428 protein-coding genes, 1 tRNA gene and 3 pseudogenes (1 of these 432 cut by a window edge) are annotated in these 454315 nt (G+C 62.6%); 242 read left to right on the top strand and 190 right to left on the bottom strand.

What is annotated here, in order from left to right:
• From hisS to hisG, 3 genes are all read left to right on the top strand, one after another.
• On the top strand, window positions 1–436 hold the end of the coding sequence (gene hisS / locus RBH77_RS22690) for a histidine--tRNA ligase (RefSeq protein ID WP_311029838.1). Its footprint begins 1190 nt before the window's first position; the window shows 436 of its 1626 coding nt (coding positions 1191–1626); the start codon falls outside the window, past its left edge; its stop codon occupies window positions 434–436.
• 226 nt (window positions 437–662) lie between these two features.
• Window positions 663–1784 carry an ATP phosphoribosyltransferase regulatory subunit gene (locus tag RBH77_RS22685; RefSeq protein WP_311029837.1) on the top strand — a complete coding sequence of 374 codons (1122 nt, stop codon included), beginning with the start codon at window positions 663–665 and terminating at the stop codon, window positions 1782–1784.
• Between the two features lie 246 nt (window positions 1785–2030).
• The gene (gene hisG, locus RBH77_RS22680; RefSeq protein WP_311029835.1) at window positions 2031–2726 is read left to right on the top strand and encodes an ATP phosphoribosyltransferase; all 696 of its coding nucleotides are present in this window, start codon (window positions 2031–2033) and stop codon (window positions 2724–2726) included.
• 4 nt (window positions 2727–2730) lie between these two features.
• Here the strand turns inward: hisG and RBH77_RS22675 are convergent, their stop codons facing one another.
• The 7 genes from RBH77_RS22675 to RBH77_RS22645 all read right to left on the bottom strand — a co-directional run bounded on the left by RBH77_RS22675 (window position 2731) and on the right by RBH77_RS22645 (window position 8972).
• On the bottom strand, window positions 2731–3117 hold the full coding sequence (locus tag RBH77_RS22675) for a DoxX family protein (protein ID WP_311029834.1): 387 nt from the start codon (window positions 3115–3117) through the stop codon (window positions 2731–2733).
• Between the two features lie 128 nt (window positions 3118–3245).
• Entirely contained in the window at window positions 3246–4637 is a 1392-nt protein-coding gene (gene fumC, locus RBH77_RS22670) for a class II fumarate hydratase (RefSeq protein ID WP_311029833.1), read from the bottom strand.
• A gap of 96 nt (window positions 4638–4733) precedes the next feature.
• Window positions 4734–5990, bottom strand: a complete 1257-nt coding sequence (locus tag RBH77_RS22665) for an aminopeptidase (RefSeq protein WP_311029832.1) — start codon at window positions 5988–5990, stop codon at window positions 4734–4736.
• A 49-nt stretch (window positions 5991–6039) separates the two neighbouring features.
• Entirely contained in the window at window positions 6040–6447 is a 408-nt protein-coding gene (locus RBH77_RS22660) for a Fur family transcriptional regulator (RefSeq protein ID WP_311029831.1), read from the bottom strand.
• A 71-nt stretch (window positions 6448–6518) separates the two neighbouring features.
• Window positions 6519–7319, bottom strand: a complete 801-nt coding sequence (locus RBH77_RS22655; protein ID WP_311029830.1) for a metal ABC transporter permease — start codon at window positions 7317–7319, stop codon at window positions 6519–6521.
• Window positions 7303–8097 carry a metal ABC transporter ATP-binding protein gene (locus tag RBH77_RS22650; RefSeq protein ID WP_311029829.1) on the bottom strand — a complete coding sequence of 265 codons (795 nt, stop codon included), beginning with the start codon at window positions 8095–8097 and terminating at the stop codon, window positions 7303–7305. The genes RBH77_RS22655 and RBH77_RS22650 overlap by 17 nt, the downstream gene beginning before the upstream one ends.
• Entirely contained in the window at window positions 8094–8972 is an 879-nt protein-coding gene (locus RBH77_RS22645) for a metal ABC transporter solute-binding protein, Zn/Mn family (RefSeq protein WP_311029828.1), read from the bottom strand. Before RBH77_RS22645 ends, RBH77_RS22650 begins: the two co-directional genes overlap by 4 nt.
• Window positions 8973–9151: 179 nt before the next feature.
• Here RBH77_RS22645 and RBH77_RS22640 point away from each other — a divergent pair, with 179 nt between their 5' ends.
• Window positions 9152–10429: a hemolysin family protein gene (locus tag RBH77_RS22640; protein WP_311029827.1), complete on the top strand. Its 1278-nt coding sequence runs from the start codon at window positions 9152–9154 to the stop codon at window positions 10427–10429.
• A gap of 127 nt (window positions 10430–10556) precedes the next feature.
• Here the strand turns inward: RBH77_RS22640 and RBH77_RS22635 are convergent, their stop codons facing one another.
• A complete protein-coding gene (locus tag RBH77_RS22635) occupies window positions 10557–10742 on the bottom strand; it encodes a CsbD family protein (RefSeq protein ID WP_311029826.1) in 186 nt (61 codons plus the stop codon).
• 112 nt (window positions 10743–10854) lie between these two features.
• On the opposite strand from RBH77_RS22635, the gene RBH77_RS22630 reads away from it, so the two are divergent.
• Window positions 10855–11538: a class I SAM-dependent methyltransferase gene (locus tag RBH77_RS22630; RefSeq protein WP_371832811.1), complete on the top strand. Its 684-nt coding sequence runs from the start codon at window positions 10855–10857 to the stop codon at window positions 11536–11538.
• Window positions 11539–11667: 129 nt separating this feature from the next.
• Here RBH77_RS22630 and groL read toward each other — a convergent pair whose 3' ends face one another.
• The 7 genes from groL to RBH77_RS22595 all read right to left on the bottom strand — a co-directional run bounded on the left by groL (window position 11668) and on the right by RBH77_RS22595 (window position 21548).
• Window positions 11668–13311 (bottom strand): chaperonin GroEL, encoded by a 1644-nt coding sequence (gene groL / locus RBH77_RS22625; protein ID WP_311029825.1) that lies wholly within the window; start codon window positions 13309–13311, stop codon window positions 11668–11670.
• 65 nt (window positions 13312–13376) lie between these two features.
• Window positions 13377–13673 carry a co-chaperone GroES gene (gene groES / locus RBH77_RS22620; protein ID WP_311029824.1) on the bottom strand — a complete coding sequence of 99 codons (297 nt, stop codon included), beginning with the start codon at window positions 13671–13673 and terminating at the stop codon, window positions 13377–13379.
• 188 nt (window positions 13674–13861) lie between these two features.
• A complete protein-coding gene (locus tag RBH77_RS22615) occupies window positions 13862–15757 on the bottom strand; it encodes a pilus assembly protein TadG-related protein (RefSeq protein WP_311029823.1) in 1896 nt (631 codons plus the stop codon).
• Between the two features lie 225 nt (window positions 15758–15982).
• Window positions 15983–17845 carry a pilus assembly protein TadG-related protein gene (locus RBH77_RS22610; RefSeq protein WP_311029822.1) on the bottom strand — a complete coding sequence of 621 codons (1863 nt, stop codon included), beginning with the start codon at window positions 17843–17845 and terminating at the stop codon, window positions 15983–15985.
• A gap of 176 nt (window positions 17846–18021) precedes the next feature.
• Window positions 18022–18432, bottom strand: coding sequence for a GtrA family protein (locus RBH77_RS22605; RefSeq protein ID WP_311029821.1), 411 nt, complete (start codon window positions 18430–18432; stop codon window positions 18022–18024).
• 2 nt (window positions 18433–18434) lie between these two features.
• Complete coding sequence (locus RBH77_RS22600) at window positions 18435–19916, bottom strand: UbiA family prenyltransferase (protein WP_311029820.1); 1482 nt, start codon at window positions 19914–19916, stop codon at window positions 18435–18437.
• 3 nt (window positions 19917–19919) lie between these two features.
• A complete protein-coding gene (locus RBH77_RS22595) occupies window positions 19920–21548 on the bottom strand; it encodes a hypothetical protein (RefSeq protein ID WP_311029819.1) in 1629 nt (542 codons plus the stop codon).
• A gap of 391 nt (window positions 21549–21939) precedes the next feature.
• On the opposite strand from RBH77_RS22595, the gene RBH77_RS22590 reads away from it, so the two are divergent.
• From RBH77_RS22590 to RBH77_RS22570, 5 genes are all read left to right on the top strand, one after another.
• On the top strand, window positions 21940–22782 hold the full coding sequence (locus RBH77_RS22590; protein ID WP_311032652.1) for a TIGR01459 family HAD-type hydrolase: 843 nt from the start codon (window positions 21940–21942) through the stop codon (window positions 22780–22782).
• 14 nt (window positions 22783–22796) lie between these two features.
• The gene (locus tag RBH77_RS22585; RefSeq protein WP_311029818.1) at window positions 22797–23795 is read left to right on the top strand and encodes a bifunctional riboflavin kinase/FAD synthetase; all 999 of its coding nucleotides are present in this window, start codon (window positions 22797–22799) and stop codon (window positions 23793–23795) included.
• Between the two features lie 122 nt (window positions 23796–23917).
• Window positions 23918–24742, top strand: coding sequence for a MipA/OmpV family protein (locus RBH77_RS22580; protein WP_311029817.1), 825 nt, complete (start codon window positions 23918–23920; stop codon window positions 24740–24742).
• 207 nt (window positions 24743–24949) lie between these two features.
• Window positions 24950–27985, top strand: a complete 3036-nt coding sequence (ileS, locus tag RBH77_RS22575) for an isoleucine--tRNA ligase (RefSeq protein WP_311029816.1) — start codon at window positions 24950–24952, stop codon at window positions 27983–27985.
• A gap of 247 nt (window positions 27986–28232) precedes the next feature.
• Window positions 28233–28886, top strand: coding sequence for a hypothetical protein (locus tag RBH77_RS22570; RefSeq protein ID WP_311029815.1), 654 nt, complete (start codon window positions 28233–28235; stop codon window positions 28884–28886).
• Window positions 28887–28913: 27 nt separating this feature from the next.
• Here the strand turns inward: RBH77_RS22570 and RBH77_RS22565 are convergent, their stop codons facing one another.
• On the bottom strand, window positions 28914–29345 hold the full coding sequence (locus tag RBH77_RS22565; protein ID WP_371832896.1) for a nucleoside deaminase: 432 nt from the start codon (window positions 29343–29345) through the stop codon (window positions 28914–28916).
• Window positions 29346–29436: 91 nt separating this feature from the next.
• Here RBH77_RS22565 and RBH77_RS22560 point away from each other — a divergent pair, with 91 nt between their 5' ends.
• The 4 genes from RBH77_RS22560 (at window position 29437) to RBH77_RS22545 (ending at window position 34542) form a co-directional block, all read left to right on the top strand.
• Window positions 29437–31035, top strand: a complete 1599-nt coding sequence (locus RBH77_RS22560; protein WP_311029813.1) for a pseudouridine synthase — start codon at window positions 29437–29439, stop codon at window positions 31033–31035.
• Window positions 31035–31616, top strand: coding sequence for a 16S rRNA (guanine(966)-N(2))-methyltransferase RsmD (gene rsmD, locus RBH77_RS22555; RefSeq protein ID WP_311029812.1), 582 nt, complete (start codon window positions 31035–31037; stop codon window positions 31614–31616). The genes RBH77_RS22560 and rsmD overlap by 1 nt, the downstream gene beginning before the upstream one ends.
• Window positions 31617–31784: 168 nt before the next feature.
• A complete protein-coding gene (locus RBH77_RS22550; protein ID WP_311029811.1) occupies window positions 31785–33170 on the top strand; it encodes a M16 family metallopeptidase in 1386 nt (461 codons plus the stop codon).
• A 19-nt stretch (window positions 33171–33189) separates the two neighbouring features.
• The gene (locus RBH77_RS22545) at window positions 33190–34542 is read left to right on the top strand and encodes a M16 family metallopeptidase (RefSeq protein ID WP_311029810.1); all 1353 of its coding nucleotides are present in this window, start codon (window positions 33190–33192) and stop codon (window positions 34540–34542) included.
• 18 nt (window positions 34543–34560) lie between these two features.
• Here the strand turns inward: RBH77_RS22545 and RBH77_RS22540 are convergent, their stop codons facing one another.
• Entirely contained in the window at window positions 34561–36405 is a 1845-nt protein-coding gene (locus RBH77_RS22540; protein ID WP_311029809.1) for a monovalent cation:proton antiporter-2 (CPA2) family protein, read from the bottom strand.
• A 183-nt stretch (window positions 36406–36588) separates the two neighbouring features.
• On the opposite strand from RBH77_RS22540, the gene RBH77_RS22535 reads away from it, so the two are divergent.
• From RBH77_RS22535 to lpxK, 6 genes are all read left to right on the top strand, one after another.
• Window positions 36589–37932, top strand: a complete 1344-nt coding sequence (locus RBH77_RS22535; RefSeq protein WP_311029808.1) for a TldD/PmbA family protein — start codon at window positions 36589–36591, stop codon at window positions 37930–37932.
• Window positions 37919–38722 (top strand): 3'(2'),5'-bisphosphate nucleotidase CysQ, encoded by an 804-nt coding sequence (locus tag RBH77_RS22530; RefSeq protein WP_371832810.1) that lies wholly within the window; start codon window positions 37919–37921, stop codon window positions 38720–38722. Before RBH77_RS22535 ends, RBH77_RS22530 begins: the two co-directional genes overlap by 14 nt.
• 76 nt (window positions 38723–38798) lie before the next feature.
• Window positions 38799–39050, top strand: a complete 252-nt coding sequence (locus RBH77_RS22525; protein ID WP_311029807.1) for a DUF4170 domain-containing protein — start codon at window positions 38799–38801, stop codon at window positions 39048–39050.
• Window positions 39051–39052: 2 nt separating this feature from the next.
• The gene (locus tag RBH77_RS22520) at window positions 39053–39838 is read left to right on the top strand and encodes a lysophospholipid acyltransferase family protein (RefSeq protein WP_311029806.1); all 786 of its coding nucleotides are present in this window, start codon (window positions 39053–39055) and stop codon (window positions 39836–39838) included.
• Entirely contained in the window at window positions 39835–41157 is a 1323-nt protein-coding gene (gene waaA, locus RBH77_RS22515) for a lipid IV(A) 3-deoxy-D-manno-octulosonic acid transferase (RefSeq protein WP_311029805.1), read from the top strand. The genes RBH77_RS22520 and waaA overlap by 4 nt, the downstream gene beginning before the upstream one ends.
• Before the next feature lie 23 nt (window positions 41158–41180).
• A complete protein-coding gene (lpxK, locus tag RBH77_RS22510) occupies window positions 41181–42209 on the top strand; it encodes a tetraacyldisaccharide 4'-kinase (RefSeq protein WP_311029804.1) in 1029 nt (342 codons plus the stop codon).
• A gap of 153 nt (window positions 42210–42362) precedes the next feature.
• On the opposite strand, the gene RBH77_RS22505 is transcribed toward lpxK, so the two are convergent.
• Together RBH77_RS22505 and mutL are read right to left on the bottom strand one after the other, a co-directional pair.
• Window positions 42363–42593, bottom strand: a complete 231-nt coding sequence (locus RBH77_RS22505; protein ID WP_311029803.1) for a DUF2093 domain-containing protein — start codon at window positions 42591–42593, stop codon at window positions 42363–42365.
• A gap of 71 nt (window positions 42594–42664) precedes the next feature.
• Window positions 42665–44494 carry a DNA mismatch repair endonuclease MutL gene (gene mutL / locus RBH77_RS22500; protein ID WP_311029802.1) on the bottom strand — a complete coding sequence of 610 codons (1830 nt, stop codon included), beginning with the start codon at window positions 44492–44494 and terminating at the stop codon, window positions 42665–42667.
• 72 nt (window positions 44495–44566) lie between these two features.
• On the opposite strand from mutL, the gene RBH77_RS22495 reads away from it, so the two are divergent.
• The 3 genes from RBH77_RS22495 (at window position 44567) to RBH77_RS22485 (ending at window position 47296) form a co-directional block, all read left to right on the top strand.
• A complete protein-coding gene (locus RBH77_RS22495; RefSeq protein WP_311029801.1) occupies window positions 44567–45010 on the top strand; it encodes a hypothetical protein in 444 nt (147 codons plus the stop codon).
• Between the two features lie 354 nt (window positions 45011–45364).
• Entirely contained in the window at window positions 45365–46207 is an 843-nt protein-coding gene (locus RBH77_RS22490) for an FRG domain-containing protein (RefSeq protein ID WP_311029800.1), read from the top strand.
• Window positions 46208–46369: 162 nt separating this feature from the next.
• A complete protein-coding gene (locus RBH77_RS22485; protein WP_311029799.1) occupies window positions 46370–47296 on the top strand; it encodes a DUF4238 domain-containing protein in 927 nt (308 codons plus the stop codon).
• 136 nt (window positions 47297–47432) lie between these two features.
• On the opposite strand, the gene queF is transcribed toward RBH77_RS22485, so the two are convergent.
• Complete coding sequence (queF, locus tag RBH77_RS22480; RefSeq protein ID WP_311029798.1) at window positions 47433–47894, bottom strand: preQ(1) synthase; 462 nt, start codon at window positions 47892–47894, stop codon at window positions 47433–47435.
• Between the two features lie 90 nt (window positions 47895–47984).
• Entirely contained in the window at window positions 47985–50045 is a 2061-nt protein-coding gene (locus tag RBH77_RS22475; RefSeq protein ID WP_311029797.1) for a putative bifunctional diguanylate cyclase/phosphodiesterase, read from the bottom strand.
• A gap of 235 nt (window positions 50046–50280) precedes the next feature.
• On the opposite strand from RBH77_RS22475, the gene RBH77_RS22470 reads away from it, so the two are divergent.
• The 3 genes from RBH77_RS22470 (at window position 50281) to RBH77_RS22460 (ending at window position 53763) form a co-directional block, all read left to right on the top strand.
• Window positions 50281–51504: an acyl-CoA dehydrogenase gene (locus RBH77_RS22470; RefSeq protein ID WP_311029796.1), complete on the top strand. Its 1224-nt coding sequence runs from the start codon at window positions 50281–50283 to the stop codon at window positions 51502–51504.
• Window positions 51505–51878: 374 nt separating this feature from the next.
• Complete coding sequence (locus RBH77_RS22465) at window positions 51879–52718, top strand: transporter substrate-binding domain-containing protein (RefSeq protein ID WP_311029795.1); 840 nt, start codon at window positions 51879–51881, stop codon at window positions 52716–52718.
• Window positions 52719–52845: 127 nt separating this feature from the next.
• Entirely contained in the window at window positions 52846–53763 is a 918-nt protein-coding gene (locus tag RBH77_RS22460) for an amino acid ABC transporter permease (protein ID WP_371832895.1), read from the top strand.
• Between the two features lie 66 nt (window positions 53764–53829).
• Here RBH77_RS22460 and RBH77_RS22455 read toward each other — a convergent pair whose 3' ends face one another.
• Entirely contained in the window at window positions 53830–54267 is a 438-nt protein-coding gene (locus RBH77_RS22455; protein WP_311029793.1) for an SRPBCC family protein, read from the bottom strand.
• A gap of 133 nt (window positions 54268–54400) precedes the next feature.
• Between RBH77_RS22455 and RBH77_RS22450 the strand changes: the two genes are divergently transcribed.
• From RBH77_RS22450 to tdh, 4 genes are all read left to right on the top strand, one after another.
• Entirely contained in the window at window positions 54401–55480 is a 1080-nt protein-coding gene (locus tag RBH77_RS22450) for an adenylate/guanylate cyclase domain-containing protein (RefSeq protein WP_311032650.1), read from the top strand.
• A 160-nt stretch (window positions 55481–55640) separates the two neighbouring features.
• A complete protein-coding gene (locus RBH77_RS22445; RefSeq protein WP_311029792.1) occupies window positions 55641–56825 on the top strand; it encodes a glycine C-acetyltransferase in 1185 nt (394 codons plus the stop codon).
• A 77-nt stretch (window positions 56826–56902) separates the two neighbouring features.
• Window positions 56903–57520 (top strand): NADPH-dependent F420 reductase, encoded by a 618-nt coding sequence (locus tag RBH77_RS22440; protein WP_311029791.1) that lies wholly within the window; start codon window positions 56903–56905, stop codon window positions 57518–57520.
• Between the two features lie 37 nt (window positions 57521–57557).
• The gene (tdh, locus tag RBH77_RS22435; protein WP_311029790.1) at window positions 57558–58592 is read left to right on the top strand and encodes an L-threonine 3-dehydrogenase; all 1035 of its coding nucleotides are present in this window, start codon (window positions 57558–57560) and stop codon (window positions 58590–58592) included.
• Between the two features lie 3 nt (window positions 58593–58595).
• Here tdh and RBH77_RS22430 read toward each other — a convergent pair whose 3' ends face one another.
• The 3 genes from RBH77_RS22430 to RBH77_RS22420 are packed head-to-tail and all read right to left on the bottom strand — an operon-like array spanning window position 58596 to window position 59755.
• Entirely contained in the window at window positions 58596–59009 is a 414-nt protein-coding gene (locus tag RBH77_RS22430; RefSeq protein WP_311029789.1) for a type II toxin-antitoxin system VapC family toxin, read from the bottom strand.
• Complete coding sequence (locus tag RBH77_RS22425; RefSeq protein ID WP_311029788.1) at window positions 59009–59263, bottom strand: type II toxin-antitoxin system Phd/YefM family antitoxin; 255 nt, start codon at window positions 59261–59263, stop codon at window positions 59009–59011. Before RBH77_RS22425 ends, RBH77_RS22430 begins: the two co-directional genes overlap by 1 nt.
• 48 nt (window positions 59264–59311) lie before the next feature.
• On the bottom strand, window positions 59312–59755 hold the full coding sequence (locus RBH77_RS22420) for a MarR family winged helix-turn-helix transcriptional regulator (protein WP_311029787.1): 444 nt from the start codon (window positions 59753–59755) through the stop codon (window positions 59312–59314).
• 136 nt (window positions 59756–59891) lie between these two features.
• On the opposite strand from RBH77_RS22420, the gene hmgA reads away from it, so the two are divergent.
• The 8 genes from hmgA to RBH77_RS22380 all read left to right on the top strand — a co-directional run bounded on the left by hmgA (window position 59892) and on the right by RBH77_RS22380 (window position 67923).
• Window positions 59892–61205 (top strand): homogentisate 1,2-dioxygenase, encoded by a 1314-nt coding sequence (gene hmgA / locus RBH77_RS22415; protein ID WP_311029786.1) that lies wholly within the window; start codon window positions 59892–59894, stop codon window positions 61203–61205.
• A complete protein-coding gene (locus RBH77_RS22410; protein WP_311029785.1) occupies window positions 61202–62104 on the top strand; it encodes an MBL fold metallo-hydrolase in 903 nt (300 codons plus the stop codon). Before hmgA ends, RBH77_RS22410 begins: the two co-directional genes overlap by 4 nt.
• On the top strand, window positions 62085–63098 hold the full coding sequence (locus RBH77_RS22405) for a fumarylacetoacetate hydrolase family protein (protein ID WP_311029784.1): 1014 nt from the start codon (window positions 62085–62087) through the stop codon (window positions 63096–63098). Before RBH77_RS22410 ends, RBH77_RS22405 begins: the two co-directional genes overlap by 20 nt.
• Window positions 63099–63312: 214 nt before the next feature.
• Entirely contained in the window at window positions 63313–64263 is a 951-nt protein-coding gene (locus RBH77_RS22400) for an MBL fold metallo-hydrolase (protein WP_311029783.1), read from the top strand.
• Between the two features lie 31 nt (window positions 64264–64294).
• On the top strand, window positions 64295–64834 hold the full coding sequence (locus RBH77_RS22395) for a DinB family protein (RefSeq protein WP_311029782.1): 540 nt from the start codon (window positions 64295–64297) through the stop codon (window positions 64832–64834).
• A 47-nt stretch (window positions 64835–64881) separates the two neighbouring features.
• Complete coding sequence (locus RBH77_RS22390) at window positions 64882–66504, top strand: FAD-dependent oxidoreductase (protein ID WP_311029781.1); 1623 nt, start codon at window positions 64882–64884, stop codon at window positions 66502–66504.
• Window positions 66501–66707, top strand: coding sequence for a DUF2783 domain-containing protein (locus tag RBH77_RS22385; protein WP_311029780.1), 207 nt, complete (start codon window positions 66501–66503; stop codon window positions 66705–66707). The genes RBH77_RS22390 and RBH77_RS22385 overlap by 4 nt, the downstream gene beginning before the upstream one ends.
• Before the next feature lies 1 nt (window position 66708).
• The gene (locus tag RBH77_RS22380) at window positions 66709–67923 is read left to right on the top strand and encodes a M20 family metallo-hydrolase (RefSeq protein WP_311029778.1); all 1215 of its coding nucleotides are present in this window, start codon (window positions 66709–66711) and stop codon (window positions 67921–67923) included.
• Window positions 67924–68006: 83 nt separating this feature from the next.
• On the opposite strand, the gene hppD is transcribed toward RBH77_RS22380, so the two are convergent.
• Entirely contained in the window at window positions 68007–69119 is a 1113-nt protein-coding gene (hppD, locus tag RBH77_RS22375) for a 4-hydroxyphenylpyruvate dioxygenase (protein WP_311029777.1), read from the bottom strand.
• Window positions 69120–69494: 375 nt separating this feature from the next.
• Between hppD and RBH77_RS22370 the strand changes: the two genes are divergently transcribed.
• The 4 genes from RBH77_RS22370 (at window position 69495) to RBH77_RS22355 (ending at window position 73190) form a co-directional block, all read left to right on the top strand.
• Window positions 69495–69965, top strand: a complete 471-nt coding sequence (locus RBH77_RS22370) for an Lrp/AsnC family transcriptional regulator (protein ID WP_311029776.1) — start codon at window positions 69495–69497, stop codon at window positions 69963–69965.
• 142 nt (window positions 69966–70107) lie between these two features.
• Window positions 70108–71160 carry a TRAP transporter substrate-binding protein gene (locus tag RBH77_RS22365; protein WP_311029775.1) on the top strand — a complete coding sequence of 351 codons (1053 nt, stop codon included), beginning with the start codon at window positions 70108–70110 and terminating at the stop codon, window positions 71158–71160.
• Between the two features lie 96 nt (window positions 71161–71256).
• Complete coding sequence (locus RBH77_RS22360) at window positions 71257–71874, top strand: TRAP transporter small permease (RefSeq protein WP_311029774.1); 618 nt, start codon at window positions 71257–71259, stop codon at window positions 71872–71874.
• A complete protein-coding gene (locus RBH77_RS22355; protein WP_311029773.1) occupies window positions 71871–73190 on the top strand; it encodes a TRAP transporter large permease in 1320 nt (439 codons plus the stop codon). Before RBH77_RS22360 ends, RBH77_RS22355 begins: the two co-directional genes overlap by 4 nt.
• Before the next feature lie 238 nt (window positions 73191–73428).
• Here the strand turns inward: RBH77_RS22355 and RBH77_RS22350 are convergent, their stop codons facing one another.
• From RBH77_RS22350 to pcaD, 8 genes are all read right to left on the bottom strand, one after another.
• Window positions 73429–73764 (bottom strand): protein tyrosine phosphatase family protein, encoded by a 336-nt coding sequence (locus RBH77_RS22350; protein ID WP_311029772.1) that lies wholly within the window; start codon window positions 73762–73764, stop codon window positions 73429–73431.
• 52 nt (window positions 73765–73816) lie between these two features.
• Window positions 73817–74710 (bottom strand): MBL fold metallo-hydrolase, encoded by an 894-nt coding sequence (locus tag RBH77_RS22345; protein ID WP_311029771.1) that lies wholly within the window; start codon window positions 74708–74710, stop codon window positions 73817–73819.
• Between the two features lie 94 nt (window positions 74711–74804).
• The gene (locus tag RBH77_RS22340) at window positions 74805–75953 is read right to left on the bottom strand and encodes an acyl-CoA dehydrogenase family protein (RefSeq protein WP_311029770.1); all 1149 of its coding nucleotides are present in this window, start codon (window positions 75951–75953) and stop codon (window positions 74805–74807) included.
• Between the two features lie 167 nt (window positions 75954–76120).
• The gene (pimC, locus tag RBH77_RS22335) at window positions 76121–77323 is read right to left on the bottom strand and encodes a pimeloyl-CoA dehydrogenase large subunit (RefSeq protein WP_311029769.1); all 1203 of its coding nucleotides are present in this window, start codon (window positions 77321–77323) and stop codon (window positions 76121–76123) included.
• A gap of 11 nt (window positions 77324–77334) precedes the next feature.
• The gene (locus tag RBH77_RS22330) at window positions 77335–78516 is read right to left on the bottom strand and encodes an acetyl-CoA C-acyltransferase (RefSeq protein WP_311029768.1); all 1182 of its coding nucleotides are present in this window, start codon (window positions 78514–78516) and stop codon (window positions 77335–77337) included.
• 15 nt (window positions 78517–78531) lie between these two features.
• Entirely contained in the window at window positions 78532–80217 is a 1686-nt protein-coding gene (locus RBH77_RS22325) for an AMP-binding protein (protein WP_311029767.1), read from the bottom strand.
• Window positions 80214–82307: a 3-hydroxyacyl-CoA dehydrogenase NAD-binding domain-containing protein gene (locus tag RBH77_RS22320; RefSeq protein ID WP_311029766.1), complete on the bottom strand. Its 2094-nt coding sequence runs from the start codon at window positions 82305–82307 to the stop codon at window positions 80214–80216. The genes RBH77_RS22325 and RBH77_RS22320 overlap by 4 nt, the downstream gene beginning before the upstream one ends.
• A 124-nt stretch (window positions 82308–82431) precedes the next feature.
• Entirely contained in the window at window positions 82432–83220 is a 789-nt protein-coding gene (pcaD, locus tag RBH77_RS22315) for a 3-oxoadipate enol-lactonase (RefSeq protein WP_311029765.1), read from the bottom strand.
• A gap of 54 nt (window positions 83221–83274) precedes the next feature.
• Here pcaD and RBH77_RS22310 point away from each other — a divergent pair, with 54 nt between their 5' ends.
• A complete protein-coding gene (locus tag RBH77_RS22310) occupies window positions 83275–84210 on the top strand; it encodes an SDR family NAD(P)-dependent oxidoreductase (protein WP_311029764.1) in 936 nt (311 codons plus the stop codon).
• 220 nt (window positions 84211–84430) lie between these two features.
• Here RBH77_RS22310 and RBH77_RS22305 read toward each other — a convergent pair whose 3' ends face one another.
• The 5 genes from RBH77_RS22305 to RBH77_RS22285 form a co-directional block, all read right to left on the bottom strand.
• Window positions 84431–84736 (bottom strand): GIY-YIG nuclease family protein, encoded by a 306-nt coding sequence (locus tag RBH77_RS22305; protein WP_311029763.1) that lies wholly within the window; start codon window positions 84734–84736, stop codon window positions 84431–84433.
• Between the two features lie 309 nt (window positions 84737–85045).
• Window positions 85046–86215: a trans-sulfuration enzyme family protein gene (locus RBH77_RS22300; RefSeq protein ID WP_311029762.1), complete on the bottom strand. Its 1170-nt coding sequence runs from the start codon at window positions 86213–86215 to the stop codon at window positions 85046–85048.
• On the bottom strand, window positions 86212–87600 hold the full coding sequence (locus tag RBH77_RS22295; protein WP_311029761.1) for a pyridoxal-phosphate dependent enzyme: 1389 nt from the start codon (window positions 87598–87600) through the stop codon (window positions 86212–86214). Before RBH77_RS22295 ends, RBH77_RS22300 begins: the two co-directional genes overlap by 4 nt.
• A gap of 154 nt (window positions 87601–87754) precedes the next feature.
• Window positions 87755–88516: an ABC transporter permease gene (locus RBH77_RS22290; RefSeq protein ID WP_311029760.1), complete on the bottom strand. Its 762-nt coding sequence runs from the start codon at window positions 88514–88516 to the stop codon at window positions 87755–87757.
• Window positions 88513–89439 carry an ABC transporter ATP-binding protein gene (locus tag RBH77_RS22285; protein ID WP_311029759.1) on the bottom strand — a complete coding sequence of 309 codons (927 nt, stop codon included), beginning with the start codon at window positions 89437–89439 and terminating at the stop codon, window positions 88513–88515. Before RBH77_RS22285 ends, RBH77_RS22290 begins: the two co-directional genes overlap by 4 nt.
• Before the next feature lie 1060 nt (window positions 89440–90499).
• Between RBH77_RS22285 and RBH77_RS22280 the strand changes: the two genes are divergently transcribed.
• The 3 genes from RBH77_RS22280 (at window position 90500) to RBH77_RS22270 (ending at window position 94078) form a co-directional block, all read left to right on the top strand.
• On the top strand, window positions 90500–92035 hold the full coding sequence (locus tag RBH77_RS22280; protein ID WP_311029758.1) for a sugar ABC transporter ATP-binding protein: 1536 nt from the start codon (window positions 90500–90502) through the stop codon (window positions 92033–92035).
• A 2-nt stretch (window positions 92036–92037) separates the two neighbouring features.
• On the top strand, window positions 92038–93042 hold the full coding sequence (locus RBH77_RS22275) for an ABC transporter permease (RefSeq protein WP_311029757.1): 1005 nt from the start codon (window positions 92038–92040) through the stop codon (window positions 93040–93042).
• Window positions 93043–93130: 88 nt separating this feature from the next.
• Window positions 93131–94078: a substrate-binding domain-containing protein gene (locus RBH77_RS22270; RefSeq protein WP_311029756.1), complete on the top strand. Its 948-nt coding sequence runs from the start codon at window positions 93131–93133 to the stop codon at window positions 94076–94078.
• Window positions 94079–94403: 325 nt separating this feature from the next.
• Here RBH77_RS22270 and RBH77_RS22265 read toward each other — a convergent pair whose 3' ends face one another.
• From RBH77_RS22265 to RBH77_RS22255, 3 genes are read right to left on the bottom strand one after another with little or no spacing between them, the layout of a single operon-like run.
• Window positions 94404–95894 (bottom strand): energy transducer TonB, encoded by a 1491-nt coding sequence (locus RBH77_RS22265; RefSeq protein WP_311029755.1) that lies wholly within the window; start codon window positions 95892–95894, stop codon window positions 94404–94406.
• 4 nt (window positions 95895–95898) lie between these two features.
• The gene (locus RBH77_RS22260; RefSeq protein ID WP_311029754.1) at window positions 95899–96357 is read right to left on the bottom strand and encodes a hypothetical protein; all 459 of its coding nucleotides are present in this window, start codon (window positions 96355–96357) and stop codon (window positions 95899–95901) included.
• Window positions 96358–96360: 3 nt separating this feature from the next.
• Window positions 96361–98562 (bottom strand): TonB-dependent hemoglobin/transferrin/lactoferrin family receptor, encoded by a 2202-nt coding sequence (locus tag RBH77_RS22255; RefSeq protein WP_311029752.1) that lies wholly within the window; start codon window positions 98560–98562, stop codon window positions 96361–96363.
• Window positions 98563–98851: 289 nt separating this feature from the next.
• On the opposite strand from RBH77_RS22255, the gene hemP reads away from it, so the two are divergent.
• The 5 genes from hemP to RBH77_RS22230 are packed head-to-tail and all read left to right on the top strand — an operon-like array spanning window position 98852 to window position 102885.
• Complete coding sequence (gene hemP, locus RBH77_RS22250) at window positions 98852–98998, top strand: hemin uptake protein HemP (protein ID WP_311032648.1); 147 nt, start codon at window positions 98852–98854, stop codon at window positions 98996–98998.
• Between the two features lie 9 nt (window positions 98999–99007).
• The gene (locus RBH77_RS22245) at window positions 99008–100063 is read left to right on the top strand and encodes a hemin-degrading factor (protein WP_311029751.1); all 1056 of its coding nucleotides are present in this window, start codon (window positions 99008–99010) and stop codon (window positions 100061–100063) included.
• 47 nt (window positions 100064–100110) lie between these two features.
• A complete protein-coding gene (locus RBH77_RS22240; RefSeq protein WP_371832894.1) occupies window positions 100111–100983 on the top strand; it encodes a heme/hemin ABC transporter substrate-binding protein in 873 nt (290 codons plus the stop codon).
• Window positions 100984–100987: 4 nt separating this feature from the next.
• On the top strand, window positions 100988–102085 hold the full coding sequence (locus RBH77_RS22235; RefSeq protein WP_311029749.1) for a FecCD family ABC transporter permease: 1098 nt from the start codon (window positions 100988–100990) through the stop codon (window positions 102083–102085).
• A gap of 8 nt (window positions 102086–102093) precedes the next feature.
• Window positions 102094–102885, top strand: a complete 792-nt coding sequence (locus RBH77_RS22230) for a heme ABC transporter ATP-binding protein (RefSeq protein ID WP_311029748.1) — start codon at window positions 102094–102096, stop codon at window positions 102883–102885.
• 18 nt (window positions 102886–102903) lie between these two features.
• On the opposite strand, the gene rirA is transcribed toward RBH77_RS22230, so the two are convergent.
• From rirA to RBH77_RS22190, 8 genes are all read right to left on the bottom strand, one after another.
• Entirely contained in the window at window positions 102904–103359 is a 456-nt protein-coding gene (gene rirA, locus RBH77_RS22225) for an iron-responsive transcriptional regulator RirA (protein WP_311029747.1), read from the bottom strand.
• A 237-nt stretch (window positions 103360–103596) separates the two neighbouring features.
• Window positions 103597–104856, bottom strand: a complete 1260-nt coding sequence (locus RBH77_RS22220; RefSeq protein WP_311029746.1) for a Dyp-type peroxidase — start codon at window positions 104854–104856, stop codon at window positions 103597–103599.
• On the bottom strand, window positions 104856–106058 hold the full coding sequence (gene efeO / locus RBH77_RS22215; RefSeq protein WP_311029745.1) for an iron uptake system protein EfeO: 1203 nt from the start codon (window positions 106056–106058) through the stop codon (window positions 104856–104858). Before efeO ends, RBH77_RS22220 begins: the two co-directional genes overlap by 1 nt.
• Window positions 106045–107679 carry an iron uptake transporter permease EfeU gene (gene efeU / locus RBH77_RS22210; RefSeq protein WP_311029744.1) on the bottom strand — a complete coding sequence of 545 codons (1635 nt, stop codon included), beginning with the start codon at window positions 107677–107679 and terminating at the stop codon, window positions 106045–106047. The genes efeO and efeU overlap by 14 nt, the downstream gene beginning before the upstream one ends.
• Window positions 107680–108086: 407 nt before the next feature.
• Complete coding sequence (locus RBH77_RS22205) at window positions 108087–108932, bottom strand: ABC transporter permease (protein ID WP_311029743.1); 846 nt, start codon at window positions 108930–108932, stop codon at window positions 108087–108089.
• A 3-nt stretch (window positions 108933–108935) separates the two neighbouring features.
• Window positions 108936–109841, bottom strand: coding sequence for an ABC transporter permease (locus tag RBH77_RS22200; RefSeq protein WP_371832809.1), 906 nt, complete (start codon window positions 109839–109841; stop codon window positions 108936–108938).
• On the bottom strand, window positions 109838–110914 hold the full coding sequence (locus tag RBH77_RS22195) for an ABC transporter ATP-binding protein (protein WP_311029741.1): 1077 nt from the start codon (window positions 110912–110914) through the stop codon (window positions 109838–109840). The genes RBH77_RS22200 and RBH77_RS22195 overlap by 4 nt, the downstream gene beginning before the upstream one ends.
• A 223-nt stretch (window positions 110915–111137) precedes the next feature.
• Complete coding sequence (locus RBH77_RS22190; protein ID WP_311029740.1) at window positions 111138–112316, bottom strand: ABC transporter substrate-binding protein; 1179 nt, start codon at window positions 112314–112316, stop codon at window positions 111138–111140.
• Window positions 112317–112552: 236 nt separating this feature from the next.
• On the opposite strand from RBH77_RS22190, the gene RBH77_RS22185 reads away from it, so the two are divergent.
• Both RBH77_RS22185 and uxuA read left to right on the top strand, forming a co-directional pair.
• The gene (locus tag RBH77_RS22185; RefSeq protein WP_311029739.1) at window positions 112553–113275 is read left to right on the top strand and encodes a GntR family transcriptional regulator; all 723 of its coding nucleotides are present in this window, start codon (window positions 112553–112555) and stop codon (window positions 113273–113275) included.
• Between the two features lie 17 nt (window positions 113276–113292).
• Window positions 113293–114480, top strand: a complete 1188-nt coding sequence (gene uxuA / locus RBH77_RS22180; protein WP_311029738.1) for a mannonate dehydratase — start codon at window positions 113293–113295, stop codon at window positions 114478–114480.
• A gap of 375 nt (window positions 114481–114855) precedes the next feature.
• Here uxuA and RBH77_RS22175 read toward each other — a convergent pair whose 3' ends face one another.
• The 4 genes from RBH77_RS22175 to RBH77_RS22160 are packed head-to-tail and all read right to left on the bottom strand — an operon-like array spanning window position 114856 to window position 119157.
• Window positions 114856–115839, bottom strand: coding sequence for an acyltransferase family protein (locus RBH77_RS22175; protein ID WP_311029737.1), 984 nt, complete (start codon window positions 115837–115839; stop codon window positions 114856–114858).
• On the bottom strand, window positions 115836–117104 hold the full coding sequence (locus RBH77_RS22170; protein ID WP_311029736.1) for an O-antigen ligase family protein: 1269 nt from the start codon (window positions 117102–117104) through the stop codon (window positions 115836–115838). The genes RBH77_RS22175 and RBH77_RS22170 overlap by 4 nt, the downstream gene beginning before the upstream one ends.
• A 59-nt stretch (window positions 117105–117163) precedes the next feature.
• On the bottom strand, window positions 117164–118438 hold the full coding sequence (locus RBH77_RS22165) for a polysaccharide biosynthesis/export family protein (RefSeq protein ID WP_311029735.1): 1275 nt from the start codon (window positions 118436–118438) through the stop codon (window positions 117164–117166).
• A 41-nt stretch (window positions 118439–118479) separates the two neighbouring features.
• On the bottom strand, window positions 118480–119157 hold the full coding sequence (locus tag RBH77_RS22160) for a sugar transferase (RefSeq protein ID WP_311029734.1): 678 nt from the start codon (window positions 119155–119157) through the stop codon (window positions 118480–118482).
• A 592-nt stretch (window positions 119158–119749) separates the two neighbouring features.
• Between RBH77_RS22160 and RBH77_RS22155 the strand changes: the two genes are divergently transcribed.
• From RBH77_RS22155 to RBH77_RS22120, 8 genes are all read left to right on the top strand, one after another.
• Window positions 119750–120046, top strand: a complete 297-nt coding sequence (locus tag RBH77_RS22155) for an exopolysaccharide production repressor protein (RefSeq protein WP_311029733.1) — start codon at window positions 119750–119752, stop codon at window positions 120044–120046.
• Window positions 120047–120175: 129 nt separating this feature from the next.
• Complete coding sequence (locus tag RBH77_RS22150) at window positions 120176–121201, top strand: glycosyltransferase family 2 protein (protein WP_311029732.1); 1026 nt, start codon at window positions 120176–120178, stop codon at window positions 121199–121201.
• A 255-nt stretch (window positions 121202–121456) separates the two neighbouring features.
• The gene (gene exoK / locus RBH77_RS22145) at window positions 121457–122290 is read left to right on the top strand and encodes an endo-1,3-1,4-beta-glycanase ExoK (RefSeq protein WP_311029731.1); all 834 of its coding nucleotides are present in this window, start codon (window positions 121457–121459) and stop codon (window positions 122288–122290) included.
• A gap of 16 nt (window positions 122291–122306) precedes the next feature.
• Window positions 122307–123482, top strand: a complete 1176-nt coding sequence (locus RBH77_RS22140; RefSeq protein ID WP_311029730.1) for a glycosyltransferase — start codon at window positions 122307–122309, stop codon at window positions 123480–123482.
• A gap of 38 nt (window positions 123483–123520) precedes the next feature.
• Window positions 123521–124507, top strand: a complete 987-nt coding sequence (locus RBH77_RS22135) for a glycosyltransferase family 2 protein (protein ID WP_311029729.1) — start codon at window positions 123521–123523, stop codon at window positions 124505–124507.
• Complete coding sequence (locus tag RBH77_RS22130) at window positions 124504–125466, top strand: glycosyltransferase family 2 protein (RefSeq protein WP_311029728.1); 963 nt, start codon at window positions 124504–124506, stop codon at window positions 125464–125466. Before RBH77_RS22135 ends, RBH77_RS22130 begins: the two co-directional genes overlap by 4 nt.
• On the top strand, window positions 125456–126415 hold the full coding sequence (locus RBH77_RS22125) for a glycosyltransferase family 2 protein (protein ID WP_311029727.1): 960 nt from the start codon (window positions 125456–125458) through the stop codon (window positions 126413–126415). The genes RBH77_RS22130 and RBH77_RS22125 overlap by 11 nt, the downstream gene beginning before the upstream one ends.
• Before the next feature lie 66 nt (window positions 126416–126481).
• Window positions 126482–128809, top strand: coding sequence for a polysaccharide biosynthesis tyrosine autokinase (locus RBH77_RS22120; RefSeq protein WP_371832893.1), 2328 nt, complete (start codon window positions 126482–126484; stop codon window positions 128807–128809).
• On the opposite strand, the gene RBH77_RS22115 is transcribed toward RBH77_RS22120, so the two are convergent.
• Window positions 128782–129528, bottom strand: coding sequence for a metallophosphoesterase family protein (locus RBH77_RS22115; RefSeq protein WP_311029725.1), 747 nt, complete (start codon window positions 129526–129528; stop codon window positions 128782–128784). The genes RBH77_RS22120 and RBH77_RS22115 overlap by 28 nt on opposite strands.
• 348 nt (window positions 129529–129876) lie before the next feature.
• Between RBH77_RS22115 and RBH77_RS22110 the strand changes: the two genes are divergently transcribed.
• Genes RBH77_RS22110 through RBH77_RS22090 form a run of 5 tightly spaced genes read left to right on the top strand, consistent with a single transcriptional unit; the run spans window position 129877 to window position 135291 of the window.
• A complete protein-coding gene (locus tag RBH77_RS22110; RefSeq protein WP_311029724.1) occupies window positions 129877–130956 on the top strand; it encodes a glycosyltransferase in 1080 nt (359 codons plus the stop codon).
• Between the two features lie 49 nt (window positions 130957–131005).
• Window positions 131006–132511 carry a lipopolysaccharide biosynthesis protein gene (locus RBH77_RS22105; RefSeq protein WP_311029723.1) on the top strand — a complete coding sequence of 502 codons (1506 nt, stop codon included), beginning with the start codon at window positions 131006–131008 and terminating at the stop codon, window positions 132509–132511.
• 29 nt (window positions 132512–132540) lie between these two features.
• The gene (locus RBH77_RS22100; protein WP_311029722.1) at window positions 132541–133542 is read left to right on the top strand and encodes a polysaccharide pyruvyl transferase family protein; all 1002 of its coding nucleotides are present in this window, start codon (window positions 132541–132543) and stop codon (window positions 133540–133542) included.
• 40 nt (window positions 133543–133582) lie between these two features.
• The gene (locus RBH77_RS22095) at window positions 133583–134392 is read left to right on the top strand and encodes a galactosyl transferase (RefSeq protein WP_311029721.1); all 810 of its coding nucleotides are present in this window, start codon (window positions 133583–133585) and stop codon (window positions 134390–134392) included.
• A gap of 35 nt (window positions 134393–134427) precedes the next feature.
• Entirely contained in the window at window positions 134428–135291 is an 864-nt protein-coding gene (locus RBH77_RS22090) for a polysaccharide pyruvyl transferase family protein (RefSeq protein ID WP_311029720.1), read from the top strand.
• 4 nt (window positions 135292–135295) lie between these two features.
• Here the strand turns inward: RBH77_RS22090 and RBH77_RS22085 are convergent, their stop codons facing one another.
• The 9 genes from RBH77_RS22085 to RBH77_RS22045 form a co-directional block, all read right to left on the bottom strand.
• On the bottom strand, window positions 135296–136303 hold the full coding sequence (locus tag RBH77_RS22085; protein WP_311029719.1) for a glycosyltransferase family protein: 1008 nt from the start codon (window positions 136301–136303) through the stop codon (window positions 135296–135298).
• Window positions 136304–136487: 184 nt separating this feature from the next.
• Window positions 136488–137225: an SIS domain-containing protein gene (locus RBH77_RS22080; RefSeq protein WP_311029717.1), complete on the bottom strand. Its 738-nt coding sequence runs from the start codon at window positions 137223–137225 to the stop codon at window positions 136488–136490.
• Window positions 137226–137244: 19 nt separating this feature from the next.
• Complete coding sequence (locus tag RBH77_RS22075; protein ID WP_311029716.1) at window positions 137245–137967, bottom strand: ABC transporter ATP-binding protein; 723 nt, start codon at window positions 137965–137967, stop codon at window positions 137245–137247.
• Window positions 137964–139772: a branched-chain amino acid ABC transporter ATP-binding protein/permease gene (locus RBH77_RS22070; protein ID WP_311029715.1), complete on the bottom strand. Its 1809-nt coding sequence runs from the start codon at window positions 139770–139772 to the stop codon at window positions 137964–137966. Before RBH77_RS22070 ends, RBH77_RS22075 begins: the two co-directional genes overlap by 4 nt.
• A complete protein-coding gene (locus tag RBH77_RS22065) occupies window positions 139772–140632 on the bottom strand; it encodes a branched-chain amino acid ABC transporter permease (RefSeq protein WP_311029714.1) in 861 nt (286 codons plus the stop codon). Before RBH77_RS22065 ends, RBH77_RS22070 begins: the two co-directional genes overlap by 1 nt.
• 106 nt (window positions 140633–140738) lie before the next feature.
• The gene (locus tag RBH77_RS22060) at window positions 140739–142004 is read right to left on the bottom strand and encodes an ABC transporter substrate-binding protein (RefSeq protein ID WP_311029712.1); all 1266 of its coding nucleotides are present in this window, start codon (window positions 142002–142004) and stop codon (window positions 140739–140741) included.
• Window positions 142005–142115: 111 nt separating this feature from the next.
• Entirely contained in the window at window positions 142116–143213 is a 1098-nt protein-coding gene (locus RBH77_RS22055) for a quaternary amine ABC transporter ATP-binding protein (protein ID WP_311029711.1), read from the bottom strand.
• Entirely contained in the window at window positions 143206–144093 is an 888-nt protein-coding gene (locus tag RBH77_RS22050; RefSeq protein ID WP_311029710.1) for an ABC transporter permease, read from the bottom strand. Before RBH77_RS22050 ends, RBH77_RS22055 begins: the two co-directional genes overlap by 8 nt.
• A gap of 184 nt (window positions 144094–144277) precedes the next feature.
• Window positions 144278–145279: an ABC transporter substrate-binding protein gene (locus RBH77_RS22045; RefSeq protein ID WP_311029709.1), complete on the bottom strand. Its 1002-nt coding sequence runs from the start codon at window positions 145277–145279 to the stop codon at window positions 144278–144280.
• 332 nt (window positions 145280–145611) lie between these two features.
• Between RBH77_RS22045 and RBH77_RS22040 the strand changes: the two genes are divergently transcribed.
• From RBH77_RS22040 to RBH77_RS22010, 7 genes are all read left to right on the top strand, one after another.
• Window positions 145612–148503, top strand: coding sequence for a monovalent cation/H+ antiporter subunit A (locus tag RBH77_RS22040; RefSeq protein ID WP_311029707.1), 2892 nt, complete (start codon window positions 145612–145614; stop codon window positions 148501–148503).
• A gap of 2 nt (window positions 148504–148505) precedes the next feature.
• Window positions 148506–148847, top strand: a complete 342-nt coding sequence (locus RBH77_RS22035; protein ID WP_311032646.1) for a Na+/H+ antiporter subunit C — start codon at window positions 148506–148508, stop codon at window positions 148845–148847.
• Window positions 148847–150478 carry a monovalent cation/H+ antiporter subunit D gene (locus RBH77_RS22030; RefSeq protein ID WP_311029706.1) on the top strand — a complete coding sequence of 544 codons (1632 nt, stop codon included), beginning with the start codon at window positions 148847–148849 and terminating at the stop codon, window positions 150476–150478. Before RBH77_RS22035 ends, RBH77_RS22030 begins: the two co-directional genes overlap by 1 nt.
• Window positions 150475–150960, top strand: a complete 486-nt coding sequence (locus RBH77_RS22025) for a Na+/H+ antiporter subunit E (RefSeq protein WP_311029705.1) — start codon at window positions 150475–150477, stop codon at window positions 150958–150960. Before RBH77_RS22030 ends, RBH77_RS22025 begins: the two co-directional genes overlap by 4 nt.
• A complete protein-coding gene (locus tag RBH77_RS22020; protein ID WP_311029703.1) occupies window positions 150957–151238 on the top strand; it encodes a K+/H+ antiporter subunit F in 282 nt (93 codons plus the stop codon). Before RBH77_RS22025 ends, RBH77_RS22020 begins: the two co-directional genes overlap by 4 nt.
• Complete coding sequence (mnhG, locus tag RBH77_RS22015) at window positions 151235–151636, top strand: monovalent cation/H(+) antiporter subunit G (protein ID WP_311029702.1); 402 nt, start codon at window positions 151235–151237, stop codon at window positions 151634–151636. The genes RBH77_RS22020 and mnhG overlap by 4 nt, the downstream gene beginning before the upstream one ends.
• A gap of 396 nt (window positions 151637–152032) precedes the next feature.
• Window positions 152033–152722 (top strand): PTS sugar transporter subunit IIA, encoded by a 690-nt coding sequence (locus RBH77_RS22010; RefSeq protein WP_311029701.1) that lies wholly within the window; start codon window positions 152033–152035, stop codon window positions 152720–152722.
• Here the strand turns inward: RBH77_RS22010 and RBH77_RS22005 are convergent.
• On the bottom strand, window positions 152659–153681 hold the full coding sequence (locus RBH77_RS22005) for an LLM class flavin-dependent oxidoreductase (protein WP_311029700.1): 1023 nt from the start codon (window positions 153679–153681) through the stop codon (window positions 152659–152661). The genes RBH77_RS22010 and RBH77_RS22005 overlap by 64 nt on opposite strands.
• A 238-nt stretch (window positions 153682–153919) precedes the next feature.
• Here RBH77_RS22005 and RBH77_RS22000 point away from each other — a divergent pair, with 238 nt between their 5' ends.
• Window positions 153920–155401 carry an oligosaccharide flippase family protein gene (locus tag RBH77_RS22000; RefSeq protein WP_311029699.1) on the top strand — a complete coding sequence of 494 codons (1482 nt, stop codon included), beginning with the start codon at window positions 153920–153922 and terminating at the stop codon, window positions 155399–155401.
• 42 nt (window positions 155402–155443) lie between these two features.
• Here the strand turns inward: RBH77_RS22000 and RBH77_RS21995 are convergent, their stop codons facing one another.
• Entirely contained in the window at window positions 155444–156595 is a 1152-nt protein-coding gene (locus tag RBH77_RS21995) for a polysaccharide pyruvyl transferase family protein (RefSeq protein WP_311029697.1), read from the bottom strand.
• 312 nt (window positions 156596–156907) lie between these two features.
• Entirely contained in the window at window positions 156908–157936 is a 1029-nt protein-coding gene (locus RBH77_RS21990; RefSeq protein ID WP_311029695.1) for a glycosyltransferase family 2 protein, read from the bottom strand.
• 363 nt (window positions 157937–158299) lie between these two features.
• Here RBH77_RS21990 and RBH77_RS21985 point away from each other — a divergent pair, with 363 nt between their 5' ends.
• On the top strand, window positions 158300–159298 hold the full coding sequence (locus tag RBH77_RS21985) for a glycosyltransferase family 8 protein (RefSeq protein WP_311029694.1): 999 nt from the start codon (window positions 158300–158302) through the stop codon (window positions 159296–159298).
• A gap of 110 nt (window positions 159299–159408) precedes the next feature.
• Here RBH77_RS21985 and RBH77_RS21980 read toward each other — a convergent pair whose 3' ends face one another.
• The gene (locus RBH77_RS21980; RefSeq protein WP_311029693.1) at window positions 159409–160173 is read right to left on the bottom strand and encodes a response regulator transcription factor; all 765 of its coding nucleotides are present in this window, start codon (window positions 160171–160173) and stop codon (window positions 159409–159411) included.
• A 319-nt stretch (window positions 160174–160492) separates the two neighbouring features.
• Complete coding sequence (locus tag RBH77_RS21975; RefSeq protein WP_371832808.1) at window positions 160493–161230, bottom strand: Crp/Fnr family transcriptional regulator; 738 nt, start codon at window positions 161228–161230, stop codon at window positions 160493–160495.
• Between the two features lie 627 nt (window positions 161231–161857).
• On the opposite strand from RBH77_RS21975, the gene RBH77_RS21970 reads away from it, so the two are divergent.
• Entirely contained in the window at window positions 161858–164167 is a 2310-nt protein-coding gene (locus tag RBH77_RS21970; protein WP_311029691.1) for an AGE family epimerase/isomerase, read from the top strand.
• A gap of 7 nt (window positions 164168–164174) precedes the next feature.
• Here RBH77_RS21970 and RBH77_RS21965 read toward each other — a convergent pair whose 3' ends face one another.
• The 3 genes from RBH77_RS21965 to RBH77_RS21955 are packed head-to-tail and all read right to left on the bottom strand — an operon-like array spanning window position 164175 to window position 166929.
• The gene (locus tag RBH77_RS21965; protein ID WP_311029690.1) at window positions 164175–164834 is read right to left on the bottom strand and encodes a PIG-L deacetylase family protein; all 660 of its coding nucleotides are present in this window, start codon (window positions 164832–164834) and stop codon (window positions 164175–164177) included.
• On the bottom strand, window positions 164831–165640 hold the full coding sequence (locus RBH77_RS21960; protein WP_311029689.1) for a glucose-1-phosphate cytidylyltransferase: 810 nt from the start codon (window positions 165638–165640) through the stop codon (window positions 164831–164833). Before RBH77_RS21960 ends, RBH77_RS21965 begins: the two co-directional genes overlap by 4 nt.
• On the bottom strand, window positions 165637–166929 hold the full coding sequence (locus RBH77_RS21955; protein WP_311029688.1) for a methyltransferase domain-containing protein: 1293 nt from the start codon (window positions 166927–166929) through the stop codon (window positions 165637–165639). Before RBH77_RS21955 ends, RBH77_RS21960 begins: the two co-directional genes overlap by 4 nt.
• 331 nt (window positions 166930–167260) lie before the next feature.
• On the opposite strand from RBH77_RS21955, the gene rfbC reads away from it, so the two are divergent.
• Window positions 167261–167803 (top strand): dTDP-4-dehydrorhamnose 3,5-epimerase, encoded by a 543-nt coding sequence (gene rfbC, locus RBH77_RS21950; RefSeq protein WP_311029687.1) that lies wholly within the window; start codon window positions 167261–167263, stop codon window positions 167801–167803.
• Between the two features lie 3 nt (window positions 167804–167806).
• Here rfbC and RBH77_RS21945 read toward each other — a convergent pair whose 3' ends face one another.
• The 4 genes from RBH77_RS21945 to RBH77_RS21930 form a co-directional block, all read right to left on the bottom strand.
• Window positions 167807–169069 (bottom strand): DUF4910 domain-containing protein, encoded by a 1263-nt coding sequence (locus RBH77_RS21945; RefSeq protein ID WP_311032644.1) that lies wholly within the window; start codon window positions 169067–169069, stop codon window positions 167807–167809.
• Between the two features lie 73 nt (window positions 169070–169142).
• Window positions 169143–170213: an NAD-dependent epimerase/dehydratase family protein gene (locus RBH77_RS21940; RefSeq protein WP_311029686.1), complete on the bottom strand. Its 1071-nt coding sequence runs from the start codon at window positions 170211–170213 to the stop codon at window positions 169143–169145.
• A 121-nt stretch (window positions 170214–170334) separates the two neighbouring features.
• Window positions 170335–171786 (bottom strand): DUF4214 domain-containing protein, encoded by a 1452-nt coding sequence (locus tag RBH77_RS21935; RefSeq protein WP_311029685.1) that lies wholly within the window; start codon window positions 171784–171786, stop codon window positions 170335–170337.
• Between the two features lie 19 nt (window positions 171787–171805).
• Window positions 171806–172597, bottom strand: coding sequence for a sugar transferase (locus RBH77_RS21930; protein WP_311029684.1), 792 nt, complete (start codon window positions 172595–172597; stop codon window positions 171806–171808).
• 326 nt (window positions 172598–172923) lie between these two features.
• Between RBH77_RS21930 and RBH77_RS21925 the strand changes: the two genes are divergently transcribed.
• Window positions 172924–174297, top strand: coding sequence for a glutamate-1-semialdehyde 2,1-aminomutase (locus tag RBH77_RS21925; protein WP_311029683.1), 1374 nt, complete (start codon window positions 172924–172926; stop codon window positions 174295–174297).
• Window positions 174298–174322: 25 nt separating this feature from the next.
• Here RBH77_RS21925 and gmd read toward each other — a convergent pair whose 3' ends face one another.
• Window positions 174323–175480: a GDP-mannose 4,6-dehydratase gene (gmd, locus tag RBH77_RS21920; RefSeq protein WP_311029682.1), complete on the bottom strand. Its 1158-nt coding sequence runs from the start codon at window positions 175478–175480 to the stop codon at window positions 174323–174325.
• Complete coding sequence (locus tag RBH77_RS21915) at window positions 175477–176730, bottom strand: glycosyltransferase family 4 protein (protein WP_311029681.1); 1254 nt, start codon at window positions 176728–176730, stop codon at window positions 175477–175479. Before RBH77_RS21915 ends, gmd begins: the two co-directional genes overlap by 4 nt.
• Window positions 176731–176941: 211 nt before the next feature.
• Between RBH77_RS21915 and RBH77_RS21910 the strand changes: the two genes are divergently transcribed.
• Window positions 176942–178075 carry a glycosyltransferase family 4 protein gene (locus RBH77_RS21910; protein ID WP_311029680.1) on the top strand — a complete coding sequence of 378 codons (1134 nt, stop codon included), beginning with the start codon at window positions 176942–176944 and terminating at the stop codon, window positions 178073–178075.
• Here the strand turns inward: RBH77_RS21910 and RBH77_RS21905 are convergent.
• Window positions 178068–179198, bottom strand: a complete 1131-nt coding sequence (locus RBH77_RS21905) for a glycosyltransferase family 4 protein (protein WP_311029679.1) — start codon at window positions 179196–179198, stop codon at window positions 178068–178070. The two genes, RBH77_RS21910 and RBH77_RS21905, sit on opposite strands and share 8 nt — an antisense overlap.
• 373 nt (window positions 179199–179571) lie before the next feature.
• On the opposite strand from RBH77_RS21905, the gene RBH77_RS21900 reads away from it, so the two are divergent.
• The 3 genes from RBH77_RS21900 to RBH77_RS21890 all read left to right on the top strand — a co-directional run bounded on the left by RBH77_RS21900 (window position 179572) and on the right by RBH77_RS21890 (window position 183864).
• A complete protein-coding gene (locus RBH77_RS21900) occupies window positions 179572–180492 on the top strand; it encodes a glycosyltransferase family 2 protein (protein ID WP_311029678.1) in 921 nt (306 codons plus the stop codon).
• A complete protein-coding gene (locus RBH77_RS21895; protein WP_311029677.1) occupies window positions 180489–181874 on the top strand; it encodes a polysaccharide biosynthesis/export family protein in 1386 nt (461 codons plus the stop codon). Before RBH77_RS21900 ends, RBH77_RS21895 begins: the two co-directional genes overlap by 4 nt.
• A gap of 145 nt (window positions 181875–182019) precedes the next feature.
• Window positions 182020–183864 (top strand): GumC family protein, encoded by a 1845-nt coding sequence (locus tag RBH77_RS21890; RefSeq protein WP_311029676.1) that lies wholly within the window; start codon window positions 182020–182022, stop codon window positions 183862–183864.
• A 47-nt stretch (window positions 183865–183911) separates the two neighbouring features.
• On the opposite strand, the gene RBH77_RS21885 is transcribed toward RBH77_RS21890, so the two are convergent.
• Complete coding sequence (locus tag RBH77_RS21885; protein WP_311029675.1) at window positions 183912–184148, bottom strand: hypothetical protein; 237 nt, start codon at window positions 184146–184148, stop codon at window positions 183912–183914.
• 128 nt (window positions 184149–184276) lie between these two features.
• Here RBH77_RS21885 and RBH77_RS21880 point away from each other — a divergent pair, with 128 nt between their 5' ends.
• The 9 genes from RBH77_RS21880 to RBH77_RS21840 all read left to right on the top strand — a co-directional run bounded on the left by RBH77_RS21880 (window position 184277) and on the right by RBH77_RS21840 (window position 196083).
• The gene (locus RBH77_RS21880) at window positions 184277–185749 is read left to right on the top strand and encodes a hypothetical protein (protein ID WP_311029674.1); all 1473 of its coding nucleotides are present in this window, start codon (window positions 184277–184279) and stop codon (window positions 185747–185749) included.
• Between the two features lie 200 nt (window positions 185750–185949).
• Window positions 185950–187857, top strand: coding sequence for an assimilatory sulfite reductase (NADPH) flavoprotein subunit (locus RBH77_RS21875; RefSeq protein ID WP_311029673.1), 1908 nt, complete (start codon window positions 185950–185952; stop codon window positions 187855–187857).
• A 12-nt stretch (window positions 187858–187869) separates the two neighbouring features.
• Entirely contained in the window at window positions 187870–189597 is a 1728-nt protein-coding gene (locus RBH77_RS21870) for an NADPH-dependent assimilatory sulfite reductase hemoprotein subunit (RefSeq protein ID WP_311029672.1), read from the top strand.
• 51 nt (window positions 189598–189648) lie between these two features.
• On the top strand, window positions 189649–190515 hold the full coding sequence (locus tag RBH77_RS21865; protein ID WP_311029671.1) for a sulfurtransferase: 867 nt from the start codon (window positions 189649–189651) through the stop codon (window positions 190513–190515).
• 54 nt (window positions 190516–190569) lie between these two features.
• The gene (gene metB, locus RBH77_RS21860) at window positions 190570–191736 is read left to right on the top strand and encodes a cystathionine gamma-synthase (RefSeq protein WP_311029670.1); all 1167 of its coding nucleotides are present in this window, start codon (window positions 190570–190572) and stop codon (window positions 191734–191736) included.
• Between the two features lie 486 nt (window positions 191737–192222).
• A complete protein-coding gene (locus tag RBH77_RS21855) occupies window positions 192223–192978 on the top strand; it encodes an SDR family NAD(P)-dependent oxidoreductase (protein ID WP_311029669.1) in 756 nt (251 codons plus the stop codon).
• Window positions 192979–193052: 74 nt separating this feature from the next.
• Window positions 193053–193817 (top strand): SDR family NAD(P)-dependent oxidoreductase, encoded by a 765-nt coding sequence (locus RBH77_RS21850; protein WP_311029668.1) that lies wholly within the window; start codon window positions 193053–193055, stop codon window positions 193815–193817.
• A gap of 52 nt (window positions 193818–193869) precedes the next feature.
• Entirely contained in the window at window positions 193870–194166 is a 297-nt protein-coding gene (locus RBH77_RS21845; RefSeq protein WP_311029667.1) for a Dabb family protein, read from the top strand.
• A gap of 3 nt (window positions 194167–194169) precedes the next feature.
• A complete protein-coding gene (locus tag RBH77_RS21840; protein ID WP_311029666.1) occupies window positions 194170–196083 on the top strand; it encodes an AMP-binding protein in 1914 nt (637 codons plus the stop codon).
• A gap of 32 nt (window positions 196084–196115) precedes the next feature.
• Here the strand turns inward: RBH77_RS21840 and RBH77_RS21835 are convergent, their stop codons facing one another.
• From RBH77_RS21835 to RBH77_RS21805, 7 genes are all read right to left on the bottom strand, one after another.
• The gene (locus RBH77_RS21835) at window positions 196116–197261 is read right to left on the bottom strand and encodes a CaiB/BaiF CoA transferase family protein (protein WP_311029665.1); all 1146 of its coding nucleotides are present in this window, start codon (window positions 197259–197261) and stop codon (window positions 196116–196118) included.
• A complete protein-coding gene (locus tag RBH77_RS21830; RefSeq protein WP_311029664.1) occupies window positions 197251–198396 on the bottom strand; it encodes an acyl-CoA dehydrogenase family protein in 1146 nt (381 codons plus the stop codon). Before RBH77_RS21830 ends, RBH77_RS21835 begins: the two co-directional genes overlap by 11 nt.
• A gap of 46 nt (window positions 198397–198442) precedes the next feature.
• Window positions 198443–199273 carry an enoyl-CoA hydratase family protein gene (locus tag RBH77_RS21825; RefSeq protein ID WP_311029663.1) on the bottom strand — a complete coding sequence of 277 codons (831 nt, stop codon included), beginning with the start codon at window positions 199271–199273 and terminating at the stop codon, window positions 198443–198445.
• Between the two features lie 24 nt (window positions 199274–199297).
• Window positions 199298–200038 (bottom strand): SDR family NAD(P)-dependent oxidoreductase, encoded by a 741-nt coding sequence (locus RBH77_RS21820; protein ID WP_311029662.1) that lies wholly within the window; start codon window positions 200036–200038, stop codon window positions 199298–199300.
• 10 nt (window positions 200039–200048) lie between these two features.
• Window positions 200049–200759, bottom strand: a complete 711-nt coding sequence (locus tag RBH77_RS21815) for an enoyl-CoA hydratase/isomerase family protein (RefSeq protein WP_311029661.1) — start codon at window positions 200757–200759, stop codon at window positions 200049–200051.
• A 188-nt stretch (window positions 200760–200947) separates the two neighbouring features.
• The gene (locus RBH77_RS21810; RefSeq protein ID WP_311029660.1) at window positions 200948–201697 is read right to left on the bottom strand and encodes a TetR/AcrR family transcriptional regulator; all 750 of its coding nucleotides are present in this window, start codon (window positions 201695–201697) and stop codon (window positions 200948–200950) included.
• Window positions 201694–202002 carry a PaaI family thioesterase gene (locus RBH77_RS21805; RefSeq protein ID WP_311029659.1) on the bottom strand — a complete coding sequence of 103 codons (309 nt, stop codon included), beginning with the start codon at window positions 202000–202002 and terminating at the stop codon, window positions 201694–201696. The genes RBH77_RS21810 and RBH77_RS21805 overlap by 4 nt, the downstream gene beginning before the upstream one ends.
• 12 nt (window positions 202003–202014) lie before the next feature.
• Between RBH77_RS21805 and RBH77_RS21800 the strand changes: the two genes are divergently transcribed.
• Window positions 202015–202185 (top strand): hypothetical protein, encoded by a 171-nt coding sequence (locus RBH77_RS21800; RefSeq protein WP_311029658.1) that lies wholly within the window; start codon window positions 202015–202017, stop codon window positions 202183–202185.
• 34 nt (window positions 202186–202219) lie between these two features.
• On the opposite strand, the gene RBH77_RS21795 is transcribed toward RBH77_RS21800, so the two are convergent.
• The 9 genes from RBH77_RS21795 to RBH77_RS21755 form a co-directional block, all read right to left on the bottom strand.
• Window positions 202220–203251, bottom strand: coding sequence for an NADPH:quinone oxidoreductase family protein (locus RBH77_RS21795; protein WP_311029657.1), 1032 nt, complete (start codon window positions 203249–203251; stop codon window positions 202220–202222).
• 6 nt (window positions 203252–203257) lie between these two features.
• Window positions 203258–204913 carry an AMP-binding protein gene (locus RBH77_RS21790; RefSeq protein WP_311029656.1) on the bottom strand — a complete coding sequence of 552 codons (1656 nt, stop codon included), beginning with the start codon at window positions 204911–204913 and terminating at the stop codon, window positions 203258–203260.
• 82 nt (window positions 204914–204995) lie between these two features.
• A complete protein-coding gene (locus RBH77_RS21785) occupies window positions 204996–205805 on the bottom strand; it encodes an enoyl-CoA hydratase/isomerase family protein (protein WP_311029655.1) in 810 nt (269 codons plus the stop codon).
• A gap of 43 nt (window positions 205806–205848) precedes the next feature.
• Window positions 205849–206541, bottom strand: a complete 693-nt coding sequence (locus tag RBH77_RS21780; protein ID WP_311029654.1) for an ABC transporter ATP-binding protein — start codon at window positions 206539–206541, stop codon at window positions 205849–205851.
• Window positions 206541–207254, bottom strand: coding sequence for an ABC transporter ATP-binding protein (locus tag RBH77_RS21775; RefSeq protein ID WP_311029653.1), 714 nt, complete (start codon window positions 207252–207254; stop codon window positions 206541–206543). The genes RBH77_RS21780 and RBH77_RS21775 overlap by 1 nt, the downstream gene beginning before the upstream one ends.
• Window positions 207251–208249, bottom strand: a complete 999-nt coding sequence (locus RBH77_RS21770; protein ID WP_311029652.1) for a branched-chain amino acid ABC transporter permease — start codon at window positions 208247–208249, stop codon at window positions 207251–207253. The genes RBH77_RS21775 and RBH77_RS21770 overlap by 4 nt, the downstream gene beginning before the upstream one ends.
• Window positions 208246–209091, bottom strand: coding sequence for a branched-chain amino acid ABC transporter permease (locus RBH77_RS21765; protein WP_311029651.1), 846 nt, complete (start codon window positions 209089–209091; stop codon window positions 208246–208248). The genes RBH77_RS21770 and RBH77_RS21765 overlap by 4 nt, the downstream gene beginning before the upstream one ends.
• A gap of 332 nt (window positions 209092–209423) precedes the next feature.
• Window positions 209424–210617, bottom strand: a complete 1194-nt coding sequence (locus RBH77_RS21760; RefSeq protein ID WP_311029650.1) for an ABC transporter substrate-binding protein — start codon at window positions 210615–210617, stop codon at window positions 209424–209426.
• Window positions 210618–210855: 238 nt separating this feature from the next.
• Window positions 210856–212055 (bottom strand): acyl-CoA dehydrogenase family protein, encoded by a 1200-nt coding sequence (locus tag RBH77_RS21755; RefSeq protein WP_311029649.1) that lies wholly within the window; start codon window positions 212053–212055, stop codon window positions 210856–210858.
• A 381-nt stretch (window positions 212056–212436) separates the two neighbouring features.
• Between RBH77_RS21755 and RBH77_RS21750 the strand changes: the two genes are divergently transcribed.
• Together RBH77_RS21750 and RBH77_RS21745 are read left to right on the top strand one after the other, a co-directional pair.
• Window positions 212437–212901, top strand: a complete 465-nt coding sequence (locus RBH77_RS21750; RefSeq protein ID WP_311029648.1) for a (2Fe-2S)-binding protein — start codon at window positions 212437–212439, stop codon at window positions 212899–212901.
• Window positions 212898–215204 (top strand): xanthine dehydrogenase family protein molybdopterin-binding subunit, encoded by a 2307-nt coding sequence (locus tag RBH77_RS21745; protein WP_311029647.1) that lies wholly within the window; start codon window positions 212898–212900, stop codon window positions 215202–215204. The genes RBH77_RS21750 and RBH77_RS21745 overlap by 4 nt, the downstream gene beginning before the upstream one ends.
• Before the next feature lie 149 nt (window positions 215205–215353).
• On the opposite strand, the gene RBH77_RS21740 is transcribed toward RBH77_RS21745, so the two are convergent.
• The 4 genes from RBH77_RS21740 to RBH77_RS21725 all read right to left on the bottom strand — a co-directional run bounded on the left by RBH77_RS21740 (window position 215354) and on the right by RBH77_RS21725 (window position 219457).
• Entirely contained in the window at window positions 215354–216550 is a 1197-nt protein-coding gene (locus RBH77_RS21740; RefSeq protein ID WP_311032643.1) for a M20 family metallo-hydrolase, read from the bottom strand.
• Between the two features lie 63 nt (window positions 216551–216613).
• Complete coding sequence (locus RBH77_RS21735; protein WP_311029646.1) at window positions 216614–217495, bottom strand: alpha/beta fold hydrolase; 882 nt, start codon at window positions 217493–217495, stop codon at window positions 216614–216616.
• A gap of 9 nt (window positions 217496–217504) precedes the next feature.
• Complete coding sequence (locus RBH77_RS21730; RefSeq protein ID WP_311029645.1) at window positions 217505–218287, bottom strand: SDR family oxidoreductase; 783 nt, start codon at window positions 218285–218287, stop codon at window positions 217505–217507.
• Between the two features lie 36 nt (window positions 218288–218323).
• On the bottom strand, window positions 218324–219457 hold the full coding sequence (locus tag RBH77_RS21725) for a pyridoxal phosphate-dependent aminotransferase (RefSeq protein ID WP_311029644.1): 1134 nt from the start codon (window positions 219455–219457) through the stop codon (window positions 218324–218326).
• A gap of 223 nt (window positions 219458–219680) precedes the next feature.
• Here RBH77_RS21725 and RBH77_RS21720 point away from each other — a divergent pair, with 223 nt between their 5' ends.
• The 5 genes and pseudogenes from RBH77_RS21720 to RBH77_RS21700 form a co-directional block, all read left to right on the top strand.
• Complete coding sequence (locus RBH77_RS21720; protein ID WP_311029643.1) at window positions 219681–220766, top strand: ABC transporter substrate-binding protein; 1086 nt, start codon at window positions 219681–219683, stop codon at window positions 220764–220766.
• A gap of 34 nt (window positions 220767–220800) precedes the next feature.
• A complete protein-coding gene (locus tag RBH77_RS21715) occupies window positions 220801–221646 on the top strand; it encodes an ABC transporter ATP-binding protein (protein ID WP_311029642.1) in 846 nt (281 codons plus the stop codon).
• A gap of 295 nt (window positions 221647–221941) precedes the next feature.
• Window positions 221942–222652, top strand: coding sequence for an ABC transporter permease (locus RBH77_RS21710; RefSeq protein WP_311029641.1), 711 nt, complete (start codon window positions 221942–221944; stop codon window positions 222650–222652).
• Window positions 222649–223356, top strand: coding sequence for a GntR family transcriptional regulator (locus RBH77_RS21705; protein WP_311029640.1), 708 nt, complete (start codon window positions 222649–222651; stop codon window positions 223354–223356). The genes RBH77_RS21710 and RBH77_RS21705 overlap by 4 nt, the downstream gene beginning before the upstream one ends.
• A 37-nt stretch (window positions 223357–223393) precedes the next feature.
• Window positions 223394–223798, top strand: a pseudogene (locus tag RBH77_RS21700) (hypothetical protein); the annotation flags it as partial.
• A 36-nt stretch (window positions 223799–223834) separates the two neighbouring features.
• On the opposite strand, the gene RBH77_RS21695 reads toward RBH77_RS21700, so the two are convergent.
• The gene (locus RBH77_RS21695) at window positions 223835–224650 is read right to left on the bottom strand and encodes an IclR family transcriptional regulator (RefSeq protein WP_311029639.1); all 816 of its coding nucleotides are present in this window, start codon (window positions 224648–224650) and stop codon (window positions 223835–223837) included.
• Window positions 224651–224842: 192 nt separating this feature from the next.
• On the opposite strand from RBH77_RS21695, the gene RBH77_RS21690 reads away from it, so the two are divergent.
• The 7 genes from RBH77_RS21690 to RBH77_RS21660 are packed head-to-tail and all read left to right on the top strand — an operon-like array spanning window position 224843 to window position 233155.
• On the top strand, window positions 224843–226315 hold the full coding sequence (locus tag RBH77_RS21690; RefSeq protein WP_311029638.1) for an ABC transporter substrate-binding protein: 1473 nt from the start codon (window positions 224843–224845) through the stop codon (window positions 226313–226315).
• 26 nt (window positions 226316–226341) lie between these two features.
• Window positions 226342–227259 (top strand): ABC transporter permease, encoded by a 918-nt coding sequence (locus RBH77_RS21685; protein WP_311029637.1) that lies wholly within the window; start codon window positions 226342–226344, stop codon window positions 227257–227259.
• A complete protein-coding gene (locus RBH77_RS21680; protein WP_311029636.1) occupies window positions 227259–228155 on the top strand; it encodes an ABC transporter permease in 897 nt (298 codons plus the stop codon). The genes RBH77_RS21685 and RBH77_RS21680 overlap by 1 nt, the downstream gene beginning before the upstream one ends.
• Window positions 228156–228162: 7 nt before the next feature.
• A complete protein-coding gene (locus tag RBH77_RS21675; protein ID WP_311029635.1) occupies window positions 228163–229161 on the top strand; it encodes an ABC transporter ATP-binding protein in 999 nt (332 codons plus the stop codon).
• The gene (locus tag RBH77_RS21670; protein ID WP_311029634.1) at window positions 229158–230138 is read left to right on the top strand and encodes an ABC transporter ATP-binding protein; all 981 of its coding nucleotides are present in this window, start codon (window positions 229158–229160) and stop codon (window positions 230136–230138) included. The genes RBH77_RS21675 and RBH77_RS21670 overlap by 4 nt, the downstream gene beginning before the upstream one ends.
• A gap of 16 nt (window positions 230139–230154) precedes the next feature.
• Window positions 230155–231729, top strand: coding sequence for a gamma-glutamyltransferase (locus RBH77_RS21665; protein ID WP_311029633.1), 1575 nt, complete (start codon window positions 230155–230157; stop codon window positions 231727–231729).
• A 1-nt stretch (window position 231730) separates the two neighbouring features.
• Window positions 231731–233155: a M20 family metallopeptidase gene (locus RBH77_RS21660; protein WP_311029632.1), complete on the top strand. Its 1425-nt coding sequence runs from the start codon at window positions 231731–231733 to the stop codon at window positions 233153–233155.
• A 136-nt stretch (window positions 233156–233291) separates the two neighbouring features.
• Here RBH77_RS21660 and RBH77_RS21655 read toward each other — a convergent pair whose 3' ends face one another.
• Complete coding sequence (locus RBH77_RS21655) at window positions 233292–234026, bottom strand: GntR family transcriptional regulator (protein ID WP_311029631.1); 735 nt, start codon at window positions 234024–234026, stop codon at window positions 233292–233294.
• A 131-nt stretch (window positions 234027–234157) separates the two neighbouring features.
• Here RBH77_RS21655 and RBH77_RS21650 point away from each other — a divergent pair, with 131 nt between their 5' ends.
• From RBH77_RS21650 to RBH77_RS21625, 6 genes are all read left to right on the top strand, one after another.
• The gene (locus RBH77_RS21650; RefSeq protein WP_311029630.1) at window positions 234158–234445 is read left to right on the top strand and encodes a flagellar biosynthesis protein FlgA; all 288 of its coding nucleotides are present in this window, start codon (window positions 234158–234160) and stop codon (window positions 234443–234445) included.
• 44 nt (window positions 234446–234489) lie between these two features.
• Window positions 234490–235671: a UxaA family hydrolase gene (locus tag RBH77_RS21645; protein ID WP_311029629.1), complete on the top strand. Its 1182-nt coding sequence runs from the start codon at window positions 234490–234492 to the stop codon at window positions 235669–235671.
• Between the two features lie 120 nt (window positions 235672–235791).
• A complete protein-coding gene (locus tag RBH77_RS21640) occupies window positions 235792–236748 on the top strand; it encodes a tripartite tricarboxylate transporter substrate binding protein (protein ID WP_311029628.1) in 957 nt (318 codons plus the stop codon).
• 70 nt (window positions 236749–236818) lie between these two features.
• A complete protein-coding gene (locus tag RBH77_RS21635; protein ID WP_311029627.1) occupies window positions 236819–238801 on the top strand; it encodes a tripartite tricarboxylate transporter permease in 1983 nt (660 codons plus the stop codon).
• A gap of 27 nt (window positions 238802–238828) precedes the next feature.
• Window positions 238829–239770 (top strand): hydroxyacid dehydrogenase, encoded by a 942-nt coding sequence (locus RBH77_RS21630; RefSeq protein ID WP_311029625.1) that lies wholly within the window; start codon window positions 238829–238831, stop codon window positions 239768–239770.
• Complete coding sequence (locus RBH77_RS21625) at window positions 239767–240759, top strand: Ldh family oxidoreductase (protein WP_311029624.1); 993 nt, start codon at window positions 239767–239769, stop codon at window positions 240757–240759. Before RBH77_RS21630 ends, RBH77_RS21625 begins: the two co-directional genes overlap by 4 nt.
• Window positions 240760–240777: 18 nt before the next feature.
• Here RBH77_RS21625 and dgoD read toward each other — a convergent pair whose 3' ends face one another.
• The 6 genes from dgoD to RBH77_RS21595 are packed head-to-tail and all read right to left on the bottom strand — an operon-like array spanning window position 240778 to window position 246928.
• Window positions 240778–241944, bottom strand: coding sequence for a galactonate dehydratase (dgoD, locus tag RBH77_RS21620; protein WP_311029623.1), 1167 nt, complete (start codon window positions 241942–241944; stop codon window positions 240778–240780).
• A gap of 21 nt (window positions 241945–241965) precedes the next feature.
• Window positions 241966–243057: an ABC transporter ATP-binding protein gene (locus RBH77_RS21615; protein WP_311029622.1), complete on the bottom strand. Its 1092-nt coding sequence runs from the start codon at window positions 243055–243057 to the stop codon at window positions 241966–241968.
• Window positions 243057–243887, bottom strand: coding sequence for an SDR family NAD(P)-dependent oxidoreductase (locus RBH77_RS21610; protein WP_311029621.1), 831 nt, complete (start codon window positions 243885–243887; stop codon window positions 243057–243059). Before RBH77_RS21610 ends, RBH77_RS21615 begins: the two co-directional genes overlap by 1 nt.
• Window positions 243880–244752: a carbohydrate ABC transporter permease gene (locus RBH77_RS21605; protein ID WP_311029620.1), complete on the bottom strand. Its 873-nt coding sequence runs from the start codon at window positions 244750–244752 to the stop codon at window positions 243880–243882. Before RBH77_RS21605 ends, RBH77_RS21610 begins: the two co-directional genes overlap by 8 nt.
• Window positions 244749–245672, bottom strand: coding sequence for a carbohydrate ABC transporter permease (locus tag RBH77_RS21600; protein ID WP_311029619.1), 924 nt, complete (start codon window positions 245670–245672; stop codon window positions 244749–244751). The genes RBH77_RS21605 and RBH77_RS21600 overlap by 4 nt, the downstream gene beginning before the upstream one ends.
• Entirely contained in the window at window positions 245672–246928 is a 1257-nt protein-coding gene (locus tag RBH77_RS21595; protein ID WP_311032642.1) for an ABC transporter substrate-binding protein, read from the bottom strand. Before RBH77_RS21595 ends, RBH77_RS21600 begins: the two co-directional genes overlap by 1 nt.
• Window positions 246929–247077: 149 nt before the next feature.
• On the opposite strand from RBH77_RS21595, the gene RBH77_RS21590 reads away from it, so the two are divergent.
• From RBH77_RS21590 to araD, 4 genes are all read left to right on the top strand, one after another.
• Complete coding sequence (locus RBH77_RS21590) at window positions 247078–247827, top strand: GntR family transcriptional regulator (protein ID WP_311029618.1); 750 nt, start codon at window positions 247078–247080, stop codon at window positions 247825–247827.
• A 48-nt stretch (window positions 247828–247875) separates the two neighbouring features.
• A complete protein-coding gene (locus RBH77_RS21585) occupies window positions 247876–248640 on the top strand; it encodes an HpcH/HpaI aldolase family protein (protein ID WP_311029617.1) in 765 nt (254 codons plus the stop codon).
• Between the two features lie 4 nt (window positions 248641–248644).
• The gene (locus RBH77_RS21580; RefSeq protein WP_311029616.1) at window positions 248645–249538 is read left to right on the top strand and encodes an SMP-30/gluconolactonase/LRE family protein; all 894 of its coding nucleotides are present in this window, start codon (window positions 248645–248647) and stop codon (window positions 249536–249538) included.
• Between the two features lie 68 nt (window positions 249539–249606).
• The gene (gene araD / locus RBH77_RS21575) at window positions 249607–251352 is read left to right on the top strand and encodes an L-arabinonate dehydratase (protein ID WP_311029615.1); all 1746 of its coding nucleotides are present in this window, start codon (window positions 249607–249609) and stop codon (window positions 251350–251352) included.
• Window positions 251353–251373: 21 nt separating this feature from the next.
• On the opposite strand, the gene RBH77_RS21570 is transcribed toward araD, so the two are convergent.
• Both RBH77_RS21570 and RBH77_RS21565 read right to left on the bottom strand, forming a co-directional pair.
• Complete coding sequence (locus RBH77_RS21570) at window positions 251374–252225, bottom strand: sugar phosphate isomerase family (RefSeq protein ID WP_311029614.1); 852 nt, start codon at window positions 252223–252225, stop codon at window positions 251374–251376.
• A gap of 9 nt (window positions 252226–252234) precedes the next feature.
• Entirely contained in the window at window positions 252235–253329 is a 1095-nt protein-coding gene (locus RBH77_RS21565; protein WP_311029613.1) for an ABC transporter ATP-binding protein, read from the bottom strand.
• Between the two features lie 105 nt (window positions 253330–253434).
• Between RBH77_RS21565 and RBH77_RS21560 the strand changes: the two genes are divergently transcribed.
• The 9 genes from RBH77_RS21560 to RBH77_RS21520 all read left to right on the top strand — a co-directional run bounded on the left by RBH77_RS21560 (window position 253435) and on the right by RBH77_RS21520 (window position 262554).
• Window positions 253435–254508, top strand: a complete 1074-nt coding sequence (locus tag RBH77_RS21560) for a LacI family DNA-binding transcriptional regulator (protein ID WP_311029612.1) — start codon at window positions 253435–253437, stop codon at window positions 254506–254508.
• Window positions 254509–254607: 99 nt separating this feature from the next.
• Window positions 254608–255654 (top strand): Gfo/Idh/MocA family protein, encoded by a 1047-nt coding sequence (locus RBH77_RS21555; RefSeq protein ID WP_311029611.1) that lies wholly within the window; start codon window positions 254608–254610, stop codon window positions 255652–255654.
• Window positions 255655–255712: 58 nt separating this feature from the next.
• Window positions 255713–256963 carry an ABC transporter substrate-binding protein gene (locus RBH77_RS21550; RefSeq protein WP_311029610.1) on the top strand — a complete coding sequence of 417 codons (1251 nt, stop codon included), beginning with the start codon at window positions 255713–255715 and terminating at the stop codon, window positions 256961–256963.
• 15 nt (window positions 256964–256978) lie between these two features.
• A complete protein-coding gene (locus RBH77_RS21545) occupies window positions 256979–257941 on the top strand; it encodes a carbohydrate ABC transporter permease (protein WP_311029609.1) in 963 nt (320 codons plus the stop codon).
• 1 nt (window position 257942) lies between these two features.
• A complete protein-coding gene (locus RBH77_RS21540) occupies window positions 257943–258758 on the top strand; it encodes a carbohydrate ABC transporter permease (protein ID WP_311029608.1) in 816 nt (271 codons plus the stop codon).
• A gap of 4 nt (window positions 258759–258762) precedes the next feature.
• Window positions 258763–259143 (top strand): carboxypeptidase-like regulatory domain-containing protein, encoded by a 381-nt coding sequence (locus RBH77_RS21535; RefSeq protein ID WP_311029607.1) that lies wholly within the window; start codon window positions 258763–258765, stop codon window positions 259141–259143.
• Window positions 259140–260063 carry a polysaccharide deacetylase family protein gene (locus RBH77_RS21530; protein ID WP_311029606.1) on the top strand — a complete coding sequence of 308 codons (924 nt, stop codon included), beginning with the start codon at window positions 259140–259142 and terminating at the stop codon, window positions 260061–260063. Before RBH77_RS21535 ends, RBH77_RS21530 begins: the two co-directional genes overlap by 4 nt.
• Window positions 260064–260078: 15 nt before the next feature.
• Window positions 260079–261476, top strand: a complete 1398-nt coding sequence (locus tag RBH77_RS21525) for an L-fucose/L-arabinose isomerase family protein (protein ID WP_311029605.1) — start codon at window positions 260079–260081, stop codon at window positions 261474–261476.
• A gap of 58 nt (window positions 261477–261534) precedes the next feature.
• Window positions 261535–262554, top strand: coding sequence for a hydroxyacid dehydrogenase (locus tag RBH77_RS21520; protein WP_311029604.1), 1020 nt, complete (start codon window positions 261535–261537; stop codon window positions 262552–262554).
• 44 nt (window positions 262555–262598) lie between these two features.
• On the opposite strand, the gene RBH77_RS21515 is transcribed toward RBH77_RS21520, so the two are convergent.
• The 3 genes from RBH77_RS21515 to RBH77_RS21505 are packed head-to-tail and all read right to left on the bottom strand — an operon-like array spanning window position 262599 to window position 264911.
• The gene (locus RBH77_RS21515; RefSeq protein ID WP_311029603.1) at window positions 262599–263645 is read right to left on the bottom strand and encodes a tagatose 1,6-diphosphate aldolase; all 1047 of its coding nucleotides are present in this window, start codon (window positions 263643–263645) and stop codon (window positions 262599–262601) included.
• On the bottom strand, window positions 263642–264565 hold the full coding sequence (locus RBH77_RS21510; protein ID WP_311029602.1) for a PfkB family carbohydrate kinase: 924 nt from the start codon (window positions 264563–264565) through the stop codon (window positions 263642–263644). Before RBH77_RS21510 ends, RBH77_RS21515 begins: the two co-directional genes overlap by 4 nt.
• 49 nt (window positions 264566–264614) lie before the next feature.
• The gene (locus RBH77_RS21505; protein ID WP_311029601.1) at window positions 264615–264911 is read right to left on the bottom strand and encodes a hypothetical protein; all 297 of its coding nucleotides are present in this window, start codon (window positions 264909–264911) and stop codon (window positions 264615–264617) included.
• A 447-nt stretch (window positions 264912–265358) separates the two neighbouring features.
• Between RBH77_RS21505 and RBH77_RS21500 the strand changes: the two genes are divergently transcribed.
• Entirely contained in the window at window positions 265359–267239 is a 1881-nt protein-coding gene (locus RBH77_RS21500; protein WP_311029600.1) for a GMC family oxidoreductase, read from the top strand.
• 48 nt (window positions 267240–267287) lie between these two features.
• Window positions 267288–269330: a sulfatase-like hydrolase/transferase gene (locus RBH77_RS21495; protein WP_311029599.1), complete on the top strand. Its 2043-nt coding sequence runs from the start codon at window positions 267288–267290 to the stop codon at window positions 269328–269330.
• Window positions 269331–269385: 55 nt separating this feature from the next.
• On the opposite strand, the gene RBH77_RS21490 is transcribed toward RBH77_RS21495, so the two are convergent.
• On the bottom strand, window positions 269386–270282 hold the full coding sequence (locus tag RBH77_RS21490; RefSeq protein ID WP_311029598.1) for a LysR family transcriptional regulator: 897 nt from the start codon (window positions 270280–270282) through the stop codon (window positions 269386–269388).
• 100 nt (window positions 270283–270382) lie between these two features.
• On the opposite strand from RBH77_RS21490, the gene RBH77_RS21485 reads away from it, so the two are divergent.
• The gene (locus RBH77_RS21485; protein ID WP_311032641.1) at window positions 270383–271771 is read left to right on the top strand and encodes an MFS transporter; all 1389 of its coding nucleotides are present in this window, start codon (window positions 270383–270385) and stop codon (window positions 271769–271771) included.
• Between the two features lie 228 nt (window positions 271772–271999).
• On the opposite strand, the gene RBH77_RS21480 is transcribed toward RBH77_RS21485, so the two are convergent.
• From RBH77_RS21480 to RBH77_RS21430, 11 genes are all read right to left on the bottom strand, one after another.
• Window positions 272000–272320 (bottom strand): DoxX family protein, encoded by a 321-nt coding sequence (locus tag RBH77_RS21480; protein ID WP_311029597.1) that lies wholly within the window; start codon window positions 272318–272320, stop codon window positions 272000–272002.
• A gap of 47 nt (window positions 272321–272367) precedes the next feature.
• Complete coding sequence (locus tag RBH77_RS21475) at window positions 272368–273765, bottom strand: amidohydrolase family protein (protein ID WP_311029596.1); 1398 nt, start codon at window positions 273763–273765, stop codon at window positions 272368–272370.
• 114 nt (window positions 273766–273879) lie between these two features.
• A complete protein-coding gene (locus RBH77_RS21470; RefSeq protein ID WP_311029595.1) occupies window positions 273880–274902 on the bottom strand; it encodes an ABC transporter substrate-binding protein in 1023 nt (340 codons plus the stop codon).
• 103 nt (window positions 274903–275005) lie between these two features.
• Window positions 275006–275866, bottom strand: a complete 861-nt coding sequence (locus RBH77_RS21465; RefSeq protein WP_311029594.1) for an ABC transporter permease — start codon at window positions 275864–275866, stop codon at window positions 275006–275008.
• 43 nt (window positions 275867–275909) lie between these two features.
• A complete protein-coding gene (locus RBH77_RS21460; protein WP_311029593.1) occupies window positions 275910–276698 on the bottom strand; it encodes an ABC transporter ATP-binding protein in 789 nt (262 codons plus the stop codon).
• A gap of 175 nt (window positions 276699–276873) precedes the next feature.
• Entirely contained in the window at window positions 276874–277239 is a 366-nt protein-coding gene (locus tag RBH77_RS21455; protein WP_311029592.1) for a hypothetical protein, read from the bottom strand.
• Window positions 277236–278096: a DODA-type extradiol aromatic ring-opening family dioxygenase gene (locus tag RBH77_RS21450; protein ID WP_311029591.1), complete on the bottom strand. Its 861-nt coding sequence runs from the start codon at window positions 278094–278096 to the stop codon at window positions 277236–277238. The genes RBH77_RS21455 and RBH77_RS21450 overlap by 4 nt, the downstream gene beginning before the upstream one ends.
• A 33-nt stretch (window positions 278097–278129) precedes the next feature.
• A complete protein-coding gene (locus RBH77_RS21445) occupies window positions 278130–279320 on the bottom strand; it encodes a CaiB/BaiF CoA transferase family protein (RefSeq protein WP_311029590.1) in 1191 nt (396 codons plus the stop codon).
• 16 nt (window positions 279321–279336) lie between these two features.
• Entirely contained in the window at window positions 279337–280149 is an 813-nt protein-coding gene (locus RBH77_RS21440) for a citryl-CoA lyase (RefSeq protein WP_311029589.1), read from the bottom strand.
• 21 nt (window positions 280150–280170) lie between these two features.
• Complete coding sequence (locus tag RBH77_RS21435; protein WP_311029588.1) at window positions 280171–280752, bottom strand: NADPH-dependent FMN reductase; 582 nt, start codon at window positions 280750–280752, stop codon at window positions 280171–280173.
• Window positions 280753–281015: 263 nt separating this feature from the next.
• A complete protein-coding gene (locus RBH77_RS21430) occupies window positions 281016–281816 on the bottom strand; it encodes an IclR family transcriptional regulator domain-containing protein (protein ID WP_311029587.1) in 801 nt (266 codons plus the stop codon).
• Window positions 281817–282075: 259 nt separating this feature from the next.
• Between RBH77_RS21430 and RBH77_RS21425 the strand changes: the two genes are divergently transcribed.
• From RBH77_RS21425 to RBH77_RS21400, 6 genes are read left to right on the top strand one after another with little or no spacing between them, the layout of a single operon-like run.
• Window positions 282076–282870 (top strand): IclR family transcriptional regulator, encoded by a 795-nt coding sequence (locus RBH77_RS21425; RefSeq protein WP_311029586.1) that lies wholly within the window; start codon window positions 282076–282078, stop codon window positions 282868–282870.
• Between the two features lie 36 nt (window positions 282871–282906).
• Window positions 282907–284121, top strand: coding sequence for an ABC transporter substrate-binding protein (locus RBH77_RS21420; RefSeq protein ID WP_311029585.1), 1215 nt, complete (start codon window positions 282907–282909; stop codon window positions 284119–284121).
• Between the two features lie 19 nt (window positions 284122–284140).
• Window positions 284141–285037, top strand: a complete 897-nt coding sequence (locus tag RBH77_RS21415; RefSeq protein WP_311029584.1) for a branched-chain amino acid ABC transporter permease — start codon at window positions 284141–284143, stop codon at window positions 285035–285037.
• A gap of 11 nt (window positions 285038–285048) precedes the next feature.
• A complete protein-coding gene (locus RBH77_RS21410; RefSeq protein ID WP_311029583.1) occupies window positions 285049–286845 on the top strand; it encodes a branched-chain amino acid ABC transporter ATP-binding protein/permease in 1797 nt (598 codons plus the stop codon).
• Window positions 286838–287557 carry an ABC transporter ATP-binding protein gene (locus RBH77_RS21405; RefSeq protein ID WP_311029582.1) on the top strand — a complete coding sequence of 240 codons (720 nt, stop codon included), beginning with the start codon at window positions 286838–286840 and terminating at the stop codon, window positions 287555–287557. Before RBH77_RS21410 ends, RBH77_RS21405 begins: the two co-directional genes overlap by 8 nt.
• Window positions 287558–287572: 15 nt before the next feature.
• Window positions 287573–287968, top strand: a complete 396-nt coding sequence (locus tag RBH77_RS21400; protein WP_311029581.1) for a cupin domain-containing protein — start codon at window positions 287573–287575, stop codon at window positions 287966–287968.
• Window positions 287969–288084: 116 nt separating this feature from the next.
• Here RBH77_RS21400 and RBH77_RS24050 read toward each other — a convergent pair.
• Window positions 288085–288385, bottom strand: a pseudogene (locus RBH77_RS24050) (DDE-type integrase/transposase/recombinase); the annotation flags it as partial.
• Between the two features lie 255 nt (window positions 288386–288640).
• Between RBH77_RS24050 and RBH77_RS21390 the strand changes: the two are divergent.
• The 11 genes from RBH77_RS21390 (at window position 288641) to RBH77_RS21340 (ending at window position 298904) form a co-directional block, all read left to right on the top strand.
• The gene (locus tag RBH77_RS21390) at window positions 288641–289507 is read left to right on the top strand and encodes an ABC transporter permease (RefSeq protein WP_311029580.1); all 867 of its coding nucleotides are present in this window, start codon (window positions 288641–288643) and stop codon (window positions 289505–289507) included.
• Between the two features lie 56 nt (window positions 289508–289563).
• Window positions 289564–290568: an ABC transporter substrate-binding protein gene (locus RBH77_RS21385; RefSeq protein WP_311029578.1), complete on the top strand. Its 1005-nt coding sequence runs from the start codon at window positions 289564–289566 to the stop codon at window positions 290566–290568.
• A 68-nt stretch (window positions 290569–290636) separates the two neighbouring features.
• Window positions 290637–291158, top strand: coding sequence for a MaoC/PaaZ C-terminal domain-containing protein (locus tag RBH77_RS21380; protein ID WP_311029577.1), 522 nt, complete (start codon window positions 290637–290639; stop codon window positions 291156–291158).
• 107 nt (window positions 291159–291265) lie between these two features.
• Window positions 291266–291994, top strand: coding sequence for an ABC transporter ATP-binding protein (locus tag RBH77_RS21375; RefSeq protein WP_311032640.1), 729 nt, complete (start codon window positions 291266–291268; stop codon window positions 291992–291994).
• Window positions 291991–292821: an enoyl-CoA hydratase/isomerase family protein gene (locus RBH77_RS21370; RefSeq protein WP_311029576.1), complete on the top strand. Its 831-nt coding sequence runs from the start codon at window positions 291991–291993 to the stop codon at window positions 292819–292821. Before RBH77_RS21375 ends, RBH77_RS21370 begins: the two co-directional genes overlap by 4 nt.
• A 145-nt stretch (window positions 292822–292966) precedes the next feature.
• Window positions 292967–293800: an IclR family transcriptional regulator gene (locus RBH77_RS21365; protein WP_311029575.1), complete on the top strand. Its 834-nt coding sequence runs from the start codon at window positions 292967–292969 to the stop codon at window positions 293798–293800.
• Between the two features lie 80 nt (window positions 293801–293880).
• Window positions 293881–295476: an acyl CoA:acetate/3-ketoacid CoA transferase gene (locus RBH77_RS21360; protein ID WP_311029574.1), complete on the top strand. Its 1596-nt coding sequence runs from the start codon at window positions 293881–293883 to the stop codon at window positions 295474–295476.
• Window positions 295477–295586: 110 nt separating this feature from the next.
• Window positions 295587–296480, top strand: coding sequence for a fumarylacetoacetate hydrolase family protein (locus RBH77_RS21355; protein WP_311029573.1), 894 nt, complete (start codon window positions 295587–295589; stop codon window positions 296478–296480).
• Between the two features lie 84 nt (window positions 296481–296564).
• Window positions 296565–297281, top strand: coding sequence for a DUF4286 family protein (locus RBH77_RS21350; RefSeq protein ID WP_311029572.1), 717 nt, complete (start codon window positions 296565–296567; stop codon window positions 297279–297281).
• Between the two features lie 18 nt (window positions 297282–297299).
• On the top strand, window positions 297300–298079 hold the full coding sequence (locus tag RBH77_RS21345) for a 3-ketoacyl-ACP reductase (RefSeq protein ID WP_311029571.1): 780 nt from the start codon (window positions 297300–297302) through the stop codon (window positions 298077–298079).
• 39 nt (window positions 298080–298118) lie between these two features.
• Entirely contained in the window at window positions 298119–298904 is a 786-nt protein-coding gene (locus tag RBH77_RS21340) for a shikimate dehydrogenase family protein (protein WP_311029570.1), read from the top strand.
• 198 nt (window positions 298905–299102) lie between these two features.
• On the opposite strand, the gene RBH77_RS21335 is transcribed toward RBH77_RS21340, so the two are convergent.
• Window positions 299103–299741 (bottom strand): GntR family transcriptional regulator, encoded by a 639-nt coding sequence (locus RBH77_RS21335; RefSeq protein ID WP_311029569.1) that lies wholly within the window; start codon window positions 299739–299741, stop codon window positions 299103–299105.
• Between the two features lie 180 nt (window positions 299742–299921).
• On the opposite strand from RBH77_RS21335, the gene RBH77_RS21330 reads away from it, so the two are divergent.
• The 6 genes from RBH77_RS21330 (at window position 299922) to RBH77_RS21305 (ending at window position 307050) form a co-directional block, all read left to right on the top strand.
• Window positions 299922–300986, top strand: coding sequence for an ABC transporter substrate-binding protein (locus RBH77_RS21330; protein ID WP_311029568.1), 1065 nt, complete (start codon window positions 299922–299924; stop codon window positions 300984–300986).
• A 61-nt stretch (window positions 300987–301047) separates the two neighbouring features.
• Entirely contained in the window at window positions 301048–302514 is a 1467-nt protein-coding gene (locus RBH77_RS21325; protein WP_311029567.1) for a hypothetical protein, read from the top strand.
• The gene (locus tag RBH77_RS21320; RefSeq protein ID WP_311029566.1) at window positions 302418–303608 is read left to right on the top strand and encodes an ABC transporter ATP-binding protein; all 1191 of its coding nucleotides are present in this window, start codon (window positions 302418–302420) and stop codon (window positions 303606–303608) included. The genes RBH77_RS21325 and RBH77_RS21320 overlap by 97 nt, the downstream gene beginning before the upstream one ends.
• Window positions 303609–303634: 26 nt before the next feature.
• A complete protein-coding gene (locus RBH77_RS21315) occupies window positions 303635–304468 on the top strand; it encodes an ABC transporter permease (protein ID WP_311029565.1) in 834 nt (277 codons plus the stop codon).
• A complete protein-coding gene (locus RBH77_RS21310) occupies window positions 304468–305256 on the top strand; it encodes an ABC transporter permease (protein ID WP_311029564.1) in 789 nt (262 codons plus the stop codon). Before RBH77_RS21315 ends, RBH77_RS21310 begins: the two co-directional genes overlap by 1 nt.
• A gap of 6 nt (window positions 305257–305262) precedes the next feature.
• Window positions 305263–307050 (top strand): gamma-glutamyltransferase family protein, encoded by a 1788-nt coding sequence (locus tag RBH77_RS21305; RefSeq protein WP_311029563.1) that lies wholly within the window; start codon window positions 305263–305265, stop codon window positions 307048–307050.
• On the opposite strand, the pseudogene RBH77_RS21300 reads toward RBH77_RS21305, so the two are convergent.
• Window positions 307051–307197: pseudogene (locus RBH77_RS21300) on the bottom strand (hypothetical protein); the annotation flags it as partial.
• Window positions 307198–307396: 199 nt separating this feature from the next.
• On the opposite strand from RBH77_RS21300, the gene RBH77_RS21295 reads away from it, so the two are divergent.
• Complete coding sequence (locus RBH77_RS21295; protein WP_311029562.1) at window positions 307397–307726, top strand: Hpt domain-containing protein; 330 nt, start codon at window positions 307397–307399, stop codon at window positions 307724–307726.
• Window position 307727: 1 nt separating this feature from the next.
• On the opposite strand, the gene RBH77_RS21290 is transcribed toward RBH77_RS21295, so the two are convergent.
• From RBH77_RS21290 to RBH77_RS21255, 8 genes are all read right to left on the bottom strand, one after another.
• Window positions 307728–309155, bottom strand: coding sequence for a glycosyltransferase family 2 protein (locus tag RBH77_RS21290; RefSeq protein ID WP_311029561.1), 1428 nt, complete (start codon window positions 309153–309155; stop codon window positions 307728–307730).
• Complete coding sequence (locus tag RBH77_RS21285) at window positions 309152–310192, bottom strand: HEAT repeat domain-containing protein (protein ID WP_311029560.1); 1041 nt, start codon at window positions 310190–310192, stop codon at window positions 309152–309154. The genes RBH77_RS21290 and RBH77_RS21285 overlap by 4 nt, the downstream gene beginning before the upstream one ends.
• Window positions 310193–310194: 2 nt before the next feature.
• Window positions 310195–311850, bottom strand: a complete 1656-nt coding sequence (locus tag RBH77_RS21280) for a tetratricopeptide repeat protein (RefSeq protein ID WP_311029558.1) — start codon at window positions 311848–311850, stop codon at window positions 310195–310197.
• 107 nt (window positions 311851–311957) lie between these two features.
• Window positions 311958–312335, bottom strand: coding sequence for a response regulator transcription factor (locus RBH77_RS21275; protein WP_311029557.1), 378 nt, complete (start codon window positions 312333–312335; stop codon window positions 311958–311960).
• A gap of 50 nt (window positions 312336–312385) precedes the next feature.
• A complete protein-coding gene (locus RBH77_RS21270) occupies window positions 312386–313831 on the bottom strand; it encodes a hypothetical protein (protein WP_311029556.1) in 1446 nt (481 codons plus the stop codon).
• 166 nt (window positions 313832–313997) lie between these two features.
• Window positions 313998–314375, bottom strand: coding sequence for a response regulator (locus RBH77_RS21265; protein ID WP_311029555.1), 378 nt, complete (start codon window positions 314373–314375; stop codon window positions 313998–314000).
• Window positions 314372–316843, bottom strand: a complete 2472-nt coding sequence (locus tag RBH77_RS21260) for an ATP-binding protein (RefSeq protein WP_311029554.1) — start codon at window positions 316841–316843, stop codon at window positions 314372–314374. Before RBH77_RS21260 ends, RBH77_RS21265 begins: the two co-directional genes overlap by 4 nt.
• Window positions 316844–317102: 259 nt before the next feature.
• Window positions 317103–318245 carry a helix-turn-helix domain-containing protein gene (locus RBH77_RS21255; protein ID WP_311029553.1) on the bottom strand — a complete coding sequence of 381 codons (1143 nt, stop codon included), beginning with the start codon at window positions 318243–318245 and terminating at the stop codon, window positions 317103–317105.
• Between the two features lie 357 nt (window positions 318246–318602).
• Between RBH77_RS21255 and RBH77_RS21250 the strand changes: the two genes are divergently transcribed.
• The 5 genes from RBH77_RS21250 to RBH77_RS21230 all read left to right on the top strand — a co-directional run bounded on the left by RBH77_RS21250 (window position 318603) and on the right by RBH77_RS21230 (window position 323645).
• Window positions 318603–319646, top strand: coding sequence for a UDP-glucuronic acid decarboxylase family protein (locus tag RBH77_RS21250; protein ID WP_311029552.1), 1044 nt, complete (start codon window positions 318603–318605; stop codon window positions 319644–319646).
• Between the two features lie 20 nt (window positions 319647–319666).
• Window positions 319667–321505 (top strand): glycosyltransferase family 2 protein, encoded by a 1839-nt coding sequence (locus RBH77_RS21245; RefSeq protein WP_311032638.1) that lies wholly within the window; start codon window positions 319667–319669, stop codon window positions 321503–321505.
• A gap of 197 nt (window positions 321506–321702) precedes the next feature.
• Window positions 321703–322131 carry a DUF995 domain-containing protein gene (locus RBH77_RS21240; protein ID WP_311029551.1) on the top strand — a complete coding sequence of 143 codons (429 nt, stop codon included), beginning with the start codon at window positions 321703–321705 and terminating at the stop codon, window positions 322129–322131.
• Window positions 322128–323096 (top strand): glycoside hydrolase family 26 protein, encoded by a 969-nt coding sequence (locus RBH77_RS21235; protein WP_311029550.1) that lies wholly within the window; start codon window positions 322128–322130, stop codon window positions 323094–323096. Before RBH77_RS21240 ends, RBH77_RS21235 begins: the two co-directional genes overlap by 4 nt.
• 27 nt (window positions 323097–323123) lie before the next feature.
• Complete coding sequence (locus RBH77_RS21230; RefSeq protein WP_311029549.1) at window positions 323124–323645, top strand: DUF995 domain-containing protein; 522 nt, start codon at window positions 323124–323126, stop codon at window positions 323643–323645.
• A gap of 677 nt (window positions 323646–324322) precedes the next feature.
• Here the strand turns inward: RBH77_RS21230 and RBH77_RS21225 are convergent.
• Window positions 324323–325276 carry a GGDEF domain-containing protein gene (locus RBH77_RS21225; protein WP_311029548.1) on the bottom strand — a complete coding sequence of 318 codons (954 nt, stop codon included), beginning with the start codon at window positions 325274–325276 and terminating at the stop codon, window positions 324323–324325.
• 711 nt (window positions 325277–325987) lie between these two features.
• Between RBH77_RS21225 and ligD the strand changes: the two genes are divergently transcribed.
• The 14 genes from ligD (at window position 325988) to RBH77_RS21155 (ending at window position 341827) form a co-directional block, all read left to right on the top strand.
• Window positions 325988–328429: a DNA ligase D gene (ligD, locus tag RBH77_RS21220; RefSeq protein ID WP_311029547.1), complete on the top strand. Its 2442-nt coding sequence runs from the start codon at window positions 325988–325990 to the stop codon at window positions 328427–328429.
• Between the two features lie 31 nt (window positions 328430–328460).
• Window positions 328461–329330 carry a non-homologous end joining protein Ku gene (gene ku, locus RBH77_RS21215; protein ID WP_311029546.1) on the top strand — a complete coding sequence of 290 codons (870 nt, stop codon included), beginning with the start codon at window positions 328461–328463 and terminating at the stop codon, window positions 329328–329330.
• Window positions 329330–330421 (top strand): tetratricopeptide repeat protein, encoded by a 1092-nt coding sequence (locus RBH77_RS21210; RefSeq protein WP_311032637.1) that lies wholly within the window; start codon window positions 329330–329332, stop codon window positions 330419–330421. The genes ku and RBH77_RS21210 overlap by 1 nt, the downstream gene beginning before the upstream one ends.
• A complete protein-coding gene (locus tag RBH77_RS21205) occupies window positions 330418–331053 on the top strand; it encodes an alpha/beta hydrolase family protein (protein ID WP_311029545.1) in 636 nt (211 codons plus the stop codon). The genes RBH77_RS21210 and RBH77_RS21205 overlap by 4 nt, the downstream gene beginning before the upstream one ends.
• A 3-nt stretch (window positions 331054–331056) precedes the next feature.
• Window positions 331057–331830, top strand: coding sequence for an exodeoxyribonuclease III (gene xth, locus RBH77_RS21200; RefSeq protein ID WP_311029544.1), 774 nt, complete (start codon window positions 331057–331059; stop codon window positions 331828–331830).
• Between the two features lie 260 nt (window positions 331831–332090).
• Complete coding sequence (gene nanR, locus RBH77_RS21195; RefSeq protein ID WP_311029543.1) at window positions 332091–332801, top strand: transcriptional regulator NanR; 711 nt, start codon at window positions 332091–332093, stop codon at window positions 332799–332801.
• A complete protein-coding gene (locus RBH77_RS21190; protein ID WP_311029542.1) occupies window positions 332798–333115 on the top strand; it encodes a putative quinol monooxygenase in 318 nt (105 codons plus the stop codon). The genes nanR and RBH77_RS21190 overlap by 4 nt, the downstream gene beginning before the upstream one ends.
• Before the next feature lie 46 nt (window positions 333116–333161).
• Entirely contained in the window at window positions 333162–333953 is a 792-nt protein-coding gene (locus tag RBH77_RS21185) for an HpcH/HpaI aldolase family protein (RefSeq protein WP_311029541.1), read from the top strand.
• 10 nt (window positions 333954–333963) lie between these two features.
• Window positions 333964–335016, top strand: coding sequence for an NAD(P)-dependent oxidoreductase (locus RBH77_RS21180; protein ID WP_311029540.1), 1053 nt, complete (start codon window positions 333964–333966; stop codon window positions 335014–335016).
• Between the two features lie 154 nt (window positions 335017–335170).
• Window positions 335171–336832 (top strand): extracellular solute-binding protein, encoded by a 1662-nt coding sequence (locus tag RBH77_RS21175; RefSeq protein ID WP_311029539.1) that lies wholly within the window; start codon window positions 335171–335173, stop codon window positions 336830–336832.
• Window positions 336833–336950: 118 nt separating this feature from the next.
• Complete coding sequence (locus RBH77_RS21170) at window positions 336951–337889, top strand: carbohydrate ABC transporter permease (protein WP_311029538.1); 939 nt, start codon at window positions 336951–336953, stop codon at window positions 337887–337889.
• Window positions 337886–338734, top strand: coding sequence for a carbohydrate ABC transporter permease (locus RBH77_RS21165; RefSeq protein ID WP_311029537.1), 849 nt, complete (start codon window positions 337886–337888; stop codon window positions 338732–338734). The genes RBH77_RS21170 and RBH77_RS21165 overlap by 4 nt, the downstream gene beginning before the upstream one ends.
• 25 nt (window positions 338735–338759) lie before the next feature.
• Window positions 338760–339857, top strand: coding sequence for an ABC transporter ATP-binding protein (locus RBH77_RS21160; RefSeq protein ID WP_311029536.1), 1098 nt, complete (start codon window positions 338760–338762; stop codon window positions 339855–339857).
• Between the two features lie 11 nt (window positions 339858–339868).
• Window positions 339869–341827, top strand: a complete 1959-nt coding sequence (locus tag RBH77_RS21155; protein WP_311029535.1) for a D-apionate lactonase family protein — start codon at window positions 339869–339871, stop codon at window positions 341825–341827.
• A 148-nt stretch (window positions 341828–341975) separates the two neighbouring features.
• On the opposite strand, the gene RBH77_RS21150 is transcribed toward RBH77_RS21155, so the two are convergent.
• Window positions 341976–342049, bottom strand: a tRNA-Gln gene (locus RBH77_RS21150).
• Window positions 342050–342538: 489 nt separating this feature from the next.
• Here RBH77_RS21150 and RBH77_RS21145 point away from each other — a divergent pair.
• Complete coding sequence (locus RBH77_RS21145) at window positions 342539–343915, top strand: MFS transporter (protein ID WP_311032636.1); 1377 nt, start codon at window positions 342539–342541, stop codon at window positions 343913–343915.
• Window positions 343916–344027: 112 nt separating this feature from the next.
• Here RBH77_RS21145 and RBH77_RS21140 read toward each other — a convergent pair whose 3' ends face one another.
• Together RBH77_RS21140 and RBH77_RS21135 are read right to left on the bottom strand one after the other, a co-directional pair.
• On the bottom strand, window positions 344028–344735 hold the full coding sequence (locus tag RBH77_RS21140; protein WP_311029534.1) for an RlmE family RNA methyltransferase: 708 nt from the start codon (window positions 344733–344735) through the stop codon (window positions 344028–344030).
• Complete coding sequence (locus RBH77_RS21135) at window positions 344729–346207, bottom strand: Ppx/GppA phosphatase family protein (protein WP_371832892.1); 1479 nt, start codon at window positions 346205–346207, stop codon at window positions 344729–344731. Before RBH77_RS21135 ends, RBH77_RS21140 begins: the two co-directional genes overlap by 7 nt.
• A gap of 1062 nt (window positions 346208–347269) precedes the next feature.
• On the opposite strand from RBH77_RS21135, the gene guaB reads away from it, so the two are divergent.
• The 10 genes from guaB (at window position 347270) to RBH77_RS21085 (ending at window position 357109) form a co-directional block, all read left to right on the top strand.
• Window positions 347270–348772 (top strand): IMP dehydrogenase, encoded by a 1503-nt coding sequence (guaB, locus tag RBH77_RS21130; protein WP_311029532.1) that lies wholly within the window; start codon window positions 347270–347272, stop codon window positions 348770–348772.
• Window positions 348762–349316 (top strand): hypothetical protein, encoded by a 555-nt coding sequence (locus tag RBH77_RS21125; protein WP_311029531.1) that lies wholly within the window; start codon window positions 348762–348764, stop codon window positions 349314–349316. Before guaB ends, RBH77_RS21125 begins: the two co-directional genes overlap by 11 nt.
• A 23-nt stretch (window positions 349317–349339) precedes the next feature.
• Window positions 349340–349759, top strand: coding sequence for an MAPEG family protein (locus RBH77_RS21120; RefSeq protein WP_311029530.1), 420 nt, complete (start codon window positions 349340–349342; stop codon window positions 349757–349759).
• A gap of 8 nt (window positions 349760–349767) precedes the next feature.
• On the top strand, window positions 349768–351054 hold the full coding sequence (locus RBH77_RS21115) for an RsmB/NOP family class I SAM-dependent RNA methyltransferase (RefSeq protein ID WP_311029529.1): 1287 nt from the start codon (window positions 349768–349770) through the stop codon (window positions 351052–351054).
• A 90-nt stretch (window positions 351055–351144) separates the two neighbouring features.
• Window positions 351145–351603: a PaaI family thioesterase gene (locus RBH77_RS21110; RefSeq protein WP_311029528.1), complete on the top strand. Its 459-nt coding sequence runs from the start codon at window positions 351145–351147 to the stop codon at window positions 351601–351603.
• On the top strand, window positions 351596–352249 hold the full coding sequence (locus RBH77_RS21105) for a 5'-methylthioadenosine/S-adenosylhomocysteine nucleosidase (protein ID WP_311029527.1): 654 nt from the start codon (window positions 351596–351598) through the stop codon (window positions 352247–352249). Before RBH77_RS21110 ends, RBH77_RS21105 begins: the two co-directional genes overlap by 8 nt.
• Window positions 352246–352764, top strand: coding sequence for a GNAT family N-acetyltransferase (locus RBH77_RS21100; RefSeq protein WP_311029526.1), 519 nt, complete (start codon window positions 352246–352248; stop codon window positions 352762–352764). Before RBH77_RS21105 ends, RBH77_RS21100 begins: the two co-directional genes overlap by 4 nt.
• Window positions 352765–352838: 74 nt before the next feature.
• A complete protein-coding gene (gene guaA / locus RBH77_RS21095; protein ID WP_311029525.1) occupies window positions 352839–354401 on the top strand; it encodes a glutamine-hydrolyzing GMP synthase in 1563 nt (520 codons plus the stop codon).
• 74 nt (window positions 354402–354475) lie between these two features.
• Window positions 354476–356860, top strand: coding sequence for a molybdopterin oxidoreductase family protein (locus RBH77_RS21090; protein ID WP_311029524.1), 2385 nt, complete (start codon window positions 354476–354478; stop codon window positions 356858–356860).
• Window positions 356861–356893: 33 nt separating this feature from the next.
• A complete protein-coding gene (locus RBH77_RS21085; RefSeq protein ID WP_311029523.1) occupies window positions 356894–357109 on the top strand; it encodes a hypervirulence associated TUDOR domain-containing protein in 216 nt (71 codons plus the stop codon).
• Here the strand turns inward: RBH77_RS21085 and RBH77_RS21080 are convergent.
• Entirely contained in the window at window positions 357106–357597 is a 492-nt protein-coding gene (locus RBH77_RS21080; protein WP_311029522.1) for a redoxin domain-containing protein, read from the bottom strand. The genes RBH77_RS21085 and RBH77_RS21080 overlap by 4 nt on opposite strands.
• Before the next feature lie 2 nt (window positions 357598–357599).
• The gene (locus RBH77_RS21075) at window positions 357600–358193 is read right to left on the bottom strand and encodes a protoglobin domain-containing protein (protein WP_311029521.1); all 594 of its coding nucleotides are present in this window, start codon (window positions 358191–358193) and stop codon (window positions 357600–357602) included.
• A gap of 82 nt (window positions 358194–358275) precedes the next feature.
• Here RBH77_RS21075 and RBH77_RS21070 point away from each other — a divergent pair, with 82 nt between their 5' ends.
• Window positions 358276–358854: a MarR family transcriptional regulator gene (locus tag RBH77_RS21070; protein WP_311029520.1), complete on the top strand. Its 579-nt coding sequence runs from the start codon at window positions 358276–358278 to the stop codon at window positions 358852–358854.
• Window positions 358855–358881: 27 nt separating this feature from the next.
• Here the strand turns inward: RBH77_RS21070 and RBH77_RS21065 are convergent, their stop codons facing one another.
• Window positions 358882–359535, bottom strand: a complete 654-nt coding sequence (locus RBH77_RS21065; RefSeq protein WP_311029519.1) for a Vgb family protein — start codon at window positions 359533–359535, stop codon at window positions 358882–358884.
• Between the two features lie 36 nt (window positions 359536–359571).
• A complete protein-coding gene (locus RBH77_RS21060) occupies window positions 359572–360792 on the bottom strand; it encodes a helix-turn-helix domain-containing protein (RefSeq protein ID WP_311029518.1) in 1221 nt (406 codons plus the stop codon).
• A 103-nt stretch (window positions 360793–360895) separates the two neighbouring features.
• On the opposite strand from RBH77_RS21060, the gene RBH77_RS21055 reads away from it, so the two are divergent.
• The 3 genes from RBH77_RS21055 to hpaR all read left to right on the top strand — a co-directional run bounded on the left by RBH77_RS21055 (window position 360896) and on the right by hpaR (window position 362346).
• Window positions 360896–361159: a hypothetical protein gene (locus RBH77_RS21055; protein WP_311029517.1), complete on the top strand. Its 264-nt coding sequence runs from the start codon at window positions 360896–360898 to the stop codon at window positions 361157–361159.
• A gap of 84 nt (window positions 361160–361243) precedes the next feature.
• On the top strand, window positions 361244–361822 hold the full coding sequence (locus RBH77_RS21050; protein WP_311029516.1) for a 2'-5' RNA ligase family protein: 579 nt from the start codon (window positions 361244–361246) through the stop codon (window positions 361820–361822).
• Window positions 361823–361899: 77 nt separating this feature from the next.
• Window positions 361900–362346, top strand: coding sequence for a homoprotocatechuate degradation operon regulator HpaR (gene hpaR, locus RBH77_RS21045; protein WP_311029515.1), 447 nt, complete (start codon window positions 361900–361902; stop codon window positions 362344–362346).
• 24 nt (window positions 362347–362370) lie between these two features.
• Here the strand turns inward: hpaR and hpaH are convergent, their stop codons facing one another.
• Genes hpaH through RBH77_RS21015 form a run of 6 tightly spaced genes read right to left on the bottom strand, consistent with a single transcriptional unit; the run spans window position 362371 to window position 368465 of the window.
• On the bottom strand, window positions 362371–363177 hold the full coding sequence (hpaH, locus tag RBH77_RS21040) for a 2-oxo-hept-4-ene-1,7-dioate hydratase (protein WP_311029514.1): 807 nt from the start codon (window positions 363175–363177) through the stop codon (window positions 362371–362373).
• Window positions 363174–364055, bottom strand: coding sequence for a fumarylacetoacetate hydrolase family protein (locus tag RBH77_RS21035; protein WP_311029513.1), 882 nt, complete (start codon window positions 364053–364055; stop codon window positions 363174–363176). Before RBH77_RS21035 ends, hpaH begins: the two co-directional genes overlap by 4 nt.
• A gap of 10 nt (window positions 364056–364065) precedes the next feature.
• Window positions 364066–365475 carry a pyridoxal phosphate-dependent decarboxylase family protein gene (locus RBH77_RS21030; protein ID WP_311029512.1) on the bottom strand — a complete coding sequence of 470 codons (1410 nt, stop codon included), beginning with the start codon at window positions 365473–365475 and terminating at the stop codon, window positions 364066–364068.
• Between the two features lie 47 nt (window positions 365476–365522).
• Entirely contained in the window at window positions 365523–366503 is a 981-nt protein-coding gene (gene hpaD / locus RBH77_RS21025) for a 3,4-dihydroxyphenylacetate 2,3-dioxygenase (RefSeq protein ID WP_311029511.1), read from the bottom strand.
• 6 nt (window positions 366504–366509) lie between these two features.
• Window positions 366510–368027: a 5-carboxymethyl-2-hydroxymuconate semialdehyde dehydrogenase gene (gene hpaE, locus RBH77_RS21020; protein ID WP_311029510.1), complete on the bottom strand. Its 1518-nt coding sequence runs from the start codon at window positions 368025–368027 to the stop codon at window positions 366510–366512.
• 42 nt (window positions 368028–368069) lie between these two features.
• Window positions 368070–368465 (bottom strand): 5-carboxymethyl-2-hydroxymuconate Delta-isomerase, encoded by a 396-nt coding sequence (locus tag RBH77_RS21015; protein ID WP_311029509.1) that lies wholly within the window; start codon window positions 368463–368465, stop codon window positions 368070–368072.
• A 195-nt stretch (window positions 368466–368660) separates the two neighbouring features.
• On the opposite strand from RBH77_RS21015, the gene RBH77_RS21010 reads away from it, so the two are divergent.
• Window positions 368661–369836, top strand: a complete 1176-nt coding sequence (locus tag RBH77_RS21010; protein WP_311029508.1) for a YbfB/YjiJ family MFS transporter — start codon at window positions 368661–368663, stop codon at window positions 369834–369836.
• 142 nt (window positions 369837–369978) lie between these two features.
• The gene (gene sbmA, locus RBH77_RS21005; protein ID WP_311029507.1) at window positions 369979–371244 is read left to right on the top strand and encodes a peptide antibiotic transporter SbmA; all 1266 of its coding nucleotides are present in this window, start codon (window positions 369979–369981) and stop codon (window positions 371242–371244) included.
• Window positions 371245–371252: 8 nt separating this feature from the next.
• Here the strand turns inward: sbmA and RBH77_RS21000 are convergent, their stop codons facing one another.
• Window positions 371253–372251, bottom strand: coding sequence for a polysaccharide deacetylase family protein (locus RBH77_RS21000; RefSeq protein WP_371832891.1), 999 nt, complete (start codon window positions 372249–372251; stop codon window positions 371253–371255).
• A 123-nt stretch (window positions 372252–372374) separates the two neighbouring features.
• Complete coding sequence (locus tag RBH77_RS20995; protein ID WP_311029505.1) at window positions 372375–372578, bottom strand: hypothetical protein; 204 nt, start codon at window positions 372576–372578, stop codon at window positions 372375–372377.
• Window positions 372579–372703: 125 nt separating this feature from the next.
• On the opposite strand from RBH77_RS20995, the gene RBH77_RS20990 reads away from it, so the two are divergent.
• The 9 genes from RBH77_RS20990 (at window position 372704) to RBH77_RS20950 (ending at window position 379794) form a co-directional block, all read left to right on the top strand.
• On the top strand, window positions 372704–373273 hold the full coding sequence (locus RBH77_RS20990; protein WP_311029504.1) for an NnrU family protein: 570 nt from the start codon (window positions 372704–372706) through the stop codon (window positions 373271–373273).
• 138 nt (window positions 373274–373411) lie between these two features.
• On the top strand, window positions 373412–374077 hold the full coding sequence (locus tag RBH77_RS20985; protein ID WP_311032635.1) for a tetratricopeptide repeat protein: 666 nt from the start codon (window positions 373412–373414) through the stop codon (window positions 374075–374077).
• 9 nt (window positions 374078–374086) lie between these two features.
• Window positions 374087–375511: a ribosome biogenesis GTPase Der gene (gene der, locus RBH77_RS20980; protein WP_311029503.1), complete on the top strand. Its 1425-nt coding sequence runs from the start codon at window positions 374087–374089 to the stop codon at window positions 375509–375511.
• A 225-nt stretch (window positions 375512–375736) separates the two neighbouring features.
• Window positions 375737–376924, top strand: a complete 1188-nt coding sequence (locus RBH77_RS20975) for a cell wall hydrolase (protein ID WP_311032634.1) — start codon at window positions 375737–375739, stop codon at window positions 376922–376924.
• Between the two features lie 218 nt (window positions 376925–377142).
• The gene (locus RBH77_RS20970) at window positions 377143–377553 is read left to right on the top strand and encodes an AtpZ/AtpI family protein (protein ID WP_311029502.1); all 411 of its coding nucleotides are present in this window, start codon (window positions 377143–377145) and stop codon (window positions 377551–377553) included.
• Between the two features lie 51 nt (window positions 377554–377604).
• Complete coding sequence (locus RBH77_RS20965) at window positions 377605–378363, top strand: F0F1 ATP synthase subunit A (RefSeq protein WP_311029501.1); 759 nt, start codon at window positions 377605–377607, stop codon at window positions 378361–378363.
• A gap of 67 nt (window positions 378364–378430) precedes the next feature.
• Entirely contained in the window at window positions 378431–378658 is a 228-nt protein-coding gene (locus RBH77_RS20960) for a F0F1 ATP synthase subunit C (protein ID WP_311029500.1), read from the top strand.
• 65 nt (window positions 378659–378723) lie between these two features.
• Window positions 378724–379299: a F0F1 ATP synthase subunit B gene (locus RBH77_RS20955; protein ID WP_311029499.1), complete on the top strand. Its 576-nt coding sequence runs from the start codon at window positions 378724–378726 to the stop codon at window positions 379297–379299.
• A gap of 3 nt (window positions 379300–379302) precedes the next feature.
• Complete coding sequence (locus RBH77_RS20950; RefSeq protein WP_311029498.1) at window positions 379303–379794, top strand: F0F1 ATP synthase subunit B; 492 nt, start codon at window positions 379303–379305, stop codon at window positions 379792–379794.
• A gap of 53 nt (window positions 379795–379847) precedes the next feature.
• On the opposite strand, the gene rnhB is transcribed toward RBH77_RS20950, so the two are convergent.
• The 8 genes from rnhB to RBH77_RS20910 all read right to left on the bottom strand — a co-directional run bounded on the left by rnhB (window position 379848) and on the right by RBH77_RS20910 (window position 386898).
• Complete coding sequence (gene rnhB / locus RBH77_RS20945; protein WP_311029497.1) at window positions 379848–380546, bottom strand: ribonuclease HII; 699 nt, start codon at window positions 380544–380546, stop codon at window positions 379848–379850.
• Between the two features lie 168 nt (window positions 380547–380714).
• The gene (locus tag RBH77_RS20940; RefSeq protein WP_311029496.1) at window positions 380715–381869 is read right to left on the bottom strand and encodes a PA0069 family radical SAM protein; all 1155 of its coding nucleotides are present in this window, start codon (window positions 381867–381869) and stop codon (window positions 380715–380717) included.
• Window positions 381870–382772: 903 nt separating this feature from the next.
• Window positions 382773–383321: a molybdenum cofactor biosynthesis protein B gene (gene moaB / locus RBH77_RS20935; RefSeq protein ID WP_311029495.1), complete on the bottom strand. Its 549-nt coding sequence runs from the start codon at window positions 383319–383321 to the stop codon at window positions 382773–382775.
• Window positions 383308–384408 (bottom strand): 4-(cytidine 5'-diphospho)-2-C-methyl-D-erythritol kinase, encoded by a 1101-nt coding sequence (locus RBH77_RS20930; protein WP_311029494.1) that lies wholly within the window; start codon window positions 384406–384408, stop codon window positions 383308–383310. Before RBH77_RS20930 ends, moaB begins: the two co-directional genes overlap by 14 nt.
• Window positions 384409–384421: 13 nt before the next feature.
• Window positions 384422–384607 carry a hypothetical protein gene (locus tag RBH77_RS20925; protein ID WP_311029493.1) on the bottom strand — a complete coding sequence of 62 codons (186 nt, stop codon included), beginning with the start codon at window positions 384605–384607 and terminating at the stop codon, window positions 384422–384424.
• 134 nt (window positions 384608–384741) lie between these two features.
• Window positions 384742–385611 (bottom strand): S49 family peptidase, encoded by an 870-nt coding sequence (locus RBH77_RS20920; protein WP_311029492.1) that lies wholly within the window; start codon window positions 385609–385611, stop codon window positions 384742–384744.
• Between the two features lie 262 nt (window positions 385612–385873).
• The gene (locus RBH77_RS20915) at window positions 385874–386671 is read right to left on the bottom strand and encodes a tRNA1(Val) (adenine(37)-N6)-methyltransferase (RefSeq protein WP_311029491.1); all 798 of its coding nucleotides are present in this window, start codon (window positions 386669–386671) and stop codon (window positions 385874–385876) included.
• A 2-nt stretch (window positions 386672–386673) separates the two neighbouring features.
• Window positions 386674–386898: a putative signal transducing protein gene (locus RBH77_RS20910; RefSeq protein WP_311029490.1), complete on the bottom strand. Its 225-nt coding sequence runs from the start codon at window positions 386896–386898 to the stop codon at window positions 386674–386676.
• A 150-nt stretch (window positions 386899–387048) separates the two neighbouring features.
• On the opposite strand from RBH77_RS20910, the gene RBH77_RS20905 reads away from it, so the two are divergent.
• Window positions 387049–388065 (top strand): polyprenyl synthetase family protein, encoded by a 1017-nt coding sequence (locus RBH77_RS20905; RefSeq protein WP_311029489.1) that lies wholly within the window; start codon window positions 387049–387051, stop codon window positions 388063–388065.
• A 146-nt stretch (window positions 388066–388211) separates the two neighbouring features.
• A complete protein-coding gene (locus RBH77_RS20900) occupies window positions 388212–390005 on the top strand; it encodes a tetratricopeptide repeat protein (protein WP_311029488.1) in 1794 nt (597 codons plus the stop codon).
• 56 nt (window positions 390006–390061) lie between these two features.
• On the opposite strand, the gene RBH77_RS20895 is transcribed toward RBH77_RS20900, so the two are convergent.
• Together RBH77_RS20895 and RBH77_RS20890 are read right to left on the bottom strand one after the other, a co-directional pair.
• Window positions 390062–390379, bottom strand: a complete 318-nt coding sequence (locus RBH77_RS20895; protein WP_311029487.1) for a hypothetical protein — start codon at window positions 390377–390379, stop codon at window positions 390062–390064.
• 40 nt (window positions 390380–390419) lie between these two features.
• Entirely contained in the window at window positions 390420–390728 is a 309-nt protein-coding gene (locus RBH77_RS20890) for a hypothetical protein (RefSeq protein ID WP_311029486.1), read from the bottom strand.
• 215 nt (window positions 390729–390943) lie between these two features.
• Here RBH77_RS20890 and RBH77_RS20885 point away from each other — a divergent pair, with 215 nt between their 5' ends.
• Window positions 390944–391894: a glycine--tRNA ligase subunit alpha gene (locus RBH77_RS20885; protein WP_311029485.1), complete on the top strand. Its 951-nt coding sequence runs from the start codon at window positions 390944–390946 to the stop codon at window positions 391892–391894.
• Window positions 391894–392478 carry a cysteine hydrolase family protein gene (locus RBH77_RS20880; RefSeq protein WP_311029484.1) on the top strand — a complete coding sequence of 195 codons (585 nt, stop codon included), beginning with the start codon at window positions 391894–391896 and terminating at the stop codon, window positions 392476–392478. The genes RBH77_RS20885 and RBH77_RS20880 overlap by 1 nt, the downstream gene beginning before the upstream one ends.
• An 11-nt stretch (window positions 392479–392489) precedes the next feature.
• Here the strand turns inward: RBH77_RS20880 and RBH77_RS20875 are convergent, their stop codons facing one another.
• Window positions 392490–392855 (bottom strand): type II toxin-antitoxin system VapC family toxin, encoded by a 366-nt coding sequence (locus RBH77_RS20875; RefSeq protein ID WP_311029483.1) that lies wholly within the window; start codon window positions 392853–392855, stop codon window positions 392490–392492.
• Window positions 392849–393064, bottom strand: coding sequence for a ribbon-helix-helix protein, CopG family (locus tag RBH77_RS20870; protein WP_311029482.1), 216 nt, complete (start codon window positions 393062–393064; stop codon window positions 392849–392851). Before RBH77_RS20870 ends, RBH77_RS20875 begins: the two co-directional genes overlap by 7 nt.
• A gap of 114 nt (window positions 393065–393178) precedes the next feature.
• On the opposite strand from RBH77_RS20870, the gene glyS reads away from it, so the two are divergent.
• Entirely contained in the window at window positions 393179–395545 is a 2367-nt protein-coding gene (glyS, locus tag RBH77_RS20865) for a glycine--tRNA ligase subunit beta (RefSeq protein WP_311029481.1), read from the top strand.
• A gap of 20 nt (window positions 395546–395565) precedes the next feature.
• Here glyS and RBH77_RS20860 read toward each other — a convergent pair whose 3' ends face one another.
• Window positions 395566–396114, bottom strand: coding sequence for a hypothetical protein (locus tag RBH77_RS20860; protein WP_311029480.1), 549 nt, complete (start codon window positions 396112–396114; stop codon window positions 395566–395568).
• A gap of 197 nt (window positions 396115–396311) precedes the next feature.
• Between RBH77_RS20860 and RBH77_RS20855 the strand changes: the two genes are divergently transcribed.
• Both RBH77_RS20855 and RBH77_RS20850 read left to right on the top strand, forming a co-directional pair.
• Window positions 396312–397286, top strand: a complete 975-nt coding sequence (locus RBH77_RS20855) for an L-threonylcarbamoyladenylate synthase (protein WP_311029479.1) — start codon at window positions 396312–396314, stop codon at window positions 397284–397286.
• Between the two features lie 9 nt (window positions 397287–397295).
• On the top strand, window positions 397296–398726 hold the full coding sequence (locus RBH77_RS20850) for an FAD-binding oxidoreductase (protein WP_311029478.1): 1431 nt from the start codon (window positions 397296–397298) through the stop codon (window positions 398724–398726).
• Between the two features lie 295 nt (window positions 398727–399021).
• Here RBH77_RS20850 and RBH77_RS20845 read toward each other — a convergent pair whose 3' ends face one another.
• From RBH77_RS20845 to RBH77_RS20830, 4 genes are all read right to left on the bottom strand, one after another.
• Window positions 399022–399393 (bottom strand): hypothetical protein, encoded by a 372-nt coding sequence (locus tag RBH77_RS20845; protein WP_311029477.1) that lies wholly within the window; start codon window positions 399391–399393, stop codon window positions 399022–399024.
• 263 nt (window positions 399394–399656) lie between these two features.
• Window positions 399657–399920 carry a DUF982 domain-containing protein gene (locus RBH77_RS20840; protein WP_311029476.1) on the bottom strand — a complete coding sequence of 88 codons (264 nt, stop codon included), beginning with the start codon at window positions 399918–399920 and terminating at the stop codon, window positions 399657–399659.
• 50 nt (window positions 399921–399970) lie between these two features.
• Window positions 399971–400198 carry a hypothetical protein gene (locus tag RBH77_RS20835; protein ID WP_311029475.1) on the bottom strand — a complete coding sequence of 76 codons (228 nt, stop codon included), beginning with the start codon at window positions 400196–400198 and terminating at the stop codon, window positions 399971–399973.
• Window positions 400199–400306: 108 nt separating this feature from the next.
• Window positions 400307–400516 (bottom strand): cold-shock protein, encoded by a 210-nt coding sequence (locus RBH77_RS20830; RefSeq protein WP_311029474.1) that lies wholly within the window; start codon window positions 400514–400516, stop codon window positions 400307–400309.
• Between the two features lie 532 nt (window positions 400517–401048).
• Here RBH77_RS20830 and RBH77_RS20825 point away from each other — a divergent pair.
• Window positions 401049–401612, top strand: coding sequence for a DUF6101 family protein (locus tag RBH77_RS20825; protein WP_311029473.1), 564 nt, complete (start codon window positions 401049–401051; stop codon window positions 401610–401612).
• An 18-nt stretch (window positions 401613–401630) separates the two neighbouring features.
• Here the strand turns inward: RBH77_RS20825 and ubiA are convergent, their stop codons facing one another.
• A complete protein-coding gene (ubiA, locus tag RBH77_RS20820) occupies window positions 401631–402614 on the bottom strand; it encodes a 4-hydroxybenzoate octaprenyltransferase (protein WP_311032633.1) in 984 nt (327 codons plus the stop codon).
• A 137-nt stretch (window positions 402615–402751) separates the two neighbouring features.
• On the opposite strand from ubiA, the gene purD reads away from it, so the two are divergent.
• Window positions 402752–404014, top strand: a complete 1263-nt coding sequence (gene purD / locus RBH77_RS20815) for a phosphoribosylamine--glycine ligase (protein WP_311029472.1) — start codon at window positions 402752–402754, stop codon at window positions 404012–404014.
• A 57-nt stretch (window positions 404015–404071) separates the two neighbouring features.
• Here the strand turns inward: purD and RBH77_RS20810 are convergent, their stop codons facing one another.
• Both RBH77_RS20810 and RBH77_RS20805 read right to left on the bottom strand, forming a co-directional pair.
• Complete coding sequence (locus tag RBH77_RS20810) at window positions 404072–405493, bottom strand: ArnT family glycosyltransferase (protein ID WP_311029471.1); 1422 nt, start codon at window positions 405491–405493, stop codon at window positions 404072–404074.
• 310 nt (window positions 405494–405803) lie between these two features.
• On the bottom strand, window positions 405804–406988 hold the full coding sequence (locus RBH77_RS20805; protein WP_371832807.1) for a glycoside hydrolase family 25 protein: 1185 nt from the start codon (window positions 406986–406988) through the stop codon (window positions 405804–405806).
• Window positions 406989–407164: 176 nt separating this feature from the next.
• Here RBH77_RS20805 and RBH77_RS20800 point away from each other — a divergent pair, with 176 nt between their 5' ends.
• From RBH77_RS20800 to RBH77_RS20790, 3 genes are all read left to right on the top strand, one after another.
• Window positions 407165–408937, top strand: coding sequence for an acyl-CoA dehydrogenase family protein (locus RBH77_RS20800; protein ID WP_311029470.1), 1773 nt, complete (start codon window positions 407165–407167; stop codon window positions 408935–408937).
• A 13-nt stretch (window positions 408938–408950) separates the two neighbouring features.
• Complete coding sequence (locus RBH77_RS20795; protein ID WP_311029469.1) at window positions 408951–409706, top strand: crotonase/enoyl-CoA hydratase family protein; 756 nt, start codon at window positions 408951–408953, stop codon at window positions 409704–409706.
• Between the two features lie 76 nt (window positions 409707–409782).
• Window positions 409783–410718 (top strand): adenylate/guanylate cyclase domain-containing protein, encoded by a 936-nt coding sequence (locus tag RBH77_RS20790; protein WP_311029468.1) that lies wholly within the window; start codon window positions 409783–409785, stop codon window positions 410716–410718.
• A gap of 9 nt (window positions 410719–410727) precedes the next feature.
• Here RBH77_RS20790 and pdxH read toward each other — a convergent pair whose 3' ends face one another.
• Window positions 410728–411345 carry a pyridoxamine 5'-phosphate oxidase gene (gene pdxH / locus RBH77_RS20785; protein WP_311029467.1) on the bottom strand — a complete coding sequence of 206 codons (618 nt, stop codon included), beginning with the start codon at window positions 411343–411345 and terminating at the stop codon, window positions 410728–410730.
• Window positions 411346–411382: 37 nt separating this feature from the next.
• Here pdxH and RBH77_RS20780 point away from each other — a divergent pair, with 37 nt between their 5' ends.
• The 4 genes from RBH77_RS20780 to RBH77_RS20765 all read left to right on the top strand — a co-directional run bounded on the left by RBH77_RS20780 (window position 411383) and on the right by RBH77_RS20765 (window position 414465).
• Window positions 411383–411838 carry an RT0821/Lpp0805 family surface protein gene (locus tag RBH77_RS20780; RefSeq protein WP_311029466.1) on the top strand — a complete coding sequence of 152 codons (456 nt, stop codon included), beginning with the start codon at window positions 411383–411385 and terminating at the stop codon, window positions 411836–411838.
• 95 nt (window positions 411839–411933) lie between these two features.
• The gene (locus RBH77_RS20775; RefSeq protein ID WP_311029465.1) at window positions 411934–412872 is read left to right on the top strand and encodes a DnaJ C-terminal domain-containing protein; all 939 of its coding nucleotides are present in this window, start codon (window positions 411934–411936) and stop codon (window positions 412870–412872) included.
• A 153-nt stretch (window positions 412873–413025) separates the two neighbouring features.
• Entirely contained in the window at window positions 413026–413844 is an 819-nt protein-coding gene (gene fabI, locus RBH77_RS20770; protein ID WP_311029464.1) for an enoyl-ACP reductase FabI, read from the top strand.
• Between the two features lie 27 nt (window positions 413845–413871).
• Window positions 413872–414465, top strand: coding sequence for a histidine phosphatase family protein (locus tag RBH77_RS20765; RefSeq protein ID WP_311029463.1), 594 nt, complete (start codon window positions 413872–413874; stop codon window positions 414463–414465).
• A gap of 170 nt (window positions 414466–414635) precedes the next feature.
• On the opposite strand, the gene RBH77_RS20760 is transcribed toward RBH77_RS20765, so the two are convergent.
• Window positions 414636–414884, bottom strand: a complete 249-nt coding sequence (locus RBH77_RS20760; RefSeq protein WP_311029462.1) for a DUF1344 domain-containing protein — start codon at window positions 414882–414884, stop codon at window positions 414636–414638.
• A 190-nt stretch (window positions 414885–415074) separates the two neighbouring features.
• Here RBH77_RS20760 and aroC point away from each other — a divergent pair, with 190 nt between their 5' ends.
• Together aroC and ribB are read left to right on the top strand one after the other, a co-directional pair.
• Window positions 415075–416199, top strand: a complete 1125-nt coding sequence (gene aroC / locus RBH77_RS20755) for a chorismate synthase (RefSeq protein ID WP_311029461.1) — start codon at window positions 415075–415077, stop codon at window positions 416197–416199.
• 107 nt (window positions 416200–416306) lie between these two features.
• Complete coding sequence (gene ribB / locus RBH77_RS20750) at window positions 416307–417407, top strand: 3,4-dihydroxy-2-butanone-4-phosphate synthase (RefSeq protein ID WP_311029460.1); 1101 nt, start codon at window positions 416307–416309, stop codon at window positions 417405–417407.
• A 17-nt stretch (window positions 417408–417424) separates the two neighbouring features.
• On the opposite strand, the gene RBH77_RS20745 is transcribed toward ribB, so the two are convergent.
• The gene (locus tag RBH77_RS20745) at window positions 417425–417634 is read right to left on the bottom strand and encodes a DUF2934 domain-containing protein (protein ID WP_311029459.1); all 210 of its coding nucleotides are present in this window, start codon (window positions 417632–417634) and stop codon (window positions 417425–417427) included.
• Between the two features lie 232 nt (window positions 417635–417866).
• Here RBH77_RS20745 and RBH77_RS20740 point away from each other — a divergent pair, with 232 nt between their 5' ends.
• The 3 genes from RBH77_RS20740 to RBH77_RS20730 all read left to right on the top strand — a co-directional run bounded on the left by RBH77_RS20740 (window position 417867) and on the right by RBH77_RS20730 (window position 420176).
• A complete protein-coding gene (locus tag RBH77_RS20740; protein WP_311029458.1) occupies window positions 417867–418916 on the top strand; it encodes a PAS domain S-box protein in 1050 nt (349 codons plus the stop codon).
• A gap of 66 nt (window positions 418917–418982) precedes the next feature.
• Window positions 418983–419909, top strand: coding sequence for a histone deacetylase family protein (locus tag RBH77_RS20735; protein ID WP_311029457.1), 927 nt, complete (start codon window positions 418983–418985; stop codon window positions 419907–419909).
• 3 nt (window positions 419910–419912) lie between these two features.
• A complete protein-coding gene (locus RBH77_RS20730) occupies window positions 419913–420176 on the top strand; it encodes an exodeoxyribonuclease VII small subunit (RefSeq protein ID WP_311029455.1) in 264 nt (87 codons plus the stop codon).
• Between the two features lie 19 nt (window positions 420177–420195).
• Here the strand turns inward: RBH77_RS20730 and RBH77_RS20725 are convergent, their stop codons facing one another.
• Entirely contained in the window at window positions 420196–420549 is a 354-nt protein-coding gene (locus RBH77_RS20725; RefSeq protein WP_311029454.1) for a DUF1428 domain-containing protein, read from the bottom strand.
• A 159-nt stretch (window positions 420550–420708) separates the two neighbouring features.
• On the opposite strand from RBH77_RS20725, the gene RBH77_RS20720 reads away from it, so the two are divergent.
• From RBH77_RS20720 to RBH77_RS20680, 9 genes are all read left to right on the top strand, one after another.
• Window positions 420709–420957, top strand: a complete 249-nt coding sequence (locus RBH77_RS20720) for a type II toxin-antitoxin system Phd/YefM family antitoxin (protein WP_311029453.1) — start codon at window positions 420709–420711, stop codon at window positions 420955–420957.
• Window positions 420954–421346, top strand: coding sequence for a type II toxin-antitoxin system VapC family toxin (locus RBH77_RS20715; RefSeq protein ID WP_311029452.1), 393 nt, complete (start codon window positions 420954–420956; stop codon window positions 421344–421346). The genes RBH77_RS20720 and RBH77_RS20715 overlap by 4 nt, the downstream gene beginning before the upstream one ends.
• A gap of 15 nt (window positions 421347–421361) precedes the next feature.
• Window positions 421362–422282, top strand: a complete 921-nt coding sequence (locus RBH77_RS20710; RefSeq protein WP_311029451.1) for a pirin family protein — start codon at window positions 421362–421364, stop codon at window positions 422280–422282.
• An 89-nt stretch (window positions 422283–422371) separates the two neighbouring features.
• A complete protein-coding gene (gene dxs / locus RBH77_RS20705; protein WP_311029450.1) occupies window positions 422372–424285 on the top strand; it encodes a 1-deoxy-D-xylulose-5-phosphate synthase in 1914 nt (637 codons plus the stop codon).
• A gap of 168 nt (window positions 424286–424453) precedes the next feature.
• The gene (locus RBH77_RS20700; RefSeq protein ID WP_311029449.1) at window positions 424454–424708 is read left to right on the top strand and encodes a hypothetical protein; all 255 of its coding nucleotides are present in this window, start codon (window positions 424454–424456) and stop codon (window positions 424706–424708) included.
• A gap of 47 nt (window positions 424709–424755) precedes the next feature.
• Window positions 424756–425517, top strand: a complete 762-nt coding sequence (locus RBH77_RS20695; protein ID WP_311029448.1) for a TlyA family RNA methyltransferase — start codon at window positions 424756–424758, stop codon at window positions 425515–425517.
• Complete coding sequence (locus tag RBH77_RS20690) at window positions 425514–426755, top strand: class I SAM-dependent RNA methyltransferase (RefSeq protein ID WP_311029447.1); 1242 nt, start codon at window positions 425514–425516, stop codon at window positions 426753–426755. The genes RBH77_RS20695 and RBH77_RS20690 overlap by 4 nt, the downstream gene beginning before the upstream one ends.
• 82 nt (window positions 426756–426837) lie before the next feature.
• Complete coding sequence (locus tag RBH77_RS20685; RefSeq protein ID WP_311029446.1) at window positions 426838–427209, top strand: MbcA/ParS/Xre antitoxin family protein; 372 nt, start codon at window positions 426838–426840, stop codon at window positions 427207–427209.
• A complete protein-coding gene (locus RBH77_RS20680) occupies window positions 427202–427732 on the top strand; it encodes an RES family NAD+ phosphorylase (protein ID WP_311029445.1) in 531 nt (176 codons plus the stop codon). The genes RBH77_RS20685 and RBH77_RS20680 overlap by 8 nt, the downstream gene beginning before the upstream one ends.
• Window positions 427733–427797: 65 nt before the next feature.
• On the opposite strand, the gene RBH77_RS20675 is transcribed toward RBH77_RS20680, so the two are convergent.
• The 4 genes from RBH77_RS20675 to tldD form a co-directional block, all read right to left on the bottom strand.
• Window positions 427798–428520, bottom strand: a complete 723-nt coding sequence (locus RBH77_RS20675; RefSeq protein WP_311029444.1) for an amino acid ABC transporter ATP-binding protein — start codon at window positions 428518–428520, stop codon at window positions 427798–427800.
• Window positions 428507–429175 carry an amino acid ABC transporter permease gene (locus RBH77_RS20670; protein WP_311029443.1) on the bottom strand — a complete coding sequence of 223 codons (669 nt, stop codon included), beginning with the start codon at window positions 429173–429175 and terminating at the stop codon, window positions 428507–428509. The genes RBH77_RS20675 and RBH77_RS20670 overlap by 14 nt, the downstream gene beginning before the upstream one ends.
• Window positions 429176–429305: 130 nt before the next feature.
• On the bottom strand, window positions 429306–430124 hold the full coding sequence (locus RBH77_RS20665) for a transporter substrate-binding domain-containing protein (RefSeq protein WP_311029442.1): 819 nt from the start codon (window positions 430122–430124) through the stop codon (window positions 429306–429308).
• A gap of 195 nt (window positions 430125–430319) precedes the next feature.
• On the bottom strand, window positions 430320–431735 hold the full coding sequence (tldD, locus tag RBH77_RS20660) for a metalloprotease TldD (protein ID WP_371832806.1): 1416 nt from the start codon (window positions 431733–431735) through the stop codon (window positions 430320–430322).
• 95 nt (window positions 431736–431830) lie between these two features.
• Here tldD and RBH77_RS20655 point away from each other — a divergent pair, with 95 nt between their 5' ends.
• Complete coding sequence (locus RBH77_RS20655) at window positions 431831–431968, top strand: hypothetical protein (protein WP_311029441.1); 138 nt, start codon at window positions 431831–431833, stop codon at window positions 431966–431968.
• A gap of 800 nt (window positions 431969–432768) precedes the next feature.
• On the opposite strand, the gene RBH77_RS20650 is transcribed toward RBH77_RS20655, so the two are convergent.
• On the bottom strand, window positions 432769–433335 hold the full coding sequence (locus RBH77_RS20650) for an invasion associated locus B family protein (RefSeq protein ID WP_311029440.1): 567 nt from the start codon (window positions 433333–433335) through the stop codon (window positions 432769–432771).
• A 372-nt stretch (window positions 433336–433707) separates the two neighbouring features.
• On the opposite strand from RBH77_RS20650, the gene coxB reads away from it, so the two are divergent.
• The 11 genes from coxB (at window position 433708) to rnhA (ending at window position 442784) form a co-directional block, all read left to right on the top strand.
• Window positions 433708–434580, top strand: a complete 873-nt coding sequence (coxB, locus tag RBH77_RS20645; protein ID WP_311029439.1) for a cytochrome c oxidase subunit II — start codon at window positions 433708–433710, stop codon at window positions 434578–434580.
• Window positions 434581–434616: 36 nt separating this feature from the next.
• Window positions 434617–436263: a cytochrome c oxidase subunit I gene (gene ctaD, locus RBH77_RS20640; RefSeq protein ID WP_311029438.1), complete on the top strand. Its 1647-nt coding sequence runs from the start codon at window positions 434617–434619 to the stop codon at window positions 436261–436263.
• 74 nt (window positions 436264–436337) lie between these two features.
• Window positions 436338–437276 carry a heme o synthase gene (locus tag RBH77_RS20635; RefSeq protein WP_311029437.1) on the top strand — a complete coding sequence of 313 codons (939 nt, stop codon included), beginning with the start codon at window positions 436338–436340 and terminating at the stop codon, window positions 437274–437276.
• Complete coding sequence (locus tag RBH77_RS20630) at window positions 437273–437428, top strand: cytochrome c oxidase system small membrane protein (protein ID WP_311029436.1); 156 nt, start codon at window positions 437273–437275, stop codon at window positions 437426–437428. The genes RBH77_RS20635 and RBH77_RS20630 overlap by 4 nt, the downstream gene beginning before the upstream one ends.
• Window positions 437429–437433: 5 nt before the next feature.
• Window positions 437434–438036, top strand: a complete 603-nt coding sequence (locus RBH77_RS20625; protein WP_311029435.1) for a cytochrome c oxidase assembly protein — start codon at window positions 437434–437436, stop codon at window positions 438034–438036.
• Between the two features lie 31 nt (window positions 438037–438067).
• The gene (locus RBH77_RS20620; protein ID WP_311029434.1) at window positions 438068–438952 is read left to right on the top strand and encodes a cytochrome c oxidase subunit 3; all 885 of its coding nucleotides are present in this window, start codon (window positions 438068–438070) and stop codon (window positions 438950–438952) included.
• Between the two features lie 158 nt (window positions 438953–439110).
• Entirely contained in the window at window positions 439111–439494 is a 384-nt protein-coding gene (locus RBH77_RS20615) for a DUF983 domain-containing protein (protein ID WP_311029433.1), read from the top strand.
• On the top strand, window positions 439491–440264 hold the full coding sequence (locus RBH77_RS20610) for an SURF1 family protein (protein WP_311029432.1): 774 nt from the start codon (window positions 439491–439493) through the stop codon (window positions 440262–440264). Before RBH77_RS20615 ends, RBH77_RS20610 begins: the two co-directional genes overlap by 4 nt.
• A gap of 46 nt (window positions 440265–440310) precedes the next feature.
• Window positions 440311–441318 (top strand): 4-hydroxy-3-methylbut-2-enyl diphosphate reductase, encoded by a 1008-nt coding sequence (gene ispH / locus RBH77_RS20605; protein WP_311029431.1) that lies wholly within the window; start codon window positions 440311–440313, stop codon window positions 441316–441318.
• 4 nt (window positions 441319–441322) lie between these two features.
• Entirely contained in the window at window positions 441323–442297 is a 975-nt protein-coding gene (locus tag RBH77_RS20600; RefSeq protein ID WP_311029429.1) for a homoserine kinase, read from the top strand.
• 1 nt (window position 442298) lies between these two features.
• Window positions 442299–442784, top strand: a complete 486-nt coding sequence (gene rnhA / locus RBH77_RS20595; RefSeq protein ID WP_311029428.1) for a ribonuclease HI — start codon at window positions 442299–442301, stop codon at window positions 442782–442784.
• A gap of 22 nt (window positions 442785–442806) precedes the next feature.
• Here rnhA and RBH77_RS20590 read toward each other — a convergent pair whose 3' ends face one another.
• From RBH77_RS20590 to RBH77_RS20580, 3 genes are all read right to left on the bottom strand, one after another.
• Window positions 442807–443841: an endonuclease/exonuclease/phosphatase family protein gene (locus RBH77_RS20590; protein WP_311029427.1), complete on the bottom strand. Its 1035-nt coding sequence runs from the start codon at window positions 443839–443841 to the stop codon at window positions 442807–442809.
• Between the two features lie 2 nt (window positions 443842–443843).
• Entirely contained in the window at window positions 443844–445340 is a 1497-nt protein-coding gene (locus RBH77_RS20585) for an AMP nucleosidase (RefSeq protein ID WP_311029426.1), read from the bottom strand.
• A gap of 75 nt (window positions 445341–445415) precedes the next feature.
• Window positions 445416–445595 (bottom strand): hypothetical protein, encoded by a 180-nt coding sequence (locus RBH77_RS20580; protein ID WP_311029425.1) that lies wholly within the window; start codon window positions 445593–445595, stop codon window positions 445416–445418.
• Window positions 445596–446048: 453 nt separating this feature from the next.
• Here RBH77_RS20580 and RBH77_RS20575 point away from each other — a divergent pair, with 453 nt between their 5' ends.
• A complete protein-coding gene (locus tag RBH77_RS20575) occupies window positions 446049–446315 on the top strand; it encodes an SEL1-like repeat protein (protein ID WP_311029424.1) in 267 nt (88 codons plus the stop codon).
• A 153-nt stretch (window positions 446316–446468) separates the two neighbouring features.
• Here the strand turns inward: RBH77_RS20575 and RBH77_RS20570 are convergent, their stop codons facing one another.
• Window positions 446469–448427: an acetyl/propionyl/methylcrotonyl-CoA carboxylase subunit alpha gene (locus RBH77_RS20570; RefSeq protein ID WP_311029423.1), complete on the bottom strand. Its 1959-nt coding sequence runs from the start codon at window positions 448425–448427 to the stop codon at window positions 446469–446471.
• Window positions 448428–448453: 26 nt separating this feature from the next.
• Window positions 448454–449065 (bottom strand): LysE family translocator, encoded by a 612-nt coding sequence (locus tag RBH77_RS20565; RefSeq protein WP_311029422.1) that lies wholly within the window; start codon window positions 449063–449065, stop codon window positions 448454–448456.
• Window positions 449066–449245: 180 nt separating this feature from the next.
• Between RBH77_RS20565 and RBH77_RS20560 the strand changes: the two genes are divergently transcribed.
• The gene (locus tag RBH77_RS20560; protein WP_311029421.1) at window positions 449246–449920 is read left to right on the top strand and encodes an outer membrane protein; all 675 of its coding nucleotides are present in this window, start codon (window positions 449246–449248) and stop codon (window positions 449918–449920) included.
• 98 nt (window positions 449921–450018) lie between these two features.
• On the opposite strand, the gene RBH77_RS20555 is transcribed toward RBH77_RS20560, so the two are convergent.
• Both RBH77_RS20555 and RBH77_RS20550 read right to left on the bottom strand, forming a co-directional pair.
• Window positions 450019–450612, bottom strand: a complete 594-nt coding sequence (locus RBH77_RS20555) for an O-acetyl-ADP-ribose deacetylase (protein ID WP_311029420.1) — start codon at window positions 450610–450612, stop codon at window positions 450019–450021.
• Window positions 450613–450618: 6 nt separating this feature from the next.
• Complete coding sequence (locus tag RBH77_RS20550; protein ID WP_311029419.1) at window positions 450619–451254, bottom strand: glutathione S-transferase family protein; 636 nt, start codon at window positions 451252–451254, stop codon at window positions 450619–450621.
• A 184-nt stretch (window positions 451255–451438) separates the two neighbouring features.
• Here RBH77_RS20550 and RBH77_RS20545 point away from each other — a divergent pair, with 184 nt between their 5' ends.
• Window positions 451439–452038 (top strand): DUF922 domain-containing Zn-dependent protease, encoded by a 600-nt coding sequence (locus RBH77_RS20545; protein ID WP_311029418.1) that lies wholly within the window; start codon window positions 451439–451441, stop codon window positions 452036–452038.
• Between the two features lie 180 nt (window positions 452039–452218).
• Here RBH77_RS20545 and RBH77_RS20540 read toward each other — a convergent pair whose 3' ends face one another.
• Window positions 452219–453124, bottom strand: a complete 906-nt coding sequence (locus tag RBH77_RS20540; protein ID WP_311029417.1) for a S1C family serine protease — start codon at window positions 453122–453124, stop codon at window positions 452219–452221.
• Window positions 453125–453242: 118 nt separating this feature from the next.
• Complete coding sequence (locus tag RBH77_RS20535) at window positions 453243–453629, bottom strand: YciI family protein (RefSeq protein ID WP_311029416.1); 387 nt, start codon at window positions 453627–453629, stop codon at window positions 453243–453245.
• Between the last annotated feature and the right edge of the window lie 686 nt (window positions 453630–454315).

Below are 454315 nucleotides of genomic sequence, written 5' to 3'. Positions count from 1 at the left end.
TTCCATCGGCGTCTCGCGCCTGATGACGGCGCTGAAGAACCTCGGCAAGCTTTCGAGCGCCAATGAGGCCGGCCCAGTCGTCGTGCTCGCCATGGACCGCGACACGGAAAGCCTCGGCCGCTACCAGAAGATGGTGTCGGAGCTTCGCCATGCCGGCATCCGCGCCGAGATGTATCTCGGCGGCTCAGGCATGAAGGCGCAGATGAAATACGCCGACCGGCGCGGCGCCCCTTGTGTCGTCATCCAGGGCGGCGACGAGCGCGCGAAAGGCGAAGTGCAGATCAAGGACATGGCGCTGGGCGAGGAGCTTTCCAAGGAGATCGCCGACAACGCCGAATGGCGCGCAAGCCGCCCGGCGCAGGTCTCCGTGCCCGAAGCCGACCTCGTCGCCACCGTGCGCAGCATCATCGAGGCGCAGAAGGCGGAGCGTAATTGAAAGCGTCTGGACAGGATCGCGCGGGTCCAGGCACCCCCCTCTGGCCTGCCGGCCATCTCCCCCTCAAGGGGGGAGATCGGCAGCTTGACGCTCGGCGCCTTCTCTCACGCGCCATTGCTGATTGGGGGGGCGCGTCGTGCAAGCTGATCTCCCCCCTTGAGGGGGAGATGGCCGGCAGGCCAGAGGGGAGTGAAGGGCCGCACATGCCTTTCTCCGGACGCCCTGCATGACCCTCCGCCCCCCCGCCATCGCCGCCGATATCCTCGAGCTCTTCGCCGAGCGCAAGGCGGAGCCCATCGATATCGCCATTCTCCAGCCGGCCGATCCCTTCCTCGACATGGCGGGCGAGGATCTGCGCCGACGCATTTTCCTGACCGAGAGCGAGACCGGCAAAAGCCTCTGCCTCCGGCCCGAATTCACCATTCCCGTCTGCCTCGGCCATATCGCCTCGCATGCCGGCACGCCGCGCCGCTACGCCTATCTGGGCGAGGTGTTCCGCCAGCGTCGCGATGGCCCCTCCGAATTTTTCCAGACCGGCATCGAGGATCTCGGCGAACGCGATGTGGCGGCCGCCGATGCCCGCTCCGTCGCCGATGCACACGCGCTTCTGGAGAAGGTGCTCCCGGGCCGGAAACTTGCCGTCACGCTCGGCGACCAGGGCGTGTTCGAGGCGGTGCTGGCCGCGCTCGGCTTGCCGCGCGGCTGGCGCATGCGGCTCGCCCGCGCCTTCGGCGCACCGGACATTCTCGCCGCCGCGCTCGACCAGCTGACCGCGCCGGCCGGCAACGGCATGCTGGAGGAGCCGGTCGCGTCGCTGGTTGCCGCCGCCGATCTGCCGGGGCTTTCGCTTTTCATCGAGGATGAGATGCGCGAGGCCGGCCTGTCGCCTTCCGCCGGCCGCAAGCCGGACGACATCGCGCGCCGGCTTCTGGAGAAATCCGAGCTTGCCAGCGTGCGGCTTTCCGAAACCGCGCTGGAGGCGCTGAAAACCTTCCTGGCGATAAACGTACCGTTCGACCGCGCCGCCGAGACGCTGGCCGAGTTCGCGCGAGGGTCGAAACTTTCCATGAGCGCGGCGCTCGCCCGCTTCGCCGAGCGCGCCGAGGCGCTGGCCACCCACGGCCTGCGCTCGGCGGAAATCCGATACGACGCTGCCTTCGGCCGCCCGCTCGATTATTACACCGGCCTCGTCTTCGAGATCGCTGCGGAAGGCGGCGAGCGCCCGCTCGTCGGCGGCGGCCGCTACGACCGGCTCCTGACCCTGCTCGGCGCGCCGAAGCCCATCCCCGCGGTCGGTTTCTCCGTCTGGCTCGACCGCGTCGAGGAATTGCGGGGAGAGCGGCGGTGATTTTTTGCTTTTTGACCCCAATCTCTACTAGGGCAGGCGTTCGCGTATGAAGTTCGACCCCCACTCCGTCACGCTTTGCGTGACACCTCTCCCCCGCTCGACGGGGGAGAGGAAATGCCCGTTGCAAGGCTTGGCTCCCTTCCTCTACCCCACGAAAGTGGGGGAGAGGTGGCCCGCGAAGCGGGACGGAGTGGGGGACATTCGGCCAAACGTGATCGCCCTGCCTCTTAATCGGGAGGTCCGCCCGTGACCATCACGCTGGCGCTTCCCTCCAAGGGCAGGCTGAAGGAACAGGCGACGGAAGCGCTCGCGCACGCCGGGCTGGTCATCGAGGCGCCTTCGGATGCGCGGCAGTACAACGCCCGCATGAAGGACTTCGAGGGCGTCGAGATCGCCTATCTCTCCGCTTCCGAGATCGCCCGCGAGGTTGGCGAGGGTCGCGTCGATCTGGGCGTCACCGGTGAGGATCTATTGTGCGAGACCTTCTCCGACTGGTCGGAGCGCATGGAGATCGCCGCGCGTCTCGGCTTCGGCCGTGCCGATGTGGTCGTCGCCGTGCCGGAGGTCTGGCTGGATGTCGCCACCATGGCCGACCTTGATGACGTGGCGGCGGATTTCCGCCAGCGTCACGGGCGGCGGCTCACCATCGCCACCAAATACTGGCGCCTCACCCAGCAGTTCTTTTCGGGCAAGCACGGAATCCAGGTCTACCGCATCGTCGAAAGCCTCGGCGCCACCGAAGGCGCACCGGCGGCGGGGCTGGCGGATGTGATCGTCGACATAACGACGACCGGCTCCACCTTAGGGGCGAACCGGCTGAAGGTCCTGGAAGACGGGGTGATCCTGAAGTCCGAAGCCTGCCTCGTCCGCTCCAGAAGGCGAAGCGGCGATGCGGCGGTTGTCGCCGGCATCGCCGCGAGGCTTGCGGGTAACGCGGGCTGAGTATTCAGGCAGCCCGCCGTCCATCGAGCGAGATGGAGCCCGCGCCTTCGACGGCCAGCGCCAGGAAGCCGCCGGCAATCGCGAGGTTCTTCAGGAAATTGATCATCTGCGCCTGGTCGGCGAAATCCGTATGCGCCACCAGCGCCGTCGCCACAGAGAAGAGGGCGAGCACCCAGGCCGCGATGCGGGTCTTGAAGCCGATCAGGATCGCAAGTCCGTCGAGAAACTCGATCAGGCCGACGATCACGGCCGTCGCGGTCGGCGCCGGCAGGCTGTAATTGGCGAAATAGGCAGCGGTGCCGGCGATATTGGTCAGCTTGCCGAAACCGGACATGACGAAGATGATCGCAAGCAGGATGCGCGCGACGAGCAGGACGACATTGGCGGGCATGGTGTGTGGTCTCCTTTGACTGCCGCCCCTCTACCCGAATTGCCTTCCCCGCGCGATCATCCATCTCATGCACAGTGCGGATACGAATTGTGAACGATACAATAGAAGTCGTTCACAAAGTCACATTATCACCCCGGATGCGTCATGTCCTTCGGCTTGACGATGCGGTCATAATCCGCCTCCGAGACGAGCCCGCTCTTGATCGCCTCGTCGCGCAGAGTGGTGCCGTTCTTGTGCGCGGTCTTGGCGATCTTGGCAGCGTTGTCGTAGCCGATGGTCGGCGCCAGCGCCGTCACCAGCATCAGCGAACGGCCCATCAGGTCGGCGATGCGCTGCTCGTCGGCCTCGATGCCGGCGACGCAATTCTCGGCGAAAGAGCGCATCGCGTCGGCGGTGAGCCGGATCGATTGCAGCACGTTGAGCGCGATCACCGGCTTGAAGACATTGAGCTCGAAATGCCCCTGGCTGGCGGCCATCAGCACGGCGGCGTTGTTGCCGATCACCTGCGTCGCCACCATGGTCAGCGCCTCGGCCTGGGTGGGGTTGACCTTGCCCGGCATGATCGAGGAGCCCGGCTCATTCTCCGGCAAGCGCAATTCGCCAAGACCGGAGCGCGGCCCCGAGCCGAGGAAGCGGATATCGTTGCCGATCTTGAAGAGATCGGTGGCGAGTGCAGAGAGGCTCCCATGGAAATTCGCCAGCGCCCCGTGCGAGGCCAGTCCCTCGAACTTGTTTTCCGCCGTGCGGAAAGGCAGGCCCGTGATCTTCGCCAGCTTGGCTGCGATCGCGGTATCGAAGCCTACCGGAGCGTTGAGGCCGGTGCCGACGGCGGTGCCGCCCTGCGCCAGCGCATAGACGTCGCCCAGCGCCTGCTCGATGCGTTTCCGGCCGAGTTCCAGCGCGGCGACATAGCCGGAGAATTCCTGGCCGAGCGTCAGCGGCGTGGCGTCCTGGGTATGGGTGCGGCCGATCTTGACGATGCCGGCGAAGGCCTTTGCCTTGGCGTCAAGAGCGGCCGTCAGTTCCTTCAGCGCCGGCAGCAGGAGCGCCGTCGCCTGCATCGCCGCCGCCACATGCATGGCGGTCGGGAAGGTGTCGTTGGACGACTGGCTCTTGTTGACGTGGTCGTTCGGATGGACCGGCTTCTTGGAGCCCATCTGGCCGCCGAGCGTCTCGATCGCGCGGTTCGAAATGACCTCGTTGGCGTTCATGTTGGTCTGAGTGCCCGAGCCCGTCTGCCAGACGACGAGCGGAAAATGTTCGTCGAGCTTGCCGTTCGCCACCTCATCCGCCGCCGTGGCGATGGCCTTGCCGAGCGCCGGGTCGAGCAGACCGAGTTCCATGTTGGTCTCCGCCGCCGCTCGCTTGACGAGCCCCAGCGCATGGATGAGCGGCAGCGGCATCCGCTCACCGCCGATCCTGAAGTTCTGCCGGCTGCGCTCTGTCTGCGCCCCCCAATAGCGGTCGCCGGGAACTTCGATAGGGCCGAATGTGTCGGTCTCGGTACGTGTCGTGGTCATCATTGCCTCATTGGAATCCGGCGGCACCATATGGACGGGGTGCACCTGCGTCCAGATGGAATATGGAAGCGGTCCGGAAGCCGAAACCAGTCGGCTCTACGCCCACTCGCCCTTGCGGAAGACAGGTGTGCGGGAGCCGTCCTCGGCGATGCCGTCGATGTCGATCCTGTCGGAGCCGATCATCCAGTCGATATGGATCAGGCTCTTGTTGCCGCCCTGCGCCGCGATCTGTTCGGGCGTCAGCTTCGCCCCGCCAAGGAAGCACTTCGAATAGCATTGGCCGAGTGCGATATGGCACGACGCGTTCTCGTCGAACAGCGTGTTGAAGAAGAGGATGCCGCTCGCCGAGATCGGCGAGGAATGCGGCACGAGCGCCACTTCGCCGAGCCGTCGCGCGCCTTCGTCCGTCTCGAGCACCTTCGCCAGCACGGCTTCGCCGCGCGCTGCCTTGGCTTCCACGATGCGACCTTCCTCGAAGCGCACGGAAATCTCGTCGATCAGCGTGCCCTGGTAGGAGAGCGGCTTGGTTGAGGAGACATGGCCTTCGACGCGTCGCGAGTGCGGCGTGGTGAAGACCTCTTCGGTCGGGATGTTGGGATTGCAGACGATGCCGTTCTTGGCGGTCGATGCGCCGCCCTGCCATTCGTGCCCGTCGGCGAGGCCGATGGTGAGGTCTGTGCCGGGGCCGGAATAATGCAGCGCGCGGAAGCGCTTGCCGTTCAGCCATTCCGTCCGCTTCTTGAGTGCTGCATTGTGCGCTTCCCAGGCACCGATCGGATCGTCGCTGTCCACACGCGAGGCGGCGAAAATCGCGGCGGCGAGCTTCGCCACGGCGACCTCTTCGGCGTCATCGGGGAAGACCTGCTTGGCCCAGGAAGCGCCTGGATAGGCGACGATATTCCAGTTGATGTCAAAGCCGGTGATCTTTTCAAGCGCCGGCTGGTAGGCGAGCGAGTTCGCCTTGTTGGCGCGCGCCACCTTGGTCGCGTCCTCGTTCGACAGGAGCATCGGATTGTCGCCGACGATGGCGAGCCGCGCGGTGTTTTCGGAGAATGCCTTGGCGACGCCTTCGTAAAGCCAGCCCGGCGCGCGGTCGAAGCCCTCGTCCGGTGCGTTGCGGAAGCGCGAAAGCGTGATCTCCTCGTCCGACAGGATCGGCGTCACCAGCCCGGCGCCGGCGCGGTAGGCATGGTCGGCGATGCGGCGCACGAGCGGCAGCGCAGCCGCAGGAGCGGTCAGGAACAGGTTTTGTCCGCGCTCCAGCCTGAGCCCGACCTTGACGGCGACTTCCGCCAGCCTGTCGAGCTTTGCGGGATCGATGGAAGCCTGGATGCTGCGCTGGTGCGTATTCATGCGATTGAGCCTCGATGGATGTTGATATGGAACTTATTGAAAGATGGCGTCACGCCGCCTTGGCGCAGTCGGCGCAAAGCCCGCGGATTTCAACGGTTGTCTTCTCCGGCCGAAAGCCGGAACGCGCGCTGATGCCGTCGACGAAGGCACGGAAATCCGCGTCGTGGATTTCCGAGACCGCGCCGCAGCGCTCGCAGATGGTGAAGCCGATCGGCTCGCCGTCATGATGGACGTGGCCGTCGGCATGCGCGCAGGCGACGAAGGCGTTCATGCTCTCAAGCCGGTGCACGACGCCGAAGCCGCGAAGCTGATCGAGCGCGCGATAGACCTGGAGCGGCGCGCGAAAACCCTCGTCACGCAACTGGTCGAGGATCTGGTAAGCGCTGAGCGGTGTACCAGCGCGTTCCAGCGCCGCGAAAACCAGCTTCTGGTTTTTGGTGAGTTCGGTGGTCGTCACGCTTCCTGCCATTCTGCCGGGTCAAGGTATAACGTAATGACGGATGGCGCGCTGGGCAACATGGCGAAGGATCAGGCCGCCCGCAATTTGTTGGTGATTGCGGCAAGGAGATAGGCGCCGGCGCCGAGCGCGGTGATGAAGAAACTCGTCGGCCAGTCAGTGATGTAGGCGAGCGACAGGCTCACCCACGCGATGGCGACGGCGATCACGACTGAGACGACGATCCCGACGAGAACGCCGCGTGTGATAAGAAGCGACGTCGCGGCCGGCGCCACCATCAGCGCGAAGACGAGAAGCACGCCGACGATCTGCGTAGCCTCGGCCGTCGCTATCGCGACGATGATCATGAAGAGCGTGGAGACGAGTTCGAGCCTGACGCCCCTGGCTTCGGCAAGTTCCGGCTGCAGGCTGGCAAAGAGAAGCGGGCGGGCGATGAGCGTCAACCCCGCGAGCGTGACGAGAGCCATCACGGCCAGCACCAGCACCGTACGCAAGCTGATGCCGAGCACGTTGCCGAAAAGCGCGCTCGTCGCCTGCGCGGCGTTGGAGGTGTAGAAGTGCAGGAAGAGCAGGCCGAGCCCGAGCGACAGCGTCAGGACGATGCCGATCGCCACGTCGCGATGCGCCCGCTCGCCAAGCAGGCCAATGCCGATGCCGGCCGCGAGCGTGAACGCCGTCAGCCCGAAGAAAGGAGAGACCCCGACCAGTACCGCACCGGTCGCGCCGGGGAAACCGACATGTGCGAGCGCATGGCCGGCAAAGGTCTGGCCTCTCAGCACCAGGAAATAGCCGACCGCGCCGGCGACCGCACCAACGATGGCCGAGGCTGCGAAGGCATTTCGCATGAACTCATATTCAAGCATCGTGAGCATGCGCGTGCCCCTCCAGTTCGACGCCGTCGGCCATGACGAAGACGCGGCCTTCCACACGCACGACGTGAATATGCGTGCCGTAGAGTCGGGACAGCACCGGCCCGCTGATGATTTCGTCCACCGGGCCGATGGCCGCCTTGCTGTTGCCGACATAAAGCACCTTGTCCGCTGCCTTGATAAGCGGATTGATGTCGTGCGAGCAGAAGATGACGGCGATGCCAAGCTGCTCGCCAAGTTCCCGCGCGAGCTCGATGATGGTGCGCTGGTGCCCGGCATCGAGACTGATCAGCGGCTCGTCGAGAAGCAAAAGCTTCGGCTCACCTGTGAGCGCCTGCGCAATCAGGATGCGCTGGCGCTCGCCGCCTGAAAGCCGGTCGAAAGAGCGCCTGGCGATGTCGGTGGCGCCCACCTGTTCGAGCGCTTTCCATGCCGCGACTTTCTCGGTCGCCGAGGCCACCGGCCAGCCCCAGCGATGGCCTCCGGTCGCGCCGGCGACGAGGTCGAAGCCGGTGAGCGAGGTCTGCACCGAACCGCGGCGAAGCTGCGGCACGTAGCCGATGGCCGGATTGCCGCGCCGCGGTGCCTTGCCCAAGACGGAAATCGTCCCGCCCTGCGCGCGGACCAGGCCGAGGACCGCCCGTAAGATGGTGGTCTTGCCGGAGCCGTTGGTGCCGAGAAGCGCAACGAATTCGCCTTGCTCCACGGTGAAGGAGACGCCGGAAAGGACCCGGCGCCCGCCATAGGCAAGCGTTACCTGGTCGAAGCTGACTGCGCTCATTGGGTGCGCGCGGCAAGCGCCTTCTCAATGGCCTCGATCTGCCCGCCGAACCAGCTCTGGATGGTCTGGCCGGCTGGCATGGTTTCCGTTACGCCGATGACGGAAACCTTGTTGGCACGGGCGATATCGAGAAGATGTTCGGTTGCCTGGTCGGTCACCTGCGAATTGTAGAAGAGCGCCTTGGCGGACCCGTTTTTCAGGCTCTTCTCGAAGGCGATGACCTGCCCTGGCGTCGGCTCGGCGTCATTCATGACGGCAGTCTGGAATTCTACGTTCAGCATTTTGAAGCCGAGCGCTTCGGCCATGTAGCCGAAGACCGGCTCGGTCGCCGTCACCTCCGTGCCGCCATAGGCCTTGCGGACGTTTGCGATTTCCTTGCCGATCTTAGCCATCGAAGCGGTGAATTTTGCGAGGTTTGCCTTGTAGTCGGCGGCGTTTGCCGGATCACGCTTCGCAAGCTCGCCGGAAAGCGCCTTTGCGACGGCAGGAAGTGTTGCGGGGTCGTACCAGAGATGCGGGTTGTCGCCCTCCTTCCTGCCGGTGAGCGAGGCCGAGACGATCGCCGTGCGGCTACTGGCGGAGGAGGCCGAGACGAGCTTTTCCATCCATGGATCATACCCGGCACCGTTATAGATCACGATTTCCGCGTCAGCGACCGCCCGCGCGGTTGACGGGCTGGTCTCGAACAGATGCGGATCCTCATCGGGATTGGAGAGGATACTGGTAACCGCGACATGGTCGCCGCCGATCTGTCGGGCGAGATCACCGTAGAAATTCTCTGCGGCGGCAACAGTTACCCTGTCGGCGGCAAGCGCACCGCAGGACAGAAACGGAGCGGCCGCCAGCATGATGGTCGCGAAGAGAAAAGAGCGCATAAATGATTCCTTCGGCAGTGGGATGATGGATGCCGATCGGTTGGAAGCTCGTTACGTAACAATATAACATTTACCGCAGGGGAAAAGCGCTTGCAAGAGGCCCTGTGAAAAAATGGGCGGAGCCGTTTCCGTACCCGCCATTGACCTCACTGCCGCTTCCCGCTACCGATCCGCCGCCCATGTTCGAGCTTTTTGTCGCCGCGGTCCTCATCCTTTTAAACGGTGTCTTCGCCCTCTCGGAGCTTGCGATCGTTTCCGCGCGCAAGGCGCGGCTAGGTCCGATGGCCGCGCGCGGCGTGCGCGGCGCCGCTGCCGCGATGAGGTTGAGCGACAATCCGGGCCGTTTCCTCTCGACCGTCCAGATCGGCATCACGCTGGTGGGCATTCTGGCTGGTGCGTTTTCCGGCGCCGCGCTTGGCGAAAGGCTGAGCGGCTTCCTCATTTTGCAGGGGCTTTCCGAGCGGGCGGCGGAACTCGCCGGCTATCTGATTGTCATCGGCCTCATCACCTTCCTGTCGGTCATCATCGGCGAACTCGTGCCCAAGCATCTGGCGTTGAAGAATCCGGAGCGGATCGCTTGCATGATGGCGCCGACGATGCTGTTCCTGTCGCGCGCGGCCGCGCCCATTGTCTGGCTGCTGGATATGTCGACGCGCCTCTTGCTGACGGTTTTCGGTGTCTCCAGCGAGCCGCAAAGCGCCGTCACCGAGGAGGAACTCAAGACGGTGGTCGCCGAGGCCGAGAGCGCCGGCGTCATCGAAAGCGCCGAGCAATTCATGATCTCAGGCGTCATGCGGCTTTCCGACCGCACGGTGCGTGCGATCATGACGCCGCGCACGGATGTCGAACTTCTCGACGCGAGACTGGATGACGTCGAACTGCGCAAGGCGCTGCTCGATTCCCGGCACTCGCACCTGCCGGTTTACGAAGGTACGCCCGACGACGTGATCGGCGTGGTGATCGTCCGCGACCTGATCAAGCCGCTCACTTCGAAACGCAAATTCGACCTGAAGCGCCATGTTCGGACTGCGCCCGTCGTGCCGGACACGCTGGAGGGGCTGGATGCCGTGCGCCTCCTGCGCGACGCCGAAGTGCCGGTGGCGCTTGTGCTCGATGAGTACGGTCATTTCGAGGGGCTTCTGACGCCGGCCGACATCCTCGACGCAATCGCCGGCGCCTTCCGGTCGGATACCGAGAAAGACGAACCGGAAGCCGTCCGGCGCGAGGACGGATCGTGGCTCCTCGCCGGCTGGATGCCGGTCGACGAGATGGCGGAACTTCTCTATCTCAGCCTGCCGGCCAAGCGGAACTACGATACCGTAGCAGGCTTCCTCATCAACGAATTTCAGCGCATTCCCGAAACCGGCGACCGCATCGACATTGGCGCCTGGCGGTTTGAGGTGGTTGATCTCGACGGTCGCCGCATCGACAAGGTCCTGGCCACGCGCCTGCCATGATGGACGAGTTTTCTCTGTAGTAACAACCGGTTGCCGCAGGCAACGGAATCTCTTGCGGAACTTCCGCTTGGGCGAATATGAAAAAGGCGGCTCGGTCGCCGCCTTCCTCTCTTCGATCAGCATCGGCTTAACGGCGTGCCGCGTCCTTCACGTTTTCCTTGGCGTCGCCATAGGCCTTCTGCATCTTCCCGGCAGCCTTCTCGACCTTGCCTTTGACCTCGGTCTTCTTCGAGCCCGTCACCTTGCCGGCCGCTTCCTTAACGGCACCGGATACCTGTTTCGTCGCACCCTTCACCTGATCCTTGTTCACCATCTGCGTGCTTCCTTGCATGGTTGGAGTTAGTGTCGCGGCCATGACGACGGGAGAACGCGCTATAGCGTGACCGGTTCCTCAAAAGGTGGTTTGATAGTGCGTTGCTTTGAGGATGGTTTCTGCATTGAACGGCACCGCTCGCGGACCGGCTGATGCCGGCGTCGACCCCGCCAGCTTCATCAAGATGAACATGCGGCTTCAGCCCGTGCCGTCGATCCCCGAGATCAGCCTCTATATGGCGCATCCAGCCAGCAACCTTTGGCGCCTGACGGGAAAAGGCGGGGAGGGGCGGCCGCCTTACTGGGCCTATGTCTGGGCTGGCGGTGCTGCGCTTGCCCGTCATTTCCTCGACCGGCCGGAGAGCGTCCGCGGCCGAAAGGTTCTGGATCTCGGCGCGGGCGGCGGCATCGTCGGCATCGCGGCCTTGAAGGCTGGAGCGGTTTCAGTGACGGCGGCCGAGATCGACGGCAACGGCATTGCAGCGATCGGCCTGAATGCAGGTGCCAATGGCGTGACGGTGGAGATCGTCGGCCGTGATCTGACCCGGACCGATGCGCCATCTGCCCTCGACCTGGTCGCGGTCGGCGATCTGTTCTACGCCGCCGGTCTTGCGAGGCGCGTCACGTGCTTTCTCGACAATTGTCTCGCCGCGGGGGCCGAGGTGCTGATCGGTGATCCGGGAAGGGCTTTCCTGCCGCGTGCCCGGCTGGAGCCGATCGCGGAATATGCGGTACCGGATTTCGGCGATGGTGGGGCAGCGCTGAAGCCGAGCACGGTCTTTGCCTACCGGCAATGAAAAAGGGCGGCCTTGCGACCGCCCTTTCCCGATAGATGCTGGGAGAGTGGACTTAGAAGTCCATCCCGCCACTCAAGCCCGCTTGCGGGCTTGAGCATTGTCAGTTGATGGGCGTGCTTATGGACTTTCTTAGAAGTCCATGCCGCCCATGCCGCCCATGCCGCCGCCGGGCATCGCCGGAGCCGGCGAGTCCTTCTTCGGTGCCTCGGCGATCATGGCCTCGGTCGTGACCAGCAGACCGGCGACCGACGCCGCATCCTGCAGCGCGTGGCGCACGACCTTGACCGGATCGACGATCCCCATCGTGATCATGTCGCCATATTCGCCGGACTGGGCGTTGTAGCCGAAGGTGTTACCTTTGTTTTCCAGGATCTTGCCGGCCACGATCGAAGCTTCAGCACCGGCGTTGGTCGCGATCTGGCGGGCGGGAGCCTGCAGAGCGCGGCGCACGATGTTGATGCCTGCCGTCTGGTCGGCATTGGCGCCGACCGACTTGATCGCCTGCGTGGCGCGCAGGAGAGCGACGCCGCCGCCAGCCACGATGCCTTCTTCGACGGCCGCGCGGGTCGCGTTGAGAGCGTCGTCGACGCGGTCCTTCTTCTCCTTGACCTCGATCTCGGTCGAGCCGCCGACGCGGATCACCGCGACGCCGCCCGCCAGCTTGGCCAGACGCTCCTGCAGCTTCTCGCGGTCGTAGTCCGAGGTGGTCTCCTCGATCTGCGCCTTGATCTGGCCGACGCGGCCCTGGATCTCGGCCTTCTTGCCCGCGCCGTCGACGATGGTGGTGTTCTCCTTCTCGATGCGGACGCGCTTGGCGCGGCCCAGCATGTTGAGGCCGACATTCTCGAGCTTGATGCCGAGATCCTCGGAAATCACCTGACCGCCAGTCAGGATGGCGATGTCTTCCAGCATGGCCTTGCGGCGATCACCGAAGCCCGGCGCCTTGACGGCCGCAACCTTGAGGCCGCCGCGCAGCTTGTTGACGACGAGCGTGGCAAGAGCCTCGCCCTCGACATCCTCGGCGATGATGACAAGCGGCTTGGACGACTGCACGACCGCCTCGAGCACCGGCAGCATGGCCTGCAGGTTGGAGAGCTTCTTCTCGTGGAGCAGGATGTAGGCGTCCTCGAGTTCGGCGACCATCTTGTCCGGGTTGGTGATGAAATAGGGCGAGAGGTAGCCGCGATCGAACTGCATGCCTTCGACGACCTCGAGCTCGGTATCGGCGGTCTTGGCTTCCTCGACCGTGATGACGCCCTCATTGCCGACCTTCTGCATGGCCTGGGCAATCATCTTGCCGACCGACTCGTCGCCGTTCGCCGAGATGGTGCCGACCTGCGCGACTTCCTCGGACGTCTTGATCTTCTTGGCGCCCTTCACGAGGCTGGCCACCACATCGGCAACGGCAAGGTCGATGCCGCGCTTCAGGTCCATCGGGTTCATGCCCGCGGCAACGGCCTTATGGCCTTCCTGGACGATCGACTGAGCGAGGACGGTCGCGGTGGTGGTGCCGTCACCGGCCATGTCATTGGTCTTGGCGGCGACTTCGCGCACCATCTGAGCGCCCATGTTCTCGAACTTGTCCTCAAGCTCGATCTCCTTGGCGACGGTGACGCCGTCCTTGGTGATGCGCGGCGCGCCGAACGACTTGTCGAGCACGACGTTGCGGCCCTTCGGCCCCAGCGTGACCTTCACCGCGTCGGCGAGGATGTTGACACCGCGCAGCATGCGCTCGCGTGCGTCACGAGAGAATTTTACTTCCTTGGCAGCCATATTTTTCAGCTCCTGGGCATTGCGCCCGAAATGTCAGGTTGAAGATGCGGGGTGGGTGAGGCGTCTCAGCCGATCACGCCCATGATGTCGGATTCCTTCATGATCAGGAAATCCTCGCCATTGAGCTTGACTTCCGTACCCGACCACTTGCCGAACAGGATACGGTCCCCGGCCTTCACGTCGAGTGGAACAAGCTTGCCCGCCTCGTCGCGTGCGCCCGAACCGACGGCGATGATTTCGCCTTCCTGCGGCTTCTCCTTGGCGGTATCCGGGATGATGATCCCGCCGGCCGACTTCTCCTCAGATTCGACCCGGCGTACGACCACGCGGTCATGAAGCGGGCGGAATTTCGTCTTTGCCATGTTATTGAACCCTCGGAATGGGATGTTGACAACTCTTCCGTCCGGATACCCGGAACGGCTGCTAGCACTCATATTGCACGAGTGCTAACGTGGCGGTGAGATAGTTTCGCTCGCTCGTGGAGTCAAGGCGTTCGCCAGCGGAATCATGCTGTTCGCATCAGGCGCGAAAGTCGGGAGGGGACCGTTCGTCAGCCCACGATCCTGAGATTCGACAGTTCGTTGGCGATTTCCTTGAAGTCTTCCGACAGCGTCGCGCCGGTGGCGTTCCAGAACAGTTTGGCCGGCTTGCTCGGATCGCTTGGGTCGGTGCGGAAGCGTGAATCCGATGAGCAGGAGCGCAGGGCCGCGATCTGCGTCTGATCCGCGGTCTTCGTTTCGTCGAGGTCGAGCGCCACCGTCATCACCATCATGCCGGCCTTTTTGGCGTTCGCGCACAGCGCCGCCATGTGCTCGTTCATCGCCACGGTGTAGTTGCCGTTGGAATAGTCGAACTGGCCGACATTGCTGTCCGTGCCGAGGAACAGCCGCGGCGTCGACGTCCCGTTGTAGCCCGGGTTGACGTAGCCGTAGGCGGAATAGATGGACTTGTTGTCGGCCGGATCGCTGTAACCGAGCGATCCCGGCGTATAATAGGTGTTCGCCCCGTCGGTCAGCACGATGACGACCTTGTCGTTGCCCTTTTGGCCGTCCGGGCGTCCCTCTGTGAACGGGGCGCCACTTGAGATCGCGCGCCAGCCCCATGCGAGGCCTGAAGGCACGCTGGTGCCGCCGTTCGGCTGCATGGCATCGATGGCGTTCTTCACGGTCGTCAGCCCGTCCGCCACCGTGACATCGGTAAGCGGTGTGATCGGGCCTGTCGTGCAGGAGTAGTTGGGCCCCGTTCCCTTGGACGAACCGACGCCATAGGGCCGGACGGCATAGTATTTCGCCATGCCCTGCTCGCGCGCGAGACCGGTCGTCGCGTCCGCGTTGTCGTTCCAGTAATTGTTGGCAGCGCCGTAGCCGGAGGGGTTCGGCTTGGTGTCGGTCGCCCAACGGTCGCCCGGTTCGTCCGGCGCGAACATCGGTACAAACAGCGTCGCGGGGTCCGTCGGGTCGGGCGGCGCGTCACTGTCGCCGTAAGGGTAGGGTCGCTCCTCCACACAGCCCTGCCAACTCGAATACTGGCCGATCGTGTTGTCGTAATAGCCCGTATCCTGCCAGTGGCCGTCGGTGCAGATGCCGCTGTATTTGTTGGTTTTGGTGCAGACATATTCTTGCCCGGTGGAGACCCACTCGCGCGAACTTACATATTTCATGTCCTGGTAGAGCGAGAAGCGGGTGAGCAGGTCGCCCTCCTCGTCGCCCCAGTCCGATCCGGCCTTGACCCATTTGCCGTCGACCTTTTCCGCCCGGCGATTACCGGTGGACATGGAAGCCCAGTTGAAATTCTCGTGATGGATGGGCGAAATCCCCTCGGTGTCCATCCATTCGGCGCTTGCATATTGCGGGCCGACATTGACCGATGCGGCAAACGGCACGACCGCGAACTGGACCGGCTTGTCCACCTGTTTGATGAGAAGCGCCTGCGCGGCCAGCGTATCGACGAGTTGCTTGGCGGCATCCTTCAAAAGGTCGATGCGGTCTTCGCCGGAGCCCGTGCCGGGATCGCTCATCGAGCCGGAATTGTCGAGCACAAGCGCGACTTCCAGCGTGTTCTTCAGCCTGACCTCCGTCCTGGTAGCCAGGTGGATGTCGTTGCTGGTTGCGCCGTTCAGCATCTGCTTGAAGACCGGCAGGAAGTAAGGCTTGTAGTCGAGCACGGCGTCGAGCTTGAGCGTGCCGCCGCCATTGGCCGTGGTCGGCAGCGTCACTGTAAGAGTCGTGTCCGCGGGGTCGACGCCGCCGAGATTGGCGTGAAAGAAATCGGTCGCGTAGGCGATGAGTTGGGTGTCGGTGGCGCCGTCGACGACATGCCGGGCCGTGGCGATCGCCGCGGCGTCCAGCGCGTGCTCGACAAGCTGTCTCTCGCGGGTCATCTCGGCATAGTCGACGGCAATCGCCACGCCGCCCATGATCGGCAGCATGGCGACCGCCGTGATCATCGCAAAATTCCCGCGGAGATCCCTCCGGAACCGGCGGATCATGAAGCCCCTCGCTCAAGGCGGCGTATTGCGCCCGCCTTCTTGTGACACGAATGCTCTAACCGGGCGTTTGCAAATCCCTTCGAATGAGCGTTCGTCGATTGGCCGGCTGTTAACCAATGGATTGCGCAGCCGCGTCTAAGAAAGACGGGCCGCATGCGTTCCGTTTCTGTAATGGGACCGTGGTCAGCCGATGATGCGCAGATTGGAGAGTTCGTTGGCGATGGCCTTGAAGTCGTCCGACAGGCTTGCTCCCGTGGCGTTCCAGTAAAGCTTCGCGGGCTTGCCTGTCGCCGGGTCGATGCGGAAGCGCGATTCGGAAGAGCAGGCCTTGAGCGCGTCCATTTGCGTCTTCTCGGTCTTATCGTTCTGATTGAGGTCGAGCGACACGGTCATGAGTATTATTTTCGAGGCTTTGGCGTTTTCGCACAGCGTGCTCATTTTCTCGTTCAGCGCCTCGGTGTAGTTGTCGTTGGAAAACGTGTCTTTCTCCACATTGTCGTCGGTGCCCATATAGAGCCGCGTCGTGGAGCCGCCATTGTAGTTCTTGCCGGTATAGCCATAGTCGGAATAGATCGATTCATTGTCGGCGGGATCGCTGTAGCCGAGCGACTGGGGCGTGTAATAAGTATTGGCGCCGTCGGTGAGCACGATGACGACCTTGTCGTTGCCGCGTTCCGACTCGGGGCGGCCTTCGGTGAAGGGGGCGCCGCTCGAGACCACACGCCAGCCCCACGCCAGTCCGGACGGTACGCTGGTGCCGCCGCTCGGCTGCATGGCGTCGATGGCGTCGGTGATCGTCTTCATCCCCGCATCGGTCGTCACGTCTGTCAATGGCGTGATCGGCTGGGTGGTGCAGCTTGCGTTGGGGCCGGCATTCATGCCCGCGGGCGATGTACCGTAGGGAGCGACATAGCCGGTAGTTGGAATGTCAAAGTATTTCGGCATATAGGACTGCCGCGTCTTGGCGCTATTGGAAGTGGAAACGTCGTTCCAGTAGTAGTCCGTGTAATTCTTTCGGAAAAGATACCAGTTGTTCTGGGCTCCGCTCGTCTCGTCGGGCGCGAACATCGGCACGAAAAGCGTCGCCGGATTCGACTTGTCGGGAGCTGCATCCGTCACGTCAAACGGGCTCGGACGCTGCTCCACGCAACCTTGCCAACTCGTATAGTTGGCCTTCTTCGTCTGGCCGCTATTGGTATAGTACTTCATCTCATTGTAGAGAGTGAAACGCGTGACTTTCTGGTTCTCCTGCAAGCCCCAGTCCTTGCCGACTTTGTAGTAGATGCCGTTGATCTGCTTCACTTGTCGATTGGGATTGGTGAATGAGCTCCAGTCGAAATTCTCGTGATGGATCGGCGAGATGCCGTCCGTGTCCATCCAGCCCGCACTGGCGTTTTGCGGCCCCACATTCACCGAAGCAGCGAACGGCACGAGGCCGAACTGGACGGGCTTGTCCACCTGTTTCACCTGCGCGGCGCTGTTCACCAGCGTGGTGACGAGTTCCTTGGAGGCCGACTTCAAGAGATCGATGCGCTTCTGGCCCGATCCGGAGCCTCGATTCGACATCGAGCCGGAATTATCGAGCACGAGCGCGACCTCCAGCGTGTCCTTGAGGCGCACCTCGGTGCTGACGTTGAAGTTCAGCTTCGAATCCAAGGAAGACGAATCCTTGCCGAGCAGGGCGAGGAAAACCGGATAGAAATAGGGACGATAGCGCAGCGTGGCGGTCATGCCGAGCGTTCCGCCGCCGCTATCGGAGGCGGGCAATGTGACCGTCAGCGTCGTATTCGCCGGCTTGACGGGCCCGAGATTGGCGTCGAAGAAGGAATTGGCGTAGCTGGTCAGCACCGTGTTGTCCGCGCCTTGCAGATAGCGATAGGCCGTCGCCACGCCGGCCGCGTCGAGCGCGTGCTGTGTGTATTGGTATTGCCGGTTCATTTCAGTGTAGTCGACACCGACCGCGACGGCGCCCATCAGGGGAATCATCGTGATCACCGTGATCAATGCGTAATTGCCGCGCTGATCGGCCAGAAACCTGCGCAACATCGCCCGTTCACCCCATTGCGTGGAATATCGCCGGGCGAGGATGTCAAAAATAATCTAATTTCCCGTGTAGGAGGTACTAACAAAAAAATAATGATGGTTCACCGCCCGTTCACCATCTCGGAAATGGCCGGCAGGGAGATCGGTATTCGGTCGATGGATGGCGCCTGCAGGAACGCTCAGGCGCGGAACGTTACATGCTTGTGGCCGAGATAATTGACCAGCGCCCCGGCGGCGATACCGAGGGCATGCGCCGCTCCTTCGAGGGCGGTTGCCGGCAGGGGCAGGAAGGATATGGCCTCTTTCGCGCCGATCGCGACGACGACGGTAACCACCGCGCCGCCGGCATTGACGAACAGGAAGTCGCGGATCTCGAGAAGAAGCGGTCGTGTTCCTTTCGACCCGAAGACCCAGAAGCGGTAGATGACGAAACCGTAAGCCATGCCAATGGCAAGTGCCGCGAGCACGGCCGGGGTGAAAGGCATCACTTGGCTGAGCGGAAAGCGGACGAGCCAGTTGAGAAGCGCTGCGCTTCCTCCCCCCAGAAGGAAGCGCATCCGTGGATCGGAAAAAAGGCCGACGGGGATCATGTCTATCCGATCCATGCCGCCGCGAAGCACAGCGTCAATACGCCCGCTAGCGCGAGGCTCGGTCTGTCCCTTACCGCGAAGGCAACCGGGTCGTCATCCATCTGCCCGCGCTGGCACATCAGCCAGACCCGGCTGATGAACAGGAACAGCGCCGCCGGGAAGCCCCATAGCCACGCCGCGTTTCCATAGAAGCTCTGCCGGAACGCATCGTCGATGATGTACAGCACGAGGATCAATACGGCGCACATGCCTGTCGCGACGCCGATTGCCAGGATGAGCGGCAGGTCGACGGTGCGGTAGCCTCGGCCGCGCACGTCCGTGCCGCCGCGCTCGAGTACCGTGGCCACCTCTGTGTGGCGCTTGGCGAAGCTGAGCGAGGCGAACAGGAACATGGAGAACACCAGAAGCCAGGGTGATGGGGCCGCTCCGGAGGCGAGGATACCCACGCCCAGCCTGACGGTGAACAGCCATGCGAGCATGAACCCGTCGAGGATAGGCAGCCGCTTGATCCCCAGCGAGTAGGCGAGCGTGCAGGCGACGTAAAGAAGGAGGCCCGCGGCCACGGCCACGCCCGACAAGGCAGCCAGCCCGAAACCTGCCGCGAGCCCGACGGGTATCATCACAAGCCCGGCCAGTAGCGGCAGGCGTCCGCTTGCCAGCGGCCGCTCTCTTTTCGACCAGTGCCGGCGATCGTCCGCGAGATCGACGAGATCGTTGATGAGATAGGTCGCGGATGCGACAATATTCATCGCCATGAAGGCGATGCCGGTCGCGGCTAGTGCGGCCGGGTCGGAAAGCTTTCCCGAAAGAACGAGCGGCACGAAGACCAACGCGTTCTTGGCCCACTGATGGGGGCGAAGGCTGCGGATCAGGCTCTTCCACAGCGGTTGGCGCGGAAAGACCCGCGTCACATCGGCGACCCTGCGGGCCTTGGTGGCGACAGCAGAGGAAGCCTCTACGACCACTGCCGAACGGGCGGCCTTCCAGACCGAGAGGTCCGCCCGCGCGTCGCCGGCATAGTCGAAGCCGGCGGGGAACCGTTCCCGGAGCGCCCGCGCCTTGGCAGTGCCCTTGAGGTTGATGCGGCCATCGCTGGCGATCACGCCGGAGACGAATGGAATGCGCTGTGCCACCTTGCCGGCGATGGCCCGGTCGGCTGCCGTCGCGATGAATATCTGCCGGCCTTTTCCGGCCTGTTCGGCGGCATAGGCGATCAGGTCGTGATTGAGGGGCAGCGCCTCGACGTCCACTTCGGCCCGCATGGCCAATTGCTGCTTGAGCGCGGCGCGGCCGCGGAAGAGCCACAAAAGCAGCATGAATATCCGCAGCGGATGTTTCCTGACGAAGGCAAGCGCGGTCTCCACTAGAAGGTTGCCGCGCACCACCGTGCCGTCGAGGTCGAGCACCAGCGGTATCGCGGGTGCGGTCTCTGTATGAGGCGTCCGTTTTCGGTTCGTCTGGCTGGCGGCGGCGGTGTTGAACATGGTCTATTTTTCTCCGCCGCGATGGAAGAAGTCCCAGCAATCGTTCAGGGGCAGCCGGGCGAATTCCGTCTTCAGTACCGTTTCAAACGCATCCCCGTTCGGCTCGTCCCCCATGTTGCAACGCTCGACGAACACGCCGTCGGCGGAGGCGAGATAGGAACGGGCTTGCTGGTCGGTGAAGACCGGGATCGTACGTCCGACGTCCATGACTAGCGCCGTGCCCTTGGCGGGCGTCAGGTGCAGCATCCGGTCGAACGGGTCCGCGAAAGCCAGCGTGACGTAGCGCTTGGCAAAGCGGCCATAGCCGCGTTCGGTGAAGATGTGGGCGGCATCGACGGCGCTTGTCGCCCATGCGAGTTGCACGGCCGGCGCGTTGGTCGTGGGGTCGGGCGTAAGGAAGTAGCCGTTCCTCTGGACCTCGCGGGCAAGCGGCAGCCACTCGGCGGCGATGCGGGAGAAGAGCCTGGCGCCCTCGAAGGTGGAAAGCGGCACGCGCGTGCCTGGAAGCAGTTCGGAAAGAAGCTGGTTGGGGGCCGGCGCGCCTTCGCGGGTGATCGCGGTGAAGGGGCGCCTGACGGCGATGTCGAGCACGGGAAAGAGGATGGCGGCGAGAAGGCAGGCCGTCAGGACGGAACGCGCCTTCCATGCGGCGGGATGGAAGAAGAGCGCCGAGGCTGCAATCAATCCAAGGCCGCCCGTATTCTGGCTCTCGGCGAATAGTGCGGCCGCAACGAGCAGCACCGCGTCGACGGCGAAAGCCTCCTTTGCCAGCAACGTCCGTATCGTTGCGACAGGTCTTGTCCCGGCTTCCGTGGCTGCCGCCAGAAGGGCCGCCAGCGCAAGACAGGCAGCAAGCGCCAGTGCAAGCCAGTTGCGGAAGCCGGCGAAGAAGAATGCGTAGACCGCGCCGCCACCGTTCAGCCCGCTCATATGCTTCACATCGGCGAGGTAGGCCGGGACCAGTCCCGTGGCCGGCTGCGCGGCGAGCAGGATGGCAAGGAAACCGGCGATGGCTCCTGTGAGGGTTCGCGCGCTGCTGCGCCGCAGGACGATCGCCGCGACGATGATGCCGAGCGCCACCGCCCAGACTGTGATCTTCAGGAAGAACAGGAGGGCGAGGACATAGGCCAGAAGCAGCCAGTCATGGCGCGACTTGGGCAGTACGTACCAGAGCCCGACGAGGAAAAGCAGGCCGGTTGCGAAGCGGTTGTAGCTGGCGAAATAGCTGATTTCCGACAGATGCGTGCTGTCGAGGGTCATGGGCAGCAGCACGATCAGCGCAAGCAGGCCGAAGCCGGCCGCGAAGCGGAGAGTGCTCTGAAAGCGCGGCGCAAGCGCAGCAAGCGCCGGCAGAAGCAAGAGCCACATCAGCGCGTGCATGCCGACGAAGGGGTTGCCGGCTGGAAACAGCCTTTCGGCCGCCAGCGCCAGATAGAGGGTCAGCGGCCCGATCGGGGAGGAGAAGTCGACATGCGGGACCTGTCCGAGCGAGATGCGGTAGGCGCCGTCGAGCACGAACACGAAATCCCATATGGCGCGCCCGAAAGGGATGGTTGCGAGGAAGCGCGCGGCCGCGATAGCCGCAAGCCCGGAGATTACGACGATGCCCAGTCTCGCCGTGTACGCCGACACATGCAGCCCGTTCCGGCTTTCTGATAGGTAGGTAGACGCCAATTCAAACTCCGCCCGCAGCGGAGGCAAAATATTATGACAAGAAGGAAGGTCAAATAGAGTATTGTTACATTGTTAATATGATATAGTTTACTATTAACACAAAGAATTTTATTAAAATTATTGTATAAATAGGGTGTAGAGGATGGGACGCTTTCGGAAATTCTTGATGCGCCCTTATCCCGATTGCGCTTGCGGATTGCCGCCGTCGGCCCGGCACTGGAAGGGCTTCCGCGTCAAAGCGGGTGACATGGCGTAACGGTTCGGCTAATTCCGGTGCTTCCGAAGCGGCCCCCTGCGCCGCGATCCACTGTCCTTTCCGATTGGAGACGCCTTGCCGACCCCGCTTGCCATGATCGATACGCTGGATGCGCTCGCCGGCGAATACAAAGCCATCCTGAGCGATGTCTGGGGCGTCGTGCACAATGGCGTCCGCTCCTCGCCCGAGGCGTGCGCGGCGCTTGCCCGCGCCCGCTCGAAAGGGCTGGCGGTGGTGCTGATAACCAATGCGCCGCGGCTCAGGCGGGAGGTTGAGGCCCAGCTCCGCTCGCTGGGAGTGCCCCCCGAAACCTATGACGAGCTTGTCACCTCGGGCGATGTGACCCGCGATCTCATCGCCGCCGGCCCGCGCCGCGTCTTCCATCTTGGCCCTGACCGCGACATGACCATCTATGAAGGGCTCGACGTGGAACCGACGGACGAGTTCGAGGCGGACGCGGTCGTCTGCACGGGGCTCTTCGACGACGAGACGGAGACGCCCGACGATTATGTCGAGATATTGAGACGGCTTCGCTCACGCGACCTGCCCTTCATCTGCGCCAATCCCGACATCGTCGTGGAACGCGGTGACAGGCTCGTCTGGTGCGCCGGCGCGCTCGCTCGCGACTACGGGCAGCTTGGCGGGCGCACGCTGATCGCCGGCAAGCCGCATCGCCCGATCTATGAAGCCGCGCTGAAGGCGGCGGGCCGCATCCTGGGACGGGACGTGGAACGCACGGAAGTCCTGGCGATCGGCGACGGCGTCATGACCGATGTGAAGGGAGCCGAGCAGGCCGGCCTGGACGTTCTCTATGTTTCGGCAGGCATCCACGCGCGCGAATATGGGGAGACGCATGAGCCCGACCTCGGTCGGCTGACCGCCTTTCTGGACAAGCACGGCCAGCATCCGGTAGCCGTTATCCCGAGACTTCGCTGAACCCGACAGCCCGCATGAGCAAGGCCGACAAGATCCTTCGCGTCACCGACCCGCAGCGGCTGCCGGCCGGACTGCGCGGAGGAGTGGTGGCGATCGGCAATTTCGACGGCGTGCACAGGGGTCACCAAGCCGTTCTAGGCCGCGCGCTGGCGGAAGCGAAGGCAACGGAGCGCGCCGCTGTCGCCCTGACCTTCGAGCCACACCCGCGCAGCGTCATCCGTCCGGACATTCCGCTTTTTAGGCTGACGCCCGCGCCGATGAAGGCCTCTATCCTCGACAGGCTCGGCTTCGATGCCGTTGTCGAGATGCCGTTTACGCGTGCCTTCGCGGAGCAGTCGGCGGAAGAATTCGTCACGCGCATCCTGGATGGCGGGCTCGGCGTCAGTCATGTCGTCACCGGCGTCGATTTCCATTTCGGCAAGGACCGTCAGGGCGGCCCGGCCTATCTGATGGAAGCGGGCGAGCGGCACGGCTTCGGCGTCACGCTGGTCGACGCCTTCCGTGACGAGGGTGCGGAGATCGTCTCCTCGAGCCGTATACGGGCGTTGCTTACAGACGGCGATGTTGCCGAGGCGGCCGGCCTGCTCGGCTACCGCTTCACTGTCGAGGCAACAGTCTCCAAAGGCAGGCAGCTTGGCCGCACGCTCGGCTATCCGACCGCCAACATGGCGCTGCCCGCCGACACGGATCTGGCGCACGGCATCTATGCGGTAAAATTCCGCCGTGCCGACGGCACGCTCCATGATGGCGTCGCCAGCTTCGGCCGCCGCCCGACCGTGGAAGAAGATGGGGCGGCGCTACTGGAAACCTTCCTTTTCGACTTCACCGGCGACCTCTACGGCGAGACCTGCCGTGTAAGCTTCTTTTCCTTCCTGCGCGGCGAGGAGAAGTTCGATGGCCTCGACCCGCTGGTCGCCCAGATGCACCGCGACGAAGAGGAAGCGCGCGCCGTACTCGGCAAGGCCGTGCCGCTTTCGCCGCTCGATCGGGCGGTCGCCTTCCCTCCCGATTGATTCTCTTCCATGCCTCCGGCTTAAATCCCTGCTTAAATCATTGTTTACTTGCCGGGTGGAGAAAGCTTCCATATCGACGGGTTGATACCGGCAATCGAAGTCGCCTGAATGGAAAGGCAAGAATGAAGACGGGACGTGTATTCACCGCCGCCGCCGTTCTGTTGTTCGGTATTCCTGCAATCGCCAATGCAGCCGACATGGCCGATAAATCCCGCTTCGGCTGGTTTACCGGCGACTGGTCGCTCACGGTCGGCGTATCGACCTATGCCGAGCCGGAGTTCGAAGGCGCGTCGAGCTATCATATCAGCGCCGTGCCGTTGGTCTCCTTCTCGCGGCAGGGCACGGCAACGCGCTTTTCCTCGCGTAACGACAACATTTCGATCGGCTTTGTCGACACTGGCGATTTCCGGGCCGGCTTGACGGGCAAGTTCATCTTCCCGCGCGATTCCAGCGACTATCGTGATCTGAGGGGCCTGCACGATGTCGATTTCGGCGGCGAGCTTGGTCTTTTCGCCGAGTTCTATCCTTTCGACTGGATGCGTGTGCGCGGCGAGGTGCGCAAGGGTATCGTGACGCACGATGCGATCGTCGGCGATCTCGCGGTCGATGCCTTCACCAACCTTACACCGGCGCTGCAGATATCCGGCGGACCGCGCCTCTCCGCCGCCACGGCGGACTATTTCAAGACCTATTATGGGGTGAACGCGGCCGAATCCACGTTGTCGGGCCTCAGTCCTTATTCACCGGGCGGCGGCCTGAAGTCGGCGGGCTTCGGCGGCGCGCTGACATGGAAGACGACCGACAAGGTGACGACAAGCCTGTTCGGCGAGTACGAGCATCTGCTCGGTCCGGCGGCCGATTCCAGCATCGTGAAGGAACGCGGTTCGCCCAACCAGTTCCTCCTTGGTGTGTCGGCCACCTACCGTTTCGATTTTTCTCTGCATTGATCCCCCTTTATTCCGTGGCGGTGCTCGGTTACATACGCGCCATGAATTCCGCCGAGCGCTGCCGCTCCATACGAATTACCGGCCCGGCCTTCCGGGCGGCCTGAGGCCGCCGGCGGGTCCGGGAGATTTTTGCTTTCCGCGCATATTCCGCTTTGAGATGACATGGGCGCGCGGCCTTTGGCCGTCCGCCGCATAATGGCCAGAACGATGAACGATACGTCCGAAAAGATCGACTATTCCAAGACGCTCTACCTGCCGAAGACCGATTTCCCGATGCGCGCCGGGCTGCCGGAGAAGGAACCGCTTCTCGTCGAGCGCTGGGAGAAGATGGACCTCTACCGGCGGCTGCGCGAGGATGCGGCCGGCCGCCCGAAATACGTGCTCCATGACGGGCCGCCCTACGCCAACGGCAATATCCATATCGGGCACGCGCTGAACAAGGTCTTGAAGGACGTGATCACCCGCTCCTTCCAGATGCGCGGCTACGATTCCAATTACGTGCCCGGCTGGGACTGCCACGGCCTGCCGATCGAATGGAAGATCGAGGAGCAGTATCGCGCCAAGGGCAAGGAGAAGCCGGACTTTTCCGACGGCAAGGCCATCAACGCCTTCCGCGACGAGTGCCGCGCCTTCGCCCGGCACTGGATCGAGGTGCAGACGGGCGAGTTCAAGCGCCTCGGCGTCGTCGGCGATTTCGACGATCCGTACCTGACGATGAATTTCCACGCCGAGGCGCGCATCGCCGGCGAACTGATGAAGTTCGCCATGTCCGACCAGCTCTACCGCGGCTCCAAGCCGGTGATGTGGAGCGTGGTCGAGCGAACGGCGCTGGCGGAGGCGGAGGTCGAATATCAGGACTACGAGAGCGACACGATCTGGGTGAAGTTCCCGGTGGCTTCCGGTTCAGCCGATCTTGCCGGGACCAATGTCGTCATCTGGACGACGACTCCATGGACGATCCCGGGCAACCGCGCCGTCAACTTCTCCCCACGCATCGAATATGGCCTCTACGAGATCACCGCTGCCGAGAACGATTTCGGTCCGCAGCCAGGTGAGAAGCTGATCTTCGCCGACAAGCTGGCGGAGGAATCCGCGGCAAAGGCGAAAGTGACAATGAATCGGCTTCGCGGCATCTCGGCGGAAGAGCTTGGAAGCCTTATACTTTTTCACCCTCTCAATGGCCTCTCCGGTGGCTACGAATTTCCTGTCCCCATGCTCCCCGGCGACCACGTCACCGACGACGCCGGCACCGGTTTCGTGCACACGGCGCCCGGTCATGGCCGCGAGGACTTCGACGCCTGGATGGACCACGCGCGCGAACTGGAGGCGAGGGGGATCGATGTCCGTATCCCGTTCACTGTCGACGATGCCGGCTTCCTGACCAAGGACGCGCCGGGCTTCGGCCCGGACCGCGAGGGCGGCGCTGTGCGCGTCATCGACGACAATGGCAAGAAGGGCGACGCCAACAAGGCCGTCATCGACGCGCTGATCGCGCGTAACATGCTTTTCGCGCGGGGCCGGCTGAAGCACTCCTATCCACATTCCTGGCGCTCGAAGAAGCCCGTCATCTTCCGCAATACGCCGCAATGGTTCGTCCACATGGACAAGGAACTCGGCGGGTACGGGCTCTCGGCCAAGGGCAAAGCGACCGACCGGTCGCCGGGCGACGTTTCGCCCGCCCCCGCGGAGGCGTCCGCGCAGCGGACTGCCGTGAGCGCAGGAAATGACACCCTCCGCTCCCGCGCGCTTGCCGCGATCGACGCGACGCGCTTCGTGCCCGCGGCGGGCCAGACGCGGCTGCGCTCCATGATCGAGGAACGGCCCGATTGGGTGCTGTCGCGCCAGCGCGCCTGGGGTGTGCCGATCGCCGTCTTCGCTGACGCGGACGGCAAGGTGCTGAAGGACGAGGCGGTCAACGCCCGTATCCTCGAAGCCTTCGAGAAGGAAGGCGCGGATGCCTGGTTCGCCGATGATGCGCGTGAACGTTTCCTCGGCGCCAAAGCCAACGAGCCCTGGCACCGCGTCCGCGACATCCTCGATGTCTGGTTCGATTCAGGCTCGACCCATGCCTTCACGCTGGAGGACCGACCCGACCTGAAATGGCCCGCCGACGTCTATCTCGAAGGCTCGGACCAGCATCGCGGCTGGTTCCACTCCTCGCTTCTGGAAAGCTGCGGAACGCGTGGCCGTGCGCCTTACGACGCCGTCATCACGCACGGCTTCACCATGGACGAGAATGGCCGCAAGATGTCGAAATCGCTCGGCAACACGGTCGTGCCGCAGGATGTGATGAAGCAGTCCGGCGCCGATATACTGCGTTTGTGGGTGATGACCACCGATTATTGGGAGGACCAGCGGCTCGGCAGGAATATCCTGCAGACCAATATCGACGCCTATCGCAAGCTCCGCAATACGATCCGCTGGATGCTCGGTACGCTCACCCATGACGAGGGCGAGAGCGTGCCGCTGGCCCAGATGCCGGAACTGGAGCGGCTGATGCTGCACCGGCTGGCCGAACTCGACCAGGTGGTGCGCAAGGGCTACGACGCCTTCGACTTCAAGCGTATCACCCGCGCGCTGCTGGATTTCATGGTGGTCGAGCTTTCCGCCTTCTATTTCGACATCCGCAAGGACGTGCTTTACTGCGACGCGCCGTCGAGCGTCCGGCGCAAGGCCTCCGTCGAGGTGGTGCGCCGCCTCTTCGATTGCCTGGTGAAGTGGCTGGCGCCGATGCTGCCCTTCACCATGGAGGAAGCATGGCTCGACCGCTATCCGGACGCGGCTTCCGTCCATCTTGAGCAGTTTCCCGAGACGCCGGCGAATTGGCAGGATGAGGCCCTTGCCGCCAAGTGGCGTAGACTGCGCGATGTTCGCCGCGTCGTCACCGGGGCGCTGGAGATCGAGCGGGCCGCCAAATCGATCGGCTCCTCGCTGGAAGCCGCCCCCGTCCTGCATATCGCCGATGCCGGATTGCGCGCGCTGGTCGAGGGCGCCGACATGGCCGAGATCTGCATCACAAGCGCCATCGAGGTGACGGGCGCGCCGGCCCCGGCAAGTGCCTTCGCCCTCGAAGACGTGCCGGGAGTGGCGGTCGAGTTTCGGCGCGCGGAGGAACTGGGTCTCACCAGATGCGCGCGCTCCTGGCGCTATACGGACGACGTCGGCTCCGATGCGACGTTCCCGGATGTTTCGGCGCGTGACGCGGCGGCGCTGCGGGAATTGCAGGCGCTTGGCCGGTTGTGACATTTGCGCATCGTCCCTGTCATGAACGGCCGCCTGACCGGAGCGAATTTGTGGGCGGCCGCCGCTGGCCGTTGCCCGCATGGGTCCGTTGCGTTACAAGCCGCCGAGGGGCGTCCTGAGGGGACGCCATGTTGTCGCCGGATTCACCGGTCAAATCGCGGGCGTCGTCGGATCGGGTTCGGCGACGGGTGAGAGGCTGAAAAGCTTGGAACATATTGTCAGGTCCCGCCGGATCGCTTCTCGGCCTTTGCTGATCGCCGCTGCAGGCACGGCTTGCCTGTTCGCGGCCGGCTGCACGGGTGCGCCGACCTACGGCACGGGAACGCCTGCCGACAAACAGCTTCTCGACGACGTGACGGGGATAATCACGCTCGGACCGAAGGAAAAGCCGCGCGCGGATCATCGTCCGCGACCCGAACTGGTTCGGCCGGGGAAGAGCGAGGTCGCGGTGCTGCCGCCGCCGCAGAGCGACGTAGCCACCTCCGCCAACCCGCAATGGCCTGAATCGCCGGAGGCCAGGCGCCAGAGACTGCGCATGGAAGCCACGGCCAACCAGGGCGACCCAAACTATGAACCTCAGATCGCGGGACCGACTTCTTCCGCACCGCAGGTTGGTGTTGTCCGTACAAAGGGGGAACCCGTCTATCTTACGGGTGGCGGCCCGGGTTACAATCGCGACCAGAGCGCGGAATTCAAGCGCCGCATGGCGATCAACAAGCAGGGCAGCGAGACCGAACGCCGTTACCTGAGCGAGCCGCCGCTTACCTACCGGCAGCCTTCCGCTACCGCCCCTTCGGATCAACTCGGCGAGGACGAGTGGAAGAAGCAACGGGATCGCAAGAAGGAAGCGCTGAAAGGCAAGAAATCCAGCTTCCAGCTCAGCGACCTCTGGCCCTTCTGAATCGGCTAAGCCTGTCGGGTGTGCCCGTCACAGGCGCTTCTCCCGGAAGAATTCCTTCAGCAAACCGGCGGCTTCCTGCTCGCGGAATCCGGAATAGATTTCCGGCGCGTGATGACAGGTCGGTTGGCCGAAGAATCTCGGCCCGTTGACGACCGCGCCGCCCTTCTCGTCCGGCGCGCCGAAATAGAGACGCCGGATGCGCGCGAAGGAAATGGCGCCCGCGCACATGGCGCAGGGCTCCAGAGTGACGAAGAGATCGGCCTCGGCGAGGCGCTCGACAGCAAGCGTGGCGCAGGCTTCGCGGATCGCCAGCATCTCCGCGTGCGCGGTGGGGTCGGCGAGTTCCCTTGTCCGGTTGCCGGCCCGTGCGACGATCCCGCCGTCTTGCACGAGGACGGCGCCGATGGGCACTTCGCCCCGTGCCCCGGCCGCCTTGGCCTCTTCCAGCGCGATTTCCATGTAGCCTGTCTGTCGCACGCGTCCGCCTCGAATTCCTCTCGCAAGGGTTCTGCCCACCTGATAACTACGCGACCGGAAAGGCGAATGCCACATGGACGACAAAGAGAAGAAATCGAGGCAGGTGCCCCCCGAAGGCGAACGCATCGCCAAGCGGCTTGCCCGCGCGGGCATCTCCTCGCGCCGCGAGGCGGAGGCGCTCATCGCGGCCGGACGTGTCCGCGTCAATGGGACGGCGCTTTCCTCGCCCGCCTTCAATGTCGGGCCGCAGGATCGCATCGAAGTCGATGGAACGCCGATCCCCGCCGTCGAGCGCACGCGGCTCTTCCTGTTTCACAAGCCGGCGGGCGTGGTGACGACCAACCGCGATCCCGAGGGCCGTCGGACTGTGTTCGATTGCCTGCCCGGTGCGCTGCCGAGGCTGATGACGGTCGGCCGGCTCGACATCAATACGGAAGGCCTGCTGCTTCTCACCAACGATGGCGGGTTGGCGCGCGTGCTGGAGCTTCCCACGACCGGCTGGCTGAGGCGCTACCGCGTTCGCGTGCATGGCAAGGTCGAGGCGGAGGCGCTCGCTTCGCTGCGTGACGGCATCGCGGTGGGCGGTGTCTTCTACGGCGCCGTGGAGGCCACGCTGGACCGCGAGCAAGGTTCCAATGCCTGGCTGACGATCGGGCTCAGGGAAGGCAAGAACCGCGAGGTGAAGAACATTCTGGGTGCGCTCGGCCTCGAAGTCACGCGTCTGATCCGTGTTTCCTATGGACCCTTCCAGCTTGGTGAACTGGGCGAGGGCGAGGTGCTGGAACTGAAGGGCCGCCTGCTGCGCGACCAGTTGGGCGAGCGGCTGATCGAAGAGGCCGGCGCCGATTTCGAGGCGGCGGTGGTCAAGCCCTTTTCCAACAAGCCGGTGCGCGCGGGCCGAGAAGAGGTTGAGAGGCGCCCGTCGCGCTCCCCGCAGCCCCGTGTCGAGGAAGGTGGCCTCATCCGCAATCGTAAGCGGACGCGCGAACGGCAGCGCGAGGAAGCGCTGGACCGCCTGCAAACCGAGCGACCGCCGCGCTTCGACAAAAAGCGCCCCGACGACAAAGAACGTAGCCACGACAAAGGGCGCTCCCAGGACAAAGGGCGCTCCGAAGACAAGAAGCGGGACACGCCCCTCCGGGCACGGTCGTCGAATGTCTGGATGGCTCCGGGCGCGCGCCCCGTCGGCAAGAAGAAGGCCGAGGAAGCGCCCACGTCACGTCCTTCCGGCGATCGATCTGCTCGCCCCTCCTCTTCGCGCCCCTCCACTGACCGGCCCAATCGTCGTCCGGCGCCTGACAGGAAGCCGGATGAGCGGCGTGACCGCCCGCGTCCGCCGAGAGAAGAAGGCCGGGCGACCAGGCCCGGCGACAAGCCGGAACGCCATCGGTCAGCAGGAAAGCCCAGCGCCGGCAGGCCAGAAGGAAAACCCTGGGTCAGCGGCAGGCCGGCAGGGAAATCCGGCGCGGGCAGGCCGGCCGGCAAGCCCGGGGGAAGCAGGCCAGAGGGGAGCAGGCCAGGGGGAAGCAGACCGGGCGCGCCCCGCAGGGAAGGCGGCAGACCTGGCGGTGCCAAGCCCGGGCCCGGTGGTTTCGCCGGTGGTCCCAAGGGTGGCTCCGGTGGTCGCCCAGCGCCACGCGGCGGTCCACGCCGGCCGCCGAAGAAAAGCTGATGCGGATCGTCGGTGGCGAGTTCCGCGGGCGGCCGCTGGCAACACCCCGCTCGAGCGCCATCCGGCCGACCACCGACCGCACGCGCGAGGCTGTCTTCAACGTGCTCGCGCACCGCTTTGACGGCCGGCTAGAAGGCGCGCGCGTGCTCGATCTTTTCGCCGGCACCGGCGCGCTTGGGCTGGAGGCGCTTTCGCGCGGCGCGTCCTTCTGTCTCTTCGTGGAGGAATCCGCCGAAGGGCGCGGCCTGATCCGCGAGAATGTCGAAGTGTTCGGCCTTCAGGGCCGTACCAAGATATTCCGCCGGGACGCGACAAGGCTGGGCGAAGTGGGCACGATGCAGCCTTTCACGCTGCTTCTCGCCGATCCTCCTTACGGCAAGGATTTCGCCAGCGGGGCACTTGAGGCAGCAAACGCCGGTGGCTGGCTCCAGCAGGGCGCGCTCTGCGTGGTCGAGGAGGCAGCCGGCGCTCCCTTCGAGGCGGGGCCGGGCTTCACCCTTCTCGACAGCCGCGAATATGGCGACACGATCATCCGATTTCTGGAGCATGTCTCCCGAAAGTGGGCGCCGGTTTCGGGATAAAGACATGCGAAAAGTAAAAAAGCTAAAGCGCACGGAGCGAATCTGAAAGATCGCGATGCGCTTCAAGCCGCCTGATTGGCGCCCCGATCTTCCTTATGACGGATAATTCACTTTCTGTACGCACCTCCGCCCGATAGGTTGCCGGCACGAATTTCAGGGAAATGCTTGATGACCGACGATATGGCTCTCATGCGACGGCTCAGCCGCGCCATTGTCTTTCTGGCGCTGACCGTCGCGTTCGCGGCGCCATCGCTGCCTGCCTTCGCGAAGGCGCCCGAGGAATCCGCGCGCATCTCGGATTTCACTTTGGCGAACGGGTTGGAGGTCGTGGTCATCCCCGACCATCGCGCGCCGGTCGTCACCCATATGATCTGGTACAAGGCCGGAAGCGCTGACGAAGCGGCCGGCAAGTCCGGCATCGCCCATTTCTTCGAGCATCTGATGTTCAAGGGCACGAAGAACCATCCGCCCGGCGAGTTCTCGCGCAAGGTGGCGGAGATCGGCGGCCAGGAAAACGCCTTCACCTCCTACGACTACACCGCCTTTTACCAGCAGGTGGCGCCGTCCGCTCTCGAGACGATGATGCGTTACGAGGCCGACCGCATGCGCAACCTGACCTTGACGGACGCGGTCATCGGCCCCGAGCGCAACGTCATCCTCGAGGAACGCCGCATGCGCATCGACAACAATCCGGGCGCAGTGCTCGACGAGGAGGTCAATGCCACGCTCTACCAGAACAGCCCTTACCGCTATCCGGTGATCGGCTGGAAGCAGGAGATCGAGAAGCTCAATCGGGCGGATGCGGTTGCCTTCTACGATCATTTCTACGAGCCCAACAACGCGGTCGTCGTGGTGGCGGGCGATGTCGATGCCGCGACAGTGCGCGAATATGCCGAGGAGACCTACGGCAAGGTTCCGCGCGGCGCCGACCTGCCACCGCGCAATCGGCCGCAGGAGCCCGAACAGAACACCAGGCGCACGGTCACCCTCAACGATCCTCGCGTCACCGTGCCGAGCTTCAGCAAGAAATGGGTGGTGCCGTCCTATGAGAGCGCAGAGCCGGGCGTCGCCGAATCGCTCGACCTCCTTGCCGAGATCCTCGGCGGCGGCGTGCGCAGCCGGCTCTACCAGGACCTGATCGTGAACAAGGGCATCGCCGCTTCGGCCGGCGCCTACTATCAGGGCACCGCGATCGACCCGTCGAGCTTCGGCGTTTACGCCTCGCCGCTCGGCGGCGCCAAGCTCGCCGATGTCGAGAAGGCGGCGGATGCGGAGATCGCGCGCATCGTCAAGGACGGCGTTTCCGCAGACGAACTCGCCAAGGCCAAGAAGCGCTTCGTGCGCGGCATGATCTTCGCCCGCGACAACCAGGCAGGGATGGCGCGTCTCTATGGCGCGGCGCTGGCAACCGGCAGCACGGTCGAGGATGTCGAGAAATGGCCGGATCGCATCGAGGCCGTGACCGCCGAACAGGTCAAGGAGGCGGCAAAATATCTCGATCCGTCGCGTTCGGTGACCGGATATCTCCTGCCTCCCGAGCAGGAGGTGAACTGAAATGAGGACGCCGTCTGGAATGAACCTGCCATCGATCCGTGCGGCCGTCAGCGCCCGTCTCCTCGCGCTTGCGCTCGTCTTGTGCTGGCTGGCGGCTCTTGCCTTGCCGGCGAGTGCCGAGGTCTCGATCCAGGACGTCACGTCCCCGAAGGGCATCCATGCCTGGCTCGTCGAGGACTATTCGGTGCCGATCGTCACCATCCGCTTCGCCTTCGGCGGCGGCACGTCGCAGGATCCGGACGGAAAGGAAGGCCTCGCCAATCTGATGACCGGCCTTTTCGACGAAGGCGCGGGCGATCTCGACAGCGATGCCTTCCAGGAGAAACTGGACGATGCCGGCGCGGAAATGCGCTTCGAAGCCAGCCGCGATCGCGTTTACGGCTCCATGCGCATGCTCGCTTCGCAAGAGGACGCGGCCTTCCATCTTCTGAAGCTTGCTGTAGAAAAGCCCCGCTTCGACCAGAAGCCGATCGACCGCATCCGCGCCCAGGTGATCTCGGGCATACGTGGCTCCGAGAACGATCCGAACACGCAGGCCGGCATCGCCATGGCGAAGGCGCTCTACGGTGATCACCCCTATTCGAAACGGTCCGACGGCACGCCTGAAACCCTCGCCACGATCACTTCGGATGATTTGAAGGCCTTCCACCACCGTCAGTTCGCGCGCGACAATCTGACGGTCGCGGTGGTCGGGGCGATCGACGCCGCGACACTGAAGAAGGTGCTGGACGAAGTCTTTGGCGATTTGCCGGAGAAGGCTGACCTGACGCCCGTTCCCGATATCAAGCCGAAGCTCGACCAGCGGGTGCAGATCACCTACGACCTGCCGCAGACCTCGCTCCATCTCTTCTATCCTGGCGTCAGGCGCAACGCGCCCGATTTCTTTGCGGCGTATCTGATGAACCAGATTCTCGGCGGCGGCACCTTCTCCTCCAGATTGTTCGAGGAGGTGCGCGAAAAGCGCGGCCTCGCCTACGGGGCGGGCTCCGGCCTCATAGATAGGGAGCATGCGACGGGTCTGACGATCCAAACCGCGACGCGCTCGGACAAGGCGCAGGAGACGCTGAAGATCGTGCGTGACGTGGTGAAAAAGATGGTGGAGGAAGGACCGACCGCCGAAGAACTCGCCGAAGTGAAGAAATACGTCATCGGCGCTTTCGCCATCAGCAATCTCGATTCCTCCGCGGCCATCGCCCGGACGCTGGTCGATCTCCAGATCGACGATCTCGGCATCGACTATATCCAGACGCGCGATGCCAAGATCAACGCCGTCACGCTCGACGAGGTGAAGGCCGAGGCAAAGAAGCTCCTCTCCGTCGAGCCGGCGATCCTGATCGTCGGGCCGAAATTCGACGATGCGGAGAAGGGATAGACGGCGGCCGCACCGCCGTCAGCTTGCGTCCGCTGTCATCTCGTCTTCGTCGCCTGTTTGCGGCTCGTTTTCGTTGGCGTTGTCGAGGCGTTTGGATTCGCGCGTCGGCTTGACCAGCGGCTCCGGCGTGACGGGCGTGCGCCGCATCTTGTCGAGGCCGCCGGTAATGCCCTCGACCGCCTGGATCGCCAGCCGTTCCTCATCGCGTTTGCGGACATCCAGAGAGATTTCGTAGGCCTGATCCTCGTCGGCGCCGAGAGCTTCAAGCGACCTGCGTCCGAACATCAGGGCCGACTCGAATGTCTCCCTGATTTCGTATTCGACCCCGCGGGCGCGAAGCTCCAGCGTATGGGCCCGGTCGTAGGAACGTACGAACAGGCGCACGTCCGGAAACTCGGCCTGGATCAGTTCGACGATCCGGTCCGTTGTTTCGCGGTGGTTGGTGCAGACGGCCACGATTTTCGCCCGCCTTATGCCGGCCGCCTCCAGAACGTCCTTGCGCTGGCCGTCGCCGAAATAGATGCGGAAGCCGAATTTCTGTACCGAGCGGACCCGGTTCGCCGAATGGTCGATGATGGTCACGCTTGTGCCGCCGGAAAGAAGCATCTGCGAGGCGATCTGGCCGAAACGCGAGAAACCGATCATCAACACGTCGGCGCCGCCGTCGAGGCCGGAAAAATCCTCGTCGATCTCCTCGCTGCGCTCGGGCCGCAGGAAGCGCTTGCCGATCAGCACCGAGACCGGGGTGAGCGCCATCGAGACGGTGACGACTGCGATGAGAAGTGAGGCCGTCGCATCCGAAAAGATCGACGCGGAGGCCGCCGCCGAAAAGAGCACGAAGCCGAACTCGCCGCCCTGCGGCAGCAGGAACGCGGTGCGCACGGCATTGTCGTGCTCACTGCCGAACAGGCGGGTCAGCGCATAGATGAGAGTGGCCTTGACCGCCATCAGCACCGGAACCGCTATGGCGATGACGATCCAGTTGTCGAAGATGACATTCAGGTTCAGCGAAAGCCCGACCGCCATGAAAAAGAGGCCGAGCAGGATGCCGCGGAACGGCTCGATATCGGCTTCGAGTTCATGGCGATAGGAGGATTCGGCGAGCAGCACGCCGGCGATGAAGGCACCCATCGCCATGGAGAGCCCGGCGAACTGCATGATGTCGGCCGAGCCAAGGACGACGAGCAGCGCCGCCGCGATCATCACCTCCTTTGCGCCCGTATTGGCGATGACGCGGAAGAGTGGGCTAAGCAGATAACGTCCGACGATCACCAGCGCGGCGACCGCGGCAATCGAAATGCCGAATTGCGGCAATGTCATGCGGGTCGCCCCCTCGCTGCCCGGCGAAAGCAGCGGGATCAGCGCCAACAGCGGCACGATCGCGAGATCCTGGAAAAGCAGCATCGCGAACGAAGTCTGTCCGTAACGACGGTTCGTCGCGCCCTCGTCTTCCAGGATCTGGAGCGCGAAGGCCGTCGAGGAGAGCGACAGGCCGTAGCCGGCGATGATCGCGGCGGGGAAGGAGAGGCCGGCGAATGCCACGCCAAGCCCCGCCAGTACCGCGCCCGTCACCAACACTTGCACGAGCCCGAGCCCGAATATGTCGCGACGCAATGCCCAAAGCCGCGTCGGCTTCAGTTCCAGACCGATGATGAAGAGCAGGAAAACGATGCCGAGTTCGGCTACGCTCAATATCTCCTCGCCGCCGGCAATGAAGCGCAGGACCGGGCCGATCACCACGCCGGCGGCCAGATAGCCGAGCACGGTGCCGAGCCCGATGCGTTTGAAGAGTGGAGCGGCGACCACCGCGCCCCCAAGCAGGAGCAGCGTTTCGGTGTCGATCGGCGGGCCTGCGTCAACCACGGGTATCCCCTCTTCGTCGGGTTTCGGGCCGAACACGATTTCGAGCGAAACCGCGTGCCTACGCCGGCCCCATTGCACATGCAAGCCCGGCACAATAGATGGGGTGCAATGGCGTTCGTGCCACCTGCCTGGGCTGCCGGCTCGAAATTTCCCGACAAGTATCCCCACGAGGACGACCAAACCATGACCGATTCTCCCGACGCCGCGAAGCTTGCCGATCAGGTGGCAGCGCTCGTCGAAGCCGCGAGGAAGTCCGGAGCCGACGCCGCCGACGCGGTCGCGGTGCGCTCGCGGGCGCGCGGCGTGTCCGTAAGGCTCGGCAAGGTCGAGGGCACGGAGGCTTCGGAAAGTGACGACGTTTCGTTGCGTGTCTTCGTCGGCAAGCGTGTCGCCAGCGTTTCGGCGACCGCCACATCCGATCCGAAAATACTCGCCGAGCGGGCCGTCGCCATGGCGAAAGTATCGCCCGAAGATATCTATCAGGGCCTCGCCGATCCCGCGCTTCTGGCTGGCGAGCCGACGGACCTCGATCTCTTCGATGCAGCGGAAATCGTGACCGACCGGCTGAAGGACGACGCGCTCGCGATGGAAGAAGCCGCGCTTGCCGTCGAGGGCGTCACCAATTCGGGCGGCGCTGGCGCGAGCGCCGGGTTGGGCGGCCTCGTTCTCGCCACCTCTGCCGGCTTCCTCGGCCAATATGCGGTGACGCGCTTCTCGCGCTCCGTCAGCGTGGTGGCGGGCGAGGGGACGTCGATGGAGCGCGACTATGATTTTTCCTCTCGCCTTCATTTCGCGGACCTTGACCGGCCAGCCGACATCGGCGCCCGCGCCGGCGAGCGGACGGTGCGTCGGCTCGGCTCGCGCAAGGCGAAGACCGGTCCGGTAACCGTGATCTACGATCCGCGTGTCGCACGCGGCATCGCCGGTCACCTGGCTGGCGCCATCAACGGCGCTTCGGTTGCCCGCAAGACGTCCTTCCTGAAGGACCGGATGGGGCAACAGGTGGCGGCGGCCGGGATCACCGCTACCGACCATCCGTTGAAGCGCCGGGGACCAGGATCGCGCCCTTTCGACGGCGAAGGCGTTGCGGGTGAGGCTCTCACGATGGTCGAGGACGGCGTGCTTTGCCACTGGTTCCTGTCGACCTCGGCGGCGCATGAACTCGGTCTCGCCACCAACGGTCGCGGCGCGCGTTCGGGCACGTCCGTTTCGCCGTCTTCGACCAATTTCGCCATTGAGCCGGGCGACCGATCGCCCGAGGAGTTGATCGCTTCCGTGAAGAGCGGTTTCTACGTCACCGAAGTCTTCGGCCACGGTGTGGACATGCTGACGGGCGAGTACAGCCGCGGCGCATCGGGCTTCTGGATCGAGAACGGCGAACTTGCCTATCCTGTGTCGGAAGTGACGATCGCCTCCAACCTGAAGGACATGTTCATGCGCATGGTTCCGGCGGACGATATCGATCGCAATTTCGGCACCGCCGCGCCGACGCTTCTGATCGAGGGCATGACGCTTGCCGGTGACTGACCTGACCCGCACGAGGCCCGACGCCGATCTGGAAATGATCCGCGCCGCCGCACGCGAGGCGGGCGAGCTTGCGATGCGCTATTTCCGCCGCGATCCGCAGGTATGGATGAAGGCCGGCAATTCGCCGGTGACGGAAGGCGATCTCGCCGTCGACAAACTGTTGCGCGACCGGCTTTCCGCCGCGCGCCCGGACTATGGCTGGCTGTCGGAGGAGACGGCGGATTCCCCGGAGCGGCTTTCCGCCGCACGTACCTTCGTCGTCGATCCGATCGACGGCACAAGAGGCTTCATCGCAGGCTCTGACGAATGGTGCGTCAGCGTCGCCATCGTCGAGGCCGGCCGTCCCGTCGCCGGCGTGCTCGACTGCCCGGCGAAGGCGGAAGTCTATGCGGCCCGCGCTGGCGGCGGTGCAGTCTGCAACGGCAAGGCGATTGCCGTGCGCGAAGCCGAGGGTGAGTTGCGGGTCGGCGGGCCGAAAGCATTGATCGAGGCCATGCCGGAGCGGCAGCGCAGCCGTTTTGTCGGCGTTCCCTATATCCCGTCGCTCGCCTACCGCCTCGCCATGGTGGCGTCGGGACGGATCGACGCCACCTTCATCAAGGCCAATTCGCACGATTGGGACCTTGCGGCGGCGGATCTCATTCTGGCCGAGGCCGGCGGCATGGTGCTTGACCGGCAGGGTGAAACACCCTTCTATGCGCGCCGCGAGACACGTCACGGCACGCTCGTCGCCGGCAGCGGATCGCTTCTCGGTGAGATGGCGCGATCGATCCGCGACATGGAAAACTGACAGCGATGCGAATATATCATCGCGGCGGTTTTTCCGCTAAGCACCGATTCTCCGGAAACGCGACAAGAACAGAAGAATGACCGGCCCGGCTGAAAAAAAGCAGCTTCTCCACCTGGTCTTCGGCGGCGAGCTGAAATCGCTCGGTTCGACCGAATTCCGTGACCTGGACGCGCTCGATATCGTCGGTATCTATCCCGACTACGCCTCAGCGCATGCGGCCTGGAGGGCGAAGGCCCAATCGACAGTCGACAACGCCGACATGCGTTATTTCATCGTCCATCTGCACCGGCTCCTCGACCCGGAAGCGACCCTGCCGGGTAAAGATTGATCATGCGCGACGGACAGATCACCGGCACAGCCGCCAGGCCTGCCCGAAAGCGCAGGCAGGAGGGTCCTGCGCGTCGGCTGTGGCGGCGCATCCGCAAGCCGCTCGCCGCCTCGCGCTTTACCATGCCCTTCGTGGCGTGGTTCGTGGCGCGGGCCTTCCGCTTCGTCTACTGGACCAACCCGCTCATCGAAGGCAGCGACAAGACCGCCGAGAAGCTGACCCAATACATGCCGCCGATCGTCGCGCTCTGGCACGGCCAGCATATCCTGTCGGCATTCGATCGGCCGCGCCATATCTCCGTCTCGGCGATGCTTTCCCGAAGCGCCGACGCCGAACTCAACGCGCTGGTGCTGGAGCGCAACGGCTTCCGCACCATTCGCGGCTCGGGCGGCCGCGCCGGTTCGACGGCGGCCGACAAGGGCGGGGCGCGGGCTTTGATCGCTCTCAAGAAAACCCTCGATGCGGGTAATGTCGTCGCCATGATCGCCGACATTCCGCACGGCACCCCGCGTCAGGCCGGCATGGGCATCATCACGCTCGCCCGCATTTCCGGCCGTCCGATCCTGCCGGTCGCCTATGCCACGAGCCGCCGCAAGGTGCTCGACAGGACCTGGGACAAGACCACCATCAATCTTCCCTTCGGCCGGCGCGCGGTTGTGTTCGGCGAGCCGGTCTATGTCGGACGCGACGCCGGCGAGGCGGAACTGGAAGAAAAGCGGCTTGCCGTGACCGCAGGCCTGAACGCGGCGACCGCGAAGGCCTATGCATTGGTCGACGGGCGGCGATGAGCGAGGGCTGGGCACGCGCCGTTCTGGGCGCCTATCGGTGGACCGGGGCGGCGGCTTACCCGCTGATCGGCGGTTATGTCGCCTGGCGTGCCTCCAAGGGCAAGGAAGATCCCGTCCGGCGTCGTGAGCGCTACGGCTTTGCAGCCTATCCACGACCCGCCGGACCGCTGATCTGGATGCATGCGGCGAGCGTCGGCGAGACCAATGCCGTCATACCTCTGATCGAACACATCCTTTCGCTCGGCATCAATATCGTCCTTACTACCGGGACGGTCACCTCGGCCGGCGTTGCATCCGAGCGGCTCGGCGATCGCGTGCTGCATCAGTACGTCCCGCTCGACCTGAAGCCGGCGGTCCGACGCTTCCTCAACCATTGGGCGCCCGACCTCGCCATCATCGCCGAATCCGAGATCTGGCCGATGACGATCCTTGAGCTCGGGGCGCGGCGCGTGCCGCAGGTGCTTGTGAATGGCCGCCTCTCCGACCGCTCCTTCCGGTCCTGGACGAAGCGTGCCTCCATCGCCGAGGCTCTTTTCGAGAATCTGGCGCATGTGGTCGCGCAATCGGACCTCGACGCGGAACGTTTCCATGCGCTCGGTGCAAGGCCGGTCACCGTTTCGGGCAATCTGAAGGTGGATGCCGGGCCTCCTGCCTTCGCCGGAGAAGTCCTGGCGGATTTTCGCAGTCACGTCGGCAACCGCCATGTCTGGGCGGCGATTTCCACGCATGAGGGAGAAGAAGCGGTTGCCGCCGATGCGCATAAATTGCTGCGCTCCCGCCATCCTGACCTCCTGACCATCATCGTTCCGCGCCATCCCGAACGTGCCGATACGCTTGCGGCGCGGTTCGCCGCGGACGGACTGAAAGTGGCGCGGCGCAGCCTGAACCAGCCTGTCGGTGAGGACATCGACATCTTCCTGGGAGACACGATCGGTGAGATGGGTCTTTATCTGAGGCTGACCGAGATCGCCTTCGTCGGCCGCTCGCTGGTGGGCGAGGGCGGCCAGAACCCGCTCGAGCCGGCGATGCTGGAAACGGCCGTCCTTGCCGGGCGCAACGTGCAGAATTTCCGCGAAACCTACCAGCGGCTGATCGATCGTGGCGGCGCCCGGCTTGTCCGCGACCGCGACATGCTCGCCGGCGCCGTCAATTTCCTTTTGAACAACGATCGTGCGCGGCATGACATGATGGCCGCCGGGCTCGCGGCGGTGGACGAGATGAAGGGCGCGCTGGAGCGCACGATGCGGGCGCTCGACCCCTATATCCAACCGCTTGTGGTCAAGGCGCGCCTGGAAGACGGCAACGGCCGCAGGAGGTAGGCGGCCATGGCGACAGGCCCATCGTGGTAAGCGAGGCCCCTCCTTTCTGGTGGAAGAAGGCGGACTGGCGCGCCGTGCTTCTGTCGCCCTTCTCGGCCGCCTATGCCGCGCTTGGGCGCCGCAACCTTTTGAACGCTCCCCGCGAGAAAATCGCCGCGCCCGTTCTATGCGTCGGCAATCTCACCGTCGGCGGCGCCGGCAAGACGCCCGTGGCGATCGCGCTCGCCGTCGAGGCGCGGGAGATGGGGCTGAAACCGGGCTTCCTCTCGCGCGGCCACGGTGGCAGCCATTCAACGCCGCATCTGGTCGATCCGGCGCATGACCGCGCAAAGCATGTCGGCGACGAACCGCTGCTGCTTGCCCGCCACGCGCCGGTCGCCGTGACCCGAAACCGTGTCGCCGGCGCTCGCCTGCTTCTGGAGAAGGGCTGCGATTTCCTGATCCTGGACGACGGCTTCCAGAGCGCGCGCATCCATTTCGACTACGCGCTGATCGTCGTCGACGCCCGCCGTGGCATCGGCAACGGGCACACAATTCCCGGCGGACCGTTGCGCGCCAGACTGGTCGACCAGATGCCCTATGCCGACGCGGTATTGACGGTGGGCGAAGGGAGCGGCGCCGATCATGTCGTGCGCATGACGGCGCGGGCGGGAAAACCGGTATTTTCCGCGCGCCAGCGGCCGCTCGCCGGCTCCGGCATCGCGGGCCGGCGCGTGCTCGCTTTCGCCGGGATCGGCGACCCGGTCAAGTTCTTCCACACCGTGGAGGATGCGGGCGGCGAAATCGCCTTGAAACGGGCCTACGCCGACCATCATTTCTACGCTTCCGACGAGCTTGCCGACCTGGCCGCGACGGCTGAAAGACGCGGGCTGGAACTGGCAACGACAGCCAAGGACGCCGCTCGCATTTTCGACGGCTCTGCGGCGACGAAGGCGTTTCTGGAAAAGGTGCATGTGGTCGAGATCGACATGGTCTTCGATCCCGATACGATACCCCGTCAGATCATCGAAGCCACGCTCGACGGATGGCGGGAGCGGCGGCTGGCAGGCTGAACCCTTATATTCTGACTGCGACTGTTGCAGTGCGTCCTTCGAGGCTCGCTTCGCTCGCACCTCAGGATGAGGACCGTTGGCGACAGATTCCCTCACCCTGAGGTGCTCCGCGAAGCGGAGCCTCGAAGGACGCACCCAAAGCGAAGCCGAATACTAGCGCTTGCGCAATTCCGGGTGCGCTTCCAGTTCCCGCTCCAGAGACACCGCGCAATCGGCATAGGCTTCCTGCCGGGCGACGCTCCAGTATTTCAACTCGTCGATCGGGATGGCCTCGCCGGTCACCGCGCAGCGCACGAACGAGCCCGGCGCGACGATCTGGAAATCGCCGTCGAGATAGCGGATGCGCGCTTCGCGCGCGCCGGGTCCTTCGAAACGGTTCATCATCTGCCTTCGTCCTGCTGTTTCCGCCACAAATCGCGGCGGAAATCAAGCTGCGCGGCTTTCGATCCGCGGCCCTACCGCCTTCCGAAGAGCCTTTCGATGTCGGCGAGCTTCAATTCGATATAGGTCGGCCGGCCGTGGTTGCAGGTGCCGGAGCCGGGCGTCGCTTCCATTTGCCTCAGAAGCGCGTTCATTTCCTCGGGTTTGAGCCGCCGTCCCGAGCGCACCGAGCCATGGCAGGCCATCGTCGCGGCGATGCGGTCGATGCGCTCCCTCAGCGTGTCGGCGGTGTCGTTTTCGGCAATCTCGTCGGCGATGTCGAGGAGAAGTTGCCGCGCATCCGTCTCGCCGAGCATGGCCGGCGTTTCGCGCACCGCGATCGCGCCGGGGCCGAAGCGCTCGATGCCGAGGCCGAAGCGTGAGAGTGTCTCCGCATGCGCCGCGAGCCGTTCGACCCCCTCCTCCGGCAAATCGACGATTTCGGGGATGAGCAGCATCTGCGCCTTCATCGGGCGAGAGTGCAGCGCCTCCTTCAGCGCCTCGTAGACGAGGCGCTCATGCGCCGCGTGCTGGTCTATGATGACGAGCGAATCCCCAGTCTGGGCGATGATGTAGTTCTCGTGCACCTGCGCGCGGGCGGCTCCGAGCGGTGTCGCCAGAAGTTCCGGTGCCGGTTCGTCGGTCGCGGCGCGCGCGTCGGCGCTGGCGGGCACCTCCAGTACCGCCTGTTCCGCCTCGCCGAAGCCAAGCGGCCGATAGGGCGAACCGGCGAAGTCGAAGCCGGTGGCGAGCGCCGGCCGCCATGTTTGCCATGAGCGCGGGCTGGCCGCATGTGCGGCATGGCCGAAAGGCGCGCTGCCCGGCCGGAAGGCGGCATTCATGGCCGCCGCGCCTTCGGTGTTCGAGCGGATGCCGGATGCCGCCAGCGCCTGTCTTACCCCTCCGACAATCAGCCCGCGCACAAGGCCCGGGTCGCGGAAGCGGACATCGGCCTTGGCCGGATGCACGTTGACGTCCACCAGCGCCGGATCGAGCGTCAGGAAAAGCACGGTGACGGCGTGCCGGTCGCGCGGCAGGACATCGGCGAAGGCACCGCGTATGGCGCCGGCGACAAGCTTGTCGCGCACCGGCCGGCCGTTGACATAGGCGTATTGCGAGAGCGCGTTGGCGCGGCTGAAGGAGGGGATGGAGACGCGGCCGGAAAGCCGCACCCCCTCGCGCTCGGCGTCGATGGCAATTGAGTTTTCCGGAAAATCCCTGCCGATCACCTGCGCGATACGGCGGAGCATCCCTTCCTCGCCTTCTTCGGCCGCCGCGAATTCGGTTGCCGATCGGTCGGGCGACGAATAGGCGAAGCGCACCCGTGGGAAGGCGATGGCGATGCGCTTCACCACGTCCGCTATCGCGCTTGTTTCGGCGCGTTCGCCCTTCATGAATTTCAACCGCGCCGGCGTGGCGAAGAAAAGGTCGCGCACTTCGACCATCGTGCCCTGGTTGGCGGGCGCCGGGCGCACGGCGGAGACAGCACCGCCGCTGACATGGATTTCCGCGCCGGAACCGGCATCCGCCGTCCGCGAGCGGATCATCAGCTTGCCGACCGAGCCGATAGAGGGCAGCGCCTCGCCGCGGAAACCGAGGGAGCGGATGTCGTGGAGATCGCCTGCAAGTTTCGAGGTGCAGTGCCGTGCGACCGCAAGCGGCAATTCGGCCTCGGGAATGCCGCCGCCGTCGTCCGAAACCCGGATAAGGCCGAGGCCGCCGCCGGAGACGACGACCTCCACGCGGGCCGCGCCGGCGTCGAGCGCGTTCTCGACCAGTTCCTTGACCACGCTCGCCGGCCGCTCGATCACCTCGCCTGCGGCGATCTGGTTGATCATCGTGTCGGAAAGCTGTCGAATTGCCATGATGGAATTATAGAAGGATTCGGCCGGGGCCGCGAGGGCGACGCGCCGCTTGGCAATCAAACGGGAGTGATGATGAAATCCCTATTCGGTCCGGCCGCCTGTCTCGGCCTTCTCCTCTCCGGCCCGGCGTCCGCCGGCGCGCCGGCGGACGCCGTCCGCTATTTTTACAGCAATATCGGCTCCGAAACCGAGCCCGACAATCGCGACCGCTTCACCGGCCTCGCCCGCGCCGCCCTCGATGCCAACCAGCAGGCCGCCAATAGCGGTGGAGCATCGTGCATCGACTTCATCCTGGCGCTCGACAGCCAGGACCTCGACCAGAACGAGATCGATTCTTCGCTTGCGCTGAACGAGACTATGAACGGACCGGCCGCCGAGGTGACTGCCAATTTCACGCTCTTCCGCCAGCCACATGAAGTGGAATGGTCGCTTCAGGAGGTGGACGGCGTGTGGAAGGTGTCGGACATTGCGTCGCGCACGGGCAATTGGCGGCTGAGCGGGTTGAAGTGCGGGTAGCGGTGGAACATGACGATTTGGTATTCGGAACAGAGTGCTTTCGACCTTCATTTCGGCCGTTCCAACATCACGGACGGCTTGCCGAAAGCCGTCGTTCCCTGCTCCGCTCGACTATCGGCGGGAGCGGGCCGATGCTTCGCTCATAGCTGCGTCTGTGCGGTGATTCTCGGATCACCAGACGCGAGCATGTCGCGCGTCGCTCCTGAAAGTGAAGGCACGATATGATGCCGCCAAAATGAAAGCGACTAACACACTCCTTGAACTACGCTTTCAATCGCTGATACTGGTTTCTACGGTAGCGCTTTGAGCTTGGTTACATGGGTTAGATCTACGCGACCCCTGGGGGAGGTTCACTTGGCTCGACCGAAGATCGAAAAATTCGATAGCCTGTGGGATATCCTGAAAGAAATTGAGGCATGGGGGAGTGTTGATGAAAAGAATACAATTTATAGAGGTCACATAAGTTATCAGCATAAGCTTCGCCCTGGGATCTTCCGATCTCAGAATGAACGAATAAAAAACAACGAGAGGATAGTTCTTCGTGAGTTGATAACTCGCCACCCTAGGGATTCTTCTGATGATATAGGTGTTTTTGAAAAATTGGTTAGAATGCAGCATTATGGGCTGCCTACGAGGTTGCTTGATGTAACGTATAATCCTCTGGTTGCGGTCTATTTTGCATGCGAGCATCAATCAAAATTTGATGCTGAGGTGATCGCAATGCGAGTTGATACAAATCATTTTAAGTACTTTGATTCAGATACAGTAAGATGTATATCAAATTTATCGAATCTTTCACAATCAGAGATTAGAGTTATAAAAGAATGCAAATCGTCGTCAGATCTAAATAAATCTCAAGCCGGGCTTCGATTGACCGATTTTGTGATGCAAGAGCGTCCGAATTTCCACCCTCGGATAAACATAGATCACCTGAAAGATTTCTATCTTGTCGGACCGCGGTTGAACAACCCAAGAATTCAAGCGCAAAATGGCGCCTTCCTCATATTTGGCGTGGAGGAAGAAATTAGCTCAAAATCATCTGGATTTGAGATAAAGAGAATAAGAATAGATAAAGAAAAGGTTGCAGTTATTCGCAGAAGCGTCGAGCTCCTCGGATTTACGGAGTCAACAATATACCCCGAACTTAGCAAGACATCGGACGTCCTACGAAGAAAATACGGGATAGCAGGCACCTGATTGGTGCTTCTGTCTATTCTCTCGTGTCGCATCCGATCATCTCCGATCCGGCAGATGACTGGATAGAAAGCTAGGTGCCCGAATTACGTAACAGATGCCTCAATCTCGCGTCACCCAGGCGCGGTTTTGGTGTAGAAGCACGTCACCAAACGGGTTCGTGCCATGAAAGAGCAGCCTCTTTACCATCACTACTTGCCAGCGTTCTATCAATCGCGGTGGGCGGGCGAGAATGGGAAGCTGCGTCGTTTCAGCAAACACCACGGCGACAAACTGGTAGCCAAATGGGTTTCGCCGAAGGTCTCCGGTGGCGAAGAGTTTCTTTACAGCGATCCGGCCGCTCCTCCAGAATCAGTGCAAGCGGTGGAAACTAGGTTCCTCCAGCCGCTGGACACTTTGGCAGCGGAAGCTCTGAAGGCCCTCGAAACAGATAACCCGGTCATGAAGCGCGACTCTCGCCTTCGGAGTGCTTGGTCGCGGTTCTTGATGTCTCTAATGATGCGCATGCCGGACCATCTGGAAACGTTGGAGTCAGGTCTTATCGAGGAGTGGGCTCAGAGCATGCCGGAGCTCGAAGCCGCGTATGCAGAAAAGCGGGGCGCCAACGATCCTGCGACGTTCGCTATGTATATGGCAACCCGACCAGAGGGAGAGTTTAGGAGCTGGATGCTGTCGGTCCTGAAACGGCTGATGGATCACGCCAACATCGGCGAGTTGCTGAACAATATGAGGTGGTTCATCCGCCGAATACCAGGCGAAGGTGAGTTCCTTACCGGCGATCGGCCGATTATTACATGGTACGAGTTCGCGGCACGGGATTCCTATATCATCCTGCCAATTGGGCCAAAGGCTGCCTTTGTTGCGGTCAACAACGTAGAGACGCAGCAGCGGATTGAGGCCTGCGAGCCCAATTCGTGGGTGATGGGCCTCAACAAGTCCATTGTGGGTGCCGCCCAGAAATTTGTCTTCGCTCGTGACGACAGTATGAAGGACGTAATCGCTGAGAACTTTGGGGCGAAGCCGCGGACGACGCTGTTTGAGTACCTGATTCGGTTCCGGCGCAGGAGAAACGAGGAGGCGAGACCGGGCTAGCGGGTGTTGAAGGGGCAATTTCGACGACAGCAGTAGCCACGAAGGGAACGGCCTGTACGCGGCGAAGCCACCAAAACCTGCCATTCCGCTTCCCACCCCAAAGCAGCCTGCTATCATCGCAGTCAAATCGCAGGACTTACCCCCTCCCCCGGTAGGGCGGCACGCCTGTCTCCGGGAGCCATGCGCCTTCGGGCGGCGTGCCGGTCTGCCAGAAGACGTCGATCGGTATGCCGCCGCGCGGATACCAGTAGCCGGCGATGCGCAGCCAGAGCGGCTTTGCCGCCTCCACCATCCTGCGCCCGATCATGATCGTGCATTCCTCGTGGAAGGCGCCGTGATTGCGGAAGGAGGTGAGGAAAAGCTTGAAGGATTTCGATTCGACCAGAAGCCGGTCCGGCGCGTAATCGACGACGATATGGGCGAAATCCGGCTGGCCGGTGACCGGGCAAAGCGAGGTGAATTCCGGGCAGGTGAGGCGGACGATGGCCGGCGCCCCGTCCCTTCGTGCGAAGGGGACGGTCTCCAGCACGGCCTCGTCGGGGGAGGCGGGTTGCGCGACTTTCGCGCCGAGCTGTGTCAGCGATTTCGTGTCGGTCATGGCGGCGTCTCCATGCGCGACGGCTTCCCGGCCGTCGAATGTCCGCGCAATAGGCCCGTCGGAAGTTAGACGCAATGCGAAAGGCGGTTTCTAAGCCCTTTTGCCCTCGTGGACGGTCAGCCTCGGCTTTCGCCGCGTACGCATCTCCAGCCATCGTCCGGCCTGTTCGCCGGGCATCGGGAAGGCGATCGAATAGCCCTGCACATGCTCGCAGCCGAGCGCCAGCAGCGAGTTCAGTTCTTCCTCCGTCTCCGCCCCCTCGGCAATGATCGAGATACCGAGCCCCCGCGCCAGTTCGGTGATGGCGCGCACGATCTTGGAGTTGTCGTCGTTGCGGTCGATGTTCTGCACGAAGCGCCGGTCGATCTTCAGCCGGTCGATCTCGTTCGGATTGACATGGCTGAGCGAGGCGTAGCCGGTGCCGAAATCGTCGAGTTCCAGATGGATGCCGGCCTTGCGGATGGCGCGCAGCGTTGCCGCGATGCCGGTCTGCTCGTCGTCGAGGATGACCGATTCGACGATTTCCAGCGAAAGCTTCCTTGCCGGCAGGCCGTGCTCTTCGAGCGCGCGGAAGAGGAACGCGGAGAAGTCGGGCTCGCGCAGTTCCGTGCCCGAAACATTGACCGCGAGCCGGCCGAATTCGGTTCCCGTCTTGTGCCAGCCGGCCGCCTGCGCGATCGCCTTCTCGATGACGATGCGGCCGATACCGACCATCAGCATCGCCTTCTCGGCGACGGGGATGAATTCCCCGGGCGAGACCATGCCGCGCGTCGGGTGCTCCCACCTTGCCAAAGCCTCGACGCCGGCCACGCTCGAGTTGCTGATCGATACCTGCGGCTGGAAATGGACGGAGAAGGCGCGCTCGGCGATCGCCTCCCTGATGTCGTGTTCGAGCTGCTTGCGGTGATCGAGTTCCTTGCGCAGTTCGTCGGAGAAGAAGGAGAAATGCCCGCCGCCGAGCCGCTTGGCCGAGTAGAGTGCGAGGTCGGCATGGACAAGCAAATCTTCCGGATTGGACGCGTCGACGGGATAGACGGCAATGCCGCCGCTGGCGCCCGGATGGATGGTGGCGCCGCCGAAATCCATCGGCTCGTTGATCTTGTCGAGGATGCGCTCGGCCAGCGTGTTGATGTCCTCGGTCGTACCGGCTGCGTTCAGGATCATCACGAATTCGTCGCCGCCGAGCCTGACGCACAAATCCGAGGCGCGGCAGGAGGCGCGCATGCGCTCGGCCGTCTTGACCAGCACGAAATCGCCGGCGGCGTGGCCGAGCGTGTCATTGATCTGCTTGAAGCGGTCGAGGTCGAGTTGCAGCACGGCCAGCCGTTCGCGCCGCCGGGCGGCGACCTTCAGGAGACTGTCGAAATGGTCGGTCAGGAAGGCCCGGTTATAGAGCCCCGTCAGCCCGTCATGCACGGCGATGAAGGCCATGGAATTGTGCGCGTCGATCAGGTCCGTCGTCCGACGACGGATCATCTCGCTCATGGGGCGGAAGATGAAGAGCGCGACGAGGATGATGATGCCCATCGTGGCGTAGAATAGATAAAGGTGCAGCGAAAGCATCCGGTCGAGCCGGGCATTGGTGAAGTCGGTGATGCGCCCTTCCAGTGCCGTATAGCCGGCGAGCGTAGACCGTGCCGCCGCCTCGTCCAGATGCGAGGGTTTCGGCGTTCCGGTGCTTGTCCCGGCCACCCGTGCTTCCAGCACCTTGGCCAGCCTGTGCCCGTTGGCGGCAAGCGTGGTGGAATAATAGTCGAGCCGGTAGGGCGCGGCATAGAGCACGCGCCCGATCGCCTTGGCCTCCTCCCTGCCGTCGTCTTTCGTGACGGCGGCCAGCCTGGCCTTCAGTTCCGCGTAGTTCGATCCGAATTCGGCGTTCGCCGCCTCCAGTGCCCTGACCAGCCTGAATTGCTCGGCGGAAGGCGCCTGATCGATTGCGTTGGCGAGGAAGACGACGCGCTGCGACTGCGCCTTCTGCTCGGAGACGAGCGACAGAAGCCGCATGTCCGCCTGATGGTCGGTCATCATCTGCTGCAGAAGGATATAGGAGGCGGTCGCCATCAGCGCGATGATCGCAAGCGCGATCCAGTACGCGCTCTTGATGATCACGATCAACCTGCCGGTTGCGCTTCCGGGTTTCTGCTCCGCCATGACCCCTCGCCTCGCATCCCCTTGGCCGGAGACTGAAGGGGGACTGCGTGAGAAATTCGTTAATTCGACTTCGGCAAGCACATCCTGAGCGCCAAGCGCGAGCGGATTCGAGAAGGGTGGTTAGCGCATCCTTTCAGCTCGATGGCTGATTTTGCCGAACGGGCGGAAAAAGCCGTTGCCGGCCGCACATTTAGGCTTAGACTTGCGCAGACGGACAATCTTCAATGGAAACGAGATGAACATCCAGCAAAAGCCGGCGCATGCCGTATCCACGCCCGCCTCCTTCAACTGGGAGGATCCCTTCCTCCTCGACGACCAGCTTACGGACGAGGAGCGGATGATCCGCGATGCCGCCGCGGCATTCGCTGCCGACAAGCTCGCCCCCCGCGTCGAGAAGGCCTATCTGGAGGAGAAGACCGATCCATCGATCTTCGCGGAGATGGGTGAGGCCGGCCTGCTCGGTGTGACGATCCCCGAGGAATATGGCGGCGTTGGCGCTGGCTATGTCTCCTACGGGCTGGTGGCGCGCGAGGTCGAGCGCATCGATTCAGGCTACCGCTCGATGATGAGCGTGCAGTCCTCTTTGGTGATGTACCCGATCCATGCCTACGGATCGGAGGAGCAGAGGAAAAAATACCTGCCGAAGCTCGCCTCAGGCGAATGGATCGGCTGCTTCGGCCTGACCGAGCCGGATGCCGGCTCCGATCCGGGGGGCATGAAGACGCGCGCTGAAAAGACCGCCGGCGGCTACCGGCTGTCCGGCTCCAAGATGTGGATTTCCAATGCGCCGATCGCCGACGTCTTCGTCGTATGGGCCAAGTTGAAGGGCGCTGACGGCAAGGATGCCATTCGCGGCTTCGTGCTGGAGAAGGGCATGAAGGGCCTGTCGGCGCCGAAGATCGAAGGCAAGCTCTCGCTGCGTGCCTCGATCACCGGTGAGATTGTACTCGACGGCGTGGAAGTGGGCGAGGATGCGCTCTTGCCCAACGTCTCAGGCCTCAAGGGACCGTTCGGCTGCCTGAACCGCGCTCGCTACGGCATTGCCTGGGGCGCCATGGGCGCAGCGGAGGATTGCTGGTTCCGTGCCCGCCAGTACGGGCTCGATCGCAAGCAGTTTAACAAGCCGCTCGCCGGTACCCAGCTTTTCCAGAAGAAACTCGCCGACATGCAGACCGAGATTTCGTTGGGTCTGCAGGGCGCGCTCCGCGTCGGCCGCCTTTTTGATGAAGGCAAGATGGCACCGGAGATGATCTCCATCATCAAACGCAACAATTGCGGCAAGGCGCTCGACATCGCGCGCATGGCCCGCGACATGCATGGTGGCAACGGCATCCAGATCGGCTACCACGTGATGCGTCATGCGCAGAACCTGGAGACGGTCAACACCTACGAGGGCACGCACGACGTGCACGCGCTCATCCTCGGCCGTGCACAGACGGGGCTGCAGGCGTTTTTCTAAGTCCGACGATCGTATGTGAAGTTCGACCCACTCCGATCAGCGGAGCCTGTCCTCGGGCCGGCCATAGGCCGGACCCGGGGGCTGACCATCTCTCCCCCGATCGACGGGGGAGAGGAAACGCCCACCGCAAGGCTCGGCTCCCTTCCTCTACCCCACGAATGGGGGGAGAGGTGGCGCGCGGAGCGTGACGGAGTGGGGGACGAACTTCGTATCCGATAGCTTGTCCCGCAGGAATAAATCCTACGGAAACCGACCAGCCCGACACCGCGAAACAGAAATGTTTCCATTCCGGCGAAACTCGCTTTAGGATCGCCGCAAGCCTTCGGGCCAAGAACAAGAACAACGGGATTTTCAACATAATGGGAGTGCAGATCATGAAATCTTTCGGCCTATCCATCCTGGCCGCTTCTCTTGCCTTTGCGCTGGCGATGCCTGCGCATGCGGGCGAGACGCTGGACCGGGTGATGAAGACCAAGACGCTGACCATGTCGTCGGACCCGGAATATCCGCCGCAATCCTTCCTGAACGACAAGAACGAGATGGACGGCTTCGACATCGATGTCGGCAAGGAGATCGCCAAGCGTCTCGGCGTGGAGTTCAAGACCGTCACGCCCGCCTGGGAAGTCATCACCGCGGGCGGCTGGGCCGGTCGGTGGGACCTCTCCGTTGGCTCCATGACGCCGACCAAGAAGCGCGCCGAAGTGCTCGATTTCCCGGCGATCTATTACTACACGCCGGCTTCCTTCGCGGTGCACAAGGATTCCAAGATCACCAAGATCTCCGAGCTCAACGGGAAGATCATCGGTTCTTGCGGCGGCTGTACTTATGATGCCTACCTGAAGAAGGATCTCGTCATCGACGCGCAGGGCGTGCCGCCCTTCGAGTATCAGGTGACTCCGAAGGAGATCAAACCCTACGACACCGACACCAACGCCTTCGACGACCTGAAGCTCGGCGACGGCGTGCGTCTCGATGCGGTCTTCTCCGCGCTGCCGACGATTAACGCGGCGATCAAGAAGGGTTATCCGATGCGGGTCGTCGGCGATCCGGCCTTCTACGAGCCGCTGGCGGTCGCAACCGACAAGGGCGATCCCGAATTCGATGCCAAGATCAAGGAGATCATCGGGGCGATGCACAAGGACGGCACGCTGACCAAGCTCGCCGTGAAGTGGTACGGAACCGACCTTTCGACGCCGGCGAAGACGACCAACTGACGTGTCGAGCGCCGACGACACGCTCAGGCCGGACGCTGAAAGGGCGCCCGGCTCTTGGCTCTACGATCTGAAACCGACGCGGGCTGATTTCATCCTGGTCGCCTGCCTCGCGGTCGTTCTCACCTGGATGGGGCTCGGCGGCACGCGTGTCGGCGGTCTGCTGGCGCCGCTCCTGGGCGGTGCGACCGGCCCCGACACGGAACCGGGCCTGGCACTGAATATCGTGACCGGCATCCTCATTGCGGTCGCGGTATGGGTGAACGTCGCCATCGTGCGGCTCCTGCCCTTCGGCGCCCAGATCGTGGTCGTCTGGATCGAGCTTCTGCTTTTGTTTGTCGCCTTTGTCGGCAGTTTCAACCGCGACCTCGGCGTCTGGTTCGAGGAGAGCGAGACCGGCCAAACCAATATCGCCTTCCTCATCACGACGGGGGCGGTGACCACGCTCTATGTATCGCTGGTTTCGATTGCCATCGCCTGCTGCTTGGCGATGGCGGCCGCACTTGCGCGCCTGTCGAAATCCGGCCCGGCCTACGCCGTCTCGACCTTCTACACGTCGTTTTTCCGGGGCACGCCGCTGCTTCTCCAAGTCTATCTGATCTATCTCGGCCTGCCGACGCTTGGCCGCCAGTTCGCGCTCGACGCGGTGCCGTCTGGCATCATCGCGCTGTCGCTCTGTTACGGCGCCTACATGGCCGAGATCTTCCGCGCCGGCATTCTTGGCGTGCCGCACGGCCAGCGCGACGCCGCCATGGCGCTCGGCCTGCCGCCGGGGCTCACCTTCCGCAAGATCATCTTCCCGCAGGCGATGCGGCTGATCGTGCCGCCGACCGGCAACCAGTTCATCGCCATGCTGAAGGATTCCTCGCTGGTCTCCGTGATGGGCGTCTGGGAACTGACCAAGACCGCTCAGATCATCGGCAAGCGCGATTTCCGCGTCTTCGAAATGCTGATCGCGGCCGCCATCATCTATTGGGTAATGTCGATCTGCTTCGAACTGATCCAATCCCGCATCGAGCGCCATTACGGCAAGGGCTACGTGCGCTGAGGCCGGATCCTGTAGTAACCGTGGCGGACGAAAGGTGGATAGCTTCTTTCCGTCCCGTTTGCTCCTTTACGCATCTGGGTGCGTGTCCGGCCCCGGATCGCCACCAGTGGCTGCGATCGCCAGCCTGCCGAGATAATGGTTCCAGCCTTTCTCGTGGCTCGCCCGCTCCTCTTCGTTCGGCAATCCGCTGTGGGTGAAGCGCACCAGCGTTCCGCCGTCCTTTTCGACCAGGTCGATTTCGATCATGCTCGATCCTGGCGGGACTTCCTCGCGCCCTTCCCAACCGAAGCTGTAGGCTAGGCGATGCACGGGAATGACTTCCGTGAACTCGCCGCGTGCCGCGTATTTGCCGGCGACGCTGAGGAGATAGATGCCGCCCGGCCGTGCGTCGATCTTCGCGTTCGTGCCGATCCAGCGCAACATCTTATCCGGATCGGTGAGGAAGGCGAACACCGTTGCCTGCGGAGCCGCGATCTCAATTTCTCTATGAAGCGTCTCGGTCATGGACTGCGGCTTCCTTCGGTCGGAGGTGCGATTTCGGTGCCGGTGTCAGCAATGTAGCCCGATTGGCATTGCACGCAAGAAAGCAGCCGCCAGCCTCATGACAGGCAACCGACACCGTTGCATGATCCGCCGCATGAGATTGTCCTCTACTCTGTCCTTCCTGGTCGACGATGCTGTCGGCGTGCCCGACACCGCCGCTTTCCTGTCGGCACTTGGCGCAAGGCTCGTCGCGGACGGCCTGCCGATCACGGCCGGTGCGCTTACGCAGGCGGCGGCACACCCGATCATTGCGCGGCGCACATGGTTATGGCGGTCCGACACCGGGAGGGTTATCGAAGCATTGGGCTTCGAAGCCGCTGGCCCGGCAAATCCGGGGAGCCGGACCGTTGGTCGCGACTGGCTGGCTGGGCTGGGCGCCGCCACCGTACGGGAACATGTCATCGGCGATATTCACGACGGCGCGGTGATCAGCTGGGCGGCGAACAGGTCATTAAGCGGCTCCGAGTTGGAAGAGCTGCGTGAGGTGGCGCGTTTCGCGGCCTCGCCGCTTGCCGTCTTCGCCGCGCGCTCCACCCTAGCTGCGTTGCTGGAGGCCTATCTCGGTCGGCGCAGTGCGGCCCAGGTACTGGCTGGCCGCCTGCGTCGCGAGCTGGGAGAGATTGTCCGGGCGGCCTTGCTCTACGCCGATCTTCGGGGCTTCACGGAACTGTCGGAAATGACCGATCCCAAGGATGTAGTCACCGCGCTCGACGCCTGGTTCGACCGGATAGCCGGCGCGGTGCACGCTTTCGGCGGCGAAGTGTTGAAATTCATAGGCGACGGCGTGCTCGCGATCTTCCCTGTCGGAGAGCGGAACGCCTCCGCTGCATGCGACGCTGCGCTCCGATCTGTTGCTGCCGCACGTGCCGGCATGGACCACCTCGATCGCGCTCGCGCCGCACAAGGCTTGCCGCCGCTGCCGTTCGGCATGGCGTTGCATGTCGGAGAGATGCTGTGGGGTAATATAGGGACAGCCGATCGGTTGGATTTCACGGCGATCGGTCCCTCCGTTAACGTGGTAAGCCGGCTCGAAGGCCTTTGCCGGACGCTTGGCCGGCCCGTATTGCTTTCCGGCGCGTTCGCGGCGGAAACGACGCAGCCATTGCTCGCGCTCGGCGAGCACACGCTGCGCGGCATCGCGGCACCCTGCGCGGTGTTCACGCTGAACGAATAATTCGAACGGTTTCGACCAGCTTCCTGACGCAGCAATGGAGAAGAAATGGCGGCCGCCATATTCCTGTCCGATCAGTCGCTCTTCTCTGAGCGACATGGCGCATTTCCGATGGACTCGGCTCTCCTTCCGCGCCACATTCCGCCGCAGCCGAGGAGACGCCATGACCCAGGCATTTCTTTCCCACATCGAATCCGAACTCGCCGGCCTCAAGGGAGCCGGCCTCTACAAGAGCGAGCGGGTGATCACCTCGCCGCAATCGGCCCATATCCGCTCGGCCGGGCAGGACGTCCTCAATTTCTGCGCCAACAACTATCTCGGCCTTGCCGACAGCGCGGCGCTGGTCGAGGCCGCGAAGGATGCGCTGGAGCGCTACGGCTACGGCATGGCCTCGGTGCGCTTCATCTGCGGTACGCAGGAGGAGCACAAGCTGCTCGAAGCAAGGATTTCCGCCTTCCTCGGCATGGAGGACACGATCCTCTATTCCTCTTGTTTCGACGCCAATGGCGGTCTGTTCGAGACATTGCTCGGCGAGGAAGACGCTGTGATCTCGGACGCGCTCAATCACGCCTCGATCATCGACGGAGTGCGGCTTTCGAAGGCGAGGCGCTACCGCTACGCGAACAACGACATGGCTGATCTGGAGGCGCGGCTGAAGGAGGCCGCCGACTGCCGCTTCAGGCTGATCGCCACCGACGGCGTCTTTTCCATGGACGGCATCATCGCGAATCTGAAGGGCATCTGCGACCTTGCCGAGAAATACGATGCGATGGTGATGGTGGACGACAGCCATGCCGTCGGCTTCGTCGGTGAACACGGGCGCGGCACGCCGGAAGCCTGTGGCGTGGAAGGGCGTGTCGATATCGTCACCGGGACGCTCGGCAAGGCGCTGGGCGGTGCGTCGGGCGGCTATACGTCGGGCAGGGCAGCGGTGGTCGACTGGCTGCGCCAGCGCTCGCGGCCCTATCTATTCTCCAACACGCTAGCGCCGGTGATCGCGGCGGCCTCGCTGAAGGTCTTCGATATGGTCGCCGCCGGCGGCGATCTGAGAAAAAAGCTCTACGCCAATGCCGCGCGCTTCCGCGAAGGCATGACGAAACTCGGTTTCACGCTCGCCGGCGCCGGCCACCCGATCATCCCTGTGATGCTGGGCGACGCCAAGGTAGCGCAGGAAATGGCGGCGCGGTTGCTCGACCACGGCATTTATGTGATCGGCTTTTCCTTCCCCGTCGTGCCGAAAGGCCAGGCTCGCATCCGCACTCAGATGTCTGCCGCGCACTCGGCCGCCGACATCGATCGTGCGGTGGAGGCGTTCGGAACGATAGGGCACGAGATGGGGGTCATCTGATCCGGCAATCCGGCCAGCTTGAAACGGCACCTTGGTGATCCAAAATGGTGACGGGCGGCGGGACAGGAGCAGATAAGATGAAGATTGCGATAATTGGTGCTGGGAATGTGGGGAGTGCGTTGGGCGGCGGATGGCGAACGGCCGGTCACGAGGTCGTCTATGCGTTGCGCGACCGAACGAGCGACAGTGCACGGTCGATGGCCGACGAAGGCTTCCAGGTAGTTCCGCTCGATACGGCTTCCGATGCGGATGTGACGGTCCTGTCCCTACCTTGGGCTGCGGTCGAGGCGGCGTTGAAGGAAGTCGGCCCGCTATCGGGCTCCATCCTGGTCGATACCACCAATCCGCTGACGCCGTCGCTCGACCTGGCGATCGGCTTTGACCGATCCGCTGGCGAGCAGATAGCGAGTCTGGCCAAGGGCGCGCGTGTGGTGAAGGCGTTCAACACAACGGGTGCCGACAATATGGCTGCCGCGCGCGATTTCCCGTCGAGGCCGATGATGCCAGTGGCGGGCGATGACGCCGAAGCCAAGAGAGTGGTGTCGCGCCTGGCCGAGGAACTGGGTTTCGAGGCGATTGACGCCGGTCCGCTTGCCGCTTCACGATTGCTCGAGCCGCTTGCGATGTTCTGGATCAAGCAGGCGAATATCCAGAAGATGGGCCGCGACTTCGCCTTCTCGGTGGTTCGGCGTTGAAAATGGTTTCCGCCTCGGCCGACATGAAAGGATCCGCATGTCCAACATGATGAAGGCGCTGGTGAAGGCCAGGGCGGAGCCCGGCATCTGGATGGAGGAGGTGCCGGTTCCCGAGATCGGTCCGAACGACGTGCTGATCAAGGTCCGGAAGACCGCGATCTGCGGCACCGACGTCCATATCTACAATTGGGACAAATGGGCGGCGAAGACGGTGCCGGTGCCCATGGTGACGGGTCACGAATTCGTCGGCGAAGTGGCGGATGTCGGCTCGGCGGTGACGGAATACAAGCGCGGCCAGCGCGTCTCGGGCGAGGGGCACATCGTCTGCGGCCATTGCCGCAACTGCCGCGCGGGCAGGGGGCATCTGTGCCGCAATACCAAGGGTGTCGGCGTCAACCGCCCCGGCGCCTTCGCTGAATATGTGGCCGTCCCGCAGCACAATGTCGTGCCGATTCCCGACGATATTCCAGACGAGATCGCGGCGATCTTCGATCCGCTCGGCAATGCGGTGCACACCGCGCTCTCTTTCGATCTCGTCGGCGAAGACGTGTTGGTGACAGGCGCCGGGCCGATCGGCATCATGGGCGCGCTGGTGGCGCAATGCGTCGGTGCCCGCAAGGTGGTCATTACCGACATCAATCCCGTACGACTCGACCTGGCTCGCAAGCTCGGCATCCAGCATGTCGTCGATGCGTCGAAGGAGAGCCTGCGCGACGTGATGCGCGCCGAGGGTATGACCGAGGGGTTTGACGTCGGGCTTGAGATGTCGGGCGCCGCACCCGCCTTCCGCGACATGATCGACACCATGAACAATGGCGGCAAAATCGCCATTCTCGGCATCGCGCCGACCGGCTTCGAGATCGACTGGAACAAGGTCATCTTCAAGATGCTGACCCTGAAGGGCATCTACGGGCGCGAGATGTTCGAGACCTGGTACAAGATGATCGCGCTGGTGCAGGGCCCGCTCGACGTCTCCGGCCTCATCACGCACAGGATCGGCATCGATGACTTCCAGACTGGCTTCGACGCCATGCGGTCGGGCAATTCCGGCAAGGTGGTGATGGACTGGTGAGGGTCAGGGGTTGATGTTCAGGACCAGGTCGACCTGTTCCTTCAATGCTGCTCTGGCCATTGCCTTGTCGAGAGTGGCTAGCGGCAGTGCCAGCCGCCGCGCCAATTCGACGTAGCTCGCATCATAGACAGTCAGGCCATTGCGCCGGGCAATTTCCATCAGGCCGCGTTCGTCGGGTTCGCGGTCGAAAACGATCGGGAGCGAGGCGAGGCTATCCTGAATGAAGTGCGTCTGGTCCTCTGACAGGTGCTTTCGCCTCTCTGCAACAAGCAGGGTGTTCCGGACCTCGAACCACCAGACTGCCGGAACGGCCGCATGATGCCGGACCAGAAGGTCCTGGACATATTCGGCGAGAAGGCTCTCCTCGTCAGGCAACAGCCATGCTGCGGTAACGGACGCATCGAGTACAAAAGCCATCAGTAGCGATGGCCCTCATGGCGCCATTTGAGAACGTCTTCCAGCGAGATACCCGTCTTGGGCAGGGATGCACGAAGATTGCGCAATCCTTCTATCGCCCCTCGAACCTGTTCGCGGTCATGACGATGCACGGGAACAATTCGCGCAATCATCTTACCGTGGCGTGTCACGCCAATCGTTTCCCCGCGCTCCACATCGCCGAGAATTTCTGACAGTTTCGCCTTCAACTCGGTGGTAGCAACATGCTTGGTCATTTTGACTGGTCCTTCTGACCACATTTTAAGGCCGGTGCGGGCAAGAGGTCAAGACGCTTCGATTGCGCATCGAAGCACTGCAAGTCCGTCGAGAACCCGTTGGGCGTCTCTCCCTTCAATGCGACTTAGTAGTTTCGCTTCGAAATCCCGCGCCACCGGCACCATGGCGCGATAGGCCGCGCGTCCGGCCTTGGTCAGCGTCAGCCGTTCGACCCGGCGGTCGGCGGGGTTGGTCTCGCGCTCCAGCCATTTGCGCTTCTCAAGCGCCGCGACGGCCCGTGACACCTTGGTCTTGTGCATGGCCGAATGCGCGCCGATGGCCGTCGCCGTCATCGTGCCATACTGTCCGAGCGTGGCGAAGACCCGCCATTCGGGCCGCGTCAGCCCGTAACGATCATGATAGGCTTTGGCGAATTCGCGGCTCACCGCCTCCGAAAGACGCATGAGGCGGTAGGGCAGGAAATTTTCGAGGATGAGGTTATCGTCGGGCATGGAGCATGGTCCATATCGGCAGTGAAAACATCGCCTCGAGGCGCCCGCGAAGCGGACTTCGAAGGGTTGATGGTTACATTCCTGATGGTTACAAATGCAACAAACTGGCCATGCGGTCAAATCGAAGGAGGCGATCATGACGCTTCATTACATGCCGGGCTTCGGCAATGATTTCGAAACCGAGACGCTGGAGGGTTCGCTGCCGCAGGGCATGAACTCGCCGCAGCGCCCCGCCTACGGGCTTTATGCCGAGCAGCTTTCAGGCTCGCCCTTCACCGCGCCGCGCGGCACCAACGAGCGCTCCTGGCTCTACCGCATCCGCCCGAGCGTGAAGCATACGGGCCGCTTCAAGGCGATTTCCTTCGAGAACTGGAAGACCGCGCCCAACCTCGACGATCACGAACTGGCGCTCGGCCAGCTTCGCTGGAACCCGACGCCGATGCCGAATGTCGAGACGGATTTCCTTTCCGGCATCCGTACCATGACAACCGCCGGTGACGTACTTGGGCAGTCGGGGATGGCAGCGCATGTCTATGTCGCCAACACCTCCATGGTGGACGACCATTTCTTCAACGCCGATGGCGAACTCCTGATCGTGCCGCAGGAAGGCGGCATCCGCGTTGTCACCGAGATGGGTGTCATGGAGATCCGTCCGACCGAGATCTGCGTCGTCCCGCGCGGCATGGTCTTCAAGGTCGAACTCATGGATGGACCGGTGCGCGGCTATATCTGCGAGAATTACGGCGCCAAGTTCACCATGCCGGACCGCGGACCGATCGGCGCCAACTGCCTCGCCAATCCGCGCGATTTCAAGACGCCGGTCGCCTGGTACGAGGAGAAGGAAAAGCCCTGCCGGCTTTTCGTTAAATGGTGCGGCAGGTTCCATGTGACCGAACTCGACCATTCGCCGCTCGACGTGGTCGCATGGCATGGCAACTATGCGCCCTACAAATATGATCTTAAAACATATTCTCCGGTCGGCGCCATCCTGTTCGACCACCCCGATCCGTCGATCTTTACGGTGCTGACGGCGCCATCGGGCGAGGAAGGCACGGCGAACGTCGATTTTGTCATCTTTCCGCCGCGCTGGCTGGTTGCGGAGAACACCTTTCGTCCGCCATGGTATCACCGCAACATCATGAGCGAGTTCATGGGGCTGATCGAGGGGAAATACGACGCCAAGGAGGAGGGTTTCGTGCCGGGCGGCATGAGCCTGCACAACATGATGCTGGCGCACGGGCCCGACGCCGACGGCTATCGCAAAGCATCGCTTGCCGAACTGAAGCCGCAGAAGCTCGAGAACACCATGGCGTTCATGTTCGAGACCCGCTTTCCGCAGATGCTGACCCGACATGCCGCCGAGATCGAGACCCGGCAGGATAATTACATCGACTGTTGGTCGGGCCTGAAGAAGCGCTTCAACGGCACGCCGGAGGGTGATTGGTCGTGACCGAAAGGCTGGTCCTTCTCGGCACCAAAGGTGGCCCGGCGATCCGGCCGGGCGGCCCGATGCCGACCTCTTCGCTTCTGGAGATCGGCGGCCGCCGCATCGTGGTGGACTGCGGGCTCGGCGTGACGAAGGGCTTGGTCGATGCCGGCATGGCGCTGAAGACGCTCGATCTCATCTTCATCACGCATCTGCATTCGGATCATGTGCTGGAACTCGGCGCGCTGCTTCATACGGCATGGACGGCCGGCCTCTCGACGCCGGTCAAGGTCTTCGGCCCCGCGGGCACGGAAGCCTACTGGCTTAGTTTCTGCCAAGCGCTCGATTTCGATATCGAGATACGCATCGAGGACGAGGGGCGGCCCGACATCCGTGAACTGGTCACGTTCGATGAATTCACCGAAGGCCCGATCATGGAAGAGGATGAACTTGCAGTCTCGACGCTGCGCGTCGACCACCCGCCGGTGACGGAGTGCTACGCGCTCCGCTTCGATCATAGCGGCCGCAAGATCGTTTTCTCATCCGACACCGCTTATTTCCCGCCGCTGGCCGATTTTGCAAAGGGCGCCGACATCCTCGTTCACGAGGCCATGCTGGAAGCGGGGGTCGACCGGTTGGTGGAGCGCACCGGCAACGGCGAGAGACTGAAGGCTCATTTGATGGCGAGCCACACGCTCGCCGCCGACGCCGGCCGCATTGCAACCGACGCCGGGGTCAAACATCTCGTCCTTCATCATCTGATCCCGGCCGATGATCCCGAATTCGGCGAAGAACATTGGCGCGAAGCGCTGCGGACAAGCTGGAGCGGCCCCTTGACCATCGGGCGCGATCGCCTGACGCTTACGATCGAACAGAAGGCGGACGCCCGGAGGATATCAACGCATGAAATTGGCCACGCTTAAGAATGGTACGCGCGACGGTTCCCTGGCCGTCGTCTCGCGAGACCTGACCCGCTTCGCGGACGCCTCTTTCCTGGCGCCGACGCTGCAGGCGGCGCTCGACGACTGGACGAGGGTTTCCCCGCATCTGGCCGCCCTTGCCGAGTCGCTGGAACTCGGCTCTGTGCCGTCCGAGCGCTTCCATGAGCATGAGGCGATGTCGCCCCTGCCGCGCGCTTATCAATGGGTGGACGGTTCGGCCTATGTGAACCATGTCGAACTGGTGCGGAAGGCGCGTGGGGCCGAGATGCCGGCAAGCTTCTGGACCGATCCCCTGATGTATCAGGGCGGTTCCGACACGTTCGTTGGGCCGCGCGATCCGATCGTGCTGGCCGACGAGGCCTACGGCATCGACATGGAGGCGGAAGTCGCAGTCATCGCGGACGACGTGCCGATGGGGGCAAGCGCGGATGAGGCAGGCATTGCCATTCGCCTCGTCATGCTGGTCAACGACGTTTCGCTGCGCAACCTGATCCCGGCCGAACTCGCCAAAGGTTTTGGTTTCTTCCAGGGCAAACCGTCCTCCGCCTTCTCGCCGGTCGCGGTGACGCCGGACGAGCTTGGCGATGCCTGGAACGGAGGCAAGGTGAACCTGCCCTTGATGGTCGATCTGAACAGCAAGCCCTTTGGACGCGCCAATGCCGGTATCGACATGACCTTCGACTTCCCGACGCTGATCGTGCATGCGGCGAAGACAAGGGCGCTTGCGGCCGGCACCATCGTCGGCTCCGGCACCGTCTCCAACAAGCTCGACGGCGGGCCAGGCAAGCCGGTAGCCGAGGGCGGCGCCGGCTATTCCTGCATCGCCGAGATTCGCACCATCGAGGCCATCGAGAAAGGATCGCCCACGACGCCCTTCATGCGCTTCGGCGACCACGTGCGGATCGAGATGAAGGACAAGGCAGGCCGCTCGATCTTCGGCGCCATCGAGCAGAAGGTGGAAAAATACGAGAGGTGAGGAGGAATGTTTGGTGCGTCCTTCGAGGCTCGCTCCGCTCGCACCTCAGGATGAGGGAGGTCGGAGCGCAGCTTCTCTCAACTTGAGGCTCCCAGCACAGCCATTGAGCATTACGCTTATCTATGGAAGGCACCAACCTCCCTCATCCTGAGGTGCGAGCGGAGCGAGCCTCGAAGGACGCACGACCTATGAACTGCAACCGGAGCATCTGACCTTGCCCAAGAAATTCGCTTCCACCGGCGACCTCGCCGAGAAGAAAATCTCCTTCACCGAGATCGGCCGCGACCTCTGGGCTTTCACCGCCGAGGGCGATCCGAACACCGGCGTCATCATCGGCGAGGATTCGGTCATGATCGTCGACGCGCAGGCAACGCCGAGGCTCGCCGGCAAGGTGATCGAGAAGATCAGGACCGTCACCGACAAGCCGATCAAATATGTCGTGCTCAGCCACTATCACGCGGTCCGTGTGCTCGGCGCCTCGGCTTACGACGCGTCGGAGATCATCATGTCGGATGTCGCCCGCGCGCAGGTGGCGGAACGCGGCAAGGAGGATTGGGATTCGGAGTTCGGCCGCTTCCCGCGCCTGTTCGAAGGGCATGAGTCCATTCCGGGCCTGACCTGGCCTTCACTGACATTCAGCGATCGCATGACCGTCTACATGGGCAAGCGCCGCGTCGACCTCATGTTCCTTGGCCGCGCCCACACGGCCGGCGATATCGTCGCCTATGTGCCGGACGAGAACGTCATGTTCACCGGCGATATCGTCGAATACAAATCGGCCTGCTATTGCGGCGACGGGCACTTTTCCGACTGGCCGACGACGCTGGAGGCCGTCCGTGCCTTTGGGCCCGACGCCATAGCGCCCGGCCGTGGCGACGCGCTGGTGGGCGAAGAAAGGGTCAACGAGGCGCTCGACCTGACCAAGGATTTCGTGCTCTCGACCTATCGTCCGGTGGCGCGGGTGGCGCAGGGCGGCGGCTCGCTGAAGGAGGCCTGGGACGCAGCCCGCGCCGCCTGCGACTCGAAATTCTCGACCTACGCCATCTACGAGCATTGCCTGCCCTTCAACGTCGCGCGCGCCTATGACGAGGCGCTCGGCATCGATAATCCGCGCATCTGGACCGCCGAGCGCGACAAGGCGATGTGGGAGGAATTGCAGGGATAGGTGTCTCGGTGGAGCATCGGGAGGAAAAACTTTGAGCGCGCTGACCGGCCATTTCGCCGCCATGGCACGCAACAACCGTTGGGCAAATCATGTGCTCCTGCGTGCCTGTGCGCGGCTCGACACGGAGGCTTTCACCGCGAGGCGCACGTCGTTCTTTCCTTCGATCGCCGAGACGTTGTCGCATATCTATTTCGTCGATACTTTGTACGTCGACGCGCTGGAGGAGGGCGGATTGGGCCTCGCGGTTTTCCGCGATGAGCGCGTCTTCAGTCATGCCTCTGATCTGATACCGCTTCAGGCAAAGGTCGACTGGCGTCTCATTCGCTTCTGTGATGGTCTCGCTGAAGCTGATCTGCCGCGGAAGGTAACCACCGATCGCGGTGAAAAGGGCCAGTTGCAGGAGCGGATAGACAACACTCTGGCGCATCTCTTTCAGCATCAGATTCATCATCGAGGGCAGGTGCATGCCATGCTCGCTGGGACAGAAGTGAAGCCGCCGCAACTCGATGAGTTCTTCCTTGATTTCGAGAGAGCCGACGACATTGACGCCGCGCTGGCGGAAGGACGGTGATGGCTCTGCCGATTATCCCGCAATCCGTTCCGTAAGCGTGAACCTGGATGCCCCGCTATTCCTACAAGCCGTTCCCCTATGCGACGCCGCCTGAATTACGGGGCGTGAAGCCCGGCCGCTATCCGGTCACGATCGTCGGCGCGGGGCCGGTGGGACTGTCGATGGCGATCGACCTTGCGCTGCACGGCATCCCCTCGGTCGTTCTCGACGACAACGATGTCGTTTCGCTCGGCAGCCGCGCCATCTGCTGGTCGAAGCGCACGCTGGAAATCTTCGACCGGCTCGGCGTCGGCGAACGCATGGTGGAGAAGGGTGTCACCTGGAAGGTCGGCCGGCTGTTCCATCGCGACCGCGAGGTGTGGAATTTCGATCTGCTGCCGGAGCCCGGCCACAAGATGCCGGCCTTCATCAACCTCCAGCAATATTATGTCGAACAATATCTGGTCGAGCGCGCGGCCGATTTTCCCGACCTGATCGACCTCAGATGGAAGAATCGCCTCGTCTCTCTGGAAAAGCTGGCCGACGGCGCGCGCGTGACGGTCGAGACGCCCGACGGTATATATACGCTTGAGACGGATTGGCTGATCGCCTGCGACGGCGTCCGCTCTTCCACGCGTTCCATGCTGGGCCTCGATTTCGAGGGCCATGCCTTCGAGGAACGGTTCCTGATAGCCGATGTCGAGATGAAGGCGGATTTTCCGTCCGAGCGCTGGTTCTGGTTCGAGCCGCCTTTCCATTCCGGCCAGTCGGCGCTTCTGCATAAGCAGCCGGACGATATCTACCGCGTCGACCTCCAGCTTGGGCCGAATGCCGACCCGGAGGAAGAGAGGAAGCCCGAGCATGTCATCCCGCGCATCGAGAAGGTGCTCGGTCATTCCGATTTCACGCTCGACTGGGTTTCGGTCTACACTTTCCAGTGCCGGCGGCTGCAAAACTTCGTCCATGACCGCATCGTCTTCGCCGGCGACAGCGCCCATATCGTTTCGCCCTTCGGCGCGCGCGGCGGCAATGGCGGCATCCAGGACGTCGACAATCTTGCCTGGAAGCTGGCGCTGGTGCTTAAACGCGAGGCGCCGGAAAGCCTGATCGCCACCTATGACGAGGAGCGCGTCTTCGGCGCCGACGAGAACATCTTGAACTCGGCCCGCGCCACCTCCTTCATGACGCCGAAATCGAAGATGGAGAGGCTGTTCCGTGACTCGGTGCTTCATCTCGCCGGCGAGCACGATTTCGCTCGCCGGCTTGTCAATTCCGGCCGTCTGTCCAAGCCCTGCTCGCTGGCGGGATTTTCCTTGCAATCGGGCGCGGAAGGCGAGGGCGGTGTCATGCCGGGTTCGGCGATGCCGGATGCTCCGGTCAAGAACGGCAGGGGCGGCTGGCTGCTCAACCATGTCGGCGGCCGCTTCGCTCTGATGGCGGTGGAGGCGAAATTGCCGCAAGAAACGCCGCCGTGCGTAGAGCGCATTGTGGTCACCCACGACCAGGGGCAAGGCGGCGACAACGCCGACACGATCCTCCTGGATACGGAAGGCCTCGTAACCGCTCGCTACGGCGCGGGCATGGTCTACCTCATCCGGCCGGACCAGCACATCGCCGCGCGCTTCGGCGACGCCACGCCGGCGAAGATAGGAACTGCAATGGCGCGAGCAACGGGGAAGTCGGCTGGATGAGCGACAAGCAGGAGATCGGGCGCGACCGCCTCGGCCCTCGCGGCGACGAATTCTATGCCGCGCTCATGGCCGCGCATGAGGGGCTCTCCTTCGAGGAAAGCGCGGCGCTTAATGCGCGATTGGTTCTAGTGCTGGCCAATCTTGTCGGTGACCCCAGGAGCTTGGAACAGGCTCTGGCGGCGGTGCAAAAAAGGGCTTCCTGACATGTCGGGAAAGAGGCGCATTCCGGTCAAGCCTGAAAGGATGCTGGCCGAACTCGATCGACTGCGCCGCATCGGCGGCGCCGGCAAGGGTGTCCGCCGCCCGGCTTTCAGCGATGCTGACATGGAAGCGCGGGTCTGGCTCGCCGCGCGGATGAAGGAGGTAGGGCTGGAGACTATAGTCGATCCGTGGGGCAATCTCTTCGGCCTGCCGCCGGGGGACGGGCCCTGCCTTCTGGTCGGCTCGCATAGCGATACCCAGCCGCTCGGCGGCTGGCTCGATGGCATCTACGGCGTGGCTTGCGGGCTGGAACTTGCACGCGCCGCGCGTGAAACCGGTGGACCGCGCATCGCCTGTGTCTCCTTCCAGGATGAGGAGGGCCGCTTCGGCGGCCTGACCGGAAGCGCCGTCTGGGCGGGCACGATGGCCGAAGATGCGGCCGACCGGCTGACCGACGCGCAAGGGATCACACTTGCGGAGGCACGCCGGCGAGCCCATGAGATCGCCGAAGTCCGGGAAGTGCCACCCAAGCTGTTTTCAGCCTATGTCGAAGCACATATCGAACAGGGTCCCGTACTCGACAGGACGAGTGAAATGCTCGGTGTGGTGGAGGCCATCGTCGGTGTGCGGTCGACCACGCTCGTCTTTTCAGGCGAGGCAAACCATGCCGGCACCACGCCGATGCCAATGCGCCGCGATGCCGTTCGCGGCTTCTATCGCTTCGCGAACGAACTCGACGCAGCCTTCGCTCCGCTGGTCACCGAGCGCACCGTCTGGACGCTCGGCCGGATTGTCGTGGAACCAAACGCACCGTCGATCGTGCCGGGCTCGGCGACGATTTCAGTGCAGATGCGCGATCCCGATGCGACCCGCCTCGACCGCCTGCTCGCTGAAGCTCTCGCCGTCGCCAGGCGAGTTGCAGAAGCTCAAAAGCTCGATCTTTCTGTCAGCATCGGCTTCACAGCCGATCCGGTTCCGATGGATGCCGGAATAATCGAGGCGCTGGCAGATGCAGCGGCCCGTGTCGCGCCCGGCCGTTGGCGCCGCATGCCGTCCGGCGCGCTGCATGATGCGACGAACGTATCGCGCGTCCTGCCTTCGGCGATGCTGTTCGTGCCGTCTATAGATGGCGTCAGCCACAATCCGGACGAGAACACGAAGCGATCTGACCTGGAGGCCGGGCTGCTGGCGCTGGCGGAAGCGATCCCGCAATTGTAGTTGAACGACCGGCCTGTAGGTTGCCCCGACAGGCCGGTCGTTTTACGCCGGCTCGTGGGCCGGCGCTTCCTCCCTCTGGAAACTTATTCCGCGGCTTCGACCTTGATGACGCCGCGCCGGATCTGATCCTCTTCGATGGATTCGAACAGCGCGCGGAAATTGCCTTCGCCGAAGCCCTCGTCGCCCTTCCTCTGGATGAACTCGAAGAAGATCGGGCCGATCACGGTCCTGGAAAATATCTGCAGCAGGATCTTGGTCATGCCGCCGTCGACCACGCCCTCGCCGTCGATCAGGATGCCGTATTTCTTCATCCGCTCGATCGGTTCGTCATGGCCGTTCACCCGGGCTTGCGACATCTCGTAATAGGTATCCGGCGGCCCGGGCATGAACTTCAGCCCTCGGTCAGCCAGCCTGTCAGTCGCGTCGTAGATATTGTCCGTTCCGACGGCGATATGCTGGATGCCTTCGCCGTTATATTTCTTCAGGTACTCGGCGATCTGGCTGGTCTCGTCCTTGGATTCGTTGAGCGGAATGCGGATCTTGCCGCAGGGCGAGGTGATCGCGCGGGAGACGAGACCGGTGATGCGCCCGTCGATGTCGAAGAAATGGATTTGTTTGAAGCCGAACAGGTCACGGTAGAAATCCCACCACTTGTCCATGTTGCCGCGATAGACGTTGTGGGTCAGGTGGTCGAGATAGTAGAAGCCGACGCCCTTGGGCTTCGGGTCGCTTGCGCCGAGCCAGTCGAACTCGGCATCATACGCGGAACCCTTCTTGCCATAGGTCTCGACGAAATAGATGAGGGAGCCGCCGATGCCGACGATCGCCGGCACGTCGAGCGTCTTGTCCTTCCCCGTGTAGGGCGTAGCGCCCTTGGCGACGGCATGGTCGAAGGCGTGCTTCGCATCGACCACCCGCCACGCCATGGCCGGCGCGCAGGGACCGTGCTCTTCCACGAAGCGCATCGCGTGGCTGCCGGGCTCGGCGTTGACCACGTAGTTGATGTCGCCCTGCCGCCAGACTGTGATGTCTTTGGTCTTGTGCTTTGCCACCGCGACATAGCCCATCCGCTCGAACAGTTCGGCGAGCTTCTGTGGCTCGGGATGCGCGAACTCGACAAACTCGAACCCGTCGGTGCCGGCGGGATTCTCCTTGCCGATCGTGGCGGGCGGTGCGTCGTGCGGAAAAGGTCCCATGGCATTGCTCCTCGTTTCTTGTGCGTCCTTCGAGGCTTGCTTCGCTCGCACCTCAGGATGAGGGAGGCCGTGCAAGGCCCCCAGGTTGAGGCCCGCGCGAAACTGCGGAGGGGGTGTGCAAGACACCTCGGAGAGGGCGGCCGCGCTGGGCTCTTCGAAAGAGTGAGGTTGCGCCGGCACCTCCGGTAGTTTCACGCTGACATCCCGGCTGGCGAAAGGCACCAACCTCCCTCATCCTGAGGTGCGAGCGAAGCGAGCCTCGAAGGACGCACTTCTACTGGACGCGATAGTAAACCCGATCCTCCGCACGGTGCTTGCATTCAAACGCTTGAAATGAGCCTCGCATGCGTAATTCATGCATGCTAAGATGGGTTTATGAGTGAATCAGAAACGATTGACGCTTTCGACCGCAAGATACTCGCGCTTCTACAGGCAGACGCGCGGCTCACCAACAACGACCTTTCCGAGCGCGTGAATCTGTCGCCGTCGCAATGCTCGCGCCGCCGGCAGCGCCTGGAGGAAGAGGGGCTGATCCGCGGTTATCGCGCGGTGCTCGATCGCGACCGCCTCGGCTTTCCGCTCGTCAACATCATCTCGGTCACGCTCGCCACGCATAACCGCGACAATGCGCGCCGCTTCGCCGAGCTTCTGGCGCGGCTGCCGGAAGTGCTGGAGGCGCACGCGTTGACCGGCGAGATGGACTATTTCGTCAAGGTGGTGACCCCGGATCTCAAGTCGCTCGCCGAATTCGTCAACGACGTGCTCCTGCCCCACGAATCGGTGCAGCACGTGAAGACTTCGATCGTGCTGCAAACGCTCAAGGAGACGACCGCACTGCCCCTGTGATGGGTGGGCGGCTGCGCCCGAAACGTTACGATTGCAGCCCAAAGTCGGTCTTTTTCGTTACAGGTCGGCATGCGACATTGCGCTTTCCCGAAAATGCTGGAAAGTGGCATTCGGGATGGAACAAAAAAATGGGAGGACGACAATGAGACGGGATTTCCTGAAAGGAATGGCGGCCGTCGGCGCCGTGGCCGCTACCGGCGGATTGCGCGGCGTCCGCAAGGCATTCGCCGCGCCCGAAGTGACGCTGAAGTTGCATCAGTTTTTGCCGGCGCAGGCCAACGTGCCGAAATACGTGCTCGATGTCTGGGCCGACAATGTCCAGAAGTCCTCGGGCGGCCGCATCGAGGTCCAGCGCTACCCGTCCATGCAACTCGGCGGCAAGCCACCGGAACTGATGGACCAGGCGATCGACGGCGCCGTCGATATCGTCTGGACGGTGGTTGGCTACACGCCGGGCCGCTTCCCGCGCCCCGAGGTCTTCGAACTGCCCTTCATGATGACGAACGCCGAGGCCACCTCGCGCGCCTATTGGGACCTGTTCCAGAGCGACATGGAAGGGCAGGATTTCAAGAACGTCCACATCCTCGGGACCTGGGTGCATGGGCCAGGCGTCATCCATACGCACGACCCTGTCAACAAGCTCGAGGACATGAAGGGCAAGAAGCTGCGCGCGCCGACCCGTGTCATCACCGGCATGCTGGAGCAGCTTGGCTCTACTGCCGTCGGCATGCCCGTCCCGGCGATCACAGAGGCGTTGTCCAAGGGCGTTATCGACGGTTGCGTCATCCCCTGGGAAGTCACCGACGCCCTGAAGGTGCCGGAACTCGTCCACAACCACACGGAGTTCCACGGCGACCGCGCGCTCTATACGACCGCCTTCGTGCTCGCCATGAACAAGCCGAAATACGAGAGTCTGTCCCCGGATCTGAAGAAATTCATCGACGACAATTCCGGCGCCGACTTCTCCGCCTTCGCCGGTAAGACGCAGGCCTATTGGGACGGCCCGTCGCGCGAGAAGGCGGTCAAGCTCGGCAACAACATCATCGAACTCGACCAGACCGAAGTGGACCGCTGGAAGAAAGCGGCCGAGCCGGTCTACGCCAAATGGATCGAGGAGATGAAGGGCAAGGGAGTCGACGGCCAGGCGCTGATCGACAAGGCTCGCTCGCTCATCGAGAAATACACCAAGGCATAGAGAAAATACGCTGGCGGCGATCCCCTTTTCGATATGGAAAGGTGATCCGTCGCTGGCATCTCTGCATTTTCCGGATCAGCCGCAGGAGAGGGACGGATGAACCTGACGCGCACTGTCGCCTGGCTCGCCCGGTCGCTTGCGATACTGGGCGGCGCCGTGCTGGTCGCCATAACGGCGCTCACCATGGCCAGCATCCTCGGCCGCGCCGTCGTCACGGTCGCCTATTCGCACACGCCGGACTATCTCGCCTTCCTCGATCTTCCGCTCGGCTGGCTGCGCAGCGGCGCAAGGGTGCTGGCGAGCCATGGCATCGGGCCGGTGCCGGGTGACTACGAGATGGTGCAGGACGGCGCCGGCTTCGCCATCTTCGCCTTCCTGCCCTGGTGCCAGTTGAGCCGCGGCCATGCGACGGTCGATGTCTTCACGTCCTTCCTGCCGGATCGGGTGAACCGCTGGATCGACCTTGTGAGCGAACTTCTGATGACGGCCGTCATCTTGCTCATCGCCTGGCGACTCGGCGTCGGTGCGATAGATAAGATGCGTTACGGCGAGACGACTTTCATCCTGCAATATCCGGTCTGGTGGGGTTACGCCTTCGCCATGGTCGGCGCCGCCGTCGCGGTTATCGTTTCCTTCTACATGCTGGCGGTCCGCGTCGGCGAGGTCGTCACCGGAAGGCCGGCTTTTCCACCCACGCAGGGAGGCATGCATTGACCAGCCTCGAAATCGGGCTGGCCTCGTTTCCGGTCCTGCTGTTCCTGATCTTCGCCCGTATCCCGATCGGGCTCGCGATGCTGCTTTGCGGGCTGGTCGGCTCCTGGATCGTGACCGGCACGACGCTGCCGATCCTCTCCAAGCTCAAATCCGAAACCTACACGACCTTTTCCGACTACTCGCTTTCCATCGTGCCGCTCTTCCTCCTGATGGGGCAGTTCGCCTCGCTCGGCGGCATGTCGCGCTCGCTCTTCAAGTCGGCGGAGAAATGGCTCGGCCACCGGCGCGGTGGGGTTGCGATGTCGGCGGTCGGCGCTTGCGCCGGCTTCGGCGCGATCTGCGGCTCGTCGCTGGCGACCGCCGCCACCATGGCGCAGGTGGCGCTGCCGGAACTGCGCCGCTACGGCTATTCGGAAGCGCTGGCGACCGGCACGCTCGCCGCCGGCGGGACGCTCGGCATCCTCATCCCGCCCTCGGTGGTGCTGGTCATCTACGCCATCCTCGCCGAGCAGAACATCGCCAAGCTCTTCCTCGCCGCTGTCGTGCCCGGCGTGCTCGCTGCGATCGGCTATATGATTGCGATCTCGATCTATGTCCGGCTTCACCCGAATGAGGCCGGCACGCGCGAGCCGGCGCCTTACGCCGAGCGCTTCCGCGCGCTGATCGACGTATGGCCGGTGCTCCTGGTATTCTTCGCCGTCGTCGGCGGCATCTATCTCGGCTGGTTCACGCCGACGGAAGGCGCGGCCGTGGGCGCCGCCGGCACCGGCATCATCGCCTGGGCGAATGGTGGTCTGACCCGGCGGTCGATGGCCGAGGCCATCCTCGGCACGGCGAGCGCCAGCGCCATGATCTTCTTCATCGTGCTCGGCGCCAGTTTCTACAATTCTTTCCTGGCGCTCTCGCAACTGCCGCAGGTGACGGCCGCCTATATCGCCGGTTCCGGCTACAGCCCATGGCTGGTGCTGACCGCGATCCTGCTGCTCTATCTGGCGCTCGGCTGCGTCATGGATTCGCTTTCCATGATCCTGCTTACCATCCCGATCTTCTATCCGATCATCATCGAGCTCGATTTCGGCCTGCCGAAGGAAGAATTGGCGATCTGGTTCGGCATATTGGCGCTGATCGTGGTCGAGGTCGGACTGATCACGCCGCCGGTCGGCATGAACCTCTTCGTCATCAATTCGATGGCGAAATCGCCCATCTCCGCGACCTATCGCGGCGTCATCCCCTTCGTCATCAGCGATATCGTGCGCACGGCGATCCTGACCATCTTCCCGGCGATCTCGCTGTTCTTGATCCGCTGGATGTATTGAGAGGGATGGAGAGAGGTGCGTCCTTCGAGGCTCGCTACGCTCGCGCCTCAGGATGAGGACCGCTTGCGCTTGCCTTTCCCCTTTACTGGAGGTTTTCTACTCGACTTTTGAAGCCCGTCCGCCGCATTGATACCTCAGGATAAGAGGCCTCGCGCAGACCTCCCTCATCCTGAGGTGCGAGCGCAGCGAGCCTCGAAGGACGCACGCAACCCACCGCGAAGCCTTCGGCCAGCACTCCTCACCCCTTCATCTGTTGCACCAGCCCGAACAGGTTCGTGCAGCGCGTGCCCGAACGGCAATAGGCGAGCACGGGCGTTTCCGCCTCGTCGAGAGCCGCCGCCATGTCGCGGACATTGTCGGTCGTCATGGCGCCGGAAACGACGGGGAGATAGACGAATTTCAGCCCGGCCGCTTCGGCCGCCTTCTCTATGTCGCCGTGCGGCACGGCACCGTCCTCGCTGTCGGGGCGGTTGGAGATGATGGTCTTGTAGCCGGCCTCGGCGATCGTCTTCACGTCGCGGGCGGTGATCTGTCCGGTGACGGCGAAGCCGTCGGCGATCGGGCGAATATCCATGACTTTCAATTCCTGTTGATGGTGGGGCGGCTTAGGCTGGATTGCTTGCCGTTCAAAGGCCGTTAAGCGGAACTTTGAGCATAGGCTTGCCGCTGCCATCGGTCGGCACATGCCCGGCGCGCATGTTCACCTGCAGCGAGGGGATGATGAGCTTCGGCATGGAAAGCGTCTTGTCGCGCGCCTCGCGCACCTTGACGAACTCGTCTTCGCTCACACCGTCATGGACATGGATATTGTGCGCCCGCTCGTCGGCGACGGTCGTCTCCCATTTGATGTCGCGGCCATTCGGTCCGTAATCGTGGCACATGAAAAGGCGCATTTGAGACGGTAGTTCCAGCACGCGCTTGATAGAGCGGAAAAGAGTGCGCGCGTCGCCGCCGGGGAAGTCAGCACGAGCCGAGCCGCCGTCCGGCATGAAGAGCGTGTCGCCGACGAAGGCGGCATCGCCAATCACATGCGTCATGCAGGCCGGCGTATGCCCCGGCGTCTCCATGACGTAGGCCGTCATCGAGCCGATCGTGTAGCTGTCGCCATCGGTGAAGAGGCGGTCGAACTGCGAGCCGTCGCGCTGGAACTCGGTGCCCTCGTTGAAGATCTTGCCGAACGTGTCCTGCACGATCTTGATGTTCTCGCCGATACCCATCTTGCCGCCGAGCTTCTGCTGGATATAGGGCGCGGCCGAGAGATGGTCGGCATGGGCATGCGTCTCGATGATCCATTCGAGCTTCAGCCCGTGATCCTTGATGTGCTGGATGATCCGATCGGCGTTGGCATAGGCGATGCGGCCGGCCGCATAATCGATATCCATGACCGAATCGATCACGGCGCAGGCATCGGATTTCGGATCCTTCACGACATAAGAGATCGTGCCGGTTTCCTTGTCGTAAAAGGCAGTGACCTCCGGTTTCACCGAGAGATCAGGCGTGAACGGGATCGGATCGGTCATGGCGGCACCTCGCAATGGCTGACGAACCATTCTACGATGGAAGCAAGAAGATGTCGAAGCGTTCCCCCTCATACAAATAGGGAGGGAAAGGCGTCTACGTCGCGAACAGCCCGCCCATCTTCGCCAGCCTGCCGAGATGGTAGGAACTGTCGCCGAAGGTGAAATCGATCATGGTCATGCGCTTGAAATAGTGCCCGACGGCATATTCCATGGTCATGCCGACACCGCCATGGATCTGCACTGCGTTCTGCCCAACCAGCGTTCCGCCGCGCCCGATCTCGGCCTTGGCGGCGTGCATGGCGCGCGCCCGTTCGGCGTCGTCCTCGCTGTCGGCCATCATCGTCGCGAAATAGGTGATCGATCGCGCCTGCTCGATCGCGACAAACATGTCGACGGCCTTATGCTGCAGGACCTGGAACGAGCCGATCGGCACGCCGAACTGCTTCCTGACCTTCATGTAGTCGACGGTCAGCGCGTGCATTGCCGACATCACGCCAACCGCCTCTGCCGAAAGCGCCGCGATGCCCTGGTCGACAACGCGATGGATAAGCGGCAGCCCGTCCTCCGGATCGCCGAAAACGGCATCGGCCGGCACGGAAACATTCTCCAGCGTGATTTCGGCCGCGCGCTGGCCGTCCTGCATCGGATAGCCGCGCCGCGTCACACCTTCCGCGTTGGCGTCCACGAGAAAGAGGCCGATGCCTTTCTCGTCGCCCTTACCGCCGGCGGTGCGTGCGGTGACGATCAGCCTGTCGGCGCTGTCGCCGCCGATGACGACGCCCTTGGCGCCGGAGATCCGCCAGCCCGTGCCGTCTTTCCTTGCCGCCGTCTCGACCTGGTTGAGATCGTAGCGTGAGTTGCGTTCGGTATGCGCGAAGGAGAGTTTCAGCGATCCTTCGGCGACCTGTGGTGCAAGCTCGGCCCGCAGCGCGTCATTGCCGCCGAGACGCAGAAAGCCGCCGCCGAGCACGACGGTCGGGAAATAGGGCTCCAGCGCCAGCGCGCCGCCGAGCGCCTCCATCACGATCATAGTCTCGACCGGCCCGCCGCCGATACCGCCATCCTCTTCTGCGAAAGGCAGCGCCATCAGCCCCATCTCGGCGTACTTGCCCCACATGCCGGCGCTCCAGCCTTCCGGCGCCGCCATGTGCTTCTTGCGCTCTTCGAAGCCGTAATTGTCGGCAAGCAGCCGGGTGAGCGAATCCTTCAGGATGGATTGTTCTTCGGAGAGTTCGAAATCCATGATTGGAACCTTGCTATTGGCACCGTTGGCGAGGTGGTCGGGTCACGGCACGGATCTTCGGCTCAAGCCGGAGGATGACGACCGCAAACGGGAAGTCGCGAATCTCGAACGCTGACGACTGGTGGCAAGCCTGCCCGTTTCGCCGGCTCCATACCTGTCGACCATCCTCAAAATCCCAGCACCGCCTTGGCGATGATGTTCTTCTGGATCTCGTTCGAGCCGCCGTAGATCGAGACCTTGCGCGTGTTGAAATAGGTCGGCGCGGCGAACGCGGCGTAGTCCGGGCCGATCGGTGGCTCGTTCCAGCGGTCGTCATTGTGCGGCTGGTAGGGCATGGCGTAGGGCCCCATCACCTCCATCAGAAGCTGCGTGGTCGCCTGCTGGATTTCCGAGCCTTTGATCTTGAGGATTGACGAGGCCGGGTCCGGTTTGCCGGACTTGCCGCGCTTGGCATCCGCCGCCACGACGCGGAGTTGCGTCAGTTCCAACGCCTTCAGGTCGATTTCGATCGAGGCGAGCTTTTCGAGGAAGCGCTGGTCCTCGATCAGCGGCTTTCCGCCTGCCATCTCCAGGCCCGCCAGTTCACGGATGCGCGCCACGCGCTGCTTGGAGATGCCGATGCGCGCGATGTTGGTGCGCTCGTTGCCCAGCAGGAACTTGGCATAGTCCCAGCCTTTGTTCTCCTCGCCGACGAGGTTCTCCGCCGGCACCTTCACGTCGGTGAGGAAGACCTCGTTGATTTCGCGGCCGCCGTCCATGGTGACGATCGGCCGGACCTCGATGCCCGGCGTCTTCATGTCGATCAGGAGGAAGGAGATGCCCTCCTGCTTCTTGGCGTCGGGATGGGTGCGCACGAGGCAGAATATCCAGTCGGCATGTTGCGCAAGCGTCGTCCAGGTCTTCTGGCCGTTGACGATGTAGTGATCGCCTTCTTTCACCGCACGCGTCTTCAGCGAGGCGAGGTCGGAGCCGGACCCCGGTTCGGAAAAGCCCTGGCACCACCAGTCGGTCAGGTCCACGATGCGGGGCAGGTACTTCTTCTTCTGCGCCTCGTTGCCGAAGGTGTAGATCACCGGTCCGACCATGTTGACACCGAAGGCGAGCGGCTGCGGCGCCGGCCATTTCTGCGTCTCTTCCAGGAAGATGTATTGCTGCATCGGCCCCCAGCCGGTGCCGCCATACTCGACCGGCCAGTGCGGCACGGCCCAGCCCTTCTCGGCGAGGATGCGCGTCCAGAGGACGATGTCGTCCTTGTCCATGGATTCCCCGTCGACCATCCGCTTGCGGATGTCTTCCGGCATCTTTTCCTTCAGGAAGTTTCTCACCTCCTCGCGGAAGGCGTTTTCCTCTGATGTGAAGCGAAGGTCCATGGCGATCCTCCTCAATTGATCTCGAACAATCCCGCGGCGCCCATGCCGCCGCCGACGCACATGGTGACGACGGCGTATTTCACCCCACGCCTTTTGCTTTCGATCAGCGCGTGGCCGGCGAGCCTGGAGCCGCTCATGCCGTAGGGATGGCCGACCGCGATGGCGCCGCCATCGACGTTGAGCTTCTCCGGGTCGATGCCGAGCCGGTCGCGGCAATAGATCACCTGCACGGCGAAAGCCTCGTTCAGTTCCCAAAGCCCGATATCGTCGACTTTAAGGCCATGCCGTTCGAGGAGCCGGGGCACGGCGAAGACCGGGCCGATGCCCATCTCGTCCGGCTCGCAACCGGCGACGTTGAAGCCGCGCAATATGCCGAGCGGTTCCAGCCCGCGCCTCGAAGCCTCCTTGTCGCTCATCATGACGTTGGCGGAAGCACCGTCGGAAAGCTGACTGGCGTTGCCGGCCGTGATCGTGCCGCCCTCGCGCACCGGCTTCAGGCTGGCGAGCCCTTCCGCTGTCGTGTCGGGGCGTGGGCCCTCGTCATGCGCCAGCGTCACTTGCTTGTGGCTGATCTCCTTGGTCTCCTTGTCGACCACGGCCATGGTGACGTCGATCGGCGCGATCTCCTTGTCGAAGCGCCCGGCTTCGCGCGCCGCCGCGACACGGCGCTGGCTTTCGAGACCGTATGCATCCTGTTTTTCGCGGGAGATATTGTAGCGCTTGGCGACAACCTCTGCCGTGTCGATCATCGGCATGTAGACGTCCGGCTTGATCTCCATCAGCTTCTCATCGCGAAGCTTATACGTATTGCGGTGATCGTTCTGGACGAGGCTGATCGATTCCAGCCCGCCGGCAATACCGGCTTTCACCCCGTCATTGCGGATGGCGTTGGCAAGCAGCGCCATCGACTGCAGGCCGGAGGAACATTGCCGGTCGATCGTCGTGCCGGCCACCGTCACCGGCAGCCCGGCGGTCAGCAGAGCCCGGCGCGCGACGTTCAGGCCCGTCGTGCCTTCCTGCATGGCGCAGCCCATGACGACATCCTCGATCTCGCCGCCTTCCACGCCCGAGCGCCTGAGTGCCTCGCGGATCGCATGCGCGCCGAGCGTCGCGCCGGTGGTGTCGTTGAGCGCGCCGCGGTAGGCCTTGCCGATCGGCGTGCGGGCGGTGGATACGATGACTGCGTCGACCATGTCCGGGCTTTCTCCTTATGAAGCCTTTGCCGCTTGGCGGCGCTCGGCCTCTTCCTGCTTGAGTTCGAGTTTGGAAAGCTTGCCGACCGAGGTGCGCGGCAGGTTTTCACGGATTTCGAGTTGCGCCGGCATTTCGTGCTTGCCGACCCGGTCCTTCAGGAATTCCTTCAGCGCATCGAGTGTTAGCTCCGGCGCGCCCTTTCTGAGTGTCACGAAAGCCTTCGCGGCCTCGCCGCGATAATCATCCGGCACGCCGATCACCAGCACCTCGTGTACGTCCGGGTGCTCATAGATCATCTGCTCGATAAGTTGCGGATAGACGTTGAAGCCGCCGGAGATGATCATGTCCTTCTTGCGGTCGACTATGGTGAAGAAGCCTTCCTTGTCGATGAAGCCGATATCGCCGGTCAAAAAGCCGCCGTCGGAGAAGAACTGGCCGTGCTCCTTCTCGCGGTTGAGATAGTCCTTTGTCACGTTGTCGCCGAAGATGCGCAATTCCCCGGTGTCGCCTTGCGGCAGCACGCGTGTCGGATCGTCGAGCGCGACGATATCCATGTAGATTCCGGGCAGCGGCACGCCGATCGTACCGATCTTGTCGCCGCGCCCCCTAGGGATGTTGGTGCCGGCGGGCGCCGTTTCGGTCATGCCCCAGCCGCCGAGAATATCGTGGCCGGTGATCTTCTTCAGCTTGCGCCCCACCTCGACCGGCAGCGGCGCGCCGCCCGAGGCGCAGTAGCGCATGGAGGAGAAATCGCGCTTCTCGAAGCCGGGAACGGCCGCGATGGCGATCCACATGGTCGGCACACCGGGAAAGCTGGTGGCGCCGTTCTCGATCTCCAGGAGCGCCGTCTCCGCGTCGAAGCGCGTGTGCATGAGAAGCGCGTTGCCGTTATTCAGGCCCCTGAGCAGGATCGTCGTCAGCGCGTAGATGTGGAAAAGCGGCAGGAAGAGCAGGATCCGGTCGTCGCCCTTCCGGGAGAGGCCCTGGCCGGTGTACCAGATATCGTAGCTTGACACGGCCGCCGACAGGTTCCGATGGGTGAGCTTGGCGCCTTTCGGCATTCCGGTTGTGCCGCCCGTATATTGCAGCAGCGCCAGTTCCCCGACATCGACCGATGGGAAGCCGGCTTCCGTGTCCGCACCGGCGACGAATTGCTCGAATGTCTCGATGCCTTCGCCGGACGGCATGGGGCCCGTCAACGGCGAAGGGCCGAACGCCGCATCGTCGCCCACGATCAGCCGGTCGATGATACCCGCGGGGATGAGCTTGGCCGCGCCCGCCGCCATCTCGCCGATGTTCGTCGTCACCACGACGCGCGCGCCGCTGTCGGCCAACTTGTGCTGGATGACGCGCGGGCTGTCGAGCGGCGACAGATGCACCACCGTTGCCCCCGCTTTCATGGCGCCGAAGAAGGCTAGCGGGTGGTAGAGCGTGTTCGGCAGGAAGAGCGCGATCCGCGCGCCCTTGCCGATTCCAGCGCGTAAAAACGCCGCCGCCGCCTCGTCCACCCGCGCCTTCAGTTCCGCATAGGTCCAGCAGGCGCCACGGAAGACGATGGCATCCTTTTCGCCGAAATGCTCGGCCGCACGGTCGACGATCGAGCCGATCGGCCATACGGGCAGTTCGACGCGCGGCGAAAGTCCCGCCGGGTAACTCTTCTCCCAGGGCCATGGCGCGGGGAAGGGCGGGATACCCGTCACGCCTTCGACGCCTGCAGACTCGAGAAGCCCTTGCCTTCAGCCGCGAGCTTCTTCAGGAGCAGCGAGGGCGCGAAAACGTCCTTGCCGGTCTTGCCGTGCCAGTATTCCAGCCTTTCCGCGATCTTCTTCAGGCCCGTAAGGTCGGCCCAGAACATCGGCCCGCCCCTGCCTACGGGAAAGCCGTAGCCATTGATCCAGACGATATCGATGTCGGACGGCCTGGCAGCGATCTTCTCTTCGAGGATGCGCGCGCCCTCGTTCACCATCGGATACATGGTCCGCTCGGCGATCTCGTCCGAGGAGATGGTCCGGCGATTGACGCCGAGTTCGCGCGCCTTGTCTTCGATCAGCTTTTCGATCTCGGGGTCCGGCGTCGGCGTGCGCGAGCCTTTCTCGTAGACGTAATAGCCGCGCCCAGTCTTCTGGCCGTAGCGCCCCATCTCGCAGATGGCGTCGGCGATAGCGGCCTTTCTACCGAGCGACTTGCGGTTGCGCCAGCCGATATCGAGCCCGGCAAGGTCGCCCATCGCGAAGGGTCCCATCGGCCAGCCGAAATCGGTGAAGACCTTGTCCACTTGCTGAGGGGTCGCGCCTTCCAGCAGGAGCGATTCGAGGTCGGCCGAGCGAGCCGAAAGCATGCGGTTGCCGACGAAACCGTGGCAGACACCGACGACGACCGGGACCTTGCCGATCCGCTTGGCGGTGGCGAGCGCGGTGGCGATGACGTCGGGCGCGGTCTCCTTGCCGCGCACGATTTCAAGCAGTTTCATGACGTTGGCGGGCGAGAAGAAATGCATGCCGAGCACATCGGCCGGCCGCTTGGTCATCGCGGCGATTTCGTTCACGTCGAGATAGGAGGTGTTCGACGCCAGGATGGCGCCCGGCTTGGCGATGGCGTCGAGCCTGGAGAAGACCTCCTTCTTGACCGCCATTTCCTCGAATACGGCTTCGATGATGATGTCGGCGTCGGCGAGGTCGTCGTAGCTGGTCGTCGGCGTGAACATCGCCATGCGCTTCTTGTGCGCTTCCGGCGACAGCGACCCCCGCGAGACGGAAATGCCGTAGTTCCTGTCGATCACGCCCAGGCCCCGGTCGAGGGCTTCCTTGCTCATTTCGAGGATGGTGACGGGGATGCCGCCATTGACGAAGGACATGGCGATGCCGCCGCCCATCGTGCCGGCGCCGATCACCGCAGCCTTGCGGATCTCGCGCGGCCTCACTTCCTTGCCGACGCCTTCGACACGGGCGGCCTCGCGCTCGGCGAAGAAGAGGTGGCGCTGTGCCTTCGACTGATCGCCGGCGACAAGCCGCTCGAACGTCCTCCTCTCCGCGTCGAGCGCGTCGTCGAACTTCATCGTGATGGCGTTGCGCACGGCTTCGGCGCAGGCAAGCGGCGCTTCGAGCCCACGTGTTTTCTTGGTTGCCTCCGCGGCGGCCTTCTCGAAACCGGACATATCCGTCTGCGCGGCTTCGATCCTGGCAGTACGGTCGCGCACCGCGACGAGCGGCCGGTTGGTTTCGGCCGCCTCGCGCGCGAAGGCGACGGCGTCCGCAACCAGATTGTCGACGAGCGCATCCACCAGCCCGGCCTCTTCCGCCTCCAGCGCGCCGATCGGCGTACCGGAGACGATCATGGCGACCGCCTTTTCCGGCCCGACGATGCGAGGCAGCCGCACCGTGCCGCCCGCGCCCGGCAGGATGCCGAGCTTGACTTCGGGAAGGCCGAGCCGCGCGCCCTTGTCGGCAACGCGGAAATGACACCCGAGTGCCAGTTCCAGACCGCCGCCAAGCGCCGTTCCGTGGATCGCGGCGACCGTCGGTTTCGTCGTGATCGACTCCAGCGTGTCGATCAGGTCGCGGAGGCTCGGCGCCTTCTGCGGCTTGCCGAATTCGGTGATGTCGGCGCCGGCGACGAAGGTCCGGCCCGCGCAGGCAAGGACGATGGCCTTGACGCTACTGTCATCGCGCTCGGCCTTGAGCGCCGCGTCGAGCGGTTCGCGCAGATGGTGGCTGAGCGCATTGACCGGCGGATTGTCGAGCATGATGACGGCGACATCGCCATGGCGGGAAACGGATACTGTGGAGGTCAAAGGAAAAAGCCTTTCGTGGGTGTAAACTGAACGGAAGTCGATTTTGGCGGCACACCCCCCTCTGTCCTGCCGGACAGAAGGGGGTGCGAAGAGACTGCATCTTACCCATATGCGCTCAGCTTCTTCAGCCGGTCGCCTCCTTCAAAAATCCTGCGATCAGCCCCGCCACTTCCCCCGGCCGCTCCACGCATGGAATATGCCCCGCATCCCTCACGACTTCGAGCCGTGCCCTCTCGATCAGGTCCGCCGTCGTTCGCATGAGCGTCGGCGAGGTCGTGGCGTCGTGCTCGCCGGCGACGCAGAGCGTCGGCATCCTCAGCGCGCGGGTGGATTCGGTGAGGTCGGCGTCGCGCAGCGCCGCGCAGACACCGGTGTAACCCTCGATGTCGTTGCGCATCAGCATGGCGCGATAGCCGGCAAAGTCGGCTACGCTGTCACGATAAGCCTGCGTGAACCAGCCGGCCAGGATTCCTTCCGCCACTGCCGCCATTCCGCCCCTTTGCACCGTGTCGATGCGGCTGTTCCAGCCCTCGACGGTGCCTATTTTGTGCGCGGTGTCCATCAGAACGAGTGCCGAAACAAGATCCGGTCGGAGCGAGGCGAGGCCAAGCGCGATCATGCCGCCGACGGAGAGCCCGACGACGGCTGCGTCCTTGACCCCGAGATGGTCGAGCAACGCGGCGAGGTCCTCCGCCAAAGTCTTCATGGCATATGGCCCGGCCGTCGCCTCGGAGAGGCCGTGGCCGCGCTTGTCGTAGCGGATGACGCGAAGGTCAGCCGGCAGATGGCCGAGAAGACCGTCCCAGATGCGGAAATCGGTGCCAAGCGAATTGGAGAAGACAATAGCCCTGCCGCCGCGCGCGCCGGCGTCCTCGTAGTGCATTACAGCGCCATTCAAGCGCGCGAAAGCCATGCGGGTCGCTCCTCCCTTGCCTGCGACATACTACCGGGTATGTTGCAAAGCAGCATGCCGTTCAACTATCCCTTCCGTCAAGGGTTGGAAGGCGCATTGTTGATGACGGAAAGCGGCGAAGAGGAGACGACGATGGAAGAAATGACCGGCCGGGGTTTCAAGGACTTCGGCGGCCGTGTCGCGGTGATCACCGGGGCCGGCAGCGGTATCGGCCGGGCGCTGGCGCTTACCGCCGCCGCGAAGGGCATGCGGCTTGCCCTGCTCGACGTCGACATGAACGGGCTGGAGGAAACGCGCGGCCTGCTCGCAGGCGGCAGCGCGCCGCTCATCCGCCGCTGTGACGTTTCGAAGGCCGAGGACGTCCAGGCGGCAGCCGATGCCATCTTCGCCGAAATGGGCGACGTGCATCTTCTCTTCAACAATGCAGGCGTCGCCGTCGGCGGCTATAGCTGGCTGACGACCGTGGACGACTGGCAATGGTCGCTCGGCGTCAATCTGATGGGCGTCGCGAATGGCATACGCTCCTTCGTGCCAAGGATGATCGAAAAAGGCGAGGAGGGCAGGGTGGTCAACACCGCCTCCGTCGCCGGCTTCCTCTCGGTGCCGGGGTCGAGCGTCTACTGCGCCACCAAGCATGCGGTCGTGACGCTCTCGGAATGCCTGCGCCATGAACTGGCGATCGAGGGTGCCAGGATCGGGGTTTCGGTGCTATGCCCCGCCTTCGCCCCGACCGGCATCGCCGATGCCGAGCGCAACCGCCCGGCCGAACTGGGCGCCAAAAACCCATCCGCCGGAATGTTCGACGCCCGCCTACGCAAGGCGGTCGAGTCCGGCAGGCTGACGGCTGACGATATCGCCCGCATCGCCTTCGAGGGCATAGAGGCTGACCGCTTCTACATCCTCACCCACCCCAGGATCAAAGCCGCCATCGCCATCCGCATGGAGGACATTCTGGAGGAGCGGACGCCGACCGACACGGTGCCGAGGTAGAAATTATATGCGGGCCCGCAGTGCGTCCTTCGAGGCTCGCTTCGCTCGCACCTCAGGATGAGGGGGGTCGGTGCCCCTTTGTGGCGTTAAGTTCTGAGAGGCCCAAGGTGTACTACGCTGAGCGCAGCGCTTCAGGATCGGGATGACGCCCGAAGGTCTCCCTCATCCTGAGGTGCGAGCGGAGCGAGCCTCGAAGGACGCACAGCAAACTCCCAACCCATCACCTCTTCGGAACCAGATGGCCACGCTGTGAAAGTTCCGGCAGGTTTTCATAGGCAAGAGCTATCAGCGTTTCCTTTTTGCGCCGCGACCACCCTTTCAATTGCCTCTCACGTGCAATGGCGTCGGTGATGCGGTCATAGGATTCCGTAAACACGAGCGTCACCGGCCGTCGCCGCGCCGTATAGCCGTCGATGGGAAGATTGTTATGCTCCCACACTCGCGCCTCGATTTCCTGTTTGGTCGAGCCGACATAGTAGGAGCCGTCGGAGCAGCGAAGCATGTAAACCGTCATCTCGAATTGCATCTGGTGCGTCCTTCGAGGCTCGCTTCGCTCGCACCTCAGGATGAGGGAGGTTTGTGGGCGGCATCCCAAATCCTGATGCACCGAGACAAGCATATCACATCCTTCGCATCTCTCGGAACGTAATCCCGGTCTCGGAACGTAATCCTGGAAAGGCGAACACCTCCTCCCTCATCCTGAGGTGCGAGCGCAGCGAGCCTCGAAGGACGCACGGCAAGCCCGCCGCTACTTCTCGGTGTGGCGGCTACCGACTCCCTCATCCTGAGGTGCGAGCGGAGCGAGCCTCGAAGGACGCACGGCAACCCCGTCGCCTTACGCCGTCAGCGCCTGCTCCAGATCGGCGATCAAATCGTCGCCGTCCTCGATGCCCGCCGAAAGCCGCACCAGCGAGTCGGAAATACCGACAGCTTCCCGCTGCTCGGCGGGGATCGAGCCGTGGGTCATCAGCGCGGGATGCTCGATCAGGCTTTCGACGCCGCCGAGGCTCTCGGCCAGCGTGAAAAGCTGTACGCGTTCGAGGAAGCGCTTGGTGCCGGCCAGGTCGCGGTCGAGCACCACCGTCAGCATGCCACCGAAAGCGTGCATCTGGCGTTTGGCGACGGCATGCTGCGGATGGCTTTCCAGCCCTGGATAGAAGACGCGACGGACATCCTTGCGTCCCTCGAGCCAGCGGGCGATCTTCAGCCCGTTCGCCGAATGCCTCTCCATGCGGAGAGCCAGGGTCTTCACCCCGCGCAGCGCGAGGAAGCTGTCGAATGGCCCGGCGATGGCGCCGACGGCGTTCTGCAGGAATTTCAGCCGGTCGCGGAGATCGGCGTTTTCGCCGACGATCACCGCGCCGCCGACCATGTCGGAATGGCCGTTCAGATATTTGGTGGTCGAGTGCGCGACGATGTCGATGCCGCGTTCGAGCGGCCGCTGGATATAGGGGCTGGCGAAAGTGTTGTCGGCGACCGCGATCAGGCCGTGGCGTTTTGCGAGCGCCGCGACGCCTTCGAGGTCGACCACCTTCAGGAGCGGGTTGGTAGGCGTCTCGACCCACAGCATCTTCGTTTCCGGCCGGATCGCCTTCTCGACCGCGTCGAGATCGGTGAAGTCGGCGAAGCTGACCGAGAGCCCGGCCGAGCGGCTGCGCACGCGCTGGAGCAGGCGGAAGGTGCCGCCATAGATGTCGTCGGTCGCCACGATATGGGCGCCACTGTCGAGAAGCTCGAAAATGGTGCCGATGCCGGCGAGCCCCGAGGCGAAGGCGAAACCGGCCGAACCGCTTTCGAGATCGGCGACGGCGCGCTCGAAGGCCATGCGCGTCGGGTTCTGGCTGCGGGCATATTCGTAGCCCTTGTGCACGCCGGGGCTCTGTTGCGCATAGGTCGACGTGGCGTAGATCGGCACCATCACCGCTCCCGTGGTCGGGTCGTGGCTCTGGCCGCCATGGATGGCGCGCGTCGAGAATGCGAGTCGGTTTTTCCGTGGATGGTTCATCGGGCGCGCCTCAGATGGTTGATGAGATCGATGCGGGTGACCAGCCCGACGAATTCGTCGCCGTCGAAGATGATGGCGACCTCGTTGCGGTCGAAGATAGGCAATAGCGCGTCGAGCGTCTGGCTGGCCTGGAGCGTGTGCAATTCGCTTGCCATGGCCGTGCGCACCGGCGCGTTGAAGCGGTCCCAGCGCCCCTCATAGGAGCCGTCGACCGCGGAAAGAATGTCGCCCTCATCGACGATGCCGACGAGCCTGCCGCCGTCGAGTACCGGCAGTTGCGAGACGTCGCCGCGCCGCATCCGTCCATAGGCGTTGAGCAGCGTCTCGTCCGGGCCGACATAGAGCGTCGCGCCTTCCCGGTGCGAGCGGGCGACGAGGTCGGAGAGATTGCCATGCGCCTCGCGGTCGGACAGGCCCTGCTCGGCGAGCCACACATCGTCGAAGACCTTGGAAAGGTATTTGTTGCCGCTGTCGCAAACGAAGGTGACGACGCGCTTCGGCTCAGTCTGCTCGCGGCAGTAGCGCAGCGCGGCGGAAAGCAGCGTGCCGGAAGACGAGCCGGCGAGGATGCCTTCCTTCGACAAGAGTTCGCGTACGGCGAGCATGCTCTGCTTGTCGGGAATGGAGTAGGCCTTCTTCACCAGCGACAGGTCGGCGTTGGGCGGCACGAAATCCTCGCCGATGCCCTCCACGGTCCAGCTTCCCGGCTCGATCATCTTGCCGGTCTTGATGAGCGGCGCCAGCACGGACCCAGCCGGGTCGGCGAGCACCATCTCCGTCTTCGGCGACACTTTCGCGAAGAAGCGCCCGAGCCCGGTGAGCGTGCCGCCCGAGCCGACGCCGACCACCACTGCATCGACATCGTGGCCGAGTTGCTCCCAGATCTCGGGGCCGGTGGTGCGTTCATGCGCGGCGGGGTTGGACGGGTTGGAGAACTGGTTGGCGTAGAAGGCGCCGGGCGTTTCCGCCGCCAGCTTCTCCGCCATATCCTGATAATATTCCGGATGCCCCTTGCCGACGTCGGAACGCGTCAGCCGCACCTCGGCGCCCAGCGCGCGCAGATGCTGCACCTTCTCGCGCGACATCTTGTCAGGAACGATGAGAACAATGCGATAGCCCTTTGGAATCCCTACTTGCGCGAGTCCAAGGCCTGTGTTGCCGGCCGTCGCCTCGATGATCGTACCGCCCGGCGCCAGCCTGCCGTCGCGCTCGGCATCCGCGATCATGGAAAGCGCGATGCGGTCCTTGATCGAGCCGCCGGGGTTCTGGCTTTCGAGCTTGATGAAGAGGCGGCATTTGCCCGTGTCGAATTTCGTCAGTTCGACGATGGGCGTCTCCCCGACGAGGTCGAGGACGGATGCGTAGGGTCCGTTGAGGCGGCTCATGATCATATCTCCCGGCGTCTATATCGGACGCGCGGCACGCCTGTGGCAAGGCCGGCGGGCGCGGCGAAAATGCCAGCGCGGTCAGGAGCCTCAAAGGAATAATCATCCAAAAGGATCATCATTCCGGCAAAGGCCGTTCCCTGGGCCAGGCGGATCACGTCTTCAGCCGGTAGCCGGTCTTGAAGATCCACGCCACGATGGCGAGGCATATGGCGAGGAAGACGAAGGTCATGCCGAGGCTCGCGCCGACATCGACGTCGGCCTGCCCGTAGAAGCTCCAGCGGAAGCCGCTGACCAGATAGATCACCGGGTTGAACAACGTGATCGTCTGCCAGAGCGGCGGCAACATCTTGATGGAATAGAAGCTGCCGCCGAGGAAGGTGAGCGGCGTGATGATCAGGAGCGGCACGATCTGCAGCTTCTCGAAACCGTCGGCCCAGATGCCGATGATGAAGCCGAGCAGGCTGAAGGTCACCGCCGTCAGCACCAGGAACAGCACCATGACCAGCGGATGCTCTATCCTGAGCGGTACGAATAGCGCCGCCGTCGCCAGGATGATGAGGCCGAGAATGATCGACTTCGTCGCCGCCGCGCCGACGAAGCTCGCCACGATTTCCAGATAGGAGATCGGCGCGGAAAGGAGCTCGTAGATCGTACCGACGAATTTCGGGAAATAGATACCGAAGGAGGCGTTGGAGACGCTTTGCTGCAACAGCGACAGCATCAGCAATCCCGGCACGATGAAGGCGCCGTAGCTGACGCCGTCCACTTCGCTGATGCGCGAGCCGATTGCTGCGCCGAAGACGATGAAATAGAGCGAGGTCGAAATCACCGGCGAGATGACGCTTTGCAGCTTGGTGCGTCCCCAGCGCGCCATCTCGTAGAGGTAGATTGCCTTCATCGCCTGGAAATTCATGACCGTTCGCTCACCAGATTGACGAAGATGTCCTCCAGCGAACTCTGGTCCGTCTGCAGGTCGCGAAAGCGGATGCCGGCGGCGGCGACGTCGGCGAGAAGCGCGGTGATGCCGGTGCGCTCGCCCTGCGTATCGTAGGTATAGACCAGCGCCTTGCCGTCGTCCGCGCGTTCGAGGCCGTAGCCGCCGAGGCTTTCCGGTACCCGATCGAGCGGATCGAGGAGTTGCAGGGTGAGCTGCTTCTTGCCGAGCCGCCGCATCAACTCGGCTTTTTCCTGCACGAGGATCAGTTCGCCCTTGTTGATGACGCCGACGCGGTCGGCCATCTCCTCGGCCTCCTCGATATAGTGCGTGGTGAGGATGACGGTGACGCCGGTCGCGCGAAGCGAGCGCACCAGTTCCCACATATCGCGCCTCAGTTCCACGTCCACGCCCGCCGTCGGCTCGTCGAGGAACAGGATCGACGGTTCATGCGCCAGCGCCTTGGCGATCATGACGCGTCGCTTCATGCCGCCCGAGAGCGTGACGATCTTGGAATCCTTCTTGTCCCAGAGCGAAAGCGCGCGAAGCGTTCTTTCCACGATCGCATCGTCCCTCGGCTTGCCGAAAAGGCCGCGGCTGTAGCTGACCGTGGCGAACACCGTTTCGAACGCATCCGTCGTCAGTTCCTGCGGCACCAGCCCGATCAGCGAGCGCGCCGCACGGTATTCCAGGACGATGTCGTGGCCTGCGACCGTCACCTTGCCGTCGCCTGGATTGACGATGCCGCAGATGATGCTGATGAGCGTCGTCTTGCCGGCGCCGTTCGGGCCGAGCAGGGCGAAGATCTCGCCCTTCTCGATCTCCAGATTGATCGTCTTCAGCGCCTTGAAGCCGGACGCATAGGTCTTGGACAGGTCGCGGATGGAGATGATCGGTTGCATGGATCGGCCGTTTGAAGAGGCGGGCGCACGGGAAGTGCCGACGGTCGCGACTATGTAGGGGAGTCCTGTGTCCTTTGCCACCCGGCCGGGCAAGATGCTGACAAAGGGATACGCTTCACCAACGAGGGACGGGGAAGCGCTGTCATCGCCACGGCTGCAAACCGGCATCCCGCGCATAGGCGATGATGGTGTCGCAAACACCGTTGATGTCTTTCGGCACAGGAGCGGGCATTGCCACGCTCCCCCTTCGCCCCTTGTGGGAGAAGGTGGCCGAGCGAAGCTCGGTCGGATGAGGGGTGCCGGGCCGAACAGGACGTGGATAAACCTGCGCCCGGTTGCCTTCCAAAACCGCCGATCTCCGCGCTTCCCGCAATTTTTTGCGCCCTTTCTCTCCACGCTCTTTTCCCTTCCTCCATAATGCCCGTCAGTTCCTCCCATCGGGAACACCGATCATGACGGTGATTGCGTGGGGAGGAGCCGGCGCCTCCGCCGTGATGCTGACGTGGCATCATGGCCGGGGAGGTCCCGTCTGGAGGTTCCCCTGGGGGCACTATGACCCCTGCGTGCCGGTAGAAGGCACACAGACCCCGGGACGAGCACCGAACCTGTTCGGAGTGACTACCCTTCGGCAGGTTCAGCGTGAGGCTCTGGGAGCAGCGGAACAGGCGGGAACAGAAATCGCCGGTGGGGCGCGTGTGTCGCGCCACCTGTTTCAATTCGGAAGGCACGGCCGCGCGCCCCGCTTCCCGACTGAACAATGGCCAGGGCCGACAGGCAGCGTGGCGAGGATGACGTATGAAATGCCGGATGCGGAACCCCACTAGTTTTGTCGGCCTCGCGACGCAGCGGTAACAGGAAGTTCAGGAGCCGGCGCGCCCAAACGCAGCTTGTGGATTGCGAAGAAGGACGCTTCACGCTAATCGGTTTAGAACCTGCCGCGATTGCTCGTTCGTGGGCAGAAACAGGAAGGAAACAAGCCGATAGGGGTTGATGAGAATTAGCAGAACCGATTTCAGATGGCTCTTCATGGTTCGGCCCCGAAGGGAGGCGGCTGCTGCTGATGGCTGACGCAACGGGGATCCGTACCGTGCCGGTCATGCGGGTGGAAGGATTGTCCAAATCCTTCGGCCCGGTCGAGGTTCTGCGCGACATCGGCCTCTCCTTTCACGCGGGCAAGGTGCACGCCATCATCGGCGAGAACGGCGCCGGCAAGTCGACGCTGATGAAGATCCTCGCCGGCCACCTGGAGCCGACGAAAGGCACGATCCGCATCGACGGCGAGCCGGTGATCTTCACCGGACCCGTCGATGCCGAAACGCGCGGCATCGTTCTTGTCCATCAGGAAATCCTGCTGGCGCCCGATCTCACCGTCGCGCAGAACCTTTTCCTCGGCCGCGAGCTTTCCAACGGGCTCATGGTCGATGACCGCGTCATGAACGAACGCGCGGCAAAGGCGGTGCGCAATTTGGGCGCGGAGATCGAGCCGAGGGTCGTGGTCGGGCGGCTTTCCATCGCGCAGCGCCAGCTTGTGCAGATCGCGCGCGCTCTTCTGGTGCCGCACCGCGTCGCCATCTTCGACGAGCCGACCGCATCGCTCACGCCGATCGAAACCGAAGCGCTCTTGAAGGTGATCGACGACATACGCAATTCCGGGATCGCGGTGCTCTACATCTCGCACCGCTTGCCGGAGGTGAAGGCGATCGCCGATACGGTCTCCGTGCTGCGCGACGGCAATCTGGTGGCGACGCATCCCGCCGCCGATCTCCAGCCGGTCGACATGGCCCGCCTGATGGTCGGCCGCGACGTCTCCAAGCTCTATCCCGATCGTCATGCCCACGCGGAGCGGGAGCCGGCGCTCGAGGTCGACGATTTTTCGGTTCCGGGTTATGCCAGCCATGCCTCTTTCACGCTCGGCAAGGGAGAGATTCTAGGCTTTGCCGGCCTGGTAGGCGCCGGCCGCACCGAACTTCTGGAAGGCGTCGTAGGCTTGAGGACCGCGCACGGCACGGTGAAGCTTGCCGGCAAGTCGGCCCACTTCGCCAATGTGCATGACAGCATGCGCGCCGGCATCGTCTATCTGAGTGAGGACCGGAAGGGGAAGGGCCTGCTTCTCCTGCAGGATCTCCGCGTCAATCTCACGCTCGCCTCGCTCGGCCGCTTCATGCGCGGCCTCGTCATCGACCGGAAGAAGGAGCGCGCCGCGCTCGACGAGGCGATCGGCGAGTTCGACATCCGCGCCGGCCGCAAGGAGATGCTGGCCGGCCAGCTTTCCGGCGGCAACCAGCAGAAATTGCTGCTCGCCAAGATGATGATGCTGGAACCGGAAATCGTCGTCATCGACGAGCCGACACGCGGCATCGATATCGGCACCAAGGAACAGATCTACAAATTCATCGCCCGGCTTGCCGAAGAGGGCAAGTCGGTGATCGTCATCTCGTCCGAAATGCCGGAACTGATCGGCATCTGCGACCGCATCGTCGTCATGCGCGCCGGCCGCATCGTCGGCGAGGTGACGGGCGAACATATGACCGAGAACGAAATCGTCGTCCTGGCGACCGGCGCCACATCCGAGGAGGCCGCCCTGGTGGCGGAGTGAACATGACCGATCTCGCTGCCCGCTCGGCCAAGACGCAACGATCCTGGAAGGACATGGATCTGAGGGCCGTTGCGCCTTTCGTGGCGCTGTTGCTTCTCCTGGTCCTCGGCGCTTTCGCCAACCCGAACTTTCTCGGTGTCGCCAATCTGCTCAACGTACTGACGCGCAGCGCCTTCATCGCCATCATCGCGGTCGGCGCTACCTTCGTCATCTCCGCCGGCGGGCTCGACCTTTCTGTGGGCTCCATGGTCGCCTTCGTCGCGAGCCTCATGATCATGTTCATGAACAGCGGCGCCATCGCCAATCCGGCCCTGATGCTGGTGGCGGCGATGGTGCTGGCGGTGCTTATCGGCGCGGCCTGCGGCTGGGCGAACGGCATCATCACCACCGTCTTCCAGATCGAACCTTTCATCGCCACGCTCGGCACAATGGGCATCTTCCGGGGGCTCACCACATGGCTGTCGCAGGGCGGGGCCATCACGCTGCGCTCGCCGGATCTGCAGAATCTGTACCGGCCGGCCTATTTCGGCCAGGTGCTCGGCGTGCCGGTGCCGATCATCATCATCGTCGTGACCGCGGCCATCGGCGCGTTCGTGCTTTATCGCACGCGCTACGGCCGTCATGTGATCGCGGTCGGGTCGAACGAGGATGTGGCGCGCTATTCCGGCATTCCGGTGAATCGCGTGCGCACCGTGACCTACATCATCCAGGGGCTTTGCGTGGCGGTCGCCGTGCTGCTCTACGTGCCGCGCCTCGGCTCGACCTCGGCGACGACGGGCACGCTGTGGGAATTGCAGGCGATCACCGCCGTCGTCGTCGGCGGCACCGCGTTGCGTGGCGGCGTCGGCCGCATCTGGGGCACGATCTGCGGCGCTTTCATTCTGGAGATCGTTGGCAACATCATGCTCTTGTCGAACTTCATCAGCGAATATCTGATCGGGGCGATCCAGGGCGCCATCATCATCATCGCGATGCTGGTGCAGCGTTCCCTGATGCGCCGGAACTGAGCTTTAAATTCGGAGCACCCCGCGCTCCGGCCGGGTATACTGGGGGCCCGGTACGTCCATAGAAACCTCGGGAACAAGGGAGACTATAATGCGTAGAATGTTGATAGGCATGGCGGTCGCAATGGCCGCCCTTGTCGGCGTCGCCCACGCCGACGATCAGAAATTCACGATGGGCGTGTCCATCCCGGCTGCCGACCATGGCTGGACCGCCGGCGTGGTCTATCACGCCGAGCGCGTGGCCAAGCTTTTGATGGCCGAGCATCCGGGCCTCAACGTCATCGTCAAGACCTCGCCGGATGCGGCAAGCCAGGCGAATGCGCTGCAGGACCTGGCCGTGCAGGGCATCAACGCGCTGGTCATCCTGCCGTCCGATCCCGATCCGCTGGTCAACGCGATCAAGCAGGTGAAGGACAAGGGCGCCTTCGTGACGCTGGTCGACCGCGCGCCTTCCAACAACGACAATTCGGTGCGTGACCTCTATGTGGCGGGCAACAACCCGGCGCTCGGCGAGGTCGCCGGCAATTATATCAAGGAGAAGACGCCGGACGCGCAGGTGGTCGTCATTCGCGGCCTGCCGATCCCGATCGACCAGCAGCGCCAGGACGGCTTCGACAAGGCGATCGCCGGCTCGAACGTCAAGGTGCTGGAGAAGCAGTTCGGCAACTGGAACCGCGACGACGCCTTCAAGGTCATGCAGGACTATCTGACCAAATATCCGAAGATCGACGTGGTGTGGTGCCAGGACGACGACATGGCCGTCGGCGTGCTGCAGGCGATCGAGCAGGCCAAGCGCACGGACATCCAGTATGTCATCGCCGGCGCCGGCTCCAAGGACATGGTTAAGAAGGTCATGGACGGCGACAAGCTGATCCCGGTGGACGTGCTTTATCCGCCGGCCATGATCGGCACTGCCATGGAACTGACGGCATCGAACCTCTATGACAAGGTGCCGGTGCGCGGCAACTACATCCTCGACGCGACCCTGATCACCAAGGACAACGCCAAGGATTTCTACTTCCCGGATTCGCCGTTCTGATTTGGGAATTGCCATGCCGGTCAAGACCGGTTCGATACTCGAAATCCCCGCCCTCGCCGGCGGGGATTTCTTATCCACCCTGCGCCGGTTCGGTTTAAGTTTCGGGTGCGTCCTTCGAGGCTCGCTTCGCTCGCACCTCAGGATGAGGGAGGTGGGTGCACGCCATGCTGTCCGATGCACTCGATTTTTCGAACCTTGTTCGATCCGCCTGCCGTTCAGGTAGGGAACTGAATACAGACTCCCTCATCCTGAGGTGCGAGCGAAGCGAGCCTCGAAGGACGCACTGCGACAGCGGTGGGGTGAACGATGGCGTGCTTGGTACTTGCTACCGCACGAACGCGAGCGGAACGGTGAAGGTCCAGCTTCGGCGGCCGGCACCTTCGGGGATCGGCGGGAAGGGAGCCGCGCGGTTGACGGTCGCAAGCGCCGCCTTGTCGAGGATCGGCGAGCCCGAACTGGCCGCGAGCCCGACCGAGCCGACATCGCCGGAACTGCCGACGACGAACCGCACCTGTGCCACGCCGTTCAGCCGCCGGCTCCGCGCTTCGGACGGATAGCGCAAGGCTCGACGCAGTTTTGCGACGACCTTGCCGGGATAGTTGGAGGCGGCCGCATTGCCCGCCGTGCTCGCCATCCGGGCATTGTTGTTTGACGAAGTCGCCTGCCCATCTGTCCTGCCTTCCGTCACGCCGCGCCTGGCGTCGGCGCTGTCGCGTCCGCCCGACCCCGACGCGGAAACCCTTGCGGCGGTATGGACAGGTTTTTTCCGTTCCGGCTCCGTCGTGCGCTTTTCGGCTTTCTCCACCGGCCGTTCCACCCTTTCGGGTCGCGGCGTAGGCAACGGCGCGTGCTCGGCCAGTTGCGGCTCGTCCTCGGCCGGCAAGGCTTCTGCGGGAGGAGTGTCTTCGGTGCGGGCGGCCTCGATCTGCGGGTTTGCCATGGCTGGCTCCCTGTCGGGAAGCGCTTCCGAAAGCACCTGGACAGCTGGTGCCGCGTCGGCGCTGTCCGACAGGGTTGGTGCCGCAAGGATTTCCAGCGCGTCGGAAACGGACGCCCCCGTATCGGCTTCGACAGGAGTGGTAGTTGGCTGCGGCTGGACCACTTGGGAAGGCTCGGGAGCCTGCGAAGCTCTTGTAGTGGCGACCGGCTCGGTTGGCTCGATGTGCCTTGTTTCCACGACGGGAGCGGTTTCCGCCCGCGTTTCGCGCACCGGTTCGGCCATGGCGATGTCCTCGACGGCTTGTGCCTGCTCGGTGGTTGCCTGCCGGGGCTCCACCGGCTGCGCCTTGACGACGGGTATGGTGGTGATCGTCACGTTGACGGCTTCGCCGCTCGCGATCTGATCCATCGACGCGTTGCCGATGCCGGCGATCTCGCTCGGAGCGCCGCCGGCGATCCGCGCGCCGTCTTCCTGCATCCACGTGAGGAACGCCGCGGCCGCAAGAACGTGCAATGCCACCGATGCGAAAAGGGCGAACTTCGTGCACTGGCCGGTCCGAGGGGCGAGGCGCGGCGTCAGCGCCGCCGATGCGTCGGGGCCGGTCTCCAGCCTGCTGTCGTCGATCGCCTCGTCCTCGGGTGGAAGCTCGTTGAAGCGGACCTGTTCGCCGCTGGCGGTACGAAAGGCGCTTTCCGGCAGCCCGACCAACAAGCCGTTCGTCCCGTTGGCAGGGCTCGTCAGAGCGAGCACGTCGATGTCGATGCGGATGGCGGTCTCGTGATGCCGCGAAAAACGGCCTGGCGGCAGCGGCCGTCGCTGCTCGCCACCGGCTCTGGCCGTTCGTCGTTCGAACGATTTGGACGCGGCGGGGAACACGGCATCAACTCCCGAATTCGACTTCCGTGCGCGTGGCTGTTTGCAGTTTCGTCAGGCAGTCGGACGGCTCGATCCCCGATCCGCTGCATTCGGTTGTACTGTTGACGAGGACGCGGCTGACCTTGCTGCAATCGGCGCCAGGCAGATCGAAGCGGCTGACCTTGGTCTTGCCATGCGGCAGTTCGTGGAAATCGAGGACGGTCAGCCGGTCGACCACGCCGGTGCGGTCGAAAAGCGCGATCTCGAAGGCCGCCTTGGCGATGTCGCCGGAAAGATGGTTGGCGATGACGAAGGTCAGCCTGCAACCCTTGTCGGAGGGCTGCAGGGCGTTGAGTTCGAGGAAAAGCCCGGTAGGCCGCGCCTCCGCGCTTTTGCTCGCATCCTCCGCCAGCGCGGCCGAAGCGGCCAGCGCCGGCAATGCGCAGAGCGCGAGCGTGGCGAGGAGACGACGGACGCCCGGCATCTCTCAACCACCCCAGCGCATGGTGGCGGCCAGCTTGAAGGTTACGCCGGGCTCGTAGACGGAGGTTTCGACCCCGTTGAGCGCGTTGATGTAGTCGACGTCGAAAATATTGTCGACGCGGAAGTCCAGCTTGAAGTTGTCGTTGACGTTGTAGCGCGCGAACGCATTGACCAGCGTGTAGTCGCGAGCCTTTTCGTTGCCTTTCGGCTTGCCGTTGTACTGGACCTCGCCACCGATCAGGAGCTTGTCCTCGAGGAAGCGCAGACCGAGTTGTCCGGTCACCTGCGAAGACGGGACGGTATCCAGATCTTCGCGCTTGCCGTCATAGGAAACGGTATGGCCGTTGATGAAGGAAGCCGAGAGCTCGAGATACCCCCAATCGGCGTCGTACATGCTTTCCAGTTCCACGCCTTGTATCTTGGCGTTGGCGTAGTTCTGGTATTGGAAGCAGGAAGGAACATAACCGGGAGTGCCGGGGCCAGGGAACGGAAGCCCCGGAATGAAGGGGCAACCCGGATCGCCGGCCATGATATCTTCGTTACCCTTGATGTAGTCATCGATGTCGTTGTGGAAATAGGCGGCCTTGAGACGCAGCGCGTCGTTCGCCTGGATCAAGCTGTCGGTCCGGTAGTTGACACCGAACTCCCATGTCTTGGCGGTTTCAGGCTTCAGGTTAGGGTTGGGCAGGAAGGGGAAGCTGACACCGGACGGATGCATGCCGCTTATCAGCGTTTCGGTTATCGTCGGCGAGCGATAGCCCTCCGCGTAGGTGCCGTAGAATTGCAGGCCTTGCAGTACTCCTTCCTGGAAAGGAGAGACGCCGACGGTGATGCGCGGGGAGAGGCGGTCTCCGGAGACTTTGCCCACATCGCTGTCGAGGCGATAGGTGTCGTAACGAAGTGCGCCGACGATCTCGAGCCATTCCCAGCTGAGCTTGTCCTGGATATAGAGACCGCCGACGGTACGCTTGCCCGATGGCGTGTAGACATCCATGCCGCTGACGCCGGCGCGTTCCGTCTTCATATCGTCACGTACCCAGTCGCCGCCATATGTCAGCTCATGGGAAAGCGCGCCGGTCTCGAAGCGCGATGTGTTCCATATGTCGAGGCCCAGCGTGCCGAGATCGTAGGTCGATTGGGAGCCGGCCGGCACATTCACGTCGAAGCGACCATCCGGTCCCGCTTCCACCGTGTCGTTCAGGTAGGTGCGCGTAAGATCGGTCTGCCCGTAGGACGCATTGATATGCAGATCGAGCCACTTCTTTTCATCGTCCGTTATGTTGTAGCGGGCGGTGAAGGTGTTCTGGTCCATGTCGACGTCGTGGGTCGGCTTGCCCGTCGAGGTGCTCAGTTCGGTCCAGTTGTCGTGGGCGCCGACCCAGCCGAGTTGAAGCTTGCTGTTGTCTGTCGGGCGGATCGTCGTCTTGATCATGCCGCTCAGGACGTCGAAGGCCGACCCGTTGACCGTGTCGCCATTGCCGTCCTTGTAGTTGTCGAAGTCGCGATAGACGATGTTACCGAGCACACTGAAATTGTCGCTGAAGCGATAGGCGCCGGTAGCGCTGGTCGTCCAACCCTTGCCGTTGGTTTCGTACCGGCCGGTCAGTGAGGTCGCCCATGTCTCATCCGAATGAAGGAAATCTTCCGCGTCCTTCGTCTCGAAAAAGACGACGCCGCCGATCGCTCCGGAACCGTAGGTATTGGCGACTGGACCGCGTATCACGTCGATTGACTGGATGAGCTCCGGGTCGATCCAGAAGGTCGAACTCGTGCCGTGACCCGAACGGCTGAAATCCTGCCGAGCGCCATCGACGATCACCGCGACACGACCGAAATCCTGGAGACCGCGTATGTTGACCGCCGAAGCCGTGCGCTTGGCATCCGTCTGTATGGTTACGCCCGGGACACTGAAAAACAGGTCGTTGGGCGTCGATGCCATGCGCCGTTCGATCTCTTCCTGATCGACGTGGCTGGCCGAAGCCATGGTTTCCATGGCCGATTCGCCGGTGCGACTGACGACCGTGATCTTGTCGAGTCGCGTCGTCTTTCCGGACGCGGTCTGCGTAGAGGCGGCCTCTTTCTCCGGCGTGCCCGCCTGCGCGTCGTCCTGCTTCGCCTGCTGGGCAAGCGCGCCGCCTTGTCCCGCCATTAATGCCAGGGCGGCACTTCCCAGAAGGAGCGCCCTGAATGTCACTCTTAGCCCCATAGCCCCTGTCTCCCCATCGTCTCACTCGAGTGTTGGACGCTGGCTGGCCGAGGGCTTGCTCGCGAAAAAAATGATATCTGCCGGGGTGCCGTAAATCTTGACTAATCGGCTCCGGTATTGCACTCACTAATAAACATGATAATGGGTGTCAAGAAATCAGATAACGCAATCGACGTTGCCTAGCCAGCCCCGAGCCAGCCCGGCGCAGACCAAGGGACATCGACCCGTGAACGCGCATAAGCCTCCCGAGATTCCGCGCGAGTATCGCCGCCTGGATTTCACTTCCGCGATGCCGCGCCGGTCGCAACCGGCCGACACCCGCACGCTCGACAGCGCCACGCTGTTCGCCGGCCGTACCGAAATCGTCATCGACCACGATGGCGCGCTCTATCGGCTGAAGATCACCCGCCAGGGCAAGCTCATTCTCAACAAATAGGGGGCATCAATGGATGCGATTGCACGGCCGACGCCGGATGAGATCAACCGAGCGCGTATCGAAAACCCGAAGATGCGCGAACGCGACCTTGCCGCCCAACTCGGTATTTCGGAGGCGGAACTGGTTGCCGCGCGCTGCGGTGACGGCGTGGTCCGGATCGAACCGAAAATGGACGTTCTGCTGAACGGGCTCACCGCCGTCGGCGAGGTCATGGCGCTTACCCGCAATGAAAGCGCCGTGCACGAGAAAATCGGTGTCTACGACAAGATCAATGTCGGGAAGCAGCACGCGATCGTGCTCAACAGGGACATCGACCTCAGGATTTTCCCGACGCTCTGGAAGCACGGCTTCGCGGTCGAGAAGGGCGAAGGCGAGGATCTCCGCCGCAGCCTGCAATTCTTCGATGCGGCGGGGGATGCCGTGCACAAGATCCACCTGCGGCCGGCATCCAATCTCGATGCTTACAAGAAGCTCGTGGAGAGCCTACGCTCCGAGGATCAGTCACGGACGGTCGAACTGGGCAAAGTCGATCCGGAACAGCATGACGATTCGGCGCCGGTGGACCTCGATGAATTCCGCCGCCGCTGGCAGGCGATGAAGGATGTGCATCAGTTCTTCGGCATGCTGCGCAAGTTCAAGCTTGGACGGCGGCGCGCGCTGGAGCTGATCGGCGAGGATTTCGCCTGGCCGCTCGACCGCGAGGCCGTCGCCGCGCTGATCAACCACGCTGCCAATGACGGCCTGCCGATCATGGCCTTCGTGGGCAATCGCGGCTGCGTACAGATCCACACCGGTCCCGTCGCCAACATCAAGCCGATGGGGCCGTGGCTGAACGTGATGGACGAGACCTTCCACCTGCATCTTCGCCTCGACCACATCGCCGAGGCGTGGGTGGTGCGCAAGCCGACGAGCGACGGCCACGTCACCTCTGTGGAGGCGTTCGATGCCGATCGCAACCTCATCATCCAGTTCTTCGGCGAGCGGAAGGAAGGCGAGGAGGAGCGGCGCGACTGGCGCTTCCTGGCCGAGAACCTGCCGCGCATCGCCCGCCCGACGGCGGCCTGAGGAAAGCGACGGTGCTGAGAAGACAAGGCGTGAATCGGCGTGCTGCCATGCAGGCGGCGACCTTACTGGTGGCTACGCTTGTAGCCGGGCCGGGGGTGTCTCTTGCCGCAGAAAAGCCGGCCGGCTCGGAGATTGACACGGCGCGGCTGGTGGCCATCGGCGGCTCGATCACCGAGATCGTCTATGCGCTTGGCGCCGGCGACCGGCTCGTCGCGCGCGACACGACCAGCACCTATCCGGCGGTGGCGACGAAGCTGCCCGACATCGGCTATATGCGCCAGCTTTCGCCCGAAAGCGTGTTGTCGGTCGATCCGACGGCGGTTCTCGCGCAGGAGGGCAGCGGCCCGCCGGAAGCGATGGACGTCCTGAAGAAAGCCGCGGTGCCGCTGATCGTCGTACCGGAAAAATATTCCGAGGACGGCATCCTGGAAAAGATCCGCATCGTGGGCGAGGCGCTAGGCAGGCTCGATGCCGCCGAAAAGCTGGCGCGCACGGTCCGCGAGGAGATCGACGCCGCCGAAAAGCGGCTAACCAAGATCAAGACGCAAAAGCGCGTGCTCTTCATCCTGTCCGCGCAGGGCAGCAAACTGCTTGCCTCGGGAACCGGCACGGCCGCCGATGGCATCATCCGTCTAGCCGGCGCACAAAATGCGATAGAGGACTTCGAGGGCTACAAGCAGCTTTCCGACGAGGCGGTCATCGGCGCCAGGCCGGACGCCATATTGATGATGACCGGCGGCGCCCCCGGTGGCCTCGGCGACGAGGAGATCCTTTCTCAGCCTGGCATCGCGGCAACGCCGGCCGGCGCCTCGAAGACGCTCATCCGCATGGACGGGCTCTATCTGCTTGGCTTCGGCCCGCGAACCGCCAGTGCCGTCCGCGAGCTTTCCTCGAAGCTCTATCCGACGCTTTCGGATTAAGCGGATGGCGATAGAGCGCAGCACGGCGGCATCCGCCTTCGTGGCGCCGCGCCGCGCCGAGGGCGACCGTTCCGGCCGCGCCAGGGTGGCGATCGCCGGCCTAGCCGTGCTGCTCGCGATTACCGGTTTCCTCAGCCTTGCGGCCGGGGCGTCGGATGCGTCGATCCTCGGCATACTGGGAAATTTGTTCGGCGGTTCCGAAACGGGCCTCTCGCACCGCGACGCCATCATCATCTACGATATCCGCCTGCCGCGCATGCTGCTCGGCGCACTCGTAGGAGCGGCACTCGCCGTCTCCGGTGCGCTCATGCAGGGCCTGTTCCGCAACCCGCTCGCCGATCCCGCGATCGTCGGCGTTTCGGCCGGCGCCAGCCTGGGCGCGGTCTCGGTGATCGTGCTCGGCGCTACCGTCCTTGCTCCGGCGACGGCGCTTTTCGGCATCTTCACGTTGCCGCTCGCGGCCTTTGCCGGCGCGCTCGCGGTAACGCTGGTGCTTTACCGCATCTCGACAAGGCGCGGGCAGACCTCGGTCGCCACCATGCTGTTGGCCGGCATCGCGGTCGGCGCGATGGCGATGGCCTTCACCGGCTTCCTGATCTTCGTCGCCGACGACCGGCAATTGCGCGAACTGACCTTCTGGACGCTGGGTTCGCTCGCCGGCTCGACCTGGACGAAACTGTGGGCGGCCGGACCGATCATCCTCGCCGCCTTCGCGCTTTCGCCCTTCCTGGCGCGTGGGCTGAATGCGCTGGCGCTGGGCGAGGCGGCCGCCGGTCATCTCGGCATCGCTGTGGAGCGGTTGAAAAGCGGCGCGATCCTCGCGGTCGCGGCCGCGGCCGGAGCGTCTGTCGCCGTCAGCGGCGGCATCGGCTTCGTCGGCATCATCGTGCCGCACCTCTTGCGCCTCGCCATCGGGCCGGACCACCGCTATTTGCTGCCGGCCTCGGCACTGCTCGGTGCAAGCCTGCTGCTCGTCGCCGATGCGGCGAGCCGCACGATCGTGGCTCCGGCCGAACTGCCGATCGGCATCGTCACGGCGGCCGTCGGCGCGCCCTTCTTCCTCTGGCTGCTCTTGCGCAAGCGCGGCCTGCTCGACATGTGAGGCAGATCATGATCTCGGCCCATTCCCTATCCGTCTCAATCGGCCGCACGCGCATCCTCCACGACGTTTCCATCGAGGCGAGGCCTGCGGCCGTCACGGCGATCATCGGGCCGAACGGCTCCGGCAAGACGACGCTCCTGAAGGCGCTTTCCGGCGAGATCGCCTATGAAGGAACGGTCAGCATCAACGGCCGCTCGCTTGCTGGATTGAGGCCATGGCAGGCGGCGGCGATGCGCGCCGTGCTGCCGCAGGCGGCGACGCTTTCCTTCCCCTTCACCGTACGCGAGGTGGTGGGACTCGGCCTCACCAACGCCCGACCCGGCATGCTGCCGGGCGAGGAGCACAACCTGCCGGAGCGTGCGCTTTCGCGTGTCGGCCTCGCCGGCTATGGCGGCCGGCATTATCAGGAGCTTTCCGGCGGCGAGCAGCAGCGTGTGCAGCTTGCGCGCGTACTATGCCAGGTATGGGCGCCGGTCTTCGATGGCGAGCCGCGCTATCTCCTGCTCGATGAGCCGGTTTCCAACCTCGACATCAAGCACCAGCTTGCGATCATGCGCATCGCGCGCGATTTCGCGGCGCGTGGCGGCGGTGTCATCGCCGTGCTGCACGACCTCAATCTGACGGCGATGTTCGCCGACCATGTGGTCGCCATTCATCGGGGTGGGGTGGCCGCCTCCGGCCCCGCGAATGAGCTTCTTACCGACGATCTTCTTGAAACCGTGTTCGAATGCGCGCTGAGGGTCGGCCTGCCGCCCGCCGGCAGCGCGCCCTTCGTCCTGCCCCAGTCGATTGCTTTCTAGAAAGCCTATCGCCTCGGTTCAGGCGGCCGCGGATTTCAACTGGGATATGCCTAGGATCGTCGCGATGTTCGGCCGCGCCTTGACCAGATCATCGATACTGTAGCGGGCGAGTACTTCGAAGAAGGCGCCGAGCGCTTCGCGGAGCGCCGCGTTCATCCCACAGGAATCGACGAGCGGACAATCGACCGCGTCGTTCTCGAAGCATTCCGCCATCGCGAAATTGTCCTCCGTCACGCGCACGACGTCGAAGAGCGAGATGTCTGTGGCAGGCTTGGCAAGACGTATGCCGCCGTTGCGGCCGCGCACGGTCTCGATGAACCTGTTCTCGACAAGAGGCTTCAAGATCTTGAACAGGAACAGTTCGGAAACGTTGTACGCACTGGCAATCTCGGGCACATGGCTGAGCTTGCCGTTGTTCGCCTCGCAATACATCAGGATACGGACCGCGTAGTTGGTCTGTCTTGTCAGTCGCATTCCGCTCCCTTTCGTGCCTGGCCCAAGCATGCTTGGTCTCGGCCGGCCGCGGCCATCATAGGCTTTTTAGAATCATTATAAAGTGATTTCTACAAAAGATGAGAGGGATTGTCCAGTTTTAATGTCGGGCTGTCCGGGGCATTTGACGTCTGTGGAAAGCCTTCATGCGCCGCGATTTGGGCGCGACGCACGGAGGGCAACGATAAAAGAGAAATAGTGCAGACGGGTGCCGGCGCACTATCCGTCCGCGAACATCTGCGCAGCGATATAGGAGCCTTCCTGCGGTGCCGGCGGTACGAAGAAGATCGCCGAGCCGATATGCGTGATGTACTCGTTGAGAAGGTCGGCCGAACCGAGCTTCGTCTGCAATCGCTCGAAATGTGCCGGATCGCTCTGGTAGGCGATGAACAGGAGCCCCGCGTCGAGCACGCCATACTGGTTGATGCCGTCGGTGTAGTTGTAGGAGCGACGGAGAATCCTCAAGCCGTCATTCTCTTCCGCCGAAGCGAGCCGGATATGCGCGGCGGCCGGGATCACCGGATTGCCGTCGACACCCTTCTTCTTGAAGTCCGGGGTATCGAATTCGTGGGCGCCGGTCAGCGGTGCGCCGGAGACCTTGTGGCGGCCGAAGATTGCGTTCTGGTCGCTGATCCTGTCGGTATCCCAGGCCTCAATGTGCATCTGGACCTTGCGCACGACCTGATAGGTGCCGTGATGCTGCCAGGGCGGCCCGTCCTTTATCCAGACGAACCGATCGAAATCCACGTCTTCGCGGATGTTGCGCGTGCCGTCCTTGAAGCCGAGCAGGTTGCGCGGCGTCGACTGGCCTTTGCCGGCCGAAGCCCGGCCAAAGCCCATGACCGTCCAGCGGGTTGCCGCCGCGCCCGTGCTCTTGGCGATGCGGGCAAGGTCGCGGACGGCGTGATAAGCGACCTGCGGATCGTCCGCACAGGCTTGGAGCGACAGGTCGCCGCCGGTCAATGCCGGCTTCAGCGCATCGCTCGGCAATTGTTTCAGTTCGCGCAGGAGCGCGGGCTTGCTGCCGGCCAGGCCGTATGTGTCGCTGAACACATTCGGCCCGAGCCCGACGGTTACCGTCAGGCAAGCGGGGCTGAGGTTGAGCGCTTCGCCCGTGTCGAAGCCGATAGCGTCCGGTCGCGACGGTTCGATCTGACCGACCGGCTTGCCTTTCATCAGTTGCGAGATAGCTGCCGACCAGCGCGCTAGAAGGACCTGGAGATCCATCCGCGACTGCGTCGTCAGGTCGAAGGTCATGTAGAAGGTGTAGCGCTGCGGCGGCGTGCGGATCCCCGCCTGTTCCGCGTTGCCATAGAAAGGATATTCGCCGGTCAGATCGACGATGTCTTCCGCATCGGCTGCCGCTGCCTGCGCAGGCATTCCCGGAACGGCTGCTCCGACGGTGCCGGCGGCCGCCCCGAGGAGCAGGCCGCGGCGCGAAAACCGAAACTGCGCGTCTTTCTTCCGATCGTCTGTCATCAATGCGCCGTTGCCACCTTCTCGGCTATCCTGGAGAGCGGTTCCTGCAACGCCTGGATGGCCTTGCTGAGCTTGTTGGCGTCGGACGCCTTGAGCTCGGCCGTATAGCGCTTGTAGCCGCCCAGTTCGTTCGGGTCGCGGTAGGTTTCGAGCAGCTTCGTCACGTTCTCGAATTGTGCATTGACCTGCTTCGTCAGGTCGGCGTCGATCTTCTGCATGCCGGGCTCGAGGAAGGCGAAAGCCTGCTGTGCGCCTTCGATATTACCGGCGAAGTCGACCAGATCGATATGGCTGTAGGCTTCCTCCTCGCCGGTGATCTTGCCCGTCTGTACCTCCTCGAGGAGGCCGGCGGCGCCGTTGGCGAGGTCTTCGGGCCTGTATTCGAGCGTGCTCACCAGCTTGTCGAGCTTTTCGACATTGTCCTGCAGTTCGGCCGCCAGTTTCTTGGTCTCGTCGGTGATCGCGCCCTTTTCGAACAGGTCGCGCTCGACCGCATGAAAGCCGTGCCAGCCGACCGCCGGATCGAGGTTCGAAGCGCGCATATCGACCAGATAGTCGAGATTGCCGGCATTGTCGGTAGCCTTGTAGCCGGGCAGCATGAAGCCGTCCACGTCGGACTCGATGCGCTCGTAGAATGGGCGCGCCGCCGCGTATTGAGCCTTCGCTTTTTCGAGGTCGCCGGCGTCGATGTCCGCTTTCAGCCGCTGCACGGCCGTCACCATGGCGTCGACCACGCCGTCCACGTAATGGGCGTACCCTTTGACGCCCTCGGCGAGAATGTCCTGGGTGCTGCCGGTCGCCTTCTTGGCTTTGCCCGTCACCTTGAAGTCCTGCATTTCCGCCGCTGCACCGGGGCAGTAGATTTGGTACGTGCCGCCGTCGAGCGTCTGGGTAAAGCTGACCGTCGGCAGGCCGGGCGCAAGGTTTTCTTTTTCGCCGAGGATGCGGTTATTGCTGAGGAGCTCAAGCTCGCTGATCCCGGCGGCGGTCTTGTTGGTGACGGAGAAGGTGATCGGGCCGGCCTTGGCCGAATTGCTGTCGAGGACGCAACTCCCGCCATTATCCGATGTCAGCGTGACCTTGACCTGCGAAACGCCGTCCTTCACCGGCGCTTCCTGCGCTGCGGCAACCGGCGCGAGCGCCAGAAGGACGGCCAGTCCCGTCGCGGTGACAAGCGGCGTCTTCGGGTTAATGGGCGGCATGCGTAACTCCTTTGGTCATGGAATTTTCGGCGCGTCGGCCGGGCTTTGAAACGGAAGCGGTCGCGGAGGCTCCGAACCTCCGGCGCTCCTGCATCAGCGAGCGTCCGGCGGATGCCGCGAGCAGGAGAGCGATGATGGCGAGGATAAACGGTAACTGGACTGCCCAGAAATGGCGCTCCGTACGCGCCATGGCGACTGCGTTCAATTCCTTCACTGCCGCGTCGCGATAGGCGGCAGACACCTGCCAGTCACCGGAATCGGAGCCCCTGCCCACGGTGAGTGTTCGCGGGGTTTGCAACCCGCCGTCCGAAAGCGTTACGACAGTCGTCTCCTCATTCGATGCATCGAGCAGCGCTCCGCCGGCCGCCCACACCTCGGTCGAGCGCCGGACGGACCATTCAGCCGCGAACGGTCCGGGGTTTCGCGATGGGCTAAGGCCGACCGGGATGCGTCCGCCGGCAAGCGCGACGACATCGTCGAGAGTAAGGCTCGATGGCTTGCCCTCCGGCGTGCCGGCGCTGTGAATGGTCCAAGCCGAGGCCTCGACCCCCTCATGGCGCTCGTTCCGGGCGTCGCGCGCGGGCAACGGCATGGAAGTCTCCCCGCCCTTTGTCGATACCTTGAGCGTCAAGCCGTTGTTCTCCGCCGCTTCCAGTCGGGCAGCGCCGACGGGTTGCGCAGAACCGTCCGCGCTCGCGACAAGCGGCGCCTCTGCCGGAAGTGTGGCTTGCGGAACCGGATAGATAAAAGCGAGGCAGAGCGCGGCCGCGGCAAGGCAGCCGGCGATCGCAAGCTTCAGTTTCGCCGTCGCCTGCGTTCCGAGGCGCCTGGACGGCGGCCAGTAGATGAAGAGTGAAATGGGGATCAGATAGGCGAACCAGCCGAGGACCTCGATCAGTCGCGGATCGGCTGGAATGCCGAGAACGCCGGTGATGAGCGCCGACTGGATGGAGCCGGGCGCGACCAGCCAAGAGAGGTTCACCGTCGCCTGCTGGCCAGCGTTCAGCCAGCCAGCTTCATGGGCCGTGCGTAGGCAGGTGATCACGAGTCCGGCGGCCACAAGGATAAGGAACGCCCCGGTCACGCGGAAGAAGCGCGACAGATTGATCCGGACACCGCCCATATAGATGCCCCAGCCGATGATGGCCGAGAGCAGCAGCCCGATGACCGCGCCGGCGGCGGCAAGCGCCGCCGACTGCGCCGCCGAGAAGGTTGCCAGCAGGAAGACGCTGGTCTCGAAACCTTCCTTGAGCACTGCCAGGAATGCCATCAGTGCCAGCGCATAGGCGCTGGCCTGGCCGAGCGCTTCGGCCGCCTCGGCCTCGATCTGACGCTTCATGTCGCGCGCATGCGCGTTCATCCAGACGATCATGCCGGTGACGAAGAAGATGGCGATGGCGCCGATCACCGCTTCCATGCCCTCTTGGGCGGCCTGCGGCAGAGCCTTCTCGACCAGTTTCAGGCCAATGCCGACGGCGATCGACAGAACTATGGCCAGCAGGACACCGAGCCACATGGCGGTAAGGCTCCTGCCGTTCTTGCGCAGGAAGGCCGCGATGATGCCGACGATCAGTGCCGCTTCGAGGCCTTCGCGCAGGCCGATGACGAAGGTGGCTAGCATGGGGATACACCCCGAAGTAACGAGGACTTTTTGCCCTTGCCGAACGCGGCAATCGAGTTGGCACACGAAACCTGCATGCCGCTTTCGCGGCACGGCCGGATCGCCTCACGAGGCAGGTCGGTGTTCGTGGCCTTCATGGTCATCTGCGTTCGCAATACGTGCCGCACGGGTCGCGGCACCAGCCCAAAACGGATGACCAGCTTCTAGGACGCGCCGAAAAGCGCTTCAACTGCAATGATTTATAACGATTCTAAGGTGTTGCTTCGACGATTTGAAAAGTTGTCTCGATAAGTCAAGTTAGTGTCTGATTTTGTTGGATTCCCGCACGGACAGGAAATCGCATCGAAGGGAAGACATGCGACAAAACGCCACAATAAGATGTCGCCCTCGGGAGACTGCGGGCAGCCTTACGGATTGGCGGGCTGCTGCTTTGCCCGTGCCACAATCTGCGTCGGATTGACGAACTGGAGTGCTATGATCAGCCAGAACAAGGTAGTGACCATATAGACGACCGCCATCGCGTCGATCGATTGTGACGCCCGCACGCCGGAGGCGAAGACCGCATAATAGAGCGAAACGACAAGCGTCTGGCTGGTCGGTCCCGCTGTCAGGAAGGTAAGCTCGAACATGGCGAGCGTTCGCACCAGAACCAGAAGCAGCGCCGCCAGCATGCCGGGCAGGAGGAGCGGCAGCAGGATGCGGACGAAGAGGCTCGTGGTCGATGCCCCGAAGACGCGCGCGGCCTGTTCGATGCGCGGGTCGATCTGCTCGATGAAGGGGATCATGACGAGGACGACGAAGGGAATGGCGGGCACCAGGTTGGCGAGCACCACCCCCCAGAACGTCCCGCCGACGCCGAGCCGGTAAAGCACGGTGGCAAGCGGAATACCGTAGGTCAGCGGCGGCAGGAGGAGCGGCAGGAGGAAGATCAGCACCATCAGCCGCTTGCCGGGGAAGTCACGGCGCGCCAGCGCATAGGCCGTCGTAACGCCGACCAGCCCGGAAATGATCACCACCGCGAAGACGATCTCGAAGGTGACGATCAGCACCGGTGTCAGCTGGAATTCGCGCCAGGCATCGACATACCAATGCGACGTCCAGCCGGCCGGCAGCCACGTGCCGAGCCAACGCGTCGAAAGCGAGTTGACGACGACGGCGATGATCACGCCGAGCAGGTTGAGCACGAAGAGCACGACGACTGCCCAGATGGCGAAGCGCCAAAGACGCGAGGCGAGACCGTTATCGCGGATCATGGCCTAGCCTTTCCCGCCGGCGGCCGGGCCGCGATAGAGTACCTGCCTCAGCGACAGCACGGCGAGGATCACGACAAGCTGCACCAGCCCCATGATGATGGCAATCGCAGCGCCCATCGAATGATCATATTGCTCGAAGGCGGCCTGATAGGCGGCGATCGAGATGACGCGCGTCGGTCCGGACGGCGCGCCGAGGAGGACGGCGGACGGGAAGACCGAGAAGGCCTGCACGAAGGCGAGGCAGAAGGTGACGATGAGGCCGGGCGCCAGCAGCGGCAGGAAGATGCGCATGAAGCGCTGCCGGGCCTTGGCGCCGAGCGTCGCCGCCGCCTGTTCGATCGCCGGGTCGATTCCGGAGACATAGGAGAGCGTCAACAGGAAGGCGAAGGGAAAGCCGGTGATGACCAGCGAGGCGAAGACGCCCCAGTAATTGTTGGTCAGCCTCAGCGGATGGTCGATCAGGTCGAGAAACATCAGCGACCGGTTGAACCACCCGCGAGGGCCGAGATAGTTGAGCAACCCATCGGCGACCAGCACGGTTCCGAGCGTGACCGGGAGGACGAGGATGGTGGTAAGCAGCCGCTGGCGGCGCATCAACCTGACGCGGAAGGCGATCGGAATGGCGACCAGCACATTGATGATCGTTACCGGAAGCGCCAGCCACAGCGTCGCGAAGATGGTGTCGTACTGGAATGGTTCGCTGAAGAATTTAACGTAATTAGTGAACCAGGGCCCCTCCTTGGGCGCTAACGAATCCACGACGCCGTAGAGGAAGGGATAGACGAAGAGCAAAAGCGTCGCGACGATGCCCGGAAGGACCAATAGCGTCGTTCCGTCGAGGCCGCGCGCCGCCAGCCGCTTCCTGAGCGATGGTCCAGGTGAAGCGCCGGCGGTCACGACGGACATCATGCCTTCTCCGCGAAAAGCAGCGTACGCTCCGCCAACGGCCTCAGCACAATGGAAGCGCCGCGCGGGTAGACCCTGTCTGCGCGAAAGAAGAACTCGGTGCCGTCCGTGCCGCTTGCAAGACCGAAGAAGGCGCGGCCGCGGTATTCGATACTTTTGACGGTCGCTTTCAGCCCGTCGCCCTCATCGACCGCGACGAGGTCTTCCGGCCGGATCGATACAAGCACCTTGTCGCCGGGCGACATGCCGTCGGCAGCGATCCCTTCAAGAAGTGCTCCGCCCGCTTCCACCGAGGCTTGTCCGTTGCCGACCGACGCCACACGGCCTGGAATGCGCGTGCGGAAACCCATGAAGTCGGCGACGTCGGGATGGTTCGGCCGCTCATAGAGGTCCTGCGGCGTACCGATCTGGCGGATTTGGCCCTCGCGCATGACCACGATGCGATCGGCGAGCGACAGCGCCTCGTCCTGATCGTGCGTGACATAGATCGTGGTCGAGCCGATCTGATCGTGGATACCGCGGATTTCGGCACGCATCTCAAGCCGAAGCTTGGCGTCGAGATTGGAGAGCGGCTCGTCCATCAGGACGAGCGGCGGGCGGATGACGATGGCGCGCGCGATCGCCACGCGCTGCTGCTGGCCGCCGGAAAGCTGGCCGGGCAGTTTGTCCTCCTGTCCTTGCAAGCGTACTAGCGCCAGCGCCTCTGAGATGCGCTTTGCGGCCTCCGTTCCCGGCACGCTTTGCATGGAGAGGCCGAAGCCGACATTCTTGCGCACGCTCATATGCGGGAAGAGCGCGTAGTTCTGGAAGACCATGCCGAAGCCCCGCGCCTCGGGCTGCAATTCGTCGATGCGCTTTCCTGCAAGCCTGATTTCGCCACCGGTCAATTCTAGTAGCCCCGCGATGCAGTTGAGCGCGGTCGACTTGCCGCAGCCGGAAGGGCCGAGAAGGGCGATGAATTCGCCCGGCTCGACGGTGAGGTCGATGCCGTCGAGCGCGTTGTAGTTGCCGAAGGTGCGGCGAACGTCGACCAGTTCGAGGCGGCCGCCCTGCGATGATTTGCCTTTGTCCGCCAAACGCGCTCTCTCCGCCGATGCCTCTAGTTTTTTCCGCCGCTATCTTCTTAGAAGAGGGGCAGGTTGTGCAATCGTTTCCTCTCCGGCAGGCGTCACGGTTGAAGCCTGCCGGTGGAATTTTCATCGGGAGAGTATGAACCCGGCCTTATCTGCCCCTTCATCACCGGAAGAAGGGCAGGCAGGTCGTGACAAGCAGTCCCGAAACCCGGCTCGGCAGTTCTGCCTAGCCCTTGGCTGCGCCGATCTTCTGGTCCCAGATATTGAAAGCCTTCACCATCTGCTGCGGCTCGAGCGGCAGTTCCAGCGGGTTGTTGGCGATCCAGTCGGCATATTCGGGCCGGCCGAACTCCTTGATGCAGTCCTGGCTTGCCTGAGGGGCCATGGAGATTGGAACGTCCTTCACGGCCGGGCCGGGATAGAAATATCCCTGGTCATAGGCGATGGCCTGCTGCTTGGGCTCAAGCACGAAGTTCATCACGTCGAGCAGCACGGCCAGCTTTTCGTCGGAAACGCCCTTCGGCACGCACATATAGTGCGCGTCGGTGACCCAGTGGAAGCCTTTAAGCGTCGCGACCTTGGCCTCTTTCGGCACGATACCGAGTGCGCGCGGATTGATATCCCAGCCGGTCGTGGACGCAATCATGGAGCGCGTTCCCTCACCGAGTTCCTTCATCGTCGGCGTGGTGCCGGTCGGGTAGTATTCGATGTTCTTGCCGAGTTCGGCCAGGTATTCCCAGGTCTTGTCCCAGCCCTTTTCGGGATCCATCGGGTCCTTGTCGCCCAACAGATAGGGCAGGCCCATGAGGAAGGTGCGGCCGGGACCGGAATTCGCGGGGCGCGCATAGATGAACTTGTTCGGATTGGCCTTCGCCCAGTCGAGCAGTTCCTGCGTTGTCGTGGGCACGGTCTTGACCGCATCCGGCATGTATTCGATGAGCGGTCCCGATGGATAATAGGTGACGATGATGCCCTGGTCCTTCGCCAGGCCCTGCATCTTGAGCGCCTGTGGCAGCAGGATGTCTTCGAGCTTCGGAAGTTCCGACATATGCGGCTTGAGGTCGACCCACAGGCCGAGCCCGAGACCGGCGGAAAGCGCGTCGGTGCCAGTCAGAACGAGATCGAGATCGACCCGCTTCGCCGCCTGCTGCGCCTGGATTTTCGCCGGCAGTTCGGGCGAGGGCGCCTTGGTGTAGGCGAAGCGCGAGACGAAGTCGGGCTTCGCCGCTGCATAGGCGTCAAAGGCGCCCTGGGTAAGCGCCAGATTGCCAGCGACGTCGACGATGGTGATCGTCAGCGGACTGGACGGCTTCTGCGCCGCCGCGAAAACCTGACCGCCGCCAAATGCGCCGTAGGTGGCAAGGCCGGCAACGCCGCCCATGAAATGCCTGCGAGTAACGTTCATGATCTCCTCCTGCTTTCCGGCGGTGCTTCCGCCTTTTGATCATCAATAATGTCCGCCGCCGGGAATCGGCCGAATGCGTTGGTCCGCTTGCGTCGGCAGCCGATGGATCCGAATGAGGCGCCCATTTCCTCCCGCCTGCACTCCGCCATCCCGATTTGAATGACGTTTTCACCGGCGTCTTGGCAAACTCTAGCAACTGATATACTACTATGTCAATTGCTTCGAACGGATCGGACATGCTGAAGCAGATCGAGGAAAGACGCGGCGGGCGCGCCCGGCCACAGGCGGCAAAGGTGGTGCGCCGTGTCACCACGGCTTCCGCTATCCACGAGCACCTGCTGGGCGAGATCCTCTCGCTGCAATTGCCGCCCGGCACGGCGCTGCAGGAAAAGCTGATCGCGGAAGAGTTCGGCGTCAGCCGCACGCCAGTCCGCGAGGCGATCATTCGGCTCGCGGAGGCCGGACTGGTCGATATCTTTCCGCAATCGGGCACCTTCGTATCGCGCGTGCCGGTCAACGCGATTCCCGAGGCCGTCATGATCCGCAAGGCGCTTGAAGGGGCAACCGTCGAGGCAGCCGCGGAGGTCGCGGACGAGAAGGAAGTTAAACGGCTCGATCAGATCATTGCCCGCCAACGTGCGCTCGCCAGCCTTGGTGACACCAGCGCGTTCCATGAAGCGGACGAGGCCTTCCACGAAGTCATCGCCGATATCAGCGGGCATCCGGGGATATGGAAACTCCTGAAGCAGGCGAAGGTACAGATCGACCGAGCGCGTCGCCTCACGCTCCCCGTGCTCGGCCGCATGGATTGGGTGATCGGGGAACATACCATCATCCGCGACAGCATCGCCGCCCACGATCCGGCGGCGGCGAGGGCAGCGATGATGGTCCATCTGAGCGCCGTTATTCCCGACATCGGGCTGCTGGTTGAGCAGTATCCTGACTATTTCGCGTCTTGATTCGAGCGGAGTGACGAATGCGCCAGGGATGGAGATGGTTTGGGCCGGATGCCGGCGTGCCGCTCGATGCGGTGCGCCAGGCCGGCGCGACGAATGTCGTTTCGGCGTTGCACGAGGTGCCTATCGGCCGCGCCTGGACCAAGGCTGAGGTCGCCGAGCGCCGCAACCTGATCGAGACGACGCCGCCTGGCCGTACGCCGCTCGCCTGGTCGGTCGTGGAGAGCATTCCCATCCCCGATGCGGTGAAGCGCAAGGGCGCGGCTGCGAAGGCGAAGATAGAGGCGTGGACCGCCAGCCTTGAAGCCGTTGCCGCCTCAGGCATCCGGATCGTCTGCTACAATTTCATGCCCGTCGTGGACTGGACGCGTACCGAACTCGATTTTGTCACGCCGAGCGGCGCGACCGCCATGCGCTTCGACCAGGAACGCTTCGCCGCGTTCGATCTTTTCATCTTGGAGCGCGATGGCGCGGAGGCAGACTACACACCGCAGGAACGCGCGCGCGCGCGCGCCGTACACTCGGCCATGAGCGACGACGAGGTAGCGGAGATTGTCCGCATCATCACCTCGGCGCTACCGGGCTCCACGACCGAGCCGATGACCCTGCCGGGTTTCCGCGAGCGGCTTGCCGCCTATAAAGGCATCGACGCGGCACGGTTCCGGCGTAACCTGGTGGAGTTTCTTGAGGCGGTGACGCCGGCGGCGGAGGGCCTTGGCGTCAAGCTGACGCTCCATCCCGACGATCCGCCGCGGCCGCTCTTCGGCCTGCCGCGCATCGCCTCGACGGAGGCGGACTATGCGGCGCTCTTCGACGCGGTCCCTTCGCCGGCCAATGGCATTTGCCTGTGCACGGGGAGTCTCGGCGTGCGTGCCGGCAACGACCTGCCGGCGATGGCGCGTCGCTTTGCCTCGCGTATCCATTTCGCTCATCTGCGCGCGACGAAGCGCGAGGCGGACCCGCGCACTTTCCACGAGAGCGATCATCTCGGCGGCGACGTCGACATGGTCGCCGTGCTTAAGGAACTGGTCGCCGAGGACCGTCGTCGCGCATCGGATGAGACCATCGTCTTCCGCTCCGATCACGGACACCGGATGCTGGATGATCTCGACAAGGACGTGACGCCGGGCTACCCGGCGATCGGACGCCTGCGCGGCCTGGCGGAACTGCGCGGCATCCTGGTCGCGCTTGGCACGCCGCCGGATTGATATCTGCTATCAGCTTACGGCGCGGTGCAATTCACTGGCCGCCAATGCGATAAGCCGATCTCTGTCCCTTTCGCCGGCTCTATAGTGCCGGATCAAGTTCCGCGCGGCATCATGCATGGCCGCGTCATCGATGTTCACGACACCAGCAGCGGCCGCCTCGTATATGTCTTGCAGAAAGTCCAGGTCTTCCGGCGTCAGAACGCCATCCTGCGCCATTGAATGAAATGGCATTGGCACCTCCTGTCGTGAGGGACGGCCCCATCTTCTTTTCTTTGTCATTAAGTCACAAAGCGGGTGAGCGGGCAATCTCAGTCTTGCACGGACCGCGACTGGAGAACTGCCGTTGAGGTTCGGGAAGCGAGCGGCGGCCCGACCTCAGCGCCTCTCCGAATGAGGCATGAACAGTACCGGCAATTCCGATTGTGCCAATCTGAACATGAAAATGCCGAACGCGATTCCTGCCACGGAAGATATCAAAACCGCGGCAAGGGTCGGGACATGGAACAGGCCGGCAATTTTGGCGGACACGGAGATTGCGAAAGTGTGCCAGAGATAGATCATGTATGAGCCGTCGCCGGCGTAGGTGGCCCATTTCGATCGCGGCATCAACTTCGCCTTTTCAAGGGCAAGCGTTCCGACCAGCAGCAAGCCGGCCAACGGACCCAGGACGAACGGGTTGAAGCCTGAATAGGTGACGCCGACGACGGTAAAGCCGCAAACCGCGATGGCAATGAGAGCGATGCCAACCCCCGGCGATGGCATTTTCCCGGCGAGCCAGAACTTGCCGATGACCAGCCCGAGCGCGAATTCGATCAGGGCCGGATTTGTATAGGTCACGAGAAGCGGATTCTCGAAACGGAAGGCCAATCCGGCTCCAACGAGAAAGAGAAATATCCCGCTCAGGAAGATGAACCGCACCTCTTTGCGTATGAACAGCGTGAGGGCAAAAACAGCGTAGAAGAACATTTCATAGTTCAGTGTCCATCCCTGCACCAGCACGGGCCAGATCTCGCCACCGTTGGGCGAATGGTGCGGTATGAAGAAGAACGAGCCGAGCACGTGACCGACAGTCAGCGTCAGGTTGGGAAATGCGCCAACCAGCCCGCCTAGAACCATCGCGGCGCTGGCCAGCCAGTAGGCGGGAACGATGCGTCTGAGCCGGTCTCTGAAAAAGTCGAGCGGAGAGACCGGTCGCCTCTGCGAGATCGTCCACATGATAAAGCCGCTGACGACGAAAAAGACGTCCACGCCGGCTGCCCCGATGACGAAATGGCCGCCGGAGCGCTCGGCGGCGTGAAAGATGACGACCCCAAGCGCCGCGACCGCGCGAAGGTATTGCACGCCATGGAGTTTGTTCATCGTGCGTCGAGGGTCCAGGCGGTGGAGGGGCGACCGAACTCGGCCGTGGCCTGTCGGGATTGCGGGGCAGCGAGCAGTGCAGCCGAATAGTAAAGCAGGAAAGACCCGATCGCGTAGGGCGCGATGACGTCGACTTCGACGAAGGAACGCAACAGCAGCATGGCCAAAAGGCCGAGCATGATGCGCGCCGTGACATCGTTGCGATTGCCGAGAAAACGCATGAGGAACCCGGCTGAGGTGCGGATCAGGACGATCGCGAGCAATAGGACGCCGATCGCGCCGAGTTCGACGAGCGTCTCGATATAAGTGTTGTGGAAATGGAAGCCTGTCCGGGCGGTGATATAGAATTCCGCCCAGAGCCGCTCGGCATCCGGAAAGCCCTGCACCCAATAGGCCTGATATCCGACGCCCAGCAGGGGCGTATTGGCCGCCGCCGCGAGCCCCTGAGACCACAGATAGGTGCGGCCGGTGAGGGTCGTGTTCTTGCCGAACGCCGCCAGGATGAAGTCGAAGCCGCCGAGAGCCATGGCGGCAGCGGCCATGCCGATGCCCACCAGTATTCCGAATATCGCCAGCGTCTTGCGGGTTCTCGGTGGGAACGGCGTCAGGCCGCCTAGCCCTATCAGAACGAGGAGCGCTGCGATCGTGGTGATGAGGGCGGTCGCGGAATGGGACGCGATCAGTGCGTAGCCGGCGAGCCCTGTACAGATCAGAGCGAGCCCGCACCACAGCGCGCGCTCGCGCAGCACGAAGATGCATGCGAAGGCGAAATAGATACCGATCGAGCAGAAGAAGCCGAGAAGGTTCTTCGACGCGAAAGCACCGGAAAAGCTGAAGTCTCCGTCGAACGGGTCGTAATTATAGGAGCCGAAGGCCAGCGAATAGAGAACGACCAGCGAAATGCCCACGAGCGTACCAAGCGTGAACGTTCGGATGCCGATCGTTCGTGCGGCGATGAAGGCGCACAATATGTGGGTGGCAAGCTGAATTGCTGCCCGTGCCGAAACGCCCGGCGCCTGCGACCAGAACACGGAGAGACAGGCGAGGACGCCGAACGGCACGATCCAGTAAGTACGCGGTAGATCTCCCAGAACGCGCCGGTAGTCGACGAGAACCAGCGGGAACCAGATGGCATAATAGACCAGGATCGGGACTTTGCCGAAAAGGGTCGAATAGGCGAAAACGAACAGCGAGAGCGCGATCGCCGCCGTCCCGTACGCCAGGTTGCGGTCCGGATCGATGAGAATGGCCTTGGCGATCTTCATTGTTGTTGCCGCTCGTCGTCCACGCTCGTGCCAGCGGTCTTCCGGCCCGAAACCCGATCCTAATTGGAATTGGCGGTCGGCAGCATGAGACGGACCTTGACGATGTCGCCGGGAAGCACGGCGGTGTTTTCGTCCGCTTGGATTTCGTTTGTCTTGCCGTCGGTTTCTCGCACGATCGAATAGCTTACCGAAAGAGGCGATCCCTTGGCCGAATAGCGAGCCAATCCGGGGTCGTTCTGCGCGGCTTCCGCCATCAGGTCCTTGTACATGCCCATTTTCAGATTGGCGGCTTCCAGATCGGCCTCGGCCTGTTGCCGTGTCTGCGCGACTTCCGCATCGAAATCGTTGCGAAGGCTTGCCGCGTTCTGGTCGGCCTTGCTGATATCCTGCTTTGCCTGCAACTGGGTGGTTTCCAGGTCGAGGATCTTGCCCTCCAGGTCGGCGGTCCTCTGCTCGAGGGTAAGGACGCGCTGGTTCACGGCAAGGCCCTTGTTGGCGAGATTGCCGACGCTCGCCAGTTCCTTCTTCGAAAGATCGGCCTGGCGCTGCTGGGTCTCCATCTTCTGCGAAAGCGAGGTGATCTCCTGCTGCAGCAGCGTCTTCAGGTCGGCGAGCGCTTTCAATTGCATGTCGAGCTTCTTCCGCCGCGTCTCCTTGAATGCCGTTTCATCGGCCATCAGTTTCCTGCCCTCGGCGGTGTCGTTGAGTTCCTTCGGGAAGTCGATCTTGTCGTCGCCGGCCGCCTCGGCGACCAGCCGGGCGCGCGACGCCAACAGGCCCAACCGTTTGGAAGCGAGGACTTGATAGTCGCCGCGAGCGTTGATGAAATCGCGCAGAAAGCGCCCGCCCAGGTCGTCCGCACGGCGGACTCCGCCCGCGAGACTGACCGCCTTCAGCACGGTAAGATTCGGCAGATAAGGATAACGCCCGGGTGTCTGGGCATCGCCCGCCACGAAGAAGGGCCGGTACTCCGCGACTTCCACGGAGGCATATGGCTGGTCGAGGAGGCCGAACTTCTGCTGGAGTTCTTCGCCGATCTTCGCCGCGACATGGGCCGTCGATTCCCCTTTTACCGCCATTTCACCGATGAAAGGTAAGGAGATCGTGCCGTCCGGGCTGACCGTATATTCGCCGTTGATCGATCCCCAGTCGCGGACGGCCGCGGCCGCGGTCTGCCATTCGGCGACGCGGATGCTGAGCTTGTCCATCGCGCCGAGTTGGTATTCACCGGCATCGGCTGGTGGCAAATTTGCCAAGGCCATGAGAGCGGCCGCGACGATCAGCATGACGCCTGCCTGCATCGTCCGGCCTATGTTTTTGACGCTCGGCTTCATTCTCGGCTGGGTTCCTTTTTCGGTGCTCGTTTGGGTCGGCTTCAATAGCTGCCGCGCGAGGACAGCACCGCGGGAAACGTCTTGAAGATGATGATGATGTCGGCGGCGAACGACCAGTTTTCGACATAGTGCCGGTCATAGGCGACACGCGTGCTGTAAGAGACGTCATTGCGCCCGCTGATCTGCCATAGTCCGGTAAGGCCGGGGCGGGATTTCAGGTAGAATTCGGCGGCCGTTCCATAGAGCTTGAGCTCGTCCTCGACCACGGGCCGGGGACCGACGAAGCTCATTTCCCCTTTCAGGATGTTCATGAGCTGGGGCAGTTCGTCGAGGCTGAGTTTGCGCAACACGAGCCCGACGCGCGTGACCCTCGGATCGTATTGCAGCTTGCGTGTTGCCAGCCATTCCTGTCTGCTTTGCGGATAGCGCTCGAAATGAGCCTGCATGATCTCGTCGCCGTTTTCCGCCATCGTCCGGAATTTCAGGCAGACGAAGCTCGCTCCGTTTCGGCCGACACGCCGATGGCCGTAGAGAATCCGGCCGCCATCCGAAAATTTCACCAGGGTGGCAAGCATGAGGAGAAGCGGGCTGAGCAGCGCGAGCGCGAGAAAGGCGCCCGCGAAGTCGAACCCGCGTTTGCAAATGCCTCCTATCGGAGGATGCCCATTACCTTTACGTAGCCGAAAAGGCAGATTTGCTAACCTGGCGGCATATCTCATTCGTTGCTCCGAATTGGATAAGTGCCGAGGGATGTTGCAACGCAACAACCTCGTGCGCCGCCCGCCAGCGCTCAATTGAGGGGGGAAAGTCAAAAAAGTAGGGCACGCTCTATCATATTTTGTAACGATCCGTTATATTGCAATATGATGACAGTGCGTATTGGATTTATTAGGAAGGGGAGAGCCGAGTAAATATGAATATATAGAATATATATTTTTGTGAAATTACAAAGATATATGAATTTATGGGATATATATTTTTTATGATCAGATAGATACTATGCAGATGCTAATTAATTTGACTCGATTGCCGTGAGTTTTTGGAGAGTGATGCTGCGTTGCAGCGTAGGTATGCAAGGATCAAAAGTTTACCGCGTGGTGCGGATAGAATTGACGACTTTTGTTGCGTCGCGTCGTGCAGTCCAATATAAAGTCGAAGAAGGAACACATGGGCACATAGTCGGACAGGGCTGGTTCCAGAAAAGTTTCGGATTGTCCTTCCTTGCGGAAATACGGCTGTGTGCAACCGGGGCGGGAGGCCTTTTCACGTGACTTCAGACAATCCGCTCCTCGGCGGTACCGGGACATAATCATGTCCTTCCTGCTTTTTTTTCGCGGATTGATCGCCGTCCTGGTCGTGTTCGGTGTCGTCACCTATCTCATGACGCATTCGATCTGGACGACCCTGGTACAAACCGCGATTTGCGCCGTACTGATCCAGTTGGGATACTTCGCGGCCGTCTTGTACATGGTCCGGCGTACGCCCCGCGATGAGGGCAAGAATGCCGGAAGCGAAGGCAAAGTCTCCCCGTCCCAGGGATTGCTGAGTCGGGAAAGGCTGGAGCGCAAGGCAAGCGTTCCGAACGTGAATCGATCGCGCCAACCGTGAAACCCTCGAACGAGAGGCGGTCATGAAATCGCCTTCTCGAGCCGTTTAGCGTCCGACCTCGATTTAGAGATATCGTCCGCTGCGGCGCGCCTCGGCATGCCGCGAAGACTTCGATCCGATCGGGGTGCCATGGCTTTCGCGCCGGAAATCTGCGTCATCATAGCGGCCAAGGACGCGTCCCGCACGATCGGTCGGGCGGTTCGTTCGGCCTTGCGGGAAGCCGAGGTCGCCGAGGTCGTCGTGGTGGACGATGGCTCCGCCGATGAAACCGCCGAAGCAGCACGGGCGGTGGATGACGTTACCGGACGGCTTCGGGTGATCAGTCTGGAGGCGAATATGGGGCCGGCCTTTGCGCGCAATCATGCCATCGCGCATTCCGGCGCGCCGCTTATCGCTATCCTCGATGCCGACGATTTCTTCCTGCCAGGCCGCTTCACACGACTCTCGGACCAGCAGGACTGGGACCTGATCGCCGACAACATCGTTTTTCTCGATGGCCGTCACGTGACCGCAGAGCCGGATATCGCGGAATTTGATGCAGCTCCCCGCTTGCTGGAATTGGTGGAATTCGTCGGCGGCAATATCTCGAAACGAGGTGCGCCACGCGGCGAGATGGGTTTTCTCAAGCCGGTGATCCGACGGGATTTTCTCGAACGGGCCGGGCTGCGCTACCGCGAGGACCTTCGACTTGGCGAGGATTACGAGTTCTACGTGCGGGTGCTGGCACGGGGAGGACGTTACAAACTTGTTCATGGCTGCGGATACGGCGCGGTGGTGCGCCCGGATTCCCTGAGCGGCCGGCACCGGACGGCCGACTTGAAGCGCCTCTATGAGGCCGACCGGTCGATATTGGAAACAGAGCGCTTGAGCGGCGAGGAAGAAGCCGCCATCCGCCGGCACGAGCGCCATGTCCGAGCACGCTATGAACTGCGGAATTTCCTCGACATCAAGGCGGAATCCGGCCTTGCGAGAGCCGGCATCCATGGGCTTGCAAATGCCGGAGCCTTGCCGGCGATCGTCTCGGGCATCGCTTTCGACAAGTATGACGCACTTACGGCCCGGCAAGCGCAACCTGACGTGGTTCCGACCTCGCCGCGATACCTTTTGGCTGCAACGCCGGCGCGAAAAGCCGCACCCGACCCTGCGGGGCGATAGGGCTTGTTTCGTTATCCAAGGCGGCTTTGCGTTTCCCGACTTTGTCCACGGAAATCATATGGATGCGTATCAGAGGCTTTCTAGCGGTCCGGCGCGTGTCTAACAAATCACTACAAAAAGTTATCGAGGTGAGAGGGCAAATCCCGACAGGCGCCACATTCTTGCATCGTCGCTGCCCTAGATCGCGGTGCAACATCGATCCGACTTGAACAGGCGGCGTGGGGAGGCGCGGCCGAAAACAAAGGAGCCGCCTCCATGACGGCAAGGCTGAACGACAAGATGCGGACCGGCCTGAAGGCATTGCTCGCCGCAGGCGCGTTCATCGTCCCGCTTTCATCAAGCCTTCCCTCGTCCCAGGCGGCAGAAGTGCTTAAGGGCGCGACCGGAAAATCCTTCGTCGACAATTTCGACTCATTCGACGCCAGGCGGTGGTTCATTTCCGACGGTTGGAACAACGGCAAGCATCAGAACTGCACCTGGTCGAAAAAGCAGGTGTCGCAATCCGACGGCAAGCTGACCCTGACGTTCGAGGCACGGAAGCTGAAGGACCGCGACCATGTCTGCGGCGAGGTCCAGACGCGGAAGCGTTTCGGCTACGGCACCTACGAAATCCGCATGAAGGCGGCCGCCGGTTCCGGCCTCAATACCGGCTTCTTCTCCTTTATTGGGGAGGCCGACAAGCAGCCTCATGACGAGATCGACTTCGAGGTCTTGGGGAAAGACCCCTCGAAGGTGCAGTTGAACCAATTCGTCGGCGGCAAGGATGTCGGGGAAGAGAAGCTGGTTCCGGTCGCAGGCGGCGCCGACCAGGATTTCCACGACTACGCCTTCATATGGGAGAAGGACCGTATCCGCTGGTATGTCGACGGCAAGCTCATGGGGGAGGCGACCGATCCGGCGAAGATCCCCACCCACGCATCGAAAATCTTCATGAGCCTGTGGGGCAGCGACACGCTGAAATCGTGGATGGGCCCATTCAGCGATACGGGATCGCCGGTGACCGCCGAGATCGATCGGGTCGCGTTCACCGCGCTTGGCGAAAAATGCCAGTTCCCGCAATCCATGGCTTGCAAGCTTCAGGCCCAATAGGCGGACCGGAATTTCCATGCTGCGTGTGCTCTATTTCGTGCATGATCTCGCCGATCCCGCGGTTCGCCGCAGGGTAATGATGCTCGAGGCTGGCGGGGCTATCGTGACGCTCGCCGGCTTCCGGCGCGCGCCGGGCCTCCCCGCTGGATTGGAGCGCCTGCAGCCGATCGATCTCGGGCGGACCGCGGATGGGAAGTTCGTTCAACGGCTGAAGGCGGTCGCCGCCGCCGCCGTGGCTCTCGGCCCTAAGCTGAAGCGGGTCTCACGACCCGATGTCATCATTGGCCGCAACCTTGAAATGCTGGCGCTGGCCGTACGTGCCAGATCACTTTTCTCGGCCGAGATTCCGATCGTTTATGAGTGCCTCGACATTCATCGTCTGATGCTGGGCGAAAACGGCGTCTCCCGGTCCATGCGTAGCGCCGAGCGGGCACTCGGCCGTAAGGCATCGCTTCTCCTGACGAGTTCCCCGGCCTTCGTGCGCGAGTATTTTCGGCGTTTCGAGCAGATGGACGCGCCGGTCACGCTTCTCCAGAACAAGGTTCTGGAACTGGTCGAGCAGCCCTCTTCGTTCGACGTGCACCCCGCACTGCCAGCCGCGGATGAGCCTTGGACCATCGGCTGGTTCGGAGCGCTACGCTGCCGTAAATCGCTGGGATTGCTGGCGGAATTTACGCGACGCATGGAAGGACGGTTCGAAATCGTCCTGCGCGGCCGCCCCGCTTATTCGGAATTCTCCGGCTTCGACGGTTTCGTGACCGCAGAGCCGTTCATGCGCTTCGAAGGTGCCTACAGGAATCCGGAAGATCTTCCCGGTATCTACGGCACCGTCCATTTCGCCTGGGCGATAGACTTTTTCGAGGAAGGATTGAATTCGAACTGGCTGTTGCCCAATCGGCTTTTCGAGGGCTGCCGATATGGCGCGGTGCCTGTCGCAATGCGACGGACGGAGACCGGCCGCTTCCTCTCCGACCGCCATATGGGCTTTCTCATCGACGATGCCTCTCCGCGCGCGCTGGCCGAATGCCTCGGTTCCATCGATCGTGATGCCTATGCGCAGATGCGCGGCAAAATACTTGCCGAAGATCGCTCCACCTGGGTCTGCGATCTCCGCGATTGTCGTGCGCTGGTTGCGCGGCTTGCGGCGCTCAGCCCGGAAAAGGCAGGCGATCCCGTCCTGCAGGCCGCGTAGCCATGGCAGGAACAAGCGATAGGGCGGGCAAACCGCGGATGCCAAACGCAAAGCCCGCGATGATCGTCATTCCCTGCCTCGATGAGGCCGGCCACATAGCGTCCGTGATCGACCGGGTTTCCTCTTCGGCCGAGCGGCTGGACATGACGATTCTGGTGGTCGATGGCGGAAGCCGAGACGGCACAAGAGAGATCGTTGGTGAAATGGCCGTATCCAACCCCCGTCTGCATCTTCTCGACAATGAGAAGAAGATCCAGAGCGCGGCCGTGAACCTCGCGGTGGAGAAGCTCGGCGGCGGATTTGAAAGCCTTATCCGGATCGATGCCCATGGCGACTATCCGGACGATTATTGCGAACGGCTGGTCGAGGAAGCCGACGCGACGGGGGCAGACGCCGTCGTCGTGGCGATGGAGACCCGGGGCGCTGGAGTTTTCCAGAGAGCGACAGCCGTCGCGCAGAATTCAAGGCTGGGCAATGGCGGCTCCGCGCACCGCCTGGTCTCGAAAGGGCGATGGGCGGATCACGGCCATCATGCCCTCATCCGGGTGGAACCATTCCGGGCGGTCGGCGGTTACGACGAGAGCTTCAGCCACAACGAGGATGCGGAATTCGACTACCGGCTGACCGAAGCCGGCTATCGCATCTGGCTGACGGAGAAAACCCACATGGTTTACTATCCGCGTGCCTCGGTGACGTCGCTCTTCCGCCAATATCTCGGCTACGGAAGGGGACGCGCCAGGAATATATTGAAGCATCGGGTCGTGCCGAAGGGCCGCCAGATGATCCCGCTGCTTGTCGCTCCGGCGGTTGCCGGAGCCTCGCTTGCGCTCCTGAACTGGGCCGCGCTGCTGCCGGCTGGAATGTGGGCCGCGCTATGCCTCGGCTATGGAGGATGGATCGCCATTCGCCAGCGTGATCCTCACGGACCGTTGGCCGGGTTTTCCGCGATGGTCATGCACCTCGCCTGGTCGGCCGGCTTCTGGCGTGAACTCCTCGCCTTCCGCAGGCGCGAGACACGCGCATGACAGCGGATTTGCAGGATATGCGCGGGGCCGGCGTGCGGATCGACATATCCGTCTGTACTTACCGCCGGCCGGGATTGGAGGATACGCTGCGTTCCATTGGAGCGCTGAATGTGCCTGATGGCGCGGTCGTCCGCATCGTCGTCGCGGACAACGATGCCGTGCCGAGCGCGCGCGATCTCGTTTACCGGCTGGCTTCGCTTCTGCCGTTCAATATCTCCTATCTGCATTGCCCGGCGTCGAACATTTCGCTCGCCCGCAACGCCTGTCTTGATGCCGCGACCGGCGACCTGCTTGCCTTCGTCGACGACGACGAGATGGTTTCGCCCGATTGGTTGATCGAGCTTTTGCGCAGCGCCGCCGAGACCGGCGCGGATGCCGTGTTGGGCCCGGTCCGAGCCGTTTATGGCGACGATGCGCCCCGCTGGATGAAGCGTGGCGACTTCCATTCGACCCTGCCGGTCTGGGTTCGGGGCGAGATACGCACGGGCTACACCTGCAACGTCCTCCTGCATCGGTCATCGCCGAAGCTTGCGGGCCGCCGGTTCAATCTTGCGCTCGGCCGCTCGGGAGGCGAGGACACGGAATATTTCGCGCGCCTTCATGAAGCCGGCGGCACGGTCGCATTCGCGCCCGAAGCAATCGTCTATGAGCCGGTTCCGGTGGATCGGGCCCGGTTCGCATGGCTAGCGAAACGGCGGTTCCGAATGGGGCAGACACACGGACGCCTTCTGGCAAGAAACAGAAGCGGCGCGGCCATGGCACGCGAAATTGGCTTCGCCGGTGCCAAGACCGCCTATTGCCTGGCCGCTATGGCACTGACAGTGCTGAGTGCGGAAAAGCGCAACCGTTCGCTGTTGCGCGGCATCATGCATGCCGGCGTCGTAAGCGGCCTGCTTGGAGTCCGCGAGATCATCCAGTACGGCGACCAGCCCGTGGGAGCGCATGGCAATGTCGATTGACGTGACATTCCTGATTGCGGCCTTCAACGCCGAAGAGACGATCGCCCGCGCGATCGGGAGCGCGCTTGCCCAGGAAAGCGTCGGCGTCGAAGTGGTGATCGTCGACGACTGTTCCAGCGACGGCACCGCCGCCATCGCCGAAGGCTTTCCGGATGAGCGCGTTCGTGTCATCCGGCTCGACAGTAATCGCGGTCCGGGTGGCGCGCGCAACGCGGGGCTCGACGCGGCGCGCGGCCACTGGATCGCGGTGCTCGATGCCGACGACACGGTCCGTCCCGATCGCATGGCGCGCCTGCTTCAGCGTGCGGCGGAGACCGGTTCCGAGGTCGTGGTCGACAATCTCGATGTGATCGACGAAGCGGCCGGTACGAGCATGCCCATGTTTGGGATCGAGCGCCTTCAGGCGATGCCGGAAATGATGCTGGCCGATTTCATCGCCGGAAACCTTCTCTTCGAGGAGAAATTTTCCCTCGGTTATATGAAGCCGGTCATCAGGCGTGATTTTTTAGAGCGGCACGCACTGCGCTATGCCGAAACGCTCCGTATCGGCGAAGACTATCTGTTTCTGGCTTCGGCGCTGGCCGAGGGCGGCCGTTGCGCCGTGGAGCCTGAGCCGTTCTATGTTTATCATATCCGGCCGGGTTCGATCTCGCGCGTGCTTGAGCTTCGCCATGTCGAAGCCATGCTTGAGGCGGATAAGGCGTTCCTGCGCGGTCATGCGTTGGACCCCACGGCACGTCGAGTCCAGACAAGACGCACCCGCAATTTGCGCAAGGCGGCGTCCTACCTGTCTTTGATTGGCCACCTGAAGGATCGCGCCGCGCTCAAGGCAGCGGCCACCGCGATCCGCGATCCGGCGGCCGTCCGGCTTCTCGGGATGCCGATCTCGGTCAGGCTTCGGCGCGTCATGCGGCCTTTTCGACAGGCGGGGCGGGTAGCCGCGGAATGACGAGCTGGCCCTTTCCAAGGGGCTATCGACATGAACAGCAATGAACGTAAGGCGATTTTCCCGGTCATGTACCAGCGGAATCAACCATTGAGCGGCCCGTTCCGGCCAACGCCCGAGCAGGCGAACGAGTTCATCGACCTCGAACAGCTGCTCGCCATCGCGCAGCGTCGTGTGTGGATTGTCATCCTTTGCGCGATTGCCGGGCTTGTGCTCGGCGTCCTCTATCTCCTCGTCACGCCGCCGGAATATACGTCCGTCACCGATGTCCTGATTGACGACAGTATGCAGAAATATGCGCAGGATACGGCGAGCCCCGCGCCCGCCGCCGCGCAACTGGATGCGCAGGTCTACAGCCAGGTCGAGATCATGAAGTCGGAAAAGCTGGCGCGCTCGGTCGTGGCGGCCGAGAAACTCGACCAGAACAACGCCTTCCTTTATCCGCCGCAGTCTCCGCTCGACTGGGCGAAAGGCGAGGTCAAAGGTGTGATTCGCTGGTTCCTGCCCAGATCCGAAGGGACGGGTAAGGGCGGTATCTCGCCGGCCGAAGCGAAGGTGCAGAGGGCCGTTGAGGTTCTGCAGTCCAATTTGACCGTTACCCGCGTCGGCCACAGCAATGTCATCGAACTCTCCTACCTGGCCAACGATCCGCAGCTTTCCGGCAGCATCGCGAGGGCGTACGCCAAGGCGTATCTGACCGACCAGCTCAATGCCAATTTCGACGCGACCGAACAGGCTTCGATATGGCTGCAGGGGCGGATCGACGACCTTCGCGAACGTTCGCAGCAAGCAGCGCTCGAAGCCGAAAAATACCGTGCCGCGCACGGCCTCACCTCGACCAGCGGCGAATTGCTGTCCGATCAGCAGCTCTCGGACCTCAACAAGCAATTAATCCTGGCCCAGGCCGACACCGCGAACGCCTTCGCGCGCTACAGCCAGTTCAAGGCGATCGTAGACAGCGGGCCGGACAACGCGGTGAAGAATGCGACGGTACCGACCGACAAATCCGTTGGCGGCAGCAACAACGCCATCATCAACGATCTCAAGGCGCGCTATCTAGACATCACCCGGCGCGAGCAGGAAGTCGCGTCACGCTTTGGCGAGGATCACCCGCAGGCGGTGGCGTTGCGCGCCCAGCAGGCCGACCTTGAGAAGCAGATCTATCACGAACTTCAGCAACTCACAGAGAGTTATCGCAACGAATACCAGGTTGCAAAGGCGCGTGAGGAATCGCTCCGGCAGAACGTGTCCAAACTCACGGGCCAGAACACCACGGACAGCCAGTCCATGGTGCAACTGAAGAATCTCGAGCAGAGGGCGGACGCGCTCTCGACGCTCTACAGGGATTTCCTTTCGCGGAACGCCGAGGCTTTGCAGCAGGGGTCCTTCCCGATCGCAAAGGCGCGGGTCATATCGGATGCCATCGATCCCAAATCACCCTCGAGCCCGAGGAAGATCCTGGTGCTCGGTCTGTCGATCATACTTGGCATGTTTGCCGGAGCCGGCATCGGCGCGGTCCAGGAGTTCCGCGAGCGTTTCTTCCGGACCGGCGAGGATGTCCGCGACATGCTCAACCTCAATTTCTTCGGTTATCTGCCCAGGCTTGGGCGGCGGGTCGCTCACGCAAGGAAGGACGATCCCCCGGCCGTCGGCACACCGTCTTCGCAAACGCCCAGCCCGCTTAGGATAGCGTCGCGAGCGCCCGCTTCCTCCTTCGCGGAGACGCTGCGCAACATAAAGCTCGGTGTCGACATCGTATTACACGGCAGGCCGTGCAAGCTCATCAGCTTCATCTCGGTCCTGCCGCGTGAGGGCAAGACCACGGTTGCGGCCAACTTCGCCGAACTGTGCGCCGCGACGGGCGCCAGGACGCTTCTCATCGATGGCGACATGCGCAATCCGGGGCTGAGTCGTGCCCTTTCCATCGCACCCGAAGCCGGGCTGGTCGAAGCGATCCTCGGGGAGGAGCGCTGGCAGAACGTCGTCAAGGTCACGAGCGGGACGAGGCTGTCGATCATTCCGAATGTGCTCGGCGGCCGGCTGTCGCATACAAGCGAGCTGCTTTCCGGGCCGGGCATGGCAAACCTCATCAATGCCGCCCGCGGTTCGTACAATTACATCATCGTGGACCTGCCGCCCTTCGGTCCGGTGGTGGACGCAAAGGCTTTCGAGCAGCATGTCGACGGTTTTGTCCTGGTGGCCGAATGGGGAGCCACGCCGAGAAACCTCGTGCGCACCGCATTGCAGAACGAGCCCCAGATCGCGGCGAAGGTGCTCGGCGTGGTGCTGAACAAGACGGATACCAAGAGGCTTGGCCGTTATGGGACTTACGGCGCGGCGGAACACTATCTCGACAAGTATTCCTCGTATTATCGGGAGCCTGCGGACTCGATTTGAGAGGCTTCAGCCCCTGTCACGATGAAACGGCCGCGATTCCTCCATATGCGAAGCGCGGTCAGCCGTCCGCTGAAATAGGCGCCGGTGTCGATATTGATGCGTCGCCCGTAGCGTGTCGCCTGCTCGACCGGCGTGTGGCCATGGACGACGTAATGCCTCAATAGATGGGCGTGCTCGTAAAAATCGGCCCGGATCATAACGAGATCCTCGTCGGTCTGCCGGTCCGGTTCCCGTTCCGGCCGGATGCCGGCATGAACGAATACGAAGCGCGCAAATGTCGCCATGAGGGGCAGCGAACGCAGGAAATTGCGTTGCGAAGCCGGTATCGTGGCGCGGATCATGCCGTCAATGTCGCTGTCGGTCTTGTAGATCGCCTTGAGCCGCTCATAGTCCAGTCCGTAGGATGTCAAGGTGGGCGATGCGCCCATCCTTAGCCATTCCCGCCGGCTGATCCGTTCCTCGAGATAGTCGAGCATGGCGATCTCGTGATTGCCGGCAAGGCAGATGCGCTCGAAGCCGACAGGCGGCGGCGCCATCAGATGGTCGAGCACTTGTGCCGACGAGGGGCCGCGATCGACATAGTCGCCCAGCATGACGATCAGCTTGCTTGCCGGCAGGTCGGCGCTGTCGGCGACGATCATGGCTTCGAGTTCCAGCAATTCGTCGAGGCAGCCGTGAACGTCTCCAACCGCATAGACGACCCGATCGACTGCCGGCACCGAGACGCGTCGGCGGACTTCTCTTTGTCCGCGCGGAGCGAGTAGCCTGCCAAGCCTCATCGCAAAGGCCTGCCTCGCCGGAAAAGCATTCTCCCGATACGTCTATCCATGACTTCACTCGTCCCGGAGGCTCTCGGAAAATTCGCGTCGAGCCCTGCTTTTTCCACAAACTGCATGCATGAATGCCCAAGCCGCATCCCCGTTGCGGGGCGGCGTCATGAGGCTGCCATATTGTGCGGTGCAATACCTCATGGCAACAATCCGCGGCCCCCTTTCGAGGTCGCGGGCGCCTGCGGGCGTTTTTCCTCTTTACCCTTGGGCCGGGGGCGGAGAGTGAGCAGCGGCACGATGAGAATCCTGTTTGCCGGCGGCAATGGGTATTATCCTGAATTTCATGGCGGCGTTCAATCGAGTACGCATCATCTCGTAGAACAACTTCGAAGCCATGGGCATGAGGCCTCCGTTCTCGCCGCGCTTTTCGGCGACGGGGTCTTCGGCATGGCCGCGCGCATCAAGTTGAAGCTTTTGCGGCAAGGGGCCGTGATGGACCGTTTCCCCGGCTATCCGGTGGTGCGCGCATGGTTTCCTTGCGAGGCGGTGCCCTTCGCGGTTTCGCGCGTTACTCCCGACGTCGCCGTCGTCCAATGCCATAAATCCGTCCCGCTGGGAAAAGCGCTGGAAGCCGCTGGCGTGCCTCTGGTCGTCTATCTCAGGAACGTCGAATTTAATGAACTGGCGGGCGATCCGTCGGAACTCAGGGGCGCGCATTTCATCGCCAATTCCGAATTCACCGCGCGTGCCTATCGGGCGCGGTTTGGCATCCGCTCCACCGTCATCCCGCCCACGATCGACCCGGAGAAGTACCGAACGAAGACGTCGAGGCAATACGTTACCTTCATCAATCCCTACACCGAAAAGGGCTTTGAAAAGGCCGTCGAGATCGCCAGGCGCTGTCCCGAAATCCCGTTCCTTTTCGTGGAAAGCTGGAAACTGGACGGCGAGCGTCGCATCGAAGTCGAGCGGACGCTGTCGCATCTCGGCAACGTGGTTTTCGAAGGGCGCACCGACGATATGAAGACCGTCTACGGCCGCACCCGGATCCTTCTTGCGCCCAGCAAATGGGAAGAGGCCTGGGGGCGCGTTGCTTCGGAGGCCCATTGCAGTGGCATTCCCGTGATCGGCTCGCGTCGTGGTGGGTTGCCGGAAGCGATCGGCGAAGGCGGCGTCGTGCTCGACTATGATGCCCCCATTGAGGAGTGGGTGTCCGAACTGCGGCGGCTTTGGCGTGATGAAAGCCGCTATGATCGCCTTTCGGCCGCGGCGCTGCGCTATGCAGCGCGCGTCCAGATGGACCCCGAGCATCAATTCTCCGCCTTCCTCGGTGTCCTTGAAACGGCCACACGAAACTCGGCCGCCATCGCGGCATAGGCTTCGGCCGCTCGCCGGAAAGCAACAACGGCATTTTCAGGTTCGGTTTATGAGCAGCATCACAGGACGGCTGATCAAGGGCAGCATGTGGCTCAGCCTGTCCCGAGCCGTCGTCAACCTTTTGGCGACGCTCAGCACCTTTGTGCTGGCATGGTATCTGACGCCGTCCGATTTCGGCCTAGTGGCGCTTGCGACCACGATGCTGCTCATCGTCACCACCGTCACTGAACTGTCGCTCACCCAGGCTCTGATCCGCCACGAGGCGCCGCAGGAATCCCATTTCAGCGCCGCCTGGACACTCAACGCGACGCGTGGGCTGATCCTTTGCCTCCTGTTTTCCGCCGCTGCCTATCCGGCGTCGATCCTCTATGAAGATCCGAGATTATTCGGTGTGATGCTGGCGCTGGGCGCAAGCGTGTTCCTGAGCGGCCTGGCCAACCCGCGGCTGGTGATGCTCCAGCGGGACCTGATCTTCTGGCAGGAATTCGTCCTCAGCGTCTCGCAGAAATTCACCGGCTTCGTCGCCGCGGTACTGATCGCGATTATCTACCAGACCTATTGGGCGCTCGTGATCGGAGCGTTGGTCAGCCAGGCGACGAGCGTCTTCATCTCCTATCTGGTCCTGCCCTTCCGTCCGAGGATCACGTTCAGCCATGTGCGAGAGTTCTTTTCCTTCTCCGCGTGGCTGGCGGCGAGCCAGATCACTAACACGCTGAACTGGCGCTTCGACTATCTTCTCATCGGCAAGGTGCTAGGCGGCGCGAGCCTCGGCTTTTACACGGTCGGCAGCAATCTCGCGCGGATGCCGACCCGTGAGGCGACCGCGCCGCTGACCCAGACGATCTACCCAAGCTTCGCCAGCATACGCAACGACCCAAAACGTTTGGCCGCTGCCTATCAGCGCGTGCAGGCGCTGGTTTCGGCGATCGCGCTTCCCGCGGGTATCGGCGTTGCCGTGATCGCCGATCCGCTGGTCCGCCTGACACTCGGTGAAAAGTGGGCGCCGGCGATCTTCATCATCCAGTCGCTTGCTTCCGTCTATGCGCTCCAGACCCTCGGCTCGCTGGTGCAGCCGCTCGGCATGGCCAAGGGCGAGACACGGATCCTGTTCCTGCGCGACACACAGATGTTGCTCGTCCGCGTGCCGATCATCTTTGTCGGACTGATCACATACGGAATGCACGGCGTCATCTTCGGCCGCGTTTTCACCGGCCTCTTGAGCGCCTTCGTCAACATGATCCTCGTGAAGCGTTTCATCGGCGTCGGCGTGTTCAAACAACTGGCCGCCAATGGCCGGACGCTTGTGAGCGTTGCTGCAATGGCGGCCGGCGTATCGTTCGTCTCGACATTGATGAACGCGGCGGTTGATCGGCCGGCGCTCGTGCTGCATCTCGCCGTTCTCGTCGGGTCCGGCGCCGCTCTCTATTGCGGAACGACGCTTCTTCTTTGGTTGGCAATGGGACGCCCCGAAGGTCCCGAGACGGAGGTGCAGAGGATATTGGCGAAGATCCTGTCAAGTGTCCGGCCCGCGGTCCGGCAATTTCCCGCGGCATGAGCGCTAATCTCGACGGACGGAGAACGACGATGCGATCCCAACCGAGCTTGGCCCTGATTGCGAAGATGAAGGGCATGATCGACGACTGCCTGAAGGATCATGTTCGGGAAGACGAGCCCCTGGCCATCCTGGATTTCCCCGATATCCGCAATTGCGGCGATTCCGCCATCTGGCTCGGCGAGATGGCGTATCTGGCAAGTCGCGGCAAGCGGCCGGCCTATGTCTCACGTATGCGCGACCTGTCGCCGGACGCGCTTGAGCGAGCTGTTCCCGAAGGGCCGATCTTCATCCATGGCGGCGGCAATTTTGGCGACCTGTGGGTCTCGCACCAGGATTTCCGCGAACAGGTGCTGGAGCGGTTCCCGCATCGGCGGGTCATCCAGTTCCCGCAGTCGATCCATTATCGCTCGGAGCAACGTGTCGAGCAGACGGCGCGCGCAATTGGCCGGCATCGCAATTTCCTGCTCCTGGTTCGCGACGAGGAATCGAGGGATTTCGCCAGGAAGCGCTTCGACTGCGAAGTGCGCCTTTGCCCGGACATGGCGTTCTGGATCGGCATGGTCGAGCCGAATGCCGCCGAGTTCCCCGTTCTGGCCATGCTGCGGGCCGATCTGGAGAAGACGGGCGAGGTGGATCGCTCACTCTATCCCGGTCTGCCGATCGAGGACTGGATCACTGAATCTCGTCGCCGCGTGCGGGTGTCGAAAGCCGCCGGTGCGGCCTCGGCGCTCCTCGCTCTGAAGCCCGCCGAGATGAGGCTGCGCAAGCTGGATGCCGCGGCGCACAACCGCTTCCGCCGCGGCATTCGCCAGATTTCGCGCGGCCGGGCAATCGTCACCGACCGGCTGCATGTCCATATCTGCTCGCTGCTCATCGGACGGCCGCATGCCGTGCTCGACAACAGCTATGGCAAGATCGCTCGTTTCATGGCCGCGTTCTCCGGCGGGACGGAATTGACTTATCGGGCCTCCTCTCTCGACAACGGATTGGAATGGGCGGCAGGTCGGGCCGGCATGGCCCTCGCCGCCTGAAAAGTCCGATGCAAACAAGAAAATTTGGAGATCGCTCTCGATGACGCTCCTCACCTTCATCATACCGGTTCGACATCAGGACAACGCCCGCGACTGGAGCCTCCTGAAGGCGAACCTCGCCGAGACCGTCGCGTCGATCGCGAACCAGACGAGCGGCGAGTGGCGCGGGATCATCGTGGCGAACGAGGGCGCCGAACTGCCCGAACTGCCGGATCGGGTCGAAGTCGAGCGCGTCACCTTCCCGCCGAACGACATGCATGAGCGCGGCAACGCCGACGTCGAGGATTTCCGCGAAGCCTTCCGCATCGACAAGGGGAGGCGGGTGTTGAAGGGCATGCTGCGTGCCCGCGACAGCCGTTTCTTCATGATTGTCGACGACGACGACTTCGTCAGTTCGCGGCTGGTCAGCTTCGTATCGGAAAACCGCGATGCGAACGGCTGGATCATCGACCGGGGCTACATATGGGACCATGGTGGCAGGCTCCTTCTGGGGAACGATGATTTCAACCATGTTTGCGGAACGTCCCTGATCGTCAGGGCCGACCTCTATCGCCTGCCCGAGCGGTTCGAGGACGCACCCGCCGGATGGATCAAATCGATGCTGGGCAGTCACCATCGCATCAACGAGATATTGGCCGAACATGGCACGCCGCTGGCGAAGCTGCCGTTTCGCGGCGCGGTCTATCGCGTCGCCCATGGCGGCTCCCATAGTGGCACGCCAAGCTTGCTTTCGCGCTACTTCCTGAATTGGGGGGCGCTGAAGAGACCACGCCGGATGCTGCGCAACCTTTCAAGTCTGCGGCTGGTCGACGACTCGGCGCGGCGGGAATTTTTCGGAAAGGCCGCATGAATGGCTGGATCGTTCGGCCCCGCTGGAACAGCACGATGAATTCGATGCTCACAGGCTCTGTGCGCATGCGTGAACTCATCCGCACGGTGGGCAATCTGGCGCGTTCCGATAGCCGACCGCCCGCTGGACATACACCCGGACACCGGCCCCACGGAATAGAGTTGTTCTGGTGGCGGTCGCCGGCCGGCGTGAATTTCGGGGACTATCTCTCTTCAGTGATCGTGACCAAGATGGCTGCCGACGCCGATTGCTTCCTCGGCGAGGAGCGGCCTACTCCGATCCGCTTGCTGGCGGTTGGTTCCATCCTGCATTTCGCGCGCGACGGTGACGTTATCTGGGGCTCTGGCGTGAACGGCAAGGTGCCGGTCGAACGCCATACCTTCAGCCAACTCGATATACGCGCGGTTCGCGGCCCGCTGACCCGCGATTTCCTTCTCCAACGGGGGATCGAGGCACCTGAGATCTTCGGCGATCCTGCGATCCTGATCGCGGAGTTGCTCCCGTCCCGCTTTCCTCGTCTAGCCGGGCAGGCCGATCCGGTCGCCTTCGTTCCAAATTTGCACGATCTTCCCGCCATGGAGGGCTGGGAGAACGTGGTTTCGCCACTCGATCCGTGGTGGTCGGTCGTGCGCCGGATATCGAGGGCGCGCCACGTCATCTCGACCTCCCTACACGGACTGGTGGTAGCGGATGCCTTCGGCGTGCCGTGCACCTATCTGCGCCTGTCGGAGGAGGAGAACCTTTTCAAATATGAGGACTATATCCTCGGCGTTGGTCGTTCCGGGCTGCGCGTCACCCGATCCCGAGAGGAGGCGGTGCGCGCAAGCCCATTCGATCCGATCCGGTTCGACACCGCCCGCCTGAAAGCAAGCTTCCCTTACGACCTTTGGAATCGCTGAGAGGCTACTCCAGCGATCGCAGGAAACCGGTCACGTCGTTCCCGACGCGCTGCCATTCATAGGCGGAAAGGTCCGGAGCGCCCGACGTGCAGGCATCGAGCGAGGCGAGAAAACGGGTGATATGATCCGCTGTTATCTCGCCGTCGAAGAGATGCACCCATTCCTCGCCCAACTCCTGCTGCAGTTCCGGCAGGCTGCCGATCCGGGGTGCCAGGATCGGCTTGTTGCGCCCCAGTGCGTGCAGCGCCACGCCGCTGTTCAGGATGTTCCGGTAGGGCAGCACCACCGCGTCATGCGCGTCGATTGTGCGCTCCAGTTCCCCGTCGGGCACGAAGCCGTTTCGGATATCGAGGTCGATCCGCATATCCTCGCCCGCCGCGATGCGAATCCTGTCCTCCAGATCCTCGTCCTGGCACACGCCGGTGACGGTCAGCGAGAATGGCGTGAGCTCAACCTTGCGCGCCTCGGCAACCAGCCGTTCCACGTTCTTGTATTCACGGATCATGCCGAAGAAGAGCGACCGGTTGCGGCGTTCGGCGGCAACGAAATCGCTTGGCGGCCCGACGAGCGGCTCGTAGCGCCCGTGCACGGTGACCAGAGCTGGCAGGGAGCGGGTTTGCGGATAAAGGCGGTGAAGCTCATCGAGCGAGTATCGCGAGAGGACGATCACGCCGTTGAGCAGCCTCAGGAACAGGCGAGTCGTCAGTTGCGATTTCACGCTGCCGCCGTCATGCGGTTCGAGATTGTGTACGACCCACACGAACTTCGTCCGGTGCTGGAGTTTGTCCCGCAGCATCATGGCCAGCAGCGCAAGGCTTGCTTTCCGGCTGGTCGGTCGGAAAAATTCGGTCGGCCAGTGGAAGACCACGACATCGTAGTGGCCGTGCCCGAGTTTTTCCCATTCGAACGCCTCGCGCTCGAAGCTCGCATCGTCGATATGCCGGGAAAATAGCCCGGCGAAGCTGTTGCCGGTTGCCGAAATGGGTTTCAGTCCGAGCACCGGCCTTTTCATGCAGTCTGTTCCCGGCGTTCTCGAAAATCCGAGCAATTCCTTGCGTCGCGTCTTTCCTCAAACAGCAATTTCGTGGCCTCTGTGCTCTGCCTGGGCCGCCCGCGCTTCTGCCTATAGCGACAAAAGGCCAATTTCCGGGCGGCCTCGAATTTCGAGGACGATCACCAACAATCCTGTGGAGCGCTTAAAGATGCGGGTTGCGTGACCGGTAGCGGGCAATGAGTGCCTTGTTGGTCTCCGCCGCGCCGGGCATATTGGCGCTGAGATAGATCGGCGCGCCCTTGCTTGAGCTCTGCAATCTTGCGGCCGCTTCCGCCATGACGGCATTGACCAGAGCCGCACCGATCGACGTGGAGACCGGGCCGACCCGCAACGTGCTGTCGGGCAGTTCCGTGACCGCGTCGCCGGGCGGCGCACCATTGTCAAGGACGATGTCGGCGATCTCGGCGAGACGCGGACGGCCTTTGGCCGCGGCTTTTGAATAGTCTTCGGACGTGATGGCGATGACGATTGCGCCGCGCTCCTTGCCGAGCCTCGCCGCCTCGACGGGCGCTGAGTTGACCCCGCTGTTCGAGGCCACGACCAGCACGTCGTTCGGCCCGATCGGGTAGCGCGCGAAAATGGCGGCTACGACACCCGGCATGCGTTCGAACACTGTGCCGGCGACAGCGCCGTCATGCAGCATCGTCGTTCCCGACAGGATTGGCACGGTCAGCGCCAGCCCGCCGGCGCGGTAATGCGCTTCTTCGGCGAGCATGTGGCTGTGCCCCGTGCCGAAGATATAGACGAGCCCGTCCGCGAGCGCGGTTTTCTCGACAGCCTTCGCTGCTTCCGCGATGGCGTCGGTGTTCCGGTCCAGAAGGCCGCCGATACGCTCCGCCAGTTCGTTCAGATAGGCCGTCGCCGTCGGTATCCCGCTCATTTATCCGGCCTTTCGTTTGCTATTCACGCTTCGAGCCGAAATAAAGCGCGTCGATCTCGTCGCTGGCAAGGAGGGCTGCCGCCGTGTCGGCAAAGCGGACGCGGCCGCTCTCCAGCACGATGCCGCGATCGACATGGGCGAGCGCGCGTTTGGCGTTCTGCTCGACCATCAGGATGGTCGTGCCGACAGCGCGCAGGCCGGATACCATACGGAAAATCTCCTCGACCAGACGCGGCGCGACGCCCGCCGAAGGCTCGTCGAGGATGAGGAGAGACGGTTCGGGGATGAGAGCGCGGGCGACGGCGAGCATCTGCCGCTCTCCGCCCGACATCGAGCCCGCCGATTGCGACCGGCGCTGGCGAAGGACCGGAAAGAGATCGTACATCGCCCCAATGCGTCCGGCGCGGCGGCGCGTCGGCAGGACGGCACTGCCGATTTCGAGGTTTTCGTGCACGGTGAGGGAGGGGAAGACGTTGCCGACTTGAGGCACATAGGCGAGGCCGGAGGCGATCAGGTCTTCCGGCACATCCCCCGCGACTTCCCGCCCGTTCAACCGGATGGAGCCGGCGCTTGGCCGCACCAGCCCGACGAGCGCTTTCACGAAGGTGCTCTTGCCGGCGCCGTTCGGCCCGAAGACAAGCACGTGCTCGTGCGTCGTGACGGTCAGATCGACGCCGAACAGGATCTGAAGCGCGCCGTAGCCGGCTTCGAGCCCGGAAACCTCCAGAGCAGGCGCGCTCATGTCGCCCCTCCGAGATAGGCCTCGATGACATTCGGGTCGGCGCGGATGATATCGGGTGGACCTTCGGCCAGAACGCGGCCCTGATGCATGACGATGATGTGGTGGCAGTAATGCATGATTAGTTCCATCTCGTGCTCGACGATCAGGAATGTCATGCCCTGCCGGTTGAGTTCGGCGATGCGCTCGAAGAGATCGCGCGCCAGGCGCGGATTGACGCCCGCCGCCGGTTCGTCGAGCAGCATCATGCGCGGCGATTGCATCAAAAGCCGTCCGAGCGACACGAGCTTGCGCTGGCCACCCGAAAGCGCGCCGGCGAGCGTATCGCGCTTGGCCGTCAGTTCGAGATAGGCGAGGACCCCTTCGGCGCGCCCGGCATTCTCTTTCTCGGCCACGTGCCGCGCTTCCTGCGGCAGCAGGGCTGCCCCAACCGTCTCGACATTGGCGTCGGCACCGGCCACCAGCAGGTTTTCCCACACTGTCATTTCGGCGAAAAGGCGCGGCGTCTGGTAGGTGCGCAAGAGTCCGCGGCGGGCGATCGCTTCCGGCGGCAATCCGGAAATGCGCTGTCCTTCGAACGCTATCGTGCCGGAATTCAGATGTTCGGCGCCCGAGATCAGGTTGATCATGGTCGATTTGCCGGCACCGTTCGGCCCAATCAACCCGGTGATCGTACCCGGGCGCACCTCGAAGCTGGCGCCATCCACCGCTGCCAGTCCCTCGAAATGACGTGAGACATTTGACACAGAAAGGATCGGCGCACTTTCGGCGGGAGCCGCAGGCTCGTGTTCTTCTTGAGCGGTTGTGCCAATGCCACTCGGACTGACCTTGCCGGCCGGCGGCGCCTTCCTGATCCGCTCGGGCAACACACCGCCGGGAAAGAAACGGACGACGGCGATCAAGAGGAACCCGATCAGCACGAAGCGCAGGGAGGGTAGGAATCCGGGATTATGGACGACAAGCGCGGCCACGCCTGGAATGTCGCCGACGAAGCGCGTTCCCTCGCGGATGACGATGAGGAGCAGTGCACCGATCAGAACGCCCCAATGGTTACCGGAACCGCCAAGCAGCATCGCCAGCCAGATCTGGAAGGTGATGATCGGCACGAACTGGCCGACATGCACGACGCCCAGCGAATGCGTCCACAGGCTCCCCGCCGCGCCGCCGAGCACCCCGCCGACGATCAGCGCCTTCAGCTTGGCCGTGCTGGTGGACTTGCCGAGCGCGCGGGCGGCCGTTTCGTCATCGCGGATGGCCCGTAAGAGCCGCCCGAAGGGCTGCTCGCCGAGCCGGTAGGCGAATGCGAAGAGGATCGCGACGATGATGAGCGTGAGGACGAGGTAGAATTCCTGGTAGAGCGGGCCGGTACCGATCCACTGTTCGGCCGGCCGTGGCACGGTCGCGATGCCGAACTCGCCGCGCGTCAGCCAGTCTTCGTTGGTGAGCACGTCTTGCACGACTTCGGCCATGGCGAAGGTGGCGACGGCCAGATAATGCGTTGCGAGCCGAACGCTGATGGCGCCGATGAAAAGCGCCAGAAGCCCGCCGGCGACCCCGGCCGCGATGAGGCCGAGCAGGAAAGGCTGGCCGAGGCCGACGCTGTATTTCGCCGATGCGGCGATATAGGCCGCGCTACCGGTCGGCGGCAGGGTGACGATGGCGCTCGCGAATGCGCCCACGGCGAAAAAGGCGACATAACCGAAATTGATCACGCCGGCGAAGCCGAACTGCATGTTCAGCCCGACCGCGAGAAGGCCGTAGATGAGGGTGAGTGTCGCAAGGCCGACGAAGAAGGCGGTGAGGTCCATCAGCGCGCGCCTCCGACGAGCCCGCGCGGCCTGAAGATCAGAACGAGGATCAGAACGATGAAGGCGAAGGAATAGGAGTAATCCGCCGTGATGTAGGTGGCGCCGAGTTCGACCGCGAGGCCGATGACAAGCCCGCCGATCATCGCGCCGTAGGGGCTGCCGATGCCGCCGAGGAGCACCGCCGAAAAGACAACCAGCAGGAAGTGCCAGCCCATCTGCGGACCGAACGTCACCTGGGTGACGGCCAGCAGTACACCGCCTAGCGCGCCGATCGCCGCGCTGACGAACCATGTCGCTGACAGCACACGCCTTATCCTGACGCCTGCCGCGCGCGCCAGATCGGGATCGTCCGCGACTGCGCGCATCTTCTTGCCGGCCAGAGTGTAACGCAGCATCAGATGCACGATCAGCATGGCAGCCAGCGCCGTCGTGAGGATCATCACCTGCTCGCGCGGCACGAAGACGTGCCCGAACATCCACGGCCGCATCAGCGGAACGGGGAAACGTTCGGGGTTGGCTCCGGCGATCATTTGCACGAGATTGTTAAGCACGAAGGCGATGCCGACGCTGGTCACCAGAAGCGGCAGCAACCCGCGCCGCATCAGCGGATCGTAGAATATCCGTGCGATGAAGACGCCCGCTAGTCCGACCGTGACGATGGAAACGACGAGTGCCGGCAATAGACCGGCGCCGACCGCCATCGGCGCCATGGCGAAATACGCGCCGAGCGTCAGGAACTCGCCATAGGCGAAATTGATGAAGCCGGTGACGCCGTAGGAAAGCGTCAGCCCCACGGCGCAGAGCGAGATGACGCCGCCGAGCGCGAGACCGAAGATCAGGGTCTGAACAAGCGTCTGCAAGCGCGCATACTCAAGGGAAGGTAGAAAAATAAAAGGCGAAATCGGCCCGAGCCATGGCCAATGACGTGCCCCGGAAGCAGTGAGCCTCCGGGGCATGCGACAGCGACTAGTTCAGCGCTTCGGCCGGAACCGTGGCGACGGTCGTCCACTTTCCGTCCTTCACCTGACGGATGCCGAAAGGCGCGGTGATGTTGCCATATTCGTCGAAGTCGATCGGTCCGACGAGGCCCTGGTAGTTGATTTCCTTTCCGTCCTCGAGCGCCTTCTTGCCGGAGGCGTAGTCGGTGACGACAACCTTGCCATCTCCCGGATTGGCGACCTTACGGATGTTGTCGGCGATCGTCGCGCGGGTGATCTCACCGCCGTGAACCTGTGCCCGTTCCATGGCAAGCGCGATCACGTTCATCGCGTCATAGGTGTTGGTGCCGAAGATCTTTACCGGGTTGCCACTGTAGGCCTTGTAGGCTTCCTCGAAGACGCGGTTGCGGTCCGCGCTCTCGGCGGAAGCGACCTCCTCCAGACCGTATATGCCTTCGACGAGTTCCGCGCCCGCGAGCTTGATGAAATCGTCATTGGTCTGGTCCTGCGTCACGAACCACCCGCCCTGGTAGCCGGACTGGAAGGCGTTGGTCATGATGCGGGCGGAGTCCTCCGGCGTACCGACAAGCACGATGCCGTCGGGCTGTGCGGAAGTAACCTGCTGCACCTCGCTGCGGTAGGACGGCTTGTCGGGGCTGTATTCGACCGTCTCGGCAACTTCGGTGCCGTATTTCGAGAAGGACTTCTGGACGGGCGCCTCGAAGGAGACCATAGCCGGCGACTTGCCCACCATGAGCGCCGGCTTCGCCCAGGTCTTGCCCCCGCCGAGATATTTGCTGTCCGTCGCCGCTCGTGCGATGGCGCGGCCGCCGAGCGAGTCGGAGGGCACGGTACGGAAGCAGACGGTCTTGCACAGATTATCGAGGATTGTGCTGCCCGCCGTCGGCGTCACCATCGGCACCTTGTTGTCGACGATCAACTGCTTGGAGCCGCTGATGGAGAGCGAAGTCGGCCCGACCAGCGCCAGCACGTTGTTCACGTCGATCAGCTTTTGCGCGGCCGTCGTGCCGGCATCCACCGTGCCTTCCGTGTCTCCCTGTACGAAGGTGATCTTCTTGCCGCCGATCCCGCCCGATTTGTTGACTTCGTCCGCGATCATCTGGGCAACCGGCTGGACGTTTGCGCCGACCCAGGCATACTGGCCCGTAAACGGCAGCAGGAGCCCGACGACCAAATCGTCGGCGGCGGAGGCCGGCGAGGGCGTTAAACCGGTCGCGAGCGCCAAGGCGCCCGTTCCGGCAAGAATGGAATGAAATATATTCTTCGATCGCATGGAAGTCCCTCCCGGCCTGACGATATCGGATTAGATCATCGTTCGTATGGAATGGCCTTGGGCCTGTCAACGATCCGGGATTGGTGCACCTTGCGGTATGCAGTCGGCTGGTCAGCCGGCCTCCGCACCTTCCATGGCGTCGGCTTTCGTGCTGTTGCTTTCCACCGGCGTAACCATGGCGGAGACGACGGCGTCCATGGTCAATTGACCGACTTGCATGTCCTTCCCATCGACCACCCGCGCCACATGCGCGCCGGCATGCGTCATTTCCTGGAGGGCCTCTTCCAGCGTGGCGCCCGCCGCAATGACTGGACCGTCCATGTAAGCCATTGCCTCTCCGCTCTTGGCAGAGGGGGTCATCACCGAGGAGGCGAGCAGGACACGCCCTCGGTTCACTTCCTGCACGAATTTGGCGATGTAGTTGTCGGCCGGCTTCAGCACGATCTCCTGGCCGGTTCCCTGCTGGATGATCTCCCCGTCGCGCAGGATGGCGATGCGGTCCCCAAGTCTCAGCGCTTCGTCGAGGTCGTGCGTGATGAAGACGATGGTCTTGCGGATTTCCTTCTGCAATTCGAGCAGGATGGATTGCATGTCGGTGCGGATCAGCGGGTCGAGCGCGGAGAAAGCCTCGTCCATCAGGAGGATCGGCGCATCAGTTGCGAGCGCACGCGCCAGGCCGACGCGCTGCTGCATGCCGCCCGATAGCTGGTTCGGGTAACGGTCCTCGAAGCCCTTCAGGCCGACGCGTTCGATCCAGCGCATCGCCGCTTCGTTCTGCTGGGCGCGAGGCATGCCGCGCACTTCGAGCCCGTAGACGGTGTTGCCGAGCACCGTGCGGTGCGGCAGGAGCGCGAAACGCTGGAACACCATCGCGGTCTTGTTGCGGCGGAAAGTCCTGAGCTCCGTCTCGTTCATCTTGACCACGTCGACGCCGCCGACGAGCACTTCGCCTGCCGTAGGATCGATAAGTCGGTTGATGTGGCGGATAAGCGTCGACTTGCCGGAGCCGGACAGCCCCATGACGACCTGGATGCAGCCCGCCGACATGGAGATGTTGATATCCTTCAGGCCGAGTACGTGGCCGTGGCGTTCGTTCAACTCCGTCTTTGCCATGCCCTCCTTGACGAGCTTGACACAGGAAGCTGCCTCGGGACCGAAGATCTTGTAGAGCGCCTTGATTTCGATACCTGCTCCGGCGTCGTCAGCCATGGACGATTTCCCGATGCTTCTGCAACCGGTGCCCGAAGGCCTGGCTGACGCGGTCGAAGATGATGGCGATGCCGACGATGGCGAGCCCGTTGAAGACGCCGAGCGTGAAATACTGGTTGGCGATGGCTTTCAGAACCGGCTGACCGAGGCCCTCGACGCCGATCATGGCAGCGATGACGACCATCGCGAGCGCCATCATGATGGTCTGGTTGATGCCCGCCATGATGGTCGGCAGTGCGAGCGGCATCTGCACGTTCTTCAGCTTCTGCCAGCTGGATGAGCCATAGGCGTCGGCCGCTTCGAGGACATCCTTGTCCACCAGCCTTATGCCGAGATTGGTGAGCCGGATCACCGGCGGGATCGCATAGACCACCACCGCGATCAATCCCGGCACTTTGCCGATGCCGAGCAGCATCACGACCGGGATGAGGTAGACGAAGCTCGGCATGGTCTGCATGACGTCGAGCACCGGGTTGATCATGTTCTGGAACCGATCCGAGCGTGACATGGCTATGCCGATCGGGATGCCGATCACCACCGAAAGCACGGTGGAGACGAAGATCATGGAGATGGTTTTCATCGTGTCGTCCCACATGTCGAACAGGCCGATGACGACCAGCGTGACGACCGAGCCGAGGACGACCTTCCAGTCACGGCTCGCCAGCCAGGCGATCGCTGCGATCAGAAGCAGGATGATCGGCCATGGCGTGTGGGTGAGGAAGCGTTCGGAATGGATGAGGAAATATTGCAGCGGGCTGAAGAAGGATTCGATCGGGTCGCCCCAGGCGCGCGTGAAATCGCGGAAGCCGCCGTCGATGGCCTTTTTGATCGTCCGCAGGAGATCATCGTTGAGATGCGGGAAGGTCGAGAGCCAATCCATGTCGGGTGCCCTGTCGTTCAGCGTCGCCGGTGCCAGAGGAAATAGTCGGCGGGTTGGCTTGGAAAACTACGCGCCAATTGCCACCGGCTTCAAGGGCGAAGCGCCCCGATCCGAAATGCCTGTCATGAAAACAAAAGGAAGCGGCGGGGAGTGCCGCCGCTTCCGATCGTTCGTCCGGCCAAAATCAGTCGACCGCCTTCTTGATCTTTTCGGCCACGTCCGGGCTGACCCATTTGGTCCAGATGTCCGGATTGTTCTTCAGGAAGTGCTTCGCGCCTTCCTCGCCGGTCGCCTGCTCATCGGTCATCCAGGCGAGCAGCTTGTTCACCGTGGCGTTCGACCAGGTCCGCTTCTTGAAATAGTCCATGGCCGGGCCGGCGCGTTCGGCGAACTTTGTCGTCACCAGTGTCTCGACATGATCCTTCGGCCAGGCGTTCGGCTTCGGGTCGGGACAGTCGGCCACCGTATTGCAGCGCTTCCACTCCACCGCATCGTAGGGAACGCCGTATTCGAGCTTCACCATGTCATATTTACCGAGGATCGCGGTCGGCGCCCAATAATAGCCGAGCCAGCCTTCCTTGCGCTCGTAGGCCTTGGCGATCGAACCGTCGAGGCCGGCGGCTGAGCCGGTGTCGACAAGAACGAAGCCATGTTTCGCCGCGTCATACGCCTTGAAAAATTGCGCCGTCACGCGGGTTCCGCCCCAGCCCTGCGGCCCGTTGAAAACGGCGCCCTTGGACTTGTCCTCCGGAGCGGGGAAGAGTTCCGGATGCTTGAGCGCATCGGGGATGGTCTTGATGTCGGGATGCGCGTCGGCGATGTATTTCGGGATAAACCATCCCTGGACCGCGCCATCGGAAAGCGCCTGGCCCGTGGACACCAGTTTCTTCTCCTCGATGCCGCGATGCACGACGTCCGGCAGGAGATCGACCCAGCCTTCGGGGGCCACATCCGGCTCGCCCTTCTCGGTCATCGACGTCAATGTCGGCACGGTGTCGCCGATGACGAGGCTGGCATTGCAGCCATAGCCTTCGTTCAGGATCAGCTTATCGATATTGGCCAGTACCTCGGCCGACTGCCAGTTCATGTTAGCGATGGTGACATCGCCGCATTCTGCGGCTGACGCCGCGCCTGCGAAACCGCCCAGCGCCAAGGCAAGGACGGTCGAAGCAAGCAGCTTCTTCATGGATGATGCTCCCCTGGATTGATTCAACGAATTGTTCACGCTTCGCCTTGCGCGGCTGCCGGCCCGGACCGGTAGCGTCAAGCACGATACACTTTCAGCCAATAGGTCGGGCCGTTGCGGACACTGCCTGATAGCGACGAAAGCTTGTCCGTTTGCGACGAGTGTAAAGTTCTGGCCGTTTTCGCGCGCCGACCGGGTGCTACGGCCGGAACCGGGACGTCATGTCGCGAACGAAAAGGTTGCGTCCTTCCAGATTGCCCAGTCCTTCGTGTTGCCGAGAGCGATTTCGATACTTAAAGAACCCATATGCCTGCCTCTCAATCACAAGAGGAATGATGGAGCCTTCGGCGCTGGTCCTGATCGTTGCCTTGCCGTTCGTCGCAGGCCTGGCGACCCTCGTCCTCCGATCCGATTCACGTGCCCTGGCGACGGGGATCGCCGGCCTTACCACGCTTGCCTGTCTTGTGCTGACGGCGTTGCTCTACCCCTCGATCAGCGGCGGCGAAAGTGTCCGCCGGGAGGTCGAATGGATACCCTCCCTCGGCCTCGATTTCGCGCTCAGGATGGACGGCTTCGCCTGGTTCTTCACCTTCCTCGTCAGCGTCATCGGGCTGCTCGTCGTCATCTATACGCGTTACTACATCTCGTCCGAGGATCCGGTCCGCCGCTTCTATTTCCTGTTCCTCGCGTTCATGGGGTCGATGCTCGGGATTGTCCTCTCGGGGAACCTGATCCTACTCGTCGTCTTCTGGGAACTGACCAGCATTTTCTCCTTCCTTCTGGTCGGCTACTGGCACCACAATCCGGCGGCGCGCGACGGTGCCCGCATGGCGCTCACGGTCACGGCGGTCGGAGGGCTGGCGCTGCTCGCGGGCGTTCTGCTGATCGGCCATATCGTCGGCAGCTATGACCTCGATGTCGTGCTCGGTTCTGGCGATGCGATCCGCACGAGCCCGCTCTATGTTCCTGCGCTCCTCCTGATCCTTCTCGGCGCGTTCACCAAGAGCGCCCAGTTCCCGTTTCATTTCTGGCTGCCCAACGCGATGGCCGCTCCGACGCCGGTCTCAGCCTTCCTGCATTCGGCGACGATGGTGAAGGCAGGCGTTTTCCTGATGGCACGGCTGTGGCCGGTGCTTTCCGCTACGCCCGAATGGTTTACCATAGTGGGGCTGGTGGGGATGGCGTCGTTCGTGCTCGGCGCCTACCTGGCCATGTTCCAGCAGGACTTGAAGGGTCTGCTCGCCTATTCGACGATCAGCCATCTCGGGCTGACGACATTGCTGCTCAGCCTCGGCAGCCCGCTCGGCCTGGTCGCCGCCATTTTCCATATGCTGAACCACGCGACGTTCAAGGCATCGCTTTTCATGGCCGCAGGCATCATCGACCATGAGTCCGGCACGCGCGATCTGAGGCGGCTGAGCGGCCTTTACCGCTACATGCCGATAACCGGAACACTGGCTACCGTCGCGAGCGCGGCCATGGCCGGCGTGCCGCTCCTGAACGGCTTCCTGTCGAAGGAGATGTTCTTCGCCGAGGCAGTGGCGACCCATGCCGATTCTTGGGTCGATGTTGCCGCGCCTTATGCAGCGGTGCTCGGAAGCGCGCTTGCCGTCACCTATTCGATGCGGCTGATCCATTCGATCTTCATGGGCGCGCCGCCCGAAAGCTTTCCGCGCGAGCCGCACGAGCCGCCCTTCTGGATGCGCTTTCCCGTCACGTTCCTGGTCATCGCATGCCTTGTCGTCGGCATTGTGCCGGGCCTGACCGTCGGACCATTCCTGAAGGTCGCCGCCTCGTCCGCGCTCGGCACTCCCGCGCCTGAATACAGCCTCGCCATATGGCACGGCTTCACCGTGCCTTTTGCGATGAGCCTTGTGGCGCTCGGCGGCGGCGCGCTGCTTTATCTTTTGATCGGCAACTATCTCGAGAAGGCGGAGCGCCCGCTCATCTTCGGCCGCATCGAAGGCAATCGCATCTTCGAAGTAGTGATGATGGCCATATCCTGGCGCGGGGCCCGCTTCGTGGAAGCAGTGTTCGGCACGAGGCGTCTGCAGCCGCAGATGCTGGCGCTCGTCATCGTCGCGATCCTGGCCGCGCTCCTGCCGCTCTCCGGCGGTCTCGGCTTTGGCGGCTTCCGGGGAGGGACGGTCGATCCGACCTTCTTTATCCTCTGGGCGGTGGGCATGGTGTGCGCGGTCGCTGCCGCCTACCAGGCAAAATACCATCGCCTCGCAGCCCTTGTCCTGATGGGCGGGACCGGGCTCGTTACCTGCATCACTTTCGTCTGGCTTTCAGCGCCAGATCTGGCCGCGACGCAGCTTGTCGTCGAGATCGTCACCACCGTTCTCATCATGCTCGGGCTGCGTTGGTTGCCCAAGCGCTCGGAGACCCTGGTCGAGCCGACCGGTGTGCTGGCGCTTATGCGCCGCGCCCGCGACCTTGCCGTTGCTGTCATCGCCGGGGCAGGCATGGCCGTGATCTCCTACGCGGTGATGACCCGCGCGCCGCCGGACACGATCGCCAACTTCTTCGTGGAAAAATCCTATAGTGAAGGTGGCGGGCGTAATGTCGTCAACGTGATCCTCGTGGACTTCCGCGGCTTTGATACGCTGGGCGAGATCACGGTGCTGGGCATCGTCGCATTGACCGTGTTCGCGCTCCTCAGGCGCTTCCGGCCGGCGCCAGACAGCATCGAGCGGCCGGAACAGCAGCGCATCCAGTATGCGAACGACGAGGAGGACCCCGATCGCGAACCTGGCGCTACCGCGTCGGACTATCTGTTCGTGCCGTCGATCATCATGCAGTGGATGTTCGCGGTGGTCATCGTCCTTGCGGCCTATCTGCTTTTGCGCGGCCATGATGCGCCGGGCGGCGGCTTTGCCGCCGGGGTGGCATTGGCGGCCGGCTTCATCCTCCAGTATATGGCGGCGGGGACCAATTGGGTCGAGAGCAGGCTGCGCGTCCTGCCTGTCAGGTGGATCGGCGGTGGTCTGCTGCTCGCCGCGTTCACCGGGGCGGCCGCCATCTTGTTCGGCCGTCCGTTCCTCACCTCCTATTTCCGCTACGCCGAACTTCCCTTGATCGGCAAGGTTCCGCTGGCGAGTGCTGCCCTTTTCGATCTCGGCGTCTTCGCACTGGTCGTGGGCGCGACCGTCCTCATGCTCATCGCGATCGCCCACCAGTCCATCCGCCGGTTGCGAGCCGCCCGCGTCGAGGAACAGTAATGATGGAACTGACGCTCGCCATCGCCATCGGGGTACTCGCCGGTTCGGGCGTCTGGCTTATCCTGCGCCCGCGCACCTATCAGGTCGTGATCGGTCTTTCGCTGCTAGCCTACGCAGTCAACCTCTTCATCTTCTCGATGGGCCGCCTTCGCGTCGGGGCTCCGCCAGTGCTGGGCGCGGGCGGCGCTACCGACCCGGCCGGCTATGCCGACCCGGTTCCCCAGGCGCTGGTGCTGACCGCGATCGTCATCGGCTTCGCCACCACGGCGCTCTTCCTTGTGGTGCTGATCGCCTCGCGCGGCCTCACCGGCAGCGACCACGTCGACGGGCGGGAGCAGCGCTGATGGAGTGGAGCCGGCACCTGCTCATCCTCCCGATATTGCTGCCGCTCGTCACCGGAGCTACGCTACTGCTCATCGACGAGACACACCGCACGCTGAAAGCGCTGATTAATTTTGCGTCGACCCTGTTGTTGCTGTTCGTAACCTTGGTACTGATGCACATTGCCGACGCGGCCCCGGCGGACGGCGCGGCTCTGTCATGGTCTTATGCCGTTGGCGGGTGGCCGGCGCCTTTTGCGATCGTGCTGGTGCTCGACCGGCTGGCGGCGCTGATGTTGGTCCTGACATCGGTGCTGGCGCTCGCTTCGCTCACTTTCTCGATGGCGCGCTGGCACAGGGCCGGCCCGCATTTCCACACCCTCTTCCAGTTTCTGCTGATGGGGCTGGGCGGCGCCTTCCTTACCGGCGACCTGTTCAATCTGTTCGTCTTCTTCGAGGTCGTGCTGGCGGCATCCTATGGATTGCTGCTGCATGGCGGCGGCGTGTTCCGCGTTCGCTCCGGCATGCATTATATCGCGATCAACCTGGCCGCCTCGCTCCTCTTCCTGGTCGGTGTCAGCCTGATATATGGCGTCGCCGGCACCCTCAACATGGCGGACCTTGCGCTGCGGTTGCCTTCCGTGGCGCCGGAAGATCGGACGCTCTTGCAGGCAGGTGCGGCCGTCCTCGGCGTCGCCTTTCTGGTGAAGGCGGGCATGTGGCCGCTCTGCTTCTGGCTGCCTCCAGCCTACATGGCGGCGGCAGCGCCGGTCGCGGCGATCTTCGCGGTGCTGAGCAAGGTCGGCATCTATGTAATCCTGCGCCTCTCGCTCCTCATCTTCGGCAGTGCGGCAGGAGAACTGACCGGTTTCGGCGGTACGGTGCTCCTGCTTGGAGGCATGGCGACCATCGCCTTCGGCGCTTTCGGCGTGCTTGCTTCACAGGCGATGGGGCGGCTTGCCGGTTACAGCCTGCTGGTTTCGTCGGGCACGCTGCTCGCGGCTGTCGGCATGGGCGATGTCGCCGTCGTATCGGGGGCGCTTTATTATCTTGTCAGTTCGACACTGACCATTGCCGCGCTTTTTATGCTGATCGAACTGGTCGAGCGCGCGCGCGAACCCGGCGCCGATCTGCTTACCGTCACCATGGCCGCCTACGGCGACGAGGTCGATGCGGAAGAGGACGAGGAAGAGGAGGTCGGCGTGATGATGCCTGGCGCGCTCGCCGTTCTCGGCGTCTGCTTCGGCTGCCTGGCGCTTCTGTTGGCAGGCCTGCCACCGCTCTCGGGCTTCATCGCCAAGTTCGCTCTCCTGACGGCAATGCTCAATCTTGACGGGCTCGGTGCCCCGACCGAGATTCCTGCGCGCACCTGGATACTCGTCGCGCTGGTGATCCTCTCCGGCCTTGCCGCGCTGGTCGCGATGATGCGCACCGGCATCCGCACTTTCTGGGCGCCACTCGAGGTGATTGTACCGCGTGTGCGCGTCGTGGAGGTGGCCCCGATCGTCGCACTGATCGGCCTTTGCCTCGCGCTCACTGTCGAGGGCGGCGCCATGATCCGCTACACGGAGGCGACGGCCCGCGCGCTGCATGTACCCGCGGACTATATCGGCGGTGTCCTGGAGGCAGGCAGCATGAAGGCGGCTACGCCATGAGCCGGGTGTTGCCTCATCCGCTGCTGGCGGCTTCCCTCGTCCTCTTATGGATGTTGCTCAACGCCTTCTCGCTCGGCCACTTCCTGCTCGGGATCGTGGTCGCGCTGATCGCAACGCGCGCGGTGGCGGCCTTGCAAATTCCAAAGCCGAGGCTGAGGCGCTGGCAGCTCATCCCGCAACTTGTCGTCATCGTGCTTTACGACATCCTTCGCTCAAACATCGCTGTCGCCGGCATCATCCTTATGGGCCGCCGTCGTAAACACGTGTCGGGATTCGTCGCCATACCGCTCGATCTGCGTGACAGGAACGGACTGGCGATACTTGCCTGCATCGTCACGAGCACGCCGGGCACGGCCTGGGTCGAATACGCCGCGGACTCCGGTGTCTTGGTGATCCATGTCCTCGATCTGGTCACCAAGGAGGAGTGGGTGGACCTGATCAAGGATCGTTACGAGAGCCTGTTGCTGGAGATATTCGAATGAGCGCCGCCATCCTTGTCTGGTCCCTCGCGGTCGCGCAGGCGATGCTCGTGGTAGCCATGGCGTGCAACACCTATCGGATCGTTCGCGGGCCGCGCGCGCAGGATCGTGTGCTGTGTCTCGACGCCATATATGTGAACGCCATGCTCCTGATCCTGACCATCGGCATCCGCACCGGGAGCACGCTTTATTTCGAGGCGGCGCTGGCGATCGCGATCATAGGCTTCGTCTCGAGTGCCGCACTCGCCAAGTTCCTCATGCGTGGCGAGGTAATCGAATGACGCCCGCGGAATTATTGCCGGCCTGGGCGGCGCTTCTTGTCGCCCTTCTTGTCCTGATCGGCGCCGGGCTGGCGCTGATCGGTGCGATCGGCACGCTCAAACTCGACAGCTTCTTCGAACGCGTCCACGCACCGACACTCGGGACGAGTTGGGGTACGGGCGCAATCGTGCTCGCCTCGATCGTCTGTTTCTCGGTGCTCGGTTCCCGCTTGGTCGTCCACGAGATCCTGATCGGCATCTTCATCACCGTCACCACGCCGGTTACGCTGATGCTGCTTGCGCGGGCCGTGCTTTACCGCGAGCGGGCCGAAGGCAGGGATAACGTACCACCGCGCTCCATCGTGTTTCGACGGCAGGATGAGCCTTCGACCGGAAAGTCAAAACCGGAAGGAATGTAGCCTGAACGGGCAGTTCCTTGTGACCTTGAAAAGGTCAGAATAGTATATAAATTCAAAGTATGTATATGGAGACGTTCATAAGGATTTCGAGGCTCGCTGGAGAAGGCCGCTACTTTCTCCTGGGGCGAGTTATTGTTTTCGAAACCCGCACGTAAATACCGCTCCAGGAAATCTCAAGAAAAAATGCGGTTCATTTTTTGCGGCGCACCAATGCGCCGTTGCGATGGAGCGTGTCATGAGATTACCTCGCCCAAAACAATTCTGTGCCTCCTGTAACCGTTATCTGCCGAGAGCGGCCTCGCGCTGCCCCTGGTGCATCGTGTCGGTTGTCGTTTCTCCCACCCCCTTCGGCCGGCCTCAACTGCGCTTCCGTCATATCGAGCATGGGGGAGGGGCATGACCACGAACCTTTCTCTCCCGCCTGGCGAAATGCCGGAAAGCGCCTCCGCGCGCCAATTGATCGCCCTGCCGCGCTACATCGTCTCCGGGCCATCCCGCAAGCCTCCGACCGACACGGCGGAAGCCCGTCAGCCGATGGCGGGGACAGGCGGGATCCTACGTGAACAAGACATCGTTCTCGCCATGGTGGCGAAAGGAAAGCGGTCCACGCTTGCCAAGATCGCGGACCGGCTCGGCCAACGCCTCGACATCCGCGGAAGTGCTGTCCTGGCCGCGCTTCTTCGTCGCGAGCGTCTCGGATCGACCGGCATCGGGCATGGCGTGGCCGTTCCGCATGCGCGGCTCGACGGCATTGCGGCACCTGTCGCGATGCTCACCGTGCTTGAGAGTCCGGTCTGGTTCGGCGCTCCCGACGACGAGCCGGTCGACCTCCTGCTGACGCTTCTATGGCCGAAAGGCGATGTAGCGGGCTTCCTGCCGACGCTCGCTTCGTTCTGCCGCCTGCTACGCCAACCCGACCGGCGCGCGCGCCTTCGCGCATCGGCGAAACCGGCCGAGGCACGCGTCTGGCTGGGGTTGCACGAAAAAGATTTCGTGGAGGAGCCTCCAGCGGCCAGGCGGCGTCAGCGCCAGCCGAGCGCCGGAGCGACATGGGTCAGGATAGCTTCGATGACGTGTGCGTTGTAGTCGACGCCGAGCTGGTTGGGGACGGTGAGCAGGAGCGTGTCCGCCTCGGCAACGGCCTCGTCGCCCTTCAGTTCCTCGATGAGCTTGTCCGGCTCGGCGGCATAGCTACGCCCGAAGATCGCCCTTGTGTTCTCGTCGATGAAGCCGATCTGATCGGAACTTTCGTTCCCGCGTCCGAAATACATCCGGTCGCGATCGTCCACCAGCGCGAAGATGCTGCGGCTGACCGAGACGCGTGGCTCACGCTCGTGGCCGGCTGCTTTCCAGGCCTCGCGGAAGGCCCTGATCTGGATAGCCTGCTGGACATGGAAGGGCTGGCCGCCTTCATCGAATTTGAGCGTGGAACTTTGCAGGTTCATCCCGAGCTTAGCGGCCCATTCGGCCGTGGCGTTGGTGGCGGCGCCCCACCATATCCGATCGCGCAGGCCCTCCGAATGCGGCTCGACGCGTAGCAGGCCGGGCGGGTTGGGGAACATCGGCCGCGGATTGGGTTCGGCGAAACCCTTGCCGCGCAGCATATCGAAAAATATCTGCGCGTGCCGACGCGCCATGTCGGCGTCGGTCTCGCCTTCGGCGGGCGCGTAGCCGAAATGGCGCCAGCCGTCGATCACCTGCTCGGGCGAGCCGCGGCTGATGCCAAGTTGCAGACGCCCGTCGGCAATGAGGTCCGCCGCGCCCGCGTCCTCGACCATGTAGAGCGGGTTCTCGTAGCGCATGTCGATGACCGCGGTGCCGATCTCGATGCGTTTCGTCCTGGCGCCGACTGCCGCCAGCAGCGGGAAGGGCGAAGCAAGCTGGCGAGCGAAATGATGGACGCGGAAATAAGCGCCGTCCGCGCCGAGTTCCTCTGCCGCGATCGCCAGGTCGATCGACTGCAGGAGCGCGTCGGACGCCGATCGCGTCTGCGATTGGGGCGAGGGCGTCCAGTGCCCGAACGAGAGGAAGCCGATCTTTTTCATGATGTCACCAAAAGGCTGCTGTGAGTGGTCGAGCGCATCTATGCATTCCGGCGTCGAGTGACAATGAAGGCAGACGGCGGCCGCCCGGCTGCGGCCGCTAGCAAGCCTCGCACATCCTGCCGCTACACCTTTTGTGGCACGTATCCCGCCTATTTGGCGCGATGACGGTAGGCGGCCTTTTCCGGATGATCGGTCGCGATCGGCCCGCAGATACGCTTCGCGACGAAAGGGAATCCGCATGACCGCCGTCAGACGCGCGCTGCTGCTCAGTACCGCGGACCGCTATTTCACTTTCGCCAGCAATTTTGCCGTGGCAGCGGCCGTATCGCGCATCCTGACACCGGCTGAGATCGGTGTGTCGGTCGTCGGTATGGCCATCCTCGGCATAGCGCTTTCGGTGCGGGAATTTGCCAGTTCCACATTCCTTATCCAGCGCGAGGTGCTGACGCGAGAGGACATACGCGCCTCGTCGACGGTGATGCTCGTACTGACGGCTCTCATCGTCGCCGTACTTCTCGCCGCGACGCCGGCGCTTGTGCGCGCCTATGGCGAGGAAAGGCTGGGCGCGTATTTCCATATCGTCTGTGCTTCCCTGTTCCTCGACCTGATCGCTATTCAGATCGTCTCTCTTTTACGGCGCGAGATGGCCTACGTACGCATCGTGATCATCGATCTGGCGGGAGCGGTTGTGGGCGCGCTGACGACTATCGTCCTCGCGCTATCGGGTTTCAGCTATATGAGCTTTGCCTGGGCATGGCTTGCCACCAGCGTCGTCGCCGGCGTCATTTCTCTTGCCGTGCATCCGCAACCCTGGATATTCAAGCCTTGCTTCAGCCATTGGCACGGCGTGGTCCGGTTCGGCGGATACAACGGTGGGATTGCGCTTCTCTACAAGGTCTACGACACCATTCCCTACATGCTGTTCGGCTGGATCCTGTCGCCCCAGGCCGCCGCTATCTTCAGCCGCAGCCTGATGATCTGCCAATTGCCCAACAAACTCATTCTCGGTGGCGCGATGTCCGTCATTCTCCCGGCGTTTTCGGAACAAGCCAGGGAAGGCAGGAGCCTGAAGGAGCCCTATCTTCACGCCCTGGAGATAATCACGGCACTTTACTGGCCGGCCTTTCTGGTCCTTGCGGTTATGGCCGAACCCGTCGTCCAGGTCGTGCTTGGCGGCCAATGGCACGAGGTCGCTCCGCTGGTGCGAGTGATCGCGATCGCCTCACTGTTCTCCTTCAGCTTCGAGGTAAATTATCCCGTCATGGTCGCGATGGGAGCCATAAGGCAATCGTTCTTCCGGGCGCTGGCGACGTTTCCGGCTTCCGCCGCCATTCTCATTGGAGCCATTCTGGTAGGCGGCTTGCACATGGCGGCGTGGAGCACGCTCTTCATCATTCCGTTTCAGGCGGTGGTCTCGATGTCTTTCGTCAAGCACCGTCTAGGCATAAGCCATTTCGACGTTCTGCTGGCCTTGTGGAAGAGCGGCGTGGCGGCGCTTGCGAGCGCGGCCGGCCCCCTTTGTATCGCCCTGGCGCTCGGAGCGGATTGGCGGCTTTCCTTCGGCCACGCCGTGGTCGCAGGCGCAGCCGCGCTCGCGGGCTGGCTGGTCGGCCTAAAGGTCACGAAGCATCCGTTGCTCGAAGAGGTGGCGCATGTCGCTTCGGCCGTGCGGGCGAATTGGCCGTTCAGGACAGCCATGACGCCTGTTCTGGAAAAGTAGTGGAGGCGGTACCAGACTGTCGGTCCTTGGGAAGACTGTCTGTCAGCCAAGCATCTCGGCAAGGAGATACCGGTCCTGGCGCTCAAGCTCGGCTTTCAGCACATCGAGCTTGCCGCGGATCGAAGCCGAAATCTCTTCCCTGTTTTCCGAGATGTCGGTGATTTGCAGTTTCAATCGCTCGACGTCGAAACCCTCGACGTGATGGCAATATTCTCCCAGGCCGAATTGGGCCATGAGCACGTCGTTTTTCCGGGCATAGCCGACGGAAATGGTGGGTTTGCCGGCCTTCAGTGAACAGATGACGTTATGGAACCGTGTAGCGACCGTGATGTCTACTGCGGACATCTGCTCCACAAGCTCGGAAAGCGAGCTTGTTTCGACGGCGACGCACCGCTCGCCCAGACCGGGCCGCATAGTGGCCAGCCGGCTGACTATCTCTTCGACGGTCTCGCCGTCCGATCGTGCGCCCGTGAAGATGCGTACGCTGTATGAACTATCCAATAGCCAGACGATGAAGGAAGTGATGCGGGAGAGATAGGAAGCGTATATCTCCGCCCCTCCGGCCTCCCATGCATGCCATCCCTTGTAGCCCATGACCCCGACCCCGACGATCATTTCCTTGTCTCGGGAGGGGATCCGGGCAGCAGGAGGCGTTTCCATCTTGAATACGATGTCGGGAAAGACAGTGTCTTTTCCGGTATCGAAGCCGATGCTTCTCATGAACTCGAGCGAGATCCGGTCCCTGTAGGAACGATATCGCGCAAGCCGTGCCGCCTTTTTCATCATCCATCGGCTGAGGGGATTTCGGATCGGCCCGGCACCGATGCTCACCAGCCAGATTTGCGCGCCGGAAAGCCGTGCAGCCACGCACCATTTCAAGAGCGTGTAAGGCCAGCTGAAGGGACCGGTGCCGAAATCGTCGAGTAGTCCCGTGCCGGGCGCGACAAGCAGGTCGAACTTGTGTGCCGAGTGGATCGTCCTCGCCAGATCCAAGAGCCCGCCCGGTATCCTGAACAGCGTCTTGTCCAGTCGAAAGAGCAGGCGCGATCGAAAACGAGAGTTGAGGCGTATCGTATCGACGCCATACGTTCGGCGGATCGCTTCGGGATCTACCGATAGGCAGTGCACGCTGCAGTCTCGCGATTGTTCCCTGAGAAAACGAAGCATGGTTTCCATCGATGCGTCGTTGCCCATGTTCCCGATCCCGAATAGACCGAGAAGCGCGACGCGGCGTATGGGTTTGCGGGGTGGCAAACGATCGACAAATGTTGCCTTGATATCCACCTCGCGGCTTGCATCCGACAGGTTGTCGGTTTCTGGATTGTTTGACGCCGGCGAAAGCAAAATGGGATGCCGCACAGGATTAGCAGGAGAACTCATTGCGGTTTCCGCTCTCTCCGCGGGGTGGAAAAGCAGTCGGAACGAATGGAGGCCGACGACGCAGGCAGCTTCGAGGCATCTGATGCAAAGGGGCAATTCGATCTTTCGGGCGATGAAAGCCCTCCGCTACGCCTTTTGAGGCACAGACCCGTCTCTAGGGCCGCGTGGATGTGCAGGCTTTCTCTGGGCAAGGATTTCGCGAAGCCTTCGTGTGACAAACGCCCCCACATTCTCGACGCGCAACCAGTATGCGAACGGAGGAATGATGGTGGCCGCCGGATCGAGCGATCGCGAGAAGGCCATCAGCTCGACCGACTCTGCTTTCAACCCCCGCATCCTGTGCGACACCGCACTCCAATAGGCACGGTTCGCCACGTTCGTTCGGATTTTCCGCTCGAGCGGAGGCCCCCACGGCAACGCACTTCCTTCGTGCGCGAAGAAGCTGGCATAGGCGGCCCAAACTTCCCGCAGTTCGCGCTGCCAGTTCCCCCAATTGGCTGCCGAGATGTTGGCTCCATGGCGGCGACGGACGCCCTGTATGGCATCGATGCGCACCGCGCCGCCGAGGGCGGCCAACCGCATCAGCATCTCCAGATCGTCGGTGTAGTAGAGTTCCGGCCGATAATGGCCCGCCTGCTTTTGTGCCGTCGTCCTCACCAGGATGGAGCCTGTCCCGACCGGCCGGTGAGGCAGGGAGAATATGCCGACGAATTCTTCCGCGCCAACGACGCTGCAGGACGCGTCGTCGTTCGCGGAGGCCATTGCGGGGCACGGCGCATCCGCTTCCCAAATAAGCTGTCCCCCGAAGGCAAAACTCGCCTCCTTATGTCGTTGGAGAGCGTTTACGGCTCGTGCAAGACAGCCAGGCGCCAAAATATCGTCCGCGCATAGAATGAGGAAATAGTCGCTCCGGGCCCAATCCACGCCGGCGTTGAACGACGCATGCGGCCCTTGATTGGTACTGCGCAACAAAAGTTCGATGCGGCCGTCGCCCGAGGCGAGTTGCCGCGCCACTTCGGCACTGCCGTCCGTGGAGGCATTGTCGACGATAAGAATACGCAGGTCGTCGACTTGTTGGCCCAGCACACTGCCGACCGAATCTGGCAGGAAACCACCCTGATTATAGCAAGGGATGACGATATCGACGCTCGGCATGATCAAGAAAGCCCGATATTTTGGCACCTGGCAGGAAACCCGGAAGGGCAGCGATGCGGTGTCCGGCCGAGCGAACGGCATGAGCGGCACGAAGCGATGCGGGACCATCGCCTGAGCATCGCCGCGGGGCCGGATACTTGCAGGAGCCGCATCGCTGCCCTTCCGGGTTTCCTTTAAGGTTTCCGGAGCATTTTCAGCTTTGCGCCGCCGATACGAAATCTCTCCATTCGAAGAGGGCCGCGGCCGCAGCTAATGAGGGCCCTACGCCGTTTGGGCATCTTTCGCCGGATGCCTCGGCGAAGCTTTACTGCAAGGCTTTTTGCGGTGAGACCGCATCTCGTGACGAAGCTGGAGGAAATTTAGTTGGGCAATCCGGGCGCCAAGCCGCAGCAGCATCGGCCTCGTATCGCCGTAGTCTATATTTGCGACAGCAAATACCAAGACATCACGCTATACTCGATCGCCTCGATTGCGCGCTCTCATCAGCATCCCCTCGGCTTTTTTTTCTTGCAATCCGGCTATCGCGAGGGAGTTCCTCCATCCTTGGCTGCATTCCTCGCCTCGCGGGGACATTCAATCGAATTGCTCGACGCGCCTCGACCCAGCGGCCTGGCAAGCCTGAAGACCCATGGCGAAAGGCATCGGCATATTAGCGGCGCCGCGCTCCTGAAGGCGAACGCGATCGAAGCCCTCGCGCGCGCTTACGATTATATTCTTTATATTGACGGCGATACGCTGGCTTTCGACGATATACGCTGCGAAGCGCTTTGCGGCTTTGCGGAGACGGCCGCCGTTTGTCTCGATCTGGCGATCGGCACAGGCGCCGACGATCCACTGATTTTCGGGCGTTGCGAAGCTGCGGGAATCTCGCCGTTCTACTTCAACTCAGGGTTCATGCTGATTAATGCCCAAAAGTGGAGAGAGACGGATGCGTTGGGTCGTTTCGCCGAAAATTTTGCACGCCATCAGCGGAAATGTCCGTATCTGGATCCGTGTCCGACCCACGACCAGTGCGTTTTCAACATGACGTTTCAAGGCGATATCGTCCAACTGCCGATGACGCTGAACGTCCAGAAATGCGCCCTCCAGACCGACCTTTGGCGGGATGCCGTCTTGAGGCACTATACCGGCCCGTACAAATTCCTTCCGGTCCGCCCATGGAGATGCGACCGGAAGGAATACGCTCTGCTCCGATCCATCAGCAGGGAAACCGGACTGCCGGCGCCGGGCTTTTATGACTTCGGCATTTCCTACCCGCTGAACAGGCTGCGCAGACACAAGGCGGTCGCGATGTATGAACAGGCCTTTGTCGCGGCGACCGGCAAACTCGCGGACCACCGGTCCCGGCTTGTTTCGCCCTGAGGGGCGCTGCGCCGACAATAAAAAGAGCCGTCGGTGCACCGGTTCGATCACCGGTGCACCGCTCGACTTTTGCGTAGCCGTATTGACCAGTCGGTAAGGGGCGTCGTGGCCTAGCTGACCACGTCCCTCAGCTTATAGGCGACTTCCGTCCGGTTCGTTGCCTTGAGTTTCCTCATGATGCTGCGGATGTGCACCTTGACCGTGCTCTCGCACAGATTGAGTTCATAGGCGATGATCTTGTTTGCCTTGCCTTGACGCAGAGCCTCGACCACGTCCGCCTCTCGCGCCGTGAACATGCTGTGGAGCGGCCTTGCACCGTTCGCAGCCGAAAGAATGCTTTCGCGCAACGTCAGGAAGGCCCTTGCGGGAACGAATACGCCTCCCGCGCGCGCCAGCGCTACCGCTTCGGCGGCTACCTTGAGCCGCACATTCGACGGGATATACCCGCGCGCCCCGCTCTCGAGCGCGGAGAGTATTTGCACCGGATCATCGGAATCGGCGATGACGATGACCGGAATATTCTTGAACGCCGAGACCAGCGAAACGATTTCGTCCCTGGCCGATTGCTCGGTGACTTTCCTGCTCCCCAGGATAAGCAAAAGAGCGGAAGGTGCAGCCTTGGCGCCATCCAGCCGGCGTAGTTCCTCGATCGATTCGACGGTTCGGAATTCCAATGTCGGGTTGTGCTCGCGAAGGCTCCTTGCCAGACATTCCCGATCCAACGCGCGCCTGTCGACGATGACAATCGGGCCGATTGCCGCCTCCTCCATGACGGTATCTTCTCCATCGTCGGTGTCGATATTACCTCCGCCAAAAAGATATTTCCCTTGAGCGGAGGCCTTCTCCTTTACAGACGAAATGTATGAAGCTTCCATAAGGCAGATTCCTCAAAACAAGGGGCTGTCCCCAGCGTGCCAGCTAAAGGATCGAAAAAGTACAAGACATGCAGATCGCGTCACTTTGAGCGTTGCAGACCCTGTCGACTTTGGCGAATTAGCCCCAGATACCCAACTCTTTTGCCGAATGTGTTGTGACACCATTCGATCGTCTAAAGTATATAACGCTGTGGAAAACGCGCATTAATCTCGATTAATCACTCGTAAATAAATTTGCAGGTGTTAGCTTAACGCAAAAGTAGTACAATTTTAAGTTGAAAATACGAATTCGGGTTGAAAAATCGAGATAGCCCGATACTTACCCGATGTCCGACGTGCCGAGGGCAAGATAGCTTGCATCGAATTCGGTCATGTCCTGGAGGCTCTCCAGATCAAGCAATTGGACCGCTGCACCGCGGAAGATCAGGAGACCGTCTTCCCGCAGATCACGCAGGACGCGGTTCGTGTGAATGGCCGTCAGCCCCAACGCATCCGCGAGATCGCTTTGGGTAAAGGGGAATGAAAAGGCCTGTCCGTCCGCCAACCCCGCGACCCGCAGGCGGTGGCGCATTTCGAGCAATAGATGCGCTGTTCGCTCTATGGGGGGGCGCCGTGCGATATTGGCCAGATGCTCGGTCGCAATACCGAAATTCCTGTTCAGAAGATGCATGAACATGGTGGCCAGAAAAGGTGTCTGCCGCATCAGCAGCAGATCCTTGTCCAGTACTATCTCGAAAGCCGTCACATCCGTGACGGCGAGGGACGCTCTGTAGCTCGCGCCGAAGATCGACCCGTTGCTGAGCAAATCGCCACGCAGGGGGAAATCGGCAACAAGCCTCCGCCCGTCCGCCATGGACTTGAACGAAAGCGCCCAGCCTGAGGAAACAAGCAGGAGCGACCTGCGGACAGCGCCTTCCTCAAGAATAATCGTTCCCGCGGGATAGAGCCGCTCAACGACCTTCACCCTCCTCAGCGCCTCTTCTTCCTCCTTATTCAAGGACAAACGGAAAGGCCGCTCGCCGAGGAACTGCAGGAATTTCTCAGGGACCGGGTGCATCCGATGCTAACCAGCCGTGTCGAAAACACCCGTGCAGTTTAGCCGATAAATCGAGGTAGGTGGTAGAGTAGGCAGCATCGACTTATTTCCCTCCAGCTTTCCGGGCATTCAATTCACAAAACGAGTGGAGCTTAAGACGTGGCGATGTTCACCGACCGGATAGTCCCTAAAGGAGATAGGCGCCCATTAGTCAAAGTCAAAGGAGCACGGAATATTTGATCATGTCATTCACTCTCAGGCTCATGATTCAAATTTGCGAAGCGGGGGAAGCATTATATGTGATTCCGAATATATGGATAGTTAATTAATCCAGGAAAGTAGTATTAACACGCGCTAAAATGCCCAGCGTTGATATCGGATCGGCAGTCCGAGATATTTCCCCACCCTGCAAATATCATCCAATAGTAGGAGGAATATAAGGCGGAGGTTAGAAATATAGGCGGACGGACGAAGAATTTGGCCAAGAGCACCTCCGTTTAAGTTAGGTCCGTCAATCTCGACCGCCCGAAGGGCGCCCGGTAGGTTTGCGGAGGAGCGGAACGGACGCACCGTCCGCCACATCCCGGCCTGGCTTCTGTATCTCCTCGATAGGCCGAAGACAGGGACCGAAACGAGGCGAGACGGCATATGAGCAGCAGGATCGTGAGCTATGTCCTAAGTGGCGGCGTTGGATCCCGCCTTTGGCCGTTGTCGCGGGAAGACTGCCCCAAGCAATTCCACGATTTCTCTGGCCAGGGATCGATGCTCGCGCGGACCTTGCGCCGCCTGCAGGCCCTGCCGGAAAAGGAGACGCCGCTCTTCGTCATTGCCGCCGAGCGTCACGCCGAACGCGTGCTCGCTGAACTGGCGACGGTCGATCTTAGCGGCGGCAACGCCATCTTCGAGCCGATCGGCCGCAACACGGCCGCCGCGGTCGCTATTGCAACACTCAGCACATTAGCGAATTTCGGCGACGATCTTGTCCTGGTCGTGCCGTCCGATCATGAAATCTCGACTGATCGGCAGTTCCGGCAGGCGATCGAGACAGGCGCGACGGCAGCCGAGGCAGGGCATTTTGTCGTCTTCGGCATTCGGCCGACCAAGCCCGAGACGGGCTACGGCTATATCGAGGCCGGCGAGGCGATCGTTGCGCCCTCGGCTCGCGCCGTTCGACGCTTCGTCGAGAAGCCGGATATCGCCACGGCGCGGGGTTATGTCGATGCCGGCAACTTTTTCTGGAATGCCGGCATCTTCTTGTTCCGAGCAAGCACGATGCGCGACGCCTTCCTCGCCTTCGCCCCGGAAATCTGGGAGCGCGCGAAGGCGGCGCTTCAGTCGGCGGCAACCGGTCCTGCCGGCATCCGTCTGCCGCTCGACGCTTATGCGGCAATTCCTTCTATCTCGATCGACTATGCGGTCATGGAGCACGCCAGCCCGATCGCCGTGGTGCCGGCGGCATTCCGATGGAGCGATCTAGGATCATGGCAGTCTCTGCTTGAGGCGGGAAACGCCGATCAGGGCGGCAACGTTCTGACAGGTGACATCATGGCGATCGATTGCGAACGCAGCTATCTCAGAAGCTCTGGAAGGCTGCTCGCGACGATCGGCATGAAGGACGTCGCGATCGTATCGACTCCCGACGCCACCTTCGTCGCGCCGCTTGGGCTCAGCCAGCAAGTCAGGACGATTGTCGAGCGCCTCGAAAAGAGCGGACGTCTGGAGACCAAGCTCACGCCTGCCGACGATAGCGTCGTCGTACCGGGCACCTGGCGGCGGCGTGTCGCCCATTGGCTGTTCGACGAAGCGCTGCCGCTTTGGTCCGTCGCCGGCGCGGACTACCGGCATGGCGGCTTCTTCGAAGCATTGGCCTTCGACGGCTCGCCGCTGCCCAAAGTAAAACGCATGCGCACCATGGCGCGACAGGTCTACGCCTTTGCCGTCGCCAGGGAACGCGGCTGGAACGGACCGGCCGATGCCCTCATCGACCACGGTATCCGGTTCATGGTGGAAAATGGCAGGACGAAGAGAGGCGGCTTCGTCCGCGCTCTGAGTGTCGGAGGCGAGGTCGTGGACCCGGTGGAAGACGCCTATGACCATGCATGTGTCCTGCTCGCGTTGGCGCATGCCCATATCGCCGGACATCCAGGCGCGCTTCAACTCGGCCAGGAAACCATGGCTTTCCTCGACGGGCATCTGGAGGACAGGCAACTGACCGGCTTCCTCGAAACCTCCGAAGGCGGCGGATTGCGGCGCTCCAATCCGCACATGCATCTGTTGGAAGCGTTCCTCGCATGGCATGAGGCGACCGGCGAACGGGACTATCTGCGCCGCGCCGCGCGCATCGTCGATCTTTTCCGCAACCATTTCTTCAATGCCGACAGCTGGACGCTGGGTGAGTTCTTCGACGACGATTGGAAACCCGCCACGGGAACGGAGGGCGACTGGACGGAGCCCGGCCACCATTTCGAGTGGGCGGCCCTGCTCAGCGACTTCGCGGCCCGCAGCGGGCAGAAAGACCTGATCCCGTTTGCTCGCAAGCTCTACGCCTCCGCCGTCGCCAACGGGCTCAATCGCGCGACCGGCCTTGCCTATGGCGCTGTCTCTCGCAGTGGTGCGCCGCTTGATCGTATCTCACGAAGCTGGCCGCAGACGGAGGCGGTGAAGGCCGCCATCGCGCTCGACGGCACGGGTGGCCCCGATCTGGCGCCAGAAATCGAAGCGCGTGTCGCGCGGCTTTTCCGCTGGCATATCGACCCGGCCCCGGCCGGTCTCTGGATCGACCGCATCGACGAGAAGGGGAGGGCCGTCGCGACAGAGGTGCCGGCCTCCATTTTCTATCACCTCGTTTTCGCACTGACGCGATACCTCGATCGCACGAAGCCGGAAACAGAAACAGCACAGACGCTTGAGCCATATGCCTCCGGCAACGCCGGCGGGCAGGTACGTGCGGCCGAATGAGGCGTGTTTAGCCGAATGAGAGGCAGGCTTTTCTGAGCGTGAAGGCTTCCGCGAAGCCTTCCGGCGCGCGGCATTCAATCCCGCGAAGCCGGGCCAGTCCCCCGAAGGTCTCGGCATCGAACCAATCCTTGGAGCGCTGGCTGCCGAAGTGGCTATGAAGCAATTCCACCTTGCGCTCCAATTCCTCCCGCGAGAGCGGCACGTAGATGTTCGGTCGGCCGATGTCGCCGTCCCATTTGGGGATTTCGTATTCAAGGATCTGATGATCGCGGAAGAGGTTCCAGGTGATCTCGTTTATCGCGCGATGGTCTTGATGCGCGTCGTCGCGCCGATGCGTGAAGACGATGTCCGGAGCCGAACGGCTGCGAACGGCGGCAAGCCATTCCTTTATCTCGCGCATCTGGACGGGGAAGAAGCTGTCGTCGAAAGAGCCGAATTCCAGCGAGACGGATTCCGCCCCCGCGGTGAAATCGGCCGCCGAGGCGCGGGCTTCTCCCTCGCGCCGCCCCGTAGCGCTTGCCACGCACCATGTCACTTCGAGCCGAACGCCATGCGCGATGAGCGACAGGATCGTGCCGCCGGCGCCGATCTCGATGTCGTCGGAATGGGCGCCGAGACAGAGGACCGAAAGGCGCTCGCCGGCGCGGCCGACGGATAGCGATATCATGCGCTGGCCGCTGCCGGCCTGATCGCATGGGCATGCATCCGCCGGGCCCAGGGCATGTTGCCCTTTTCGACCATGTCCTCCAGCGCCTGCCAGTCGCGCAGCGTGTCCATGGATCGCCAGAAGCCTTCATGCTTGTAGGCCATCAGCTTGTCCTCGGCGATGAGGCGGGCGAAGGGCTCGAGCACCAGTTCCTCGCCTTCGCGCATGTAATCGAAGATCTCGCCACGGAAGAGGAAATAGCCGCCATTGATCCAGATGTCCGAAGTGGTCGATGTCCGGAACTCGCGAACCCGTCCGTCCTCTGCGATATCGGCGAGGTGGTAGGTAAGCGGCGGCCGCACGGCGAGGAAGGAGGCGAGCTTGCCGCTGGCACGGAAACGCGAAAGCATGTCGTCGAGATCGACGTCGGTCAGCCCGTCGCTATAATTGGCGAGGAAGATTTCCTCTCCCTTGACGAAGTTCCTGACGGCCCAGAGCCGTTCGCCGATATTGCGCCAGATGCCGGTGTCGATGAGGGTGACGCGCCAGTCCTTCGGATTCTCGTCCAGGATACGGACATCGCGGCCACCGTCCGAGATGACGCAGTCGGAGAAGCTTTGCGGGCGCGCGTTCAGGAAGAAATCCTTGATGACGTTGGCCTTGTAGCCGAGGCACAGGATGAATTCGTCATGCCCGTAATCGCTGTAATATTGCATGACGTGGCGCAGGATGGGCTGGTGCCCGAGCGGGATCATCGGCTTCGGCACGCTGTCGGAATATTCGCGGATGCGCGTGCCGAGCCCGCCGCAGAACAGGACGACCTTCATGACGGATACTCCTCGGGATCTATGATGGTCACGAAGGGGATGGGGACCACGAATTTCGCGCCCCAGGCCGCGACGTGCCGCATCTGCCGGATGATCTCGTCCTTCAAATTCCAGGGCAGGATCAGGATGTAGTGCGGTTTGGCCTCGTCGATCGCCTCGACGCTCCGGATGGGGATGTGCATGCCCGGCGTGAAGCGGCCATGCTTGTGCGGGTTGCGGTCGACCGTGAAGTCGAGGAAATCCGTGCCGATCGCGCAATAGTTCAGGAGCGTGTTGCCCTTGCCCGGTGCGCCATAGCCGCAGATCGTCTTGCCGTCGTTCTTGGCGGTAACAAGGAAAGCCAGCAGGTCGCGCTTGGCCCGCCGCGCCCGCTCGCCAAAGGAGAGATAGACGGTCATTTCCCTGAAGCCGCGCCGTTCCTCGCGCTCCAGCAAGGCGGCGACCGCCGGTGAATCGGCCCAATGGCTCCGCTCGTGCGCGAGATAGACACGCAATGATCCGCCATGCGTGGGCAATTCCTCGACATCGATGACCTTCAGCCCGTGCCGGCGCGCCATGATGTCCACGGTGGTCAGCGAGAAATAGGAGAAATGCTCGTGGTAGATGGTGTCGAACTGGTTTTCGCTCACCAGCCGCTCGATATGCGGAAATTCGAGCGTGATGACCCCCTCCGGCTTCAGGAGAAGCGCCATGCCGGCCACGAAATCGTTGAGATCGGGCACCTGCGCGAGCACGTTGTTGCCGGCGATCAGGTCGGCGCGCTTTCCCTGCGCGACCAGCCTTCTCGCCAGGTCCACGCCGAAGAATTCGATCAGCGTCGGCACCCCTTTTGCCACGGCCTCGCGGGCGACATTGGCGGCCGGTTCGATGCCGAGCACGGGCACGCCGAGCGGGAGGAAATGCTGCAGCAGATAGCCGTCATTGCTGGCGAGCTCGACTGCGAGGCTGGCCGGCCCGAGATTGAACCGCTCCTTCATTGCCACGCAATAGCGCCGGGCATGCTCGACCCAACTCGTCGAATAGGAGGAGAAGTAAGCGTAGTCGGTGAAAATCTCGCGGGCGCTGACATATTCCGGCAATTGCACGAGGAAGCAGGATTCGCAGACCATGACGCGGAGCGGGAAATAGGGCTCCACGCCATCGATCTGATCGGCCCTGAGAAAGCTTTCGCATGGCGGCGACATGCCGAGATCGACGAAATTGTGCTTGAGATGGGCGCCGCAGAGCCGGCATGTATGCAGAGGTTCGGCCGAAGTTTGCAGCCTGGCCTCGCTGGCCTGGATATTCATGCGCTCCTCCGGATTTCAGAACGCAATCGGTCGATGCGTTCAAACTGCGAGCACACGAAGAGTAGACGGCGCCGGGCATGGCTGACGATCCGGCAATTCGATCGGCCGGAATAACTCCATTGAACGACCGCCCGGTACGCTTGCATCGCGCTTTACAGACAATAGCCGAGTGCATACCGCCCTCACTCACCTGAAGGCGTAAGCGCGGCCCGCCACTCAGCCTTTCGTCCAGCATGAACCGTCCTGGAGGCGGATATCGCCCGGTCCGCCGCCGCGACATGGTGTTGTGGCCGCCATCTCGCGGCCAGAGGTCGCGTGGGGTAGGGCAGGGATGCGTTTCGAGGAAACCGTGCTCAAGGGTGCCTGGCTGGTCGCGCCGGAGCCGGTTCATGACGACAGGGGCTTTTTCGCACGCAGCTTCTGTGTCCAGGAATTCGGCGCGCGCAAGCTGGAAACGAAGTTCGTCCAGCATTCGATCTCATTTTCGCGGAAACGACACACTTTGCGCGGCATCCACTTCCAGCGCCCGCCCTATGCCGAAGTAAAGATCGTCTCCTGCATCCAGGGCGCGATATTCGATGTGATCGTCGATCTGCGCCCCGGATCACCCACTTATCGGCAATGGGTGGCCTTCGATCTTACGGCGCAAAACCGGCTTCAGCTCTATGTGCCGAAGGGTTTTGCACACGGACACCAGACACTCGCGGACGAGACTACGGTGGCGTATCTGATTTCCGAATTTCATGTGCCGGCGGCGGCGAGCGGCATCCGCTACGACGACCCGCTGCTTGCAATCGACTGGCCGGCTTCTCCGTCGATCCTGTCCGACAACGATCGGAAATGGCCTGCGCTGGAACCCGTCGGCATCGCGTGAAGCCTATTCTGCTACCGATGCGGCAAGGAGGCCGTGTTCCCGCAGCAGTTCGGCCGCTCCAGCCACGTCATCGAAGTTTAAGCCTGAACGTTCGGCGATCGCCAGGAGCGAGTTTTCGCCATCCGCCAGGTTAAGGACCCACAACATCGCCATGGCTTTTTCGCTGGCGGATTTGTCGCCGCCGAGCGCACCGTAAAGGCCGCGGCGGCCGAGCTGCGGCTCCCCTTTCGGGAAAAGATTGAGCGGCGTCCAATCCTTTTCGACGATGTCGATGGCATCCATCAGCAGCCGATAGGAATCGGCGAGATATTCCGGCCGGATGAAATCCAGATTGTCAGCCGAAGTATGATACTCCGGAAAGGTGGCGAAGGTGCTGCGCTGGAACAGACCGACGGGAAGGTTGAAGCCCGGCGAGCAGAATTGCCGCTCGTCGTAGCCATAAGGCGAGAAATCGAGGAGACGCGAACCGCTTGCGTTCCGCAGCACATGCGCCATGGCCCGGTCGATGAAGGCGTCGTGGCGGCGGCTCCGCTTGTAGCTCGGTCCGCCGCTGTCGCCGACGCAGGAGATCACCAGCCCGTGGTCGATCAGCTTTACGCGATCCTCGTTGGCGGCGAGCCAGGCGAGCGCCCCGATCGTGCCCGGCGCGAAGAGGAAGCGATAGGTATAACGGGTCCGTCGATGGCTGAGATCCCGTGCGAGCAGCGTCAGAAGCGCCAGCCCGGAGCAATTGTCGTTCGCCATCGACGGATGGCAGATATGGGTCGTGAGGAGGAATTCACGATCCGTCTCGCCTTGGTGCACATACTCGCCATAGGCGAGGCTGCCATCCTTCAGTTCGCTGTCGATACGAACGCGATACATGCCGGACGCCAGCGCCTCCAGTTGTCTGTGCGGCATGCAGAAGCCCCAGCGCGGCGCGTAATAGGACGTCCGATAGGGAATGGCGTCCGGCTGATCGGGAAGCGTGTGGACGTGCTCCCTGAGTTCCTCCAGATGCACTATCCGGTCGACCGGAATGCTGTAGTTCAGGACGGTGAGATTGCACTCCCGGAAATCGAGTATCCGATTGCCGTTCATATCCTCTATGAAGGCCTCACGGATCACCCATTCCTTCGGTATTTCCCAGTCGAGCACGCGCGTGCCGGTCGGCACCTCGCGACGCTTCAGGGGTAGATGCCGGCCGAGGATACGAAGTGTCTCGCGGACGCCTTCTCCGGTGATGCTCCGGCAGATCGGAAAGATCGCTTCGGCAAGGGCGAAGATTTCCGCTCCCGTGGCGGAAGCCGGCGCTTCCGGAGCATCGGCGGGAAGGGGCCGCGGACGCGCCGGCGACACGTCAGTGCACCGTCGCCATCCGGCCGGTTTTCTGCGAGGCCTTTTCCATGTGACGCAGGTCGCTTCGCAGCACGCCCGTCTTCATCAGATGCCGGATGTGGGCGATGCGCTGGAAGTGCGGTCCCTCGAAATCTTCGACCGTCAGGCCCGATGCCTTGATGGCGGTATAGAGCTGTTTGGCGCCGGCGCGAGCGTCCCAGCGTGGCTTCGCCTCGGGCAGGACGCGCGCCAGCTTGGAGAAGTCGACCCGGTAGGAGCGCTTGTCAGGCCCCGCATCGCTGGCGAAGGTCAGCTTGCAGTCCGGTACAACCTCCGTGACGATCTGGGCGATATCTCGGATGCGGTAATTGTGCTCGGTCGAACCGACGTTGAACGCCTCGTTCCAGACCAGTTCGGCGGGCGCGGTCAAGCCCGCCAGGAAGGCTCGCGATATATCCTCGATGTGAACGATCGGCCGCCACGGGCTGCCGTCGGATTTGAGGAAGATGAGTTTCTCTGCGACCGCCCACGCCACCAGATTGTTCAGCACGATGTCGAAGCGCAGGCGCGGGGAGACGCCATAGGCCGTGGCCGGCCGGAAATAGACCGGGCAGAAATTGCCGTCGGCCAGCTTGGCGATGTCGCGTTCCGAAAGCACCTTGGAACGGCCATAGGCGGTGACGGGGTTGAGTTCGCCCTCCTCATCGATCAGGCCTTCCTCGGAGACGCCGTAATTGCTGCACGAGGACGCCAAGAGGAAGCGGGCGACGCCTGCATACTTGGCCTCTCTTGCGATCCTGACGCTCGCCTGATGGTTGATTTCGTAAGTGATGTCCGGATTGAGGTTGCCGAGCGGATCGTTCGAAAGCGCCGCCAGATGGATGACCGCGTCGAAGCCGGCGAGATCGCGCCATGTGACGTCCCGCACATCCTTGCGGATCGCCGGCACGTCGGCGATCCGCCCACCCCGGGAAAACGTGCAGCGCTCGTAGAGATTGCTGTCCAGCCCGGTGACATCGTGCCCGGCTGCGAGCAATATCGGGACCATTACCGAGCCGATATAGCCCTGGTGACCCGTGACCAACACTTTCATGGCATTCCTCCAGACTGGTTTTCCGGCGCAGACTAGCGTTCTCTTCCCGCCACAGACGACCGCCTCAATTGGATAAGCAGAGGATATCTCGGCTTTCGCGGGAGTAAGCCTTCCGTAGGGACTATTCGCCGGTTGCCGCCTGGCCGGTCGCGGGTCCCATTTTCGAATTGTTGGTGAAAAGGCCAGGATGCTTGCTCCTGAACTCGCTCGAAGTCGCGAGCCCGACGGCCACGTCCTTGCGCGTCATCGTGCCTGACGCCAACTGTTTCATGTAGCTGTTGCGGCCGTCATTGTCGGCGACGCGATTGAGAAGCAGCTTGTAGAGAAAGCTCACATAGGTGCGGTCCGGCATGCCGAAACTGCTGTACCTGTCGTAAAAAGCGTTCGTGCGGAACATCGCTTCGATCAGGTCAGTAATCTTCGCCTTGCCCCCTTCGAGCCGGCCTGACCATTCGGCAAGCTCCGCCGCGTCCGGCTGGGTGCCGAGCACCATGCAGTAGGTATAGCGCACCCTTCGCATGTCGATCGGATCGTCACCCCTGCCGGCGTTGTCCAGCCGGCATTGAACCGCTGGAATAGAGCGTTCCTCGCCTCGGATAAGTGCACGGGCTGCCGCATATGCGGGTTTCGGTTCACCGGTCATCCAACCGTCTTCTGGCTTCGGAACGACGCGGACCAGCCCCATATAGGCTTCGTAATCGGGCGCCCAGTAGGGCTCATCCATCAATTCGTAGACGAATGCGGCTTGCACTTTGTAGGTCGGCGCGAGTTCCTTCAATCGCGCCATCATGGATTTCAGCCCCTTCGCCTGCTCTTCATCGCCGCGCTGGCTGCCATAGGGATTGTTGAACTCCGTGATCCAGATCGGATGGCCGTATTCGGCAAGACGCTTGAAGGCCCATTCTGGATCTTGTCCGTAAATGTGCCATACCGAGATATCCCAGCGTATGCCGTCGTTCTTCATCCTCTCGAACGCGCCGATGTGGCCCCAACCCGCCGTGCCCATCGCCTTGAGGATCGTCGGGTCGACCGAGATGGCGCCATCGGAGAGTCCTTTCAGGATGGCGCTGGCCTGTTTCCATCTCGGACCATAGTAATCGAGCACGTCGCGGCCGGATGCGGTGCCCCAATTGCAGGGATATTGGGTGCCGTCGTCTCTCATTTCGCAGGGCTTTATGAGAGTCGGGTTTTCCGGCTCATTGCCCAGTTCCCATATCCGGATGTCACCTTTGAAGCGCGAGATGAGCCCGACCGCCAGGTCGAAGGCGCGCTGATAAAGTACCTTCGGGTCATCGCTATCGAGGCCGCCCGGCGTGATGACGGGAAGGACGGCTATGCCATGCTTCTTGCCTTCCGCGACTACCGCCGCCAGTTCGTCGGCCTTGTCCATGCCCGAGATGTTTACCCGGTAGGACTTCATGCCGAGATCGGCGAGGAGGTCGAACTGCTCTTTGATCGAGGTTCCCGGATAGGCGTAGAACGGATGCCCGTTCGCGCCCCACAGGAACGCCGCTTGAGCCGGTGCGATGAGCGTGGCCAGCAGGGCCAGAGAAATCCAAATCTGCTTGATCATAACCGGCTCCAGAACGGGCTTAGGAAGTGTAATCGACGCGGACGACGGCAAAGGCGGTCCGCAAGAGGATCAGGAGGTCGCGATGAAGGGACCAGTTGCGCACATACCGGGAATCCAGCGCAACGCGCTCGGCATAGCCGATGCTGCTTCTGCCGCTCACCTGCCACAGGCCTGTAATGCCGGGCCGGGCGCTCAGATAGTCACTGACGGAAGTACCATAGAGCGGCAACTCCTCGGCGACGATCGGGCGTGGCCCGACGCAGCTCATCTCCCCGCGCAGCACGTTGAAGAACTGCGGCAGTTCGTCGAGGCTCGAGACCCTGAGAAGCTTCCCGAACAGCGTGATCCTTGGATCATGCTTCAGCTTCTTCCTCTCGCGCCACTCTCGAGCGCCGTCCGGATTGTCTGCGAGATACTTCTGCAGCACTTCGGAAGCGTCGGGCCGCATGGTGCGGAACTTGTAGCAGTCGAAGGGCCTGCCGGCGAAGCCTATGCGCCTGTGAGCGAAGATGACCGGTCGGCCATCCGCCGCCAGTATGAACGCGGCGATCACGAGCATTATTGGCGCGGCCAGGATAAGCGCGAGCGTCGCCACAAGAATGTCCATCAGCCTTTTTGCCTTGCTCCCAAGCGGCAGCCGGCCTGCTGCCGGAATTTCGATCGCGCCGGTCAGAAAGGCGCCATCCACCGGCATGTCGAGCAAGGGTGTTCCACCGCCGGGTATCGTGAACGGATCAGGTATCCCACCTTCCGGCCGGATGATGAAAAAGCTTCGCCGCGGAGAGATTATGTTCGGGGAATTGTTCGGCATCGACATCTGCCAGACCGCCTTGTCGTTTCCAGCATTCTGCAAAGCGCGACAGCCTGTCCGCAAGAATGGCATTAGAGGTAATGCGGCGGGCTTAGGTCCCCGGTCCGGAATAGTCCCGCCGGCTATCGAAGAGGGCGCGCTCTCTTGATTTGTATGGCGCTGGCCGGTGTTCGGGGATGCGAAGGGGGTGGCGCCCCTTGAGCCTCATGCGGAGTGTTACAGGGCGCTACATCTTTAGCGCTACGCGCTCTATTCGTTTTCCTGCGGCGAAACCGGATGCGCTTTGCCTAAACTCCCGTGCCAGGATTTCGAGGGGATGTATGCACATGGCAGGTCTTATGGTTTCGGAATTCGCACAGTCCGAGCGTCTTCGGGAAAGGGCGCGCCGGCTCATCCCCGGCGGCGCCCATACCTACGCGAAAGGCGACGATCAATATCCGGTCTTGGCCCCGGGATTCATTGAAAGAGGCGAGGGCTGTCGCGTCTGGGACGTCGACGGCAACGAGTTTATTGAATTTGGTATGGGCAACCGCACCGTCGGCCTCGGTCATGCCTTCCCGCCTGTCCTCGAGGCAGCGATGGCCGCGATGAAGGGCGGTAGCAATTTCGTGCGTCCGGCGCGAATAGAAGCGGATTGCGCAGAAACGTTCCTTCGTATCGTCCATGGCGCGGAGATGGTGAAATTCTGCAAGGACGGCTCCGATGCCACCTCCGGCGCCGTCCGGCTCGCCCGCGCCTATACCGGGCGCGATCTCGTCGCGTGCTGCGGCGACCACCCATTCTTCTCGACCGACGACTGGTTCATCGGCACGACGCCGATGAACGCCGGCGTCCCGCGCGCGACACGCCGCCTCACCCTTACTTTCCGCTACAACGACGTTGCGAGCGTCGAGGCGCTATTCCTTCGTTATCCCCGCAGGATCGCCGCGCTCATCCTGGAGCCGGCGAGAAGCGACGAGCCGGTGGACGGCTTCCTGCACCGCGTCCAGGAAATCTGCCGTCGCGAAGGCACATTGTTCATCCTTGACGAAATGATCACCGGCTTCCGCTGGCATGCCAGCGGCGGGCAGCATCTCTACGGCATTACCCCTGATTTGTCCTGCTTCGGCAAGGCGATGGGCAACGGCTTCTCGCTATCCGCCCTTGCCGGAAAACGAGAATTCATGCGCCTCGGCGGACTCGATCATTCCGACCTGCCACGTGTCTTTCTCCTCTCCACGACGCATGGCGCGGAAACCCACGCCATGGCCGCCGGCATCGCCACGATGGAAATCTACCGTACACAGCCGGTCATCGAGCACCTCAACCGGCAGGGGAGCAAGTTGAAGGCCGGCATGGAAGAGGCAGCGCAGCGGCACGGGATCGACGCTTTCGTCTATCCGGTTGGCCGGCCGTGCTGTCTGACCTACGCAACGCTCGACCGGGACGGCAATCCGTCGCAATCCTTCCGTTCCCTGCTGCTGCAGGAAACGATACGCCGTGGCATCCTGATGCCATCGCTGGTCGTCAGCTACACGCATCAGGACGCCGACATAGACTATACCCTGGAAGCGATCGACGGTGCGCTCGAAGTTTATGCGCGGGCGCTGCAGGATGGCGCGGAACGCTACCTGGTCGGACGGCCGTCGCAGACCGTCTACAGGCGGTTCAATCAGAATGGCCAGCCGCCACGGGCGGTATATGCTCGCAAGAGCGCCTGAGAGAGCCAGTCCGGCCGAACGATCGTCAGCGTGTGGGTGCCAGGGCAGGCGAGGCGATGGCGGATTCCGGTGCGGGACCTGAAGAAGGGTGCACCGGCAGGTGGCCGTTTGCCTTGGGAAGGTTATGCCGAGATTTGGGCTTGGGATGCCGGAAGGCGAATTCACGTTCGACCCGCTCAAGATCCGCCTGGACCATGATGGCGCATAGCTGTTCGAGTGTTGTCCCGGGCTTCCATCCAAGAAGATTCCGTGCCTTGGAAGCGTCGCCCTTCAGCAGGTCCACTTCGGCCGCACGGTAGAAATCGGGATTGATGCGTACGAGATCCCGGCCGGTCTTCGGGCACAGTCCACGTTCTTTTTCATCCCGGCCCACCCATTCGACATCCATGCCGGCAGCGGCGAAGGCCATCGTTGCGAAATCGCGTACCGTTTCCGTACGGTTGGTGGCCAGAACGTAAGTGGCAGGCTCGTCGGCCTGCATCATGCGCCACATGCCTTCGACATATTCCTTTGCATACCCCCAATCGCGCTTGGCGCCGAGGTTGCCCAGTTCGATCGGCCCGGCATCGCTCAACCGGATACGCGCCACCCCGTCGGTGATCTTGCGGGTGACGAATTCGAGCCCGCGCAAGGGCGATTCATGGTTGAAGAGGATGCCGCTGCAGCCGAACAAGCCGTAGGATTCCCGGTAGTTGACGGTCATCCAGTGTGCGAACAGCTTCGCTACGCCATAGGGGCTGCGCGGATAGAACGGCGTTGCCTCGTTCTGCGGCACGGCTTGCACCTTGCCGAACATCTCCGCCGAAGATGCCTGATAGTAGCGAATGCCAAGGTTGATGTTGCGGATCGCCTCGAGGAAATGCAACGGCCCGAGTCCTGTCGCATGCGCCGTCGTCATCGGATGATGGAAGGAAAAGCCGACATGCGTCTGCGCGGCCAGATTGTAGATCTCGTCCGGCTCCGTCTTCTCGATCAGCCGCAAACAGGAGCCGAGGTCGACGAGCTCCAGCTCGGTCAACCTGAGCCTCGGATTGCTCTCTATCCCAAGCTCTCGGATTCGCCAGAAATCGGGTGAACTCGACCGCCGATATGCGGCGGTCACTTCATACCCTTTCTGCAACAGCAGGCTTGCCAGATAGGCTCCATCCTGGCCGGTTACGCCGGTGATCAGCGCCTTTTTCATCGGGCACCTTCCGAAATCGACTTGGGAACGAGACGGATCAGTTCCTTCCGGGCACCCTGTGGCTGCCACACTTTTTCGGGCCTGCTGGGCCCGGCTATCTCTTCCGTGACGTTCGGCGCGCCAGTGGCAAGCCAGGCGAGATGCTCGGCCCATCGGGAATCGACATAAGCGCGGAACTGGGCGCGGAAATTCTTCGTCGAGAATTGATCGGCATGGACACGCAGCGCCTCCGGATCGAAAAAGTCCACCGGCAGTCTTTCGAACCGTTCCACGACGTTGCGGATCGCGTCTGCTGTCTGTTCGTGGAAATGCAGCCCGGTCACCCCGTCAACAACCGTTTCGAGCGCGCCGCCCTTACCGAAGGCCAGCACCGGCGTGCCGCAGGCTTGCGCCTCCAGCGGAGCAACGCCGAAATCCTCCTCGGCCGCGAAGATGAACGCCCTGGCGCGCTGTAGATGCGACCGTAGAACATCGAATGGCTGATAGCCGAGCAAGGTCACGTTCGGCCCGGCAAGCGCCTTGATGCGCTTGAACTGCGGCCCCTCGCCGATGACGACGAGCCGGCGGTCCGGCATCTTGGAAAACGCCTCTACGATCAGATGTATCTTCTTGTAGGGAACCATGCGTGAGGAAGTGAAGTAGAACTCCTCGCGCGGGCCGTTGCCGATCACGAAGTCCTCGACCGCAACGTTCGGGTAAATTACCGCCGCATCACGCCGGTAGATCTTGCGGATCCGCCGGGCGATGTAACCCGAACAGGCGATGAAATGATCGACGCCGGGCGCCGTGCGCATGTCCCAGATGCGAATCCTGTTCAGGATCATGCGAGCGAGCAGGCTCTTGAAGCCGCGCTTCATGCCCGATTCAGCCAGATACTGGTTCTGCAGGTCCCAGGCATAACGCATGGGCGTGTAGCAGTAGCAGATATGAAGCTGGTCCGGACCGGTGATCACACCTTTCGCGACGGAATGGCAATTCGAGATGACCAGGTCATATTCGGAGAGGTCGTACTGTTCGACGGCGAAAGGCATCATCCACAGCAGGTGCCGATAGAAATGCTTCACCAGCGGTATCTTCTGCATGAAGCTCGTCCGCACCACGCGCGGCAGGATGACCTTGCCGTGTTTGTCGGGCAGAAAGTTTATTAGCGTGAACACGTCCGCCTGAGGGTACTCGGCCAGCATCGCCTCGAGCACCTTCTCGGAGCCGGCATAGGTGGTCAGCCATTCGTGGATGATGGCGATTTTCATATCGAGATTCGCTCCCCGTTCAGTTTCGGAAAGGTTCGTTGAACGGCTGTCCGCGCACAACTCGGCCGTTCGGTTGCCCGCCTATCCGAAAGAGGGTGATGACGCTGACGGCCTTCGCCCCGACACTTCAGCGCTATTTTTGCCTGGCCGGTCGAGCGCGACGTTCCTCGTTCCCTTCCGCCCGGTGAAAGAAACGAAGCCGAGCGCGTTCATGAAACGAAAGTGGTTCATCAACGGCCGTTTCCTGACGCAGCCCGTGACGGGCGTGCAACGCTATGCCGGCGAGATCGTGCGTGCGATGGACGTCTTGCTTGCCGATCGCTCCGGGGGGCCTGAGGTCGAGTTGCTGGTCCCGCCCGATGTGGAGGGGACACTTCCCCTACACAATATTGGCATCCGCGCGATTGGCGGGCTCCGTGGCCATCTATGGGAGCAGATCTCGTTGCCCTCGAATTTGAGGGGAGGGCTGCTTAACCTCTGCAACACCGGCCCGATCGCCATTCGCAGACAAATCGTCTGCATCCACGACATGAACACACGGCTTTGCCCAGACAGTTACACGCCGGCCTTCCGACTGCTCTACCGCACACTCATCCCCGCGCTTGGCCGGAGAGCGGCGGCGATTGCCACCGTGTCTGAACATTCCGCCGCCGAGCTTGAACGGTTCGGCATTTGCAGCGCGGAGAAGCTTTTCGTCGCGCCCAATGGCCATGAGCACATCCGCCGCTGGACGCCGAAGCCGACGCCCTTCCTTTCCGCTTTGTCGGCAGAGGATACGATCGTCCTGCTCGGCAGCCGCGCCCCGCACAAGAACACCGACCTCATCACCGGAATGGCGGATCGCTTGGCCCTGGCCGGGCTACGGCTTGCCATCGTCGGCGGATCGGACGCACGTGTCTTCGGCGCGGAGAGGGACGATGCTGTGGCGTCCAATGTCGTTCGGCTCGGCCGCCTGTCCGACGACGAACTGGCCGCCCTCCTCCAGAATTGCCTGTGTCTGGCATTTCCGTCCCTTGTCGAAGGATTCGGGCTGCCGCCGCTCGAAGCGATGGGCCTCGGATGCCCCGTCGTCGTATCCGACCGCGCCAGCCTGCCGGAGGTTTGCGGCGATGCCGCCCTCTACGCTTCGCCGGATGATCCTGACGCCTGGTTCGGCCGTTTCATGGAATTGGCGACGAGGCCGGCGTTGCGGCGGCGGATGATAGCGCGCGGTCTTGCCGCGGCGGATCGGTTCTCCTGGGCCGCATCCGCCGAGCGCTATCTTGAGGCGATGGCGGTAATAGACGGCATGCCTTATTCGCCGAAGACTAAGTCCGTTTCTCAACTCGGCGAATTGGTCAGGTAGCGCGCGGCTCCAAAACCCCGTCGATCGAAGCCATCAGTTCGAGATACGTTTCGGCGACACGCCGCCAGGAATAGATTGATGCCTGTGCCTTACCCGCTGCGGCAAGCCGGCTACGGAAAACCTTGTTCTCCTTGAGGCGCTTCACACATTCGATCCAGGCGCCGGCGTCATCGGGGTCGGCATAGAGCGCCGCTTTGCCGCAAATCTCGGGAAGGCAGGGTGAGGTGGAGGCAACGACCGGGCAACCGGCGGCCATGGCCTCGACCGCCGGCAGCCCGAAACCTTCGATCCGCGAGGGGAAGAGGAAGCAAAGCGCGCCGGCCAGAGCCGCCTTCAGGTCGTCGTCGTCGATCCGGCCGAGCAGGCGGACATTCGCCGGCTTTCCATCTGAGAACAATTTGCCGGGCGCGATGTCGCCGGCGATCCAGAGATCGAGACCCATCCGTTCGAGGGCGGGCGCGAGCCGCACGAGCAATTCCATATTCTTGTAGCGCTGGCCTTGCCCGAGGCAGAGCACATAGGGCCAGTCGGGCCAACGACCGAGGCTGGATCGGCCCGCTTCCCAGCCTCCGGCGTGATCGCTTCCGTTGTACGTGACGGTGACCTTCTGTGCAGGGGCCACGTTACGGGCGGTAATTTCTGAACGCGAGAACTCCGATACCGTGGTGATGGCGGCGGCGCGCCGGCCGAGCGCCGGCAGGACGAGCCGGTGGGTCCAGCGGAAAAGGCGGCCGTAGCTTTCCGGCACGATCATCGTATGGAGATCGTGGATACAGACGATCTGCCGCTTGAGCGCGACGGGCGCCAGATTGCAGAGGCTCAGAAGCCCACCTTCGACATGCCGGGGCAGTTGCGCCTGGACCCAGAACTGGGGCAGCCGGGGATGGCTGTATTCGGGCACGAGGCGGACGGGGAGAGTCTTCAGCGGCAGCGGGTCCTTGATTGGCCTCGGCACCAGAAGTTCGATAGCCAGGCCCTCTGCGAGCGGATGGCATTCGGCAATGAGATTGTCGAGCGCCAGCGTCGTTTCGCGTGCATAGCGCGCCACGCCTGTCGGCCTTAGCGTCGTGAAATCGCCGTTTATGCTCCATCGGCGGACGCCGCTGCGGTTTATTTCCGACACCTTCAGGGGTGCCTGCGGACCGGCCTCCATCGCGCGGCCTTGCGACCGAACGGTGGCCGTCCGCGCGATGACGGAGGAAGGGTGAGCAGCTTCACGAATGGGCCCGTGCCTCGCGACAAGTTGTTCCGCGGTTTCCCGCTTCTGATCTCGGAAGTCGGACGTTCGTCCCGGCTCCGCCAAAATTTGAAGCCGCCGCTTCTGCCCCGGCAAGTTGCCCATCGGTGGTAGCGCGCCTCATCCGTCTGCGACTTGCCCACGCACTCGCGGAGCCGGCTACCTCTCTCGATACCGGCTTACAGCCTTCTTCGCGTGCTGTTTCGCTTCTGGGCTGGCCGTATCGTTCGATTGCAAGTGCCGGCAGGGAGGCCCTTTTTTGACGTTGAAGAAAGCGGAAGCACGGAAGAAGTCGGGGAAGTCTCCCGCAAGGCTTGTCGTGATCATACCCACGCTCGGGCGGGGCGGCCTTGTCACGCGGCTCCTGGCGCATCTCGAAGGGCAATCCCGTCTGCCGGACGAGGTCATCCTTTCCGCGCCGGACGAGACGCATATCGAGGCGCTGCGCTCATATCTGTTCCCCGTCAGAACGATCTTCGGCAAGACCGGGCTTGCCGCGCAACGCAACAATGCGCTTCGTTCGGTATTGGGCAGGTTCGGGATCATTACCTTTTTCGACGACGATTTCATCCCGGCCGACGACTATCTGGAAAGCGTCGGACGGGCTTTCGATCAACATCAGGACTGGGTGGTCGTAATGGGGCGTGTCGCCCGGGACGGCGCCTGCACGGCCGGGCTCGACTGGGAGGAAGGGCTCTTCGCCCTGCACGTACCGGAAAGGAATCCGCCGACCGGCGTAGCCGATCATGTCGGCGCCTATGGCTGCAACATGTCGATCCGCGCTGGCGCCATCGGAGACCTTCGCTTCGACGAGCGGCTTCCGCTCTACGGTTGGCAGGAAGACATCGATTTCACCAGCCAGTTGCGGAGCCGCGGGCACGTCGTTCGCGTCAATGCGATCCGCGGCGTCCATTTGGGTGCCAAATCAGGCAGGATCAACGGCATGCGCTTCGGCTACTCGCAGGTGGCCAATCCGCTCTATCTCATCCGTAAAGGCACGGTTCCGGCGCGGTTTGCGATGCGACTGATGCTCCGCAACATCGCCGCCAATCTCGGCCGCAGCTTCTGGCCGGAAACATACATCGACCGTCGCGGCCGACTTTACGGCAATCTCCTCGCCATCTTCCATCTGCTGGCCGGCCGCATCGAGCCCGAATACATATTGAGGATGCCCAAATGACGATGCCTGTCGCGTTCCCGTGGTCACGCCGGAAGTCGCCCTCGAAGAAGTTCTGGCTCGGTGTGGTGGCCGTGCTTCTTCTCCTGACCGGCCTTTCGCCGTCGGCCGGGGCGGAGGAATATCTGCTCGGACCTCAGGACAAGATCAGGCTCAAGGTCTACGAGTGGCGTGCCTCGCGCGACGATATCTTCGAATGGAAGGCGCTCAACGACGAATTCACCGTCGGCCCCGATGGCATGGTGTCTCTCCCGTTCGCCGGTGCGGTCCGCGCCGAGGGTCGCACGGCGATCGAACTGGGAGAGCAGATCGGCGAACGCCTCAAGGAGCATATGCAGCTCAGCAATGCACCGGATACATCCGTCGAAATCATTCTCTTCCGGCCGGTCTATGTCGTAGGCGCCGTCGCCCAGCCCGGCCAGTTTCCCTACGCACCCGATATGACTGTCCTCCAGGCAGTCACGCTCGCCGGCGGCTTGCGCGATCGTGAAGAAGGCGTCACGGGCATGGTACGCGATATGCTGACCGAGAAGGGCGACGTCGACGTGATCGGCCTCAACGCGCTGAGCCTGCTTGCGCGCAAGGCGCGTCTGCAAGCCGAGCATTCCGGCGCCGATCATATCCAGTTTCCGCCGGAGCTGACCTCGCGCGCGGACAACGGCCCCGCCGCCGAGGTGATGCGGCAGGAGCAGGCCATCTTCAAGGCACGCCGGGAGGGTCTGGAGAACCAGACCAAGGCGCTGGAGAGCCTGCGGCAGACGCTCAACGATGAACTGGGGTCGCTCCAGGGCCAGCTTGGCTTCCACGACAAGCAGATCAGTCTCATCGAGAAGGAACTGACCGGGGTATCCTCGCTCGTCGACAAGGGGATCGTCGCTGCTCCGCGCCAGATTTCGTTGGAGAGGGAACTGGCGCAGTTCCAGAGTACCCGCCTAGCCGCCGAAACAAGCCTCCTGAGATCACGGCAGGAGATAAGCCGTACCGACATCTCCATCCTCGACCTGAAGAACCGCTACGACAACGAAGTGGTCGTCTCGCTCCGAGATACGCAGTCCCAATTGGACGAACTGGCGAGCAAGATGAAGACGGCGACGGCGCTGCTGCAAAGCTCCAGTATGGCGGTGCCGAAACTGCTCGCCATGCGCGCGGCCGGAGCAAAACCCGAGCCTATCTTCACTATCGTCCGGCCTGGAAAGGGCGGTAAGGAATCCGAGATCCAGGCGGAGGAGGGGACGGCACTCGTCCCCGGCGATACGGTGAAGGTGGATATCAAGCCGGTTCTCGGGCCGGACGATTTCGACCTGTCCCTTATCGGCCCAAACAACTCCGCCGGGCAATCGAAGAAGGCTGACAATGGATTGGCGGCGGCCACTTCCACCCAGTGACCCAGCCTTCCTCTCTCTTCTGGAGGAGGCAGGTTCGCCGATAGGCGGTGTTCAGGCGGGCAGGCCGGTGGCGCTAGTGTGAGCCTTGAAGGCGACCGCGAGGCCGAGACACGCAGGCAGGCATTCCGATGACAGGTGCAGTCCGATGCTAGAGCGTACATGGCCGGCCAGCATGGCGCAGTCCCCCTTGCAGCGGGAACGGGACAGCGGCTTCACGAGCTTCGCCGATATCCTCGCATTTGTAAGGGCAAGCGCGCTTCCGATCGGCCTCTTCGTCGTGTTCGGGCTTCTTCTGGCACAGCTTTACGTGGCGACGACGGAGCCCACCTACACTGCAAGTGCCGAAGTCCTGATAACGCCGAAACTGCCGGCCTCGCTTCAATTGCAGCCTTCCGAGATAAACCTCTCGCTCGATACGGCCCAGATCGAGAGCCAGATCGTCGTGCTCCAGTCGGAAAAGATCGCCAAGCGGGTGATAGACAAGCTCGATCTTGTCCATGATGCCGACTTTACCCAGACCGATACCGTCGCCAGCCGTCTCGTTGTCCTTGAGCATATGATCCGGCAGGCGCTCGGCCTGAAAGAGGAAGCGGGGAAGCTGTGGTTTCACGAGGACCCCGCAGCCGATCCGACCGACAATTCTTCGCAGGCCGAATTCGTGCGCGCCCGGCGGACGATGGATACTTTCATGAAGAACCTCGACGTGCACAGGGTTGGCGTCTCCTATGCGCTGGAGATCGGTTTCCGCTCGCGCGATCCCGAACAGGCCGCCGAGATCGCGAATGCGACCGCTGACGCCTATATGCGCGAACAGCTCGATACGCGGGTAGATGACACGGAAAACGGCCTTCAATGGCTGGAGGATCGGATCGAGCATATCCGCGTTCAGATGAACGATGCGGCGATAGCCGCGCAGACGTTCCGCTCCCGGCACGACTATGCGATTGGCGCGCGAGCGCCCTCGTCGGAGGACAGCCCGACTGCGGACGAGGGCAAGGGGAAAGGCGTCACGCTCGATGAACTGGAAGCAACAGCCGAATCGTACAAGAAGATGTACGAAAGCTTCCTGCAGGCATTTACGACCTCGGCCAATCAGCGTCCGTCTCCGGATGCCCGCGTGATCACTCAGGCGACAAGCCCCCTTGCCCCCAGCGGCCCCCGCAAGAAGCTCATCCTGGCGTTCGGAGCGGTCAGTGGCATCATGCTGGGCTTGGGACTCGCCTTCTTGCGCAACCTGCTCGACGATACGATCCGCTCGCCGAAGCAGTTGCGCGAGGAATTCGGGCTGGAATGCCTGGGCGAGCTTCCCGCCGTGCCGCGCCGTTCGGGCGGGTTCGGTTGTTTCGACGAGGCGCTGCATGCTCCCGGCTCCCCGTTCGCCCGCAGTATCAAGGGTATAAAGGCGGCCATCGGCATTGCCTCGCTCGACCGGCCGATCCGCTTTGTCGGAGTGGCCTCGGTTTCGCCCGATGAAGGCAAGAGCATGCTGGCCGGCAATCTGGCGGCGCTATGGGCTAAGTCGGGCGCGCGTACCTTGCTGATCGACGCCGATACGGAACATTCCGTCATTTCAGGGGAAATCCCGCATGACGCCGGGAAGGATGGCAAGACCGCGGAATGGGCAGGCGCGATCGGGCCCGGTCCGAATCATGCCTTCGATATCCTGCCGAATTATATCGTGGAAAAGCACGATCTGCTTGGCGCCGGGAACGCCCAGAAGACGTTCGCCGCGCTCGATCGTTACGAGATGGTGATTGTGGATCTGCCGCCCTTCACGTCCGGAAGCCACGGCCTGGCGGCGTCCTCGCAACTGGACGGTGTGATCGTGACGGTCGGCTGGGGGAAGACCTCGCAGAACGTGGCGGCGGAACTGATCCATGCTCTTTTCATGGCAAAGGCATCCGTCCTTGGAGTGGTGCTGACGAGGGTCCGCAAATCCTCCAATGCGCGATTTCGCGTCATGCCCGGCAAACGTCTTTCCAGAAAATGACAGCCGCGAGCACCGGAAAAAGGATTGTTGCCCTGCCGGGGGTCGCGTTATTCGCGGACACGGCGCCAGAGGGCCGCGACCGCCAATCCCGCGAGATAGCCGAGTTGAAGAAGGATCGCCGATTGCAAGGTGACCCAAAGCGGAGACCAGCCGAAACCGTGGTCGCGCATCTGGAAGACAAACGCCAGAACGGCCGTCACCAGCGTAGCCGCTACCAGCGACCCGGCACGGAAGCGCAAGCCGATAAGCATCCCCGTAACCGCGACCGCAAGATACCAGGACAAGACAATGTTCCTTGCTCTGCCCACTCCGGCGCGGAGAATAGGGCGTGTCACAATCGCGGGAAAGACGGTCCTGACCGCGGCATCCGCCGGCTTGAGGTGACCGTCGCCGGGGCGGGCGGAGGTTAGCCGTGCAACCGTCGGTCAGCGGCATCCTGATCTGCGGCGCGATCCTGGTATTCGCGTGCTGGCCGACGCGGTCCCTTTTTGTCGGACTTGCCGCTTCGATGGCCTTCGGCGCGACGGCGCTGGTAACGCTTACGTCGCTCGGCGGTTCGTCGCCCCTGATCTATACGTTGTTCGCGGGACTGCTGCTCGCCATCCTTCCGCTCAGGCGAGGAATCAGGGGAGATATCGGCATTCTCTTCCGCTACAGCCATACGGCATGGCTGGTTTGCGCGCTTTTGATCTATGCGGTGATCGGCGCAGTCCTTTTCCCGAGGTTGTTTGCCGGCCAGACGAGCGTATTCGTGGCTTCGCGTACGCTGGGCGGCGTCTACGAGGTGCCGCTCGGGCCGGTATCGGGAAACATATCGCAGACAGGCTATTTCGTCCTCGGCGGCATGGTTTTCCTTGCGCTGTCCGCCAGCCTCCTGCGTGACAACGCTCTTGCGCAGGTGCGCCAGGGCTTCTTCCTGTGGTGCGCGTTGCATACGGGCTTCGGGCTTCTCGATCTCCTGGGCAAGCTCGTTGGCGCCGGCGACGTCCTCGCCTTCCTGCGGACGGCAAGCTATGCGATGCTGACCGAGACGACGCAGGCCGGCTTTGCCCGCATCGCCGGTGCCCAGTCGGAGGCATCGGCATTCGCCAGCATGTCCCTTGCCGCCCTGGCCTTCGCATTCACCTACTGGAGAAGGACCGCGTCGCGTTTTGCCCTTGCCCTCACGCTCACGCTGATGGTCCTGCTTCTGCTATCGACTTCATCAACCGCTTATGTCGGTCTTACGCTGCTGGGTATACCCGTCGCCTTCTCGATCTGCCGTTCGCTTTCCATGCGGCGGCTACATGGGCAGGAAATTTTTCTGCTGGCGCTCGGCTTCGCCAGCCTGTTCGTGGCGCTCGGACTTGCCGTCCACAACGATAAATTCTTCGACCCCATGATGCGCCTTGTGAACCAGGCGATCTTCGAGAAAGCAGGCTCCGCGTCGGGCCAGGAGCGGGGGTACTGGAACTACATAAGCCTCAAATCATTCGTGGACACGCTCGGGCTCGGTGTGGGTATCGGGAGTTCGCGGGCCTCCAGTTGGCCCGTTGCCGTGCTTTCCCAGTTGGGCGCCGTCGGCTGTATCATGCTGACATTGCTGGTTCTGGATATCGCAAGGCGTCCGGCACATCTCGATACGGCGCTCGATGTTCGGGATGCCGCCACCGTGGACAGCATTCGAGCCTGCGCCCTTGCCGGCATCGTTTCCGGCTCCCTGATAAGCGGGACGGCCGATCCAGGACTGATCTTCTTCATCTCGCTGGCAGTCGTCACAAGTTCCTCCATTCGGATTTCCCTGCAAGGGCGGTTGTCTGCAGATCAGGTTCCGATCCCGTCCGCAATCCGGTTTGCCGGCACTCGCGCGCCGGGTGCCGGTCGCCCTATTTTATGGACGAGGTGAGTCCACGGCTATTTGCAAGCTCGCGGAGGGAGCTGATTCCGGTTGCCACGAAAAAAAGTTTTTCCCAAGGAATCCGGGCTTCGCAAAACTTCCGGGTGACATTCTCCCCTCTATCTAGAATGCGTACCTCCAAAGCCGCTGAACGCGAGAATTACCGCGTAAAAGCAGCAATATAGCCTGTTTGACAGTAACGAAAACCATTGCCAGAACCGCTTGAGCGAGGCTGGATTTTCCGGCCGGCGGAAGGTATCGCGAGAGCGTATTTCGGCACCATGACAGCACTCGATTTCAGCGGACCCGGCCTGTCGGAAGAGCAGTGGCGCCAGGTCAAGACGCTCGCGACCTCGCTCGGGTCGGAGCAGGCGGTCTGGTTGAGTGGTTATTTTGCCGGTTTCGCCGAAGGCGGGCGCGGCATCGCCGTCGAAGCGCTTCGTGGCAGCGTCCCGCTTGGGCCGGTCGTCGCCGCTCCCACTACTCCTTCGGTCCGCACGCTGACCATCCTGTATGGCTCCGAGACGGGGAACAGCGCGGCCCTGGCGAAAGCGCTGGCCGAGGCCGCCCGCGCCAAAGGTGTCGAGCCGATTGTCGCCGACATGGCCGATTACAAGCCGCGCAGGCTGAAGGACGAGCAGGATCTGCTCATCATCACCTCGACGCATGGCGAGGGCGAACCGCCGCTTTCAGCCGCCGGCTTCTTCGAGTTCGTCGAAGGCCGTAAGGCGCCGCGCCTGGAAGGCGTGCGCTATTCGATTCTGGCGCTAGGCGATTCCACCTATGAATTCTTCTGCGGCGCCGGCAAGCGACTGGACGACCGGCTGGCGGAACTCGGTGCGACACGCATCCGCGACCGTGTCGATTGCGATATCGACTATGAGGACCCGTCCGCCGACTGGATTTCGTCGATCGCGGAAAAGCTTGGTCCGGCTGCGGCGACGCCGTCGCTCGCCAGTTCCATCGTGGTCGGGCATCCCGCCGCGCCGGTGGCCGCCGCCTTCGACAAGCGTAATCCCTTCCTCGCACCCGTTATCGACAATCTCGTACTCACCGGTCGCGGATCGAGCAAGGAGACGCGGCATGTCGAATTGTCGCTCGAAGGGTCCGGGCTTTCCTTCGAGCCGGGCGATGCGCTCGGCCTGACCCCGCGCAACGACCCCGTACTTGTCGAGACACTGCTTCAGGCATTGAATCTGGGGCCCGATGCAAACGTCTCGGTCAAGGACCGAACGCTGCCATTCGGCGATGCGCTGGCCGAAGCGTTCGAGATCACGGCCGCGACCCCGCGCTTCCTGGATCATTGGGCCGAACTGACAAAGTCGAATGAACTCGAATCCCTGCGTGGCGAAGACGCGCGCGAGGCGCGCGTCGCCTTCCTCGGCGCCAACCATGTCATCGACATCGTGCGCCGCTTTCCCGTGGCGGGCATCGACGCGCAGACCTTTCTCGCCGGGCTGCGCCCGCTGCAGCCGCGGCTCTATTCGATTGCGTCGAGCGCCGCTGCCGCCCCTGACGAGGTGCATCTGACCGTTTCTACCGTGCGTTACGATCTGAACGGCGAGCCGCGTTCCGGCGTGGCCTCGGGCCATCTTGCAGCGCGCGCCGAGCCGGACTCGACATTGCCAGTCTATGTGCAGGCAAACCCGCATTTCCGTCTGCCCGACGACGACAAGCCCATCATAATGATCGGCGCGGGCACAGGCGTCGCGCCCTACCGGGCCTTCCTGCAGGAACGCGAGATGCGCGGCGCCGGCGGCAAGGCCTGGCTCTTCTTCGGCGAGCGTAATTTCGACAGCGACTTCCTCTACCAGACCGAATGGCAGGATTTTCTCAAGGAGGACGTGTTGTCGCGCATGAATGTCGCCTTCTCGCGCGACCGTGCCGAGAAGATCTATGTCCAGCATCGGCTTCTGGAAGAGGCGCGCGATGTCTATGCGTGGCTGGAGGACGGCGCGCATATCTATGTCTGTGGCGATGGTGCCAAGCTCGCGCCGGACGTCCATGCGGCGCTCGCGACGGTTGTCCGTGAGCAGGGTCGGCTCGGCGAGGACGGCGCAGGCGAATATCTCTCCGCCATGCAGGCCGACCATCGTTACCAGATCGACGTTTATTGAGAAGCAGCAGCCGTGACCGTAATCAACGTGGACCGCAGCCACGATATCTCCCAGCCGCTCGAGAAGCTCAGCCCCGACGAGACGCTGAAGGCCAACAGCGACCAGTTGCGCGGTACCATCGCCGCCGGGCTGGAGGCGGAACTGACCGCCGCCGTGCCCGGCACCGACATCAAGCTGATGAAGTTCCATGGGGTCTACCAGCAGGACGACCGCGACATCCGTGACGAGCGCCGGCGGCAGAAGCTGGAGCCGGCCTATCGCTTCATGGCGCGGGTGCGGCTCCCCGGTGGCGTGCTGTCGCCCAGCCAATGGCTCAAGCTCGATGAACTCGGTCGCGCTTATGCCGGCGATACGCTGAGGCTGACGACCCGCCAGACCTTCCAGCTTCACCGTGTCCACAAGAAGAATCTACGCGCGGTCATGCAAGGGTTGCGCGACGTGCTGCTCGACACCCGGGCCGCCTGCGGCGACGATTCGCGCGGCGTCATGGCTTCGATCAACCCGCAGCTTTCCGCGCTTCATGCCGAGATCTACGCACTGGCCAAGAAGGCAAGTGACCACGCCATCCCCAAGACCGGCGCTTATCGCGAGATCTGGTACGGCGAAGAGCGGGTCGCGACGAAGGGACCGGAGGAACCGCTCTACGGCAAGACCTATATGCCGCGGAAGTTCAAGATCGGCTTCGTCATCCCGCCGATCAACGACATCGACGTCTACGCCCAGGATCTCGGCTTCATCGCCATCGTCGAAGGGAAGAAGCTCAAGGGCTTCAACATCGCCATCGGCGGCGGCATGGGTCGCACCGATAACGCGCCGAAGACCTATCCGCGGCTCGCCACCGTCATCGGCTTCATCCCCAAGGACAAGGTGATCGAGACCTGCGATGCGACGATGGAAGTCCAGCGCGACTATGGCGATCGCGCCGACCGTTCTCATGCACGCTTCAAATACACGATCGACGACAAGGGCGTGAACTTCATCAAGGCCGAGATCGAAAGCCGTCTCGGCTTTTCGCTGCAACCGGCGAAGCCCTATAATTTCACCTCCAACGGCGACGCCATCGGCTGGCAGAAGGGCGAGGACGGGCGCGAGCATTTCACGCTGTTGATCGAGAACGGCCGCGTCAGCAATTTTGCCGATATCAAGCTATTCGACGGGCTGCGCGAGATTGCCCGCGTCCATAAGGGCATGTTCCGGGTCACACCAAACCAGAACCTTATCATTGCCGACATCGAGGCCGGCGACCGGCCGGCGATCGAAGGCCTGCTCAACGAATACGGGCTGGATAGGCTGAACGCAGGCAGCGGGCTGCGCCTTAACGCCATGGCCTGTGTGGCGCTGCCGACCTGCGGACTGGCGATGGCCGAGAGCGAGCGCTACCTGCCGACCCTGATCGGGAAGATCGAGACGATCCTTGCCGAGCACGGATTGACCGACGAGCCGATCACCATCCGCATGACGGGTTGCCCGAACGGCTGCGCGCGCCCCTACATTGCCGAGATCGCCCTGACCGGGCGGGCGCCCGGCAAGTACAATCTCTATCTCGGCGGCGGCTTCCATGGTCAGCGCCTCAACAAGATGGTGCTGGAGAATGTCGGCGAGCCGGCGATCCTCGATCACCTCGCCATGGTGATCGGCCATTTCGCGAAAGAGCGGCAGCCGGACGAGCGCTTCGGCGACTTCGCCATCCGTGCCGGCTACGTCGCCGAGGTCAAGGAAGGCAGATATTTCAACGACTGAGCGGACTGGCCTTTGGCAGTGCCCGCACGGTCAAGCATGAGGCATGGAAAGATGACTAAGGCAGCAACGGATTCCCTCGTCACGGTGGATTGGCTCAACGAACATCTCGACGATCCCAAGGTTCGGGTCTTCGAGGTTTCGGTCGATCCGGGCGTCTACGAGAAGGCTCACATCCCCGGCGCTACGAATCTGAACTGGCATACGGATCTCGTCGATACGATCAACCGCGACATCGCCTCGCGCGAGAAGCTGGAAGCCCAGCTTCGCAAGGCCGGCGTCGAAAACGACACCACCGTCATCATCTATGGCGACCACAACAATTGGTTCGCCGCCTGGGGCGCATGGGTGCTCGACGTCTATGGCTTCGGTACCCGCGTCAAGCTGCTCGACGGCGGCCGCAAGCTGTGGGAGGCGCGCAAGCTGCCGCTGACCGACAAGCTGCCTGCCTTCAAGGCCTCCTCGATCACATTGCCCGAGCGCGACAACAGCCTGCGCGCGCGCCTGACCAACGTGCTCGATTTCGTCGAGGGACGCATCGACGGCAAGCTGGTCGATATCCGCTCGTCCGACGAATATCTCGGCAAGATCTTCGCGCCGGAGGGCGTGAAGGAATTGTCGATCCGCGCTGGCCATATTCCGCAGGCCGAGAACGTGCCGTGGGCCACGATCGTCAACGAGGACGGCACCTACAAGCCGCTCGACGAGATCCGCAGGATCTACGCGGACAAGGGGATCGATGGCTCGAAGCCCGTCATCACCTATTGCCGCATCGGCGAACGTTCCAGCCACACATGGTTTGCGCTGAAGCGGTTGCTCGGCTACGACGCCCGTAACTATGACGGCTCATGGACCGAATACGGCAATGCGGTCGGCGTGCCGGTCGTCAACAAGAGTGGCACCGTCTGGCTCGGCAAGTAGCAGGACATCGCGTCCCGCCCTCGACCGGCCCGACTGCGCGTTGGTGGAGAAGACATGATGGACGGGCGGGACCCAAGAACGATAGCGGCGGCGAACGGCATCGCCTCGGATACGAATTTCGGGGCAGTCACGCCGCCGCTCTATCTCAGCAGCACCTACGCCTTTACCGGTTTCGAGGCGCATCGCGGCTATGAATATAGCCGCACAGCCAATCCTGGACGGGATTTGCTGGGAGATACGTTGGCGAAACTGGAAGGCGGCGCCGGCGCGATCATCACGGCTTCGGGTATGTCCGCGGTCGATCTTGTCCTTTCGCTTATCGGGAGAGACGATCTCGTCGTGGCGCCGCACGATTGCTACGGCGGCACCTACAGGCTTCTGTGCGCCCGTCGGGACAGGGGCCATTTCGATCTCGCCTTCGTCGACCAGTCCGATCCCGCGGCGCTTGCCGCTACACTGGCGAAAAAGCCGGCTCTGGTGCTGATCGAGACGCCGTCGAATCCACTGATGCGCGTCGTCGATGTCCGCGCTATCGCCCGGCAGGCGAAGGAAGCCGGCGCGCGGGTCGCGGTCGACAACACCTTCCTGTCGCCAGCCTTGCAGCGGCCGATCCTGCTTGGCGCCGATTTCGTGATCCACTCCACGACGAAATATCTGAACGGCCATTCCGATGTCGTCGGCGGAGCGGTCGTGGCGGCGGCCGAGGCCGATGTCGAGCCGCTGCGCGCCTGGGCCAATATCACCGGCGTCACCGGTTCGCCCTTCGACGCCTATCTCACGCTGCGCGGCGTGCGTACGCTGTTCACCCGCGTCGAGCGCCAACAGGCGAACGCGGCGGCTGTCGCCTCCTTCCTGGCTGGCCACAAGGCGGTCGCGGCGGTTCATTATCCGGGCCTCGAAAGCCATTCCGGCCATGCGATAGCCAAAGCGCAGCAGAATGGGTTCGGCGCCATGCTGAGCTTCGATCTCGCCGGCGGGGTCGAGGCGGTCCGCCGCTTTGTCGAGGCCGTTCGGGTCTTTACTCTGGCGGAATCGCTGGGCGGAGTGGAAAGCCTCGTCGCGCATCCCGCCACCATGACCCATGCCGGCATGGGACCGGAAGCGCGGCGTGCGGCCGGCATCGGTGATGGCCTGCTGCGCCTTTCGGTCGGTCTGGAAGCGGAGGCGGACCTGATCGCCGATCTGAAGCGCGGCCTCGCTGCGGCCAACGAGCGAGACTAGAACTCCTCTCCTGGAAGCGGAAACCGGTTTCGGGATAAGGACATGAGTAGAATCAAGAGCTTAAAGAATGTCTGGCGAATCTGAAAGGTTGTGACGCGCTTAGTCGCGCGCATTGCACCGCATCTGCCTTGAGCTTCCATATTCTGCCCGTTGGGAACGGATGTTCTCCGACGGAGTTGCTTCCAGATATGCCGCGAGCCGTGTCAACCGGACGAGACGGGGATGGCGGACGCAGGGGTTTTTCCGGTTTCACCCTGCGGCCAACGAAAAGGCACTCGAGCGCCCAACCTGTCCGGCTCGCGCCTCTCGCGGGTGCTTTGGCCCTCCTTCCTAACTGCAGCTTGCTGCTCGAGTGATATCGTTCCCTGCTGTTGACGTGACTGAATGAATGTTCAATCATATTGCGGCGCTCCCATCGTCTGGAGCGTGGCCTGTGCGGCGCCGCCGGCGCTGGCATGGGCAGGATGATCTGGAGTCCGAGGCGCCATGGAACGTCTGAGAGGCAAGGTTGCGCTGATCACCGGTGCGGGAGGCGGCATCGGCCGCGCCACGGCGGAGCTTTTCAGCAAGGAAGGCGCGCGGGTCGTCATCGCCGAATATGACAGTGGGACAGGCCAGCAAGCGGCGGATGCGATTACGAAGGCGGGCGGCGAGGCGCTGTTCATACAGACCGACGTGACCGACGAGGCAAGCGTTATAAACGCGGTCACGGAAACGGTCCGGCATTTCGGGGCACTGCATGTCCTTTACAACAATGCAGGCGGCTCCACGATGGCGGACGGGCCATTGACGGAGGCGCCGATCGACGAATTCTGGCGCACCGTCAAGCTGGATTTGCTGGGAACATGGCTCGCCAGCCGGCATGCGATCCCCGCGATCGTCAAGGCCGGTGGCGGTTCAGTGATCAACGCGGCCTCGGTCGTGGCTTTGATGGGATGGCCGGGCAAAGATGCCTATACGGCCTGCAAGGGTGCGATCGTAGCGCTGACGCGTTCCATGGCGGTCGAGTTCGCGCCGCACAAGGTACGCGTCAACGCCGTCGCACCCTGCACGACACGCACGCCGCGTGTGATGGCCCAACTTGCCGCCAGCGAAGCGACACGGAAGCTCGTCGAACGCCATCTGGTGGATTTGGCGGAACCGGCGGATGTCGCTAACGCCGCATTGTTTCTCGCCTCGGACGAGTCGGCGCGTACAACGGGCCACATCCTTGCGGTCGACAGCGGCCTGACCATTTCCTGACGAGGAGGCTCCCTTTTGCCGCCAAAGCCAATGCGCCGAGCTTCGCCGTTGTTTTCCCGACGGGTTCGTACACGATGAAGCTGCCGACGACCCCCAGCTTTCGCCTTGATGGCAAGCGAGCGCTCGTCACAGGTGCCGGCCGAGGCATTGGGTTGGCTGCCGCCGCCGCGCTCGCAGAGGCAGGAGCCAAGGTTACTCTTGCCGCCCGCACCGAAAGCGAGATCGAAGCAGCCGCTGCCGCGATCCGCGCCGCGGGTGGCCGGGCACACGCACTGGCGCTGGATGTTTGCGACAGCGCCGGCGTCAAACGCGCCCTGGATGTGTTGCCGCCCTTCGATATCCTGGTCAACAATGCAGGAACCAATCGGCCCGGCGCGTTCCTCGAGGTCGAGGAGGCGGATTTCGATGCGCTCCTGCAACTCAATGTGCGCGCTGCCTTCTTCACGGCGCAGGCGGTGGCGCGGCGCATGGCGGCCGAGGGCGTGAAGGGTTCCATCGTCAATATCTCATCCCAGGCCGGCCACATGGCCACGAAGGGGCGGCCGGTCTACACACTGACCAAATTCGCGGTCGAAGGCATGACCAAGGCAATGGCGGTCGACCTCGCGCCGGAGGGTATCCGGGTCAACAGCATCTGCCCCACTTTCATCGAGACGGAGATGACCCGGCCCAGCCTGGAAGATCCGAAGTTCAAGGCACGTGTCCTGTCACGGATCAGGCTCGGCCGCATCGGCGCTGTGGAAGATCTCATGGGAGCGGTCGTATTTCTGGCGTCCGATGCCTCCGCGCTGATGACAGGAACCTCACTCGTCGTTGATGGCGGCTGGACCGCCGGTTGAATGGAAGAGGGCCATGCATCACGGATGCATGACCGGTTTGGAGAGCCTTCGTATGTTTCACCATATATTGTTGATGAACTTCACGCCGGATACCGGCCCGGAGTTTTTCGCCAGGGCGCAGGAATACGTCGCGCGCATCAAGGCTGAATGCGAGGGGGTGCAGAGCTATTTCCTTGCCGAAAACAAGGCAAACCGTAGCGACGGCCTGACACATGGCATCGTCGCTTTGTTCGATTCATCCGCGGCGCATGACGCCTATCAGGCTTCTCCAATTCATCAGGAGATGAAGGCATTCATGGCGACGCGCATGGCGCGTGTCGTCGTGCTCGATACGGAGCAGGGGGCCTGAGCCATGCCAGACACCGCGCCGCAGCTCGAACGCTTCATGAAGCAACACGGCTTTTCCGATTACGCGGCGCTGGTCGAGCGCGCGGATCGAGACCCTGAATGGTTCTGGCCGGCCGTCATGGCGTTCCATGACCTGAAATTCTTCAAGCCCTTCAAGCAGGTGCTGGATGTCTCGAAAGGCACGGCATGGCCGCAATGGTGCGTCGGGGGAACCACGAACCTCGCCTATAATTGCATGGAGCGGGCGCTGGAGCGCGGTTTCCCGGAGAAGATCGCGATTCTCTGGGAAGGTGAGGATGGCGAGAAGCGCTCCTGGACCTACGGCCAACTCGTTGCCGAAGCGGAGCACGCCGCCGCCGGCCTGAAGCGGCTCGGCATCGGGGCGGGCGATGTGGTCGGCATCTACATGCCTTTCTTGCCGGAAACGATTGCGGCCTTCCTCGCTATCACCCGGATCGGCGCCATCGCGTTGCCGGTCTTCTCCGGTTTCGGACCGCAGGCTTTCATAGAGCGGCTCTCCGACGCCGAGGCGAAGGCGGTAGTGACGGTCGACGTCACCTATAGGCGCGGCAAGCAGATTGCCATGGTGGAGACGGTCGACGCCGCCGCGCCTGAAATCCCATCTCTCGCGCATGTCATCGTCGTCGCACGCCATCCGGACAAATTGTCCGGCGCGCGGCTCTGGTGGCACGATCTGGTCGGCCCGGGGGAAAGCTGCCCTGCCGCCGAGATGCCGGCGGATGCGCCAGCCATGATCGCTTATACCTCAGGTACCACAGGCAAGCCGAAGGGCACCGTGCACACCCACTGCGGCTTCATGACAAAGGCCGCGCTCGATTTCGGCGTCATGCTGGACCTGACCCCCGCTGACCGCCTCCTGTGGATGAGCGACATGGGATGGCTCACCGGCCCGATCCTGGCGGCCGCGGTGCCGCTCGTCGGCGCCGGCATGGTACTGGCGGAAGGCACCCCGGACTTTCCCGATCCCGGCCGGCTCTGGCGGTTGGCGCAGGACTACGACATTTCTTTCCTGGGCGTCGCGCCGACCATGGTGCGCAATTTCATCCAGCAGCCGCCGGAAGTGGTGGAAGCCTACGACCTGCTCAAACTGCGCGTTACCGCCTCCACCGGCGAACCCTGGACGCCGGAAGCCTGGAACTGGTTCCTGGAGAAGGTCTGCAAGGGAAGGGCGCCGATCCTCAACTATTCCGGCGGCACCGAAATCGGCGGCGGTATCCTCTCCGGTAACATGCTTGATCGCAATGTTCCGCCATGCGCCTTTGCCGGACCGATCCCCGGTATGGGCGCTGCGGTTGTGGACGACGCCGGGGCGCCGTTGCCACGCGGCGAAGTCGGCGAACTTGCATTGACCATCCCGTCGATCGGGTTGTCACGCGGCCTGTGGAATGCGCCGGAGCGTTTCATCGAGACCTATTGGTCAAAGGTTCCGGATCTCTGGATCCACGGCGATTTCGCATCCGTCGACCAGAAAGGCTATTGGTACGTGCACGGCCGTTCGGACGACACGATCAAGATCGCCGGCAAACGTACCGGACCGTCCGAGATCGAGGCGGCGCTGCTTGCCACTGGCAAGGTGGCGGAGGCCGCCGTCATCGGCGTACCCGACGATATCAAAGGCTCCGCCGTGGTCTGCGTCTGCGTACCGGCCCGCGGAGTTTCCGCGACGCCGGAACTCGCCGACAGCCTGAAGCGAGCGGTGGTGGCCGCGCTCGGCGCCTCGTTCCGGCCAAAGGCGGTCGCCTTCGTTTCAGACGTGCCCAAGACCCGCAGCATGAAGATCATGCGCCGCGTGGTTCGCGCGGTCTGGCTCGGCCAGGTGGTCGGCGACCTTTCCGGTCTCGTCAATCCGGAGGCCGTTGACGATTTGAAGGCGGTGGTCGCTGCGAGAGAGGCTTGAACGGAAGGTCGCCGCTCACCCCTAAATGCCATTCAGGGCGACGACCAGCCGGTGCGGCGGGTGCCCTGATCCGGAAAGCCGCGTGCTTGGGTCTGGTCGCGCAGATGTTCGTCGATGGGCAGCGGCAGCGCCGTCATCCGGGCCGCGTCGTCGGTAACTGAACGCCGGAACAGCCCGCGTTCGCGGAAGGCGGGGTCGGCGGCAGCCTCCTCAAGCGAGGCCACAACGCAGACGCAGACATCGGCGCCGGCGAAGATCGTTCGCCACGCCTCGGCTGTCTTGCCCGCGATCAAATCCGCGATGCGGGCGCGCGTGGCATCCGGATCGCGCGCATCGTCGCGCTCGTGGGCGGGAAGGCCGATGCGCTCGCAGAACACCTGCCAGAAACGTTCCTCGATCGGCGCCGCCGCAAGATACTTCCCGTCCGCCGTGCGGTAGATCTGGTAGCGCGGCGAGCCGCCGCTGACGAGTTCGCCGCCGGGCTTCGGCCATTGCCCGGCATGTCCGCCGGCAAGGCCCCAATAGGCAAGCGTAAACAGATTGTCGCTCATGGCGACGTCGAGATGGCAGCCGCGCCCGCTCGCCTCGCGCTGCTGCAGAGCAAGCAGGATGTTCATCACCGCTGGATAGGCGCCGCCCGCAATGTCGGCGGCAAGCACCGGCGGCAGCACCGGCGCGCCGTCGGCTGCGCGCGTCAGGCCGAGCAGGCCGGTTTCGGCCATGTAATTGAGGTCGTGCCCCGCCTGCTGGGAACGGGTGCCGGTCTGACCGTAACCCGTGATCGAACAATAGATCAGCCTTGGATTTTCCCTGGAGAGTTCGGCGTAGCCGAGGCCGAGACGCTCCATCACGCCAGGACGGAACTGCTCGATCAGAACGTCGGCCGACAGCGCAAGCTCGCGGACATGCGCGCGGTCGCCCTTGTCCTTGAGGTCTGCGGTCAGGCCGCGCTTACCCCGGTTGAGCAGGGCAAAATTGCCGCTGGTGGACCCGAACGCCGGCTCGTAGCCGCGGAGTTCATCGCCGGTTCCGGGCCGCTCGACCTTGAGCACTTCGGCGCCGGCATCGGCAAGCAAGAGGCTGGCGAGCGGGCCGGGCAGCAGGTTTGAAAAGTCGAGCACGCGCACGCCGGCGAGCGGGAGCGGCGTCGGATGCGGCGCGGCGGCTTCAGGCGGCATGGCGCTTCTGCATCTCGCGCAGGATCACCAGATGCTGGATATCGTTGGTGCCCTCATAAATGCGGCAGACGCGCGCGTCGCGGTAATAGCGCTCCAGCGGATAATCGGTGAGGTAGCCGTAGCCACCAAGCGTCTGGATCGCTTCGGAACAGACCCATTCCGCCGCTTCCGAGGCGACGAGCTTCGCCATGCATGCCTCCATCAGACAGGCTTCGCCCGCATCGGCGAGTGCCGCCGCATGATGTACCATCTGACGCGCGGTTTCGATACGGGTCGCCATCGCGGCGAGCCGGAAACCTGTCATCTGATGCTCTATGATCGGTTTGCCGAACACCACGCGCTCGCGCGCATAGCTTAACGCTGCCTCATACGCCGCCCGCCCGATGCCGAGCGCCTGCGAGGCGATACCGATACGTCCGCCTTGCAGGTTGGAAAGCGCGATACGATAGCCCGCGCCCTCCGGCCCGAGCCGGTTCTCTACCGGCACGCGCACATCGTTCAAGGCGATCTGGCAAGTGTCGGAAGCATGCTGGCCGAGCTTGGATTCGACCCGCACCACCGTATAGCCGGGACTGGAGGTGGGGACGATGAAGGCGGAGATGCCTTTCGTGCCGCTCTGCGGGCCGGTGCGGGCGAAGATCAGCGCCACATCGGCGTTCTTGCCGGAAGTGATGAACTGCTTGCCGCCACTGAGGATGTACTGGTCGCCGTCTCGTACTGCCTTCGTCGCCAAGGCGCCGGCATCGGAACCGCCATGTGCTTCCGTAAGCAGGAAGGCGGAAAGCATCCGACCCTCGGCCATCGGCCGGAGGAAGCGCTCCTTCTGCTCGTCATCGCCGAAGCTGGCGATCGGCATGCAGCCGACCGAATTGTGCCCGCTCATCACCGTGGCGGTGGCGGCATCGCCCGCCGCGATCTCTTCGAGCGCCAGCGAGGTCGAAATATAATCGGCACCCGCGCCGCCCCATTCCGCCGGCACGTTCATGCCCATCAGGCCGAGCCGGCCCATCTCACGGATTTCTTCGGCCGGGAAATGGCTTTCGCGATCCCATTTCGCCGCATTCGGCGCAAGCCGCTCCTGCGCGAACTGTCGCGCCATGTCGCGGATCATGGTCTGTTGCTCATTGAGGATCATGACGCGGCCTCCGATAGCGGAATTGAAAGAGGGAAACTGATGATAGTCAGTTCCCCTCGAACACCGGCCGCTGCTTGGCGACAAAAGCGCGATAGGCGCGGCCATAATCCTTGGTCTGCATGCAGATCGCCTGTGCCTGCGCCTCCGCCTCGATGGCGGAATCGATATCCATCGCCCATTCCTGGTGCAGGCAGGTCTTGGTGACGCCATGGGCGAAGGTCGGTCCGTCGGCAATTTCGGCGGCAAGCTTTTGTGCTTGCTGCAACAGTTCCTCCGGCGCGACGAGCCGGTTGAAGAAGCCCCATTTGTCGCCTTCCTCCGCCGACATCGAGCGACCGGTGTAGAGCAATTCCGACGCCCTTCCATGGCCGATGATGCGGGGCAGGATGGCGCAAGCGCCCATATCCGCGCCGGCAAGCCCAACGCGGACGAACAGGAAAGCCGTCTTGGCGCGGGGCGTGCCGAGCCGCATATCGGATGCCATGGCAAGGATCGCGCCGGCGCCCGCGCAGATGCCGTCGACGGCAGCGATGATCGGCTGCGGGCAGTGCCGCATCGCCTTGACCAGATCGCCCGTCATTCGCGTGAAGGCGAGGAGACCCGGCATGTCGTCGGCTTCCTGCATCCTGACAAGCGGGCCGATGATCTCATGGACGTCGCCGCCGGAGCAGAAATTCTCGCCGGCGCCGGTGACGACAACGCTCTTGACGTCGTCGGCGTAGCTCAGTTGACGGAACAGATCGCGCAGTTCGGCATAGCTTTCGAAGGTCAGCGGGTTCTTGCGTTCCGGGCGGTTCAGCGTGACGGTCGCGACCTTCCCCGCCACCTCCCATTTGAAATGCGTTGCCTGATATCCGGCGGCTTTGAAACTATTCACTGGTTTTCCTCTCGTCTTGAGCCTTCACGCCATCGTCAGACCGCCGGAGACGCTGAGCGTCTGGCCGGTGATGTAGTCGGAACGGTCGGAAGCGAAGAACAGAATGGCGTTGGCGACATCTTGCGGTTGGCCGAAGCGGCGCATCGGAATGGCCCGCTTGAAGGCTTCCAGATGCTTTTCGGGAAGGGCCATCAGCATCGGCGTTTCGGTCGGGCCGGGGCAGACGCAGTTCACGTTGATCGAATAACGCGCCATCTCGCGCGCCAGCCCCTTGGAGAAACTGATCAGCCCGCCCTTGGCGCCCGAATAGACCGTCTCGCCTGCGCTGCCGACGCGGCCGGCGTCGCTCGCGACATTGACGATCTTGCCGGAGCCGCGCTCGATCATCGGGTCGAGCAGCGCGCGGGTCAGCTTGACCGGTCCGAGCAGGTTGATATCGACGACGCGCCTCCAGAATTCCTGGTCGTTGTCGACGAAAGCCTGCCCGCGCCCGAAGCCGGCTCCGTTGACCAGCACATGCACCGGCCCGCGCGCCAGCACCGCCTTGCGGAATTCCGCGATCGATTCGTCCGAGGCGACATCAATGGGCAGGAAGCTTGCCTTCAGTCCACGCTCGCGCAGCGCCGCCGCATGCTGCTCGCCCTTTTCGGCCGACAGGTCGGCCAACACGATGTCACCCCCGGCCTCCGCCATCGCCTCTGCAGTCGCGGCACCGATCCCGGATGCCGCACCCGTGACCACGACCGTTTTACCGTCAAGTTTCATGCCTGGTTCCTCACCGATCGAGAAAGGCCGCTACCCTTTTGCGGGTGTCGGCGGTGTTCAGCAGCTTATGCGTCTCGAGAAGCTCGATCAGCATGCCGTCGTGGAGCGCCGCGTCGGCGGCGCTGAAGCAATGCTTGCACGCGGCAAGCGCGGCCGGCGACATGGTCACGATCCGCTCCGCAATCTCTCTCGTGAAAGCGACAAGCTCCGCCGCCGGCACCACCCATTGCACGAGACCAAGTTCTTGCGCCTGGCGTCCGTCTAAGACTTCCGCGGTCAGGATCAGGCGGCGCGTGATGCCGGGCCCGGCGAGACGGGAGAGGCGCTGGGTGCCGCCCGCGCCGGGCAAGAGACCGAGCCTGGCTTCCGGCAGGCCGACCGATGCGGTCTCCGCCGAGATCCTCAAATCGCAGGCAAGCGCCAGTTCGAAGCCGCCCCCATAAGCCGGGCCGGCGATTTCCGCGATCGTCACCTGTGGCAGAGCTTCGATCCGATCGTAGAGCCGCTGCATCCGCCGCACCGTCTCCACCATCCGGTCGGGACCTTCGTCGCTGGCGAAACACTCGCGCATCAGCTTGAGATCGGCACCGGCGCTGAAAACCCGCTCGGCGGATCGGATCAGTACGGCCGCTACTTCGCGGCTGTCGGCGAGCCCATCGAGAATGGCGGAAAACGCCTCGATCCAATTCCCGTTGATGGCGTTCACCGGTGGACGCGCCATCGTCAATTCCAGTACGCCGTCCTTGATTTCAGTGTGAAACATGGCGGCAGAAAGTGAATGATCATTCATTCAAAATGAATAGGGGAAGCACGCTGGCGCGTCAAGCGCTGGCAACCGCAATAAGATGGCGACGACGACCGCTCGTAGTGGGGCAGGGGGTGCTTGATCGCGATACGGATCGTGCCCGGTCAGACCTTGGACAGCAATGTCTTGCGTCGCCTCGGTTTCCTGACGGGCTTGGCCTTGGTCTGTTGCCGGGCAAGGAATTGTCCATAGTGCACGAGGCCGGCCGGGGTCGCCATGGCGTGTACGAAGAAGTCGAACCCGTGCTCGATATAGCCGTCGATCGTGGTCAGCTTGCTCAGCCGCCAATGCTTCAGCGCCCAGGTATGGGCGTAGAGCACGAGTTGGTAGGTCACCAGATCGACATCGATCTTGCGGAAGAGCCCCGCGGCAATGCAACTCCGCAGCCGCTCGGCAAGGAATTCGTTGGTCTCCACCTCGAGTTGCATGATGATCTCGCGCTGTTCGCGAGGAAGCGACTTGGTGGAGCGATAGGCCAGAACCGCCGCATTGCGCCGACGATCGATGACCCGACAATAGGTCGAAAGCGAGGACCACAGCGCTTCTAGCGGGTCGTCGTCTTCATCGACGGCGCGCGGAATTTCCCGCTGATAGGATTCCAGCACGCTCATCAGAGAAAGGAGAAGGACATCCTCCTTTGTCTGGGCGTATTGATAGATCAGCCCTATGCTGACGCCGGCCTTGCGCGCGATGTCCTGAATGGTCGTGCGATAGTAACCCTGATCCGAGAAAAGCTCGACTGCCGCGGCGATAATCTGCTCCCGGCGGCGGGATACCAGCTTTTGGTTGGTAACCTGACTTTTTACGACGGTCTGGTCGAATGCCTTGCTCTCTAGCGTAGGAGGCGTCGTCATGGGGGCCCGGCCTGGTCTGACGATCCGTCAGCCGAATCGCCGATGGGATGATCTGTTCCAGAATATCGCGGATCAAGGCGTTTCCAAAGGCCGGCCGCGCTTAAAATCAACCGGTCGCCACATGCCAGCCTGCCCTGCACGAACACTATGGAACGGGTAATCCGCGTAACCTCGGCCGCACCTTCGATCAGATCGCCTGGTTCCGCGCTTGAGACGAAATCGCAGTTGAGGCTGATCGTTGCGGTCGGTCCCCCGCCGATCGCCTCCTGCACCGTCAGGCCTAGCACTTGGTCGGCCATGGTCATCAGCATCCCGCCATGGACGACGCCACGGACATTGCCATGTCGCGCATCGACGCGAAACGCGAAACCGCCACCGCCGCGCCGCTGATAGAGTTGGCCGAGAAGCTGGCCGAACGTCCCATCCGGTATGGTGGATGGGATATAGCCGTCCGGGGCGGCCTCTTCTTCTTCTCCGATCGTTTGTAATCGCCGGTCCACTGGTATCACGTCCCCGCTACCTTCAGCCGGCGTCGTCCGCGATGGCAATGCCGGCGGCACGCCCTCGCTCCGTAACCAGTACCACCTTGCCGCGAACCTTGCGCTGCAGGATGCATTCCATACCGGCGGCGACTTTCTCGATCGGCATTGCGGCCGAAATCGGCGGATCGATCTTCCCAAGGCTGGTGAGGCGGAACAATTCCTCCTGTGCTTCCCGCATGGCGTCGGGCATCTTTTCGCGATAGTCGCTCCAGTGCAGGCCTGCGACGGTAATGTGCTTGATGAGGAGGTAGTTTGCCTTGACCGAGGGAATTTCGCCGGACGTGAAGCCGACCACCACCAGCCGGCCGGCCCAGGCGAGCGCGCGCAGGCAGGCTCCGAACACCGCCCCGCCGACATTCTCGATCACCACGTCGGCGCCATGGCCGCCGGTCGCGCCGTGAACCTGCCGGCGCACGCTCTCGTGTAAATCGCCGCCGCTCATATCGATCACGGCGTCTGCGCCGAGCCCGAGGACGAAGTCGCGTTTCTCCATGCTGCCGAGCCCGGCGAGCACGCGGCAACCTTGCGCCTTGGCGATCTGCATTGCCGCAGTGCCGACGCCGCCGCCAGCCCCGGTGACGAGTACCGTCTCGCCCGGTTTGAGATGCGCACGTTCCATCAGGCCGAACCATGCGGTCTGGTAGGTCAGCCCCATGGCGGCCGCCTTGACCATCGGCAGATCGTCGGGCAGCAGGCAGCAATCCTCCTGGCGCACCGCGACCAATTCAGCGAACGCACCGTTCTCGCACTGGCAGAGGACCCGATCGCCGCGCTTGAAGTTCGCCACCCCGTCGCCGACCGCCGTGACAATGCCCGCTAGCTCCTTGCCGGGAACGAAGGGCAGCGGCGGCAGCGTCTGGTATTTGCCGGCGGCAACCAGCACGTCGGGGAAATTCAGCCCCGCCGCATGGACTTCGACGAGGACCTCGCCCGCCTTCACGGCAGGTCGGTGCCACTCCTTGAAGGCAAGTTCGCTTGGTGCTCCAAAGCGCTCGACGACAACGGCTTTCATCGCGGCTTAACCCATCTTCCCTGTCTTCTGTTCGGGTTTGAGGGCCTTCGCCATGTCACGCAGCTTGAATTTCTGGATCTTGCCGCTTGGCGTGCGCGGCAGTGCCTCCAGAACTTCCAGATGCTCGGGCAGGTAGGTTTTGGATATGTGTTGCGACAGCAGGAATTCCGTGATCTTCGGCAGCGTCAGGCTCGCGCCCGGCTTGGCGGTGACGAACGCGCAGGCCCGCTCGCCGAGCCTCTCGTCCGGCATGGCGACGATCGCCACGTCGGCGACATCGGGGTGCTTGTAGATCAGGCCTTCGATCTCGATCACCGGGACATTCTCGCCGCCGCGTATGATGATATCCTTGGCGCGACCGGTGATCCTGACATAGCCCTCGGCGTCGATGCGGGCGAGATCGCCGGTATCGAACCAGCCCTCGGCATCGATATTGTCGAGGTCGGGCCGTTTGAGATAGCCGACGAAATTACTGCAGCCTCGCACCTGCAGACGGCCTTCCTCTCCGGGCATCACCGGCTTGTCCGCGGCATTGATCGTCCGGATCTCCATGCCGGACAGGCAACGGCCGTCGGTCTCGAATACTTTCTCCGGTGCGTCCTCCGGCCGTGTCACCGTGACGGCGCCATTCTCGGTCATGCCCCATCCGGAAGCGATGGTGGCGCCCAGATTCTCGGTCGCGCGCCTGACCAGAACGCGAGGGATCGGCGCGCCGGCGGAAAGGAAAATGCGCAGCGAGGTGAATGCTTCAGGGCGCGTCTCGGCCTCCTCCGTCAGGTCCGCGAGGAAAGGCGTCGATGCCATGGTGAAGGTCGGTTTCTCCTGTTCGAAGAGGTCGGCGGCCACCTTGCGGTTCCAGACGTCCTCCAGCACCACGGGACAGCCGAGCAGGAACGGCATCATCACGCCGTAGAGGAAGCCGGTCTGGTGCGCGAGCGGCGACGCCATGAGCACCATGTCGTCGCCGGTCAGATGGAGACTGTCGATATAGGGGATCAGATTGCTGAGCAGCGTGTTGGAGGTATGGGTGACACCTTTCGGCTCGCCGGTGGTTCCGGATGTATAGAGGATCTGTATGACGTCGTCCGGCCCCGGTCGTCGGGCCGAGAACAGGGCTTCGGCTTTCGCTTTATCGACCGGCGTTTCATGCAGCCGCTCGAAGCTTGTCTCGCCCGCGCCGCCGATGACATAGGCGTGGCGAAGATGCGGGAGTTTGTCACGCATCCCGGCGATCATCGCACCATAGTCGAAATCGCGGAAAATCGCGGGCGTGACGATGACTTTCGAATTGGCATGGTTGAGCATGAATTCGAGTTCGCGCTGACGCAGGATCGGCATGAGCGGATTGCTGATCGCGCCGATGCGCAGGCAGGCAAGGTGGAGCGCGATGAACTGCCACCAATTGGGCAACTGGAAGGAGACAACGTCGCCCGCTTCCACGCCGCCGGCGGCAAGATTGACGGCAATGCGCTCGACACGTTCGCCAAGGTCGCGATAGTTCAGCCTGGTTAGCGCGGCGGCACTGGCCTGATGCGCGACGATCGCCGTAGCCTCGGGCGTGCCGTCAAGCAGCGCATCGAAATAATCGAGCAGAACCCGGTCCGGCCAGAAACCACCCGCCACCATGGCCCGGCGGCGCTTCGCGACTTGATCCGAAATCATATCCGTTCACTCCCCTTCGCCTTGGCGGGCTCCCGGTCGGGATCCCGCTTCCACTTGCCTTGTCGTCCGGACCTCTGCCTGCTCAGAGCGGGGAATCCGGCGCGAATTTCGGCTTCCGCTTCTCTACATGGGAGGCGAGCCCTTCCTGAACGTCGGGGCCGGAAAACCCCATGAATTCCAGCGCAAGCGAGGCGTCGAAGGTCGGCCCCATCTGCCGCAACCAGTTGTTCAGCGCGTATTTGGTCCAACGGATCGCGTTGGGCGCGCCTTCCGCCAGGCGAGTCGCCAACTCGACCGCCTTGGCGTCGAGTTCGGCGTCTTCGACGGCAAGCGAGACCAGCCCGATCCGCTCCGCCTCGGCGCCCGAAACCGGATCGCACAGCAACAGATAGTACTTTGCCTTGGCCAGCCCGCACAACAGCGGCCACACGATGGCGGCGTGGTCTCCGGCCGCAACCCCGAGGCGCGTGTGTCCATCGATCAGCCGGGCGTCCTTGGTGGCGATCGAGATGTCTGCAAGCAGGCCGCACACCAGCCCCGCGCCCACGGCCGGACCACGCATGGCGCTGACGATCGGCTTGGAACAGTTGATGATGTTGTAGACGATGTCGCGCGCTTCCTTCCAGTTGCGCGCGCGTGTGGGAAAGTCGTTGATGATCTTGTCGATCATCTTGAAATCGCCACCGGCCGAGAAAACCTTGCCGTGTCCGGTCAGGATGGCGGCCGAGACGCTCGGGTCCTTGTCGATGTCCTGCCAGATAGTGGCGAGCTCCCCATGCATGATCTCGTCGGCGGAGTTCAGCCGTTCGGGATTATGCATGGTAACGCGCAGCACTCGCGGATGCGGGCGATCGAAGAGGAGCCGCTGATATTTGGCATAGACATCCGACATGGTGATTTCTCCTGGATCGTGAATTTACCTTGGCGAAGCGCAATCAAACCGCGACGTGCTTCTTGAGACTTTCCCGCGAGAGCCCTTCCAGCCGGCCCTCTTCGACGACGGTGCCCTTGGACATGACGTAGTAGCGCTCGGCGACGGCATGGACGAGGCTGAAATTCTGCTCGATTAGAAGGATGCTCGTTTCTCCGGCGCCGAGCCTGACCAGTGTTTCGCCCAGTTCATCGACGATGACGGGGGCCAGGCCTTCGCTCGGTTCGTCCAGCACCAGAAGATTGGGGTTGGCCATCAGCGCCCGGCCGATGGCAAGCATCTGCTGCTGACCACCGCTCATCGCCGTTCCCGGCGTATCGGCGCGTTCGCGCAGGATGGGGAACAACGCGCAAACGCTGTCGAACGTCCAGGGTCCCTTGCGCCCGACGGCGGCGCCGAGCAACAAATTCTCGCGCACGGTGAGGCCGGGAACGATACGCCGGCCCTGCGGAACCACGGCAATCCCGTTTCTGGCCGCCGTGAAATGGCGGATCGTTGAAAGCGTTTTGCCGCAGAAGGAAATCCGCCCCCTTCGCACGCGCGCGATACCGGTACAGGCATTGACGACGGTAGTCTTGCCCACCCCGTTGCGCCCGAGGATGGCGACACGCTCGCCGGCATCGACCGCGATCGAGATGCCGTGGAGGATCTGCGCTTCGCCGTAGAAGGCATCGACATTATCGAGTTCGAGCAGCATCACGTGACACTCGTGCCGAGATAGGCGCGGACCACTTCCGGGTTCGCGCGGATTTCCTCGCCCGGCCCGTCGGCGAGGATCTTGCCGAGATGAAGCACCGTGATGCGGTCGGAGATCGAGAAGATGACGTCCATGTCGTGCTCGACGATCAGCACGGTTACACCCCAACTTGTGGCCAGTTCCTTCAGCAACCGGGCGAGCGCGATGGATTCGCCGATCGACAACCCGGCAGCCGGCTCGTCGAGCAGAAGTACCGAAGGTCGGCCGACGAGCGCGAGCGCCAGATCGAGGCGGCGCTGGTCGCCATAGGAGATGTCGGCGGCGCGGCTCCCGGCGAAGGCAGCGAGACCCAGCGCCTCCATTACCTCTTCGCCATTGTCATGCTCGGCCATTGCGCCTGCGAGGCCGACCTGCTCGCGTATCGTAAGGTCGAGAAAGATGTTCGTCTTCTGGAAGGAGCGCGCGAGGCCGGCGCGACGCCTGGCGCGTTCCGACAAGGAACTGATGTCCTGTCCATCGCAGCGCACCGTGCCAGTAGTTATGCCGCCGCCGCGCCCGCACAGCGCATCCATCAACGTCGATTTGCCCGCACCGTTCGGGCCGATCAGCCCGCGGATCTCCCCGGGTTCGAGCGCGATAGACACATCTTCGAGGGCACGGAAGCCACCGTAGCGCCGCGAGATGTCGATCCCTTCCAGCATGAAAGCGCTCATCGCCGCGCGTCCTTCATCTTGCCGAGAAGGGTCATGATCAATCCGCTGATGCCTCGCGGCACCATCACGGTGACGACGATCAGCGTGATGCCGATGATCGCCGGCCAGTGCTCGGTCAGGTCCCCGGCGGCATCCTTGAGCAGGAAGAAAATTACCGAGCCGAGGGCCGGGCCCCAGACGGCATGCGCGCCGCCGATCACGGCCATGACAATACCTTCGCCCGACAGGGACCAGTGCAGCGTGCCCGGCGTCACATAGGCGTTATAGAGGACGAACAGGACGCCCGCGACCGCGGCCACCGCCGCCGACACCGCATAGGTCAGTGCGCGGGGCACCACCGTCTCATAGCCTATGAAGCGCGTGCGTTCCTCGTTTTCGCGGATGGCGACGGTCAACAGGCCGAACCGGCTGCGCGCAATCAGCCAAAGGCCGGCGACGATGATAATCAACGCCAGCCAGCACACCACGAACATGCTGCTCGGCTGTTGGAAGGTTGCGATGTCCAAGCCGAACAGCCTGGAGGGCAGGCGCACCGCCATGCCGTCGTCGCCATTGGCGAGTTCGCGCCAACTCAGGAAGATTTCGTAAAAGGCCTGCGCCACGGCAAGCGTCAGCATCGAGAACGCGAGCGCGGGGAGGCGCACGATGCCCAGTCCCGCCACGAAGGCGAACACCGCCGGCAGCATGATCGCAGCGATAATGGCGGCCTCGGTCGGCAACAAATCGTATTTGCCGTTGAGCGCCACGATATAGGCGGCAAGTCCGTAGAAGGCCGCGTGCCCGAAGCTGGTCAGGCCGCATTGCCGTATCAGGAAGCCTATTCCCGTGGCGAGCACCGCCGTGATGACGGCTTGCGTCATCAAGGTGAGGGCAAGCTGCGAGGAGACGACCATCGGGACCAGCATGCCGGCCACGCTGATCACGACGAAAGCAGCGAGCGCTCCAATGGGCGCGTGTTGCCGGGCCGTACGCGTCCCCGATGCGAGTGCGCTCATCGGCCGGCTCCGGCGAGCCCGTGCGGCCGCAACAGGAGCACCAGCGTCATTATGGCGAGAGGCAGCATGGAGGCGAATTGGGGTATGAATACGATGCCGAGATTATGCACCTGCCCGATCAGCAGCGCCGCGATGAATGCACCGGTGAAACTGGAGAGGCCGCCCGTCACCACGACCACGAAACAATCGATGATGACGAAGGCGCCCATCGACGGCGACAACGCAAGGAGCGGCCCGGCGATCGTGCCGGAGAGGCCGGCCAGCCCTGCGCCGATCGCTACGACGAGCGCACTGAGGCGCTCGGTATCGACGCCTTGCATCCCTGTCGTCACCGGATCGACGCTCGCGGCGCGTACATAAAGACCGACTTTGCTGTATCGCAGCCAGAGCGCGAGCCCGACGGCAACGACAAGCGCAACCGCAACCACGAATAGCCGATAGACCGGAAAGGTCGAGCCGAACATCGGCAGCACGCCCGACAGCAAGGGCGGAGGCGACACGGTCAGGTAATCCTTGCCCCAGATGGTTTGCACGACATCCTCGAGCACGAATAGAAGGCCGAAGGTGACGAGAAGCGTCACCACGGCATCCTCGTTGGCAAGCGGCCGGAACACGAAGCGGTCGAGCAGCACGCCGAGAAAGGCGAGCACGATCACCGAGGCCACCAGCCCGGACCAGAATCCGAGATAGGCGGCGACCGCGAACGAGACATAGGCGCCTACCATGAACAGGCTCCCATGGGCGAAATTGGTCACCCGCCTGAGGCCGAATATCAATACGAGGCCGACCGAGAGCAGATAAAGGAAACTGCCGTAGACCAGGCCGTTTATGATCTGGATCATGCCTCAACTCCGAGGGAATGCCGCACCATGCCTTTGGGCGGCTCTTGGCCATATGCATTCTGCATCAGGGCGGGGAGGGAGCGGCAGGCTGTTCTTCAATTCGACGCCATTCAATGAAATACCACCTCACGGCCCGGGTTTGAATCCGGATGAATACGTTGCAGACCACCCCACGAAGTGAGGGTTGACGCGATCGCTTACCTGAGTTCAGGCCCCGCTGATCCCAGAATTGAACGATTATTCATTCAGTATCGTCTGTCAACGCCGTGGCGACGAAGTTCCACCACGGCGAGGCCGGAGCAGGTCGCCGACCTGCTCCGGCCTCTGTTTCATCAGAGCTTGCAGCTTCCGTCCGGCGCGGGCGTCGCCACATCGGCCGGAATCGTCATGCTGATGACGGGGCGCAACACACCATCCGCTTCGGCGACCTCGCCGAAGAAGTTCGGCCCGACGAGCTGGTGATCCTCCTTGCGCATCAGCTGCGAGCCGAGGATGGTCTCGAACGTGCCGCCGGCGAGCGCCTCGGCGACGTCGGCGGGTTTGACGCTGCCGGCTTTCTTCACGGCCTGGAAAATCACCTGCATGCCGATATAGGTCTCGCCCTGGAAGTTCGTCGGTGAGGAATTGGGATATTTCTTCGCGAAATCGGCTACGAACTTCTTGTTTTCCGGCGTGTCGAGTGTGGCGCTGTAATTGATGATGGCATGGATGCCTTTCACGATATCGCCCAGCACCCGCACCGTACCGTCGGTGGTGAAGCTCGTACCGCCGGTCACCACCTTGTCGAACAGGCCGAACTGTTTGGCCTGCTTGGCGAATGTCATGGCGTCGCGGCCGGCGAGCGCCACCCACATGCCTTCCGCGCCCGAATCGATCACTTTCTGGATAGTGGCGGCATAATCGTTGCTGCCGAATGTAGGATAGTTTTCCGACACGATCGTCTTGCCGTTGCTATCGGCCGCTTTCTTGAAGCTTGCGCCCGAATCGTGGCCCCAGGCGATGTCGGCCGCGACGATCGCCCATTTGGTTTCCTTGCGGGTTTTCAGCCACGGCCCGATGGCCGCCGCATCGGAAGCGTCGAGCCGATTGACGCGGAACATCCTCGCCTGGCACTGGCCGCCGGTAATGGCATTGGCCTTGGGGACCGTCGCGACAAACAGCGCATTCCAGCGCGTCAGCATCGGGCCCATGGCGAGCGCCTCGCCTGAGGCGATGGTGCCGGTGAGGATGTTGAAACCGTCTAGCGCCAGCTTTTCGCCTTGCTGGCGTGCAAGTTCAGGCTTCGCCTCGGTATCGAGAAAACGCACCTCGACCTTGCGCCCGTCGATGCCGCCGCCAGCGTTCGCCTCTTCGACGGCAAACTCGACCACGCGCTTCACCTCGTCGCCAAGCTGCGAATATGGGCCGGTCAAAGCCGTCGGAACGCCGATCTTCAGCGGCTCCTTGTCCTCTGCCGCCGCCGTGCCAACGCTGGCGAGTACAATACCCGCCGTGCCGATCAGTAACCCTCTCCTGCTTATCTTCATTACGCGTTTCCTCCCGTTGAAGAATGAACGTTCATTCAATCTTCCTCCGGAGGCATTGTCAAGCAACGCCCCTCGGGCGCGGCGTTACCGCGCGGATGGCATGTATGGCGGGCTTGGCATCAGGCATCGAATGGCGATGGAGCGGCCTCGTGGCAGGACCTTCGCGGAGAGCCGCTAGCAATCGCTGCGGGCCGGGCTCGGAGCCAAAGATATCCGCGGCAGCGGAATCGGGCGGATATTATCTCCCGGCGGCCTTCATCAGGTCGCGGCCGATAATAAGCTTCTGTATCTCAGTAGCGCCCTCGTAGATGCGCAAGGCCCTGATCTCGCGATAGAGTCGCTCCGTGATCTCCCCGACACGGACACCACGCCCGCCGAAGAGCTGCAGTGCCTGGTCGATGACCCATTGTGCGTTCTCCGTCGCGGTCATCTTGGCCATGGCGGCCTCTCGCGTCGTCGGCAGCTTCTGCACGTCGCGCCTCCAGGCGGTGCGCAGCGTCAGAAGGGAAGCGGCATCGATCGCCGTCGCCATCTCGCCCAGCGTGCTCTGCGCTGTCGGCAGATCGCCCAGTGTGGCGCCGAACATCTTTCGTGCGCGCGCATGGGCGATCGCCTCATCGAGCGCCCGGCGCGCGAAACCGAGCGCGGCGGCGGCAACCGACGCCCGGAAGATATCCAGTGTCCGCATAGCGAGTTTGAAGCCCTCGCCTGGAGCGCCCAGCAATTGCGAAGCCGGAACACGGCAATTCTCGAAGCGCAGGCGCGCCAGCGGGTGCGGTGCGATGGTCTCGATCCTCTCGGCGACGACGAAGCCCGGCGCCTCGGCGAAGACGACAAAGGCCGAGATGCCGCGCGTTCCCGGCGCTTCGCCGGTGCGGGCGAACACGGTGTAGACGTCCGCAATGCCTCCGTTCGAGATGAATATCTTCTCGCCGTTCAGGATATAGTCGCCGCCGTCGTGCTCGGCGGATGTCGACATCGCCGCGACATCGGAGCCGGCTTCCGGCTCGGTCAGCGCGAAACCCGAAATCAGTTCACCCCTGGCGATCCGGGGCAGGATACGCGCTTTCATCGCCTCCGATCCGGCGAGGCTGATCGCGCCAGTGCCGAGCCCCTGCATCGCGAAGGAAAAATCCGCCAGCCCGTCGGCATAGGCCAGCGTCTCGCGGATGATGCATAGCGCGCGGCTGTCGATCTCCTCCGATATGCCGCCATGGGCGCGAGGTACGCAGTGGCGCAAAAAACCCGCTGCACCCAGTCTGGCGACGAGGGTCTTTGTGGCGGCATCGGCGTCATGGTGATCGATGTCGCCAAGTCCGCCATCGGCAATGAAGGCATCGAGTTCTCTTGCAAGCGTCCGGTGTTCCTGTCCCAGGAAGGGCCACTCGAGATGCTCTCGCGAGAGGCTGCGGCTTCCATCGGCAGGATGTGCGTGCATGTCTTGATCTTGCCTTCTTCGAACCCTGGCCTGTCGCCAACGGCGGCAGCAAAGATTCAGCTATAGTTTACGTGTGGCGACCCGCGCCAGATATGAACTGTACTGAAGGAAGAGCGGCAAAAGCACAACGGCCTGACAGAAACATGGCTGGCCGGATTACGCCTGTGCCCGCTACCGACGCTTGCACGCGTAGATGTTGTTTCCGCGATGCGTATTCCGTTGGGCCACGCCGTTTCATCGTTGCGCCAACATCATATTTCTTTGAACTGGCCTACATTGACGATCCATTGCAGGCGGCCGTACCCTTCCGGTGTTCCTCGTGCGTCGCACGACCACCCAGCACCGTGACGCTGCTCACGCTGCAAGGCAAGGAGGACATCGATGTCCGTCACCCTTAACGTCAACGGCCAGGAGCACTCTGTCGAAGCCGATCCTGACAGTATGCTGCTCTATGCCCTGCGCGATGATCTGAAGCTTCACGGACCCAAATTTGGCTGCGGTCTGTCCCAATGCGGGGCCTGCACCGTTATCATGGACGGTTCGGCCATCCGCTCCTGCGTCACGCCTTTGTCGAGCGCCGAAGGCGCCAAGATCACGACGTTGGAAGGGCTGGGGACGCCCGAGAAGCCCCACCCGCTGCAACAGGCGTTTATCGACGAGCAGGCCCTGCAGTGCGGCTATTGCATCAATGGCATGATCATGACCGCAAAGGCTTTCCTCGACGAGAACCCGCATCCCAGCCGTGACGAGATAAAAGAGGCCCTGAACGATAATCTGTGCCGTTGCGGCACCCACATGCGCATTGTGCGGGCGGTCGAACGCGCCGCCAAGGGAGGTCAGGGATGAACACGCGCCCGGAAGACCTGCACGAAGCAGGCAAGTTGCCGTTCAGCCGCCGCACATTTCTGAAAGGATCCGCCGGACTGGTCGTTGCCTTCAGCATTTTCGATCCACGCGAACTGATCGCCGCCGAGGGGGCCACGGATGCGTCTGTAGCGTCACCTGCTTCCGGCAAGCTCTATGCGTGGCTCGCCATCCGACCCGACAACACGGCAACCCTGTTCACCGGAAAGGTTGAAACGGGAACAGGCGTCGAGACTGCGCTTGGGCAGATCGCGGCGGAGGAACTGGAATTTCCCATAGACGCGCTCGACGTGGTAATGGGCACGACCTCGCAGACGGTCGATCAGGGTCCGACCTACGGCAGCATGAGCGTGCGCTATGCCGGACCGCAGATCCGCCATGCCTCGGCCGCCGCGCGCAAGGCGCTGCTGGATCTGGCGGCCGCCCATTTCAAATTGCCGGCCGGGCAGCTTTCCGCCAAAGGCGGCAAGGTCTCGGTGATCGGCATGCCGGACCAAACGATTTCTTATGGAGACCTGGTCGGGGGCAAGCGGCTGGACATCGACATCGGCGCCAGCGGCGAGGGCTTCAAACTGAAAGTGGCGCCGGATGCCCCGATCAAGGACCCCTCGACCTACACGGTCGTCGGCCAGTTCGTGCGGCGGAAAGACATCCCGGCCAAGGTCATGGCCCAGTTCACCTACATCCAGGACGTTAAGGTGGACGGCATGCTGCACGGCCGCGTGGTGCGGCCTTATGGCGTTCAGGCCGAACTTATCAGTGTCGATGAAAGCGGGCTGAAGGATATTCCCGGCTTCGTGCAGGTGGTACGCCGCGGCAACTTCCTCGGCGTCGTCGCCAAGACAGAATGGGCCGCGATCCAGGCCGCCGACAAGCTTGGTTCGAACCTCGATCCCGACGGCCCGCAGGCAGGGCAGGCGAAATGGTCGGACTGGCATGGTCTGCCGGCCCAGGAGGCCATCTGGGATACGGTACGGAAAACCGTCGGAGGGAACACATCCGTCGCCGCCAAGGGTTCGGTCGATATGACATTGCCCTTCGCGGCAAAGACCGTCCACGCCACCTACCAGACACCGTTCCAGATGCACGGCAGCATCGGGCCGTCATGCGCCATTGCCGATGTAAGGAAGGACAGCGCCACTTTCTGGGCCGGCACGCAGATGCCGCACCAGATGCGTGCCGACATGGCTGAGATGCTCGGCATCGCCGAGGACCGGATCGACGTCAAATGGTACGAGGCTTCGGGAGCCTATGGCCGCAACGGCCTCGAGCATGTCATTCCCGACGCCGCCCTGATGTCGCAGGCGGTCGGCCGTCCCGTCCGCGTGCAGTGGATGCGCTGGGACGAGCATGGCTGGGAACCGAAAGGCCCGCCCATCGTGCAGGACCTGACGGGCGCGCTCGACAAGGACGGCAACATCGTTGCCTGGCGCCATCATATGTGGGTTCCCACTACCGGCGACACGCGCCTGATAGCCGTCGAACTTGCGGGCCTGCCTCAAATCGGCAGCGAGGGGCAGGGCGACGCGGCCATCAACTATGCCTACACGTTCGACAATGCCGACGTCGCCTGTCACGGTGTCGGCCGCGTCGGTCTCCTGACCGCCTGGCTCCGCTCGCCGGCCCAGTTTGAAACCACCTATGCGATGGAAGCGTTCATCGACGAGTTGGCGGCCGCCGCCAATCAGGATCCGCTATCCGTCCGCCTCAAATATCTCGGCGATCGGCGCGCGATCGACGTATTGCGGGCCGCAGCCGATCTTTATGGTTGGGAAAGCCGGCCCTCGCCGGCTAAAGGGCAGGACGGGAAACTCGCCAAGGGCCGCGGCATCGCCTGGGTCAACCGCGACGATGTCCGCGTCGCCACCATCGCCGATGTCACCGTTGACCGCGAGAGCGGCGAGATAAGAGCCAAGCGGGTAGTGGTTGCGCATGATTGCGGACTGGTCGTCAACCCGGATGGGCTGAAGAACCAGATCGAAGGCAACGTCATCCAGTCGCTCAGCCGGACCCTGCACGAGGAGGTGACCTTCGACAATGCACATGTGACCAGTCGCGACTGGGAAGGCTATCCCATCCTGCGTTTCGAGGAGATACCGGACCGGATCGACATCGTGCTGGTCAACAATCGCCCAGAATATCCTTCCTATGGCGGCGGCGAACCGTCGACCTGCCCGACGGCTGCGGTCATCTCGAACGCCGTTTACGATGCCATAGGCGTGCGGCTGCGCCAGACGCCGTTCCGGCCGGAGCGGGTCAAGGCCGCGATGAGCCGCACAGGCTGAGCGCGTCGGATTTCGAAGGCGGCGGCATCATCCGACTTTCCGATGATGCCGCCGCACGAAAGAGACCCCTGCCTGCTCCGATCTCGGAAAAAGGAACGGCTTCAGGGGGCGATGCCCTTGGAAGCCTGTACTTTTGACGACCGACGATCTTACAACGATCTGCTATTGGCGAGTATCGCGAGGGTTTCGGAAAGAACTTTCGTGCAGGCGACGAGGTCATCCTTCTCGGCCCACTCCTCGGGATTGTGGGAAATTCCTGCACGACAGGGCACAAAAATCATTCCGGTCGGACAGACATAGTGAAGCTGTCGCGCGTCGTGTCCTGCCACCGAATAGATGTCCATGGTTGGTATGGAACAACGATCAGCGGCGGCAGCGATAATGTCCCTGATCTTCTGCGGGAACTCCAGCGAGGGGGCATACTGAATTTGATTCAGTTCCGCCTCACACGGGCCGCGTTCGTCCTGGACGATGCGTCTTATCGCTTCGTCCACACGATCCACGACGGCATTGTCGGGATGGCGCAGATCCACGGAAAAGAGAACCTCGGACGGCACGACCGATGGTGCATTTGGCGTGACCTGAAACAGGCCAACCGTGAGTTTGACATCGGCAGGATCCATGGTTGCGGCTTCAATAGCGCTGATCATGCGGACCGCTGCCATCATGGCGTCGCGCCGCTCGCTTCGGATCGTCGTCCCGGCGTGGGCCGCCTCGCCCTTCACCTTTACGCGGTAGCGACGCGTCCCCTGCATCCCGGTTACGATGCCTACCGGAACACCGGCCTTCTCAAGCAGAGGTCCCTGCTCGATATGCGCCTCGATAAAGGCGGCGACCGGGCGGCCGAAATCCTTCACCGGAACGTCCCGGTCGTGAGAAAGCACATCCCGCGCCGCTTCTCTTAGTACAATGCCGTTGGCATCGCGTTGTGCCATGACCTCGTCGAGCGGTCTGGCGCGGGTAAAAAGATTGGATCCGCTCATGCCGGGCGAGAAGCGGGATCCTTCTTCATTGGTCCACGCCACGATATCGATCGAGCGAAGAGGTTGCTCTCCGTTTATGATCATGGCCTCCACGGCTTCCAGCGCGCCAAGAACGCCGAAGACGCCGTCGAATCTTCCACCCGTCGGCTGCGAATCGATGTGCGATCCGACCATGATCGGCGGCAAGGTCCGATCCCGACCCTCGTAACGCAGAAAGAGGTTGGCTACGGGATCGGTGAACGGTGAAAGCCCGATCTCTCGCGCCCATTCAACCATCAGCGCGCGAGCCTCGATTTCGGTAGCAGACAGAGCAGGCCTGTCGACGCCGCCGTCGCCGCGAGCCCCGATCTCCGCAAGCTTCATTATGCGAGACCATAAGCGGTTGCCGTCAATCAGATCGGAAAGCGATCGCCGCATGACAAACCTTCAGTCGGTGCGCATGATCTGCGAGGCGTCCGCCCGGGGATCGCGCGGGCCCCACCGGCCGGCCTCGACCTGTGCGATGAATTCCGCCGCCATGCGGTTGAACAATTCCGGCTCCTCGAGGTTCAGCGTGTGACCTGATTTCGGCAGTACGGCGAAGCCGCAGCGCGGAATTGTGCGCTTCAGGAAAAGCCCGGGCTGGATGCAATGGTCGTCTTCGTCTCCGGTCATTACGAGCACGGGAACGTCGAGCACCCTGAAATCGTCTTCCAGATCATAAAGCGATGGTCGGCGCATCTGAACGCCCCGCATCGTATTGGACGCGCCTACTTCATCGTGCCGGGAAAGCCTTTCGGCGAATAGTGACCAGCCACGCGGGTCCTTGTTCTGGAACTGCACACGCGACGCACCTTCGGCGTAGCGCGGACCGTATTCCTTCGAGCCACGTTCAGAGAAGTTTTTCGCGACCTGCTCGGAGACGCCTCGGAAATACTCTTCGTGCTCTTTTTCGGCGCCATATCCCGTTCCCGCCGCCAGCACGGACAAGACCCTTTCGGGATTTCTGAGGGCCACGTGGAGGGCGGCGAACCCACCCATGGAAAGACCGATGACATGCGCTCGCTCAACCCCCGTGGCATCGAGTACTGCGATAACGTCGTCCGCGGCGCGCTCTTGCGAATACTGTTCCACATCCGCGGGGATTTCGGATGGGGGATAACCGCGGGCGGCGAATGTGATGCAGCGATGGCGACGCGAAAAGTAGTTGAGCTGCGGCTCCCAACTCCAGTGGCTGCCGCCGAACTCGTGCACGAAGATGATAGGCGTTCCGGTGCCCGCCGTTTCGAAAAAAAGATTCACACCGTCATCGGTCGTGGCAAAGCTCATGATCGCGCCTCAGATGACCGACCGTCTCGAGGCGATGCCGCCGTCGACAGTGAAGATGGTGCCCGACGTATATCCCGACCGATAGGATGCGAGGAAAACGATCAGGTCTGTTATCTCATGCAGATGTGCGGGGCGCTTGAGCGGATACCGCTCCTGCAATTCCTTATAGCGCGCCTCGTCGCCGAGCCAGTCCTTGGCTCTCTTCTTGAGCATGTTGTAGATGCGATCCGTGTCGACCGGGCCCGGATTGACGCCGACGACGCGGATATTATCATTCAGCGAATGCCCTCCCATGGCGCGCGTAAAAGCCATGAGGCTTGCATTGCCGGTGGTTCCGGCGACGTAGTCCGGATCGAACACCTCGCCGCCATTTCCGATATTGTTGATGATCACGCCGCCGCCTCTCGCCTTCATGCGGGGATAGACGGCACGTGTGAGGTTTATGTAGCCCAGAACCTTGAGTTCCCAGCCGTCGCGCCATTTCCGCTCGTCAATGTCCCACAGATTGCCGCTCGGGATGACGCCGGCATTGTTCACGAGGATGTCGATATCGCCGACCGCCTCCATCAAACGGTCTACGGCGCCAGGTGCGGCAAGGTCCATCGCATGAACCGTGACGTCGACCTTGTGGGCGTCCACGATCTCCGCCTTGATGGCATCCAGCCGATCCTTGGACCGGGCGACGAGATGAAGATCGCAACCTTCATCGCCGAATGAGCGCGCCAGGCCCTCCCCAATTCCCTGAGATGCGCCGGTAATGAGTACCGTCTTCCCCGTCAGCTCCAAATCCATAAAGTTCTCCTTCGTATCCTGTGGTGGCGCTCGTGCTCAAAACAGCTTCACGGTTTCGTTGCGGCCGTGCGCGCGGGCGACCATTTCCGGCAACAGACTCGCGAATTCTTCGACCCAGTGCGTTGGTACGCTGGTGCTGATCTTGATGAACTGGTCGCCGAAATTGGGCGTATGGTAGGCGCCTTGACGGATCATGATCCCTTTTTCCTGGAATGCCGCGACGAGAGCCTCCGGCGCAATTCCGGCACCCTTGCATTCGACGACCACGAAGTTTCCGTTTGAGGGATAGACGGGCATCGACAGCCCCGAAATGGCCTCGGCGGCGACCTTGACCAGCGTCTGATTCGCACGCTGCTGGGACAGAACGGCCGGAAACCATTCGTCCCTTATCGCCAATCCGGCGACCGCCGCACGCTGTGCCAGGATATTGGAACCGAGATTGTTCGGCGGCGAAGCGGCCAGCATATCTATGATTTCTGCGTCCGCCACGATGGCGCCAATGCGCAGTCCGGCGAGTCCCAGCCACTTCGAGAAGCTGTAGATTGTGATCGTGCGCTCCGGATAGAGCGGCGCTGCGAGATGATGCTGGTAGGCAAAATGCCGATAGGTGCAGTCGTGGATCAGATAGGCCCCGGCCTTCTTCGCAATGGCGGCGATGGCCGCGATCTCATCCGCTGTGCAGGCGGTGCCCAGAGGATTGTTGGGGTCGACCAGGTAGATGATGCGTGTCTTGTCGGTGATGGCCGCGGCAAGACGCTCGGGGGAGAGTCTGTAGCCATATTCCGCGCCGTAGATCGGAATCTGTTTGACGCTCGCCCCGACGGAACGGGCAAACGCCATCGGCCAGTTCCACGTCGGATCCGTGGTGATGAACTCGTCGCCGGAACGCAGCAGCGTGTGGCACGCATGATAGAGCGAGGCGACGGCTCCATCGGACACGAGGGCGCTTAGGCCCTGCAGGCCAAGATCGTCGATGATGCCCTGGCGCAGTTCCTCCAATCCCGCCGGCGGCGCGTAGATATGGAATTCCTCGTCCCGGATGCATTTTTCCATCGCTGCGAGGACCGCCGGATGCGGCGTGGCGTGGTTGGTGTTCTGCCCCATCCAGCGCAGATCCGACGAGTTCACGAGGCGGTCGAAATGGGCATTCCGAATCTCGAAAGGTCTCACGCTGAGGCTCCCTTTGTATGCCGTATGAAGGCAAATGGCGGTCCGATGCGCATTAGCTTGCACAAATTATGAGCGTCTTCCAGATTAAAAAATCCCAAAATGCATAATTTTGCATGCTGAAATCATATTTTTGCATAATATGGCTTGCGCTTGATGCCGTTAGAGGGAATCATCCGCCCAGGCGCTGCAGGAAGTCAGCGCGTTTCATCAAAGGGGAATTGTCATGCCGATTTCACGTCGCGAGGTTGTTAAGGGGCTGGGCATCGCGGGAGCGTTGGGCGCATCGCTTGCCATGCCGTCCATTTCGCGCGCCGCCTCCAAGGTCAGTTTCACCACCTCCTGGATTCCCGAAGGACCAAACCTGTTTGCCTATGTCGCGCGGGACAAGGGCTTCTGGAAGAATGCGGGGCTCGATGTCAGCGTCGCGCGCGGCTCCGGTTCGGGATCGGCGGCACAAGCCGTCAGTTCGGGCACATTCGACTTCGGCATGGCGGCAACGCCGACTGTCATCATCCAGGCCGCCAAGAAGCTTCCGATTACCTGTATCGGCCAGATCAACTACGATGCGCTTATGGGAGTCGGTGTGCTGGCGGATTCCCCTATCAAGAAGCCGAAGGACCTTGAGGGCAAGAAGCTCGGCGCAAGCGTGACATCGGGCGAATATCCATTCCTGCCGCTCTATGCCGACAAGGCCGGGTTCGATCTGAAGAAGGTCGATATCGTTCAGGTCGACGGCAAGGTCAGGGAGAGATCTCTCATGGCAAAGCAGGTCGATGCGGTTTCTGCTTTCGCCACCAGCACCATACCGTCCCTGGTGCCGCTTGGCACCGATGTCCGCTTCATGCTTTTCAGCAGCGCAGGCATCGAGTTCTATGGCCAGTCTCTAACGACGCAGCCGCAACGCCTCGCGAAGGACCCGGCTCTTTGTGAAGCGTTCGTGCATGGTGCGATGGAAGCCATACGTTTTACGATGACGAATTTCGATGAATCGATCGATATTTTCCTTCGCGCCAACAGCGAAGTGGCCATCTCCTCGACAGGTAAGGAATATTCGCGTGTTGGGCTTGGCTTGACCAATCTCACCAATCTGGTGCCGGAAGTGAAAGAGCACGGGCTTGGCTACGCAGATCCTAAAAAGGTCGAAACCATGCTGGACATGGTCATGAAATATGGCGTGGGAGATGGTGCGGTCAGGCCGAACGGTGATGCGCTTTTCACCAACAGCTTCGTCGGCAAGATCAAGCTCGGCGACAAGGAACTGGCTGAGGCGGAGAAGCAGGCTGCGGCGTATCGCAAATATGTCAACTGAGCTGAATCCAGTCTTGGCGCGGGAAACGGATACCATGCAGGCTGCGAGTTCTCGCACGGACGACCAGCACGCAGATGCCCTGGTATCCGTCCGCGACGTCAAGAAGACCTACTTTACGCGGCACTCGCCTATCCATGCGATAGGTTCGGCTTCGCTCGACGTCGGACGGGGCGAATTTGTCTCGTTGCTCGGGCCGAGCGGCTGCGGAAAGAGCACTCTTCTTATGATGATTGCCGGACTGGAACAGCCGACCGTCGGCACGGTTTCCCTCGATGGTTCTGTCGTCGTGAAACCGCGGAGCGATATCGGCATCATCTTTCAGGACGCGACCCTTCTGCCTTGGAAAAGCGCGCTGGAAAATGTGCTCTTTCCCATACGTATCCTGAAGCGACCCGTGGCCGAGTATCGTGATCGGGCACTCGAGCTTCTTAAAATGGTGGGCCTCTCCGGCTTTGAAAACAAGAAGCCGTCGGAACTTTCAGGCGGAATGCGCCAGCGCGTGGCGATCTGTCGTGCGCTTGTCCATGATCCCGATATCCTGCTGATGGACGAACCGTTCAGTGCGCTTGATGCCATAACGCGCGATCAGATGAATGTCGCCCTGTCGGAGATCCTCGAGACATACAGGAAGACGGTCGTTTTCGTGACCCATTCGATCCGCGAGGCTGCTTTCCTGTCCGATCGGGTCGTCGTCATGGGCGGCCGACCGTCTTCCATCCTCCTCGATCTGAAGATGCCTTTTCCCCGGCCGCGCCGTTTCGAAATTGAGGAAACGTCCGAGTTCACCCAGATCTGCCGCCAGCTTCGTCTGACAATCGAGGAAGGCCACGGCAACAAGGGCGGAGCATCGGCCGGAATTCCCTTCAAAGTCATTGAGTGAAGCCAGGATGTGTCTGGCTTGGAGACGGATTTCGCCATGAGGATTCTAGGTCAGGCAAAGCGAGGCTTTGCACCGGATTGGATCGACAAGATTATGGCCCTCCGGGCGGCGCCGGAAGTCGTCGAGCCGACGTTGAAAGCCTCTCATCCGCATTCCCGATCAGACCAGAGGGCCTAGCATGTCTACACGAAGCGTTCCGGCCGAGGCCGGCGAGATAATCGCTCCCCCCTCCTCAACCGGCGAGGGCATCGCAGGTATGCGGCCTGTGGTCCTCCCGATCGGGCTCGCTCTTGCGGTGCTTGTCGGCTGGCAAGCCTATGTTACGCTGGCCAATGTGCCGAGCGTCGTACTACCGTCCCCTGTCGCCATCATCGAATACATCTTCGACCACTATGACGTTCTCCTGACCCAGGCGGTGCCGACCACGGTCGAGTCCGCCGTCAGTTTCATCGTGGCCACAGTCGTCGGAGTGATTCTGGCGATAGCCATCACCTATTCGGATACGGCTCGCGAAGCATTGTATCCGAACCTGGTGTTTTTCCAGCTCATCCCGAAGATCGCGCTCGCCCCCCTGTTCATCATCTGGCTTGGTATCGGTTCGCAATCACGGATCGCCTTTTCCGTGTTCATTGCCTTTTTCCCGGTGGTCATCGCAACGACCGCGGGTCTCTTGAGCGTCGACAAGAGCATGGTGCGGCTCTGCCGCGGCCTGACGGCCACGGAATGGCAGATCTTCGCGAGTGTCAGATTTCCTGCCGCGCTGCCCTATATCTTCAGCGGCATGAAAATCGCCGTGACCCTTGCGATTATCGGCGTGATCATCGGCGAGTTCATAACGGCGCAAGCCGGTCTCGGCTACCTCATCATCTTCTCGACTGCCCGGGCAGACACGCAAGTGTCCATGGCCGCGATCGTGGTACTATGTATCTGCGGCCTTCTGCTATATGGCCTTGTCGCGCTTGGAGAATTGTTGGCCAACAAGGTCTACGCCACCGAAAGTCGATGAAATCAGATATGGAGAAGCAGCCGACAGCCCGGGAAGCATCGCCCCGTGAAACCGCATCGCTTTCAGCCGAGGTCGTTCACCGTCTCGAGACTGAGATCCTGAAAGGGAGCCGCCGGCCGGGAGATCGCCTCGACGAGCGTCAATTGGCGGAACAGTACGGCGTTTCCCGCACCCCTGTTCGCGAAGCCCTGCAGCGGCTGGCGGCAAGCGGGCTCGTGATTTCTCGCGGACGGCAGGGACTGCAGGTCTCCCAACTTTCCCTCGCCGACCTTCTCGATGCGTTCAGCGTCGTTGCCGAACTGGAAGGACTTGCCGCGGCTCAGGCAGCGCGCCGGATGCAGCCAGGCCAGAAGCTCTTGCTCGAGCAGGCCCATGAAGAATGCATCCGGGCAAGCGAGTCGGGTGATGAAGAATTTTTCTACGATGCCAATATCCGGTTCCATGAGACGGTTGCCGAGGCCAGCCATAACCGCATTCTGCAAGAGGAGTTACGCAGGCTCACGCTGAAGATCTCGCCCTATCGGCGGACGATCACCTATCAGCCGGGACGGGTCCTTTCGTCCATTCCCGAGCACAAGGCGATCATGGATGCGATACTAGCTGGGGATACGGAAAAGGCGCACGCCACGATGCGCAAGCATGTAACGTTATTGGGCGAAGGCCTCCCCGACCTTCTGCACTTCCTTCCAATGGTCGACAACTAGCTTGGGCGTACGCGACGAATTTCGCAAGGCGCCTGACATGCGCACAACCTCTCGCCCCAGAACCACCGGTATCCGGCAATTCCTCGATCCTGAGCAGCAGCGCGACTGGATAGAGGGCAAGGCCGGCCTGCCGGACGCGGCCGAGCGCTCGGAATCCCTGGAACAGCGCTTCAGATATGCCGCCCGGTTCGAGAAGCTGCTTGGTCGCCCGCAGGCAAAGGAAGTGTTGGCGATCCTCGGGATATACGGTCCGAACTGCATTCCGATCCCGCGCAGGACCGAGCGCATCTACTGGTCGGTTTCCTGCCTGCCGTCGACCTCGGACAAGCCGCTCGTTCGTGTCAATGCAAGCTGGATGGAGCTTTTCACGCTCTATGCCCGGGACGAAGACGTCCACGCCCGGTTCATCGTGCATCTTTCCGATTTCACGACGGACCGCTCTGCCACGCGGTGGGGCTGACAGGGCGAACGTCGCCAACTACCCCCGTCTCGCCAGGTGAATGGAATTAGCCACCTCTATGAGATGTGGCGCGATTTCCTTTCGCACCCGCTCGATGCTCCATTTCAGGCTCGATATGGAGCACTGCACGGTTGCCATCGGGCGCCCGTCGGCGGCAAGAATAGGGGCCGCGATACCGATCTCATTCAGGATGTTTTGGTTCTGCGTAAGCCCGTAGCCGCAGGCGGCCGCATCCTCGATTGCGGCAGCGATTTTCTTCCGGTCGAGCGTTGTCTTCGGTGTCAGGGCAACAATTGGCCATGTCTCGACCGCCTCCTTGCGCTCGCCCTCATCAAGGCAGGCGATCATGGCGCGGCCACTGGAGGTGGTGAGCGCGGGAAGGCGTCGGCCCGCGATCATGGCGCCAAAGCTCGTCAACTGTGTCGGGATGCGGATTATATAGACGATCTCGTGTCCGTCGAGTCGGGCTACATTAACGCGCTCGCCCAGTTTGCGGCCAAGTTCGATCATTTTGGGCATGGCTAGCTGCACGAGCGGATCCGACCACAGATAGGCGTTACCGAGTTCCAGGAACTTCAATGACGGGCGGTAACGCCGGGACTCGGGATCCTTGTTTAGATAGCCGATCTGGTGCAGCGTGTTGGTCAGTCGCTGCACGGCGCTCTTGTCCAGTCCGGTCAATGCGGCAATTTCCGTCAGCCCCAATGTGCTGTGCCGCTCGTTGAAAGCGCCGAGGACGCGCGCGCCCTTTTCAAGCGATCCGACAAACAAAGTATCCTGTTTTTCCTTGCTCAAGCCCGTGTCCCTTTTTCGTCGCTTTTGACCGCTGCCCACAGTTTATGCGCGCCGTCGCCTCTCGAGCGCTTCGGTTTCTTGACAAGCCCAAACTCGATTAATACGCTAAACCGTAATGCAGTGCTCTGTATTATTATATAATAAAAATCAACACCAGCCAGAGGGGCCGGGTGCGCCGGTTAAAAGCAGATGAATCCACGTCTTTTGATAAGTTCAGTCGCATTGGCCGTCATGATGACCACTGGCCAGGCCATGGCGGATAAGGCGAACGACACGCTCAATGCCGCCTTCACGAAGGAGCTTGAGAACGTCGACAGCTATTTCAACTCCTCCCGCGAGGGTGTGGTGCTGCAGCGGGCGGTCTGGGACGGGCTGATCTATCGCGACCCGAAGACCAACGAATATGTCGGCAATCTAGCGACCTCCTGGAAATGGATCGACGACACGACGCTCGAACTCAAGTTGAGGAAGGGGGTCAAATTCCACAATGGCGAGGACTTCGACGCCGACGATGTCGTCTACACCGTAAATTTCGTCGCCGATCCGAAGAACGGCGTGAAGACGCAACGTAACGTCAACTGGATGAAGGACGCCGAGAAGGTCGACCAGTACACCGTACGCATCCACACCAAGGGTCCGTTCCCGGCCGCGATCGAGTATCTCTCCGGCCCGGTTTCGATGTATCCGAAGGATTACTATTCGAAGGTCGGTCCCTCGGGCATGGGCCTGAAGCCGGTCGGCACCGGCCCTTACAAGGTTGTCGAGGTCGAACCGGGCAAGCATTTCGTGCTCGAGGCCAACGAGAACTATTTCGACGGCCCGAAGGGAAAGCCGAAGATCGGCAAGATCGATATCCGCACGATCCCCGACGTCAACACGCAGCTTGCCGGGCTCTTAAGCGGCTCGCTCGACTTCATCTGGCAGGTACCGTCCGATCAGGCCGAGCAGTTGAAGATAATGGACAAGTTCACGGTCGCCAACGAGAGCACGATGCGGATCGGCTACCTCAGCATGGATGCAGCCGGTCGTGCCGACAAGGGCGGGCCTTTCACCAAGCTGAAGGTTCGTCAGGCCGTCTCCTACGCCGTCGACCGCGGGGCGATCGTCAAGTCGCTCTTGAAGGGCGCCTCCAAGGTCGTGCATTCGGTCTGCTTCCCCTCGCAGTTTGGCTGCACGGAGGAGGTGAAGCACTACGACTACAATCCGGAAATGGCTAAGAAGCTGCTCGCCGAGGCCGGCTATCCGGATGGTTTCTCGGTCGACCTCTACGCCTATCGTGACCCCACCTATGCCGAGGCGATCGCGAGTTATCTCACCGCTGTCGGTATCAAGGCCAAGGTGCGCATGCTGCAATACTCGGCACTGCGCGAAGAGAACATGAAGGGCAAGGTGCCGTTTTCCTTCCAGACTTGGGGGTCCTACTCGGTCAACGACGCTTCGGCGATCGTCAGCCAGTTCTTCAAGTTCGGCTCGCTCGATGACGCGCGCGACGAGGAAGTCAAGAAATGGCTCGATGTTGCCGACACCGCGACTGATCCCGAAAAACGCAAGGAATACTACGCAAAGGCATTGAAGAAGATTGCCGAGCAGGCCTATTGGCTGCCCCTCTTTTCCTACAACTCGAACTACGTGTTCACCAAGGAAGTGAGCTACCAGCCGACGCCTGACGAGGTCTTGCGCTTCGTCCAGATGAGCTGGAAATAAGCACCGACATGGCAGGATAGTGCGAGATGCTGGCCTTCGCACTGAAACGCCTGGGGCTTGCCGTCCTCGTGGCTTTCACGGTGTCGCTTCTGAGCTTCGGGCTTCTGTTCCTCTCCGGCGATCCGGCTGCGGCGGTCGCCGGGGAGGGGGCGACCGACGCCGATATCGCGGCAATCAGCGCCTTCTACGGATTCAACCGGCCTTTCATCGTCCAATACGGCGAATGGCTGTGGAAGGCGGTGCACGGCGATTTCGGGCAGAGCTATTATTTCCAGCTCCCCGTCGCTTCGCTTATCGCAGATCGCCTCAGCATCACCATGACGCTCGGCCTCTGCGCTATCACCTTCGCGCTTGTGACGGCTATTCCGCTCGGCGTGGCCGCCGCTGTCCGTCCCAACTCGATCGTCGACCGTATCGCGCTCTTCATCTCGGTGATGGGGCAAGCGATGCCGAGCTTCTGGTTCGGCCTGCTTCTTATCGTCCTCTTTGCGATCAAGCTCGGCTGGCTGCCGCCCTCGGGCACCGAGAGCTGGAAAAACTTCGTCATGCCGACGGTGGTCCTTGGCTATTACGCGATGCCGGCGATCATGCGATTGACACGGGCCGGCATGCTGGAAGTGCTCCATGCCGATTTTATCCGTACCGCCCGTGCCAAGGGCGCAGGCGAGTGGCGGGTGCTCTTCAAGCATGCGCTGCGCAATGCCATCATCCCTGTCGTCTCGCTCGCGGCGGTCCAGATGGGCTTCATGCTTGGCGGTTCGATCGTCGTCGAATCGATCTTCGCGCTGCACGGCGCGGGCTTCCTCGCCTGGGAGTCGATCAGCCGTAACGACCTGCCGACCGTGCAGGCGCTGATCCTGATCTTCTCCATGTTCTACATTGCCTTCACGCTTCTCTCCGACCTGCTCAACGCGTGGCTCGATCCGCGCATGAGGGTCGCCTGATGTCGATCGCCCTCGATAAGAAGGCCGAGGAGATCGTCGGCCCGACGCCGATGCAGATGCTACGCCGGCGCGTCTTGCGCCACCAAGGCTTGATGATCGGCTCGGTGGTGCTGTTGATCGTCGTCCTGCTCGCCATTTTCGCGCCGCTGCTCGCCCCACACGATCCTTATGCGCAGGACCTCATGGCTCGCATGAAGCCGCCGGTTTTCCTCGGCGGCTCGTGGGAGCATCCGCTCGGCACCGATCTTCTTGGGCGTGACTTCCTTTCCCGGCTTCTCTACGGTGCCCGCATCTCGCTGACCATCGGCATCGTCGCGGCCTTCATCTCCGGCATTATCGGCACGACGATGGGCGTTGCCGCCGGCTATTTCGGCGGCCGCACCGACACGATCGTCACCTTCCTGGTCACCACGCGGCTCGCGATGCCTGTCGTGCTCGTCGCGCTCGCCGTCGTCGCCATCTTCGGCGGCTCGTTGAATGTCGTCATCCTCGTCCTCGGCTTTCTGCTCTGGGATCGCTTCGCAGTCGTCCTGCGCGCCTCGACCCGGCAGATCGCATCGCGCGAATACGTTACCGCCGCGCGCGCCATCGGCTGCTCGGTGCCGCGTATCGTGCTCACCGAAATCATGCCGAACGTCGCCAACAATCTGATTGTCGTCGTCACGCTGGAGATGGCGCATGCGATTCTGCTCGAAGCGGCACTCTCCTTCCTAGGCCTTGGCGTTCAGCCGCCGACACCGTCCTGGGGCCTGATGGTCTCCGAAGGTAAGCAGATGATGCTCTTCAGTCCCTGGATGATCACCATTCCCGGTATTGCGCTCTTCGTGCTGGTGCTTGCCATCAACCTCCTCGGCGACGGCCTTCGCGACGTGACAGCGCCGGAAAACCGGAGCTGAGGCGACGATGGGCGAACCACTTCTGTCGGTCCGCGACCTGACTGTCGACATCCCGGTCGCGGGCGGCACGCTGCATGCCGTGCGTGGCATCGGCTTCGACATCGCTCGGGGCGAGACCCTTTGCATCGTCGGGGAAAGCGGCTCCGGCAAGTCGATGACCTCGCTTGCCGTGATGGACCTCCTTGGCAAAGGAATGAAGCGCAAGGCGAGCCGCCTGTCCTTCGACGGCGAGGACCTTATGACCGCCAGTCCGCGCACCATGCGGCGGCTGCGCGGCGAGCGCTTGGCGATGATCTTCCAGGAGCCGATGACCTCGCTCAACCCGGCCTATACGATCGGCGACCAACTTGCCGAGACGATGCTCTTGCACCGCCGCGTTTCCAGGCAGGAGGCGCGGGCGAGGGCGCTGGAATTGCTCCAGAAAGTCGGAATCACTGCTGCTGAAAGCCGTCTTGGCCAGTATCCGCACCAGCTCTCCGGCGGTCTCAGGCAGCGCGTGATGATCGCCATGGCGCTGATGTGCGAGCCGGAACTGATCATCGCCGACGAGCCGACGACGGCTCTCGACGTGACGATCCAGGCCCAGATCCTCCGCCTTCTCGTCGATCTCCAGCGCGAGCTTGGCATGGCCATGATCCTCATCACTCACGACCTAGGGGTCGTCGCCCGTGTCGCCGACCGGGTCGCGGTCATGTATGCCGGGGAATTCGTCGAATACGGCACGGCGAAGGAGATTTTCGACACGCCGGCCCACCCCTATACGCGTGGCCTCCTGCGCTGCATCCCGATCCCCGGCCGCACTGCGCGCGGCGCCAGGCTCGGCTCCATTCCGGGCATCGTTCCGTCACTGATCGGCGACGTGCGCGGCTGTCCCTACCGCACGCGTTGCGAATTCGCCGTCGACGCCTGCGTAAACGCGGTTCCTGAGCGCCGCATCGAGGCTGGTCATGCCTATCACTGCGTTCATGAGGGCGGCGTGAAGGAAAGCGCGGAGGCTTCCATATGACCCCCGAGACGCCGGTTCTCGAACTCAGGGACATCACCAAGACCTACAGGGTCCGGCAAGGCTTTTTCGAGAAGGCGAAGCCGCTCAACGCGATCAACGGCGTCAATCTGAAGCTCGGTCGCGGCGAGGTTCTCGGCCTCGTCGGCGAAAGCGGCTGCGGAAAATCGACGCTCGCCAGAATCCTGCTCGGACTCGAACGCCCGACGAAGGGCGAGGTGCTGATCGAAGGCAAGGCGATCGGCGGCGAAGACCGCATCGCGCTCGCCCGCCGCATCCAGCCCATCTTCCAGGACCCGTATTCCTCGCTCAATCCGCGCAAGTCGATCGAAGACATCGTTTCGTTGCCCCTCAGGATCCATAAGGTCGGCGACAGCGCGAGCCGGGCCAAGGCAGTGGCCGACATGCTCGACGTCGTCGGCCTGCCGAGGCGGATGCTCCGCTCCTATCCGAACCAGCTTTCCGGCGGGCAGCGCCAGCGCGTCGCGATCGCCCGTGCGCTGGTCATGAGGCCGGAGATCGTCATCTGCGACGAGCCGACCTCGGCGCTCGACGTCTCGGTGCAGTCGCAGATCCTGAACCTGCTCTCCGATCTTCGTCGCGAGTTCGGGCTGACCTACCTTTTCATTAGCCACAACCTTGCCGTCGTCGAGCATCTCGCGACCCGTGTTGCGGTCATGTATCTCGGCCGTATCGTCGAGGAGGCGGACGTTGCCAATCTCTTCGAACGGCCGCGCCATCCTTATACCGGAGCGCTCCTGGAATCAGTGCTGACGCCGGATCCGTCCCTTGGCGTGCCGGATATCGGGCTTGGCGCCGTCTATCCGAATCCGATCGATCCACCGTCCGGCTGCCATTTCCATCCGCGCTGTCCAAAGCGCTTTGGCGAGTGCGACCGCATCTTCCCGCCAACGGTCGCAACCGAGGACGGCTATGTAGAGTGCCTCCTTTACCGCGAAGAAGCGCTGAAAGTCGCCTGATCCCGAGGAATCGAGCATGAACAACTTCTCCCGTTCCCAGACGGTGCGAAAGCCTGCAACGGTATCACGCGGCGGCATCGTCGCCGCTCAGCACCGCCGCGCGGCGGAGGCGGGAGCGGCCGTGCTCGAAGCCGGCGGCGATGCGATCGATGCGGCCGTCGCCGTCTCCTTCGCGATTGGCGTCGTCGAGCCGTGGATGAGCGGCCCGACCGGCGGCGGCGCCATGATGGTCTGGCGTGCCGACGAGGCGAAGGCGACGGCGGTTTATTACGGCATGCGCTCGCCGGCGGGTCTCGACCCGGCCGACTATCCGCTCTCCGGCGACGGCCACGCCTCCGATCTCTTCCCCTGGCGGGCGGTCGTTGATGACCGTAACGTGCGCGGTGCGACAGCCGTTGCGGTGCCGGGTGTTGTCGACGGGATCGGCGTCGCCCATGAGCGCTGGGGAAAGATGCCATGGCGTGACCTGCTGCAGCCGGCGGTGAGCCTCGCCAGGGAAGGGCTTCACGTCGACTGGTACGCGGCACTGATCATCGCTTCGGTATCGCGCGAACTCGCTCGCGACCCGGATGCGGCGCGGGTCTTCCTCGAGGACAGCCAGTGGCCGACCATCGCTGGCTGGACGGCGCTCTCGGACAAGCGGATCGATTTCGGTCCAATGGCCGACACGCTCGCCCGCCTTGCCGAAAAGGGCCATCGCGAACTCTACGAAGGCGAGATTGGCGAAGCGCTCGCCAAGGATATCCAGGGCAAGGGTGGCAGCCTTTCTTTCGAAGACCTCAAGGTCTACCGCGCTGCTTTCCAGAAGCCGCTCGTCGCGGAAAGCCGCCGCGGCCGGCTCCACGTCACTCCGGAACTCACCGCCGGCCCGACCATCGCCGACGTCTTCGCCCGGCTTGCCGAGGCGCCCGACCGCCGCGGCACCTCGGAAGGCGACAATATGCTTGCGGTAGCGGAAGCATTCGAAGCCGCCTATGCGAAACGCCTTTCGGCCATGGGCGACAATGAGAGCCCGAACGCGCCGGCCTGCACGACGCATTTCTCCATCGTCGACCGTCACGGCAACATGGTCGCAATGACACAGACGCTGCTTTCGATTTTCGGCTCGCGCATCATCTCGCCCTCGACGGGGCTACTCCTCAACAACGGCATCATGTGGTTCGACCCCGAGCCCGGCAATCCGAACTCGCTGGCGCCGAACAAGCGCTGCCTGATGAATGTTTGTCCGGTGATCGGCGAGGGCGAGAGCAAGCGTTTCGCCATCGGTGCTTCCGGCGGCCGCAAGATCATGCCGGCCGTCACCCAGCTTTCGCTTTCGATGCTGGAAGACGGCATGGATATCGACGCCGCCTTCCACCGCCCACGCATTGATTTCAGCGGCGGCACGACCGTCGTCGCCGACGAAACGCTACCGGCCGAGGTCATGGCGGCGCTGAAGGCGCGCTATCCCGTGCAGCCGGCGAAACGCACCGTCTTTCCTTATGCCTTCGCGTGCCCAGCAGGCGTCATGCGCGAAGGTGAGATCAATTCCGGCGCAACCGAGATCATGTCGCCATGGGGCGATGCAGTGCATGAGAAGGAAGGAACCTGACATGACCACCCGTGACGGCGCGATGGCGCGCATCAACGATTATCTTGTCTCGGGCGCCTTCGAAGAAGAGCTTGGCCGTATGGTGGCCTTCGAGACGGAGAGCCAGGAACCCGCCAAGCGGCCGGAACTCAGACGCTATCTGGTGGAGGAAATGGCGCCAAAGCTCGATGCACTCGGTTTCGCGTCTCAAATCCTGGAAAACCCGGTCGACCCCGGCGTGCCTTTCCTCTTCGCCGAGCGGATCGAGGATCCCGCCTTCGAAACGATCTTTGTCTACGGCCATGGCGACGTCATCCGTGCGCAGACCGAGCAGTGGCGGGAAGGACTGCATCCCTTCAGACTCGTCAGAGAGGGGGACCGTATCTACGGGCGCGGTACCGCTGACAACAAGGGCCAGCACTGCATCAATATTGCCGCGCTAAGGGCGATCATCGCCGAAAAAGGTTATCTCGGCTTCAATTGCAAGGTCATCATCGAAATGGGTGAGGAATGCGGTTCGCCGGGACTGGCGGAACTGTTCCGGCAAAACTCCGACCTCTTTGCCGCCGATGTCCTGATCGCCTCCGACGGTCCCAGGCTGCATCCCGAGCGTCCGACTCTTTTCATGGGGTCGCGCGGCGCCATCAATTTCGATCTTGTCGTCGACCTGCGGGAAGGCGCGCACCATTCGGGTAACTGGGGCGGTCTGCTCCGCGACCCGGCGATAGTGCTTGCCCATGCACTTGCAAGCATTGTCGACCGGCGCGGCCAGATCCAGATTCCCGAATGGCGCCCGACGAGCCTGACACCTGCCGTGCGCGAGGCCCTGAAGGATTGCCCGGTCAGTGGACATAATGGCCCTGACATCGATCCGGACTGGGGCGAGGAGGGCCTGACGCCCTCGGAGCGTGTTTTCGGCTGGAACAGCTTTGCCGTGTTGGCACAGTCGAGCGGTGTACCCGAGGCGCCCGTCAACGCCATCTCCGCGCGCGCCAAGGCCCATTGTCAGTTGCGTTATGTGGTGGGTACGCAGCCGGACGACATTCTGCCGGCGTTGCGCCGCCATCTCGACAAGCACGGTTTTGTGAATGTCGAGATTGTTCCGGCCAACCGAGGCTTCTTCCGAGCCACGCGGCTGAACCCGGATCATCCCTGGGTGGCGCGGGTGAAGGAGTCCATCGCAAGGACCACGGGCAAGAAGCTGGCCGTTCTGCCCAACCTCGCCGGATCGCTGCCCAACGAGACCTTTTCCGAGATCCTCGGCCTCGCCACGGTCTGGGTGCCTCATTCCTATCCCGGCTGCTCCCAGCATGCTCCAAACGAGCATGCGCTCGTCTCGATGACCGAAGAAGCGCTAGCGATGATGACAGGGCTTTTCTGGGACATCGGAGAAAAGAAATTGTCGGGTGATATCGCGTTAACTGACGGTGAGGCTTTAGCCGGATAGGGGGATAGGCATGAACATCTCGCCCGTCAGAAGATCGCGCGCAGAAGCGCGCCTTGCATGCCTGACCACGCTTGCCAAAGCGTGTGTGACAGAACCTATGCAGCCTGCAACAATTTCAATTGGCGAAGGCGGCCAGCTACTTCAGTTCCGAGAGGTAGTGGGTCTGGTCGGTCAGGCAGCGCGACACGCGTAGCTCCACCGGATTGCCTTCCAGATCGAAGGCCACGCGCATGATGCGCAAGAGCGGCGTCCCTTCCGCGCAGCCGAGTGCCTTGGCGTCGCTTTTCGACGCAGCGACAGCCTTCAGCTTCTCGCGCGCCCGCGCGATCGTAATACGCCAATTCTCCGAATAGAGCCGGTAGAGGTTGTTGGGAATGGAGGTCAGAGCCTCGAAGCCGGCGAAACGTGTCGTGGATAGCGAGATCGTCTCGGCAATCGCCGGGACGCCGCCGAGATTGCGGATGCGGGCAATGCGCCACACGGCAGCCCCCTTCGATAGCATCAGGCTTTCCCGTTCGGCGCCGTTTGCCTTTTCCCTCGACCAGCGCAGGATGCTGGAATCGGGGAAGGAGGCCTCGCCGCTATCGGGGACGATGCGGAAATACTGAAAGAGGATCCGGCTTTCGGCCGGCTCGGCGACATAAGTGCCGCGCCCCTGTCGGCGCACCAGCAGATTCTCCGCTGTCATGACATCGAGCGCCTTGCGGATCGTCCCCTGGCTCACCCCGATCTCGCGTGCGAGCTCTATCTCCGAGGGGATGATCTGACCGGGCTGCCACGCGCCGTCGATCAGACGGCGGATCAGGCTATCCTTCACCTGAATATAGAGCGGACGGTAGTTGAACGTCGTGCCCGTATCCGTTTCGGCCATTCATCATCCCCAGGAAGCGCTCACCCAAACCATTCGCGCCAATCTATCTGCGCACAATTGACTCTGCCAGACCTTATATCTTATGTCTTATATAAGACTGAAACAGAATGCAGCAGGAAGGGCAAGGTCGGATGGCGATACCGCATGTTCTGGCACACGAACACAAGGACAACGTGGCCGTGGTGGTCGTGGAAGGGGTCACGAAGGGAATGAAGCTGCTCGGCGTCGTTACCGCGGACGATTCGACCTTCGAGATCGAATCGAAAGCCGACGTGCCGATCGGCCACAAGATCGCGCTCACCGATCTGAAGAAAGGCGACACGGCGATCAAGTATGGCGAGGATATCGGCCGTTTCGTCGACAGCGTGGGGAAGGGCGATCACGTCCACGTCCACAATCTGAAGACCAAACGCTGGTAGCCGCGCCGGCATCCGCTTTTTCATTCACTTTCCGGACACAAGCCATGGCTTCGAAATATTCAAATCTGACCTTCAAGGGCTATCGTCGCGATAATGGGCGCGTCGGCGTGCGCAATCATGTCGTCATTCTTCCGGTCGATGATATCTCCAACGCCGCCTGCGAGGCGGTCGCCAACAACATCAAGGGCACGCTGGCGCTGCCGCATTCCTACGGCCGCCTGCAATTCGGCGCCGATCTCGATCTCCACTTCCGCACCATGATCGGCACCGGCTCCAATCCGAATGTCGCGGCCTGCATCGTCATCGGCATCGAGCCCGGCTGGACCAAGCGCATCGTTGACGGCATCGCCGAAACGGGCAAGCCGGTGACGGGCTTTTCGATCGAGAAGAACGGCGATCTCAAGACCATCATGGATGCTTCGCGCAAGGCGCAGGAATATGTCCAATACGCCACGGAACTGCAGCGCGAGGAATGCTCGATCTCCGACATCTGGGTTTCGACCAAATGCGGCGAGAGCGACACGACGACCGGCCTCGGTTCCTGTCCGACCGTCGGCAATATGTACGACAAGCTCCTTCCCGAGGGCATCTACGGCGTTTTCGGCGAGACCTCGGAGATCACCGGGGCCGAGCACATCGCCAAGGCGCGCGCCATCAATCCGGAAGTCGGCGAGCGCTGGTACAAGATGTGGAAGGCCTATCAGGACGAGGTTATCGAGGCCAACAAGGTCGACGATCTCTCCGAATCCCAGCCGACGAAGGGCAATATCGAGGGCGGGCTGACGACCATCGAGGAAAAGGCGCTCGGCAATCTGGAGAAGATCGGGCGCACCTCGAAATATATCGACATCCTTGAGCCGGCGGAGCAGCCGAAATCCGGCAAGGGCCTTTATTATATGGACTCGTCATCGGCTGCGGCCGAATGCGTCACGCTGATGGCGGCCGGCGGCTATGTCGTCCATACCTTCCCGACAGGGCAGGGCAACATCGTCGGCAATCCGATCGTGCCCGTCATCAAGATCACCGCCAACCCGCGTACGCTGCGCACGATGCGCGAGCATATCGATGTCGATGTCACCGGCATCCTGCGCCGCGACATGACGATCGACCAGGCGGGCGATGCGCTGATCGACATGATCGTCAGGACGGCGAACGGCCGCCTGACGGCGGCCGAGGCGCTCGGCCACCGCGAGTTCGTCATGACCAAGCTTTACCGGAGCGCATAAATTTCGAGATAGGCCCCAAAAGAGAAAACGATTGCGTGCGGCAAGGAGGGCCGCATGCAACCTACGTCTGCATTACCGCAGGACCGACAGTCGTCAAAATCAGCATTGGGAGGAATATGGATGTTTACACGTCGTTCATTCGCAATTGCCGCTCTTGCCACAGCGGTGCTCACCGCGCCGGCTTTCGCCGCCGATAAATTCCCGGATAAATCGATCGATTACATCATTCCGTTCGGTCCGGGCGGCGAGTCCGATGTGGCGGCAAGGATGCAGCAGCCGTTCTTCCAGAAGAAATTCGGTCAGGATCTTGTGATCACCTACAAGGCAGGAGGCGGGGGAGCAGTCGGCTGGTCCGAACTGAACTCGCTGACCGGCGACGGTTATACCGTCATGGGCATCAACCTTCCGCATGTCATCCTCCAGCCTGCGCAGAAGGATGTAGGCTATAAGACCGACGATCTCGTGACGGTCTACTGGTTCCAGTTCACGCCGAACGCGATCGTCGTCCCGGCGGATTCGGAATTCAAGACGCTCAAGGACCTGATCGACTACGCCAAGGAGAACCCGGCGCGCGTCACGATGGCGGGAACGGGCAAGGGGACGGCCAACCAGCTCGCCGCTGTCGAATTCGACAAACTCGCCGGCGTCAAGACCACCTATGTGCCGTTCAAGGGAACAGGCGCTGCGATGACGGCACTTCTAGGCCATCAGGTGATGGCGGAATGGGGCTATACGACGGTCGGCGCGTCGCAAGGGGACAAGGTGCGCCTGCTCGCAGTCGCCATGGACAAGCGTCACCCCCTCTTTCCCGATACGCCTACTTTCACCGAACTCGGCCTCGATATAGCCGGCGGCGCCTATCGCGGAGTAGCCGTCCCGAAATCGGTTTCGGAGGAGAAGCGCAAGCAATTGTCCGACATGTTCGGACAGATCAACAGCGATCCCGACTTCCGAAAGAAGATGGAAGACGCGGGCTTTGCCCTGATCGACGTGCCTTACAGCGACATGAAGGCCTTCATGGACAAGCAGAAGAGCCGGGATATCGAGGCTGCCAAAGAGGCCGGGATCCTGAAATAGCGCGAATACGAGAAAGCAGGTGCGCCGGGCAATCGAGCTCGGCGCTTCCCCTCAAGCTTTGGGATCCGCTATGCCCGGTCTTGCAAATTTCCTCGACGCGCTGACGCCGCTGAATTTTACGTTCGCCCTGTTCGGAGTGGCGGTCGGCACCGTCATCGGCGCCATCCCGGGTCTGACCGCGACCATGGCCGTCGCCGTTCTCGTCCCGCTGACATTCACCCTGCACCCAGCCTCGGCCCTTATCCTGCTCGGCGCGATCTATACCGGCGCTATATACGGCGGGGCCTATTCGGCCATCCTGCTCAACACGCCCGGCACGCCTTCGGCCATCGCCACGACCTTCGACGGATATCCGATGGCCAAGCGAGGCGATGGCGATCTGGCGATCACACTTGCCTGCCTGGCCTCGGTCATCGGCGGGCTCGTGGGGGCGGTATGCCTGTTGCTGCTCGCGCCACCGCTTTCCACCGTGGCGCTTGTTTTCGGCCCGGTGGAGTATTTCTGGCTGGCGATTTTCGGGCTGTCGCTGATCGCTGCACTCTCCGAAGGGAACATCTTCAAAGGTCTTGCTGGCGGCGCTCTCGGCCTGCTGCTCTCGACGGTGGGCGTGGCGGAGGTTTCCGCCGACGTGCGGCTGACATTTGGATTCCATGTCCTGCTCGGCGGCATCGAGATCGTGGCGGGCCTGATCGGGCTCTATTGCATTCCTGTCCTGATCGATCTTGCGGCAACGCAGGAGCGTCATCTGAAGATCGAGGACGAACCGCGCGGCTTCCGGCTCTATGACGCCATGCGCGTGCTTTTCGGCAACAAGGTCAACGTCGCGCGCTCGTCGATCATCGGCACGATCGTCGGCATCTTGCCGGGCGCCGGCGGCTCGGTCGCGGGCCTCGTTTCCTATTCCGAGGCACGGCGAACGGCACGGCCCGATCAGAAATTCGGCCACGGGGAACCGGGCGGCATCATCGCGTCGGAATCGGCGAACAACGCCACCGTCGGCGGCGGCCTGATCCCGACGCTGGTGCTCGGCATTCCCGGCACGCCGCCCGATGCCATTATCCTCGGCGCGCTGCTCGTGCAGGGCGTCCATATCGGCCCGACGCTCTTCGCCAGCCAGGGGGCGATCGTCTATACGTTCGTCTGGGGGCTGTTCCTGGCGACGATCCTAATGCTGCCCGTCGGCCTCCTTATCGGCCGCTACGCCTACAAGTCGATCCTCAACGTGCCAAAGCCCCTGTTGATCGCAGGCGTCGCCTTTATGACGATCATCGGCACCTATGCGATCCGCAACAGCGCCAGCGACGTCGCCGTCATGGTGGTGCTCGGCCTTGTCGGATGGATCCTCGCCCGCTTCCGTTTCGCGGTGTCGCCGATCGTGCTCGGGCTCATACTCGGCCCGATCGCGGAGCAGGGCTTCGTGCAAGGCTGGACGATCGGAACGGCCGTCGGAAACGTGCCGGCAATGTTCTTCGGCCGGCCGCTGTCGCTTGCGATCATCGCGTTCACGCTTTTGTCGATCCTCTGGCCAATCCACCGCGCGCGCCAGCATCGCCGGTCTGCCGGCGCCGCGGCAACCGGCACGCAGAGCGCCCCAGCCGTCGAGCGTGGCGATATAGATTGGGGCAGCGCCGTCATATCCGTGGTGTTGATCTGCCTGGCAAGCCTGGCCATCAACGATGCGCGCGGCTACACCGATATCGATTCAGTGGTCTTCCCCGTCGCGGTTTCGATCGCCCTCATCATCTTTTCACTCGCGGTACTGGCGCGCTCCCTTTTGGGGTATGGCGGCGAAAAAGAGGTGGACGAGGGCTCCTTTCCGCGCCGTGCGATCCTCGTGGTTTCCATGCTGGCGTGTGCGCTGCTGCTCGAAAGCCTCGGCTTCACCGTATGTTCGATCGCCCTTTTCGTCATTCTGATATTTGTCGGCATGCATGAACGCTGGACCGCGCGCACCGCCATCCTCTATGCGATCACCGGCCTCGTCATTATCGTCGGGTTCACCTGGCTGTTCCGTTCGGTGCTCGGCGTCCCGCTACCCGTAACGAACCTCTGACTGGCAAATCTCTGACAGGGAATTTCAATGCCGGACGTCATCATCACCGAATTCATGGACGAGACCGCCGTCGCGCTCATCGAAGCGCGCTACGAGACGCTTTACGATCCCGCCCTGGCCGACCGCCAAAACCACATTCCGGGCATGCTGGAAGGCACAAGGGCGCTAATCGTCCGCAACCGCACGAAAGTCGGCGCGGCAATCCTGGACGCCGCCGACAGGCTCTCCTGTGTCGGCCGGCTTGGCGTCGGCCTCGACAATATCGACATGGAAGCCTGCAAGGCGCGCGACGTCGCTGTCTATCCGGCTACCGGCGCCAACGATCTCTCCGTCGCCGAATATGTGATTACCACCGCCGCGATGCTGCTGCGTCACGCCTATACCGCAAATGAAGCCATGCTCTCCGGCAAATGGCCGCGGCAGGCACTTGCCGGTCGCGAGCTGGCCGGCAAGACGCTCGGCCTCGTAGGCTTCGGCTCGATCGCGCGCGAAGTGGCATGGCGCGCGCAGATGCTGGGCATGACGGTGCTGGCCTACGATCCCTATAGCCCGGCCGACGACCCGGCTTGGCGCCTTGCCCGCAACGTCTCCCTCGACGGCCTGCTCGAGACTGCCGATGTCGTCTCGCTCCATACCCCGCTGACGGACCAGACCCGGCACATGATCGACGCCGGCGCGCTGGCACGGATGAAGGCCGACGCCATCCTCATCAACGCGGCGCGCGGTGGCATCGTCGATGAGGCGGCGCTCGCGGCGGCGCTGAAAGAAGGCAGGCCCGGCGGGGCCGCGCTCGACGTGTTCGAGACCGAACCGTTGACCGCGGAAGCCGGCGAAAAATTCAAGGGGATAGCCAATCTGGTGCTGACCCCGCATATCGCCGGGGTTACGGAGGAATCGAATGAACGCGTCAGCCATCTGATCGCCGAGAAGGTGCTGGCACATCTCGATGGCGCGGCGAACGCCTCATGATAATGACCGCCGAAGAGGTTCGCGAACTGATCGCTGGCGCGCTGCGGCGTTCGAAGACAAGCGAGGCCAATGCCGCCTCCGTCGCCAATGCGCTTCTTGCCGCCGAACTCGCCGGGCAGGGCGGTCATGGGCTTCGCCGGGTCGCGGCCTACTCGGCGCAGGCCCGCTCAGGCAAGGTCGACGGTTTTGCGGCACCAACGGGCATACCGACCCGCCCCGGCGCGCTCGCCGTCGATGCGGCGAACGGCTTTGCCTATCCGGCGCTCGATCTTGCAATCGATTGGCTGCCGGAAGCGGCCCGCAGCCAGGGCATCGCGATTGCCGGCATCCGCCGTTCGCACCATTGCGGCGTCGCCGGCGTTCCCGTCGAAAGGCTCGCGGAACGCGGCGTCATCGCGCTTCTTTTCGCCAACTCTCCGGGTGCCATGGCGCCCTGGGGCGCCAGCCGCGCGCTCTTCGGAACCGATCCGATCGCCTTTGCGGCGCCGATAGAGGACGCCGACCCTATCGTCGTGGATGTCTCCCTATCCAAGGTAGCGCGCGGCAAGGTCATGGCTGCGGCTCAGAAAGGCGAGGCGATACCGGAAGGCTGGGCGCTCGATGTCGAAGGTCGGCCGACGACAGACCCGAAAGTCGCGCTTGCCGGCACCATGGTGCCGCTCGGCGATGCCAAGGGAACGGCGCTGGCGCTCATGGTCGAGCTTCTCTGCGCCGGGCTTACAGGCGCGAACTACGCCTATGAGGCAACGTCGTTTTTCGATGCCGAGGGTACGCCGCCGGGCGTCGGCCAGACGCTGATCGCCATCGATCCGGCCGCTTTCGGTCCGAACGCGCTTTCGCGCTTCGCGGTCATGGCGGATGCCGTCGCAGGAAGCGAGGGCGCGCGTCTGCCCGGCCGCAGGCGTCAGGAAATGAGGGCACGCCTGCTGCGGGACGGCATAGTTGTCGATGATGCCCTTGCGGCGGAAATCGAGGCGATCGGTCGATAGGAGCGCCAGCTTTCGGCGTCACCACTCGGCGTACGTGCCGTCGATGTGTGTCCAGTCGGCGTCCGGGAGGAACCAGTCCGTGGCGCGGTTTTCCACGACCTCGCCGACGATTTCGACGCCGAGCCCCGGCCCGGCGAGCGGCGCAAAGGCGCCGTCGATCGTGGTGAGCGGGGCTGAATCCGCGAGATAATCATGCATCTCGCCTTTGGGCAGGCCGGAAAAGCCCTGATGATAGTGAAGCCCGAGACTCTGTTCCTGGATCACCACATTGGGAGTGCAGAAGCCGATCTGGAGCGAGGCTGCAAGCGACACCGGACCGTTCGGGCAATGCGGCGCGACCGCGACATCGTAGATCTCCGCGAGCCTGGCGATCTTTTCCAGTTCGAACAGGCCCGTGATCGAAATGTCCGGCTGAATGATATCGACGGCGCCGGTGTCTAGCACACGCTTGACCTCCCAGCGGGAGGCAAGACGCTCGCCAGTCGCTACCGGGATTGAGCCGGCAGCGCGCGCGAGCACCGTCAGGCTCTCCTCGTTTTCCGGCAACGTCGCCTCCTCGACCCACATCGGACGGAACTGTTCTATCTCCTTCAACAGCGGCTTCAGCGCCGCGCGGGAGACGCGGCCATGCAGGTCGAGCGCGATGTCGAGCTTGCCGCCGAAGGCGTCGCGGAGAGCGGCGACGCGCTCCACAGCAGCGTCGATTATGGCGCCGCCGCCGAGATAGGGGATGGCCGGCGTGGCGTTCATCTTCACCGCCGAAAACCCTTGCGAGATACGCTCGCGCGCATGCTCGACGACGCCGGCGGGGCTGTCGCCGCCGATCCATGCATAGGCGCGGATCCTGTCGCGCACTCGCCCGCCCAGAAATTCATAAATCGGCAGGCTGTGCCGCTTTCCCTTGATATCCCACAAGGCCTGTTCGATCCCCGACGCCGCCGTTCCAAGCAGGGGACCGCCGCGGAAAAAGGCGCCGCGGCGCAATCTTTGCGCTATGTCCTCGATGCGGTCGGCGTCGTAGCCTTTGAGGTTTCTTGCCATGTCCTCGATTGCGGCGACGACGGCGCCCGCCCGTTTGGGAATGATCGATTCTCCCCAGCCGACCAACCCGTCATCGGTCGTCACGCGAACGAAGATCCAGCGTGGCGGAACGCGGAAGGTTTTTACCTCGGCAATGGTGGCCATCGGATATGCTCTGCCTGCTCGTCAGGAAAGGGTGCGGCCGGTAGCTTCATCGAAGAGATGAAGATGCTCGGCCGCGCCCGAGAAAAGAACGGATTGCTGGACCTTCACGGGATGGTCGCGTGAGACACGTGCGGTCAGCGTCCCGCCATCGACGTTGAAATGTACAAATTGCTCGGACCCCAGCATCTCGACGACATCGACGATGCCTTGGACCGACCAATCCGCCGCCGCGTTCTCGCCGAGCGTCAGCCGCTCCGGGCGGATACCGACCAGGACGCGCCCGGCGCCCGAGTGGACGACCGCCTGCGCCTGCCGGGGCCGGAGCCGGATCGCCACGCTGTCGCTCATGAGCGTCACCGCCTCCCCGCTCCGCTCGACGCGGCAGGAGAGGAAGCCCATGGCCGGCGTGCCGATGAAGGAGGCGACGAATTTGTTGGCGGGAGAATCGTAAAGCTCGTCCGGCGTGCCGACTTGCTGGATGCGCCCCTCGTTCATCACTACGATGCGGTCGCCCATCGTCATCGCCTCGATCTGGTCGTGCGTGACATAAACGGCGGTCGCCGTCACTGTGCGATGGACGCGCAGTATCTCGGCGCGCATCTGGACGCGCAGATGCGCATCGAGGTTGGAAAGCGGCTCGTCGAGCAGGAAGACCGCTGGCTCGCGCACGATAGCACGGCCGAGCGCGACGCGCTGGCGCTGGCCGCCGGAAAGCTGGCGCGGCCGGCGCTCGAGATAGTTGGCCATGTTGAGCATTTCAGCCGCGCCGCGAACGCGCTTGTCGATCTCTTTCGTCGGCACCTTGCGGCGCTTCAGGCCGAAGGCCATGTTGTCGTAAACTGACATATGCGGATAGAGCCCGTAGTTCTGGAACACCATGGCGATGTCGCGGTCGCCGACATCGACGTCGTTGACGCGCGTCTCGCCGAAATAGAGATCGCCCGAGCTGATATGTTCCAGCCCGGAGATCAAGCGTAGCAGGGTCGTCTTGCCGGAGCCCGACGGGCCGACAAGCACGACGAATTCGTGGTCGGCGATGTCCAGATCGCAGTCGAAGAGAACCTGCACGTCACCATAGAATTTCGTGACATTGCGAAGCGAAATGCTGGCCATCAGGACGTTCCGTTCTGGTGTTTTGCGCCGAAGGCGATCTGGAAAGGGTCCGGCCGGCGGCTGATGTGGCGCCCGCCATCGACCGGCAGGATGGCGCCCGTGATAAAGGACGCCTCATCGGAGGCGAGGAAAGCGACGGCGGCCGCGACTTCCTCGGCGTGGCCGGACCTGCCGAGGAGCGCCGCGCTTGGTATGACGGACGCGCCGCCGGCATTCTCGGAAAGGGTTTTCTCGAACGCGGCGGTTGCGATGACGCCGGGCGTCACGGCATTGACGCGGATGCCCTCTGACGAAAGCTCGACGGCGAGCGCCAGCGTCAGGCTCGCTATCGCGCCTTTGCTCGTTGCATAGGCGGTATAAGTCGGCACCGGCATGCCCGCCTGGATGGAGCCGATATTGACGATCGCGCCGCCGCCCGTTGCCCGCATCGCCTGCGCCGCCTGCTGGCAAAGGACTCCGGCGGCAATCACGTTGACCGAGAAGACGGCCTGCCAGTTGGCTTCGGACGAATCCAGGAAATCCTGGCGCGGCCCGTGGAAGGCGGCATTGTTGACGAGGATATCAATACGGCCCCATTTCGCTACGAGCGTCGGCACGAGACGGGCGCGCTCATCGGCGTCGCCGAGATCGCATGTGATACCGACGGCATCGAAGCCGTGATCTGCGAATTCCCGTATCGTCTGTTCGAGGCGCGCCGTGTCGATATCGGTGAGCATCACGCGTGCGCCGTCCTCGGCCAGACGCCTTGCGATCGCCCGCCCGATGCCGCCGGCAGCGCCCGTGACAAGAGCTGCCTTGCCGGCAAACCTCTTTCCGTTTTGCTTAGGCACCGGCGACCGCTCCCGATGTCAGGCCGCGCACCATCGAACGCTGGACCGCGAAGAAGGCGATCATCAACGGCACTGTGGTCACGGTGGAAGCGGCCATCATGCCGCCCCAATCCGTCTTGAACTGACCGGTGAAAGTCAGGACGAGAGCAGCCGGCAGCGTCTGCTTGTCCATCGTCGTCATGAAGGTGATCGGGTAGATCAGGTTGTTCCAGGCTTCCATGAAGACGAAGGTTCCGGTCGTCAGGAGGCCGGGCAGGATGAGCGGCGTCACCACGCGAAGCAGGATCTGCCAACGCGGATAACCGTCGATGCGCGCCGCCTCTTCGACCTCTATCGGCACGGCATCGATGAAGCTCTTCATCATCCAGACAGCGAAGGGGAGGCCGAAGGTCGTGAAGCCGACGACGAGGCCGGCAAGGCTGTCGAGAAGCCGCGCGTTGAGGAGGAGGAGATAAAGCGGCGCCAGCATCACGACCAGCGGCAGCATGCGGAACAGGAGGACAGAATAGCTGATCGGGCCTCTCAGGCGAAAGCGTGCCCGTGACAGGGAATAGGCCGCTGGCGTGGCGATGATGACGGCGATGATGGCCGTCGCCAGGCAACTGATGACGCTGTTGAAGAAGAAGGCGAAGAAGGGCAGCGATTGGCCGCCGAGGCCAATATAGTTGGCAAGTGTCGGCTCGACCGGGATCGGCGTCGGGTCGATGCGGGTCGCCTCCAGTTCGGTCTTGAAGGAGGTCGCCAGCATCCAATAGACCGGCGCGAGGCTCCAGAAGAGCGCAAGCGCAATCGCCGCATATTTGACGATCCGGCCCGCGCTGATGCGACGGACACCCGTCGGAACGCTGGTTGCCTTCGTGTTCATGGATTCATCCTGATGGCGCGCAGATAGACGAGCGCGAAGACGAGCAGAAGCACGAGCCAGACGACGCCGATCGCCGATGCGTAGCCGAAATCGAAATTCTCGAAGGCAAGCCAATAGACATAGATGACGAGGGTCGTCGTCGAATAGCCGGGGCCGCCCTGTGTCATCGCCCATATCTTGGCGAAGTCGTTGAAGTTGGAGATGATCATCAACAGGCTGGAAATGAAAAGCGCGCTCTTCAGGAAAGGCAGCTTGATGTGGAACACCATGCTCCACGTTCCCGCCTTGTCGATGCGCGCCGATTCGATCACCTCGTTCGGGATGGCTGCCAGCGCCGCGCTGAGGAGCAGGAAGAAGAACGGCATCATCGCCCAGATATTCGCGGCCATGATCGCCGGCAGGGCAAGCGCGCTGTTGTTCAGCCACAGCACCGGCTTGTCGATCAGACCGACATCGAGGAGCACCGCGTTGATGACGCCGCCATTCTGCAGGTACATGTAGCGGAACAGGAAGGCGACGACCACGAAGGGCACGGCCCAAGGAGTGAGAAGAAGCGCGCGGACGCTCCTGAAACGCCAGCCCGTCAGGCTTTCCGTCAGGAGCGCCAGCGCAAGGCCGAGCAGTGAGGAAACGATGACGCTGCCGAATGTGTAGACCACCGTGTTCCGGAGCGAGGTCCAGAAGATCGGGTCGCTGATGAGATGCTCATAATTGCCGCCGCCGATGTAGCGCGGCGGCACCATGTCCAGCATGTTGTATTTGGTGGTCGAGAGAACGAGCGTGTAGATGACCGGATAGCCGATAACGACCGCCAGTACGCCGACGGTCGGAAGCACCATCCAGTCGATCCACGGCACCCGCTCGGCGTTCTTCCGGGCGGGCGCCGCTTTCGTTGACCGTTGGGCGGCCGCCGCTGTCATCAATTACCCAGATTCTGCTGGATCGAGGCGGCAATCTCGTCGATCGGCGTATCGCCCGTGACCGCCTGCTGGACACCGGCCATGATGGCGGTGGCGCCGGGAGCGAATTTGGGGCCGTAGGGGACCGCCGTCACGGTCGGCATGATCTTTTCGGAGAAAGCATTGAAGACCGGCGTGTCGAGCTTCTTGGCAAGCGCGTCGGTCGGTGCCTTCTCCAGCGGCGTCAGTGAGGCTTCATAGCTCAGCGTGTAATGTTCGATCGCGTAGGGTGAGGTGGCCAGATATCTGATGAACTTCCAGGCCGCTTCCTTGTGCTTGCCGTCCGAAAACATCACGAGCTGATGGCCGCCCTCGAAGGAATAGGATTTCCCCGATGCGCCGGCCGGCTGAGTGGTGACGCCGTAATGCTTGTTGAAATCGTCATCCGTCATCTTGTTGGTCGACTGGATGACGCCTTGGAGGAGCACCTGGTCCCAGAGAAACGCTACCTTGTCCTGTGCGATAAGGGGCCGGAATTCCCCGATCTTGCGGCCGGGATCAATGTAACCCTTTTTGGCAAGATCGCGCATCCACGACAGATAGCTCTTCATCGCATCAGAGGTGGCGCCGTTCTCGACGAACGGATCGGCCCCGAAAGCCTTCATCCATGGCCAATTGGAGATCAGCGAAAAGGCACGATTGGTCGTGTCGAGGCCGAGCGGAATGACGTCGGGCTGACTTTTCTTGATGGCCGCCAGGTCCTTCATCAACTCATCGATGGTCTTGGGCGGATTTTCAGGATCGAGGCCCGCCTTCTGCATCACTGCCTTGTCGTACCAGAGACCGGCCGGCGCCTGCGTCCAGGGAAAGGCAATCAATTTGCCCTTGTCGCTCAGGCCCTCGATCGATGATGGCTTCAGCGCCGCCTTCGTCGCGGCGTCGATATGACCGTCGAGCGGCTCGAGCTTGCCGGTTTGCGCCAGAAGCATCGTGTCGTTGCCGGCGATTTCCGCAACGTCCGGCGGGTTGCCGGATCGGACCCTTAGCACCAGTTGGCGAGCGATCTCGGAGAAGGAGATCGCCTCGCTCTTGATCTGGATATCCGGATTTTCTTTTTCGAACGCGGCGATCACTGCCTGGATACCCGGCCGGGTCGCGCCCTCCGCATCGGCCCAGTTGGCGAAGGTGAGCGTCACCTTGTCAGCGGCATGCGATGCCGTGGCAGCCAGTCCCACGGAAAGGATTGTCGAGGCGACGACGGCGGATCGCCACGCCATTCTGCTCAAGCGAAACAATGGAACCTCCCAATTGTTAACATGCCGCATCCCACCATTTCCCAGCTTCGGAAGCGATAACGGACCAGCAACCACCTGATCAGTATCTGATATTCCAGATACTGTCTATCCGGAGAAAGAAAATTCCGCTAATGAAGCTCTATCCGGAGGTCGAACCCTTGAGTCTTGAAAAACTGAACCGGCCTGAATCGCTGTCCGAGATGGCGGGGCGGGAATTGCGCGACGCCATCATCGAAGGGCGCCTGAAGCTCGGCGACCAGCTGTCCGAGATCAGGCTGTCCAAGATGCTCGGCATCTCCAAGACGCCCGTCCGGGAGGCATTGATGCAGCTGAGGCGTGAGGGGCTGGTCCAGATCGACCCTCAGCGCGGGACGTCGATTTTCCGCATCGAGGACCGGGAGATCGATCAGATCGCCGGATTTCGCCGGCTGCTGGAGACGGAGGCGGCCCGGCTGATCTTCCTCTCCGACAAAGCGCCCGTCCTGCGCCATATGGCGAAGATACTGGAAGCGATGGACCGCGCCATCGCCCGCGAGGCGTTCCAGACCTATCGGAGGCTCGACGCCGATTTCCACATGGCCCTGATCGAAGGCGCAGGCAATTCCTACCTCGTTTCGGCCTACGGTCTCATCGCCGCGAAAATCGGGGCACTGCGCAGCCGCGCGCATGACGACACGCAGGTTGTCGATCGCTCGCTGGAAACCCATCGCCGCCTGTACCGGTTGCTGGAGGCGGGGGAGGAGAGAAAATTCAACGAACTCCTCGGCGTTCACATCGCTAATACAGGCCGCGACTACCGCGCGTGGCTGGCGCGGCAGACGGCGGCCGGCGACGCCGCCGCGGCAGGACTGTCGTCCCCGACGGCGACCGCGAGCAGATGATTGCACGCCGCGATTTCCGGCCAACCGATATCGAAGGAACGAAGAAGCATGGAACTGCCCGTCAACCATTTCAAGAAAGCCATGCAGCGCAAGGGCGCGCTGGGGGTCTGGTCGATGAGCGGCAGTCCGCTGGTCGCCGAAGCGCTCGGCTGCGCCGGTTATGACTTCGTCGTGCTCGACATGGAGCATGCGCCAAACGACGTCCCCCGCCTTTTGCCGCTCCTGCAGGCGGTTGCCGGAACCTCCGCCGCGCCGCTGGTCAGATTGCCCTGGAACGACATTGTCGTCGTCAAGCAGGTGCTCGACATCGGCGCCAATTCGATCATGTTCCCTTATATCCAGAATGCGGAAGAGGCGCGCCGCGCCGTGGCGGCGACGCGTTATCCGCCGGATGGCGTGCGTGGCGTCGCCGGGATGAGCCGGGCGACGCGCTTCGGCGGCGTCGGCGGCTATTTCGGCAAGGCGGCGGACGAATTGTGCGTTGTGCTGCAACTGGAAACCATAGAGGCGGTGGCCAACCTTGCCGAGATCGCGGCGGTGCCGGGTGTGGACAGCATTTTCATCGGGCCTTCCGATCTCTCCGCCAGCATGGGGTTGATCGGCCAGGTCGACCATCCCTCGGTGCAGGAAGCCCTGGCGAAAGCGGCAGAGGCATGCGCCGCCGTGGGCAAGCCGACCGGCATCCTGGCCTCAGGCGCGGCGCGCGCATCGGATTATTTCGGCTACGGCTTTAACTGGGTCGCCTCGGGCTCCGACCTAGGCCTCATGATGGGAGCCGCGCGCGCCGAGGTGAAAGCGATCGAGCGCGGATAAGGCGATGCCAGTGCGCGTCCTGACGCCGGCCATCGAGGTCATCGGCGAGGCAAAAGCGCTCCTTGGCGAAAGCGTGTTTTATGACGCTACCGCGAACAGGCTTCACTGGGTCGATATCCCCGGTCACGCGCTTTTTTCCACCGACGCTTCGGATGGGCAGACGAAGCGCTTTTTGTTCCCGCAGCAGGCTGGTTTCGTGCAGCCTTGCAGCGATGGAAAGCTGCTGGTCGGGCAAGCCGATTCGATCCAACGTTTCGACCTTCGAACGGAGACGGCAGCCACTTTCATCGAGATCGAGCCCGACGATCCGTCAAGCCGAACGAATGACGCCGTCTGTGATCTGAACGGGCGTCTGATCGTAGGAACCATGCGCCCGGCGCCGCAGGGCACGACCCCGGATCCGGTCGGTAATTTCTATCTGGTCGACGGTGAGGGCGGGAAGACCGGTCTTCTTTCCGGCCTGTCCATCCCGAACGGCCTCGCCTTCAGCCCCGACGGCAGGACGCTCTATCTGGCCGATACGCCCCATCGGACCGTCTGGAAGGCCAGCTATGATCCCGAGACGGGGCTGCTCGGCGAGTGTAGCGTCTTCGCCAAACTCAGTGAGAGCCAGGGCCGTCCGGATGGCGCAGCAGTAGACGCGGAAGGCTGCTATTGGGCGGCGGCTGTTTGGGGAAGCCAGTTGCTTCGCTATACGCCGCGCGGCGAACTCGATCTTGTCGTGCGCCTTCCGGTAGAGCGCCCTACCAAGCTCGCCTTTGGAGGGCCGGACTACCAGACCATCTATGTGACCTCGGCCTCCGCCCATCTGACCGATCCGGAAAGCCAGCCACTCGCCGGTCGCTTGATCGCGCTCGATGTCGGGATAACAGGGCTTCCTGCGAATCCGTTTCGATGATGGACGGTATCGTCCGCTGCCGCGTGACGGTCTAATAAGGCACGATTGAATTGGAAGGATGATACGCCATGGGTAATCTGAAACAGCCTAGAAAGCGCATCGAGGATTTGCGCAGCCAGCGCTGGTTCGCCGCAAGCGATATTCGCGCGTTTTCGCATCGCCAGCGCACCCAGCAGATGGGCATGCGGCGCGAGGAATTCATGGGCCGGCCTGTAATCGGCATCATCAACACATGGAGCGAGATGAGCCCCTGCCATGCGCATCTGCGCGACCGTGCCGAAGCCGCCAAGCGCGGCGTCTGGCAGGCGGGCGGCTATCCGGTCGAATTGCCGGCGCTCTCCGTCGGCGAGGTAATGGTGAAGCCGAGCACCATGCTCTATCGCAACTTCCTCGCCATGGAGACGGAAGAACTTCTGCGCTCGCACCCGATCGACGGAGCGGTGCTCCTTGGCGGCTGCGACAAGTCCACGCCCGGTCTTCTGATGGGCGCGATCAGCATGGGCCTTCCGGCGATCTTCTGTCCGGCGGGACCGATGTCGAATGGCCAATGGCACGGCGTCAAGGCTGGTGCGGGCACGCACACGAAAAAATACTGGGAGGAATTGCGGCTTGGCAGGATCAGTGAGGACCAGTGGATCGATCTTGAAGGCCGCATGACACGCTCCGCCGGAACCTGCAACACGATGGGCACGGCCTCGACGATGACTTCGATCGCCGATGCGATGGGAATAACGATCACGGGGGCGTCGTCGATCCCCGCCGTGGATTCGGGTCATGCTCGGATGGTATCGTTCGCGGGTTCCCGTATCGTGGAAATGATCTGGGAGGACCTGAAGCCGACCGATATCCTGACCCGGTCAGCGATCATGAATGGTATCGCCGCCTATATGGCGCTCGGCGGCTCGACGAATGCCGCCATCCATCTGATCGCGATTGCCGGGCGCGCAGGAGTCGAGCTGACGCTCGATGACATGGCTCAGGTCTCGGCCCGCATTCCGGTTCTCGCCAATCTTTTTCCCTCCGGCGACAATCTTATGGAGGACTTTTATTTCGCCGGCGGCATGAAAGCACTTCTGGCACGCATCGGCGAGCATCTCGATCTCTCCGCGATAACCGTGGAAGGGCGTACGCTTGGCGAAGCGATCGCAGGGGCGGAGTGCTGGAACGATGATGTCATCCGCACTCCGGCCAACCCCGTAATACCGATCGCGAAAGGCCGTACGCTGGTGCTGCTCAGAGGCAATCTTGCTCCCGACGGCGCGGTGATGAAGACCTCGGCGGCCAGCCCGCATCTCCTTCGCCATGAAGGTGCCGCGCTCGTATTCGACGGGCCGGAAGATATGCGCAGGCGTGTCGACGACCCCGATCTCGATGTCACGGCCGATACAATCCTTGTCCTGCGTGGGGCGGGGCCGGTCGGCGCCCCTGGCATGCCGGAATGGGGCAATCTCCAGATCCCGAAAAAGCTGCAGCAGAAGGGCGTCACCGACATGGTGCGCATTTCGGATGGACGCATGAGCGGCACGCATTACGGCACCTGTGTCCTGCATGTCGCGCCGGAATCCGCCGTCGGCGGCCCGCTCGCGCTTTTGAAAACCGGTGATCGCATCCGCCTCGACGCCGAGGCAGGCACGCTCGATATGCTGGTCGATGCGGAAGAACTCTATCGGCGCCGCAGAGAATGGTCACCGCCCGAGCGCTACTCGCGTTCCTTCGCGGCGCTTTACCAGGCACATGTCAGCCAGGCCGACAAGGGCTGCGACTTCGATTTCCTCGCCGGAACAGCGCCGGTGCCCGAGCCGGAGATATTTTGAGGGCGCGGAGCAGAAGGACCGTCAGTGCAATTGGGGAAGGGGCAAATCCGTGACAACATCGGCCGCCACCACGCGGGCGTCCGGGTGATCCTGCAACAATGACGCCGGTACCGTCGGCGTCACGGGACCGTGCAACAGCTTGCGCACGATTGCGCACTGCCATGTCCGGTTCATGAAGATGCGGACCTTACGGCTTGCCAATATCTCTTTCATACCGACGGTGACCGCCAGTTCAGGGATATAGTCGATATTGCCCGACGCGGCCGTGATGGAGTTGATAAGCCGAGTCTCGCGCGACAGCCGCACCACCCGCGTCGGCAGCGCGGCAAAAGCCGCCCGGTCCAACGGCTCGCCGGGCTCGGGCGGGTCATTGAAGGCGAGATGGCCGGTAATGCCGACGCCGCCGAAACAGACATCGACCCCTCCAAGCCTGTCGATCAGATCGCCGGTTGCTTGCGGATTGCGCGGATCGGGGAAATGCCGTGCTCCCGGCGGCGGTGCCAGGTCGGCATCGAGCCGGGCAAAGAAATTGCGCTCCATATGGGCACGGAAGCTCAGCGGATTGGAAAGGGGAATGAAGTCCCCGCCGTCGGGCGTCAAATATTCGTCCATGTTGACGAGCACGAGATCCTTCAGGCTGACGCGCTTGTCATTGCAGTCCTGTGCCCACAATTCATACTGCCCTACCGGCCCTACCGGCAGGATGAAAACCACCTTCTCCCGACCGGCGGCCTTTGCGGCAAGGTATTCGGCCATGAGATCATCGGCAAAGCGCCGGATCACCGTCGCGTTGTCCGCAACGGCTTCGAACCCGATGGGGGATCCGCGCCCGACATCTTCCTTGGCGATTGCCAGTGGATTCTTTTTATCCATGAAAGTCTCTCAGGAAGCCGGTGCGATCAGTTTTCCGGTTTCGGCATCGAACAGATGCGGCTTGTCCGGATCGGCGGCAAGACGGATCGTCTTGCCGGATTTGAGATCAGGCGAAGGCGGCAGGCGCGCGATGATCTCGGTCCCGCCGAGCGGAAAGAAGACAAGCGTATCTGAGCCGAGCGGTTCTACGAAGCGGATGACGGCCTCGAAGGAAAGCGGGTTGTCTTCGCCAGCTATCGCGAAGTTTTCCGGCCGCAGCCCAAGGACCAGCTTGCGGTCCGCATCGCCGAGCGCATCGCGGCGATAGCGGGTGAGGGGGAAGCGGATGCCGTCCTCCGTTTCGGCTGTCGCCCCACCATCCGCCGCCAGACGGCAGGCGATCTGGTTCATGCGCGGCGCGCCGATGAAGCCGGCGACGAACAGCGTCGCCGGGCGATTGTAGACGTCGTCCGGCGTTCCGATCTGTTCCATATGGCCCGAACGCATGACCACGATGCGGTCGGCGAGCGTCATCGCCTCGACCTGGTCATGCGTGACGTAGATAACCGTCGTCCGCACCTCCTGATGCAGTTTCTTGATCTCGATGCGCATGTCGGAGCGCAGCTTCGCGTCGAGGTTAGACAAGGGTTCGTCGAACAGGAAAACCTTCGGATTGCGCACCAGCGCCCGTCCCATCGCGACACGCTGGCGTTGGCCGCCGGAGAGTTGGCCGGGAAGGCGGTCGAACAGATGCGCGATGTCCAGAATATCCGCGGCGCGTTTGACGAGCGCGCTGATCTGATCCTTCGGCTTGCCCTGCACCTCGAGCGCGAAGGACATGTTGCGGAAGACATTGAGGTGCGGATAGAGGGCGTAGTCCTGAAAGACCATGGCGATGTCACGGTTTTTCGGCTGTACCTCGTTGACCGTTTTGCCGTCGATCCGGATTTCGCCGGAAGAGACGTCCTCCAATCCCGCGACCATGCGCAGTAGGGTGCTCTTGCCGCAGCCAGACGGGCCGACCAGAACCAGAAATTCGGTGTCGGCGATATCGAGGTCGATGCCATGGACGACCTCGACCGCGCCGAAGCGCTTGACGACCTGGCGCAGATTGACTGTGGCCAAACGCTCCTCCTGACCCGCTCTGCCTCTCTTCACAGAAGCACGGCGATAGTGCATTCTGTAACCGATTACAGCGTAACAGGCCTTTTTTCTTTAGTCGAGATCAAGATGAAAACCCCGCGGAACGACGGAGAAAGCTCCTCGACAAGGAACGGCCCTGGCGACGTTCGCCGGTTTCCGGGCGTTCGCGATGTAGCTCTTTCGGCCGGGGTCTCGACAGCCACCGTATCGCGCTTCCTCAACGAGCCAGCCAGCGTCCGGCCGGATATACGCGCACGCGTCGAGAGCGCGGTCCGTGAACTCGGCTATATCCGGCACGGCGCAGCAAGGGCGCTGTCGATGCGTCGCTCGCACGCCATCGGCGCAATCATTCCCACGGTCGACAACGCTACCCGCGCCAGCAAGGTGGCGGCGCTGCAGAAGCGTTGCCGGGAACGCGGCTACAATGTCCTCTTGGCTTTGTTCGAATATGATCTGGAACTGGAACTGGCTCAATGCCGGAACCTCATAGAGGCTGGTGTGGACGGGCTTATGCTGGAAGGTGAACTGCACCACCCAGCGCTCTACCAGCTCATGGAGAAGCGCGGTATTCCCTTCGTCAACACCGCCATTTATGACCCGCGCTCGCCCCATCCCAATATCGGTTTCGACAACCAGGCCGCTGCGGCGCGGCTGACCGAGCATCTGCTCGACCTCGGCCACCGGGTCTTCGCGATGATCGCCGGTCCCAATCAGGTCAGCGATCGCGCCAGCGGTCGTGTGAAGGGCGTGCGCCGGGCGCTTGCGGCACGTGGGCTCGATCTGCCCGCGGAGAGGACTATCGAGGGTCCGTACCGGGTGCAGCAGGGGCGACAGGGGCTGAGAGCGCTGATGAGCGGTAAGCCGCGCCCGACGGCTATTGTATGCGGCAACGACGTGCTTGCTTTCGGCGCGCTGCTTGAAGCGCAGGCGCTTGGTTACCGCGTGCCGCAGGACCTTTCCATAGCCGGGTTCGACGATCTGGACTGGGCCTCGCAATTGCCTCCGGGCCTGACGACGATGGCGCTGCCGGCGCGGGAAATCGGCCAGTTGGCGGCGGACCATCTTATCGACAGCATCGCGGGGCAGACCGTCACCCATGCGACGGAAGTCGAGGTGAGATTGATCCTGCGAGGCTCGACGGGGCCGGCGCCGGAAAGTTGAGCAGTGCGGCTCGGCCGGTTGACAGTGATTGGGCTTTGCTGTCTACTGTTTGTAATCGGTTACAGTTACACTGCGGCGGCGAATTCGGGGAGGATGGATTTGCGCTTCGGTCTTATCGGGTACGGTCTTTGGGGCACCCATCACGCGGAGGCGATCGCCAAGGCGCCGGGCGCGGAACTCGCCGCGATCGCTTGCCAGAGCGAGGCGACGGCCGCCGCCGCCCGCAAGCGCTTCCCGGACATTCCGATCTATCGCGATTACAAGTCGCTTCTGGCCGACGCCTCGATTGAAGCCGTCGATATCGTCGTGCCCAATCACATGCATGAAGAGATCGGGGTCGCTGCGCTCGAGGCGGGGAAGCATGTCCTGCTCGAAAAGCCGATGGCGCTCAGCGTCGCTGCCTGCGACCATCTTCTTGACGCAGCCGGAGCTTCCGGCAAGGTATTGAGCATCGGCCATGAGTTCCGCCTCTCGACACAATGGGGCAGGCTGAAGGAACTGGTGGCGGAAGGCGCTATCGGGCGGCCGCTTTACGCCAATGTCAGCCTGTTTCGTTTTCCCTATCGGCAGGGGTCGGGAGGCTGGCGCTACAAGCGCGATCAGGTCGGCTCGTGGATCCTGGAGGAGCCGGTCCATTTCTTCGATTCGGTGATGTGGTATTTCGAGGAACTCGGCGACCCCAACCGTCTCGTCGCTTTCGGTAACGGGCGTCCGGCGCCTGGCACGGAAGGCAATGAAGCGGCGATGGCGCACAATTTCTCGACGGTCATGCACTGGCCGGGCGGCGCCTACGCCGTCATCACGCAGAGCCTTGCCGGCTTCGAGCATCATCACGTCATGGAACTCGTTGGTACGGACGGCTCGATCCGGACCTGGTGGTCCGGCGCCGAGGACCGCACGCGCGAACCTTCCTTCGAGATCAAGGTGCAGAGGAAGGGCCGGGACAAGGCGGAGAAGATCGAAGCCGCCGCGTCCGGCGAACTGTTCGAACTCGACCAAGAGCTTTGCCTGGCAGTGGAGGCATTCAAGGCAAACCGGCCGATCGTGACGGGCGAGGAGGCGCGCAAGCGCATTCTGGTCTGTCTGGCCGCCGAAGAAGCGCTTGCCAGGGGCCGCGAGGTGAAGCTCGACTTTTCGCGCCATTAGGAATGGCACGGATTTGAAGATCGGCAAAACGACAACACGCCAAACAGGGAGGAAGTCGATGAAAAGACTAGCATTGCTGTTCACCGCCGGAGCAATGGCACTGGCGGCCGGCTTCATGGCCGCGCCGTCGCAAGCGGCCGACAAGGAGATTACCGTCGTAACCTGGAATATCCCGTATTACACGGATGGGTTCCAGAAATGGGTGGATGCCTTCAAGAAGATTCACCCGGACTATGATGTTAAGCGCATCGACATGAAGGGCACCGAGCTGCCGGCCTGGTATCAGACACAGGTCGTCGCGGGCACGCCGCCGGATATTCTCGATCTGCAAGGCGGCATCTGGCTTCAATATGCCTCTCAGGGCGGTCTGCTCGACCTGACGCCTTATTTAAACAAGGACCAGGATTACACCAAGCGGATGTATCCGGAGGTGCTCAATAACTGGGTCTACAAGGGCAAGAACTACGGCGCGCCGCTCTATATCTCCAAGACGCTGCTCTTCCTCAATCGCGAAATGATGAAGAAGGCAGGGATCACCAAGGATCCGACCAGCTTCGAAGAGATGATGGAAGACGCCAAGAAGATGGCGAGTAGCACTACGTCCGGCTTCATCACGCTCAATTTCGACTGGCTCTACTGGCCATTATTCAAGATGAACGGCATCGACTTCGTCACGCCGGACCTCAAGAAAGCCGCCTTCAATACGCCGGAAGCCGTGAAACTGGTCGAGGAGCTTGCCAAGCTGACCAAGGAAGGCGTGATCGACAAGGTGAGTTGGACAGGCCGATGGGTCGAGCCGAACAGCGCATTCGCAGCGGGCAATGTCGGCATGCTGCATGCGCATGCGCCGGCCTATCTGTGGTTCAAGAGCAAGGCGAACTGGGTGAATGAGAACTCGGTCGGCGCCATCAACCTGCCGGGCGGATGGTCGACGCCCAATTCGCATGCGCTGGTCATCTCGGCAGGATCGAAGCATCCGGACGCCGCCTGGGATTTCGTCAAGATCGCGACCAGCGGTGACGGGGCCATTGCCTTCGGCGAGCAGACCAACAACCTCATGGGCGACAAGATAGCCGACGCCGAACTCATGAAGTATTTCGAGAAGAATATCCCTGCCGTCATTCCCGCCCTGAAGACACAGCTTGAGAATCTCGACAAGCTAACGGGCAACTGGCCCTTCGCGCAGGATGCGGCAATCAAGGAAGCGTTCTACCCGGAACTCCAGGCGGCGCTGCTCGGCCAGAAGAGCGCCAAAGACGCGCTCGACGCCGCGGAGAAGAAGGTCAACCGCATTCTCGAAGCGGAATAGGAACGGGAAGGCGCAATGGTCGAACGCGTGGCGGAGAGGATGACGGCAACCCCGCCAGATCCCGCCGCGCGGCCGGCCTTCTGGGCGCGCCGTCGGTCGCGCGAACTCGGGTTGATCTGGCTTTTCCTCCTGCCTTCGCTGGTGATCTTCCTGCTCTATCGCATCATTCCGCTGGTGTGGAATGTCGTGCTGTCGCTGGAATTCTGGTCGCCCTACAAGCCGGCACGCTTTGCCGGCCTCTATCAATACCAGAACATGCTGTTCTACGACGATGCCTTCTGGAAAGTGGTGGCCAATACGCTGATCTTCATGGCGTCGGCGCCGGTGGGGATCGCGCTGGCGCTCGGTGTGGCGCTTTTGGTCAACCAGCAAATCCGGGGGCGTGGTGTCTACCGCACCATCGTCTTCATGTCCTATCCGGTGATGACGGTTGCTGTCGGCATCATCTGGCAATGGCTCTATAACGAGAAGGTCGGGCTCATCAATTATGTGCTGATCTCATTCGGCATCATCCCTAAGGGCATCCCGTTCCTGGAAAGCTTCCAATGGGCGCTGCCGGCCGTTATCCTGGCGTCGCTCTGGCAGGTGATCGGTTTCTACATGATCATCCTGCTGACCGGACTGCAGAGCATTCCGCCCAATCTCTACGAAGCGGCATCCATCGATGGGGCAAGTGCCGGCCAGAGTTTCTGGCGCATCACGGTACCGCTCCTGAAGCCATCGCTTTTCCTCTGCTTCGTCGTCGGCATCATCAATTCCTTCAACGCTTTCGACCTGATCTTCGTCATGACGGGCGGCGGGCCGGGGCACGCAACGGACCTGCTCGTCACCTATATCTATTCGACCGCCTTCAAACTCGGGCATTTCGATTATGCGGCGGCGATGACGGTGGCAAATTTCGTTCTTTTCGTCGGGCTTGCCTTCGTCGCGAACCGGCTTGCCGGCGGCGAGGCCGGCGCGGTCAGGCGGAGTGCGTAGCATGGCTCGCGGTCGCAGGCATTGGCCCGTGCATTTTGCCCTGGCGCTGATTTCCGCCCTGATGCTCGTGCCATTCTACTGGGTCCTGAAGACCAGCCTTACAGGCGAGAACATCTTCTCCTATCCGCCTTCGCTCCTGCCGCATGAGGCGAACCCGTTCTATTTCGTCGATGTCTGGTATGCGATTCCGTTTCTGCGCTACCTCGTCAACAGTGTCGTCGTCTCGATCATGGTGGTGGTCGCCAATGTCTTCCTCAACGCCATGGCCGGCTATGCGCTGACGCGGGATTTTCCCGGCAAGGCGGCGACGATCATGCTCTTCCTCTCCTGCATGATGATCCCGTTCCAGGTGACGATCATTCCGGCCTATCTGATCACCGCCAAGTTGCACCTCCTCAATTCCTATTTCGGCATGGCGCTGCCGCTGATGTCGACGATCATCTGCATCTTCATCTTCAAGGCGGCGTTCGAAGCAATCCCGCATTCTCTGGTGGAAGCTGCGCGGATCGATGGGGTGCCCGACTGGCAGATCATGTTCCGCCTGATCATGCCACTGACCAAGCCCGCGATCGCGACGAACGTGATCCTGTCCTTCATCTGGTCCTGGAACAGTTTCCTGTGGCCGTTGGTCGTCGTACGAGACGTCAACATGCAGACGCTACCGCTCGGCCTGTCCCGTTTTCTCTCGGTGGTGGAGGACACGACCGGCGCCCTTTATGCTTTCTGCGTCATGGTGCTGGTGCCGGGCCTCTTGATCTTCCTCCTGGCGCAGAAGGAATTCATCAAGGGCCTGACGTCAGGCGCGACCAAGGGCTGATCGCATGAGATGGTCCTGGCTCAACAATCGCTTCACCGTCACCTTCGGCACCATCTTCGTGCTGGTCGTGATCTGGAACGTCTATATCGGCTTCCACGATCACGGGCTGATCGAGGGCAGGGTGGTCGGATCGGACGGGGCGCCGGTCGCCGGCGCTATTGTTACGCTTTTCGAGCAGACGTTGCTCGTCAACCAGCAGCGCGGCAAGACGACGACCGATGCCGATGGCCGTTTCAAATTCACCGGCCACCGCATGCACCGGCCCTATCTCCACGCCGAAAAGGAAGGCGTCGGAGAATTCGGCCCGCGCCAGTTCCCGCTCTACTTCCAGGGCGAGGATCTGATCCTCAAGCAGCCTCTCGAACTGACGGCCCGAACGTCATGAGCAGCCATGCCTTCTTGGATCGCCTCGGCTTTGCCTCGGGGCAGCGGGTCGCCGTCCTGCATGCAGACGATGTCGGCATGTGCCACGGTGCCAACACCGCATTCGTCGAGTTGAGCCGGCTCGGCCGTCTCACTTGCGGATCGGTGATGATGCCCTGCCCATGGTCACCCGAGATCGCGCGGATCGCGGCGGAAGACAGGACACTCGATCTCGGTGTCCATCTCACCCTTACCAGCGAATGGATGGGCTATCGCTGGGGTCCGCTAACGCGTGCCGGCAAGGCGTCGGGGCTGGTCGACGACGAAGGTTATTTCCACCGCAGCGTGGCCGCGCTCGCGGACGGCGTCGTGGAGGAAGCAGCGGAAGAGGAAATGCGGGCGCAGATCGACCGTGCGTTGGCGTTCGGCATGGATATCACGCATCTCGACACCCATATGGGCGCGGCACTCTCTCCACCGCTGATCGAGGCCTATTGCAGCGTCGGGCGCGACTATCGGCTGCCGGTATTGCTGCCTCGCAGCGCGGATCACTACGCACGCGTGCTCAAACTCGATCTTCTTGGCGCAAACGAAGCGCTTTCCGCAGCGGTGAAGCGACTGGATCAATGGGCGATGCCGCTCGTCGATGATTTCCGCATGACGCCCGGCGTGGCAACCGAGGAGAGCGAAGCCGCCTATCGCGAGCTGATCGAAACCCTGCCCGGCGGCCTCACCTTCGTGGCGCTTCACCCCAACAGGAGCGGCGACATCGAAACCGTGGTGCCGTTGCGCGCGCACTATCGCATCGACGAGGTCCGGCTGCTCGAAAGCGGTGCCATCGCCGGCTGGCTGGCGGCGAACGGGATCGGCACGATCGGCATGCGCCCGCTGCGCGATTTGTATCGAGAGGCCCTGCACGATGCAGAAGCCCAGACTCACTGAAACGGAAATCCGGCCATGACCACCAGGAAGACGATCGGCGTATTGCCGCTGGCGCGCTCGACATTCGACGTGCCGTTGTCGGAGGACTATCTCGAGCGCATGCTTGGCGTGCTGGAAAGCAGCGGTCACGCGATCGTGGGGCCACGCAAGCTTCTGATGGATCAGGACGCCACGCGCGAAGCGATCGCCGAACTGAAGCAGACTGCGCTCAGCCAGATTCTTGTCCTGCAGATCAGCTTTACGGATGCCGTGGCGATCGTGGAAATAGCCAACGCCTTTGACGAGCCGCTGTCGATCTGGGCGGTTCCCGAAGCGCGCACCGGCGGCAAGCTCAGGCTCAACTCCTTCTGCGGCTTGAACCTGGCGGCGTACGCCCTCGGCTTGAACGGCCGCGAATTCGGGTATCTCTATGCGGACCAGCAAAGCCCGGGAATAGGGGATGCGGTCAGTGAATTGCTTGCCGGCAAACGCCGTGCCGTCGCCGTTCCCGCACGTCCGGCGAATGCCGGCGATCCGGCAGGCCGGGAGGCAGCCCGGTCGCTCCGCGGCGCGCGCATTGGACGCCTCGGCGCGCATCCCGACGGTTTCGATACCTGCCGTTATGACAAGACCGCACTGAAGACACTTGCGGATATCACGGTCGACGAACTTGCAATAACCGACCTGTTCGATAGTGCACGAAGCGAGGGAGCCGACATGCCGGCCCGGCTCCGCGAGCAGGTGGCGGCGACGCTCTCAGGTCTCGATAAGGTCGATCAGAAGCAACTCGACCGTTCGCTCAGGCTGAAGGGCGCGCTCGATCAAATTCGTGCGGCCGGCACCTACGACGCATTCGCCGTGCGCTGCTGGCCCGAAACCTTCACCGAATATGGCGGAGCGGTCTGCGGCCCGGTCGCGATGATGGGAGAGGCGAAGGTGCCCTGCGCTTGCGAGGCGGATGTCTATGGCGCGCTGACCAGTCTGCTCCTGCAAAAGGTGGCCGGCGCACCGGCCTTCCTGACCGATCTGGTGGACCTCGACGTGACGGACAATACCGGCGTGGTCTGGCATTGCGGCCAGGCGCCTTTGTCGATGGCCGATCCCGACACGAAGCCGACTGCGGCGATCCATAACAACCGCCGCATGCCGCTCCTTTACGAATTCCCGCTGAAGCCGGGCAAGGTCACTTTTTTTCGGTTGAGCCAGGCGAAGGGCATGCCGATGGCGGTGATCGGCGGCGGCGAGATGCTGAAACGCCCGCTGGCCTTCAACGGGACGTCCGGCGTGGTACGTTTCGATTCCGGCTCGAGGAATGTGCTCGAGCACATCATGGGGGCGGCGCTCGAGCATCATATGGCGCTCGCCTATGGCGATCACCGTGCTGCCCTCGAGGCCGCCGCTGCCGAGCTTGGCCTGCCGGTCCTCATACTATGATATGCGAGATGAGTGGTATCATTGAGGTGGCCTGATCGAAGAGACGAGATAACGATCCATGGACAAGCCCGTCATCATCGCCGACCCACTCCCCCGGCGGCTTGATACGATCATGGAGCCGTCCGTGCGCCGCCGATTGGAAGCGCTTGGAGAGGTGATTCTGTCCGAGGATCGGCCGATGCCGGACGAGGAAGTCGACCGGCTCTTGCCCCGAACACATATCCTGCTCGGCCAGACTTCGCTGTCGCAAGAGCAGCTCGACAAAGCCCCTTATCTGCGGGCCGTGATCAACGTCGAGACGAACTTCCTTCCGAATATCGATTACGCGGCCTGCCAGAAGCGTGGCATCTGGGTTCTGACGCCGGCCTCCGCCTTCGCCGCGCCCGTTGCGGAAGCCACGTTGGGAATGGCTCTTGATCTTGCGCGCGGGATAACGCTCGCCGATCGTGATTTTCGCGCAGGCAGGGAAAAATACGGACAGGCAGGCAACGCCGACACGGTCCGTTTCGAGGGTGCGACGGTTGGGATCATCGGATTCGGTGATCTCGGACGTTCTTTTCGTGATCTCATCCGGCCATTTCGAAATGTCGTTTCCGTTTATGACCCTTGGCTGCCGGCGGAGATTATTCTTCGCCACGACTGTCGACCGGCCGGCCTCGAAGAAATCCTCTCCAGAAACGCTTTCATCGTCGTCTTCGCTTCCGTCACGAACGAAAACCAGGGCTTCATCGGCGCACGCGAATTCAGCCGCATGAAGCGCGGAACGATCTTTCTCCTCATGAGCCGGGCCGCGGTCGTTGATTTTCCGGCCATGCTGGAGGCCGTCCGATCGGGCCACATCCGGGCCGCTACTGACGTCTTCCCCGAGGAGCCTGTGGCGCCGGATGATCCGGTGCGCTCCCTTCCGGGCCTCCTGCTTTCCGCGCATCGCGCCGGCGGAACGGCCGATGCCCTTCTTGAAATCGGCCGCATGGCTGTCGCCGATGCCGAATTGATCATGCGCGGGCTTCCGCCGCAATTATGTCGTCGAGCGGATCCCGGCGCGGCGGAGCGTCTTCGTTCAAAGCCGGCTTCGTAAGCGACCTGCCACAAGGTGCGCTGTGCCCTCGAACACTGACAGTGTCACGCGGCGAACCCATAGCGTTTGGCGAAGTCGCCTTCCGCTGTCGCGGTCGCCTTTTGATAGAAAGGTTTCCACGGCTTGGCTTGGCCTGCCGTAAGCTCGTTCAGCCGCGTCAAACGCTTGCGGCCATCTTCGCGAAGCGCTTTCAGCACCTTACCGCTATCGGGAAACCCGTTCTCTACAGCGTTGAGCCAGATTGTGCGACCTGCAAGGAAACCCTGCGCTCCCGCGGAATAGGAATAGGAGAGGACACGCTCGAACTGTTCGGGTGCTGCGCCGCCGGAAAGCATGACCCAGGGAATGCCGGCGCCGGCGCAAACCGATCCTATCGCCTCGAACTGGCTCGCGGCTGCCTTGGCTGCAGCACTGCCATCGGGAGATGGTAGCGACGCCGCGGGTAGCGGTGTCTCCAGCTTGAAGAGGTCGACCGCATATTCGGGCTTGGCGAATTCCCGAACGCTTTCGATCACGAGGTCCGCTCTTTTGTCGGGTGATTCCACATAATCGGCGGTATAGTTTTGGCTGCCGGAAAAGGGATAGACCAGAAGCTCGAGCACGTAAGGGATGTCGTGACGCCTGCAATCCTCGCCGACCGAACGGACGAAATTCTTCTGGTGCTCTTTGACGTCGCGCCCGGCATCTGGGCGATACCAGGCAAGTACCTTGACGCCGTCGGCGCCCATCTGCCGGATCTTGTCGACGCTCCAATTAGCGATGGCGCGCGACTTGCGCCCCTCCGGTGTTTCCTCGACCCTGTGATCCTCGAGCGTCATGATCAGTCCCGTCTTCTTCGGTAGGATGTCGATCGCCGCCGGCACGGCGAAATTGGGATCGAAGAGCATGGAACTCGCATCCTCGGCCAGAGCTTCCACCAGAAGGCGCTTGGCCTTGAGCATGTCCTCGAATGTCACCTCGCCGGGCGCGATGCCGCGTGCCTTTGCGATCGCCGAGAAAAGCGGCGGCCGCTGATCGAGCGCGACCATCGTGAAATGTCCCTTGTCGTCCGCCAGTCGTGCCAAGCCCCTGTACTTGCCGATCGTCGTCATGCTGTTGTCCTTTGAAATGCGGTAATATCGTCGAAAGTGGGAATGCCGCCGCGACCGGCGGGCCTGGCGCATTTGAGTGCGGCAGCAGCCGACGCGAATCCAATCGCTTTCCTGATTTTCATGCCCGTGCCGAGGGCGAAGGCGTAAGCCCCGTGGAAGACATCGCCGGCGCCGTTCGTATCGATCACGGTAACGGCAAAGGCGGGCAGCCGGTGGGGCTCATTACCCTCTCGCCATTCCACGCCTCTCTCACCGAGAGTGACGGCGCTGACGCCGCAGTCATAGGTTTTTTCGATCCGCTTGAGCGCTGCGTCGATATCGGGGCCCGCGAAGCCGGCGAGAGCGGGCTGCGAGAAGATCGCGTGGTCGGTGAGTGGCAACAGCCGCTCGAAGACATCGGCGTCGGCGACCTCGGCATCCAGCACCGTAGGCACGCCGGCGCGCCGTGCAGCTGTAAACGCCGCTTCGGTGCCGTCGGGCCAGCGCGGATCGGAGAGAACCGCGGCTGCGGAAGCGATTTTCTCCAGCGGCACCCAGCCGGCCTCGTCAGGTAGCCCGTGGCCACGGAAATTGATGATGTGCCGCTCACCCTCGCCATCGACGAAAACGCCGGATACGGAAGAGCGGGCTCCGTCGAACAGCCTGAAACCATCGACATCGACGCCTTCGGCGGCGAGTTCGTCATGCATAATGTGGCCTGCGGTGTCGTCACCGGCACGTCCCCAGAAATGGGCGTCGCCGCCAAGTCTTGCGACCGTCACCGCGGCCGTCGCCGCCATGCCGCCGCCGGCGGTGACGAACTGGCGGGCGCGCACCTTCGACAGAACAGGGTCCGGCAGGCGGTCGGCCTGCCAGATATAGTCGAGGGCCGAGAGGCCGACGCAAATGATCGTCGGCTTGTTGGAAGCGCCCGCGTTCATCGGCATATCCCGAATGTATGTGCGTTCCGACTGCCGTCGGATCGGGAAATCATCGGATTACCTCGCCCGTATCGGCATCGAACAGATGCGCCTTGCCGGTAGCCAGCGCGAGCGCGACCTGATCGTCCGGATTCAGATCTGGCGAAACGCGCGCGATGACCGGCGTGTCCGCAAGCGAGAAATGGATGAGCGTATCGGAGCTGAGCGGCTCGACCAGTCCGACCGTCACGGGAATGGCGTCGGAGCGCCATCGGGAACGTTGAAATGCTCCGGCCTGATCCCGAGCGTGATGTTTTTCGACGCTGCCTGCTTCAGCGCGCCGAAACCAGTCGCGCTTGCGTAACATGGGTTCTTCTCCCGATTGTCGGTCATGGACGGAGTATTTTAGGCCGCGTCATTCCAACTCCGACACCAATTGTAACCGGTTACATATTTATGTAAAGATGGCTGCCTAACTTTCTCACCGCCTTCTAACGCGTGTACACCCGGTGTAGTCGGCCTGCCGCCGCCTTTGTTCCGCCCGACCAATTCCAGCGACCCGTCCGATCTCTTCAGTCTCCAGCCTACCTCGGGACCTCCGACATCCGCATTCCGGAAGAAGACGGGAATCATATAGCAAACCGCGAGATTGACCGTTCCGATCTTCTTGCGCGGCGGATCGGGAAGCTCGTTCACGACAACGCGATTACTCTCCTTGCAAATGTAAGATTCTACAAGAATTCACATGAATTGATCGGTGGACGTGTCGATTATCTGCGGCGCAAAGTAGCGATGCTGTGAGCGGGAGGGAGCGATGAACGATAGTGCTCAGTTCGACTATGTAATCGTGGGTTCCGGCGCCGGTGGCGGGCCGCTCGCCGCCAACCTTGCGAAGGCAGGATTCAAGGTTCTGCTGATGGAAGCGGGCGGGGATGAGGACAGCCTCAACTACTCGGTGCCCGGCTTCAATGGCCTCTCGACCGAGGATCAAGCCTTTCGATGGGACTATTACGTTCGCCATTACGCTGGCCAGGAGCAGCAGGAGCGTGACCCGAAATTCGTGACAAGCCAGAACGGGGTTCTCTACCCGCGCGCCGGCACCCTCGGCGGCTGCACTGCCCACAACGCCTTGATTACCGTGTACCCTTCGAACAGCGACTGGGATCGCATCGCAGAGATTACCGGCGACGATTCCTGGAACGCGGCCTCGATGCGGAAATATTATGAGAAGTTGGAACGCTGCGAATATCTAAGCCCCGCTGAAGTTATCGCGACCGGGCACGGAAGCAGCGGATGGTTGGTCACGGAAAAATCCGACACCAGCGGAAGTCCGCAGGACTGGCAGCTCCAGACAACCTTGCAATACGCCGTCGGGGCTGCGGGACAGGCCTATGCAATGGCCCCCATCGACCCGTTACTCGACCCCAATACACGAAAGGTCGCAGACGAAGGCCGGGAAGGATATCTGACGATTCCGCTCGCGACCGCCGATCATGCCCGCAACGGCCCGCGCGAGTTTATCCGTCAGGTAGCTGCGCAGTTTCCGGAGAATCTGACGATTTGGACTGGGGTATATGTCACCCAGGTCCTGTTCGCGGATGGCGACGAGAACGTGGCGACCGGCGTCAAGTATCTGGCGGGCCGGAACCTATACAGTGCCGATCCCAATTCCGGCGTCCAGTGTAAGGTGACGAACCCGACACCCGGGGAAGTGCACGCGGCTCGCGAGGTCATCCTTGCCTGCGGAACCTTCAACACGCCGCAGTTGCTGATGCTGTCGGGGATCGGGCCAAAAGAGCACCTTGCCGAGCATGGAATCCCGGTACGCGTGGATCTGCCGGGCGTTGGGCGCAATCTGCAGGACCGCTATGAGGTGGGGGTCGTCTTCGAGATGGCTTCCGACTGGACCGTGAACGCGAACGCCACCTTCGATGACGATCCGGACTTCGACGCGGCGCTTGCGCAGTGGCAGGCCACGCGGACGGGCGTCTACACGTCGAGCGGAAGCGCACTTGCTTTTCTCAAGCGGTCAAAGCCGGATGTGCCTGATCCCGATCTGTTTGTTTTCGCGCTGGCAGCTCACTTCCAGGGCTATTTCCCGCGTTACTTCTCGTATTTCGAGCCCGTTCGGAACCAGTTTACCTGGGCCGTCCTCAAGGCTCACACCCGCAATACGGCTGGCGAGGTCAAGCTGGAAAGCGCCGATCCATTCGATCGACCCTACGTGAATTTCCACTACTTCGAGGAGGGGAACGACGCCGACGGCGACGATATCGCAGCGGTCGTGGGAGCGGTCGGCTTCGCACGGAGCATGATGAAGGGATCGCCGTATGTGATGCGGGAGGTGCTACCGGGGCCTGACGTTCAAGGGAATGAGGCGCTCGCGCAGTGGGTCAGGGACCAGGCGTGGGGGCATCATTGTTCGTGCACCTGCAAGATCGGCAGGAGCGATGACCCCGAGGCGGTGCTCGATGGGGATTTCCGGGTGCGCGGGACCAAGAATCTTCGCATTGTCGATGCGAGCGTATTCCCGCACATACCGGGCACATTTATCGTTTTGCCCATCTACATGATCAGTGAGAAGGCGGCGACGGTGATCATTGCCGAAGCGCGTGGCGTTGCAACAGGCGGTGCGGATCTCATGCCATCGACTGTCCCCGCTACCAATAGTTCGGCAAGGGGTGGCATCCTCTGAGCACCGTGCTTTCAGAGGCTACAGGCCGTTTGTCTTCCGGAGGACCTCATGACTGCAGACAGGACCGCTTCCCGCCGCCCGAACATCTTGCTCATCACGTGCGACCAGTACCGCTTTCCACGCTTTTCCTACGGCCCGGACGGCGGCTTCGCTCCAGGCCTGAAGGCGATCCTTGGCTTTCAGGGCGAGGTGGACGACAGTAACCCCTATGCGCGGTTTTTTCCCGGCCTGCGACGCCTGCGCAAGGATGCGGTCGTGCTGCGAAACCATACGATTGCCGCGAGCGCTTGCACCCCCAGCCGCGCGGCGATCTACACGGGGCAGTACGGTACGCGCACAGGCGTTACGCAAACCGGCGGGCTGTTCAAGAGCGGCGATTCCGCGACATTTCCCTGGCTTGAGCCGGACGGGATCCCGACCCTTGGTTCATGGATGCGCGAAGCGGGGTACACGACGCATTATTTCGGCAAATGGCATGTGAGCAATCCGCCGGACCACTCCCTCCAACGCTACGGTTTTGACGATTGGGAGAAATCCTACCCCGAACCACACGGGCCGTTGCCCAATGACCTCGGGATGTACCGTGACGCGGGTTTTTCTGATCTGGCGTGCACTTTCATTCGCCGCAAGGCCTTGGGTCTCGACTATACTCGCGATTATGCGCTGGATGTGGAGCGCGATCCGGGCGGGGCGCGTCCGGATCCGGCGGATGCCAAGCCATGGTTCGCCGTGGTATCCTTCGCCAATCCTCACGATATCGCGACCTATCCGGCCGTTATCGCCCAGGCCCTGCCTGCCGGCGAAGCGTCGCAACCGGTGGAACTTCCCGATGGCCGGACCCTTGAGCGGACGACGCAATCGATCTTCGGCCCTCTGGCCGTTCCCGGTTCAAAGGACGTGATGCCTCCGCCGGCCGGTGGCACAGCGCAGATACCGCTCAATCCTCTGGGCTTCCCCCAGAATTGTGCGAAACCGGCCCCGACCCAGGACGAAACGTTGGAGGGCAAGCCCGGCTGCCAGCACGAATACGCCTATAAGATGGGACTGGCGCTCGCTGCCAAAACCGGATTGAGCGTCGCCGAGAGAGCCGGCGGCGATTCGGATGAGATCGCCGCCCTTGCAGTAAAAGCCACCCTGCAAAGCTGCATTCCGTTCCGGCTGACCGACAACCCGGATTTGAACTGCCGGTTGTTCCTCCAGCTCTACGGCTGGCTGCACGCGGTGGTGGACAGGCAGATCGAAGCCGTGCTGAAGACGCTCGAGGATTCGGGCCAGGCCGATAATACGGTCGTGATCTTCCTGACCGATCACGGCGAGTATGCCGGCGCACACGGCATGATGATGGAGAAATGGCACTCGGCCTATGCAGAGGCCCTGCATGTACCGGTCGTGATACGCGACCCCCGACTGGCGGCTTCGGATGGCGCGTCGGAGTCAGTGCAAGACACCATTCTGCGTCAGGTCAACGCAGTCACAAGCCATATCGACATTCTGCCGACCGTGCTCGGATTGGCGGGCGTCGATGCGGCCGAGCGGACGGAGATCCATGACCGGCTTGCGGAAAAACGCCCCGTGCCGCCACTGCCGGGGATCGACCTGACCCCGCTCATCAATGGGGAATGGCAGGATGATATGGTGATCGGGCCCGATGGAAGCGCGCGAGAAGGCGTCCTTTTCATCACCGATGATGAAATCACCGCGCCCTTGCCGGCGACATCGGATCCCCACCAACGTAAGGCATATAAGGACTTTGGTATTTATACGCTGACGGTCGATGCCGTCCGCGAGGGCATAGACGGCAAAGATCCCGTGGCGATGACCCCCGGCGCGGTCAGGCAGCCCAATCACATACGCTGCGTGCGTACGGCGCGTTACAAACTGGCCCGATATTTCGATCCCGCGGGACAGGCGGCCCAGGAGTGGGAACTGTACGATCTCCACCATGACCCTAACGAGACGAGGAATCTTGTCGAGGTTTCCGTGACACCCCCCGCGGCACGTTCCGATATCGGCGACCGGGAAGCGGTGCAGGCCGAGGCGGACCGGCTGACATCGCTGCTCGAGAGGCTGGAGCGCCAGTTCCTTCTTTAATGGATGAAGCCCTCTTACGGCTTCGCCCGGCGCTTATCGTCGTTAGCGCCGCCCGTTAGGGCCCGTCGCGGAACGCTTCGAACACCATCGCTCGAAGCCAGCGGTGGCCTGCGTCGGCATCGATCCGCGGGTGCCAGATCTGCGATACGATGAGCTCAGGCATCCGAATCGGTAGTTCGAAAAGCGCTATCTCGTAGCCTGGGAGTGCCAGGCAGGCAGAGCGAGGGACCAGGCCCAGGAGATCGGAGGCCGACGCCACTGCGATCACCGCGGGAAACCCCGGGACGACGACATTCACCCGTCGTGAGAGCCCGAGGGTGGCCAGCGCCTCGTCTGCAGGGCTGGATCGGCCCCGCCGCCTCGCGAACACCACATGCCCCCAGGTGCACAGGCGTTTCGGCGTGATCGGCGCATCGAATATCGGATGGCCGGCCCGAGCGATGCCGATATAGGTATCGCGGTAGAGGGTCTGGGCGCGAAGTTCGCCGCCGTCGCCGGAGATCACCCCAATCTCGAGATCGACCGTGCCGTCCCGCAGGGGACCGATATCCTTGTCAGGCTTCGGCACGAAGCGCAGCCGCACGCCGGGTGCCACGGCGGACACTGCCGCGCTCAGCTTTGCGGCATAGAGCTGCGTAAAGGCCTCGTTGGCGCGGATGGTGAACTCGCGCTCCATGTGCCTTGGGTCGACCGGCGGCGGCGGCTGCAACACCGCCTGCGCCCCGGACGACAGCGCGTGGACCTGCTCCGCGATCGCCTCGGCATGGGGCGTGAGCACCATCGCGCGCCCGGCCGGCACCAAGACCGGATCGCCGAGCGCCTCCCTTATCCGCGACAGCGAGCGACTCATCGCGGACGTGCTGAGCCGGAGCCTGTGCGCGGCCCGTGTCACACTGCGCTCCTGAAGCAGGACATCTAGAGCGGCGAGCAGGTTCAGGTCGACGTCATACATGGCGTTTTACGCAATGGTCATTTGAGTTTGTTGCGCCTGGTGCAATTCCGGGGAGCGGCATATCAGGACGGAGTCACAAAGGAAAGCTCCCATGTCGCAGATGATACTCGAAGCCCATGCCGACGGCCTGCCAGCACCACGCCGTCACCTCGCCATAGCCGTCCTGCTCCTGACGTTGGTGCTCGTGGTGCTTGACAGCGCCATCGCCAATATCGCGCTTCCCTCGATTGCCGCCTCGTTGCATGCCCGCCCGAGCGATACCGTCTGGGTCGTTTCGAGTTACCAACTCGCGGTCCTGGTGGCGCTGTTGCCCTGTGGCGTCATCGGCGAGATGATGGGCCCCCGGCGGGTCTTTCTCGCGGGCGTCGCGCTCTTCACCCTGGCTTCGGCTGCCTGCGCCTTCTCCAGCACCCTGCACATGCTGGTGGCCGCGCGGTTCGTGCAAGGTCTCGGCGGCGGCGCGATAATGGCATTGGGCATCATGAATTTGCGGCTTTCGGTGCCGCAGCGTCTCCTCGGCACGATCATCGGCGTCAACGCGATGACGATCGCTATCGCCTCGGCCGCCGGGCCAGGTATTGCCGGCGCGATCCTCGCGGTGACGTCTTGGCCCTGGCTCTTCGCCGTCAATATCCCGCTCGGTATCCTCGTGCTGGCATCCGGTACTGTTCTGGCTCGGGCGGAGGGCGTGACACGCCGGCTTGATGGCAGGGCGCTGGTTGCCAATACCCTGATGTTTGTCCTGTTCTTCCTCGGTGCCGACCGCATCGCGCAGACCCCGGTATCGGGTGGCCTGCTGATCGCTGGGTCGGTTGTCTGCCTCTTGGCGTTGTTGCGGATCGAGCGCCGAAGTGCAGCGCCGCTTGTGCCGCTCGACCTTCTCGCTGTTCCGGCGTTCCGGGTCTCCGTCATCGCCTCGGTCTGCTGCTTCGCCGGCCAGATGCTGGGCCTGATCGCCTTGCCTTTCTACCTCCAGCACAGGCTTGGCATGACGGCGACGGAGGCGGGGCTCTACATGATGCCCTGGCCGGCGGCGGTGGCGTTAATCGCGCCCATCTCCGGGCGGTTGGCCGATCGGATGAAGACGGCCTGGCTCTGCGCCGCTGGCGGCGTCTTGCTGGCCATTGGCCTCGCGAGCGTCGGTCTGCTGCCGGCCGATCCCAGTGGGGTGACCTTCGTCATCGGCGCGGTGATCGCTGGCCTTGGTTTCGGTCTGTTCCAGACCCCGAACAACCGCATCCTGCTCTTGTCGGCACCCAAGGCGCGCAGCGGCGCCGCCGGCGCTATGCAAGGCACCGCACGGCTGACCGGACAGACCCTCGGCGCCATTGCGATGGCCGTCATCTTCGGGGTCGCTCCGCTCGCCTCGGCGCCGGAAGTCGCGCTGGTGCTGGCTGCCGCCTTCGCCGGCCTTGCCGCCGTCGTCAGCCTCGGGCGTGTGCGCCATGAGGCTGTAAACTGGAAGCGGGCGGCGGGGACCGCATCTTAGCTGCTGCCAAGGCTCAATGCGCAAAGCCGATTACGCAGGCGAAACGGACACCTATGCAACACGCGGCGAGCGCAAGAAAGCCGCCGGGCCGCTTCAGGAAATGCGACTCCAACCTTCAACGGCAGCAATTAGGTATGTTGCTGTCCGGAAGCCTTGGACCGGAAGCAGTGCTGGAGCCATGGCCATGGGTTGGCCGTGGGTGCTGCCTGCGGGAGCGTCGGGCCTCATTCAGACCAGCAGCCCGACGCACAGCGCTCCCATCAGCAGCGGAAATTGCATGCGCAGCCACTCCTGGGTCCTGGCCATCGAAAAGACCACGGCGGCGAGGATCAGGAGGGCCAGCATGGCGCCGTAGGCCCGCGTGGCCGTCGCCAGAAGCAGGGCCGCAGCGGTGAATTCCATAGCGGCGACGGCAAGGCGCAGCCAGGACGGGTAGTGCCATTTCTCGAATTCTTCCCGCACGAATTCCGGACCGGCCAGGTTGAGGCCGGCCGAGCCGGCGAAGATCGCGGCAAGCGACCACATGACGATCTGTTCGAGAATGCTCATCGGATTCTCCCTCTTCCCACGGGCCGGCCATGCCGGGCGCAGATGGTTCAGCAGGCGGTGGCGTGGAACACGGCGTTGCCGGCGCAGCCGGCGCATTGCGGCGCCAGGATGCCGCCCGCGGCAGTGCGGATGCGCATCGCCGAACGCTTGGCCTGTCCGACCACCTCGGCGACATCGCAATCGACCAGCTTGCCGGCGCGCTTGAGGATACGCCCGTCTACCATCACGGTATCGACATTGGCCGCGGTCGCGCCCATCACCACGGTCGTCTCGATGTTGGCCATGGGTGCCGTATTGAGATCGTTGGCGCGGATCAGGATGATGTCGGCCTGCTTGCCCGGCGTCAGTGAACCGGTGACACTGCCGAGGCCGAGGGCTTTCGCCCCGTTGATGGTCGCCATCTCGATGATTTCGCTAAGGCCGATAGGCGCAAGGTGGGCGGTGTCCGTCCCCTGCCACGGCACGCCCATGTTCCAGGTCACGCGCATGCTCTCCAGCATGTTGGGCGGCACCAGCGAGCTTGCGTCGCTCGACAGCGAAACCGATATGCCGGCCTCGCGCATCTTCAGGAGCGCGCGGCGCGCATCGCCGGTTTCGCCGAGGCGCAGTTCCGAAAGCGTCGCGAAGCTGAGCGGCGTGCCTGTGCGCGCCATCGCTTCTCGGTCGCTGTCGGTGGCGGTGATGTAGTGGCAGAACAGGAAGTTCGGGCCGAGGAAGCCGCGCCGCTCGTAGTCGGCGGCATCGTCCGAATTGGGCTCCGCCTGGCTGGCATGGATCGCCACCGGAAGCCCGAGCTTCAGCATCGTCTCCATTTCTTGGTAGAAGACCTCGACGTTGCTCTGGATCGCCCCGCGCAGGTTGACGCCGAGATGCACAAGGCCCTGCAAGCGCGAGGGATCGGCGAACCATTCTTCCCGCACGCGCGGCAAGTCCTCGTAGCGGTTGACCTGATCGACCGGCATCTTGTCGATATGGCCCATGGCGTAGCGCGCCCGGAGGCCGGAACCCTGGTGGGCCTTCAGTTCGGCGTCGACGTGGGCGGGCGAACGGTTGTTGTGCGACCAGTTGTGTACGGTGGTCACGCCGGAATTGGCGAGTTCCGCAAGGCCAAGCCGGACGCTGCGATAGAAGTCGTCGGCGTCGTACAGCGCTGCCGTCGCCCATTTCGCCTGGAAATATTCATAGCCGCCGTCCGACACGAAGTTGCGGCCAAGCGTGCTCCACATATGATAGTGGGTATCGATCAGGCCCGGCATCACGATCATGTCGGCAGCGTCGATCACCTCCATGCCCTCGGCCTCTATGCCGTCGGCGATCTTCTCGATGCGGCCGTCGCGAACCAGCACGTCCGCTTTCGGCAGGGTTCCGATTGCGCGGTCCACGGTGATGACCGCGCCGCCGCGGATGAGATAGCTGCCTTTTGGCTGCTGGATGATGCTCGACATCGATAAATCCTCGTCAGGTGAATGCCCGCGCCTTGCTTACGCGGGAAAGGGGCACGGCCGGGTGCCTTGAGGGCCGCCCGGCCGTGCCAGAAGGCTGGCACCGCGGGCCGGGAGCTATTTCAGGTAGTCGTTCGTGACGGCTTTGCTGACATCGATGTCGGCCGAGATCAGACCGTTCTCTAGCATGAACTTCTCCTGTTTCTCCCAAACGCCGGTATCCTGCCAGCCGATGCCGTTGGCTTCCGTCTCCGGGCTCACCGAAACCCTTGCGATTTCCTTGAGCGCGACCACGCCTTCCTCCTTGGAGATGGAGGGCACCTGCTTGATGACCCCGTCGGCCGCCTCGGCCGGGTTGGCGATCATCCATTCGACGCCCTTGCGCCAGGCGCGCAGGAATGCGCGATAGAGGTCAGGATTCTTCCTCAGCGCCTCTTCCTCGCCGACCAGCCCGAAGGTGTAGAAGCGCGGCACGCCGTAGTCGGTGAAGGTGAAGTAGGTGTAGGTCGAGGTATCGTCGGCCGGCTTCTTGATCTGCACGTTGTAGATCGGCGGCTCGTCCCAGCTGATGGCGTCGCCCAGCGCATCGATGCGCTTGGAAAGCAGCAGCGGCATCTGCGTGAAGCCGACGGTCACGATGTTGACTTTGGAAAGGTCGGCGCCTGCCGTCTTGAGGCTGTGCTCCAGCATCACCTTGTTGAACGGAATGCCGGTGACGCCGACATTCTTGCCTTCCAGGTCCTTCAGGCTCTTGACTCCGGATTCGGCCGGAACCAGCACGCCGGTGGTGCCCATCTGGTGGTTGGTGGCGATCGATACGACCGGCAGGTCCTTGCTGCGCGCGATGATGACATCGGTCGAATGCGCCGTCGCAAGCTCGGCGCCGCCGGACGCCACCAGCTTCAGCCCGTCAGCCGGCGAGTTGGGGGAGATCAGTTCGACCTCCAGGCCCTCGTCGGCGAAGAACTTGTGCTCCATCGCGTTGATTACCGCGGCGTCCCAGATGCCGGGGTTGGAGATGAGCGCATAGCGGAACTTGGTGAGTTCGGCCGACAGCGCTGGGCTGGAGAGCGCCAGTGTAGAGGTCAGTGTCGCGAGGGCGGCGCAAGCCAGCGGTTTCAGTTTCTGCAAGGCGATCATGATGTCCTTCCCCTGTGATTGGACGCTCTCAGCGTCGCGTTATGGTTTTCGCCGGTTTCCTTGATGCGCCGCCCGGCGTCGGGTGGAAGACGGGCGGTGTCCGTCATAGCTGGGAGCGGAAAAACGCCCCTGTTGTCGGCCCGTTCGCGCGGGCGGCGCGCAGCCAGGCAAGCGATGGCCGCTTATGGAGCCATGGCATGCTCAGCCGCTCGATGAGGCCGACCAGGCCGAACAGGGCCATGCCGGAAATGCCGAGCACGGTGAGCGAGGCAAAGACCCTGGTGGTGTTGAGTTGCGCGGTATCCTGCGCGATCAGGTAGCCGATGCCCTGGCTGGCGCCGACCCATTCGGAGATGGTGGCGCCGATCACGGCCAGCGTGGCGGCGACCTTGAGCCCGCCGAAGATGCTCGGCAGCGCCACCGGCAGCCGGAGCTTGAAGAAGATCTGCGCCGGCGTTGCGTTCAGCGAGCGGAAGAAGTCCACGAATTGCGGCTCCAGGCTGCGCAGTCCCGTGACGGTGGCGATGGTGAGCGGGAAGAAGGCGACGATTGCCGTGATGATGATGCGCGGCAGGCTGTTGTAGCCGAACCAGATGACCAGCACCGGCGCCATGGTGATGACGGGCACGGTCTGCGAGGCGACGACGAGCGGCAGCACGCCGCGCCGGAACGCCGAGGAATAGAGGATCAGCACGCTGAGCACCGCCGCCATGGCGACCGCCAGCGCGTAGCCGGCGAGCGTCTCGAACAGCGTGGCCTTGAGCTGCGGCAGGATCACCTTGGTGCCGCTCGTCACCAGTTCGCCGAAGATGGCGCTCGGCGCCGGCAGCACATAGGCCTTGACGCCGAGGAGATGGACGGCCGCCTCCCATACCAAAAGCAGCGAGAACATGATGCCGAGCGGCAATGCCGCATCGCCGAGGCGGGAAAGCGCGGAAGGGGACCTTGCGGTTCGGGTTGTCATGGCGGGGCTTTCTATTGGGCTCCGGAAGCGGTTGCCTGGCGGTTCAGTGCAGGGCCGTCGAGGCTTCGGCGTCTCCGCGAAGCAGGGCGAGGACCTCTCTCTTGTGGCGCGCGAATTCCGGTGTCAGGTTGACGTCGCTGGTGCGCTCGTAAGGCAGGTCGACGGGCACGATGCCTGCAAAGCGCATCGGCCGCGGCGTGGCGACATAGACGCGGTCCGACAGGTAGACGGCTTCATCCGGGTCGTGGGTGATCAGGATCATGGTCTGGCGGAACTCGCGCTGGATGCCGAGCAGCCATTCGTGCATCGTGGCCCTGGTCAGTGCATCGAGCGCGCCGAACGGTTCGTCGAGCAGCACGACGGAGCGGTCGCACACGATGGTGCGCAGGAGTGCCGCGCGCTGGCGCATGCCGCCCGACAGCGCCGAGGGATAGGAGTTCTCATAGCCTTCCAGCCCGAAGCGGCGCAGCAGCGCCAGGGCGCGGTTGCGCGCCTCCGGCATCGAACGCCCCGCAAGCTCGGGGCCGAGCACGACATTGTCGAGCACGGTGCGCCAGGGCAGAAGCAGGTCGCGCTGCATCATGTAGGCGACGTGGCCGGGTTGGCCGACGATCTTCCTGCCGTCGAGGGCGACTTCACCCGAATTGGGCGCAAGCAGGCCGGCAATGACGTTGAACAGGGTGGATTTGCCGCAGCCGCTGGGGCCGATGATCGACACGAACTCGTCGCTCTTCAGCGAGAGGTCGATTCCGCCGACGGCTGGCACGAACCCGCGCTCCGGCGTGACGTAGCCGCAGTGTAGATCGGAAATCCGCAGTCTTTCGCTTTCCATCGGCCTTCATCCTCCCGTCTGGCAACGGGAAGAGCATGGCCGTGGCGCACAAGCGGGTACGCTTGTCTGCCGGCGACAGTCTCCTCCCATTATAACCATCATACTGCTTTCCACTTTTCGTTCAACGAATTTTTTTTCGCTAAACGCCGATTTGGGGTTATTCTTTCCGGTACGGCTATTCGCCGACCGGCGGATAGTCGCGACCCTCCCAATGGGCGAGGCGCTTGGCGAAGTCGCGCTGGAAAGAGAGCGGGCCGTATTTCGCCGTCCAGTCCTGATCGTAGATGGCGATGAAGATGGTGAGCGACAGGAAGAAGTGCGCGCCCATCTCGAACAGCGCGACGATGTCATGGTTGATGAGCGCCTCGCGCTCGGCGTCGGTGAAGCCGTTGACCGTGGAGAACTCGACGCTGTTGAGTTGCGGCCCGATTGCTTGCTCCCAGCTGGTCACCAGCGCGCGTGGATCTTCCTTGTAGCGGCGCAGAAGTTCCGGGTCGCGATCGACGGTGAAGAGGAACTTGTTGACGTAATACCTGCTCATTGCGTGGCTCCTTCCGGATACCAGGTGATGTAGGCTTCCATCGTGTGAAAAAGGCTGAGGCTGTCGGCGTAGACGGCCTTGATCGGGCCGGCGATGCCCATCATCAGGATCAGGTCCATGAAGCCGTGCGTGGCGTTGCCGCTTCTGGCCATGCTCTCATGGGTGACGTTGGCTAAGATGGCCTCGATATTGCCGGTGGAAAGCCATTCGATCGCCTGGCGGTCGAACTCCGGGTCCGGTCCCGTCTCGCGGAACTGGCGCGGTCCGCCGAGTTCCAGCGACAGGTGGCCGCTGCCGATGGCGGCGATGCGCTTGTCGGAAGGATATTCGTCGATGATTTCGCGGATGGCGCGGCCGAGGTCCCAGAAGCGTTTGGGCGAGGGCAGGGGCGGCGCGAAGATGTTGGTGTAGATCGGCACCACCGGCAGGTCCGCCTGCGGGCGTGTGGTGATGATCGGGCAGATGATGGAGTGGTCGAGCTTCAGCTCGTCGGAAAAGGCGAAATCGAAGCCGCGGTCGAGCAGCCCCCTGTGCATGAAGCGCGACAGGTCCTCGTGACCCTCCAGCACGTATTTCGGAATGCCGAACTCGCGCTCCTCGTTGTAGAAGGTTGCGTCGTAGCGCGGCGCCTTGCCGATCAGGAACTGCGGGTAGTTGTCGAGGAAGAACTGGTGGAAATGGTCGGCGCCGACCATCACCAGGATTTCCGGCTCCGCCCTGGTCAGTGTCTCTCGGTAGGCTTCCACCTTGCGCTTCCACTCGGGCGCTTCCGGAATCTGCTGGTCGGCCGGCGCGGTGGTGGCCTTGAGATAGAACGGGTGGTGCGTGGTGGCGAGCACCGCTGCCAGCTTTGCCATAAGGTTTCCTCCTCCCTGTCTGCGTCGCGCCGGCTAGGCCAGTTGCGCGGACGGCAGCGTTTCTGCTTGCCTTTGCGGCCAGGCGTCCGGCGCCCTGGCCAACGCGGCGCGGATCGCCTCGCCATGCTGGTCGACGACCGGGGCCGCGACCACGGTGTCGGCGCGCACGCCGTCGAACGTATGGGCCGGCCGCACCGAGCGATGCGCGCCCTCGATGCGGCCCTCGACTGGCACGAACATGCCCATGTGCAGCGCCTGCGGGTCCGACACCGCGTCGGATATGGAATTGATCGGCGCGAAGGGCACGTCGAACCGGGAGAAGCGCTCGGCCCATTCGCTGCGCTCGCACGTGGCGAAGATGGCGTTGAGCGCGGCGTTCAGAGCATCGTAATTGTCGATGCGGGCAAGACGCGTGGCAAAGCGCGGGTCGGTCTTCAGGCTGGGCGTTTCTACCGCCTCTACCAATGCGTCCCAGAATTTTTCGATGGACGACAGATGGAAGGCGAACAGCTTCCCGTCGCGGCAGCGCATGATGTAGGCCTGCGCCAGGCGCGGCCGGTCGACGCCGCTCGGTTCCTCGCCGAGCGCGAAATAGCCCATGAACGGCTCGACCGCGAAATGCGTCATCGCTTCCAGCATGGAAATGTCGATGCGCTTGCCCTTGCCGGTGCGGGCGCGTTCCAGAAGGGCGGCCGAGATGCCGAGCGCGGCGTAGATGCCGGTGATCGCGTCGGCCAGCGCCGGCCCGATGAAGCGCGGCTGTTCGGGGTCGATCGCGACGCTCAGGAAGCCGCTGACTGCCTGCGCGACAGAATCGTAGACCGGCCGCTGCGCATAGGGGCCGTCCGGCCCGAAGCCGCTGATCGAGCAGTAGATCAGCTTCGGGTTGATGCCGGAGAGCGTCTCGTAGTCGGCGCCGATGCGTGCGGCGGCACCCGGCCGGAAGTTCTGGATATAGACGTCCGACTGCGCCACCAGCGCGTAGAAGACGTCGCGGTCGGTCTTGTCCTTGAGGTCCAGTCCGATGGCGCGCTTGTTGCGATTATAGGCCTGGAAATGCGCGCTGTAGAAGCCTTTCTTGAAGCTTCGGTAGGGGTCGCCGTTGCCCTTGGCCTCGACCTTGATGACGTCGGCGCCGAGATCGGCGAGCATCATCGCCGAGCACGGCCCGGTGATGAAAGTGCCCTGTTCGACGATGCGGATTCCGTCCAGTACCCGTGTCATGAAATGCCCCGACTGTTCAGTTCTCGTTGGCGACGAAGCCGGCCGGGGCCGGTCCGTCATAGCTTATGGCCCTGGCAGCGCCGTGCGACAGGATGAAGCCGATCGAGCGCGTCTGTTCTTCGAGCAGGTGCGCGACGAGGCTGGCGGTGCGCGCGATCAGCGGCACGCCCTTGAGCGCCTTGAGCGGAAAGCCGGCATCGAGCAGCGTGCAGGGGATGGCGCCGGACACGTTCATCACCAGCGGCTTGCCGACGATGCCGGGCAGGCAGCCTTCCACCGCCTGCGCCGCCTTTGTGTAGCCGCCCGAAAGGCCGAGCTGGCCGGCGACCGCGATCAGCCGTTCGGCGCGTGGGTCGCTGCCCTTGTGCAGCGGGTGGCCGAAGCCGGGGATGGCACGCCCTTGTGCACGGTAGCGCTCGACGACGAATGAGGCCGCGGCCTCGAAGCCGCCTTCAGCGGCGTCGTTTTCCTCGACGACCGCCTGCAGCAGCAGCCCGGCCGCTTCCGCGGCGCCGAGGATCACCGAACCGCAGCCGAGCAGGCCGGCGGCGACGGCGCCTTGCAGCGCCTCGGGCGCGGCGGCCAGCGTCATGCGCGCCGCTTGCACGCTCGGCACCAGGCCATGCTCGGAAATGGCCACCAGCGTGGCGTCGAGCATCGCGCGCTGCGTGTCGGTCGGCATCGTGCCGGCGACCAGCAACCAGATGTGGTCCGTGAAGGATACCGTCCCCACCAGTTCGCCGACCAGGTCATGACCGCGCACGACGATGGTTTCGGGGTTGGAGGTGCAGATAGACTGGAACGGGGCGTCCTGTTTGCCGATCTTCATTCTTCTTCTCTTTTCTGCGGTCTAGGCGTGAGCGGGCGCCGTCGTATCGACATGCTGGCGCACCCAGCGATGGAATTTCCGCATGTAGCCTTGCAGGAAGGCTTGCGTCGTCGCGTCGGCGATCTCGCCTTCCGGGGAGATAAGGCCGGGCGTGAGATAGAGGTAGACTTCGGGCTGGCCCATGGTCGGCATGTCGAGATAGCCGAGGATGGCGCGCAGATGCTGCTGTGCCGCAACTGTGCCCAACCGCCCGGCAGACGCGCCGGCAATCGCCACCGGCTTGGCCGTCCACGCATTGGCGCCGGCCGGCCGCGACAGCCAGTCGAGCGCGTTCTTCAGAAGCGCGGTGATCGACCGGTTGTGCTCGGGCGTGACGATGAGCACGCCGTCGGCCGCCTGGATTTCGTCGAAGAACCGGGCGACCGGGGGCGGGAAGCCGGCTGCCAGCATGTCCTGGTCGAACAGAGGCAGGTCATCAATGCGGCAGAAGGCGAAGGAGAACTCGGCGTCCGCCAGGCGCGTCAACGCCCTGGCCAGACTCCGGTTCAGCGAACCGGGCCTTGCGCTGCCGACCAGCACGGCGACGTGCAAACTCCTCCTCACCGCAAGTCATCCTCCCTGACTGCGCCCATTCTCCGGTGCCGGAACCGGCATCCCCGAATGGAACGGTCTGTTCTCTCATTCTGCTAGTTTTTCGTCTAGCGAATTTATTTTCGCACTATGAACGCGACGGGCGGGACTTGTCAAGCGCTCTTAGGGCGCCGTCCGCGATTTCCCGATGCGAGGCCAAAAGCCGTGGCGAACCATCCGATTTCGATCTCGGGCGATGCGCTGTGGAGCGGAAGCAGCAGATGCGTGGGAGAAAATCAGTGGGGGATGAGCGAGTGGAGCAAGGCTGGGTAGCGCATCAAGAGGGCGGAGATGCGGGCTGCCGCGATCTGCATTTCGGCCAGCCGCTGTTCGAGCAGGTCGCTCGGCTTCAGCCGGGGCGAATAGCCGGAAGTGTTGATGGCGGCGACCACGCGACCCGCGCTGTCCTTGATCGGCACCGCGAGCGCGGTGATGCCGTAGTCGAGCTGGTCTACGGTGATCGAATAGCCGTTCGAACGCACCTCGGTCAGGATGCCGCGCAGCGCCTCGATGTCGGTGACCGTCACGTCGGTAAGCCTGTGCGGCTCGACCTTATGGAAATAGCCGTCAAGTTCCTCTGCCGGCAGGTAGGCCAAGAGCACCCGGCCCATCGACGTCGCATAGGCCGGATAGGTCACGCCGATGCTGGCCATGCGGCGCGACGCGCGCGCTTCCGACAGGTGGGCGATGTAGAGCACGTTCGGCCCGTCGAGCACGCCGACATTGGCGGCATCGCCGAACAATTCGGTCACGCGGTAGAGTTCGGGCATGATCGCTTCATCGACCCGGACGGCCTTCAGATAGGCGGAACCGAGCGTCAGGATGCGCGGCGCCAGCAGGAAATGCTTGTTGTTGCGCCGCACGAAACCCAGGGCCTCGAGCGTATGCAGGTTGCGCCGAACGGTGGCCGGCGACATGTCCACCTTGCGCGCCAGTTCGGTGAGCGTCATTTCCGGGGTCTGGTCGTCGAAGGCTTCGATCACCGCCAGCCCACGCGCCAGCGCCTCGACATACTCGCCGTTCTTTTCTTCGTCCATCGCGTTCCATGTCTTTCGGTCGTGCCGGAAAAACCTCGAGCCGAATTCAAACGCGGCTCCTACCGAATAAATTGATTGAACAATATTTCGCCTAGCGAATGCAATGTAAAACTTGCGCCTAGCGGCTGATGACGAACGGTACGACGCATCTACCGACAGCCCGAAGCCATGAAACATTCCGCGCACCCCGCCGACCGGACTTGACACTACCCGGCTGTCGCATGTAATTTAGCGAACGGTGTTCGCAGTAGGTGAACAGATGGAAAGTGAACCAAAGAGAAAATTGAATTCGGCCAACCGGGTCGTCGACATTCTGGAAGCGTTTGCCTTCGAGAATTCCGTCTGGTCGGTTTCGGATTTGGCGCGCAGGCTCAAAATGAGCAAAGCGGCAGCTCACGCGATCCTCGCGAATCTCGAAAGCAGATTGTTCCTGGAGAAAGACGAAGAAACCTCGCGCTATTCGGTGGGCACACGCCTGTGGGAAATCGGCGTGAAGTTCGCCTCTGCGAACAAACTGCCGGAGATATGCGACAAGTGGCTCAGGCAATTAAGGGATAGAAGCGCCGAAAGCTGTTACCTCGCGGTCTACGACCACGGAGAGGTTCTTTATATCGGGAAGGCGGAAAGCGAGAATCCCGTCCAGGCATATGCGCTTTTGGGGTCGCGGGCCCCGTCCCACTGCACTGCATCCGGAAAGGTACTCCTGGCAGCGCAATCGGAACTGGAAATCTCCCGTGTGCTTGGTGAGCCTTTGACCACTTTCGCGCCAGCTACTGTTACGGATCCATCCGCTTTGCTGCGGATAATCGAGAAAACCCGTTCCGACGGGTTCGCCACCAGCGATGGCGAATGGCGCGGCGAGGTGACGTCGATCGCGGTGCCGGTTGCGTTCGACACGCGTTTGACAGCCGCCATCTGCATCACGGGCCCGACCTACCGCTTCGATATGGAGCGCGCGCTTGGTTTTGCCCCGGCGCTGATGCGCGCGGCGGAGGAGATCAGGGATCACACCTTCAGAATGCGCACGGTGCACACGAAGAGCAGTCACATCTGAACACGTCGCATTGCCAGAAAATAACGGGAGGAGAATATGAGAACTGGTTATAAAGCTGCGTTGGCGGCTATCGGGTTGGCGGTGACTTTTTCCTTCGGCGCTATGGCCGGGGAAACGGTTCGTATCGCCCAGGTGATTCCGTTGACAGGCCCCTGGGCCGATCTGGGCCAGATGGCGCGCGAAGGCGCAAAGATCGCGGCGGAAGAAATAAATGCCGCGGGGGGCATCAAGTCGCTCGGCGGCAAGAAGATCGAGGTCGTAGTCGCGGATGCCGGCGGTAGCCCCGAATCCGCAAAGAACGCGACGCAGCGCCTGATTTCCGACTATCCCGACCTCTCCGCCGGGATGGGTGCCATTTTGAGTTCAATGACGCTTGCCGCGACTACCGCGACGGAGCAGGCCGGGCTGCCTTGGGTCACCCAATCCTACGCGACCTCGATAACCGAACGGGGGCTCAAGCATGTCTTTCAGATCGTCCCCGATTCAAAAACCATTGCCGGGGAGACATTCCCGATCCTGACCAAGATCGCCAAGGCCGCCACTGGGAAGACGCCCTCGAAGCTCGCGATCATCCGCGACAACACGGCCGCGTCGCAGGATTTTTTCAAGCCCATGCTGGATGGCGGCTTCGAAAAGCTGGGCATCACCGTTTCGGTGGACGCGGCTTATACGCCTCCCCTCTCGGACGCCACCCCGATCGCGCTCAAGGTGCGCTCGTCGGACGCCGATCTCGTATTCCTGTTCATCACCGCGTTGCCGGACGTGAAGCGGGTACTGGAGGCACTCAATCAGTACGATATCAAGCTTCCGATCACAGCACAGGCCGCAACGCTCGGGATGCCTGGTGTGGCCGGCGCCATCAAAACGGATGCGCTGGAAGGTCTTATCAGCACGGCGGGCATATGGCCTGGCGCCAAGCAAAAGGCGGTGGTCGAAAAGTTCAAGCAGGCGACGGGGGAAAACTGGATGCCCGAGCCCGCGCTGGCTGGCTATTCGGGTACCTGGATCCTCAAGGAAGCCATCGAGGCCGCAGGCTCGGCCGACCGCAGCGTCATCACCAAGGCCCTGCATGAGATGGATCTGAAGGACGGCCCGGCCGCGGCGGCGCTGCCCACCGGAGCCGTGCACTTCGATGAGACCGGAAAGATCGCCTCGCCGACCATCACGGCATTCGAGTGGCTGAACGGCAAGCCTTATACGATCTATCCGCCGCAGGCCGCTGAAGCCGACCCGAAATGGCCAACGCGCTGAAGCCGATCGGACCTGCAAGATGCTCAACTTCGTCCAGACCCTCGTCGCAGGGTTGCTGATCGGGGGAGTCTACGCCCTGGTCAGCATCGGGCTGTCGCTGATCCTCGGGGTGATGAGGATTATCAACTTCGCTCAGGGCGAGTTCATGATGCTCGCTATGTACTTCACGTATTTCGTGACCGCTGCGCTGGGGGTTTCGGTCTTTGCCGATTTTGTAGGTCCCCTGGTTGCTGCGATGCTGGCGGGGCCGGTGATGTATATCGTGGGTATCCTAGTCTACAGGGTCCTTCTGCGACACGTCTCTGGAACCAGCAGCGGGGGGCAAGATGCCCAATTGCTGATCACCTTGGGCATCTCGCTCATACTGCAGAATGCCGCGCTCATGGCTTTCGGGCCGACGGCCTTCACCCTCCACACATCTCTCTCCGCGGATATCTGGAAGATCGGGCCAATCATCGTGAACAGGGCGCTGGCAATCGCGTTCGGCGTCTCGATCGTCCTGACTGCGGGATTTTACGTCTTTATGAGTCGATTTCGCGCCGGCAAGATCCTGCGCGCCTGCGCCGACAATCCGCAGGCCGCCGTCTATATGGGCCTTGACCCACACAAGGCGCATGCACGTGCTTTCGGCATTGGCGTCGGGCTCACCGCGATCGCAGGTGGTCTGGTCGCCACCTACTACCCGTTTACTCCGTATATCGGCCTCAACTTCATCGTGATCATGTTTGTCGCCGTGGTGCTCGGTGGCCTGGGAAGCACGACCGGAGCGTTCTTCGGCGGGCTAATCGTGGGGGTGGTGCAGCAACTCTGGACGCTGGTGATGCCCATGGAACTCCAGGATGCTGGGGTTTTCCTGCTCTTCCTGCTCATACTGTTTTTCCGCCCGCAGGGTCTCTTCGGTAAGAAATATGTATAGGAGCGAATGAGATGACGGGCTTCAGCAATCTCTATCGCCGAACAGTCGTTCTATTACTCCTGTTCGCAGTACCTATCGTGATCGGCTTGTCCGTAAGCGACTACAGCAAGCTTCTGATCTGCTATATAATTATCTGGTCTATCCTGGCAATCTCCTGGAATGTTTTCTGTGGGTATACCGGATTGATTTCATTCGGGCACGCGATCTACTGGGGGATTGGTGCCTACTCGCTCGGAATTGGCGTAAGCACGTTCGGCCTTCCGCCGCCCGTCGCTATTGTGGCGGGGATCATTCTGGCGGTGGTGGCTTCACTAATCATCGGCCTGCCGACCCTTCGCCTCACCGGCGCCTATTTCAGCCTGGCGATGCTTGCCTATCCACTGGTCACGATGAGCGTCGTCACGTGGCTTGGCTACAGGGAGATATTTCTACCTTTCGGAGAGAGCGCCTGGTGGAACCTGCGGTTTTCCCAACCGATACACTATATCGTGCTCTCTTCGGCCGTGCTGGCCGTAGCCTTCCTCATCAGCATGCGGATCCATTCTTCCAGATTGGGACATTGTCTTCGTTCCATCCGGGAGTCCGAATCCGCCGCCGCTTCCAGCGGGATCGATGTATGGCGGTGCAAACTGATAGCCAACACCCTCAGCGCCGCTATCGCTGCCGTCGCAGGTAGTCTCTACGGCCTCGTGCTGGGGGTCATGACGACAGAGAATTCATTCGGTTTCATGGTTTCGGCCCAAGCCGTAGTGCTCCCCCTGTTTGGGGGCGTTGGCAGCCCGTGGGGGCCGATAATCGGTGCAGGAGTTCTCGTGCCTTCCGCCGAATGGCTGAACGCAACCTTCGGCGATCGGCTGCCGGGCATATCGGGGTTGGTTTACGGACTTGCTCTCATTGTCATCGTTCTCGCCGCGCCGGAAGGGATCTATTGGAAGGTGAGGGACCTCTTCCATGCCCGACGCGGCCCGGCCAGCGATGCCGGTGTCGAGACCTTCGAAGAATCCGCGGCTGAAATGACGATCTTCGACAGGCCGGGCGAGGAGACATTCCATCATTCTGCAGATTCGGAAAAAGCCGATGCAACGGTGCTCGAGGTTTTCGATCTGGCGCATTCCTTCGGCGGCGTGAAGGCGTTGAGCGCAGTTTCGCTCAAGGTGAAGAAAGGAACGATCCATTGCATCGTCGGCCCCAACGGCGCCGGCAAGACCACGCTCTTCAATATCTTGAGCGGCTTTATCCACCCGTCGGCGGGGCGTGCGCTCGTCCACGGTATTCCGATGATTGGCATGAAGCCGCATGAGGTGGCGCGGGCCGGCGTAGCCCGGACCTTTCAGGTGCCTCGTATTTTCCCAAGGATGTCCGTTCTGGAGAATGTTCAGATCGGCGCCTACGCCGGTTCCCTCAACGATGCGGAGTCGTTGCACACAAGCCGTGCGGCGCTTGCCACGGTCGGTCTTCTCCAGAGATCGCAGGAGGCCGCGGGGGCCTTATCGACCTATGAAGTCAGGCTGCTCGAAATCGCCCGAGGGCTGGCCGGCCGCCCCAGACTGTTTCTCATGGACGAGGTTTTCGCCGGTATCGGCAAGGCCGAAGCGGTGAAAATCGAGGCGCTTCTCCTTTCCCTTCGCGACAATGGAATCACCATCGTGATCATTGAGCATACGATGGACTCGATGCTCAGAATATCCGATGCTTTTACTGTTATCGACCACGGAAAGACAATTATCTCCGGAAAGCCGCGAGAAGTCGTCAAAAATCCCAGCGTAATAAAAGCATACCTTGGTGAGAAGTGGTCGGAAAATGCTTGAGATAAACGAGATCTCCGCATCCTATAGCGGCCTCAAGGCGCTTCACAGCGTTTCCTTGACCATCGGAATGGGGGAATTTACCTCGATCATAGGCCCGAATGGCGCTGGCAAGACCACCCTTCTGAAATGCATATCCGGATCTGTGAAGCCGGATCACGGTACGATCAGATGGGACGGGGAGGAACTGCTCGCGATCGAAGCCAGCAGGCGTCCGCACCATGGCATAGCGCATATTCCCGAGGGGCGGCTCATATTCGCGACGCTCTCCGTCGAGGACAATCTGGTCGTTGCCGCGAATACACCGAAGGCCCGTGCGGCATGGAAGGATTCCCTGGATGCGGTGTGGAGCCTGTTCCCGCCCCTCTATGAAAAGCGAAACGAACTGGGAGGAACCCTGTCGGGAGGGCAGCAGCAGATGCTGGCCATCGGCCGCGGCCTGGTTGCCGTTCCTACGCTGCTGATGCTGGACGAGCCGTCGATGGGGCTGGCTCCGGCCGTGGCGGATTCCATCTTCGATGCGGTATCCAAAATTCATCGGGAAAGCAACATTACGATCCTGTTAGTGGAACAAAGATCTGCTGACGCACTAGAGCTGTGCGACAGCGCATATATTCTGGAAACGGGAATAATAAGAAGAGTAGATTTCGCAGATGGCAAATTAGCTAAAGACGAAATCGGAAAAACATATTTTGGCGATATCAACAACCACTAGGAAGGAGAACGACGGATGAAACGTGATCGCACACTGAGAGAGCTGGGCGCGAAAAATATCAACAACCTCGAATGGACGAAGACGCGCTTCGATGATGTATCCATCAAATTGCTGTCCTTTCGCGACGGTGTCGCCTGCGTCTACGATCGGTTCGCCCCCGGCGCGCGAACGTTCCCGCATCAGCATGGGTTTCGGCAGTTGCGCTACATTCTGGAAGGCGAGTTTATAGTCAATGGCGTCACGTATGGTCCCGGAACCCTGATCGACTTTCCGGAGTTCACCGAATACGAAACCATCTGCCCGAATGGAGGGCTATGGCTCTTGATCCAGATGCCGGGAAAAACGGGATTGGCACCGACCGATCCGACCGGATGGGCCTATAACAAAACGGACTCTGTCGCGAAGGCATAGTGTCCAGTTCGAGTACTGACCCAATCCGTCCATCACACATGGATATGTCCTGACCGTGGAAGATATGCATTGCGCTGCGTGGGCGCGATGCATGACTGAATTGGTTCCGTCGCGCATTATGTGGCCGGGATCTCGAACCGCTCGCCGAGCGAGGGTGCTGGATTGTAGGCATACCTCGCCTGCCGTTTCCGCATCATATGCACCGTCTCGACGCCCGATAGGGTTATCGCGGCGCCGGTCATCGATTTGAAGCCGAGCATGGGTCGGATCCGGCGCTTGATCCGCCGATGATCCTGCCCGATGCGATTGAAGTACTGGCTCTGCCAATACGGATCGCCTTCAGCTTCCACCGCGACCGGTCTCGCAACGACATTCGCCGCTACACGCAATGATTGTCTCTCGATTGATTTCTCGACCTTGCCGCTAAAGCCTTGCGGCGCAGCGGCGTCACGACGTCGGCGAGCGTCAGCCGTTCGATCGGTGCAGCCGTGCGGTGTGGGCGGATTCGATATCATAAGCCTCCACTGCCTGCGCCGGTGAGCTGATCAAGCGCACTTCCGAACAGAAGCGCATATGTGTGTTGACGAAAAACATAAGATTGAATAGCGTTCAAACTTGAATTGAGATTTCATATTGACCCGGAGCAGCTCAAGGTGGCTGTAGGAGGCTTCAATGTCGTCGGACCTTTCCGCCCGTTCTCCATCCAGACTTTCAGAGCCTGCGGCGGATCTGGATGAGGTCGGCAGTCCGCAGCCACGTCGAAAATCAAAAGCCGTGCGCACACTCCTGCGTTTTGGCTGGAATCTTATTCCGCTTGTCACCTTTGTCGCTATCATCGCCCTGTGGAGCGGCGCCGTCCGCTTCTTCGGCATTCCGGCGTACCTTCTTCCCGGACCGGGAAGTGTATTCTATCTGCTGATTTCCGAAGCTGAGATGCTTTGGCGGAATGCGCAGACGACGTTGGCAGAAATCCTGTTAGGCTTCGGCCTGACCCTCATCACGGCGATCCCGTTGGGCCTGATCATCGCCCTTTCGCCGCTGGCCAAGCAGGTCCTTTATCCACCGGCCATGCTGCTCCAATTGCTGCCCAAGGTGGCGGTGGCGCCGCTGTTCCTGGTCTGGTTCGGGTTCGGCATGGAATCGAAGGTCATCTTGACCTTGCTCATGACGTTCTTTCCGCTGCTGATCGCCAGCATCAGCGGATTCCAGATCCTTGATGAACGACTTCTCTATCTGACCCGATCTATGGGCGCGACGACCTGGCAGACCTTCCGGTACCTGCGTGTTCCGGCTGCCCTTCCCGTAATTTTCTCGGGACTGAGAACCTCGGCGACCATCGCCGCTACGGCAGCCATCGTCGCGGAGTTCGTCGGAGCGAACAAAGGCCTCGGCTACGTTCTGCTGAAGGGTACGAGCACCATGAATATCGAGCTGACATTCGCGGTTCTGGTTGTTCTGACGGTTATTGGTCTCGTCATCAACTACGCGGTCGATCTCAGCGAATGGCTTCTGGCTCCGTGGCAACGCGACAACAAGTAGATGGAAAGTCGTGATGCGATCGGCGCTTAGCGTAATCAAAGTGGAGGAAGAGCAATATGAATAGACTGTACAGCAAATTTTTGGGAGTGGCGTTCTCTGTCTCGAGCTTGATTTTTGCGTCGGCTGCGTTCGCGCAAACCGCCGTGACGTTCCAGCTTAACTGGTATGCGGGCGGTGCCAATGCCGGCTTCGCTGCCGCATTGCAGGAGGGCTACTACAAGGAAGCTGGGCTCGACGTCACCATCGTTCAGGGTAACGGCTCGGCCAATACGGCCCAGCTTGTCGCCAGCGGCCAAGCCCAACTCGCCTATGCAGATGCGGTGGCGGTCAGCCAGCTGATCGCCAAAGGCGCGCCGATGAAGATCGTGGCTACTGTCTACCAATCGAATCCGAACGAGGTGGAGGCCCTGAAGAAGGCTGGAATCAAGTCGGTTGCGGACCTGAAGGGTAAGAAGGTCGGCGTACCTGCGGGCAGTTCCCAGGTGACGATGTTGCCGCTGTTCTTCAAGGCTAACAATATTGATCCTTCCGAGGTCAACCAGCTCAATATGCCGCCGTCTTCGATGGTGCCGGCACTCCTGCAAGGCCAGGTCGACGCGATTCTCGGATCTGTCGACGACTACGGCATTCAGATCAAAGCCCAGGGCGCCGAGATCGACCGATATATGTTCGCCGATCATGGAGTGCCGACGGTCAGTACCTCCATCTTTGCCAGCGACGGCTACATCAAGGATAACCCCGATGTGCTGCGGAAGTTTATCGCCGCAAGCCTGAAGGGGTGGAGCTTCGCGTTGGATAACCCCGAAAAGACCGTCAAGGACCTGAAGGCTACCTTTCCGGATGTCGACACCAAGCTTGCTACGGCGCAACTCGCAGCGATTCCTCCGCTGTTCTGCAGTGGCGGCACGAAATATATCGGCGAGGCAACGGACGAGCACTGGGATCTGACCCAGAAACTCCTCTCCGAGGTAGGGCTCCTTCCTGCCGGAAAGGACCCGAAAATGTACTACACCAACGAATTCCTGCCGCCGGTGTCGCAGCTGCGCGCCTGTAAGAACTGATGTTGAGCGTTACGCGGCCCGCGGATCTTGAAGCGGGCCGCGACTGCTAAAAGAGAGCCTGTGTCAGGATGACTGGAAAGACTTCCTACCGTTATGACGATTTGTTCGTGGGCATGCAGTTTCGCAGTCCGGGACGGACAATCACGGATGCCGACGTGGTCGGCTTCGCCGGGCTTACCGGCGATTTCTCGGAGCTTCACACAAGCGATGTCTATGCCCGCAGCAGTGAGTTCGGCCAAAGGGTGGCTCACGGGATGCTTGGACTGGCCTATGCGCATGGCTTGATGTGGGCGCGAACCGGAGAGCTGAGAGAAACGGCGATCGCGTTCCTTGGAATAAGCGACTGGAAGTTCGTCGGTCCGATCTACATCGGTGACACGATCTTCGTGAACTATGCACTGGCCGAGTTGCGCGACAGCAGATCACGGCCCAGCCAGGCGATCGCTACATTCGACGTCGAAGTGGTCACGCAAGATGGAAAGACCGTCCAGCGTGGCCGCAAGGCGCTTCTGGTCTCCAAGGTTCCGCTCGAGGCGGTCGCGGCTTCGTCGGGTGAATCCGCAGCGGCTGTAAGGAATCCGCGGCCTTGAGCGAGATGAAGAACCAACGCCAGGTTTGCGGCGTTCCGATCGCCATCGAGAACGTCTCGAAGATATTCGGCGAGGATACGGACAAGCCTTTCCGCGCATTGAAGAAGGTGAGCGCTTCGATCGGCGCCGGCGAGTTCGTTTCCGTGGTGGGCGCGTCCGGTTGCGGCAAGAGTACTCTCATGCTCATGGTGGCCGGGCTTTTGGAGCGGACGACCGGCGAAATCGAAGTCGGCGGCAAACGGGTCTCGAAGCCGATCACGGATGTCGGGATCGCCTTTCAGGACCATCTGCTTCTCGAGTTCCGGACGGCATTCAAGAATGTGATGTTGCATGCCGATATTCGCGGGCTGCCGCGCAAGGAAATAGAGCTGCGCGCAAAGGAGCTGTTCGCTCAGCTGCAACTCGAACATGCGATGACAAAATACCCACGCCAGCTTTCAGGCGGTATGCGCCAGCGCGTCTCTCTCATTCGCAGCCTTGTTCACGACCCCGCCGTCCTTCTGATGGATGAGCCGTTTGGCGCTTTGGATGCGCTAACGCGTCTACAGGTGCGATCGGACCTCGAATCGTTGTGGATGAGGCGGAGGCCGACGGTTCTCTTCATTACGCATAGCGTGGAGGAGGCTGTCGGACTATCCGATCGTGTCCTTGTCATGAGCCCGAGCCCCGGTGAGGTGATCGACGATATCCATATCAATCTTCCGCGCCCGCGTCCGATCGTACTTGGCGATGCGCCCGAGTTTGGCGCGTACGTCAGCAGAATTCACAAGCATTTCGAGCGATTGGGCATTCTTCACGGGATCGGATCGCCGACCCGGCCTGCGACCCAAGGATGAAAAGCACCGGGATGGGTATCAAGCCGACAGAGGCCGGAACTGCTTCGAATGTCGCCACGGCGTCGCCTGTCTTGGTCGAGTTTCGTGACGCGATCGCCGAGATCACGCTTTCGAACGGCCCGCTCAATCTCGTCACGCAGCCGTTCCTTGTAGAACTCAACAAGGTGCTGGCGAGAGTGAGGGAAGACGGCAACCTCCGCTGCCTCATTCTTCATGGTGGAGAATCGCGGGCATTCTGTGCCGGGAGCGACATCAAGGAATTCGACGACCTTCACGCGGATGCGAGCCAACGCAAGATTCTCTTCGAGGATATGGTCCTGAGAAATCTTGCGCGCATCCCTTTTCCGACGATCGCTGCCATCGACGCGCCGGCGCTGGGAGGCGGCTTGGAACTCGCACTGGCCTGCGATCTCAGGGTCCTTCGTCAGGGCGTGAAAATCGGGTTGCCGGAATCACAACTGGGCGGGCTCGCCGGCAATGGATCGGTCCGTCTGGTGCGGTTGATCGGCCCGTCAAGGGCAAAGGAAATGCTTTTTACCGGCGAAACCCTGGATGCCAGCAAGGCTTTGGAATGGGGGGTAGTCAACCGGATAACAGACGGTTCGGCGCTGGTCTGCGCAAGGGAGCTTGCCGAGACAATCGCTCGACGCGGGCCTCTTTCCAACAAGCTCGCCAAGCGGCTGGTCGAGGCTGCGCAGGATGGGCCGTTGGACGCTGCTTTATCGGCTTCGACTGTGGCGCAACAACGGATCTTCGATTCTCGCGATCTCTATGAAGGCGTCGAGGCCTTCTTCACCAAGCGCGCGCCGGAGTTCGAGGGCCGATGATCAATCGTGTTCCAATACCGATAACGGCGAATAGTCGTGCGCTAGATTGGGCGCGGCAGGGTACAGCGTGCATCCGTGAATCCTCGGCGAAGCCGTTACATGCCTGCCAGCCTGTGTCTTTCCATCCAACGGCAGCACAATCCTGATGACCCACGTCCCCGCCGAACGTTGTCTGTCGATCATTCAACTGCTCGCGGAAAACGCGGATGAATTACCCTTGGGCGAGATAGCGGAGAAGCTCGAACTTCCGAAGAGCGGAGCACATCGGCTGCTCGCGACCCTGGTCGATCTCGGCTGGGCAAAGCAGGATCCGCAAACAGGCTTTTACAGGCTGACCATGCGTCTCGCTGTCCTCGGGCAGCGCTTCTATGTCGCAACAGGAATTCCCGATATCTGCCAGCCGCTCCTGGACAATCTTGCGGCAGCGTCGCGCGAGTTCGTCCGTATGGCGGTGGTCGATTCCGACACATTGGTTTGGGTCGCCTACGCGCAGGGCGCCAAGGGCGGCTTGATGTATCAGCCAACCGACACGGTAGCCACGGTTCCTCTCCACGCGACAGCGAGCGGGAAAGCATGGCTCTCGACGCTTCCTGTCGACGATGCGGTGCGGATCGTCATGAAGAATGGCGGGTTTGGTGATTCTGCTACGTTCGGACCCAACGTCGTCCGCTCGGTGTCATCGCTCATGCAAGAACTGGAGGTCACCGCTAGGCGTGGCTACGGGCTCGCGATGGGCGAGGCGGAGCCGGGCGTGACCGCTTTGGCGGCGGCGATCCGGTCGCGCGAGGACGGCCCGGTTGCGGGAACCGTGAGCGTTGCCGGGCCGAGCGTCAGGCTGACCGAAGAGCGCGTCCAGGAACTTGGCCCCGTCGTTACCGCGGCGGCATCAGAACTGTCGAAATTGTGGCCCTTGCGAATGAGACTGGACAAACAAATAAGGTCACCAGAAGTAAGTATGGAAAATATATCTTCAAATTGAGGCATTTTCTATTTAAAATATAAGATATTCTGCCTCGGCACGATAATATTTCCGATCAGAACGTACAGAAAGAATGCGAGATGAAGATCATCGGCGCCAAAGATGCGGCAAGCCTTGTTCAACCCGGAGACAATGTTTTCGTCAGCGGCTCGGGCGGCGGTCACTGCGTGCCTCAGGCCGTTCTTGACGCAATAGAGGCACGCTTTCTGGAGACGGGGACGCCCCGCGACCTCACCCTCATTCACGCTGTCGGGATCGGGGACCGGAAGCTGAAAGGAGCGGCCTGTTTTCGCCATCCCGGAATGCTCAAGCGGAGCGTGACGAGCGCCTTGATCGACTCTCCGCCCTTGATCGCGCTGGCGCGCGACAACAAGATCGAATCCTACACGCTGCCGCAGGGCGTGATCGCTCAGTTGACGCGCGAGATGGCAGCCGGCCGTCCCGGCCTGATCACCAAGACGGGACTGCATACGTTCATCGACCCTCGCCAGTTGGGCGCGCGCCAGAGCAGCAGCGCCAGGGAAGACCTGGTCGAACTGATCGAGATCGACGGTGAGGAATGGCTGCGCTTCAAGCCGCTGCCTCTCGACGTGGTAATTCTGCGTGGCACCACCTCGGACGAGGACGGCAACATCACTATGGAGCATGAGGCGATACCAGGCGAGATGCTTTCGAGCGCGCAAGCCGCGCGGCGCCAGGGCGCTGCAGTAATCGTCCAGGTCAAGCGCCTCGCCAAGCGCCGGACCCTGCCCGCGCGGGAGGTGAAGATACCCGGTATCTTCGTCGACTATGTCGTGGTCGATCCCGAGCAGAAGCAAACCTATGCGACGGCGTACAACCCAGGTTATTCCGGCGAGCTTCGTGTTCCTCTGGACGCGATGGTGCGACTTCCTTTCACCGAGAGGAAAATCGTCGCCCGACGTGCCGCGATGGAATTGCGGATCGGCGCAATCTGCAATCTCGGTGCCGGGATCTCGACCGGAGTCTCGGCCGTTGCTGCAGAGGAAAACATTCTCGACCGGATCGTTCTGACCAACGAGCAGGGTTATATCGGCGGTGCTCCGCTGACGGGTGTGGATTCCGGCGCCGCGCAAAACTTCGACGCCGTTGTCGACCAGCCTTACCAGTTCGACTTCTATGACGGCGGGGGGCTGGACGTCGCGTTCCTTTCCTTCGCCGAGGTCGATCCCCAGGGCAATGTCAACGTCAGCCGCTTCGGCGAAAAGATCGTCGGCGTCGGCGGATTCGTCAACATCAGCCAGAATGCCAGGAAGGTGGTGTTCAGCGGGACGTTCACCTCGGGCGGGCTGGAACTTCGGTGCGTCGACGGTCAGTTGAAGATCCTGAACGAAGGCCGTCACAAGAAGTTCGTCTCCTCGGTCGAGCAGATTTGCTACAGTTCCAGGTTTGCCTCCGAACAAGGCCGCATCGCCATATTCGTGACGGAGCGGGCGGTGTTCGACATCACGCCGGATGGGCTGCGGCTCATCGAGGTCGCCCCGGGAATCGATATCGAACGGGATGTTTTCGCGCATATGGCGTTCCGCCCGTCCGTCTCCGAAAAGCTCGTCACCATGGATGTCCGGCTGTTCGATCCCGCTCCAATGGGGCTTGCCGAAGATCTTAGGAGTGCGCCGTCGGGGGCTCGCGTGCCGCGAAGGTCCTTACCCGGCTGAAAGAGCGTCAATCATGCTGAGGTCTCTGTATCTCGAGATTCCCGGCTGACCGTTTCGTTTGATCGTGCCGGGGACCTCCCACCTGGCTGGAATCGCAAAGGAAAAATATCATGAAACTGTTCAGATATGGCTCTGCGGGCTCGGAAAGGCCGGGGCTTGTGGATGGTGCCGGAACATTGCGCGACCTGTCCGGTGTCGTGGCGGACATCGACCAGTCGGTGATTGCACCGGAAGGTCTCGACGCCTTGCGAAAGCTTGATCCGAACTCTCTTCCCGCCATTCAAGGACCCGTCCGGTATGGCGTCCCGGTCGCACGGGTACCGAACCTCGTCTGCATCGGCCTGAACTATACGGATCATGCGGAGGAAACGAACGCTCCTATTCCCCGCGAGCCGATCCTGTTCAACAAACACACTTCGGCGCTTTGCGGCGCAAACGATCCGGTACTGCTGGCACCCGGTTCGACGAAGCTCGATTGGGAGGTCGAACTCGCCTTCGTCATTGGCCAACCCTGTTGGCATGTTCCGGAAGAACGCGCGCTCGAATACATCGCCGGTTATTGCGTGCTGAACGACATTTCCGAGCGCGAGTTCCAACTCGAGAAGGATGGCCAGTGGACCAAAGGCAAGAGCTATCCGACCTTTGCCCCTTGCGGCCCGTGGCTGGTAACGGCCGACGAGGTGCCGGACCCGCAGAAGCTCGATCTCTGGCTGAACCTGAACGGCAAGCGTGTCCAGAACGGCACGACGACGCGGATGATCTTCACCTGCGCGTTTCTCCTGTCTTACCTCAGCCGCTTCATGGCGCTGCAGCTGGGCGATATCGTCACGACCGGGACGCCCCCCGGCGTCGGCCTCGGCAAGAGCCCGCCCGTCTTCATGAAGGCGGGCGACACCATGCGCCTTGGTGTCACCGGCTTGGGTGTGCAGGAGCAGCGCGTTGTTCCCTACGCTCCCGCGATGAGCGAGGCTTGGGCGCACGGTTTGTGGCCACAGCTTGCTTGAAACCCGACCGGGTATATTCACCGGCACAGCAGGCGGATGGAGAGTTTCGTCTTTTGCTGAACTGCGAACATGTGAGGAAGCAAATTGTCCCTGCTTGGCAAAGGTGTTCTGGCCATCTGGAACGGCATAGATCCGGAAATGGAAGGCGAGTTCCTGAAGTGGCACGTTCATGAGCATATTCCGGAGAGGGTTGCGCTTCCGGGCTTTTTGCGCGGCCGCAGATATGTGGCGCTCAACGGCGAACCGAAGTTCTTCAATTTCTACGAAACCTCCTTCGCTTCCGACCTGATGTCGCCGGCCTATCGGGAGGCGCTGAACGATCCGTCGGAATGGACGCGCGAAGTCGTGCGCTTTTTCCGCGATACATCCCGCACGATTTGCAATGTGGCCATGACTGAGGGATCGGGCGAGGGCGCTTTCATTGAGACGCTGAGGCTGCAAACGCGGATCGAAGCGTCCGGATTCAGACGCCGGCTTGTAGAGACGGTGTTGAATACTGTTGCACAGGAATACGGCGTTGTCGGAACCCACCTGCTCGAAGGGCAGGCCGGGCAGGGTACCGGAGAGACAGCCGAGATGCGGCTGCGAGGGGGACCAGACGAGACGGCGGCATGGGTCGTACTGGTTGAAACTGTCCAAGCCGATGTAATCGAGAGTTTACGCAAGGGGCTGCTGAGTGATGGCAACCTGGCGGCCGTAGGCGCAGATCCGGAGGTAAGACGCGGCACCTACGTGCTGCAATTCTCGCTGGCCAAGTCGGATTTGATCGGGAAGGCGAAGAGGCATCGCTCCTTCGCTTGAAGTGCGGGAACTTTAAGAATGAAAGCGATTTCGCGCGGCGTCGCCTTGGTCACAGGGTCTGGTGGCGGTATCGGCCATGCCGTCTCCACGCATCTTTTCGCGGCGGGCTTCGACGTTGCGATGGCCGATCTCGAGGAGACGCAAGAACCTCTGTCCCAGACGCCCGATGTGGGGAAGGGGGGCAGGGCCCGAACCTACGGGTTTGATCTTGCCAGGATTGAAAGTCATGAAGATCTGCTGGATCGCGTGGAAGCTGACCTCGGGAGGATCACTTGCCTCGTCAACAATGCAGGTGTGACGTCACTGGTCCGTGGAGATTTGCTTGACCTGCAGCCGGAAAGCTTCGATCGGGCGGTGGCGATCAATCTCAGGGGTACGTTTTTCCTTACGCAAAGCGTCGCCCGACGTCTTCTGCGGGATGCCGCAAAAGACGCCGCTTCAAAGCGCAGCATTATCACTGTCAGCTCCGCCAATGCAGAGATCGTAGGCGAAAACCGGGGCGATTACTGCATCACCAAGGCCGGTTTGACGATGATGACGAAGCTCTTCGCCTCCCGGCTCGCGGCTGCGGGAATAGCCGTCTTCGAGGTCCGGCCAGGCATTATCGCTACCCGGATGACCGAGCCGGCCGCGGGCCGTTATAACAACTTCATAGAAACCGGAGGCGTGCCGATGGGGCGGTGGGGAGAACCCGAGGATGTCGCCAAGGCCATCGCCACTTTGGCCAGAGGCGATATTCCCTTCGCCACGGGGATACATGTGGATATCGGCGGAGGCCTGCAGATACATCGCGTCTAGCAACTCGCCGGAACCGCCAGTGACGAGAGGAGTCAGGCAATGAAAATCGATGGAGCTACCAGACTTTTTGGAATCGTCGGCGATCCCATCAAACAGGCAAAAACACCGGCTCTTCTCAATCCCTTGATCCAAAAGTCCGGCGTCAATGCCGCACTCGTTCCCTTCCATGTCCCTGAAGAACACTTCATCAAGGTGATGGGCGGCATCATGAGCCTCGGAAATCTCGACGGGCTCGTGGTCACCTATCCCTTCAAGGGAAAATGTCTTGCCCTGGTCGACAACCCGTCCGAGAGGGCGCGGCAAATCGGTGGCATAAACGCCATGAAGCGGGAACCCAGCGGGCGATGGACCGGAGATATGTTCGATGGAATTGGCCTGCTTCGTGCAGTGGCTGTCCAGACCAAGGTCGCCGGGTCGAAGATCCTGCTTATTGGCGCGGGCGGTGCCGGCAGCGCTATCGGATTTGCTTTCGCCGAAGCCGGGGCTTCTTCGATTACCATCAATGATCTCGATCCCGGACGGGCGGAGGATCTTTCCGAGCGAATTCGGCAAAGCTATCCGAACTGTGAAACCCGTGTGGGACCAGCGCTTGCGAAAGGACATGATATCCTGATCAATGCAACGCCGATCGGCATGAAGGCAGGAGATGGGTTGCCGGGGGAAATAGGAGCGCTTTCCTCGTCAATGACCGTGGTTGACATCGTTCCCGGCAGCCAGGCCACGCCCCTTCTTCGTGAAGCAGCGAAAGCGGGCGCTAAACTGGTTGCTGGAACGGCCATGACCGAGGGCCAGGCAAGCGCCATATTGGAGTTCTTTTTGGAATGAAGAAGCCTTTGGCCGATACCTCACGAACGTAGCGATACTCTCCCGAGGTCAATGAAGGTGGCTGCTTGCAGCGCAAGCGGCGAGCATAACCCGGCCCGAACTTGATGGCTCACCGGCGGATCGTCTCATACGAAACCACGATCCCGCGCTCACTCGCAAATTCACACACCCAAGTTTGCGTGCCAGGGACTGAAGGGATCAGAGGAGTTTCCGCGCCGCTGCACTCAAGTATTCGACCAGATCCACCATCGACCTTTCCGCCGCCGCTTCGTCCTTGCGGCTGATCGCCTGCATCACCGCGACGTGCAGCTTGGCCGAAATCTCGGGGCCGTCGGTCGATCCAAAATGAAACCAGAACCGGCGTGAGTGCGTCTGTAACGGAGCCAGAACTTTGGTGATGAACTTGTTTGGGCAAGCAACAGCCAGAATTTCATCGAATACCTTGTCTGCCTTTAGGAATGCATGCACATCGGCGGATTTCGCGGCCGTTTCCATTTCACCAGCACAGACGGTAAGACTTGCCGTGTGGCCGTTGTTTGCATAGCGGGCTACGTTGCGCGCGAGAAGAGGCTCAAGTACGGCTCTCGGTTCCATCACGCGCATGTAGTCCTCGGGGCGAATGTCGCTTACACGAATGCCTGAGCGCGGAAGAACCTCAATCAGACCTTCCCATGACAAGCGCTGAATGGCCTCTCGGACGGGTGTCCGACCAAGCCCGACAAGCTCGATCAACTGCCTTTCGCTGAGCACTTGGCATGGCTGCAGTTCCAAAGTGACGAGCTTATCTTCCAGAATGAGATAGGCCCTGCGAGCTTGAGAAATGGCTGCCTGTTTCATCAGTGCTTTGGTCTCCTGTTCGCGCAAACTGATATATCATCTATTGACTCTTGATATCCTGAAAGGAAAAATACCGCATATCAAGCTTGGAGGTCATATTCGAGAAGCTGGGCGATCTTCGTCCCTCGGAATCAGCCGGTCTGAAGCCGCAAAAGAATTTCAAACAGGGGAGAATGGAAAATGAAAAGAAGAGATGTCATCAAGCTTCTCGGGTCCTCGGCCCTTGCCGTGCCTGCTCTCGCTACGATGGGACCTGCCGCAGCCTGGGCAAAGCCTGAATCCCTGTCGATCATGACGTGGGGCGGGCTCTGGGGCAAAAGCATGAAGGACAATGTTGACGCGGCGTTCACGGAGAAGACCGGAGTTGCGGTTGTCCAGGATACCGGCTCAAGTCCGGTCGAGCGTATTACCAAGCTGAAGATCAACGCAGGCAATCAGATCTTCGATCTGGTCCAGCTTCATGATGGCGTTGTCCCTCTGGCCGAGTCTCAGGGCGTATTGGAACCCCTTGATCCCAATTCGCCGAACATGCCTTATCTTGCCAAGATTCCCGAACGGTTCCGCCGCGACGGCTGGGTGGCCATGATCTATTCGGCCCTCGGTATCGCGTACAATCCCGAATTGGTGAAGACGCCGCCGAAGAGCTTCGCCGATCTGTGGAACAAGGACTACGACGGTCAGATCGTTCTACCCGCGATCAGCCATTCGATCGGCCCCTACATTATTCCGATAGGTGCATTGGCGGCCGGCAAGGATCTGAAGGACGCCGAAGCGGGTTTCGAGATGCTTAAGAAGATGGCCGATCTCAACCCGATCTGGGCAAAAGATACCGACACGATCCAGAGTTCCCTGCTCAGCGGTGAAGCGGCGATTGGCCTGTTGTACAAGTCGCAGACCTACACTGTCATCAAGCAGGGAGGCAATGTGAAGTGGGTGTTCCCGGCCGAAGGCGCCATCAGCTACATGTCCGGCACGAGCATCGCGAAAGGAACGAAGAACAAGGAATGGGCCGAGAAATACGTCAACACGACGATTGATCCAAGCCTGCAGGGATGGGTGGCACGCGTCTATAACTACGTCCCGACGAACCAGGATGCGTTGGCGAGCCTGCCCGTGGAACTTCAGGAGCGGGTGCAATTCAGTGACGCGGAAAGGTCGCGAATTATCGATCTCGATCAGCAATTCATGTCGGAGAAGCGTGCCGAGTGGACGGACCGCTGGAACCGGGTTGTCGCGGGCGGCTGACGTTTTCAAATGATGCGACGGCTTTGCGCCGTCGCTTTCTCTTCTTCGGCTGCAAGCGCTCATGACGTTCAGGTTCATTCGCGATCCGGGCCCGTTCGATGGCAGAACGCTTGCCTTCGTCAATCGAGCGCGAACGCACGGGCATGCCGTGACGGAAGTTGCCGACGGATTTGTGCTGGGGGAAGGAGCTTCCCTGGCAGCTGAAGCGGCAGGCCTGGTTTTGCAGGATATTTCAGGCCGGGTTCCTGGCAGGAGCCCTCCGGGCACCAGTGTTCCGCGAATTGCAATCTATTGCGGCAGCGCTGTCGGATATCCGTACTGGGCGTACTACGCCCATGCCTTCCTGAGCCTTGGATTGGGCTGCACCGGTATCGGCGCCGACGAGGTGATTTCCGGAAAGCTGGCGGACTTCGATTTGCTCGTGATGCCGGGCGGCTTTGCGACATGGGGCCTTGATCGTGCGGAGGCGAAGTCAGGTGTCGATGCCGCGATTCACGCGTTTCTTGCTGATGGCGGGGCCTATATCGGGTCGTGTGGCGGGGCATTTTACCTGTCGTCAGGACGACCTGAATGGCTCGGTATCATCGATGCTGTCCCACGATACACCCATGAATATCTACTGACGGGCGCCGGCCTCATCAGTGTTTCGCTTGATGACGCCAGCGACCTGGGCAGGGGCCTGCCGGAGGCTATCGAGATGCCGTACTACCACGGCCCGGTCTATGCCGAGCGGCCCCGCGAAGCGGCGACGTTGGCACGGTTCAATGATCTCATGCTTTCTGGGCGTCTGTTTATTGACAACCCACTCGACCGGGCACTCTTCGACAAAAGCATCCGCGGCTCCCCTGCCGCTCTCCTTGCCGCACCGCATAGGGGCCGTGCGATAGTCTTCTCGCCCCACCCTGAAATGGGTGAGTTCGTCCGCAAAGGCATTGTCCTCGACAGCTACGTGCGAAAATATTTGCCGGTCCGCGGCTCCAAGGTGATGAACGAAACCCTGTCCTTCTATGCCAAGGACGCATGCGCCGGCTTCCGTATGATCCATAACGCGGTGCAGTCGCTCGGCCTCTACGATCAGCCTTGCCACAATGCGTGCGATCTGGCTTCTACGCCGCCTGAGCTTCGGCTTTCATCGGTCGATGCCGCCATTGCAGCGTCGCTGGCTGTAATGCACGACCAGGCTCAGGCGGAAACATCGGAATTCCGTGGCATCGCGGAGCAGGAATTCGATCGGCTCTCCGCGGAATGGACCGATATCCGGAACCGGGCGATTGCCGCTTTTGCACGAGCCTCCCGCAAGAGCGCGGAAATTCTGACGACGCTACAGCGGCTCTTGAACAATGCCGAAGAGACCCTGGCTTGTAATTCGACGATAAGCTGGGTGGAGCGACTGGTATTGACCGAACTGCCGGTCCGGCTAACGGCAGCGGCTTGCCGCATCGTCGACTACGACGTTGCGCTTGCAACCCCTCTGAACAGCGCCTCGGAGAAGCCTGCCTCCCACGTCGAAAGGACGTTCGGTCAATGAGTGAAGCAGCCGCAGCCGTCGCGCGTATGTCAGGACCCGCACCTGCAGGCGTGCGCTTCGAATCCGTCGAGAAAGAATTCGGCGGGGTTACGGCACTGCATGCGCTCGATCTCGATGTCACGCCCGGCATCCTTTTTTCACTTCTCGGTCCGAGTGGTTGCGGCAAGACGACGACGCTCAGGCTGATCGCCGGTTTTGAGCAGCCGACGACCGGCAAGATTTTCATTGGCGGGCGGAATGTCACGGGCATCCCCGCCTACAAGCGAAACTTCGGGATGGTCTTCCAAAACTTTGCGCTCTTCCCGCATTTGACGGTTGGGGAAAATGTCGCTTTCGGCCTGGAGATGCGGAAGGAGAAGAAGGCGGATATCCAACGGAAAGTCAAAAGCACCCTTGCGCTCGTGGCGCTCGAGAGCTTCATCGATCGCTACCCGCGTCAGCTTTCCGGTGGCCAACAACAACGCGTCGCTCTTGCTCGCGCCGTTGCATTCGAACCTGACGTCCTGTTGCTCGACGAACCATTGAGCGCACTCGACAAGATGCTGCGCGAACAGATGCAGGTTGAAATCCGCGAACTGCAGAAGCGGCTTGGCATGACAACCGTCTTTGTGACGCACGACCAGGAAGAAGCCTTGACGATGTCCGACCAAGTGGCCGTCATGAACAATGGCCGAATCCAGCAGGTCGGCGCGCCGCGTGAGATCTACGATCGGCCGCGCACGGAATTCATTGCCACGTTCCTCGGGGCAAGCAACATCATCGTTGCGTCGGTAACAGGTCGGGATGGCGATGCGGCCGTTGTCGACCTGGGCGGCGTCGCCATGAGAGTTTCGGGCGCGATGGCACGACCGGGTGAGAAACTGAAGCTTGGATTGCGGCCGGAGAAAATCGCGGTACGTCCCGGAAGTGCATTGAAGGCGAAGCTCAGGAGCATCCTCTTCAGGGGCGCCCAGACTCAGCTCTTCCTCGATTTCCACGGTACTTCGATAAACGCTGTCGTCTTCAATGACAGTATCAAGGACCTTTCGCTCCAACCAGGCGCTGAAGTCGACCTGGACTGGCATCAGGATAACATGATGGTGCTGGAGCAATGAGGGGGGTGCTACCAACCGCATCCATAATGACGGCGATCCTGGTGCCGCCGCTGCTTATCCTCGTCGTCTTCTTCGTCGTTCCGCTCGCCTATCTTCTGTTCGTCAGCTTCATGGGGAATTCGACGACGAACCTCTATGACCTGACACCGACCATCATCAACTATACCGAGATCGCAACCGATCCCTTCTACTGGCTGATCATCAAGCGCACGCTGCTTTCAACCGCGACCGTTCTTACGTTCTGCTTCCTGATTGGCTATCCCGTCGCCTTCTATGCCTCGAGGCTGAACGCTCGGGGCCGCTTGATCATGCTCATGATATTGATGGTGCCGCTGATGGTCAGCAATGTCGTGCGCGCTTATGGCTGGGTCGCCATCCTGGGCCGCCGCGGCATGATCAGCGGCACGCTTTGGCATCTCGGGTGGATCGATCGGCCGATCCAATTCCTGTACAATTTCAACGCGATCACGCTCGGTCTGTTGACGATCCTCCTGCCGTTCATGGTGATCTCGCTCACCAATTCGCTCATTACGATCGACAAAAGCTATGCGGAGGCCGCTGAATCGCTTGGCGCTGGACCGTGGAAGACATTCCTGCGCGTCACGCTGCCGCTCTCGTCTCCCGGTATCGCTTCCGGGCTCATGCTGGTGACGTTCCTGACGCTCAGCGCCTATGTCTCCATCGCGCTGCTCGGCGGGCCCCGCTACAAGCTTCTGGTGAGCCTTGTATTCGACAGCGTGTCGACATTCCGCTGGCCGCGCGCGGCTGCCCTCTCCTTCACGCTTCTGATCATAGCCCTCGCGATTGCCCTGATCGTTCAGACGGTCGTGCGTCCTGGCAGGGTGCAGGGAAAAGGCTGATGAGCATCGGATTGTTTCTCCTCAAGGTCATTGTCGGGATCGCTCTCTGCCTGGTGATCGGTCCGATCGTCGTCGTGCTGGTCGTCTCCTTCAGTGCCGGGACATCAATTTCATTCCCTCCCCCCGGCTTCTCCCTCCGATGGTTCGCGGCATTCTTCTCAATGGAAGAAATGCGCAATGCGTTCATCCTAAGCGTGGTTTTGGCTTTTGCGGCGGCATGCGGATCGACCTTCCTCGGTCTGCTCGGCGCGATCTACGTGACCCGTACCCGCAATGCGTTCTCCGGCCTCATGCAGGCGCTCATGATCGCACCCCTGGTCTTTCCGGCCATCATTCTTGGCCTCGCGCTACTCCTGATCTACCGGACCATCCACATGCCGGTGACGCTCGGGCTGTTCGTCGCGCACATCGTCGTTTGCCTGCCCTACGCGTTTCGGGCCGTGCTGACCTCGTTGCAGAGCTTCGACACCACTCTCGAAGAAGCCGGGCAGAGCCTCGGCGCCAGCCCCTTAAAGGCTTTCCTCCGGGTGACGTTGCCGATCATCTGGCCGGGTGTGCTCGCCGGCTGGCTTTTCGCCTTCGTCGTCTCCTTCGGCGAGCTCAATGCGGCTCTCTTTCTGACAGGACCGGGCGTCGTTACTCTTCCGATCGAGATTTTCAATTATCTACAGTTTCAGGGCAATCAGCTTGTCGTCGCGGCAGCGTCGGCTCTGCAGGTCCTGGTGATCGCCATAGTCCTGATAGTTGCCCAACAGGTGATCGGGGCAAAACAAATCGTTCAAAGGTAGAAATCGATGTCAGCTTTCACTACCCGCCCCGAACTTTGTGGGACGTTCGGCGCCGTGAGTTCGACCCATTGGCTCGGCACCACGGTTGCGATGGCTGTTCTGGAAAAGGGCGGCAATGCTTTCGACGCAGCAGCCGCATGCGGCTTCGTTCTCCAGATCGTCGAACCGCATCTGAACGGCCCGGGCGGCGATGTCCCCATCATAGCCAAGAGCGCCAGCGCGGACGAACCCGTCGTCATATGCGGACAAGGCCCCTCGCCAGCTCTGGCGACGATAGAGCGTTATCACGCCATTGGCCTCGACATGGTGCCGGGCACCGGGCTGCTGCCTGCCGTGGTGCCGGGCGCTTTCGATGCATGGATGCTTCTGCTCAGGGACTTCGGAACGCTTCCACTGGAGGAAATCCTCTCCTATGCCATCGGATATGCGGAGCGCGGTTTCCCCCTTCTCGCACGGGCCGTTTCCTCGATTATCCCGGTTGCCGATCTCTTTCGTGATGAATGGCCGAGTTCCGCACAAGTCTGGCTTCCCGGCGGCGCGGTCCCGCGCCACGACCGGCTATTCACCACACCCGGCATAGCGGAGACCTATCGGCGGCTGCTCACAGAGGCGAAGAGCGTGGGCGGCGATCGCATCGCGCAGATCGAGGCCGCGCGAAAAGCCTTCTACGGCGGCTTCGTGGCCGAGGCGATCGACCGCTTCTATTCGTCCGAAGTGCTATTCGACACGACTGGACGACGTAACGGTGGTTTGCTCCGGGGCGACGACCTCGCCGGCTGGAGCGCCAGCATCGAAAAGACGGTTTCGCGGGATTTTGCCGGTCTGACGATCCACAAGACCGGTCCTTGGGGACAGGGACCCGTGATGCTCCAGCAACTGGCGTTGTTATCGCAGTTCGACATCGCGGCGATGGACCCGTTGGGCGCTGAATTCGCCCATACGATCATCGAATCAGCGAAGCTCGCCTTTGCCGACCGTGAAGCCTTTTACGGCGACCCATCCGCATCGGACATACCGTTGGATCTCCTGATTTCGGATGAGTACGCACGCGAACGAGCAAAGTTGATTGGGCCCGACGCCTCCCTGGAACTGCGGGCAAGCCATCTTGATGGAGCCAGCGAACGTCTTGCCAAGATCGCCGCACGTGCCGGCAGCGAAGAGCCGGTTGGCCCGGGCGGCGGTGAAGTGACATTCGCGCCGGTGCCGGCAATCGAAGGCGATACCGTTCATCTGGACGTGACCGACCGCTTCGGGAACATGGTTTCCGCTACCCCCAGCGGCGGCTGGCTGCAGAGCTCACCTGCGATCCCGGGGCTTGGTTTCTCCATTTCGACGCGTGGCCAGATGTTCTGGCTGGACGAAGGGTTGCCGTCCTCCCTCAGGCCGAAGACGAGGCCTCGGACCACCCTGTCGCCAAGTCTGATCATGAAACAGGGCGCGCCCTGGTTGGCGATCGGTACCCCTGGGGGAGACCAGCAAGACCAGTGGCCGCTTATTGTTCTGCTTCGCCATCATCTGCATCGATACGCCCTGCAGCGGGCGATCGACGCGCCGATGTTCCATGCGAAACATTGGCCCGGCTCGTTCTATCCGCGCGATTACGAACTTGGTCGTGTCCTCATGGAGGATCGGTACGGCAAGGAAGTCATCGACCAGATGCGTGACCGCGGACATAAGGTTTCTGTAATGGACCCCTGGTCGCTCGGCCGTGTCTGTGCGGTTGGTCGGCGCGATGGCCTCTACCACGCGGCGGCGACTCCACGTCACATGCAGAGTTATGCCATCGCTCGCTAAGATCATGGGCAGCACGTAGGTGGAAAGCGAGACGCGCACGCCGATGCGGGCTATCAACCAGCCCGTGCCCGTCGCGCCGACATTGGCGCCAAATACGAGGCCGAGCCCCTGCGGGAAGGCCAGAAGCCCGGCGCTGACGAGGCCTATGCGGTGCGGCGGCGGCTTTGCTGAGGGCGGCCCCCGCGACGCCTCAGCCTGAGTTCGTCGGAACCATGGCGCCAACCGACCCCATGCCGGTAGCCCCGTCTCGACGTTGAGCAACAATCGACACTCCGCTGGTATTGACGGCCGAGGGCGAGAACGACACCGTACTCCAGGAACATAACGTCGCGTCGGGAGACTGTGGATGAAGCCTGACATGTTCGATGCCATTCGTGTGCGGTTCATTGAACGGTGCCGCGGCGATGTTGAGAGGCTCAGCGAGTTCCGCCGCAGATCGGCCGATCTGGCCGGCGGGACTGTGGACGACACGTTGTTAAGGTTAGCGCATGGGCTTGCCGGTACGGGCGGCACGCTGGGATTTCCAGAGATCAGCCGACAGGCCGGTGATCTGGAGACCCTCCTCATCGACACCGGTGGCACGGAAGCGGATCGGCGTCGCGCTCTCGATGCCTTGATTGGCTCGCTGGAGCGCCTAATCGATGCGGGGCCTCACTCTGACAACACCATCGCCTGACTTAGCCCGCTTTCGATGAGAAGCCGGTACGGATCATCTCGCCCCACGAGTTGTCCTGCTTGAGGAATTGCCAATAACCCTTCACACGCCAGAAATTGTTGATCTGGCGGTAGCCAAAATTCTCCAGTACGGCCACTGCGGTGAGGACGATGAGGTCGCGCGCCCGCGGAAAACGCTTCAATTCGGCTTCTTCCAGGATCAGCGACGAGACGCTGATGAACACGCCATAGAGGAAGACGAGAGCGGTGTAGGCAAGCAGATATTCGACCGACAGGACGCCGAGCAGCCAGAAGAGCGGCATCAGGATGTAGCCGATCACCTCGGTCACCGGACCGACGACATCGACGACGAAGATATGGCCGAAGCCGAGAAAGCCGACGCGGCCGTAACGTGGATTGAACAGCATGTGGCGGTAGCGGAAGAAGGCCTCAAGCGCGCCGCGCTGCCATCGCGAGCGCTGCCTGGCGAGCACGCCTAAGGTCTCGGGCGCTTCCGTCCAGCATACTGGCTCGGGAATGAACTCGATGCGGTAGGCCTTCTTCTGGTCGATCATGTGCCTGTGCAGCTTGATGATCAGGTCCAGATCCTCACCCATCGAGCCTTTGGTGAAGCCACCCACCGCGACCACTTCCCGGCGGCGGAAGACGCCAAAGGCACCCGACACCAACATCAGCGTGTTGATGCTGCTCCAGGCGAGCCGGGCCATGAGGAAGGCGCGCAGATATTCCATCACCTGGAAAAGTGGCAGCATCTTCGTGGGAAGCCGGATCGCCTTGATCCGCCCGCTTTCCACGATCGAGTTGTTGGCGATACGGATCGTGCCGCCAACCGCGACCGTGCGCTCGGGATCATCGATGAAAGGCTGGATAGCCCGCATCAGCGCGTCCGGCTCGAGGATGGAGTCGCCGTCGATGACGCAGAAGATCGGCGCCCGGCAGACATTGATACCGGCGTTCTGCGCATCGGCCTTTCCGCCATTGACCTTGTCGACTACGGTCAGCCGGTCCGTCGTTCTTGAACCATAGATGCCGCGGATCGGCTCGTGGGTGAGCGATTCTTCATGCGGCCGCTGGAACGGGACGAGCCTGAAGCCGTCGATGAGACGCTTCAGGGTCAGGTCCCTGGAGCCGTCATTGACAACGATCACCTCATAGTTCGGATATTCGAGCGAGAGCATGGAATGCACCGTCTCGACGATGTTCATTTGCTCGTTATAGGCGGGGATGATGAGCGCGATCGGGGGCGCGACCTCGCCATAGCGGTGCCACAGAAGCGACGAGCGCGCTACCGGCGGCCGCTGCGACAGGGCATAGGTGGCAAGGACGAGTTGCAGGATGTAGACCACTGTCTGCGCGAGACCGGAGACGATCACGATCCAGGCGATGACGCCGGCCGCCGACAGCAGGATCTGGTGCCAGTCGAAGCTCATTGCGCCTGCCCCTCCGCAAGCACCATGGAGGCGGTGCGCTGGCTACGCGAACCCTCGTCTTCCGCAATCTTGCGCAAGGCCTCGATGCCGGGCGCTCCCAAAGCCTTCATTGCCTTGCCCGCTGCATAGCGCACGGTCCATTCGCTGTCGGCGAGAAGCCCGCTCAAGCGTTCCACGCCGTTATCGAGGCCGATGCGCCCGGCCGCGGCCGCCGCTTCGGCTCGGATCTGCCAGTCGGGACTCTCCATGGCGGCAAACAGCGTGGCCGATGCGCCCGGATGGCCGATGCGGCCGAGCGCGCGGATCGCGGCTGCCGCGACCTCCGGAGCCTTGTTGCCGGCGAGCCGCTCGTAGACCGGCATGAAGCGGTAGTCGCCCGACATCGACAGCGCGTCCATCGCGGCGGCACGGACGAAGGCCGGACAGTCCTCCTGTGTCGCATAGACCGCCAGTTGCTCGATATGTTCGGTCGGAAGGTTCTGAAACAACTCGACCAGCCGGCGCGACCGCTGTCCGCGCGGCCCTATTCTGGACAGGACACGTTCCAGCGGCGGCAGGCTGCCCAATTTCGAAAGAGCGATCGCGGCGGAAATCCGTACTTCACGCGCATGATCTTTCTCGAGCGCGATCTCGAGGCTGCGGACAGTCTCCGGACCCGGGAAAGCCACAAGCATCTCGGTGGCGTGAATGCGATCGGCCTCGTTGCCGCGGCGCAGGCGCCCGCGAATGAAATCCGGCAGGCCGACCTCGGAGAACGCCGCCTCGATCGCCTCCCGCTCCTCGCCGCGCAGAAGCTCCAGGAACTCGAAACCCGCATCGGCGACGATTGCAGCCGGTATCGATCCAAGCACGGCTTCCACGGCGGATCGGTTGCCGTCCTCGGAAAACCGGATCAGAGCCGAAAGCACGTGGCGGCGCTCGGCCTTTGCGCGGTCCGCCCGGCGTTCGTTCACCACGCGCAACACCACCAGGGCGGCCATGATGAGAATAGCGGCAAGACCGAGGACGATTGACGTGATCCAGATGAACCGCAGCATGATCAGAACCGGAGCGACAGGCCTAAGCCGAACGTGTCCCTGTCGAACGCGGCCCGCTCCTCATGCGCATAGCTGGCGTTCAGCGTGACATCTTCCTTGAGGTCCAGGGACAGTCCGGTGAAGATCGTGCGCGCTTCCACCGGCGCCCCTTCAGAAATCTCCGGCGCGTTGCCATAGCCGGCGAAGAAACGCAGCCGGTCGGTCGCTACAATGTCGCCGCGCAGCACATAGCCATCGACGGAGACGCCCGCATCGTCCTGTGAGTGTACCCAACGCGCGCTGATGCCAAGCCGCTCGCCCAGAAGAAAGTATTGAAGCCCGGGTGAGACAGTGGTGACCTTGCTCTCTGGATAAAGATCGTACCGGACGTCGACGTTGAGGAATAGCGGCCCCCAATCGTTGCGACGTCCGATCGCCCGCCAGGAAGCGCCGCCGCCGACGGAGAATTCGGCAAGAAAGTCAGCATCCGGGGTCGCGGCCAGCAGGCCGTAGACGGACAGATCCGGCGTGAGAGCCTGGTCGAGACGCGCTTCGAACTGGGTATCCGTTCGACCCCACCGGGTCGCAAGGCGTAATCGCCCGGCGACGGTCGTCTGGGGTGAGAGACGGTAGGACAACGAAACCGCGTTGTCGGTCCAGGATGTGCGGCCGCCGCTCAGGTCGCTGACTTCGCTTCCGACATCGAGCCGCCACTTCCTTGGCGTCGTTGCCGCGAGCCGCTGCCGGACATCGGCGGAGTTCGGCTGCAGCAGCAATGCCTGACGATAGGCTTCCCGCGCGCCGGATTCGTTGCCGCCGGCCCGTCTCGCGTCGCCGAGACCCACCAATGCCTCCGTATTGCTCCGATCGTGCGCGACTATTGTCTGGAATTGCGCCTCGGCCTGCCGGTTGTCGCCCGCGGCAAGCGCGATGCGGGCGGACAATGCCAGCACTTCACCATTGTCGGGATATTCAGCAAGGATCGGATCGATCAGCTTGCGGGCTCTTGCCGTCTCGCCTCGCCAGATCGCCAGCCGTACCATGCCGAGCCGAGCATCGAGATCGCCGGGGCGCCGGCGCAGAGTCTCCAGGAAATAAGATTCCGCAGCCGTGAAATCCTGCTGGAAGCCTGCAACCAGGCCGAGCGCTACCAGGATCTCCGCATTGCCGGGCGAGAGGGCCAAAGCCTTGCGGTAGAGCGCCTCGGCTTCCTTGAAATGGCCGTCTATGCGTTGCTCGCGCGCCCTGGATAGAAGTGCTTCAAGCTGTTTTCCTTGTTTGGATGCTTTGGGCGAGGCCAGTGTGGGCCGGCCTATTTTCCCGGACACGCGCGCTGCGGCGCGTGCAGTCGCCTCTTCCGCCCGTTTGATCGATGCGAGGAGCGCCATGGCCTCGGCGTTACCGGGTTGCGCTTTCAGGACGATGTCGACCCGCTCACGCGCTTGTTGCAGATCGCCGTTGCGGAAATCTATCTGCGCCAGACCGAAGCGCGCGTCCTGATAGCCAGGCGCAATCTCCAGCGCCCGGGTAAAGGCAGCGCGGGCCCCAGCGTTGTCGCCCAGGGCCGACCGCGAGAAGCCTAGCTGGACCTGCATGTCGGCATTGTCCGGCTCGAGCGCTGCCGCCCGTTCGAGCACCGCAACGGCGTCCTTGAACCGCTGCTCCTTGCGCGCTGTCATCCCTTGGCCGTAAAGCTCGGCCGCGGTCTGTGCGGCTGCCGGAACGGCCGACACGAGACACGCGATCAAACAGAAGCCGGCAAGCCGCATATGCCTCATTGCGCTTGTCACTGCCTTCGAGCGAGGAGTTTCGAGAGCCGCGTCAGCAATTCGTCGGGAATGAAAGGCTTGACGAGATAGTCTTCGGCGCCGCGTTCCAGGGCGGAGACAATGTCCTTTTCGCCCTTACGCGCGGTCAGCATGATAACCGGCGTGTCCGCCAGTTCCGCGTCGTCCTTGATACGTCCGAGCACTTCGAAACCGTCGAGCCGCGGCATCATGGCGTCGAGCACCACAAGCGACGGCTTTGCGCTCACCATCTTCTTCAGCGCTTCCTCCCCGTCCGCGGCGGTGACAACGTCGTAACCCTTCGCTTTGAGGCGGAATTCCATCAACTCGACGAGAAGCGGGTCGTCGTCGCAGACAAGGATCGTGTGCTTGTTCATCTGTTCTGTCCTCCGATGCGATCGACCGGCTTACCGACCTCCCATACGGATCACCGTAATCCATGCAGCATGAGCCCGTCGAAGGATGGCCATGCGCCAAACAGGTGCAGCAGTTGCGAGCGTACATCCCACAATTGCCGATGATCTCCCATAAAGCTGATTCGCGACGGGTCTGTCCTTGTTTCATGGCCGAGGGCATAGACCAGACCGTCATCCGATGCGCGGATGTTACCGGAATGCAACGTCACCCGCCCCTCGCCATCCCTGTAGGAGAAGGCCAGCCTTCCGGTTTCGGCGCGTGTATAGGTCTGATGAATTTCGATCGGCAACGCGCCGTTTTCGAGCGCGATGCCGACCCGAACGCCGTGCGTGGCGCCCCAGGCAAGCCACGGCTCGCTCAACGCGAAAATCTCGTCCGGAGCCGTGCGGTACGCCATGACGACCACCTGCGAGATCGCATCGCGAGCCGTCGCGAGCGCCGCCAGCCCGGATGCTTCGCCGAGCATCCAGAAGGGGACGACAACGGAAACCGCGCCGCCCCATGTTTTCGAGAGGGAAACGATGCTTTCCGCCCATCCTCGCCAGGCATGGGCAGCATCGCGGGAATAAGCGTCGAGCAAGTAAGGCTCCACGTCGAACTGAATGCCCGAAAGGCGTGCTTCGGGCCGCGCGTCCTTTTGATAGCGCGCGATGGCCGTTGCTCGCGCGATTGCGTTTTCCCGCCCTTCGACAGCGGCCATCGCCGGATCGCCTTCGACGGCATAAACCTCCACGCCATGTCTGCCGAGTTGCTCGATGAGCGTCGCGAGTGCCTGGGGCTTTGCCACCATCGCGCCCTCGATGCGCAACTGCAGGTAAATGCGATTGAGATCGGCGTCCGATGCCAGCTTTGTCACGACCTGCGGCTCGTCGATCCACATCTCCGGCTGCCAAATCCATGTCCCTGCGCCGTTTTGCAGCTTCGGAGGCAGTTTCGGAGCAATCACGATCGAGCTTATGACTGCCTCGGCTACGCCTGCTGGGCAGGTCAGGACGATGTCGCGCAATTGCGGGTGTTCGGACCATTCGCTGGCTGGTATGGGCACGATCGTTTGCCCCGACCGCAGCGTCGCCACGGGTTTAGCCAGTGCATCTTCCCTCTCCCTGACGATAGAAATGCCGATATCGCCGCGCGCCCTGGCATGAAGGACCAGTTCCGAAGAGACTCCCCGAGGAAAATGGAACGAGCTGCTGCCAAGCGCCAAGCCGGCTGGTTGCCGGCCGGCCTCGCAGCGTGCCGTCAACCCCTGGGCGGACGAATGAAACTCGACTCGCTCCTCCATGCCGAATGCGCGAACGTCGAGCAATGGCAGGATATCGCGGACAGGCGTCAGGGCGGTCGAGGCAGGCTCGGTGTGACCGGCTTCGGGAAACCTGACGACATTCGGCTGGAAGCCGTTAGGGGTTAAAGGCCCATCAATGACAACGCTGGGAGGCGGCGACGCAGGCGCTTTCACGGCTCGGCTCCATGTTGGCTCAGTCATGGATCGCGTACCGCTCACCTCGTCTCCTCCGGCTTGCGCTCGTCCGCTCGACAGACAGGCAGCGAGCAGCAAGGCAAGATTGATGGCAAAACGGCCCATCCGATCTTCATTTCTCCCCGTTCGTTGACCGGCCGCCGGTTCAAGAACCTCTCAGATATTGCCGCGCCTGCCCGGCGAGCGTCATCGGGTCGAACGGTTTCGCGATCACGCCGACCGCACCCAGCGAGAGAAATCGTTCGATCTCATAAGATTGCGTCCGTGCGGTAATGAAAACGGCCGGAATGGCGGCTGTCCGCGGATCGGCTTTCAGGCTCGCCAGCGTTTCCGGTCCGTCCATTCCCGGCATCATCACATCCAGGAGGATGAGGCTAGGCTGCCAAGTCGGCGCCACCTGCAGCGCTTCGCTGCCGGACGCACAGGCCCGCACTTCGATATCGCCGTCGAGTGAGAGCGACATCGATGCGATCTCGCGAATATCGGCTTCATCGTCGACGTAGAGGATCCGGAGCTTGTTCATCTTCCACTCGCGTTTTCGGCTGACGTTCCACCTGGGAGCGGCGCGGCGACGATCAGAGACTTGACGAGGTCGGCGATGGCGATCTCGGATGTCTTCGTCTTGGTCAACGCCGTCGTGACTCTGGCCGCCAGGGCTTCATCCACCTCCAAAGCGGAAAAGATAACCACTGCCGTTCCAAGGGGTATTACGCTTATCAGATCGGCACCCGAGCCATCCGGGAGACCGAGATCGAGGATGACGAGATCGAACCGTTCCTCGCGCAGCATCCGCCGCGCTTCGGCAGCACTCCTTGCCGGGGTGACAGCGACGTCGTCTCCAAGGCTCGCCGAGATGACCTTCAAGACATCCTCGTCATCCTCCACATGAAGGATCGCCGGCTTTCGCTCCGCCATCTGATGCCCGATCTTTGCGATGGCCGCGTAGAGGCGTGGCATGTCGATCGGCTTTTCCAGCCAGTCGATGATACCGACGGCAGCTCCGTTCAAGGTCTTGCGCGCCTCGTCGGCGACAGCAGATATGACGATGACCGGCAGATCGGCACTAGCCTGCATCGAGCGCAATTCCCGATAGAGGATAATGCCGGACTCCCCGGTGAGGCCAAGGTCCAGCGTCATTGCCATGTAGATATTGCCGGCAAGCAAGGACCGCGCCGTATCCATATCAGGCGCAACATCGCTGACCATTCCCTTCTGGTTGAGCGCCGCCGCGATGACTTGTGCGGTTTCGTGGTCATCTTCGCAAATCAGGACACGCGGCTGCGAGCCATCCGGCTTTTGCGCCATCACAGTGTCTTGCGCGGCTGGCGGCTCCTGCACGACTTCCGGCAGATCGACATGAAAGGTCGTTCCAGCGCCGAGTGTGGTCTCGAAGGAAACGGCGCCGTTCAGCCGCTCGGTGATCGCCTTGACGATGCTCAGCCCTAGCCCCGTCCCGCCTCTTTCTCTCGTATCCGACGAGTCGGCCTGTTCGAACTTGCCAAAGATCCGGGAGCGAAACTCCTCCGGTATTCCGGGACCGTGATCGGTGACGGAAATACGCACGGTGCCTTCCATCCGCCGCAGGTGGATTTCGATGCTGCCTTGTGCCGGCGAGTACTTGATGGCGTTGGAAAGCAGATTCAGCATCACCTGGTGAAGCCGGTCCGGATCGACGATTGCTATCGCTTCCGGTGCGTCGTCGACCAGCGCCAGCTTGACCTCATGTTCGGCGAGGTAGCCGTTGCTGGCTTCCATCGACTGCTGGACGAGCGGCGCCAGTGCCATGGGCCGGACATCGAACGGCATGCGGCCCGACTCGATCTTCTCGATATCCAGTATGTCGTTAATCAGGCGCACCAGTCGTTCGCTGTTGCTGTGGGCGATATTGATCAGGCCTGCGGCTTTCTCGGGCAAGGGCCCTGCCACACCCGCTGCCACCAGCCCGAGCGATCCACGGATCGATGTCAGCGGCGTGCGTAGCTCGTGGCTCACCGTCGAGACGAAGTCGTTCTTCATTTGCTCGCTGCGCTTCTGCTCGGTGATGTCGAAAAGCGAGCCGTCCCAGACCAGTTCACCATTTAGATCGACCCGCGGTTCGGCGGCCGCGCGCATCCAAAGCGTGCTGCCGTTGGGCCGGGTGAACTCCGTCTCGAGATCCCAGGCTTTACCGTCGGCCGCCGAGCGGGCCAGCAGTGTCTCCACTTCACTCAGCGCCTCACGAGACATCATGCGCACGATCGCTTCGGGGCTTCTTACCAGCACATCCGCAGGCGTTCCGAGGATCCGCTCGGAACCGCCCGAGACATAGCGGAACGCACCCCGTCCTTCGGGCGAGAGACAGAGCTGGAACAGGACGGCCGGGGCGTTATTGGTGATCGCTTGCAGCCGCGCCTGGCTCTCCGAATATGCGGTCAGGGCCCAGCGGCGTTCCCGGTCGGCGATGATCAGGAATCCAAGCAACAACACACCGACGAAGTTTGTCGGCACTACGAGCACCATTGCATCCAGGAAAATCGGCCAGGGCGGCGGTGAGATCAGGTACAGGGCCAACGGAGGCAGGATCGCTGCCATGACGGCCAGGATAGTCACATCCATGGGCGTGAAGCGGTTCGCTGATTTTGCCCGCAGCCAAATCCACAGACAGGATGACGCCATACCGACAACGACGATGCCGGCAACGCCTGCAGTCGTACCGGCTCCTCCCGTCAAAACACGCATGGCAGCCAGGATTGCAGCCGTTATCGCGGCACTTAGCGGTCCGCCTATGGCGCCGGAGAACGCCATAACGACGTTGCGCCCATCGACCAGCAAGCCGGGCGATACTTCGACCGGGGCGGCCATGCTGATCAAGCCAGTGACGCCGAAGACGATGCCGAAGAGGATGCTTCGAAGCCAGACCCGGCGCTCTAGTCGATCTCCCACAAATGCGAGAAACAGAACCGCCAAGACGACGACGGCCGCGCTTTGGATCATGCTGATGACTGACGTCATGTCGAAGCGGCCCTATCGGTCCGTGATCTACACCAGTTCGTAGGACGGAGGAATTAAGGGTTTGATAAGAATCGGTGCCTGCCACGAAAGCGATCTCTGAGGACAGCGGCAACGTACTGGCCCGACTTCGCCTGAGCATCGACATTAGCGATGTCGTTATTCAGGAGCGGCAAAGCCGACCTCTTCGACCAGCATGGTGCCGAAAGCGGGTCGGCTTTTAAGCGTGTACAGGCACAGCCTTGGTGCCATGCGGACATGGTCAATGTCCGAGCATTTTCAGCCAATCCTCAAACGAAGAAGCACCGTCCTGTTCAGCAGCCGCGATCGAATGGGGGAACTGGGATATATTGCGGGCTTCACGCGGGCTGTAGCCGAATTCATTCGTAAAAGCGCGGCTGAAATTTGCCGCCGAACTGAACCCGACGCTTTCCGCGATATCGATGATCCGGCGAGTCTTATCGGGATCGCTCAAGGCAGCGTGGGCCGCAAGGAGCCGGCGCCTCTGAATGTAGCGATTGACGCCGCCACTAGGCTCGAACAACTGGTATAGTCGCGTGCGCGAAATTCCGAGTGCCCGGCTCATGCTGTCCGACGTAAGTTCGGCGGATTTCAGATTGCGCTGAACATACCGACGCGCTCTCTCCATCAGCGCTACACCTGCCAGTTGTTCGGCTACGGCGTTCTGGTCTTTTGCGGGCAAAAGGCACGCCACGATCATATCGCGCGTCGCCTGGACGATACGGGGAAGATCCGTTTCGGTAAAAGTATCCAGTCTCGCTTCCATACCGTTTATGTATTCGATGAGAAGAGCGGCCATGTTGCCCGACAAGATCGAGTTGTTCTTCGCGTCCATGGCAGCGGATGCCTGATCGAAAAGCTCGCGGGGGAGGTAAAGCAGGAGACTGCTGGTTTCAGTCATCCTCCCGCGAAAGGCGTGGCCAAGCGACCTGAATTCCATCCTTCCCGGCTGGTTCGCGACAACGCGCCCGTTGACCTCCGTCCACGTCTGGCCGCTCCGCGGCAAAAGAATATACCAGTGGTCGATCGAGCTGGACCGAAGCCTTGCGTCTGAACGGGTATAGCTGTGGGCCGGCACCTTCTGCTGCACGACCAGCATGCTGCCCAGGTTCCAAGCCGTGTGCTCGGCCTGAAATCCATTATCCGGAGCCACGCCCTCAGGCAGAGCGACATCGACAAGCGGCGCCACCAGCGTCCGCCAGGCGCCGAACTGATCCCTGGTCTCAAATTTGCGGGTGGAGAAGGTTAACGGAGCGAGCGCCGGCAGTATTCGGGCGCCGGGGTTTCCTTCGTCGGACATGAGCTGGCGCGGCCAGCGTCGCCGCTCGCGCTCAGGCGTCCTCCCGTCTCCCGACGTGCCGTTTTGATCCTTCGGCGGTTCCATCTGCTGCCGCGTCGTTCTTCATTCCGACAGGGCCCCACCGACTCGAATTATGGAATCTGCCCCGTGCAATAGCAACCTCGCGTTGACGTGAGCCCCGTCACACGAAACACCTCAAGAAATGTATTGCGCGATAAGTTTCTGGATGCGGCGCTAACGACATTTCGCGGGACAAAAACTAAATAGTACGCATCGGCGGGAGCTTTGGGACAGTTAGTCCTCGGAAACGATCTCACCACCAAAAGTAGATACTTTATCGAACAGGTCATTGTCGCAAAACGCTACAATAAGCGTTCTGTGGGTGCTCTGTGCGTAGGTATCTACCGGAAAATAGACGAAGCAATGTTCGCAGAGCGGGCTATGACAAAATTTCGGGAAAACTATCGGGGCCATGTCGAAGCCGACTTGAATGGCGTGCTCCTACTGCTCCGGGACAGAACGCCACGGCGAATTCTCGTGACCGGCGGCGCCGGCTTTCTTGGGTCGCATCTCTGTGAAAAGCTGCTCGATCTCGGTCACGAGGTGCTCTGTGCCGATAGCTTTACAACCGGGCGGCACAGCAATTTGGAAGGGTTGAGAGGCAACCCCCGCTTCAGCATCATTCGACATGACGTCTCGGTGCCACTCGATGTGGAGGTCGACGAGATATACAATCTCGCCTGTCCCGCCTCGCCGCCGCACTACCAGGCTGACCCGATCCAGACCATGAAGACCAGCGTGCTCGGTGCGCTCAATCTTCTGGAACTGGCCAAGGCACGCGGCATAAAGATCTTTCAGGCCTCGACTTCCGAGATCTACGGCGATCCCCAGATTCATCCCCAGCCCGAATCCTATTGGGGCAACGTCAATCCATTCGGCCCGCGCTCCTGCTACGACGAAGGCAAGCGGTGCGCGGAAACGATGTTCCATGATTTCCACGACCGGCACGGCATCGAGATCAAGGTCGCGCGCATCTTCAACACCTACGGCCCTCGCATGCGGCCCGACGATGGCCGGGTTGTCTCGAACTTCATCGTCCAGGCTCTCCGTGGCGATGACATAACGATCTACGGAGACGGTTCGCAGACCCGTTCCTTCTGCTTTGTCGACGACCTGATCGACGGTTTCTTGAGGCTGATGGCTTCGCCGCCTTCCTTCACCGGCCCGGTCAACCTCGGCAACCCCGGCGAATTCTCCGTTCGGGAATTGGCCGAGCAGGTGATCGATCTCACCGGCTCGCGCTCCAGGATCGTTCATCGTCCGTTGCCTGTCGACGATCCCCGCCAGCGCCGCCCCGACATATCGCTCGCGGCCCGCGAACTCGATTGGCGGCCACGGGTCCCGCTGTCCGAAGGGCTCAAACGGACCATCGTCTACTTCGACGGCCTCCTGGGGCGGTCGCAAGAGCTTGCGGAGACGGCCTGATGTACGCGCGGAACGTTCTCATGACGGATGGCGCCGGCCACCCCGCCGAGCTGACGAAGCGCGCGGCCGAACGACCCGAGGCGCTTACGGTCCCGGTCCTGACCGGGTACCGTCGCGTCGAATTTCTCCTCGGCGCTTTCCTGTGGCTTGCGGCTCTGGTCTGGTTCGGGAACTGGTGGTTCGATCCGGCGCACTATATCGGCCTGTTCGGCTTTGCGACCATCACCGTCGTCCTGGCCTGGGTCACCCTGCTGCCCGCCTATTTCATGTTTGTCTTCTATCGCAGCCGCAGGCCGGCCGGGGCGTTGCGGCTGCCTGCAGGAAGCCGCGTCGCCATGGTGGTGACAAAGGCTCCTTCCGAGCCGTTCCCGGTGGTGGCGAAGACGTTGGAGGCGATGCTCGCCCAGGACGTACCGCACGACACATGGCTTGCCGACGAGGATCCTTCCCCGGAAACGCTCGGCTGGTGCGAACGGCATGGCGTTCTCGTTTCCACGCGCAAGGGCAGGAGCGACTATCACAGGGCCACATGGCCGCGCCGCACGCGCTGCAAGGAAGGAAACCTTGCCTTCTTCTACGATCACTATGGCTACGACCGCTACGATTTTGTCGCGCAGCTCGATGCCGACCATGTGCCGGAGCCCGGTTATCTGCGCGAGATGCTGCGGCCGTTCGCCGATCCGGCGGTCGGCTACGTATCCGCGCCCTCGATCTGCGACAGCAATGCGGCGGAGAGCTGGTCCGCGCGTGGACGGCTTTATGCCGAAGCCAGCATGCACGGTTCGCTTCAGGCCGGCTACAATGGCGGCCTCGCTCCGCTCTGCATAGGATCCCACTATGCGGTCCGCTGTACGGCGCTCAGGCAGGTCGGCGGGCTTGGCCCGGAACTCGCCGAGGATCATTCCACGACGCTGATGATGAACGCGCATGGCTGGCGCGGTGTGCATGCGCTGGACGCGATCGCGCATGGCGACGGCCCGCGCACCTTCGCCGACCTGGTCACCCAGGAATTCCAGTGGTCGCGCAGCCTGATGACGCTGCTTCTCCAGTATTCGCCGATCTATGTGCCCCGCCTGCCGACCAGGCTGAAGTTCCAGTTCCTGTTCTCGCAGCTCTGGTACCCGCTTTTTGCGCTGTTCATGGCGGCGATGTTCGCGCTGCCGATCATCGCGCTGCTGCGCGGCGAGAATTTTGTTGCGGTGACCTATCCCGGCTTCCTCGCTCATTTCGTGCCGCTTTCGGTGATCCTGACCGCTCTCGCTTTCCGCTGGCGCGCAACGGGAACCTTCAGGCCGTTCGATGCGAAGATCCTGAGCTGGGAAATGATGTTGTTTCTCTTCGCGCGATGGCCGTGGGCATTGGCGGGGACGATCGCTGCGCTCCGTGATTGGGCTACCGGCTCTTTCGTGGACTTCCGCATCACCCCGAAAGGGACGTCCGAAGTCGACCCTCTGCCGCTACGCGTCCTCGCCCCGTACGGATTGCTGTCGCTCGCCTCGGTGCTCCCCGTGCTGCTCATTGGCAACGCTGGGGATACACGCGGCTTTTATATCTTCGCGATCGTCAACTCGGCGCTCTACGCGCTGCTGCTTCTGGTGATCGTCGTCCAGCATGATCGCGAGAACCGGGTCAGGCGCCCCAGAGGCGTCTACCGCCCGGCCATGGCGAGCGGCCTGCTTCTGCTTGTTCTGCTGCCCGGCATTGCGACGGCCGAGCGCGGCAAGGATGGCCTTGAATCGCTGGCGTGGAGCACCGGTAGGCTCAGCTTCTATGAGATCAAGTATTCGGTCGCCGGCGCCGGAGGCGCGGGGGTCAGCAAAACAACGTTCAACCCGAGATGGCTGCGCAGGTCGAGTTGATATCGGCGCGGCACAGAACGCAGAAAACCAGGAAACGAACAATGGAAAAGTCACGTCATAGCAGCCGGAAAGCGCCGGCTCTCAAAATGGTCCGAGGCTGTCTTCTGGCAGCATCGTGTCTCTTGTCGATCTTCGCATTCGGAAATCCGGTCGAAGCCGCTGGCAAGGGCCCCACGCCCCCTCATGATGCCCGTCCCATGACGAGCTTCGAGCTTTACACGCTCTACCGCGACAAGTCCTGGAAGTGGCCGGCAGGGGCCGGGCGGCTGCAGGCCGACGGACGACGTTTTACCGCCTGGACTGGTTCCGGAGACAAGGCGATCTGGGCGGAAGGGCGATGGACCGTCGATGATCGCGGTCGCCTGTGCCTCAAGGCGCAATGGCACATGGCCTCCGGCGTAGTCCCGAACGCTACTTGCTTCAGCCACCGGAAGCTCGGCGAGGTCATCTACCAGAAAAGAGAGCCGTCGGGAGACTGGTATGTCTTCAAGCACGCCGCGCCAGCCGAAGGCGACGAGTTAGACAAACTCGTCGACCAGGACCTGGTCTCCCAGGACATGGAGCAGATCAGGTCAAGCCTTCACTCCGCTCCAAGAACCAATCCTGTTGCGAGGACAAAGCTATGAACCCGGTCAAGACGAACTTTGCGAGCGTGTTCGCGGCTTCGCTCGTTACGATTTCGCTGTCGGGAGCCGCAGTGGCCGCCATCTTGCCGCTCGGCATTCCTTCAGCGGACAGGCAAGCCAGCGAGCAGTTCACCGACAAGAGACCCGTCATCACCGACCAGTCGGTCGACTTCGGCGCCTATGATCCGCACGGCGATTTCAGCAACGACAAGAACGTCAAGATCGAACACCTCTTCCTTCCCTGGGAAGATGTCGACCTGTCGACGCTTTCCATCGCCGACGAATATGCAATGCAGCGAGGGCGCACGCTCCTGATCACCGTCGAACCGTGGTCATGGTCCGTTGACTGGCGTGTGACTTCGGAACAGCTTCTGAATGGAATTCTGGGGGGCCGATACGACGCCAACATGGCCTCCGTCTGCTCGGCTGCCGCAAGCCTGAAGAGCCCCGTGATCATCCGCTGGGCCCAGGAGATGGATGAGACCGACAACCAGTTCACCTGGGCGCATTGGAAACCGGAAGGTTACATCGCCGCGTATCAGCGCATGGTGACCGTCTGCCGCGAACACCTGAAGTCGGCGCGATACATGTGGTCGCCGAAGGGGAATCCCGATCTGGTCAAATTCTACCCGGGAGACGACTACGTGGATATCGTCGGCCTCTCCGTGTTCGGTTACCAGAAATACGATCGCGACCTGTTCGGCAAAGATCGGACGTTCACCGAGGCACTGGAGCCCGGCTATCAACTGGCGCAAAGCTTCGGCAAGCCGATCATGGTGGCGGAACTGGGTTACGAGGGCGACCAGGCCTACGTGACGAACTGGGCGCAGACCGTCGCGCAGAAGCATCCGGAATTCCCGCTCCTGACCGCCGTCGTCTACTTCAACGATCGCGAAGTTTATCCCTGGCCGGGCGGCTATGGCCGCCCGAACTGGCGGGTCGTTCCTGACCAAAAAACCAACTAGCGCATGGCGCTTATTCGGAGAACCAAGATGCGGAAATTACAGATATTGCTGACGCTTATCGCAATCGCTGGCTGCACGGGCCTCGGCTCGCTCAATGCCGCGGCAGCGACGAAAAGCAAGGTCAGCCTCGCGGCGGAAAAGGCAACGCCGCTTACGACAGATGAACTCTTTCGCCTGTACGCCAACCGGTCCTGGCTCTGGAAAGACGGGGCGGGCTACTTTCCATCCAAACAACGCAGGTTCATAGCCGCGACCGGCCAGGGCAGGAAAAGCTCCTACGGCGACGGCATATGGTTCCTGACATCTCCGGGCAAGCTTTGCTTCCGGGCGACCTGGTACGCGAAAAGCGGATCGGCGCCGGCCCTGACCTGTTTCAGCCACCGCGAGAAGAACGGTGTCATCTACCAGAAGCGGGAGCCGAATGGCGAGTGGTATGTGTTCAGGAACAGGCCGACAAGAGCCGGCGACGAGTACCGGAAGCTGCGTCGGGGCGACTATGTCAGCTCCAAACTGAAACGGATCAAGGCGAAGCTGTCTGCCGCCGGCTGAGCCTTGTACCTGGGCGGGGCGCTCCAGCGGTCACGGCACCAAACCGTGGCCGCTGGAGCTGTTTCGTTGAACAGCTAGGAACAATCCGGCACCGCCGCCTGCCTGTGCCGTGTATCTGCAGCTACCCTCTACGGAAGCAGCTCGATGTCCTGCCAAAGCCGCTCGGCGTACAGATGTAAGGTGCCTGGCCAAGGAAGCCGTAGCTCACCGTTTGCACGCGCGGCGTCATTGCGGCCACCTTTTCAGGCGTCGACACCTCTCTCTTCTTGTTGGATATGTTCGAGTGGTGAACCTCTCCCGATATCGACGACACGAGCGTCCTGTCGGGCGCTATTTCGCAACCGGATACCAATAAAATCGCCACGAAAGCGGTCAGAGTAGCGCTGTAAAGGCCTGATCCGGCCTTTTCTCTCCGAAATTTACTTATGTTGCTTAAGAAATTTCGTCGTGCATACCAGTTCACTGGAATTTTCATTTATGCTCTCCCCGTTAGATTTTTAAATCATGGCATAAACGGATTGAATCGCGCTTAAGAGGCGCTCGAAAATTTGCATGCTGGGAGTAACGAAAAAGTCTTCATTTGCTGAAGCGAAGGCTGCGAACAAAAAAGCCCTGCAGCGCGCCCGTCCGAGAGATCGGCTGGCTATCCTGTCAGACCGGCTGCTGAACCGGCAGCGCTACGCCGCGTTGAATGCGCTGCGGTCCGCCACTTCGATCCGCGCTCGTCCATTCTGCTTGGCGACGTACAACGCATCATCGGCTCTACGGAATATCTCGGGAAGAGTTTCCTGCTGCAGGGCCAGCGTGACGCCTCCGCTAAAGGTAAATGTCAAAGGTGCGTGCGATTTGGTGCTTGGTAGCGGCTCGAGGGTGAGCAGCGCTCGTTGCAAACGCAGCACTGCGCGCTCTTCCGCTGCATTCGGCAGGACGACCAGGAATTCCTCTCCGCCGAGGCGGGTCACAAAATCGCCATCCCCGAGCTTGTCGGAAAGATGCCGTGAGAAATGGACGAGCACCTCGTCTCCGACCAAGTGCCCATACGTGTCGTTGATCCGCTTGAAATGATCGATGTCCAGGATGGCGAAACAGACCGGCAGGTGCGCAAGCCCATGTTCGGTCAGAATCGTCTGTGCGTGCTGCAGGCCATATTTACGGCTGGCTACGCCTGTGAGAGCATCGACCTGCGTTTCCTTCACCGCCGCGTCATGGGCGGCCCGCAGCCTGACCTCCTCGTTCTTGGATTGCGATATGTCGCTGGCAATAACGAGAATCCAGCCGTTCGGCATCCGGTAGTCGTTCACCCACCACCAGCTGCCGTCCATCATGTCCAACGCGAAATTGTATCGGTCGTCGCCATTCTTTCGGCGCGCCCTTACGCGCGGCACGAACACATCCAGTGGCATGCTTTCCAGTTTTATCCCCTTGCCCGACGCGATATCTGCGGCAATGGCGTCGACAAAATCGAACGGCATCGGCGGCGCGCTGGGAAAAAACGTCGAGCGGAACTTGTCATTGACGAATTGCACCTGGTCGTCGGCGTCGCACAGGCAGATGCCCACATGAGTCCCACCTAAGGCAGCGAAAAAGATTTCGAGAGTGGCGGGGTCAACCTCGGAGCCCAGAAATTGCATGCAGCGAATGTTCCTCCGGAAAGGAGTTCATCACGGGTCTATTGACGTGAATTGATTTCACCTCTGTCGCGCGACGGAGGACTACTAAATTCACGTGCTGCAGAGAAATCAATTCTGGAGCCACTGTCGGCAGTTCAGCGTGCCTGTCAGTTCCTAAACCTGGGTTAACAAGGAGTAAAACGCCCCATTCACCCGAACCCGTTGCCTCTATTCGGGAAACAACCCAGGCGTCGCTCGCTCAGGGCACTAGCGCAGCCAACCTGTCCTGACCGCAGGCAGCGTGTGTGCCTTCAGCGTGATCGCCGCTGGTGTCGGGAACGGCAAAGTTGAGTCTACGACCTGTATGAGGAGCGCAAGACGGTCGCGCAACGATTGTAGGATGCCGCTCGATCCGGACGTCCTTGTATGCAAACATATGTACAATGCCGCTTGGCGGGAGATCGTGGATGACTGGATACCGAGCGAGGGGCAACTCAATTTCGGGGCAGCTCAAGCGGCGTCAGGCTGTCGCTGACGCGATCGATCTGCAGAAGGTGGACATCAGCTCCATACGCTTCGGGCCAGGTGAAGAGCCATCATTTCGGGTTATCGCCTCAAATGAGGCTGGTCTGGTCCGGCAGCGAACTCTCGACCTTCTTCGCGGTGGCGTGATGCCCCCAGGACCGGGCCTCGAGCCGTTGTACAACGAGCCAAACGACCGATCGAGCATCGATGCCGCGGAAGCTTGAAGCCTACCGATCGAAGCGTGATTTCGACAGAACGCCAGAGCCTCGGGGCGGCTTCTCCGAGCAGGGCGCCAATCGCTTCGTCGTCCACAAGCACCACGCCACGGCGGATCACTACGACTTGCGCCTGGAAATGGATGGCGTGCTGAAAAGCTGGGCCGTGCCGAAGGGGCCTTCCCTCAATCCTGCCGACAAACGTCTGGCCGTCCAGACAGAGGATCATCCGCTCGACTACATCGATTTCGAGGGCGTCATTCCGGATGACGAATACGGCGGCGGACCGATGATCGTGTGGGACATTGGCGTGTGGGCGCCCATGGAGGACCCCGAAACGTCTCTCGAGAAAGGCGCGTTCAAGTTCCGGCTGTCCGGGGAAAAGCTGAAGGGCGGCTGGATGCTCGCAAGGCTGAAGCCGAAGGAGAGTGAGGAAAAGATCAACTGGCTACTGTTCAAGGAACGGGACCAGGCGGCCAGCACGACGGGTGATATTCTCATGGACCGGCCGGAAAGCGTGAAGTCCGGGCGAAATATCGAAGAGCTGGTCACCAAGCCCAGGGCAGCGGCGAAACGCGTTGCACCGAAGCCCGGCAAGGCGCCGGGAGCCGTCAAGGCCGCAATGCCTTCCCGCGTCGAGCCACAACTGGCGACGGCCGTTGCTCATCCGCCCTCAGGCGACGACTGGCTGCACGAGATCAAATTCGACGGCTACCGCACGGCCGTCCACGTCGTCGACGGCGCCGCGACCTTCGTCACCCGCAGCGGCCTTGACTGGACGAAGCGCTATGGCACGCTGAAGGCGGCTTTCGCGAAGCTGCCTTGTGCGACGGCCATCATCGACGGCGAGATCGTGGTGACCGACGACAAGGGGATCAGCCGGTTTGCCGCGCTGCAGGACGCGCTTGCCGAAGGCCAGACACACAAGCTCACGTTCTATGCCTTCGATCTTCTCTATCTCGACGGCTGGGACCTGACGGGCGTGCGCCTCGACAAGCGCAAGGAACTGCTCGGCCAACTTGTTGCGGGCGTGGTGACGCCGAACGGCGCACTGCAGTTCAGCGATCACGTCGGCTCGGATGGCGAGGCCCTTTACGAGCGGGCATCGGAAATGGGCCTGGAAGGCATCGTGTCGAAGCGAGCCTCGGCCGCTTATGTGTCCGGCCGCTCCGAGAGCTGGACCAAGGCCAAGGCTCGGCAGGTCGGTGATTTCGTCATTGCCGGCTACACCGTTTCAGAGGCAGCGGAGGGGCTGGCGGCGCTGGCGCTCGCCGAATGGGTCGACGGTGAGCTGGAGTATCGTGGCAAATGCGGTTCGGGCTTCGATGCCGAAACGCTGCCGGTGCTCCTTGGGCGGCTGCGAGCGCTTGAAGACGGTGCGGTCCGGCTCGAGGGTATGCCGCGAGAGGCTATCGCCGTCCGCCCGGTGCTTACCGCTCATATCCACTATTCGAACCGGACGACTGATAACGCCTTGCGGCATGCGGTCTTCAAGGGGTTGCGCGAGGCGGAGCTCTCGGCCGGCCCGGCAAAGGAGCGCAAACGACTGATCTCGGATGCAGATCTCGCCGGTATTTTCGTGACCAACCCAACCCGCCGTATCTTCGGCAAGACCGGGCCGACGAAACTCGATATCGCGGTCTATTATGCCGCCGTCGGCGACTTCATGCTGCCGCATATACTCGGCCGTCCCGTATCGCTGGTGCGCTGCCCGACGGGAAAGCCGCAGGACTGCTTCTTCCAGCGCCACGCCTTCACCGGAATGCCGGCGACGATTGCGGCCTTCGACACGACGAATTCCGAGGGCGAAACCAGGTCATACATCTCGGTCGAGGACGCGAAGGGCTATCTGGCCCTCGCACAGTTCGGCGTCGTCGAATTCCACACCTGGGGTTCTGAGCGAAAATCCCTCGACAAGCCGGATCGCGCCGTCTTCGATCTCGATCCGGGTGAGGGGATCGGCTGGCGGGAAGTGGTCGAGGCGGCGGTCCACGTCCGCTCGGAATTGCAGCGTATCGGCCTGGAGCCTTTCGTGAAGACATCAGGCGGCAAGGGCATTCATGTCGTCGTGCCGGTGAAGAAGAAACTCGGCTGGCGGCAGTTCCACCAGGCGTGCAGCGAAATCTCGTCGGGCATCGCGGCAACCGCGCCGGAGACGTTCACCACCATCATGGGCGCGGAGAACCGGCGGAAACGGATTTTCATCGATTTCCATCGCAATGCGCGAAGCCACACAGCGGCGGCCGCCTATTCGCTGAGGGCGAGGCCGCACGTGCCGGCTTCGACACCCCTGACATGGACCGATCTGGAGTCCATCGACGCTGCGGAGGATTTGAACTATTCTTCGCTGCCAGGTCTCGTTGCCGCGACCGGCGATCCTTGGGCGGACATTAACGACTTTGCGGCAGAGTTGCCGGCGCCGTCAAAGGCGTGAAGAGAGTGTGATTGTCGCGTAGGAGGTGAAAATGGCACCCAGGGCGAGTTGGAAGGGATATCTGAAGCTTAGCCTGGTGAGCTGCCCGGTGCGGCTTTATCCGGCGACAAGCTCAAAGGACCGCATCACGTTCAACCAGCTTCACAAGCAAACGCACAACCGCATCAACATGAAGCCGGTCGACCCCGAACTTGGCCTCGTGGAGCGTTCCGATCTCGTCAAAGGCTACGAATACGAAGACAAGCAATATGTGATCATCGAGGACGGCGACCTCGAAAGCGTGCGTATCGAATCCAACCACACGATGAACATCGAGGCCTTCGTCGACGAGAAGGATGTCGACGTCATCTATCAGGACGCTCCGTATTATCTCGCTCCGGATGGCGCCATGGCCGAGGAAACCTTCATCGTATTGCGCGAAGCCATGCGTAAATCCGGCAAGCTGGCGGTTGCGCGTCTGGTCCTTTCGAGCCGCGAGCGCGTCGTCACTATCGGTGCGCGCGAAACCGGCATGTTCGTCTGCACGCTACGCAATCCGAGCGAGGTGCGCGGCACCGCCGAGTACTTCGGCAACATTCCAACGGGCACGCCTGATCCGGAGATGTTGCAGCTCGCCGAAGCCCTCATCCAGCAGAAGCTGACCAGGTTCGATCCGAAGAACTATGAAGATCGCTACGAGATCGCCCTGATGAACATGATCAAGGAGAAGCTGAAGGGCCACAAGCCGATCATCGCAGCGGCGCCTGAGCGCGGCAACGTCATCAATCTGATGGACGCGCTGAAGGCCAGTCTCGGTCAGACCAAGCCCCCGGCGAAGAGCAAGACCAAGGCGGCGCCGGAAGAGAAGCCGGCCAAGGTCGCGGCGGGCGGAGGCGCTCGGTCCGCCAAGAGCAAGAAGTGATCTCGCCGCGAGGCAGAACCTTCGGCCTCGTCGGCGGGCTTGCCGCGTTTCCACGCCGGCTCGCGGCGCGCGAGATCCAGGCGCAGGGTGGCAACCTGCAGCGCGGCGTATCACGGCGAACCACGCATCTCGTCTTCGGGCGCAAGCTCCTAGACCGGTCTGACCTTGGGAAAATCGAAATCCGGTTCCGACAGGAGACGGACAAGGGGCGCAGGCTTTTAAGCGAGAACGGCTTTCTGCGTGCGCTTGGCCTCCTCGACGAGGCGGCCGCGCCAACGCTTAGCCGGCAGTCGATCACGGAGCAATCGCGACTCCCTGGCGAAACCTTCGACCTGCTTGCTCTGTTCGATGCTTTCGAGCACGACACCGAGCCGTTTTCGTTTCGCGATCTGATCCTCGCCAAGAAATATGCCGGCCTGATCGCCTCCGGCGCGACCTGGAGCACCATTGCCAGATCCGTGCGTCGATCCGGTTCGGTCGCCTCGCTGACGGCCCTGTCGCTGCACGCGGAGCGCTTCGATGCGATCTATGCGCGATCGGCGGAAGGCTTCACTGAACTCGACGGCCAGGTCCTGCTGCCGCTTGCACGCGTTGCGGATGAGGATCTGGACGAATTGTTCGCCGAAGCGGAGGAGGCCGAAGAACAGGGCCGCCACGCGGCTGCGGCCGACCTCTACCGACGCTGCATCGCAATCGATCCGACCGATGCCACAGCCTTTTTCAACCGGGGCAACTGCCTGCTCGCCGCCGGCAGTTCGGAAGAAGCCAGGACGTCCTACCTCGAGGCGCTCAAGCGCGATCCGCAATTCGTTGAAGCCTGGTTCAACCTTGCCGACCTGGCTTCGAAATCGGGCGACCGCGACGCCGCGCGCCGTTATCTCGCAACCGCGATCGAGATCGACGGCGGGTATGCCGACGCGATCTTCAATCTTGCCAGTCTCGAATACGAGGCTGACGATCTCTTCGAAGCCAGGCGATGGTGGGCGCGTTACCTTGAGCTCGACGATGCCTCGGAATGGAGTCACAGGGCCAGGCGTGGGCTCCAGCTCATCGATCTGCAATTGGCAGGGAAATCGGCGGGAGCGGCATGACGTTTCTCTTCGATGGTCCGCAAGACGCGCGCATCACCATCCTGCTTGCGCATGGCGCCGGCGCACCGATGGACTCGGCCTCGATGACCGCGACCGCCGGGGCCTTGGCTGTGGTCGGATTTCGCGTCGCCCGTTTCGAGTTCAGCTACATGGCGGGCCGCAGGACCGATGCGGGACGCAAGCTGCCGCCTCGCGCCGAAACGCTCAAGCCGGAATATCTGGCCGCCGTCGCCGCGCTCGATCCCGCTGGCCCCTTGATCATCGGCGGCAAGTCGATGGGCGGCCGTGTCGCCAGCATGATCGCGGACGAACTCCATACGTCCGGAAAAATAGCCGGGCTGCTCTGCCTCGGCTATCCTTTCCATCCGCCGGCAAAACCCGAGCAGTTGCGGACCAGGCATCTCGCCGGACTGACAACGCCTGCTTTGATCGTGCAAGGCACCCGCGACGAATTCGGCACGCGCGATGAGGTGCAGGCCTATTCGCTTTCGAGTGCGATCGAGGTCTTCTGGCTGGAAGATGGCGACCATGATCTCAAGCCGCGCAAGAGCGTTTCGGGATTTTCGGCGGCCGATCACCTGAAGACGACGGCAGCGAAGGTCGCGGGCTGGGCCGAAGGGCTTGCACGCTGAGCGATGAAGATCGCTACCTACAACGTCAATGGCATCAATGGGCGGCTTCCGGTTCTGTTGCGTTGGTTGGCAGACGCGCAGCCGGACGTGGTCTGCCTACAGGAGTTGAAGTCGCCCGACGAGCGCTTTCCGATCGCGGCGGTCCGCGAGGCGGGCTACGGCGCCGTCTGGCACGGCCAGAAGAGCTGGAACGGTGTCGCCATCCTCGCGCGAAACGGTGATCCGATCGAGACCAGGCGCGGTTTGCCGGGCGATCCCGATGATAAGCATAGCCGGTATATAGAGGCGGCGGTCGGTGGCGTGCTGGTCGGATGTCTTTATCTGCCCAACGGCAATCCCGCGCCCGGACCGAAATTCGACTACAAGCTACGATGGTTTGACAGGCTGAAGCAGCATGCCGCCGATCTGCTCGGTCATGGAGTCCCCGTCGTGTTGGCCGGGGACTACAATGTCATGCCGACTGAACTCGACGTCTACAAGCCGGAGCGTTGGATGGACGATGCGCTGTTCCGTCCCGAGGTGCGCGAAGCTTTTCACGAACTGGTCGCGCAAGGATGGACCGATTCCGTCAGAGCGCTTCATCCGGACGAGCGCATCTACACGTTCTGGGACTATTTCCGGAACGCCTGGGGTCGGAACGCGGGGCTGCGGCTGGACCACCTGCTGCTCAGTCCCGCGCTGGCGACACGTCTCATTGCGTCCGGGGTCGACCGGGAGGTCCGAGGCTGGGAAAAGGCCAGTGATCATGCACCGGCGTGGATTGAGCTGGTGTCTTAGAGATCATGCCACAGGTGCCGTCCGGAGATGTCTGTTCTGGGTAAGGCGCCCGCTGATCTCAGTAGCTATCATGAGGACGCGAATGAGCGCCCGTCCTGCTCGTCAGGAGCCTCTTTGGCAAGCCGCTGCTGAACGATGTTCGTGGGAACTGCGCATCCATCCACTAGATGAAGTCGGCTCTGAATCCGATTGCTCCTCAATCCTCCTTGACTCTTTCCGAGTGCGGTCGCACGATTAACTGGTATAAAAGGTGTGCCAGCATGCGGAATGTGTCCATTCGCCATCGCAAGCTCTACGAGGACGTGGCGCACCACCTTGAGGAGATGATCCGCGACGGCGAGTTCGCGGAGTCCGGACGGCTCCCTTCGGAGCGCGAACTCATGCGCCACTTCGGCGTCGGGCGGCCGTCCATTCGCGAGGCGCTTTTCCATCTACGCAAGATGGGGCTGGTGGATATCCGCTCCGGCGAACGTGCCCGTGTGACGCGGCCCACGCCTCAATTCGTCATCGACGCGTTGTCGAGCACCGCAAGACACATGATCGCGGCACCGGATGGCGTTCATGATTTCCAGGACGCCCGTATCTTCTTCGAAGCCGGACTGGCCCGTCATGCCGCGCTGCATGCCACGGAGGAGGACATCGCGAATTTCAGAGAAGCGTTGGAGGTCAATCGGCAGTCGATCGGTGACCTCAAGCTTTTCGAACGTACCGACGTGGCCTTCCACTACGTCCTGGCCCTGGTGCCCCGAAACCCGATCTTCACCGCAATCCATGCCGCGTTGGCGGAATGGCTGCTGGAACAGCGCCAGACGACCCTGGCGCCCGGCGAGGATCAGAAGGCATACGACGCCCACGTCCTCGTCTTCGAGACAGTGGCCGCTCGCGATCCTGATCGTGCGGAACAGGCCATGCGGGCCCATCTCGACTACGTGGTCCGCCGCTATACCGACGTCGTCGAGGGTCGAAGATGAGCGGCTACGCGATCATCGTCGATTTTGTTCTGGTTCCGGGAAAGCGGTCCGAGTTTCGTCGCCTTGTTGACCGAAACGCACGGATTTCTTCCGAGGCGGAACGGGGCTGCAGGCATTTCGACGTCCTCGAGAGCCGGGAGGAGGCCGATCGTGTCCTTCTCTATGAGGTGTACGAGAACGAGGCCGCATTCGAGGCGCATGTGCAATCGTCCCATTTCGACGAATTCGACCGGGAAAGTGCGCCGCTCGTCACCAACAAATCGGTGATCCACTGCAACCTCGTCTGCGAGGAGCGTCCAACGACCGGAAACTGAAAGACGTGACCCACACGAAAGCGGGACACGAAGGAGGAGAATTGGCATGACGGAAAAGGGCCTGAAGGCAATGGCCGGCTCGCGGCAGGCGAAGCTCGGACACTTCATCGTGGAATTCGCTACGCCGGGTATCGGCCATATCCTCAAATCGGCGGGCTGCGATTTCGTCCTGTTCGACCTGGAGCATTCCGGCTTCGGTTTCGAGACGGTGAAAAGCGCCATGCGCTATTTCGAGGCGGCGCAACTGCCGGCGATCGTGCGCGTGCCCTCGAAGGAATACCACCACATCGCGCGTGCCATGGATATGGGGGCCGAAGGTCTCATGCTGCCGATGGTGGGCAACGTCGAGGAAGTTCGCCACATCGTCGATTCCATGAAATATATTCCGGTAGGCAAGCGGGGCGTCGCATTGCAGGTCGCGCACGATCGCTACCGGCCCGGGGCGGTTGCCGATAAGTTTGTCGCCGCCAACAAGCGCACGACGCTCTTCTGCCAGATCGAAACGGCGGAGGGCGTTGAGAATGCCGACGCCATGGCGGCAATCGACGGGGTCGACTGCCTGTGGGTCGGGCATTTCGACCTCTCGGTATCCCTCGGCATTCCGGGCGAGTTCGACCATCCGAAATTCAAGGCCGCGATCGACAAGACGATTGCGGCGACGAAGAAGCACAACAAGGCGCTCGGACGCCTGGTGCCGACCGTCGAACTTGGGATCGACCTGTATGGGCAGGGCTTCGATTTCGTTTGCTATTCAGGAGACGTCTGGGTCCTGCACGATGCCCTCGCCGCGGCGATCGGCAAGCTGCGCGCCGGCTGCGGAACGGTGGCGAAGGCGTAGGAGCGCGAACATGGCTGACAAGACGTTCCGTGTTGCTCTTTCCGGCGATTTCAAGAAGGCCGACGGCTCGCCGACCTATCCGGATTTCGACCTGGCGCCGCTCCGCGCCGCTCCAGGCGTGGAGGTGGCGTTTCTGGAACCGTCGAACCCCATCCGCGCCGAGCAACTCGAAGATTTCGACGCGCTGATCCTGTTGGCGCACCGCTTTGGTCCGGAGAGCGTTCCGAAAAGCGGTCGCCTCGGCGTGGTTGCGCGTTTCGGCGTCGGATACGACACCGTCGACACCGAGGCTTGCACGAACGCGGGAATTGCGCTCGTCATAACGCCCGACGGCGTACGCAGGCCCGTCGCCGTCTCGATCCTCACCCTCATGCTGGCGCTGGCCGGCAAGGTCATGGTCAAGGACCGCCTGACCCGGCAGGCCGCCGCCGGCTATGCGCGCCGGTCGGACCACATGGGTGTCGGGCTGGTCGGCCGCACCTTTGGCTCTCTCGGCATCGGCAACATCGGCGCCGAAGTATTTCGCCTGCTGAAGCCCTTCGACATGAAGTTCATCGCGCACGATCCGTACGCGGACAAGAAGGTAGCGGCCGATCTGGGCATCGAACTGGTGGGCCTTGAGGACGTGTTTCGCCGTGCCGACGTGCTGTCGGTCAGCGTTCCGCTGTCTCCCGAAACGCACCACATCGTCAATGCGGAACGGCTCGGTCTCATGAAGCCGACCGCTTATCTCATCAACACGTCGCGTGGACCGGTCGTGGACCAGAAGGCGCTGACGAAGGTGCTGCAGGACGGGCTGATCGCCGGGGCCGGGCTCGATGTCCTGGAACAGGAGCCGCCCGATCCGGATGACCCGATACTGACGCTGGACAACGTCCTGCTGGCGCCGCACGCGCTTTGCTGGACGGACCAATGTTTCGCCGGCAACGGAGCCGCCGACGTCGCGGCGGTGCTCGAATTCCAGCATGGGCGTGTCCCGCGCGGTGTCGTCAATCGAAATGTCCTTGAGAGCGCCGGATGGAAGAAGCGTCTGGCGAGGCTCGGGGAGATTTTCGGCAGCTAGAAGGGGCCGTTTCGATACCCGGGCGCTGGCGCTTCGCATGCAAATGCGCGGCATGACGGGAGGATGCTCTACCGGACGCCCACGGGATGAGCGGCAGGAAAAGGGATGCAGCCGTCCTCATGCGGCCTCGTCCCCTTTGGGAGGAGTAACGAGAATGGACGATCGTGAGAAACGTGACTTCGAAGCAGGCCTGTCGGCCGAGATCGATTCCTGGCTCAGAGGCGAGCCCACACGCAGGACCTTCATAACCAGATTCGGCCAGGCCATCGGAATGCTTCCGCTCGCAGGCGGCATGCTTGGCGCTGCGACCGAATGGGCGCTGGCCCAGGCCAAGGTCGACCTCGCCGATCCCTCGACGCCGCTCGGCAAGGCGCAGGCCGCGGCGATGAAAGCGTCGACGGAAGGTCCCGCCGACGGATCGGCCTTTCGCGCGGTGAAAGCCGCCAAGCAATATTCGGGCGTGACGCTGAACATGACCTACGAGGCCGGACTGCAGGCGCTCGACCCCCGCAACTTTTCGGGACCGGTATGGGAGCAGTTGACGGGCATCAAGTCGAATGTCGTGGAGCTTTCGCACCCCGACCAGTATTCGAAGCCGATTGCCGAGCACATCGCCAATTCGGGCGCCTATGACATCCTTGACATCGAGCCGGCATGGACGCCGTCGCTCGCCGATGGCGGCGTGATCGCGCCGCTCGACGACTATGTCGCGAAATACATGAACCAGGACGATTTCAACGACTACCACCCGCTCTACAAGGCGCTGCCGACCTATAAGGGGAAAATCTGGGGCTTCTTCGACGATGGCGATATGTTCGCGCTCTACTATCGCAAGGATGTGTTTGACGACGCCAAGCTGAAGGATGCCTATCAGAAGAAATTCAACAAGGCTCTCGAAGTGCCGAAAAGCTGGGAGGACTACGCCCAGGTCGCCCAGTTCATCACCGACAACATGGCGCCGAAAATCTATGGCGCCGGACATTTCCGCAAGGCCGGCAGCCCGGGCAACCAGTTCGATTTCCTGCAACAGTTCCGGGCCAATGGCGGCGCCTTCTTCGACGACAAGATGCGTGCGCAGCTCAATTCGCCGGCAGGCATCAAGACGCTCGAGAACATGATCGCGGCCAACAAGGCATCGATCCCCGGCAACAATGAAATGGACGCCGTCTCGCTTTGGGCGGCGTTCCTCCAAGGCAAGGTGGCGATGATCTACTCCTGGCCGCCGACGGGGCGGATGTGCGCGAACTATTCGCAAAGCGCCAAGGCCATCAACTTCATACCGCAGTCCTCGATCGCCGGGAAAGTCGGCTACGCAATCGTTCCAGGCGGTCACCCGGAACACGCCACGGGCTACAGCAAGGCGCTGACCGCGGAGTCAGGCAATGCGGAGGCCGCTTATCTCTTCATGCAGTGGGCGTGCTCGCCACCCGTGTCGCTGGCGCGCGTCATGCTTCCGTACTCGCTGCGCGATCCCTACCGCCTTTCCCACTTCAAGTCGCCGGAATACAGGGCGCTTTGGCCGGATGCCAAGGAATACCTGGTCAACCTCAACAACTCGGCCAATGTCGGCCTTCTCGACATGATCATGCCCGGCTGGCAGGACTACGCGCTGTCGCTCGATCGCATGTGCACCGCGGTGTGGGCTGGGACCGATCCCAAATCGGCCCTCCAGACCGCAGCGGCGGAGTGGGACACGACGACCGACCGCCTCGGCGCGGATTCCCAGAAGGCCTTCTTCGAGGAATACAACAAGCTGCCGGGCTCGTCGGCCGACCATACCGTGGAATCCATGGGCATGGCCGTGAAGATGGACTAGCCGCCGCCAGCTTCGGGTGTGCCGGCGCTCATCACCGGCACGCCTTCGACACCTCAAGGGCTCAGTTGCCGCGGAACCGCTGGCAATGCCGATGGCATGATGAACGAGGCTACCGCCGATGTCCGAGATTGCGGCAGGGGAGGGAGATACGAAGGGCGCACTGCCGCCCCTTTCCCGGTTTTCGGACTGGAGCGACCGCAATTTCAAATGGCTGCTGGTGGCTCCGGCTGTCCTGCTCATCCTGGCGCTGTCGGTCTATCCGCTCCTGTTCTCGCTGTGGGTGAGCTTCGTCAACTATGACTTCCAGATTCCCGGCCACGCCTTCGTCGGCTTGAAAAACTTCGAACAGGTGATTGCCGATCCAGTTGCCCGGTGGTCGCTGGTCCTGACCGCCATTCTGTCGGCGGCAAACGTCATCATCGAATTCCTGCTCGGACTGGCGCTTGCGCTTGCGATGGTTCGGAACTTCCCCGGGCGCGGACTCGCGATGTCGATCATCATCGTGCCGTTGTTCATCAGCCCGGTGATCGTGGGTCAGGCATGGGCGCTTCTACTGCAACGGCCGTTCGGGCCGACCGACTATATCCTGAGCCGGATCGTCGGCCATGACGTGACCATCTCCTGGCTGACGCAGAGCCCGTGGATCTATTTCTCGCTGATCCTCGCCGACGTCTGGCAGTGGACGCCGTTCATGTTCGTCATCCTGCTCGCCGGACTGACCGCGATCCCGCCGAACCTCTACGAGGCCGCGGAACTCGACGGCGTCAACGCCTGGCAGGCGTTCTGGTCGATAACGATGCCGTATCTCAGGCCGATGATCCTGCTCGCCGTCACGTTCCGCCTGCTCGACACCGTCAAGCTGTTCGACACGATTTTCATCATGACCGGCGGCGGCCCCGGCACCAAGACGTACACCGCCTCGTTCTATCTCTACACGGTCGGGTTCACCCAGTTCCACCTTTCCCAGGCAACCGCGGGAAGCTGGATCTTCCTGGTACTGACGGCCGCCATCGTCGGCCTCCTTGTCCGGCGCCTCCTGAAAGCGGAGCCTACATGACCACACAAGCCAAGACCAGGAGACGCCGTCGCCGGGCCGTGCCGATCGGACGCATCCTCCTTATCGGCGGATTCATCGTTTTCGTGCTGGCGCCTCTTTACTGGATGTTCGTGACATCGATAAAGCCGAGCGACGACTATCTCGCGGTGCCGCCGGTCTGGTTCCCGAGCGAACCCACCTCGGTTCACTACACCGCGGCGCTGTTTGCCTATCGCGGCCTGAAAGGACTGATCAACAGCCTGATCATCTCCCTGTCGGCCACGGTCCTTTCGGCGTTCCTCGGAACGCTGATGGCCTACAGCCTCGCCCGCTTCAACACCGGCGGCGCCCATCTGTCGTTCTGGGTGCTGTCGCAGCGTTTTCTGCCGCCGGTCGCGATCGTGCTGCCGATCTTCCTGATCTATCGCAATATCGGGCTGCACGACACGCATTTCGGGCTGATCATCGCCTACACCGTCTTCACCTTGCCGGTCTCGGTCTGGATGATGTTCGCCTATTTCCGGCAGATGCCGAGATCCATGGAGGACGCGGCGCTCGTCGACGGCTGCACGCGCTGGCAGGCGTTTTGGCAGGTCGCGGTGCCGCTGGCTGCGCCCGGCATCGTCGCGGCGGCGGTCTTCGCCTTCATCGCCTGCTGGACGGAATTCTTCTTCGCCCTGGTGCTGACGAGCCGTTACGCCTTCACGCTTCCCACCGTCTTCCGCGCCTTCCTCGGTTTCCAGGGCGCGCAATACGGCGAGGCCAGCGCGCTCGCGATCGTCTCCCTCGTGCCCTCGATCGTGCTTGGCGTGCTTGCCCAGCGCCATCTGGTACGCGGGCTGACGCTCGGTGCGGTGCGCGGGTGAGACGAACCTATGGAGTAGCCTGATCATGGCGCAAGTGAAAATAAGCGGACTGCACAAGCGCTTCGGCGGCTTCCACGCGGTGCGCGGCATCGATCTCGACATCGATGACGGCGAGTTCACGGTCCTGGTAGGGCCGTCGGGCTGCGGCAAGAGCACCCTTCTGAGGACCATCGCCGGGCTCGAAGAGGCGAGCGAAGGAGAGATCCGGATCGGTGACGACGTCGTCAATGACATGCGCCCGCGTGACCGCGACGTGGCGATGGTCTTTCAGGACTACGCGCTTTACCCGCACATGTCCGTCGAGCGGAATATCGGCTTCGGGTTGAAAGCGCGAAAACTTCCGCCGGCCGATATCGCCGTCCGCGTGCGGCGTGCGGCGGAGATGCTGGGCATCATGCCATTGCTCGACCGGCTGCCGCGCCAGCTCTCCGGCGGTCAGCGCCAGCGGGTGGCGATCGGCCGGGCCATCGTGCGCAATCCGCGCATATTTCTCTTCGATGAACCCCTGTCGAACCTGGATGCCCAACTCCGCGACGAGATGCGCGGCGAGATCAAGAGGCTGCACCAGGAAATCTCCACGACCATGATCTACGTCACGCACGACCAGATCGAGGCGATGACGCTCGCCGACCGCATCGTGCTGATGCGCGACGGTGTGATCGAACAACAGGGCAGGCCGCTCGATCTTTTCGAGCGGCCGGCAAGCCGTTTCGTCGCCGGCTTCCTCGGATCGCCGCAGATGTCCTTCGTGCCGGGCAGCCTTGTCGGGGGTACTGGTGGATGGCGCGTTGCGTTGGGCGACGGAACCATCAGCTTGCCGGTTCCGGTCGGGCGGAGCATACCCGGTGCAAGCGGGGGCCGGCGCGTGTTGCTCGGCCTGCGGCCGGAGCACCTGACGCGCTCGCATGGGGACGCGTCCGAAGGTACGGTCCGTCATGAAGCCACGATCGAGTTGCTGCAGCCCACCGGGTCGCGCAGCTACGCCACATTCCGCCTCGGCGGCATACCGGTCGTAGCCGAGCTGCAGGCACACGATGTGAGCCGACCGGGGCAGGTCGTGCCGATCGACATCAACCTGAAACGGGCCTCGATCTTCGACGAACGGTCCGAGAAGGCGCTTTGACGGAGGAACGGATGGTTTCGCGCGCAGTCAGGCTTTGCGGCACGGAAAGTGTCGATGCCCCCATGCAAACGCTGAGGGCAGGCGCTCTTTCCGCGGAATTCGACAACGGGGCGCTGCGCTACATCCGGATCGGCTCGACGGAAGTCATCCGGGCCATTGCATTTCTCGTGCGCGACGAGAATTGGGGCACCTTCACGCCTGCTATCGAGGATCTGAAGATCGATCAGGCGGCCGACCGGTTTTCCGTGACCTATCGGGCGACGTGCGCAGATTCGGCGCGGACGCTGGTCTATGAGGCCCGCATACAAGGTGAGGCCGACGGCACGCTTTCCTTCGAGGTCGTGGCCGAACCGAAAACGGACGTCCAGACCAACCGTACCGGCTTCATCGTGCTTCATCCGCTCGAAGGCGTGGCGGGCAAGGCGGTGAAGGTGCTGCACGTCGACGGTCGCGAGGAGGCCGCGACGTTTCCGGAAGCGATCGATCCGATGTGTCCCTTTCAGGATATCCGAGCCCTGTCGCATGAAATTTCGCCCGGGGTCTGGGCTACCTGCACCATGGAGGGCGATACGTTCGAGATGGAAGACCAGCGCAACTGGTCCGACGCCTCCTACAAGACCTATGTCCGCCCTCTTTCCCGGCCCTGGCCCTATACCTTGGCCAAGGGACAGAAGGTGGCGCAAGCCGTTCGGCTCGCCGTTTCGGGAAGATTGCCTGCGCCCGCCGATAGAGGCGCGAACAAGGCGATCAGGATCGATATCGGCAAGGCGTCAGGCGCGTTCCCGAAACTGGGGCTCGGCGTATCCGCCGACGAAGCGGCGCACTCGCTCGACCAGATCGAACTGGTCAAGCGCCTCGGCCCGAAATGGCTCGTCTGCCAGGTCGATCTCAGGAAGGAATCCAGCCACGAAGATCTCGGTGCCTATCGGCGCCTGGCGGAAGCGACCGGCGCGGAGATCGTGCTTGAGATCATTACCGCCGGAAAGCCGGACCCGCTTAGAGAACTGAAACCGCTGGCTGCCGCCGTCGGCCAGGCCGGCCTGAAACCGAGCGCGATCGCCATCTTTCCCGCACAGGACATGAAGTCCGTTCTTCCAGGGTCGAAGTGGCCGGAGGCGCCGACATTCGAGGAAATTTATGCCGCCGCCCGCGCGGCGTTCCCTTCGGCAAAACTGGGCGGCGGGATGGCGACCTACTTCACTGAACTGAACCGCAAGCGCCCGCCGGCAGACCTCCTCGACTATGTCACCCACACGACCTGTCCCAACGTCCATGCCGCGGACGATCGATCGGTCATGGAGACGATCGAGACATTGCCCTACCAAATCCTGTCGACGCGCTCTTTCATGGGAGACCGGCTCAGCTATCGGATAGGTCCGAGCCAACTCGGTTGCCGGGAAAATCCCTACGGCAGGACCACCGCCGCCAACCCCGACAACAAGCGCGTTTGCCTCAGTCGCATCGACCCGCGTCAGCGCGGTCTCTTCAACGCCGCGTGGATGGTCGCCTACGCCGCGACTCTGGCGCATGGCGGCGTCGAAGCGGTTGCCCTCGGAGCTCCGACCGGGCCTTTCGGCCACATCTACAGACCTGCGGACTTCGCCCAACCCTATTTTGATATACTGGACCGGTCTGCGGTTTATCCAGGCTTTCACGTTTTTGCGGGGCTGTCGCGATGCTCCGGAGCACCTCTTCTCGAAGTACGCCTGTCGGAGAAGGGAAGGATAGCGGCTTTCGCGACTGGAGAGGCAGGCAAGACGGTGCTGTGGGTAGCCAACCTGACCGCCGACGAGATAGTCGCGGAAATACCGGCGGTGTCCGACAGCAGCACCGGGATTGTTTTGATGAACGCCGATGCATTCGAGCGTCTCACAGCAACGCCTGATTTCCTCGAATTGACTGGCGCCGAGATGTCAGGAGCCAAACTGATGCTCGACGCCTATGCAGTTGCGCGGATCACGATCAACTGATCTCAGTCCGACAAAGGACTTCAACTGTCAAAGGCGCTTTTCTTATTCCTAGGGATCGTTAGCAAGAACGCCCGATGGCTCCCCGCCGCGCAACACGTAATTCGCGAACAAACTGCGTTTAAAACATTGATCTTGCTTGGGAAATAGTTGGCTGGGGAACCTGGATTCGAACCAGGACTAACGGAGTCAGAGTCCGCTGGTCTACCGTTAACCTATTCCCCAGCATCGGGCCGGCAACCCTGAAGCGAGCCGGTCGATGAGGCGGGTTTTAGCTTCCGCTCTGAAATAGTCAAGCTTGCGGCGGCTTCAAGGGCATACGTCGGCGACACCTGCATGTCCGTGCCGCACGAGAGCGGGAGCCGGCCCGGTCGGGAAGGTGGCTCCGGACAGGGCTCGAGGAGGGATGCCCGAGCGCTGGCTCTCGCCGCTGGAATATGCCGACAGGCCCGTCTGCCGGGCAATTGAAGCCAGATCGTGCATTTCCTCTCCGGTACAACAGGCCTATATCAGCCGCCGATGCAGGAAGATCACGTTGATTCCGCGAAGGGCGCTGCCGCCCCGACAACGGACGCGCGAGAGGCGCCGGATAACGATTCGCGAGCCGCGCCGAAGAGCCGCTCCGCGGACAGGCCGGCCGAAGGGGGTCTGGCATCCGCCGATACGCGGGTCTTCAGCCGCATCGTTCCGATCGTGCTCGCGGTGGCGCTGTTCATGGAGAACATGGATTCGACCGTGATTGCCACCTCGCTGCCGGCCATCGCGGAGGATATCGGAACCACGGCGATCGCGCTTAAGCTCGCGCTAACCGCCTATCTGGTGTCGCTCGCCATCTTCATCCCGATGTCGGGCTGGATGGCCGACCGCTTCGGTGCGCGCAACATATTCCGCATCGCCATCGGCGTTTTCGTCGTCGGCTCGCTCGCCTGCGCCGTCTCCGGCTCGCTCGGCGAAATCGTGGCCGCCCGCTTCCTGCAGGGCATGGGCGGCGCCATGATGACGCCCGTGGGTCGCCTCGTGCTCGTGCGCACCACGCCGAAGCGCGAACTGGTGACGGCCATGGCCTGGCTCAGCATCCCTGCGCTGATCGGCCCGATGATGGGGCCGCCGGTCGGCGGCTTCATCACCACCTATTTCAGTTGGCACTGGATCTTTCTCATCAACCTGCCGATCGGCATCCTGGGCATCGTCGCGGCGAGCCTGGTCCTGCCCAAGGTGCCGGGCGGTGGCGCCGCGCCGATCGACCTCGTCGGCTTCGCGCTCTCGGGCATTGCGGCGTCCGGCCTCGTCTTCGGGCTCTCCGTGGTCAGCCTGCCGGCCCTGCCGCCGATCGTCGGCGTGCTGACGCTTGCCGCCGGCTGCCTTTCGATCGTGCTCTATATCCGGCATGCGCGGCGCGCACCTTACCCGCTTCTCAATCCCCGGCTCTTCGCAAATCCGGTCTTTCGCGCTTCCATCATCGGCAGTTCGATCTTCCGCATCGGCGCCGGCGCCGTTCCCTTCCTCCTGCCGCTCATGCTGCAGGTCGGGTTCGGCCTGTCGCCGTTTCATTCCGGCCTGCTGACGTTCGTTTCCGCCTTCGGCGCGCTCGCCATGAAGGTCGCGGCAAAGCCGGTCCTGAGGGCTTTCGGTTTCCGCTCCGTCCTTATCTTCGCCGCACTCGCGGGCGCCGCCTTTATCGGCGTCAACGGTTTTTTCACGGCCGCGACGTCGCACGCCGTCATCATTCTTATCCTCTTTGTGGCCGGCTTCCTGCGCTCCATATTCTTTACTTCCTCCAACACATTGGTCTTCGCCGAAATCGACGACGGGGAAGCGAGCCAGGCGACGGCCATCGCCGCCGTTTCGCAGCAAACCAGCATCGCGCTTGGCGTGGCGATTGCCGGCGGCGTCCTTGAGACGGTGACGTGGCTTTCCGGCCGCAGCCTCGATGCCGCCGATTTTTCCGTGACTTTCTTCATCGTCGCGGCGATGTCAGCCTGCTCGGTCCTGCCTTTCCTCGGCCTTTCGCCCACGGCGGGCAGCGCGGTTTCCGGTCATGGCGGCAAGCGAGTCAGGCTGGGGTTCCCGGTACGCGGGACGGCGCGGTGACCATAAGCATGTCTCCCGAAAGTGGCTCCGGTTTCGGGATAAAGACATGCGCAAAATCAGGAAGCTAAAGCGCACTGAGCAAATTCGGAAGATCGCGACGCGCTTTAGCCCATCAGCCGCCCTTGAAATCCTTGGCCAGCAGGTAGAGTTCCGCCGATTCGTCGCGGCTTGCCGGCGGCTTGATGTGGTGGACGGAGCGGAAGTTGCGCTTCAGCCGGTCGAGCAGCGCGGCTTCCGTTCCTCCCTGGAACGTCTTGGCGAGGAAATGCCCGCCCGGCGGCAGCACCGAGATGGCGAAATCGGCCGCCGCCTCGCACAGATGCATGGTGCGCAGATGGTCGGTCTGGCGATGGCCGGTCGTCGGTGCGGCCATGTCGGAAAGCACGATATCGGGCGGTCCGCCGAGTGCATCGACCAGCATCTTCGGTGCCTCCGGATCGAGGAAATCCATCTTCAGCAGCGCCACGCTCGGCAGAGGGTCCATTTCCAGATAGTCGATCGCCGCGATGAGCGGCTTCTCGTCGGTCGATTTGACCCGTTCGGCGGCCACCTGGCACCAGCCGCCGGGAGCGGCGCCTAGATCGATGACGCGTTTGCCGGACGAAAGCAGGCGGTGACGATCATCGATCTCGACCAGCTTGAAGGCCGCGCGGGACCGGTATCCTTCGGCACGCGCGCGGTGCACGTAGGGGTCGTTCAGGTGGCGTTCCAGCCACCGACGTGACGAATTCTTCAGCCCGGTCTTGCGGACTTTCGCCTTGAGGGCGCGCGCGCCGCCGGCTCCGCCCCGGCCGCTCTTCGTCCCGGCCTTTTTTACCATTGCCGGTGGCCGCGCCGGCGCCAGACGCCGTCCTCCGACATGAGTTCGCTGAGGATTCCTTCGCGCAGGCCGCGATCCGCTACCCTCAGCCGATCCGACGGCCACACCCGCCGGATCGCTTCGAGGATCGCGCAGCCGGCCAGCACGAGGTCCGCGCGGTCGGCGCCGATGCAGGCATTGGCCACGCGCTCCTCGAATTTCCAGCCGAGCAGCCTTTCGATCATCCGATCGACGTCGAAATCGTCCATCCACAACCCGTCGACGCGCCGCCGGTCATAGCGTGCGAGCCCGAGATGCAGCCCCGCGAGCGTGGTCACCGTGCCGGACGTGCCGAGCAGGTGGAAGCGCTCGCCGCGCGCCAGATGCGCGAGTCGGTTGCGGCCCTCGAACGCTTCGAGCAGCGTACCCACCTCGGCTATCATGGCTTCGAATATCTCGGGTGTGACATGCCGGCCGCCGAACCGTTCGGCAAGCGACACCACGCCGACCGGCAGCGAGGTCCACGAGACGATATGGTTGGCGAGCCTGGGCGAGCGCCGCCCGGAAAGATCGATGAGCGCGATCTCGGAGGAGCCGCCGCCGATGTCGAAGAGGACGACGCCATGGGTGTCGCGTTCGACCAGCGAGCCGCAGCCCGATACGGCAAGCCGCGCCTCGGTTTCGCGGTCGATGATCTCGAGTTCGAGGCCGGTCTCCTCAGCCACCCGCGCCAGGAAGGCCGGACCGTTTTCGGCCGAGCGGCAGGCTTCCGTGGCGATCAGGCGCGTGCGCCTGACCTGCCGCGCGCGCAGCTTCTCGGCGCAGACGCCGAGCGCCTCGACCGCGCGGTCCATGGCCTGGTCGCTCAACCGGCCGTTTGCGGAAAGGCCCTCGCCGAGCCTGACGATGCGCGAGAAGGCGTCGATGACGCGAAACTGCCCCGGCCGCGTCGGCACGGCGACGAGGAGCCGGCAATTATTGGTTCCAAGATCGAGCGCGGCATAGACCGGGGAAAGGTGGCTGCCGCGCGATGGCGAACCTCTCGTGCGCTCCTCCCGCACGATCCATGCGGGTCCGGGGGCGGGACCGGGTGTGACGGAAGTCTGCGGCCTCGCCTGACCGTTGGCGCTGTCCCCGGCTGCCTTCCGGGCCTCGGGCTGCGCCCCGTTCGCGACGTGCCCATTCACGGCATTGTTGTCGCGCGCGAAGACCTTGCGGCCACGCTTCCTTCTCCGGCGCTTTTTCGATGGCTTGTTTTCTTGCGAGGCACCGCTCCGGGCCGTCCCGCCATCATGGCCGGAAGCCTTGGATCGTCCCTCCGGGCGCCGGGGTCGCGAGTGGCCGCGTCCGGGAAACCTGGAGGTCGGAGGCGCCCCGTCTTGCGGCTTGTCGCCGCCCTCGTCGGGGTCTTTCACCTTGTTTCCTTCCGGCGCCGCGCATCTTGAAGGACGCCGCCCGCGCTCGTTGTTCTGCTGTTGCCGGCAGATTAGCAGGAGGCGGCGGGTTCACCAAGCCGCTTGTCGAAGATTTGCCGAGGAAGCCGAAATGACGAGGAGGGGACTGCATGGCCGAAACCGTGAACAAGATCACGTGCGCCATTCCTCCAACCCGTTCTTTCCATTCATCATTCGCATTTTTTCACCCTGCTCTTCTCCACGCCTTCCGCGCTTCCTCCATACTCCCTGTCAGTTCCTCCCATCGGGAACACCGATCATGACGGTGATTGCGTGGGGAGGAGCCGGCGCCTCCGCCGTGATGCCGACGTGGCATCACGGCCGGGGAGGTTCCGTCTGGAGGTTCCCCTGGGGGCACTATGACCCCTGCGTGCCGGTAGAAGGCACACAGACCCCGGGACGAGCACTGAACCTGTTTGGAGTGGCTACCCTTCGGCAGGTTCAGGGTGAGGCTCGGGGAGCAGCGGAACAGGCGGGAACAGAAATCGCCGGCGGTGCGCGAGTGTCGCGCCACGTATTTATATTCGGAAGGCACGGCCGCGCGCCCCGCTTCCCGACTGAACAATGGCCAGGGCCGACAGGCAGCGTGGCGAGGATGGAGTATGTGCGATCATAAATACGGATAATCTGCGCCCCTTCGCACCCCCCTCTGTCCTGCCGGACATCTCCCCCTCAAGGGGGGAGATTGGCTGTCGCTACGGCCTTCGCCAAATCTCCAAGATTGCAGAAAAGGCGCTGCCAGAGCGGCCGGCTGATCTCCCCCCTTGAGGGGGAGATGTCCGGCAGGACAGAGGGGGGTGCGAAGGGGCGAAGGACGAAGGACGAAGAAGGATGCTCGCAAAAACAATGGACCTCAAATGAGAGGCGCCCCAACGCCCGACCGGGCGTCGCGGCATGTGCCGCGCCTCCGCGGAGCCCAGCCGCGAAGCGGCGTACGGGCGTGAGCGAAAACAAAACCCCGTCAGCGAAAACAAAACCCCGTAGCCCAACCTACCTTTTCACCGTCGGCGATACGTGGTACCTGCCGCTGCCATCCGTAACGAACGGATCGGGCACTCCAGCCGGGCGCCGGGCCGTTCAGACTGTTTTCCAGGGACGACCATGGCAAGAATAATCGAGTCGGCTACCGGCGCGGAGGCGCTTACTTTCGACGATGTACTGCTGCAACCGGGCCACTCCGAGGTGATGCCCGGTCAGACTGACATCCGTACGCGTATCGCCCGTGATATCGACCTCAACCTGCCGATCCTTTCCGCCGCGATGGACACCGTCACCGATTCGCGGCTCGCCATCGCCATGGCGCAGGCCGGTGGCATCGGCGTCATCCACCGCAATTTCTCGCCCGCCGAACAGGCCGAGGAAGTTCGGCAGGTGAAGAAGTTCGAATCGGGCATGGTCGTCAACCCGGTCACGATCGGCCCCGAGGCGACGCTCGCCGATGCCCATGCGCTGATGCGGGCGCACGGCATTTCCGGCATTCCGGTGGTCGAGAACGGCGGAGTGGGAGGCCAGAAGACGGGACGGCTCGTCGGCATCCTCACCAATCGCGACGTACGCTTCGCCTCCAACCCGGACCAGAAGGTCCATGAACTGATGACGCGGGAGAACCTGGTCACCGTCAAGGAGAACGTCGATCACGACGAAGCCAAGCGCCTGCTTCACCAGCATCGTATCGAGAAACTGCTGGTGGTCGACCCGGGCGGCAATTGCGTCGGCCTGATCACCGTCAAGGACATCGAGAAGTCGCAGCTCAATCCCAACGCCGCCAAGGACGCGCAGGGAAGGTTGCGCGCCGCCGCCGCCACCAGCGTCGGTGACGACGGCTTCGAGCGTGCCGAACGGCTCATCGACGCCGGGATCGATCTGCTTGTCATCGACACGGCGCACGGCCATTCGCAGCGCGTCCTCGACGCGGTCGCGCGCGCCAAGAAGCTCTCCAATTCGGTGCGAATCATCGCCGGTAACGTCGCTACTGCCGAAGGCACGCAGGCACTTATCGACGCGGGCGCGGATGCGGTGAAGGTCGGCATCGGTCCCGGTTCCATCTGCACGACGCGCATCGTCGCCGGTGTCGGCGTACCGCAGCTTTCCGCCATCATGGCGGCGGTGGAGACGGCCGACCGGGCAGGCGTGACGGTGATCGCGGACGGCGGCATAAAATTCTCGGGCGATCTGGCGAAGGCACTGGCCGCCGGCGCGGCGGCCGCGATGATCGGCTCGCTGCTCGCCGGCACGGACGAGAGCCCCGGCGAGGTCTATCTGCACCAGGGCCGCTCCTTCAAGGCCTATCGCGGCATGGGGTCGGTCGGCGCCATGGCGCGCGGCTCGGCGGACCGCTACTTCCAGGCCGAAGTGCGCGACACGCTGAAGCTGGTGCCCGAAGGCATCGAAGGGCAGGTGCCATACAAGGGACCGGTTGCAGGCGTATTGCACCAGCTTGCCGGAGGGCTTAGGGCTGCGATGGGTTATGTCGGGGCACCGGACCTTGATGCGCTGCGGGACCGTGCGCGTTTTGTCCGCATTTCCGGCGCCGGCCTGAGAGAGAGCCATACGCATGATGTTGCGATTACCCGCGAAAGCCCGAACTATCCCGGTGCGGCCTGAGGCCCTCGTACCGGGCCTGAGGCGGAGCGCTGTCACGCTGTGCGCGGTGTCGGCAGTGCTGTTCGCCGTGATGATCGTGCTGGAATTCTTCTATTTCCAGCGTCTTTCAGGCGGGCTTTCGTCGCTGGATATCCGCCTGACGGGCTTTTCCAGCGACGACGCGGTCGCCTGGCTGACTGCGCTCGGCGAACCGGGACGAGAGGCGGTGCTGGTCTGGCAATATTCGAGTTTCGATCTGTTTTTCCCAGCCGTCTTCGGTTTGGCGCTGCTTGGTGTTTTCCTCAATATCGCCAGCCGGTCGCCCGTGCTGGCGCTGCGATCCAGGCGTGCACAGCTCGCCGCCGGCACCCTGATTGTCCTGCCTTACGTCGTCTCCAACTACGCGCAGAACCTCTTCATCGTGCGGATGCTCTCCGACCCTTCGGCGGCGAGTATATGGCTGACTTCGGTCACCTCCGTGCTTGTCATGGCGAAGTTCGTCTTCGCCCTGGCTGCAATGGTTGTGATCGCGGCCGTTTTCCTGCGCAGCCAAGGTCGGCCATAAGGGCTTAGGGGGCATTCAACCGCATGAACCAGATCGCAATCTTCTGGCCTGTCATCGCGCAGGTGCTGCTGGTTTTCATCGTCTACGGGCTGCTCAGCCTGCGCCGGACGGCAGCCATAAAGGCCGGCAATGTCAGGCTCTCCGATTTCCGCGCCAACCGGCATGAGCCGCGCGAGAGCGTTTTCGTCAACAACAACCTGCTCAACCAGTTCCAACTGCCGGTCCTGTTCTACGTCGTATGCCTCTGCCTTTATGTCACGGAAGGCAATTCGGTGGTCACGATCGTGCTGGCATGGCTGTTCGTCGCCTCGCGCTATATCCATGCCGCCGTCCACGTTACGACGAACCGCATGCCATACCGCCAATCGGCATTCGCCGTGGGGTATGTCGTGCTTGGCCTGTTGTGGGTCTGGTTCGCCCTTCATCTTCTGGCCATCGTCTAGGAGCGGATATGCGCCTCGGTGGCAGGCTGGCGGCAGCGATCGAAGTACTGGACGATATCGACGGACGGCACCGGCCGGCGGCGGACGCGCTGAAGGACTGGGGCCTGTCGCACCGTTTCGCCGGCGCCGGTGACCGCGCCGCGATCGGCAACATCGTCTATGACGCGCTGCGCCGCCGCTGTTCGGCCGCGTGGCTGCTCGATGGGGATACGTCGCGCGCCCGCGCTTTCGGGGCGCTTCTGATCGAGGGCGGCATGGACGCGCCAGCATTGAACGCTGGACTGGAGGGCGATCGCTTCGCACCGGCGCCTTTGTCGGAGAAGGAAATCGGACTTGTCGGGAAGCGCCTTCTGGCCGATGCGCCCGATGCCGTTCGCGCCGATTGCCCGGACTGGTGCGTGCCGCTTTTCGTCCGGGCTTTCGGGGAGAGCTGGATTGAAGAAGCCGCCGCGCTTTCCGAACGCCCACCGCTCGACCTGCGGGTCAACACGCTGAAGGCCGATCGCGAAAAGGTTCTCCATGCGCTGAAAGGCGCCGCTGCCGAACCCTCCCCGATCATGCCGACCGGCATCCGCGTGCCGCCGATCGCCGGAAACGGCCGCCATCCTAACGTTCAGGTGGAACCGGCCTTCCAGAAAGGCTGGTTCGAAATCCAGGACGAGGGTTCGCAGATCGTCGCCGATCTGGCCATCGCAGGCGATGTCGCGCAAATCCTCGATTTCTGCGCCGGCGCGGGAGGAAAGACGCTGGCGCTTTCGGCCGCGATGGGAAACCACGGCCAGATCTTCGCCCATGATGCCGAAAAGGCGCGGCTGGCGCCGATCTTCGACCGCGTCAGGCGGGCAGGGTGCCGTAATGTGCAGGTGATCCAGCCTGCCGCCTTGTCACCGCTCGAAGCTTCGATGGATTTAGTGCTCGTTGACGCCCCCTGCACGGGCTCGGGCACGTGGCGGCGCCGGCCGGATTCCAAATGGCGCTTGACAGACAGGCAACTCGACCAGCGCAAGGCAGAGCAGGCCGCAATCCTCGAGGACGCCAAGCGCTATGTGAAACCCAGCGGCCGGCTCGCCTACATCACCTGTTCCGTCTTTCGCGAGGAAAATACGGATCAGGTCACGGCTTTTCTCGCCCGTAATCATAGCTTCCGCCCCCTCGATCATGCTGGATTATGGCGTACCCGGCACCCGGATCATCCCGACGCCGCCTTGATCGATCCGGAAGGCGGCGTCGTCCTCACTCCGGCGCGAAGCGGCACGGACGGTTTCTTCTGCTCAGTCCTGCAACAGGTGGCTTGATTGGCGCGACAGATTATCCCGCACTGCACCATCGCACGATTGAACGAAGCCGGTGCGTTTGCGATAACGCGTTCCTGAAAGGGGTCTCGCATGGTTCCGGAAATTCTCGTGGACGACGATTTCGAGACAAGGGTGCGTTCGAGCTTCGCGCGCCAGAAGGCGATGACGACGATCGGCGCCGAACTGACGCTCGTCACGCGCGGCACAGTGGAGATCGAGATGCCCTTTGCGGACGCGCTCACCCAGCAGCACGGTTTCCTGCATGCGGGTGTGATCTCTATCGCGCTCGATTCCGCCTGCGGCTATGCCGCCTATTCGCTGATGCCACCCGACGCCGCGGTGCTGACTATCGAATTCAAGGTCAATCTGCTGGCGCCGGGCAAGGGCGAGCGCTTCCTGTTTCGCGGCGCCGTCACCAAGCCCGGCCGCACCATCATCGTCGCCGACGGGCAGGCCTATGCGTTCGGCGCCGATGGCGAGGCAAAGATGATCGCGACCATGACCGGCACGATGATGACAGTCACCGGCCGCCAGGGCATAGATGGTTGAACCGGCCGTTCCGCGTGCCCCGATCACCGAAATCGGCGGCAGGCGATTGCTCTTCGTCATGGCGGTGGACGCCGAATATGGGCCGCATCTGAAACGCCGCTTTGCCCCCTTGATGACCGGCGTCGGACCGGTCGAAGCCGGCGTCCGGCTTGGCGCCGAACTGGCGCTTCTGTCGGAGCGCGACACCCTTCCAGATTTCGTCGTGTCGCTCGGCTCGGCCGGCAGCCGGGTTCTGGAGCAGACGGAAATCTATCAGGCCTCTTCGGTCGCCTATCGTGACATGGATGTCTCATTGCTGGGCTTCGAGCGCGGCGCGACGCCGTTTCTCGATCTTCCGGCGATCGTTCCGCTCGGCCACGCCATACCGGGCATTCCGCAGGCTTCGTTATCGACGGGTGCGGCAATCGTTTCCGGCGCCGCATACGATGCTATCGCAGCCGATATGGTGGACATGGAGACGTTTGCAGTGCTGCGTGCCTGTCAGCTTTTCGGTGTCGGCATGATCGGCCTGCGCGGCATATCCGATGGCGCTGCCGACCTGAAGCATGTCGACGATTGGCGCCAATACCTCCACGTCATCGACGAAAAGCTGGCCGCAAGCGTCGATCGGCTCGAAACCGCCATCGCTGAAGGCATGCTCCCATGAGGGCCGAAATCCGCCGCGCCCGGCTGGGAGAGGAGGCCGCCGTTTCACGGCTCCTAGAGGAGGTCTGGCACGCAACCCACGATGTTCAACTCGGCCGCGACAAGGTGGCGGAGATCACCGCGAAATGGCACGCGCCGGCACTTCTTCGCGCGCAGATCGACAATCCGGATAAATGCTTCCTTGTCGCCGAGGCAGCGGATAACAGCCTTGTCGGCCACGCCATGTCCTGGCTCGACGGTGACGGCGCGATCAATCTGCTCAGGCTCTATGTCCTGCCAGGCTGGCAGGAAAGGGGCCTCGGCAGCAATCTGCTTGCCGCAGCTATAGCCGCCTATCCGGCGGGACGGCTTCTGCGGCTGGAGGTCCAGGGAGGGAACGAACCGGCGATCCGGTTTTACGAGAGAATGGGATTGCGGGTGGTTGGCGACACCGCTGAGCGTGGCGGCCTTACCGACATCCCGGCCCTCGTCATGGAGAAATCGCTCCCTCTTGAGGGCGGTGGAAGCTTTTCGTGAGCTACATGAATCGTGCTTTGAGCTCCAGCGCACAACCCATTGCGTCGACTCGTTTCTTTCTCTAAACGCCCGCCATGAAGAACACAGCTCACCCCGATACCGTCCTTATCATCGACTTCGGCAGCCAGGTCACGCAGCTTATCGCGAGGAGGGTGCGCGAGGCCGGCATCTATTCCGAGATCGTTCCTTTCCAGTCGGCGGAGGAAGGCTTCCGGCGTGTCCGGCCGAAGGCGGTTATCCTTTCGGGCAGCCCTCATTCGGCGATCGATATCGGCAGCCCGCGCGCACCGGATGCGATCTTCGAAGCGGGTCTCCCGATCCTTGGCATCTGCTATGGCGAGCAGGCCATCTGCGCCCAACTCGGCGGCAAGGTCGAGGCCAGCCACGAGCGTGAGTACGGCCGCGCCTTCCTCGACATCCGGGAGGATTCGGCACTTTTCGACGGCATTTGGGCGAAGGGCACGCGCCATCAGGTCTGGATGAGCCATGGCGACCGGGTGACGGCTCTGCCGCCGGGTTTCCATGTCATAGGCACCTCGACCGGTGCGCCTTTCGCGGCGATCGCCGACGAGAAGCGCAAGATCTTCGCCGTGCAGTTCCATCCCGAGGTAGTACATACGCCGGACGGCGCGAAACTGCTCACCAACTTCGTCCACAACATCGCAGGGCTGAAGGGCGACTGGACCATGGCCGCCTATCGCGGGCAGGCGGTCGAGGCGATCCGCCGGCAGGTCGGCACGGGCAAGGTCATCTGTGCGCTTTCGGGCGGCGTCGATTCTTCCGTAGCCGCGCTCCTGATTCACGAGGCGGTCGGCGACCAACTCACCTGCATTCTCGTCGACCACGGCCTCATGCGGAAGAACGAGGCGGCTGAAGTGGTCGAGATGTTCCGCCAGCACTACAATCTGCCGCTGATCCTCGTCGATGCGTCGGACCGCTTCATCTCCGCGCTGGAGGGCGAGGCCGATCCCGAGAAGAAGCGGAAGACGATCGGGCGTCTTTTCATCGAGGTATTCGAGGAGGAAGCGAAGAAACTGGGCGGCGCCGATTTCCTCGCCCAGGGTACCCTCTATCCAGATGTGATCGAAAGCGTCTCCTTCACCGGAGCCACCTCCTCCACCATCAAGTCGCATCACAATGTCGGCGGCCTGCCCGAGCGCATGAACATGAAGCTGGTCGAGCCGCTGCGCGAACTCTTCAAGGACGAGGTGAGGGCGCTCGGCAAGGAACTCGGCCTGCCGGAAAGCTTCATCGGCCGGCACCCCTTCCCGGGTCCGGGCCTTGCCATCCGTTGCCCAGGCGGCGTGACACGCGAGAAGCTCGACATATTGCGCGAGGCGGACGCGATCTATCTCGACGAAATCCGCAAGGCCGGCCTCTACGACGCCATCTGGCAGGCCTTCGCCGTGCTGCTGCCGGTACAGACGGTCGGCGTGATGGGCGACGGCCGCACCTACGAGTCCGTACTGGCGTTGCGTGCCGTCACCTCCGTCGACGGCATGACCGCCGATTTCTACCACTACGACATGGATTTTCTGGGCGCGACCGCGACCCGCATCATCAACGAAATCAAAGGCATAAACCGCGTCGTATACGACGTCACATCAAAGCCGCCCGGCACCATCGAGTGGGAATGAGGCCGGAAACTTAGCGCTTCGCGAGCAGCGGCGATCGAAAACAAACCTTGGAGTGTGCATCCGGAAGGTCTTTAATGGGCGAAAGAAGCGTTCGCCCGGACCGACTGGAGCAGCCCATGCAGCCAAGGATCGACACCAATCTCGGCATAAAGGGCGAACCCGATGCATGGGTCCATTCGGCATGCATCCTGTGCTCCAACGGCTGCGGCGTCGATATCGCGGTGAAGGACGGGAGCATTGTAGGCGTTCGCGGCAATGCCGATCATCCGGTCAATTTCGGTCATCTCGGTCCGAAGGGCGAACATGGCTGGGTCGCCAATAATTCCAGGCGCCGCGGCACGACCCCGATGATCCGACGGAGAAAGGGAGCCCCGCTCGAGCCGGTCGGTTGGGCGGAGGCCATGGATTTCTTCATCGAGCAGTTCAGGGCCGCCTGGCGGCAGGGGCACGAAAACCTAGCCTGCTACAATTCCGGGCAACTCACGATCGAGGAATTCTATACACTCGGAAAGCTGTGGCGCGGCGGGCTGCAATCCTCCAACATCGACGGCAACACGCGGCTATGCACCGCGACTTCCGCCACCGGCCTGATGGCGAATTTCGGCGTCGATGGCCCCGTTGCTTCCTATGTCGATGTGGATCAGGCGGACTTGCTTTGCCTCTACGGTCACAACGTCGCGGAGGTGCAGACAGTACTTTGGGAACGCATGCTGGCGGCGAAGGCGAAGAACGGCGGGCGCATCATCGTCGCCGATCCGCGCCGTACGCCGACCGTGCTGCAGGGCGCCGACCTTCATCTCGCGCTCAGGTCCGGCACGAATGTCGCGTTGATGAACGGGATCATCCATTTGCTGATCGCGCGGGGTTGGACAGACCGCGGCTTCATCGCGAAGCACACCGTCGGCTTCGACGCGCTCGATGTAGTGACCCGTGAATATCCGCCCAAGCGGGTGGCCGAAATCTGCGATATTCCCATGCACGATCTGGAAACCGCGGCCGAGTGGATCGGCACCACGCCGCGCATGGTCTCGACCGTCTTGCAGGGGTTTTATCAGAGCGTCGAGGCCACGGCCTCGTCCTCGCTGGTGAACACGGTGCATCTGATCACTGGCGCGATCGGCAAGCCCGGTGCCGGGCCGCTCCTGATGGCGGGCCAGCCCTCGGCGATGTGCAACCGGGAGGCCGGCGCCGGCGGCTCCTATCCCGCTTACCGCAATCCCCATTGCGAAACGCAGATGCGCGATCTTTGCGAACTCTGGAACATCGACTTCGACAAGTTTCATCCGGAGGTGCCGAAAGACATCCTTTCGATGATGGAAAGCGCCGAGCGCGGCGAGATCGAGTTCATGTGGGTGATCGGGACCAACCCGCTCGTCAGCCTGCCTGACCAGAACCGCAGCGAGCGCATCCTGCGCCGGCTCTTCTTGGTGGTGCAGGACCCGTTCGTGGACGCGGAAACCGTCGACCTTGCCGACATTTATTTCCCCGCCGCGATGTGGGGAGAGAAGATGGGCTGCGTCACCAACGCCGACCGGAGCGTTAATCTGCTGCTGAAGGCCGTCGAGCCGCCGGGAGAGGCGCGCAGCGACTTCGACATCTTCGTGGAGGTCGCTGGCCGGCTGGGGTTCAAGGACCGGGATGACGGATTGCTTATCCCGTTCAAGGAGCCCAGGGACGCATTCGAGGAATGGCGCAAGGTGTCGAAGGACCGGCCGTGCGACTATTCCGGCATGACCTACGAACTGATCCTCGAAATGGGCTCCGTCCGCTGGCCCTGCAATGAAAAGCACCCGCGTGGCTCCGAGCGCCTTTACGGGGATTTCAAGTTCTGGACCGGCATCGATGAGTGCGAAACCTATGGGGCGGATTTCCTGACCGGCCGCAAGAATACCCGCGGCGACTACGAACGGATCGATCCGAAGGGCAAGGCATTCCTGAGACCGGTGGAGTGGCGGCGACAGCCGAACCCGACCTCCGAAGATTATCCCATGACGCTCATCACCGGGCGTGTGGTCTATCATTTCCACACCCGCACCAAGACAGGCCGATCAGCCGTGCTGAACGAGCGTGCGCCGCATCCTTATGTCGAGGTCCATCCCGATGATGCGGCCCGCCTAGGGATCGGACTTGGCGACGTGGTCGAGATCACCTCGCCGAACGGCCGCTGGGAAGGCGTGGCGATGGTGGTCGACACGGTGCGTCCTGGCGAGGTGTTCGTGCCGTTCCATTATGGCCACGGCGCACAATCGGCGAACCAGCATACCTGGTACGCGCGCGATCCGATCAGCCACCAGCCGCAACTCAAATCCTCGCCGGTCGCCGTGCGGCGGCTGAGCTTCGGCGAGCCGGAGCCATGGCTCTTGAAGCGGCTTGCCGAACTGGACGGAAGTTCAACGGAGCCGTTTGCCGCTCAGGAATTCGGTGGCACCGTCAATCGTGCGGTTCAGCCTGAACTCTGAGGAAAGAGCCGCACGGAACACAGGGAAACTCCCATGACAAAGACGTTCAAAATCGGCGACCATGTGAGTTGGAACTCGGAGGCAGGCCGTGTCTCGGGTACGATCATTTCTGTTCATACCGAGGATTTTGATTACAAGGGCCATACCCATCGGGCGTCGCGTGACGATCCCCAGTATGAGATCAAAAGCGACAAGACCGACCACATCGCCGCCCACAAGGGCGGCGCGCTGCGGCTCCTTCGCGACTAACCGGCGGTAGTGGCGTCAGGAACGGCCTCCGCCAGGATCGAAGCGATCGCCGCCCCGAGGCGCATGTCGTCGAGATGGCCGAATTTGTTGAGGCGCAGCCGGCCTTCGCGGTCGAACAGGAGCGTCGTCGGGGTTCCCTGCATCGCGTATGCCTGCATCGTTTTCGGCAAGCCGGCGTCAGGGTCCTTCGCGTCGATGCCGACAGGAAAGCCGATCCGGTATTCATGGAGGAAGGCGGCAAGGGCGGCCGGGCTTCCCTGCGCCTCATGATGCTCGAACACCGTATGAAGTCCGATCACCGCGAGGCCATCTTCCGCGAAGGTCTGGCGGGCGCGCACCGCCTGCGGCAGTGCGTGGCTGACACAGCCGGGGCACAGCATCTGGAAGGCGAGGGCGAGGACGACCTTGCCCCTAAGGTCCGCGAGCCCGATCGGTTTCGGCGTGTTCAGCCAATGTTCGACTTGCCAGTCGGGTGCGGGCGTGGACATCCTCAGAAGTCTCCTTCCTTCACATAGGGCCTGCACCACAGGATCGCCTGAAGCAATACGGCCTTCGACCAAGCGGCGTGCATCGCATCGACTTCCTTGGCCGAATGGCCTTTTCCGGCAAGGAAGGGCTTCATGGTGACCGAGATCGGTATGGCGAGCGCCAGCACATGGCGCATCGGGATATGCGCGGCCGCCGATGCGCCGTCCGTTCTGTTCTTGCCGATACGGTGGTGCCGGCGGCCTATTTCGTCCTGCCAGGCAAGCCAGTCCTTGCCGTATTCGGCACGACAGGTGTCCAGGATCCATTGCCCGAAACGCTTGCGCACGGCGGCGAGATAGTCGCTGTCGGGCGCACCGGTCACAGGATCGGAAAAATAGGCGAGCAGATGCGGCGTGGCTCCGACGAAGCCGTACCACACATCGAGGATCGCCTCGACCTGGCCCTTGACCACGTCATGCGCCTTACGCAGCGCGGCGGCATCTTCATCCGTGAAGAGCAGTGACGTCTTGAGATCCGCGAGATCTTTCTCCGTCAGCGGAGATGCGGGCAGTGCCGGATCGCCCAGCCGGTATCCGGGAATGGCGGTGGTGGTCATGAGTGGCTCCTTCAAGTGATTGCTAGTAGCAACTATAATATTCTGCTTGCATCATTCGTCAATATGATTTCGAGTAGCAATTATGCCTATTTCTCCCGAAGCGCTCGAAGCGGCCCGCCTGATCGATCGCCTGGAACGTCTGACGCGTTTCGGCGAGCAGTCCGGCGACCTCAATCCCGCGCAATGGGAGGCGCTGAGGTATCTGGGGCAGGCCAACAGGTTTTCGCGCACGCCCGCCGCGCTCGCCGACTATCTGGCATCGACACGGGGCACGATCTCGCGCACGCTCGCCTCGCTTGAAACCAAGGGCTATGTCGAGCGTCGCAACAATTTGCGAGACGGCCGTTCGGTGGAGTTCGTCCTGACAGGTAAAGCTGCCGCCACTCTCGAAGGCGATCCGTTGCTGGCGCTTGCGGAGGACATCGAAAAAGCGGCGGGCAGTGACATGGTGCCCATGCTCGAAGGCCTCAGGCGGACATTGCGGGCTGCCATCGCCCGCAATCGCGGGCGAGCTTTCGGAGCCTGCCGATCATGTTCCTATTTCCGTGCCAATGTCCGGCCGGACTCCCCGTCGGTGCATCACTGCGGGCTGCTGGATGAGCCTTTGTCCGACGAGGAGAGCCGTTTGATCTGTGCCGAGCATCAGCCACGAGCCGCGTGACCCGTGATCGGCCCGGCCATCTGCCGGCTACTGACGATTGGCTTGGGCGTGGTTCGGCCGTCGCACGACCCTGACCTTTCCGCTATTGCCGCCACCACAGAAGAAGCGGTCGTGGCCATCGGATTCGAGGCCTGAAATGCCCGTGCCGGCGGGCATGTCGAGCCGCTCGAGGGTTTCGCCCGTATCCGGATCGATATGGCGCAGATCGCTCTTCTCGTCCTCCCATGTTGCGTGCCAAAGCTCGCCGTCGACCCAGGTTACGCCGGTGACGAAACGGTTGGACTGGATAGTACGCAAGACCGCCCCCGTTTCGGGATCGATCTGGTGGATCCTGCGTTCGCGATATTCGCCGACCCAGAGCGATCCTTCCGCCCAGGCGAGGCCCGAATCGCCGCCATTGCCGGGCGCGGGGATGGTCGAGGCCACGCGGCCGGTCTTGGGGTCGATCTTCTGGATCCGACTGTCGGCGATCTGGAACAGGTGTTCGCCGTCGAAGGCGGTGCCAGCATGCGCGGGGACCTCGATGGAATCGAACGCCTTGCCGTCTGCTGGATCGATCGCGTTCAGCCGGTCGCCGGAGGCGAACCAGACATGCTTGCCGTCATAGGTGAGGCCGTGCACCTGTTCGGCACTGGGGAAGGGGCCGTACTCGTTGATGATTTCGGCTGCTGAATGTTTCATGTCTCGCTCCTGTCGGGTTGTTTATGGAGCCTGATGCTAGCCAATCGAAATTGGGGCAGGGAGTAACAAGGTTGTCGGGAAACCCGGCACCGGCGGCGTCATCCAGCGCCGCGCCCGCGCCTGCCCGACCGCCTGTACCTTTCCCTCTTCCACAAGGGTCTCAAGCGCGCGCTGCACAGTGCGCTGACTGACGCCGAGCGCCAGTGCCAGCGCTGTGCTCGACCAGGATTCGCCGTCGGCAAGCAAGGCAAGCACCGATGCATGTTCCTCCTCGACGGGCGGGGCGAGCACGACGACCTCGCCAGTGCGATTCAGCGCAAGCCGAAACCCTGCCGCCGTCGCTTTCACGTCTGCCATGCCCCTGAGCGCCTTGCGGAGCCGCCCGATCTCGACGCGCAGCCGGGCGCGATGCGATTCGTCGGCGTATCTGGCCCGGAAGGCACGAAGAAGCAGCGTCTCCCTCGACACGTCGGCCGGCCAGGCCTCTGCCAGCGCCCGTGCAAGCGCGAACAGAACCGGCCGCGTTTCGAGCGGAACGACTTTCCCTGCACAGCGCACGGCGAAACGGCATGCATCCACCACAAGCGCGTCTGACGCGAGGAGGGGTTCGACCTCGTCGAGGAGGAGGGGGCGCGCCTCGCCCTTGGTGATCAGCCGCGCCGCGGGCGTATCGAGGACAAGCGCTACGGCTTCAACCTCTGCCATCAGTGCAGGGATGGCGGCCATGCGCGCCGCTTCGTCGGCGCGGGCAAGCGCCGCGCGCGCTGCTTTGGCCCTGATCCGCCGGATCGCGATCCCGGCGGATACCAGTTCGCAACCGGTGTGCAGCGCGGGAGCGAGGGAGATGGATTCGAGGCCGACAAGCGCCTCCTCGGCCTCCCGGAGACGGCCGACAAGAAGGAGGCGGCGTGCCTTCAGGTAACGCGCATAGGCGACGTTGGCGCGGTCGCCATGCTCTTCGAGCGTTATCCGTGCTCGCTCGAGCGCCTTTGTCGGCCAGGTGAGGTTGCGGGAGATGAGCGCGATCTCTGCTTCGGCGACGGCGCAGCGCGCGCGGGCCATCGCCTCTTTCGCGCCGAATGCGCGCGCCGCACTTTTCAGGAGCGTCTTGGCACGGGTGAGATCACCAAGCTGCGCCATGGCGATACCCCGGAGCGCAAGCGCCGGCGCATCGTTGCGCAGAGCGACAAAATTCAGCGCGCCAAGCGGGTCACCGCCGGCAAGAGCGTGTGCCGCGGCCGTAATCAGCGAGTCCATCGAAATCCCGACATACTTGTCACTCTCGCCCTCGGAAATGGGCCCTTAACTTAGGTCAGCCTTACCGATGAGCCCAGCCCTACGGAGAGCAAGGAGAACGGCCATGACCACGAACCGGACCGCAAGCCAAAAACAGTGGCTCGGCGCTGGCTTTGTGCGAGGCGCGAGCCGGTGGCTATGCCTCGCCGCCAGCCCGACCTTCGCACTCATGGCACTGGTCACGGCTGTTTCCGAGGGGCACGAAATGGGCTGCATTATGGGGCAGTCGCCGCTTGCAGGGATGGTGCCGATGTATCTCCTGATGAGCGCCTTCCATCTGGCGCCGTGGCTTAGGCTGGCATCCGGCAGCTTTAGGCCTACCGGTTGATCGCTCCATCGCGAGGCAACTACAGGGCTCGACATCTACTTCATCAAGAACATATAGTGAACAAAAGTATATGGAGTTTGCGACGTGGCCGGACAGCTTTCGTTGGCCTTCGAAGCAGCGACCGTGCGGGTTCAGGACTATTTCGCACTGCGGCCGGCTCTCACTGCCGCGTATTCATTTGTGGAGTTCGCGGAAGGGTGCCGCCGGTCATACGGACTTTCGGAATCTGCCTACGGCCCTCATCGCTTGCATGTCTCGTTGAATACGGTCATGTCGCGTCGAGGCCCCCGCAAGGGCGATCTCGAAGCGGCGTTGCGTGCGGCGGAGCGCGTAAGGTTTTCACCTTTTCCGCTGGCTTTCGGCAGTCTCCGCACTTTCCGGGTTCGCCGCGACAAACAACCAACGGTGTTATGTTGTTGTGCCGGCGCAGGGGAGTTGGCCGCGCTTCGCGATGCACTGCGTCATGCATTGACAATGGAAGGGCTCTGGCGCGGCCCGGCCGGTTTCGAGCCGCATGTGACACTGATATGGGACCGCCGAAGCGTTCCGCCGTCGCAACTCGACGAGCCGATCGGCTGGATGGCCGAGGATTTCGTCCTTCTGCGCACCATTTGGGGTGAAGGCAGGCAAGTGGAAATCGGACGCTGGCCGCTCCGCGCGTAGTACCCACCCGTTGCGCCGCACCGGCAAATCGGCAATAGACCGCGCATCGAAACAAAACGTCGGAAGGCGAAACGCGCATGCCGGAGACACCCCTGCCGGGAGACATCCGCCGCTCTCTGGCCATTTCGCTGCTGCGCGCGCGCGAGGCGGTGATGGGGCGGTTCCGGCCGATGCTTGCGCGCCACGATGTCACCGAGCAGCAATGGCGGGTCCTGCGCGTCCTCGGCGAGGGAGCCCCGTGCGATGCCTCGGAACTGGCCGACCGCGCCTGCATCCTGGCTCCCAGCCTGACGCGCATCATCAAGGCGCTCGAGGAGCGGGAGATGATCACGCGGGAGAAGCATGGCCGCGATGGAAGAAGGGTGCGCCTTGCGATCGCGCCGAAAGGGCTGGCGCTCATCCGCGAAGTCGCGCCGGAAAGCCGTGCCATCTATGCCGAACTTGAGAAGCTTTACGGCGTGGAAAAGATCGAGCGGCTTCTCGGTCTGCTGAACGAACTGGCCGATCTGCGGGACGAAAGCTGACGAGCTTTCAGCCTCGCGACGCGCTCATGCGAAACGGCAGGTCACCGTCCCGTGCGGCCCGTAGTCGGCTACGATGGCGCTGCCGGGCGTCGCCTCGATCGGCCGGATGAAAGAACCGGCAAGCACGATTTCTCCCGCCTCGATGCTCTCGCCATAGGCGGACAGCCGGTCGGCGAGCCAGGCAACGCCGAGCGCCGGATGGTTGAGCACGCCGGCGCCCAGTCCGGTCTCCTCCACCACGCCGTTGCGCATGACGATCGCCCCCATCCAGCGCAAATCTGTACTTTCCGGACAGATCGCCTGTCCGCCAAGGACGATCCCCGCGTTTGCGGCGTTGTCGGCGATCGTATCGACGATCATGCGCGCCTTCTTCGTCTCCGGATCGAGGCGCAGTATGCGCGTATCGAGGATTTCCAGTGCGGGCGTGACATGGTCGGTCGCCTTCAGCACGTCCGGCACGCTGATGCCCGGCCCCTTCAGTGGGGCCTTCATGATAAAGGCGATCTCCGCCTCGATCCGCGGCTGGATGAAGCGGCCGGCGGGCACCGTCGTACCGTCCTCGAAGAGCATGTCGTCCAGAAGCACGCCCGAATCCGGCGTGTCGATGCCGAGCGCCGACTGCATGGCTCTTGAGGTGAGCCCGATCTTCCAGCCGATACGCCTGCGGCCGGCGGCAAGCTTCTTGCCAACCCAGGCCGCCTGTACGGCATAGGCATCGTCCATCGTCATCGAAGGATGCTTGTGCGAGAGGAGGCCGATCTGCTTTCGCGTGCGCTCGGCCTCGTCAAGGGCCTCGGCGGCGTGAGCGATTTCCTCGGCAGTCAGCGTCATTTCTCGTCCTGCACGCGATTGCGCAATATGCCGATTCCCTCGGCTTCCACCTCGACCGTGTCGCCGGGCTTCAGCCAGACCGGCGGGTCGAGCCGTGCGCCGGCGCCGGTCGGCGTGCCGGTGAGGATGATGTCGCCGGGAACGAGTGTCGTGAAAGTCGAGATATAGGCGATGATCTTGCGGAAGGAGAAGATCATGCGGCCGGTGCGATCGCTCTGCCGCGTTTCGCCGTTGACGCGCGTTTCGAGCTTTATGTCGGCAAGCTGCGTCTCGTCGGTGAAGGAAACGAGCCACGGCCCCATCGATCCCGAACGGTCGAAATTCTTGCCTTGCGTCACATTGAACTTGGCGTGCCGCACCCAGTCACGGATCGTGCCTTCATTGGCAAGCGTAAGCGCGGCGATGTAGGCAAGCGCTTCCGCTTCTGGGATACGGCGTCCGCCCTTGCCGATGACGATGGCGACCTCGCCCTCATAGTCGAGTTGCGGCGATTCCGGCGGGCGCATGATCGGCTCCTCGTGGCCGACAAAGGAGCGAGGAAAGCGCACGAAAAGCGAGGGGTTCGGCGGCGCCTCCTTGCCGTCCTTGTATTCGGCGTTGCGGTCCGGATAATTGACCCCGACGCAGATGATCTTTTCGGGCGAGGGGACCGGGATGCGATAGCGTATGTCGGTGACGGCGTAATCAGTTGGGCGCCCCGCCGCTTCCTCGGCGAGCGAGTCAAGCGCGCCTTCGGCAATGACCTCTCGCAAGGTTGGCCATCGTCCGGCGTAGAGCGCGGACAGGTCGATGACACGCTCCCCGTCGATGAGCCCGTAGCGGCTATGGGTCTCATCGCCCTCTACCGTGAAAGTTGCGAAGCGCGGTCTTTCCGTCATGGCCGTCGCCTCACGCCTTGTTGCGTGCCAGTTCGGTGATGACGTCGAACGCCGTGTCGGCGTCTGCCTCGGTCATCTCGAACTGCCCGGCCTGGAAGCGGATCATCACCTTCCCGTCGACGCGGCTCTGGGTGAGATAGATGCGCCCGTCGTCGTTGATGCTACCGACGAGATCGAGATTGTGTTGGTCGAGATCGTCCGTCGCTGTGTGCCGGAACGAGAACAGCGACAACACCGGCTCCGTGACGATCTCGAAATCCGGCTCGGCTTTGAGCCGTTCGGCCAGCCTTTCGCTCCAGGCGACATGGTTGCGGATCATGGCGCGCAGGCCTTCCAGCCCGTGGAAGCGCAACAGGAACCAAAGCTTCAGCGCGCGGAAGCGGCGGCCGAGCGGCACCGACCATTCCGAATAGTTGATGAGGCCGTCATGGCCGTGCGTCTTGAGGAATTCGGGATGGATCGCGAGCGTCCGGACAAGGTCTTCGGGATTGCGGATGAAATGCGCCGAGCAATCGAACTGCGCGCCGAGCCATTTATGGGGGTTGAATACGACCGAGTCGGCCCCCTCTACTCCCACCCACAGATGCCGGAATTCCTCGCAGATCATCGCCGAGCCCGCCCATGCCGCATCCACATGTACGTAGAGACCATTTTCGCGAGCCACCCGAACCACGGCGGAGATGTCATCGCAGGCGCCGACATTGGTGCCGCCCGCGCAGGCGATGATTCCGGCGGGTACATGGCCTGCCTCCCTGTCGCGCGTGATCGCATCGGCCAGCGCGACGGCATCCATCCCGCGATGCCCGCCGGTTGTCGGGATGCGCACCAGATTCTCCTCGCCGATGCCCGAAACCCAGATCGCGCGGTCGATCGAGGTATGCACCTCTTGGGAGGCGTAGATGCGCAGGCGCGGATTGGCGGCCAGCCCTGCCTTGTTGCCCTTCCAGCTGAGCGCGCGCTCGCGCATCACCAGCACGGCCGCGAGCGTGGCGGAAGAGGCCGAATCCTGAATGACGCCGGCAAAGCCAGCGGGCAAGCCGATCGCCTGCCTCAGCCAGTCCAGCACGCGCGTTTCGAGTTCCGTCGCCGCCGGCGAGGTCTGCCAGAGCATGCATTGCGCGGCCATCGCCGTCACCAGATATTCCGCTACGACCGATACGGGCGCGGCATTGGCGGGGAAATAGGCGAAGAAGCGCGGATGCTGCCAATGCGTCATGCCCGGCAGCAGGATCTTCTCGAAATCGGCGAAGATAGCCTCCATCGCCTCGCCCTGTTCGGGCGGCAAGGCGGGAAGCTGCGCCGCGATGGTGCCGGGCGCCGTCTGCGCCCGCACCGGCCGCCCGCGCAAAGATGCGCGGTAGGCGACGCCCCATTCGGCAGCCTTCTTCGACCAGCGTTCGAAATCAAGTTCTTCGGGCATTTTCCTGAATCTCTGGCTTAGGGTGAGCGCCACTCCGTCCGCTGTTTTCACGGCGCGATGATCGGCTGCGCCTTCAAAAGAGGCTCCTGCACCTCCGTGTCAAGGAAGAGGCTGCCTTCCTCGAACCATGAGCGCGGCGCGGGCGCCCCCCACAGTGTCTGCCGCTGCGGGTCTTTCAAATCCCATTTGATCGGCTCCAGGTCTGGATCGACGGTCTGGTAGTCCGAGCAATAGATCTCGATGCGGTGGCCGTCCGGATCGCGGAGATAGAGGAAGAAGGCGTTGGAGATGCCGTGCCGTCCCGGCCCGCGCTCGATATTGGCGAGATAGCCGGTGGTCGACATCAGATCGAGCAGGTCGATGATGTTGAGCGGCGTCGGCACCCAGAAGGCCGCGTGATGAAGCCTCGGCCCCTTTCCGTTGGTGAAGGCCATGTCGTGCACGCCGCCCTTGCGGTGCAGCCACGCCGCCCAGAGCCGCTTGCTCTCATCGTCCTCGGTGTATTCCGTCACGCGGAAACCCATCGCGCTGTAGAACTCGACCGACGCGTCCACGTCCGGCGAGAAGCAGTTGAAATGGTCGATTCGGAGCGGCTTGACGCCGTGATAGAGCGCATATTTCTGGTGGATCGGCGGCAGGCGGTCCATCCTGAAATAGAGTTCGAGCGGCGTGCCGAAATTGTCCCGCGCCCTCAGGGTGCGACCCTGATAGGGCCGCTCCACCCACTCGGCCGGCAATTGCCGCTCCTCGAAATAGTCCTTCGCCCGGTCGAGGTCTTCCTCGCAGTATAGCTTCAGACTGAGCGCGCCGACTGAGGGTTCCTTCCCCTGCCGCAGGACGACGGAGTGGTGGCCACGCTCCTCCATCGCCCTCAGATAGACGGCCTCTCCGTCCTCCGCCGTGACTTGCAGGCCGAGCAGGTCGGCATAGAAGGCGCGGCTCTTCGCCAGATCGGTCACGGTGTAATCGACATGGCTCAGCCGCACGATGTTGAAGGGTGGATAGAGGTTCGGCTTCGGTATCGGCATCGCCTCTCAGCCTCCAAGCTTCGGGATCGCATGCGCGCGCGTGGCGAAGGCGATGTTCTTCGTTTCCATGTAGAAATCGAAGGACCAGTCGCCGCCGTCGCGGCCGACGCCGGAACTTTTGACGCCGCCGAAGGGTGCCGGCAGGTGGCGGACGTTCTCGGAATTGACCCAGATCATCCCAGCCTCAAGCGCGTCGGTGAAGCGCAGCGCCCGCGTCACGTCCGAGGTCCAGACATAGCCGCTCAGGCCGTAGGAAACATCGTTCGCCAGCCGAAGCGCTTCGGCCTCGTCGCGGAACGGAATCGCGGTCAGCACCGGCCCGAAGATCTCTTCCTGCGCGATACGCATGCCGTTATCCGCATTCGTGAAGAGCGTCGGCGCGACGTAGGCGCCACCGCCGGGACCGGCGACCTTGCACCCGCCGGCGGCGATGGTCGCGCCTTCCGCCCGGGCGAGATCGACATAACCCAGCACCTTCCTCTCGTGGTCGGGATGAATAAGCGGCCCGACTACGGTCTCAGGATCGAGGGGGTGACCGATCTTTATGCGCTTGGCCTTTTCGGCCACCAGCGCGGTGAATTCGTCATGGATCGACGTCTCCACCAGCAGGCGCGAGGAGGAGGTGCAGCGCTCGCCGTTCAGCGAATAGATCATGAAGACGGCCGCGTCCGCCGCCCGCTCCAGATCGGCGTCGGCGAAGACCACGACCGGGTTCTTGCCGCCGAGTTCGAAATGCACGCGCTTCAGCGTGTCGGCGCCCTGCTTCATGATGAGCGAGCCGGTCCGGCTCTCGCCGACGAAGCCGATTGCCTTGATGTCGGGATGCTCGGTGAGCGCCTTTCCGGCGTCCTCTCCGAAGCCGTTGACGAGGTTCCACACGCCCTTCGGCAGCCCGGCCTCCTCAGCGATCTCGACCAGCAGACGCGCCGTCAGCGGCGACAGCTCCGCCGGCTTATGGACGATCGTGCAGCCGGCGGCGAGCGCCGGCGCGATCTTCCATGTCGAGAGCATGAAGGGCGTGTTCCACGGCGTGATGATGCCGACCGGGCCGATCGGCACGCGCGTGGTGATATTCATCTGGCCTTCGGTCCGAAGTGCGTTCCCGTCGCGGGCCTCGGGCGCCCGGTCGGCGAAGAAGCGGAAATTCTCCGCGCCCCGCAGCGCCGCTTTCGACATGAAGCGCCAAGCCTGCCCGGTATCCATGCACTCAACCAGCGCGATCTCCTCGGCGCGGGCGACAATGGCGTCGGCTATCCGGTGCAGCAATTTCTTGCGCTCTGCGCCCAGCATCGCCGCCCATTCGGGAAACGCGGCCTTCGCCGCCTTCGCGGCGCGGTTAATATCCGCCGCCTTGCCGTACGCGACGGAGGCAAGCGGCTTCAGATCGATCGGTGAGATCGTCTCGAAGGTCGAGCCGTCGGCAGCCGGCATGGCTTCGCCACCGATCTGGTTCAGAACGCCATTCTCGCGGAAGCGAGCGAGATGGCTTTCCGCCCTGGTGAGGTTTTCCTCTAACGTGGACATCTTTGGCTCCGGTGAGGGTAGAGGGTCGGCTCGGGCCGCGGCTCAGCTATTCCCGCCGGCTCGAAGCCGGGCGTGCATGGCGTTCTTCTTCCACGATAGCTCCGCGTCGATCTCCCGGATTTCCAGCGAAAGGGCGAAATGCGGGCTTTTGAAAAGAGGTGCCAGCACTTCGCTTGCGGTGGCGAAGATCGCCTCACCAACCCGTTTCCTGTCTTCGGTGCCGCGCCCCTTGCCGATGCGGAAAGACATGTCGACAAAGGCATTTTCGGGCAGGAGATCGGCAATCGCGAAATGGCGCGCGGGGAAAGCCCTCACGCGCACCGCGCCGATCTCGAACAGGCCGCTTTCAAGGATCGCTCCATGTACCGCGCGGCAGAGCGCGTCGAGATCGACCTTTTCCTCGAGATTGGCGGAATATTCGATCGTCAGATGCGGCATACCCTCTCCATGATTTGCGGCAGCATATTGATTAACGCGTTAATTATACCGGGCATGCCGCCAAGGCAAATCCTTTTCGAGGATGCTGCCGCAAGCGCGGATTGGCAATCGCGCCGGGGCCGGCCCCGTCACGGTCTACTTTTGGACTATTCAAATCGTGTTGCACCGCGAAAACACGCGGCTATGGTCCGGCGGATGGAATCTCACACGGCTTCTCCCACCCGCTACGCCTTTGCCGGAATGGTCGCCATGGCGGTGGCCATGGGCATCGGCCGCTTCGTCTATACGCCGATCCTGCCCGGCATGATGGAGGGGCTGGGGCTCTCGGCCTCGGATGCCGGCTCGATCGCCTCGGCGAACTATCTCGGCTATCTGGTGGGCGCGATCGCCGCGGCCTTCGGCTGGGCGCATCGGCGCGAGCGGACGATGATGCTGACGGGGCTTGTCGCCAACGCCGTGCTTGCCGCCGCCATGGCTTTCACGACAAGCCTTACCGCCTTCCTGCTAATCCGCTTTGCTGCCGGTGTTGCCAGCGCTTTCGTCCTTGTGTTTTCGGTGACGATCGTCTTCAGCCACCTGGCCGCAGCGGGTCGAAACGACCTTCAAGCGCTGCATTTCGGCGGCGTCGGCCTCGGCATAGCCCTCTCCGCACTCCTCGTCGGCAGCCTGCATATGGCAGGTGCCGGCTGGGCGGCGGGCTGGATCGGCGCGGGCGTTCTTTCGCTTGTCGGCTATCTGCTGGTGGCGCCGCTGATTCGCGAAGGACCGCTTGCCGCCGGCAACGGCAGTCGCGAGCCGCGCCTGCCGCGCAGCACGGCGCTTGCAAAGATAATCGTTGCCTACGGCATTTTCGGCTTCGGCTACATCATCACGGCTACCTTTCTCGTGGCAATCGTCCGACAGGGTGACGGGGGGCCTTTCTTCGAGGCTGTTGTCTGGCTGGTTACAGGCCTTGCCGGCTTCCCTTCCGTCTATCTGTGGCAACCGGTGGCCGCGCGGCTCGGCGGCATGAAGACTTTCGCACTCGGCTGCCTCGTCGAGGGCATCGGCGTAGTGGCGAGCGTGAAACTTGGCGGCTATGCCGGCCCTCTCATCGGCGGCATTCTGCTCGGCGGTACCTTCATCGCGCTGACGACGATCGGCCTCGTGGCGGGGCGCACGCTTGCGGCGCAGTCGCCGCGGCGCGTACTCGCCGTCATGACGGCGTTCTTCGGCACCGGCCAAATCATCGGACCGATCGTCGCTGGCTTCCTCGCTGACCGTACCGGTAGCTTCACCGCCCCCTCGATAGGGGCTGCGGTTGCGCTGCTCATGTGCGCATTAATCGCGCTATCCGTCGGCGATACCGCGGACCCACGCCGCCAACATTAACAAAAGACAATTTGGATGCCGGTGCCGCTGCTGATAGGCATTTGAGCCTCGCACCTGTCGGCTCCGTTTCATTTCCGTCGCAATTGTACTGCAAGCGGATTAGCGGGAACGCGGATTTCCCTCTCTCCAAGGCCCTTCGCTGATGTTCGTCTCCTTTTTCCCGCGTCCGAAGCTGTTCTTGACGACACTGGTCGTATGGAGCCTGGCTGCGGTTCTCTTCTGGTTTCTTGGAGGGCAGGAACTCGGTGGTCTTTTCGGGCTTCCGCCGGCTGCTGCGGATGCGGCGCCGATCATCGGCGTCGGCGTCTTCTGGTCGAAACCATATCTCTGGTTTTACATATATTTTGCGGTGGTGGTGCTGATCTTCTATGGCTTCTGGGCCATTTACGCACCCCATCCCTGGCAGAACTGGTCCATCCTCGGCTCAGCCTTCATCCTCTTCTCCACCAATTTCTCAGTACAGGTGAGTGTTGCGCTCAACGAATGGCGAGGACCGTTCTTCGACATGATCCAACGGGCGCTCACGCCGCCGGCGGGAGCGGTCAAGCCGGCCGATCTGTACCAGGGCATATGGGTGTTTCTGGTGATCGCCTTCGTCTGGATCGGCGTATACGTGGTCACGCGTTTCTTCGTCAGCCACTATATCTTCCGCTGGCGTACTGCGATGAACGGTTTCTACATGTCCCACTGGGAACGGTTGCGTACCATCGAGGGGGCGTCTCAGCGCGTGCAGGAAGACACGATGCGCTTCTCGACATCGGTTGAGGATCTGGGCACGAGCCTGGTCGAGTCCGTCATGACCCTGGTCGCCTTCCTCCCCGTGCTGGCCCAGCTTTCCAGCCATGTGACCGACTTACCGATAGTGGGAAGCATACCTTATCCCTTGGTGATTGCCTCGTTAGCATGGTCGGCGTTCGGCACCGTGTTGCTGGCTGTCGTCGGGGTCAGGCTTCCGGGCCTTGAGTTCCGCAACCAACGGGTCGAGGCGGCCTATCGCAAGGAATTGGTCTATGGCGAGGACGATGCGGATCGGGCGCGTCCACCGACCGTCGCGGAGTTGTTCGCGAACGTGCGGCAGAACTATTTCCGCCTCTATTTCCACTATGCGTATTTCAACGTCGCACGTGCCTTCTATCTGCAGGCGGACAATATCTTCGCCTACGTGATCCTCGTCCCCACCATCGCCGCAGGGAAGATAACGTTCGGCATCCTGCAGCAGATCCTGACCGCCTTCGGACAGGTCAGTTCCTCCTTCCAGTATCTGGTGAATTCCTGGCCCGACATTGTCACGCTGATATCGATCTACAAGCGCCTTCGCGCCTTCGAAGCCACGCTGGAGGGCGAGGCGCTACCGGGCATCGACCTGCGCTATATTCACCGCGCGGCCGACGACCCGGACCCGGCCTGAGTTGGGTTTCAGTTGGCCGGCGCGGGCTGTCCGATATCCTCCGCCTGGATGCGTTGGGCAAGGTCCCGGTAGGAGATGCATTCGACGTCGGGCTTGGTGCAGACATCTGTGGCGAAGCGTTCGAGCGCCCGCCAATAGGCGCCGCCGTTCATCAGGGTGAAATGAAAGCCGATCTGGAGCGGGATGCGCTCGCCGTCATACTGCTGCTGAAAGGCCGCCTGGAAAGCGCTATAGGCGCGCTCCTCATATTCGGCGGCGTGCGCGACATCCTCCTTGCCGTGCGAGTGCCGGACATAGAGATTGTAGTCCATCGCGATGACGCGGCGGTCCGACGGTCCTTCCGGGACGGTGGGTAAGGAAAATTGTACCAGCCCCCCGCGCTCGAACGGCATTTGCGGCCCGCGTGAGACGCCGCTGGCGCTATAGAGAAAGCCGTTTTCCGCAAGCGCCGCGTCGAGGCCCGGGCTTGTCGAAAGATACGGCGCACGGAAGCCGACGATCCCCGAGCGCACGAAATCCCGCCAGCGGGCCGGTTCGTACGGGATATCGTTGACGGTCCACGCGTCGCGGAAGATTTTCCGTACCTCTCCCAGCTCCGCCGACCAGTCCTTGCGGCTCCACTTGGCGGCGTCGAAATGGCCGCACCCATGGCTCGCTATATCGTGGCCTTCGAGCCGGGCCGTCCAGATCTCGCGCAGCCGCCATGCGACGTCCTCTTTCGAGGGCGCGAAGCCGATATTGGAGGCGCCCACCCGATGGCGGGGCGGGTGGTAGAGATCGCGATCCTTCCTCGTCAGCAGGAAGACGCAAGAGACGAAATAGGTGAAGGACGCGCCTGTGCGGCGCGCAAGCGCACGGCTGCGCTCCCATTGAGGAAGGTCGTTCGCGCCGTCGAAGGAGATCGCCACGATCTGGTTGCCCCGCTGCGATGGCTGGGCAAATGCCGGGAAGGCGAAAAGACAGGCAAGAAGGATCGATGCGATACGTGAGGCCAGTGGCATGCGGATGGGCTTCGCGGTCAATGGGCCGCCGCTGGTAGGGACCAAATGTGGCGGCAATGCATCCTTGCCGCCTCGTGCAGGCGTTCCGCGCTCGTTCCGCTGCTCGGTCACCGCTTTTGAATTTCGGGATCAGGACTTGCTCGCGACGATCCTGTCGCGTTCCTCTTCCAGGGACTTCAACTCCTCCTCCTGTTCCGCGATTCGGTCGGCGGCTCGCTCCTCATCGGCTGCTCCGGAACTGCCGGCCGCCTGCTCGGTGAGTTCACGCAAATTTTCCCGAGCGACCGCTATTCGATCCTCGATTTCTGCAAGGGACGGCAGAATTTCGGGCATGCTTTTCTCCTGTGATGCGTCATTGCGACATCTAGCGCGACAGTCGCGATCGGCGAGTGGGACGAGGTTCGCATTCCCAAATCCGGTCCGGACGGTTACGTTGCCCGCCAAACAACGAGGTTGCCATGAGTTTTCTTGTCATCGGCCTGGTCCTTTTCCTCGGTGTGCATTCCGTGCGCATCGCAGCTCCCGCATGGCGGGACAGGCGCATCGCCGCGATGGGGGAGGGGCCATGGAAGGGTCTTTATTCGCTTGTCTCGATCGTCGGCTTCGTACTGCTCGTCTGGGGCTACGGCCTTGCCCGCCCGGAAGCGCCGATCCTTTACGAGCCGCCTTTGTGGATGAAGCACGTCACCGCGCTTCTGATGGTCTTTGCCTTTGTCAGCCTGGCCATCTATGCGGCTCCGGCGGGTCGATTGAAGCCGGTGCTGAAGCACCCGATGTTGGTAGCGATCAAGCTTTGGGCGCTGGCGCATCTGCTCGCGAACGGCGACCTAGCCTCCGTTTTGCTCTTCGGCGCCTTCCTCGTCTGGGCGGTGTTCGACCGCGTATCGGTCAAGCGTCGTGCCGCGCCGATTCCTGCCGCCGGGCCGGTCCTCAACGACGTGATCGCCATCGTCGGCGGACTGATCGTTTATGTCCTGTTCGTCTGGCGGCTGCACGAGTGGCTCTTCGGCGTCATGCCGTTGCAGTAGAGGATGCCGGCCGCTTTTTTGCCGCGCCCCCCTTTCAAGCCGGGGAATTTCGGCTAAAAGGCAGGCCTCATTCTGGTTTTGGGCGCTTTGCGGGGCGGTTTCGGTCCCCTTGCCGCCGGAAAAATGCGGTTGGCTTGGATGGCGGACGACAATTTTATTCGCGAGGTCAATGAAGAGTATCGCCAGGACCAGGCGAAGGCTCTGTTCGACAGATACGGCTTCTGGGCGATCGGCGTTGCGATCATCATCATTCTCGCCGCCGCCGGTTGGCGTGGCTATGATTATTGGCAGTCGAAGCAGGCAGCCGCTTCCGGCGATGCCTTCGCCGCGGCGCTGACCCTTGCCGACCAGGGCAAGACGGACGAAGCGATCAAGGCGCTCGACGATCTGGAGAAGAACGGGCACGGCGCCTACCCGGTCCTGGCACGCATGCGCGTCGCGACCGCGCTTGCCGACAAGAAAGACTACAAGGGGGCCGTGACTGGCTTTGAAGAGGTTGCCGGCGACAAGTCCGTCGCGCAGTCCATTCGCGATATCGCCAACCTCCGCGCGGCTTACCTATTGGTTGATCACGGCAGCTATTCCGACGTCGCCAAGCACGCCGAGGCGCTGACCGACGACACCAACCCGCTGCGCTTTTCGGCGCGCGAGGCGCTCGGCCTCGCCGCCTGGAAAGACGGCAAACCCGCCGATGCCCTGAAGCTCTTCGACGAAATCTCGGGCGACGCCACCGCTCCATCTGGCGCCCGCCAGCGCGCCAATCTGATGGCCGAACTGATCCGCGGTTCCGGCGACGTGAAATAGCGGTGACATATGGCCTTCACCGCAGCGATCGTCGGCCGCCCGAACGTCGGCAAGTCGACGCTTTTCAATAGGCTGGCCGGCCGCAAGCTGGCGCTGGTCGATGACCTTCCGGGTGTGACCCGCGACCGCCGCGTCCATCCGGCAAAACTTTACGACCTCCGCTTCGACATCATCGACACGGCCGGGCTGGAGGACGCCCCCGCCGTGAGCCTTGCCGGTCGCATGCGCGCGCAGACCGAAGCGGCCATCGCCGAAGCCGGCCTGGTCCTGTTCATGATCGACGCCAAGGCGGGTATCACGCCCGACGATCGCACTTTCGCTGATCTCGTCAGGAGATCGGGCAAGCCGGTCGTGCTCGTCGCCAACAAGGCGGAGGCGCGCGGCGCCCAGGCGGGCATGCTCGAAGGCTGGGAGCTCGGCCTCGGTGAGCCGATCCCGATTTCCGCCGAGCATGGCCAGGGCCTGCCTGATCTGCGCGAGGCGATCATCACGGCGCTCGGCGAAGAGAGGGCCTTTGCGGAAGAGGAAAAACCCGTCGCCGAGGAGATGCCGCTTGTCGGCGAGGATGTCGCCGACACGGATGACGAACATGTTCCGGCCTATGACGCCACAAAGCCGATGCGCGTCGCCATCGTTGGGCGGCCGAATGCCGGCAAGTCCACCCTCATCAACACGCTGCTCGGCGAGGAGCGCCTCCTGACCGGGCCGGAGGCCGGCATAACCCGCGATTCCATCTCCGTCGACTGGGAGTGGCGCGGTCGCGGAATAAAGCTCTTCGACACGGCCGGCATGCGCCGCAAGTCGCGTGTGCAGGAGAAATTGGAAAAACTCTCCGTCGCCGACGGGCTGCGCGCCATTCGCTTCGCCGAGGTCGTGGTCGTCCTTTTCGACGCTACGATCCCGTTCGAGAAACAGGATCTGCAGATCACCGATCTCATCATCCGCGAAGGCCGGGCGTTGGTCATCGGCTTCAACAAGTGGGACCGGGTCGAACACCCGCAGCAGCTTCTCGCCGAGTTGCGGGAAAAGACCGAGCGACTCCTGCCGCAGGTTCGCGGCGTGCTCGCCGTTCCCGTCTCGGCCGAGACGGGGCGCGGCCTAGACAAGCTGATGGACGCGGTGATGAAGGCGCACGAGACATGGAATCGGCGCGTCTCGACCGGCCGCCTCAACCGCTGGCTGGAAGGCGTTCTCGCCCGCCATCCGCCACCCGCCGTCTCCGGCCGCCGCCTCAGGATCAAATATCTGACACAGGTGAAGACGCGGCCGCCCGGCTTTGTCGTCTCCTGCTCGCGCCCGGATGCGATGCCGGCTTCCTATCTGCGCTATCTCGTCAACGGCCTGCGCGCGGATTTCGACATGCCCGGCACGCCGATCCGCATGGTCCTGCGCGCGCCCGACAACCCCTATGCCGGCCGCGCCACAAAGCGGTGATTCCACGAGAAAGCTGCGTCTCATTAACCGTTGATCAAGGTTAATGGATCATCTTCCGAAACGGTTGAATTGTTGCGTTTCTGGAGAGTGGCGGTGCGTTCTGGGGTTATGCTGCGGCTGCGTCGTTTGAGCCGCGATCACACTCTCATTCCCCCGCGCGTCCTCGATCCCTGCATCCAGGCGGCTTCGGTTGGCCAGAATGTCGCCGGCGTTCTTTCCAGCGGGATGAGTGCATCCTGGAAAGTGTCCACACGTTCCGGAGCCATCCTGCGTCGTTTGAGCCGCGATCGCGCTTTCCTTTCGCCGGTCGTTCTAGGCCTCGCCATCTGGATCGGCTTTCCCACCGTTTCGGCCCGTCAGGATATCCTCAGCCTGCTCTCCGACAGCCCGGGCGCCCGCTGGGATTCCTATATCGAGCGTTCGGTAGCCGGTTCGGTCCAGCAGGCGGAAATGCGCTTTTCCGTCGATGACGCGCATACCGGCGCCATCTCCGGCGCCGGCATCAGCGCGCCAGGCATCGGTCAGGTGGCCTTCTTGACCAAGTCGGGCAAGGCCAACGAAGTACCGGACGAGGATCGCATAAACCGCAAGGAAAAGGCAGGCCGCGTCGTCAAGGTCGTTCCGGTCGCCCCGCCGAAGGCGTTCAACGCCGGCACGGTACTCGAGCGCCAGAGCTCGCTGATGAACCCCTCGCTGCAAGGCGATCTGAAGATGGCCTTCGCCAAGCCCGACATTAAAGGCGAAGAGATCAAGATTGCAGAAGCTTTCCATCCGCGGGTACAGCGCGATCCGACTGGCGGCCTCCCGATCATGGTGGCGGCGCTCGTCAACAACGACCATCCCGACGTGCTGGCGTATGCGCCGGCGCAGCCCGATTACGAGAAGAAATCGCCGTTCGAGTCCCTTCTGAAGGATGAAAGCCCGACTGCCGGCCGTTTCATTCCGCCAATGGAGCCCGGCGACCACGCCTGGGTGAGCAGTCCGCTTCCGGCTTCGGTCTTTTCAAAGGGTGAGCAGCAATGCTTGACGGCGGGCGTCTATTTCGAGGCCCGCGGCGAACCTGTGAAGGGCCAGGCCGCGGTGGCGCAGGTCATCCTCAACCGCGTGCGCAATCCGGCCTATCCAAAATCCATCTGCGGCGTCGTCTATCAGAACGAAAAATGGCGCAACGGCTGCCAGTTCTCCTTCGCCTGCGACGGTGTGCGCGACCGCGTGGCCGACAAGCACTCATGGACGATCGCCGAAGATGTCGCGCTTGCCGTCACGGCAGGCAAGATCTGGCTGCCGGAAGTCGGCTCCTCGACGCACTATCATGCAACTTACGTGCATCCGCGCTGGGCGCGAGCCATGGAAAAGATGAAGAAGATCGGCCGTCATATCTTCTATCGCACCTATGGCGGCGGCTGGAGTTGAGACGGCGCGCTCTGCGGGGCCGGTACGGATTCTCCCGCATGCGCTTCTCCTCGCCGGCATGGCGCTTTGTCGCACCATGCTAAATAATTGAAATAAATACGTAATCCGACCCTTCCAATATCCCCTGCGCTGGCTTGACTGGGTGCGGTGCGCAAACTATGTTGCGCGCGACTTTGCGGCAGGCCGTGCGGCTTAGCTTGACCGGGTGCGGAGGTTTCATGGCCGGATCGGACAGGCCGGATGAGACCGGCGGAAACGAGTCCGGCAAGAACTCTCCTTCGCCGGCCAGCGACATCGAACTCGACCGTCGTCGCCTGCAGCTCGATCGTGCGCTCGCACGGCAGCGGCAGGAACGGCAGGAGGGGGAGGAGCGGGCGAAGTCGGGAATTGCGAGCGGTTACGCCGTCGCGCTCAGGCTTTCCAGCGAATTCATTGCTGGCATCCTTTTCGGCGCGGCAATCGGTTGGGTGATCGATCGTTTCGCGGGCACTTCGCCTTGGGGGTTGATCGTATTTCTTCTCCTGGGCTTTTGCGCCGGAATCCTCAGTATCCTTCGCTCGGCCGGCATGGTTGCGGAGCGCGGGGCATCCGGATCCGGAAAGGATGACGGCAAGGCCGACAGGCATTGACCGGATTTGAACAACGGGGCCGCGAGCGGCCGGTAATGACGGGGATCGAAATTGGCGGCTGATAGGGTTGACCCCATCCACCAGTTCCACATCAACACGATCGTGCCGATCCATGTCGGCGGCTACGATCTGTCGTTCACCAATTTCTCGCTGTTCATGGTCATAGCGGTGGTGCTGTCGGGCGGCCTGCTCTACTGGGCGACTTCCGGGCGTCGCGTCGTGCCCAGCCGGTCCCAGTCGGTAGCCGAGATGACCTACGAATTCAGCGCCGCCATGCTGAAGGATTCGGCCGGCAACGAGGGGATGCGCTTCTTCCCCTTCATCTTCACGCTCTTCGTCTTCGTACTGATGGCGAATTTGCTGGGCATGTTCCCCTACTTCCCGACGGTCACCAGCCAGTTGATCGTTACCGTCGCCCTTGCGCTCGTCGTCTTCTTCATGGTGATGATTGCCGGCTTCATCCGCCATGGCTTCCGCTTCTTCAAGCTGTTCGTGCCGAGTGGCATTCCGGTGGCACTTTTGCCGCTTGTTGTGGCGATCGAGATCATTTCCTTCTTCACCCGGCCGGTCAGCCACTCTGTCCGTCTTTTCGCCAACATGCTGGCGGGTCACATCACGGTGAAGGTCTTCGCCGGCTTCATTTTCTCGCTCGGTACGCTCGGCGCCCTCGGTATCGCCGGCGCGATCCTGCCGCTCATCATGGTGGTCGGCCTCACCGCGCTGGAAATCCTGATCGCCTTCCTGCAGGCCTATGTGTTCGCGATGCTGGCATGCATCTACATCAACGACGCCATCCATCCGGGACACTGAGCATTCGCCGGCGGAAAGCCGCCATACCCATCCGCAACATTTGGTCAGATCCACAAGGAGTAGAAATATGGACGTAGAAGCAGCAAAGATGATCGGCGCGGGCATCGCCGCGATCGGCACGGGAGCCGCCGGCATCGGTGTCGGCAATCTGTTCGGCCAGTACCTGCAGGGTGCGCTGCGCAACCCGTCGGCTTCCGACGGCCAGTTCGGCCGCCTGATCTTCGGCTTCGCCGTGACCGAGGCGCTCGGCATCTTCGCGCTGCTGATCTCGCTCCTGCTCCTCTTCGCCGTCTGAAGAAAGCCGGGCGTTGGTGCGGCCGCATCCTAAGCGGCCGACCTTTCCGATAGGAAGATCGCAGCATGTTCGTGACCACCGCATACGCGCAGACCGCTGCGCCGTCCGCAACGGAAGCGCATGAGGGCGTCGCCGCCGCAGGTGGCGGCCACGAGGCCTTTCCGCCGTTCAATCCGGAATTCTTTCCCTCGCAGCTTCTGTGGCTGGCGATAACCTTCATCGCCTTCTACTACTTCGTGAAGAAGGTCCTCCTGCCGCGCATCGGCGACACCATCGAGCATCGCCGCCATACGATCGCCGGCAATCTCGAGGAGGCGGCGCGCATGAAGGAGGAAGCGGACGCCGCAGTTGCCGCCTACGAGCAGGAACTTGCCGACGCGCGCGCCCGGGCACACGAGATCGCCACCAAGGCGCGTGACGAGGCAAGGGCGAAGGCGGAAAACGACCGCAAGAAGGTCGAGGCGAGCCTGGACGGGAAACTCGCCGAATCCGAAAAGCGCATCGCTTCGGTCAAGTCGTCCGCCATGAAGGACGTCGGCTCGATCGCGGAAGACACCGCCTCGATGATCGTCGAACGGCTGCTCGGCAGCCCTGCGTCGAAATCCGATATCGCCGCCGCAGTCAAGGCGGCGAGGGAGTAGCAAATGGACGCCACCTCCTGGGCCACGCTCTGGGCGCTGATCGGCCTCATCATCTTCTTGGGGATCTGCCTCTACATCAAGGCGCCGGCCATGCTGGCCAAGTCGCTGGACGAGCGGGCAAAGCGCATCAGCGACGAGCTGGACGAGGCCAAGCGGCTTCGTGACGAGGCGAAGGCGCTGCTCGCCGAATACCAGAAGAAGCGCAAGGATGCGGAGACGGAAGCCGCCGACATCCTGACTGCCGCGAAGCGCGAGGCCGAGCTCTTCGTCGAGGACGCCAAGGCGAAGGCCGAGGATTACGTCGCGCGACGTACGGCATCCGCCGAGCAGAAGATCGCGCAGGCCGAACGCGATGCCGTCAATGAGGTGCGCTCGCTCGCAGCCGACATCGCCGTCGAAGCCGCCCGCCGCACGATCGCGGCCAAGGTCGACGCGAAGACCACGGCGAGCCTCTTCGAATCCTCGCTGCAAGCGCTGAAATCCAAGCTCAACTGAGCCCAGCGACAATTCGGGATTGCCAAAGCCGCGCCGGCCAAGCTGGGGCGGCTTTATTCTTGCGCGAGCACCAGTTCCTCTTCGACCTCGATCTCCACTGTCGCCAGGCGGAAGGGCGCGAACGTCGTACGGTGCAGCCGGGGCAGGGGGCCGTTGTCGGCGATCTCGGCGCGGTGCCGTGCGGTCGCGTAGCCCATATGCACGCCGAAGCCGAATTTCGTATGTACGCGGCCGGCCTGCGCCATCATGCGGTCGCGCGTGACCTTGGCGACGATCGAGGCCGCCGCGATGGATTGCGAGCGCTGGTCGCCCTTGACGACCGCCTCGGCGGGGCAAGGAAGGCCGGGCGGCACGTCGCGCCCGTCGGCAAGCGCCATGCGCGGGCTCACGCATAAGCCGGTGAGCGCCCGCCGCATCGCTTCGAGGCTCGCCCTCAGGATGTTGCGCTGATCGATCCCGCCGGCGGAGACCGACGCCACCGAGACGGCAAGCGCACTTGCAAGGATATCGCCGAAAAGCGCCTCGCGTTCCGCTGCCGTCAATCGTTTCGAATCGTCAAGGCCAGCGGGAATGGCTTTGGGGTCGAGGATCACGGCTGCGGCCGCCACCGGTCCCGCCAGTGGTCCGCGCCCGGCCTCGTCCAGCCCCGCGACCGGCCACATTCCGCTTCGTATCGCGCGCTTCTCCATCGAGAAATCGGGCGCGAGCGGGAGTTCGAACAAAAGCGGAGAATCGGAGCGCGAACGAGCCATTGTGCGGCGATGCTCGCATCCGCCCCGATTCTCCGCAACCCCTTCCCGGCGATTGGGGAGACCGCGGGGAAGGTACCGTCGCCTGTGAGGGAGGACAGGCGGGACGGGAATGGAAAGGATACCGCCCGAGCATGACATAAGTGACACATGGGAGCCGGGCGGCATCCATCAAAGAAGCATCAATTGCTCGCCGGCTCCCTTCGGCGCCTTGAAGAGGTCGGTGCGAAGCCGGCGCCTTTCGAGATTGAAGCCATACTTGCGCGCGGCAAGCTCGAAACGGCGGCCGATCTGCCAGGCATAGGGGCCGTTGCCCTTCATGCGCTTGCCCCATTCGGCATCGTAATCCTTGCCGCCGCGCATGGAGCGCACCAGCGACAGCACGTGCCGGTAGCGGTCGGGATAATGGCGTAAAAGCCAGTCCTTGAAGATCGGGCTGACTTCGAGCGGCAGGCGCAGGATGACGTAACCCGCCTCACGCGCGCCGGCGGCTCTTGCGGAATCGAGGATGCGCTCGATCTCTTGGTCGTTGAGGCCGGGGATGATCGGCGCCACCATCACCGAGGCCGGTATGCCGGCTTCCGCGAGTTGCCGGATCGTCTCCAACCGCTTCGGCGGCGTCGCCGCGCGCGGCTCCATCGTCCGCGCCAGCGTCCGGTCGAGGCTCGTCACCGAAAGCGCGACCTTGGCCAACCCTTTCCCGGCCATGCGCGACAGGATATCGATGTCGCGCGTCACCAGCGCCGACTTGGTCACGATGCCGACCGGGTGGTTGTAGGCCTCCAGCACCTCCAGGATCTCGCGCATGATACGCCATTTCTTCTCGATCGGCTGATAGGGATCGGTGTTGGTGCCGATGGCGATGATCTTCGGCTGGTAGCCTTCCTTCGCCAGTTCGCGTTCCAGCAGCCTTGCCGCGTCGGGCTTGGCGAACAGCTTCGATTCGAAGTCGAGCCCCGGCGACAGACCCATATAGGCGTGCGTCGGCCGGGCGAAGCAGTAGACGCAGCCATGCTCGCAGCCGCGATAGGGGTTGATCGAGCGGTCGAAGGAGATGTCGGGGGATTCGTTACGCGTGATGATCGTGCGCGGCTTCTCCACCTGCACCTCGGTCTTGAAGGGCGGCAGTTCCTCGATCGTGTCCCAGCCGTCGTCGAAGACGTGGCGGCTGACCGGCTCGAAGCGGCCGGACGGATTGACGCCCGCGCCGCGTCCGCGCCGCCGCTCGGCGTCGATCCGGATACCGCTATGCTCGATGAGGGCATTGGCCAAAAGCGTGCCTCCATTCCTGAAGGCTGCAACATCCGCGCGTGCGATCGGTTCCATTTCTTGGTCTCGCGATGCTCTTTATCGGCCACCCGAATCGGCCGCTTCATGAAATTATTCCTATCCATCGAATGAGAACAAAGCAAGAACTTTTGTGAGAATGTTTCTTTCGCTCACGCCCGTACGCCGCTGACGCGGCTGGGCCCCGCGGGGGCGCGCCAGCGGGCGCGACGCCCGGTCGGGCTTTGGGGTATGCCTCTCGTTTGAAGTTTATCGTTTGTAAAAATACTCCCCATCCTCCGCCCCTTCGCACAGGATTATCCGTCTTTGTCATTGCCCACGTTTCATCCCCGCCACGCCCGTTTCCGGTCTGGCCATTGAAAGTCGGGAAAGACGGGCGGCCGCAGGCTCGCTCATCTAAGCAATTTACGTGCGACCTTGCGGCCGCCCGCCGGCGATTTCTCCGATCAGATCCAGCGCTCTTCTGCCTCGGGTCTGTGTGTCTCTTTCCGACACGCAGGGGTCATAGTCCCCCCAGGGGAACCTCCCGGCAGGACCTCCCCGGCCGTGATGCCACGTCGGCATCACGGCGGAGGCGCCGGCTCCTCCCCACGCAATCACCGTCATGATCGGTGTTCCCGATGGGAGAACTGACGGGGAGTATGGAGGAAGCGCGGAAGGCGTGGAGAGAAAGGGAGAGAAGAAAAATGCGGGAAGCGCGGAAGCTAGCGGCTTCCGGATGCAGACAGGCTTGATCCCATCCACGTTTTCGCCGACCTCTCCACGTTCGTCATCCTCGGATCCGCACTTCGCTGCGCTCGACTCCGCCCTAGGATGACGAAGCCGAGAGAACCGCTTCGCTCCTGCTCCGCCCGTGGATGGGCCCAGATGGAGCGGGTAGCTATCGGTCGGTCTTCCGGCCGTCGCTTCGCTGCCCGAAACCGGGATGACGGAGGGAAACGCTCAGCTTTTCCCGCGCTTCAGGTGCTCGTCGAGCCTCGGCATGATCTCCACGAAATTGCAGGGCATGTGCCGATAGTCGAACTGGGCTTGAAGAATCCCGTCCCAGGCGTCCTTGCAGGCGCCGGGAGAGCCGGGCAGCACGAAGACGAAGGTGGTGCCGATCAGCCCGGCCGTGGCGCGCGACTGGATGGTGGAGACGCCGATCTTGTCGTAGGAGATGCGGTGGAAGACTTCCGCGAAGCCGTCCATGCGCTTGTCGAACAGCGGCTCCAGCGCCTCCGGCGTCACGTCGCGGCCGGTGAAGCCGGTGCCGCCGGTCGTAAGGATGGCATCCACCTCGCCGTCGGCCACCCAGCCGAGCACGGCTTTCCGGATCGCCTCGGCGTCGTCGCGCACGATGTCGCGCCGAACGAGGCGATGGCCGGCGGCTTCGATGCGGTCGGAAAGCGTCTGGCCGGACTTGTCTTCGCCAGGCGAACGCGTATCGGAGACGGTGAGCACCGCGAAGCCGACCGGGATGAAAGGGCGCCTCTCGTCAATTCCCGGCATGATGTTCTCCTGAAGCCGCGAAGGTCTGGGTCGCCACGACAAACCAGCCGGGCTGTACGCGCCTGATGGCGGCGGCCGCGGCTTCCGCCTCCCGGTTTGTATCGTAAAGGCCGAAGCAGGTCGCGCCCGAACCCGACATGCGAAAGAACTGTGCCTGCGTGGCGCGAAGCGCTTCGAGTGTGTCGCCGATTACGGGTGCCAGTTCCCGCGCGGGAGCCTGTAGGTCGTTGCGCGTTTCGCGGAGCCATGCATGGAGGACTTCCCGGCCACCGACAGGGCGATCGGACATGGCCGAATAACCCCCACTCCGTCGCGCTTCGCGCGCCACCTCTCCCTCATTTTCATGGGGGAGAGGAAGGGTGCCAAGCATTGCGGCCGGCGCTTCCTCTCCCCCGTCGAGCGGAGGATAGGCGGTTTGCGAAGCAAATCGGAGTGGGGGTCGAACTTCAGATGCGCCTGTGCTCCGGCCATCGAAAACGGGCCGCCCCAATCCCGGATTATTTTTCACCTTCAGTCGGGAAAACACTGCCGGCGTCGATACTTCCACGCCGGGATTCACAAGGACGATGAAGAGCGGTGGAAAATTAGGTATCCGCTCGACATTTTCCCCGATGCCGGAAACCAGCGCCGGCGATGACGACAGGCACATCGGCACGTCGGCCCCGAGCGGCAGGCCGATCTCCTCCAGTGAAATCTTGTCCGTGCCGCCCCAAAGCCGCTCCAGCGCCTTCAGCGTCGCGGCGGCGTCGCTCGATCCGCCGCCGATGCCGGAGGCGGGCGGCAGGTTCTTTTCCAGCGAAATGGAGACCGGGAAACCCGCGCCCGAGGGCAGGGCGGCGCGCAATGCGTCCCGCGCCCGCAGGACGAGATTGCTTTCATCGATGGGGATCGCGTCGGCATAAGGGCCGGTCACGACGAATTCATCGGCTTCGGCCCGATCGACGGTCACCCGGTCTCCGAAGCGGGTAAAGACGGCAACGCTTTCGAGCAGATGGTAGCCGTCGTCGCGCTGCCCGACGACATGGAGCGCAAGATTGATCTTGGCCGGCGCCTGAACAGGACCGATGGCGGACGCGATTACCGACATGCGACGTGGGGGATCAGTCTTTCGCCAGCCTGTATTCGCCGGTGACGGGATCCTTGACCAGCGTTCCGATGGCGCCGTTCTGGGCTTGCTTTTCCTGCCGCCTGACCCGTGCCGAGACGCGTTGAGCCTCGCGGACGAACGATCTGTAGCCGTAATAGACGACCAGCGCGACAAGGGCGAAGAATATCAGCTGTGGCATGGCCTTCAGCTCCTCCGGCATGATCCCGAAAAGTGGACGCCGCTTTTCGGACGGAGATCATGCGAAACGACACGCGGCGCGGGAAGGTTTGCCGGCCGACTTTCATCCTCACTATAGGACTTTTCCGGAACGGATCAAAGGCCGAAGCGGTTCCACAGCGCTCGTTCCTCCAGCGTATCAAGCACACTACTGACAGCGCCGGCTGCCATTTCGGGCAGATAATCCGTGTTTCGGGAGCCGAGGAAGCCGAGCCGGCGCGCCAAAAAGCCGCGCGGCTGCGTCACCAGCTTTAGGCTCGTCTTGTCGCCATAGCGCGTCTTGAGGACCGAGCGCATGTCGCCAAGGCTGTCGACGAGGCCGAGCGCGAGGCCACGCTTGGCGCTCCAGAAAAGCCCGGTGAAGAGGTCCGGATCGTCGGTGAGCCGCTTGCCGCGCCGCTCCTTGACGAGTTCGATGAAAGTCTCGTGCACTTCGAGCTGCAGCGCCTTCAGCCGCTCGACGTCTTCCTTCTTTTCCGGCCGGAAGGGATCGAGCACCGCCTTGTTCTGCCCGGCGGTATGGACGCGCCGCTCCACCCCTATCTTCTTGATCAGGTCCTGGAAGCCGAAGGAGGCGGAGACGACGCCGATCGAGCCGACGATGGAGGAGGGATCGGCGATGATCTCGTCGCCGGCAAGCGCGATCATGTAGCCGCCGGAAGCTGCGATGTCCTCGACGAAGACGAGGACATGCTTGCCCTTTTCGTCGGCTAGGTCGCGGATGCGCTTGTAGATGAGGCGCGACTGCACCGGCGAGCCTCCCGGCGAGTTGAGCGAGATCGCCACCGCCGGCGTCTCCTTGAAGGCAAAGGCCTTTTCGATCAGGCCGGCCGTGCCCGCCAGCGAAAGCGCGGGGCGGAGCTGGTTGCCGCCGGCGAAGATCGCGCCTTGCAGCCGGATCACCGGGATGGTGATGCCTTCCGAACGCAGGCGCTTCGGCAGGATGCGGTTGAAGAATTTCGGCACGTGGGCAAGCCTCCCGTTGGTGTGGGATGGATGTAGGTATGTTGGCGCCGGGCACAAGCGTGGGGCTTCTTCCTCTCAATCGCTGAAAAATCAGCTTAAGTCAGCACCCGCTCTCCGTCCGGCTTCGCCGGGCCACCTTCTCCCCCTGGAAGGGGGCGAGGAAAGGCCGGCCGCATGCTTGGCTCCCTTCCTCGCCCTCGCTTGCGGGGGAGAGGTGGCGCGCGAAGCGCGACGGAGAGGGGTACCGCCCGTTCCTCCTTGCTCAATCCCCGAAAAGCCCTGCCGTTCCGTTGCAGATGGTGTCGGCGCGCGGCGTCAGGGCGCGGCCTGTGTCGTGCAGGACGAGCGGCGGGGAAAGCGCCGGTCCGCCGCGCGAGCCGTGACGGGCCCTCAGCACGATGCGGATAGCGTCTTCCTCCGCGCGCGGATGGATCGGCACGATCCTCGCCTCGCCGAAGCGGCCGGCAAGCGCGGCGAGGATCGTTTCAAGCGAGACCGGCCGGGCGATCAGGGCCAGCCCGCCGCCGGGCTTCACGATAGCGGCGGCCGTGCGAACCCATTGCTCGAACATGTCGGACGGCATGACATGGGCGCGTTTCTTCAGATTGTCGGAACTGGCGCGGTCGGCCGGCGCGTTGAAAGGCGGGTTCATGATGGCGAAGTCGTAGGCGCGGTCGGCGAGTCCCGCGGCGGTGCGCGCCTCGCCGGATAGCGTTACATCGGCGGCGAATACTTCCGCGCGGCCGATAAGCGCCGCGTTCTGCGGCAATCCCAGCGATCTCCGCGCGTAGGCGACCATTTCGGCATCGCGCTCGACCAGCACGATCCTGGCATCCGGGCAGCGCGTGGCAACTGCCAGCCCCGCCGCGCCGGCGCCGGCGCCTAGATCGGCAAGACGGCCCGTGAAGCCGGAGGGAACGGCAGCGGCGAGGATCATCGCGTCGAGACCCGCGCGGTGACCGCGCCCGGCGGGCTGCGCCAGGAAGAAAGCGCCGCGATGGAAGGCGTCGATCGTGGCGCCGGCCATGCCGTCAGGCGGATCGGCCGCTTCGGCCGGCATGGTCAGCGCCCCTTCATCTCGTGCGATATGCCGGCGTCCTTCAGGATACGGCGCGCCTCGACTTCGCGGTCTCTCTCCACCATGACCCGGCGCGGCAGGATGCCGAGCGAGCCTTCCACGATGCTCATGTTCTGGTCGGCGACGAAGAAGCCGATGCCGGCATCCCGCATCAGCGATTCCACGAAAGAGATCAGCACGGGGTCGTTGGTGCGCAGAAGTTCGATCATCGGACGATCCCTGTGACGGTGAAGGCTCGAAAGCTTTTAGCCTTTCCGTTCCTGCGCGCCAATCCGCCCGCATGGTCTGGCTTCCAGCGCTCCATAAGTTCCGCTAAGAGGATATCTCGATTACGGGAATCTTGACGGGGAGTACCCGCATTGGGCGTCGTTCTATCGCTTGAAGAGGGCAAGAGGGGCAATCCGACGATCGGCAGGCTGCTCGACCTGACCGCCGCCGACATGGCGCGCGTCAACGAGTTGATCCTGTCGAAGGCGGGTTCCGACGTCGATATGATCCCGCAGATCGCCGAGCACCTGATTTCGTCGGGCGGCAAGCGCCTGAGGCCCATGGTGACGCTCGCCGCCGCCCAGATGTTCGGTTATTCCGGCGAGGGCCATGTGAAACTCGCCACCAGCGTCGAGTTCATGCACACCGCCACGCTCCTCCACGACGATGTGGTCGACGAGAGCGGCATGCGAAGGGGCCGGCAGACCGCGCGCATGATCTGGGGCAACCAGGCGAGCGTGCTGGTCGGCGATTTCCTGCTCGGCCAGGCTTTCCGCATGATGGTCGATGTCGGCTCGCTCGATGCGCTCGACGTATTGTCGACCGCTGCGTCCGTCATCGCCGAGGGCGAGGTGATGCAGCTCGCCGCCGCGCAGAACCTGGAAACGACGGAAGACGAGTACCTCGCCGTGATCAGGGCGAAGACGGCGGCGCTGTTTTCGGCCGCCGCCGAGGTCGGGCCGATCATCGCCGGCGCTTCGCGCTCCGACCGCGCGGCGCTGCGCTCCTACGGCACCAATCTCGGCCTCGCCTTCCAGCTCGTCGACGATGCGCTCGACTATGGCGGTTCGAGCAAGGACCTCGGCAAGAATGTCGGCGACGATTTCCGCGAGGGCAAGGTAACGCTGCCCGTCATCCTGAGCTATCGCCGGGGGACGGCGGAGGAGCGCGATTTCTGGAAGCACGCCATCGAAGGCCGCGAAAACGGCGATGCCGAGTTGGAAAAGGCGCTCGACCTGATGGCGCGCCGTTCGGCCATAGGAGACACGATCGGCCGCGCCCGCCATTTCGGCGAGATCGCCCGCGACGCGCTGGCGCCGTTGAAGCCGACGCCGCAGAAATCGGCGCTTCTCGAAGTCATCGATTTCTGCATCAGTCGCGTATCGTAAAGGTTTGCCTCGTATCTTGAGTCTATCGACGTTGGCGCGACGGTCAGCCAGATTGACCTTCATCGCAAAAAGGCCATGCTTCGCCGCTTGAATGCCCGATAGAATCCGACCGCGCGGGCGGCGTTTCGGCACAGGAAAGGGATGACATGCCGCAGGCAAGCGGAAAACTGATCGCGACATTGCTGCTCGCCTCCTCGATGCTGGTAGCCGCCCTGCCTGCGCATGCCAGCAAGGAGGCTGGCGATCTCGGTACGGATACACTCGCCGGCGCCTTTCTCGCCGCCCGTGTCGCCGAGGCGGACGGCGACCTTCCGAACGCCATCGCCTATTACACGCGCGCGCTTTCCTTCGATCCCGATAATGAAAATCTGCAGCAGAACCTGATGGTCTCGCTGATCTCGAACGGCCAGTTCGACCGGGCGCTGCCCTACGCCCGCAAGCTGAAGAAGGTCGCCCGCGTCGAGCGTTTTTCGAGGCTGGCGCTGGCGGTCGATTCCTTCCGCGACAAGAAGTACGGCGACGCCGAGAACTGGCTGAAGCTGGCGATGGAATCCGACCTCGACAAGCTTATCACCGGCATCATGACCGGCTGGGCGAAGGAGGGAGAGGGGCATACGGGCGAGGCGCTCTCCTATCTGAAGAAGCTCGACGGGCCGGAGTGGTATACGCTCTTCGTCTCCTACCATCGCGCGCTCATCGCAGAGCTTGCCGGCCGCAAGACCGACGCCGAGGCCGCTTACAAGGAAACGCTCGACAACGCGCCCGCCGGCGCCGCCGCGCCCGATACCTATATGCGCGCGGCCGAGGCCTATGCCCGCCTGCTTTACCGTTCCGGCAAGAAGGACGAGGCGCTCGCCGTGCTCGACAAGGCGGACGAGTTCGCGCCCGACCGACTGCCGATCACCGCGCTCCGCAAGGAGATAAAGGCAGGCGCCACCGTTCAGCCGATGATCGGAAGCGTCAACGATGGCGCGGCCGAGGTGCTGCTCGATCTCGGCGCGGCGCTCAACCGCTCCGGCGGCGAGGATTTCGTGCGCCTCTATCTCGAATACGCGCTGGTGCTCGCGCCGAAGAGCAACGACCTCCTGCTCCAACTCGGCGTCGTGGCCGACCAGCAGAAGAACACCGAGGAGGCGATTGCCTTCTTCAAGCGCATATCGCCCGATTCGCCGATGAAGCGTGTGGCGGAGATGCAGGTCGGGCTCGATCTCGCCGATATAGGCCGCCACGATGAGGCGATAGAGCACCTCAAGACCGTGCTGGCGCAGGATCCCGACGACATGAAGGCCTACCTGGCGCTCGGCGGCGTCTATGCGGCGAAGGAGGACTACCGCTCCGCCGCCGAACTCTACGACAAGGCCGTCGCCCGTATTCCCAATCCGACCGCCGACAACTGGACGATCTTCTACCGTCGCGGCATCGCTTATGAGCGGCTGAAGGAATGGCCGAAGGCGGAGCCCAATTTCAAGGAAGCGCTGAAGCTTTCGCCGGACCAGCCGCAGGTCCTGAACTATCTCGGCTATTCCTGGATCGACATGGACATCAATCTCGAGGACGGCCTCAAGATGATCCGCAAGGCCGTCGACCAGCGCCCGAGCGACGGCTACATCGTCGATTCGCTGGGCTGGGCCTACTACAAGCTCGGTCGCTACCAGGATGCGCTGGTACAGTTGCAGCGCGCCGTCTCGCTGAAACCCGAGGACCCGGTCTTGAACGACCATCTCGGCGATGCGTTGTGGCGCGTCGGCCGCAAGCTCGAGGCGAGCTACCAGTGGCGCCATGCGAGCGACATGCATCCCGACCCGCAGACGCTGGCCAGCGTCCAGAAGAAGCTTGCCGAGGGCCTGCCGCCGATCGAGCCGAAAAAGGCCGCCGAAAGTCCGGAGAATTCGCCTGCCGCCCAGGACAAGGACGGCAAGGATGACGGCCGCAAGAGCTGATTTGGCTTATGCCGTCATCAACTTCTTCCTCAGGGTTGATGACGGCCGGATAGCCGTCAGTTCACCGTTATGCCGTAGGGCGATTTCACCGGGCAGGCTACCCAGCGGCCGTGCTCCATGCCCCAGCATTGCAGTTCCAGCTTGCGCACGTCGGTTTCGCCGGGATTCATCTTGCGGCAGATGCAATCGGCGTTCGGCAGGCGAACGGTTTGGCAGGTGCCGACGCACTGAAGGCCGGTGACCCAGTCGCGGTTCTCGCGGCCGCCCGGAAATTCGTCGGCCCACGCGGCGGATGCGACAAGGAGCAGTGCGGCGCCGGCCGCAGCGAGCCCTGCGACAAGCATGCGCATTGAGCGGATTTCGCTGGTTTTCATTCTCTACACTCCTGCAATGGCGGCAAGTTCAGGGTCGGCCTTATCGAGTCGGGATACCATAGCGCGGCTTGACCGGGCAGGCGACCCAATGTCCGCTTTCCCTGGTCGAGCAGGCGAGGAGGACTTTTCTTGCATCCGTCTCGCCCGGGTTGCGCTTGACACATATGCAGTCGGCATCAGGCAACCTGACGCTCATACAGCCCGGACTGACGCACCGATAACCGGTTGTCGGGTCGGTTGTCTCGCCGGCCGCGTCGGCGGCCGCCTTGGAAGCGGATGTCACGGAAACGACGAAAACGGCGAGGGCGATCATGATGGCTGAGGAAAAAGCTGAGATGACGGATTTCATCTATGGGTTCCTTTTGATCGGCAGGTGATACGGCCCGGCTAACCGCGGTCACGAATAGAAACGAGCGATCTTCCTCCCGTCGTTCAACCTTTGCGATCACGTTTGCGCGAGCAATCGTGAGGAACGCCGTTGCGAGCGAACCTTTGGGCGACCTCTTCCCTCCAGCGGGGAAAGGCTCTAGGACGTGCGCAGTTTTCAAGCTGCCAGAGCATCCCGTGACCGGAAACCTGCCCGACCATCTGCACCCGAGCCGTTCGTTCCAGGGCCTGATCCTGACGCTTCAGGAATATTGGGCGGCCTATGGCTGCGTCATCCTGCAGCCTTACGACATGGAAGTCGGCGCCGGTACCTTCCATCCGGCGACAACCTTGCGCTCGCTCGGGCCGAGGCCGTGGAACGTGGCCTATGTGCAGCCCTCCCGGCGGCCGAAGGACGGCCGCTACGGCGAGAATCCCAACCGGCTTCAACACTATTATCAATATCAGGTGATCCTGAAGCCCAACCCGCCGGATCTGCAGGAACTCTATCTCGGCTCGCTGGGGGCGATCGGCATCGACCCCCTTCTGCACGATATCCGCTTCGTCGAGGACGATTGGGAGAGCCCGACGCTCGGCGCCTGGGGGCTCGGCTGGGAATGCTGGTGCGATGGCATGGAGGTTTCGCAGTTCACCTATTTCCAGCAGGTCTGCGGCATCGAATGCGCGCCTGTTTCGGGCGAGCTGACCTACGGGCTGGAGCGGTTGGCGATGTATGTCCAGGGCGTCGACCGCGTCTACGACCTGAATTTCAATGGACTGGAAGGGGCCGACAGGATCACCTATGGCGATATTTTCCTACAGGCCGAGCAGGAATATTCGCGCTTCAACTTCGAATTCGCCGATACCGGGTTGCTGTTCAGGCATTTCGACGACGCGGAGAAGGAATGCACGGCGCTGCTCAAGGCAGGGGCGCCGACCCATAATGGGCCGCACAAGCTCGTGCTGCCTGCCTACGACCAGTGCATCAAGGCCAGCCACGCCTTCAACCTGCTCGATGCGCGCGGGGTGATCTCGGTGACCGAGCGGCAGAACTACATCCTGCGCGTGCGCAATCTCGCCAAGGCTTGCGGCGAGGCGTTCCTCCAGACCGAAGCCGGCGGCATGAACATGAAAAGGGAAGCGGCCTGATGGCGAAGACCTTGCTTGGGATGGCGGGTGCGGACCTGACCCCGCCGAAGCTTTCGGACACTGTGCTGATCGTCATCGACGCGCAGAACGAGTATGTAGACGGCAAGCTGCCGCTGACCGGCGTTAAGCCGGCACTCCGGAACATCGCGCGGCTGCTCGAAAGGGCGCGTGCCGATGGCGGCCGGATAATCCATGTCCAGCATCGCGGCCGCGCGGGCGCCCTCTTCGATCCGGCGACGAAGGCATTCGCCATCGCCGACGAAGCCGCGCCAAAGGCTGGCGAGACGGTGGTGGAAAAGCCGCTGCCCAATGCCTTCGCGGGCACGACGCTGGACGAGACCCTGAAATCCATGGGCGCGAAGCGGCTCGTGCTGGCCGGCTTCATGACGCATATGTGCGTGTCTTCCACCGCGCGCGCCGCGCTCGACCTCGGCTACCAGACGACCGTGGCGGCGGATGCCTGCGCCACGCGCGACCTGCCAACCGGAAGGGGCGATATCTCGGCTGCCGATCTCCATCGCGCCGAGCTTGCCGCGCTCGCCGATCGGTTTTCCATTGTCTGCGATACCGAGGCGCTGGTTTAAGGTAGGGATTTCTAGAGTACGTACGGCACACGGATGCCGGGTGTGTCTTCGCCGAAATCCTTCGTATTGCGGGTCACCAACAGCAGCGAATGGATGTCAGCCGCTGCCCAGATGATGGCATCTGGGAGCTTGATTCCATGTTCCCTGCGCAGCGAGACGGCGCGCTCGGCGACCTCACGATCGAGTTCGATCATGCCGAAGCCGGCGAGGAAGGCGCGCGTCGCCTCTTCCACTTCCGGAGGGGCACCGACCAGCACTTCCATCCAGCTTATGACGCTGATGCTGATCGCTTCGTAGCGGCCGAATTCATTGCGGGCTTGCGGCACCGCGTTGAGATAGTCGATGAGGATGTTGGTGTCGAAAAGCGCTTTCACCATTCGCCGCGCATCTTTTCCTGATAGGCCAGGCCATCGACCTTTCGCCGGCCCCAAAGGCCGAATGCATCCTTCCGGGCGTCCGTTGTCTGGCGTTGCAGATAGTCGGAAACGGCATCGCGAACGACCGACGCGCGGGACCGGTTCTGGTTTCTCGCCAGACGGTCGAGTTCGCGAATCTGCTTCTCGTCCATGTTGATAAGGGTGCGCATGGCTATCTCACGATAACTGATATCGGCAACATATATCGCTTATATATAGAGCTAATGGTGACAAGCGCAATCGGCCTTGGTAGGGCGGACGCGCAAACCGGAAGACCTTTTCAAATGCCCGACCTTCTGCTCGAACTCCGCTCCGAGGAAATCCCTGCCCGCATGCAGCGCAAGGCCGCCGGCGATTTGAAGAAGCTGGTCACCGACGGCCTGGTCGATGCCGGGCTGACCTATGAGGCGGCGCGCGAATACTGGACGCCGCGTCGGCTGACGCTGGATGTGCGCGGGCTGACGGTTCGTTCCCGCGATGTGCGCGAGGAGCGCAAGGGACCTTCGACAAAGGCGCCCGAGCAGGCCGTGCAGGGGTTTCTGCGCTCGGCCGGGCTTTCCTCTGTGGAAGAAGCCGAAATCCGCACCGACCCGAAAAAGGGCGATTTCTATGTGGCCGTAATCTCGAAGCCGGGCAGGGCGGCGGAAGCGATCATCGCCGACCTGCTGCCCGGTGTGATCCGCAACTTCCCGTGGCCGAAATCCATGCGCTGGGGCGCGGCCTCCGGCCCGAAGGGTGTGCGCTACGGCGCTGTCGAGGGGCGCGGCGGCGAGGCGCTGCGCTGGGTGCGGCCGCTGCAATCGATCCTCTGCACCTTCGGCCCTGAGACCGAAGAGCCCGTGGTCGTCGATTTCGAGATCGACGGTATCCGCGCCGGCAACGTCACCTACGGCCATCGCTTCCACGCGCCGGGCGCGATCACCGTGCGCCGCTTCGACGATTACGTGGCCAGGCTCGAGGCTGCGAAGGTCGTGCTCGACGGCGGGCGGCGCAAGGAGATCATCCTTGCAGACGCCAGGAACCTCGCCTTCGCGCGTGGGCTGGAACTGGTCGAGGACGAGGGCCTGCTGGAAGAGGTTTCCGGGCTGGTCGAATGGCCGGTCGTGCTGATGGGAGAATTCGAGGAGGATTTCCTGTCGATCCCCTCCGAGATCGTGCGGTTGACGATCAGAGCCAACCAGAAATGCTTTGTCACCCGGCCCACCTCCCCCTTGTGGGGAGGTCGCGGCGAAGCCGCGGGTAGGGGTAACGGCCGTGCCGATATACCCCCACCCCTAACCCCTCCCCACAAGGGGGAGGGGGACTCGGTGCAACTCTCCAACCATTTCCTCCTCACCGCCAATATCGAGGCGAAGGACGACGGTGCGGAGATCGCGCGCGGCAACGGCAAGGTAGTGCGGGCGCGCCTGTCCGACGCGCTGCATTTCTGGAAGACGGACCAGGCCGACCTGCCTGACCTCGACCGGCTGAAGGCTTCGGCTGAAAAATTCGGCCTCGACCTGAAGAAGCCGCTCGACCAGCGCATGGCCCGCCTCGACCATCTCGGCGTCACCTTCCACGCAAAGCTTGGCACGCAAGGCGAGCGCGTCGAGCGCATCGCACGGCTGGCGGAGGAACTGGCGCCGGTCGTCGGCGCCGATCCGAAGCTTGCCCGCCGTGCCGCCATCCTCGCCAAGGCCGATCTGCAGACCGAAGTGGTGGGCGAGTTCCCCGAGCTTCAGGGCCAGATGGGCCGCACCTACGCGGCACTGCAGGGCGAGCATCCCTCCGTCGCCACAGCGATCGAGGAACACTACAAGCCGCAGGGCCCGTCTGATCGCGTGCCGGGCGATCCGGTATCGATCGCAGTGGCGCTGGCCGACAAGCTCGACACGCTCACCGGCTTCTGGGCCATCGACGAGAAGCCGACGGGGTCGAAGGATCCCTATGCGCTGAGGCGCGCGGCGCTGGGCGTGATTCGGATATTGGTCGAGAATGGGGTGCGGCTGGGGCTCTCGAAATGGGCCGAAAGGGACCTCCTCTCCTTCTTCCACGATCGCTTGAAAGTTTATCTGCGTGATCAAGGTGCGCGGCATGACCTGATCGACGCGGTGTTGGCGAGCGGAATCTCCCCCCTTGAGGGGGAGATGTCGGTGAAACCGACAGAGGGGAGGGAAACCGTCGCCGGTGCACCCCCCTCTGCCCTGCCGGGCATCTCCCCCTCAAGGGGGGAGATCACGCTTTCATCGAACGACGATCTCCTCCTGATCGTCCGCCGGGTGGAAGCCCTTTCCACCTTCCTCGACACCGAGGACGGCAAGAACCTGCTCGCGGGCACCAAACGCGCGGCGAACATCCTTGCGGCGGAGGAGAAGAAGGGCACGCGCATCGCCGCCGCTGTCGATCCGGCGCTTTTCGCCGAAGCGGGCGAAAAAGCGCTCTTCGCGGCGGTGAATCAGGCTGAGAAGGAAGCCGGCGAAGCCATTGGAAAGCAGGACTTTTCCGCCGCCATGCGCGCGCTTTCCGCGCTGCGCGGGCCGGTCGATGCCTTCTTCGAGGAAGTACTCGTGAACGCCGAGGATGAGGCCGTGCGCGCCAACCGCCTTGCGCTTCTGGCGCGCATTCGCGAAGCGACAGGCCAGGTCGCCGATTTCTCCCGAATAGCCGGCTGAAAGCCCGGCGGCTGACGCAGCTACTGGATTTTTGTTTGCGGGACGATGCTGGCGGGCAGCGGCGCCGGCGGGGGCGTGTTGGGCTTATTCTGCGGTTGCCGTGAAGAGGATGCGGACTGCGAGGAAGCGGCTGGAACGGTGGCTGGCGCCGACCCGCCATTGTCAACCACGCCGCCGCGGATCACTGTCGGTAGGGGTCCGAAAAACTCGCGACGCCGCTCGGCCTCGCTGTCGTCCGTGTCCTTGTCCACCGCCGCGACCTGTTCGAAGCTGACCCACGGTTCCGGTTCGGCCATGGCGATGATGGAGGCGCTCACGCGCACGAACTCGGCATCGCCGGCAGGCGTGAGCCCGGCGCTGCCTTTGCTGCCGGGGAACGGATAATCGAGCGGCGCTTCGTCAATCGCGGCGGCGATGGTTTCGGCTGGTTTGGTCCGATTGCTCGCGGTCGCCGATTTGATGGCCGGTCCGCCGAGCATGATCATGGAAGGGCCGAGTTTCGCGGTCATGGGCGCGGGCGTGACGAAGGACGACGCCGAAGCCGCCCCCGTCGTCAGGAGCGTCGCCAAGGCCAGCCCTGCGATTGTCCGCGTCAACAAGAACTGCCCCGCACAGCTAACTCGTCCGATAAGGATAGAAGCGGATGCTTGCCGCCATCTTGCGAAAACCACTAGCATTCTAGTCATTAACGAAAGCGTGCCCGCGGCGCTTGCCAGCGGCGAATGGCAGGCTTAGGTGACGACACGGTTAATGAAGGGTAGTGATCGTGGCGGTGGTCCTGACGGCTGAAGAAGCGCTGGAGAAGGCCGCGAAGCTCATCCTGGCCGGCAATCCGGTCGCCGTCCCGACCGAGACCGTCTACGGCCTTGCCGCTGACGCGACCAACGGCGAGGCGGTGGCGCGCATCTACGACGTCAAGGGCCGGCCGCGCTTCAATCCGCTGATCGTCCATGTCAGCGATATGGAGATGGCCGACGCGATCGGCGAATTCGATCCGCTGTCGCGGCTTCTGGCGGAAAAGTTCTGGCCGGGGCCGCTGACGCTCGTCCTGCCGCTGAAAAAGAGCGCCCAAATCCATCCACTGGTGAGGGCGGGGCTCGACACGATCGCATTGCGTATGCCAACCGGCTTCATCTCCCGCCTCATCGCTCGCGTCGGCCGGCCGCTGGCGGCGCCGAGCGCCAATTCGTCGGGCCGCATCAGCGGCACGTCCGCCGCCGCCGTCAACGCCGATCTCGGTGCCCGGATCGCGCTCGTCGTCGATGGCGGGCCGACGCCGGTCGGCGTGGAATCCACCATCGTCAAATCCGAGGGCGGCAGGTTGCGGCTGTTGCGGCCGGGCGGCCTCGCCGCGGAGGAAATAGAAGCCGTCGCTGGCGTCAAGCTCGAGCGCGGCAGGAAGGCCGGTCTCGAGGCGCCGGGCATGATGACCTCACATTATGCGCCCGGCGCCAAGGTAAGGCTGAACGTGACGGAAATCGCTCGGGGCGAGGCGCTCATGGCCTTCGGGCCGGCCCGCGCCAAGGGAGCGGAAGGTGCGAAGGCCGTCTGCAATCTGTCGCCGAAGGGCGATCCGCACGAGGCCGCCGCCAATCTTTTCTCCATGCTCCGGGAACTCGACGCGACCGGCGCGGCTGTCATCGCCGTCGAGCCCATACCCGCCGAAGGGCTCGGCGAAGCCATCAACGACCGTTTGCGCCGCGCCGCCGCCCCACGTGACATCGACGGCATCTCTGCCTAGGATCACCCCATGCTCAATGACAATAATGACTTCAAGCCGGCGCTGCTCGACCGTTTCGTGGCGATCGTCGGCGACCGCTTCGCGCTCCATTCACCCGCCGATATAGAGCCATACGTCAACGAACCGCGCGGGCTCTATGGAGGCAGGAGCCCGCTTGTGCTCAGGCCCGGTACGGTTGACGAAGTGAGCCGGATCATGAAGCTCGCCACCGAGACGCGCACCGCGATCGTGCCGCAAAGCGGCAATACGGGCCTCGTCGGCGGCCAGATGCCGGACAGGTCCGGGCGTCAGCTGGTGTTGTCGCTTCAACGGCTTGATCGCATCCGCGAGGTTGATACCCGCTCCAATACGATCACCGCCGAGGCCGGCGTCATCCTGCAGAATTTGCAGGAGGCGGCGGACGCGGCCGACCGTTTCTTCCCTCTGTCGCTCGCCTCCCAGGGCACCTGCCGCATCGGCGGCAACCTTTCCTCCAATGCCGGCGGCACCGGCGTGCTTGCCTATGGCAACGCGCGTGAACTCTGCCTCGGCGTCGAAGTGGTCATGCCGAACGGCGACATTTTCGACGATCTGCGCAAGCTGAAGAAGGACAATACCGGCTACGATTTGAAGGACCTCTTCGTCGGAGGGGAGGGCACGCTCGGCGTCATTACCGCGGCGGTCATGAAGCTATTCCCGAAGCCTCGCGGCAACGAGGTTGCATGGGTAGGGCTGGAATCGCCGGAAAAGGCGCTTCAGCTTTTCAATCTGGCGCTCGACCGTGCGGGCAGCGGTCTGACCGCCTTCGAACTGATCCCGCACATCATCCTCGATTTCACCGTCCGCCACATCCCCGATTCCACCGCGCCGCTGGCGACCGCCTGCCCCTGGTATGTGCTGATGCAGGTGTCGTCGGGGCGCTCAGCCGAGGATGCGCGCGGTTTGATCGAAGAAATCCTCGCCGACGGGCTGGAGCGCGGGCTGGTGGTCGACGCCACGCTCGCCGCCAATCTGGCGCAGGCGGCGACGCTGTGGCGCCTGCGCGAGACCATGCCGGATTCACAGAAGGCCGAGGGTACCTCGATCAAGCACGACATATCCGTACCGGTCGCTTCGATCCCCGAATTCATCGAACGCGCGTCGAAGGCGGTGGAACAGGTGGTGCCGGGCGCGCGGATCGTGGGCTTCGGCCACATGGGTGACGGCAATCTTCACTTCAACATCTCGCAGCCGATCGGTGCAGACGGCGAGGCGTTCCTGAAGCGCTACGGCGATGTGAACAAGGCCGTGCACGATATCGTGCGCGCGCTTTCGGGCTCGATCTCCGCCGAGCATGGCATCGGCACGCTGAAGCGCGATGAGCTTGCCGCCACCGCCCCGCCTGTCGCCATCGACCTGATGCGCCGCGTCAAGGAGGTCTTCGACCCGCTCGGCATCATGAACCCCGGCAAGGTGATCTGACGGAACGGGTGGTTCAATTCCTGTTGCCGCTATGTTTCTTCGGCGGAAGTTCGAAAGGCGGTTCGAGTTCGGGCTCTCGCTCCGTGCCGGGGAAATGCCTGGCAACGTGACGGCCGGTCTCCCTTAGGTTTATGCTTCCGGCCGGCGCGCGCTGGTTCCTTGACCGTTGCAGGCTATCGGGATTGCCGATCGGGGTTTTCTCTTTCATCTCTCGTCTCCGGCGGTTTCCTGTCGAGGAAACGGCCGGATGGGATGCATGTTCCGCTTGAGGATCGACTGATCGCCGGATTGCCGGCTACCGCCACCTGCTGCGCGTCTTGACCGGCAGCGGGCGGACGCCCTGTGGCTCGAAACCGTAGCGGGCATCCGGATCGGGCTTGTGGGCGCGGTGCCCGTAGCCGTAGCCGCCGCGGAAATCCCCGCGCGGGCCGGATGCCGGAACCTCGGGATCGTAGACCGGCACGAGGCCGAGTTGCATCGCCGCGTCGAAAGCCATTTTTGCAAGCTGGCGGTCGGTGCGGCGTGTTTCGGGCACGGCCGTGCGGATATAGGCGACGAGGCCGTTTACCGAGACGACCGAAGACAGCGGCCTGACCTGCAGATCCTCGAAAATCACACGCTGGATCTTTTCGTCCACTTCCGGCGCGAGTTTGGACAGGGAAGCCATCCAAGAACCTCCTGACGGCCCGCCCGCGCCTGTCGCCAATATAGGTGGTTTCCTGATGCCGCGACAGTATATGCCCTAACGGCAGTTCGGTGCAGGATAGGAATATGGTTTATGATTGGTGAAGGCGGGGCCATCCCAACATGCCGGTCGGAGTATTCTTCGACCGGAAATCCTATTGGATGTGCATGAGCAGGTAGACGGCGATTACGGCGGCCAAGAGCATCATCGCGGCCTTTAGTATCCGATGCCATTTGATATTCATCTCAGGGTAGCGATATTTCGCAGTTGATCTGCATTCCTGCCGCTTTCGTCGCTGCGATGAACGCCGTTCGCGCCTCGTCGGCCGGCGCCTTTCCCATCATCGCGGCGCTGCACTTGTTCATCGCAAACGTCCAGTCGGGACTGTCGTTTCCAGCCCAATGGTCGAAAAGGAAATCGGAAGCGTTGGCCAGGTCGCAGATGACGCGGAATTCCCTCGAATCCTTGAGGTAGACGGTAACCGGCGCCTTGAAGGATTTGCGATCCATTGATGGGCCCTGCTCCTGTTGAGGGATTGGGTGCCTGGCGGGCACCTTATTCAACGTTTGCGGCGTGTCTTCTTTTTTGCGCTGATCTTTTGCACCGGGGGCTCCTCCGTCGCCTCTAGCGCCAACCGGGCGGCACGCAGACGCTCCGTCTTGGCGTCGCGCGCGTTTACTTCCTCACTTATGATGGCCTGTGCCGCCCTCGTTGTCGCGTCAACCCGTAGTTCAGCCTGCGATGGCTTCGGTTTGAAGACGTTGTCGACAGGGATGGCTTTCCTCATATGTAGCTCCCAATGCAAAAAAGGCCGGGCGAACCCGACCTTCTCCTCGGCGCCTCGACGGCCTGTGCCAGTACATCCGTGGTCAAAGGCCAGAAGCGCGATTTATCCTTACGCGGCTTTAAGGTTCTCGGCGGCGCTCTTGCCGTTCCGGGCGTCCTTCACGATGTCGAAGCTGACCTTCTGGCCCTCGACCAGCGACTGCATGCCAGAGCGCTCGACGGCGGAGATGTGGACGAAAACGTCCGGCTGGCCGTTACCCAGTTCGATAAAGCCGAAACCCTTGGTGGAATTGAAGAACTTGACCGTTCCCGTATTCATGGCGATTTCCTTTCAAATCGGCATAGATTTTCGACGCCTGACCGAATGCCAAACGCCGTATTCTTCGAAATTGAGAGGGAAGATCGTCAGGGCGCCGTAGCGCAGCAACAAAGTTCATCAACAAGATCGACCGATAGAAGATACAGTTTAAAGGTGTTGGAAACAAGGCGCGACCGAAAATTGTTTATTTTCATCTGCCGGTGAAACGGATGCCGCCGAATATTTCCGGTCGAGCTGCTTGTGCCGTGCAGCCAATTTCGGCGAGCCATGCGCCGGCGCTCCCGTGCGGCAGCCAACCGTGCGCCGCCGCCAAGCCGTTTCCCCCTTGGCTTAACCTTTGCTTCAATTGTCCTTTCATCTCCTTACCTTGGGTCGCAAAGCGCTAACCATCGGCGCGATCAGCGAAAATTTAACCGACTTCCTTAAGCCCGCCGGTAAGGAGCGCCGCCTATCCTTCACGCCATAAACGAGGCCGGGAACACCGGCCCGCGAGAACCGCAAAGGCTCTCGGGAGAAGCAGGAAGGCGTCAACATGAACACCGGGCTGAAACCAGTCTGGGCGGGCTGCAACATGCGGCTCGACCCGTTTCGTCTGCCGCAGGCGACGAGCTACGCGACGCGCGATGATTTCGGCGACGTGCATTTCACCATCGACCAGCGCGGCGTCGTCATCCGGCGCCTGCTCGAGAAGAGCGGGTTGCCGGTGACGGTGATCCTGCCTGCCAATGCGTTCCGCGGCGTTGCCGCGCGCGCTATCGAGGACGGAGACGGCTGTGTGACCGTTACGCTCGAATTGCTGCACAATGATCCCATGCTGGCCGTGCCGCTTCTGGTGGCGGAGAATCTCGACGATGTCGCCGCCGACTGGCGCGCCTGGTCGGACGCCTACCGGCTGCCGATGCTTCTGATCGAGGCGGACGGAGTTGCCCGCACGCTGGAAGAATCGCTCGGTGCGGTAAAGACCGAGCCGCCGAAGGAGCGGCGCAAGGGCAGGCCGGTCCGCACAAGGCGCCCGCGTTTCCTTGCGCGGCGCAAGCCGGGCGATCTCGGCCTCAGGCTGATCGTGGATGGCGAGGAGATCATCGCGCGGCAATGAGCTTGGCCGCGCCTGCCGCTATATCAGCGGCGCGAGGCTCGCCCATATTCCACCGGCCAGAAGGCCGACGAAGATCAGCCAGCCGACGACCTTGTTCGAGTGGAACAGTCTCAGGCACTGGTCCGGGTTGTCGATATCCAGCACCCGGATTTGATGGGCCATATGGAAGCCGGCCGCGACCAGGCCTGCGAGTGCCGGCAGCGGCACACGCGCCAGCGCGAAGGCGATCGCCATCAGCATCAGCGCGCCACCATAGAGCCTGACCAGCCACCATTTCGTATTGTTGCCGAAGAGCCGCGCGGTTGAGCGTACGCCGACCAGCGCGTCGTCCTCCTTGTCCTGGTGGGCGTAGATCGTGTCGTAGCCGATCACCCACAGGATCGAGCCAGCATAAAGCAGGACCGGCGGCCAGTCGAGCGAGCCGTAATGCGCCGCCCAGCCCATCAGCGCGCCCCAGGAAAAGGCAAGTCCCAGAACGAATTGCGGCCAGTCGGTGATTCTCTTCATGAAGGGATAGACGGCGACGATGGCGAGCGACGCGATGCCGAGGAGGATAGCGAAGGGATTGAACTGCACGAGCACCGCCAGCCCGACCAACGCCTGCAGCACGAGGAAGCCCCATGCCTGCCGTCGCGTCACCTGTCGCGAAGGCAAGGGCCGCGAACGCGTCCGCTCGACGGCGGCGTCGATGTCCTCGTCGGCGAGATCGTTATAGGTGCAGCCGGCGCCGCGCATGGCGATGGCGCCGATGAGGAAGAAGAGGAGATGCCAGGGCGAGGGCAGGGCCGACCACAGGGGTATGCCAGGCTCGGCGTGTGCGCTTGCGGCCAGCGCGGCCGACCACCAGCATGGCCAAAGAAGCAGCCACCAGCCGATCGGCCGGTCCCAGCGCGCAAGCTGCGCATAGGGCCATAGCCATGTGGGCAAGGCGCGATAAACCCAATGGCCCGAAGGCGCATCTGCAACCCGACCCTGTCCGGCGCGTGACTGGATGCTTTCCATGGAGATGGGAGTGGCAGGCAAGAGGCGGGGCGTCAAGCGGAAGCGGTTGTCTTTTCCGTTGAGTATAAGCCGCGGAACCTTGATCCGGGTGCCCCGCTCCCTTAGCAGGGGAGCATGAAAACGCCGGCAACGCCTTCATGAACGTCCTTCTGATCGGCTCGGGCGGGCGCGAGCATGCGCTGGCGTGGAAGATCGCGGCGTCTCCGATGCTGACGCGGCTGTTCGCCGCGCCGGGCAATCCGGGCATCGCGAAGGAGGCGGAGTGCGTCGGGCTCGACGCCTCTGATCATGCAGCCGTCCTTTCGTTCTGCCGGGAGAAGGCCATCGACCTTGTCGTGATTGGCCCGGAGGCGCCGCTGGTCGCCGGGCTTGCCGACACGCTGCGGGCGACGGGTGTTCGCGTTTTCGGGCCATCGGCGGCGGCGGCGCGGCTGGAGGGATCGAAAGGCTTCACCAAGGATCTTTGCGCCCGCTACGGCATCCCGACCGCCGCCTATGGCCGCTTCGGTAATGCCGAAGACGCCAGGGCCTATGTCGAAAAAGTCGGCGCTCCGATCGTCGTCAAGGCCGATGGATTGGCGGCGGGCAAGGGCGTCACCGTCGCGATGAATGAAGGCGAGGCGCTGGCCGCCATCGATGCCTGCTTCGACGGGGCGTTCGGAGGCGCTGGCGCCGAAGTCGTCGTAGAGGAATATCTGGAAGGCGAGGAGGCGAGCTTCTTCTGCCTCTGCGACGGCACGACCGCGCTGCCCTTCGGCACCGCGCAGGACCATAAGCGCGTCGGTGACGGCGACACCGGGCCGAACACCGGCGGTATGGGCGCCTATTCGCCGGCGCCGGCGATGACACCAGCGATGATCGAGCGCGCCATGCGCGAGATCGTGGAGCCCACCATGCGCGGCATGGCGGAAATAGGTGCGCCGTTTTCGGGCATCCTCTATGCAGGCCTGATGCTGACGGCCGACGGGCCGAAGCTCATCGAATACAATGTCCGTTTCGGCGATCCCGAATGCCAGGTGCTGATGCCGCGTCTGAAGGACGATATCCTCGTCCTCATGCAAGCTGCCGCCGACGGTCAGCTCGGCCATATGTCGGTCCGCTGGCGTGACGAGGCCGCGCTTACCGTCGTCATCGCGGCGAAGGGTTATCCGACGAACCCGGAAAAGGGCGCGCCGATCTCCGGGATCGGGGCGGCCGAAGCGGACGGAGCGATCGTCTTCCAGGCCGGTACGGCGGAGAAGGGCGGACGACTGGTCGCTGCCAGCGGCCGCGTGCTCGACGTGACGGCCCTTGGGCGTACGGTCGTCGAAGCGCAGCGAAAAGCCTATGAGGCGGTGGACAGGATCGGCTTTCCGGGCGGCTTCTGCCGGCGCGATATCGGCTGGCGCGCGATTGGATGAGACTGCGGGTACGCCGGCGATGAAGACGGGAAGGCCGGCCTTCGCGTAACCTTCGCCCTAGCTTCCGGACCCTGTCCGGGCTCCGGGATCGCCTGCCTTCCGGACGCCGAAATAGCCCCTGTCGGCCCGGATGCTGAAATCCACGCCGTCGGATACCTTCGGTGCATGCCTGAACGTCATGATGACGTAGCCGTTCGGGTGCGAGGCCATCCAATCCCCGACCTGGGTGTTGTCGATCTCCACAAACGGTTTTTCCAGCCGCGCCAGGAAACCGAACTGGTCCTGGTAGTCTCCGGCGAAAGCCCAGTCCGCGTCGCGTCTCTCGGCGATATAATTCGCCAACGGTTGGAGATCATAACGTCTAAATAGTGTCTGCGAGGCGACCGCCTGGCCGATCCCGGCCGCCACCAGCAAAAGCACCGCGCAACTCCTGATCGGCAGAAGCGGCGCCGACACCAGCAAGTATCCGATGCCGATCGTGATCAGGGGAATGAGGGGAACGAGGTAGTGCGGCTGCTTTCCGGAGATGAGGCTGAACGTCACGAATACGCCGACGCTCCATGACAGGAGCAGACGAAGCGCCCGGCGGTCCGCCGCCGAAAGGAGGCTTCGGCCCTGCGACCTGATGCGTGACGCCGAACGCCATAGTTCCGGTGACAGAAGCCAGGGAAGGGCAATGATCGGCAGCAGCAGGGCGTAGAAATAGATGGGCCGGTCGTGGGAGTTCCGCAAAGTGCCGGTGATCCGGCCGGCGGACTGGCTCCATATCAAGCTGTAGATGGCATCGCCCATATGGGCGACCACCGGCACGAGCCAGAACAGCACGACCACGAGAGCGGCGAGAAGCGAGAGTAGGGCACCGCGATAGAATTGCCCCGGGGTCAGCTCGCCGTCCGGGTTGCGCCATATCGGGTAAAGAACGATCGGCCAGCCGACATGGATGAGCATCACCGGGCCCTTGGCCAGCAGGCCTAAGCCGATGAAAAACCCGGCGAGGAGCGCATATCGGCGGCCGCGCCCTCTGGCGAACAGGAGCAACGACAGGAACGATGCGACGATGCAGTCCGTCAGCAGGATGTCGAAGAGGATCAGGCTGGAATAGATGATGAAGGCCACATTGCCCAGGACCAGCCACGGCATGCGTCTGGAGAGCGCCGCGGCATCGGGAAAGAGGGCCCGCGCCAGGCGTGTCGTCAGATAGATGAATAGGCATGACGCCACGAATATCACCAGAAGCGCCGAAACGCGGCCGACGCCGAAAACGCCCCAGGAGATGTCGATCAGCCAGAAAAGCAGCGGCGGCTTGCTGAAATAAGGCACGAAATTCATCGTCGGAACGATGTAGCTGCCTTTCAGGAGCATTTCCCATGAAACGCTGAGATATCGTGTTTCATCGACCGGCAGCACTGGCCGGAACGCTATCGTGGTTACGAAAAGGAGAGCCAGTAAAAGGTAGGGCAGGATCCGATCGGACGCCACCGATCCAAGGTATTCGGAAGCCAGCGTCCGAAGGTTCGGCGCGCCTCGGTTCTCAAAACGGCCTTGACCAGTGCGGTTGGGCATTGATTTCCGCCAAAAGCAGACCCCACGCTTTTCGCCGGGAAGGGTGGGGGGGACCGTTTGATGAGAAGGTTCTGGCAGCTCGGCTGGGTCGGTTTGTTTCCGTACCCAACCGCTCCGTCTTTGATGTCGTATCGTAGAGTTTCTGGGGTGTCCAGCGGCCGAAACGGGTTTCAGTGCCGGAAGCTCCACCGGGCGAAAAAATGCCTTCGTCCGGCGATTGCCTGCGCTACGGCCCGTGCGGAAGGGGGTCGCCTTTCGCTTCCTCGACAGGGATCGCCGCGATGGTGATCGGGTCGACCCCCGGCGAGGACGCATCCAGCCCGGCATAGGCGAGCACGCCTTCCCCCAGTGAGCCGAGATAAGCGAGGAGGGCTTCGGCGAGCCGCGCCGTGGGGTCCTCCACGGGCGGACCCCCAGCCGGATAGCGGTTGCCGGCTCGCGCATACGCTGCGGCGAGCAGCTTTGCGTCGCTTGTCGGATCGACCGTCGCCCAGACGATGGGTTCACCCCCCGAAAGCGCCTCTTCACGCCCCAACGGCACCGGCACGTTGACGATCAGCTCTTCCTTGCGATCCACGAGCGCGTCGAGCGGCCAGGCCTTGCGCAGCGCGTCGGCATCCATCGCCGCGACGTTGATGTCGATATCGGTCGGTGTGCCGGGAACGCGATAGGGACACTGGCGGACGCTGCAATTCGCCTGCGAGGAGAATTGCCACAGCGTGTAGCCGTCCCAATTGCCCTTGGGAAAATGATCGGCGATTTCCGGCTTGTAGCGCGCGTACCAGAGCGGCAGCCGCGACAGGAGCGGGTACTCGTCCTTGTGCGCCGCGATGAATTCTGCCGTCACATTGTTGGTGTAGAGCACCGGATAGCGCCCGATACGGCGCATGACATGGCGTGCGAATTCCTCCGCGTCGGCGAGCGACATCCACCTATACGGATCGTTCTCCTCGATATCGAGCGCTACCAGATCGTCCGGTCCGGGCTCCACGAAATCGATGAAATGGTTGGCCTGGTCGATCGGATTGCCCGGCCGCGCCAGATGATAGGCGCCCCATTTCAGCCCGAGCGCCTTGGCAATAGTGCGTCGCGTACGGAAAAGCTCCCTTGCCACCGAGTAGCGCTTCCACAGCGCCTTGCAGAGGCGCAGTTGCACATCGTCGTCATCCTCGCATTTCGCGGGCGGCGGTAGCCCGTCCGTCGCCTTGTTGATGAAGCCGACGACGCGCTTGTCCTCGGCAAGCTTCGTCCAGTCGATGGAATTATATTCGTAGGCGTCGACCACCAGCGCGCGGTCCGGCCTGAGCCACGGCTTGCTGAAATCGGAGGCGTGCCCGTATGCGGGCCACAGCATCGCCGCGGCGACCAACGCGGCCGCGCTTCGGGCGAGCGCTTTCGGCAGGTTCGGCATCCGGCTTCCTCGTGACGCTGCCACGCTGAAGGAAGATGGTTAACGAATTGCCACCGCCGCGTGGATAGACGGATGGCTCTCCGATGACCGCCCGATGATCGCCCAATGATCGATTGTCATCGGGCGGCCGCCTTCCTATACCGGCTGGAACGCAAGCAACGGATCGGGAGGCCGGAATGTACCGGGCGCCAGTCGCTGAGATCGCGCATACGCTGAAGCACACCGCCGGCCTGAAGGCCGCGCTCGACGAAGGCAGGCTGGGCGATCTGACCGAAGACCTCGCCGATGCGATATTGGAGGAGGCGGGGCGCTTCGCCGGGGATGAGATCGCGCCGCTCTACAAGGCCGGCGACGAGATTGGTGCCGTGTGGAAGGACGGCGCCGTCACCACGCCGCCCGGTTGGAAGGAGCTCTACGCGCGCTGGATCAGGGGCGGCTGGAATGCGCTGGCCGGCCCGGTCGAATATGGCGGGCAGGGCCTGCCGGCGATGCTTGCGATCGCCGTGCTTGAGATGTGGAACTCCGGCTCGATGGGCTTCGCCGTCGGGCCGACGCTCACTTTCGGCGCGGTCGAAGCGATTGAAAAACACGCGTCCGAGGAACTGAAGCGGACCTATCTGGCCAAGCTCGTCTCCGGCGAGTGGATGGGCACGATGAATTTGACCGAGCCGCAGGCCGGCTCGGACCTCAACGCGCTCCGCACACGTGCCGAGCCCGCCGGGGACGGCACCTACCGCATTTTCGGGCAGAAGATATTCATCACCTATGGCGAGCACGATTTCACCGACAATATCGTGCATATGGTCCTTGCCCGACTGCCTGACGCGCCGGCCGGCACGCGCGGCATCTCGCTCTTCCTAGTGCCGAAATATCTGGTGAATGCCGATGGCGCGCTTGGCGCCCGCAACGATGCCTATTGTGCCTCGATCGAGCACAAGCTCGGCATAAACGGCTCGCCCACCTGTGTCATGCTCTATGGCGACGGCAAGTTCGGCGACGCGCCGGGCGCCATCGGCTGGCTGGTCGGCGAGGAGAACAAGGGGCTGGCCTGCATGTTCACCATGATGAACAATGCGCGGCTGGCGGTGGGCATCCAGGGCGTCGCCGTCGCCGAAGCCTCCTACCAGAAGGCGAAAGCCTATGCCGGGGAACGCCGGCAGGGGCGGGCGCCAGGCGATTCGGGCGAGGGCATGAGCCCGATTGTCGAGCACCCCGACGTGCGGCGCAATCTCCTTACCATGAAGGCGTTGACCGAGGCCGCGCGAGCGCTTTGCTATTCCTGCGCGCATGCACTCGACATGGCCCGTGCGACGGAAGGCGACGAACGCCGGCACTGGCAGGACCGCGCCGGCCTGTTGACCCCGCTGGCCAAAGCGTTTCCGACCGATATCGGCGTCGAGGTCGCCTCGCTCGGCATACAGGTGCATGGCGGCATGGGCTTCATCGAGGAGACAGGTGCCGCCGGCTTCTATCGCGACGCGCGCATCGCGCCGATCTACGAGGGCACCAACGGCATCCAGTCGATCGATCTTGTCATGCGCAAGCTGCCGCTTGGCGGCGGCGAGCATGTCCACGCCTATATCGGCGAGTTGCGCGGCGAGGTGGAGATGCTGCGCGCATCGAATCGGCCCGGCTTCGGCCATACCGCCGGCCATCTCGAGCGCGCGCTGGACGAATTGGAGGAAGCGACGCGGTTCATGCAGCGCGCGCAGGCGGACGGACGTGTTTCGGATGCGCTGGCGGGCGCCACGCCCTATTTGAGGCTCTTTTCGCTCGCGGCCGGCGCTGCGCTGATGGCGCGCGGCGCACGCAAGGCGGAAGCTGCGCCGCAGACCGCGCTTTGCCGTTTCTTCGCCGAAAACCTTCTTCCCGAAAGCTCCGCTCTCAAGGACCGTGCGGTGAATGGCGCCGCCAGCCTCGACGAAGCAGCGGCAGCGATCCTGGCATGAGGAAGGAAGGCGAGTGAGCGAACATATCAAGGTCGAGCGCCGCGGCGCGGTGCAGGTGATCAGGCTCGATCGACCGGAGAAGAAGAACGCCATCACACGCGCCATGTATGTGGCGATGACAGAAGCGCTGAAGGCGGGCGATGCCGATCCGGCCGTGCGCTGCAACGTCTTTCTCGGCGTGCCCGGCGCCTTTTCCGCCGGCAATGACCTTGCCGACTTCCTGTCCTATTCCACGAGCGGGAAGCACGGCAGCGAGGCTTTCGATCTTCTGGAGGCCCTGGCGCGTTCCGAAAAGCCGATCGTCTCCGGCGTCGATGGCATCGCGGTGGGTGTCGGCACCACCATCCATTTCCACTGCGATCTCACCTTTGCCACGCCGCGCACCCTGTTCCACGCGCCCTTCGTCGATCTCGGCCTCACGCCGGAAGCCGGCTCCAGCCTGATCGCGCCGCTCCTGATGGGTCGCCAGCAGGCTTTCGCACTGCTCGGCCTTTGCGAACCCTTCTCCGCCGAGCGCGCCAAGGCGTGCGGGCTGATCCATGACGTTGTCGGCGAGGACGAATTGGAGGAGGCCGTCTTCCGGGCTGCGGAGCGCATCTCCGCCAAGCCGCCGGAAGCGCTGAGGATCGCCCGCGACCTGATGCGCGGCGACCGCGAGGAATTGGTGGCCCGGATCCGGGAGGAAAGCCGGCTCTTCGCCGCCCGGCTGGTGTCGGATGAGGCGAAGGCAGCCTTCCAGGCCTTCATGACGCGGAAGAAGCCGGCCTGAAGCGGCCTTTCCTTGCCCGCTGGCCTCTCGTCCATTGGCAAGCTAAGGATGCCAGCGGAAACGGGAACGCGACCATATGCCTGAAACGCGCCGCAAGCTGACGACGATATTCTCGGCGGACGTATACGGCTACTCCCGACTGATGGAGGCCGACGAGGAGGGGACACTTGCCCGGCTGAAGCGCCTGCGGGACGCCATGGCGCGTCTGATCGACGCGCATTCCGGACGGGTGGTGAATACGTGGGGCGACGGTCTGCTCGCCGAATTTTCAAGTGTCGTGGAAGCGGTGCGGGCAGCGGTCGACGTCCAGGCCGAGCTCGCCCGCGTCGACGAAGGCGGCGAGCCCATGCTTTTCCGCATCGGCATCAATCTCGGCGATGTGATCATCGATGGCGACAACATCTATGGCGACGGCGTGAATATCGCCGCGCGGCTGCAGGAATCGGCATCGCCGGGCGGCATCCTGATCTCGCGAACGGTCTATGACCAGGTGCGCAACAAGGTTTCCGTCGGCTTCGATTTCCTTGGCGACCTGGCGGTCAAGAACCTGCAGGAGGCGGTGCCGAGCTATGCCATTCGCCTCGCCGGCGGCGATGCGCAGCCCGGCCGATCCTTGAAGCCGGTCCCGGCGACGCCTTCGGCCGCGGAAGCCCGCAAGACGCGAGAGGGGCCGCAAATGGTCTCGACACGCTTTGGTACGGTACCGCGCCAGATCGCCTCGCTTGCGCTTGCCGCCCTCATCGTCCTCGTGGTCAACCTGGCAACCTGGAGCGGTACTTTCTGGGCGGCGTGGCCACTTCTGGCATTCGCCACGCTTGCCGCGACCTCCTTTGCGCAAAGGCTCGCGCCGGAAATCCGCGGTCCGGCAAGCCTGCTTGTCATCGGGCTGGGCATCGTCGGTATCAATCTTCTCACTTGGCACGGGCGCTTCTGGGCCGTCTGGCCACTCTTGGGCTTTGCTGCCTTTGCCGCGTTTCGCTGGATCATGCAGCCGCGCACGCCAGAGCGATGAAATCTCCGCTCACGGATAAAGCCGTGTCTTCCCCCATCCGCCGCCCTCGCTACGCGTAAAGACAATGCGGTCGTGGAGCCGGAAGGGCCGGTCGTGCCAGAACTCGATCGTCTTCGGCACGATGCGGAAGCCCGACCAGTGGGCCGGACGCGGTATTGCGCCGAGCGGATATTTCGCCGTGTATTCGGCGACCGCCTTCTCCAGCGCGAAGCGGCTCTCGAGCGGCCGCGACTGCTTCGAGGCCCAGGCGCCGATGCGGCTGCCGCGCGGGCGTGAGGCATAATAGGCGTCGGCCTCCGCGTCGCTTACGCGCTCGACAGGGCCGCGCACGCGTACCTGCCGACGCAGCGATTTCCAGTGGAAGCAGAGCGCCGCCTTCATGGATACGCCAATTTCTCTGCCTTTCTGGCTTTCCAGGTTGGTGTAGAAGACAAAGCCTTCATGATCGAAGCCCTTGAGCAGCACCATGCGCACGTCCGGCAGCCCGTCCGGGTCGACGGTGGCGAGCGCCATAGCGTTCGGATCGTTGGGCTCGCTCGCTTCAGCGTCTTTCAGCCAGGAGGCGAACAGGTCGAAGGGCTCGGCGCTCTCGGTGAAGTCATCGCTTGTTAACGGTGCGTTGGCCATAGTGTTTTTCCTTGGTTCTTCGGGAGAATGCCGATTGTTGCGTGGAGCGCAAGCAAAGGTGCTGCGTGGCGTGATGCTTGCCGTGTCGTGGCGTAAGTTTCTGCCGGTTGCCGCTCTGGTCTTGTTGCCGGTGGCCCTTACCGCCTGTGCATCCGGCAATCTGCTGAAGAGAGCCGAGACGGACCGTTCGATCATCACCGGCTCCGTCCGGCCGAACCCGACAACGGCCAATGTCACGGACGAGGAGACGATCCGCAACGCGGTCACCTCGGTCGATCCAAGCGGGCTTGGCTCCGACGGCCTTGCCTGGATGAACCCCGCGACCGGCGCGAGCGGGCAGATCACCGGCCTCACCGAATTCCAGGATAGCGGCCATCTGTGCCGCCGCTTTTCCGCCTCGGTGACGCGCTTCGACGGCGTCGGCCTTTACCATGGGGAGGCTTGCCTCGAAAATTCCGGCGGATGGCAATTGCGCACCTTCGCGGGATCCTGATCCGGAGCGGGTCGATCCTTCGCCGGGCTGGAATTTCTTCCTAGCCGAGCGCATATAAGGACGATCATTTCTATCAATCCCGTCAGGCAGGAAGCATGCGCGATCCATACCAGGTTTTGGGCGTCGCCAAGGACGCCTCGGCCAAGGAGATAAAGTCGGCCTACCGGAAGCTGGCCAAGAAATATCACCCGGACCAGAACCCGGACGATCCGAAGGCCAAGGAGCGCTTTGCCGAGGCCAACCAGGCCTATGAGGTCGTTGGCGACGAGAAGAAGCGCGGCGCCTTCGACAGGGGCGAGATCGACGCGGAGGGCAAGCAGCGCTTCCAGGGCTTCGAGGGTGCGGCCGGCGGCGATCCGTTTGCCGGTTTCCGCCAGTCGCGGCAGGGGCCGGGAGGGTCGCATTTCGAGTTCCGTTCGAGCACGGCGGGCAGCGACGCCTTCGGCGGCGCACACGATATTTTCAGCGAGATTTTCGGACGTGGCTTCGGAAACGGCGGCCCCGGCGGTGGTGGAGGCGGCAGACAGCAGGCGCCGGCCGGCGCCGATCTGAATGCCATCCTCGACATCGACATCGAAGACGCTGTCACCGCCGCCAAGGTGACGGCAATCTTCCCCGGCGGACGCAAGATCGCGGTGAAGCTGCCTAAGGGCGTCGAGGACGGCCAGACCATCCGCCTGAAAGGGCAGGGTGAGCCATCGCCCTTCGGCGGCAAGCCGGGTGACGCGCTGGTCAAGATCCGCTTCCGCAAGAGCGCGCGCTATCGCGTCGAGGGCAGGGACTTGCACTCCGACCTGCCGGTCGAGCTTCGCGACGCGGTGCTCGGCGCCAAGGTGGCGGCAGAGACGCCGAGCGGCAAGGTGGCGGTGGCCATCCCGCCATGGTCGAGCTCGGACAAGGTCTTGCGGCTGAAGGGCCGTGGTCTGCCGGACAAGGCGGGCGGCCATGGCGATCTCTATGTTCATGTGCGCGTCATGCTACCCGAAAAGGGCGACGCGGAACTTGAGGCGCTGATGAAGAAGGCGAGCGTCTGACGCGTCCTACGCGCTTTTCACGCCAGGCTTGTTGTCCTGTAACCGCCGCAAGCTTGAAGGCTTCCGGCGCCTGTGCGATAGGCACGGGACGCGTTTTGCTGCGGAAGCGACCCGCTTCCCGGCATTGTTCACCGAAATGCGGAGAAGGGTGGCATGGCAGTCGGCAATAGCCTGATGGAAGGCAAGCGGGGATTGATCCTTGGCGTGGCCAACAACCGTTCCATCGCCTGGGGCATCGCAAAGGCGTGCGCGGCCCACGGCGCGAAGCTTGCGCTGACCTACCAGGGCGACGCGCTGAAGAAGCGCGTCGAGCCGCTGGCGCAGGAACTCGGCGCGGATGTCGCCGGCCATTGCGACGTGACCGATCCGGCCTCGCTCGACGCCGTCTTCGACGCGGTGAAGAAGAAATGGGGCGGCCTCGATTTCCTCGTCCACGCCATCGCCTTTTCCGACAAGGACGAACTGACCGGCCGCTATGTCGAGACGAGCCGCGAGAATTTCCAGCGCACGATGGACATTTCCGTCTATTCCTTCACCGCGCTTGCAAAGCACGCCGAGCCGCTGATGGAAAAGGGCGGCTCGCTCCTGACGCTCACCTATTACGGCGCGGAGAAGGTCATGCCGCACTACAACGTCATGGGTGTCGCCAAGGCCGCGCTCGAGGCCAGCGTGCGCTATCTCGCCGTCGATCTCGGCGGCAAGGGCATACGCGTCAATGCCGTCTCGGCAGGCCCGATCAAGACGCTTGCCGCGTCTGGCATCGGCGATTTCCGCTATATCCTGCGCTGGAACGAGTACAACGCCCCGCTGAAGCGCAGCGTCACCATCGAGGAAGTCGGCGATGCGGGCCTCTATTTCCTCTCGGACCTGTCGCGCGGTGTGACCGGCGAGGTGCACCACGTCGATTCCGGTTATCATGTCGTCGGGATGAAAGCGGTTGACGCGCCGGATATCTCCGTCGTCAAGGACTGAAATCCTCTCCAGCCGGAGGTTTTGTCAGTGGCGAAATATCCGCTCGCCTATTTCGTGCGCCATGGCCAGACCGACTGGAATGCCTCCGAGCGTTTTCAAGGGCAAGAAGATACCGAGATCAATGCGATCGGCCGGCGGCAGGCCGACGAGAACGGCAGGAAACTAGCCGGCATCCTCGGCACGGCGTCGGGGTTCGACTTCGTGGCAAGCCCGCTTCGCCGCACGCGCGAGACCATGCGGCGCGTGCGCATCCAGATGGACCTGCCGCCGGACGGCTTTCATACGGACGTACGCCTGAAGGAAGTGAATTTCGGCGATTGGCAGGGCTATGTCGCCGACGAGATCGAGGCGCGCGCTCCCGGCGTCATCGAGCGCCGGCTCGCCGACAAGTGGAATTTCCGGCCGTCGGGCGCAGGTGCCGAAAGCTACGCCATGCTCGCCGAGCGCGTGCAGGGCTGGCTGGACGAACTGACGCAGGAAACCGTCGGCGCAATCCATGGCGGGGTCATCCGCGCTCTCTTCCACCTGATCGAAGGCGTACCGGGCGCGGAGGCAGCCGACATGGAAACGCCGCAGGACGTCATTCTGAAGCTCGAGGACGACCGGCTGACGTGGCTGTAAGGTCTTTCTGTGCGTGGTTCGAGGCTCGCTTCGCTCACACCCCACCATGAGGGAGGTTAGAGCCCGGCATCCCTATCCTGAGATGGAGTGCAGCGCTTCAACAGTCCTCATGGTGAGGTGCGAGCGAAGCGAGCCTCGAACCACGCACGGCAGATTTCGCCTGCTCCATCCTACTCCGAAGTCTGCATGTCCGTCACGAGATTCTGGCCATCGACCTTATCATAGGCAAGCACGATATCCATGCCTTCCTTGATCCCATCCATGTCCGTCTCGCCGGGCAGCTTGTAGGATTTGCCGTCGTCAAGCGTGATCGTCATCTTGTCTCGATCGACCTTCTTGATATGGCCTTCGGCTTCCGCGGCCATCGCGTAGGCCGACAGCATCAAAAGCGCCGCCAGGGCGCCGAGAACGGTGCGCATTGTTTTCTCCCCCATCTTTCTTGTCCTTCTTGTTGATTTGCCCAAGGCGAGCAGTGATAGCCGGATTGTGTCGAAAGTGAAGCGCCGGGCCGCCGGCGGCGATCAATAGTTCTTGCGGGCCTGTTTGACCCCTGTTGAAAACGCCGGTAGAGCAGCACCGGTCGTCATTTCGGCAGGCCATGGGATAGTAATGTCGCACAACACTTTCGGTCACTTGTTCCGTGTGACAACCTGGGGAGAAAGCCACGGGCCGGCGCTCGGCTGCGTCGTGGACGGCTGCCCGCCCGGCATCCGCTTCACGCTGAAGGACGTGCAGGACGAACTCGACCGCCGGCGGCCTGGCCAGTCGCGTTTCGTCACCCAGCGCCGCGAACCCGATCAGGTGAAGATCCTTTCCGGCACCCTTCCCGAGGAGGGCGGCGAGACGCTGGTGACGACCGGCACGCCGATCTCGATGATGATCGAGAATGTCGATCAGCGCTCGAAGGATTACGGCGCCATCGCGCGCCAGTATCGGCCGGGCCATGCCGACTACGCCTATGAGGTGAAATACGGTATCCGCGACTATCGCGGCGGCGGCCGCTCCTCGGCGCGCGAGACGGCCGCGCGTGTCGCCGCCGGCGCAATCGCGCGGCGCGTCGTGCCGGGCCTCGTCGTGCGCGGCGCGCTGGTCGCAATGGGCGAGAAGGCGATAGACCGCGCCAATTGGGACTGGGACTTCGTCGGCAATGCCGAAAACCCCTTCTTCACGCCCGACCCGGAATCCGTCCCGGTCTTCACCGACTATCTGGACGGTGTGCGCAAGGCTGGCTCCTCGGTCGGCGCGGTGATCGAGATCGTCGCCGATAACGTGCCGCCGGGCCTTGGCGCGCCGATCTACGGCAAGCTCGACCAGGACATTGCCGCTGGCCTGATGTCGATCAACGCGGTGAAGGGCGTCGAGATCGGCGCCGGCTTCCAGGCCGCGCGCTTCACCGGCGAGCAGAACGCCGACGAGATGCGCGTCGGCAATGAGGGCCGTCCGCGCTTCCTGTCGAACCACGCCGGCGGAATCCTTGGCGGCATCTCGACCGGCGAGCCGGTTGTCGCCCGCTTCGCCGTCAAGCCAACCTCGTCCATATTGACTCCGCGACGCTCCATCGACGCCGACGGCAATGAGATCGAAATCATGACCAAGGGCCGTCATGACCCGTGCGTCGGAATCCGCGCCGTCCCGATCGGCGAGGCGATGGTCGCCTGCGCCATCGCGGATCACTATCTCAGGCATCGGGGACAAACGGGGAGAGGTCAGGTTGGTCAGGGAGCAGGAGAATAGGTTTTTGGACTTGTTCGCAAAGACCTCTTCCGAACGGCTTCTTCTTCCCCTATTCCCTACTGCCTTATTGGCCAACTCCCCTATGGCCTGCGAGTGAAGCGAGCACCATGCCCTACGACCAGAAACACGTCGCCGATGTCATCCGCGCTTTCGAGCGCGGCGAGATGGTCGTCGTCATGGACGATGACGGACGCGAGAACGAAGGCGATCTGATCGTCGCGGCGGTGCATTGCACGCCGGAGAAGATGGCCTTCATGGTCCGCCACACCTCCGGCATCGTCTGCGCGCCGATGACGCGCGAGGACGCTCGCCGGCTGAACCTCGCTCCGATGGTTGCCGACAACGACGCGCCGCACTCGACCGCCTTCACCATCTCGGTAGATTTCAAGCACGGCACCACGACCGGCATTTCCGCGGACGACCGGACGTTGACGGTCCGCAACCTCGCCAACCGCAATGCCGGCGCATCGGATTTCGTCCGGCCCGGCCACATCTTCCCTCTGATCGCGCGCGAGGGCGGGGTGCTGATGCGCTCCGGCCATACCGAGGCGGCGGTCGATCTTTGCCGGCTCGCCGGCCTGCCCGAGATCGGCGTCATCTCCGAACTGGTGAACGACGACGGTACGGTGAAGCGCGGGCCTGAGGTCGCGGCTTTCGCCAAGGAGCATGGCCTGAAACAGGTATCCGTCGCCGATTTGATCGCCTACCGCCAGCGCCAGGAGACGCTGATCGAGCGTGTCGGATGCTCGGAGATCGAGACGCCGGGCGGCAAGGCGAGCGCCTTCGTCTATCGCCTCCCCTGGGACGTGATGCACCACCTCGCCATCGTCTTCGGCGACATCCGCGACGGCAAGGACGTACCCGTCAGGCTGCACACGGAAGATGTCGTCACCGACGTGTTCGGCACGGGGCATCGGCTGGACGAGCTGACGCGCTCGATGGGGAAGGCGGGGCGCGGCGTCATCGTCTATCTGCGCGAGGGCTCCGTCGGGGTGGCGCACAACGCTAGAAGCCGGCCCGTCTCGGACGATCGCGAAGCCCATGCCGAGGCGCTTAAGCGGGAAAGCGAATGGCGCGAAATCGGGCTCGGCGCGCAGATCCTCAAGGATCTCGGCATCTCCTCTATTCGCCTCATCGCCTCGCGCGAGCGCCACTATGTCGGGCTGGAAGGTTTCGGCATCCACATCGAAGCGACTGAACTGCTTTAGCGGGAGTAGACGGCGGGTTACTTGGCCGTTGCTTTCGTGGATTTTGTCTTCGCCTTGCCGGCCGCCTTTGCCTTGGCCGTGGTGGTGGCTTTGCGGGGGCGCTTCTTCGCCTCTGCCTCGATTTCGCGGCTTGCGCGTTCCCAATGCTCGCGGTCGCGTCCGTGCGGCCGGCCATCGACCTCCCAGATGTGATATGCGCGCTCCCTGATCGCCTTCTCGTCAGCCATCGTTCTCACTCCTTGCGGCCGCGCGTCGCGGTCACGCAATGGTAGCGCGGATTACGCCGATTGCCATCGGTTTCGGGGTAGAGGCTGCGGCAGTCAAGGCAACTGCGGTGCTGGCAGCCCAATCCGGGTATCGGTATTCAACCGTGTCCGGCTATGTCATATTTTATTGTGGCCGATTGCATTGGCTGCTACCGACCCATTTCCTTCAAGACAAGGATCGCATTGCGGCAAGATGAGCGAAGTGGTCCGCGCCCGGGGTCTCGACGATGCGGACGCTGATGCGCGTCTTGCAGCGATTGTGGATTCTTCCTTTGATGCGATCATCGGAAAAGATCTGAACAGCGTCATTACAAATTGGAACGCGGCCGCCGAGCGGCTGTTCGGCTACTCGGCCGAAGAGGCGATCGGCCGATCCGTCCTTATGCTCATCCCGGAGCGGCTGCACGGAGAGGAAGACGACATCATCGCAAGGATAAGGCGCGGAGAGAGCGTGCCGCCTTTCGAAACCATCCGACGCCGCAAGGATGGCCGCGATATTTTCGTCTCGCTCACCATTTCTCCTATCCGCAGCAGGGCAGGACAGATTATCGGCGCCTCGAAGATCGCGCGCGACATAAGCGAAGCCAGGGCCAGCCAACGGCGCATCAAGCTTTTGCTGCGAGAGGTGAATCATCGGGTCAAGAACCAGTTCGCTGTGATTCTTTCCATGATCCGGGAAACCGCGAAGCACACCAAAGACCCGAAGGAATTCGAACGCAGCATCCGCGAGCGCATCACAGCGCTCGCTTCCTCGCACGATCTGCTGGTCACGTCCGACTGGTCGGGGGGTAGCCTGCATGAACTTCTTCACCAGCAGCTTCAGCCCTTCGGCCAGGACGGCCAAATTACCCTCCATGGGCCGGAGATGACCTTGCGTCCCGCCGCAGTGCAGGCGCTCGGCATGGCCTTTCACGAGCTTGCCACCAATTCGGCAAAATATGGCGCGTTCGGCCATCACGGCGCCGTTTCGATCTCGTGGTCGCTGTCGGGAGAGCCGGTCGAGCCGATTTTCCAGCTTGATTGGGAAGAGACGGCCGGTAGCATCGTCGAAACCGCGCCTGCCGGCCACAAGGCGCGAGGTTTTGGCTCCGTCGTGCTGCTGCGTGTGGCGCCGCAAACGCTGAACGGCTCCGCCCGCTATGAACGTTCAGGCGGCGTATTGCGCTGGTCGCTTTCCGCGCCCGCCGCGTCGGTGACCGGCGAAGACGGCAACGACACGACGGAAAGCGCCGACCTGTCGTGAAACCCGGGTGTCCCGGTCCACCCTCTTTCCGTGGACGCGGCTCGGCCGAGCCCCTATGTTTGCACGATGGCGACACGGCTTTATACCCACCCGATCTTTCTCGAACACCTTACGCCGCCGGGGCATCCGGAGCGGCCTGACCGGCTGCGCGCCATCGCGCGTGCGCTGGACGACGAAGCCTTTGACCACCTCGACCGGGTCGAGGCCCCGAGAGGGGAAGAGGACGCGATCCTCTACGCCCACCCGAAGGACTATGTCGAACGGGTGAGGGCGGCGATCCCCGAGGCCGGCATAGCCCGCATCGACGCTGACACGTGCGCCAGCCCAAAGAGCTGGGAGGCGGCGCTGACCGCGATCGGTGCCGCGATGGCTGCGGTGGACGACGTGTTCGACGGCCGTGCCGACAATGTCTTCGTCGCGGCGCGTCCGCCGGGTCACCATGCCGAGCACGATCGCGCCATGGGTTTCTGCCTGTTCAACAACGCCGCTATCGCCGCCCGGCACGCGCAGAAGAAGCACGATGTCGAGCGCGTGGCGATCGTCGATTTCGACGTCCATCACGGCAACGGCACGCAGGACATCTTCTGGTCCGATCCGACCGTGCTCTATGCCTCCACGCACCAGATGCCGCTTTACCCCGGCACCGGCGCGGTGGGTGAGACCGGCGCCGGCAACATCGTCAACGCGCCGCTTTCGCCGGACAGCGGAAGCGATTCATTCCGCGAGGCTTTTTCGGATCGGGTCCTGACTGCGGTCGAGGCGTTCCGACCGGAACTCATCATCGTTTCGGCCGGTTTCGACGCACACCATCGCGACCCGCTGGCCGAGATCAATCTCACCGAAGACGATTTCGACTGGGCGACGGGCAGGTTGATGGAGCAGGCCGGCCGCTCCGCGTCCAACCGTCTTGTCAGCCTGCTGGAGGGCGGCTACGACCTCCAGGGGCTGGCCTTCTCCACGGCCGCCCATGTCAAGCGCCTGATGGAAGGCTGAACGATGCCCGAAACGACCCCCGGAAATGCCGAAGACGATATCAGGAACATGAGCTTCGAGGAGGCGCTCGCCGCGCTGGAGCGCATCGTCGACGATCTGGAAAAGGGCGATGTGCCGCTCGACCAGTCGATCCGGATCTACGAGCGCGGCGAGGCATTGAAGAAGCACTGCGATGCCTTGTTGAAGGCGGCCGAGGACAAGGTTGAAAAGATTCGCCTTTCCCGTGACGGCGCACCGATAGGCACGGAACCGCTCGACGGGGAGTAGGCGCCCCCGCCAACTGTCCCTACAGCTCTATAAACGGCACGAAGCCGCCGAAGATCATGCGCTTGCCGTCGAACGGCGCGTCCTTCATGCTGCCCTCGAGCCTGGGATCCGCCATGACTTTCCCCATCACCTCGTCGCGTTTGGCGCGGGACGGATAGACGACCCAGGCGAATACGACGATTTCACCGTCCTTCGCCTGCACCGCACGCGGGAAGGATGTGAGTTCGCCATAGGGCACGTCGTCGCCGATCGCCTCGACATAGGCGGTGGCCCCATGCTCCATCCATACCTCGCCCGCCTTGCGGGCCATCTCCTTGTAGGCTTCGATGTTCTCCTTCGGCACTGCGAGGACGAAACCGTCGACATAGCTCATGGCACTCTCCTTCATCGTGTAGACCCGAAGGACGTTCGGCCCGCCTCCGTTCCTACACCTGGCGAGTCAATTTCCTCAGACGCGGATGATCGCCTCGCCATGAGTTGAATTACCAGTCTCCGTAGCTTATCTTAGCCAGGGCTGGCTAAGGAGGCCGACATGGGAATGGTCAACATGCTTGAGGCGAAGACTTCGCTCTCCAAGCTTGTCGAGGCCGTCGAAAGCGGGGCCGAGAAGGAAATCATCATCGCGCGCAACGGCAAGCCGGCGGCGAGGTTGGTTCCTCTTGGGCAGCCGAAGAAGCGCCAATTGGGACTGGCAGAGGGAAAATACCCTCCGCTGGACTATGAGGCATTTCAGGCCCTGGACGAGGAAGTAGCGGCGATGTTTCTTGGCAAGGAGAAATGAAGCTTCTCCTTGATACCCATGTAGCCATCTGGGCGACGAATACGCCCGAGCGAATACCGGAGAGGATACGCAATCTCATCGTGGAAGATAACAACGAAATTGCGGTCTCCGCGGCGTCGATTTGGGAAATTGCCATAAAACATCAGCTTGGGAGGATGGATGCTCCGCCGCTTTCGGGCTACGAGGCAATCACCGAATTCGAGTCCGCGGGTTTCGATCTTTTAAATGTGACTCCCGCACATGCCGCTCTCGTCGAACGCTTGCCGCCCCTGCATGCGGATCCGTTCGATAGGCTGATGTTGGCGCAGGCTATTACCGAGGATATGCGTTTCGTGACATATGATCGCCAACTCTCGCGCTACGGTGTCGGGCTGATCACCTGGTCCTAACCAAGGATATAGGAAATGTCCTTCTTTCCCGGTCCCGATCCTCTTCCCGGCGACGCCTTTGCCTGTGACGCCATCGAGACGTTGATCATTCCGCGCGCGCACGACATCGGCGGCTTCGAGGTGCGTCGGGCGCTGCCCTCCGCGCGCCGCCGGCTGGTCGGGCCGTTCATCTTCTTCGACCGCATGGGCCCGGCGATCCTGCGCGCCGGCCAGGCGGTGGATGTGCGCCCGCATCCGCATATCGGACTTTCCACCGTCACCTATCTGTTCGACGGCAAGATCCGCCACCGCGATTCGCTCGGCACCGAGATGGTGATCGAACCAGGCGACGTGAACCTGATGACGGCGGGGCGAGGCATCGTCCATTCCGAGCGCTCGCCGGAGGAATTGCGCGGCGGCCCGTTGTCGCTTTCCGGCCTGCAGACCTGGCTGGCACTGCCGGACGATGCCGAGGAGGTCGCGCCGCAATTCGAGAATACCGGCCGCGACGAACTGCCGGAAGGTAAGGGTGATGGCGCCGCTTTCCGTGTCGTCATTGGTGAACTGCACGGCTCGAAATCGCCGGTGAAGACGGCTTCCGATACGCTCTATGCGGATATCCGGCTCGAAGCCGGCGGCCGTTTCCAGATTCCGCCGACAGCCGAGGAAAGGGCGATCTATATTCTCGACGGCGAGGTTGATATCGCCGGCGACCGCTTCCCCTCCGACAGGCTGCTGGTGCTGCGCGGGGGCGACGAGATCGTCGTCGGCTCCGAGCGCGGCGCGCATTTCATGCTCTTCGGCGGCGCCTCGCTCGGTTCGCGGCGCTATATCTGGTGGAACTTCGTCTCCTCCTCGAAGGAGCGCATCGAGCAGGCCAAGGAGGAATGGCGGACCGGCAGGTTCGATATCGTGCCGGGCGACGAGGAGGAATTCATTCCTCTGCCGGACAATTGACGCCGGTGTCGGCGCTATGCGCTTTTATTTACTTTCGGGCCGGCAACGCTTATCTGCATCGGACAGATACGTAGTTCCGTGATTGAAAGATGACACCTCCGCCCGCAACGCCGCTTCTCGATACGATCCGCCTTCCTTCCGACCTGCGCAAATTGCCGGAGAGCGATCTGCCGCAGCTTGCGGATGAGTTGCGCGCCGAATTGATCGACGTGGTATCGCAGACCGGCGGCCATCTCGGCGCGGGGCTGGGCGTGGTCGAACTCACGGTCGCTGTCCACTACGTTTTCAATACGCCCGACGACCGGTTGATCTGGGACGTCGGCCACCAGGCCTATCCGCACAAGATCCTGACAGGTCGGCGCGACCGCATGCGCACGCTGCGCCAGGAAGGCGGCCTTTCCGGCTTCACCAGGCGAGCGGAGAGCGAGTACGATCCCTTCGGAGCGGCGCATTCCTCCACCTCGATCTCGGCCGGGCTCGGCATGGCCGTCGGCCGCGACCTGAAGGGCGGCAGGAACAACGTCATCGCCGTTATCGGCGACGGCGCCATGTCGGCGGGCATGGCCTATGAGGCGATGAACAATGCCGGCGCGCTCGATGCCAGGCTGATCGTCATCCTGAACGACAACGACATGTCGATCGCGCCGCCCGAAGGCGCGATGAGCGCCTATCTCGCCCGCCTCGCCTCCGGCCGCGCCTATCTCGGCATCCGCGACATCGGCAAGAAGCTGACCTCCTATCTCGGCAAGCGTGCCGAGAGCGCGGTCAGCCGGGCGGTGGAGCACGCGCGCGGCTACGTCACCGGCGGCACGCTGTTCGAGGAGTTGGGCTTCTATCATATCGGCCCGATCGACGGGCATAATCTGGAGCATCTGATCCCGGTCCTGAGAAACGTCCGCGATCATGGCGAAGGCCCGGTGCTGATTCACGTCATCACGCAAAAGGGCAAGGGCTATCCGCCGGCGGAAGCTTCCCCGGACAAATATCACGGTGTGTCGAAATTCGACGTGATCACCGGCGCGCAGGCGAAAGCGCCCGCCAACGCGCCGAGCTATACGAAAGTCTTCGCCGAAAGCCTCGTCCGTGAGGCACGCGAGGACGAGAAGATCGTCGCCGTCACCGCCGCAATGCCGGCCGGCACCGGGCTCGATCTTTTCGGCCAGGCCTTTCCGAAGCGCACCTTCGATGTCGGCATCGCCGAGCAGCACGCGGTGACGTTTGCAGCCGGCCTTGCCACGGAAGGCTTCAAGCCGTTCGCCGCTATCTATTCGACCTTCCTGCAGCGCGCCTACGACCAGGTGGTGCACGACGTGGCGATCCAGAGGCTGCCAGTGCGCTTCCCGATTGACCGCGCCGGCTATGTCGGCGCCGACGGTCCGACCCATTGCGGCGCCTTCGACACGACCTATCTGGCGACGCTGCCGGGCTTCGTCGTCATGGCCGCCGCCGACGAGGCGGAACTGAAGCACATGGTGCGCACCGCCGCAGCCTATGATGAAGGGCCGATCTCGTTCCGCTACCCACGCGGCAACGGCGTCGGCGTCGAGATGCCCGAGCGGGGCTCGGTGCTGGAGATCGGCAAGGGACGGATCGTCCGCGAAGGCACGAAAGTAGCGCTGCTTTCACTCGGCACGCGGCTTGCGGATTGCCTGCTTGCGGCAGAAGAACTCGATGCTGCCGGCCTTTCCACGACGGTTGCCGATGCCCGCTTCGCCAAACCGCTCGACGAGGAACTGGTCGCCCGCCTTGCGCGCGAGCATGAGGTTCTGATCATTGTCGAGGAGGGCGCGATCGGCGGCTTTGCCAGCCACGTGCTGAATTTCCTTGCTCACCACGGTTTGCTTGAGACTGGCCTCAAGGTCCGCCCGCTCATCATGCCGGATGCGTTCACCGATCAGGCCAAGCCCGAGACGATGGTGGCCGAAGCCGGACTGGACTCCGCCGGCATCGTGCGCGCCGTCTTCGCCGCGCTCGGACAGGGCACGGCGGCGATAAGGGCGTAGTCGGTCTCGACCTGCGGTGCTGATTACGCCTTGAATCAGCTTCAACGGAAGCAGCGCTAACTCTCTGTTCACGCTCTAATTTCGCATTTCGCTTACCCTCTCTCTTGGCCGAATTTTAGCCCGCCCTGTCTATGATTGCCGGGATCGGACAGGGTCTGGAGAAGAGAGATGAAGTGCCTTCTCGTCGCCGCCATGCTGGCGGCGCTCGTTTGGCCGGCGGGGGCGGCCCAGCGTTACGATCGCAAGCTGGAGGAGCAGGTGAAGCAGATCGTCGCCGCGAAGATCGGCGATATCCGCGGCACGCTGCCCTATGACAGGATCATGGTTTTTCCAGCGGTCGATCAGGGTACGGAAGGATCGTCTTTCCAGACCCTTCAATCGCTTCCACGGACTGGCGAGCCGCATTTCCAGATAATCGAATAGGCCGTACGCCGCTTGCCAACGCGGCCGGCCTTCGCCAATGAAGGCGGATGCAGGACCGCCTCGACAATCCCCGCATGCGGCTTGACGAACTGCTCGTCGCACGCGGCTTCTTCGCCAGCCGTTCGCGCGCTCGCGATGCTATTGCGCGGAGGGCGGTGCGCGTCGACGGCAGGCCGGCGGCCAAGGCGGGACAGGGCGTGTTGCCCGATGCCGAAATCGCAGTGGACGATCCGGCGCGGGACTACGTCTCGCGCGCGGCGCTGAAGCTGATTGCGGCGCTCGACGCCTTCAACCTCGATCCGACTGACACCGAGGCGCTCGACCTCGGCGCTTCCACCGGCGGCTTCACGCAGGTTCTTCTGGAGCGCGGCGCGCGCCATGTCACGGCTGTCGATGTCGGTCACGGGCAGTTGCATGAGCGGATCGCCGGTGATCCCCGCGTCACAAGCATCGAGGGACTGAATGTCCGCGATCTCAAGGAAAGCGACCTCGGCGGCCATGTTCCCGATTTCCTGACCGCCGATCTGAGCTTCATTTCGCTCAAATTGGCGCTGCCGCCGGCGCTTCAGCTCGCCGCGCCCGGCGCACGAAGCGTCTTCCTCGTCAAGCCGCAATTCGAGGCCGGTCGCGAGGCGGTCGGCAAGGGCGGCATTCTGCGCGACGCTGCAGAGGGCGAGCGGATCGCCGGTGAACTGTGCGAATGGCTGGACGGCCAGCCGGACTGGCGCGCCGTGGGTCTTGTTCCCTCGCCGATAGAAGGCGGGGACGGCAATCGCGAATATCTATTGGCAGGAACCAAGGATCGATGAGCGCCGAATTCCGCATCGAGCGCCTCGGTGCACAGGGCGACGGTGTCGTGCTTACGGAGCGCGGCCCGGTCTATATCCCATTCACGCTTGCCGGCGAGCGGGTGACGGCGTCGCGGAACGGCGACCGCGCCGATCTTCTTGCCGTGGTCGAACCATCCCCGCTCCGGGTCGAGCCCGCCTGCCGCCATTTCGGCGAATGCGGTGGCTGCGCGCTCCAGCACATGGAGGAGGGCGCCTATCGCGAATGGAAGCGCGGCCGCGTGGTAGAGGCATTGCGGTCGCGCGGCATCGAGACAGAAGTGGCGCCGCTGGTGCCCTGCCCGCCGAAGGAGCGCCGCCGGGTGACGCTGTCGGCGCGGCGCACCGAGGCAGGCATGCTTCTCGGCTACAACCGCGCGCTTTCTCATACGATTGTCGATATCGAGGAATGTCCGATTGCCCGGCCGGAGATCGTTGCGGCGCTGGAGCCGCTGCGTTCCCTGGCAAAGACAATATGCAGTACCGACAAAGCGTTCCGGCTGACAGTTACCGTGACGGGTTCCGGTCTCGACGTTGCGGCTCACGGCTCCGGCAAATTCGCCGAGAAGACGCGCAAGGCCGCATCGGACTTTACGCTGCGCGCCGGCTTTGCCCGGCTTTCCGTCGACGGCGAGATTGTTATCGAGCCGCGCAAGCCGGTCGTGCTGTTCGGGGACGTGCCCGTTTCGCCGCCGCCTGGCGCTTTCCTGCAAGCGGTTGCCGGCGCCGAGCAGACGATGGCCGATCTGGTTTCCGTGCATCTTTCCAAGGTGAAGCGGATCGCCGATCTCTTTTCCGGCGTCGGCGCATTTGCCCTGCGTCTGGCGAAAGGCACGGAAATCCATGCCGTCGAAGCCGACGCGGCATCGCTTTCCGCACTCGATCGCGGCTTCCGTTTTGGCTCTGGGCTGAAACGGGTGACAACGGAGCGCCGCGACCTCTTCGTGCGGCCGGTGACGGCGAAGGAATTGAATGCCTTCGACGGCATCGTCTTCGACCCGCCGCGCGCTGGCGCCGAGGCGCAGTCGCGACAGATCGCGAAGTCGGATGTGCTGTTGGTCGCCGCAATATCCTGCAATCCGGCGACGCTGGCGCGCGACCTCACCATCCTGATCGAAGCCGGCTACACGCTTCAGCGTGTCGTTCCCATCGACCAGTTCCTATGGTCGCCGCATGTCGAGGCCGTCGCGCTTTTGACCAGGAAGAAGCGGCGCAGGTGAGCGCACTTGCCTCGCCCTTGAATTGAGCGCCATTTGCGCTTATTTTGAGCGCATGGAAGTCAATATAGGATCGGAGAACGTCATGAGCATCGCGGCTCTCGATATGTCTGCCTCGCGCTTCGGCGATGGCAGGGCGCCGTTCCTCTCCGCCCGCCGCGTGGCGGAACTGCTCGGCGTCACGCTCACCGAACTGGCGGGCCTGATCGGCGTCGCCCGCAACACGCTGACGGCGAAGAGCGGCGCGCGCAAGGTCGACGCCGCCTTGAGCCCGGTCGTGCGCATCCTTGCCGTGGCCGACGAGATGGCCGGCGGCGAGGATCGTGCCGCGCTTTGGTTCAAGCACCAGCCGATTCCCGGCTGGGCGGGCAAAACCGCCTACGATCTCGTGCGCGAAGGCAAGGCCGACAAGGTGCTCGCCTATCTGGAGGCTGTCCGTTCCGGCGTCTATGCCTGACGCCTCGACGCGGGACCTGACTCCAGGAGGCCTGACTCTATGGCGCGCCTTCGTGCCGCGTTGGGCCTATCTGCCGCTGTCGGGCGAGGGCGCCGCCCGCTTCGGCGGGCGCTGGAATCCGGTCGGCGAGCCCACTATCTACGCCGCCCGCGAACTCTCGACCGCCTGGGCGGAATACAATCAAGGCTTTGTCCAGCACCCGGCGCTGATCGCGCAGCTTGAACTGACCGGCGCCAGCCTCGCCGATCTCACCGATCCCGTCGTGCTGGCTACGCTCGGCGTGGGCCCGGAAATCCACAAATGCGAATGGCGGGCGCTGCTGGACGAAGGCAGGACGCCCGCAACCCATCTGTTGAGGAAGAAACTGATCGAGGACGGAAAGGACGGCGTCGTCTACCCATCCTTCATGTCGCCGGGCGGAACCTGCGTGGCGCTCTGGCACTGGAACGGGGAAGGCGCGCCAAAGCTCAGGATCGTCGATCCCGGCCACCGTCTGCCGCGAACGCCGGCGTCGTGGCTGTAGAGCAATTCCAGGAAAAGTGGGAACCGGTTTTCCGTTCGGAATTGCGTGAAAATAGCAGCCCAGCGCTACAGGATTTTCGCCAGGAAGCTCTTCGTGCGGTTCCGCTGCGGGTTCGAGAAGAGCTCTTTCGGCGGCCCTTCCTCGAGGATGAGGCCGTCATCCATGAAGATCACCCGATGGCCCACCTCGCGGGCGAAGCCCATCTCGTGGGTGACGACCACCATCGTCATCCCCTCGACCGCCAGCGCTTTCATGACCTGGAGCACCTCGCCCACCATTTCGGGGTCGAGCGCGGAGGTCGGCTCGTCGAAGAGCATGACCGCCGGCCCCATCGCCAGCGCGCGGGCGATGGCCACGCGCTGTTGCTGGCCGCCGGAAAGCTCGTCCGGATAGCTTGATTCCTTGCCCACGAGCCCGACCTTGGCCAGAAGCTCGCGGGCCACCTTGTCCGCCTCGGCAGGAGCGATCTTCTTCACCTTGCGCGGCCCGATCGTGATGTTCTCCATGATGGTCAGGTGCTTGAACAGGTTGAACTGCTGGAACACCATGCCGACATGCTGGCGCAACTGATGGATGTTGGTCTTCGGGTCGGTCAGTTTCATGCCGGCGATTTCGATCTCGCCGCTGGTTGCCGTTTCCAGCCCGTTCAGGCAGCGCAGGAAGGTGCTCTTGCCGCTCCCCGAGGGGCCGATGACGACCACCACCTCCTGTTCGTCCACATGGGTGCTGATCCCTTTCAGGATTTCGTTGTCGCCGAACGACTTGTGAAGGTCTTTAACGTTTATCAACTTGAAGCCTCCTCTCCAGGTAGGACGAGCACTTCGACACCGAGAAGATGAGGATGAAGTAGAGCACCGCGATGAGACCCCAGATGGCGAAGGAGGCGAAAGTCTCCGCGATCACGATCTCGCCCTTGTAGACCAGTTCGGCGATGCCGACCGGCGCGAGCAGCGAGGTGTCCTTGATCGTCTGGGCAGCCTGGTTGACCAGCGGCGGGATCATTCGCTTGAACGCCTGCGGCAGGACGATATAGCGCATCGTCTGGAAGCCGTTCATGCCTATGCTCTGCGCGGCTTCCTTCTGGCCCCGATCGACGCCGAGGATCCCGGCGCGGATGATCTCGGTGACATAGGCGCCTTCGTTCAGGCTGAGCGTCAGTGCGGCAGCGAGGATCGGGTACAGCAATTGCCCGAACCATTCGTTGACCGGCAGGATGGCGGGCAGCCCCAGAACGATGAAAAAGAGTTGCACCAGAAGCGGCGTCGATCGGAAAATCTCGACATAGGCCGTGCCGACCCACCTCAGCGGCGCGATCGCCGACAGCCGCATGAGCGCCGCGATCAGGCCGATCACCACCATCAGCATGATGGCGACGATCGAATACTGGACCGTCAGGCGCAGGCCAGTCAGGATGACAGGTAGGTTTTGCCAGATGGCGTCCATGGACCGTGCCCCGATTATCCTTCTCTCGCATCAATGAATGAGGAAAGCGCGCGGAGCCGCTCTTGCGCCGCGCGCTTTCCAGGTTCGATCTCGCGAATCCACGGGATTTCGACCGGATGCCGGGAGACCCTCAGTCCTTGACCGCGACGTCGGTCGGCTTCTCCACGCCCTTGACGGCGCCGCTCAAATCACCGCCGAAATACTTCTCGAAGAGCTTCTTGTATTCGCCGCTCTCCTTGATCTTGGCCAGCCCGTCATTGAGCTTGGCGACCAGGTCGGGCTTCTTCTTGCTGACGGCGATGCCGTAATATTCGCCCGTCAGGAGCGGCCCCACGGTCTTCACGTTGTCGTGCTTGGTCTTGAAGTTGATGTTGACCGGATTGTCGAAGATGACCGCGTCCGCGCCGCCGGTCTCGAGCGCCTGATAGGCGGCGTCGATGCTCTGGAACTGCTTGATGTAGTCGGACTGGAATTTGTGGTCGGTCAGGTAGTCGACCGAGGAGGTGGCCTTCTTGGTGGCGACCACATGGCCGCTCAGATCGTTAAAGCCTTTGATCTTGGAATCCTTCTTGACCAGGATCGAAAGCCCGGACTTGTAATAGGCATCGCTGAAATCGACGTTCTTCATCCGGCTGGACTTGATTGTGATTCCGGCGACCGCGGCGTCGATCGATCCGGCCTGCAGGCTCGGGATGATGCCGTTGAAGGGCAGCGTCTTCAGGCTGACCGTCATGTTCTCGACCTTGGCGATCGCCTTGATCATGTCGATGTCGAAGCCGGTGACCTCGCCATTCGTCTCGGTCTCGAACGGCGGAAAGGTGGTGTCGGCGCCGACGACGATGTTGGTTGGCGCCGCCCGGGCAGCCGTAGTCACGATCGTTGCACCGAACGAAAGTGCAAGACCGGAAGCCAGCGATGCGGCCAGCGCGATGAGTGATCTCTTTTTCACGTTTGTCTCCTTTTCGGCGGGCGACTATCAGTCTGGATCGTGCCGACAATCAGGAGTGGTGAATGAACCCGCACGCCCCAAGCCCGTGCAGGGTATTTGGATCATGGGTAAACCGCGTCAAGTTTTGGCGAAAGTTGAAACAGCAGGCAGAAGGCAACTGGACCAATTGCCTTCCGTCGTCGCCCGCCGCCTCTTTTACGTCCGCGTGCCGCCAACGGTCATCTGGTTCATTCTCAGATGCGGCTGGCCGACGCCGACAGGCACGCCCTGACCGGCCTTGCCGCACATGCCGATGCCGGTGTCGAGCTTCATGTCGTTGCCGACCATGGAGACGCGGTGCATGGCGTCCGGTCCGTTACCGATCAGCATGGCACCCTTGATCGGCCGGGTCACCTTGCCGTCCTCGATCATGTAGGCTTCCGTACAGCCGAAGACGAACTTGCCGGACGTGATGTCGACCTGGCCACCGCCGAAGGAGACGGCATAGATGCCGTTCTTCACCGAGGAGATGATCTCGGAAGGCTCATAGCCGCCGGCGGTCATATAGGTGTTGGTCATGCGCGGCATGGGCTCGTGCGCGTAGGATTCACGCCTGCCGTTGCCGGTCGCCTTCATGCCCATCAGCCGGGCGTTCTGCCGATCCTGCATGTAGCCGACGAGCTTTCCGTCCTCGATCAGCACGGTGCGGTTGGTCGGCGTGCCCTCGTCGTCGATGGTGAGCGAACCGCGCCGCTCGGCGATGGTCCCGTCGTCGACGACCGTCACGCCCTTGGCGGCGACCTGCTGTCCCATCAACCCGGCGAAGGCGGAGGTCTTCTTGCGGTTGAAATCACCTTCCAGCCCATGGCCGACCGCCTCGTGCAACATGACGCCTGGCCAGCCATTGGCGAGCACGATGTCGAACGTGCCGGCCGGGGCAGGGATGGCCTCCAGATTGGCGAGCGCCTGCCTGAGCGCTTCGTCGGCGGCGTGTTTCCACGAATCTTCCGCCACGAACTCCGCGAAGGATTTGCGGCCGCCCATGCCGTAGGAGCCCGATTCCTGCCGGTCGCCGTCACCGACCACGACCGCCACGTTCATCCGTACCAGCGGCCGGATGTCCCGAACCGTGCGGCCGTCGGCGCGCATGATCTCGACATGCTGCCAGGAGGCGGCGAGCGAGGCGGTTACCTGACGTACGCGCGGATCCTTCGCCCTCAGGAAAGCGTCGATCTCCTGCAGGAGCTTCGCCTTGGCCTCGAAGCCGGGTGCCGCGATCGGGTTTTCCTCGCCATAGAGGTGAAGGTTCGTGCCCTGAGGCGCGGCGGCGAGCGTGCCGGAATAGCCGGCCTTGACGGTCGAGACGGCATCGGACGCGCGCCGCAATGCCGCTTCTGAGAAATCGTTGGCGTGTGCGTAGCCGCTCGCCTCGCCGGCGACCGCGCGCAGGCCGAAACCCTGGTCGGTCGAGAAATTGGCCGTCTTCAGGCGGCCATTGTCGAACATCAGCGCCTCGCCCTCGCGGTATTCCAGGAAGAGTTCGCCGTCGTCGGCACCGCGGATGGTATCGGCGACGATCCGCTTCACCTCGTCTTCGGAAATGTCGAATTGTTCAGTCAGCCTGCGGTCCACGTCTTGGCTCCGGTCATGAGGACATTAGGTCGAATATAGGCGGCAGGCTTCCGCGTTGCACGCTTGTTCGGCTCGAAATAGTAGCAGGAGCAGGAATGAAGGGACCATACTGGATAATGATCGGCGCGGTGGTCGGGCTGTTCGCCGGGTCGCTCTTCGGCGCCACCTATGCGATTGCCGGCGTGGGCATAGGGCTTGCCGGCGGGCTTGCGATCTATGTGGGTATGCGGTGACGGCACTTAAGGACGCTCAATAATGGGGAAATCACGAAAGCGTGTTCACCCACCAAGAGTATATATCTATATAACTATAATATGGAAAAATGATTTAAATCAATGGTTTAATAGAAATCGTGGATTTATAACCGGTTGATTTTTAAATCGCCGCATGGTAGAAACTTCAGAACAGACTCAGTCAAAAGCGGTCGAGAACTTTAAGCGAGCGGACCACCGAGCTTTGCTTAAATACAGCGTGAAGGAAGGAAACAAAGGAATTCATACATACCCAAAGCATCGTCATCAAGGAGGTTTCAATGTCGCGGATTATAAGGTTCCCACCTCTCTCGGCAAAGTCCGGCAAAGATTTGGCCACTATGTGGTATAACGCTTGTAGGAAGTGTGATGAAGGCGATGCGAGAGCGCTTCGGGCGAAAGACAGTATAGAAACCGAGTGGAGGCGTCGGTTCCATTATCTGCCACCTGTAGATTATTCTCCACCTAACATAGGTGTACTTGGGGCGATAGGATATTCGGTAGAGAGAAATACCAGGCTGACGCGCGAGAATCGACAGATGCTGCTAAGATACTTGTTGACGGCCAGCGCGGTACCGGCAGCTCATTCAAAATCATATGTTTCTGCATGGGGCTTTGGAGGCACGAGCAAGCGCTTCCACATCATATGCGACACCTTGGATCGGTTTGCGGAAGAACATCGTGCGCGGATCGGGTATGAAGACGCCGCCAGAAAGTGGGAGGAAGATGCGCGATACGTCCGTGCATTGTGGTTTAGTCGGGGTAGAAACTTAGGATAATTCTCACGGTAGCGCGGCGAAACCGTCGGCGAAGCCGGCGAGGTCGACGGGGATGCCGATCCCCTGTTCCGGCGTCTGGAAGACGATGAAGGTCGCCGACTTGCCGTGCGAAAGCGTGTCGATGAGCTTCTGCTCGAGGATGACCTCGGCATAGCAGCCGTCCTGGAAGCAGCGCACGAAATAGGCGCGGCCGATATCCTTGCCGTCGACATTGAGGCCAAGTCCGTTCGGTAACAATACGCCGAGCGGGGCCAGCACCCGCAGGATCTGCGCCTTGTGGTCAGCCGTCTTGAGCACGACGACGGAAAGGCCGATCTCGGGCCGATCGGAGGCGACGACGTTCTGCATCATCGCGCATTGCTCGGTCTTGGCGCCGGGCGGGGTGTCGCAGATGATCGACCATGCGCCGTGGACCGATTTCACCGTGCCGTTGGCGCCCGGCATGGTGTCCTGCTGCGCGAAGGCGGCGACGGGCGCGACCAGCGTCGCTGCGACGAAGGCGATCCCCGCGAAGGCAATCCCGGCAATGGCGGTCCTCTTCAGCACTGCTCGAAACGGCCCAGCGATCATGTCGGCTCCCTGCGAATCACGGCAATCTAGCCATATGCGCACGCTTGCGGAAGCGCGCGCGGAGGCTTCCGGCAGCGAATTCCACCCGTTCGCGGCAACTGGCGCAACAATCCGTCCGAATTGCGACCGCCGCCCACCTGTGTCGCAAAATGCCGGTAGGCGCGGGATTCGGTGTGCATACGGGCCGCGGCACCGTACCGCTCCCGGATAAAGCCGTCTCGTTTCGCGCGCAAAAATGCCGCATCTTTCGTATGGCGCCTTCCTTGCGGTTGATATCGTAGTATGGTTTGAACGCATGCGAGGGTAGCGGAAGATTCCGTCGCCCGGCGGGCTTGTGGCATCATGGCCCGATTAAGACATTTGCGGGAGACGATGAGAGTGATCAGGAACATTCTTGCGCGCGTCGGCGGGGCAGCGGCCGGCTTCGCGGTAACTTCGGCAATGGCGGCCCCGCAGCCTTGGGAGTGGACTTTCCAGCCCGCCGCGACCGACATGATGCGGCAGATCACCTGGTTCCAGGACTATACGCTCTGGTTCATCATCCCGATCACCGTCCTCGTGATGGTCTTGCTCGGCTACTGCATCTTCCGCTTCAACGCCAAGCGCAATCCGGTCCCCTCGCAGACGACGCACAACACGCTGATCGAAGTGATCTGGACGGTCCTTCCGGTGGTTGTTCTCCTCTTCATCGCCATCCCTTCCTTCCAACTCCTGACGGCGCAGTACAATCCCAAGGACGAGCCGAAACTGACGGTGAAGGCGACCGGCAACCAGTGGAACTGGGATTACGAATACGAGACCAAGGACCAGCTTTCCTTCAACTCGGCGATCCTGGCAGATAGTGACCGCGCCAAGCTCGGCAAGGAGGACCGCACCGAATATCCGCGTCTCCTGACGGTCGATCACGAGCTTGTGGTGCCGGTGAACACCATGGTCCGTGTGCTGGTGACCGGCGCCGACGTCATCCACTCATTCGCCATGCCGCCCTTCGGCATCAAGGTCGACGCCGTGCCGGGCCGCATCAACGAGACCTGGTTCAAGGCGGAGAAGGAAGGCATTTTTTACGGCCAGTGCTCGGAACTGTGCGGCAAGGATCACGCCTTCATGCCGATCGCGATTCGCGTGGTGACCCAGGAGCAGTACGACAACTGGTACAAGATGGCGGTGACCGACCTCCCCGGCGCCAACAAGGCGCTGATGGCCGAAGTCGACCACAACAAGACGAAAGTTGCCGCGGCCGATTGAGCGCGCTGGCATAGAGATAGGGAACGGAGCGGACAAATGGCGGCAATAGAAGCAGCTCATGACGACCATCGGCCGCATGGCTGGGTGCGGTGGGTCTATTCCACCAACCACAAGGACATCGGAACGCTGTACCTGATCTTTGCGATCTGCGCCGGTATCATCGGCGCATTCCTGTCGATCATGATGCGCGCCGAACTGATGGAACCGGGCATCCAGATATTCCCGGGGCTTGCCTCCATGGTCTATGGCGTCAACGGCGACGCCGCCATCGACGCGGGCAAGAGCATGTACAACATGTTCACCTCCGTCCACGCACTCATCATGATCTTCTTCATGATCATGCCGGCGATGATCGGCGGCTTCGGCAACTGGATGGTGCCGATCATGATCGGCGCGCCGGACATGGCGTTTCCACGCATGAACAACATTTCCTTCTGGTTGCTCGTGCCGGCCTTCCTGCTGCTCCTCATTTCCATGTTCATGCCGAGCGCGGCGGGTGCCTGGGGCCCCGGTGGCGGCTGGACGCTCTATCCGCCGTTCTCGACCATCGGCCAGCCCGGACCGGCGATGGATTTGACAATCCTGTCGATCCACATCGCGGGCGCGTCGTCGATACTCGGCGCCATCAACTTCATCACCACGATCTTCAACATGCGCGCGCCCGGCATGACGCTGCACAAGATGCCGCTCTTCGCATGGTCGGTACTGGTGACGGCCTTCCTTCTCCTGTTGTCGCTGCCGGTGCTGGCCGGCGCCATCACCATGCTTTTGACCGATCGTAATTTCGGTACGTCTTTCTTCGCGCCGGAGAATGGCGGCGACCCGATCCTGTTCCAGCATCTGTTCTGGTTCTTCGGTCACCCCGAGGTCTACATCCTGATCCTGCCTGGCTTCGGCATGATCAGCCAGATCGTCTCGACCTTCTCCAAGAAGCCTGTCTTCGGCTATCTCGGCATGGTCTACGCCATGGTGGCGATCGGCGCGGTCGGCTTCGTCGTGTGGGCGCACCACATGTACACCACCGGCATCTCGCTCGACACGCAGCGCTACTTCGTCTTCGCGACGATGGTCATCGCGGTGCCGACGGGCGTGAAGGTGTTCTCGTGGATCGCTACCATGTGGGGCGGCTCCATCGAGTTCCGCACACCGATGCTGTGGGCGGTCGGTTTCATCTTCCTGTTCACCGTCGGCGGCGTGACGGGCGTGCAACTCGCCAACGCCGGTCTCGACCGCTCGATGCAGGACACCTACTACGTGGTGGCGCACTTCCACTATGTGCTGTCGCTCGGTGCCGTCTTCGCCATCTTCGCCGGCTGGTACTACTGGTTCCCGAAGATGACCGGCTACATGTACAATTCCTTCATCGCCCGGCTGCATTTCTGGATCACCTTCATCGGCGTGAACATCATCTTCTTCCCGATGCATTTCCTCGGCCTTGCCGGAATGCCGCGCCGCTACATCGACTATCCGGACGCCTTTGCCGGTTGGAACATGATCGAGTCCTACGGGTCCTACATTGCCGGCTTCGGCGTGCTGGTCTTCCTGTTCGGTGTCTTCGAGGCCTTCTCCAAGAAGCGCATCGCCGGCGCCAATCCCTGGGGACCGGGCGCGACGACGCTCGAATGGCAGTTGCCGTCGCCGCCGCCGTTCCACCAGTGGTCGGAACTGCCGCGGATCAAGTAGGAACGGCAGGATCAAAAGGAAGCCGCCGGCCCGACCGGCGGTTTCACTAATGAAGAGAGTGAACTGGAACTGGAATGGCGCTCGTAGAGCCGACCCGTGACGAGGAAGTCCAGCTTTCGGAAGCGACTGCAGGGGATTACCTCGAGCTTCTGAAACCGCGCGTGATGTCGCTCGTCGTGTTCACCGCGTTCGTGGGTATGGTCGCGGCGCCCATCCTGCCGCATCCGTTCCTTGCGGTCGTGGCGATCCTGGCGATTGCGGCGGGCGCCGGCGCCTCGGGCGCGCTCAACATGTGGTACGACGCCGACATCGACGCGGTGATGTCGCGCACCGCCGGCCGGCCCATCCCCGCCGGTCGCGTGATGCCGGGCGAGGCGCTTTCCTTCGGCCTGGTGCTATCCGTCCTTTCGGTGATGACGCTCGGCGTGCTCGCCAATTGGCTTGCCGCGGCGCTGCTTGCCTTCACCATCTTCTTCTATGCAGTGATCTATACGATGTGGCTGAAGCGCTCGACACCCCAGAATATAGTCATCGGTGGGGCTGCCGGTGCGTTCCCGCCGATCATCGGCTGGGCGGCGGCGACCGGGACGGTCAGCATCGAAAGCGTGATCCTCTTCCTCATCATCTTCCTGTGGACGCCGCCGCATTTCTGGGCGCTGGCGCTGTTCAAGTCGGGCGACTACGAGCGCGCCGGCATCCCGATGATGCCGAACGTTGCCGGCGAGGCATCGACGCGCCGCCAGATATTCGTCTACTCGCTCCTGATCGCGCCGGTCGGCGTCCTTCCATGGGCGCTTGGCTATGCCAGCCTCGGCTACGGGATGGTCTCGGCAGCGCTCGGCGCTGGCTTCGTCTGGTATGCCTGGAAAGTACTCGTCATGCCGGCCGAGGATCGGAAGATGAAGGCGGCCAAGGCGCTGTTCGGCTATTCGCTGCTTTACCTTTTCGGGATTTTCGCGGCCTTCCTGGCAGACGTGCTGATCGGCCGCGCCTTCGGGCTGGCGGGAATATGAGTGCGCTGATGGGTCAGGATACGGTCCCGTTGACCGACGCGCAGAGGAAGGCGCGTCGCAATCGCTCGCTGGCGATCGGGCTCGGGCTCGCCGCGCTTGTCGTGATCTTCTATATCGCCACGATCATCAAGTTCGTGCACCATACGATGTGAATAGGATGGCGGGGAACCTGGACAATAGCGGGAAGAAGGGGGCGCGGCTGAACCTTGCCGTCGCCAGCACCTGCGCTGCGGTCATCGTCGGCATGATCGGGCTTTCCTATGCGGCTGTGCCGCTTTACCGCATGTTCTGTCAGGCCACCGGCTACGGTGGAACGACGCAGCGCTCCGCCCAGGGCGCGTCCAAGGTGCTCGACCAGACCGTGAAGGTCAGGTTCGACGCCAACACGTCGAACATTCCCTGGTCTTTCAAGCCCGAGCAGTGGCAGGTCGAGGTGAAGATCGGCGAGACCAAGCAGATCCAGTATGTCGCGCAGAACCTGTCGAACCATACGATACGCGGTCGCGCCAGCTTCAATGTGACGCCTGAATTCGCCGGGGCGTATTTCTACAAGATACAATGCTTCTGCTTCAACGACACCACGCTGAAGCCGGGTGAAAAGCTTGAGATGCCCGTCGTCTTCTATATCGATCCCGCCATCGTCAAGGCGGAAGAAGCCAAGGGGCTGAAGGCGATCACTCTATCCTATACGATGTTCCAGGTGCCGGGGGAGAAGGTCTCGGCCGCGGAATCAAAATCCAAGACGGTTGCGAGCAACTAATCGGGGACACCCATAAAGCGCAGGGACTGATATGGCAGACACGCACGCGAAACATCACGACTACCATCTGGTTAAGCCAAGTCCGAATCCGTTCATCGGCGCCATCGGCGCGCTGGTCATGGCGATCGGCGGTGTCGCCTGGATGCGCTACATGGAGCAGGGCGATTTCCCGTTCTTCGGTTACAATCTGGCCGAGACGCATTTCTGGATTTTCGCCGTCGGTGTGCTGATCGTGCTTTACACCATGTTCTCCTGGTGGTCGGACACGATCAAGGAGGCCCATGAGGGCTACCACACGCCGGTCGTGTCGCTGCACCTGCGCTACGGCATGATCATGTTCATCGCCTCGGAGGTGATGTTCTTCGTGGCGTGGTTCTGGGCCTTCTTCGACGCCAGCCTGTTTCCGGGCGAGGCCGAGCAGGTGGCGCGCGCCGCCTTCACCGGTGGGGTATGGCCGCCGAAGGGCATGGAGGTGCTCGATCCCTTCCATCTGCCGCTTTACAACACGATCATCCTGCTCCTGTCGGGCACGACGGTGACCTGGGCACATCACTCGCTCATCAACAACGACCGCAAGGGGCTGATCTGGGGTCTCGTGCTGACGGTGGCGCTCGGTGTCCTGTTCACTTCCTGCCAGGCATACGAGTACATACACGCCCCGTTCGCCTTCAAGAATTCGATCTACGGCGCGACCTTCTTCATGGCGACGGGCTTCCACGGCTTCCATGTCATCATCGGTACGATCTTCCTGTTCGTGTGCCTGATGCGTGCGATCGGCGGCGATTTCACGCCGAAACAGCACTTCGGCTTCGAGGCCGCGGCCTGGTACTGGCACTTCGTCGACGTGGTATGGCTCTTCCTCTTCACGTGCATCTATGTTTGGGCATCGCATGGTGCGGTAATCGCGGTGGAGTGACGATTCGCATCTGCGCTCCGATATCTCAGGCGACGTCTGCGGGCGGCTTTGGCAACAAGGTCGCCCGCATTCGTTCTGGTGCTGTAATCGATCGGGTGAGACATCATGGCGCCTGTTGGATCGTGGCGCCGACGGCCGTCCGGGTTTAGGTAGTAGCGATGGAAGAAGACAAGGCATTGTGGGCCCCGGTCGAGCCGATCCAGGCCGGTCTCAAGGGACGCTGCCCGCGCTGCGGCGAGGGTAAGCTGTTCTCCGGCTTCCTGTCGGTGGGTCGGGAGTGTTCGAATTGCCGGCTCGACTATTCCTTCGCGGACGCCGGCGACGGGCCGGCGGTCTTCGTCATCCTCATCGTCGGCTTCATTGTCGTGGGCTCGGCGCTCTGGATGGAAGTAACCCTCGCCCCGCCGCTCTGGGTGCATTTCGTCTTGTGGATCCCGCTTGCGATCGTCCTTTCGCTGGCGGCGCTGCGTTTGTTGAAGGGTGTGCTCATCACGCTTCAATACGCCAACAAGGCAGCGCCGGGCGAGATCGACAGGAGATGACGACGCCTGCCGCCGAGGAGCGAGCCGAGCGCAGGCCGTTCCCCTATGTCGCGGCCTTCCTCGCCATACTCGTCTTCGCGGCCCTTATTGCACTTGGAACCTGGCAGGTGGAGCGGCTGCACTGGAAGGAAGGGCTGCTCGCCACGATCGACCAGCGCATCCATTCCACCCCGCGGCCGCTTAGCGAAATCGAGCGCCTGTTCGCCGAGAAGCATGACGTCGAATATTGGCCGGTGACCGCAAAGGGGACATTTCTCCATAGCGGCGAGCGCCATTTCCTGGCGACGTGGAAGGGCGATTCCGGCTTCAACGTCTATACGCCGCTGAAGCTCGACGACGGCCGCTACATTTTCGTCAATCGGGGCTTCGTGCCTTACGCTCGCAAGGATCCGGCGACGCGGCCGCAGGGTCAGGTCGAGGGCGAGGCCATGGTGACAGGCCTGGCGCGCAACCCGCTTGTCGAAAAGCCTTCTTTCATCGTGCCCGAGAACGACCTCAGGAAGAACGTCTTCTACTGGAAGGATCTGTCGGCCATGACCGCCACCGCCGGCCTGCCGGCAGGCGCCAAGGTGCTGCCCTTCTTCATCGACGCCGGCGCAGCGCCCAACTCCGGCGGCTTGCCTATCGGCGGTGTCACGGTGATCGACCTGCCCAACAACCATTTCCAGTATGCGCTGACCTGGTACGGGCTCGCGCTCGTCCTGCTCGTCGTGGCGGCGACGCGACTGAGGAACCGCTGGCGCGGCCCGCATGAAGAGAGCGGCTCTTGACACCGGCTTCCGGCCAACGGCATTTCCGCCTCGTTAGGAGATTGCTTTGCTCGACCATACCCGGAAACCGTTGACGGTCAGGTTGTGCGGCCCGCGCGGCTTTTGCGCCGGCGTCGACCGCGCGATCCAGATCGTCGTCCTGGCGCTGAAGAAACACGGCGCGCCGGTCTATGTCCGCCACGAGATTGTCCATAACCGCTACGTCGTGGAAGGATTGCAGGCAAAGGGCGCTGTCTTCATCGAGGAACTCGGCGAGATACCGCACGAGCATCGCGACCGGCCGGTTGTGTTTTCGGCTCATGGCGTGCCGAAATCCGTGCCCGCCGATGCCGAAGCGCGCAACCTCTTTTATCTCGACGCCACATGTCCTCTCGTCTCCAAGGTGCACAAGCAGGCCATGCGCCATCATCGTCTCGGCCGCCACGTGCTTCTCGTCGGCCATGCCGGGCACCCGGAGGTCATCGGAACGATGGGGCAATTGCCGGAAGGAGCGGTAACGCTGGTCGAGACGGAAGAACAGGCGCGCAGTTTCGAGCCGACCTCCGACGCGCCGCTCGGCTTCGTGACGCAGACCACGCTTTCGGTCGAGGACACGGCCGGTATCCTGCGCGCGCTCGCGGAACGTTTTCCGGGCATACAGGCGCCCGCCGCCGAATCGATCTGCTACGCGACCACCAACCGCCAGGATGCGGTGAAGGCGGCCGCCGCCGGCGCCGATCTTTTCCTGGTCGTCGGCGCACCGAATTCCTCCAATTCACGCCGTCTGGTCGAGGTCGCAGAAAGGGCGGGCGCCAAGCGCTCGCTGCTCGTCCAGCGCGCCGCGGAGATCGACTGGGACGATGTCGGGGATATCGGCGTACTTGGACTTTCCGCCGGCGCCTCGGCGCCGGAAATCATCGTCGACGAGATCATCGCCGCCTTCGGCGAACGCTTCGACGTAACGGTCGAACTCGCCGAGACCGCGATCGAGACGGAGGATTTTCCGGTCATGCGCGCGCTTCGCGATGTGGAACTGACAGCGGCCGATATGGCGTTCGTCAACGGGAACGCCTGAGCCCATGGCTGTCTATACGGATATCACCGAGGTCGAACTCGGCACCTTCCTGAAGAATTATTCGATCGGCGAGCTCCTTTCCTACAAGGGCATCGCCGAAGGCGTGGAGAATTCGAACTTCCTGCTCCATGCGGGCTCCGGTTCCTTCATCCTCACCCTTTACGAAAAGCGTGTGGAGCGCGCCGACCTCCCTTTCTTCCTCGGGCTGATGCAGCATCTTGCGGCGGGAGGCATCGACTGTCCCGTTCCGGTCCGGCGGAAGGACGGCACCATGATCGGTGAGCTTGCCGGCCGGCCGGCCGCGCTCGTCACCTTCCTCGAAGGCATGTGGATGCGCCGCCCGACCGTCGAGCATTGCCGGCAGGTCGGCGCGGCGCTGGCCGCACTGCACCTTGCGGGCCGGGATTTCGCGCTGACACGGAAGAATGCGCTCGGCCTCGCCGGCTGGCGTCCGCTCTGGAACCAGTCGCGGGCACGGGCCGACGAGGTTGAGCCCGGTCTGGCCGCCGAGGTGGAGGCCGACCTCGGCCGACTGGAGGCAGGTTGGCCATCGGATTTACCCGCCGGCGTGATCCATGCCGACCTCTTCCCAGACAATGTGTTCTTCCTCGGTGAAAAACTTTCCGGTCTGATCGACTTCTATTTCGCCTGCACCGATCTCCTTGCCTACGATGTGGCGGTCTGCCTCAACGCGTGGTGCTTCGAGCGTGATAATTCCTTCAACCTGACCAAGGGCGCGGCGTTGCTCGGTGCTTATGCCGGCGTGCGCCCGCTGCAAGAGGCGGAGGTCTCGGCACTACCGATTCTCGCCCAGGGCGCCGCGCTACGTTTCATGCTGACGAGGCTCTATGACTGGCTGAACGTGCCCAACGGCTCCTTCGTCAAGAAGAAGGACCCGCTCGAATATGTCCGCCGCATGCGCTTCCACCGGACGATCCGCTCCGCCGCTGAATACGGGCTCCAGGGGACGGGACTCTAGCATGAAGGAAGTCGAGATCTTCACCGACGGCGCCTGCTCGGGCAATCCCGGCCCTGGCGGCTGGGGCGCCATCATCCGGTTGGTGAGCAATGGCCACACAAAGGAATTCTCTGGCGGCGAGCCGGAGACCACCAACAATCGCATGGAACTGACCGCCGCGCTGAAAGCACTGCAGGCATTGAAGGAACCGGTACAGGTCGACCTCTATTCGGATAGCGACTACGTGAACAAAGGTATCTCCCAGTGGATTCACGGCTGGAAGCGGAACGGCTGGAAGACGGCCGACAAGAAGCCGGTGAAGAACGCTGACCTTTGGCAGGCGCTCGATGCTGAACGGCAGCGTCACAAGGTCAAATGGCATTGGGTCAAAGGGCATGCCGGTCACATCGAGAACGAACGGGCCGATGAACTGGCGCGCGAGGGCATGAAACCGTTCAAGCCAAAAAAGAAGAGGGCGAAGCCGGCCGCGCCGGCGGGCCAGAAGTAGTTCGGGTCGCGACAGCCGCGCCTTATGATCGCCCCTTGGCGACGGGCATGGCGACCGTCTGCACGGGCTGTTCCGATTCAGGCTGGGGCGCAAGTGAGAATTCGATCAGCACCGGCGCATGGTCGGAGCCGACATCCTCCAGGATGCGGGCCGAATGCACGACGATGCCGCCCTTGACCATGACGTGGTCGATCTCGAGGCCGAGCCACGAGCGCAGCCATTCCGGCGCCTTGCGGTAGAACCAGCTTGCGCCGATCGGGTCGACGATATCGAGGCCGCCGGCCTTCGCCATATCCGTGACGGCGGCACTCCAGGAAACGGCGTTGAAATCACCGGCCACGAGCGCGGGGCTTCGGATCATCGCCATCGGAGCGGCTAAATTCCTTATCTGCCACCATTGGTCCGAAGGCCACGGCCAGCCGAGATGCAGCGCCACCACATGGATCGGCCGCCCGTTCAAATTGACGGCAGCGGTGGCGAAGGTTCCGCGGTCGAAGCAGCGTTCGCCGCTCATCGGACGCGACGACAGGATCGCGCCGCCGCCGATGCGGATATGTGAAGCGCAGATCAGCGGATCCGGATAGGCCGCCTCGATCAGTTTCAGCTTCCCGGCCCACATTGGCGAGACCTCGGCGAGCGTTACGATATCCGGATGCGTCCGCCCGATCAGCGACAGAACCTTTTCGGGCGTTGGATTGTCGTAGCGCAGGTTGAGTTGCAGCAAGCGATAGACGGCTCCCGTTCCGTCCGCCGCCTGGAAGGGCATGCGCTGAGGCCCGGAAAATGGCACCCCGGCGATGCCCTGCGTGGTCATCAGCGCAGCAGCCGCCATGACGAGCGAAACGAGGCCGATGCTCCATGCGCGCGAGGCGAGCGCGAACAGGCCCGCCAGCGCCAGCAGGATCGCGAGATGCCAGCGGAAATGCGCGAAGAGATCGAGCGAATGGTGCAGCCAACCGAAGAAGCCGAATATCAGCGGCATGTAGAAGGCCGCGCACAGAGCGCTTGCCCAGACGGCGCGCTTCTGCCGCCGGAGGTCGGTCGATGCTTCCACCATCCCTATTGAAAGGCCGTCTCTGAGAAGCTTCTGAGCTTGCGCGAATGCAGCCGTTCGAGCGGCATATTGGCCAGTTTCTCCAGCGTGCGCATGCCGATCGTCAAATGCTGCGCGACCTGCCGCTTATAGAAATCCGTCGCCATGCCGGGCAGCTTCAGTTCGCCGTGCAGCGGCTTGTCGGAGACGCACAGGAGCGTGCCGTAGGGCACGCGGAAACGGAAGCCGTTGGCCGCGATCGTCGCCGATTCCATGTCGAGCGCGATGGCCCGGCTCTGCGACAGGCGCTGGACGGGTCCGCGCTGGTCGCGCAGTTCCCAGTTGCGGTTGTCGATAGTGGCGACCGTTCCCGTGCGCATGATCTTCTTCAGGTCGTAGCCGGAAAGCCCGGTCACCTCGGCGACGGCCTCCTCGATCGCCACCTGCACCTCGGCCAGCGGCGGCACCGGCACCCAGACCGGCAAATCGTCGTCCAGCACGTGATCCTCGCGCACATAGGCGTGCGCCAGCACATAATCGCCGAGCGCCTGCGTGTTCCTGAGGCCCGCGCAATGGCCGAGCATCAGCCAGGCATGCGGCCGAAGCACCGCTATATGGTCGGTGATCGTCTTGGCGTTGGAGGGGCCGATGCCGATATTGACCATGGTGATACCGCCATGGTCGGGCTTAACCAGATGATAGGCCGGCATCTGCGGCAGGCGGACGGATGCCTGCGCTTGCGTCGCTTCGCCGGCACGGGTGACGATGTTGCCGGGCTCCACGAAGGCGCTATAGCCGTCGCCACCCTTTGCCATCATGCCGCGCGCAAAGGCGCAGAATTCGTCCACGTAGAACTGATAGTTCGTGAACAGCACGAAATTCTGGAAATGGTTCGGTGTCGTCGCCGTGTAGTGGGAGAGCCTGTGCAGCGAATAATCGATGCGCTGTGCGGTGAAGGGCGCGAGCGGCATCGGCTCGCCACGCAACGTCTCGAAGGTTCCGTTGGCGATCTGATCGTCGGTTCCGTCGAGATCCGGTACGTCGAACATGTCGCGCAGCGGCCGCTTGATGCGTTCGGCCGCCGAGGCCTCGACATAGCTTCCTTCCAGGAAGGCGAAATGAAGCGGGATCGGCGTCTCGGATTCCCTGACGACGACCGGGATGCCGTGGTTGCGCATGAGGAGCCGCAGTTGCTCGGCAAGATAGGTCTCGAACAGGTCCGGCCGCGTGATGGTGGTGGCGTAGCGGCCGGGGGTCGGCATGTGTCCATAGGCGAGACGGGAATCGATCTGCGCGAAGGAGGAAGTTGCGACCGCCACCTCAGGATAGAAGGCGCGGTAGCGCCGATGCGAATCCGGCGCGTCGGCAAGCCCGACGAAGGAGTCGCGCAGGAACGCGGTGTTGCGGTTGTAGAGCGCTTTGAGCGCTTCGACCGCTTTTTCCGGATTGGTGAAACTCTCCGCCGCAACCGGTTCTGGCGTGATGACGGTCTCGACCGTGGGCGGATAGGGATTGTTGTCCATGCCCCATTATAGAGATGACGCCGGACGTTTTCGAGAGGCGCTGGAGCATTCGGCCATCCTGTACCCCCGGGCTTCTTACAACCAGGCCAGCCCGCCGGCCGCTGTCCGGCAGCCATTCATATGGGCGGCGCAGGAAATCGGGACATTGCCGCGCCATTCGGCCGGGTTTTCGGAGGATTGGGCGACGATCCGGGCGAAGCCCATGGCGAAAAGCATGGTCAGCAGGCAGACGATGGTGAAGCGACGCGCAAGCATTGGTTCCGGTCCCCATGACGATGGAGACAATTTTAGCGAATGCCCCTGAACCCGTACTGAGATTGGCGTTCATCTGCCGTTCAAACACCTTAACGAGAGGTTGATTTCCGGCCCGTGCGCATGCTTTCGGCCGCTCCCGGCAGGCCCCATTCCATCGCCCGAGCGCCGGCTTTCCTTGCAATTCTCTTCCAACGTCCGTTTTTCGTGGTGAACAAAGCCTTGCCCGCCGCAGCCTGAATTTTCATCGAATTTTCCTCGAAACCCCGGAGTGCGAGGAACCGTATCCTTAATGAAATCCAAGGTTTACCGATTGTTTGAACTTTGTTTTCCTCAAATTAAGCACGCCATTTAACGACGGATTCAAGCCTCCCCTGCATCCTTCGAACCATCGGATGCGAGCGTTCAAACGACAAAAGAGAACGTGGCTCCAGGAGTAGGACAGGGACAAAGAAAATGGCACGTTATGAGGTTCTGGAAGCGGGTTTGGGGACCGTCGGATCGGGCGCTCAGGCCGACATTCTTTTCGAGATGGGCATGATGTATGCCACCGGCCGCGACTGCGCGATCGATCTGGTGGCAGCCCATAAATGGTTCAACATCGCCGCCATCAAGGGTTCGGACCGCGCCGCGGAACTGCGCGCCGAACTTTCGGCGACGATGAACAAGCAGGAAATCGCCCAGGCGCTGCGCGAAGCGCGCGAATGGATGACGATGCACTGATCTTATCGATCAGGACGAACAATAAAACGAGCGGCAAAAGCCGCCGGGAAGACAACAGGGAAGGCGGCTGTCACGGCGTATGGGGACGCCAGGATGGAAGCTTGCGAAAAGGCCGCGACCGGCGAGGATAATGCCGGCGCGGCTTTTTTGCGTTCAGACGGTCTCTTCTTCCTTGAACCGAACCAGCACCGTTCCGTCGGTCACCTGCGCGCCCTCGCTGGCGATCTCGGTGATGAGACCGTCATGCGGCGCGGTGATGGTATGCTCCATCTTCATTGCTTCGAGGACAAGCAGCGGCTGGCCTTTCGCAACGGCGTCGCCGGCCGCCGCGCGCACGATCTTGACCAGTCCGGGCATCGGCGCCCTGAGGCTCGCCGCTCCGGCGGCCGTATCGACGTCTCGCGCCAGCGGGTCGGGTGCGGAGAAGGTGTAGCCGGACGGCCCGTCGAACACGGTGACGTGGCCCGGCCAGAGTGCGGCGCGACCTGAAACGGCATCGGCGGAAAAGGCGAAGGCAGTGCCCTCGACTTCCACTTCGAAGCGCCCGTCGCCACGCGTCGCTACCCGTGCGTCCACCGCGTCTTCACCGTAGCGGAGCGCCGTGCGCCGAGGGATCGAGTGAAAATGGGCGTAGCCGGTGAGGCTCGACCACGGATCGGCCGATTTACGGCCGCCGCTGTCGGCGTTCGCCACCGCAAGCGCGGCAAGCGCCTTTACGCTCGCGCCCGCCGGCCGCGCTCGCGTCAGTTCCTCCTGCTTGCGCCCGATCAGCCCCGTATCGACGTTGCCTGAGGCGAAATCCGGATCGCGCGCGAGTGCCGCAAGGAAAGGCGTATTGGTTACCGACCCCGCGATCCGCACATGGTCGAGCGCATCGGCCAACGCACCGAGCGCTGCCTCGCGATTTTCGCCGTAGACCACCAGCTTGGCGATCATCGGATCGTAGTAGGGCGAGATGGCGTCACCCTCGCGCACGCCCGTCTCGATGCGTACCGTTCCGCTCTCGGTATGGTCGGGGAAGCGCAGATGATGGAGCGTGCCGATCGCCGGTAGAAAACCTTTCGAGGCGTCCTCGGCATAGATGCGTGCCTCGAAAGCGTGGCCGGAGAGCGTGATCTCCTTCTGGATCTTCGGCAGTTTTTCGCCGGCGGCAACGCGAAGCTGCCATTCGACAAGGTCGAGACCGGTGACCATTTCCGTCACCGGGTGCTCGACCTGCAGCCTGGTGTTCATCTCCATGAACCAGAAGCGGTCGGGCTTCAGCCCATCCGATGCGTCGACGATGAATTCGATCGTGCCGGCGCCCGAATATTTGATCGCCTTCGCCGCCTTCACAGCCGCTTCGGTCATCGCCTTACGCATTTCGGGCGTCATGCCCGGCGCTGGGGCCTCTTCGATGACTTTCTGGTGACGGCGTTGCGCCGAGCAGTCGCGCTCGAACAGATGCACCGCCCCGCCATGATTGTCGCCGAAGACCTGGATTTCTATATGGCGCGGCTTCTCGACATATTTCTCGACCAGCACCCGGTCATCGCCGAAGGCGGCCTTGGCCTCGCGCCTTGCCGCGGCAAGTTCCTCGGCGAAGCGGTCGGGGTCGTCGACCCGGCGCATGCCTTTGCCGCCGCCTCCGGCTCGCGCCTTGATCAACACGGGATAGCCGATCTCGCGCGCCTTGGAGGCGAGCACGACGATCTCCTGCGCCTCGCCGTGATAGCCGGGCACCACCGGTACGCCGGCCTTCTCCATCAGTCGCTTTGCAGCGTCCTTCAGCCCCATGGCGCGGATCGAAGACGAAGACGGGCCGATGAAGACGAGGCCCGCCGCCGTCACCTGATCGACGAAGTCCGGGTTTTCCGAAAGGAAGCCGTAGCCCGGGTGGATCGCCTCGGCGCCGGTCTTCTGCGCTGCCTCGATGATCCGGTCGCCCTTGAGGTAGCTTTCACCGACGGCGGAGGGGCCGATATGTATAGCCTCGTCGGCCATCGAGACGTGGAGCGCGCCGGCGTCCGCATCGGAATAGACGGCGACGGTGGCGATGCCCATGCTGCGCGCCGTGCGGATAACCCGACAGGCGATCTCGCCGCGATTGGCGATCAGGATTTTCTGGAACAATTCTTTCTCCCGGTTTGAGCCCGCCGTCAGCGCTCGGCCAAAGCCAGCTTCGCGCCGAGCAGGACGAACACGGCAGCAAAGCTCCGACGCATCCAGGCGAGCACGCGCGGCCGCGAAACGATATGGTTCCTGACCGCCGCGGCAAAGACGCCGTATGCGACGAACACGACGAGGGTCATCAGCATGAATACGAGGTTGAGTTCAAGCATCCGCGGCAGCGCGTCGGGTGCGCCGGCATTCACGAATTGCGGCAGGAACGCGAAGAAGAAGAGCGAGAGCTTCGGGTTCAGGATATTGATGAGGATGCCACGCAGGACGATCCGGAGCCCCGAACCCGGTGCGGTTCGACCTTCGATATTGAGGGCGCCGGTCTCCCTCAGCGTGTTCCAGGCCATGTAGAGCAGATAGATGCAGCCGAGGATTTTCAGCGCCTCGAACGCGACCGAACTGGCATAGAGCAGGGCGGCAAGCCCGGTGATGGCGGCCGCCATGTGCGGCAGGATGCCGAGCGTGCAGCCGAAGGCGGCGAAGACGCTTGCCCGCGCGCCGCGCGAAAGCCCGGCCGAGAGCGTATAGAGCACACCGGCGCCCGGCGCGACGACGACGATCAGGGAAGTGAGGAGGAAGGCAAGCGACATGGCGTGGCACCCGTTCGTTTGAAGATCGTACAGTAGCGGGGCAGGGCCTCAGCGCAAGAGCACGACCTTTCCATTACTACGCTGCCTTCCGGCCCGAGCCGATGGGAGGAACGTGTCAGATTTCTTGTACATGCAACCGGAGCGTGTTACGTCAGGTCATCGGCTGTGGGGATTCCGCCAATGAAATTGCTGTTGCTTGCAACGACCGCGCTTTTGCTCGGCGCCGGAACCGCAGCCGCGCAGGATCAGACCTATGATTGGTCCGGTGTATATGTCGGAGCGCAGATCGGGTATGGCTGGAGCAAATCTACTACCCGGGTAGATATCGTGCCGGTGTGGATAACTGACGTCCACCATAATGCTACTGGCGTGTTGGGCGGACTTTATGCCGGCTACAATTACCAGATGAGCAACAATATCGTGCTTGGGCTCGAAGCCGATATCAACGCTGCCGATCTCGAGGACAAAACAGATGACTGGATCCTCAGCATTGGCGGCGTTTCGGGCACGCTCAGCAACTTCATTCCCACTTCATTCAAAATGTCGTGGAACGGCGCGGTGCGCGGCCGGGTTGGATACGCGGTTGGCCGCTTCCTCCCATATGTCGCGGGCGGCGTCTCATTTGGCGGATATAAACTCCGCTTCCACGACAAAACGGTTGCCACCCATAGCTCGACACGCATCGGATGGAATATCGGCGCGGGGTTGGATTACGCCGTTACCGATAAGATCATATTGAGAGCCGAATATCGGTTTGCAGATTTCGGCAGCGAGAAATTCTCCGTATATTCGTTCCCTAGCAAAAACGATCTCAAAACCCAGGAAGTCCTGTTTGGCATCGCCTACAAGTTCTGAGAGGTCAGTTCGCCCGATCTGACAAGCTCGGCCGAGCCGTCGAGCGAACTTGGCGAGGGTATCACCCCTCTCGCAACCCTATCCGCGCTTGCGGTCGTTCAACCCCCTAGCGCCGCCACAGCACGCCGGTGGAGATCGGCGGCGTAGGCGTCGAAGCAGCAGAAGACGATGCGCGCGGGCTGGTCGTTTTCCGCGATGAACGTCGCGACGGTGCGCACGGCGACATCCGCGGCTTCGGGTTTCGGATAGCCATAGATGCCGGTCGAGATCGCCGGAAAGGCGATGCTCGAACAGCCATACTGGAGCGCGAGTTCCAGCGATCTGCGATAGCAAGAGGCGAGCAGTTCGGGCTCGCCCTTCGACCCGCCGTGCCAGACGGGGCCGACCGTGTGGATCACGTGCCGGGCCGGCAGCCGGTAAGCCCCGGTGATCTTGGCATCGCCCGTGGTGCAACCGCCGAGAAGCCGGCATTCGGCGAGCAGTTGCGGCCCGGCGGCGCGATGAATCGCCCCGTCGACCCCGCCGCCGCCGAGCAGAGAGGAATTCGCGGCATTGACGATCGCGTCGACGTCGAGCGTCGTGATATCGGCGCGCACGACGGAGAGGCGGGTTTCAGGCGTTGCCTGACTGTCCTTTCCGTAAGGCGCGGCGGATGACCGGCTTCCGGTATCGGTGAGGTGTATTCGATTCATGTCCTGCTATTCCTTGGGTGGGATGAAGGGCTGCTGGATTTCCTGGAAGACAGGCAGCGCCTCCATCCGCTCGGCGTGATCCTTGAGCGCCGGCAGTCCGTCGAGCGGCTGGAATTCCGGGTGCGCCTCGCGAAGATGCCTCAGCATGCACGCGACGGTGACATCGGCATGACCGACGCGGTCGCCGAACAGATAACCGCTGCCGGCAGCCGCGCGTTCCTTCTCCAGCGCGGCCAGCGCGCCTTTTATCTGGCTTCGGCACCGTTCCACCCACATCGTCGAGACAGCGCCTTCGCCGTGTAGGTTCTGCTCGTAGTAGAGGGCGACGGCCTTGTCGGAAATGCCGGCGGCAAGCGAAGCGAGCTTCAATGCCTTGTGCCGCGCCGGCTCCTCCTGCGGGAACATCCGCTCTGCCGGCGGCATCTGTCCGTCGAGGTAATCGAGGATGGCAAGACTTTCGATGAGCACGTCGCCACTATCCAGAACCAGGGTGGGCACCCGCAGCAATGGATTGTAGGGCCGGATCTTTTCCGCATCGCCGAAGGTCGACCACGGACGATGTTCGAAGGCGATGCCGTAGAGCCGCATGGCGATGGCGGTGCGGCGCACGAAAGGGGAATCATATTGGCCGATGAGGATCATGGGAGGTTCTCCGCAGGGCGCGCAAACTGGCATGAGCGGGCAGGCTGGACAAGAAGAGCCGTCACAACTTCCTGACACTTGGCGTCAGGATGGGGGCGCCCCGCGATTGCCAAGAGCCGGTGACGCGGCGAACGGAATTCTGTATCGACGCGGGATGGATGATACGCGGCCTGTGAGGAAACAATTGAAGAAAGCGATCGTGGCATTCCTGTTTCTGGTGCCCTTGCTGCCGCGCCCGGCGTCCTCCGCCGAGGTCCAGGCGGCCGAAAAACTTGTACCTTATGCCGTATCGGGCGGTTCGGGCATCGAGCTCTACCGCTCGATCGGCGAGCACGGCCCGAAATCGCGGAATGGCCGCGCCATCGCGCTCACCGATTACCGGCTGACCTGGACGCGGAAATACGTGCCCGAAGGCGGCGATTGCCGACTGACGACAGCTGTGCCGCACCTGACGCTGATCACCCATCTTCCGAAACCTTCCGGCAAGCTGCCGGCGCGGACCGAGGCGCTGTGGAGGACGTTCATCGCAGGCATCACGGCGCATGAACGGGTGCATGGCGAAATCATCAAGGAGACCGTGGACGCGATCCGCTCCGCCACCGAGGGGCTGAGCGTTCCCGGCGATCCATCATGCCGGAAAATCCGAACCGAGGTGACGAAACGCGTGGCCACGCTCGCCGCCGCAATGCGCAAGAAGAACCGGGATTTCGATCAAGTGGAGATGGGCAAGGACGGCAACGTCCAGCAACTCATCCTGGCGCTGGTCAACGGCGACCGGGATTAGGTGCGTCCTTCGAGGCTCGTTTTGTGGGCGCCACTCCGGGTGCTGAACTGAGGCGCTGTGATCAAGGCATCGCTCCCCCAGGTCTCTCAGAATTTGATATCGAACGGCACCAACCTCCCTCATCCTGAGGTGCTCGCGGAGCAAGCCTCGAAGGACGCAACCACAGGCCGCTTCCCTTCGCTACTGCATCTGCGGCTTCTTCAGCGCCGCCGCCCGGTCGATGGACTTCACCCGCAGCCAGGTCTCGCGGCCGTCGCGCACGACACGCAACGGCAGTTCGGTGCCGGCCGGGCCGCTTGCCCAGATGCTGCGGTAGAAATCGGCGAGGCCGTTCACTTCCTTGTCCTTGACGTCGGAGATGATGTCGCCCCGTTGCAGGCCGGCCTTGTCGGCCGGGCCGTTGTCGGCAACGCTCATCACCACCACTTCGCCATTATACTCGGCCGAGAAGGCGCCGAGCCACGGGCGCGCCGGCTTGGCCACCGCGCCGCGCGTCACCAGATCGTCGAAGATCGGCGGCAGGAGGTCTATCGGGACGACCATGTTGATGTCCTTGATCGTATCGCCCTCGCCCATCTGCAGTCTCAGCGACCCGATGCCGAGCAGCTTTCCGTCGTCGCCGACCAGCGCCGCCCCGCCCCAGGAGGGGTGCGCCGGGGCGGTGAAGATGGCGTTTTCGAGCAGATATTCCCAATAGCCGGCGAATTCCTGGCGAGCGACGATCTTGCCTTCGACCGCCCGGCCGGACCCGTCGGCGAGCAGGATCGGATCGCCGGCCTTGGCGCCGGCGGAATTGCCGAAGGCAAGCGCCGGCAGGCCGAGATCGCCGAGCGCCTGCACGAGGCCGAAACCCGTCTCCTGGTCGTAGGCGAGCGCGTGGCCGGGCAGAACGATGCCGTCATGCCGTGTCAGCCAGACCTCATCGGCCTCGGTGATGAGGTAGCCGATGGTCAGCACCAGCCCGTTGTCGCGGATCACCACGCCGCTGCCCTCGCGGCGCGTGCCGAGCGCATCGGCGGTGAAGGCGTCGTCCGGAATGGTCGTGCGGATGGAGACGACGGAGGGGCGGATCGGATTTCCGTTCATTTTTGGCACCGGCTTTGGCGGGGCGCGGAGGTTGCCTCGCGCCCGGAGGTCCCTTCTTGCTCCTATAGATATGGCAGATCGAGCAACACGCAAGACACCCAGGCCGGGCCGGTTGCCGTCAGGCCTTACCGCCTTCGGCCAGCGCCGCTCCCGGCAGGTAGAGCATCACCGGGCGGATCTCGTAGACGGCGGTCGGGTTGGCGCGGCGCATCTCCCGCGCCGCCTCGATCGCCCCGTCGATCGAGGGATAATCGACGATATATAAGCCGAGCAACTGCTCCTTGGTCTCGGCGAAGGGCCCGTCGATGACCATGTCGCCGCTCCCCTTGCCGCGCAGGGTCTTCGCGCCCTCGACCGGTCCGAGCCTTGCCGCCGGCCCGAGATGCTTCCCGGCCACGAGGCGGTCGTTGATCTTGAGAAGATCGTCCATCAGTGCGGCGTCCTCCTCCTTGCTCCAGGTCTCGAAGGCGTCGTCGGCATGATAGGCGAGAATGGCATAATACATGGGCGGCTCCTTGTTGGGGCAAAATGGGCGCCGCCACGCTGCCTTTCGGCCCTGGCCATTGTCAAGAAACCGGGAAGCGGGGCGCGATGCCGTGCCTTCCGAATATAAATACGTGGCGCGACACACGCGCCCCGCCGGCGATTTCTGTTCCCGCCTGTTCCGCTGCTCCCCGAGCCTCACCCTGAACCTGCCGAAGGGTAGTCACTCCGAACAGGTTCAGCGTTCGTCCCGGGGTCTGTGTGCCTTCTACCGGCACGCAGGGGTCATAATGCCCCCAGGGGAACCTCCAGGCGGGACCTCCCCGGCCGTGATGCCACGTCAGCATCAAGGCGGAGGCGCCGGCTCCTCCCCACGCAATCACCGTCATGATCGGTGTTCCCGATGGGAGGAACTGAAAGGGATTATGGAGGATGGGCAGGAGGCGTGGAGAAAAAGGGGAGAAGAAAATACGGAAAGGCGGCAATATGAACGGGTTGGGAGACAAACGGGCGCAGGTTTATCCACGTCCTGTTCGGCCCGGTACCCCTCATCCGACCGAGCTTCGCTCGGCCACCTTCTCCCACAAGGGGCGAAGGGAGCGTGGCCATGACGCTGCTGCTAATCACCGACTCTGGGGGTTGGCGGGACGGCCGGTGCAGCCCCTTCCTCGCCCCTTGTGGGGTGAGGAGCGGTCGGCCACTGGCCGG

The sequence above is a fragment of the Mesorhizobium koreense genome, from assembly GCF_031656215.1.
Classification (GTDB): Bacteria; Pseudomonadota; Alphaproteobacteria; order Rhizobiales; family Rhizobiaceae; genus Mesorhizobium_L; species Mesorhizobium_L koreense.
This window is presented reverse-complemented; position numbering and strand designations above follow the sequence as displayed.

Excerpts from the sequence above, each read along its gene's own strand:
- RBH77_RS22685 (WP_311029837.1), top strand. The coding sequence starts at position 663 with ATGACCCTCCGCCCCCCCGCCATCGCCGCCGATATCCTCGAGCTCTTC.
- RBH77_RS22675 (WP_311029834.1), bottom strand. The coding sequence starts at position 3,117 with ATGCCCGCCAATGTCGTCCTGCTCGTCGCGCGCATCCTGCTTGCGATC.
- fumC (WP_311029833.1), bottom strand. The coding sequence starts at position 4,637 with ATGACCACGACACGTACCGAGACCGACACATTCGGCCCTATCGAAGTT.
- RBH77_RS22665 (WP_311029832.1), bottom strand. The coding sequence starts at position 5,990 with ATGAATACGCACCAGCGCAGCATCCAGGCTTCCATCGATCCCGCAAAG.
- RBH77_RS22655 (WP_311029830.1), bottom strand. The coding sequence starts at position 7,319 with ATGCTCACGATGCTTGAATATGAGTTCATGCGAAATGCCTTCGCAGCC.
- RBH77_RS22650 (WP_311029829.1), bottom strand. The coding sequence starts at position 8,097 with ATGAGCGCAGTCAGCTTCGACCAGGTAACGCTTGCCTATGGCGGGCGC.
- RBH77_RS22645 (WP_311029828.1), bottom strand. The coding sequence starts at position 8,972 with ATGCGCTCTTTTCTCTTCGCGACCATCATGCTGGCGGCCGCTCCGTTT.
- RBH77_RS22640 (WP_311029827.1), top strand. The coding sequence starts at position 9,152 with ATGTTCGAGCTTTTTGTCGCCGCGGTCCTCATCCTTTTAAACGGTGTC.
- RBH77_RS22635 (WP_311029826.1), bottom strand. The coding sequence starts at position 10,742 with ATGGTGAACAAGGATCAGGTGAAGGGTGCGACGAAACAGGTATCCGGT.
- RBH77_RS22630 (WP_371832811.1), top strand. The coding sequence starts at position 10,855 with ATGGTTTCTGCATTGAACGGCACCGCTCGCGGACCGGCTGATGCCGGC.
- groL (WP_311029825.1), bottom strand. The coding sequence starts at position 13,311 with ATGGCTGCCAAGGAAGTAAAATTCTCTCGTGACGCACGCGAGCGCATG.
- groES (WP_311029824.1), bottom strand. The coding sequence starts at position 13,673 with ATGGCAAAGACGAAATTCCGCCCGCTTCATGACCGCGTGGTCGTACGC.
- RBH77_RS22615 (WP_311029823.1), bottom strand. The coding sequence starts at position 15,757 with ATGATCACGGCGGTCGCCATGCTGCCGATCATGGGCGGCGTGGCGATT.
- RBH77_RS22610 (WP_311029822.1), bottom strand. The coding sequence starts at position 17,845 with ATGTTGCGCAGGTTTCTGGCCGATCAGCGCGGCAATTACGCATTGATC.
- RBH77_RS22605 (WP_311029821.1), bottom strand. The coding sequence starts at position 18,432 with ATGATCCCCGTCGGCCTTTTTTCCGATCCACGGATGCGCTTCCTTCTG.
- RBH77_RS22600 (WP_311029820.1), bottom strand. The coding sequence starts at position 19,916 with ATGTTCAACACCGCCGCCGCCAGCCAGACGAACCGAAAACGGACGCCT.
- RBH77_RS22590 (WP_311032652.1), top strand. The coding sequence starts at position 21,940 with ATGATCGATACGCTGGATGCGCTCGCCGGCGAATACAAAGCCATCCTG.
- RBH77_RS22585 (WP_311029818.1), top strand. The coding sequence starts at position 22,797 with ATGAGCAAGGCCGACAAGATCCTTCGCGTCACCGACCCGCAGCGGCTG.
- RBH77_RS22580 (WP_311029817.1), top strand. The coding sequence starts at position 23,918 with ATGAAGACGGGACGTGTATTCACCGCCGCCGCCGTTCTGTTGTTCGGT.
- ileS (WP_311029816.1), top strand. The coding sequence starts at position 24,950 with ATGAACGATACGTCCGAAAAGATCGACTATTCCAAGACGCTCTACCTG.
- RBH77_RS22565 (WP_371832896.1), bottom strand. The coding sequence starts at position 29,345 with ATGGAAATCGCGCTGGAAGAGGCCAAGGCGGCCGGGGCACGGGGCGAA.
- RBH77_RS22560 (WP_311029813.1), top strand. The coding sequence starts at position 29,437 with ATGGACGACAAAGAGAAGAAATCGAGGCAGGTGCCCCCCGAAGGCGAA.
- rsmD (WP_311029812.1), top strand. The coding sequence starts at position 31,035 with ATGCGGATCGTCGGTGGCGAGTTCCGCGGGCGGCCGCTGGCAACACCC.
- RBH77_RS22550 (WP_311029811.1), top strand. The coding sequence starts at position 31,785 with ATGACCGACGATATGGCTCTCATGCGACGGCTCAGCCGCGCCATTGTC.
- RBH77_RS22545 (WP_311029810.1), top strand. The coding sequence starts at position 33,190 with ATGAACCTGCCATCGATCCGTGCGGCCGTCAGCGCCCGTCTCCTCGCG.
- RBH77_RS22535 (WP_311029808.1), top strand. The coding sequence starts at position 36,589 with ATGACCGATTCTCCCGACGCCGCGAAGCTTGCCGATCAGGTGGCAGCG.
- RBH77_RS22525 (WP_311029807.1), top strand. The coding sequence starts at position 38,799 with ATGACCGGCCCGGCTGAAAAAAAGCAGCTTCTCCACCTGGTCTTCGGC.
- RBH77_RS22520 (WP_311029806.1), top strand. The coding sequence starts at position 39,053 with ATGCGCGACGGACAGATCACCGGCACAGCCGCCAGGCCTGCCCGAAAG.
- waaA (WP_311029805.1), top strand. The coding sequence starts at position 39,835 with ATGAGCGAGGGCTGGGCACGCGCCGTTCTGGGCGCCTATCGGTGGACC.
- RBH77_RS22505 (WP_311029803.1), bottom strand. The coding sequence starts at position 42,593 with ATGATGAACCGTTTCGAAGGACCCGGCGCGCGCGAAGCGCGCATCCGC.
- mutL (WP_311029802.1), bottom strand. The coding sequence starts at position 44,494 with ATGGCAATTCGACAGCTTTCCGACACGATGATCAACCAGATCGCCGCA.
- RBH77_RS22495 (WP_311029801.1), top strand. The coding sequence starts at position 44,567 with ATGAAATCCCTATTCGGTCCGGCCGCCTGTCTCGGCCTTCTCCTCTCC.
- RBH77_RS22485 (WP_311029799.1), top strand. The coding sequence starts at position 46,370 with ATGAAAGAGCAGCCTCTTTACCATCACTACTTGCCAGCGTTCTATCAA.
- queF (WP_311029798.1), bottom strand. The coding sequence starts at position 47,894 with ATGACCGACACGAAATCGCTGACACAGCTCGGCGCGAAAGTCGCGCAA.
- RBH77_RS22475 (WP_311029797.1), bottom strand. The coding sequence starts at position 50,045 with ATGGCGGAGCAGAAACCCGGAAGCGCAACCGGCAGGTTGATCGTGATC.
- RBH77_RS22470 (WP_311029796.1), top strand. The coding sequence starts at position 50,281 with ATGAACATCCAGCAAAAGCCGGCGCATGCCGTATCCACGCCCGCCTCC.
- RBH77_RS22465 (WP_311029795.1), top strand. The coding sequence starts at position 51,879 with ATGAAATCTTTCGGCCTATCCATCCTGGCCGCTTCTCTTGCCTTTGCG.
- RBH77_RS22460 (WP_371832895.1), top strand. The coding sequence starts at position 52,846 with ATGGGGCTCGGCGGCACGCGTGTCGGCGGTCTGCTGGCGCCGCTCCTG.
- RBH77_RS22455 (WP_311029793.1), bottom strand. The coding sequence starts at position 54,267 with ATGACCGAGACGCTTCATAGAGAAATTGAGATCGCGGCTCCGCAGGCA.
- RBH77_RS22450 (WP_311032650.1), top strand. The coding sequence starts at position 54,401 with ATGAGATTGTCCTCTACTCTGTCCTTCCTGGTCGACGATGCTGTCGGC.
- RBH77_RS22445 (WP_311029792.1), top strand. The coding sequence starts at position 55,641 with ATGACCCAGGCATTTCTTTCCCACATCGAATCCGAACTCGCCGGCCTC.
- RBH77_RS22440 (WP_311029791.1), top strand. The coding sequence starts at position 56,903 with ATGAAGATTGCGATAATTGGTGCTGGGAATGTGGGGAGTGCGTTGGGC.
- tdh (WP_311029790.1), top strand. The coding sequence starts at position 57,558 with ATGTCCAACATGATGAAGGCGCTGGTGAAGGCCAGGGCGGAGCCCGGC.
- RBH77_RS22430 (WP_311029789.1), bottom strand. The coding sequence starts at position 59,009 with ATGGCTTTTGTACTCGATGCGTCCGTTACCGCAGCATGGCTGTTGCCT.
- RBH77_RS22425 (WP_311029788.1), bottom strand. The coding sequence starts at position 59,263 with ATGACCAAGCATGTTGCTACCACCGAGTTGAAGGCGAAACTGTCAGAA.
- RBH77_RS22420 (WP_311029787.1), bottom strand. The coding sequence starts at position 59,755 with ATGCCCGACGATAACCTCATCCTCGAAAATTTCCTGCCCTACCGCCTC.
- hmgA (WP_311029786.1), top strand. The coding sequence starts at position 59,892 with ATGACGCTTCATTACATGCCGGGCTTCGGCAATGATTTCGAAACCGAG.
- RBH77_RS22405 (WP_311029784.1), top strand. The coding sequence starts at position 62,085 with ATGAAATTGGCCACGCTTAAGAATGGTACGCGCGACGGTTCCCTGGCC.
- RBH77_RS22390 (WP_311029781.1), top strand. The coding sequence starts at position 64,882 with ATGCCCCGCTATTCCTACAAGCCGTTCCCCTATGCGACGCCGCCTGAA.
- RBH77_RS22385 (WP_311029780.1), top strand. The coding sequence starts at position 66,501 with ATGAGCGACAAGCAGGAGATCGGGCGCGACCGCCTCGGCCCTCGCGGC.
- RBH77_RS22380 (WP_311029778.1), top strand. The coding sequence starts at position 66,709 with ATGTCGGGAAAGAGGCGCATTCCGGTCAAGCCTGAAAGGATGCTGGCC.
- hppD (WP_311029777.1), bottom strand. The coding sequence starts at position 69,119 with ATGGGACCTTTTCCGCACGACGCACCGCCCGCCACGATCGGCAAGGAG.
- RBH77_RS22370 (WP_311029776.1), top strand. The coding sequence starts at position 69,495 with ATGAGTGAATCAGAAACGATTGACGCTTTCGACCGCAAGATACTCGCG.
- RBH77_RS22365 (WP_311029775.1), top strand. The coding sequence starts at position 70,108 with ATGAGACGGGATTTCCTGAAAGGAATGGCGGCCGTCGGCGCCGTGGCC.
- RBH77_RS22360 (WP_311029774.1), top strand. The coding sequence starts at position 71,257 with ATGAACCTGACGCGCACTGTCGCCTGGCTCGCCCGGTCGCTTGCGATA.
- RBH77_RS22350 (WP_311029772.1), bottom strand. The coding sequence starts at position 73,764 with ATGGATATTCGCCCGATCGCCGACGGCTTCGCCGTCACCGGACAGATC.
- RBH77_RS22345 (WP_311029771.1), bottom strand. The coding sequence starts at position 74,710 with ATGACCGATCCGATCCCGTTCACGCCTGATCTCTCGGTGAAACCGGAG.
- RBH77_RS22340 (WP_311029770.1), bottom strand. The coding sequence starts at position 75,953 with ATGGATTTCGAACTCTCCGAAGAACAATCCATCCTGAAGGATTCGCTC.
- pimC (WP_311029769.1), bottom strand. The coding sequence starts at position 77,323 with ATGGACCTTCGCTTCACATCAGAGGAAAACGCCTTCCGCGAGGAGGTG.
- RBH77_RS22330 (WP_311029768.1), bottom strand. The coding sequence starts at position 78,516 with ATGGTCGACGCAGTCATCGTATCCACCGCCCGCACGCCGATCGGCAAG.
- pcaD (WP_311029765.1), bottom strand. The coding sequence starts at position 83,220 with ATGGCTTTCGCGCGCTTGAATGGCGCTGTAATGCACTACGAGGACGCC.
- RBH77_RS22310 (WP_311029764.1), top strand. The coding sequence starts at position 83,275 with ATGCCGTTCAACTATCCCTTCCGTCAAGGGTTGGAAGGCGCATTGTTG.
- RBH77_RS22305 (WP_311029763.1), bottom strand. The coding sequence starts at position 84,736 with ATGCAATTCGAGATGACGGTTTACATGCTTCGCTGCTCCGACGGCTCC.
- RBH77_RS22300 (WP_311029762.1), bottom strand. The coding sequence starts at position 86,215 with ATGAACCATCCACGGAAAAACCGACTCGCATTCTCGACGCGCGCCATC.
- RBH77_RS22295 (WP_311029761.1), bottom strand. The coding sequence starts at position 87,600 with ATGAGCCGCCTCAACGGACCCTACGCATCCGTCCTCGACCTCGTCGGG.
- RBH77_RS22290 (WP_311029760.1), bottom strand. The coding sequence starts at position 88,516 with ATGAATTTCCAGGCGATGAAGGCAATCTACCTCTACGAGATGGCGCGC.
- RBH77_RS22285 (WP_311029759.1), bottom strand. The coding sequence starts at position 89,439 with ATGCAACCGATCATCTCCATCCGCGACCTGTCCAAGACCTATGCGTCC.
- RBH77_RS22280 (WP_311029758.1), top strand. The coding sequence starts at position 90,500 with ATGGCTGACGCAACGGGGATCCGTACCGTGCCGGTCATGCGGGTGGAA.
- RBH77_RS22275 (WP_311029757.1), top strand. The coding sequence starts at position 92,038 with ATGACCGATCTCGCTGCCCGCTCGGCCAAGACGCAACGATCCTGGAAG.
- RBH77_RS22270 (WP_311029756.1), top strand. The coding sequence starts at position 93,131 with ATGCGTAGAATGTTGATAGGCATGGCGGTCGCAATGGCCGCCCTTGTC.
- RBH77_RS22260 (WP_311029754.1), bottom strand. The coding sequence starts at position 96,357 with ATGCCGGGCGTCCGTCGTCTCCTCGCCACGCTCGCGCTCTGCGCATTG.
- RBH77_RS22255 (WP_311029752.1), bottom strand. The coding sequence starts at position 98,562 with ATGGGGCTAAGAGTGACATTCAGGGCGCTCCTTCTGGGAAGTGCCGCC.
- hemP (WP_311032648.1), top strand. The coding sequence starts at position 98,852 with ATGCCGCGCCGGTCGCAACCGGCCGACACCCGCACGCTCGACAGCGCC.
- RBH77_RS22245 (WP_311029751.1), top strand. The coding sequence starts at position 99,008 with ATGGATGCGATTGCACGGCCGACGCCGGATGAGATCAACCGAGCGCGT.
- RBH77_RS22240 (WP_371832894.1), top strand. The coding sequence starts at position 100,111 with ATGCAGGCGGCGACCTTACTGGTGGCTACGCTTGTAGCCGGGCCGGGG.
- RBH77_RS22235 (WP_311029749.1), top strand. The coding sequence starts at position 100,988 with ATGGCGATAGAGCGCAGCACGGCGGCATCCGCCTTCGTGGCGCCGCGC.
- RBH77_RS22230 (WP_311029748.1), top strand. The coding sequence starts at position 102,094 with ATGATCTCGGCCCATTCCCTATCCGTCTCAATCGGCCGCACGCGCATC.
- rirA (WP_311029747.1), bottom strand. The coding sequence starts at position 103,359 with ATGCGACTGACAAGACAGACCAACTACGCGGTCCGTATCCTGATGTAT.
- RBH77_RS22220 (WP_311029746.1), bottom strand. The coding sequence starts at position 104,856 with ATGACAGACGATCGGAAGAAAGACGCGCAGTTTCGGTTTTCGCGCCGC.
- efeO (WP_311029745.1), bottom strand. The coding sequence starts at position 106,058 with ATGCCGCCCATTAACCCGAAGACGCCGCTTGTCACCGCGACGGGACTG.
- efeU (WP_311029744.1), bottom strand. The coding sequence starts at position 107,679 with ATGCTAGCCACCTTCGTCATCGGCCTGCGCGAAGGCCTCGAAGCGGCA.
- RBH77_RS22205 (WP_311029743.1), bottom strand. The coding sequence starts at position 108,932 with ATGATCCGCGATAACGGTCTCGCCTCGCGTCTTTGGCGCTTCGCCATC.
- RBH77_RS22200 (WP_371832809.1), bottom strand. The coding sequence starts at position 109,841 with ATGATGTCCGTCGTGACCGCCGGCGCTTCACCTGGACCATCGCTCAGG.
- RBH77_RS22190 (WP_311029740.1), bottom strand. The coding sequence starts at position 112,316 with ATGAACGTTACTCGCAGGCATTTCATGGGCGGCGTTGCCGGCCTTGCC.
- RBH77_RS22185 (WP_311029739.1), top strand. The coding sequence starts at position 112,553 with ATGCTGAAGCAGATCGAGGAAAGACGCGGCGGGCGCGCCCGGCCACAG.
- uxuA (WP_311029738.1), top strand. The coding sequence starts at position 113,293 with ATGCGCCAGGGATGGAGATGGTTTGGGCCGGATGCCGGCGTGCCGCTC.
- RBH77_RS22175 (WP_311029737.1), bottom strand. The coding sequence starts at position 115,839 with ATGAACAAACTCCATGGCGTGCAATACCTTCGCGCGGTCGCGGCGCTT.
- RBH77_RS22170 (WP_311029736.1), bottom strand. The coding sequence starts at position 117,104 with ATGAAGATCGCCAAGGCCATTCTCATCGATCCGGACCGCAACCTGGCG.
- RBH77_RS22165 (WP_311029735.1), bottom strand. The coding sequence starts at position 118,438 with ATGAAGCCGAGCGTCAAAAACATAGGCCGGACGATGCAGGCAGGCGTC.
- RBH77_RS22160 (WP_311029734.1), bottom strand. The coding sequence starts at position 119,157 with ATGAGATATGCCGCCAGGTTAGCAAATCTGCCTTTTCGGCTACGTAAA.
- RBH77_RS22155 (WP_311029733.1), top strand. The coding sequence starts at position 119,750 with ATGTCCTTCCTGCTTTTTTTTCGCGGATTGATCGCCGTCCTGGTCGTG.
- RBH77_RS22150 (WP_311029732.1), top strand. The coding sequence starts at position 120,176 with ATGGCTTTCGCGCCGGAAATCTGCGTCATCATAGCGGCCAAGGACGCG.
- exoK (WP_311029731.1), top strand. The coding sequence starts at position 121,457 with ATGACGGCAAGGCTGAACGACAAGATGCGGACCGGCCTGAAGGCATTG.
- RBH77_RS22140 (WP_311029730.1), top strand. The coding sequence starts at position 122,307 with ATGCTGCGTGTGCTCTATTTCGTGCATGATCTCGCCGATCCCGCGGTT.
- RBH77_RS22135 (WP_311029729.1), top strand. The coding sequence starts at position 123,521 with ATGCCAAACGCAAAGCCCGCGATGATCGTCATTCCCTGCCTCGATGAG.
- RBH77_RS22130 (WP_311029728.1), top strand. The coding sequence starts at position 124,504 with ATGACAGCGGATTTGCAGGATATGCGCGGGGCCGGCGTGCGGATCGAC.
- RBH77_RS22125 (WP_311029727.1), top strand. The coding sequence starts at position 125,456 with ATGTCGATTGACGTGACATTCCTGATTGCGGCCTTCAACGCCGAAGAG.
- RBH77_RS22120 (WP_371832893.1), top strand. The coding sequence starts at position 126,482 with ATGTACCAGCGGAATCAACCATTGAGCGGCCCGTTCCGGCCAACGCCC.
- RBH77_RS22110 (WP_311029724.1), top strand. The coding sequence starts at position 129,877 with ATGAGAATCCTGTTTGCCGGCGGCAATGGGTATTATCCTGAATTTCAT.
- RBH77_RS22105 (WP_311029723.1), top strand. The coding sequence starts at position 131,006 with ATGAGCAGCATCACAGGACGGCTGATCAAGGGCAGCATGTGGCTCAGC.
- RBH77_RS22100 (WP_311029722.1), top strand. The coding sequence starts at position 132,541 with ATGCGATCCCAACCGAGCTTGGCCCTGATTGCGAAGATGAAGGGCATG.
- RBH77_RS22095 (WP_311029721.1), top strand. The coding sequence starts at position 133,583 with ATGACGCTCCTCACCTTCATCATACCGGTTCGACATCAGGACAACGCC.
- RBH77_RS22090 (WP_311029720.1), top strand. The coding sequence starts at position 134,428 with ATGAATTCGATGCTCACAGGCTCTGTGCGCATGCGTGAACTCATCCGC.
- RBH77_RS22085 (WP_311029719.1), bottom strand. The coding sequence starts at position 136,303 with ATGAAAAGGCCGGTGCTCGGACTGAAACCCATTTCGGCAACCGGCAAC.
- RBH77_RS22080 (WP_311029717.1), bottom strand. The coding sequence starts at position 137,225 with ATGAGCGGGATACCGACGGCGACGGCCTATCTGAACGAACTGGCGGAG.
- RBH77_RS22075 (WP_311029716.1), bottom strand. The coding sequence starts at position 137,967 with ATGAGCGCGCCTGCTCTGGAGGTTTCCGGGCTCGAAGCCGGCTACGGC.
- RBH77_RS22070 (WP_311029715.1), bottom strand. The coding sequence starts at position 139,772 with ATGGACCTCACCGCCTTCTTCGTCGGCCTTGCGACACTCACCCTCATC.
- RBH77_RS22060 (WP_311029712.1), bottom strand. The coding sequence starts at position 142,004 with ATGCGATCGAAGAATATATTTCATTCCATTCTTGCCGGAACGGGCGCC.
- RBH77_RS22055 (WP_311029711.1), bottom strand. The coding sequence starts at position 143,213 with ATGGCTGACGACGCCGGAGCAGGTATCGAAATCAAGGCGCTCTACAAG.
- RBH77_RS22050 (WP_311029710.1), bottom strand. The coding sequence starts at position 144,093 with ATGGATTGGCTCTCGACCTTCCCGCATCTCAACGATGATCTCCTGCGG.
- RBH77_RS22045 (WP_311029709.1), bottom strand. The coding sequence starts at position 145,279 with ATGAAGAAGCTGCTTGCTTCGACCGTCCTTGCCTTGGCGCTGGGCGGT.
- RBH77_RS22040 (WP_311029707.1), top strand. The coding sequence starts at position 145,612 with ATGATGGAGCCTTCGGCGCTGGTCCTGATCGTTGCCTTGCCGTTCGTC.
- RBH77_RS22035 (WP_311032646.1), top strand. The coding sequence starts at position 148,506 with ATGGAACTGACGCTCGCCATCGCCATCGGGGTACTCGCCGGTTCGGGC.
- RBH77_RS22030 (WP_311029706.1), top strand. The coding sequence starts at position 148,847 with ATGGAGTGGAGCCGGCACCTGCTCATCCTCCCGATATTGCTGCCGCTC.
- RBH77_RS22025 (WP_311029705.1), top strand. The coding sequence starts at position 150,475 with ATGAGCCGGGTGTTGCCTCATCCGCTGCTGGCGGCTTCCCTCGTCCTC.
- RBH77_RS22020 (WP_311029703.1), top strand. The coding sequence starts at position 150,957 with ATGAGCGCCGCCATCCTTGTCTGGTCCCTCGCGGTCGCGCAGGCGATG.
- mnhG (WP_311029702.1), top strand. The coding sequence starts at position 151,235 with ATGACGCCCGCGGAATTATTGCCGGCCTGGGCGGCGCTTCTTGTCGCC.
- RBH77_RS22010 (WP_311029701.1), top strand. The coding sequence starts at position 152,033 with ATGACCACGAACCTTTCTCTCCCGCCTGGCGAAATGCCGGAAAGCGCC.
- RBH77_RS22005 (WP_311029700.1), bottom strand. The coding sequence starts at position 153,681 with ATGAAAAAGATCGGCTTCCTCTCGTTCGGGCACTGGACGCCCTCGCCC.
- RBH77_RS22000 (WP_311029699.1), top strand. The coding sequence starts at position 153,920 with ATGACCGCCGTCAGACGCGCGCTGCTGCTCAGTACCGCGGACCGCTAT.
- RBH77_RS21995 (WP_311029697.1), bottom strand. The coding sequence starts at position 156,595 with ATGGGCAACGACGCATCGATGGAAACCATGCTTCGTTTTCTCAGGGAA.
- RBH77_RS21990 (WP_311029695.1), bottom strand. The coding sequence starts at position 157,936 with ATGCCGAGCGTCGATATCGTCATCCCTTGCTATAATCAGGGTGGTTTC.
- RBH77_RS21980 (WP_311029693.1), bottom strand. The coding sequence starts at position 160,173 with ATGGAAGCTTCATACATTTCGTCTGTAAAGGAGAAGGCCTCCGCTCAA.
- RBH77_RS21975 (WP_371832808.1), bottom strand. The coding sequence starts at position 161,230 with ATGCACCCGGTCCCTGAGAAATTCCTGCAGTTCCTCGGCGAGCGGCCT.
- RBH77_RS21970 (WP_311029691.1), top strand. The coding sequence starts at position 161,858 with ATGAGCAGCAGGATCGTGAGCTATGTCCTAAGTGGCGGCGTTGGATCC.
- RBH77_RS21965 (WP_311029690.1), bottom strand. The coding sequence starts at position 164,834 with ATGATATCGCTATCCGTCGGCCGCGCCGGCGAGCGCCTTTCGGTCCTC.
- RBH77_RS21960 (WP_311029689.1), bottom strand. The coding sequence starts at position 165,640 with ATGAAGGTCGTCCTGTTCTGCGGCGGGCTCGGCACGCGCATCCGCGAA.
- RBH77_RS21955 (WP_311029688.1), bottom strand. The coding sequence starts at position 166,929 with ATGAATATCCAGGCCAGCGAGGCCAGGCTGCAAACTTCGGCCGAACCT.
- rfbC (WP_311029687.1), top strand. The coding sequence starts at position 167,261 with ATGCGTTTCGAGGAAACCGTGCTCAAGGGTGCCTGGCTGGTCGCGCCG.
- RBH77_RS21940 (WP_311029686.1), bottom strand. The coding sequence starts at position 170,213 with ATGAAAGTGTTGGTCACGGGTCACCAGGGCTATATCGGCTCGGTAATG.
- RBH77_RS21935 (WP_311029685.1), bottom strand. The coding sequence starts at position 171,786 with ATGATCAAGCAGATTTGGATTTCTCTGGCCCTGCTGGCCACGCTCATC.
- RBH77_RS21930 (WP_311029684.1), bottom strand. The coding sequence starts at position 172,597 with ATGCCGAACAATTCCCCGAACATAATCTCTCCGCGGCGAAGCTTTTTC.
- RBH77_RS21925 (WP_311029683.1), top strand. The coding sequence starts at position 172,924 with ATGGCAGGTCTTATGGTTTCGGAATTCGCACAGTCCGAGCGTCTTCGG.
- gmd (WP_311029682.1), bottom strand. The coding sequence starts at position 175,480 with ATGAAAAAGGCGCTGATCACCGGCGTAACCGGCCAGGATGGAGCCTAT.
- RBH77_RS21915 (WP_311029681.1), bottom strand. The coding sequence starts at position 176,730 with ATGAAAATCGCCATCATCCACGAATGGCTGACCACCTATGCCGGCTCC.
- RBH77_RS21910 (WP_311029680.1), top strand. The coding sequence starts at position 176,942 with ATGAAACGAAAGTGGTTCATCAACGGCCGTTTCCTGACGCAGCCCGTG.
- RBH77_RS21895 (WP_311029677.1), top strand. The coding sequence starts at position 180,489 with ATGACGATGCCTGTCGCGTTCCCGTGGTCACGCCGGAAGTCGCCCTCG.
- RBH77_RS21890 (WP_311029676.1), top strand. The coding sequence starts at position 182,020 with ATGCTAGAGCGTACATGGCCGGCCAGCATGGCGCAGTCCCCCTTGCAG.
- RBH77_RS21865 (WP_311029671.1), top strand. The coding sequence starts at position 189,649 with ATGACTAAGGCAGCAACGGATTCCCTCGTCACGGTGGATTGGCTCAAC.
- metB (WP_311029670.1), top strand. The coding sequence starts at position 190,570 with ATGATGGACGGGCGGGACCCAAGAACGATAGCGGCGGCGAACGGCATC.
- RBH77_RS21855 (WP_311029669.1), top strand. The coding sequence starts at position 192,223 with ATGGAACGTCTGAGAGGCAAGGTTGCGCTGATCACCGGTGCGGGAGGC.
- RBH77_RS21850 (WP_311029668.1), top strand. The coding sequence starts at position 193,053 with ATGAAGCTGCCGACGACCCCCAGCTTTCGCCTTGATGGCAAGCGAGCG.
- RBH77_RS21845 (WP_311029667.1), top strand. The coding sequence starts at position 193,870 with ATGTTTCACCATATATTGTTGATGAACTTCACGCCGGATACCGGCCCG.
- RBH77_RS21840 (WP_311029666.1), top strand. The coding sequence starts at position 194,170 with ATGCCAGACACCGCGCCGCAGCTCGAACGCTTCATGAAGCAACACGGC.
- RBH77_RS21835 (WP_311029665.1), bottom strand. The coding sequence starts at position 197,261 with ATGCCGCCTGAAGCCGCCGCGCCGCATCCGACGCCGCTCCCGCTCGCC.
- RBH77_RS21830 (WP_311029664.1), bottom strand. The coding sequence starts at position 198,396 with ATGATCCTCAATGAGCAACAGACCATGATCCGCGACATGGCGCGACAG.
- RBH77_RS21820 (WP_311029662.1), bottom strand. The coding sequence starts at position 200,038 with ATGAAACTTGACGGTAAAACGGTCGTGGTCACGGGTGCGGCATCCGGG.
- RBH77_RS21815 (WP_311029661.1), bottom strand. The coding sequence starts at position 200,759 with ATGGCGCGTCCACCGGTGAACGCCATCAACGGGAATTGGATCGAGGCG.
- RBH77_RS21810 (WP_311029660.1), bottom strand. The coding sequence starts at position 201,697 with ATGACGACGCCTCCTACGCTAGAGAGCAAGGCATTCGACCAGACCGTC.
- RBH77_RS21805 (WP_311029659.1), bottom strand. The coding sequence starts at position 202,002 with ATGACCATGGCCGACCAAGTGCTAGGCCTGACGGTGCAGGAGGCGATC.
- RBH77_RS21800 (WP_311029658.1), top strand. The coding sequence starts at position 202,015 with ATGGACGACGCCACGGACATTGCCATGTCGCGCATCGACGCGAAACGC.
- RBH77_RS21795 (WP_311029657.1), bottom strand. The coding sequence starts at position 203,251 with ATGAAAGCCGTTGTCGTCGAGCGCTTTGGAGCACCAAGCGAACTTGCC.
- RBH77_RS21790 (WP_311029656.1), bottom strand. The coding sequence starts at position 204,913 with ATGATTTCGGATCAAGTCGCGAAGCGCCGCCGGGCCATGGTGGCGGGT.
- RBH77_RS21785 (WP_311029655.1), bottom strand. The coding sequence starts at position 205,805 with ATGTCGGATGTCTATGCCAAATATCAGCGGCTCCTCTTCGATCGCCCG.
- RBH77_RS21780 (WP_311029654.1), bottom strand. The coding sequence starts at position 206,541 with ATGCTGCTCGAACTCGATAATGTCGATGCCTTCTACGGCGAAGCGCAG.
- RBH77_RS21775 (WP_311029653.1), bottom strand. The coding sequence starts at position 207,254 with ATGAGCGCTTTCATGCTGGAAGGGATCGACATCTCGCGGCGCTACGGT.
- RBH77_RS21770 (WP_311029652.1), bottom strand. The coding sequence starts at position 208,249 with ATGAGCGCACTCGCATCGGGGACGCGTACGGCCCGGCAACACGCGCCC.
- RBH77_RS21765 (WP_311029651.1), bottom strand. The coding sequence starts at position 209,091 with ATGATCCAGATCATAAACGGCCTGGTCTACGGCAGTTTCCTTTATCTG.
- RBH77_RS21760 (WP_311029650.1), bottom strand. The coding sequence starts at position 210,617 with ATGAAGATAAGCAGGAGAGGGTTACTGATCGGCACGGCGGGTATTGTA.
- RBH77_RS21755 (WP_311029649.1), bottom strand. The coding sequence starts at position 212,055 with ATGCACGCACATCCTGCCGATGGAAGCCGCAGCCTCTCGCGAGAGCAT.
- RBH77_RS21750 (WP_311029648.1), top strand. The coding sequence starts at position 212,437 with ATGTCCGTCACCCTTAACGTCAACGGCCAGGAGCACTCTGTCGAAGCC.
- RBH77_RS21745 (WP_311029647.1), top strand. The coding sequence starts at position 212,898 with ATGAACACGCGCCCGGAAGACCTGCACGAAGCAGGCAAGTTGCCGTTC.
- RBH77_RS21740 (WP_311032643.1), bottom strand. The coding sequence starts at position 216,550 with ATGAAGCTTGCGGAGATCGGGGCTCGCGGCGACGGCGGCGTCGACAGG.
- RBH77_RS21735 (WP_311029646.1), bottom strand. The coding sequence starts at position 217,495 with ATGAGCTTTGCCACGACCGATGACGGTGTGAATCTTTTTTTCGAAACG.
- RBH77_RS21730 (WP_311029645.1), bottom strand. The coding sequence starts at position 218,287 with ATGGATTTGGAGCTGACGGGGAAGACGGTACTCATTACCGGCGCATCT.
- RBH77_RS21720 (WP_311029643.1), top strand. The coding sequence starts at position 219,681 with ATGCCGATTTCACGTCGCGAGGTTGTTAAGGGGCTGGGCATCGCGGGA.
- RBH77_RS21715 (WP_311029642.1), top strand. The coding sequence starts at position 220,801 with ATGCAGGCTGCGAGTTCTCGCACGGACGACCAGCACGCAGATGCCCTG.
- RBH77_RS21705 (WP_311029640.1), top strand. The coding sequence starts at position 222,649 with ATGAAATCAGATATGGAGAAGCAGCCGACAGCCCGGGAAGCATCGCCC.
- RBH77_RS21690 (WP_311029638.1), top strand. The coding sequence starts at position 224,843 with ATGATGACCACTGGCCAGGCCATGGCGGATAAGGCGAACGACACGCTC.
- RBH77_RS21685 (WP_311029637.1), top strand. The coding sequence starts at position 226,342 with ATGCTGGCCTTCGCACTGAAACGCCTGGGGCTTGCCGTCCTCGTGGCT.
- RBH77_RS21680 (WP_311029636.1), top strand. The coding sequence starts at position 227,259 with ATGTCGATCGCCCTCGATAAGAAGGCCGAGGAGATCGTCGGCCCGACG.
- RBH77_RS21675 (WP_311029635.1), top strand. The coding sequence starts at position 228,163 with ATGGGCGAACCACTTCTGTCGGTCCGCGACCTGACTGTCGACATCCCG.
- RBH77_RS21670 (WP_311029634.1), top strand. The coding sequence starts at position 229,158 with ATGACCCCCGAGACGCCGGTTCTCGAACTCAGGGACATCACCAAGACC.
- RBH77_RS21665 (WP_311029633.1), top strand. The coding sequence starts at position 230,155 with ATGAACAACTTCTCCCGTTCCCAGACGGTGCGAAAGCCTGCAACGGTA.
- RBH77_RS21660 (WP_311029632.1), top strand. The coding sequence starts at position 231,731 with ATGACCACCCGTGACGGCGCGATGGCGCGCATCAACGATTATCTTGTC.
- RBH77_RS21655 (WP_311029631.1), bottom strand. The coding sequence starts at position 234,026 with ATGGCCGAAACGGATACGGGCACGACGTTCAACTACCGTCCGCTCTAT.
- RBH77_RS21650 (WP_311029630.1), top strand. The coding sequence starts at position 234,158 with ATGGCGATACCGCATGTTCTGGCACACGAACACAAGGACAACGTGGCC.
- RBH77_RS21645 (WP_311029629.1), top strand. The coding sequence starts at position 234,490 with ATGGCTTCGAAATATTCAAATCTGACCTTCAAGGGCTATCGTCGCGAT.
- RBH77_RS21640 (WP_311029628.1), top strand. The coding sequence starts at position 235,792 with ATGTTTACACGTCGTTCATTCGCAATTGCCGCTCTTGCCACAGCGGTG.
- RBH77_RS21635 (WP_311029627.1), top strand. The coding sequence starts at position 236,819 with ATGCCCGGTCTTGCAAATTTCCTCGACGCGCTGACGCCGCTGAATTTT.
- RBH77_RS21630 (WP_311029625.1), top strand. The coding sequence starts at position 238,829 with ATGCCGGACGTCATCATCACCGAATTCATGGACGAGACCGCCGTCGCG.
- RBH77_RS21625 (WP_311029624.1), top strand. The coding sequence starts at position 239,767 with ATGATAATGACCGCCGAAGAGGTTCGCGAACTGATCGCTGGCGCGCTG.
- dgoD (WP_311029623.1), bottom strand. The coding sequence starts at position 241,944 with ATGGCCACCATTGCCGAGGTAAAAACCTTCCGCGTTCCGCCACGCTGG.
- RBH77_RS21615 (WP_311029622.1), bottom strand. The coding sequence starts at position 243,057 with ATGGCCAGCATTTCGCTTCGCAATGTCACGAAATTCTATGGTGACGTG.
- RBH77_RS21605 (WP_311029620.1), bottom strand. The coding sequence starts at position 244,752 with ATGAACACGAAGGCAACCAGCGTTCCGACGGGTGTCCGTCGCATCAGC.
- RBH77_RS21600 (WP_311029619.1), bottom strand. The coding sequence starts at position 245,672 with ATGACAGCGGCGGCCGCCCAACGGTCAACGAAAGCGGCGCCCGCCCGG.
- RBH77_RS21595 (WP_311032642.1), bottom strand. The coding sequence starts at position 246,928 with ATGGCGTGGCGATCCGCCGTCGTCGCCTCGACAATCCTTTCCGTGGGA.
- RBH77_RS21590 (WP_311029618.1), top strand. The coding sequence starts at position 247,078 with ATGAAGCTCTATCCGGAGGTCGAACCCTTGAGTCTTGAAAAACTGAAC.
- RBH77_RS21585 (WP_311029617.1), top strand. The coding sequence starts at position 247,876 with ATGGAACTGCCCGTCAACCATTTCAAGAAAGCCATGCAGCGCAAGGGC.
- RBH77_RS21580 (WP_311029616.1), top strand. The coding sequence starts at position 248,645 with ATGCCAGTGCGCGTCCTGACGCCGGCCATCGAGGTCATCGGCGAGGCA.
- araD (WP_311029615.1), top strand. The coding sequence starts at position 249,607 with ATGGGTAATCTGAAACAGCCTAGAAAGCGCATCGAGGATTTGCGCAGC.
- RBH77_RS21570 (WP_311029614.1), bottom strand. The coding sequence starts at position 252,225 with ATGGATAAAAAGAATCCACTGGCAATCGCCAAGGAAGATGTCGGGCGC.
- RBH77_RS21560 (WP_311029612.1), top strand. The coding sequence starts at position 253,435 with ATGAAAACCCCGCGGAACGACGGAGAAAGCTCCTCGACAAGGAACGGC.
- RBH77_RS21550 (WP_311029610.1), top strand. The coding sequence starts at position 255,713 with ATGAAAAGACTAGCATTGCTGTTCACCGCCGGAGCAATGGCACTGGCG.
- RBH77_RS21545 (WP_311029609.1), top strand. The coding sequence starts at position 256,979 with ATGGTCGAACGCGTGGCGGAGAGGATGACGGCAACCCCGCCAGATCCC.
- RBH77_RS21540 (WP_311029608.1), top strand. The coding sequence starts at position 257,943 with ATGGCTCGCGGTCGCAGGCATTGGCCCGTGCATTTTGCCCTGGCGCTG.
- RBH77_RS21535 (WP_311029607.1), top strand. The coding sequence starts at position 258,763 with ATGAGATGGTCCTGGCTCAACAATCGCTTCACCGTCACCTTCGGCACC.
- RBH77_RS21530 (WP_311029606.1), top strand. The coding sequence starts at position 259,140 with ATGAGCAGCCATGCCTTCTTGGATCGCCTCGGCTTTGCCTCGGGGCAG.
- RBH77_RS21525 (WP_311029605.1), top strand. The coding sequence starts at position 260,079 with ATGACCACCAGGAAGACGATCGGCGTATTGCCGCTGGCGCGCTCGACA.
- RBH77_RS21520 (WP_311029604.1), top strand. The coding sequence starts at position 261,535 with ATGGACAAGCCCGTCATCATCGCCGACCCACTCCCCCGGCGGCTTGAT.
- RBH77_RS21515 (WP_311029603.1), bottom strand. The coding sequence starts at position 263,645 with ATGACGACGATCGGCAAGTACAGGGGCTTGGCACGACTGGCGGACGAC.
- RBH77_RS21510 (WP_311029602.1), bottom strand. The coding sequence starts at position 264,565 with ATGAACGCGGGCGCTTCCAACAAGCCGACGATCATTTGCGTCGGCCTC.
- RBH77_RS21505 (WP_311029601.1), bottom strand. The coding sequence starts at position 264,911 with ATGTTACGCAAGCGCGACTGGTTTCGGCGCGCTGAAGCAGGCAGCGTC.
- RBH77_RS21500 (WP_311029600.1), top strand. The coding sequence starts at position 265,359 with ATGAACGATAGTGCTCAGTTCGACTATGTAATCGTGGGTTCCGGCGCC.
- RBH77_RS21495 (WP_311029599.1), top strand. The coding sequence starts at position 267,288 with ATGACTGCAGACAGGACCGCTTCCCGCCGCCCGAACATCTTGCTCATC.
- RBH77_RS21490 (WP_311029598.1), bottom strand. The coding sequence starts at position 270,282 with ATGTATGACGTCGACCTGAACCTGCTCGCCGCTCTAGATGTCCTGCTT.
- RBH77_RS21485 (WP_311032641.1), top strand. The coding sequence starts at position 270,383 with ATGATACTCGAAGCCCATGCCGACGGCCTGCCAGCACCACGCCGTCAC.
- RBH77_RS21480 (WP_311029597.1), bottom strand. The coding sequence starts at position 272,320 with ATGAGCATTCTCGAACAGATCGTCATGTGGTCGCTTGCCGCGATCTTC.
- RBH77_RS21475 (WP_311029596.1), bottom strand. The coding sequence starts at position 273,765 with ATGTCGAGCATCATCCAGCAGCCAAAAGGCAGCTATCTCATCCGCGGC.
- RBH77_RS21470 (WP_311029595.1), bottom strand. The coding sequence starts at position 274,902 with ATGATCGCCTTGCAGAAACTGAAACCGCTGGCTTGCGCCGCCCTCGCG.
- RBH77_RS21465 (WP_311029594.1), bottom strand. The coding sequence starts at position 275,866 with ATGACAACCCGAACCGCAAGGTCCCCTTCCGCGCTTTCCCGCCTCGGC.
- RBH77_RS21460 (WP_311029593.1), bottom strand. The coding sequence starts at position 276,698 with ATGGAAAGCGAAAGACTGCGGATTTCCGATCTACACTGCGGCTACGTC.
- RBH77_RS21455 (WP_311029592.1), bottom strand. The coding sequence starts at position 277,239 with ATGAGCAGGTATTACGTCAACAAGTTCCTCTTCACCGTCGATCGCGAC.
- RBH77_RS21450 (WP_311029591.1), bottom strand. The coding sequence starts at position 278,096 with ATGGCAAAGCTGGCAGCGGTGCTCGCCACCACGCACCACCCGTTCTAT.
- RBH77_RS21445 (WP_311029590.1), bottom strand. The coding sequence starts at position 279,320 with ATGACACGGGTACTGGACGGAATCCGCATCGTCGAACAGGGCACTTTC.
- RBH77_RS21440 (WP_311029589.1), bottom strand. The coding sequence starts at position 280,149 with ATGAAGATCGGCAAACAGGACGCCCCGTTCCAGTCTATCTGCACCTCC.
- RBH77_RS21430 (WP_311029587.1), bottom strand. The coding sequence starts at position 281,816 with ATGGACGAAGAAAAGAACGGCGAGTATGTCGAGGCGCTGGCGCGTGGG.
- RBH77_RS21425 (WP_311029586.1), top strand. The coding sequence starts at position 282,076 with ATGGAAAGTGAACCAAAGAGAAAATTGAATTCGGCCAACCGGGTCGTC.
- RBH77_RS21420 (WP_311029585.1), top strand. The coding sequence starts at position 282,907 with ATGAGAACTGGTTATAAAGCTGCGTTGGCGGCTATCGGGTTGGCGGTG.
- RBH77_RS21415 (WP_311029584.1), top strand. The coding sequence starts at position 284,141 with ATGCTCAACTTCGTCCAGACCCTCGTCGCAGGGTTGCTGATCGGGGGA.
- RBH77_RS21410 (WP_311029583.1), top strand. The coding sequence starts at position 285,049 with ATGACGGGCTTCAGCAATCTCTATCGCCGAACAGTCGTTCTATTACTC.
- RBH77_RS21405 (WP_311029582.1), top strand. The coding sequence starts at position 286,838 with ATGCTTGAGATAAACGAGATCTCCGCATCCTATAGCGGCCTCAAGGCG.
- RBH77_RS21400 (WP_311029581.1), top strand. The coding sequence starts at position 287,573 with ATGAAACGTGATCGCACACTGAGAGAGCTGGGCGCGAAAAATATCAAC.
- RBH77_RS21390 (WP_311029580.1), top strand. The coding sequence starts at position 288,641 with ATGTCGTCGGACCTTTCCGCCCGTTCTCCATCCAGACTTTCAGAGCCT.
- RBH77_RS21385 (WP_311029578.1), top strand. The coding sequence starts at position 289,564 with ATGAATAGACTGTACAGCAAATTTTTGGGAGTGGCGTTCTCTGTCTCG.
- RBH77_RS21380 (WP_311029577.1), top strand. The coding sequence starts at position 290,637 with ATGACTGGAAAGACTTCCTACCGTTATGACGATTTGTTCGTGGGCATG.
- RBH77_RS21370 (WP_311029576.1), top strand. The coding sequence starts at position 291,991 with ATGAAAAGCACCGGGATGGGTATCAAGCCGACAGAGGCCGGAACTGCT.
- RBH77_RS21365 (WP_311029575.1), top strand. The coding sequence starts at position 292,967 with ATGACCCACGTCCCCGCCGAACGTTGTCTGTCGATCATTCAACTGCTC.
- RBH77_RS21360 (WP_311029574.1), top strand. The coding sequence starts at position 293,881 with ATGAAGATCATCGGCGCCAAAGATGCGGCAAGCCTTGTTCAACCCGGA.
- RBH77_RS21355 (WP_311029573.1), top strand. The coding sequence starts at position 295,587 with ATGAAACTGTTCAGATATGGCTCTGCGGGCTCGGAAAGGCCGGGGCTT.
- RBH77_RS21345 (WP_311029571.1), top strand. The coding sequence starts at position 297,300 with ATGAAAGCGATTTCGCGCGGCGTCGCCTTGGTCACAGGGTCTGGTGGC.
- RBH77_RS21340 (WP_311029570.1), top strand. The coding sequence starts at position 298,119 with ATGAAAATCGATGGAGCTACCAGACTTTTTGGAATCGTCGGCGATCCC.
- RBH77_RS21335 (WP_311029569.1), bottom strand. The coding sequence starts at position 299,741 with ATGAAACAGGCAGCCATTTCTCAAGCTCGCAGGGCCTATCTCATTCTG.
- RBH77_RS21330 (WP_311029568.1), top strand. The coding sequence starts at position 299,922 with ATGAAAAGAAGAGATGTCATCAAGCTTCTCGGGTCCTCGGCCCTTGCC.
- RBH77_RS21325 (WP_311029567.1), top strand. The coding sequence starts at position 301,048 with ATGACGTTCAGGTTCATTCGCGATCCGGGCCCGTTCGATGGCAGAACG.
- RBH77_RS21315 (WP_311029565.1), top strand. The coding sequence starts at position 303,635 with ATGACGGCGATCCTGGTGCCGCCGCTGCTTATCCTCGTCGTCTTCTTC.
- RBH77_RS21310 (WP_311029564.1), top strand. The coding sequence starts at position 304,468 with ATGAGCATCGGATTGTTTCTCCTCAAGGTCATTGTCGGGATCGCTCTC.
- RBH77_RS21305 (WP_311029563.1), top strand. The coding sequence starts at position 305,263 with ATGTCAGCTTTCACTACCCGCCCCGAACTTTGTGGGACGTTCGGCGCC.
- RBH77_RS21295 (WP_311029562.1), top strand. The coding sequence starts at position 307,397 with ATGAAGCCTGACATGTTCGATGCCATTCGTGTGCGGTTCATTGAACGG.
- RBH77_RS21290 (WP_311029561.1), bottom strand. The coding sequence starts at position 309,155 with ATGAGCTTCGACTGGCACCAGATCCTGCTGTCGGCGGCCGGCGTCATC.
- RBH77_RS21285 (WP_311029560.1), bottom strand. The coding sequence starts at position 310,192 with ATGCTGCGGTTCATCTGGATCACGTCAATCGTCCTCGGTCTTGCCGCT.
- RBH77_RS21280 (WP_311029558.1), bottom strand. The coding sequence starts at position 311,850 with ATGACAGCGCGCAAGGAGCAGCGGTTCAAGGACGCCGTTGCGGTGCTC.
- RBH77_RS21275 (WP_311029557.1), bottom strand. The coding sequence starts at position 312,335 with ATGAACAAGCACACGATCCTTGTCTGCGACGACGACCCGCTTCTCGTC.
- RBH77_RS21265 (WP_311029555.1), bottom strand. The coding sequence starts at position 314,375 with ATGAACAAGCTCCGGATCCTCTACGTCGACGATGAAGCCGATATTCGC.
- RBH77_RS21260 (WP_311029554.1), bottom strand. The coding sequence starts at position 316,843 with ATGACGTCAGTCATCAGCATGATCCAAAGCGCGGCCGTCGTCGTCTTG.
- RBH77_RS21255 (WP_311029553.1), bottom strand. The coding sequence starts at position 318,245 with ATGGAACCGCCGAAGGATCAAAACGGCACGTCGGGAGACGGGAGGACG.
- RBH77_RS21250 (WP_311029552.1), top strand. The coding sequence starts at position 318,603 with ATGACAAAATTTCGGGAAAACTATCGGGGCCATGTCGAAGCCGACTTG.
- RBH77_RS21245 (WP_311032638.1), top strand. The coding sequence starts at position 319,667 with ATGACGGATGGCGCCGGCCACCCCGCCGAGCTGACGAAGCGCGCGGCC.
- RBH77_RS21240 (WP_311029551.1), top strand. The coding sequence starts at position 321,703 with ATGACGAGCTTCGAGCTTTACACGCTCTACCGCGACAAGTCCTGGAAG.
- RBH77_RS21235 (WP_311029550.1), top strand. The coding sequence starts at position 322,128 with ATGAACCCGGTCAAGACGAACTTTGCGAGCGTGTTCGCGGCTTCGCTC.
- RBH77_RS21230 (WP_311029549.1), top strand. The coding sequence starts at position 323,124 with ATGCGGAAATTACAGATATTGCTGACGCTTATCGCAATCGCTGGCTGC.
- RBH77_RS21225 (WP_311029548.1), bottom strand. The coding sequence starts at position 325,276 with ATGCAATTTCTGGGCTCCGAGGTTGACCCCGCCACTCTCGAAATCTTT.
- ligD (WP_311029547.1), top strand. The coding sequence starts at position 325,988 with ATGCCGCGGAAGCTTGAAGCCTACCGATCGAAGCGTGATTTCGACAGA.
- ku (WP_311029546.1), top strand. The coding sequence starts at position 328,461 with ATGGCACCCAGGGCGAGTTGGAAGGGATATCTGAAGCTTAGCCTGGTG.
- RBH77_RS21205 (WP_311029545.1), top strand. The coding sequence starts at position 330,418 with ATGACGTTTCTCTTCGATGGTCCGCAAGACGCGCGCATCACCATCCTG.
- xth (WP_311029544.1), top strand. The coding sequence starts at position 331,057 with ATGAAGATCGCTACCTACAACGTCAATGGCATCAATGGGCGGCTTCCG.
- nanR (WP_311029543.1), top strand. The coding sequence starts at position 332,091 with ATGCGGAATGTGTCCATTCGCCATCGCAAGCTCTACGAGGACGTGGCG.
- RBH77_RS21190 (WP_311029542.1), top strand. The coding sequence starts at position 332,798 with ATGAGCGGCTACGCGATCATCGTCGATTTTGTTCTGGTTCCGGGAAAG.
- RBH77_RS21185 (WP_311029541.1), top strand. The coding sequence starts at position 333,162 with ATGACGGAAAAGGGCCTGAAGGCAATGGCCGGCTCGCGGCAGGCGAAG.
- RBH77_RS21180 (WP_311029540.1), top strand. The coding sequence starts at position 333,964 with ATGGCTGACAAGACGTTCCGTGTTGCTCTTTCCGGCGATTTCAAGAAG.
- RBH77_RS21175 (WP_311029539.1), top strand. The coding sequence starts at position 335,171 with ATGGACGATCGTGAGAAACGTGACTTCGAAGCAGGCCTGTCGGCCGAG.
- RBH77_RS21170 (WP_311029538.1), top strand. The coding sequence starts at position 336,951 with ATGTCCGAGATTGCGGCAGGGGAGGGAGATACGAAGGGCGCACTGCCG.
- RBH77_RS21165 (WP_311029537.1), top strand. The coding sequence starts at position 337,886 with ATGACCACACAAGCCAAGACCAGGAGACGCCGTCGCCGGGCCGTGCCG.
- RBH77_RS21160 (WP_311029536.1), top strand. The coding sequence starts at position 338,760 with ATGGCGCAAGTGAAAATAAGCGGACTGCACAAGCGCTTCGGCGGCTTC.
- RBH77_RS21155 (WP_311029535.1), top strand. The coding sequence starts at position 339,869 with ATGGTTTCGCGCGCAGTCAGGCTTTGCGGCACGGAAAGTGTCGATGCC.
- RBH77_RS21145 (WP_311032636.1), top strand. The coding sequence starts at position 342,539 with ATGGAGAACATGGATTCGACCGTGATTGCCACCTCGCTGCCGGCCATC.
- RBH77_RS21140 (WP_311029534.1), bottom strand. The coding sequence starts at position 344,735 with ATGGTAAAAAAGGCCGGGACGAAGAGCGGCCGGGGCGGAGCCGGCGGC.
- guaB (WP_311029532.1), top strand. The coding sequence starts at position 347,270 with ATGGCAAGAATAATCGAGTCGGCTACCGGCGCGGAGGCGCTTACTTTC.
- RBH77_RS21120 (WP_311029530.1), top strand. The coding sequence starts at position 349,340 with ATGAACCAGATCGCAATCTTCTGGCCTGTCATCGCGCAGGTGCTGCTG.
- RBH77_RS21115 (WP_311029529.1), top strand. The coding sequence starts at position 349,768 with ATGCGCCTCGGTGGCAGGCTGGCGGCAGCGATCGAAGTACTGGACGAT.
- RBH77_RS21110 (WP_311029528.1), top strand. The coding sequence starts at position 351,145 with ATGGTTCCGGAAATTCTCGTGGACGACGATTTCGAGACAAGGGTGCGT.
- RBH77_RS21105 (WP_311029527.1), top strand. The coding sequence starts at position 351,596 with ATGGTTGAACCGGCCGTTCCGCGTGCCCCGATCACCGAAATCGGCGGC.
- RBH77_RS21100 (WP_311029526.1), top strand. The coding sequence starts at position 352,246 with ATGAGGGCCGAAATCCGCCGCGCCCGGCTGGGAGAGGAGGCCGCCGTT.
- guaA (WP_311029525.1), top strand. The coding sequence starts at position 352,839 with ATGAAGAACACAGCTCACCCCGATACCGTCCTTATCATCGACTTCGGC.
- RBH77_RS21090 (WP_311029524.1), top strand. The coding sequence starts at position 354,476 with ATGGGCGAAAGAAGCGTTCGCCCGGACCGACTGGAGCAGCCCATGCAG.
- RBH77_RS21085 (WP_311029523.1), top strand. The coding sequence starts at position 356,894 with ATGACAAAGACGTTCAAAATCGGCGACCATGTGAGTTGGAACTCGGAG.
- RBH77_RS21080 (WP_311029522.1), bottom strand. The coding sequence starts at position 357,597 with ATGTCCACGCCCGCACCCGACTGGCAAGTCGAACATTGGCTGAACACG.
- RBH77_RS21075 (WP_311029521.1), bottom strand. The coding sequence starts at position 358,193 with ATGACCACCACCGCCATTCCCGGATACCGGCTGGGCGATCCGGCACTG.
- RBH77_RS21070 (WP_311029520.1), top strand. The coding sequence starts at position 358,276 with ATGCCTATTTCTCCCGAAGCGCTCGAAGCGGCCCGCCTGATCGATCGC.
- RBH77_RS21065 (WP_311029519.1), bottom strand. The coding sequence starts at position 359,535 with ATGAAACATTCAGCAGCCGAAATCATCAACGAGTACGGCCCCTTCCCC.
- RBH77_RS21060 (WP_311029518.1), bottom strand. The coding sequence starts at position 360,792 with ATGGACTCGCTGATTACGGCCGCGGCACACGCTCTTGCCGGCGGTGAC.
- RBH77_RS21055 (WP_311029517.1), top strand. The coding sequence starts at position 360,896 with ATGACCACGAACCGGACCGCAAGCCAAAAACAGTGGCTCGGCGCTGGC.
- hpaR (WP_311029515.1), top strand. The coding sequence starts at position 361,900 with ATGCCGGAGACACCCCTGCCGGGAGACATCCGCCGCTCTCTGGCCATT.
- hpaH (WP_311029514.1), bottom strand. The coding sequence starts at position 363,177 with ATGACGCTGACTGCCGAGGAAATCGCTCACGCCGCCGAGGCCCTTGAC.
- RBH77_RS21035 (WP_311029513.1), bottom strand. The coding sequence starts at position 364,055 with ATGACGGAAAGACCGCGCTTCGCAACTTTCACGGTAGAGGGCGATGAG.
- RBH77_RS21030 (WP_311029512.1), bottom strand. The coding sequence starts at position 365,475 with ATGCCCGAAGAACTTGATTTCGAACGCTGGTCGAAGAAGGCTGCCGAA.
- hpaD (WP_311029511.1), bottom strand. The coding sequence starts at position 366,503 with ATGCCGATACCGAAGCCGAACCTCTATCCACCCTTCAACATCGTGCGG.
- hpaE (WP_311029510.1), bottom strand. The coding sequence starts at position 368,027 with ATGTCCACGTTAGAGGAAAACCTCACCAGGGCGGAAAGCCATCTCGCT.
- RBH77_RS21015 (WP_311029509.1), bottom strand. The coding sequence starts at position 368,465 with ATGCCGCATCTGACGATCGAATATTCCGCCAATCTCGAGGAAAAGGTC.
- RBH77_RS21010 (WP_311029508.1), top strand. The coding sequence starts at position 368,661 with ATGGAATCTCACACGGCTTCTCCCACCCGCTACGCCTTTGCCGGAATG.
- sbmA (WP_311029507.1), top strand. The coding sequence starts at position 369,979 with ATGTTCGTCTCCTTTTTCCCGCGTCCGAAGCTGTTCTTGACGACACTG.
- RBH77_RS20995 (WP_311029505.1), bottom strand. The coding sequence starts at position 372,578 with ATGCCCGAAATTCTGCCGTCCCTTGCAGAAATCGAGGATCGAATAGCG.
- RBH77_RS20990 (WP_311029504.1), top strand. The coding sequence starts at position 372,704 with ATGAGTTTTCTTGTCATCGGCCTGGTCCTTTTCCTCGGTGTGCATTCC.
- RBH77_RS20985 (WP_311032635.1), top strand. The coding sequence starts at position 373,412 with ATGGCGGACGACAATTTTATTCGCGAGGTCAATGAAGAGTATCGCCAG.
- der (WP_311029503.1), top strand. The coding sequence starts at position 374,087 with ATGGCCTTCACCGCAGCGATCGTCGGCCGCCCGAACGTCGGCAAGTCG.
- RBH77_RS20975 (WP_311032634.1), top strand. The coding sequence starts at position 375,737 with ATGAGTGCATCCTGGAAAGTGTCCACACGTTCCGGAGCCATCCTGCGT.
- RBH77_RS20970 (WP_311029502.1), top strand. The coding sequence starts at position 377,143 with ATGGCCGGATCGGACAGGCCGGATGAGACCGGCGGAAACGAGTCCGGC.
- RBH77_RS20960 (WP_311029500.1), top strand. The coding sequence starts at position 378,431 with ATGGACGTAGAAGCAGCAAAGATGATCGGCGCGGGCATCGCCGCGATC.
- RBH77_RS20955 (WP_311029499.1), top strand. The coding sequence starts at position 378,724 with ATGTTCGTGACCACCGCATACGCGCAGACCGCTGCGCCGTCCGCAACG.
- RBH77_RS20950 (WP_311029498.1), top strand. The coding sequence starts at position 379,303 with ATGGACGCCACCTCCTGGGCCACGCTCTGGGCGCTGATCGGCCTCATC.
- rnhB (WP_311029497.1), bottom strand. The coding sequence starts at position 380,546 with ATGGCTCGTTCGCGCTCCGATTCTCCGCTTTTGTTCGAACTCCCGCTC.
- RBH77_RS20940 (WP_311029496.1), bottom strand. The coding sequence starts at position 381,869 with ATGGAACCGATCGCACGCGCGGATGTTGCAGCCTTCAGGAATGGAGGC.
- moaB (WP_311029495.1), bottom strand. The coding sequence starts at position 383,321 with ATGCCGGGAATTGACGAGAGGCGCCCTTTCATCCCGGTCGGCTTCGCG.
- RBH77_RS20930 (WP_311029494.1), bottom strand. The coding sequence starts at position 384,408 with ATGTCGGTAATCGCGTCCGCCATCGGTCCTGTTCAGGCGCCGGCCAAG.
- RBH77_RS20925 (WP_311029493.1), bottom strand. The coding sequence starts at position 384,607 with ATGCCACAGCTGATATTCTTCGCCCTTGTCGCGCTGGTCGTCTATTAC.
- RBH77_RS20915 (WP_311029491.1), bottom strand. The coding sequence starts at position 386,671 with ATGCCGGCCGAAGCGGCCGATCCGCCTGACGGCATGGCCGGCGCCACG.
- RBH77_RS20910 (WP_311029490.1), bottom strand. The coding sequence starts at position 386,898 with ATGATCGAACTTCTGCGCACCAACGACCCCGTGCTGATCTCTTTCGTG.
- RBH77_RS20900 (WP_311029488.1), top strand. The coding sequence starts at position 388,212 with ATGCCGCAGGCAAGCGGAAAACTGATCGCGACATTGCTGCTCGCCTCC.
- RBH77_RS20895 (WP_311029487.1), bottom strand. The coding sequence starts at position 390,379 with ATGAAAACCAGCGAAATCCGCTCAATGCGCATGCTTGTCGCAGGGCTC.
- RBH77_RS20890 (WP_311029486.1), bottom strand. The coding sequence starts at position 390,728 with ATGAAATCCGTCATCTCAGCTTTTTCCTCAGCCATCATGATCGCCCTC.
- RBH77_RS20880 (WP_311029484.1), top strand. The coding sequence starts at position 391,894 with ATGGCGAAGACCTTGCTTGGGATGGCGGGTGCGGACCTGACCCCGCCG.
- RBH77_RS20875 (WP_311029483.1), bottom strand. The coding sequence starts at position 392,855 with ATGGTGAAAGCGCTTTTCGACACCAACATCCTCATCGACTATCTCAAC.
- RBH77_RS20870 (WP_311029482.1), bottom strand. The coding sequence starts at position 393,064 with ATGCGCACCCTTATCAACATGGACGAGAAGCAGATTCGCGAACTCGAC.
- glyS (WP_311029481.1), top strand. The coding sequence starts at position 393,179 with ATGCCCGACCTTCTGCTCGAACTCCGCTCCGAGGAAATCCCTGCCCGC.
- RBH77_RS20850 (WP_311029478.1), top strand. The coding sequence starts at position 397,296 with ATGCTCAATGACAATAATGACTTCAAGCCGGCGCTGCTCGACCGTTTC.
- RBH77_RS20845 (WP_311029477.1), bottom strand. The coding sequence starts at position 399,393 with ATGGCTTCCCTGTCCAAACTCGCGCCGGAAGTGGACGAAAAGATCCAG.
- RBH77_RS20840 (WP_311029476.1), bottom strand. The coding sequence starts at position 399,920 with ATGGATCGCAAATCCTTCAAGGCGCCGGTTACCGTCTACCTCAAGGAT.
- RBH77_RS20835 (WP_311029475.1), bottom strand. The coding sequence starts at position 400,198 with ATGAGGAAAGCCATCCCTGTCGACAACGTCTTCAAACCGAAGCCATCG.
- RBH77_RS20830 (WP_311029474.1), bottom strand. The coding sequence starts at position 400,516 with ATGAATACGGGAACGGTCAAGTTCTTCAATTCCACCAAGGGTTTCGGC.
- RBH77_RS20825 (WP_311029473.1), top strand. The coding sequence starts at position 401,049 with ATGAACACCGGGCTGAAACCAGTCTGGGCGGGCTGCAACATGCGGCTC.
- ubiA (WP_311032633.1), bottom strand. The coding sequence starts at position 402,614 with ATGGAAAGCATCCAGTCACGCGCCGGACAGGGTCGGGTTGCAGATGCG.
- purD (WP_311029472.1), top strand. The coding sequence starts at position 402,752 with ATGAACGTCCTTCTGATCGGCTCGGGCGGGCGCGAGCATGCGCTGGCG.
- RBH77_RS20805 (WP_371832807.1), bottom strand. The coding sequence starts at position 406,988 with ATGCCGAACCTGCCGAAAGCGCTCGCCCGAAGCGCGGCCGCGTTGGTC.
- RBH77_RS20800 (WP_311029470.1), top strand. The coding sequence starts at position 407,165 with ATGTACCGGGCGCCAGTCGCTGAGATCGCGCATACGCTGAAGCACACC.
- RBH77_RS20790 (WP_311029468.1), top strand. The coding sequence starts at position 409,783 with ATGCCTGAAACGCGCCGCAAGCTGACGACGATATTCTCGGCGGACGTA.
- pdxH (WP_311029467.1), bottom strand. The coding sequence starts at position 411,345 with ATGGCCAACGCACCGTTAACAAGCGATGACTTCACCGAGAGCGCCGAG.
- RBH77_RS20775 (WP_311029465.1), top strand. The coding sequence starts at position 411,934 with ATGCGCGATCCATACCAGGTTTTGGGCGTCGCCAAGGACGCCTCGGCC.
- fabI (WP_311029464.1), top strand. The coding sequence starts at position 413,026 with ATGGCAGTCGGCAATAGCCTGATGGAAGGCAAGCGGGGATTGATCCTT.
- RBH77_RS20760 (WP_311029462.1), bottom strand. The coding sequence starts at position 414,884 with ATGCGCACCGTTCTCGGCGCCCTGGCGGCGCTTTTGATGCTGTCGGCC.
- aroC (WP_311029461.1), top strand. The coding sequence starts at position 415,075 with ATGTCGCACAACACTTTCGGTCACTTGTTCCGTGTGACAACCTGGGGA.
- ribB (WP_311029460.1), top strand. The coding sequence starts at position 416,307 with ATGCCCTACGACCAGAAACACGTCGCCGATGTCATCCGCGCTTTCGAG.
- RBH77_RS20745 (WP_311029459.1), bottom strand. The coding sequence starts at position 417,634 with ATGGCTGACGAGAAGGCGATCAGGGAGCGCGCATATCACATCTGGGAG.
- RBH77_RS20740 (WP_311029458.1), top strand. The coding sequence starts at position 417,867 with ATGAGCGAAGTGGTCCGCGCCCGGGGTCTCGACGATGCGGACGCTGAT.
- RBH77_RS20735 (WP_311029457.1), top strand. The coding sequence starts at position 418,983 with ATGGCGACACGGCTTTATACCCACCCGATCTTTCTCGAACACCTTACG.
- RBH77_RS20730 (WP_311029455.1), top strand. The coding sequence starts at position 419,913 with ATGCCCGAAACGACCCCCGGAAATGCCGAAGACGATATCAGGAACATG.
- RBH77_RS20725 (WP_311029454.1), bottom strand. The coding sequence starts at position 420,549 with ATGAGCTATGTCGACGGTTTCGTCCTCGCAGTGCCGAAGGAGAACATC.
- RBH77_RS20720 (WP_311029453.1), top strand. The coding sequence starts at position 420,709 with ATGGGAATGGTCAACATGCTTGAGGCGAAGACTTCGCTCTCCAAGCTT.
- RBH77_RS20715 (WP_311029452.1), top strand. The coding sequence starts at position 420,954 with ATGAAGCTTCTCCTTGATACCCATGTAGCCATCTGGGCGACGAATACG.
- RBH77_RS20710 (WP_311029451.1), top strand. The coding sequence starts at position 421,362 with ATGTCCTTCTTTCCCGGTCCCGATCCTCTTCCCGGCGACGCCTTTGCC.
- dxs (WP_311029450.1), top strand. The coding sequence starts at position 422,372 with ATGACACCTCCGCCCGCAACGCCGCTTCTCGATACGATCCGCCTTCCT.
- RBH77_RS20700 (WP_311029449.1), top strand. The coding sequence starts at position 424,454 with ATGAAGTGCCTTCTCGTCGCCGCCATGCTGGCGGCGCTCGTTTGGCCG.
- RBH77_RS20695 (WP_311029448.1), top strand. The coding sequence starts at position 424,756 with ATGCAGGACCGCCTCGACAATCCCCGCATGCGGCTTGACGAACTGCTC.
- RBH77_RS20690 (WP_311029447.1), top strand. The coding sequence starts at position 425,514 with ATGAGCGCCGAATTCCGCATCGAGCGCCTCGGTGCACAGGGCGACGGT.
- RBH77_RS20685 (WP_311029446.1), top strand. The coding sequence starts at position 426,838 with ATGAGCATCGCGGCTCTCGATATGTCTGCCTCGCGCTTCGGCGATGGC.
- RBH77_RS20680 (WP_311029445.1), top strand. The coding sequence starts at position 427,202 with ATGCCTGACGCCTCGACGCGGGACCTGACTCCAGGAGGCCTGACTCTA.
- RBH77_RS20670 (WP_311029443.1), bottom strand. The coding sequence starts at position 429,175 with ATGGACGCCATCTGGCAAAACCTACCTGTCATCCTGACTGGCCTGCGC.
- RBH77_RS20655 (WP_311029441.1), top strand. The coding sequence starts at position 431,831 with ATGAAGGGACCATACTGGATAATGATCGGCGCGGTGGTCGGGCTGTTC.
- RBH77_RS20650 (WP_311029440.1), bottom strand. The coding sequence starts at position 433,335 with ATGATCGCTGGGCCGTTTCGAGCAGTGCTGAAGAGGACCGCCATTGCC.
- coxB (WP_311029439.1), top strand. The coding sequence starts at position 433,708 with ATGAGAGTGATCAGGAACATTCTTGCGCGCGTCGGCGGGGCAGCGGCC.
- ctaD (WP_311029438.1), top strand. The coding sequence starts at position 434,617 with ATGGCGGCAATAGAAGCAGCTCATGACGACCATCGGCCGCATGGCTGG.
- RBH77_RS20635 (WP_311029437.1), top strand. The coding sequence starts at position 436,338 with ATGGCGCTCGTAGAGCCGACCCGTGACGAGGAAGTCCAGCTTTCGGAA.
- RBH77_RS20630 (WP_311029436.1), top strand. The coding sequence starts at position 437,273 with ATGAGTGCGCTGATGGGTCAGGATACGGTCCCGTTGACCGACGCGCAG.
- RBH77_RS20625 (WP_311029435.1), top strand. The coding sequence starts at position 437,434 with ATGGCGGGGAACCTGGACAATAGCGGGAAGAAGGGGGCGCGGCTGAAC.
- RBH77_RS20620 (WP_311029434.1), top strand. The coding sequence starts at position 438,068 with ATGGCAGACACGCACGCGAAACATCACGACTACCATCTGGTTAAGCCA.
- RBH77_RS20615 (WP_311029433.1), top strand. The coding sequence starts at position 439,111 with ATGGAAGAAGACAAGGCATTGTGGGCCCCGGTCGAGCCGATCCAGGCC.
- RBH77_RS20610 (WP_311029432.1), top strand. The coding sequence starts at position 439,491 with ATGACGACGCCTGCCGCCGAGGAGCGAGCCGAGCGCAGGCCGTTCCCC.
- RBH77_RS20600 (WP_311029429.1), top strand. The coding sequence starts at position 441,323 with ATGGCTGTCTATACGGATATCACCGAGGTCGAACTCGGCACCTTCCTG.
- rnhA (WP_311029428.1), top strand. The coding sequence starts at position 442,299 with ATGAAGGAAGTCGAGATCTTCACCGACGGCGCCTGCTCGGGCAATCCC.
- RBH77_RS20590 (WP_311029427.1), bottom strand. The coding sequence starts at position 443,841 with ATGGTGGAAGCATCGACCGACCTCCGGCGGCAGAAGCGCGCCGTCTGG.
- RBH77_RS20585 (WP_311029426.1), bottom strand. The coding sequence starts at position 445,340 with ATGGACAACAATCCCTATCCGCCCACGGTCGAGACCGTCATCACGCCA.
- RBH77_RS20580 (WP_311029425.1), bottom strand. The coding sequence starts at position 445,595 with ATGCTTGCGCGTCGCTTCACCATCGTCTGCCTGCTGACCATGCTTTTC.
- RBH77_RS20575 (WP_311029424.1), top strand. The coding sequence starts at position 446,049 with ATGGCACGTTATGAGGTTCTGGAAGCGGGTTTGGGGACCGTCGGATCG.
- RBH77_RS20565 (WP_311029422.1), bottom strand. The coding sequence starts at position 449,065 with ATGTCGCTTGCCTTCCTCCTCACTTCCCTGATCGTCGTCGTCGCGCCG.
- RBH77_RS20560 (WP_311029421.1), top strand. The coding sequence starts at position 449,246 with ATGAAATTGCTGTTGCTTGCAACGACCGCGCTTTTGCTCGGCGCCGGA.
- RBH77_RS20555 (WP_311029420.1), bottom strand. The coding sequence starts at position 450,612 with ATGAATCGAATACACCTCACCGATACCGGAAGCCGGTCATCCGCCGCG.
- RBH77_RS20550 (WP_311029419.1), bottom strand. The coding sequence starts at position 451,254 with ATGATCCTCATCGGCCAATATGATTCCCCTTTCGTGCGCCGCACCGCC.
- RBH77_RS20540 (WP_311029417.1), bottom strand. The coding sequence starts at position 453,124 with ATGAACGGAAATCCGATCCGCCCCTCCGTCGTCTCCATCCGCACGACC.
- RBH77_RS20535 (WP_311029416.1), bottom strand. The coding sequence starts at position 453,629 with ATGTATTATGCCATTCTCGCCTATCATGCCGACGACGCCTTCGAGACC.